The sequence below is a fragment of the Halorubrum sp. LN27 genome, assembly GCF_016635065.1.
GTDB classification, from domain to species: Archaea; Halobacteriota; Halobacteria; order Halobacteriales; family Haloferacaceae; genus Halorubrum; species Halorubrum salipaludis.
This window is the reverse complement of record NZ_JAEPET010000001.1, coordinates 614358-1058752: the sequence shown is the minus strand read 5'-3', so window position 1 is coordinate 1058752 and position 444395 is coordinate 614358. Positions and strand designations below refer to the sequence as shown.

The 444395-nt window shown below is 69.7% G+C and carries 445 protein-coding genes, 4 tRNA genes, 1 other RNA gene and 1 pseudogene (1 of these 451 only partly in view); 229 read left to right on the top strand and 222 right to left on the bottom strand.

Going from position 1 to position 444395, the window contains the following annotated elements; genetic code table 11:
- Positions 1-29 precede the first annotated feature (29 nt).
- Complete coding sequence (locus tag JIN95_RS05210; RefSeq protein ID WP_200530722.1) at positions 30-1241, bottom strand: NAD-binding protein; 1212 nt, start codon at positions 1239-1241, stop codon at positions 30-32.
- Positions 1242-1456: 215 nt separating this feature from the next.
- Here JIN95_RS05210 and JIN95_RS05205 point away from each other — a divergent pair, with 215 nt between their 5' ends.
- The 4 genes from JIN95_RS05205 (at position 1457) to JIN95_RS05190 (ending at position 5550) form a co-directional block, all read left to right on the top strand.
- Positions 1457-2716, top strand: a complete 1260-nt coding sequence (locus JIN95_RS05205) for a TrkA C-terminal domain-containing protein (RefSeq protein WP_200530721.1) — start codon at positions 1457-1459, stop codon at positions 2714-2716.
- Positions 2713-4131, top strand: a complete 1419-nt coding sequence (locus JIN95_RS05200) for a TrkA C-terminal domain-containing protein (RefSeq protein ID WP_200530720.1) — start codon at positions 2713-2715, stop codon at positions 4129-4131. Before JIN95_RS05205 ends, JIN95_RS05200 begins: the two co-directional genes overlap by 4 nt.
- Positions 4132-4154: 23 nt before the next feature.
- Positions 4155-4451 (top strand): ubiquitin-like small modifier protein 1, encoded by a 297-nt coding sequence (locus tag JIN95_RS05195; protein ID WP_200530719.1) that lies wholly within the window; start codon positions 4155-4157, stop codon positions 4449-4451.
- A gap of 79 nt (positions 4452-4530) precedes the next feature.
- A complete protein-coding gene (locus JIN95_RS05190) occupies positions 4531-5550 on the top strand; it encodes a deoxyhypusine synthase (RefSeq protein WP_200530718.1) in 1020 nt (339 codons plus the stop codon).
- A 115-nt stretch (positions 5551-5665) separates the two neighbouring features.
- Here the strand turns inward: JIN95_RS05190 and JIN95_RS05185 are convergent, their stop codons facing one another.
- From JIN95_RS05185 to JIN95_RS05175, 3 genes are all read right to left on the bottom strand, one after another.
- Positions 5666-6697 carry an LLM class flavin-dependent oxidoreductase gene (locus JIN95_RS05185; RefSeq protein ID WP_200530717.1) on the bottom strand — a complete coding sequence of 344 codons (1032 nt, stop codon included), beginning with the start codon at positions 6695-6697 and terminating at the stop codon, positions 5666-5668.
- Positions 6698-6859: 162 nt separating this feature from the next.
- Positions 6860-7036, bottom strand: coding sequence for a 50S ribosomal protein L37e (locus tag JIN95_RS05180; RefSeq protein ID WP_095637840.1), 177 nt, complete (start codon positions 7034-7036; stop codon positions 6860-6862).
- Positions 7033-7275, bottom strand: coding sequence for an LSM domain-containing protein (locus tag JIN95_RS05175; RefSeq protein ID WP_095637839.1), 243 nt, complete (start codon positions 7273-7275; stop codon positions 7033-7035). Before JIN95_RS05175 ends, JIN95_RS05180 begins: the two co-directional genes overlap by 4 nt.
- Before the next feature lie 302 nt (positions 7276-7577).
- Between JIN95_RS05175 and JIN95_RS05170 the strand changes: the two genes are divergently transcribed.
- From JIN95_RS05170 to JIN95_RS05160, 3 genes are read left to right on the top strand one after another with little or no spacing between them, the layout of a single operon-like run.
- Complete coding sequence (locus JIN95_RS05170) at positions 7578-8930, top strand: ribonuclease J (RefSeq protein ID WP_200530716.1); 1353 nt, start codon at positions 7578-7580, stop codon at positions 8928-8930.
- On the top strand, positions 8927-9973 hold the full coding sequence (locus tag JIN95_RS05165) for a polyprenyl synthetase family protein (protein ID WP_200530715.1): 1047 nt from the start codon (positions 8927-8929) through the stop codon (positions 9971-9973). The genes JIN95_RS05170 and JIN95_RS05165 overlap by 4 nt, the downstream gene beginning before the upstream one ends.
- A 45-nt stretch (positions 9974-10018) precedes the next feature.
- The gene (locus tag JIN95_RS05160; RefSeq protein ID WP_200530714.1) at positions 10019-10945 is read left to right on the top strand and encodes an EamA family transporter; all 927 of its coding nucleotides are present in this window, start codon (positions 10019-10021) and stop codon (positions 10943-10945) included.
- 618 nt (positions 10946-11563) lie between these two features.
- Here the strand turns inward: JIN95_RS05160 and JIN95_RS05155 are convergent.
- A complete protein-coding gene (locus tag JIN95_RS05155) occupies positions 11564-12544 on the bottom strand; it encodes an A24 family peptidase (protein WP_200530713.1) in 981 nt (326 codons plus the stop codon).
- Positions 12545-12676: 132 nt separating this feature from the next.
- Between JIN95_RS05155 and JIN95_RS05150 the strand changes: the two genes are divergently transcribed.
- Positions 12677-13198 (top strand): HPP family protein, encoded by a 522-nt coding sequence (locus JIN95_RS05150; RefSeq protein ID WP_095637834.1) that lies wholly within the window; start codon positions 12677-12679, stop codon positions 13196-13198.
- 21 nt (positions 13199-13219) lie between these two features.
- On the opposite strand, the gene JIN95_RS05145 is transcribed toward JIN95_RS05150, so the two are convergent.
- From JIN95_RS05145 to gatD, 4 genes are read right to left on the bottom strand one after another with little or no spacing between them, the layout of a single operon-like run.
- Entirely contained in the window at positions 13220-14521 is a 1302-nt protein-coding gene (locus JIN95_RS05145) for a DUF6498-containing protein (protein WP_200530712.1), read from the bottom strand.
- Between the two features lie 46 nt (positions 14522-14567).
- Positions 14568-14780 (bottom strand): hypothetical protein, encoded by a 213-nt coding sequence (locus JIN95_RS05140; protein ID WP_095637832.1) that lies wholly within the window; start codon positions 14778-14780, stop codon positions 14568-14570.
- On the bottom strand, positions 14777-15862 hold the full coding sequence (locus JIN95_RS05135; protein ID WP_200530711.1) for a GNAT family N-acetyltransferase: 1086 nt from the start codon (positions 15860-15862) through the stop codon (positions 14777-14779). The genes JIN95_RS05140 and JIN95_RS05135 overlap by 4 nt, the downstream gene beginning before the upstream one ends.
- Positions 15859-17154, bottom strand: a complete 1296-nt coding sequence (gene gatD, locus JIN95_RS05130; protein ID WP_200530710.1) for a Glu-tRNA(Gln) amidotransferase subunit GatD — start codon at positions 17152-17154, stop codon at positions 15859-15861. Before gatD ends, JIN95_RS05135 begins: the two co-directional genes overlap by 4 nt.
- A gap of 113 nt (positions 17155-17267) precedes the next feature.
- Here gatD and deoC point away from each other — a divergent pair, with 113 nt between their 5' ends.
- Complete coding sequence (gene deoC, locus JIN95_RS05125) at positions 17268-17915, top strand: deoxyribose-phosphate aldolase (RefSeq protein WP_200530709.1); 648 nt, start codon at positions 17268-17270, stop codon at positions 17913-17915.
- A gap of 18 nt (positions 17916-17933) precedes the next feature.
- On the opposite strand, the gene JIN95_RS05120 is transcribed toward deoC, so the two are convergent.
- The gene (locus JIN95_RS05120) at positions 17934-20330 is read right to left on the bottom strand and encodes a methyl-accepting chemotaxis protein (protein ID WP_200530708.1); all 2397 of its coding nucleotides are present in this window, start codon (positions 20328-20330) and stop codon (positions 17934-17936) included.
- Positions 20327-21484, bottom strand: coding sequence for a BMP family protein (locus JIN95_RS05115; RefSeq protein ID WP_200530707.1), 1158 nt, complete (start codon positions 21482-21484; stop codon positions 20327-20329). The genes JIN95_RS05120 and JIN95_RS05115 overlap by 4 nt, the downstream gene beginning before the upstream one ends.
- 186 nt (positions 21485-21670) lie before the next feature.
- Between JIN95_RS05115 and JIN95_RS05110 the strand changes: the two genes are divergently transcribed.
- The 3 genes from JIN95_RS05110 to JIN95_RS05100 all read left to right on the top strand — a co-directional run bounded on the left by JIN95_RS05110 (position 21671) and on the right by JIN95_RS05100 (position 23137).
- On the top strand, positions 21671-21901 hold the full coding sequence (locus JIN95_RS05110; RefSeq protein WP_095637826.1) for a hypothetical protein: 231 nt from the start codon (positions 21671-21673) through the stop codon (positions 21899-21901).
- Between the two features lie 76 nt (positions 21902-21977).
- A complete protein-coding gene (locus JIN95_RS05105; RefSeq protein WP_198951573.1) occupies positions 21978-22148 on the top strand; it encodes a hypothetical protein in 171 nt (56 codons plus the stop codon).
- 77 nt (positions 22149-22225) lie between these two features.
- Positions 22226-23137: a 1,4-dihydroxy-2-naphthoyl-CoA synthase gene (locus tag JIN95_RS05100; RefSeq protein ID WP_200530706.1), complete on the top strand. Its 912-nt coding sequence runs from the start codon at positions 22226-22228 to the stop codon at positions 23135-23137.
- A 24-nt stretch (positions 23138-23161) separates the two neighbouring features.
- Here the strand turns inward: JIN95_RS05100 and thiL are convergent, their stop codons facing one another.
- Positions 23162-24076: a thiamine-phosphate kinase gene (thiL, locus tag JIN95_RS05095; RefSeq protein WP_200530705.1), complete on the bottom strand. Its 915-nt coding sequence runs from the start codon at positions 24074-24076 to the stop codon at positions 23162-23164.
- A 275-nt stretch (positions 24077-24351) separates the two neighbouring features.
- On the opposite strand from thiL, the gene JIN95_RS05090 reads away from it, so the two are divergent.
- From JIN95_RS05090 to aceA, 3 genes are read left to right on the top strand one after another with little or no spacing between them, the layout of a single operon-like run.
- Positions 24352-24744: a hypothetical protein gene (locus tag JIN95_RS05090; protein ID WP_200530704.1), complete on the top strand. Its 393-nt coding sequence runs from the start codon at positions 24352-24354 to the stop codon at positions 24742-24744.
- Positions 24741-24863, top strand: a complete 123-nt coding sequence (locus JIN95_RS16400; protein ID WP_255521215.1) for a hypothetical protein — start codon at positions 24741-24743, stop codon at positions 24861-24863. The genes JIN95_RS05090 and JIN95_RS16400 overlap by 4 nt, the downstream gene beginning before the upstream one ends.
- 5 nt (positions 24864-24868) lie before the next feature.
- Positions 24869-25912, top strand: a complete 1044-nt coding sequence (gene aceA, locus JIN95_RS05085) for an isocitrate lyase (protein ID WP_200530703.1) — start codon at positions 24869-24871, stop codon at positions 25910-25912.
- A 132-nt stretch (positions 25913-26044) separates the two neighbouring features.
- On the opposite strand, the gene JIN95_RS05080 is transcribed toward aceA, so the two are convergent.
- On the bottom strand, positions 26045-27295 hold the full coding sequence (locus tag JIN95_RS05080; protein ID WP_200530702.1) for a CoA transferase: 1251 nt from the start codon (positions 27293-27295) through the stop codon (positions 26045-26047).
- Between the two features lie 196 nt (positions 27296-27491).
- Between JIN95_RS05080 and JIN95_RS05075 the strand changes: the two genes are divergently transcribed.
- From JIN95_RS05075 to JIN95_RS05060, 4 genes are all read left to right on the top strand, one after another.
- Complete coding sequence (locus JIN95_RS05075; protein WP_200530701.1) at positions 27492-28286, top strand: SDR family oxidoreductase; 795 nt, start codon at positions 27492-27494, stop codon at positions 28284-28286.
- A 68-nt stretch (positions 28287-28354) separates the two neighbouring features.
- Positions 28355-29278, top strand: coding sequence for an AEC family transporter (locus tag JIN95_RS05070; RefSeq protein ID WP_200530700.1), 924 nt, complete (start codon positions 28355-28357; stop codon positions 29276-29278).
- A gap of 74 nt (positions 29279-29352) precedes the next feature.
- The gene (locus tag JIN95_RS05065; RefSeq protein ID WP_095637818.1) at positions 29353-29700 is read left to right on the top strand and encodes a cupin domain-containing protein; all 348 of its coding nucleotides are present in this window, start codon (positions 29353-29355) and stop codon (positions 29698-29700) included.
- Positions 29700-30599, top strand: a complete 900-nt coding sequence (locus tag JIN95_RS05060; RefSeq protein WP_200530699.1) for a fumarylacetoacetate hydrolase family protein — start codon at positions 29700-29702, stop codon at positions 30597-30599. Before JIN95_RS05065 ends, JIN95_RS05060 begins: the two co-directional genes overlap by 1 nt.
- A gap of 78 nt (positions 30600-30677) precedes the next feature.
- On the opposite strand, the gene JIN95_RS05055 is transcribed toward JIN95_RS05060, so the two are convergent.
- Together JIN95_RS05055 and arcS are read right to left on the bottom strand one after the other, a co-directional pair.
- Complete coding sequence (locus JIN95_RS05055) at positions 30678-30842, bottom strand: hypothetical protein (RefSeq protein WP_170938246.1); 165 nt, start codon at positions 30840-30842, stop codon at positions 30678-30680.
- Between the two features lie 455 nt (positions 30843-31297).
- Positions 31298-33100 (bottom strand): archaeosine synthase subunit alpha, encoded by a 1803-nt coding sequence (gene arcS, locus JIN95_RS05050; RefSeq protein WP_200530698.1) that lies wholly within the window; start codon positions 33098-33100, stop codon positions 31298-31300.
- 154 nt (positions 33101-33254) lie between these two features.
- Here arcS and JIN95_RS05045 point away from each other — a divergent pair, with 154 nt between their 5' ends.
- Together JIN95_RS05045 and JIN95_RS05040 are read left to right on the top strand one after the other, a co-directional pair.
- On the top strand, positions 33255-34427 hold the full coding sequence (locus JIN95_RS05045; protein ID WP_200530697.1) for a HAMP domain-containing sensor histidine kinase: 1173 nt from the start codon (positions 33255-33257) through the stop codon (positions 34425-34427).
- Between the two features lie 476 nt (positions 34428-34903).
- Complete coding sequence (locus JIN95_RS05040) at positions 34904-35350, top strand: pyridoxamine 5'-phosphate oxidase family protein (protein ID WP_200530696.1); 447 nt, start codon at positions 34904-34906, stop codon at positions 35348-35350.
- 31 nt (positions 35351-35381) lie between these two features.
- Here the strand turns inward: JIN95_RS05040 and tgtA are convergent, their stop codons facing one another.
- From tgtA to JIN95_RS05015, 5 genes are all read right to left on the bottom strand, one after another.
- The gene (tgtA, locus tag JIN95_RS05035; protein WP_200530695.1) at positions 35382-36893 is read right to left on the bottom strand and encodes a tRNA guanosine(15) transglycosylase TgtA; all 1512 of its coding nucleotides are present in this window, start codon (positions 36891-36893) and stop codon (positions 35382-35384) included.
- A 68-nt stretch (positions 36894-36961) separates the two neighbouring features.
- Positions 36962-37768: a Nif3-like dinuclear metal center hexameric protein gene (locus JIN95_RS05030; RefSeq protein ID WP_200530694.1), complete on the bottom strand. Its 807-nt coding sequence runs from the start codon at positions 37766-37768 to the stop codon at positions 36962-36964.
- Positions 37769-37843: 75 nt separating this feature from the next.
- Entirely contained in the window at positions 37844-38833 is a 990-nt protein-coding gene (locus tag JIN95_RS05025) for a PfkB family carbohydrate kinase (RefSeq protein ID WP_200530693.1), read from the bottom strand.
- Positions 38834-38902: 69 nt separating this feature from the next.
- On the bottom strand, positions 38903-40162 hold the full coding sequence (locus tag JIN95_RS05020) for a phosphohydrolase (protein ID WP_200530692.1): 1260 nt from the start codon (positions 40160-40162) through the stop codon (positions 38903-38905).
- A gap of 76 nt (positions 40163-40238) precedes the next feature.
- Positions 40239-40703 carry a universal stress protein gene (locus JIN95_RS05015; RefSeq protein ID WP_200530691.1) on the bottom strand — a complete coding sequence of 155 codons (465 nt, stop codon included), beginning with the start codon at positions 40701-40703 and terminating at the stop codon, positions 40239-40241.
- Between the two features lie 100 nt (positions 40704-40803).
- Here JIN95_RS05015 and JIN95_RS05010 point away from each other — a divergent pair, with 100 nt between their 5' ends.
- The gene (locus JIN95_RS05010) at positions 40804-41310 is read left to right on the top strand and encodes an OsmC family protein (RefSeq protein WP_200530690.1); all 507 of its coding nucleotides are present in this window, start codon (positions 40804-40806) and stop codon (positions 41308-41310) included.
- Positions 41311-41358: 48 nt separating this feature from the next.
- On the opposite strand, the gene JIN95_RS05005 is transcribed toward JIN95_RS05010, so the two are convergent.
- On the bottom strand, positions 41359-42972 hold the full coding sequence (locus JIN95_RS05005) for a heme-binding protein (RefSeq protein WP_200530689.1): 1614 nt from the start codon (positions 42970-42972) through the stop codon (positions 41359-41361).
- 88 nt (positions 42973-43060) lie between these two features.
- Here JIN95_RS05005 and JIN95_RS05000 point away from each other — a divergent pair, with 88 nt between their 5' ends.
- A complete protein-coding gene (locus JIN95_RS05000) occupies positions 43061-43639 on the top strand; it encodes a PadR family transcriptional regulator (RefSeq protein ID WP_095637806.1) in 579 nt (192 codons plus the stop codon).
- On the opposite strand, the gene JIN95_RS04995 is transcribed toward JIN95_RS05000, so the two are convergent.
- Positions 43626-44441 (bottom strand): SDR family NAD(P)-dependent oxidoreductase, encoded by an 816-nt coding sequence (locus JIN95_RS04995; RefSeq protein ID WP_200530688.1) that lies wholly within the window; start codon positions 44439-44441, stop codon positions 43626-43628. The two genes, JIN95_RS05000 and JIN95_RS04995, sit on opposite strands and share 14 nt — an antisense overlap.
- Positions 44442-44601: 160 nt before the next feature.
- Between JIN95_RS04995 and JIN95_RS04990 the strand changes: the two genes are divergently transcribed.
- A complete protein-coding gene (locus JIN95_RS04990) occupies positions 44602-44808 on the top strand; it encodes a hypothetical protein (RefSeq protein WP_095637805.1) in 207 nt (68 codons plus the stop codon).
- A 245-nt stretch (positions 44809-45053) separates the two neighbouring features.
- Here JIN95_RS04990 and JIN95_RS04985 read toward each other — a convergent pair whose 3' ends face one another.
- Positions 45054-45284: a hypothetical protein gene (locus tag JIN95_RS04985; RefSeq protein ID WP_095637804.1), complete on the bottom strand. Its 231-nt coding sequence runs from the start codon at positions 45282-45284 to the stop codon at positions 45054-45056.
- A gap of 139 nt (positions 45285-45423) precedes the next feature.
- Positions 45424-46197, bottom strand: a complete 774-nt coding sequence (locus tag JIN95_RS04980; protein ID WP_095637803.1) for a GTP cyclohydrolase III — start codon at positions 46195-46197, stop codon at positions 45424-45426.
- 160 nt (positions 46198-46357) lie between these two features.
- On the opposite strand from JIN95_RS04980, the gene JIN95_RS04975 reads away from it, so the two are divergent.
- The 7 genes from JIN95_RS04975 to JIN95_RS04945 all read left to right on the top strand — a co-directional run bounded on the left by JIN95_RS04975 (position 46358) and on the right by JIN95_RS04945 (position 51957).
- Positions 46358-47137: an HAD-IIA family hydrolase gene (locus tag JIN95_RS04975; RefSeq protein WP_200530687.1), complete on the top strand. Its 780-nt coding sequence runs from the start codon at positions 46358-46360 to the stop codon at positions 47135-47137.
- 351 nt (positions 47138-47488) lie between these two features.
- Entirely contained in the window at positions 47489-48820 is a 1332-nt protein-coding gene (locus JIN95_RS04970; protein WP_200530686.1) for a DUF92 domain-containing protein, read from the top strand.
- 1 nt (position 48821) lies between these two features.
- Positions 48822-49280 (top strand): GNAT family N-acetyltransferase, encoded by a 459-nt coding sequence (locus JIN95_RS04965; protein WP_095637801.1) that lies wholly within the window; start codon positions 48822-48824, stop codon positions 49278-49280.
- Positions 49281-49326: 46 nt separating this feature from the next.
- Positions 49327-49710 carry a phosphoribosyl-AMP cyclohydrolase gene (hisI, locus tag JIN95_RS04960; protein ID WP_095637800.1) on the top strand — a complete coding sequence of 128 codons (384 nt, stop codon included), beginning with the start codon at positions 49327-49329 and terminating at the stop codon, positions 49708-49710.
- Positions 49711-50874: a hypothetical protein gene (locus JIN95_RS04955; protein ID WP_200530685.1), complete on the top strand. Its 1164-nt coding sequence runs from the start codon at positions 49711-49713 to the stop codon at positions 50872-50874. It abuts the gene before it with no gap.
- A gap of 65 nt (positions 50875-50939) precedes the next feature.
- Positions 50940-51338, top strand: a complete 399-nt coding sequence (locus JIN95_RS04950; RefSeq protein WP_095637798.1) for a hypothetical protein — start codon at positions 50940-50942, stop codon at positions 51336-51338.
- Positions 51339-51399: 61 nt separating this feature from the next.
- A complete protein-coding gene (locus JIN95_RS04945; RefSeq protein WP_200530684.1) occupies positions 51400-51957 on the top strand; it encodes a sugar O-acetyltransferase in 558 nt (185 codons plus the stop codon).
- A 593-nt stretch (positions 51958-52550) separates the two neighbouring features.
- On the opposite strand, the gene JIN95_RS04940 is transcribed toward JIN95_RS04945, so the two are convergent.
- The gene (locus JIN95_RS04940) at positions 52551-53558 is read right to left on the bottom strand and encodes a rhodanese-like domain-containing protein (RefSeq protein ID WP_200530683.1); all 1008 of its coding nucleotides are present in this window, start codon (positions 53556-53558) and stop codon (positions 52551-52553) included.
- A gap of 172 nt (positions 53559-53730) precedes the next feature.
- Positions 53731-54306, bottom strand: a complete 576-nt coding sequence (locus JIN95_RS04935) for a class I SAM-dependent methyltransferase (protein ID WP_200530682.1) — start codon at positions 54304-54306, stop codon at positions 53731-53733.
- Between the two features lie 83 nt (positions 54307-54389).
- Between JIN95_RS04935 and JIN95_RS04930 the strand changes: the two genes are divergently transcribed.
- Entirely contained in the window at positions 54390-55034 is a 645-nt protein-coding gene (locus JIN95_RS04930) for a GNAT family N-acetyltransferase (RefSeq protein WP_200530681.1), read from the top strand.
- 7 nt (positions 55035-55041) lie between these two features.
- On the opposite strand, the gene JIN95_RS04925 is transcribed toward JIN95_RS04930, so the two are convergent.
- From JIN95_RS04925 to JIN95_RS04910, 4 genes are all read right to left on the bottom strand, one after another.
- Positions 55042-55575, bottom strand: a complete 534-nt coding sequence (locus tag JIN95_RS04925; RefSeq protein ID WP_095637793.1) for a TspO/MBR family protein — start codon at positions 55573-55575, stop codon at positions 55042-55044.
- A gap of 155 nt (positions 55576-55730) precedes the next feature.
- The gene (locus tag JIN95_RS04920) at positions 55731-56771 is read right to left on the bottom strand and encodes an AI-2E family transporter (protein WP_200530680.1); all 1041 of its coding nucleotides are present in this window, start codon (positions 56769-56771) and stop codon (positions 55731-55733) included.
- A gap of 63 nt (positions 56772-56834) precedes the next feature.
- Complete coding sequence (locus JIN95_RS04915; RefSeq protein ID WP_095637791.1) at positions 56835-57431, bottom strand: DUF6149 family protein; 597 nt, start codon at positions 57429-57431, stop codon at positions 56835-56837.
- A gap of 108 nt (positions 57432-57539) precedes the next feature.
- A complete protein-coding gene (locus tag JIN95_RS04910) occupies positions 57540-58838 on the bottom strand; it encodes a PQQ-binding-like beta-propeller repeat protein (protein WP_200530679.1) in 1299 nt (432 codons plus the stop codon).
- Positions 58839-59084: 246 nt separating this feature from the next.
- Between JIN95_RS04910 and JIN95_RS04905 the strand changes: the two genes are divergently transcribed.
- The 5 genes from JIN95_RS04905 to JIN95_RS04885 all read left to right on the top strand — a co-directional run bounded on the left by JIN95_RS04905 (position 59085) and on the right by JIN95_RS04885 (position 64269).
- On the top strand, positions 59085-60323 hold the full coding sequence (locus JIN95_RS04905) for an FAD-dependent oxidoreductase (protein WP_200530678.1): 1239 nt from the start codon (positions 59085-59087) through the stop codon (positions 60321-60323).
- Positions 60324-60422: 99 nt separating this feature from the next.
- The gene (locus JIN95_RS04900) at positions 60423-62678 is read left to right on the top strand and encodes a PAS domain-containing protein (RefSeq protein WP_200530677.1); all 2256 of its coding nucleotides are present in this window, start codon (positions 60423-60425) and stop codon (positions 62676-62678) included.
- 121 nt (positions 62679-62799) lie between these two features.
- Positions 62800-63015, top strand: coding sequence for a hypothetical protein (locus JIN95_RS04895; RefSeq protein WP_234699161.1), 216 nt, complete (start codon positions 62800-62802; stop codon positions 63013-63015).
- Between the two features lie 50 nt (positions 63016-63065).
- The gene (locus JIN95_RS04890; protein WP_200530676.1) at positions 63066-63482 is read left to right on the top strand and encodes a hypothetical protein; all 417 of its coding nucleotides are present in this window, start codon (positions 63066-63068) and stop codon (positions 63480-63482) included.
- A gap of 73 nt (positions 63483-63555) precedes the next feature.
- Entirely contained in the window at positions 63556-64269 is a 714-nt protein-coding gene (locus tag JIN95_RS04885; protein ID WP_200530675.1) for a molybdenum cofactor biosynthesis protein B, read from the top strand.
- 28 nt (positions 64270-64297) lie between these two features.
- Here JIN95_RS04885 and trpG read toward each other — a convergent pair whose 3' ends face one another.
- From trpG to JIN95_RS04840, 9 genes are all read right to left on the bottom strand, one after another.
- Positions 64298-64897, bottom strand: a complete 600-nt coding sequence (gene trpG / locus JIN95_RS04880; protein ID WP_200530674.1) for an anthranilate synthase component II — start codon at positions 64895-64897, stop codon at positions 64298-64300.
- Entirely contained in the window at positions 64894-66600 is a 1707-nt protein-coding gene (gene trpE / locus JIN95_RS04875) for an anthranilate synthase component I (protein ID WP_200530673.1), read from the bottom strand. The genes trpG and trpE overlap by 4 nt, the downstream gene beginning before the upstream one ends.
- Positions 66597-67241 carry a phosphoribosylanthranilate isomerase gene (locus JIN95_RS04870; RefSeq protein WP_095637784.1) on the bottom strand — a complete coding sequence of 215 codons (645 nt, stop codon included), beginning with the start codon at positions 67239-67241 and terminating at the stop codon, positions 66597-66599. Before JIN95_RS04870 ends, trpE begins: the two co-directional genes overlap by 4 nt.
- Positions 67241-68287, bottom strand: a complete 1047-nt coding sequence (trpD, locus tag JIN95_RS04865) for an anthranilate phosphoribosyltransferase (protein WP_095637783.1) — start codon at positions 68285-68287, stop codon at positions 67241-67243. The genes JIN95_RS04870 and trpD overlap by 1 nt, the downstream gene beginning before the upstream one ends.
- A gap of 135 nt (positions 68288-68422) precedes the next feature.
- A complete protein-coding gene (locus JIN95_RS04860) occupies positions 68423-70888 on the bottom strand; it encodes a DUF2309 domain-containing protein (protein ID WP_200530672.1) in 2466 nt (821 codons plus the stop codon).
- Positions 70885-72378 carry a proton-conducting transporter membrane subunit gene (locus tag JIN95_RS04855; RefSeq protein ID WP_200530671.1) on the bottom strand — a complete coding sequence of 498 codons (1494 nt, stop codon included), beginning with the start codon at positions 72376-72378 and terminating at the stop codon, positions 70885-70887. The genes JIN95_RS04860 and JIN95_RS04855 overlap by 4 nt, the downstream gene beginning before the upstream one ends.
- 379 nt (positions 72379-72757) lie before the next feature.
- The gene (locus JIN95_RS04850) at positions 72758-73231 is read right to left on the bottom strand and encodes a winged helix-turn-helix transcriptional regulator (RefSeq protein WP_095637780.1); all 474 of its coding nucleotides are present in this window, start codon (positions 73229-73231) and stop codon (positions 72758-72760) included.
- Between the two features lie 178 nt (positions 73232-73409).
- Positions 73410-74144 carry a universal stress protein gene (locus tag JIN95_RS04845; RefSeq protein WP_200530670.1) on the bottom strand — a complete coding sequence of 245 codons (735 nt, stop codon included), beginning with the start codon at positions 74142-74144 and terminating at the stop codon, positions 73410-73412.
- A gap of 54 nt (positions 74145-74198) precedes the next feature.
- Positions 74199-75482, bottom strand: a complete 1284-nt coding sequence (locus JIN95_RS04840) for a tRNA pseudouridine(54/55) synthase Pus10 (protein ID WP_095637778.1) — start codon at positions 75480-75482, stop codon at positions 74199-74201.
- Positions 75483-75709: 227 nt separating this feature from the next.
- Between JIN95_RS04840 and JIN95_RS04835 the strand changes: the two genes are divergently transcribed.
- From JIN95_RS04835 to JIN95_RS04825, 3 genes are all read left to right on the top strand, one after another.
- On the top strand, positions 75710-77590 hold the full coding sequence (locus tag JIN95_RS04835) for a cation:proton antiporter (RefSeq protein WP_095637777.1): 1881 nt from the start codon (positions 75710-75712) through the stop codon (positions 77588-77590).
- Positions 77591-77745: 155 nt separating this feature from the next.
- Positions 77746-78162: a DUF5830 family protein gene (locus JIN95_RS04830; protein ID WP_095637776.1), complete on the top strand. Its 417-nt coding sequence runs from the start codon at positions 77746-77748 to the stop codon at positions 78160-78162.
- 97 nt (positions 78163-78259) lie between these two features.
- On the top strand, positions 78260-78784 hold the full coding sequence (locus JIN95_RS04825) for a metal-dependent hydrolase (protein ID WP_200530669.1): 525 nt from the start codon (positions 78260-78262) through the stop codon (positions 78782-78784).
- A gap of 29 nt (positions 78785-78813) precedes the next feature.
- Here JIN95_RS04825 and JIN95_RS04820 read toward each other — a convergent pair whose 3' ends face one another.
- Both JIN95_RS04820 and JIN95_RS04815 read right to left on the bottom strand, forming a co-directional pair.
- Positions 78814-79182: a hypothetical protein gene (locus JIN95_RS04820; RefSeq protein ID WP_200530668.1), complete on the bottom strand. Its 369-nt coding sequence runs from the start codon at positions 79180-79182 to the stop codon at positions 78814-78816.
- Between the two features lie 25 nt (positions 79183-79207).
- The gene (locus tag JIN95_RS04815) at positions 79208-80323 is read right to left on the bottom strand and encodes a glycosyltransferase family 4 protein (protein WP_200530667.1); all 1116 of its coding nucleotides are present in this window, start codon (positions 80321-80323) and stop codon (positions 79208-79210) included.
- 71 nt (positions 80324-80394) lie between these two features.
- Here JIN95_RS04815 and JIN95_RS04810 point away from each other — a divergent pair, with 71 nt between their 5' ends.
- The 9 genes from JIN95_RS04810 to JIN95_RS04770 all read left to right on the top strand — a co-directional run bounded on the left by JIN95_RS04810 (position 80395) and on the right by JIN95_RS04770 (position 88651).
- Complete coding sequence (locus tag JIN95_RS04810) at positions 80395-82401, top strand: aldo/keto reductase (RefSeq protein WP_200530666.1); 2007 nt, start codon at positions 80395-80397, stop codon at positions 82399-82401.
- Entirely contained in the window at positions 82398-83279 is an 882-nt protein-coding gene (locus JIN95_RS04805) for a CDP-alcohol phosphatidyltransferase family protein (protein ID WP_200530665.1), read from the top strand. The genes JIN95_RS04810 and JIN95_RS04805 overlap by 4 nt, the downstream gene beginning before the upstream one ends.
- A 75-nt stretch (positions 83280-83354) precedes the next feature.
- Positions 83355-84119: a GTP cyclohydrolase IIa gene (locus JIN95_RS04800; protein ID WP_234699160.1), complete on the top strand. Its 765-nt coding sequence runs from the start codon at positions 83355-83357 to the stop codon at positions 84117-84119.
- Positions 84119-85126, top strand: a complete 1008-nt coding sequence (locus JIN95_RS04795) for a zinc-binding alcohol dehydrogenase (RefSeq protein WP_200530663.1) — start codon at positions 84119-84121, stop codon at positions 85124-85126. The genes JIN95_RS04800 and JIN95_RS04795 overlap by 1 nt, the downstream gene beginning before the upstream one ends.
- A 50-nt stretch (positions 85127-85176) precedes the next feature.
- Positions 85177-85581 (top strand): 6-carboxytetrahydropterin synthase, encoded by a 405-nt coding sequence (locus JIN95_RS04790; RefSeq protein ID WP_200530662.1) that lies wholly within the window; start codon positions 85177-85179, stop codon positions 85579-85581.
- The gene (locus tag JIN95_RS04785; RefSeq protein WP_200530661.1) at positions 85578-86432 is read left to right on the top strand and encodes a class I SAM-dependent methyltransferase; all 855 of its coding nucleotides are present in this window, start codon (positions 85578-85580) and stop codon (positions 86430-86432) included. Before JIN95_RS04790 ends, JIN95_RS04785 begins: the two co-directional genes overlap by 4 nt.
- A gap of 79 nt (positions 86433-86511) precedes the next feature.
- A complete protein-coding gene (locus JIN95_RS04780; protein WP_200530660.1) occupies positions 86512-87369 on the top strand; it encodes a TatD family hydrolase in 858 nt (285 codons plus the stop codon).
- Positions 87370-87501: 132 nt separating this feature from the next.
- A complete protein-coding gene (locus JIN95_RS04775; protein WP_095637765.1) occupies positions 87502-88083 on the top strand; it encodes a DUF2150 family protein in 582 nt (193 codons plus the stop codon).
- 85 nt (positions 88084-88168) lie between these two features.
- On the top strand, positions 88169-88651 hold the full coding sequence (locus JIN95_RS04770; RefSeq protein WP_200530659.1) for a DUF456 domain-containing protein: 483 nt from the start codon (positions 88169-88171) through the stop codon (positions 88649-88651).
- Positions 88652-88662: 11 nt separating this feature from the next.
- Here JIN95_RS04770 and JIN95_RS04765 read toward each other — a convergent pair whose 3' ends face one another.
- The 4 genes from JIN95_RS04765 to JIN95_RS04750 all read right to left on the bottom strand — a co-directional run bounded on the left by JIN95_RS04765 (position 88663) and on the right by JIN95_RS04750 (position 91322).
- On the bottom strand, positions 88663-89478 hold the full coding sequence (locus tag JIN95_RS04765; RefSeq protein WP_200530658.1) for a DUF63 family protein: 816 nt from the start codon (positions 89476-89478) through the stop codon (positions 88663-88665).
- Complete coding sequence (locus tag JIN95_RS04760) at positions 89478-89927, bottom strand: universal stress protein (RefSeq protein WP_095637762.1); 450 nt, start codon at positions 89925-89927, stop codon at positions 89478-89480. Before JIN95_RS04760 ends, JIN95_RS04765 begins: the two co-directional genes overlap by 1 nt.
- 85 nt (positions 89928-90012) lie before the next feature.
- On the bottom strand, positions 90013-90933 hold the full coding sequence (locus JIN95_RS04755) for a Dam family site-specific DNA-(adenine-N6)-methyltransferase (protein WP_200530657.1): 921 nt from the start codon (positions 90931-90933) through the stop codon (positions 90013-90015).
- An 86-nt stretch (positions 90934-91019) separates the two neighbouring features.
- On the bottom strand, positions 91020-91322 hold the full coding sequence (locus tag JIN95_RS04750; RefSeq protein WP_200530656.1) for a hypothetical protein: 303 nt from the start codon (positions 91320-91322) through the stop codon (positions 91020-91022).
- Positions 91323-91620: 298 nt separating this feature from the next.
- On the opposite strand from JIN95_RS04750, the gene JIN95_RS04745 reads away from it, so the two are divergent.
- A complete protein-coding gene (locus JIN95_RS04745) occupies positions 91621-91890 on the top strand; it encodes a hypothetical protein (RefSeq protein ID WP_095637759.1) in 270 nt (89 codons plus the stop codon).
- Positions 91891-92527: 637 nt separating this feature from the next.
- On the opposite strand, the gene JIN95_RS04740 is transcribed toward JIN95_RS04745, so the two are convergent.
- The gene (locus tag JIN95_RS04740) at positions 92528-93079 is read right to left on the bottom strand and encodes a hypothetical protein (protein WP_095637758.1); all 552 of its coding nucleotides are present in this window, start codon (positions 93077-93079) and stop codon (positions 92528-92530) included.
- Between the two features lie 180 nt (positions 93080-93259).
- Here JIN95_RS04740 and JIN95_RS04735 point away from each other — a divergent pair, with 180 nt between their 5' ends.
- On the top strand, positions 93260-95956 hold the full coding sequence (locus JIN95_RS04735) for an AAA domain-containing protein (RefSeq protein ID WP_200530655.1): 2697 nt from the start codon (positions 93260-93262) through the stop codon (positions 95954-95956).
- Between the two features lie 492 nt (positions 95957-96448).
- Here JIN95_RS04735 and JIN95_RS04730 read toward each other — a convergent pair whose 3' ends face one another.
- Positions 96449-97495 carry a phosphoribosylaminoimidazolesuccinocarboxamide synthase gene (locus JIN95_RS04730; RefSeq protein WP_200530654.1) on the bottom strand — a complete coding sequence of 349 codons (1047 nt, stop codon included), beginning with the start codon at positions 97493-97495 and terminating at the stop codon, positions 96449-96451.
- 205 nt (positions 97496-97700) lie between these two features.
- Here JIN95_RS04730 and JIN95_RS04725 point away from each other — a divergent pair, with 205 nt between their 5' ends.
- On the top strand, positions 97701-98315 hold the full coding sequence (locus JIN95_RS04725; RefSeq protein WP_200530653.1) for a tRNA (cytidine(56)-2'-O)-methyltransferase: 615 nt from the start codon (positions 97701-97703) through the stop codon (positions 98313-98315).
- A gap of 6 nt (positions 98316-98321) precedes the next feature.
- On the opposite strand, the gene JIN95_RS04720 is transcribed toward JIN95_RS04725, so the two are convergent.
- A complete protein-coding gene (locus tag JIN95_RS04720; RefSeq protein WP_095637754.1) occupies positions 98322-99818 on the bottom strand; it encodes an ATPase domain-containing protein in 1497 nt (498 codons plus the stop codon).
- Positions 99819-99892: 74 nt separating this feature from the next.
- On the opposite strand from JIN95_RS04720, the gene JIN95_RS04715 reads away from it, so the two are divergent.
- Positions 99893-101374 carry a PAS domain-containing protein gene (locus JIN95_RS04715; protein WP_200530652.1) on the top strand — a complete coding sequence of 494 codons (1482 nt, stop codon included), beginning with the start codon at positions 99893-99895 and terminating at the stop codon, positions 101372-101374.
- 24 nt (positions 101375-101398) lie between these two features.
- On the opposite strand, the gene JIN95_RS04710 is transcribed toward JIN95_RS04715, so the two are convergent.
- Positions 101399-102496 (bottom strand): hypothetical protein, encoded by a 1098-nt coding sequence (locus tag JIN95_RS04710; protein ID WP_234699158.1) that lies wholly within the window; start codon positions 102494-102496, stop codon positions 101399-101401.
- A gap of 171 nt (positions 102497-102667) precedes the next feature.
- Here JIN95_RS04710 and JIN95_RS04705 point away from each other — a divergent pair, with 171 nt between their 5' ends.
- From JIN95_RS04705 to JIN95_RS04670, 8 genes are all read left to right on the top strand, one after another.
- Complete coding sequence (locus JIN95_RS04705) at positions 102668-103192, top strand: transcription factor (protein ID WP_095637752.1); 525 nt, start codon at positions 102668-102670, stop codon at positions 103190-103192.
- Positions 103192-103887, top strand: a complete 696-nt coding sequence (locus tag JIN95_RS04700; protein ID WP_200530651.1) for a DUF2110 family protein — start codon at positions 103192-103194, stop codon at positions 103885-103887. The genes JIN95_RS04705 and JIN95_RS04700 overlap by 1 nt, the downstream gene beginning before the upstream one ends.
- Before the next feature lie 4 nt (positions 103888-103891).
- Positions 103892-104656 (top strand): DUF5803 family protein, encoded by a 765-nt coding sequence (locus JIN95_RS04695; protein ID WP_200530650.1) that lies wholly within the window; start codon positions 103892-103894, stop codon positions 104654-104656.
- A gap of 69 nt (positions 104657-104725) precedes the next feature.
- Complete coding sequence (locus tag JIN95_RS04690; RefSeq protein ID WP_200530649.1) at positions 104726-105421, top strand: molybdopterin-binding protein; 696 nt, start codon at positions 104726-104728, stop codon at positions 105419-105421.
- Between the two features lie 224 nt (positions 105422-105645).
- A complete protein-coding gene (locus JIN95_RS04685) occupies positions 105646-106806 on the top strand; it encodes an ATP-NAD kinase family protein (protein WP_200530648.1) in 1161 nt (386 codons plus the stop codon).
- A gap of 209 nt (positions 106807-107015) precedes the next feature.
- The gene (locus JIN95_RS04680; RefSeq protein ID WP_095637747.1) at positions 107016-109238 is read left to right on the top strand and encodes a CDC48 family AAA ATPase; all 2223 of its coding nucleotides are present in this window, start codon (positions 107016-107018) and stop codon (positions 109236-109238) included.
- A 78-nt stretch (positions 109239-109316) separates the two neighbouring features.
- Positions 109317-109850: a DUF5815 family protein gene (locus JIN95_RS04675; RefSeq protein ID WP_095637746.1), complete on the top strand. Its 534-nt coding sequence runs from the start codon at positions 109317-109319 to the stop codon at positions 109848-109850.
- A gap of 142 nt (positions 109851-109992) precedes the next feature.
- A complete protein-coding gene (locus JIN95_RS04670; RefSeq protein ID WP_095637745.1) occupies positions 109993-110208 on the top strand; it encodes a hypothetical protein in 216 nt (71 codons plus the stop codon).
- Positions 110209-110237: 29 nt separating this feature from the next.
- Here JIN95_RS04670 and JIN95_RS04665 read toward each other — a convergent pair whose 3' ends face one another.
- A complete protein-coding gene (locus JIN95_RS04665; protein WP_200530647.1) occupies positions 110238-111275 on the bottom strand; it encodes a S66 peptidase family protein in 1038 nt (345 codons plus the stop codon).
- Between the two features lie 158 nt (positions 111276-111433).
- Between JIN95_RS04665 and carB the strand changes: the two genes are divergently transcribed.
- A complete protein-coding gene (gene carB, locus JIN95_RS04660; RefSeq protein ID WP_095637743.1) occupies positions 111434-114655 on the top strand; it encodes a carbamoyl-phosphate synthase large subunit in 3222 nt (1073 codons plus the stop codon).
- Positions 114656-114753: 98 nt separating this feature from the next.
- Here the strand turns inward: carB and JIN95_RS04655 are convergent, their stop codons facing one another.
- Entirely contained in the window at positions 114754-115323 is a 570-nt protein-coding gene (locus tag JIN95_RS04655) for a nitrous oxide reductase accessory protein NosL (RefSeq protein WP_095637742.1), read from the bottom strand.
- A gap of 105 nt (positions 115324-115428) precedes the next feature.
- Here JIN95_RS04655 and JIN95_RS04650 point away from each other — a divergent pair, with 105 nt between their 5' ends.
- The 3 genes from JIN95_RS04650 to JIN95_RS04640 are packed head-to-tail and all read left to right on the top strand — an operon-like array spanning position 115429 to position 119205.
- Positions 115429-117543 (top strand): NosD domain-containing protein, encoded by a 2115-nt coding sequence (locus JIN95_RS04650; protein ID WP_200530646.1) that lies wholly within the window; start codon positions 115429-115431, stop codon positions 117541-117543.
- Positions 117536-118345, top strand: coding sequence for an ABC transporter ATP-binding protein (locus JIN95_RS04645; protein ID WP_200530645.1), 810 nt, complete (start codon positions 117536-117538; stop codon positions 118343-118345). Before JIN95_RS04650 ends, JIN95_RS04645 begins: the two co-directional genes overlap by 8 nt.
- Positions 118342-119205 (top strand): copper ABC transporter permease, encoded by an 864-nt coding sequence (locus JIN95_RS04640; protein WP_200530644.1) that lies wholly within the window; start codon positions 118342-118344, stop codon positions 119203-119205. The genes JIN95_RS04645 and JIN95_RS04640 overlap by 4 nt, the downstream gene beginning before the upstream one ends.
- Before the next feature lie 26 nt (positions 119206-119231).
- Here the strand turns inward: JIN95_RS04640 and JIN95_RS04635 are convergent, their stop codons facing one another.
- Positions 119232-119579 carry a hypothetical protein gene (locus JIN95_RS04635; protein WP_095637738.1) on the bottom strand — a complete coding sequence of 116 codons (348 nt, stop codon included), beginning with the start codon at positions 119577-119579 and terminating at the stop codon, positions 119232-119234.
- A 114-nt stretch (positions 119580-119693) separates the two neighbouring features.
- Between JIN95_RS04635 and JIN95_RS04630 the strand changes: the two genes are divergently transcribed.
- The 4 genes from JIN95_RS04630 (at position 119694) to JIN95_RS04615 (ending at position 122704) form a co-directional block, all read left to right on the top strand.
- Entirely contained in the window at positions 119694-120197 is a 504-nt protein-coding gene (locus JIN95_RS04630; protein WP_095637737.1) for a winged helix-turn-helix transcriptional regulator, read from the top strand.
- A gap of 93 nt (positions 120198-120290) precedes the next feature.
- Positions 120291-121175, top strand: a complete 885-nt coding sequence (locus JIN95_RS04625; protein ID WP_095637736.1) for a sulfite exporter TauE/SafE family protein — start codon at positions 120291-120293, stop codon at positions 121173-121175.
- Positions 121176-121259: 84 nt separating this feature from the next.
- Positions 121260-121946 (top strand): SCO family protein, encoded by a 687-nt coding sequence (locus tag JIN95_RS04620; RefSeq protein WP_095637735.1) that lies wholly within the window; start codon positions 121260-121262, stop codon positions 121944-121946.
- A gap of 95 nt (positions 121947-122041) precedes the next feature.
- Positions 122042-122704, top strand: a complete 663-nt coding sequence (locus JIN95_RS04615; protein ID WP_200530643.1) for a DJ-1/PfpI family protein — start codon at positions 122042-122044, stop codon at positions 122702-122704.
- Between the two features lie 54 nt (positions 122705-122758).
- Here the strand turns inward: JIN95_RS04615 and JIN95_RS04610 are convergent, their stop codons facing one another.
- Positions 122759-123238: a universal stress protein gene (locus tag JIN95_RS04610; RefSeq protein ID WP_095637733.1), complete on the bottom strand. Its 480-nt coding sequence runs from the start codon at positions 123236-123238 to the stop codon at positions 122759-122761.
- 281 nt (positions 123239-123519) lie between these two features.
- On the opposite strand from JIN95_RS04610, the gene JIN95_RS04605 reads away from it, so the two are divergent.
- From JIN95_RS04605 to JIN95_RS04580, 6 genes are all read left to right on the top strand, one after another.
- The gene (locus tag JIN95_RS04605; RefSeq protein WP_200530642.1) at positions 123520-124473 is read left to right on the top strand and encodes a hypothetical protein; all 954 of its coding nucleotides are present in this window, start codon (positions 123520-123522) and stop codon (positions 124471-124473) included.
- Positions 124474-124642: 169 nt separating this feature from the next.
- Complete coding sequence (locus tag JIN95_RS04600) at positions 124643-124966, top strand: helix-turn-helix transcriptional regulator (protein WP_200530641.1); 324 nt, start codon at positions 124643-124645, stop codon at positions 124964-124966.
- 546 nt (positions 124967-125512) lie between these two features.
- A complete protein-coding gene (locus JIN95_RS04595; protein ID WP_200530640.1) occupies positions 125513-126511 on the top strand; it encodes a tyrosine-type recombinase/integrase in 999 nt (332 codons plus the stop codon).
- Between the two features lie 364 nt (positions 126512-126875).
- Positions 126876-127529 (top strand): hypothetical protein, encoded by a 654-nt coding sequence (locus JIN95_RS04590; RefSeq protein WP_200530639.1) that lies wholly within the window; start codon positions 126876-126878, stop codon positions 127527-127529.
- The gene (locus JIN95_RS04585; protein WP_200530638.1) at positions 127526-128518 is read left to right on the top strand and encodes a hypothetical protein; all 993 of its coding nucleotides are present in this window, start codon (positions 127526-127528) and stop codon (positions 128516-128518) included. Before JIN95_RS04590 ends, JIN95_RS04585 begins: the two co-directional genes overlap by 4 nt.
- A gap of 287 nt (positions 128519-128805) precedes the next feature.
- Complete coding sequence (locus JIN95_RS04580; RefSeq protein ID WP_200530637.1) at positions 128806-129915, top strand: hypothetical protein; 1110 nt, start codon at positions 128806-128808, stop codon at positions 129913-129915.
- 201 nt (positions 129916-130116) lie between these two features.
- Here the strand turns inward: JIN95_RS04580 and JIN95_RS04575 are convergent, their stop codons facing one another.
- On the bottom strand, positions 130117-130515 hold the full coding sequence (locus JIN95_RS04575) for a ribonuclease HI family protein (RefSeq protein ID WP_200530636.1): 399 nt from the start codon (positions 130513-130515) through the stop codon (positions 130117-130119).
- Between the two features lie 438 nt (positions 130516-130953).
- Positions 130954-131027 (bottom strand) — tRNA-Tyr (locus tag JIN95_RS04570).
- Positions 131028-131179: 152 nt separating this feature from the next.
- Between JIN95_RS04570 and JIN95_RS04565 the strand changes: the two genes are divergently transcribed.
- Complete coding sequence (locus tag JIN95_RS04565) at positions 131180-132085, top strand: hypothetical protein (RefSeq protein ID WP_200530635.1); 906 nt, start codon at positions 131180-131182, stop codon at positions 132083-132085.
- 25 nt (positions 132086-132110) lie between these two features.
- On the opposite strand, the gene JIN95_RS04560 is transcribed toward JIN95_RS04565, so the two are convergent.
- A complete protein-coding gene (locus tag JIN95_RS04560; RefSeq protein ID WP_200530634.1) occupies positions 132111-133844 on the bottom strand; it encodes a S8 family serine peptidase in 1734 nt (577 codons plus the stop codon).
- Positions 133845-134085: 241 nt separating this feature from the next.
- Between JIN95_RS04560 and JIN95_RS04555 the strand changes: the two genes are divergently transcribed.
- Positions 134086-134670 carry an NAD(P)/FAD-dependent oxidoreductase gene (locus JIN95_RS04555; RefSeq protein ID WP_200530633.1) on the top strand — a complete coding sequence of 195 codons (585 nt, stop codon included), beginning with the start codon at positions 134086-134088 and terminating at the stop codon, positions 134668-134670.
- Positions 134671-134755: 85 nt separating this feature from the next.
- On the opposite strand, the gene JIN95_RS04550 is transcribed toward JIN95_RS04555, so the two are convergent.
- Both JIN95_RS04550 and JIN95_RS04545 read right to left on the bottom strand, forming a co-directional pair.
- Positions 134756-135994 (bottom strand): FAD-dependent oxidoreductase, encoded by a 1239-nt coding sequence (locus JIN95_RS04550; protein ID WP_200530632.1) that lies wholly within the window; start codon positions 135992-135994, stop codon positions 134756-134758.
- A 263-nt stretch (positions 135995-136257) separates the two neighbouring features.
- Entirely contained in the window at positions 136258-136491 is a 234-nt protein-coding gene (locus JIN95_RS04545) for a DUF2892 domain-containing protein (protein WP_095637727.1), read from the bottom strand.
- Between the two features lie 82 nt (positions 136492-136573).
- Here JIN95_RS04545 and JIN95_RS04540 point away from each other — a divergent pair, with 82 nt between their 5' ends.
- Entirely contained in the window at positions 136574-138493 is a 1920-nt protein-coding gene (locus JIN95_RS04540; protein WP_200530631.1) for a prolyl oligopeptidase family serine peptidase, read from the top strand.
- 199 nt (positions 138494-138692) lie between these two features.
- Entirely contained in the window at positions 138693-141548 is a 2856-nt protein-coding gene (locus JIN95_RS04535; RefSeq protein WP_200530630.1) for a GAF domain-containing protein, read from the top strand.
- Positions 141549-141641: 93 nt separating this feature from the next.
- On the opposite strand, the gene JIN95_RS04530 is transcribed toward JIN95_RS04535, so the two are convergent.
- Both JIN95_RS04530 and JIN95_RS04525 read right to left on the bottom strand, forming a co-directional pair.
- Positions 141642-142514 carry a sulfurtransferase gene (locus JIN95_RS04530; protein ID WP_095637724.1) on the bottom strand — a complete coding sequence of 291 codons (873 nt, stop codon included), beginning with the start codon at positions 142512-142514 and terminating at the stop codon, positions 141642-141644.
- Positions 142515-142637: 123 nt separating this feature from the next.
- Positions 142638-143063: a universal stress protein gene (locus tag JIN95_RS04525; RefSeq protein WP_095637723.1), complete on the bottom strand. Its 426-nt coding sequence runs from the start codon at positions 143061-143063 to the stop codon at positions 142638-142640.
- Positions 143064-143222: 159 nt separating this feature from the next.
- Here JIN95_RS04525 and JIN95_RS04520 point away from each other — a divergent pair, with 159 nt between their 5' ends.
- Together JIN95_RS04520 and JIN95_RS04515 are read left to right on the top strand one after the other, a co-directional pair.
- A complete protein-coding gene (locus tag JIN95_RS04520; RefSeq protein ID WP_234699157.1) occupies positions 143223-144341 on the top strand; it encodes a DUF6498-containing protein in 1119 nt (372 codons plus the stop codon).
- A 68-nt stretch (positions 144342-144409) separates the two neighbouring features.
- Positions 144410-145744, top strand: a complete 1335-nt coding sequence (locus JIN95_RS04515) for an IS4-like element ISH30 family transposase (protein WP_200530629.1) — start codon at positions 144410-144412, stop codon at positions 145742-145744.
- Between the two features lie 919 nt (positions 145745-146663).
- Here the strand turns inward: JIN95_RS04515 and JIN95_RS04510 are convergent.
- The gene (locus tag JIN95_RS04510) at positions 146664-146828 is read right to left on the bottom strand and encodes a hypothetical protein (protein ID WP_158224057.1); all 165 of its coding nucleotides are present in this window, start codon (positions 146826-146828) and stop codon (positions 146664-146666) included.
- 191 nt (positions 146829-147019) lie between these two features.
- On the opposite strand from JIN95_RS04510, the gene JIN95_RS04505 reads away from it, so the two are divergent.
- On the top strand, positions 147020-147460 hold the full coding sequence (locus JIN95_RS04505; RefSeq protein ID WP_200530628.1) for a hypothetical protein: 441 nt from the start codon (positions 147020-147022) through the stop codon (positions 147458-147460).
- A 185-nt stretch (positions 147461-147645) separates the two neighbouring features.
- On the opposite strand, the gene JIN95_RS04500 is transcribed toward JIN95_RS04505, so the two are convergent.
- Complete coding sequence (locus JIN95_RS04500) at positions 147646-147948, bottom strand: hypothetical protein (protein ID WP_200530627.1); 303 nt, start codon at positions 147946-147948, stop codon at positions 147646-147648.
- Positions 147949-148145: 197 nt separating this feature from the next.
- On the opposite strand from JIN95_RS04500, the gene JIN95_RS04495 reads away from it, so the two are divergent.
- A complete protein-coding gene (locus JIN95_RS04495) occupies positions 148146-149804 on the top strand; it encodes a histidine kinase N-terminal 7TM domain-containing protein (RefSeq protein WP_321169251.1) in 1659 nt (552 codons plus the stop codon).
- A 229-nt stretch (positions 149805-150033) separates the two neighbouring features.
- Here JIN95_RS04495 and glmS read toward each other — a convergent pair whose 3' ends face one another.
- Both glmS and JIN95_RS04485 read right to left on the bottom strand, forming a co-directional pair.
- Positions 150034-151896, bottom strand: a complete 1863-nt coding sequence (glmS, locus tag JIN95_RS04490) for a glutamine--fructose-6-phosphate transaminase (isomerizing) (RefSeq protein ID WP_200530626.1) — start codon at positions 151894-151896, stop codon at positions 150034-150036.
- A gap of 2 nt (positions 151897-151898) precedes the next feature.
- Positions 151899-153083, bottom strand: coding sequence for a sugar phosphate nucleotidyltransferase (locus JIN95_RS04485; RefSeq protein WP_200530625.1), 1185 nt, complete (start codon positions 153081-153083; stop codon positions 151899-151901).
- Positions 153084-153207: 124 nt separating this feature from the next.
- Between JIN95_RS04485 and JIN95_RS04480 the strand changes: the two genes are divergently transcribed.
- Genes JIN95_RS04480 through JIN95_RS04470 form a run of 3 tightly spaced genes read left to right on the top strand, consistent with a single transcriptional unit; the run spans position 153208 to position 156901 of the window.
- Positions 153208-153588, top strand: coding sequence for a response regulator (locus JIN95_RS04480; protein ID WP_095638273.1), 381 nt, complete (start codon positions 153208-153210; stop codon positions 153586-153588).
- A gap of 2 nt (positions 153589-153590) precedes the next feature.
- Positions 153591-154868 carry a HEAT repeat domain-containing protein gene (locus JIN95_RS04475; RefSeq protein WP_321169250.1) on the top strand — a complete coding sequence of 426 codons (1278 nt, stop codon included), beginning with the start codon at positions 153591-153593 and terminating at the stop codon, positions 154866-154868.
- On the top strand, positions 154865-156901 hold the full coding sequence (locus JIN95_RS04470) for a glycosyltransferase (RefSeq protein WP_200530624.1): 2037 nt from the start codon (positions 154865-154867) through the stop codon (positions 156899-156901). The genes JIN95_RS04475 and JIN95_RS04470 overlap by 4 nt, the downstream gene beginning before the upstream one ends.
- Positions 156902-156934: 33 nt before the next feature.
- Here the strand turns inward: JIN95_RS04470 and JIN95_RS04465 are convergent, their stop codons facing one another.
- Complete coding sequence (locus tag JIN95_RS04465; protein ID WP_200530623.1) at positions 156935-158095, bottom strand: GAF domain-containing sensor histidine kinase; 1161 nt, start codon at positions 158093-158095, stop codon at positions 156935-156937.
- A gap of 160 nt (positions 158096-158255) precedes the next feature.
- On the opposite strand from JIN95_RS04465, the gene JIN95_RS04460 reads away from it, so the two are divergent.
- Positions 158256-160508: a hypothetical protein gene (locus tag JIN95_RS04460; protein WP_200530622.1), complete on the top strand. Its 2253-nt coding sequence runs from the start codon at positions 158256-158258 to the stop codon at positions 160506-160508.
- A gap of 40 nt (positions 160509-160548) precedes the next feature.
- On the opposite strand, the gene glmU is transcribed toward JIN95_RS04460, so the two are convergent.
- Positions 160549-161751 carry a bifunctional sugar-1-phosphate nucleotidylyltransferase/acetyltransferase gene (glmU, locus tag JIN95_RS04455; RefSeq protein ID WP_200530621.1) on the bottom strand — a complete coding sequence of 401 codons (1203 nt, stop codon included), beginning with the start codon at positions 161749-161751 and terminating at the stop codon, positions 160549-160551.
- 610 nt (positions 161752-162361) lie between these two features.
- Here glmU and JIN95_RS04450 point away from each other — a divergent pair.
- The 8 genes from JIN95_RS04450 (at position 162362) to JIN95_RS04415 (ending at position 168159) form a co-directional block, all read left to right on the top strand.
- Entirely contained in the window at positions 162362-163558 is a 1197-nt protein-coding gene (locus JIN95_RS04450) for an orc1/cdc6 family replication initiation protein (RefSeq protein WP_200530620.1), read from the top strand.
- A gap of 549 nt (positions 163559-164107) precedes the next feature.
- The gene (gene aglM / locus JIN95_RS04445; protein ID WP_200530619.1) at positions 164108-165412 is read left to right on the top strand and encodes a UDP-glucose 6-dehydrogenase AglM; all 1305 of its coding nucleotides are present in this window, start codon (positions 164108-164110) and stop codon (positions 165410-165412) included.
- 57 nt (positions 165413-165469) lie between these two features.
- Complete coding sequence (locus JIN95_RS04440; protein WP_200530618.1) at positions 165470-165682, top strand: hypothetical protein; 213 nt, start codon at positions 165470-165472, stop codon at positions 165680-165682.
- Between the two features lie 67 nt (positions 165683-165749).
- Entirely contained in the window at positions 165750-166025 is a 276-nt protein-coding gene (locus tag JIN95_RS04435; protein ID WP_095636713.1) for a hypothetical protein, read from the top strand.
- Positions 166022-166462, top strand: coding sequence for a PIN domain-containing protein (locus tag JIN95_RS04430; protein ID WP_200530617.1), 441 nt, complete (start codon positions 166022-166024; stop codon positions 166460-166462). The genes JIN95_RS04435 and JIN95_RS04430 overlap by 4 nt, the downstream gene beginning before the upstream one ends.
- 90 nt (positions 166463-166552) lie before the next feature.
- On the top strand, positions 166553-167476 hold the full coding sequence (locus JIN95_RS04425; protein WP_200530616.1) for an NAD-dependent epimerase/dehydratase family protein: 924 nt from the start codon (positions 166553-166555) through the stop codon (positions 167474-167476).
- A gap of 133 nt (positions 167477-167609) precedes the next feature.
- Positions 167610-167897, top strand: a complete 288-nt coding sequence (locus JIN95_RS04420) for a hypothetical protein (protein WP_095636710.1) — start codon at positions 167610-167612, stop codon at positions 167895-167897.
- Between the two features lie 106 nt (positions 167898-168003).
- Complete coding sequence (locus JIN95_RS04415; protein ID WP_198951528.1) at positions 168004-168159, top strand: AbrB/MazE/SpoVT family DNA-binding domain-containing protein; 156 nt, start codon at positions 168004-168006, stop codon at positions 168157-168159.
- Positions 168160-168194: 35 nt separating this feature from the next.
- Here JIN95_RS04415 and JIN95_RS04410 read toward each other — a convergent pair whose 3' ends face one another.
- On the bottom strand, positions 168195-168890 hold the full coding sequence (locus tag JIN95_RS04410; protein ID WP_200530615.1) for a nucleotidyltransferase family protein: 696 nt from the start codon (positions 168888-168890) through the stop codon (positions 168195-168197).
- 59 nt (positions 168891-168949) lie between these two features.
- On the opposite strand from JIN95_RS04410, the gene JIN95_RS04405 reads away from it, so the two are divergent.
- Positions 168950-169714, top strand: coding sequence for an XdhC family protein (locus JIN95_RS04405; protein WP_200530614.1), 765 nt, complete (start codon positions 168950-168952; stop codon positions 169712-169714).
- Between the two features lie 50 nt (positions 169715-169764).
- Here the strand turns inward: JIN95_RS04405 and JIN95_RS04400 are convergent, their stop codons facing one another.
- Entirely contained in the window at positions 169765-170736 is a 972-nt protein-coding gene (locus tag JIN95_RS04400) for a phosphoadenosine phosphosulfate reductase family protein (protein WP_200530613.1), read from the bottom strand.
- A 184-nt stretch (positions 170737-170920) separates the two neighbouring features.
- Here JIN95_RS04400 and JIN95_RS04395 point away from each other — a divergent pair, with 184 nt between their 5' ends.
- Positions 170921-172267 (top strand): alkaline phosphatase family protein, encoded by a 1347-nt coding sequence (locus tag JIN95_RS04395; protein WP_200530612.1) that lies wholly within the window; start codon positions 170921-170923, stop codon positions 172265-172267.
- A 49-nt stretch (positions 172268-172316) separates the two neighbouring features.
- Here the strand turns inward: JIN95_RS04395 and JIN95_RS16475 are convergent, their stop codons facing one another.
- The 3 genes from JIN95_RS16475 to JIN95_RS04380 all read right to left on the bottom strand — a co-directional run bounded on the left by JIN95_RS16475 (position 172317) and on the right by JIN95_RS04380 (position 175806).
- Entirely contained in the window at positions 172317-173717 is a 1401-nt protein-coding gene (locus JIN95_RS16475; protein WP_200530611.1) for a PQQ-binding-like beta-propeller repeat protein, read from the bottom strand.
- On the bottom strand, positions 173714-174814 hold the full coding sequence (locus JIN95_RS04385) for a M48 family metalloprotease (RefSeq protein WP_200530610.1): 1101 nt from the start codon (positions 174812-174814) through the stop codon (positions 173714-173716). The genes JIN95_RS16475 and JIN95_RS04385 overlap by 4 nt, the downstream gene beginning before the upstream one ends.
- 104 nt (positions 174815-174918) lie before the next feature.
- Positions 174919-175806: a hypothetical protein gene (locus JIN95_RS04380; RefSeq protein WP_200530609.1), complete on the bottom strand. Its 888-nt coding sequence runs from the start codon at positions 175804-175806 to the stop codon at positions 174919-174921.
- Between the two features lie 78 nt (positions 175807-175884).
- Here JIN95_RS04380 and JIN95_RS04375 point away from each other — a divergent pair, with 78 nt between their 5' ends.
- From JIN95_RS04375 to JIN95_RS04365, 3 genes are all read left to right on the top strand, one after another.
- Positions 175885-176475 (top strand): TIGR04206 family protein, encoded by a 591-nt coding sequence (locus tag JIN95_RS04375; protein WP_200530608.1) that lies wholly within the window; start codon positions 175885-175887, stop codon positions 176473-176475.
- Positions 176476-176597: 122 nt separating this feature from the next.
- Positions 176598-177497 (top strand): ZIP family metal transporter, encoded by a 900-nt coding sequence (locus JIN95_RS04370; RefSeq protein ID WP_200530607.1) that lies wholly within the window; start codon positions 176598-176600, stop codon positions 177495-177497.
- Between the two features lie 51 nt (positions 177498-177548).
- Positions 177549-177758, top strand: a complete 210-nt coding sequence (locus JIN95_RS04365; RefSeq protein WP_200530606.1) for a hypothetical protein — start codon at positions 177549-177551, stop codon at positions 177756-177758.
- Between the two features lie 39 nt (positions 177759-177797).
- Here the strand turns inward: JIN95_RS04365 and aroC are convergent, their stop codons facing one another.
- Positions 177798-178985 (bottom strand): chorismate synthase, encoded by a 1188-nt coding sequence (aroC, locus tag JIN95_RS04360; RefSeq protein ID WP_095636696.1) that lies wholly within the window; start codon positions 178983-178985, stop codon positions 177798-177800.
- 105 nt (positions 178986-179090) lie between these two features.
- Here aroC and JIN95_RS04355 point away from each other — a divergent pair, with 105 nt between their 5' ends.
- From JIN95_RS04355 to JIN95_RS04335, 5 genes are all read left to right on the top strand, one after another.
- On the top strand, positions 179091-179312 hold the full coding sequence (locus tag JIN95_RS04355) for a hypothetical protein (protein WP_200530605.1): 222 nt from the start codon (positions 179091-179093) through the stop codon (positions 179310-179312).
- A gap of 137 nt (positions 179313-179449) precedes the next feature.
- A complete protein-coding gene (locus JIN95_RS04350; protein WP_200530604.1) occupies positions 179450-180229 on the top strand; it encodes an enoyl-CoA hydratase-related protein in 780 nt (259 codons plus the stop codon).
- 90 nt (positions 180230-180319) lie between these two features.
- Complete coding sequence (hpt, locus tag JIN95_RS04345; protein ID WP_095636693.1) at positions 180320-180889, top strand: hypoxanthine/guanine phosphoribosyltransferase; 570 nt, start codon at positions 180320-180322, stop codon at positions 180887-180889.
- A 728-nt stretch (positions 180890-181617) separates the two neighbouring features.
- Positions 181618-182232, top strand: coding sequence for a (d)CMP kinase (gene cmk, locus JIN95_RS04340; RefSeq protein WP_095636692.1), 615 nt, complete (start codon positions 181618-181620; stop codon positions 182230-182232).
- 142 nt (positions 182233-182374) lie between these two features.
- A complete protein-coding gene (locus JIN95_RS04335; RefSeq protein ID WP_200530603.1) occupies positions 182375-183118 on the top strand; it encodes a ThuA domain-containing protein in 744 nt (247 codons plus the stop codon).
- Between the two features lie 21 nt (positions 183119-183139).
- Here JIN95_RS04335 and JIN95_RS04330 read toward each other — a convergent pair whose 3' ends face one another.
- From JIN95_RS04330 to JIN95_RS04260, 15 genes are all read right to left on the bottom strand, one after another.
- Positions 183140-183964 (bottom strand): PHP domain-containing protein, encoded by an 825-nt coding sequence (locus JIN95_RS04330; protein ID WP_200530602.1) that lies wholly within the window; start codon positions 183962-183964, stop codon positions 183140-183142.
- A gap of 106 nt (positions 183965-184070) precedes the next feature.
- A complete protein-coding gene (locus JIN95_RS04325; RefSeq protein ID WP_200530601.1) occupies positions 184071-185243 on the bottom strand; it encodes an MFS transporter in 1173 nt (390 codons plus the stop codon).
- An 87-nt stretch (positions 185244-185330) separates the two neighbouring features.
- The gene (locus JIN95_RS04320) at positions 185331-185972 is read right to left on the bottom strand and encodes an MOSC domain-containing protein (protein WP_200530600.1); all 642 of its coding nucleotides are present in this window, start codon (positions 185970-185972) and stop codon (positions 185331-185333) included.
- Positions 185969-186379, bottom strand: a complete 411-nt coding sequence (locus JIN95_RS04315; RefSeq protein ID WP_095636687.1) for a hypothetical protein — start codon at positions 186377-186379, stop codon at positions 185969-185971. Before JIN95_RS04315 ends, JIN95_RS04320 begins: the two co-directional genes overlap by 4 nt.
- A 79-nt stretch (positions 186380-186458) precedes the next feature.
- On the bottom strand, positions 186459-187616 hold the full coding sequence (locus JIN95_RS04310) for a hypothetical protein (RefSeq protein WP_200530599.1): 1158 nt from the start codon (positions 187614-187616) through the stop codon (positions 186459-186461).
- On the bottom strand, positions 187609-189363 hold the full coding sequence (locus JIN95_RS04305; protein ID WP_095636685.1) for an SNF2-related protein: 1755 nt from the start codon (positions 189361-189363) through the stop codon (positions 187609-187611). The genes JIN95_RS04310 and JIN95_RS04305 overlap by 8 nt, the downstream gene beginning before the upstream one ends.
- A 330-nt stretch (positions 189364-189693) precedes the next feature.
- Positions 189694-192468: a PAS domain S-box protein gene (locus tag JIN95_RS04300; RefSeq protein WP_095636684.1), complete on the bottom strand. Its 2775-nt coding sequence runs from the start codon at positions 192466-192468 to the stop codon at positions 189694-189696.
- A 73-nt stretch (positions 192469-192541) separates the two neighbouring features.
- Positions 192542-192955, bottom strand: a complete 414-nt coding sequence (locus JIN95_RS04295; protein ID WP_095636683.1) for an OB-fold domain-containing protein — start codon at positions 192953-192955, stop codon at positions 192542-192544.
- Positions 192952-194118, bottom strand: a complete 1167-nt coding sequence (locus JIN95_RS04290) for a thiolase domain-containing protein (protein WP_200530598.1) — start codon at positions 194116-194118, stop codon at positions 192952-192954. Before JIN95_RS04290 ends, JIN95_RS04295 begins: the two co-directional genes overlap by 4 nt.
- 75 nt (positions 194119-194193) lie before the next feature.
- Positions 194194-194946, bottom strand: coding sequence for a proteasome assembly chaperone family protein (locus tag JIN95_RS04285; RefSeq protein WP_095636681.1), 753 nt, complete (start codon positions 194944-194946; stop codon positions 194194-194196).
- 110 nt (positions 194947-195056) lie between these two features.
- Positions 195057-195239 (bottom strand): RNA-protein complex protein Nop10, encoded by a 183-nt coding sequence (locus JIN95_RS04280; protein ID WP_004050356.1) that lies wholly within the window; start codon positions 195237-195239, stop codon positions 195057-195059.
- 46 nt (positions 195240-195285) lie between these two features.
- Positions 195286-196086, bottom strand: coding sequence for a translation initiation factor IF-2 subunit alpha (locus tag JIN95_RS04275; protein WP_095636680.1), 801 nt, complete (start codon positions 196084-196086; stop codon positions 195286-195288).
- An 18-nt stretch (positions 196087-196104) separates the two neighbouring features.
- Entirely contained in the window at positions 196105-196278 is a 174-nt protein-coding gene (locus JIN95_RS04270) for a 30S ribosomal protein S27e (RefSeq protein WP_004050354.1), read from the bottom strand.
- A 2-nt stretch (positions 196279-196280) separates the two neighbouring features.
- Positions 196281-196562 (bottom strand): 50S ribosomal protein L44e, encoded by a 282-nt coding sequence (locus tag JIN95_RS04265; protein ID WP_053771189.1) that lies wholly within the window; start codon positions 196560-196562, stop codon positions 196281-196283.
- A 116-nt stretch (positions 196563-196678) separates the two neighbouring features.
- Entirely contained in the window at positions 196679-197386 is a 708-nt protein-coding gene (locus JIN95_RS04260) for a cyclase family protein (protein WP_095636679.1), read from the bottom strand.
- 246 nt (positions 197387-197632) lie between these two features.
- On the opposite strand from JIN95_RS04260, the gene JIN95_RS04255 reads away from it, so the two are divergent.
- The 4 genes from JIN95_RS04255 to JIN95_RS04240 all read left to right on the top strand — a co-directional run bounded on the left by JIN95_RS04255 (position 197633) and on the right by JIN95_RS04240 (position 204042).
- Positions 197633-200269: an alkaline phosphatase PhoX gene (locus tag JIN95_RS04255; protein WP_200530597.1), complete on the top strand. Its 2637-nt coding sequence runs from the start codon at positions 197633-197635 to the stop codon at positions 200267-200269.
- Positions 200270-200392: 123 nt separating this feature from the next.
- On the top strand, positions 200393-201097 hold the full coding sequence (locus JIN95_RS04250; protein WP_200530596.1) for a hypothetical protein: 705 nt from the start codon (positions 200393-200395) through the stop codon (positions 201095-201097).
- A gap of 85 nt (positions 201098-201182) precedes the next feature.
- A complete protein-coding gene (locus JIN95_RS04245) occupies positions 201183-201704 on the top strand; it encodes a hypothetical protein (RefSeq protein ID WP_200530595.1) in 522 nt (173 codons plus the stop codon).
- A gap of 58 nt (positions 201705-201762) precedes the next feature.
- Positions 201763-204042 carry a prolyl oligopeptidase family serine peptidase gene (locus JIN95_RS04240; RefSeq protein ID WP_200530594.1) on the top strand — a complete coding sequence of 760 codons (2280 nt, stop codon included), beginning with the start codon at positions 201763-201765 and terminating at the stop codon, positions 204040-204042.
- Positions 204043-204067: 25 nt separating this feature from the next.
- Here the strand turns inward: JIN95_RS04240 and mce are convergent, their stop codons facing one another.
- Positions 204068-204454, bottom strand: coding sequence for a methylmalonyl-CoA epimerase (mce, locus tag JIN95_RS04235; protein ID WP_200530593.1), 387 nt, complete (start codon positions 204452-204454; stop codon positions 204068-204070).
- An 87-nt stretch (positions 204455-204541) separates the two neighbouring features.
- Here mce and JIN95_RS04230 point away from each other — a divergent pair, with 87 nt between their 5' ends.
- Positions 204542-204856, top strand: a complete 315-nt coding sequence (locus tag JIN95_RS04230; RefSeq protein WP_095636673.1) for a YbjQ family protein — start codon at positions 204542-204544, stop codon at positions 204854-204856.
- A 54-nt stretch (positions 204857-204910) separates the two neighbouring features.
- Here the strand turns inward: JIN95_RS04230 and JIN95_RS04225 are convergent, their stop codons facing one another.
- The gene (locus JIN95_RS04225) at positions 204911-206587 is read right to left on the bottom strand and encodes a methylmalonyl-CoA mutase family protein (RefSeq protein WP_200530592.1); all 1677 of its coding nucleotides are present in this window, start codon (positions 206585-206587) and stop codon (positions 204911-204913) included.
- A gap of 123 nt (positions 206588-206710) precedes the next feature.
- Between JIN95_RS04225 and JIN95_RS04220 the strand changes: the two genes are divergently transcribed.
- Complete coding sequence (locus JIN95_RS04220) at positions 206711-207376, top strand: O-methyltransferase (protein WP_200530591.1); 666 nt, start codon at positions 206711-206713, stop codon at positions 207374-207376.
- A 499-nt stretch (positions 207377-207875) separates the two neighbouring features.
- A complete protein-coding gene (locus JIN95_RS04215; protein WP_200530590.1) occupies positions 207876-208547 on the top strand; it encodes a metallophosphoesterase family protein in 672 nt (223 codons plus the stop codon).
- A gap of 36 nt (positions 208548-208583) precedes the next feature.
- On the opposite strand, the gene JIN95_RS04210 is transcribed toward JIN95_RS04215, so the two are convergent.
- Entirely contained in the window at positions 208584-208901 is a 318-nt protein-coding gene (locus tag JIN95_RS04210) for a hypothetical protein (protein ID WP_095636668.1), read from the bottom strand.
- Positions 208902-209125: 224 nt separating this feature from the next.
- Here JIN95_RS04210 and JIN95_RS04205 point away from each other — a divergent pair, with 224 nt between their 5' ends.
- Entirely contained in the window at positions 209126-210199 is a 1074-nt protein-coding gene (locus tag JIN95_RS04205) for an NAD(P)/FAD-dependent oxidoreductase (protein WP_200530589.1), read from the top strand.
- 53 nt (positions 210200-210252) lie between these two features.
- On the opposite strand, the gene JIN95_RS04200 is transcribed toward JIN95_RS04205, so the two are convergent.
- The 4 genes from JIN95_RS04200 to JIN95_RS04185 all read right to left on the bottom strand — a co-directional run bounded on the left by JIN95_RS04200 (position 210253) and on the right by JIN95_RS04185 (position 215368).
- Positions 210253-210795: a hypothetical protein gene (locus tag JIN95_RS04200; RefSeq protein WP_095636666.1), complete on the bottom strand. Its 543-nt coding sequence runs from the start codon at positions 210793-210795 to the stop codon at positions 210253-210255.
- A 115-nt stretch (positions 210796-210910) separates the two neighbouring features.
- Positions 210911-211282, bottom strand: a complete 372-nt coding sequence (locus JIN95_RS04195; RefSeq protein WP_095636665.1) for a methylglyoxal synthase — start codon at positions 211280-211282, stop codon at positions 210911-210913.
- Between the two features lie 32 nt (positions 211283-211314).
- The gene (locus tag JIN95_RS04190) at positions 211315-213111 is read right to left on the bottom strand and encodes a histidine kinase N-terminal 7TM domain-containing protein (RefSeq protein WP_200530588.1); all 1797 of its coding nucleotides are present in this window, start codon (positions 213109-213111) and stop codon (positions 211315-211317) included.
- A 331-nt stretch (positions 213112-213442) separates the two neighbouring features.
- The gene (locus JIN95_RS04185; RefSeq protein ID WP_095636663.1) at positions 213443-215368 is read right to left on the bottom strand and encodes a beta-CASP ribonuclease aCPSF1; all 1926 of its coding nucleotides are present in this window, start codon (positions 215366-215368) and stop codon (positions 213443-213445) included.
- 227 nt (positions 215369-215595) lie between these two features.
- Between JIN95_RS04185 and JIN95_RS04180 the strand changes: the two genes are divergently transcribed.
- Positions 215596-216105, top strand: coding sequence for a hypothetical protein (locus JIN95_RS04180; protein ID WP_095636662.1), 510 nt, complete (start codon positions 215596-215598; stop codon positions 216103-216105).
- A gap of 25 nt (positions 216106-216130) precedes the next feature.
- Here the strand turns inward: JIN95_RS04180 and JIN95_RS04175 are convergent, their stop codons facing one another.
- The 5 genes from JIN95_RS04175 to JIN95_RS04155 all read right to left on the bottom strand — a co-directional run bounded on the left by JIN95_RS04175 (position 216131) and on the right by JIN95_RS04155 (position 219802).
- Entirely contained in the window at positions 216131-217015 is an 885-nt protein-coding gene (locus JIN95_RS04175) for an SDR family oxidoreductase (protein ID WP_200530587.1), read from the bottom strand.
- A gap of 117 nt (positions 217016-217132) precedes the next feature.
- Positions 217133-217936, bottom strand: a complete 804-nt coding sequence (gene psmA, locus JIN95_RS04170) for an archaeal proteasome endopeptidase complex subunit alpha (RefSeq protein WP_200530586.1) — start codon at positions 217934-217936, stop codon at positions 217133-217135.
- 4 nt (positions 217937-217940) lie between these two features.
- On the bottom strand, positions 217941-218420 hold the full coding sequence (locus tag JIN95_RS04165; RefSeq protein ID WP_095636659.1) for an Rpp14/Pop5 family protein: 480 nt from the start codon (positions 218418-218420) through the stop codon (positions 217941-217943).
- 7 nt (positions 218421-218427) lie between these two features.
- On the bottom strand, positions 218428-219054 hold the full coding sequence (locus tag JIN95_RS04160; RefSeq protein ID WP_200530585.1) for a class I SAM-dependent methyltransferase: 627 nt from the start codon (positions 219052-219054) through the stop codon (positions 218428-218430).
- Positions 219038-219802: an RNase P subunit p30 family protein gene (locus JIN95_RS04155; RefSeq protein ID WP_200530584.1), complete on the bottom strand. Its 765-nt coding sequence runs from the start codon at positions 219800-219802 to the stop codon at positions 219038-219040. The genes JIN95_RS04160 and JIN95_RS04155 overlap by 17 nt, the downstream gene beginning before the upstream one ends.
- A gap of 79 nt (positions 219803-219881) precedes the next feature.
- Between JIN95_RS04155 and JIN95_RS04150 the strand changes: the two genes are divergently transcribed.
- Positions 219882-220166 (top strand): DUF357 domain-containing protein, encoded by a 285-nt coding sequence (locus JIN95_RS04150; RefSeq protein WP_095636656.1) that lies wholly within the window; start codon positions 219882-219884, stop codon positions 220164-220166.
- Positions 220167-220285: 119 nt separating this feature from the next.
- Positions 220286-220963, top strand: coding sequence for a type 1 glutamine amidotransferase domain-containing protein (locus tag JIN95_RS04145; RefSeq protein ID WP_200530583.1), 678 nt, complete (start codon positions 220286-220288; stop codon positions 220961-220963).
- Between the two features lie 27 nt (positions 220964-220990).
- On the opposite strand, the gene JIN95_RS04140 is transcribed toward JIN95_RS04145, so the two are convergent.
- The 5 genes from JIN95_RS04140 to JIN95_RS04120 all read right to left on the bottom strand — a co-directional run bounded on the left by JIN95_RS04140 (position 220991) and on the right by JIN95_RS04120 (position 224102).
- A complete protein-coding gene (locus JIN95_RS04140) occupies positions 220991-221266 on the bottom strand; it encodes a transcriptional regulator (protein ID WP_095636654.1) in 276 nt (91 codons plus the stop codon).
- A gap of 60 nt (positions 221267-221326) precedes the next feature.
- Complete coding sequence (locus JIN95_RS04135) at positions 221327-221869, bottom strand: DUF2249 domain-containing protein (protein ID WP_095636653.1); 543 nt, start codon at positions 221867-221869, stop codon at positions 221327-221329.
- Between the two features lie 84 nt (positions 221870-221953).
- Positions 221954-222679: a prolyl oligopeptidase family serine peptidase gene (locus tag JIN95_RS04130; RefSeq protein ID WP_200530582.1), complete on the bottom strand. Its 726-nt coding sequence runs from the start codon at positions 222677-222679 to the stop codon at positions 221954-221956.
- On the bottom strand, positions 222676-223665 hold the full coding sequence (locus tag JIN95_RS04125) for a VOC family protein (protein WP_200530581.1): 990 nt from the start codon (positions 223663-223665) through the stop codon (positions 222676-222678). Before JIN95_RS04125 ends, JIN95_RS04130 begins: the two co-directional genes overlap by 4 nt.
- A gap of 71 nt (positions 223666-223736) precedes the next feature.
- The gene (locus JIN95_RS04120; protein WP_200530580.1) at positions 223737-224102 is read right to left on the bottom strand and encodes a hypothetical protein; all 366 of its coding nucleotides are present in this window, start codon (positions 224100-224102) and stop codon (positions 223737-223739) included.
- 112 nt (positions 224103-224214) lie between these two features.
- Here JIN95_RS04120 and nth point away from each other — a divergent pair, with 112 nt between their 5' ends.
- Both nth and JIN95_RS04110 read left to right on the top strand, forming a co-directional pair.
- Entirely contained in the window at positions 224215-224898 is a 684-nt protein-coding gene (gene nth / locus JIN95_RS04115; RefSeq protein WP_200530579.1) for an endonuclease III, read from the top strand.
- A gap of 179 nt (positions 224899-225077) precedes the next feature.
- Positions 225078-225632 (top strand): DoxX family membrane protein, encoded by a 555-nt coding sequence (locus tag JIN95_RS04110; RefSeq protein ID WP_095636648.1) that lies wholly within the window; start codon positions 225078-225080, stop codon positions 225630-225632.
- 78 nt (positions 225633-225710) lie between these two features.
- Here the strand turns inward: JIN95_RS04110 and JIN95_RS04105 are convergent, their stop codons facing one another.
- Positions 225711-225956 carry a hypothetical protein gene (locus JIN95_RS04105; protein WP_095636647.1) on the bottom strand — a complete coding sequence of 82 codons (246 nt, stop codon included), beginning with the start codon at positions 225954-225956 and terminating at the stop codon, positions 225711-225713.
- A 140-nt stretch (positions 225957-226096) separates the two neighbouring features.
- On the opposite strand from JIN95_RS04105, the gene JIN95_RS04100 reads away from it, so the two are divergent.
- The 4 genes from JIN95_RS04100 to JIN95_RS04085 all read left to right on the top strand — a co-directional run bounded on the left by JIN95_RS04100 (position 226097) and on the right by JIN95_RS04085 (position 228939).
- Entirely contained in the window at positions 226097-227176 is a 1080-nt protein-coding gene (locus JIN95_RS04100) for a glutamate--cysteine ligase (RefSeq protein WP_200530578.1), read from the top strand.
- 83 nt (positions 227177-227259) lie between these two features.
- Positions 227260-227874: a winged helix-turn-helix domain-containing protein gene (locus JIN95_RS04095; protein ID WP_095636645.1), complete on the top strand. Its 615-nt coding sequence runs from the start codon at positions 227260-227262 to the stop codon at positions 227872-227874.
- Positions 227875-227932: 58 nt separating this feature from the next.
- Positions 227933-228427 carry a phosphopantetheine adenylyltransferase gene (locus JIN95_RS04090; RefSeq protein ID WP_095636644.1) on the top strand — a complete coding sequence of 165 codons (495 nt, stop codon included), beginning with the start codon at positions 227933-227935 and terminating at the stop codon, positions 228425-228427.
- Entirely contained in the window at positions 228424-228939 is a 516-nt protein-coding gene (locus tag JIN95_RS04085; RefSeq protein ID WP_095636643.1) for a hypothetical protein, read from the top strand. The genes JIN95_RS04090 and JIN95_RS04085 overlap by 4 nt, the downstream gene beginning before the upstream one ends.
- Before the next feature lie 9 nt (positions 228940-228948).
- On the opposite strand, the gene JIN95_RS04080 is transcribed toward JIN95_RS04085, so the two are convergent.
- The 5 genes from JIN95_RS04080 to JIN95_RS04060 all read right to left on the bottom strand — a co-directional run bounded on the left by JIN95_RS04080 (position 228949) and on the right by JIN95_RS04060 (position 232121).
- Positions 228949-230403: an FAD-dependent oxidoreductase gene (locus JIN95_RS04080; protein ID WP_200530577.1), complete on the bottom strand. Its 1455-nt coding sequence runs from the start codon at positions 230401-230403 to the stop codon at positions 228949-228951.
- A 77-nt stretch (positions 230404-230480) separates the two neighbouring features.
- Positions 230481-230924 (bottom strand): RNA-binding protein, encoded by a 444-nt coding sequence (locus JIN95_RS04075; protein ID WP_200530576.1) that lies wholly within the window; start codon positions 230922-230924, stop codon positions 230481-230483.
- Positions 230925-230945: 21 nt separating this feature from the next.
- Positions 230946-231134 (bottom strand): DUF1918 domain-containing protein, encoded by a 189-nt coding sequence (locus tag JIN95_RS04070; protein ID WP_095636640.1) that lies wholly within the window; start codon positions 231132-231134, stop codon positions 230946-230948.
- 89 nt (positions 231135-231223) lie between these two features.
- On the bottom strand, positions 231224-231805 hold the full coding sequence (locus tag JIN95_RS04065) for a hypothetical protein (RefSeq protein WP_200530575.1): 582 nt from the start codon (positions 231803-231805) through the stop codon (positions 231224-231226).
- Positions 231806-231926: 121 nt separating this feature from the next.
- Entirely contained in the window at positions 231927-232121 is a 195-nt protein-coding gene (locus JIN95_RS04060; protein ID WP_198951525.1) for a methytransferase partner Trm112, read from the bottom strand.
- A 145-nt stretch (positions 232122-232266) separates the two neighbouring features.
- Between JIN95_RS04060 and JIN95_RS04055 the strand changes: the two genes are divergently transcribed.
- The 6 genes from JIN95_RS04055 (at position 232267) to JIN95_RS04030 (ending at position 237137) form a co-directional block, all read left to right on the top strand.
- Positions 232267-232545, top strand: a complete 279-nt coding sequence (locus tag JIN95_RS04055; RefSeq protein WP_095636638.1) for a ribonuclease P — start codon at positions 232267-232269, stop codon at positions 232543-232545.
- A gap of 87 nt (positions 232546-232632) precedes the next feature.
- Positions 232633-233622 (top strand): class I SAM-dependent methyltransferase family protein, encoded by a 990-nt coding sequence (locus JIN95_RS04050; RefSeq protein ID WP_200530574.1) that lies wholly within the window; start codon positions 232633-232635, stop codon positions 233620-233622.
- Positions 233623-234194: 572 nt separating this feature from the next.
- Positions 234195-234267: transfer RNA gene (locus JIN95_RS04045), tRNA-Thr, on the top strand.
- 196 nt (positions 234268-234463) lie between these two features.
- Complete coding sequence (locus JIN95_RS04040; protein WP_200530573.1) at positions 234464-235486, top strand: carbohydrate kinase family protein; 1023 nt, start codon at positions 234464-234466, stop codon at positions 235484-235486.
- A gap of 48 nt (positions 235487-235534) precedes the next feature.
- Positions 235535-236779 (top strand): adenosylhomocysteinase, encoded by a 1245-nt coding sequence (locus JIN95_RS04035; RefSeq protein ID WP_200530572.1) that lies wholly within the window; start codon positions 235535-235537, stop codon positions 236777-236779.
- A gap of 226 nt (positions 236780-237005) precedes the next feature.
- Positions 237006-237137 (top strand): rubrerythrin-like domain-containing protein, encoded by a 132-nt coding sequence (locus JIN95_RS04030; RefSeq protein WP_144049533.1) that lies wholly within the window; start codon positions 237006-237008, stop codon positions 237135-237137.
- Between the two features lie 12 nt (positions 237138-237149).
- On the opposite strand, the gene JIN95_RS04025 is transcribed toward JIN95_RS04030, so the two are convergent.
- From JIN95_RS04025 to proS, 3 genes are all read right to left on the bottom strand, one after another.
- The gene (locus JIN95_RS04025) at positions 237150-238433 is read right to left on the bottom strand and encodes a hypothetical protein (protein ID WP_200530571.1); all 1284 of its coding nucleotides are present in this window, start codon (positions 238431-238433) and stop codon (positions 237150-237152) included.
- Positions 238434-238603: 170 nt separating this feature from the next.
- The gene (locus tag JIN95_RS04020; RefSeq protein ID WP_200530570.1) at positions 238604-239701 is read right to left on the bottom strand and encodes a hypothetical protein; all 1098 of its coding nucleotides are present in this window, start codon (positions 239699-239701) and stop codon (positions 238604-238606) included.
- A gap of 104 nt (positions 239702-239805) precedes the next feature.
- Positions 239806-241281, bottom strand: coding sequence for a proline--tRNA ligase (gene proS, locus JIN95_RS04015; RefSeq protein ID WP_200530569.1), 1476 nt, complete (start codon positions 241279-241281; stop codon positions 239806-239808).
- Between the two features lie 142 nt (positions 241282-241423).
- Here proS and JIN95_RS04010 point away from each other — a divergent pair, with 142 nt between their 5' ends.
- Both JIN95_RS04010 and JIN95_RS04005 read left to right on the top strand, forming a co-directional pair.
- Entirely contained in the window at positions 241424-242026 is a 603-nt protein-coding gene (locus tag JIN95_RS04010) for a CoA pyrophosphatase (protein WP_095636631.1), read from the top strand.
- Between the two features lie 126 nt (positions 242027-242152).
- On the top strand, positions 242153-242506 hold the full coding sequence (locus JIN95_RS04005; RefSeq protein ID WP_200530568.1) for a hypothetical protein: 354 nt from the start codon (positions 242153-242155) through the stop codon (positions 242504-242506).
- 4 nt (positions 242507-242510) lie between these two features.
- Here the strand turns inward: JIN95_RS04005 and JIN95_RS04000 are convergent, their stop codons facing one another.
- From JIN95_RS04000 to JIN95_RS03980, 5 genes are all read right to left on the bottom strand, one after another.
- Positions 242511-243050 (bottom strand): DUF371 domain-containing protein, encoded by a 540-nt coding sequence (locus JIN95_RS04000; RefSeq protein ID WP_200530567.1) that lies wholly within the window; start codon positions 243048-243050, stop codon positions 242511-242513.
- A gap of 63 nt (positions 243051-243113) precedes the next feature.
- Complete coding sequence (locus tag JIN95_RS03995) at positions 243114-243944, bottom strand: amidohydrolase family protein (RefSeq protein ID WP_095636628.1); 831 nt, start codon at positions 243942-243944, stop codon at positions 243114-243116.
- A gap of 118 nt (positions 243945-244062) precedes the next feature.
- Complete coding sequence (locus JIN95_RS03990; protein WP_200530566.1) at positions 244063-245250, bottom strand: redox-regulated ATPase YchF; 1188 nt, start codon at positions 245248-245250, stop codon at positions 244063-244065.
- A gap of 431 nt (positions 245251-245681) precedes the next feature.
- On the bottom strand, positions 245682-246683 hold the full coding sequence (locus JIN95_RS03985) for a M48 family metallopeptidase (RefSeq protein ID WP_200530565.1): 1002 nt from the start codon (positions 246681-246683) through the stop codon (positions 245682-245684).
- 267 nt (positions 246684-246950) lie between these two features.
- On the bottom strand, positions 246951-248060 hold the full coding sequence (locus tag JIN95_RS03980; RefSeq protein ID WP_095636625.1) for a GTPase: 1110 nt from the start codon (positions 248058-248060) through the stop codon (positions 246951-246953).
- 210 nt (positions 248061-248270) lie between these two features.
- Here JIN95_RS03980 and JIN95_RS03975 point away from each other — a divergent pair, with 210 nt between their 5' ends.
- Entirely contained in the window at positions 248271-248471 is a 201-nt protein-coding gene (locus JIN95_RS03975) for a hypothetical protein (RefSeq protein ID WP_095636624.1), read from the top strand.
- 191 nt (positions 248472-248662) lie between these two features.
- On the opposite strand, the gene JIN95_RS03970 is transcribed toward JIN95_RS03975, so the two are convergent.
- Positions 248663-249082 (bottom strand): hypothetical protein, encoded by a 420-nt coding sequence (locus tag JIN95_RS03970; protein ID WP_234699156.1) that lies wholly within the window; start codon positions 249080-249082, stop codon positions 248663-248665.
- A gap of 272 nt (positions 249083-249354) precedes the next feature.
- Between JIN95_RS03970 and coxB the strand changes: the two genes are divergently transcribed.
- Positions 249355-250143 carry a cytochrome c oxidase subunit II gene (gene coxB, locus JIN95_RS03965; protein ID WP_095636735.1) on the top strand — a complete coding sequence of 263 codons (789 nt, stop codon included), beginning with the start codon at positions 249355-249357 and terminating at the stop codon, positions 250141-250143.
- Positions 250140-252638: a cbb3-type cytochrome c oxidase subunit I gene (locus JIN95_RS03960; RefSeq protein WP_095636622.1), complete on the top strand. Its 2499-nt coding sequence runs from the start codon at positions 250140-250142 to the stop codon at positions 252636-252638. The genes coxB and JIN95_RS03960 overlap by 4 nt, the downstream gene beginning before the upstream one ends.
- 40 nt (positions 252639-252678) lie before the next feature.
- Here JIN95_RS03960 and JIN95_RS03955 read toward each other — a convergent pair whose 3' ends face one another.
- Positions 252679-253164 (bottom strand): zinc ribbon domain-containing protein, encoded by a 486-nt coding sequence (locus JIN95_RS03955; RefSeq protein WP_095636621.1) that lies wholly within the window; start codon positions 253162-253164, stop codon positions 252679-252681.
- Between the two features lie 79 nt (positions 253165-253243).
- On the opposite strand from JIN95_RS03955, the gene JIN95_RS03950 reads away from it, so the two are divergent.
- Both JIN95_RS03950 and JIN95_RS03945 read left to right on the top strand, forming a co-directional pair.
- The gene (locus tag JIN95_RS03950) at positions 253244-253390 is read left to right on the top strand and encodes a hypothetical protein (protein ID WP_198951524.1); all 147 of its coding nucleotides are present in this window, start codon (positions 253244-253246) and stop codon (positions 253388-253390) included.
- 75 nt (positions 253391-253465) lie between these two features.
- Entirely contained in the window at positions 253466-254458 is a 993-nt protein-coding gene (locus JIN95_RS03945) for an NAD-dependent epimerase/dehydratase family protein (RefSeq protein WP_200530564.1), read from the top strand.
- 22 nt (positions 254459-254480) lie between these two features.
- Here JIN95_RS03945 and JIN95_RS03940 read toward each other — a convergent pair whose 3' ends face one another.
- Together JIN95_RS03940 and JIN95_RS03935 are read right to left on the bottom strand one after the other, a co-directional pair.
- Positions 254481-255230 (bottom strand): GNAT family N-acetyltransferase, encoded by a 750-nt coding sequence (locus JIN95_RS03940; protein WP_095636619.1) that lies wholly within the window; start codon positions 255228-255230, stop codon positions 254481-254483.
- A gap of 99 nt (positions 255231-255329) precedes the next feature.
- Positions 255330-255605, bottom strand: coding sequence for a cytochrome C oxidase subunit IV family protein (locus tag JIN95_RS03935; RefSeq protein WP_095636618.1), 276 nt, complete (start codon positions 255603-255605; stop codon positions 255330-255332).
- A 208-nt stretch (positions 255606-255813) separates the two neighbouring features.
- On the opposite strand from JIN95_RS03935, the gene JIN95_RS03930 reads away from it, so the two are divergent.
- Positions 255814-256332, top strand: a complete 519-nt coding sequence (locus JIN95_RS03930; protein ID WP_200530563.1) for a hypothetical protein — start codon at positions 255814-255816, stop codon at positions 256330-256332.
- A gap of 120 nt (positions 256333-256452) precedes the next feature.
- On the opposite strand, the gene JIN95_RS03925 is transcribed toward JIN95_RS03930, so the two are convergent.
- Positions 256453-256995 carry a halocyanin domain-containing protein gene (locus JIN95_RS03925; RefSeq protein ID WP_200530562.1) on the bottom strand — a complete coding sequence of 181 codons (543 nt, stop codon included), beginning with the start codon at positions 256993-256995 and terminating at the stop codon, positions 256453-256455.
- A 133-nt stretch (positions 256996-257128) separates the two neighbouring features.
- Between JIN95_RS03925 and JIN95_RS03920 the strand changes: the two genes are divergently transcribed.
- Positions 257129-257728: a hypothetical protein gene (locus tag JIN95_RS03920; protein ID WP_200530561.1), complete on the top strand. Its 600-nt coding sequence runs from the start codon at positions 257129-257131 to the stop codon at positions 257726-257728.
- Between the two features lie 73 nt (positions 257729-257801).
- On the opposite strand, the gene JIN95_RS03915 is transcribed toward JIN95_RS03920, so the two are convergent.
- Positions 257802-258155, bottom strand: a complete 354-nt coding sequence (locus tag JIN95_RS03915) for a MarR family transcriptional regulator (RefSeq protein WP_095636614.1) — start codon at positions 258153-258155, stop codon at positions 257802-257804.
- Positions 258156-258211: 56 nt separating this feature from the next.
- A complete protein-coding gene (locus JIN95_RS03910) occupies positions 258212-259063 on the bottom strand; it encodes an NRDE family protein (RefSeq protein ID WP_095636613.1) in 852 nt (283 codons plus the stop codon).
- A 106-nt stretch (positions 259064-259169) separates the two neighbouring features.
- Between JIN95_RS03910 and JIN95_RS03905 the strand changes: the two genes are divergently transcribed.
- The 8 genes from JIN95_RS03905 to JIN95_RS03870 all read left to right on the top strand — a co-directional run bounded on the left by JIN95_RS03905 (position 259170) and on the right by JIN95_RS03870 (position 265397).
- Positions 259170-260240: a glucose 1-dehydrogenase gene (locus JIN95_RS03905; protein ID WP_200530560.1), complete on the top strand. Its 1071-nt coding sequence runs from the start codon at positions 259170-259172 to the stop codon at positions 260238-260240.
- On the top strand, positions 260227-260862 hold the full coding sequence (gene gfcR / locus JIN95_RS03900) for a transcriptional regulator GfcR (RefSeq protein WP_095636611.1): 636 nt from the start codon (positions 260227-260229) through the stop codon (positions 260860-260862). Before JIN95_RS03905 ends, gfcR begins: the two co-directional genes overlap by 14 nt.
- 179 nt (positions 260863-261041) lie before the next feature.
- Complete coding sequence (locus JIN95_RS03895; RefSeq protein ID WP_095636610.1) at positions 261042-261386, top strand: glutaredoxin family protein; 345 nt, start codon at positions 261042-261044, stop codon at positions 261384-261386.
- 211 nt (positions 261387-261597) lie between these two features.
- The gene (locus JIN95_RS03890; RefSeq protein WP_095636609.1) at positions 261598-262167 is read left to right on the top strand and encodes a hypothetical protein; all 570 of its coding nucleotides are present in this window, start codon (positions 261598-261600) and stop codon (positions 262165-262167) included.
- 155 nt (positions 262168-262322) lie between these two features.
- Positions 262323-263129, top strand: coding sequence for a hypothetical protein (locus JIN95_RS03885; RefSeq protein ID WP_095636608.1), 807 nt, complete (start codon positions 262323-262325; stop codon positions 263127-263129).
- Positions 263130-263138: 9 nt separating this feature from the next.
- Positions 263139-263807, top strand: coding sequence for a hypothetical protein (locus JIN95_RS03880; RefSeq protein ID WP_200530559.1), 669 nt, complete (start codon positions 263139-263141; stop codon positions 263805-263807).
- Positions 263804-264631: a hypothetical protein gene (locus JIN95_RS03875; RefSeq protein WP_200530558.1), complete on the top strand. Its 828-nt coding sequence runs from the start codon at positions 263804-263806 to the stop codon at positions 264629-264631. Before JIN95_RS03880 ends, JIN95_RS03875 begins: the two co-directional genes overlap by 4 nt.
- Positions 264632-264680: 49 nt before the next feature.
- Positions 264681-265397, top strand: a complete 717-nt coding sequence (locus JIN95_RS03870) for a diphthine--ammonia ligase (RefSeq protein ID WP_095636605.1) — start codon at positions 264681-264683, stop codon at positions 265395-265397.
- A 21-nt stretch (positions 265398-265418) separates the two neighbouring features.
- Here the strand turns inward: JIN95_RS03870 and JIN95_RS03865 are convergent, their stop codons facing one another.
- Positions 265419-266672: a Glu/Leu/Phe/Val dehydrogenase gene (locus tag JIN95_RS03865; RefSeq protein WP_095636604.1), complete on the bottom strand. Its 1254-nt coding sequence runs from the start codon at positions 266670-266672 to the stop codon at positions 265419-265421.
- A 25-nt stretch (positions 266673-266697) separates the two neighbouring features.
- A complete protein-coding gene (locus JIN95_RS03860) occupies positions 266698-267606 on the bottom strand; it encodes a CoA ester lyase (RefSeq protein ID WP_200530557.1) in 909 nt (302 codons plus the stop codon).
- 126 nt (positions 267607-267732) lie between these two features.
- Here JIN95_RS03860 and JIN95_RS03855 point away from each other — a divergent pair, with 126 nt between their 5' ends.
- The gene (locus tag JIN95_RS03855; protein WP_095636602.1) at positions 267733-268209 is read left to right on the top strand and encodes a MaoC family dehydratase; all 477 of its coding nucleotides are present in this window, start codon (positions 267733-267735) and stop codon (positions 268207-268209) included.
- An 11-nt stretch (positions 268210-268220) separates the two neighbouring features.
- On the opposite strand, the gene cyaB is transcribed toward JIN95_RS03855, so the two are convergent.
- Positions 268221-268817, bottom strand: a complete 597-nt coding sequence (cyaB, locus tag JIN95_RS03850) for a class IV adenylate cyclase (protein ID WP_095636601.1) — start codon at positions 268815-268817, stop codon at positions 268221-268223.
- Positions 268818-268931: 114 nt separating this feature from the next.
- Here cyaB and JIN95_RS03845 point away from each other — a divergent pair, with 114 nt between their 5' ends.
- Both JIN95_RS03845 and JIN95_RS03840 read left to right on the top strand, forming a co-directional pair.
- Complete coding sequence (locus tag JIN95_RS03845; RefSeq protein WP_095636600.1) at positions 268932-269849, top strand: peptidylprolyl isomerase; 918 nt, start codon at positions 268932-268934, stop codon at positions 269847-269849.
- Between the two features lie 86 nt (positions 269850-269935).
- Positions 269936-270196: a hypothetical protein gene (locus JIN95_RS03840; protein WP_200530556.1), complete on the top strand. Its 261-nt coding sequence runs from the start codon at positions 269936-269938 to the stop codon at positions 270194-270196.
- 22 nt (positions 270197-270218) lie between these two features.
- Here JIN95_RS03840 and JIN95_RS03835 read toward each other — a convergent pair whose 3' ends face one another.
- From JIN95_RS03835 to JIN95_RS03820, 4 genes are all read right to left on the bottom strand, one after another.
- A complete protein-coding gene (locus JIN95_RS03835) occupies positions 270219-270890 on the bottom strand; it encodes a transcriptional regulator (protein WP_095636598.1) in 672 nt (223 codons plus the stop codon).
- Between the two features lie 74 nt (positions 270891-270964).
- Entirely contained in the window at positions 270965-271639 is a 675-nt protein-coding gene (locus JIN95_RS03830) for a P-loop NTPase (RefSeq protein WP_200530555.1), read from the bottom strand.
- 63 nt (positions 271640-271702) lie between these two features.
- Positions 271703-272095: a YlbF family regulator gene (locus JIN95_RS03825; RefSeq protein ID WP_095636597.1), complete on the bottom strand. Its 393-nt coding sequence runs from the start codon at positions 272093-272095 to the stop codon at positions 271703-271705.
- A gap of 81 nt (positions 272096-272176) precedes the next feature.
- The gene (locus JIN95_RS03820) at positions 272177-272830 is read right to left on the bottom strand and encodes a phospholipase (protein WP_200530554.1); all 654 of its coding nucleotides are present in this window, start codon (positions 272828-272830) and stop codon (positions 272177-272179) included.
- 145 nt (positions 272831-272975) lie between these two features.
- On the opposite strand from JIN95_RS03820, the gene JIN95_RS03815 reads away from it, so the two are divergent.
- The 3 genes from JIN95_RS03815 to JIN95_RS03805 all read left to right on the top strand — a co-directional run bounded on the left by JIN95_RS03815 (position 272976) and on the right by JIN95_RS03805 (position 276069).
- Positions 272976-273677: a hypothetical protein gene (locus JIN95_RS03815; protein WP_200530553.1), complete on the top strand. Its 702-nt coding sequence runs from the start codon at positions 272976-272978 to the stop codon at positions 273675-273677.
- A gap of 111 nt (positions 273678-273788) precedes the next feature.
- Positions 273789-274832 carry a diphthamide biosynthesis enzyme Dph2 gene (gene dph2, locus JIN95_RS03810; protein ID WP_095636594.1) on the top strand — a complete coding sequence of 348 codons (1044 nt, stop codon included), beginning with the start codon at positions 273789-273791 and terminating at the stop codon, positions 274830-274832.
- A gap of 82 nt (positions 274833-274914) precedes the next feature.
- Positions 274915-276069: a cobalamin-independent methionine synthase II family protein gene (locus JIN95_RS03805; protein WP_200530552.1), complete on the top strand. Its 1155-nt coding sequence runs from the start codon at positions 274915-274917 to the stop codon at positions 276067-276069.
- Positions 276070-276094: 25 nt separating this feature from the next.
- Here JIN95_RS03805 and JIN95_RS03800 read toward each other — a convergent pair whose 3' ends face one another.
- Positions 276095-276547, bottom strand: a complete 453-nt coding sequence (locus JIN95_RS03800; RefSeq protein WP_200530551.1) for a TIGR00725 family protein — start codon at positions 276545-276547, stop codon at positions 276095-276097.
- Positions 276548-276640: 93 nt separating this feature from the next.
- Between JIN95_RS03800 and JIN95_RS03795 the strand changes: the two genes are divergently transcribed.
- From JIN95_RS03795 to JIN95_RS03785, 3 genes are all read left to right on the top strand, one after another.
- The gene (locus JIN95_RS03795; RefSeq protein WP_200530550.1) at positions 276641-277297 is read left to right on the top strand and encodes an HAD family hydrolase; all 657 of its coding nucleotides are present in this window, start codon (positions 276641-276643) and stop codon (positions 277295-277297) included.
- Between the two features lie 111 nt (positions 277298-277408).
- Positions 277409-279772, top strand: a complete 2364-nt coding sequence (locus JIN95_RS03790; protein WP_200530549.1) for an ATP-dependent DNA helicase — start codon at positions 277409-277411, stop codon at positions 279770-279772.
- 130 nt (positions 279773-279902) lie between these two features.
- A complete protein-coding gene (locus tag JIN95_RS03785; protein WP_198951521.1) occupies positions 279903-280055 on the top strand; it encodes a hypothetical protein in 153 nt (50 codons plus the stop codon).
- 123 nt (positions 280056-280178) lie between these two features.
- On the opposite strand, the gene JIN95_RS03780 is transcribed toward JIN95_RS03785, so the two are convergent.
- The 3 genes from JIN95_RS03780 to JIN95_RS03770 all read right to left on the bottom strand — a co-directional run bounded on the left by JIN95_RS03780 (position 280179) and on the right by JIN95_RS03770 (position 281401).
- Positions 280179-280790 (bottom strand): translation initiation factor IF-2 subunit beta, encoded by a 612-nt coding sequence (locus JIN95_RS03780; RefSeq protein WP_095636590.1) that lies wholly within the window; start codon positions 280788-280790, stop codon positions 280179-280181.
- Between the two features lie 145 nt (positions 280791-280935).
- A tRNA-Met gene (locus JIN95_RS03775) sits at positions 280936-281010 on the bottom strand.
- A gap of 139 nt (positions 281011-281149) precedes the next feature.
- On the bottom strand, positions 281150-281401 hold the full coding sequence (locus JIN95_RS03770) for a hypothetical protein (protein ID WP_095636589.1): 252 nt from the start codon (positions 281399-281401) through the stop codon (positions 281150-281152).
- A gap of 173 nt (positions 281402-281574) precedes the next feature.
- Here JIN95_RS03770 and JIN95_RS03765 point away from each other — a divergent pair, with 173 nt between their 5' ends.
- Positions 281575-283191 carry a long-chain-fatty-acid--CoA ligase gene (locus tag JIN95_RS03765; RefSeq protein WP_200530548.1) on the top strand — a complete coding sequence of 539 codons (1617 nt, stop codon included), beginning with the start codon at positions 281575-281577 and terminating at the stop codon, positions 283189-283191.
- Between the two features lie 33 nt (positions 283192-283224).
- Here JIN95_RS03765 and ftsY read toward each other — a convergent pair whose 3' ends face one another.
- The 9 genes from ftsY to JIN95_RS03720 form a co-directional block, all read right to left on the bottom strand.
- Positions 283225-284316, bottom strand: a complete 1092-nt coding sequence (ftsY, locus tag JIN95_RS03760) for a signal recognition particle-docking protein FtsY (protein WP_200530547.1) — start codon at positions 284314-284316, stop codon at positions 283225-283227.
- A gap of 9 nt (positions 284317-284325) precedes the next feature.
- On the bottom strand, positions 284326-284781 hold the full coding sequence (pfdA, locus tag JIN95_RS03755) for a prefoldin subunit alpha (protein WP_095636586.1): 456 nt from the start codon (positions 284779-284781) through the stop codon (positions 284326-284328).
- Entirely contained in the window at positions 284781-284957 is a 177-nt protein-coding gene (gene rpl18a, locus JIN95_RS03750) for a 50S ribosomal protein L18Ae (protein WP_095636733.1), read from the bottom strand. Before rpl18a ends, pfdA begins: the two co-directional genes overlap by 1 nt.
- A gap of 63 nt (positions 284958-285020) precedes the next feature.
- Positions 285021-285836 carry an ABC transporter permease subunit gene (locus JIN95_RS03745; protein WP_200530546.1) on the bottom strand — a complete coding sequence of 272 codons (816 nt, stop codon included), beginning with the start codon at positions 285834-285836 and terminating at the stop codon, positions 285021-285023.
- A complete protein-coding gene (locus JIN95_RS03740; protein WP_200530545.1) occupies positions 285833-286885 on the bottom strand; it encodes an ABC transporter ATP-binding protein in 1053 nt (350 codons plus the stop codon). The genes JIN95_RS03745 and JIN95_RS03740 overlap by 4 nt, the downstream gene beginning before the upstream one ends.
- 89 nt (positions 286886-286974) lie before the next feature.
- Complete coding sequence (locus JIN95_RS03735; protein WP_200530544.1) at positions 286975-287640, bottom strand: translation initiation factor IF-6; 666 nt, start codon at positions 287638-287640, stop codon at positions 286975-286977.
- Position 287641: 1 nt separating this feature from the next.
- On the bottom strand, positions 287642-287920 hold the full coding sequence (locus tag JIN95_RS03730) for a 50S ribosomal protein L31e (RefSeq protein ID WP_004050129.1): 279 nt from the start codon (positions 287918-287920) through the stop codon (positions 287642-287644).
- Complete coding sequence (locus JIN95_RS03725) at positions 287921-288073, bottom strand: 50S ribosomal protein L39e (protein ID WP_004050128.1); 153 nt, start codon at positions 288071-288073, stop codon at positions 287921-287923.
- 96 nt (positions 288074-288169) lie between these two features.
- A complete protein-coding gene (locus JIN95_RS03720) occupies positions 288170-289285 on the bottom strand; it encodes a M20/M25/M40 family metallo-hydrolase (RefSeq protein WP_200530543.1) in 1116 nt (371 codons plus the stop codon).
- A gap of 560 nt (positions 289286-289845) precedes the next feature.
- Between JIN95_RS03720 and msrA the strand changes: the two genes are divergently transcribed.
- The 28 genes from msrA to JIN95_RS03580 all read left to right on the top strand — a co-directional run bounded on the left by msrA (position 289846) and on the right by JIN95_RS03580 (position 315405).
- Positions 289846-290382 (top strand): peptide-methionine (S)-S-oxide reductase MsrA, encoded by a 537-nt coding sequence (gene msrA, locus JIN95_RS03715; RefSeq protein WP_095636581.1) that lies wholly within the window; start codon positions 289846-289848, stop codon positions 290380-290382.
- 328 nt (positions 290383-290710) lie between these two features.
- A complete protein-coding gene (gene ribH / locus JIN95_RS03710; RefSeq protein ID WP_095636580.1) occupies positions 290711-291115 on the top strand; it encodes a 6,7-dimethyl-8-ribityllumazine synthase in 405 nt (134 codons plus the stop codon).
- A gap of 27 nt (positions 291116-291142) precedes the next feature.
- Complete coding sequence (locus JIN95_RS03705) at positions 291143-292297, top strand: pyridoxal phosphate-dependent aminotransferase (RefSeq protein WP_095636579.1); 1155 nt, start codon at positions 291143-291145, stop codon at positions 292295-292297.
- Positions 292298-292418: 121 nt separating this feature from the next.
- Positions 292419-292931, top strand: coding sequence for a universal stress protein (locus JIN95_RS03700; RefSeq protein ID WP_095636578.1), 513 nt, complete (start codon positions 292419-292421; stop codon positions 292929-292931).
- 79 nt (positions 292932-293010) lie between these two features.
- Positions 293011-293346 carry an Asp-tRNA(Asn)/Glu-tRNA(Gln) amidotransferase subunit GatC gene (gene gatC / locus JIN95_RS03695; RefSeq protein WP_095636577.1) on the top strand — a complete coding sequence of 112 codons (336 nt, stop codon included), beginning with the start codon at positions 293011-293013 and terminating at the stop codon, positions 293344-293346.
- Positions 293347-294654 (top strand): Asp-tRNA(Asn)/Glu-tRNA(Gln) amidotransferase subunit GatA, encoded by a 1308-nt coding sequence (gene gatA, locus JIN95_RS03690; protein ID WP_200530542.1) that lies wholly within the window; start codon positions 293347-293349, stop codon positions 294652-294654.
- Between the two features lie 90 nt (positions 294655-294744).
- Positions 294745-295530, top strand: coding sequence for a hypothetical protein (locus JIN95_RS03685; RefSeq protein WP_200530541.1), 786 nt, complete (start codon positions 294745-294747; stop codon positions 295528-295530).
- Positions 295531-295659: 129 nt separating this feature from the next.
- Positions 295660-296166 (top strand): DUF5797 family protein, encoded by a 507-nt coding sequence (locus JIN95_RS03680; RefSeq protein ID WP_095636574.1) that lies wholly within the window; start codon positions 295660-295662, stop codon positions 296164-296166.
- A gap of 151 nt (positions 296167-296317) precedes the next feature.
- Positions 296318-297487, top strand: coding sequence for a bifunctional phosphopantothenoylcysteine decarboxylase/phosphopantothenate--cysteine ligase CoaBC (coaBC, locus tag JIN95_RS03675; protein ID WP_200530540.1), 1170 nt, complete (start codon positions 296318-296320; stop codon positions 297485-297487).
- Between the two features lie 154 nt (positions 297488-297641).
- Positions 297642-298916 carry a monovalent cation/H+ antiporter subunit E gene (locus JIN95_RS03670; RefSeq protein WP_233138936.1) on the top strand — a complete coding sequence of 425 codons (1275 nt, stop codon included), beginning with the start codon at positions 297642-297644 and terminating at the stop codon, positions 298914-298916.
- Positions 298913-299218 (top strand): cation:proton antiporter, encoded by a 306-nt coding sequence (locus JIN95_RS03665; protein WP_004050115.1) that lies wholly within the window; start codon positions 298913-298915, stop codon positions 299216-299218. The genes JIN95_RS03670 and JIN95_RS03665 overlap by 4 nt, the downstream gene beginning before the upstream one ends.
- On the top strand, positions 299218-299544 hold the full coding sequence (mnhG, locus tag JIN95_RS03660; RefSeq protein WP_095636732.1) for a monovalent cation/H(+) antiporter subunit G: 327 nt from the start codon (positions 299218-299220) through the stop codon (positions 299542-299544). Before JIN95_RS03665 ends, mnhG begins: the two co-directional genes overlap by 1 nt.
- A complete protein-coding gene (locus tag JIN95_RS03655; RefSeq protein WP_095636572.1) occupies positions 299541-300167 on the top strand; it encodes a DUF4040 domain-containing protein in 627 nt (208 codons plus the stop codon). Before mnhG ends, JIN95_RS03655 begins: the two co-directional genes overlap by 4 nt.
- Positions 300164-300871, top strand: a complete 708-nt coding sequence (locus JIN95_RS03650; protein ID WP_200530539.1) for an MnhB domain-containing protein — start codon at positions 300164-300166, stop codon at positions 300869-300871. Before JIN95_RS03655 ends, JIN95_RS03650 begins: the two co-directional genes overlap by 4 nt.
- On the top strand, positions 300868-301425 hold the full coding sequence (locus JIN95_RS03645) for a cation:proton antiporter subunit C (RefSeq protein ID WP_200530538.1): 558 nt from the start codon (positions 300868-300870) through the stop codon (positions 301423-301425). Before JIN95_RS03650 ends, JIN95_RS03645 begins: the two co-directional genes overlap by 4 nt.
- Entirely contained in the window at positions 301418-303085 is a 1668-nt protein-coding gene (locus JIN95_RS03640) for a proton-conducting transporter membrane subunit (protein ID WP_095636570.1), read from the top strand. Before JIN95_RS03645 ends, JIN95_RS03640 begins: the two co-directional genes overlap by 8 nt.
- On the top strand, positions 303082-305199 hold the full coding sequence (locus JIN95_RS03635) for a cation:proton antiporter (RefSeq protein WP_200530537.1): 2118 nt from the start codon (positions 303082-303084) through the stop codon (positions 305197-305199). The genes JIN95_RS03640 and JIN95_RS03635 overlap by 4 nt, the downstream gene beginning before the upstream one ends.
- Complete coding sequence (locus tag JIN95_RS03630) at positions 305196-306983, top strand: Na(+)/H(+) antiporter subunit D (protein WP_200530536.1); 1788 nt, start codon at positions 305196-305198, stop codon at positions 306981-306983. The genes JIN95_RS03635 and JIN95_RS03630 overlap by 4 nt, the downstream gene beginning before the upstream one ends.
- A 103-nt stretch (positions 306984-307086) precedes the next feature.
- Positions 307087-308565, top strand: a complete 1479-nt coding sequence (locus tag JIN95_RS03625) for a CRTAC1 family protein (RefSeq protein ID WP_200530535.1) — start codon at positions 307087-307089, stop codon at positions 308563-308565.
- A gap of 67 nt (positions 308566-308632) precedes the next feature.
- Positions 308633-308833, top strand: coding sequence for a hypothetical protein (locus tag JIN95_RS03620; RefSeq protein ID WP_200530534.1), 201 nt, complete (start codon positions 308633-308635; stop codon positions 308831-308833).
- A 123-nt stretch (positions 308834-308956) separates the two neighbouring features.
- Positions 308957-309682, top strand: coding sequence for a ribosome assembly factor SBDS (locus JIN95_RS03615; RefSeq protein WP_095636565.1), 726 nt, complete (start codon positions 308957-308959; stop codon positions 309680-309682).
- A 110-nt stretch (positions 309683-309792) separates the two neighbouring features.
- Entirely contained in the window at positions 309793-310332 is a 540-nt protein-coding gene (locus tag JIN95_RS03610) for a YbaK/EbsC family protein (RefSeq protein ID WP_200530533.1), read from the top strand.
- Between the two features lie 127 nt (positions 310333-310459).
- On the top strand, positions 310460-311485 hold the full coding sequence (locus JIN95_RS03605) for a zinc ABC transporter substrate-binding protein (RefSeq protein ID WP_095636563.1): 1026 nt from the start codon (positions 310460-310462) through the stop codon (positions 311483-311485).
- A gap of 133 nt (positions 311486-311618) precedes the next feature.
- Complete coding sequence (locus tag JIN95_RS03600; protein WP_095636562.1) at positions 311619-312359, top strand: metal ABC transporter ATP-binding protein; 741 nt, start codon at positions 311619-311621, stop codon at positions 312357-312359.
- Positions 312359-313417 (top strand): metal ABC transporter permease, encoded by a 1059-nt coding sequence (locus tag JIN95_RS03595; RefSeq protein WP_200530532.1) that lies wholly within the window; start codon positions 312359-312361, stop codon positions 313415-313417. Before JIN95_RS03600 ends, JIN95_RS03595 begins: the two co-directional genes overlap by 1 nt.
- 84 nt (positions 313418-313501) lie before the next feature.
- On the top strand, positions 313502-313786 hold the full coding sequence (locus JIN95_RS03590) for a hypothetical protein (protein ID WP_008004266.1): 285 nt from the start codon (positions 313502-313504) through the stop codon (positions 313784-313786).
- 645 nt (positions 313787-314431) lie between these two features.
- Complete coding sequence (locus JIN95_RS03585; RefSeq protein ID WP_095636560.1) at positions 314432-314866, top strand: DUF393 domain-containing protein; 435 nt, start codon at positions 314432-314434, stop codon at positions 314864-314866.
- A complete protein-coding gene (locus JIN95_RS03580; protein WP_200530531.1) occupies positions 314863-315405 on the top strand; it encodes a GIY-YIG nuclease family protein in 543 nt (180 codons plus the stop codon). The genes JIN95_RS03585 and JIN95_RS03580 overlap by 4 nt, the downstream gene beginning before the upstream one ends.
- Positions 315406-315450: 45 nt before the next feature.
- On the opposite strand, the gene JIN95_RS03575 is transcribed toward JIN95_RS03580, so the two are convergent.
- From JIN95_RS03575 to JIN95_RS03565, 3 genes are all read right to left on the bottom strand, one after another.
- Complete coding sequence (locus JIN95_RS03575; RefSeq protein ID WP_095636558.1) at positions 315451-315933, bottom strand: acyl-CoA thioesterase; 483 nt, start codon at positions 315931-315933, stop codon at positions 315451-315453.
- Between the two features lie 128 nt (positions 315934-316061).
- On the bottom strand, positions 316062-316514 hold the full coding sequence (locus tag JIN95_RS03570; protein ID WP_095636557.1) for a bifunctional nuclease family protein: 453 nt from the start codon (positions 316512-316514) through the stop codon (positions 316062-316064).
- An 89-nt stretch (positions 316515-316603) separates the two neighbouring features.
- Positions 316604-317302, bottom strand: coding sequence for a winged helix-turn-helix domain-containing protein (locus JIN95_RS03565; RefSeq protein WP_095636556.1), 699 nt, complete (start codon positions 317300-317302; stop codon positions 316604-316606).
- A 108-nt stretch (positions 317303-317410) separates the two neighbouring features.
- Here JIN95_RS03565 and JIN95_RS03560 point away from each other — a divergent pair, with 108 nt between their 5' ends.
- The 3 genes from JIN95_RS03560 (at position 317411) to purM (ending at position 321023) form a co-directional block, all read left to right on the top strand.
- Positions 317411-319219, top strand: a complete 1809-nt coding sequence (locus JIN95_RS03560) for a TraB/GumN family protein (RefSeq protein ID WP_200530530.1) — start codon at positions 317411-317413, stop codon at positions 319217-319219.
- A 22-nt stretch (positions 319220-319241) separates the two neighbouring features.
- Positions 319242-319910 carry a metalloprotease gene (locus tag JIN95_RS03555; RefSeq protein WP_095636554.1) on the top strand — a complete coding sequence of 223 codons (669 nt, stop codon included), beginning with the start codon at positions 319242-319244 and terminating at the stop codon, positions 319908-319910.
- 75 nt (positions 319911-319985) lie between these two features.
- Entirely contained in the window at positions 319986-321023 is a 1038-nt protein-coding gene (purM, locus tag JIN95_RS03550) for a phosphoribosylformylglycinamidine cyclo-ligase (protein WP_200530529.1), read from the top strand.
- A 91-nt stretch (positions 321024-321114) separates the two neighbouring features.
- On the opposite strand, the gene JIN95_RS03545 is transcribed toward purM, so the two are convergent.
- Positions 321115-322872: a ferredoxin--nitrite reductase gene (locus tag JIN95_RS03545; RefSeq protein WP_200530528.1), complete on the bottom strand. Its 1758-nt coding sequence runs from the start codon at positions 322870-322872 to the stop codon at positions 321115-321117.
- 92 nt (positions 322873-322964) lie between these two features.
- Entirely contained in the window at positions 322965-323270 is a 306-nt protein-coding gene (locus JIN95_RS03540) for a hypothetical protein (protein ID WP_198951519.1), read from the bottom strand.
- A gap of 216 nt (positions 323271-323486) precedes the next feature.
- On the opposite strand from JIN95_RS03540, the gene JIN95_RS16395 reads away from it, so the two are divergent.
- Both JIN95_RS16395 and JIN95_RS03535 read left to right on the top strand, forming a co-directional pair.
- Positions 323487-323609, top strand: coding sequence for a hypothetical protein (locus JIN95_RS16395; protein ID WP_255521214.1), 123 nt, complete (start codon positions 323487-323489; stop codon positions 323607-323609).
- Positions 323606-323800, top strand: a complete 195-nt coding sequence (locus tag JIN95_RS03535; protein ID WP_095636551.1) for a hypothetical protein — start codon at positions 323606-323608, stop codon at positions 323798-323800. Before JIN95_RS16395 ends, JIN95_RS03535 begins: the two co-directional genes overlap by 4 nt.
- 60 nt (positions 323801-323860) lie before the next feature.
- Here JIN95_RS03535 and JIN95_RS03530 read toward each other — a convergent pair whose 3' ends face one another.
- The 13 genes from JIN95_RS03530 to JIN95_RS03470 form a co-directional block, all read right to left on the bottom strand.
- On the bottom strand, positions 323861-324400 hold the full coding sequence (locus JIN95_RS03530; RefSeq protein ID WP_095636550.1) for a CBS domain-containing protein: 540 nt from the start codon (positions 324398-324400) through the stop codon (positions 323861-323863).
- A gap of 87 nt (positions 324401-324487) precedes the next feature.
- Complete coding sequence (locus JIN95_RS03525) at positions 324488-324868, bottom strand: DUF555 domain-containing protein (protein WP_095636549.1); 381 nt, start codon at positions 324866-324868, stop codon at positions 324488-324490.
- Positions 324869-324962: 94 nt separating this feature from the next.
- Positions 324963-325961, bottom strand: coding sequence for an isocitrate/isopropylmalate family dehydrogenase (locus JIN95_RS03520; protein ID WP_200530527.1), 999 nt, complete (start codon positions 325959-325961; stop codon positions 324963-324965).
- On the bottom strand, positions 325958-326614 hold the full coding sequence (leuD, locus tag JIN95_RS03515) for a 3-isopropylmalate dehydratase small subunit (protein WP_200530526.1): 657 nt from the start codon (positions 326612-326614) through the stop codon (positions 325958-325960). The genes JIN95_RS03520 and leuD overlap by 4 nt, the downstream gene beginning before the upstream one ends.
- Complete coding sequence (gene leuC / locus JIN95_RS03510) at positions 326611-328032, bottom strand: 3-isopropylmalate dehydratase large subunit (protein WP_200530525.1); 1422 nt, start codon at positions 328030-328032, stop codon at positions 326611-326613. Before leuC ends, leuD begins: the two co-directional genes overlap by 4 nt.
- Positions 328033-328102: 70 nt before the next feature.
- Entirely contained in the window at positions 328103-329158 is a 1056-nt protein-coding gene (gene ilvC, locus JIN95_RS03505; RefSeq protein WP_095636545.1) for a ketol-acid reductoisomerase, read from the bottom strand.
- 28 nt (positions 329159-329186) lie between these two features.
- Positions 329187-329870 carry an acetolactate synthase small subunit gene (gene ilvN, locus JIN95_RS03500; protein WP_095636544.1) on the bottom strand — a complete coding sequence of 228 codons (684 nt, stop codon included), beginning with the start codon at positions 329868-329870 and terminating at the stop codon, positions 329187-329189.
- A complete protein-coding gene (gene ilvB, locus JIN95_RS03495; RefSeq protein WP_200530524.1) occupies positions 329867-331684 on the bottom strand; it encodes a biosynthetic-type acetolactate synthase large subunit in 1818 nt (605 codons plus the stop codon). Before ilvB ends, ilvN begins: the two co-directional genes overlap by 4 nt.
- 385 nt (positions 331685-332069) lie before the next feature.
- Positions 332070-333230 (bottom strand): 2-isopropylmalate synthase, encoded by a 1161-nt coding sequence (locus tag JIN95_RS03490; protein ID WP_198951531.1) that lies wholly within the window; start codon positions 333228-333230, stop codon positions 332070-332072.
- Positions 333231-333600: 370 nt separating this feature from the next.
- Entirely contained in the window at positions 333601-334428 is an 828-nt protein-coding gene (locus JIN95_RS03485) for an ABC transporter ATP-binding protein (RefSeq protein WP_200530523.1), read from the bottom strand.
- A complete protein-coding gene (locus JIN95_RS03480) occupies positions 334412-335221 on the bottom strand; it encodes an ABC transporter permease (RefSeq protein ID WP_200530522.1) in 810 nt (269 codons plus the stop codon). Before JIN95_RS03480 ends, JIN95_RS03485 begins: the two co-directional genes overlap by 17 nt.
- A 1-nt stretch (position 335222) precedes the next feature.
- On the bottom strand, positions 335223-336206 hold the full coding sequence (locus tag JIN95_RS03475) for an aliphatic sulfonate ABC transporter substrate-binding protein (RefSeq protein WP_200530521.1): 984 nt from the start codon (positions 336204-336206) through the stop codon (positions 335223-335225).
- 273 nt (positions 336207-336479) lie between these two features.
- On the bottom strand, positions 336480-338039 hold the full coding sequence (locus tag JIN95_RS03470) for a hypothetical protein (protein WP_095636538.1): 1560 nt from the start codon (positions 338037-338039) through the stop codon (positions 336480-336482).
- Between the two features lie 178 nt (positions 338040-338217).
- Between JIN95_RS03470 and ligA the strand changes: the two genes are divergently transcribed.
- Both ligA and JIN95_RS03460 read left to right on the top strand, forming a co-directional pair.
- Positions 338218-340077 carry an ATP-dependent DNA ligase LigA gene (ligA, locus tag JIN95_RS03465; RefSeq protein WP_200530520.1) on the top strand — a complete coding sequence of 620 codons (1860 nt, stop codon included), beginning with the start codon at positions 338218-338220 and terminating at the stop codon, positions 340075-340077.
- Between the two features lie 121 nt (positions 340078-340198).
- On the top strand, positions 340199-340933 hold the full coding sequence (locus tag JIN95_RS03460) for an MBL fold metallo-hydrolase (protein ID WP_095636536.1): 735 nt from the start codon (positions 340199-340201) through the stop codon (positions 340931-340933).
- A gap of 38 nt (positions 340934-340971) precedes the next feature.
- Here JIN95_RS03460 and JIN95_RS03455 read toward each other — a convergent pair whose 3' ends face one another.
- From JIN95_RS03455 to JIN95_RS03435, 5 genes are all read right to left on the bottom strand, one after another.
- Positions 340972-341832: an ABC transporter permease gene (locus JIN95_RS03455; protein ID WP_233138971.1), complete on the bottom strand. Its 861-nt coding sequence runs from the start codon at positions 341830-341832 to the stop codon at positions 340972-340974.
- A gap of 149 nt (positions 341833-341981) precedes the next feature.
- Complete coding sequence (locus JIN95_RS03450) at positions 341982-343058, bottom strand: ABC transporter permease (RefSeq protein WP_095636729.1); 1077 nt, start codon at positions 343056-343058, stop codon at positions 341982-341984.
- 53 nt (positions 343059-343111) lie between these two features.
- A complete protein-coding gene (locus JIN95_RS03445) occupies positions 343112-344704 on the bottom strand; it encodes an ABC transporter ATP-binding protein (RefSeq protein ID WP_095636534.1) in 1593 nt (530 codons plus the stop codon).
- 51 nt (positions 344705-344755) lie between these two features.
- A complete protein-coding gene (locus tag JIN95_RS03440; RefSeq protein ID WP_095636533.1) occupies positions 344756-345862 on the bottom strand; it encodes a BMP family ABC transporter substrate-binding protein in 1107 nt (368 codons plus the stop codon).
- 270 nt (positions 345863-346132) lie between these two features.
- A complete protein-coding gene (locus JIN95_RS03435; protein WP_200530518.1) occupies positions 346133-347320 on the bottom strand; it encodes a PGF-CTERM-anchored ABC transporter substrate-binding protein in 1188 nt (395 codons plus the stop codon).
- A gap of 62 nt (positions 347321-347382) precedes the next feature.
- Between JIN95_RS03435 and btuC the strand changes: the two genes are divergently transcribed.
- Complete coding sequence (btuC, locus tag JIN95_RS03430) at positions 347383-348525, top strand: vitamin B12 ABC transporter permease BtuC (RefSeq protein WP_095636531.1); 1143 nt, start codon at positions 347383-347385, stop codon at positions 348523-348525.
- Positions 348522-349823, top strand: coding sequence for an ATP-binding cassette domain-containing protein (locus JIN95_RS03425; protein ID WP_200530517.1), 1302 nt, complete (start codon positions 348522-348524; stop codon positions 349821-349823). The genes btuC and JIN95_RS03425 overlap by 4 nt, the downstream gene beginning before the upstream one ends.
- A 770-nt stretch (positions 349824-350593) precedes the next feature.
- On the opposite strand, the gene ffs is transcribed toward JIN95_RS03425, so the two are convergent.
- An RNA gene (ffs, locus tag JIN95_RS03420) (signal recognition particle sRNA) lies at positions 350594-350905 on the bottom strand.
- A gap of 67 nt (positions 350906-350972) precedes the next feature.
- The gene (locus JIN95_RS03415; RefSeq protein ID WP_200530516.1) at positions 350973-351386 is read right to left on the bottom strand and encodes a hypothetical protein; all 414 of its coding nucleotides are present in this window, start codon (positions 351384-351386) and stop codon (positions 350973-350975) included.
- A gap of 157 nt (positions 351387-351543) precedes the next feature.
- Between JIN95_RS03415 and JIN95_RS03410 the strand changes: the two genes are divergently transcribed.
- The gene (locus tag JIN95_RS03410) at positions 351544-352002 is read left to right on the top strand and encodes a hypothetical protein (RefSeq protein ID WP_095636528.1); all 459 of its coding nucleotides are present in this window, start codon (positions 351544-351546) and stop codon (positions 352000-352002) included.
- Positions 352003-352035: 33 nt separating this feature from the next.
- On the opposite strand, the gene JIN95_RS03405 is transcribed toward JIN95_RS03410, so the two are convergent.
- Positions 352036-353061, bottom strand: coding sequence for an aldo/keto reductase (locus JIN95_RS03405; RefSeq protein WP_200530515.1), 1026 nt, complete (start codon positions 353059-353061; stop codon positions 352036-352038).
- Between the two features lie 145 nt (positions 353062-353206).
- On the opposite strand from JIN95_RS03405, the gene ileS reads away from it, so the two are divergent.
- The 3 genes from ileS to JIN95_RS03390 all read left to right on the top strand — a co-directional run bounded on the left by ileS (position 353207) and on the right by JIN95_RS03390 (position 357585).
- Positions 353207-356359 carry an isoleucine--tRNA ligase gene (gene ileS / locus JIN95_RS03400; RefSeq protein ID WP_200530514.1) on the top strand — a complete coding sequence of 1051 codons (3153 nt, stop codon included), beginning with the start codon at positions 353207-353209 and terminating at the stop codon, positions 356357-356359.
- A 170-nt stretch (positions 356360-356529) separates the two neighbouring features.
- Positions 356530-357039: a GNAT family N-acetyltransferase gene (locus tag JIN95_RS03395; RefSeq protein ID WP_095636525.1), complete on the top strand. Its 510-nt coding sequence runs from the start codon at positions 356530-356532 to the stop codon at positions 357037-357039.
- A gap of 51 nt (positions 357040-357090) precedes the next feature.
- A complete protein-coding gene (locus JIN95_RS03390; RefSeq protein WP_200530513.1) occupies positions 357091-357585 on the top strand; it encodes a hypothetical protein in 495 nt (164 codons plus the stop codon).
- Between the two features lie 33 nt (positions 357586-357618).
- Here JIN95_RS03390 and lrpA1 read toward each other — a convergent pair whose 3' ends face one another.
- From lrpA1 to JIN95_RS03375, 3 genes are all read right to left on the bottom strand, one after another.
- Positions 357619-358047, bottom strand: coding sequence for an HTH-type transcriptional regulator LrpA1 (gene lrpA1 / locus JIN95_RS03385; protein ID WP_095636523.1), 429 nt, complete (start codon positions 358045-358047; stop codon positions 357619-357621).
- A 105-nt stretch (positions 358048-358152) separates the two neighbouring features.
- Positions 358153-359091 carry a thiamine pyrophosphate-dependent enzyme gene (locus JIN95_RS03380; protein ID WP_095636522.1) on the bottom strand — a complete coding sequence of 313 codons (939 nt, stop codon included), beginning with the start codon at positions 359089-359091 and terminating at the stop codon, positions 358153-358155.
- A 3-nt stretch (positions 359092-359094) separates the two neighbouring features.
- The gene (locus JIN95_RS03375; protein WP_200530512.1) at positions 359095-360990 is read right to left on the bottom strand and encodes a 2-oxoacid:acceptor oxidoreductase subunit alpha; all 1896 of its coding nucleotides are present in this window, start codon (positions 360988-360990) and stop codon (positions 359095-359097) included.
- A gap of 195 nt (positions 360991-361185) precedes the next feature.
- Here JIN95_RS03375 and dph5 point away from each other — a divergent pair, with 195 nt between their 5' ends.
- From dph5 to JIN95_RS03360, 3 genes are all read left to right on the top strand, one after another.
- Positions 361186-361983: a diphthine synthase gene (gene dph5 / locus JIN95_RS03370; RefSeq protein WP_200530511.1), complete on the top strand. Its 798-nt coding sequence runs from the start codon at positions 361186-361188 to the stop codon at positions 361981-361983.
- A 111-nt stretch (positions 361984-362094) separates the two neighbouring features.
- Positions 362095-362481, top strand: a complete 387-nt coding sequence (locus JIN95_RS03365) for a CBS domain-containing protein (RefSeq protein ID WP_095636519.1) — start codon at positions 362095-362097, stop codon at positions 362479-362481.
- 114 nt (positions 362482-362595) lie between these two features.
- Positions 362596-362970, top strand: a complete 375-nt coding sequence (locus tag JIN95_RS03360; RefSeq protein ID WP_095636518.1) for a CBS domain-containing protein — start codon at positions 362596-362598, stop codon at positions 362968-362970.
- A 32-nt stretch (positions 362971-363002) separates the two neighbouring features.
- Here JIN95_RS03360 and JIN95_RS03355 read toward each other — a convergent pair whose 3' ends face one another.
- From JIN95_RS03355 to JIN95_RS03315, 9 genes are all read right to left on the bottom strand, one after another.
- Entirely contained in the window at positions 363003-364250 is a 1248-nt protein-coding gene (locus JIN95_RS03355; protein WP_095636517.1) for an MgtC/SapB family protein, read from the bottom strand.
- A 229-nt stretch (positions 364251-364479) separates the two neighbouring features.
- Positions 364480-365442: an archaeosortase A gene (gene artA / locus JIN95_RS03350; protein ID WP_095636516.1), complete on the bottom strand. Its 963-nt coding sequence runs from the start codon at positions 365440-365442 to the stop codon at positions 364480-364482.
- Positions 365443-365597: 155 nt separating this feature from the next.
- On the bottom strand, positions 365598-366050 hold the full coding sequence (locus tag JIN95_RS03345; RefSeq protein ID WP_008004357.1) for a transcription elongation factor Spt5: 453 nt from the start codon (positions 366048-366050) through the stop codon (positions 365598-365600).
- Positions 366050-366226, bottom strand: a complete 177-nt coding sequence (locus tag JIN95_RS03340) for a protein translocase SEC61 complex subunit gamma (protein WP_006628863.1) — start codon at positions 366224-366226, stop codon at positions 366050-366052. Before JIN95_RS03340 ends, JIN95_RS03345 begins: the two co-directional genes overlap by 1 nt.
- Before the next feature lie 145 nt (positions 366227-366371).
- A complete protein-coding gene (ftsZ, locus tag JIN95_RS03335) occupies positions 366372-367526 on the bottom strand; it encodes a cell division protein FtsZ (RefSeq protein ID WP_095636515.1) in 1155 nt (384 codons plus the stop codon).
- A gap of 160 nt (positions 367527-367686) precedes the next feature.
- Positions 367687-369066: a D-aminoacyl-tRNA deacylase gene (locus JIN95_RS03330; RefSeq protein ID WP_200530510.1), complete on the bottom strand. Its 1380-nt coding sequence runs from the start codon at positions 369064-369066 to the stop codon at positions 367687-367689.
- Between the two features lie 356 nt (positions 369067-369422).
- Positions 369423-370373, bottom strand: a complete 951-nt coding sequence (locus tag JIN95_RS03325; RefSeq protein ID WP_095636513.1) for a calcium/sodium antiporter — start codon at positions 370371-370373, stop codon at positions 369423-369425.
- A 130-nt stretch (positions 370374-370503) separates the two neighbouring features.
- Positions 370504-370698, bottom strand: a complete 195-nt coding sequence (locus tag JIN95_RS03320) for a hypothetical protein (protein ID WP_200530509.1) — start codon at positions 370696-370698, stop codon at positions 370504-370506.
- A 97-nt stretch (positions 370699-370795) separates the two neighbouring features.
- A complete protein-coding gene (locus JIN95_RS03315; protein ID WP_200530508.1) occupies positions 370796-371725 on the bottom strand; it encodes a PhzF family phenazine biosynthesis protein in 930 nt (309 codons plus the stop codon).
- Between the two features lie 115 nt (positions 371726-371840).
- Here JIN95_RS03315 and JIN95_RS03310 point away from each other — a divergent pair, with 115 nt between their 5' ends.
- Together JIN95_RS03310 and JIN95_RS03305 are read left to right on the top strand one after the other, a co-directional pair.
- On the top strand, positions 371841-373190 hold the full coding sequence (locus JIN95_RS03310; protein ID WP_095636510.1) for an alkaline phosphatase family protein: 1350 nt from the start codon (positions 371841-371843) through the stop codon (positions 373188-373190).
- An 11-nt stretch (positions 373191-373201) separates the two neighbouring features.
- Positions 373202-373771, top strand: coding sequence for a hypothetical protein (locus tag JIN95_RS03305; protein ID WP_200530507.1), 570 nt, complete (start codon positions 373202-373204; stop codon positions 373769-373771).
- 46 nt (positions 373772-373817) lie between these two features.
- Here the strand turns inward: JIN95_RS03305 and JIN95_RS03300 are convergent, their stop codons facing one another.
- Positions 373818-374558, bottom strand: a complete 741-nt coding sequence (locus JIN95_RS03300; protein ID WP_200532101.1) for a hypothetical protein — start codon at positions 374556-374558, stop codon at positions 373818-373820.
- A gap of 221 nt (positions 374559-374779) precedes the next feature.
- Between JIN95_RS03300 and JIN95_RS03295 the strand changes: the two genes are divergently transcribed.
- The 4 genes from JIN95_RS03295 (at position 374780) to gltB (ending at position 384191) form a co-directional block, all read left to right on the top strand.
- The gene (locus tag JIN95_RS03295; protein WP_095636507.1) at positions 374780-375454 is read left to right on the top strand and encodes a DUF6517 family protein; all 675 of its coding nucleotides are present in this window, start codon (positions 374780-374782) and stop codon (positions 375452-375454) included.
- Between the two features lie 293 nt (positions 375455-375747).
- Positions 375748-378795, top strand: a complete 3048-nt coding sequence (locus tag JIN95_RS16300; protein ID WP_234699154.1) for a hypothetical protein — start codon at positions 375748-375750, stop codon at positions 378793-378795.
- A 70-nt stretch (positions 378796-378865) separates the two neighbouring features.
- Positions 378866-379033, top strand: coding sequence for an HEWD family protein (locus tag JIN95_RS03285; RefSeq protein ID WP_198951518.1), 168 nt, complete (start codon positions 378866-378868; stop codon positions 379031-379033).
- A 466-nt stretch (positions 379034-379499) separates the two neighbouring features.
- Positions 379500-384191, top strand: coding sequence for a glutamate synthase large subunit (gene gltB, locus JIN95_RS03280; RefSeq protein WP_200530506.1), 4692 nt, complete (start codon positions 379500-379502; stop codon positions 384189-384191).
- Positions 384192-384227: 36 nt separating this feature from the next.
- Here gltB and JIN95_RS03275 read toward each other — a convergent pair whose 3' ends face one another.
- A complete protein-coding gene (locus tag JIN95_RS03275; RefSeq protein ID WP_200530505.1) occupies positions 384228-386312 on the bottom strand; it encodes an ABC transporter ATP-binding protein in 2085 nt (694 codons plus the stop codon).
- A gap of 75 nt (positions 386313-386387) precedes the next feature.
- Positions 386388-387992 (bottom strand): phosphoribosylglycinamide formyltransferase, encoded by a 1605-nt coding sequence (gene purN, locus JIN95_RS03270; RefSeq protein WP_200530504.1) that lies wholly within the window; start codon positions 387990-387992, stop codon positions 386388-386390.
- A 168-nt stretch (positions 387993-388160) separates the two neighbouring features.
- On the opposite strand from purN, the gene purB reads away from it, so the two are divergent.
- From purB to JIN95_RS03240, 6 genes are all read left to right on the top strand, one after another.
- A complete protein-coding gene (gene purB, locus JIN95_RS03265) occupies positions 388161-389654 on the top strand; it encodes an adenylosuccinate lyase (RefSeq protein ID WP_200530503.1) in 1494 nt (497 codons plus the stop codon).
- 63 nt (positions 389655-389717) lie between these two features.
- Positions 389718-390032, top strand: a complete 315-nt coding sequence (locus JIN95_RS03260) for a zinc ribbon domain-containing protein (protein WP_095636501.1) — start codon at positions 389718-389720, stop codon at positions 390030-390032.
- Positions 390033-390128: 96 nt separating this feature from the next.
- Positions 390129-390920 carry a sensor domain-containing protein gene (locus tag JIN95_RS03255; protein ID WP_200530502.1) on the top strand — a complete coding sequence of 264 codons (792 nt, stop codon included), beginning with the start codon at positions 390129-390131 and terminating at the stop codon, positions 390918-390920.
- Positions 390921-390983: 63 nt separating this feature from the next.
- Positions 390984-391667 carry a hypothetical protein gene (locus tag JIN95_RS03250; protein WP_200530501.1) on the top strand — a complete coding sequence of 228 codons (684 nt, stop codon included), beginning with the start codon at positions 390984-390986 and terminating at the stop codon, positions 391665-391667.
- Positions 391667-392347 (top strand): metal-dependent hydrolase, encoded by a 681-nt coding sequence (locus JIN95_RS03245; protein ID WP_095636498.1) that lies wholly within the window; start codon positions 391667-391669, stop codon positions 392345-392347. The genes JIN95_RS03250 and JIN95_RS03245 overlap by 1 nt, the downstream gene beginning before the upstream one ends.
- A gap of 250 nt (positions 392348-392597) precedes the next feature.
- Positions 392598-394379, top strand: coding sequence for an L-lactate permease (locus JIN95_RS03240; protein ID WP_200530500.1), 1782 nt, complete (start codon positions 392598-392600; stop codon positions 394377-394379).
- 41 nt (positions 394380-394420) lie between these two features.
- Here JIN95_RS03240 and JIN95_RS03235 read toward each other — a convergent pair.
- From JIN95_RS03235 to JIN95_RS03225, 3 genes and pseudogenes are all read right to left on the bottom strand, one after another.
- A pseudogene (locus JIN95_RS03235) lies at positions 394421-394882 on the bottom strand (AAA family ATPase); the annotation flags it as partial.
- 82 nt (positions 394883-394964) lie between these two features.
- Positions 394965-395273, bottom strand: a complete 309-nt coding sequence (locus tag JIN95_RS03230) for a DUF3892 domain-containing protein (RefSeq protein WP_200530499.1) — start codon at positions 395271-395273, stop codon at positions 394965-394967.
- Between the two features lie 112 nt (positions 395274-395385).
- Complete coding sequence (locus JIN95_RS03225; RefSeq protein ID WP_200530498.1) at positions 395386-395715, bottom strand: AN1-type zinc finger protein; 330 nt, start codon at positions 395713-395715, stop codon at positions 395386-395388.
- Positions 395716-395826: 111 nt separating this feature from the next.
- On the opposite strand from JIN95_RS03225, the gene JIN95_RS03220 reads away from it, so the two are divergent.
- On the top strand, positions 395827-396108 hold the full coding sequence (locus JIN95_RS03220; protein ID WP_234699153.1) for a recombinase family protein: 282 nt from the start codon (positions 395827-395829) through the stop codon (positions 396106-396108).
- Between the two features lie 183 nt (positions 396109-396291).
- On the opposite strand, the gene JIN95_RS03215 is transcribed toward JIN95_RS03220, so the two are convergent.
- The 8 genes from JIN95_RS03215 to JIN95_RS03180 form a co-directional block, all read right to left on the bottom strand.
- A tRNA-Ala gene (locus tag JIN95_RS03215) sits at positions 396292-396363 on the bottom strand.
- An 82-nt stretch (positions 396364-396445) separates the two neighbouring features.
- The gene (locus JIN95_RS03210; protein ID WP_095636495.1) at positions 396446-396985 is read right to left on the bottom strand and encodes an SRPBCC family protein; all 540 of its coding nucleotides are present in this window, start codon (positions 396983-396985) and stop codon (positions 396446-396448) included.
- 268 nt (positions 396986-397253) lie between these two features.
- Complete coding sequence (locus tag JIN95_RS03205; protein WP_200530497.1) at positions 397254-398408, bottom strand: GAF domain-containing sensor histidine kinase; 1155 nt, start codon at positions 398406-398408, stop codon at positions 397254-397256.
- A 99-nt stretch (positions 398409-398507) separates the two neighbouring features.
- A complete protein-coding gene (locus tag JIN95_RS03200) occupies positions 398508-399683 on the bottom strand; it encodes an acyl-CoA dehydrogenase family protein (RefSeq protein WP_200530496.1) in 1176 nt (391 codons plus the stop codon).
- Between the two features lie 182 nt (positions 399684-399865).
- Positions 399866-400054 carry a hypothetical protein gene (locus JIN95_RS03195; RefSeq protein ID WP_200530495.1) on the bottom strand — a complete coding sequence of 63 codons (189 nt, stop codon included), beginning with the start codon at positions 400052-400054 and terminating at the stop codon, positions 399866-399868.
- A 121-nt stretch (positions 400055-400175) separates the two neighbouring features.
- Complete coding sequence (locus JIN95_RS03190; RefSeq protein ID WP_200530494.1) at positions 400176-401411, bottom strand: digeranylgeranylglycerophospholipid reductase; 1236 nt, start codon at positions 401409-401411, stop codon at positions 400176-400178.
- 192 nt (positions 401412-401603) lie between these two features.
- On the bottom strand, positions 401604-402467 hold the full coding sequence (locus JIN95_RS03185; protein WP_095636490.1) for a 2-oxoacid:ferredoxin oxidoreductase subunit beta: 864 nt from the start codon (positions 402465-402467) through the stop codon (positions 401604-401606).
- A 3-nt stretch (positions 402468-402470) separates the two neighbouring features.
- The gene (locus JIN95_RS03180) at positions 402471-404228 is read right to left on the bottom strand and encodes a 2-oxoacid:acceptor oxidoreductase subunit alpha (protein ID WP_200530493.1); all 1758 of its coding nucleotides are present in this window, start codon (positions 404226-404228) and stop codon (positions 402471-402473) included.
- Positions 404229-404584: 356 nt separating this feature from the next.
- On the opposite strand from JIN95_RS03180, the gene JIN95_RS03175 reads away from it, so the two are divergent.
- Entirely contained in the window at positions 404585-405229 is a 645-nt protein-coding gene (locus tag JIN95_RS03175; RefSeq protein WP_200530492.1) for an FAD-dependent oxidoreductase, read from the top strand.
- Positions 405230-405538: 309 nt separating this feature from the next.
- On the opposite strand, the gene JIN95_RS03170 is transcribed toward JIN95_RS03175, so the two are convergent.
- Together JIN95_RS03170 and JIN95_RS03165 are read right to left on the bottom strand one after the other, a co-directional pair.
- Positions 405539-406006 carry a PaaI family thioesterase gene (locus JIN95_RS03170; protein ID WP_200530491.1) on the bottom strand — a complete coding sequence of 156 codons (468 nt, stop codon included), beginning with the start codon at positions 406004-406006 and terminating at the stop codon, positions 405539-405541.
- The gene (locus JIN95_RS03165; protein ID WP_200530490.1) at positions 406003-407124 is read right to left on the bottom strand and encodes a pyridoxal phosphate-dependent aminotransferase; all 1122 of its coding nucleotides are present in this window, start codon (positions 407122-407124) and stop codon (positions 406003-406005) included. The genes JIN95_RS03170 and JIN95_RS03165 overlap by 4 nt, the downstream gene beginning before the upstream one ends.
- A 121-nt stretch (positions 407125-407245) precedes the next feature.
- Here JIN95_RS03165 and JIN95_RS03160 point away from each other — a divergent pair, with 121 nt between their 5' ends.
- A complete protein-coding gene (locus tag JIN95_RS03160) occupies positions 407246-407749 on the top strand; it encodes a metal-dependent hydrolase (RefSeq protein WP_095636486.1) in 504 nt (167 codons plus the stop codon).
- Positions 407750-407828: 79 nt separating this feature from the next.
- On the opposite strand, the gene JIN95_RS03155 is transcribed toward JIN95_RS03160, so the two are convergent.
- The gene (locus tag JIN95_RS03155; RefSeq protein ID WP_200530489.1) at positions 407829-408647 is read right to left on the bottom strand and encodes a PHP domain-containing protein; all 819 of its coding nucleotides are present in this window, start codon (positions 408645-408647) and stop codon (positions 407829-407831) included.
- A gap of 158 nt (positions 408648-408805) precedes the next feature.
- On the opposite strand from JIN95_RS03155, the gene JIN95_RS03150 reads away from it, so the two are divergent.
- On the top strand, positions 408806-409102 hold the full coding sequence (locus JIN95_RS03150) for a hypothetical protein (RefSeq protein WP_095636484.1): 297 nt from the start codon (positions 408806-408808) through the stop codon (positions 409100-409102).
- A gap of 14 nt (positions 409103-409116) precedes the next feature.
- On the opposite strand, the gene rocF is transcribed toward JIN95_RS03150, so the two are convergent.
- Positions 409117-410022, bottom strand: a complete 906-nt coding sequence (rocF, locus tag JIN95_RS03145) for an arginase (protein WP_200530488.1) — start codon at positions 410020-410022, stop codon at positions 409117-409119.
- Positions 410023-410122: 100 nt separating this feature from the next.
- Between rocF and JIN95_RS03140 the strand changes: the two genes are divergently transcribed.
- Both JIN95_RS03140 and JIN95_RS03135 read left to right on the top strand, forming a co-directional pair.
- The gene (locus JIN95_RS03140) at positions 410123-410338 is read left to right on the top strand and encodes a hypothetical protein (RefSeq protein WP_095636482.1); all 216 of its coding nucleotides are present in this window, start codon (positions 410123-410125) and stop codon (positions 410336-410338) included.
- Between the two features lie 67 nt (positions 410339-410405).
- On the top strand, positions 410406-410939 hold the full coding sequence (locus JIN95_RS03135) for an Rrf2 family transcriptional regulator (protein ID WP_095636481.1): 534 nt from the start codon (positions 410406-410408) through the stop codon (positions 410937-410939).
- Positions 410940-411188: 249 nt separating this feature from the next.
- Here the strand turns inward: JIN95_RS03135 and JIN95_RS03130 are convergent, their stop codons facing one another.
- The gene (locus tag JIN95_RS03130; RefSeq protein ID WP_095636480.1) at positions 411189-412370 is read right to left on the bottom strand and encodes an NAD(P)/FAD-dependent oxidoreductase; all 1182 of its coding nucleotides are present in this window, start codon (positions 412368-412370) and stop codon (positions 411189-411191) included.
- 178 nt (positions 412371-412548) lie between these two features.
- Positions 412549-413367: a nucleoside phosphorylase gene (locus tag JIN95_RS03125; protein ID WP_200530487.1), complete on the bottom strand. Its 819-nt coding sequence runs from the start codon at positions 413365-413367 to the stop codon at positions 412549-412551.
- Positions 413368-413541: 174 nt separating this feature from the next.
- On the opposite strand from JIN95_RS03125, the gene JIN95_RS03120 reads away from it, so the two are divergent.
- From JIN95_RS03120 to JIN95_RS03095, 6 genes are all read left to right on the top strand, one after another.
- Positions 413542-414303 (top strand): helix-turn-helix domain-containing protein, encoded by a 762-nt coding sequence (locus JIN95_RS03120; RefSeq protein ID WP_200530486.1) that lies wholly within the window; start codon positions 413542-413544, stop codon positions 414301-414303.
- 86 nt (positions 414304-414389) lie between these two features.
- On the top strand, positions 414390-415868 hold the full coding sequence (locus JIN95_RS03115; protein ID WP_200530485.1) for an amidohydrolase family protein: 1479 nt from the start codon (positions 414390-414392) through the stop codon (positions 415866-415868).
- Positions 415869-416102: 234 nt separating this feature from the next.
- Positions 416103-417368 (top strand): 4Fe-4S ferredoxin N-terminal domain-containing protein, encoded by a 1266-nt coding sequence (locus JIN95_RS03110; RefSeq protein WP_144049531.1) that lies wholly within the window; start codon positions 416103-416105, stop codon positions 417366-417368.
- On the top strand, positions 417365-418687 hold the full coding sequence (gene nrfD, locus JIN95_RS03105; RefSeq protein WP_095636475.1) for an NrfD/PsrC family molybdoenzyme membrane anchor subunit: 1323 nt from the start codon (positions 417365-417367) through the stop codon (positions 418685-418687). The genes JIN95_RS03110 and nrfD overlap by 4 nt, the downstream gene beginning before the upstream one ends.
- Complete coding sequence (locus tag JIN95_RS03100; RefSeq protein ID WP_095636474.1) at positions 418684-418971, top strand: hypothetical protein; 288 nt, start codon at positions 418684-418686, stop codon at positions 418969-418971. Before nrfD ends, JIN95_RS03100 begins: the two co-directional genes overlap by 4 nt.
- Before the next feature lie 122 nt (positions 418972-419093).
- Entirely contained in the window at positions 419094-420284 is a 1191-nt protein-coding gene (locus tag JIN95_RS03095) for an Mrp/NBP35 family ATP-binding protein (protein ID WP_234699152.1), read from the top strand.
- Between the two features lie 38 nt (positions 420285-420322).
- Here JIN95_RS03095 and cdd read toward each other — a convergent pair whose 3' ends face one another.
- The 4 genes from cdd to JIN95_RS03075 all read right to left on the bottom strand — a co-directional run bounded on the left by cdd (position 420323) and on the right by JIN95_RS03075 (position 423828).
- Entirely contained in the window at positions 420323-420751 is a 429-nt protein-coding gene (gene cdd / locus JIN95_RS03090) for a cytidine deaminase (protein ID WP_095636473.1), read from the bottom strand.
- Between the two features lie 90 nt (positions 420752-420841).
- Positions 420842-421432 carry a GNAT family N-acetyltransferase gene (locus tag JIN95_RS03085; protein ID WP_095636472.1) on the bottom strand — a complete coding sequence of 197 codons (591 nt, stop codon included), beginning with the start codon at positions 421430-421432 and terminating at the stop codon, positions 420842-420844.
- A gap of 77 nt (positions 421433-421509) precedes the next feature.
- Complete coding sequence (locus JIN95_RS03080; RefSeq protein ID WP_200530484.1) at positions 421510-422736, bottom strand: pyridoxal-phosphate dependent enzyme; 1227 nt, start codon at positions 422734-422736, stop codon at positions 421510-421512.
- A 525-nt stretch (positions 422737-423261) separates the two neighbouring features.
- Complete coding sequence (locus JIN95_RS03075) at positions 423262-423828, bottom strand: hypothetical protein (RefSeq protein ID WP_200530483.1); 567 nt, start codon at positions 423826-423828, stop codon at positions 423262-423264.
- A 97-nt stretch (positions 423829-423925) separates the two neighbouring features.
- On the opposite strand from JIN95_RS03075, the gene JIN95_RS03070 reads away from it, so the two are divergent.
- Entirely contained in the window at positions 423926-425248 is a 1323-nt protein-coding gene (locus JIN95_RS03070) for an NAD(P)/FAD-dependent oxidoreductase (RefSeq protein ID WP_200530482.1), read from the top strand.
- 15 nt (positions 425249-425263) lie between these two features.
- Here JIN95_RS03070 and JIN95_RS03065 read toward each other — a convergent pair whose 3' ends face one another.
- From JIN95_RS03065 to JIN95_RS03045, 5 genes are all read right to left on the bottom strand, one after another.
- Positions 425264-426451 carry a thiamine pyrophosphate-dependent dehydrogenase E1 component subunit alpha gene (locus tag JIN95_RS03065; protein ID WP_200530481.1) on the bottom strand — a complete coding sequence of 396 codons (1188 nt, stop codon included), beginning with the start codon at positions 426449-426451 and terminating at the stop codon, positions 425264-425266.
- Between the two features lie 86 nt (positions 426452-426537).
- On the bottom strand, positions 426538-427950 hold the full coding sequence (locus tag JIN95_RS03060) for a hypothetical protein (protein WP_200530480.1): 1413 nt from the start codon (positions 427948-427950) through the stop codon (positions 426538-426540).
- Between the two features lie 135 nt (positions 427951-428085).
- Entirely contained in the window at positions 428086-428571 is a 486-nt protein-coding gene (locus tag JIN95_RS03055; RefSeq protein ID WP_200530479.1) for a hypothetical protein, read from the bottom strand.
- 229 nt (positions 428572-428800) lie between these two features.
- Positions 428801-429223 (bottom strand): hypothetical protein, encoded by a 423-nt coding sequence (locus JIN95_RS03050; protein WP_200530478.1) that lies wholly within the window; start codon positions 429221-429223, stop codon positions 428801-428803.
- Positions 429224-429242: 19 nt separating this feature from the next.
- Positions 429243-430283, bottom strand: a complete 1041-nt coding sequence (locus JIN95_RS03045; protein ID WP_200530477.1) for an NAD(P)-dependent alcohol dehydrogenase — start codon at positions 430281-430283, stop codon at positions 429243-429245.
- Positions 430284-430439: 156 nt separating this feature from the next.
- Here JIN95_RS03045 and JIN95_RS03040 point away from each other — a divergent pair, with 156 nt between their 5' ends.
- Positions 430440-431501: an amidohydrolase family protein gene (locus tag JIN95_RS03040; protein WP_200530476.1), complete on the top strand. Its 1062-nt coding sequence runs from the start codon at positions 430440-430442 to the stop codon at positions 431499-431501.
- Positions 431501-432424 (top strand): iron-sulfur cluster assembly protein, encoded by a 924-nt coding sequence (locus JIN95_RS03035; RefSeq protein ID WP_095636462.1) that lies wholly within the window; start codon positions 431501-431503, stop codon positions 432422-432424. Before JIN95_RS03040 ends, JIN95_RS03035 begins: the two co-directional genes overlap by 1 nt.
- Before the next feature lie 45 nt (positions 432425-432469).
- On the opposite strand, the gene JIN95_RS03030 is transcribed toward JIN95_RS03035, so the two are convergent.
- The 3 genes from JIN95_RS03030 to JIN95_RS03020 form a co-directional block, all read right to left on the bottom strand.
- On the bottom strand, positions 432470-432667 hold the full coding sequence (locus JIN95_RS03030) for a hypothetical protein (protein WP_095636461.1): 198 nt from the start codon (positions 432665-432667) through the stop codon (positions 432470-432472).
- A 126-nt stretch (positions 432668-432793) separates the two neighbouring features.
- Positions 432794-433576 carry a J domain-containing protein gene (locus JIN95_RS03025; RefSeq protein ID WP_200530475.1) on the bottom strand — a complete coding sequence of 261 codons (783 nt, stop codon included), beginning with the start codon at positions 433574-433576 and terminating at the stop codon, positions 432794-432796.
- Positions 433577-433659: 83 nt separating this feature from the next.
- Entirely contained in the window at positions 433660-433917 is a 258-nt protein-coding gene (locus JIN95_RS03020; protein ID WP_095636459.1) for an MTH865 family protein, read from the bottom strand.
- A gap of 139 nt (positions 433918-434056) precedes the next feature.
- Here JIN95_RS03020 and JIN95_RS03015 point away from each other — a divergent pair, with 139 nt between their 5' ends.
- Together JIN95_RS03015 and JIN95_RS03010 are read left to right on the top strand one after the other, a co-directional pair.
- Positions 434057-435109: a M42 family metallopeptidase gene (locus tag JIN95_RS03015; protein WP_200530474.1), complete on the top strand. Its 1053-nt coding sequence runs from the start codon at positions 434057-434059 to the stop codon at positions 435107-435109.
- Entirely contained in the window at positions 435106-435945 is an 840-nt protein-coding gene (locus tag JIN95_RS03010) for an SDR family NAD(P)-dependent oxidoreductase (protein ID WP_095636457.1), read from the top strand. Before JIN95_RS03015 ends, JIN95_RS03010 begins: the two co-directional genes overlap by 4 nt.
- A 6-nt stretch (positions 435946-435951) precedes the next feature.
- Here JIN95_RS03010 and citZ read toward each other — a convergent pair whose 3' ends face one another.
- From citZ to JIN95_RS02990, 4 genes are all read right to left on the bottom strand, one after another.
- Positions 435952-437100: a citrate synthase gene (citZ, locus tag JIN95_RS03005; RefSeq protein WP_200530473.1), complete on the bottom strand. Its 1149-nt coding sequence runs from the start codon at positions 437098-437100 to the stop codon at positions 435952-435954.
- A 259-nt stretch (positions 437101-437359) separates the two neighbouring features.
- Positions 437360-439261, bottom strand: a complete 1902-nt coding sequence (locus tag JIN95_RS03000) for a PINc/VapC family ATPase (RefSeq protein WP_200530472.1) — start codon at positions 439259-439261, stop codon at positions 437360-437362.
- 110 nt (positions 439262-439371) lie between these two features.
- The gene (locus JIN95_RS02995; RefSeq protein ID WP_200530471.1) at positions 439372-439881 is read right to left on the bottom strand and encodes a DUF2062 domain-containing protein; all 510 of its coding nucleotides are present in this window, start codon (positions 439879-439881) and stop codon (positions 439372-439374) included.
- A gap of 79 nt (positions 439882-439960) precedes the next feature.
- Positions 439961-440677 carry a type 1 glutamine amidotransferase gene (locus JIN95_RS02990; protein ID WP_200530470.1) on the bottom strand — a complete coding sequence of 239 codons (717 nt, stop codon included), beginning with the start codon at positions 440675-440677 and terminating at the stop codon, positions 439961-439963.
- Positions 440678-440773: 96 nt separating this feature from the next.
- Between JIN95_RS02990 and JIN95_RS02985 the strand changes: the two genes are divergently transcribed.
- Positions 440774-441412: an IS6 family transposase gene (locus JIN95_RS02985; RefSeq protein WP_200530436.1), complete on the top strand. Its 639-nt coding sequence runs from the start codon at positions 440774-440776 to the stop codon at positions 441410-441412.
- A gap of 556 nt (positions 441413-441968) precedes the next feature.
- On the opposite strand, the gene JIN95_RS02980 is transcribed toward JIN95_RS02985, so the two are convergent.
- The 3 genes in view from JIN95_RS02980 to JIN95_RS02970 are tightly spaced (at most 58 nt apart) and all read right to left on the bottom strand, a layout consistent with a single transcriptional unit that may run on beyond the window.
- Complete coding sequence (locus JIN95_RS02980) at positions 441969-442412, bottom strand: hypothetical protein (protein ID WP_095636396.1); 444 nt, start codon at positions 442410-442412, stop codon at positions 441969-441971.
- A 14-nt stretch (positions 442413-442426) separates the two neighbouring features.
- Positions 442427-443185 carry an NAD(+)/NADH kinase gene (locus JIN95_RS02975; RefSeq protein ID WP_200530469.1) on the bottom strand — a complete coding sequence of 253 codons (759 nt, stop codon included), beginning with the start codon at positions 443183-443185 and terminating at the stop codon, positions 442427-442429.
- A gap of 58 nt (positions 443186-443243) precedes the next feature.
- On the bottom strand, positions 443244-444395 hold the 3' portion of the coding sequence (locus JIN95_RS02970) for a M28 family peptidase (RefSeq protein WP_200530468.1). The gene runs 165 nt beyond the window's last position; the window shows 1152 of its 1317 coding nt (coding positions 166-1317); the start codon falls outside the window, past its right edge — the gene reads right to left on this strand; its stop codon occupies positions 443244-443246.

Sequence of the window (444395 nt, the reverse complement as noted above, 5' to 3'; positions counted from 1 at the left end):
CCGGCCCGACCCGGCTTGCCGCCTCGCGTCTAGCTCGGCCGGTCGTCGGTCCCGGTGGGGTCTACCTCGCCGTCGAACGCGGCGTCACCGAGGAGGTCGGCCGTCGCGTCGTCGCTGTCGGCGCCGAACGCGCAGTCGATGAGGATGTGGCCGCCGAGCGTCGAGGGGGAGATCACCTGGTCCGCCCCGGCGCGGCGGAGCTTGTCGATGTTCTCCCGCTGGGTCGCGGCGGCGACGATCCGCACGTCGGGGTTGAGCTGTCGCGCCGTGAGGATCGCGAGCGCGTCCCGGGCGTCGTCGTTGGTGGCGGCGACGACCGCGCGGGCCCGGTCGACGTGACCGCGCTCCAGCGGCTCGACGTCGCTCGGGTCCGCGGTGAACACCGGGACGTCGCGCTCGCCGAGCCGTCTGGCCGCGGACTCGTCGGTCGTGATCACGGCGTACTCCGTCCCGTCGCGGGCGGCGAGTTCTTCGAGTATCGGTTCCGTCAGGTCCCCGTAGCCTAACACGAGGACGTGGTCGTCGAGGAGGTCGATCTGTCTGTCGGTCATTCTTCCAAGCGCCTTGGAGAGCTGCGCCTCGATGGCCGGCGTCAGGAGGACGCCGAGCGCCACCGCGAACGCGGCGACGTTCATCACGAGCGAGGAGAGCACGAACAGCTGGGCGATGTCGGACGCGGCGCCGCTCGTCGGGTAAATGTCACCGTATCCGACCGTCGAGGCGGTGACGACGGTGAAGTAGAACGCGTCGACGATCGTTTCGACCCCGTTGAACTGCTCGCGGAGCGCGTACGTGCCCACGGTCCCGTAGGCGATCGCGGTCCCGAGCGCCGCGCTCGCGGCGAGCTGCGTGGGAGAGGGCCTGAAATCCCGGTCGAACCGCCCGCGGTTGTAGGCGAGCGCCGGCATCGACAGCACCGATAGCGCCACCAGCGGGAACGAGAGGACGGACGCCTGCATCAGCCCTTGGACCGCGGTCAGCGGGAGCAGCACGGCGGTCGAGTACCACCCGACGCGGTAGCCGTTCCGCAGCGCGAAGCCGCTCCCGAGCATCGCGAAGCCGGTGATCGTCCCCGTGAATCCGACCGTCTGTCGGACCACGTCGGGGACGTGCGGAGCGAGGGGCCCCGAGACGCCGAGGCCGCCGATCTGCGCGAGCCCGGCGAGGATCGACAGGATCGCGACCGCGAACGTCAGGGCGATCGACGCCCGCACGGTCACCCAGTCGCGGGTCAGCTCCATGGGCGTTCGTCGCCGACGGACGACTTAAACCCCGCGAGCGAGGTCGGTCGCGGGACGCGCCGAGCCCGCACTCCCGTCGTCCACGCCCCGTCGCCGGATCCGTACTCCCGTCGTCCACGCCCCGTCGCCGGATCCGTACTCCCGTCGTCCACGCCCTCGCTGCCCGCGCGCCCGCCGCCGACACAGGTTTAACCCCGCCGCCGGTTTGGGGGCGTATGTCACTGCCGGTCGAGATCGTCTTCGGGGTCTACCTCGGTATCGTCACGGGGATCGTTCCCGCGTTGGTGGCGGGGGTCCTCGGCTTCCTCTTCAAGTACGTCACCGACGTGACGATCCCCGGGCTCGGGGTCGTCGTCCTCGCGCTCGCGATCGCGGGCGTCAACGGGGGGTTGATGGCGCTCAACGACCAGACGATCCGGTCGTCCGAGCGGGCCCCGGCCCTGCTCACGGCGATCATCGTCGTCCTCATGCTGTCGCTGTACGCGCACGCGCAGGGCGACAAGCTGGGCGCGAGCGTCCCGAAGCGGATCTCGATACGACAGCTGCGCGACCGGACGCTCTCGGCCGACGTGGTCGAACTCGTCGGCGGTCGCGGCCGGGTGGGCGTCGAGGTTGCCGGAGAGGTGAGCGACATGGAGGGGTACCCGCCGCTGCCCGCGGAGACGCGGACCGCGATCGCCGAGGGAGAGTGGACGTTCCCCGCGGACCTCCCGCTCCGCGAGCTCGAGAACCGGTTCACGGAACGGCTGCTGACCGAGTACGACCTCGCCGACGCGGCGGTCCGGATCGACGAGAAGGCGCGCGCGACGGTGGCGGCCGCGCCGCCGATCGGCGGGCTCTCGAAGCGGGTCGGGTCGGGCAAGCGCGCGGTGTCGGTGTCGGCGCTCGTCCCCACCGGGATCGCCCGCGGGGACCTCGTTCGGGTGATCACGCCCGACCGCACCGTGGACGGGACGGTCATCGCCGCGCGGTCGAGCGGCGAGGTGAAGGCGCCGAGCGAGAAGCGGCCCGCGAGCGCCGCGCCGTCGCCGGGAGACGATCCGGACGCCGACCCCGACGCGCGAACGGACGGCGGCGAGGCCCCGCTGCCCGCGCCCGCCCCGACGACGACCGGCGGCGAGGGGCGGGTGACGCTGGCCGTCGACCGGGCGGACGCCAGCGCGCTGCTGGGCGTCGACCGGGGGCGGGTGCTGGTCCTCTCCCGCGGCACCCGGCGCGAGTACGAGCTGACGACGCTGCTGCGGCGCGCGGGGAAGCGCTTCCGCCGTGTGACCGTCGTCGCGGGCGGCCCCCTCGACGGGCACACGATCGGGGAGGTCGGGGTCCGCGAACGGTACGGCGTCGCCGTCCTCGCGGCCCGACACGAGTCGTGGACCGTCGCGCCGAGCGGGTCGCAGGCGCTGTCGGCCGGCGACGACCTCTTCGTCGTCGGGAACCGAGACGCGCTCGACCGGTTCGCGGAGGCGGCGAAATGATCGGACCGCTCGCGGAGGCGGTCGTCGCCGGAGGGGGCCTCCCCCTCGGAGATGCGGTCGGGATCGGAGCGAGCCTCGTCGGCGAAACCCCGGTGGGAGTCGGGTTCTCCCGGCCCCGACAGGCGGCGGCGACGCTCCTCTCGTTCGCGCTCCTCTCGGTCGTCGTGGCCGGGGGGGCCGCGCTCGCGTACCGCTGGTACTTCCGCGACGAGATCCCCGAGGGCGTCACGGTGCTGCTCGGCGTGTCCGTCGTCGCGCTGTATCTCAACACGACGTCGCTCGGGGCGGTCGCCGCCGGCGAGAGCCCGGGGCTGCTCGACCCGGAGAGCGCGTTCTTCAACATCGTCGCCATCGGCGTCACGGCGGTCACCGCGCCGGTCGGCCGGTACGCCGGCGACCGGCTCGCGGTCGACGTGTTCGCGCTCTCGGGGGCGCGACAGCTCGAGGGAGAGCTGAGCGGGATCGTCCGGGCGATCGGGCGGTTCACGGCGGTCACGCTCCCGGCGGCGGAAGACATCGAGGACATGGAGACGTACGACCCGGTCTCGGCGGAGAAGAAGGCGGAGCTGGCCGAGAAGACGCTGCTGTTCGCGCGGAAGCTCTCGCCCGAGGAGCTCCGAGAGCGGCTCGTCACCCGCGTGAAAGAGGAGTACGCGGTCGGCTACGTCGACGTGGACGTGACCGAGGACGGGACCGTCGAGTACTTCGCGGTCGGCTCCCGGGCCGCCGGGCTCGGCCCGACGCTGGCGCCGGGCTCGGCCGCGGTCGCGATCGCCGCCGACCCGCCGAACAACGCCACCGCGGGCGACGCGGTGCAGGTGTGGCGGGCGGAGCCCGAGCCGAAACGCGTCGCCACCGGCGAGCTCCGAGGCGTCGCCGGCGACGCGGCGACCGTCGCGCTCGACGAGTCGGACGCCGAGCAGCTGACCGACGAGTCCGGCTACCGCCTCGTCACGCTGCCGGCGGAGCCGCAGGCCGACCGGGAGTTCGCCTCGCTCCTGCGCCGCGTCGACGAGACGATGGCCACCGTCACGGTCGCGGCCGGGAGCGAGCTCGTCGGGACGACCGTCGGCGACGTGGGGGTCGTCGTCGCCGCGGTCCGTCCCGACGGCGGATCGGTCCAGCCGATCCCCGCGCGGTCGCACGCGTTCGCGCCGGGGGACCTGGTGTACCTCGTCGGCCGGCCGGACGCGCTCCGTCGGTTCGAGGCGGCCGCCGCGGCGGCTGCGGACGGGAGCGAGGGAGAGGACCGGGACGACGGAGGCGGTGTTAGCGGCGAGGGCGACGATCCGGCCGGCGGCGACGGGGACGGAACCTCCGAGGGCGACGGGACCGACGTCTCGGACACCGACGGGACAGACGGGACCGACGCCCCCGACGCCCCCGACGACGCCGACCGGGCGCAACGCTCTTGAGCCGCCCGCGCGGGGATCCGCGTATGGAGTGGAAGCTGTTCGCCGACCTCGCGGAGATCGCCGGCGGACGCGAGATCGACGTGGCGGCGGAACCGGGAGACACGGTCGACGAAGCGCTCGACGCGCTGTTGGCGGCCCACCCGGACCTCCGCGACCGGGTGCTCGACGACGGCGAGGTCGCCGACCACATCAACGTCCTCCGGAACGGGAAGAACGTCCGCCAGGGCGGCGGGATGGACGCGACGCTCGAAGCGGGCGACGAACTGGCGCTGTTCCCGCCGGTGAGCGGGGGCGCGGGCGGCGCGGGAGCCGGCCGGTAGGGTGACCGGTAGAGTGACCCGCCGGTAGCACGGCCGACGGATCGGTCGTTTCAAACGGTCGCGCGCCGCACCTCTCGGCATGAGCGACAGCGACGACGAAGCGCGCGAGGGGCGCGAGGAGTTCCACGAGGATCCGGTCGGACACACCCGCGCGACCGGCGACATGACGGTCGGACAGCTGGTCGAGGGGTACGGCGACGCGGGGATCGGCGCGGCGTCCGTCAACGAGGCGGGCGACGTGCTCGCGGAGATGTTCGCGAACGACGACTGCACCGTGTTCCTCTCGCTGGCGGGCGCGATGGTGCCAGCGGGGATGCGCCGGATCGTCTCCGACCTCATCCGCGACGGTTACGTCGACGCCCTGGTGACGACGGGGGCGAACCTCACCCACGACGCCATCGAGGCGATCGGGGGGAAACACCACCACGGGCGGACCCACGACCCGGAGAAGACCCCCCGCGAGCACGACGAGGGGCTCCGCGACGAGGGCGTCGACCGCATCTACAACGTCTACCTCCCGCAGGAGCACTTCGCCGCCTTCGAGGGCCACCTTCGCGAGGAGGTGTTCCCGGAGCTGGAGGGAGGAGACGCGGTCTCCATCGCGGACCTGACACACGAACTCGGCCGCGCCAACGCCGCGGTCAACGAGCGCGACGACGTGGCCGAGGACCCCGGCGTCGCCGCCGCGGCCTATGAGTGCGACGTGCCGGTCTACTGCCCCGCGGTGCAGGACTCCGTGCTCGGGTTGCAGGCGTGGATGTACGCCCAGACCGCCGACTTCACGCTGGACGCCCTCGCCGACATGACGGAGTTGACCGACCTCGCGTTCGACGCCGACGACGCCGGCTGCCTGCTCGTCGGCGGCGGCGTCCCGAAGAACTTCACGCTCCAGACGATGCTCGTCACGCCGCGCGCGTACGACTACGCGGTCCAAATCACGATGGACCCGGAGGCGACCGGCGGGCTCTCGGGCGCGACCCTCGAGGAGGCGCGCTCGTGGGGGAAACTGGAGAAGGACGCGCGCAACGCCTCGGTCTACGGCGACGCGACCGTCATGCTGCCGATGCTCGTCGCCGCCGCCCGCGAGCGCGTGGAGTAGCAGTCCGAATCGCGACGGGTAGGAGAAGGGCGACGAGGGTGGCGGCCCGGGCGACGACGGACCGCCGAACGGCCGGACGCAGTCGTGCCGCCGGGAGTCTCACCCCCTGCCGCGGTCACGCCCGCGACTCGGTCCCGACCGCCTCCGCCAACAGCGCGTGCGATTCCAGCGCGTCCCCGTGGTCGGGCACCGCGTGCTGGATCATCACCTCGTCGGCGCCGACCCGGTCCGCGAGCTGTTCGAGCAGGCCGTCGATCGTCTCCGGGCTCCCCGAGATCGCTCGCGGCCACTCGTCGGCGTCGAGGGTCGCGGGCGTCGGGTCGGGGACGCTCCCGAGCTCCGCGATCGACTCCTCGACCGAGGGGATCGACCCGACCTCGCCCCGTCGCATCCGCTTGAAGGTCGCCTCCGCGGGCGCGCGGCGGCGCGCCGCGGCCGCGTCCGTCTCGGCGGCGACCGCGTTGACCGCGACCATCCCGTGCGGCTCCTCGGGCCCGCCGCCGAGCCCCGTGGGCTCGAATCGCTCGCGGTAGGTCTCGAAGGCGCGCTCGGCGAGTCCCGGTCGGATGAACGCCGCGAAGCAGAACCGGGCGCCGAGCTTCCCGGCGATCGCCGCGCTCGACGGGCTGGAACCGAGCACCCACGGGACCGGCGGGGCCGCCCCCGAGCGCGGGACCGTCAGATCGCCGTACGGGTGGTCGTCGGGGAAGGCGTCGTATAGGTGGTTCACGACCGCGCGGATGCGCTCCTCGTGGTCCTCGTCGGGGTCCTCGACGCGGCGGTCCGTGCCGAGCGCCCGGTCCGAGGCCGGCGACCCGTTCGCTCGGCCGAGGCCGGCGTCGATCCGTCCCGGCGCGAGCCCGTCGAGCGTCCCGAACGCCTCCGCGACCTTGTACGGGCTGTAGTGGTTGAGCAGGACGGCGCCGGAGCCGATCCGGATCTCCTCGGTCGCGCCCGCGAGCCGGCCGAGCAGCACCTCCGGGGTCGTCCCGGCGAGGTGATCGCCCATGCCGTGGTGTTCGGCGACCCAGAACCGCGAGTATCCCAGCCGCTCGGCCTGCTCCGCGGCGGATACCGTGTTCGCGTACGCGTCGGCCGCGGTCCCGCCCGCGGGGACCGGCGAGAGGTCGACGATCGAGAGGTCCATGTCCGCCGTCGGCGAGCCCGAGGGGTAACGGTTGGGCTCCCGGCGGTCGCGTCGGGGGATCGGAAGCCGCGCTCGCCGATCGACCGGGCGCGTCGACCCGACGGTCCGGCGCAGCGGCTGGAGAGCTGGGAAACGAAAGCGTCGAAAGAGAGAGCGCGGTCGTCAGTTGTCGCCGTTCTTCGACTGCCAGGCGTAGTCGCGGCGGGAGGCGGAGTCGCCGAAGCCGCACGAGGAGCAGCGCTCCTTCTTGACGTGGTAGGATTTCTCGCCGCAGCGGCGGCACTTCACGTGAACCGTCTTGTTCTTCTTCCCCTGTGAGGGCGTTCCGGAGCCGGTCATGCTTTGATGGTGACGACGTTATCGCCGCGTATAATCGTTGTGTCTTCGATCGCGACCGCGAACTCGCCGTCGAGGTCGTCGTCGACGCGGTCGTCCACGTCGGACTCCGGCTCGATGACGACGTTCATGTGCTGGTCGTAGCCGGCGAGGATGCCGTAGTAGGTCGTCCCGTCCTTCAGGTGAACCGTCACCGGCTCCTCGAGCGACGCTTCGAGTACGTCGAGGGGTCGTCCACTCATTGTCCGTATCGCCGCCCGTCGCACTAATAAAAATACCGGGACGCCGGGGGCTCGTCCGGCTCTCGCCGCGAGACGCCCGCGATCGACGGCCGTCGCCGGCGGGCCGCAAACGGCGCGCTCGAACCCGGGTGTTTTTAAGACGGGCTGCTGTACCTCCGGGTACCACACTCCCGCGGGACACGGTGAGTCGACGTCGGCTCGGCCGTAGCGGGGCCTCAACGACGCGCGGATCAACGTAGCGCTGACGGCTCCTTGCGGGGTTTCAGTGATGGACGCCACCACGGCGTTCGAACCCACAAACCATGGAAATCGAAATTGCGACACTCGGCGGTTACGAAGAGGTCGGTCGACAGATGACGGCGGTCAGAGCGGGCGACGACATCGTCATCTTCGACATGGGCCTGAACCTCAGTAAGGTCCTCATCCACGACAACGTGGAGACCGAGAGCATGCACAGCCTCGACCTGATCGACATGGGCGCGATCCCGGACGACCGCGTCATGAGCGAGCTGGAGGGCGACGTGCAGGCGATCGTCCCCACTCACGGTCACCTCGACCACATCGCGGGCATCCCGAAGCTCGCCCACCGGTACGACGCGCCCATCGTGGGCTCGCCGTACACGATCGAGCTGGTCAAACAGCAGATCGACGACGAGGGGAAGTTCCAGGTCGACAACGACCTCGTGAAGATGAAGGCGGGCGGCACGATGGCCATCGGCGACTCCGAGCAGGTCGAGATGGAGTTCGTCAACGTCACCCACTCGATCATCGACGCGATCAACCCGGTCCTCCACACGCCCGAGGGCGCGATCGTCTACGGCCTCGACAAGCGACTGGACCACTCGCCCGTCATCGGCGACCCGATCGACATGGACCGCTTCCGCGAGATCGGGCGGCAGGACGAGGGCGTCCTCGCGTACATCGAGGACTGTACGAACGCCGGCAAGAAGGGCCGGACGCCCTCCGAGGCGTACGCGAAGAAGCACGTCGAGGACACGCTCAAATCGATGGAGGACTACTCGGGCGGGATCATCGCCACGACGTTCTCCTCCCACATCGCCCGCGTGAAGACGCTCGTCGAGTACGCCCGCGAGATCGGCCGGCAGCCGGTCCTGCTGGGTCGCTCGATGGAGAAGTACTCGGGCACCGCGGAGCGGCTCGACTTCGTCGACTTCCAGGGCGACGTCGGCATGTACGGCCACCGGAAGTCGGTCGACCGCGCGTTCAAGCGGATCATGAAGGAGGGGAAGGGGAACTTCCTCCCCATCGTGACGGGCCACCAGGGCGAGCCGCGCGCAATGTTGACCCGCATGGGCCGCGGCGAGACCCCGTACGAAATCGACGACGGCGACAAGGTCGTCTTCAGCGCGAGCGTCATTCCGGAGCCGACCAACGAGGGGCAGCGGTACCAGTCCGAACAGCTCCTCCGGATGCAGGGCGCGCGCCTCTACGACGACATCCACGTCTCCGGCCACCTCCGCGAGGAGGGCCACTACGAGATGCTGCAGGCGCTCCAGCCCCAGCACCTCATTCCCGGCCACCAGACGCTGAAGGGGCGCTCGCCGTACGTCGACCTCGCGAAGTCGCAGGGGTACAAGCTCGGCCGTGACGTGCACGTCACGCAGAACGGGAGCGTCATCCAGCTCGTCGAATGACGAGCGAGACGAAGGAGGCGCGGGTGCTGGAAGCCATCCGCGAGCGGCGTGACCTCGTCAACGCCGCTATCGACGAGGAGCTGCCGATACAGGAGCCGGAGCGGCTTTACGAGGCGACCCGATACATCCTCGAAGCGGGCGGCAAGCGGCTCCGGCCGACGGTGGCGACGCTGGCCGCGGAGGCGGTGACCGGCACCGACCCGCTCGGCGCCGACTTCCGCGAGTTCGCGGCCCTCGACGGCAACACCGTCGACGTGATGCGCGCCGCGGTCGCGATCGAGGTGATCCAGTCGTTCACGCTGATCCACGACGACATCATGGACGAGGACGACCTGCGGCGGGGCGTCCCGGCCGTCCACGAGCAGTACGACACCTCGACCGCCATCCTCGCCGGCGACACCCTCTACTCGAAGGCGTTCGAGTTCATGACGGAGACGGGCGCGGACCCCCAAAACGGGCTGGAGGCGATGCGGATGCTCGCGTCCACCTGCACGGAGATCTGCGAGGGACAGGCGCTCGACGTCGCCTTCGAGAGCCGCGACGACATCCTCCCGGAGGAGTACTTGGAGATGGTCGAGCTGAAGACCGCCGTCCTCTACGGCGCCTCGGCCGCGACCCCGGCCCTCCTCCTCGGCGCCGACGAGGAGGTCGTCGACGCCCTCTACCAGTACGGGATCGACTCGGGGCGGGCGTTCCAGATCCAGGACGACGTGCTCGACCTGACGGTCCCCTCCGAGGACCTGGGCAAGCAGCGCGGCTCCGACCTCGTCGAGGGGAAGGAGACGCTGATCACCCTCCACGCCCGCCAGCAGGGCGTCGACGTGGACGGGCTGGTCGACGCCGACACGCCCGCCGAGGTGACCGAGGAGGCCATCGACGACGCGGTGGCGGCCCTCGAAGAGGTCGGCTCGATCGCGTACGCCCGGGACACGGCCGAGGACCTCACGGAGCGGTCGAAGGAACACCTCGAGATCCTGCCCGAGAGCGGGTCCCGCGAGCTGTTGGCCGACCTCGCGGATTACCTGATCGTCCGCGGCTACTGAGCCGAAACGGACACCGCTTTATCTCGGCTCCCCGTTGCTCCGCTCGTGTCCCGGTACCGAGACGTCGTCCTGTTCTTCGCGCTCGCGACGCTGTGGGGCGGCTCCTTCGTCGCTATCGAGGTCGGCCTCGACTACTACCCGCCGGTGCTGTACGCCGCCTACCGGTTCGACGTGGCGGCGCTGGCGTTGGTCTCGTACGTCCTCCTGACCGAGAGCGGCCCGCTTCCCCGGACCCGCGGCGATCTGGCCGCGATCGGGTTCAGCGGCGGGCTCTCCGTCGCCGCCAACAACTCGCTTCTGTTCGTCGGCCAGCAGTACACGACGAGCGGCATCGCCTCGATCACCTACAGCCTCGTTCCCATCGCGACCGCCGCGGTCGCGGCCCTCTGGATCGGCGGCTCGGACCTCGACGCGCGCGGCGCGCTCGGCGTGGTGCTCGCGTTCGTCGGCGTCGGGCTCGTCGCCCAGCCCGATCCCGCGAACCTGGCCGGGGGCGTCACGATCGGCGTCGGGCTCATCTCGGTCGGCGTGCTCGCGGTCGCGGTCGGCAGCGTCGGCCTCCGGACCGTGGAGACGAGCTTCTCCAGCATCGCGCTCACCGGCTGGGCGATGCTGTTCGGCGCCCTGCTCATCCACGGTCTCAGCCTCGGAGTGGGCGAGAGCCAACAGCTCCCGTCGGCCGAGCTCCCGGCGGTCGGCGCGCTGCTGTTCCTCGGCGTGTTGTCCTCGGCGGTCGCGTACACCATCTACTTCACGCTGCTCGACCGGCTGGGCGCGTTCGAGATCAACCTCGTCTCCTACGTCGTGCCCGTGGTCGCGACCGTCGCCGGGGCGGTGCTCCTCGCGGAACCCGTGACCCCGCTGACGGTCGCCGGCTTCGCCGTCATCGTCGTCGGGTTCGCGCTGCTGAAGCGACACGCGATCGCCGAGGAGGTCCCGCGGCTCCTCTCGCGGGTCGGCGGGTTGTTTTAAAAACACGCGTCGAGTCTCGCCCGTTTGAACTCCCCTCGTCGACTCGACCGCCCGCCGAAGCGCACACCCCGATCGACGGCGGGAGTACCTGAATCACTACGGTTTATCGGTTGTTTATAAATCGGATTGTGGTGGTGCTGTCGGCTGTTTATAAGTGATCGACAACGCTCCGGTGAAGGGCTCCAAAGCCCCAACCGCGAGTCCCACCCACAACCGCACAGCACCTCACACCTCCCCAGCCTCGTCGGTCGCCCTCCGCGTCGCTCCTGGCGACCGACTCCAGCGAGGGACGGAGTCCCTCGGGCAACCGGGCTTCGCCCGGTGACAGCCGGACGTAGTCCGGCGACCTCGCGCGTGCTGCTCGCGGCCGCCTCCGGCCGCCACTCGCAGGCACGCAGAGCGAGAGCACAGCTCTCGCTTGCAGCCGGCGGCCTCGCCGCCGGCGACGGCCACCGCGCCGATTTATAAGTAGTCGTTGCTGTCGCTCACGGATACTTAAATACCGTCTCGCCGCTAGCGATCTGCAATACCCACTCCGTTTACCGATCGCCGCCGTGTCAATCCCTCCTAGATCTTCTCGGCGAGTGTTTCTCGTCGGATGTTTCGACGACGATCCGCTTACACAAGGCCGATCGCGCCGAGCACCGCGAACAGCGCATCTCCGTACGTCAGCGAGACGACCAGCCCGACCGCCATCGGGACGACGAACGGCATCCCCGGCGACACCAGCACGCGGTCCTTCCGGGCGACGACCGCCAGCCCGCCGCGGAGCGTCTCGGCGTCGGTGCCGTACGCGCCGTGGTCGATCTCGTCGAGGAATCGCTCGGCGGCCCAGGGGTCGGAAACCGGCGAGTCTCCTTCAGCCCCGGTCGGGGTCCCCCCGTCCGTCCGCGGGCCGACGTGCGTCCCGCCGTCGGTCGGCTCGTGCGTCTCGCCGACGCTGTCGGGGTCGCTGAGCCGATCCGGGTCCGCGCGCAGGTCCGCGAGGGTCGCCCCGCGCCAGCGAAGGTACATCCGGAGCGCGTCCAGATCGAGGCCGTTCCGGGTCGTTCCGGCGTCGTCCTCGAACAGGCGCCCGTGGCGGTCCGGCAGCGAGTCGGTCGCCACCGGCCGCGCGAAGAACATCGTCGCCGAGCGCTCCCCGCGGAGGAGGTTGATCCCGGCGAGCCCGAGCGGGTACGCGAGCGCGAGCAGGACCGTGTTCGTGAGCACCGTCAGCGAGAACACGCCGATCTGGGTGTCGACGAGCGGGAGCGTCGTTCCGGCGATCTCGTAGGCGGGGAAGGTGGGGAAGAGGACCGCGATCGCGATCAGCGCCTTCGCGTCGGCGCCGCCGAACGCGCCGAGATACCAGAAGGCGTAGCCCAGCGGGGCGACGAACAGCAGGCTGATCGCGGCCTGAACGAGGAACAGCCGCCCCTCGAACCCAGCGAGGGGCCACAGCCGTGCAGTCTCCCAGAGCAACAGCAGCGCGCCGAACAGGTACAGCGGCGGCCACAGCCGGTTCGGGAGGCGTCGGGTCCGGACGTCGCGCAGGGCCGCCCACGCGAAGACGGGGACGACGAACAGGCGGAGGGCGTCCGGCAGCGTCGCGAACATGTCACCACGGGCGGCGCGGGCGCAATTAGGCGTTCGGGTTCGCGTATCGCGATCGATAGCGCGGCGACGGCCGCGGGCGACGGGGCGAGCCGAACCGCCGACGCTTTGTGATCCCGCGGCCGAGGGGCGACGATGCGACGCCGCGTCGGAACCAGCCTGTACGCCGGGCTCCTCTTCACCGTCCTCGGCGCGATCGCGTGGGGGACGGGCCAGCCGTTCGTCTTCCCGAGCCTCGGACCGTCGGCGTTCCTCATCGCCTTCGACCGCCGGAGCGAGCGCGGCCGGGCCGCCCGGATCGTCGGGAGCCACCTCATCGGGGGCGTCGCCGGGCTCGCGGCGTGGTCGCTGATCGCGGCCGGCGCGAGTCTCACCGCGACGCCCCCCGCGTTCTCGCCGGAGGGGTTCCGGCTCGCGGCGAGCGCGACCGTCTCGCTCGTGGCGACGAGCTGGGCGATGATCGCGACCGACGCGGTACACGCCCCCGCCTGCGCGACAACGCTCATCGTCTCGCTCGGCCTCCTCTCGACCCCGACCGAGGTGGCGATCATCGTCGCGAGCGTGACCGTCCTCGTGGGCATCCATGCCGGCGTCATCGCGGTCTTCAGGCGGATCGTGGGGGACGCGCACCCGCTCTACCGGGCGGAAAACCGTTGACTGCCGCGGTCGGTCGGCCGCTTACTCCGGACGCTCCCCCCGCTCGCGTCGCTCCCACCCCTCCGCGCGCCTGTCGAAGACCGAAAGCACCGGCTCGGGATCGGCCAGTCCGGGAATTCGGCGTTCGTCGTCGCGGAGCTCGATCACGACGGTCGCGGTCCCGAGCCGGCGGTCGAGCCGCCCGCGTCTCACCCGCAGGTCCGTCTCGTCCCACGGCTCGACGCGCCACAGGGGGACGCCGAACAGCCGGTCGTAGGCGACCAAAGCGTCGTCGCCGACCCGGTACGCGACGAGGCCGTACCGGAGCTCGTGGTCGAGCGCGCCGAGGCCCAGCGGGACCGCGACTGCGACCGCGAGGAGTGCGGCGGCGGTCGCCCAGTCGCCGCCGATCGCGAACAACGCGGCAACGAGCGCCGGAACCGCGGCGAGGTACCACAACCCCGGGTGGCCGATCGGCGTGGTCACCGCGCCCGCGAGGCGCGCGCGAACGGACTGCCGAACCGTCTGCGCCGGCTCCGCGACGGAGGCGTCGACGGGCTCCGTCGCGGGCGGGTCGTACGAGAGCCCCAGGTCGAGCGCCGACGACTCGTCGAACGCCGCGAGCCGGTCGCCGTACAGCCCCGCGAGGTCGAACGCGGCCTTCACCGCGACGATCCCGAGCAACAGTGGGAGCCCGACCGCGTTCGGGTCGAGCGCGGATATCGGCGCGTCCCCCTCCATCGTCGCCGCGCCCACGATCGTGACGGTGAACAGCGCGCCGAGGAATATCGCCGCGCCGCGGGCGAACACGCCCCGTATCGCGGTCTGGGCGCTGTGGTCGCGGTACTCGCCGCGGCCGAAGTAGTCGGTCAGCGTCGTCCCCGCCTCGCCGGCGAAGACGGCGAGGACCGCGAGCGTCACGGTGTCGAGCGCCTCGGGGGCCAGCCCGCCGTCGGCGACGACGCCGACGGTGAGCGCGCCGACGAACAGCCAGACGACCGCGAGGATGGGCGCGACGACCGGGAGCACGAGCAGCGAGGAGAGCCGGATCCGTAGGCCCGTTCGGGGGATCGACAGGCCGACCCGCCGCTGCGCGAGCGGGCCGGCGATCAGCGCGTCGGACTCGATCTCGGAGGGGCGGCCGGCGAACAGCCCGCGGACGACGGCCCAGAAGGAGGCGATCCCGAGCTCGAACCAGTAGAGCGTCATCAGCGCGGCCGCGTTCCAGTCGAGCGCGAGGACGCCGACGAGCGGGAGGAGGTTGGAGACGAGGAACGCGATCGCCCGCGGGCGGCGACCGCGAGCGAGGGCTCCCAGCCGGTGAGCGCGATCGGTGGAGGGCATCCGTTCGGGCGATCCGCCTCCCGGGTTTATAAGCGGTCGGTGCGGGTCACCGCGCCGGTCCCGCGTCGCGGTGGAGGTACAGGTACGCGAGCACCGGGAGAATCGTGAAGAGGAGCGTCGAGAGCCCCCAGACGACCGCGTAGCGGCTCCCACGCGCCTTCGCGTCGCGGTAGATCCACGCCGCGGCGGCGACGACGACCCCGTAGATCACGAGCGTGAGCGGGAGCGACCACGGGAGCGGGACGCCGAAGAGGCTCACGGCGCACCGCCTGTGAGGTCCGCGGCCATCACGAAGTCCGGTTCGGCCGCGACCGGGACCCGGTTCGCGCCCGTGTCGCTGACGTGTTCGACCGTCTCCGGGATCAGCACGCGGGCGCCGTCGGCGTCGACCGCGGCGGCGTCGGCCGCGATCGCGTCGTACAGCGCGCCCGCCGCCTCGGCGTCCCGCCACGCGGCGGCGCCGTAGGTCGCGGTCCGGGTCGTCTCGCCGTCCGCCTCGCGCTCCGCCACGCGCGTCCGGACCGCGAACCCGGCGAGGGCGTCGCCGCCGGCGACCGCGAGCAGCCGGTCTTCGCCGGCCGCACTCCGGAGGCGCTCGCGGGTCAGTTCGGAGCAGGCCCACGACTCGTCGGGGTCGAGCGCGAGCCCGCGGAGGAGGTCCCGGGCGTCGCTGTCGCTCCAGAACGCCCACGCGGCGTTCGGGTCGGGAGCGGGGACCGGGGTCGGGCCGGCGGGGTCGGCGGGGTCGGAATCGATCGCCTCCGAGTCCGGCTCCGGCTCCGCGAACCGGAACTCCGTCGCGGGCTCGAAGCCGACCGCGCGAGACTGCCCGAGCCCCATAATGTTCCACGAGAACACCATGTTGCGACAGACCGTCGCGCCGCGGTCGCGGGCCCAGTCGAGCGCGGCCTCCGAGAGCGCGGTCCCGACGCCGAACCCGCGGGCCGCGGGGTCGACGCGGATCCCCTGCCCCCACGCCTCCCACTCGGAGAGCAGGACGCCCTGGATGCAGCCGACCACGGCCTCCGGCTCCCCCGCCGCGGCCGCGCCCGTCCCGTCCCCCTCGACGAGGGTGTCACCGGGTTCCCGGTCGGCGTCGTCGGGCGCGCCGCGCTCCGCGACCGCCTCGGGCGGCAGGGTCGCGACGAAGGTGGCGCTGTCGGGGTCGTCGGACGCGGCCCACTCGGGGAACACGCGCGGGATGTAGTCCTCGTGTCGCTCGCCCCACGTGTCCCGGGTGAACGCGGCGACCGCGTCAGCGTCGGCGGGGTGCGCCTCGCGGACGACGGGGGCCGGAGCCGAACCGGCGCCCGGCGCCGATTCATCCTCAGGGTCCGTCATCGCCAGGGCTGCGACTCCTCGGTCAGCTCGCCCGCGAGGTCCCGGCCCATCGCCTCGGCGGGGTCGGACAGGTTCGCGAGCGCCCACATCAGCTTCACCTTCGCGGTGCCGGGGAGGGTGTCGCCTGCCTCGACGACGCCGGCGTCGAGCAGGTCGCGGCCGGTGTCGTACACTCGGTCGCAGACGCGGCCCGCGAGACACTGGCTCGTCATCGCGACGACGGTCCCGCCCTCGACCAGCTCCTCGATCCGCGGGATGAGGTCGGTGTGGACGTGCCCGAGCCCGGTCCCCTCGATCACGACGCCGTCCTTCTCGTTGAGGTAGTCCCACGCGGCCGGGTCCATGCCGGGCGTGAACTTGACGAGCTCCACGTCGGCGTCGAGGTCGGTCGCGGCCGAGAGATCGGCGTCGTCGCCGTCCCCCCGGGCGATCGGCTCACGGGCCCACTCGATGGCGGCATCCGCGGCGTCCCCGTCGGCGCCCGCCTCGGCCGCGGCCTCGTAGTCGATGCGGCCGAGGGGCTCGGCGCCGACCGTCTCGAAGGCGTCGCGGCGGGAGGTGTGGTTCTTCCGGACGCGGGTCCCGCGGTGGAGCGCGCAGGCGTCGTCGGACTGGGTGGCGTGCATGCAGACGAGCGTCTCCGCGTGGTCGGCCTTCGCGGCCTCGACCGCGCACACCGCGTTCATCACGTTGTCGGAGGAGGGCCGGTCCGCGGAGCGCTGGCTGCCCGTAAAGACGATCGGGACCGGCGAGTCGAGCATGAAGGAGAGCGCGGAGGCGGAGTACTGCATCGTGTCGGTCCCGTGCATCACGACGACGCCGTCGGCGCCGGCCGCGATCTCCTCGCGGACGGCCTCGGCCAGCTCCCGCCAGATCGGCGGCTCCATGTTCTCCGAGAGGATGTTGGCGACGACCCGCCCGCGGTAGTTCGCGCGGCCGGCCAGGTCGGGGACCGCGCGGAGCACGTCCTCGGCGTCGAACTGGGCAGTGACCGCGCCGGTCCGGTAGTCGACGGTGGAGGCGATCGTCCCGCCGGTAGAGATGAGCGATATCGTCGGCAGATCGTCGTCGAAGGTGATCTCGGAGGCCTCGCCGCCGCCCGCGTCGGCCCCCTCGTCGACGTCGCGGGCCCCGGATTCGAGCAGTTCCACGTCGGCCTCGTCGCGGTCGATACCGACGTTGTACCCCCCGTCGAGCTTGACGACGAGGTGGTCGCGAGTCGTCGAGGGGAGCAGTACGCCCTCGTTCGTGACGTCCCCGCGGTCGACGCGGACGCGATCTCCCGGTTGCATACCACCCGGTTCCCCTGCGGCGGACTTGAATCCAACCGTTCGGCGGTCCGTGGCGGACTCGGTTTCGACCCGGACCCAGTACGTCTTTTACGCGCGCTCCCGACCGTGAGCGCATGGACCGCGACGAGTTCGCCGCCAGCATCGACCACACCGTGCTCGGCCCGGAGACGACGTGGGGGGACGTCGAGGCCGTGCTCGCCGAGGCCGCCGATCACGGGATGAACGCCTGTATCCCGCCCTGTTACCTGCCCGAGGCGGCCGCCTACGAGAACGCGCCCGAGACGATCGCGACCGTGGTCGGCTTCCCGCACGGCCAGCACGCGCCCGCGACGAAGCGCGACGAGGCCGTCGCCGCATGGAACGACGGCGCCGACGAGATCGATCTGGTGATCAACGTCGGGCGCCTGCAGGCGGGCGAGGACGACACCGTCGCCGCCGAGATCTCGGACGTGGTGGCCGCGGTGCCGGTCCCGGTGAAGGTGATCATCGAGACCGCGCTCCTGACGGACGCCGAGAAGCGCCGCGCCTGCGAGGCCGCCGTCGCTGCCGACGCCGACATGGTGAAGACCTCCACGGGGTTCGCCGACGGCGGCGCCACGGTCCCGGACGTGGAGCTGATGAGCGAGTACCTGCCGGTGAAGGCGTCCGGCGGCGTCGGCTCCTACGCGGAAGCGACGGCGATGCTCGACGCCGGCGCGGTCCGGATCGGCGCCTCCTCGGGCGTCGCCATCGTCGAAGGGCATCCGGAGAGCGGGGAGTAGCGCTCGTCCGCCGAGAAGCTAGCGCTCGTCTGGCGAGAGGCTATCGTCCGCCGAGCCGTCCCGCCCGTCGCCGTCGGCGGCGAGACCGTCGCCCTCCGTCGAGTCGAGACCATCGATCTCGCCGTTCCCGGCGTTCGCTCCGCGCTCTGCGCCCTCGATATCGTCGGGATCGACGTCGACCTCGAACGTCGAGACGGACTCCGAGAGCGCCTCGGCCTGTCCCCGGAGCCGGTCGGCGTTCTCGGCGATGGTGGTGACGGTCGCCGTCTGCTCCTCAGCGGCGGCGGACACCTGCTCGGAGCCGGTCGCGACCTCGCCGCTCACCTCCGCGACGTCCTCGACGCCCTCGACCGCGCGCTGGGTCGACCGCGCCTGGTCCTCGGCCGCCTCGCTGATCTCCTGGACGCCGTGGTTCGTCTCCTCGACCGCGTCGACGACGGCCTCGAGGGACGACGACGCCTCGCGGACGGTGTCGGACCCCTCGTCGATCCGCGCGTTCGTCTCGCGGATGTCGTCGACGGTCTCGTCCGCCTCACCGCGGACGGCCTCGATCTGCGACTCGATCTCGGCGGCGGCCGCCTGCGTCTCCTCGGCGAGGTCTTTGACCTCGTCGGCGACGACCGCGAAGCCCTCGCCCGCCTCACCCGCGCGGGCGGCCTCGATGGAGGCGTTCAACGCGAGGATGTTCGTCTGCTCGGCCACGTCGGTGATGAAGTCGACGACCTCGTCGATCTCGTCCATGCGGTCGTCGAGCGACTCCATCTGCTCGACCGCGGCGGCGGAGCGCTCCTCGATCGCGTCCATCTCGTCGAGCGCCTCCGCGGCGGCCTCGCGGCCCTCCGCCCCGCGCTCCGAGGCGGCCTCCGCGGTCTCCGCGACGGACGCGGCCGACGACGCGACCTCCTCGATGCTCGCGGAGAGGTCGCTCATCTCGCCGCTCACCGCGTCGAGCCGGTCGTCCTGCCTGACCGCGCCGTCGGCGATCTCCTGGATCTGCTCGCTGACGGTCCCGCTCGCGGTCTCGACCTCGTCGGCGCCGGCCGCGAGCTCCGCGCTCGCGTCGTCGACCTCGGCGGCGAAGGCGGCCACCCGCGCGGTGGTCCGCTCCAGTTGGGCCACCATGTCGTTGAACTCCTCGGCGATCTCCCGCATCGCGTCGCGGTCCGCGTTCGGGTCCATCCGCCGAGTGAGGTCGCCGTCGGCGACCGCGCCCATCACCTCGCTGTAGTCGGCCGCGCGCGTCTCCATGTCCCGCGTCACGGCCTCGGCCTCCTCGCGGGCCGCCTCGGCCTCGTCGGCCGCGGTCTCGGCCTCGGCGATCCGGTCGCGGAGCGCGTCCCGCATCTCGCCGAAGCTCGTGAACAGGCGGCCGATCTCGTCTACTCGCCCGGTCGCCAGGTCCACGTCGAGCTCGCCCGACTCGATCCGTTCGGCGCGGTCGCGCAGCCGCGAGAGGGGGACGACGGTCCGGCTGCCGAGCACGACGCCGACGACCCCGAGCGACGCGAGCGTGAGGAGGATGAGGAGCAGCACCGAGTTCCCCACGTCGTTCCGGACGGCGAAGGCCGTCGACTGGTCCACGCTCGTGACCGCCACCCAGTCGGTTCCGGGAACGGCCGCGTACGCGTGGACCTGTCCGTCGCCGATCCGGGTCGCGGTCGTGGCGTTCCCTCCGCGGATCGTCTCGACGCCGTCGGCGTGTTCCTCCTCGTCGACGGTGCCGTCGATGTCGAGGACGGTCCGGCCGTCGGCGTTGAGGATCGTCGTCTCCTCGCCGGTGTCGGTGTTCTGGATCCGCTCGAGCTGCGGCTGGATGCGGGTCACCACGACGAGGTACCGGCCGTCGGCCCGCGGCACGGAGCTGGCGAACGCCATCACCGGGCGGTCGTTGAGCACGGGCGACCGGTACGAGCGGGCCGACCGCCAGACGCGGTCGTCGTCGCCGACCCCCTCGGGCACGTCGGCGTCGCTCCACGGCGCGTCGAGGTCGCTCGGAGCGCGCCCCTCCAACGGCTGTTCCGTGCTGGCGACCACGCGGTTCTCGCCGGAGTCGACGAGGTGGATGCTGACGATGTCGTCGGAGAGCAGCTCGTCTTTCAACAGGATGTAGGCCGGCGCGCGCCGGTCCGAGCGGAGGGCGTCGGCGGCCGACATGGACCGCGTCTCCGTGCTCATCCGCTCGGTCCACGAGCCGATCGCGTCCGCCTGCAGGCCGCCGGTCTCGGCCAGCTGGGTCGTCGCGTCCGCCTCCACGGTCTCGCCGGTCTGAAGGTAAGTGAACGCGCCCCCCGCGACGACGACCGCGGCGACGACGAGGAACGCGAGCGCGAACTTGGCGGCGTACCGGCGGCGGACCGCGTCCGGGAGGACCCGGCTCGCGGCCCGCGCCAGTCGGTCGACGAGGCCGTCCGTCATTGCCCCACCTCCGCCGGGTCCGAGGGGACCGACAGGTCGCCGGCGACGATCCGGTCGCCGGACTCGCCGAGCGCGTCGCGCACGTCGTCGGAGATCACCGGCCCGAGCGACGTGCCGTACACGAGCGCGACGCCGTCCTCGGCGAGGCCGAGCGCGGTCGTCTCACCCGTGCCGAGCTCGTCGTCGATCGTCCGCTCCGCGGCGTCGTAGACGGCGGTGCCGACCCGTTTCACCATCGACGCCAAGATCACGTCCGCGTACCGCGGGTTGCTCCGCGACTGGTCGGAGTCGACGCCGATCGCGTACCGGCCGTGCTCCTGTGCGGCCTGAAAGACGCCGAGGCCGCTCCCGCCCGCCGCGTGATACACCACGTCGGCGCCCTGCTCGTACATCTCCGCGGCGGCGGCGTACCCGCTCTCGGGGTCGTCGAAGGCGCCGACGTACGCGCCGAGGACCGAGGCGTCGACGGCCGCGTGGTCGACGCCGGCGCGGTAGCCCGCCTCGAACTTGCGGACGAGGTCCGACTCGACCCCGCCGACGAAGCCGACCGTTCGCTCGTCGGGGAGCGTCGAGCCCGCCCCGACCGACACGTCGCGGCTCGTCACCAGTCCGGCGAGGTGACCGGCCTGAAACGACCCCTCGTGCTCGCGGAACACGTAGCTCGCCACGTTCTCCCGGTCGACGACGGAGTCGACGATCGCGTACCGCTGGTCCGGGTACTCGCCCGCGACCGCCGTGAGCCCCTCCGCCTGCAGGAAGCCGACGCAGCAGATCAGGTCGTAGTCGGGGTCGGTCGACGCCGACAGCGCCGCCTGCGTGGTCTGGAACTCCGGAGCCGCGGTGGGTTCCTCGTTCGCGAACGCGACGTCGTGGTCGAGGCGTGCGCGCTGGATCCCCCTGTTCGCCGCGTCGTTGAACGACCGGTCGTCGAGCCCGCCGAGCGCGTACACCATTCCGACCGTCGCGCTGGCGTCGTCCGCGTCGCCGATCGCCGACCCGTTCTTCGTCGTCGCCGCGTTCGTTTCGTCTCCGGTCGAGGCCGAATCGTCTCTCGGATCGCCACCCAGACACCCGGCCAGCCCGCCGACTGCGGCGGCGCCGAGCCCGGCGACGAGCCGCCGCCGGGGGAGCGTCGTCGATCGCTTATGCGTCATTGTCTGCGCTCGACGGATCGGGGATAAAACGGCTACGCAGAGATTATCAAGGGCGATAGCGATATCCGAACGCGACGCCGTGAGGTACTCTGACGCGATTCGCCCCGGATTGAGTGGCCGCCGTCGCGTTCTCTCGCTGTGGGAACGGCGCCTGTCCATATATATGCGGAGCGCCTACGAGAAGGTATGAGCCATTCGACCGGATCCGGATCGCGCGGGCTGGACCTCGACGCGGCGTTCAAGGCGTTCGGCGCGGTGGGGATCCTCATCTCCGTCGCGCTCATCGTCGGCGTGCTCGCGCTGACCGACCCGTTCGGCGAGTTCGTCGTGACCTCGCCCGCGGTGTTCGGGAGCCTGCTGTCCGCGGGCCTCCTCGTCGCCGTCGGCTACGCGACCTACGCACTGCGGCGTCGCTGACGGGGCGTCGCGATCGGTCCGGTGCGGTCGCCGGCGCGGCGAGGGATATAACCCGACGGCAGTCGAACCGACGGCCATGAGCGACGAGACGATCGAGTCCGCGGTCGAACGCTTCCTCGACGAGACCGAGTCCCCGCTGGACAGCTACGACCAGGGGTACGCGGACGCCGACGCGACGGTTTCGGTGCTCCGGACGCACATCGACGAGCTGGCCGACGCCGTCGACGACGCCGACGAGTCGGAGTAGGCGGCGACCCGGTCTTTCCCCCCTACCGGCGCCCCCGACCCGCCGTCGTTTATGAGGCCGCCCGCCAACACGCGCGTATGGTCTCGGAGATCTTCGACCCCGACGCGTGGGAGCCGGTCACCGACGAGTTCGACGACATCACCTATCACCGCGGCGTCGACGTGCCGGCCGTCCGGATCGCGTTCGACCGTCCCGAGGTCCGGAACGCGTTCCGGCCGGGGACCGTCGACGAGCTGTACGCCGCGCTCGACCACGCGCGCAAGCAGGCGGACGTGGGCTGCGTGCTGCTCACGGGCAACGGTCCCTCTCCTGATGACGGCGGCTGGGCGTTCTGCTCCGGCGGCGACCAGTCGGTGCGCGGCGGCTCTGGCTACGAGTACCGCGACGACGACGAGGCGGGCGACGAGGACGACCCGCTGGTCAAGGAGGCGCGCGCGGGCCGGCTCCACATCCTCGAGGTCCAGCGGCTGATCCGCTTTATGCCCAAGCCCGTCGTCGCGGTCGTCCCCGGCTGGGCGGTCGGCGGCGGCCACTCCCTGCACGTGGTCTGCGACCTCACGCTCGCCAGCGAGGAGCACGGAAAGTTCCTCCAGACCGACCCGGACGTGGCCTCCTTCGACGGCGGGTTCGGCTCCGCGTACCTGGCCAAACAGATCGGCCAGAAGAAGGCCCGCGAGGTGTTCTTCCGCGGGAAGACCTACTCCGCCGAGGAGGCCGCGGACATGGGGATGGTCAACGAGGCGATCCCCCACGAGGAGCTGGAAGACGTCGCGCTGGAGTGGGCCGACGAGATGACGAAGAAGTCGCCGACCGCGATGCGCATGCTGAAGTACGCGTTCAACATGACCGACGACGGGATGGTCGGCCAGCAGGTGTTCGCGGGCGAGGCGACCCGCCTGGCGTACATGACCGACGAGGCGCAGGAGGGCCGCGACGCGTTCTTGGAGAAGCGGGAGCCGGAGTTCCGCGACTACCCCTGGCACTACTGAGTCGGTTCCGCTACGCCGGGTCGATCACTCCGACCCGTGCGTGTACCCGCGGTCCGGAAGCGGCTCGCCGTCGGCGGTGACCCCGTCCGCGGCGTCGACGACCCGGCCCACGCGGGTCAGCCCGCCCGGACACGCCTCGCGGGCGGGCTCGATCGCTTCTTCGGGGACGGCGCAGACGAGCTCGAAGTCCTCGCCGAAGTGCGCGGCCAGCTCGAAGCGGTCGGCCGGTCCCTCGGCGACCGCGTCGACGGCGGGGTGGACCGGGAGCCGCTCGGGATCGAGCGTGAAGCCGACCTCGCTCGCCTCCGCGAGCTGGTGGAGCGAGCGCGCGAGCCCGTCCGAGGAGTCCATCATCGCGGTCGCGCGGTCAGCGAGCGCCAGCCCGTCGGCGACGCGGGGCGTGAACCGGAACAGGTCGTTGGCGCGCTCGACGGCCTCCCCATCGCCGGCCTCGTCGGTCTCTCTTTTAAACAGGCGGAGCGCGGCCGCGGACCGGCCCCACTCGCCGGTGACGCAGAGCGCGTCGCCGGGTCGCGCGCCGGACCGCGTGACGACGCCCGCGTCGGTCGCGTCGCCGACCGCGGTCGAGGCCGTGGTGAACTCGTCGTGGGTGTCGAGGTCGCCGCCGACGTACTCGGCGTCGACCGCCTCGCAGACGTCGACCGCGCCGGCGACGAACCGATCGAGCTTCTCCTCGTCGAAGGCGGCGTCGGCGTAGACGGCGACCGCGGCGGTCGCTTGCGCCCCCATCGCGGCCACGTCCGAGAGCGACGCGCCGACCGCGCGCCACCCGGCGGTGTACCGCGTCGTCCCGGGCGGGAAGTCGGTCCGCTCGTGGAGCATGTCGGTCGTGATCACGGTGTCGCCCACGACGGCGGCGTCGTCGCCCGCGTGCGGGAGGTCGGCCGCGAGCGCCCGGAGCGCGTCTCGCTCGTTCACGATACCGACCGATCGAGGCGGAACGGATTATAAGGGATCGATCCGGACGCCGCCGGATCGGTTCCGGAGCTCCGGCATCCTTTGGCAGTTGTTAGCAAGATACATTTAAACAGGTATTACACATTAACGAATATTATCATTATCAATCATTATGTTTATTACCATCCCCTCGCACCTACCGAGTGCAATGACAGTATCCGTACGCGGACACGCAGCAGCCCGACCCGCCGACAGCACGATCACCAGACGACCGCCGCAACCGCCCACACAACCCGATGACGACACCTGACGACACCACACCCACCGACGACCCGACGAACCGGACGACGACCGACCGAACGGCGACCGATCGGACGACGACCGACCGAACGGCGACCGATCGGACGACGACCGACCGAACGGCCACGGACCGGACGCCGACGGATCCGACCCCGACCGATCGACGCGACGCCGATCCTTCTCCCCGGACGATCCCCGGGCGCACGCCGAGCACCGAAGAGGCGGGCGCGCCGATCGTCCCGACGACACGTCCGACGACCGAGGGGTCGACCGCGAGCGAGACCCCGCGCCGCCCGAGCCCGCCGCCGACCGACGGCGAGCGGGACGCCCCGCTGGTCCCCGACCTGCGACCGACGCGTCGCCCGCGGACCGACGGGGGGTCGCGATGAGCGCCGTCCCGATGGCCGGGACCGGACGCGGCCCGCGCCCGGACCCGACGACGTTCACGCGGCGCGCGACCGGACGGACCGAGCGGAGTGACCGATTCGACGACGCGACCACGGAGTGACAACGATGCATCCCAACGAACTCGACGACGACGTCTTCACGAGAGATATCGACAACCCGGCCGGCCGGCGGCTCCGCGAGCTGTTCGAGGAGCAGGACTACACGTTCGCGCCCGGGATCTACCACGCGCTCGACGCCCGCCTCGCGGAGATGGCCGGGCTCGACGCGGCCTACATGAGCGGCTACTCGACCGTCCTCGGCCAGTTCGGCTTCCCGGACCTGGAGATGGTCACGATGAGCGAGATGGTCGAGAACGCAAAGCGCATGGTCGAGGCGACGAACCTCCCGGTCGTCGCCGACTGCGACACCGGCTACGGCGGGGTCCACAACGTCCGCCGCGCGGTCCGCGAGTACGAGAAGGCCGGCGTCGCGGCGATCCACATCGAGGACCAGACCTCGCCGAAGCGCTGCGGCCACATCGCCGGCAAGAAGATCGTCTCCCGCGAGGAGGCCCGCTCCCGGTTCGAGGCCGCGGTCGACGCCAAGCAGAGCGAGGACACCGTCATCATCGCCCGCACCGACGCGTACGGCTCCGCCAACGGCGACTGGGAGGAGCACCTCGAACGCGGGCGGATCTACGCCGACGCCGGCGTCGACCTCGTCTGGCCCGAGATGCCCGACCCGTCCCGCGAGGACGCGGTCGAGTACGCCGAGACGATCCACGAGACCCACCCCGACCTTGACCTCGCGTTCAACTACTCCTCCTCGTTCGAGTGGGGCGCCGAGGAGGACCCGCTCACGTTCCAGGAGCTGGGCGACCTGGGCTACCAGTACATCTTCATCACGCTGTACGGCCTCCACTCGGGTGCGCACGCCGCCTACGAGGACTTCGAGAACATCGCGGAGAACGACGAGGAGGCGCAGTTCGACCTCGAGGAGCGGTACATCGGCCACGAGACCGAGAGCCACCACGAGCTCTCCTTCGTCCCGCGGTACCAGGACATCGAGGCCGAGTTCGACCCCGAGGCCCGGCAGCGGCAGGAGGAGTCGGCCGGATTCACCGAAGACGAGAGCGACCCGATCACCGCCGAAAGCGGCGACGACGACTGATCGGCGAGACGGAGTAGCCGACGACTGATCGGCGGGACGAGTCAGACTAACACGAAAGACGCGCACGAAGGCGGTTCGGGGATCCGCTGGGCATCACGGGACCCCGACTCGCCGGGACGAACCCCCGCGGGACTACTCGGGGATTGCGCCCCGCTTTTTCAGCTCCTCAAGATCGCCATCACCGTACCCATACTCCCTGAGCACCGCCTCCGTGTGCTCGCCGAGCGAGGGCGGGTGCCGCCGGGCCGTCGTCGGCGTCCGCGAGAAGTGCATCGGCGAGCCCGGCACCCGCATCGGGCCGGCGGTCGGGTGGTCGAACTCGTCGACCATGTCCCGCGCGGCCAGCTGCGGGTCGTCGAACACCTCGGCCATGTCGCGGACGCGGCTCGCGGGGACGCCGTGCTCGTCGAGCCGGTCGAGCGCCTCCGCCGTCGCGAGCTCCGCGAACGACGCGTCGAGCTCAGGGTCGAGGGCGTCCCGGTTGCGCACGCGCTGCTCGTTGGTCTCGAACCGTTCGTCGGCCAGCAGGTCGGGGCGGTCGAGCGCCTCGCAGAGCCGGGGCCAGAACGCGTCGGACGCGCAGGCGACGACCACGTACCCGTCCCGCGTCTCGAACGCCTGGTACGGGGCGATGTTCGGGTGTTTGCTCCCCATCCGCCCCGGCGGCTCGCCGCTCGCGAAGTAGTTCGCCGCCATGTAGCTGGTCCACGCGGCCTGCCCGTCGAGCAGGCTCACGTCGATCTTCTGGCCGGTCCCGTCGCCGAGCTCCCGTTCGAGGAGGGCCGCGAGGATCGCCTGCGTCGCGTACATCCCGGCGCCGATGTCGGCGAGCGCGACGCCGATCCTGACCGGCGCACCCCCCTCGACGCCCGTGATCGACATGAAGCCGCCGCGGGCCTGCATCACGATGTCGTAGGCGGGCTCGTCGCGGTCCGGCCCCCACTCGCCGTACCCGGAGAGCCCGCAGTAGATCAGCTCGGGGTTCTCTTCGGCGAGGTCCGGGTAGTCGAGGTCCCACTCGGCCATCTTGCCGACCCGGAAGTTCTCGACGAGCACGTCGGCCTCCCGCGCGAGGTCACGGAAGACCTCGCGCCCAGATTCGCTCGCGAGGTTCAGCTCGACGGAGCGCTTGTTCCGGTTGACGCTGGCGTAGTAGGCGCTCTGCGCGCCCTCGCCGTCGCCCTCCTCCTCGCCGAACGCGGGCGGGCGCCAGGTCCGCGTCTGGTCGCCCTCGCCCGGGCGCTCGACCTTGATCACCTCGGCGCCGAGGTCGCCGAGCTGCATGGTGCAGAACGGCCCCACGAGCACCCGTGAGGCGTCGAGCACGGTGACGCCGTCGAGCGGCCCCGCGTCGCCCTCGGGGTCGCGCGCCTCACCGACCACGGGAGGGCACCTCCGAGGTCGGTCGTCGGATCGTCCTCGCGGCCGGTCGTCGTGTCGGGTCCATGTCCCCCGACTCGGGCGGACGGGTTATGAGCCTCCCGGCGGGGACGGACGCCTCGGTCCACCGACGAAACCGCCGCCGGCGACGTCCGCCGCGTCGCCAACGGTTAAGCCGCGGCGTCTCGTCTCGGCGCGTATGGATCTCGACATCGAGGGGAACGTCGCGCTGACGACGGCATCGAGCAGCGGCCTCGGCTTCGCGTCCGCGCAGGCGCTCGTCCGCGAGGGCGCGAACGTGGTCATCAACGGCCGCGACGGCGACAGCCTCGCGGAGGCGAAGGCGGACCTGGAGGCGGAGGCCGCCGGCGACGCCCGCGTCGTCGCGGTCGAGGGCGACATCACCGATCCGGACGACCTCGACACCCTCGTCGAGACGACGCTCGACGAGTTCGGCCGGCTCGACCACCTCGTCACGTCGGCCGGCGGGCCGCCGTCTGGCGCGTTCCTCGAGACCGACGACGAGGACTGGGAGGCGGCCTACGAGCTGCTCGTGATGAGCGTCGTCCGGCTGGCGCGGAAGTGCGCGGAGCCCCTCGCCGACGGCGACGGCGGCACGATCGTCACCATCACCTCACGGTCGGTGAAGGAGGCGATCGACGGGCTGGTGCTCTCGAACTCGGTGCGGATGAGCGTCGTCGGGTTAGAGAAGACGCTCTCGAAGGAGCTCGGCCCGGACGTGCGCGCGAACGCGGTGCTCCCCGGCCCCCACGAGACGAGCCGGATCCGGGACCTGGTCAACCAGGCGATCGAGCGCGGCGAGTACGACTCCTACGAGGAGGGGCTCGCCGACTGGGTCGACAACCCCCTCGACCGCATCGGCGACCCGATCGAGCTGGGCAACACCGTCGCGTTCCTCTCCTCGCCGCGCTCCGGGTACGTGAACGGGCAGGCGATCGTCATCGACGGCGGCGGCGGCAGTTCGAACCTCTAGCCGGGCCGCCGTCCCCGTCAATCCGCTTTCGCAACCGTCAACCGATGGGATCGTCTCGGTCCGCGTAGATGGAGGTTCTCGTCCGGCTCACGGGGCTGCTCGCGCTGCTGCTCGCGGGGACGGGACTCCGGCGGGTCGGCGTCCTCGACGCGGACCGCACGGAGCGTTTGAACCAGACGGCGTACTACGTCGCGCTCCCGGCGCTGGTGTTCGTCGCGACCTACGACCAGTCGATCGGCGACGTGGTCTCGTGGGAGCTGTTCGTGGGCGTGCTCGCCACGCTCCTCGGGACCGCGCTCGTCGCGTCGCTCGTCCACCGGCACCGGTCGCCGAGCGGGCGCCGCAGCGTCGCCGTCGTCCAGTCGTACCACTCGAACCTGGGCTACCTCGGCGTCCCGCTCGTCGCGGCGACGTTCGACGCCGAGGTGACCGCGATCGCGAGCGTCATCCTCGGGATCGGCGCGCTGGTGCAGGTGCCGCTGACGGTGATCCTGCTGGTGTCGATGAACGGGACGAGCGCCGAGGGCGCGCTGGGGCGGCACCTCACGTCGCTCGCGGGGAACCCCGTGCTCATCGCGCTCGTCGCCGGCATGGCGATCGGCGGGTTCGAGCTCGGCGTGCCGGCCGCGGCCGCGACCGCCCTCGATCTGGTCGGGTCGCTGGCGCTCCCGCTCGCGCTGCTCTGCGTCGGCGCCACCCTGCAGGTCGACTCCTCGACGATCGACCGCCGAGCGACCGCCTCGGTGGTCGCGCTCAAGGTGGGGTGTATGCCCGCCATCGCGTGGGGCGTCCTCGCGCTGCTCGGCGTCAACGCCGCGACGTTCACCGCCGGCGTCGTCATGCTCGGGACGCCGACCGCGGTGTCGACGTACGTGTTCGCGACCGAGCTCGGCGGCGACGCCGGGTTCGCCTCGCTGAACGTGTTCGTCACGACGGTCGCGTCGGTCGCGTCGCTGACCCTGTTGATCGAGCTGCTCGGCGCCGTCGCGTAGGCGGCTTCGGATCGGCGGGAACCCAATCCCGCCGCGACCCGAACCGATTTGACACGGGGCGTCCACGGACGCCCATGGAACACGTTCCGTTCGACGACGCGGAGACCTACGAGCCGGAAGACGGGTGGGGGCGCGCCGCGCTGGCGGGCAGCGACCGGTTCACCTTCGAGTGGTTCGAGAAGCCGGCGGGCCACTCCTCGCCGATGCACGACCACGAGAACGAGCAGGTCTGCCTCTGTCTGGAGGGCGAGCTCGTCGTCCACACCGAGGACGACACCGCCGTGTTAGAGCGGTACGACTCGGTGCACCTCGACGCGTGGGAGTCGCACCGCGTCGAGAACCGGACCGACGAGCGCGCGGTCGGCCTCGACGTGTTCGCGCCCGGCCGCGGCTTCGACTTCTGGACGGACCGCGAGGAGTGATGGCTGACGAGGCACCGCAGTCGGGGGACGCAGGGACGGTCCGCCTCGCGCGGACCGCCGAGGGCCGACCGCTGCTCGGCGACGAGGACGGGTTCGTCCCGCTCGCGTCGGCCGGGCTCGACGGGGTCGACGACGCGCTCGCTGCCGCGGTCGGCGGGGGCGGCGGGGGTGGGGGCGGGGGCGGCGACGCTTCTGGAGCGGGGGCACTCCCGTCGCTCGACGACCTCCCGGCCTCGCGGACGCCGGCGGATCGGCTCTCGTTCGGCGTCCCGTTCGACCCGGGGAAGCTCTGGGGGATCGGGCTCAACTACGCCGACCACGCGGCGGACCTCGAGGAGACCCGGCCCGCGGAGCCCGCGAGCTTCATGAAGCCGGCGACGGCGCTGACCGCGCCCGGCGGCCCGATCCGGCTCCCGCCGACCGAGGAGACGGCCCGCGTCACGGCGGAGGCTGAACTGGGGGTCGTGATCGGTCGGACCTGCACCGACGTCGGCGAGGACGAGTTCGGCGACGTGGTCGCCGGGGTCGTCCCGGTCATCGACATGACCGCCGAGGACGTGCTCCAGCGCAACCCGCGCTTTCTCACCCGGGCGAAGAGCTACGACACGTTCCTCGTCGTCGGGCCGTGGGTGTCGGCGCCGGTGAGCGTCGACCGGCTCGCGGGCACCACGGTCCGGACCGTGATCAACGGCGAGACGGTCTCGGAGAACACCGTCGACCGGATGCTGTTCCCGCCCGAGGAGCTCGTCGGCGTCCACTCGCGCGTGATGACGTTGGAGCGCGGCGACCTCATCTCGACGGGGACTCCCGGCGCGGGCGTGATCGAGCCCGGCGACACGGTCCGCGCGGAGGTCGAGGGCGTGGGCGCGCTGGAGGCCGACGTGGTGGGCGACGACTGAGCGGCGGGGAGAAAGCGGAGCAAACGGGAACGGGCGGTCGGTTGGCGGTCGGCGTCAGTGCGTCAGGCCGGCACCGAGTCAGGCCGGCAGCGTGTCGATCCCGTTGATCTCGACGTAGCCGTACCCGCACTCGGGGCAGCGCCACTTCGTCTTCTCGCCGAGGTGGAGCGTCATCGCCGCGGTCCGGTAGAACGACTGGGCCTCTCCGCACGAGGGACAGTCCACGTCCTTTTCGAGCGCCATGTGCGCGGATCCGTCCGGCGCGGTTTTGAAGCTACTGATCCGGCGGTTATACTCGGTCGGTGATTGCGTGGGCTCAGTCGATCCGTTATAAACCGCTGCCGATGGATCGGCGATGAACACCTCCAAAGCCCCAGCCGGAAGGACTCGCGCGACTCGCTGTGGTCCGCAGTCGCTCGCTTCGCTCGCTCCTGCGGTCCTTGCGTCGTCGTGCTTCGTCCTTCCGGCTGCCCCTTTGAGTCCCCGCCCGCTCCGCACCGCAACCGCAGCCTCGCACCTCCCCAGCCTCGTCGCTGGCGCCTTATAAGGCGCCAGCGACTCCAGCGAGGGACCGGAGGTCCCTCTGGCAGCCGGCGCGTAGCGCCGGCGACCTCGCGCGTGCTTCTCGGCCGCGGGGCGGCCTCGAAGGCACGCGCCACCGCGACTCTGCTTATAAGTAGTGTGCGCCGTTCGCGTCCCTACTTCTCGTCGACGTGCCGGACCTCGCTGGCGACGCCGCGCGTCGAGTCGACCATCTCCGGCCCGGACATCTCGGCGCGGCCGACCGCGAACGCCTTCGGCCCCTCGATGACGACCTCGTCGCCCACGCGGATGTCGTCGTCCGCGTCGACGACGCCGGGCGCCAAGACGGAGCCGTGCGGGACGAACCGGTCGATCTCGACGCGCTTGGTCGGGGCGTCGCTCGCGACCCACCGGCGCGCGCCCTCGATGGTAAACGAGAGGGTGCCGTACTGCGGCACCATCGTCGCGAGCTGTTCGCCGGGCTCGCCCTCGCGCCCGGCGTCGGGGTCGTCGCCCCAGACCTGGAGCTTGGGATACCGGCCGGTGGTCCGGATGTCGGCCTCGCCGGGGCCGCCGAACAGGTCGTCGCCGGCGCCGTCGCCGAGCAGGTAGTCGGCGAGCGCCCGGACCGTGTTGTGCTCGCGCTCCCGCTTGCTGTAGGCGGGCTCGCCCTGGAGAGCGGCGTTCAGCTCGCCCAGCGACTCGTCGCTCGTCGGATGGCCGACGCAGGTGTACTCGAAGGGGACGTCGATCGCGGGGTCGCGCTCGACGCGCTCGCAGATCTCGCGGTAGCCGTGGTCTGGGACGTGCGCGACGACGCGGGAGTAGTCGTTGCGCTCCAGATATCGGCGGAGCACCTCGGCGACGAACTCGATCTCGTCTTCGCTCCAGTCGCCGGTGACGACGGCGTCGTAGTGTTGCGCGGGATAGGTCGTCTCCAGCTCCTGGGGCACCACGCCGATCGGCGAGGTCATCGAGACGGTGTGGCCCCGCCACTGGATCGCGTCGTGGAACTGGCGGTGGCTCTGGGAGTCGCTGTACGGCTTCGTCGCCGAGCAGGGCACGAGCACGAGCGGCTGGTCGGCGAAGCGGTTCCGGTACCGGCTCGTGACGCGGTCGGCGAACCGACGGATCTCGACGCGGTCGAGCGTCTCCGCGGTCGCCGCGGTCACCTCGGCGTCGCGCATGAGCGGCGTCCGCTCCTCCAGGTACCCCCACTGGTCGTCGAACTCGCGGAACGCGGCCGTGAGCCACTGCTCGTGGCGGCTCTGCCCCTCGATGTAGTCCCGCAGGCGACCCGCCCGGATTCGCTCGCGGACCCGCCGGAGCTCGGCGCGGAGCGCGTTGACGTTGTGCTCGGCGCAGTCCGCGCGCGTGAACTCGTCGCGGGGGCCCGCGCAGGCGGGACAGGCGCACGGCAGCTCGTCGAGGTCTTCGAGGAAGTGCTCGGCGTCGGCGGTGAGATACATTCCCTGCGTCCCCTTCGTCCGCGCGAGCGTGGCGTCGACGAGGTCGACGCCGGCGTACGCGAGGGTGGCGACGTTCCGGGGCGTGGCGACCCCGGAGAGCGTGAGGGCGGTGTCGGCCGGCAGAGCCTCCTTCGCCGCCACGACCGCGTCGCGGAACGCCTCGCCGTGGCCGACGAACCCGGAGGCGTCCGCGAGGACGTACGCGTCGGCGCCCACGTCGCGGGCGCTCTCGCTGTCGACGACCGCGGCGGCGGGGTAGTCGACATCGGGGTGATCGACCGCGAACGACTCGCGGACCTCCTCGCGGGTGCCCGCGGGGAACGCCCGGTGGGGCAGGACGGTGAGCTCGGCCGCGTCGCCGTCGGGGACCGCTCGGTCGCCGGCCCAGAGGCTGCCGGCGTCCGCCAGGAACGGATCCGCGAGCGCCGGCGTCGTCACGGGGTCGGCGAGCCGGAGCTCACCGAGCCGGGCGGCGCCGTCGCGCTCGTGGACCTCGAAGTACTCGGTCATACTCCCTCTCGCGGGGGGACGGTCAATTCTCTTGTGTTCCGCGGTCGCGCGGAGGAGTCGTGGAGAGGGAGTGCTCCTCGTTCGACCGGTCCGAGACTCACCGCCGATACTCGCGTGCGAAGCGTTTTATTTCGGACCGTCATTCCCGGACGGGATGGCAGGACGGTACGACACGCGGGACGCCGGCGGGGGACGAGTACGGGAACTGCTGGCGGCGCTCGGCGTGATCGATCCGGACCACGTCTCCGAGGAGCCGGACGGCGGCGTCGCTCGCGCGGCCGCCGCCCTGTTCGTCTCGCTGTCGGGATTCGTCCTCCTGATCCCGAACGTGACCCCGCTCGTCTCGGGCGGTGAACCGCCGATCGGGATCGCCCTGTCGGTGCTGGGGACCGTCCTGTCGGTCGCGCTGGTGGTCGTCGGCGGACTCCTGTACCGCAGCACGTTCACGACACGGAACGCGGTCCGTATCGCCGTCTGGAGCCTGTTCGGGATCGTCGTTCTCGGCGCCATTATGCTCGGTATTATCCGGTATCAGGCGCAGCTCGGATCGCCGATGATCGCGCCCACCTTCACGGTCGCGAAGGTGCTCGCGATCGGCGCGGTCGCGCACGTCATCATCGGCGTCTACGACGCCCGACGGGTGCGCGCACAGCAGCTCGCCAAGGAGCAGCGCCGCGTCTCCGTGCTGAACCGGATGATCCGCCACAACCTCCGCAACGAGACGACGGTGCTCGGCGGCCACGCCTCGCTCATCGCCGAGGGCGTCGACGACCCCGAGCTCCGCAATTCGGCCGAGGCGGTGGCGGAGAGCGCCGCGGTGATCGGCGGGCTCGCGGAGGACGCCAAGCGACTGCAGGCGGCCTTCGAGCGCCGCCCGGACGAGCGCGAGTCGGTCCCGGTCGAGCCGCTGCTTGAGGACGCCGCCGCGGCCGCCCGCGAGGCCGGCGCCGAGACTGTCGACGTCGACGTCGAGCCCTGCGCGGCGCTGGCCGACGACCGGCTCGCGACCGCGGTCGAGGAGCTCGCGACCAACGCGCCGGAACACGGCGCGAGCGCGGTCGACCTGTCGGCCCGCGAGGTCGACGGCGACGTGGCGATCACCGTCGCCGACGACGGGCCCGGGATCCACGAGGACGAGAGCCGCGTGATCACGGGTCGGGACCCGGAGACCCAACTGGAGCACGCGAGCGGGCTCGGGCTCTGGATCGTCCGGGCGACCGCGGACGCGTTCGACGGGTGGCTCTCGATCGAGACGACGCGGGCGGACGGGGAGGGCGCAGGCGACGACACCGGGACGGCGGTGACGATCGGGATCCCGGCGGCTTGACCGCCTCGTAGCTGGCACCGAAACAGATCCGCTTTTGATCGATACCGGGAGTACGTATGGCAAATTGGCTGATCGGTTGTTTATAAGTCGGATTGTGGTGTCGCTAGCGGCTGTTTATACGTGATCGACGTGTCTGTGGTGAAGGCCTCCAAAGCCCCAGCCGCACCGCAACCGCAGCCTCACGCCTCCCCAGCCTCGTCGCTGGCGCCTTATAAGGCGCCAGCGACTCCCTCGCGCGGTGCTGCTCGCGGCCTGTCGGCCGCTCGCAGGCACGCGCCACCGCGCCGTCATTTATAAGCGATCGTCGCCGTCGCTCACGGTTCTTTTAAATATCCTCTCGCATCCACTAATCTGCAACACTCACTCCCGCTATCGATCGGTGCCGCGTCTGTAGTAGTTTAAGAGACCCGAGTCCGCGACCGTGGCCCGGCTCCGTCGGCACCTACTGTTTAGGCGGAGACGCCCCTACGACTCGTATGGACATCACCGGCCCCTGGGACCGGGAGCGCGTCGACGAGTTCCTCGACGGAGCGCAGATTCCGGTCCGCGTCGGCTGTCGCACGCCGAGCGACGCCCCGTGGATCGTCTCGCTGTGGTTCTCGTGGGACGGCGCGGTCAACTGCGCGACGAGCGCGAGCGCCGACCTCGCCGACTTCCTCGCGCACGACGATCACGTCTCCTTCGAGGTGTCGACGAACGATCCCCCTTATAAGGGAGTCCGGGGACGGGGGCGCGCGACGGTGACGCCGGACGCGGACCAGGAGCTGCTCCGCGCGCTGTTGGAGCGCTATCTCGGCGGCGTCGACAACCCGACGGGGGACCGGCTCCTCCGGCCGGACCGCGAGGAGATCCGGGTACGGATCGAGCCCGAGCGACTCCACTCGTGGGACTACTCGGAGCGGATGGGGCCGGCCGACCCCTGACCGGCGAGCGCGCGGGCGGATGCCGGGACCCTCAGCGACCGAGGTGCCGCAGGTTCTCCGTCTCGACGCGGTCCGGCACCGCGTCGACCGCGCGCGGCGCCCAGTCGTCGTGGCCGAGGACGATCTCCGCGTCGGGGTTGGCGTCGGCGAGACTCGCGACGCCCTCGGCGGCCGCCACCTGCGCCGCGCCGTCGACGCGCTCGGGGACCTCCGCGGTGAGCGGGTAGGTCTCGGAGAGTGCCCGCGGGAAGGGGCCGAACGGGGGTTTCACGCGCCACACCGCGTCGTAGTCGTGGTCGGAGGGCGCGTCCGACTCGGTGAGGAGGATCCGGTCGGGGACCGCGAGCCGCGAGAGCCGGTCGTGGTGCCGCCGGACCTCGGGACGGCGGGCGGACTCGTGGGAGGTGTAGAAGAACGCGTCCTTCGAGACGGGGTCGGTCTCCTCTAACTCGTCGGCGTGGTCGAGGAGGGTCCGGAGCCCGTCGAGCATCGCGGGGTGGCCCCGGGCGCGGCGGTCGACGAGCTGGAGGAGGTTCCCGGAGCGGATCGCGGCCTTCACGCGCCGCAGCTCCTCGAAGGTGACGTGGAGGTTGTGCTCGGCGAGGAGCTGCTCCGCGGTCCGGTCGTCTTCGGCGCCGCCGGCGCCGCCGCCCCCGTCCAGCTCCCGCAGCTCCGCGGGCGTGTGCTCGGCGCAGACGGGACACGAGCAGGGGAAGTACTCCATCTCTTCGAGGTGTTCCGTCCCCGAGACCGTCAGGTACCGGCCGTCGCGCGCCATCAGCGCGTAGGCGGCCGAGTCGAACAGGTCACAGCCCGCGGCGACCGCCAGCGCGAGCATCATCGGGTGGCCGGCGCCGAACAGGTGGACCGGGGCGTCCGGGTCGAGCCCGCGCTTGGCCGCCCGCACCGCCTCGACGACCTCGGCGTAGCGGTAGGAGTTGAGCAGGGGGACCATCGCGCCGACCGGGAACACGTCCAGGTCGGTCGCGCTCGCGTGGCGCCCCGCCTCCTCGCGGAGGTCCGGGAACGTCGACCCCTGCACGGGGGCGTTGACGAGCATGTCGCCCGTCTCCGCGGCCTCGGCGTCGGCGAGGGCCTGTCGGGTCGTCTCCAGTTCGCGCTCCGCGCGCTCGCGGTCGACGTCGGGTGGCGTCGGCACGTCGACCGGCGTGGCCACGTCGGTTCCGATCCGCCGCTGGAACTCGATGATCTCCTCGGTGGTCACGTCGATGTCGCCGTACTCGGCCAGCTGGAAGGAGCCGGAGTCGGTCATGATCGCGCCGTCGAACCCGAGGAAGTCGTGGAGCCCCTCCTCGAGCACGCGGTCGCGGATCCGGTCGGTGCTCCGGATGATGTAGGAGTTGGTGATCAGCATCTCCGCGCCGAACTCCTCGGCGAGCCGCCGCGGCTCGATCGTGAGGACGTTGGGATTGACGACCGGCAGGAGCGCCGGCGTCTCGACGGTCACCCCGGCGCGGGGGACCTCCAGCCGCCCGATCCGCCCGGCGGCGTCGTGGTCCCGGATCTCGAAGTGATCGCGCATACCCGGACTGCGGGGACGCGGGCGGTAAGGGTTGCGTTCGGGGGCGAGCCGACGGGCCGACCGCCGCGCTACAGTCCGGTCGGGTGACTCACGTACGTCGTCTCCAGCCCCCACTCCTCGGTCAGCGCCTGCAGCGACCGGACGCCGAACGTCTCGGTCGCGTAATGGCCCGCGAGGAACACCGTGATCCCGGCCTCGCGCGCGTCGTGGTACACGCGTCCCTTCCCCTCGCCCGTGACCAGCGCGTCGGCCCCCGCCTCGACCGCCTCGTCGAGCCAGTCGGTGCCGGAGCCGGTGACGACCGCGACGCGCTCGATCTCGTCGGGCCCGAAGTCGACGACTCGCGTCGGGGACGCTCCGCTCCCGCTATCGACCTCGCCGTCTCCCTCGCCGCCCGGCTGGCCCTCGAACCCGTCGAGCGTCTCGCGGATCGACGCCGCCGACCGCGGCGACTCCGTCTCGCCGATCGTCCCGATCGTGACCGGCCCGATCTCGCCGAACGGCGCCCGGTCGCCGAGGCCGATTTCTTCCGCGACGCCGGCGGCGTTGCCGAGGTCGGGGTGGCCGTCGAGCGGGAGGTGCGAGACGTACAGGGCGATGTCGCGCTCGGCGAGCGCCTCGACCCGGTCGTAGGTCCGGCCCGTGACCCGCTCGATCCCGCCCCACGAGATCCCGTGGTGGACGACGAGGGCGTCGGCGCCCGCGTCGGCCGCGGCCTCGATCGTCGCGTCCGCGGCGTCGACCGCGAAGGCGACGCGCTCGATCTCCCCCTCGTCCGACCCCACCTGCAGTCCGTTCGCGCTGGCGTCGACGTCGGCGTACGCGGCCGTACCCAGCCGGTCGTCGAGTCGTCGCACGTACTCGGAGCGCTCCATACCGACGCGTGCGGCGGCCGGGAGATAAAGCGCGCGGCTCTCGGCGGTCGGTTCCCCGCCGGCGCCCCGCGGTGGTTACTCTCGTTCCGCGAGGAAGGCTTCGACGGCCTCGCGGTCGGGGAGCGCCGTCATTCCTCCGTAGCCCTGCACCGAGAGCGCGGCGGTCGCGTTGGCGAACGCGAGCGCGTCGTCGAGGTCTGGCGGGTCATCCGCGTTGCCGGCGTCGCCAGCACTCGCGGCGAGCCGGGTTATGAGCCCGGCGGTGAACGCATCGCCCGCGCCGGTGGCGTCGACCGCCTCGACCGGGAACCCCCCGTGGCGCGCGGCCGCCTCGCCCCACGGCGCCGCCTCCGAGCTCGCCGCGACCGCGCCCGCGGCGCCGAGCGTGACGACCGCCGTGTGCGGTCCGAACTCCACCAGGTCCCGAGCCAGCGCGTCGCCCTCGTGCGAGGAGAGACCGGCCGCCGCCGCGTCCTCGTCGCTGGCGAACGCCACGTCGGCGTCCGCGAGCACGTCGCGGATCGCCTCCATCACCGCGTCGCGCTCCCCTTCCGGAACCAGATCGGGGCGGTAGTTCACGTCGAAGGAGACGGTGCACCCGCGCTCGGCGGCCGCGGCCGCCAGCGTCCGCATGGCTCTCCGGCCCGCGGGGTGCGTCAGGGCGACGCCGCCGAGGTGGACCCACGAGACGGACGCCAGCGCGTCGGTCGGGACCGCGTCGGGCTCGAACCCGAAGGTGGCGTCCCGCGAGCCGTAAAAGCGGAAGCGCCGACCGTCTGCGTCCGGCGGGGAGACCACCGCGAGGGTGGTGTTCCCCTCGACGCGTCGAGAGAACCCGCCCGGGACGCCCGCCTCGTCGAGCGTCTCCCGCAGGAAGTCACCGAAGGGGTCGTCGCCGAGCCGAGTCCAGAATCGCGGGGGTACACCGAGCCGCGAGAGTCCGACCGCGACGGTGGCCGGGGCGCCGCCCGGTCGGTGCGTGAACCCGTCCACGTCGCGCAGCGTCTCGCCCGCCCCGGGAAGCATGTCGACGAGCGTCTCACCGGCGACGAGGATGTCGGTCATGGGTGGGAGGATCGTCGCCGACCGGTATGAAGGTTCGCCGTTCGTCGGGTCGCGGACTCCGCTCCGCGGTTACTCGTCGTCCTCGTCGTCCTCGTCGCCCTCGTCGCCCTCCGCCTCCGCGACCGCCTCGAACGCCGCGAGGATGACCCGCTTGCAGGCCTGCCCCTCGGTCGTCCAGTGCTGCGCGTAGTCGAGCATGTCGTCGTAGATGTCGGGCTTGCAGCCGGCCGCCTGCGGGTGGCCGCCCCCGTTCACCTTCCCGGCGACCTCGTGGGCGTGCCGGAAGTCCTCGGAGCCGCGGATCGACGCCGAGCCGGCGGGCTTGACGATCACCGCGGCGTCGGCGCCCTCGCCCCGGAGCGCCTCCGCGACCTCGTTCTGCGAGCACCGCCCGTACGTCACCGCGACGGTCCACTCGCCGACCTCGTGGGTGACCGCGCGGTCGACGGCGGCGTCGATCCGGGCCTCCTTCTCGACGCGCCGCTCGGCGACGAACTCCCGGACCGTCTCGGGGAGGTCGGCGCCGTGCGCGCCCACGATCGCCGCGTACTCCTCGCTGCCGGCCCAGTAGGAGTAGTCGGCCAGGTCGTCGGAGCGCGGGTCCTCCTTGATCCAGAGGTCGTGGTCGCGGGTCACGGCCGCCAGCTCGGTCCACCGGTCGTCGAACTCGTGGTCGAGCGACCGGAGCGCCACGTCGGCGGTGCACTCCTCGTCGGACTCGCCGACCACGAGGTCGACGCCGAGGTCGCGGACCGCCGCGGCGGTCGACTCGTCCCACTGGTGGTGGTCGAACCACCGGATCGAGTCGGTCGACTCGGCGAGCGCCTCCAGCGGCTCGGCGATCCACTCGTAGTCGTCAGGACAGAGGTCACAGACGAACAGATCCACGTCGTCGTCGGCGTACGCGAGCACGCGTTCGAGCGACGTGTCGATGGAGTACGGCCCGGCGGAGACCAGCCCGACGGGCGACTGGGCGTGGGCGTCCTCGGTCGGGTCGGGGTCGTCGGAATCGTCGGCTTCGGTCTCGCCGTGGGCGTCGCCGGCTTCCTCGCCGTCCTCTTCCCCGTCATCGAGTCGCGCCGCGATGGCCGCCTCGAAGTCCGCGGCGTCGAGCGCGGCGTCGTACGCCTCCCGGATCATCGCCGCGCAGGCGAGCCCGTCGGCGTCGCTGTCGGCGATGACGACCGCCTCGCTGCCCTCGATCGCCTCCTTCGCGCGTCGCTCCGCGCGCTCCTCGTCCAGCGAGTCCGGGTAGAAGAAGCCCTTGCCGGGCAGCCGCGTGTACCGCGAGCGGGGGATGTCCGCCTCGTCGATGAGTTCGTCGTCCATACCGTCGCGCCGGGCGGCAGCGGGAAAACTCCGCCGTTCTCGGGCGGTCGAGAGCGGGCGCGTCGGGGCCCGGCCCTCAGATCGTCGTCCGCCGCGGGTCCTCGTCGGTGAGCTGACGGACGGTGAGCACGGGGATCGGGCAGGTCCGGACGACCCGCTCCGCCACCGAGCCGATGAGGAACCGGTTCTCGCCGTGCCGCCCGCGGGTCCCCATCGCGACCACGTCGGCGTCGACCTCCCGGGCGTATCCGGCGATCTCGGGGGCCGGGCGGCCCTCCCGGACCTCGGCCGTGATCTCGAGGGTCGGGTCGCGCTCGGCCGCGGCGTCGGTCACCTCGTCGAGCGCGTCCTCGCCGCGGTCGTCGAGCGCGTCGCGGAGGTCGTCGCGGACCTCGTCGGGCGTGGACTCGACCTCGCCGCTGTCGACGACGTAGACGGCGTGGACCTCCGCGTCGAACCGCGCGGCGACGTCGACCGCGACGTCGACGGCCCGGCGGACGCTGTCGGAGCCGTCGGTCGCGACCACGATCGTGTCGAACATGGACGCCCATTGGCCCAGACCCCACCTAAAACCCGGCGGTCACGCGGGGACGGATGCGACGGAAACGGTTATTCCGGTGGCCCCGGAGAGCGGAAGAAGCATGAGAGAGAGTGACTTACAAGAAGAGCAGGAGCCGTTGAAAGCGGAATACGAGACGAACCCGGAGGCGGCACAGATCACGCTGAGCGCGACCGGCGAGACGGAGGGGGACGCCCGGTCGTGCAGCGTCGACATCGGCCGGGCGATCTACGAGGCGGAGCTCCACGAGGGGGCGGGCGGTCCGGGCGGCGGTGCCTGCTCCGGCGACCTACTCCTGGGCGCGCTGGCGGCCTGCGCGCAGCTGACCGCGCAGGCCGTCGCGGACAGCTTCGGGAGCGACGCCGACATCTCCGTGGAGGCGAGCGGCGACCTCGACCTCCGGGGGACGATGGGCGTCGACGACGACGTGCCGGTCGGCTTCCAAGACATCAGACTCGACGTCGCCGTCGACGGCGACCTCGACGAGGGGACTCGGGACGCGCTACGAAAGTACACCGAGAAGTACTGCGTCGTGTATCAGACGCTTGCGTCGCCGCCGTCGGTGGAGACGGAATGGAACTTCGAGTGAGCCGCCGACCGCCGATCGGCGGTTAGCGGCCCCGCGATCGGAGGGGTCTCAGGCCAGGAAGACGTGCCGCGGTCGGTCGGCGAGCACCTCGCGGCCCCACTGGACCGTCTCGCGGAACTCCTCGGAGCCGAAGAAGGCCATCGCGTCCTCCTTCGCGTGCCACTGGCTCGCGATGAACATGTCGTTCTCGTCTTCGACGTTCACCATCAGGTCCGTCTCGACGTGGCCGTCCATCTCCCCGAGGATCTCGCCCACGTCGTCGAACGTGTCGGTGAAGTCCTCCTGGTGCTCCGGCTTGACGGTGTAGAACATCCCCATCGTGCCGAAGCCGGACTCCTCGCCGGCGCGGGCGACGATGTCCGGCAGCTCCGAGAGGAAGCCGGCCGCGGTCTCGGCGGCGGAGGCGGTGTCCCAGATGGAGACGACCGCGGCGCGGTCGGTGGCGCGCCCCTCGTACACCGCCGTCTTCACGTGGGTCCCGTAGTGGTCGAAGTTACCGCGGAGCCCCTCGACCTCGTCGAACAGCTCCTCCACGTCGGCCTCGCTGTAGAGCACGGTCGCGTACACGTCCTCGCCGCTGGGCTTGCCGGCGTAGATGTCGAGGTCGGCGAGCTCGCCGCGGATGTCGGCGGCGGCGTCTGCGTCGCCGTCCTCACCGTCATCTCCGCCGTGGCCCTCCCCCTCGCCCGCGTGCGGGTGATCGCCCTCGCCGCTCGACTCCCCCTCGCCGTGGGGGTGGTCCCCGTGCGCGGGGCCGCCGCCGGAGCCGGCGCGGTCGTGGCCCTCGCCGCGACCGTGGCCGTCGTCGCCGTGGGCGTGATCGTGACCGCCCTCGCCGTGGGCGTGACCGTGGCTTTCGCCGTGGTGGGCCTCGTCCGCGCCGCCCGTCGGCACCGTCTCCCCCGCGAGGTACGGGCCGAGATCCGCGGGCGGGAACCGCCGACCGATGTAGAACTCGCCGAACTCGCCGTACCGCGAGGAGGCGGGGTCGAACCGCATCTCGTAGACGATGTCCTTGATGTCCGTCGGGTCCGAGCCGAACAGGGTGACGCCCCACTCGTGGTCCTCGAAGCCGACGGAGGAGGCGATCACCTGCTTGATCTTGCCGGCGTACTCCTTCCCGACCTCGCCGTGGCCGGCCATGAGGTCGGCGCGGTCCTCGAACGAGAGGTCGTACCAGTTGTACTCCTCGCCGCGGCGCTTACTCATCGGGTAGAAGCAGACGTACTCGTCGTCCGGAATCTCCGGCGTCAGCTTCCCCTCGATGTAGCGCTTGAGGCCCGCGTCGACCGATTCGGGGTCCTCGAAGTACTCGTCGGAGACGTAGCCGGAGACCTCGGTGACGGAGACGTAGGAGGTCGTCCGCTCCGTGAACCGCGCGAGCGCGGTGTCCTCGAATCGGCGCTCGATCGACGACAGGTCGTCGAGCGCGGGGCGGAAGTGGACGAACAGCAGGTCCGCCTTGTGCCCGAGCACGGAGAACAGCCCGGAGTCGCCCGCCTCGGCGTCGGCGACCTGCTCCCGGTGCCGCAGGAAGCGCTTCCCCTCCTCGATCGCCCGTTCACGCTCTCGCTCCGGGGCCTCGCGCCACGCGTCCCAGTCGATGGACCGGAAGTCGTGCAGCGCGAACCACCCCTCCTCGGTCTGTGGTGCCTCGACCATACGGCGGCTTGGGTCGCCGGGACTTAGGGGTTTGCGAGTCGTCGCCGCGACCGAAACCCTTTCACGACGACTCAGAAACGTAGAAACGATGCGGAAAAGCGGCCCGCCGAAAGGCCTGATCTCGTATCTCGTGTTGGAGCTGCTCGACGAGCGACCCCGGTACGGGTACGAGCTGCTCGGCGAGATCACCGAGATAAGCGGCGGGCACTGGGAGCCCTCGTACGGCTCGGTCTACCCGATCCTCTACAAGTTCGAGGAGGAGGGCGTCGCCGAGCGCGTCGAGCGCGCCGACGAGCCCGACCGCAAGTACTTCGCGCTCACCGACGCGGGCCGCGAGGAGCTCGCCGAGAAGCGCCGGGCGATCGGCGGCGAGGCGAAGGACTTCGGCGACGTGGTGCTCGGCTTCTACCACCTGTACGCCGCGCTCGCCACCGACGAGCGGTTCGCGGTCGACGACGACGAAGGAGAGTGGGAATTCTCCGAGCGCTACAGCGCGTGGATCGTCGAGCAGACGATCCGCCACCACGAGCGCGACTTCGGGGAGTTCGAGCGGATCGACGACACGCCGGAGGAGTTCCACGCGGCGGCGAACGGAGGGGGAGGCGGCGAGGGCGCGGGCGGCGACGCCGCTGCCGACGAGAGCGGCGGGGACGCTATCGGTCGATGAGCCGTCCGAGCACCCCGTCCGGCAGCCCGGCGCGGACCAGGCGGTCGTACAGCCGGTCGGGGAGTATCGCCGCCAGCCGCGGCAGCCAGCGCGCGCGCCGGCTCACTCGGTAGACCGCCCGCGGCCGGTCCGTCGTGGCCGCGACGACGACGCGCTCGACCACGGTTTCCACGTCGGTGGCGGCGGGCGAGTACCCCTCGAACGCCCGGTACGCGTCGGCGTAGGGCCCGTCGGGATCGGCGTCAGCGTTTCGCTCCGCGAGCCCCGCCGCCGCGCGCTCGTTGAACCCGGTCGGGACCGGCCCCGGCTCGACGAAGGCGACGGTCGCGCCCCGGGGCTCGACCTCGCGGCGGAGCGCGTCGGCGTACCCGCGCAGCCCGGCCTTCGCCGCGCTGTAGGCGCCGTGGTAGGGCAGCGCGGTCGAGCCGACCATCGACCCGACCACGACGATCCGCCCGCCGCGCTCCCGGATCGACGGGAGGGCGGCCCGGACGACGGTGTGGACCGCGGTCAGGTTCGCGTCGAGCTGGCGACGGAAGGAGTCGAGGGTGGTGTCCTCGACCGCCGCGATCTCGTACCCGCCGACGCAGGAGACGACGCGGTCCAGCTCGCGGTCGGCGAGGAGCGCCTCGACCGCGTCCCCGTCACGGAGGTCGAGCGCGTGGGTCTCCGCGGCCCCGGGGAGGTCGGCCAGCCCCGCGGCGTCGCGGTCGATCCCGATCACGTCGTGGCCGGCGGCCGCGAGCGTTCGCACGACGCCGCTCCCGATGCCGCCGGCCGCCCCGGTCACGAGGACACGCATGGGGACCGATAGCGCTCCGAAACGGGTGACGCTGGCGGTTCGGACCGGACGCGGGCTCCGGAACTCTCGGGAGTTCGATCCGCGATGGCGACGGGGACGACGGGCCCGTCGGGTCCGCGCTCCCGAAGGCATATACCGGCGACCCGCGACTACCCGGACAATGTCCACCGACGAACCGTCCGTCCCGATCGTGTGCACCGAGTGCGAGACGGAGACCAGCGTCCCGCTGTCCGACGTGGCGGACGCGCTCGCCAAGCACAACGACGGGAAACACGACGGAGAGGAGATCGCGGAGGTCGATCCCGCGCTGAAAGACCAGCTGGCGGACCTCGTCGCGGAGGACCTCGGTCTCTTCGACGAGGCCTGAAGGGGAAACGGCGAACGGGGCGCTAGGGTGGTCGCAGTCGGAGAGGGCGCAGTCGGAGAGAACGGCAGTCGAGGAGAGCGGAGACGGTGAGAACCGCGATATCGACGCTCGAGGCGGGACGCGAGGAACGCCGTCAGGCGTCGCGGAGCCGCGAGACACCGATCACCGGAAGCCACTTCCGGCCGAGAACGCGGGTCTCCCGGCCGAGAACGCGGACCTCGGAGGCGGTCCGATCCCGGGCGCGGTCAGTCGTCCTGCGCAAGCGCGCCCTTCGGGTGACCCTTGTGCTGTAAGTTCCGGTTGTCGCGCTTCCGCGTCGCCGTCGCGGGGATGACCTCATCGACTTCGGCGCGCGGCCGCCCGGTGTACCCGTGGTCCGGGTGCTCGGCGCAGTGCGCCATCGCGTCGTGAGACCCCTCCCACGGCCCCTCGTCGCAGCCGTCCGCCGTGCAGACGAACACTATGTCATCGGACATGTTGGCTGAGCGTTCCGACCGCCCCTATAAAAACGTCACAGCCTAATCTTCAGATCTGATAACGGGTGGCGGAGGGGAACACGCGGAGAGACGGGAGGGGCGGAGAGAACGGGACCGAACACCGCCGCGGATCCGGCGATCAGTCGCCGAGAACCGGGACGCCGGAGAACTCGACGCTCGTCCCGCCGTCGCGGCAGGCCTCGAGCGCGTGTTTGGCGGCGAAGCCGGCCTCGTGGGCGGAGGCGCCGCGACCGACGCCGACCTGCAGTTCGATGTCGGCGTCGTCGGCCACGTGCGCGACCGCGTCGGCGAAGGCCCGCTCGGGGAGGTCCGGACAGACGGCGACGACGTTGTCGCCGCCGACAAAAAACGAGAGGGCGCCGTGGGTCTCGCGGAGGTACCGCGTCAGCGAGCCGTAGGCGCGCTCGACGTTCAGGAACGTGTCGAACTCGTTGAGGCGGTCGGTGTACTTCCCGGTCACGTTCACCACGTCGAAGTGGGCGATTTGGAGGTCGGACGGGTCGGTCTCGGTGAGGTAGTCGCCGGCGAGCACCTCGGTCCGGTCCTCGTCCTGGGCGCTCCCCTCGGTCTGGAGCAGGCGGTTCGCGGCCTCCAGGGCGTCGATCGGTCGCTCGGCGACGCCCGTCCCGAGACTGACGCTCACGGGGTAGCGGTTCCCGATCGACTCCTGGAGCGCCGCGTGGGCCGCGCCGTCGAGCCCGTTCGTCACGGCGATCATGTTGTCGTACCGGGTGGAGAAGACGTAGGCGTCCCGCGGACCCATGAACTGGGCGATATCGGCGAAGAGCCGCGACTGGAGCGCCTGGAGGTCCATCTCCCGGCGGGGCTCCGGCGTCACCGTCCACGGCCCGTAGTTGTCGATCTGGACCAGCGTCACCTGAGTCGTCGTCACAGTGACCGTCGGTTGGGAGCGACCCCGCTTTACGCTTCCGTTATCCCGAAGCTGGAACTGGTCCCGAATGTGAAACGAGGGGCTCGAACTGCGGACGGCGTCCCGGAGCGAATCCCCCGGGCGCCGCAATCCCTACGGCGGTGGCGCCCCGATCCGGTCCATGGAGTTCAGCGGCGCCGTCCTCGACGTGGACGGCACGGTCGTGCGAGGCGACGATCCCATCCCGGACGCGCCGGCGGGCTACCGCCGGCTCCGCGAGGCCGGGATCGAGACGCTGTTCGTCTCGAACAACCCGACGAAGGCCCCGCCCGCGTACGTCGACCGACTCGGCGCCGCGGGCTACGAGGTCGACGCGGACCGGGTGTTCACCGCCGGGACCGTGACCACGCGGTACCTGCGCGAGCGCCACGCGGCCGACGAGCTGCTGTGTATCGGCGACCCGGGGCTGGTCGACCAGTTCGAGGCGGCCGGGCTCGCGACGACCGACGACGTCGACGCTGCGGACGCGCTCGTCGCGTCGATCGACCCCGAGTTCCACTACGACGACCTCTGTACCGCGCTGTGGGCGCTAGAGCGCGACATCCCCTTCATCGGCACCGATCCCGACGTGGTCATCCCGGCCCCCGAGCGCGACGTGCCGGGGTCCGGCGCCGTGATCAACGCGATCGCGGGGGTCGCCGAGCGCGAGCCCGACGCGGTGCTCGGGAAGCCCTCGGACACGGCGATCGAGATGGTCCGCGAGCGGCTGCCGTACCCGCCCGAGAAGTGTCTCGTCGTCGGCGACCGCCTCGACACCGACATCGCCCTCGGCGAGCGGGCCGGGATGACCACCGCGCTCGTGCTGTCCGGCGTCACCGACGAGGCCGCGGTCGCGGACGCGGGGGTGTCGCCGGACTATGTCCTCGACGACCTCGGCGACATCGACCGCGTCATCGGTTGACGACCCAATCGGCGATCCCGTCTCTGCGCCGCTTTCGACGCCGATACGTCGGACGATCACTTTCACGACGTGGACAACACTTATCAACGACAACGTCTACCTCACGGACATGAGAGAGGTTGCCTCACACGAGGATCGGACGGCCGACGACGAGGAGGACCCAGAAGCGGCCGTCCGCGTGATCGAGGGGCACGCGGTCCAGTTCAACGAGTACCGCTACTGAACCCGGAGCCGCCGATCCGGCGCTTGGCGGCGCCACCCTCGTGATCGCCAGACGGAGAGAGCGTACTCCGGCGACGGCGACGGGGCGGTGTCGGGACCGTTAAGTGCGCGTCCCGGGTACCCGACGGTGTGATACGGAGGCTTCGACGGGCGAGTGTCTTCGCCGCGGTGGCTGCCGTCGCCGTCCTCGCGCCGGCGCTCGGCGACGCCGCCGCCGTGCCGTTCCTCGCGGTCGCCGGCCTCGCCTTCTTCGGGGTCCGCGACGGCGTGTGGTTCGAGACGCTCGCCCTGCCCGGCGACCGCGAGGAGGAGCGCCTCTACGGCTTCGTCGCGTTCGCGCTCGCGGCCGCCGGCCTCGCGCTGTTCGCCTCCCTCCCCCGCGCGCCGCTCCCGTACGAGGCGTTCGCCGCGGCGACCCTCGCGGTCGGCGGCGGTCGCCTTGGCCGCGCGGTGGTCGCCGAGCGCTCCGCCGACGAGTTCTCCCTCGTCGCCGGGTACGTCGCCGGCGGGACGCTCGGCGCCCTCGCCGGACAGGTCGGCGTGCTGCTCCAGACCGACGGGTCGGCGCTCGTCGACGGCCTCCCCAAGATCACCTTCCTCGCGGCCGTGGCCGCGCTCGGGGCGGCGCTCGTCAGGTCGCTCGTGTTCGACCGGGACGCGCACATCACGGTCATCCTCGTCGCGTTCGCCGTCTGGGGGTTCGTCGCGGTGGAGCCGACGGTCACCGTCCCGCTCGTCGCCTTCGGGCTGGCGGTGACCGGCGCGCTCGGCTACGTCTCGTTCGCGCTCGGGACGGCCTCCGTTCCCGGCATGCTGACCGGGGTGTTGTCCGCGCTGCTGGCCGTCGTCCTCGGCGGTGTCGGCTGGTTCGCCACGCTCATCTCGTTTTACGCGATCGGCGGGTTAGCGTCGAAGTACCGCTTCGACGAGAAGGCGGACCGCGGCGTCGCCCAAGAGAACGAGGGCGCCCGCGGCACCGGAAACGTGCTGGCGAACTCCGCGGTCGCGCTCGTCGCCGTCGTGGGCTACGCGGCGACCGCTCACGTCGGCGTGCCGGGCGCGCTCTTCGGCTTCGCGTTCGCGGGCGCGACCGCGACCGCGATGGCCGACACGCTCTCCTCCGAGATCGGCGGGCTCTTCGACGGGCCCCGGCTGGTGACCACCCTGCGACGCGTCGAGCCGGGGACCGACGGCGCGGTGACGTGGCAGGGCGAACTCGCCGGGCTCGCGGGCGCGCTCCTCGTCGCCGGTCTCGCCGCGGTCGGGATGCCGGTCGGCGACGCGGTCGCCGGCGGCGGGATCGTCGTCCTCGCGGGGGTCGCGGGGATGACCGTCGACAGCCTCCTCGGCGCGCTGATCGAGGGCGAGCGGATCGGCAATCAGGCGGTGAACTTCCTCGCGACGCTGTCGGGGGCGACCGTCGCGGTCGCCGCCGCCGTCGCGCTCGGGGTGGGCGCGTGAGATGACGGGAGGCGAGGACCGGCCGACCGCGGAGAACCCCCCCGCCTCGGATCCCAGAGTCCGCGCTGCCCGCCCGGCCGACGCCGCCCGGATCCGGGAGCTACAGGACCACCTCCGACAGCCCAACCCGGACTTACTGGAGTACGGGCTCGCGGTCGGGTCGGCCCTGGTCAGCGTCGCCGACGGCCGGGCGGTCGGCTACCTGCTGCCGGTCGACGCCCCGAACCGCCCCGGCGTCCACCTCGCCGAGCTCGTCGTCGATCCCGACTACCGCCGGGAGGGACGGGCTCGCGGGCTGCTCTCGGCCGTCATCGCCGACGCGGGTGGCGCCGTGACGCTCCAGGCGCACCCCGACAACGACGCCGCGCTGTCGCTGTACGAGGAGCTGGGGTTCGCGGTCGTCGACCGGCGGGCCGACGCGTACGCCGACGGCGACGCGCTGGTGTTGCGTCGGGGGTAGGGGGACAGACAAAAGGCCTATTCGAGCCCCGCGCGTCCGGCGAGACATGACCGACGCCGACGCGGGAGCGGGGGAGATCGAGGTCGACTTCGGCGACGACGGGCTCGTCCCGGCGGTCGCGCAGGACGCCGACTCGGGCGAGGTGCTGATGCTCGCGTACGTCTCGCCGGAGGCCCTCGAACGCACCCGCGAGACCGGCGAGGCGCACTACTACTCGCGGTCGCGCGACGAGCTGTGGCACAAGGGCGGCTCCTCCGGACACACCCAACAGATCCGGGAGGTGCGGGTCGACTGCGACGCCGACACCCTGCTGTACCTCGTCGACCAGAACGTGGGGGCGTGTCACACGGGCCACCGCTCGTGTTTCCACCGGACGATCGACGGCGAACACGTCGGCGAGCGCGTCTTCGACCCGGACGAGGTGTACTGAATGAGCGGCGCGGGGGCGACGACCGGCGCGGCCGACCCCGACACCGTCCGCGCGGCGGGCGAGGCGGCCGCGACGCTCCGCGAGCGCTACGACGAGCTCGCCCGGATCGAGGGGCGGATCGCCGACCTCGGCCGGGACCGGATCGAGGCCGCCGCCGACGCGTACCGCCGGGCGCACCGCGTGCTCGACCGGTACGAGGAGGACGCGGTCGGCACCGGCGACTTCGGCTCGTACGTCCAGTTCCGCGGGGAGTTCGGGGACGCGGTCGACGCCGACGACGACGCGCTCGCGGCCGACGCGTTCGCCGACGCGGAGGAGGCGGTCGACAAGCGCCGGCTCTCGGAGAGCGACTTCGCGGCCGCCCGCGAGGCGCTGGAGCCGGCCGGCGAGTACGTCGACCTGCTCGCCGACCGCGACGAGGCCCTCGACGACTACCGGGCCGCGCGCAAGGCCGCGCGGGAGGCGAAAAAGGCGCTCGACGCCCGCCTCGACGAGCTCCGCGAGGTCGCGGACATGGCGGACGCCGACCTCGACGCCGACGTTGCCCGGCTCCGGGAGCCGATCGCGTCGTACAACGACGCGGTCCGCGAGGCGTTCGAGACGTTTTATAAATCGGCGTCGGCCCGCGAGGTGTTCTCATTCCTCGACCGCGCCGACGGCACCCCGTTCGTCGACGCGGACGTGCCGCCGACCGACCTCCGCGAGTACGTCGACGAGTACGACGCGGGCGAGGAGCCCCTGCCGACCCTGCTGGAGTACGCGGACTACTCGAACTCGAAGCTGGAGCACTACGTCGACGACCCCGGCGCGCTCCGGACCGCGGTCGCGGTCCACCGCACCTACGTCGAGCGGCTCGACGCCGAGCCGCTGACGCTCGACTGGCCGCCGGCCGAGGGCGACGAGCTGGCCTACGAGATCGACGAGCTGATCCCCCTCGTCTCGCGGGTCGCTGACGACGAGACGGTGGCGACGCTCCGGTCGGTCCGCGACCTCGCGCGCGGCGAGGCGTACGACCGGCTCCGCCGCGCGGCCGTGGTGCGCGACGCGCTCGACGACGCCGAGCTGGCGCTGCTGGCGGAGGAGCGCATCGACGACCGCGTCCGTGAGGCGGAGCGGACCCTGTCGATCGCCGAGGACGTGCTGGCGGAGACGGAGCGGGAGTAGGCCTTTTAAGAAGCGGCGGACTCGCGGTGAGGCTTTTTAAGAACCGGCGGCGCGGAGGTGCGGGCATGACCAGATTCGACGCCGCGACCGAGGGAGAGCGGTTGAAGCTGTTCGCCGACGCGGCCGCCGCCCACCGCGCCCGGTCGAGCGAGGTGATGACCGTCGACGTCGACCCTGACAGCGACACCACGGAGGGCGGGGAGGTGCCGCCGTGGATCCAGCTCGCTGGCACGGAGCTGATACTCGACTGCACCGACGACGAACTGGACCGCCTTAAGGACCTGCTCGGCGAGTTCCCGGAGTTCCGGATCGACGAGCTGGTAAGCCCGGAGGAAGCGGAGGGGACGAACGCCGTCGTCACCGCCCGCTCGGACGCGAACCGCGTCGCGGGGTTCGTCGAGCGCGCGTTCCGGGAGGTGTACGGGCTCGACGAGGACTACCGGGCGTGGGTGACGGCGGTTTAAGTGAGGAGGAGACGCCGAGCCCGACGGAAACGGCTATCCGACGGGGCACGCTCGGTCGGGTATGCCCACCGAGACGGAGCGGATGCTCGCCGGGGAGCCCTACGATCCGAACGCCCCCGAGCTGGTCGCCGACCGGGAGAGCGCCCGCGACCTCGCTCGGCGGTACAACGCGACGAGCGAGGCGGAGTCGGCGCACCGCGAGGCGCTGCTCCGGGAGCTGTTCGACGCGGTCGGCGACGACCCCGTCGTCGAGCCCCCGTTCCGGTGTGACTACGGCTACAACGTCGCCGTCGGCGACGGGTTCTTCGCGAACTACGGCTGCGTGTTCCTCGACACGAACCCGATAACCTTCGGCGACCGGTGTCTGCTCGGGCCCGGCGTCCACGTCTACACGCCGACGCACCCGATCGACCCCGACGAGCGCGCGACGGGGCTGGAGCGCGCCGAGCCGGTGACCGTCGGCGACGACGCCTGGATCGGCGGTGGCGCCGTGCTCAACCCGGGCGTGACGGTCGGCGACGGCGCCGTGATCGCCTCGGGCGCGGTCGTCACGAAGGACGTGTCGGACCGCGTCGTGGTCGGCGGGAACCCGGCGCGGGTGATCCGGGAGATCGAGTAGATCTCCACGCCGAATCCCGCAGAACAGGGAGAGCGGCTCGGTGTTCCCGAACCGAATACCGAACGGGCCGATGGACTGCGGGAGTGAGTGTTGCAGATTGGTAGTGGCGAGACGGTATTTCAACAGCCGTGAGCGGCGTCGACGACTACTTATAGAAACGGAACGGTGGCGTGTGCCTCCGAGGCCGCTTTGCGGCCGAGGAGCACGCGCGAGGGAGTCGGCCGGCGCTTATAAGCGCCGGCCGACGAGGCTGGGGAGGCGTGAGGCTGCGGTCTGCGGTCGGGTGGGACTCAAAGGGGCAGTCGCGAGGGGCGCTTAGGCGACGCTAAGCACCGCAGTGAAGGAGCGACAGCGACTGAGCGAGGCGCGCAGCGAGCGTAAGCGGCCCCCGCGACTGGGGCTTTGGAGGTCTTCACCGTGAGCACATCTATCACGTATAAACAGCCGACAGCACCACCGCAACCACACTTATAAACAACCGATCAGGCAATTTGCTATACCTCCTCCCGCCGTCGATCAAGAGGCGTCCTTCGCCGCGCGGTTCGATTCGTTCCGGCAGAGCGGGGCGCCTCAGCGGCGCCGATCGACCCGCCTCACGCGAACGTGTCGACGACCGTTCCGGTGTCCTCGCCGGTGGTGTAGTAGTAGCCGTCGTCCTCCGAGAGGGTTCCCCAGTCGGCCCAGCTCCCCTCGTAGTTGCGCACGTCGTCGAAGCCGAACTGGTCGAGGACGAACCAGCCGACCGACGCGCGGATCGCGGTCTGGCAGTAGGCGACCGCCGTGTCGTCGGCCGAGAGGCCGGCGTCGTCCAGCCACAGGGTCTCTAACTCCTCGGGCGAGCGGAGCCGCCCGGCCTCGCCGTCGATGCTCTGGACGAAGTTGAGGTTCGTCGCGCCGGTGACGTGGCCGAACCGGTCGAGGTCGCCGCGCTCGTCTTCGCCCCAGTACTCCGCGGGCGAGCGCATGTCGAGGATCGGGACCGCGGCGCCGTCCTCGTCGACGTTGTCGGCGACGAACTCCCGCGTCGCCACCACGCTGGCGTCGAGGTCCGCCTCGTAGGTGGCCTCCTGCGCCTCGGGCGCCTCCGAGACCGTCTCGCCGCCGGCCGCGTCCCAGACCGTGAACCCGCCGTCGAGCAGGCTGACCTGCCCCTCGTGACCGAGCGCGTTGAGCGTGTAGATGGCGTACGTCTCCCAGAGGTTCGACTCCGCGCCGTACACCACCACGTCGTCGTCCGCCTCGATCCCGGCCTGCGAGAGCGTCCACGCGATCGCCTCGGGGTCGGCCTCGAAGCCGTCCGGGGTCTCCTCCGCGTACGTGTCGAACATCTCCGAGTTGGAGAAGTGGTGCGCGCCGGGGATCCGGCCCTCGCCGAACGCCTCCTCGTCGCGGACGTCGAGCAGGCGCACGTCGTCGAGGTTCGATTCGAGCCACTGGCTGTCGACGACCGCGTCGAACTCGGCGGCCGCGGGGGTCGTGTACGCCGCCGGCTGTTCGCCGTCGCCGTCGCTCGACCCGAGACAGCCGGCCGTCGCCGCGAGCGCAGCGCCTGCCGAAGCCAACACCGATCGCCTGGATGTCCGCGTAGATCCGTCGTCCATCGATCGCGACTTGCGGGGCGCCCCCGATAACCCTGTCAGTCGAGGACCGTGTTACCGTCGGCTCCGACGACCGGTCCGTCGGCGTCCCCGTCACCGGACAGACTTGCGAGATCCGAGAGGGCCCCGCAGGCGGTCGGTTTCGTCCGGGACCGGTACGCCCGCGAACGGGTACCTACTCTCGGACGCCGACGACCGTGTAGGCGAACCCGCGGTCGACGATCCGAGGGTCGAACCCCGCGTCGGCGAGCGCGTCGGCGAGGTCGCCCGGCGTCCGGAACCGCGACGCCATCCCGACCGCGTGCTCGCTCGCGACGAGGGCCCGGCCGAGGGGGTGCGCCGGATCGAACTCTCGGACCACGAGCGCGCCGCCGGGGGCGATCACGCGCGCCGCCTCTTCGATCGCGGCTCGCTGGTCCGGCAGGTGGTGAAACGCGTCGACGACCGTCGCCGCGTCGACCGACCCGTCGCGGAACGGGAGCCGTCCCGCGTCCCCGGCGACCGCGGCGCGGTCGCGGTGCTCTCGGGCGCGGGTCAACATGCCGACCGAGGCGTCGACGACGGTTATCTCGGGGCCGGCGAGGGCGGCCGCGGCGCGCCCGGATCCGCCGCCCACGTCGAGCAGTCGGTCGATCGGACGCGTCGCGTGGGCGAGGCCCGCGGCCAGCGCCTCGCCGTCGGCCGGCGGCATGACCCGGTCGTACAGGGGGGCGATCCGGTCGAAGAAGCGAACGTCGCCGAGGCCGTGCATGGGTGCGCTCGGTCGCGGAAGGTCTTAAAAACCGGTCGCGTCGACCCCTCGTTCATTTAGGTCGGCGAGCCGTACCGGTCGGCATGGAGTACGCGTTCCTCGGCGGTCCGGACTCGGGGGCGACGCTCCGGCTCGACTACCGGGCGTTCGCCTACGCCGGCAAGTTCGTCGTCGGCGCGCCGGGCAAGGCGGTGTTGCGAACCCCGGACGGCTCGCCCGCGGTGCCGGAGTGGGAGCCGGACGAGCCCCTCCCGCCGACCGTCGAGGCGAGCGCGTTCGACGACGACGTGGTCGCGGCGGTCTCCTTCTCGCCGGACCGGACCGATCCGGACTGCTGTCGGCTCCGGTACGTCACCGTCCACGTCGCGCGCCGGGGCGAGGGGCTCGGCCCGCGGCTGATCGACCGGACCGTCGCGCGGCTCGCGGCCGACGGGTACGACCGGGTGAAGATCGCGGTCAACAACCCGTTCGCCTACGCGGCGCTGCATAAGTGCGGCTTCGCGTACACCGGCGATCGGACCGGGATCGCCGAGCTGGAGCTCGAACGCCCCGCGGCCGAGCCGGCCGCGGGAGCCGAAACCGGCGAAGAGGGCGAGCCGGTCGGCGACCGGTACCGGGCGGGCCTGCGCGCCTTCCGCGACGGCGACCGCGACCTCGACCCGGTGGAACGGGAGTTCATCGCGGCGCGGCTCGGGGAAGGCGAGGCGGACGGGACCGGCGAGGAGTAGCGGCCCGTCAGTTCAGCGTCCAGATCCCGTAGTTGAGGGCGGTCGCGAAGCAGACCCACGCGAGGTAGGGGACGAGCAGGAGGGCCGCCCGCCGGTCGACCCGGTCGAACGCGGCGATCGTCGCGACGACGAGCGGGAGCAGGAGCCCGAGGACGACGAGCCCGAGGTCGGCGCGTTCGAGCCCCCAGAAGACCGGCGACCACGCGACGTTGACGGCGAGCTGGACGGCGAACAGCGCGAGCCCGATCCGGGCGTCGCGGGCGACCCTCGTGGGCCCGCCGCCGGGACCGTCCCCCTCACGCCCCCCGAGGTAGACGAGCGCGGCCGCGGCGCCGATGAGCGCGTAGAGGATCGGCCAGACGACGCCGAACGCCCAGTTCGGCGGGTAGTAGGCGGGGAGATCGAGCCCGGCGAACCACGCGCTCTCGGTGGCGGTGAAGGGGACGCCGAGCGCGCCGATCAGGTTGACCGCGACCGCGGCGGCGACGACGAGCAGGGCGCCGCGGCGGTCGGGGAGGCGCGGAACAGCGGAGGTGGACATGTGAGTACTATACGCGCGCGACCGAGTTAAAACGACCTCGTGCGACCGGTTCAGCGCAACGGGACCCCGTGCGACCGGTTCAGCGCAACGGGACCCCGTGCGACCGGTTCAGCGCAACGGGACCCCGTGCGACCGGAGCGGAGCGCTCCGCGCGGCTAGATCACGTCGTAGTCCTCTCGGAACGTCTCCAGCGTCGCCGCGAGGACTCCGATGACGATCGGGCCGACGAACAGCCCGGTGAACCCGACCGAGTAGATCCCGCCGAACACGCCGAGCAGGATCACCGCCGGGTTCAGGTGGGCCTGCTGGTCGATGACGATCGGGCGCGCGTAGTTGTCCACCATCGCGATGACGAACACGCCGTACAGCGCGAGGAACACCCCCGCGGCCACCTGATCGACGGCGACGAGGTACGCCGCCGCGGGCCCCCAGACGAAGAACGCCCCGATCAGCGGCAGCAGCGCCAGCACCGCCATCACGAACGTCCAGAAGACGGCGTTCGGGATCCCGGCCGCCCAGAGGCCGATCCCCGCGACGAGCGCCTGTAACAGCGCCACGACGATGTGACCGATCACGACCCCGCGGGTCATCGCGTCGACGCGGTCGACGAGGTCCGCGGTGACGTTCGACGGGAGCGGGCTCGTCAGGCGGAGCCACCGCACGAACGCCGGCCCGTCGAGCAGGGTGTAGTAGACTAAAAACAGCGCCAGCGAGAGCCCGACCGACGCGCGGAGCGCGGTGGTGACGATCCCGCCGACCCCGCCGAACAGCGTGTTGGCGAGCAGCTGTCCGACGGCCGCGAGGACCTCGCCGACCTCGATCTGCTCGCCGGTGAGCGCCGCGATCTCCGCCTCGATGGCCGCGACGTCGATGTCGGTGTTCCCCCGCGCGATCTCCGTGAGGTCGCGGACGAACACCCACGAGATATACCCGAGCGGCAGGATGACGGCGACGATCGACGAGACGATCAGCAGGAGCGCGGACAACATGTTCCCCAACCGTCGCGACAGGGACTCGCGGAATCGCCCGGCGAGCGCCCGGCGGAACCGCCGCGAGAGCCGCACGTGGAACGGGTAGAGGACGTACGCGAGGATCGCGGAGGCGATGACGTACTCGACGAACGGGCTGATGACGAAGAGCGTCAGGAGCGCGACCGAGCCGATGAGGAGGAGGAGAAACGATTGCCCGCGGTTCATGTCGGCCAATTACCCCGCCGACGTATAAACGTGGGCGGGGCTGGACCGACCGACGGCTCCCGGTCAGGCGCTCGCCTCGTCGTCGTCGAGCCCGGGCGCGGCGGACGGATCGACCTCCTCCGGCTCCTCCAGGTCGCCGCCGACGACCGTCTCCCCGTCGTCGGTCTCGACGTACACGTCGTCCGCGAAGCCGGCCAGCGCGTTCTCGTACTCCGCCGTCTCCAGCTTCTCGGGCGTCTCGGGGGCGTCGACGATCCCCTCGGCCGGTCGGAACTCGCCGAGCGGATCGTCGATCGTGATCCCGTGGTCGGCGAAGAAGGACTCGTAGCGCCGGTAGTGCGGCTCCAGCTCGTCGCCGGGGATCTCCATCATCTCGGTCCAGCCGTGGTTGAAGAAGTCGAAGTTGGCCTGAACGTGGGTGATCTCGCGGGCCTCCGCCTCCGGGAAGCCGGCCTCCAAGGCGGCGACGTAGGTGTCCATCGTCGCGTCGAAGAAGCTGTCGAGGTGGGCGCGACGCTCCTCGCGGCGGTCCTCGTCGGCCTTGTTGAGGAAGATGCTCGTGTGCAGGTCGACGAGCTTGTCGTTCGCCACGTCGCCGACGACCGGCGTCGTCAACGCCTTCTTGGCGGCCCAGTGACGGATGTTCTGCCGGATCTTCATGCCCCCGGTTGGGCCGGGACGGCCTTGAATGTGTGGCGCCGAACGCGTTCGAAACGCGGCTGACCGCCGCCCGTTTCGCGTCTCCGACGGACGAGGGCGACGCCGGACTCACGCCTCGCCGAACGCGTACACGTCGCCGGCCTCGGTTGCCGCGAGGAGGACGTCGCCGACGAGGGTCGGCGGCGCCTCGAAGCCCTCGTGGAAGACGTCGCCGTCCTCGCGTCTGCGAGTCGGGTACGATCGCTGCTCCGTCCCGTCGTCAAGGGCGATCGCTCGGACAGCCCGGTCGTGTCCGAGGTACGCGAAGTCCCCCCCGATGACCGGTGCGGTCGCGTACTCGATCCAGCCGACGGTCCACAGTCGGTCGCCGTCGTCGCCGACGGCGGCGAGTCCGTCCTCGGTCGGGACGACGGCGCGGTCGTCTGCGACGGCGACGGATCGGCGGACCGGACCGGGGAGGTCGGCGGTCCAGTCCACGGCCCCGTCCTCGATGTCGAGCGCCCACAGCTTCCCGGCCCGCGTACCGATCAGGACCCGACCGTCAGCCACGGTCGGGGGTGCGGTCGCGTCGCCGACGACTCTCCTCGCCCACAGTTCCTCGCCCGAGGCGGCGTCGTAGGCGACGACGCGCGGGTCGCCCGCGCCGTAGACGACGGTCCCGTCGGCGATGGCGGGCGTCGAGGCGTAGTCGGCGAGTTCGTGTCGCCACCGCTCGGTCCCGTCGTGGTCGAACGCCGCGACCGTTCCGTTGTCGGGGCCGCCTCCCACGAACACTCCGTCGTCGGTCGCGACCGGCGAGGTCGTCACGTCGGCGTCGGTCAGTCGCCGCCACGCCACTTCGCCGCTCTCGATGTCGACGGCCGCCAGCCCGCGATCGACTCCCGGCATGCCGTTCCACACCGTGAGGTAGGCGGTTCCGTCGCGGACCGCCGGAGACGACGACGCGGCGTGGCCGAGGTCCGTCGACCACTCCACCTCGCCCGTCGCGAGATCGAGCCGGAGCAGCGTGCCGTCGAAGCTGACGTACGCTTGGTCGCCGGAGACGACCGGCTGCGAGTGTTCCCCCCAGACTCCCGTCTGGCGCCAGAACACCTCGACGTCGTCGGTCGGTCCGGCCTCGTCGCGCCGCGCGACGTGGGTCGGCCCCCACTGGAACTGCGAACGGGAGCCGTCCTCGACGCCGTCGACGTCGACCTCTCGGTTCAGTTCGTGTGAGTCGGGTTCCGATCCGTCGCCCTCCGTCTCCGACTCGTCGTTCTTCGCCTCGGCTTCCGGGTCCCCTTCGGGATCCGATCCGTTCGCGTCCGGTTCCGCGTCCGTCCCGTCGGGGGAACCGTCGCCGAGACACCCCGGGAGTCCGGCGAACCCGCCCACCGCGAGGGCGGAGAGGGCCGTTCGCCTGTTCATGGTCGCGGGTTCCCCGGGCGGGGTAAATGTCTTCGGGGCCGACCGAGGGAGCGGCGACCGCTAGGCGGGGTCGGGACGCCAGTCGAGCGGTTCGTCGACGTCGACGCCGCGTCGACGGTTCGGTCGTCGATCGCTTCCGCGCTCGCGGGGCCGTCGATCCCCTCGTCGAGCCGTCTTTGCGGGAGATTAGCACGGTTCCAGACGCGGATGACAACCCACATTAACCATGAATCCGAACGCCCGCGTATGAGCGATTCGTACGTGATCATCGGTGACGGTATCGCGGGCGCGTCCGCGGCCGAGACGCTCCGCGAGGAAGCCCCCGACGCCGAGATCACGGTTCTCACGGACGAGGGTGAGTCCCTCTACAACCGGATCCTGATCAAGGAGTACGCGAAGGGGAAGCTCCCCGAGGCCCCGATCTCGATCCATCAGGAATCGTGGTACGACGACCACGACGTCGACCTCCGGCTCAACACGGTCGTCGTCGACATCGACGTGGAGAACGACGCGGTCCACACCCACGAGGGCGAGACGTTCGAGTACGACTCCCTCCTGCTCGCGGTCGGCGGCACCCCGCAGCAGCTCCCGGTCGGCAACGCCGACGCCGAGGGGATCCACCACTTCTGGACGTTCCAGGACGCACGCAACATCAAGGAGAGCGTCGAGGACGCCGAACGGGCGGTCATCGTCGGCGCCGGCCTGCTCGGCATCGACTTCGCGGCCATCTGCGGCGCGCAGGACGTCGAGGCGAAATACCTGATGCGCGGCGACAACTGGTGGCGCTACGCCCTCTCCGAGGAGGGCGCGGAGATCATGCACGAGGCGATGCGCGAGCGCGGCGTCGAGCCCGTCTTCGACTCCGGCGTCGACCGCTTCGAGGTCGACGACGACGGCCACGTCGAGGCCGCGGTCGACCCGAACGGCGAGCGCTACGAGTGCGACTTCGCGGGCGTCGCCATCGGCCTCAACTTCAACACCGAACTGATCGAGGACACGCCGCTCGAAGTCGACGACGGCATCGTCGTCGACGAGTTCATGCGCACCAACGTGGACAACGTGTACGCCGCGGGAGACATCACCACGTTCAACGACCTCATCCTCGGCGAGCGGGCGAAGAACGGCTCGTGGGGCTCCGCCAAGGAACAGGGGACGATCGCCGCCCGCAACATGCTCGACTACGGCAGCGACGAGTTCGAGTGGGTCTCCTCGTACTCGATCACCCACTTCGACTTCCCGTTCCTCTCGTTCGGTCACCCGACGCTCGGCGACGATTCCGTCGAGGCGACCACGGCCGAGGGCGAGTGGCGCCGCGTCGCCCTCAAGGACGGCAAGGTCGTCGGCGGCGTGCTCATCGGCGACCTCTCGCCGCAGTCGGCGTTCAAACAGCTGATGCGTGAGGGCCGCGACGTGACCGGCCAGGAGGACCTCCTGATGGAGCCCGGCTTCTCCGTCGACGATCTCGCGGCCGCGACGGAGCAGTAACGAACGACCGATACGCGGCGCCGGCCGACGACGGCGAGGCGCGGTTACCCGACGACGCGGGCAGTACCTTTTCACACGCACGCGTCCTACGTCCGATAGATGCCTTCCGGACAGCCACCCGACCGATCGCGGATTCCCGACGACGCGTTCTTCGCGTCGTTCGCCGAAGGGTGTTCTGACCCGATCGTCTCGATCGACGGCGACGGCGTCGTCGTCTACGCGAACCCCGCGACCGAGACGGTTCTCGGGTACGATCCGGACGAGATCTGGGACCACTCGCTCGCGGAGCTCGTCGCCGACGGCGGATACGTCGGCGAGCGCGTCCGATCGGTCCGCGCCCGGCTGGAAGACCCCACCGAGATCGACGAACTCGGGAACGTGTCCGTACCGCTCCGACACGCCGACGGCCACGTGGTGACCTTCTCTGCGCGGTTCCACAAGCACGAGCGGGACGCCGACGGACCGGCCGAGCGGGACGCCGACGGACCGGCCGAGCGGGACGCGGACGGTGACATCGGTGAGGCGGGGACCGACGGTGACGTCGTCTACACCGGCGTATTCCGCGACGGGGTCGAGGCGGTCGGCGGCGCGGAGCTGGAGACGTTCCGAAACCTCGTCGAAAACGCGGGTCACGCGATCTACGTCACCGACACGGACGGGACGATCGAGTACGTCAACCCGGCGTTCACCGACCACACGGGCTACGAATCCGACGAGGTGATCGGAGAGACGCCGGCGATCCTCAACTCCGGCGAAATGCCCGACGAGTACTTCGACGCGCTGTGGTCGACGCTGCTGAACGGCGAAGTCTGGGAAGAGGAGATCGTCGACCGACGCCGCGACGGCGAGCCGTACCACGCCAACCAGACAATCGCCCCGGTGGTCGACGACGAGGGGGAAGTGTCGCGGTTCGTCGCCATCCAGACGGACATCACCGATCGGAAGGCGGCGATGGGGCGATTAAAGCAGTACCGCGACATCGTCGAGCAGCTCGACGACCCGGTCCTCCTCCAGAACCGGGACGGCGAGTTCGAACTGTTCAACGAGGCCGTCACCGAGTTCGCGGGCGTTCCCGGCGACGACCTGTACGGCGCCGACGAGACCGCGTTCATGGACGCCGAAACGGCCGCGGAGATCGCCGCGCGACGACGGGACGTGCTCGATACCGAGGAATCGGTCGAGTACGAGGTGTCGCCCTCGTTCGAACGGAGCGGTCGCGAGGCGACGTTCAGCACGCAGCGGTACCCCTACTACGACGCAAACGGGAACTTGGATGGGACGTTCGCTATCTGCCGGAACGTCACGGACCGCAAAGAGCGCGAACGAGAGTTAGAGCGGTACGAACGCGCGATCAACGGAGCGACTGACCTCATCGCCGCGGTCGACCGAGACGGACGCCTGCTGTTCGCGAACCCGCAGTACCGTGAGTATCACGAGCTCGGAGACGGCGACGTGACTGACCTGCGGCTCGCCGACGTCGTTCCCGACGACAGCGACGGCGACGTCGAACGTCAGGTCGAGCGGGCGCTCCGGGGGACCCCGGTCCAGTATCGAACGCGGCGGGCGCATCCGGTCCGCGGCATTCGGACGCTCGACGTCCGGTACTATCCGCTTCGGAACCCGGACGAAGACGAACCGGCCGGGGTCGTCGGCGTCCTCCGAGACGTGACCGACAGCGAAAATCGGGCGCGACAGCTCCGCGTCGTCGACCGCGTTCTCCAGCACAACCTCCGGAACGCGTTGACGGTCATCCGCGGACAGGCGGACCAGATCGCGTCGGGCGAGGCGGAAGCGTTGGACGGCGGGTCCGCGGCCGCCGCGGAGTACATCGTCTCGCGGGCAGACGGCCTCTTGGAGACGAGCGAGAAGGCCCACCACATCACCGAGGTGCTGAGCGATCCCGCGGAGACGGAGCCGGTCGACATCGGCCGAGTCGCAGGACAGATCGCGGCCGCGGTCGACGACGAGTTCCCGGACGCGACGGTCGAAGCGTCGGTACCGGAAGAGGGGAGCGCGGTCGCCTCGGCGACGACGTGGATCTCGCGTGCGATCGAGGAGCTGGTGAGAAACGCTATCGTCCACCACGATCGCGACCGGCCTGCGGTCGCGGTACGAGTCGCAGTGCGCGCGGACGCGGTCGAGATCGAGATCGAAGACGACGGGCCGGGACTGACCGGGATGAACCGCGACGTGCTCGTCGACGGCACCGCGGTCGACGCCCTGTACCACGGCAGCGGGCTCGGCCTCTGGCTCGTCTACTGGGTCGTCCAGCAGTCGGGCGGCGAGGCGTCGGTCGCGGAGGCGGCGCCGCGCGGGACCGTCGTTACGCTCACCCTTCCGCGTGCAGACGGGTGACGGAGAAGCCGCCCACGGTCGCTCGACTCGATTTCGGCGGATCGCGGCGACGAGACCGCGTCGAGAGTGGTTCCGTCTCGGCGGCAGATTTATAACGATCTGCCCTGTTACATGTTACCGTATGTCACTCCGAGAGACGAACAGGCGTATGCGGCTCCGACGTACCGGACTGATCCCGTCCGACACGCGGGTCCGTCACTACGACGAGCTCGATGAGGAGGCGCAGGCGACCGTCCGCGAACTCGCGGGGCGACCGCAGACGGCGCCGGAGGCCGACGATCTGGACGACGGCGACGTGGTGAAGTTCACCGACTACTACGAGGTCCGCGCGCGCTGAGCCGGTCCCGGAAGCGAAGTTGTTTTCGCCCGCCGCGAGAACACCGATCCATGGACAGTGGCGGATCTACCGACATGACGCTGGCGTTCGAGCTGGAGGCGTTGAAGGCCCTGGCGGACCCCAACGCCGTGTTCAACAACGCCCGACAGTGGACCGAGTACGTCGGCGTCGTCAGCGAGAAGCCGACATACGTCGTCACGAACTTCACCCGCAAACACCGGGTGCGGCAGGATTTCTTCTCGGGGCCGCGCGGCGTCGAGGAGAGCTTGGAGAACATCGCCCAGCAGTTCGACACCGAGCGACACGTGTTCGTCGGCGTCGACGAGGAGGACGAGGCGGTCGCCGAGGCGACCGGCTGGGAGTTCCTCCAGGTCGAGAACGCGGCCGAGGCCGCGGGCTGGACGCTCGCGACCGACTCGCCGGAGGCGGAGGCCGCCGAAGAGGCCTCACGCGACGACTGGCCCTGAGGGAGCGTCCGCCGGCCGCGGACCGGGCGACCGTCGGGGAGGTGTTTTCACGGTCGACGGGATACGTGGAGCCATGAGCGACGCGCACGACCACGGCGAGGAGGACGCACACGGCCACAGCGAGGAGGACGCACACGGCCACAGCGAGGAGGACGCACACGGCCACAGCGAGGAGGACGCCCACGACCACGGCCACACTGACGGCCACGATCACCACCACCACGACGCCGACACCGTCGCGATCGGGGTCGTGACGGTGTCGTCCTCGCGGTCGCTGGACGACGACCCGTCCGGCGAGTACCTCGTCTCGGCGTTCGAGGAGGCGGGCCACGAGGTCGCCGTCCGCGAGCTGGTCCCCGACGAGTACGACAGTGTGCAGGGGACCGTCGACCGGCTCGCACGTCGCAAGGACACGGACGCGGTCGTGACCACCGGCGGAACGGGAGTGACGCCGGACGACGTGACTCCCGAGGCCGTGAAGGGGTTGTTCTCCAAGACGCTCCCCGGCTTCGGCGAGCTGTTCCGTCGGCTCTCTCACGAGGAGATCGGGACGCGCACGATCGGCTCGCGGGCGACCGCGGGCGTCGTCTCCGCCACCCCCGTCTTCTGTCTGCCCGGCTCCGAGAACGCGGTCCGGCTCGGCGCCGACGAGATCATCCTCCCCGAGATCGGTCATCTCGTGGGGCTCGCGGGGCGGGGCGTGGAAGACGAAGAGGGCGGCGGGGAATCGGACGACGCCGACGCGGATCCGGGCGACGCCGACGCGACGCCGGACGACGCCGAGTGACGGCGGCAAGAGGGAGGTCGCGACCCGCTTAAACCGACGCGAGGAAGTTCCGGATCACGTCGTGGCCCGCCGCGGTCAGCACGCTTTCGGGGTGGAACTGCACCGCCTCGATCGGGTGCTCGCGGTGGCGGATCCCCATCACGATCTCCTCGCCCTCGTGGTCCGTGGTGGCGGTCACGTCGAACTCATCGGGGACCTCGGTGGCGGCCAGCGAGTGGTAGCGCCCGGCGCGGAACCCCTGATCGAGCCCGGCGAACACCCCCTCGCCGTCGTGCTCGACGGGGAACGCCTTGCCGTGGATCGGCTCCGGCGCGTGGCCGACGGTCCCGCCGTACTCGTACACGGCCGCTTCCAGCCCGAGACAGACGCCGAGCGTCGGCACCTCGGGAGCGAGGTCGCGCAACACCGGCATCGTCACGCCCACGTCGCGCTCGTTCTTGGGGTGACCGGGGCCGGGGCTGATCAGGACCGCGTCCGGGTCCGCGTCCCGGATCGCCGCGAGCGACGCGGTGTTCTTGAACACCTCCACGTCGATCGGCGCTTCCTCGCCGTCGAGCGGCTGATCGGAGACGTACTCGACGAGGTTGTACGTGAACGAGTCGAAGTTGTCGACGACGACGACCCTCATTCGTCGACCTCCGTGCCGGCGGGGAGGGGGTCGTCGGCGGCCGCTCCCTCCTCGCCGCCCGCCTCGCCGCGCTCGCCGCCCTCCCGGATCCGGTCGATCGCGGTCAACACGCCGTCCATCTTCTGTTCGGTCTCCTCGTACTCGGCGGCCGGGTCGGAGTCGGCGACGAGCCCGGCGCCGGCCCGGACGGTGACCGCGGTCTCGTCCGGATCGCTCGCGCCCGGCGGCGACTCGTCGAGCGTCGCGGTCCGGATCACGATGGCGAAGTCGGCGTCGCCGGTCCACGCGTAGTAGCCGACGCCGCCGCCGTACGCCTCCCGCGGCGTCGTCTCTAAGTCCTCGATGATCTCCATCGCGCGCACCTTCGGCGCGCCCGTGAGCGTGCCCGCGGGGAACGTCGCGCGCGTCGCGTCGAAGGCGTCGGCGTCGCCCGAAAGCGTCCCGGTGACGGTCGACTCGATGTGCTGGACGTGGCTGTACTTTAGCACGTTCATGAACTCCTCGACGCGCACGGAGCCGGGCTCCGAGACGCGCCGCACGTCGTTGCGCGCGAGGTCGACGAGCATGGTGTGCTCGGCGCGCTCCTTCGGATCGGCGAGCATCTCGCCCGCGAGCCGGCGGTCCTCGACCGGGCTCGTCCCGCGGGGACAGGTGCCCGCGATCGGGTTCGACACCACCCGGTCGCCCCGCACCGACACCAGCGTCTCCGGGCTCGCGCCGACGATGCTGCGGTCGTCGTGGCGCAGGACGTACATGTACGGCGAGGGGTTCACCTCGCGCAGGGCGGCGTACAGCCCGAGCGAGTCGACCTCGCCGCGGAGCTCGCGGCTCCGCGAGATCACGCCCTGGTAGATGTCGCCGTCGAGGACGTGACGCTTGGCGGTCCGGACTGCCTCCTCGTACGCCTCGCGTGGGTCGGCGGACTCGTCGTCCACGCGGATCCCGTCGGGCTCCGGCGGCGCGGCGCTCCGGAGCTCGGCGCTCACCCGCTCCGCCTCGTCGACGAGGTCGTCGTAGACCGCCCCGGGGTCGTCGTCGACGCCGACGACCGGGGTGAAGACGAGCTCGACGGTCCCCTCCTTGTCGTCGAAGACGACCGTGCGGGTCGTCAGCGCGAACTCGGCGTCCGGGAACTCGGTCTCGGGGCGGTCGACGCCGACCTCCTCCAGCCAGAGGTCGTAGACGGCCTCGTACGCGAGGAAGCCGACGAACCCGCCCGAGAGGATCTGTCGGTCGGTGTCCGGGAAGCCGCGCAGGCTCACGTCCGGGAAGGCGGCCCGGATCCGGTCGATCGCGTCGCCGGCGTCGGGATCGAGGCCGCCGTCAGGATCGTCGAGGAACGCCGCCGCCGGCCCCAGCTCGGTCACGTCGGTCCGGTCCGGGTGGACCGAGACGATCGCCTCGGGGTCGTAGCCGACGAACGAGTAGCGCGCGTGTTTGTCGGCGTCGCCGTCGGCGGTGAACGCCCCGTCGGGGTCGCTGGAGGCGACCTTCTCACCGGACTCCAAGAGGAACCCGTACGGGCCCTCGCCGACCAGCGTCGCGTACGCCGCGAGGGGAGTCACGTCGGCGTCGAGCGAGGCGGACGCGCGGACGACGACCGGCCTCTCGGCGTCGGCCGCGAGGTCGACGAACTCGGCCTTCGAGCGGTCGAGGGCGGGGCCCTCCTCCCGCTCGTCGCCGGCGGCGTCGCGGTCGCTCATGCCAGCTCCATCTCCCGGCCCGCGTTCGCCACGAAGCGGGCCACCGCGTTGTGGTCTTTCCGCCCGTCCGACAGCTCGACGCCGGATGCCACGTCGACCGCGAACGGGTCGGCGACGCGGACCGCCTCGGCGACGGTGTCGGCCGTGAGTCCGCCGGCGAGGACCACCGGCGAGGTGAGCCGGTCGGCGAGGTCGCCGGCCCGCCCCCAGTCGTGAGTCTCGCCGGTCCCGCCCGCGCCGGACTCGTCGGTCGAGTCGATCACGAGCGCGTCGGCGACCCGGTCGAACTCCTCGGCGCGCCCCGGGTCGTCGGCGTCGACCGCGAGCAGCACCTTCCGCTCCGTCTCCGCGCGGATGTACCGGATCTCGTCCGGCGTCCACTCGCCGTGGAGCTGGACGGCGTCCGGCGTGACCATTCGCAGGAGCTCGACCGCGCGCTCGGCCGACTCGGGCATCGTGACGAGCGTCGCGGTGACGAACGGCGGCACGTCGGCGAGCAGCTCCGCCGCCGTCGCCGGGTCCACCTCGCGGGGCGAGTCCACCGGCACCTCGGAGATGACGCCCACCGCATCGGCGCCGGCGTCGACCGCGGCCCGCAGGTCGGCGCCGTCGGTCAGCCCGCAGATCTTCACCCGGGCCATCAGTCGTCGTCCTCCGGGGCGGGGGTCGTCGAGGTTACCGCCTCCCCTTCCCCGCACAGCGCGGCGAACTTCGCCGCCGCCGCGCCGGAGTCGATCGCCTCGGCCGCGCGCTCGACGCCCGCTTCGAGCGAGTCGGCCTCGCCGGCGACGTAGATCGCCGCCCCGGCGTTCGCGAGGATGAGGTCTCGTTTGGGGCCCGTCACGGAGCCGTCGACGATCCCCCGCAGGTCGGCCGCGTTCTCCTCGGGCGTCCCGCCCGCGACGTCCTCGATCGGGGCGCGGTCGAGGCCCAGGTCCTCGGGCGCGATCGTGAACTCCCGCACCTCGTCGCCGTCGACCTCGGCGGCGACCGTCTCGTCGTGAATCCCGATCTCGTCCATCCCCGCGCCGTGGACGACGAGGGCCCGCTCGACGGGCATGTGCGCGAGCGACCGCGCGATCGTGGGGACCAGCTCCGGGTCGTACACGCCGAGCACCTGCGCGTCGGCGCCGGCGGGGTTCGTCAGGGGACCGAGCACGTTGAAGATCGTCCGCATCCCGAGCTCCTTGCGCGGGCCGATGACGGCCTTCATCGCTGGGTGGAAGACGGGCGCGAGCATGAAGCCGATCCCGTCTCGCTCGATCGCCTCCTCGACCGCCGGCGGCTCGGCCTCCACGTCGGCGCCCGCGACCTCCAGCACGTCGGCGCTCCCCGAGGAGGAGGACACCGAGTAGTTGCCGTGCTTGGCGATGGGGACGCCCGCGCCCGCCGCGACGATCGCGGCCGTCGTCGAGACGTTGATCGTGTCGTAGTCGTCGCCGCCGGTGCCGCAGGTGTCGACGAGCGGCTCGCGGTCGGGGTCGATCGTGCGCGCGGCGTCGCGCATCCCCTGCGCGAACCCCGCGATCTCCGCCTCCGTCTCCCCCTTCGCCCGGAGCGCGGCGAGCAGCGCCCCGATCTGCGCCTCGGTCGCCTCCTCGAAGACGAGCCGCGCGGCCTCGCGCGCCTCGTCGACCGTCAGGTCCGCCCCGTCCGTCACGTGCTCGACCGTGTCGTTGATATTCATTGTGTACACCGATGTAGTGTTTCGCGTTGTGATGTACAAGTATGTACATCGGTATAACGCTGTCGCCGGACTGCGAACCGGTGGCACGCGACGCGGAAAGCGAGCGAGCGAAAGCGAGCGAGCCGAGCGGGCGGGTCAGTCGTCCGCCGTCGCTGGCGTCGGCTCGGGGGCGGTAGGTTGCTCCGGCTGCTCCGGTTCGGCCGCGGACGGCTCGGAGAGGGGCCGCCACGCCAGGTCGCGCTCGTACTCGAACGCGCGGTGGTCCTGCGTCGGGTCGACGACCGTCAGCGAGAGCCAGTCGTTGTCCAGCAGCCGCGTGACCTCCTCGTGGTCGGCCAGGGCGTCGGTGACGCGCTCGACCGGCGCGTGGACCACCGTCGAGAGGCGGAGCGGCTGGTGGTACGGCTCGTCGTCGGCCGCCATCAGCGACTGGAGCGGGAGCCCGGTCATCAGGTCGCCGCCGTTCCCCTGGTAGACGCCGACGTTGCCGACGGGGTTCTGGGTCGTCTTCGACCCGCTCCCGTAGACCGCGTTGTCGACGGTCGAGAAGTAGTACTGAGCGTTGATCCACTGCGTGACGACCATCGGTCCCGCGAGGATCGCTTCGAGCGCGTCGCCGTCGGGGTCGGTCGACCAGTCGTACGAGTGGAGGAAGGCGCGGCCGTCGAGGTCGAGGTCGCTGGTCAGCCCGCGGGGGCCGACGACGAAGCCGGCGTTCCCGGCCAGCCCCCACTCGGGGCGCGTCTCGGCCCAGTCGCCCGCGCGGCGCTCGGCCTCGTCGACGCTCTCCGACGGGTCGCCCCCCACGCGCTCGGCGGTCGCGTTCTCGCGGGCCGCCGCGAGGTCGGCGCGCAGCCGTTCGAGGTCGTCCGCGTGGCTCTCGGGCACGTCGCCGTACAGCTCGATCTCGTCGGTCGTCGTGTTGTGCTCGCCGGCGAGGAAGACGGTGTCGTCGGGCAGATCGAAGCCGCGCTCGCGCAGCGCCGCCTTCACCTCGGGGTCGGCGCAGATCTCGGCTAGGACGCGGGCGTTCGGGCCGCCGGGGCTGCCGGCGCACGCGCCGCAGTCGAGGCTGGAGTCGTAGGGGTTGTTCGCCGTCTCGCTCGCGTGGCCGGTGAACACGACGAGCCGACCGAACTCCGTCCAGCCCATCAGCTCGAAGGCGGTCGCGGCGTACTCGACCTTCTCCTCGCGGGTCAGCCCCACCGGAAGCCCGTCGGCGTGGGTGTGCTGGTGCTGGACGATCGGCTCGCAGAACTCGTGTCCGTCCGGCACGGCGTCGTCGGCCGCGCCGAACAGGTCGCGGACGCGCTTGGGCACGAGCGTGCGGGCCGCGAGGGCCAGCCCGTAGCCACTCCCGGCGTTCTCGACGAAGCCGAAGGCGCTGGCCGGGTTCGTCTTCAGCGCTTTGACGACCTCGTCCGCGGCCTCGCGGATCCCCGACCACCGGTCGTGACGCTCACGCGTCTCCCCGTCGGTCGGGACTTCGCTGATGCGGTGCTGCGCGTCGACGATGGGCGGGCAGGCGTCGACCGGGACCGCCGCGTCGTACCCGCGGTACTCCATCGGGACGCCGAAGAAGCCGGCGTAGCCGTGGGTCTCGTACGCGCCCTCCGCCTCGATGTGGCGGCGGATCACCTCCGAGCGGGTGTCGATACAGAACACCAGCTGGGCGTCGGGGCGACCGGAGTCATCGCCCTCGGCCAGCTCCCGGCTCTCGTCGGCGACGCGGTCGACGACCGCGGCCCGGTAGCTCGACTCCCACGCGCTCAGGAACGCCTCGGCGATCTCGTCGGCCGGGTCCGGGTCTGCGGTCCCGGGGCCGACCGACGGCTCGATGTCGGCGTCGAACCCGTCGAGGAGCGCGAGGCGGACCGCGAGGTAGTCCGCCAGCGTGATCGGGTGGGTCGACTGCCACGGCCCCTCGTCGTCGACGCGCTGCTTGACGAAGCCGGTCCACCCGGGGAGCGCGGCCAGCTGCTCCTCGAAGATCGGGACCCACTGGCTCTCCGGGTACGGCTCTAGGACTTCCTCGATGGCCTCGATCGGCGTCTCGGGGAGCGACTCGGCGACGCCGTCGGGGACCTCGCTGTCGTGCGCGGCCACCCCGCGGAAGGCGGCGTAGAACCCGTCCTCGCGGTTCGGCATCGACCACTTGGCGTGTCCCTCGTCGAGGAAGGCCGACAGCCACTTCGTCAGCACGCGGTCGACCCGCTCGGCCTCGGCGTCCGCGGCCGCCGACCCGTCGCCTCCAGCCGCCGACTCGTCGTTCGGCGGCTCCGAGTCGACGGCGCCGTCCAGGCGGTCGAGCAGCGTCTCCGGGTCGGCCTCGTAGCCGCGGTCGGCGAGCTCCGCTTCGAGCGTCTCGCGGTCGATCCGCCCGTCGTCGAGCGCCGCCCGGAACGTCTCGCGGCTCGGGTAGCCGCGCCCGCCGAGGAGGTCGGCGGCCTGCGTCACCGCCTCGCCGAACGGCACGTCCTCGAACCCCGAGAGTGGGTTGGCGGTCACGAACGAGTGGATCGGCCAGACCGAGCCGACCGTCTTCGCCGCGGCCTCGATACCGTCTTCGATGTCGTCTTCGATGGTGGGTTGGGTGCTCATTGGACGCCTCCGTCGTCGTACTCCGCGGTGTTCGTCAGCAGGGTGTCGGGCGACGGCTGGCTCCCGTTCAGGAGCGCGACGTAGAGCCGCCGGCTGCGCTCGTGGACGCCCGCCTCGATCGCGGCGTACGCGGCGAGGAAGGCCGCGGCCACGAGGACGTGGAGCGCGGTCAGTTCGGTCGGGGCCGTGACGACCGGAAGCCCGGAGAGGACCGCCGAGACCGCCTCGTAGACGAGCGCGTACACGGCGATGGCCGGGAGGAACACGAGGGGGACCGCCCCGTAGCGGACCGACGCCGGGAGCGACGCGTTCCGGACCGCGCCGCGCGCCGCGTGGAGCGTCGTGAACGTCACGAACAGGGCGAGCAGGAGCCCGGCGTCGACGCTCGTTCCCTTCCCGGTCAGCAGGACGAAGGTCGCGCCGCCCGCCAGTCCGGTCGCCAGCGTCACGGCGACGCCGACGGGGGTCGTCTCGTGGCCCGCCGCCTTTCCGGGAGCCTTCCGCTCGACCTCGCCGCCCGCGCCGAGGAAGTGGTAGGCCTTGTAGAACCCGTGCAGGATCAGGTGGGTGATCGCGGCGCCGAAGAAGCCGAGCCCGGCCTGCATGATCATGAAGCCCATCTGCCCCACCGTCGAGCAGGCCAACTTGCTTTTGACGTCCGGGCGGACAGTCTTGAGGAGCTTCCCGAGCAGCGCGCTGGCCGCGCCGACCGCGACGATTCCGAGCATGAGGCCGGCGTCGACCGTGACGACCGGCGCGAAGCGGAGCAGGAGGACGCCGCCCGCGTTGACGAACCCGGCGTGCATCAGCGCGGACGCCGGCGTGGGGGCGGTCATCGAGGAGAGCAGCCAGCCGTGGAACGGGACCAGGGCGGACTGGATCATCGCCGCGAGCACGAGCGCGACGGCGGCGACGAGCCACGCCGGGCCGCCGAGCGCGTCGGCGCTCGCGGCGACCCCCGAGACCGTCGTCGCGCCGGTCGCCCACCAGAGGGCCGCCAGCGCGACGCCGAGGAGCGCGCCGCTCGCGAGGAAGTACCGCCGGGCGACCGCCGCGGCCGCCCGCGCCTGTTTCCAGCCGTCGACCACGCCGATCAGCTTCGCCATGACGAGCCCCATCGTCAGCCACAGGAGCCCGAACAGGGCGAGGTGGTCGGCCGCGACGAGCGTCATCACGGTCGCCGCGAACCCGAACACGGCGAGGAAGAACCCCGTCTCGTGGGCGCTCCCCGCCATGTAGCGGCGGGAGTAGCTGAGGACGATCCCCCCGAAGAAGGAGACGACGACCCACATCAGGACGGTTAGGCCGTCGACGGCGAACACGCCGGGCAGCTCCGGAGCGAACCCGAGTCGGACTCGCGCGACGAGGGCCGCGACGCTCGCGGCGAACAGCGACCACACGAGCCACGTGAGTGCGGCGGGCACGAGCGACGAGTCCGTCGCCGTGTCCGGGAGCGCTCCGACCGTCGGTTTCGAGGAGTTTCCTGCCATCGTTCAGTCCGTTCGACCGCGTCCGGCACTCGACGCGAGCGCGTCGAACCGGTTCCGGTCGTCTTCACACCAGCAAAGAACAGATTGCCTATTAAATCTACTTGTGTTCACAAATCGTTCGAATATCCGAATATAACGAACATTATAAAACATTATAGTTGGTTGGGACGGAGTGACAAGACCTCGGCTCGCGAGCCGGTTCGGACCCTCTCGCCGTCGTTTCCGGGGTCGCCGTCGTCCGCGGAATCGCTTCGGTTTCCGGGGAAACCGCGGTCGGCCCCGATCGCGCCGGTACGAGCGACTGTCGGGCGTACGAACGAGTGTCCGTCGGGTGTGCGATCGCGATCGACGTGGGAAACCCCCCCGGAAGAACTGCCGCCTAGGACTCGGTCTCGGCGTCGAATCCGCCAAACGGCGTCGTCTCGTGGCTCCGGACGAGGACCTCGTCGGCGACCGTGAGTCCCATGTCGAGGAGCTCCTGTGCGACGGGCGTGATATCGTCGTCCGACTCGCCGACCGCCGTCACGAGGAGGTTCTGTTCGCCGGTGACCAGCTCTTGGACCGAGATGACGCCGTCGATCTCGAGGATCGCCGGGAGCATGTCGCCGCGCTCGGGTATCGAGGCGGTGCAGTAGAGTAACATTCGGAGCGGGTACCCCGACTGCTGGTAGTCCACCTCGGCGCTGTACCCCTTGATCACCCCGTCGGACTCGAGGCGCTGGATGCGCTTGCGGACGGTGCTGTCCGACGTGCCGGTTCGCTTCGCGATGTCTCCGGACGAGGTGTTCCGGGCGTCCTCCTGTAACGCGTACAGGATCGCCCTGTCCACGTCGTCGATCGCGTCGTCAGCCATACCTGAGGGTCCGTGACATAGCCACTTTACTGTTTTATATTCCTTATATTCCACTTAAAAACGGAGTGAGCGAAGGGGAAGAAGCGGAGAGGTCGCGCCGACCCGCCCTCCGGTTCCGCCGCCGTCTTCCCGCGGGCTACCCGCCTTCTACTGCCTTCGACCGCCGTCTACCCGTGGTCTACGCGCCGTCGAGGGCGGTCTCTCCGTCCCCCTCGACGACGACCACGGGGACCTCGGCGTCGTCGACCACGGTGTCGGTGGTCGACCCGAACACGAAGCGCCCGACGGTCCCGGTGGTGGGAGCGCCGACGACGACGAGGTCGTAGTACGGCGACTGCTCGACGATCGCGCCCGCGGCCGACCGGTCCTCGACGAGCCAGCGGTCGACCCGGTCGAACCCGCCGAGCCGGTCGCGGGCGGCGTCGAGCAGCCGCTCGCCGGTCGCGGCGTAGTCGTCGCTGTCGCCGGCTCCGGGCTCGGACCCGTCCGCGTCGCCCTCTGTGGCGTCGGTCTCGTCGCTCCCGTCGGTTCCTTCGGTTCGCGCCTGACCGTCAGCGAGTGCCGCGTCGGACGGGACGACGTGGAAGAGCTCGAGCCACGCGTCCGTCGCGTCCGCGATCCCCCGCGCCACGTCGACGGTCGCCCCCGAGTGCGGGCCCGGTCCGACGGCGACGAGGATCGACGAGACGCGGTCTGGACGCGCCGCCCGGTCGGCCCCTTCGAGCGTCGCGTCGGCCGCGGCGGGCGCCGCCGCGAGCGCCTCCGCCACCGCCGGCTCGACGATCGGCTCGCCGACCGCGGCGTCGACCGCCGCGCTCTCGGCGCCCGCGTCCCCCGAACTTGGCTGCCCGTCGATCCCCGGGTCCGCCGCTCCGCCGCCCCCGCCCCCACCGTCGGCGTCGCTCCCGTTCATGCCTTACCGTCAGACGTGCGTCTGATAAATCCCGTTGGTCCGGAGCGCGGCGTCTCAGTCGCGGAAGAACTCGTCGCGCTCGAACGGCTCGTCCTCACCCTCGACGGCGACCACGTCGAGCGCGGTGACCTCGGCGCCGACGCCGAGCAGACCTGCGAGGCTCGGCTCCGTCCGCCCCTCGTCGCCGGAGATCAGCTCCTTGATGTAGAGCCCCCCCGCCCCGTGGATCTCGACGGTCGCGTGGCGCGGGTCGTCGAGCTCGGCGGTCGCCTCGTACACGTCGCGCTCGCGCGTCATGCTCGCGCGCCGGTGGTCGACGCGGTTCGGGGTGTACTGCTCGACGGTGGTGCCCTCCAGCTCCTCGACCGCGGCCGCGAGCGCGTCGGCGTCCACGTCGGCGTCGAATTGTACCTGCGCGCGGTACCGCTTCGCGGCGTCGTGCTCCTTCACGCGCTCGACCATGTCGTAGGTCGCGAGCCGGAGCCCCTCGACCTCGACGGCACCGTCCGCGAAGGCGTTGATGTCGCTCTGCAGGCGGTCGGTGTCGACCCGGCGGCGGCGCGGCTCCTCGACCTCGACCACGAACGGGCGCCCCGTGCCGAGCATGAGCGCGTCCACGTCCTCGCGGCCCGCGCCGTGGAACGTCGCCTCCGTGCCGTCCATCACGTCCTCGACGACGGGGGCCGTGTACTCCTCGACGCTGTCGTCGTAGAGGTAGCCGGAGCCGCCGCAGTGGTCGCAGGGGTCGGCGCCCTGCCGCCCCGAGCCCTTACACTCCCGGCAGGGCCACTCGGTCTGGGGAATGTCGCGTTCCAGCTTCCGATACCGGCCGTAGACGAACGTCGAGTTCACCTTCGCGTCGATCGCGTCCTCGGCCAGGTCGATCGTGAACTGCACGTCCGGGCGGTCGAAGGAGACCTCCGCCCCGGTGAGCCGCCCGACCCGCTTGCCGACCTCGCGGTTGAACTCCGACTTGAACGGCTCGCCCGCCTCGTCGTCGAGCCCGGCCTCCTCGCGGAGCAGGGCCTCGTTCTCCTCGATCAGCGGCGGCGGGCGGGTGCCGACGTTGTAGGTGGCAAACTCGACGCCTTCGACCGCCTCGGCGGCGCGCTCGGCCCACTCGTCGAACTCGGTGCAGCGCCCCTCGCAGACCCAGCAGTCCTCGGTGTCGACCGGCTCGTGGTCCTCGTCGTCGCGGAGCGCGAGCGCGACGCGCAGCGACGACCCGCGCTCGGCGTTCGACAGCCCGAAGCTCCGGTCGGCGACGAGCCGGCCGAGGCACGCGTCGCACACCGGCCCGGTCGCGTTCGCCCGCGCCGCGACATCGAGTACGTCCATACGCCCACCAGCGTCCGCCGTGGTAACTGTCTTACTACATGGCGAGGGTCGCTCCGCTGCGGCTCCGGGAGTCAGCGCGTCGGGCCTTTCTGGTCCGATCGAGGGGGCCGTCGAACCAGTTCAGGCCGACCGCCACCGGCGCATCGAGAGCGCGGGGCGGTGACGGCACGACCCACCAACTAGCTTATATCCCACCGCTATTTGAATGGCAACACGGGGAACTCACTGTGGCACAGGAGCTTCTGATCCCGTTAGTCGCGGGGATCATCGGGCTCGGCGTGCTCGCCCAGGTCCTCGCGGCCCGGCTTCAAGTCCCGAGTATCATCTTCTTCCTGCTCGTCGGCGTGGTTATCGGCCGGCCGGGGCTCGGACTCGTGACGAGCGAGAGCTTCGGCGACTCGCTCCCGGCGATCGTCGGGCTCGCGGTCGCGATCATCGTCTTCGAGGGCGCGTTCCACCTCAACTTGGAGCGCGTTCGGAAGGCGCCGCGTGCGGCGGTCCGGCTCGTCACCGTCGGCGCCGCCATCGCGTTGGTCGGGACTGCGGTGGCCGTCCGCCTCCTTGAGGGCCTCCCGTGGGAGCTCTCGTTCGTGATCGGCGCGCTGCTCGTCGCCACCGGACCGACGGTCATCTCTCCGATCCTCGAGGTCGTCCCGGTCAGGGACCGGGTCGCGGCCGTCCTCGAGACCGAGGGGATCGTCAACGACGTGACGGCGGCGATCATGGCGGTCGTCCTCTTCGAGGCCGTGAATCCGACCGTCGCCGGCGAGGGGCTGGTCCAGGGATTCTCCCTCCGGCTCGGCGAGGGGCTGCTCGTCGGCCTCCTCGTCGCGGGACTCCTCTACTACCTGCTTCGGTACGTCGATCTCTCGCCCGGATCGGCACCGCGGAACGCGCGGCTGCTCGTGCTCGCCGGGGCGCTGGTCGCGTACGCGGGCGCGAATCAGCTGGCGAGCGAGGCCGGCGTCGCGGCCGCCGCCACTGCCGGGTTAGCCCTCGGGAATCTGGACGTTCCGTACAAAGACGACATCACCGACTTCAAGGGCGACATCACGCTGCTCGTCCTGTCGTTCGTGTTCATCGCGCTCGCCGCCCAGCTCCCCCCGGAGGCGATATTCGAGGTCGGGTTCGCGGGGTTCGGCGTGGTCGTCGCGATCGCGGTGGTGATCCGACCGCTCCTCGTGTTCATCTCGACCATCGGCGACCGGTTCACGGTCTCCGAACGGCTGTTCATCAGCGCCATCGGTCCGCGCGGGATCATCCCGGCGTCGGTCGCGACGCTCTTCGCCACCGAGCTCAGGACGGCCGCAACGGAGCTCAACGATCCCGGGCTGGCACAGCAAGCGGACCTGTTGATCGGGACGGTGTTTCTGGTCATCTTCGTTACGGCCCTCGTACAGGGTGGTCTGGCGCGCTACATCGCGCAATACCTCAACGTGATACCCATGAGAGTCATCATCGTCGGAGGCGGACAGGTGGGCCGCGCGCTCGCCGAGCGCCTCGAAGACCGCGGCGAAAACGTCGTCATTATCGAGGAAGATGAGGCGACTATCGAATCGCTCCGAAACGCCGGCTTCGCCACCGTGATCGGCGACGGAACGGACACGGAGGTGTTACGAAAGGCCGGGGCCGGGAACGCCAAGATCGTCGTTGCCGCCACCGGCGACGACGACGCGAACCTGCTCGTCGCACAGCTCTCGAAGGCGAAGTTCGACGTCGAAACGGTCCTCGCGAAGGCGAACAACACCGATAACGTCGACGCGTTCGAAGACCTGGGTGTAAGCACGATCTCGCCCGCGATGTCGGCCGCTTGGGCTCTCGATAACCAGATCGAGCGGCCGGACCTCGCCCGCTGGATGACCGATATCGGGCAGGCCGGCGACGTGCAACAGGTCGAGGTCACGAACGAGGAGCTCATCGGGAAGACCGTCCGCGAGGTCGGTCCGCTACTCCCCGATTCCTGTCTGATCGCCGTCCTCAGCGACAGCGAACACGAAACGGTCGAAGTGCCGAGCGCGGACACCGTCATCGAACACGGAGACCACGTCACGCTTCTCGGTCAGCGGGAGGCCGTCCGAGAGGGAATGGCGTTCGTGGGTGCCGACTGAGACCGTCGATCACCGGCGGACGGCCTCGCGGTGTGGCATTCGTCCTCCGCGGCCCCGTCGAAACCCTCAGAGCGCTGCGGGTTCGGCCCCTGAACGCATTTTTCCGGCGAATTCCAACAAATCCACTTAAGACGGTCCGCGCCGTTCCGCCGGACGTGAACGAGCCGGCCTCGCGCGAGGAGAAGCTGGAGCTCGGCGTCGAGCTGTTGGCCCACCTCGAACACGAGGAGCTGGCGCTGCCGGACGCGATCGACCGGATCGAGACGGTGACGACGAGCCCCTCGCTCACCCGCGACATTTTGGACGCCGCCGAGAAGCGCGGCGTCATCGAGCGGGAGAACGCCCGGCTCCGTGTCCAACGCGGCGGCACGTACGTGAACTACGAGAGCCAGGTGGTCCGGCGCGAGGGGTCGTTCGAGTGCCGCCGCTGCGGGACGGCGATTGCGACCGGTCACTTCGTGAGACTCGACGCCGGCGAGCTCGGCCCCTTCGGCTCCTCGTGCGTCCGGAAGGTCACCGGTCGGGACAGTGACGACGGCGAGGACGGCCGCGCCGGCGACTCCGTACCGTAGCCTCCGTACCGCAGCAGTCGCCGCGCGCGTCATTGAGGACGAACCGCCGGCGGGGTCCGGCGGAACACGGATGAGCGCCGTGACCGTACGGTCCGCCATGTACTTCCCGACGCACCTCGCCACCGCGGCGCTCCTCGGCCGGTGGTCGCGGCTCTCGGTTCCGTGGCTCGTCGTCGGCGCCGCCCTCCCGGATGTCGTCGACAAACCGCTGGCCCTGTCCGGCGTCGCCGACCTGTATCACACGGTGGGGCACACGGCGTTGCTCGCGCCGGTGGCGGTCGCGCTCGCGCTCGCGTCCCCGGCCGGACGGGCGGTCGCCGTCGGGTGGGGATCGCACTTGTTCCTCGACGCCCTCCACGTCGTCCTCAACGGTCGTCCCGGCGACGCGCTGTTCCTGGGCTGGCCCCTCGTCGTCCCGCCGGACCCGCTCGCGATGCCGCCGGGCGAGTTCACCGTCCACTACCTCTGGTCCCCGTCGTTCGTCCTCGAGTGCCTCTTCTGGGCGCTCGCCGGCGTGGTCCTCTTGCGAGCGGTTCGCTCGGACCGCCCGATCCGGGAGCTGTGGACCCCGTCGTCCCGACGGTCCGAGCCGAACTCGGACCGGGACGACGCCGACCGGTAGGGCAAAACTCGCTTCCCCGCCCGACGCAGTCAGGACTCGCGCCGGTAGAGCACCACGAGCACCGCGATCAGACCGACCTGTGCGGCCTTGTCGACGTACCCGAGCACCGAGAAGTCGGGCGCGTTGACGACGTACCAGGCGACGACCTGTCCCAGCGTGAAGGGGATCCCGAGGAGGTACACGAGTGGGCGCCGGTAGTCCGCGACGATCGCCGCGCAGCCGGCCAGGAATCCGACCCCGGCGACGACGAACGACAGGCCCATCGGGCTCGGGACGAAGAGCGCGGCCAGGTAGAGGTGCAACACTCCGGAGATCGCCGCCAACACCACTCCGACCAGCTGTAGCGACGACAGCGATCCGGCGTCGATGCGATCTTGAGGTGCGTTATTAGTTGACATGGCTATCAATAGGACACGCGTCTCTTCAATCTACGGTCCGGTCCACGGCGTCGCGGAGCGCCGCGCCGAAGCGCTCGCGGGCGAAGCGGTCGCGGGCCGCCGACGGCGGGTCGGCCTCCCCGACCGCCTCGCTCACGAGGTCCGCGGCCTCGGAGACGGACCCGAACAGCCGGTCCTCGCGCTCGTCGAGCACCTCGCGCTGGCCGCCGCTGTCGGGGGCGAACGCGACCATCCCCGCCGCGACGTACTCGGCGACGGACATCCCGAAGTGCTCTCTCGGTTTCGTGTTGAGCCCGTAGCGATGGGTACACAGGAGCGTCTCCAGCCGGTCGCGGTCGACGTCTCGCTCGACGGTGACGTACGGCCGTTCGGCGGCCGCGGCCGCGATCCGGGCGGCGTAGTCGCGGTAGGCCCGCGGCGCCGACCCGACCACGTGGAGGTGGACGCGCTGACCGCGCTCGCGGACCCCATCGACGATGCGGATCGCGTCGAGCAGCCGCTTGTCGGGCGCCAGGCGGCCGACCGTGACGATCCCGTTCTCGCGGTCGCCCCACGGCGTTCCGCACTCGATGGGGTCGACGGGCGGGTGGACGACAGCGGGGCGCGTCCCGTAGAGGCGGTCGACGACGGCCGCGGTCCACGCGGAGTTCGCGAGCGGCGTCACGTCCGGACCCGCGAGCGCGGCGTCCGACGGCGCGGACAGGCGGCTCCAGAGCCGGTCGAGGCGACCGGGGTCACCGTCGGGGAGCCGACCGAGCCGGAACTGCGGGTAGTGGACGTACTGGACCGACGGCACCGAGAGGTCGAGTTCGTTCGCGGTGCTGACCGCGGCGTCGAACCGGTCGGCGATCCGCTCGAACGAGCGCTGCAGAAAGGCGCTCCGGGCCGCCAGTTGGGGTCCGACCCGAGGGGCCGCGGCCGACAGCGCCCGGGCGACCGCCCGCCCGCCGGGCGGCACGCGGACGGTCACGCCGTCGAGATCGTACCCGAACCGGTCGGCCAGGGCCGCGGGGTCCGTCTCCGAGGCGGTGACGAGGGTCACGTCGTGAGCGGACGCGAGCGCCTCGCAGGTCGCGAGGCAGACTGCGTCGGCGCCCCCCTGGAAGTCGAGCGTGTTGTGCAACACCGCCACGCGAGCCATGGATCGGGGTTGGGGCCACCTCGTGTTAACAGCTCCCGTACGCTTTTGTGGGTCTAGCCGAAGGTCCGCCAATGGAATGCGCATTCGTCGGCGCCGGTTCGGTCGCACGCCGATACGCGTCCGGGATCGACGGGTCGCGGCTCGAACTGACGGCGGTGTGTGACCTGGACGTCGACCGGGCCCGCGACCTCGCGAACCGTCACGACGCGGCGGCCTACAAGGACCTCGACGCGATGCTCGCCGACGTCGGTGCGCCGCTCGTGGTCAACCTGACGAGCCACGGCTCCCACGCGTCGGTGAGTCGGCGGGCGCTTCGGGCCGACAGGCACGTCTTCAGCGAGAAGCCGCTGGCGCTCGACGCCGAGCGGGCCGCCGACCTCGTCGCGACCGCCGAGCGCCGCGGGCTGGCGCTGGGCTGTGCGCCGATCAACCACCGCTGCGACGCGCAGCGTCACGTCCGTCGGCTGCTCGGAGACGGGCGGCTCGGACCGGTCCGTCTCGGTTACGCGCACGCGCACGTCGGCAGGGTCACGGAGTGGCACGACGACCCGGAGTCGTTTCTGGCGGTCGGGCCGCTGTACGACGGCGCCGTCTACCCCCTGAACTGCCTCGTCTCCTGGTTCGGGCCGATCGAACGCGTCCGGGTCGCGGACGGGTTCGCCCCCTGGCCCGACCGGGAGACCGAGACGCCCGAACGGGACAGCCACGTCGAAGCCACGCTGGAATTCCGGAGCGGGCCGACGGTCCGCCTCACAGCGAGCCTGTACGCGCCCCACCGGAGCCGCGAGTTCAACAGCCTCGAACTCCACGGCGACGACGGGTCGATCTACCTCGCGGACAGCGGCGCGCTCGCGGCCGACGCCGACACCGTGAGAGTGGGAGGTAACGGCCGCGACTACGTCGACGCGCCGCACCCGGCCCCGCGGCGGGAGCGGCGGTACGTCGACGGACCGGCGCGCGTCGCGGCCGCCGTGGCGTCCGGCCGCCGGCCGGTCGAGAGCGCGCGGCGGTCGGCGCACGTCGTCGCCGTCTGCAACGCCGTCGAGTCGGCGGCCGCGGACGGCGCCCCCGTGGCCGTCGACGCGCACGGGGTCCCCGCGCCCGACCTGTCTCCGCCGCCGGTCCGACCCCACCGCGACGGGCGGAAGACCGGTCGCGGAGGGACCGCCGGCGGGGCGGGAGACGGCGCGTCCCGCGGGGCGGCGGTCAGGCTCCCGCCCGTGGGGTTCGGTTGCTCCCGGTATCGCGACGGCGAGTACGTCGACCGCGTCGACTCGATCGCGACCGCGCTGGACGCGGGGTACCGACTGCTGGACTCCGCCGAGCTGTACGGCAACGAGGGGCGCATCGGCGACCTGCTCGACGCGCCCGGAAGCCCGGACCGCGAGGGGCTGTTCCTCGTGAGCAAGGTCTGGAACACGAACCACGAACGCGTGGCGGAGGCCTGCGAGGGGACCCTCGAGGCCCTCGGCGTCGACGCCCTCGACTGCTACATGCTCCACTGGCCGACCGCCTGGGAGTACCAAGGGCCGCTGCGGGACCTGGCCGACCGACCGCCGGCGGAGCAGGAGGCGCTGACGTTCCCCACGGGCGACGACGGCGAGCCGGCGACGGTCGACGCGTCCCTGACGGAGACGTGGGCGCGGCTGGAGCACGTTCACGAGCGTGGCCTCGCGCGGACGATCGGCGTCTGCAACGTCGGCGTCGACCGGCTCGAACGCATCGCGGCGACGGCCGACGTCCTCCCGGCGGTCGTCCAGGTCGAGTCGCACCCGTATCTGCCCCGGCGGGAGCTCGTCGAGTGGTGTCACGAGCGGGGGATCCGCGTCGTGGCGCACTCCCCGCTCTCGGCGCCGGGACTCCTCGACGAACCGGTCCTGCGCGAGATCGCCGCCGACCGCGACGCCGCCCCGGCGCAGGTCGCGCTCGCCTGGCAGGTCGAGCGCGGGGTCGTCCCGATCCCGTCGAGCAACGACCCCGAGCACATCGTCGAGAACTTGGGGGCGGCGCGGGTCGAGCTCTCGGCGGTGGACCGCGAGCGCGTCGCGACGCTGGCCGACCCCGACTTCGAGCGATGACCGGCGGGCGGTCGCCGCGGCTCCGCCGGCAGTGGCGCGGCGCTGCCCTCGCGCTGGCGGCGGCGCTGACCGCCCTCGGCGTCGCCCTCGACGCGTCCCCCGCCCTGCCGCGGCTGCCCGGACTCCCCGGCAGCGCCGCGGTCCAGTGGGCGGTCCCGACCGCCGCGGCCGGCGGGTTCGTCGTCTGGTTCTGCCGGCGCCACCTCGACGCGAACCGTCGCGACCCGACGACGGGGACGAGCGAGGAGGGGTCGAGGGCAAGCGAGGAGGGGTCGGGGACGAGCGAGGAAGGGTGGGGGACCGAGGGCGAACGGCCGCGGAGGTACGCCACGCTCGGCCTCGCGAACGCCGTGACGGTCGCCCGCGGCGGGCTGTTCGCGGCGGTCGCGGGGTTCGCGGCCGTCGAGCCGGCGGGCCGGGTGGTTTGGCTGCCCGCCCTCTGTTACGGGACCGGTTGCCTGTTGGACCTCGCGGACGGCGCCATCGCGCGGCGGCGCGGCCGCACGACGGTCCTCGGGGCGAAGCTCGACATGGCCGTCGACACGCTCGGGTTCCTGGTCGCGCCGGTCGTCGCCGTCGTCTGGGGCCGCCTCCCGGTCTGGTACCTGTCGCTGTCGGCCGCTCGCTACCTGTTCAAGGCCGGACGCGGCTACCGTCGCGCCCGCGGACGGCCGGTGTACGACCTCCCGTCGAGCGCGGTCCGCCGCCCGCTGGCGGGCGTCCAGATGGCGTTCATCTCGGTCGCCCTCGCGCCGGTCCTGCCGGTCGCGACCGTGCGGGCGCTTGCGGCCGTCGTCCTCGCCCCGTCGCTCGCGGTGTTCGCGCGCGACTACCTCGTCGTCTCGGGGCGCCTGTCGTCGGGCGACGACGGCGGGTGAGTCCCGCGCGAACGGCCCGAACAGTAATGTGGCAGTAACCCTCATGAAACGTATTCAGTGACAGACGCGATACAAATGGCGCTCGTCCAGATCGACGAGTACGGCCCGTGGACGGTCACGCCGAGCGTTCGCCGGGAGACCGACCTCCAGTCGCTTCAGGCCGACCTGTACGCCGACTTCGCCTCGTTCGTCGGCGAGCGGGACGGCTACGCGTTCTACAACCGCTTCGACAACATGATCGCCGTGACGAACGGACGCGACGCGGGGAGCCACCGCCGGTTCCAGCGGCGCGTCCGGAACCGGTATCCGGTGACGGTCAGCGTCGCCGTGGGGCGCGCGACCACCCCGGTCGCGGCGCTCGGGCTCGCGAGCGATCGGCTCCAGGCGGCCGGGAGCGCGCAGTCGGCCGACCGGCGCGAGGCGTTCGCGACGGGCGAGGCGGCCGCCGTCGCGGACGCCGGCGAGGGGGTGACCGTGGCGCACTTCGACGTGATCGACGCGACCGGGTCGCTCACGGACCGAGAGAACGCCGTCGACGCGACGCTCGCGGTCCGGCGGGCGACGCTGGAGCTCGCGACCCACCTGCGCGACGCGCACGACAGCGTCGCTCACTTCGTCGGCGGCGACAACGTGATCGCCGTCTGTCCCGACCTGGACGCGACCGCCTTCGACCGCGCCGTCTCGCGGGTCCGCGAGGCGGCCGGGATCGAGTTGCAGGTCGGGGTCGGTCGGGGAGAAACGGCCCACGAGGCGGGTCACCGCGCCAAGGAGGCCCTGGAACGCTGCCGAGAGACGGGGACGCGCGTCCAGGGGCCCGACGGGGTGAGCGCCGACGACTGATGAACCGAACGTCGCTGTACTTCACCGGGCCGCAGACCGTGGACCGACGCCGGGAGCCCGTCGAACCGTCGGCCGACGAGGTCGTCGTGGAGACGCGGGTCTCGGCGATCAGTTCGGGCACCGAACTGCTCATCTACCGCGGCGAGGCACCGACCGACGTCCCGGCCGACGAGACGCTCGACGCGCTCGACAGCGACCTCTCGTATCCGGTGAAGTACGGGTACGCGGCCGTCGGCGACGTGATCGCCGCCGGGGACGCCGTCGGCGACGAGTGGCTCGACCGCACCGTCTTCGCGTTCAACCCCCACGAGTCGCGGTTCGCGACGGCGACGGACGCGCTCGTTCCCGTTCCGAACGAGGTGAGCGCCGAGGCGATGGCCATGGCCCCCTCGGTCGAGACGGCGACCTCGCTCGTCCTCGACGGCCGCCCGCGGATCGGCGAGCGCGTCGTCATCTTCGGCGCCGGCGTCATCGGGCTCTGCACCGTCGGGGTCCTGTCGTCGTTCCCGCTGGACCGGCTCGTCGCCGTCGACCCTGTCGGCGCGCGCCGCGAGCGCGCCGTCGACCTTGGCGCGGACCGCGCGGTCGGGCCGGACGAGGTCGACGACCTCGTCGCCGATTGGCCCGACCCCGGAGGGGCGGACCTCGTGTACGAGCTCTCCGGACGCCCGTCGACGCTCGATGCGGCGATCGGTACCGCGGGGTACGACGGGCGCGTCGTCGTCGGGTCGTGGTACGGCGAGAAGGAGGCGACGGTCGGCCTGGGAACGCACTTCCACCGCGGCCGCATCGCCGTCGAATCGAGCCAGGTCAGCACGCTGGCCCCGGAGACCCGCGGCCGGTGGACGAAGGACCGCCGGATGGACACCGCGCTGTCGCGGCTCGCCGACCTCGACCTCGACTCGCTCGTGACTCACCGCGTCCCCTTCGACGAGGCCGAGTCGGCCTACCGACTGCTCCACGAGCGGACCGGCGACCCCCTGCAGGTGCTGCTCACCTACGACTGACCGGCATCGAACCGAGACCGCTCCCGGCCGCGAGCCGGAACACACCCACAATGACAGACTTCCAGCATCCGTACCGACTGACCGTCACCCGAGCGTTCGTCGCACAGCACTACCTCACGGTTCCGGATCCGGAACCGCCCGAGGGGGAGGTCCACAGCCACCGGTTCACCGCGGAACTCCGTTTCGGGGGGCCGGAGCTCGACGAGTACGGCTATCTCGTGGACATCGACGCCGTCGAGTCGATCTTAGACGATCTGGAGGGGCGGTATCGCGACGCGCTGTTGAACGACCTCCCGGAGTTCGAGGGGCTCAACCCGAGCGTCGAGCACTTCGCGAGGCTGTTCGGCGATCGGGTCGCCGACGCGATGCCCGAGCCGAACCCGGAGACCCTGGTCGTCCGCATCTGGGAGGACGATGTTGCGTGGGCCGGCCACCGGCGCGCGCTCGACGGATGAACCACGCGGCGACGCGGTACCTGGAGGCCAAGCGGTCGGTCGACGAGCGCGCCCGCTCGCCGCGGGTGCGCGACCGGCTGCTCGCCGCGCTTCCCGAGGCGCCGCGCGTCGTCGAGGCGGGCTGCGGGACCGGCGTCACCGTTCCGACGCTGCTCGCGTGGGGCGTCGACGCCGCGACGTACCGCGGCGTCGATAGCGACCCCGGCGTCGTCGCGTTCGCCCGGACCGTGCGGCCCCGAGAACTGCGTCGCCGGGGGTACGACGCGCGAGCCGCCGACGGAACGGTCTCCGCAGGCGACCTGACAGCCGCCTTCGAGACGGGCGACGCGCTCGCGGCGCTCCGCGCTGAGTCGAGGGCGGACCTCGTCGTCGCGCAGGCGTTCGCCGACCTCGTCGATCCCGAGGCGCTGATCGACGCCGCCGAGTCGGCGCTCCGGCCCGGCGGGCTCGCGTACCTCCCGATAACCTTCGACGGCGGGAGCATCTTTCAGCCGGACCACCCGGCCGACCGCGCGGTCGAACGCGCGTACCACGCGGCCATCGACGCCCGACCCGGCCGGGACGTTCGCGCCGGGCGGCACCTCGCCGACCTGTGTCGGCGGCGGGCGGGGACGCTCCTCGCGATGGCGAGTTCCGACTGGGTCGTCCGCCCCCGGGGCGGCGACTACCCCGCCGACGAGTCGTACTTCCTCGAACGGATCCTCGATTTCGTCGCCGACGCGCTCGCGGACGCCGACGTCGACCGCGGCGACGACTGGCTCGCGTCCCGGCGCGGGCAGTTGCGCGACGGGGAGCTCACCTACGTCGCACACCAGTACGACCTCCTGTACCGCGCGCCCGACGGGGGCTGAACGCTGACGGCGGGACCCGACGGGGGTGGCGACGCCCGCAGTCGCTGTTTATAACCGTCGCCCGGCCCCTCCCTCACTCATGACCGACGACCTCGACACGCCGGTGCTCGACAACCACCTCCACCTCGATCCGCGTCACGGCCGCGGGATCGACGCGGTCGAGGACTTCGTCCGGCTCGGCGGCACCCACCTGCTCGTGGTGAACAAGCCGTCGTGGCACCTCGGCGTCGAGCCCGAGGAGCCGGCCGACTTCCGGCCCGTCTTCGAGGAGACGCTCGACGCGGTCGCGGCCGCGAACGAGATCCTTCCGGGGCGCGCGTGGCCGGTGCTCGGCGTCCATCCCGGCCTTATCAGTCGGCTCGTCGACGAGCGCGACTTCGCACCCGCAGACGCCCGCGATCTGATGCGGGGAGGGCTGGAGGTCGCGAGCGAGTTCGTCGCCGACGGCGACGCGCTCGCGCTCAAGTCGGGGCGCCCGCACTACGACGTGAGCGACGCGGTCTGGGACGCCTCGAACGCCGTGACGCGGCGCGCGTTCGAGCTGGGCGCCGCCTTGGAGTGCGCCGTCCAGCTGCACACCGAGGCGAGCGAGGACCTGACCGACCTCGCGGCGGTCGCCGAGGAGTCCGGGCTCGATCCGGCGAACGTCGTGAAACACTACGCCGAGGGGCGGCTCGCGGGGCCGACTCCGAGCGTGATGAGCGAGAAGGACCGGCTGGAGCGCGCGGCGGAGGCGGGGGAGCCGTTCCTGATGGAGACCGACTTCGTCGACGACCCCGAGAAGCCGGGGATGGTGCTCGGCCCGAAGACGGTCCCCCGCCGCGTCCGCTGGCTGCTGGAGGAGGGATACGACGACGCGGTCCGCACCGCTCACGTCGAGACCCCCCGCGCGGTCTACGGGATCGACACCGAGGCGACGCTGGCTCGGGACGCCTGAGCGCGACCCGAGTGTGCCCTGAGCGCGACGCCTGAACGCGACGCCCGAATCCCGCCGTCGAGCGGGTGAGACGCCCTCTCTCGCGACGATCGATAGGAAAGGCATTTGAGTAGTCCGGGCGACGTACGGGACATGACCGACGACGACGCCGTGGAGACGTTCTATACCGACGAACGGTGGCAGAACTGGCTCGACAGGCTCGAAGAGGAGGATTTAGACCCCGAAAACGAGGACTCCGCGCGGCTCCTCTTAAACCTGCAGGACGACGCCGCGATCGCGATCGTGAAGGTGCTTGCGGCGCTCGACGACGGGCGCATCGACGAGGACCGCGCGGTCGAGGAGATCCACACCGTGCGCGACATCGTGCTCGCCGACGTGGCGTTCGACGACGAGGACAAGGTCATGCTGATCGACGGCGTCCAGACCTCGCTCGTCCCCGTCTTCTACGCGGCCGAGGAGTACGTCGTGGGCGGCGTCGTCGACGGCGACGTGAGCGAGTTCGTGCGCGCGGCCGCCGACGCCGAGGCCGAGGACGACCTCGACGCGGCGCTCGGCTACGTCGTGCAGGCCGGCACCCGGATCATCGACGGCGAGGCCCTCGACATCGACCTCGTCGAGGACTTAGAGTACGGGCTCGTCTCCGAGTGGGTCAACGGGCTCGACTCGCTGCAGTCGGCCATCGAAGACCCGGAAGTCGTCGAGGAAGAGGACTGAGACCGCCGGCCGTGAACGGCCACGGCGACCGATGACGGACTCGTCCGGAGTGAACCGTTTTGAACTCGCGTGACGAACCCCCGGCATGGCCGTCTCCGCCGCCGGAATAGCGATCGTGTTGCTGGTCGTGTGGACGGCCAGCTCGTTCGTCCCCTTCGTGCCGAGCGGCGTCCTCGCGGCGCTGACCGTCCTCGGCTACGCGTACACCACCGGCTTCACCGAGCCGGGCCTCGCGGTCCTACTCGCGCTCGTTCTCGCCTCGCTTTTGGCCTCCGCGGCGGAGCTGTTGTCTGGACTCGTCTCCGGGAAACTCGGCGGCGCCTCGACGCGGACCGTCGTCGTCGGGACGCTGGCGGGGATCGGGTTGCTGTTCGTGATCGGTCCGATCGGTTTCGTCGTCGGCCTGGGCGGCACCGTCTTTCTCGCGGGGCTCTACGAGAACGCCGGCGAGCCGCGCGATGCCGTCCGACAGTCGATCTACGCGGTGATCGGTGCCCTCGCCAGCTCGGTCGTACAGGCGGTCATACTGGCTGGCGTCACCGCCGCGTTTGCGCTCGCGGTTCTGTGACTCGTCGGCTGTCACCCGGCGATCGCGAACAGCAGCAGGTTGTGGGCCGCGGGACCGAGCCCGACGGCGGCCACGAACCCGAGCAGGAGGTAGCCCTCCGCCGGCGTCTCGCGGACGTACTCGGCGAACAGCCAGACGACGGCGCTCGCGACCGCGAGCTTCACGAGCAGGAACAGCCACCCTTCGCCGAGGACCGGGAGCGACGGGAGGCCGCCGAGCTCCAGCAGGATCCGGGAGACGGGCGTGCGCTCGCCGAAGCCGAGCTGGGCCGTCCCCACCGCGGTCGAAACGCCGTCGAGCGCGTGGCCGAAGACGGCGAGGGCGCCGACGCCGCCGGTGATCGCGGTCTCGGGGCGGAGCCGCGTCAGGCCGACCCAGACGGCGCCGGCGATCGGGACCGTGAGCGCGAGCGCGACCGTCGACCAGCGGGCGCCCTCTGACGAGAGTCCGGTCGATACCGCGACCGCGACCACCGGGGCGAGGCAGAGCGCGCCGGCGAGCGCGAGGCTCTCCGACACCCGGTCCGGGCGGACGGCGTCGGCGGCGAGCCACGCCGCGCCCGCCAGCGCCCCCACCGTGAGGTAGACGGTCGGCGAGCCGGCGAGGGGGGAGAGCAGGGGCGGGAGCGCGTCGACGACGTAGAGGACGTGCGCCGCCGAGCCGAGCGCCATCCACGGGGCGAGCGCGAGGACGCGCCGGCCGGTGACCCGCGGGCGCCGCCGGCGGAGCGCGACCGCGACGGCCCCGGCCGCGAGGAGCACGCCGACGAGGTACGGGGCCGGGGGGAGGGTCGTTCCCGCGGGAAGGAAGGGGAGGCCGCCGGCCATCAGACGGACAGCACGGGCTGGCTGGCGTACAGGAGGACGTACTCGGCGGCCTTCCCGAGCACCTCGCCGGGGTCGCCGGAGACGGGCTCGCGCGGGACGACGACGAAGTCCGAGTCGAGCTCCTCCGCGGTGTCGAGGACGACGCTGCCCGGATGAACCGTCTTCACTTTCGTGGAGAACCCGTAGGCGATGGAGTTGCTGTGGGGGACGCCCGCGGCCTCCGCGCGCCGGGCCACGGAGTCGGTGAACGCCTCGGTGTCGTCGGCCACGTCGCTCTCGTCGACCACGCCGTGGTCGATCGCGCGGACCACGTCCTCGTCGAGCACGTACAGGGCGTGGACGCTCGCGCCGTACTCGGCGGCGAGCGCGATCGCGTAGTCGACCGCCTCGTGGGACTCCTCGCTGCCGTCCACAGACACGAGGACGAGGTCGATGTCGAGATCGGTCATACCGGAGTCGTCGGCGGGGGAGGGCAAAAAGCCCGCCCTCTGCGGTCGGTCCCGAGCCGCGTCGCCGGTGCGGAAATTCCCCGCCTCAGAACTCCGCGAGGTCGCGTTGTCCGGCCTCGCGGCGCTCCGCCGGCGGGACGTTGGTCGCGACGATCTCGTCGACCTCGTCGCGGTTCCCCGCGTCGCTGTTGATCGCACGGGTCGCGCCCTCGAGTTCGACGCGGAACCCCGCGTCCGCGTACGGCTCGTACATCACGCCGCTGTTCGAGAGGACGACCCACGCGCCCGCCTCGTCGAGCTCGGCGGCGACGTCGAGCAGCCGGCGCTGGTCCTCGCGGTCGAACCCCTCGGCGCTGTACTCGTTGAAGCTCGCGGTCGCGCTCATCGGCTCGTAGGGGGGATCAAAGTAGACCAGATCCCCCGGCTCCGCGGCGTCGAGGACGTACCCGAAGTCGCCGTTCCGGACCGTCGCGTCCGCGAGCGCGTCGCTCGCCCGCCGGATCCGGTCGCGCTGGACCCAGTCCGGGTTCGCGTACCGGCCGACGGGGACGTTGAACCCGCCGTCGGCATTCTCGCGGTAGAGCCCGTTGTAGCAGGTGCGGTTGAGGTACAGGAGGAGCGCGGCCTCCTCCAGCGGGTCGAACTCCCCCTCGTACGGGCGCCTGTTGAACCGCGCGCGCTGCTGGTAGTAGTAGCTCTCCACGGCGCGACCGCGGGCCGTCTCCTCGGCGTACGGGAGGTCCGGGTCCGGGTCGGCGCCGGGGTCGTCGAACGACTCCAGCCGCTCGATCAGCGCCTCGGGGTCGTCGCGGACCCGCTCGTAGAAGTTCACCAGCCGCGGGTTCGCGTCGTTCACCGTCGCGTCCGGCGGTTCGAGGTCGAAGAACACGGCGCCGCCGCCGAGGAACGGCTCGTGGTAGCGGCCGTACGCCGACGGGAACCGGGCGTACAGCTCGTCGAGGAGCTGCCGCTTCCCGCCGGCCCACTTCAGTATCGGCTCGGCCATGCGATGTCTGGGCTCGCCCGCCGCGGCGTATAAACGTCTCGGGCGCGCTCCACGAGGCTCGGAGGCCGGTCCGGGCGCTGCCGGACTCAGTCGTCGGCGACTCCCCCGTCCGGGTCCGGGAGGTCGGCGACGTGTTCGGCCGCCTCCTCGAAGTTCGGCCCGGGCTCGATCGTCCCCTCCTCCCGGTCCCACTCGATGTACCCGGCCTCCTCGAGGGCCGGGAGGTGGCTCTCGCGGAGCTCGGCGGCGATCTCGTCGGCACGGCCGCGGACCTGTAGGTCAGCGACCGTCTCGACCGTTCCGTCGGCGAGTCCGGCGACGACGCGGCGGCACTCCGCCGTCGCGACCGTCTCCGTTCGTGCGGACGGGGTCTCGTCTATCGTTGACATGGGCTGTTCGTATCTGCACAACGGTTCGTGTCGGAATAAAAGTACGGGTGCGGGCGTCGACCGGGAGGATCGGCCCCCGCGTCGGCGGCAGTCGCACCGTTCGGGGCGTCACGCCGAATTCGGCGGTAGTTGCTAGATATGTGATGGGTGTACGAACGAATAACATGGTAACAGTTACACCGCATTAACGACCGTTTTAGACCGTCTATTGGAATGTCCCGTGTGAACTTTTCTCAAAACATATTTGCAATATGAAAGGTTTTTACGCCCCGGTATCGTACGGATCGATATGCAACCAATGAAACACGGACTCTCGGCCGGCGGTCGGTCGCCGGGGCCCAACGTTTCGCCCGACGGCAGCGTTCGCGCCTCGTTCGCGTTCCTCGCGCTCATCGGTCTCGCGGTCTTCGTGGCCGCCTTCCCCCTCGTCTCGCTCGCCCTTCTGACGGGCGTCGTCGCGCTCGCGGTCCTCGCGCGCTCGCTCGCTCGGCACGTCGACCGCGAGGCGGTCGGTCGCGTCAGTCTCCCCGGCCTGGGCACGGTCGAGTACCGCTTCACGCGGAGCTAACGACGCGACTCGACGGCAGTCCGACCGGACGACACCCCGTTTTTCCGCCCTCGTGCGATCCGATTTTTCCGGACGAGAACGCGCCCGAAACGGCTCGCCACCGCGATCCCTGATTGAGATCGGGAGTAAGTCTCGCAAACTGGCTGTTCGGTTGTTTATAAGTCGGATTGTGGTGGTGCTGACGAGTGTTTATAAGTGATCGATGTGTCTGCGGTGAAGACCTCCAAAGCCCCAGCCGCGAGGGGAGCTTACGCTCGCTGCGCTCCTCGGTCGCTCGTTTCACTCGCTCTCTGCGGTGCTTAGCGTCGCCTAAGCTCCCCTCGCGGCTGCCCCTTTGAGTCCCACCCACACCGCAACCGCAGCCTCACGCCTCCCCAGCCTCGTCGCTGGCGCCTTATAAGGCGCCAGCGACTCCCTCGCACGCGCTCCTCACGGCCACCGGTGGCGGCCGTTCGGAGGCGCGCGCCACCGCGTCGTCATTTATAAGCGATCGTCGTCGCTCTTGGCTGTTTAAATACCGTCTCGCCGCTACCGATCTGCAACACTCACTCCCGCTATCGATCACGGAGACGCGTTTCGCGGTCCGCTGATTCCTGTCCCGCGTCTGCAAAACGACCGACGGAGCCGGCAGACGGGATCAGTGGAAGCCGCGGTCCACGTCGTCGTCGTCGATCAGGTCCTCGAGCTCGGCGGAGAGGAGCTCCTCGGCCTCCTCGAAGGTGTCCGAGAGATCGTCGAGCTCGTCCGGGCGCCCGTCGAACTCGTAGTCCATCGGGCCGAACGCGGGCGAGTCGACCGCCTCCATCACGTCTTCGAAGAGGTGGTCGGGGTCGGTCGGCGCCTCCGCGTGGACCTTCAAGGTCTCTCGGAGCCGGGTCGCCATGTCCTCCGCCTCGTCCTCGTCCTCCGGCGCCGACTGCACCGCGAACCGGCCGGCCGATTCCTCGTCCGGGAGCAGGGGGTCGAGCTCGTCGTCGACGCTGCGGGCGATCTTCGCGCCCACGCCGCGGAGGTCGCGGGGGTTCTTCGCGTACGTCTTGAGGTGGTAGACGCCGACGCTCGGGTGGCCGAAGTAGAGGTCCTCGCCGAGGCCCTCGCGCCTGGACCCGGCGACCGCGCGCCACCCGTCGGGGTCGGTCGAGTCGCTCGCGACGTCGGCGAGGATGTCGTCCCAGTCTCGCACGCGCATGTCGGTCGTAGGTAGCGGAGGCGACCGCATGAGCGTGTCGGTGGCGGCGGACCGCGCGGGGACCGCGGGGGACCGACCTCACGGGGGCCGAGCGCGAAGCGGCCGGGCGCGCGGAGCCCCGACGCGGCCCGCGACCGCTCCCACCGACAGCGTTTTTCGAGACCGCCGCCGATGACGGCCGTGAACGTTCGGGGGCCGATCCTCTCCGTCGGGGAGGCGCGGACGGTGTCGACGTCGTACGGGGACCGCGAGCTCCGCGAGATCCGGATCCGGCCCGACCGCGGCGCGGGCGACGCGGTCGACGTGACGCTGTGGGGGAAGTGGACCGAGACCGCCGAGCACGCCGAGCCGGGGATGGAGCTGCTGGTCACCGACGCCGAGGAGGACGAGTTCGGCGGCGAGACGGGGTACGCCACCACCGGCGACTCGTGGGTCGTGCTCGAGCCCGACTTCCTCGTCGACGTGACCGGGATCCGGTCGTGGGTGCAGTGCCCGCGGATGTACTACCTGAACAAGCTCTCCGGGATCCCGCTCAACTACCCCGTCGTCAAGGGGACCGTCGTCCACGAGGTGTTCGGCGACCTGCTCCGCGGGATGGAGCTGGAGGCGTCGGTCGCTGACCGCGTCGAAGAGGCGGGCCTCGAACTCGGCCTGCTCGGGTACGAGCCCGAGGAGGTTGCCGACGAGGTGCGCCGGAACGCGGCCGCGATCGAGGGGTGGCTCTCGCAGGGGACCCTGACCGACGAGGACACGTGGCGGTCGGAGTTCACCCTCATCTCGCCGACGTTCGGCCTGAAGGGCCGGGCCGACGCCCTCCGGCGCGGGACCCCCGTCGAGCTGAAGACCGGGAAGAACACGAAGCGGGAGCCGCGCTTCCACGACAAGATCCAGGCGGCCTGCTACGCGCTCATGTTAGAGGAGCGCGGCGTCGACCCCGACATCGGAACCCTGCTGTACACGAAGAACACCGCCCTGGACCGAAACGAGGAGTCCGGCGACCTCGCGCCGGCCAAGGAGTTCTCCGTGGGCCGGGGGTTACTGGAGTTCGTCGTCCGCGAGCGCAACGCCCTCGCCGCGATGGAGTGGCGCGCGCTCGACGGCTCCGGGGAGCGCCCGACCGTCCCGACGGGGTACGAGGCCGACGCCAAGTGCGAGTACTGCTTCGAGCAGGACACCTGCATGGTCGTTTCCGGCCGCCTCGACCAGGAGTCGAAGGCGGGGTCGGTCGGGACGCCGGTCCCCGACGAGGAGCGCGACTACTTCGACCGGTTCTACGTCGCCCTCGAAGAGGAGCGCCGCGAGACCCACGCCGAGTACCGGAAGCTGTGGGAGCAGACCCCCGAGGAGCGCGCCGCGGACGACCGCGCGCTCATCGACCTCGAACCCGTCTCGCAGACCGAGATCGGCGACGCCCGGTGGGAGCTCCGGGCGCGCAAGCCGGACGACGCCGTCTCCAAGCTCCGCGAGGGCGACGTGGCGCTCGCGAGCGACGGCGAACCCGTCACCGGTCACGGCGAGCTCGGTCGCATCACCGCGCTCGACGGCGACGAGGTTGTCGTCGAGACCGACGAGCCGGTCGAGCTCCGGCGACTCGACGTGTACCCCTCGGAGATCTCCGTCGACCGCTCGCTCACCGCGCTCCACGACGCGATCCTGAAGGGGAGCGAACGGCGCAAGGACGTGCTGTTCGGGCGTCGGGAGCCCGAGTTCCGGGACCCTGATGACCGCCCCGAAGACGCCCCGGACGCCTACATCGACAACAACGAGGCGCAGAACGAGGCCGTGGAGCTCGCCGTCGACGCCGAGGACTGCGCGCTGATCCACGGCCCGCCGGGCACCGGGAAGACGTACACCATCGCCCGGACGATCCGCGCGCTGGTCGCCGAGGGGAACCGGGTGTTGCTCTCGGCGTTCACGAACCGAGCGGTCGACAACGCCCTCGAGGCCCTCCGGGATCAGGGCTTCGACGACGTGCTCCGCGTCGGCAGCGAGACCGGCGTCCGCGGCGACATGCAGGACGTGCGGCTCGTCCAGCGCGGCGATCCGAACGCGAAGGCCGCCGAGTTGCGGGACGCGCCGGTCGTCGCCGCCACCACCGCGGCCTGCGGCTCCCGCGTCCTCCGCGAGTGCGAGTTCGACGTGGCGCTGGTCGACGAGGCCTCACAGCTCACTGAGCCGGGCACCCACGCCGCGATCAACCGCGCGGACCGGTTCGTGCTCGTGGGCGACCACGAGCAGCTCCCGCCGGTCGTCCGCGCCGAAAACGACTTACAGACCTCGCTGTTCCAGCGGCTCATCGAGGCGTACCCCGACGCGAGCGTCATGCTCGACCGCCAGTACCGGATGAGCCAGCGCATCCAGGCGTTCGCTTCCGCGGAGTTCTACGACGGCGCGCTCCGCCCGGCGACCCCCGAGGTGGCGGGACAGACGCTCCGCGACCTCGGCGTCGACCCCGCCGACCTCCCCGCGGGGCTCGCGGGCGGGGTGAGCTTCGTCGACCCGGACGGGAGCCGCGACGGCAACCGCAACGTCCGGGAGGCCGCGCGCGTCGCGGAGGTCGTCGACGCCTACGTGGCCGCGGGCGTCGACCCGGACGACATCGGCGTGATCGCCCCGTTCCGCGCGCAGGTCGCCGAGATCGGTCGGCGAACACCCGTCACCGTCGACACGGTCGACCGCTTCCAAGGCTCCTCGAAGGAGGTGATCGTCGTCTCGCTGGTCGCGACGGGCGACCTCGACGGGCCGATCTTCGAGGACCACCGCCGGATGAACGTCGCGCTCACCCGGGCGAAAAAGCAGCTGACGCTGGTCGGCGACGCCGACGCGCTCGGCTCGGACCCCTTCTACGCGCGGATGCTCGACTGGGCGCGGCGGTGACGCGGTTGTCGGCCTGACTCGTTCAAAGTGGAGACCGATCGCGCTGATCGCTTATAATCCGGTGCGGTGGCGCGCGCCTCCGAGCGCCCTTCGGGCGCGAGGAGCACGCGCGAGGGACGCGGCGACCGAAGGGAGCCGCGAGGCTGGGGAGGCGTGAGGTGCTGTGCGGTTGCGGGTGGGTGGGACTCAAAGGGGCAGCCGCGAGGCGGGCAGAGGCGACGTAAGCACCACAACGAGGGAGCGAACGGAGTGAGCGACCGAGTGAGGAGCGCAGCGAGCGTCTGCCCGCCTCGCGGCTGGGGCTTTGGAGGTCCTCGCCGTCGATCTAGAGTCAACCACTTATAAGCGAGCGGCTGGGGCTTTGGAGGTGTTCACCGCCGGTTCGTGGTCGAGTATTTATAAGCGAGCGGCTGGGTCTTTGGAAGCGTTCACGGTCGATCCAGAGTCAACCACTTATAAGCGGTTCTCCCCGCCGTCAGCGGTCGCGTTCTCTTATAACTCGTTGACCGCGTCCAGCGCCGCCTCGATGTCGGGCACGTCGAACCACTCGCGGTCGGTGTAGGCGTTCGTCCCGGCCGCGTACAGCTCCGAGACCGCGTCGACGACCTCGTCGGGGAGGGGGTCGGGGTCGCGCTCGCAGAGCTCGCGCCAGTCGTCGATATCGCGCTCGGCGACGGCCGCCTTCGCCTCTTTCACGGCCTCGACCCACGCCGGGTCGTTCGCCTTGTACCACTGCCGGACGACCTCCTTCGAGATCCCCCGCCCGCCGTAGGAGAACCGGTTCTCGTCGAAGGTGCCGACCACGTCGGCGACCCGCAGTTCGCCGTCGACGTACAGGCACTCGATCTTCCCGTCTTCGTGGACGAAGCCGGCGGCCCCGGCGCGCTCGGTGACGACGCGGTTCACGTCGCGCGCGAGCGATTCGAGGGCGTCGATCGCGGCGACGCCCGCGATCCGGTCGGCCTCCTCGCGGGTCAGGTAGCGGTCCTGTTGCTCGTACTTCGTCGAGAACTCCACGACCGGCTCGGGGAGGTCGACCGGCTCGTCGGGCCAGTCGCCGTCCGGACCGGCGAGGTCGTCGAGCCCGAAGTCGGCGGGGTCGGTGCGGCGCCGGAGGCTGGACCCGATCGGTACCCGGTTCCGGAAGACGACTTCGAGGGGGACGAGGTAGTTCTCGCCGCCCGCGGCGTGGAAGGCGTCGTAGTCGTAGCCCGCCTCGGGGCCGTCGTACGGGAGGTCGGGCACCTGCGTCAGGTCGATGGCCATCTCGGTCGGCGGGGCGGTCGCGTCGGCGAGGGGGACGATCTCACTCGTGTCGGGATCCGCGACGCCGCGGTAGTGGGTCGGGACCCCCTCGTCTTCCAGCAGTTCGAAGTTGAACGCGCCCATCGCACAGAGGCTCGCCCCCTTGCGCGGGATCGCGTCCGGCATCTGCCCCCAGTCGAACACCGAGTAGGCGTCCGTGAAGACGAACCGGCCGCGGCCGAGCGAGTCGGCGGTCGCGGGCGCGTCGACGCGGAACTCCTTGACGCTCGTCATACCTCACCCGGCGACCGCCTCCCCCATGAATCTTTCACTTACGTGGTCACCTCGATCCGGTTTTGATGAGAACGATCCACGGTCGTGAGTACACTCGTCGGCGCGGTCGGGGTCGGTCATTGTTGGAGTCGGTTGCGGCCGGAGCCGGACGCGATCGACGACTCTGCATCGAAAGGACCACGCCGCTCGCGGGCGCATCGCCGGTATGCACGATGCGCGCGAGGTCGTCGTCCTCCGGTACGGTCACCGGCCGGGACGCGACGACCGCATGACGACGCACGTCGGGCTCACGGCCCGAGCGCTCGGCGCCGACCGGGTGATCTTCCCCGACAACGCCGGGCAGTCGGCGGAGACGGTGCGGGACATCACCGACCGGTTCGGCGGCCCCTTCGCGGTCGAACTCCGCGACGACCAGAAGGCGATCGTCCGGCACTGGGAGGGGACCGTCGTCCACCTCACCATGTACGGCGAGCGCGTCCAGGACGTGGAGGGAGACGTCCGCGAGTCGGTCCGCGGCGGCGACGACCTCCTGATCGTCGTCGGCGGCGAGAAGGTGCCGTGGGCGCTGTACGAGCGCGCCGACTTCAACGTGGGCGTGACGAACCAGCCGCACTCCGAGGTCGCCGGGCTCGCCGTGTTCCTCGACCGGCTGTTCGAGGGGGCGGAGCTGGACCGCGAGTGGGAGGACGCCGACCGCCGCGTCGTCCCCGAGGCGACCGGGAAGACGGTCATCGACGCGGACGACGGCGAGGAGGGAGGCGGTGTCGACGGGGACGGGGGACACGGTGCCGACGGCGACGAGGCGTCCCGACCCGACTGATCCCCGCTACGACTCCCCGTCGTCGAGCCACCCGCCCGACGGTCGGTTGCGGTCCGGATCGACCATCTCCGGCGTCCCGCTGAGGACGCCTCGCATCCCCGACAGCGGCTCGCCGACGGCGATCCCGTCGGCGGTGATCCGGAACTCGCGGATCGTCCGCTCGTAGTCGCTCATGCGCTTTTTCAGCACGCCGATCGCCTTCCGGAGCTCGCCGTCCACCTCCAGGTGTCGCAGGAAGACGATGTTGTCGGCGAGGTAGCTCACGTTCTCCATCGTCGCCCGGAACTCGCCCGTGATGTCGCGCGTCTCGTCGACGAATATCGTCGTCACGCCCATGTTCTTGAGGTAGCGGCCGAGCGCGTGGAGCTGCTGGAGCACCTGATCGCGCTCCCCGTGGAGGGTCAGCCGGTAGCCCGCGATCCCGTCGACCATGACGATGTCGGCGCCGCGCTCTTCGACCTCCGTCCGGACCATCCGCGCGAACTCCTGTGGCGACCGCTCTAACGCCTCGACCTCCTCGACGCGGAGCGTCCCCGCTTCGATCATCTCGTCGACCGAGATGTTCACCGACCGCGCCCGCGTGCGGAACGTCTCCTCGCTCTCCTCGAACAGGTAGATGACGGAGCGCTCGCCGCGATCGGCCGCCGCCTTCATGAACTGGGTGCTGAGCGTCGTCTTCCCCACGCCGGTGGGCCCGCTCACGATGCTGACCGTCCCCCGTTCGATCCCGCCGTTCAGCAGGTCGTCGATCTCCGGGACGCCGGAGGAGGCCTGTTCGAACGTGGCGTCCCTCGCGTGAGCGCCGGGCTGTAACGCCGGGTACACCTCCATTCCCTCGGCGGTGATCCGATAGGCGTGCTCGCCGCCCTGGGTCGCCGACCCGCGGAACTTCGGCACGTCGATCGTCTTGCCGTACTCCGCGGTGGCAAGCCGGATCGTCCCGTCCGTGATGAACTCGAGGTCGTCCGTCGGCAGCGACTCGGTGTTCTGAACGGTGAAAAGCACCGTCGCCTCCCGGTCCTTCAGGAAGCGCATGAACCCGACCACCTGCTTCCGGAACTGGTAGTCGTCCGACAGCAGGAACCGGAGCTGCGTCAGCGGGTCGACGACGACCCGGTCGGGGTCGACGGCGGTCACGCCCTCGATGATCTTCTCGGTCAGCGGCTCCCGCTCGACCTCGGAAGGCTCGAACACCTCGTAGGAGTCGTCCTCGACGAACACGTCCGCGCTCGGGCTCAGATCGAGGAACTCGATGGCGTCGGTGTCGAAGCCGAGCGCCGCCGCGTTCGCCTTCAGGTCGCGGGCGTCCTCCTCGAGGTTGATGAAAAGCGCCGTCTCCCCCTCGTCGACGCCCCGCTGGAGGAAGTGGAAGCTCAAGATCGTCTTCCCGCTGCCGGCCTGACCGCGGACCATGTAGCTCCGCTCCGGGACGAGCCCCCCCGAGAGGATCTCGTCGAGGCCCGCGACACCGGTCGAGGCGCGATCGGTGAGTGGCGTTGACATACGGTCCCTTCCGACCCCGGGGTAGTTAATGAATGGGTAGCTCTTAGTAACCGCGCGGTCTCCTTCTAGGAGACATGGCCCTAGGCCCCGCGGGCATCTCTTCCGACGCCCCGTCCGGTGAACCGCCGGACACGGACGAGGACCCCCGCGTCCTGCTGTTCATGCGGCCGGGGCGCGACCGCGATCTGGTGGCCGAGGCGCTCGGCGACCGCTTTCGGGTCGATTCGACGACCGACGCGGCGGCGCTCGACTCGGCGTTCGACTGCTGCGTCCTCGACGCCGAGGCGTTCGAGCGCGTCGGGAGCGCGATCGGGCCGCGCCGGGAGCGCGCGGCCCCCGCCTTCCTCCCGTTCGTGCTCCTCGCGGGCGGTGACGCCCGAAAGGCGACGGAGGGCGCGTGGGACCGCGTCGACGACGTCGTCGAGCTCCCGGTGCGCAAGCGGGCGCTCCGAGCCCGGATCGGGAACCTCGTCGATCGGCGGCGCACCTCCCTCAGGCTCGCCGACCGCGAGCGGCGGCTGGCGGCCACGGTCGAGGAACTCCGACAGAAGGAGCGCGCGATGGACGAGGCCCCGGTCGGGATCTCGCTCGCGGAGCCGGGGACGGGGAACAACCCGCTGACCTACGTCAACGAAGAGTTCGAGCGGCTCACCGGGTACGGACCGGAGATCCTGGGGAAGGACTGTCGCTTCCTCCAGGGGGAGGACACGGACCCGGAGACGACCGCGGCGATTCGCGAGGCGATCGACGACGAGCGACCGGTCTCCGTCGACGTCCTGAACTACCGCGCGAGCGGCCAGAAGTTCTGGAACCGGCTCACCGTCGCGCCGATCCGGGACGAGAACGGCGACGTGATCCGGTTCGTCGGCTTCCAGACGGACATCACGGACCGGAAGATCCGCGAGCGGCGGCTGGAGGTGATGGGGCGGGTGCTCAACCACAACCTCCGGAACAAGATGAACCTCATCGAGGGGTACACCGAGCTGCTGCGGAGCGACCCCGCCGAGGAGCAGCGGCGGAAGGCGCTCGACGTGATCGGCGAGACGACCGACGACCTGATGCGGATCGCGGAGGCGGTGCGGAAGATCGACCACACGCTTTCGAGCCCGGAGTCGGACGACGCCGGGGTCAGCCTCCGCGACCGGCTGTCCGAGCTGCTGAGCCAGATGACCGACCAGTACCCGGACGCGACGTTCCACCTGTCGCTCCCGGACGACGACCCGCTCGAAGTGAGCGTCGTCGGCCTCCAGACGGCGATCGAGGAGGGCGTGGAGAACGCGGTCAAGCACAACGACGCTCCGGAGCCGACGGTCTGGATACGGGCCGAGCGCGGAGCGGAAGGCTGGATCGAGATCGAGATTGAAGACGACGGGCCGGGGATCCCGGAACACGAGACCCACGTGCTCGAACGGGGAGAGACCTCGCTGAAGCACGCCGACCGGCTCGGGATCTGGCTGATGTACTGGGTCGTGAGCAAGGCCGGCGGGGAGTTCTCGGTGGACTCCTCCGAGACGGGCGGAACGGTCCTCCGTATCTCCGTCCCGACGCGGCCCTGATCGCGACGGGCGAGGGCGCCGCGATCAGAGCGCCCGCTTCGACCGGAGCCGCGCGAGCCGCGTCCGCGCCTCCTGTCGGCTCGTCCCCCGGACGCGGCCCGTCTCGGCGTCCGCCATCGAGACGAGCGAGAGCCGGTCGAGGAGGGGCGGCCAGTCGGCGGCGCCCGCGGCGTCGCTGGCGAACGCGACCGCGTTGCCGAGCCCGTCGCGCTCGGCGGTCCCGAGCCGCGCGACCGCCCCGTCCGCGTCGCGGCGCCCGCCGGCGACGTAGAGCCGGTCGCCGACGGCGGTCGGGAGCCACGCCGGCAGGAGCAGGACCCAGAGCGCGACGCCCGCGACCGCGTACGCCCACGACGGGATCCGGTCGCGCTCCGGCTCGTACCCGTGGATCCGGTTGACGCGGCGATCCGCCGCCGTGCGCTCGCCGCGGCGCCCGACGAGCAGGGTCGCGAGGAGCGCGACCGTCTCGACCGCCGCGAGCGCCGGGAGCAGCGCGGTCGCGACAAGCGCCTCCCGGGTCCGGAGCCGGACGAGCGCGTGCCGGAGGGCGGCGTCGCGGTCGGCCTTCGGCAGCGAGAGCAGGCGGGTCGAGACGACGAGCCGGGCGCCGCGGTACCCGTCCGCGACCGCGACGTTGGCGGCGTCGGCGCGCACGACCGTCACCGCCGGGGCGTCGACGCCCACCTCGTCCGCGAGGGTCGCGACGCGGTCGGCGACGAAGTCGGCGGGGCGGTCGTCGAGGTCGGCCTCCGGGAGCCGCGCGATCCGGCGGTCGACGACGATCGGACCGAGGAGCGCGGAGCCGCCGAGACCGACGGCGACGGCGGCGAGGAGCCCCCCGATCGCCCCCGGACCGGCGAGGCCGAGGCCGGCGGGTCCGAGGAGCGCGGCGGCGGGGACCAGCGGGAGGGCGGCGAGCAGGACGGGGACGGAGAGCAGCGCGAGCGCGCCGACGGCCCGGCGGACGCGCACGCCGATCCCGGGAGAGCTGGACGCGACTTCCCGATCGGACGCGACTTCCCGATCGGACGCGACTTCCCGATCGGACGCGACTTCCCGCTCCGACGCGGCCTCCTCCTCCGACTCGTCGATTTCCGCTCCGGTGTCGCCGGTCGGTGCCATACGACCGTGTGGTGTCACACGTCGGGTAAAGCTTTGCCGGAGGCCATCGCGGTCGGCGGTCGCGGTCGGGGGTCGGCACGTCCGTCTGCGACCGCGGGCGGCGTCGACCGCGGACGGCGGTGACCGCTCCTTCCGGAGCTTTTAACCCGGTTCCACCACCAGTTTCACGTAATGGCTTTTGAGGATCTACTGAACGACCCCGTCATCCAGAAGTACCTCCACGAGCTGGTGGGGCCGACGGGGATGCCGGTCGCGGCCGCGCCGCCCGACGGTGAGGTCACCGACGAGGAGCTGGCGGAGGAGCTCGGACTGGAGCTCAACGACGTCCGACGCGCGCTGTTCATCCTGTACGAGAACGACCTCGCCACCTACCGCCGGGTGCGCGACGAGGACTCGGGGTGGCTCACGTACCTCTGGACGTTCCACTACGACAACATCCCGGAGAACCTCGAAGAGGAGATGTATCGCCTGCTCGACGCGTTAGAGGAGCGGGAGGAGTACGAGCGCACCCACGAGTTCTACCTCTGTGAGGTGTGTTCGATCCGCTTCGAGTTCGGCGAGGCGATGGACTTCGGCTTCGAGTGCCCGGAGTGCGGGTCCCCGCTGGAGTCGATGGACAACGACCGGCTCCGCGAGGCGATGGGCCAGCGCGTCGAGGAGCTCCGTGACGAACTCAACGCGGACGTGACGGGCTGATGGTCGTCCTCGCAACCAAGTGCTACGTCGAGGGCGACGCCCGCGACCGCGCGCTCGACGGCATGAACTCGCTCGTCGCCAACGACATCGGCGAGCTCGACGTCGACTGGCACGTCGGCGTCCGCGACGACGACTTCGTGCAGGTGGACGTGAGCGGCGAGGACGCCGCGGTCGCCCGCAACGTCCTCGCGGAGACGTGGGGCGAGATCGTCGCCCACGACGAGGGGCTGACGGCCGGCGAGGAGTACGTCGGGACCCTCGAATCGTGGGACGACGACGGCTTCGTCCTCGACGCCGGCGTCGACGTGCGGATCCCGGCCGACGAGATCGGCCTCGGCAGGGGGTCACCGGAGCAGGTCGTCGAGCGGTTCGGGCTGGTCCAGCACCTCCCCGTGCGGTTCGTCTACGGCGGCGACGTGGGCGACCCCGATTCGGAGCCGAGCCGGCTGGCGGACGCCGAGCGCGACCGCCTCTACGACTGGCAGCGCGGCGACGGCCGGCTCAACGTCAACTCGGCGACCCGCGGCGAGGTCCGGGCGACCGTGAATCGCGCCGGCCACGCGCAGGACATCGTCACCGTCGAGCGGCTGGGCCTGTTGGAGCAGTCCGTCGTCTGCACCGAGGACACCGACCCGCCGGGGCTGCTGGCCGCGATCGGCTCGTACCTCCCGGCCGAGATGCGCTGCGTCGTCTGAACCCGTGAACCGACGTTTCGCCCTCGCGATCGCCGTCGTCGCGCTGCTCGCCGTCAGCGCCGGCTGTCTCACCTACGTCAACGACGGAGGCGAGGTCGCGAACGAGACGCTCGACGCCGAGCCGCCCCACGCGTACGACTTCGCGACCGACCGCGACGCCGAGGTCAACCTCTCGACGGGGACGCGGTACACCGTGGTGTACAACGTCTCCGGCGTCGACGAGATACGCTTCTACCGGCAGACCCCCTACGCGGGCGACCAGCCCTTCGAGTTCGACGCGTTCCGGTACCAGTACCCCGACGGCGAGGTGATCGACGGGAGCGAGTTCCGCGCCCGCGGCGGCGAAATCGAGCGCACTCCCGACGAGACGTGGGTCCGGTTCGGCGACGACATGGAGGGCGGACGGATGGCCATCTCGGCGTCCGGCTCGCCCCGCCGGTTCACCACGCTCACCTACGTCGAAGGGTCGTACGCGGTGACGCTCCCGCCCGGGTTCAGCACCGACGTGCCGATCGTCGGGCACGTGTCGCCGCGCGACCACGAGATCGAGACGGTCGACGGCCGCGACCGGATCACGTGGGACTCGGTCACCAGCGGGTCGGTCGTGGTCCAGTCGTACCGCGAGACCGACCTGCTCGTCTTCGGGGTGATCCTCGCGATCGCCGCGGTCGCCGCGGTCGTCGGGACGATGTACTTCCGGCGGCAGCTGGAGGAGCTCCGGGAGCGGCGCCGGCAGCTGGGGCTCGGCGTGTACGAGGACGACGAGTAGTCGGCGGTCGCCGCGACCCCCTCCTCCCGGACTGGGGCCCTTTTTCAGTGCGCGACGCCTTGTGCGGGTATGGACGCCGCAATCGTCACCGTCGGGGACGAGCTCCTCGTCGGTGACACCGAGAACACGAACGCGACGTGGCTCTGCGGCCGGCTCGCCGACCGCGGCGTGACGGTCCGGCGGGTGACCGTCGTCCCGGACGAGGTCGCCGAGATCGCGCGCGTCGTCAACGAGTACCACGCCGAGTACGACGCCGTGATCGTCACCGGCGGGCTCGGGCCGACCCACGACGACGTGACGATGGAGGCGGTCGCGGCCGCGTTCGGGCGCGACCTCGCCGCCAACGACGAGGCCGCGGCGTGGCTCGCGGAGCGGGGGTACAGCGCGGACGACCTGGTCGCCGAGACGACGCACCTCCCGGTCGGCTGTCGGCCGCTCCCCAACGAGGAGGGGGTCGCGCCCGGCGCCGTCGTCGAGTCGGCGTACGTCCTGCCGGGCGTCCCGGCGGAGATGGAGGCGATGTTCGAGTCGGTCGTCGAGGAGTTCGAGGGGACCCCGACCCACACCGTCGTCGTCGACGTCGACGAGCCGGAGAGCGCGCTGTTAGAGCGGTTCACGGAGCTCCAGGAGGCGTTCGACGTGAGCGTCGGGTCGTACCCCGGCGAGAGCGTGCGGGTGAAGATCACGGCGGCGACCGCCGACGAGGCGGAGCGCGCCGCCGACTGGGTGCGGGAGCGGTCGGTGCTGGTCGAGTCGGAGGAGTAGCGGTATCAGCGGTAGCGGTATCAGCGGTAGAGATACGCGAGCCACACCGCGGTGACCACGAGGCTCGCGACGAGCACGGCGGTCGCGGTCGCGTCGATCGGGAGCGGCTCGGTCGGGGCGGCTTCGAGGATCATGGTTCGCGGTTGTTCTGGGGGCGTCTTAAGTATTGATCTTCCCGCGGCGAGACGCGGCCCGCTTAAGGGCCGGCCGACGAAAGAGCGGACATGCACGTCGGATTCGCGGTGAACCCGGTCGCCGGGATGGGCGGCCGCGTCGGGCTCAAGGGCACCGACGGGAAGGTGGCCGAGGCGGTCGCGCGGGGCGCGGAGCCGCGGGCGCCGGACCGAGCGCGGCGGGCGCTGGAACGGCTCGCCGCGGTCGCGCCCGAGACGCGCGTCTCGACCGCCGCCGACCCCATGGGCGAGCGGCTGGTCCGCGAGGCGGGCTTCGAACCGGTCCGCGTGGTCGACCCGTTCGGCGACGATCGGGACGAGGAGGCCGACCCGCCCGCCGACGATCGGGGCGACGGTTCCGACCCGCCCGCCCCCACGGAGACGACCGCGGAGCACACCGCGCGGGTCGTCGAGGCGTTCGCCGCGGGAGACGACGCCGCGGGGCCCGTGGACCTCGTCCTGTTCGTCGGCGGCGACGGCACGGCGACCGACGTGGCGACGGCGCTCGAACGGACCGGCTCCGAGGTCCCGATGCTCGGCGTCCCCGCCGGCGTGAAGGTGTACTCCTCGGTGTTCGCGGTCTCGCCGGAGGACGCCGCGGAGGTCGCCGCCTCCTTCTCTCGCACCGAGCGACGCGAGGTGATGGACATCGACGAGGACGCCTACCGAGAGGGAGAGGTCCACCCGGAGCTCCGCGCGGTCGCGCGCGTCCCGGTCGCGGACGACCTCCAGTCGTCGAAACAGACCGCGAGCGGGACCGTCGAGTCGCTCGCCGAGGGGGTCGCGGACGACATCCGCGAGCGCGAGGGGGAGGGCGTCACGTACGTGCTCGGCCCGGGGTCGACCGTCGGCGCCATCAAGGAGGCCCTGGGCTTCGAGCCGTCGCCGATCGGGGTCGACGTGTGGCGCGACGGGGAGGTGGTCGTCCGGGACGGCACCGAGCGGGAGATCCTCGACGCGCTGGGCGAGGAGAACGTCATCGTCGTCTCGCCGATCGGCGGACAGGGGTTCGTCTTCGGCCGCGGGAACCCGCAGCTGTCCCCGGCGGTGATCCGGCGCTGCGACCTGCGGATCGTCGCCTCGCGCGCGAAGCTCGACGACGTGCGCGCCCTCCGGGTCGACACCGACGACCCCGACCTCGACGCGGCGCTCGCGGGATGGGTCCGCGTCCGCGTCGGCAAGTTCGAGACGCGGATGATGAAGATCGTCTGAGGGGCGCCGGTCCGCGGTCAGATCCGCTCCGCGGAGACGGCGAAAACCCGCCCATGCGACGGCGTTTTAAATACGGGCGCCGTACCGTGCCACATGATGACACAGATCGCCGCGCCGCCCGGATCTCCCGGGGGAACCGGCGCCGCCGACAGGGGCAACAGGCTTATTCCCGAACCGGGTGCAGTTACGCACAACCCCCGCGAGGAACCATGAACGAAGTCCAACTCGAAGTGGCGAAGGCGTACCCGAACGACTCGGGCCGCGGCATCGCCCGACTCGACCCCGACACGCTGTTGCACCTCAAGCTCTCGCCCGGCGACATCATCGAGATCGAGGGCGCGGAGACCACCGCCGCGAAGGTCTGGCGCGCGGACCGCCAGGACTGGAACACGGACACCGTGCGGGTGGACGGGTTCACCCGCCAGAACGCCGACGTGGGCATCGGCGAGCGCGTGACGATCCGGAAGGCGGAGGCCGAGAAGGCCGACAAGCTCGTGCTGGCCCCGCCCGAGGAGGCGTCGGTCCAGTTCGGCTCCGACGCCGCCGGCATGGTGAAACGCCAGATCCTCAAGCGGCCGGTCGTCGAGCGCGACATCGTCCCGGTGATGTCGTCGACGAACCACCCGTTCATGCGGTCGCCCGGCCAGGCGATCCCGCTGATCGCGGTCGAGACCGAGCCCGACGGCGTCTGTCTGATCACCGAAGACACCGAGGTCGAACTGCGCGAGGAGCCGATCTCCGGGTTCGAGAAGACCGGCGGCGGGATCACCTACGAGGACATCGGCGGGCTCCAGTCGGAGATCCAGCGCGTCCGCGAGATGGTCGAGCTACCGATGAAACACCCGCAGATCTTCTCGAAGCTCGGGATCGAGCCGCCGCAGGGGGTCCTCCTGCACGGCCCGCCGGGCACGGGGAAGACCCTGCTCGCGAAGGCGGTCGCCAACGAGACCTCGGCGTCGTTCTTCTCGATCGCCGGCCCCGAGATCATCTCGAAGTACTACGGCGAGTCCGAACAGCAGCTCCGCGAGATCTTCGAGGACGCGAAAGAGGAGAGCCCGAGCATCATCTTCATCGACGAGCTCGACTCGATCGCGCCGAAGCGCGAGGACGTGACCGGCGAGGTCGAGCGCCGCGTCGTCGCCCAGCTGCTGACGATGATGGACGGGCTGGAGACGCGCGGGCAGGTGATCGTCATCGGCGCGACGAACCGCGTCGACAGCGTCGACCCCGCGCTCCGCCGACCGGGGCGGTTCGACCGCGAGATCGAGATCGGCGTCCCGGACGAGGTGGGCCGCAAGGAGATCCTCCAGATCCACACCCGCGGGATGCCGCTCTCTGACGACGTGAGCTTAGACCACCTCGCCGACGAGACGCACGGGTTCGTCGGCGCCGACATCGAGAGCCTCACCAAGGAGGCCGCGATGAAGGCGCTCCGCCGGTACCTCCCCGAGATCGACTTAGACGAGGAGGAGGTCCCGCCGAGCCTGATCGATCGGATGATCGTCAAGCGCGACGACTTCTCGGGCGCGCTGAACGAGGTGGAGCCGTCGGCGATGCGCGAGGTGCTCGTCGAGCTCCCGAAGATCTCGTGGGACAGCGTCGGCGGGCTCGAAGGCGCCAAACAGCAGGTCCAAGAGTCCGTGGAGTGGCCGCTCACCTCGCCGGAGAAGTTCGACAGAATGGGCGTCGACGCGCCGAAGGGGGTGCTGCTGTACGGGCCGCCCGGCACCGGGAAGACGCTGATGGCGAAGGCGGTCGCCAACGAGACGAACGCGAACTTCATCTCGGTCAGGGGGCCGCAGCTGCTCTCGAAGTGGGTCGGCGAGTCGGAGAAGGCGATCCGGCAGACCTTCCGGAAGGCCCGGCAGGTGAGCCCGACGATCATCTTCTTCGACGAGCTCGACAGCCTCGCGCCCTCGCGCGGCCAGGAGATGGGGAACAACGTCTCCGAACGCGTCGTCAACCAGCTGCTCACCGAGCTCGACGGGCTCGAGGACATGGGCGACGTGATGGTGATCGGCGCCACCAACCGGCCGGACATGATCGACCCCGCGCTGCTGCGCTCCGGGCGGTTCGACCGGCTCGTGATGATCGGTCAGCCGGACCAGGAGGGCCGCGAGCAGATCCTCGACATCCACACGCAGGACACGCCGCTGGCCCCGGACGTGAGCCTCAAGGAGGTCGCGGAGATCACGGACGGCTACGTCGGCTCCGACTTGGAGGGGATCGCCCGCGAGGCCGCCATCGAGGCGCTGCGCGACGACGACGACGCCGAGGAGGTGGAGATGAAGCACTTCCGGCGCGCGATGGAGTCGGTGCGCCCCACGATCACCGACGACATCCTCGCGTACTACGAGGACGTCGAACAGCAGTTCAAGGGCGGCGGCGGCGAGTCGCTCCGCGACACCGGCGGCCGGATCGGGTTCCAGTAGGCGAGCGAGCCCTAGCCGACCGTCCGCTCTCCCGTCCCGTTCCGCGCCTTTTAACCCCGACAGCGACCAACGACGGGTATGTCCCAGCCGCGCGTCCCCGGCGGCGACGAGAACACGCTGGAGCTGCCGTGCGGGCAGACGATCGCGTCCGGCGAGCTGGACCTGGGGATGCGCGAGTTCGAGTGCGACTGCGGCGAGACCCACGCGGTCGTGATGGACGTGCATCCCCCGGAGCGGTTCCTGCCGGACTTCCTCGTCGAGGTGCTGCGCGAGGCGATCGAGACCACCAGCGAGGAGATGCCGGAGTTCGACACCCCGCACCTGCTCGGCGTCGTGTTAGAGGAGTTCCCGGAGGCCGTCGTCGCGTACGACGCCAGCGAGAACGCCGACGTGGGGTACGCGATGGCGTGGGTGACCGACTTCGACTCCCGCCGGCTCCACGAGGTCGTCGTCGAGCTCGTCGTCGAGCTGATGGAACACGCCGTGAGCCACGCCGACGACGACGAGGCGCTCTCGGCGTTCGAAGAAGAGATGGTCGAGTTCGACGTGGCCGAGTTCGTCGACCAGTACCGCGCCGAGCGCGACCTGGAGGCGGAGGACCCGTACGCCTAATCGCGGCGTTCGAACGCTTATAAACCACAACTCGATCGGCGGCTCAAACCGCCGAAAACGACCGCTTCGGAGCGTCTGTCAGACGATTGTCTGACTCGTGTCTCACTGAACCCTATATATTCGGCGACCGTACGTAAGACGTATGAGCGCCGGGAAATACGACCGGTACGACCGGATCCGCGGTGTGCTCGCCGAGGCCGACGAGCCGCTGACGGCGCGTGAGATCCTCGCGCTCGCGGGCGAGTGCGAGGAGATCGACAGCCCGCACCGCGTCGCCACGGTGTTGGGCCGATGGGCGGATCGCGGCGAGGTCGAGGTCATCGACGACCGGCCCTACCGGTACCGGCTGGAGACCTGATCGCAGCGGCCCCCGGAGGGGGAGCGCGCTCACTCCGACCCGAACCGGAGTGCGCCGTCGGCCGGGTCGAGCGTCGCGACCCCACCGAGCGGGAGCGGAAACGACGGTTCGGTGTGGCCGAAGTCGTAGCCGAAGCCCGCGACGCTGTCGGGCGCGTACCGTTCGAGCTCGCGAGTGACGATGTCCTCCAGCTCGGCGGGATACTCGTCGGGATCCGGGTCCCACTCCAGCGGCGGCGCGTTGGTCCGCGGGCGCCCGAAAACGACGCCGTCGAACCGCTCCAACAGTCCGCGTTCGCCCATCGCGCGGAGCGTGTAGCCGACCTCGCGCGGCGGCGGCACGTCCTCCGAGGTCTCCAGCGCGAGGACGGCCCCGTCGAGCCGCTCGGGGTCCGGGAGGAACCGATCCGCCTGGAGGTGCCACTTCACGATCCCGAAGGAGCCGCCCCACGTTCGGCCGCGGACCGGCTCGTCGGGGTCGGCGGCGGGCCCGACCCACGTCGTCGGGCCGGGGTTGTCGCGCCAGTCGCGAGGCTCGCGCGTCTCGAAGTCGAACCAGTCGTCGGTCCACTCGTCGGCGGGCGCTACCCGGCCGAGCGATTCCTCGAACAGCGCGCGTCGGAGGTATCGCTCGGTGTACGAGTGAAGCTCGGCGTCGCAGACGAGGTCGGGGTGGAGGCCGAGCCCGTAGCTGACGACCCCGCGGTTCCAGAGGAACAGCCGGAGGTTGTCGTTGTCGCTGTAGCCGAAAAAGCGGGTCGGGTTCGACGCGAGCGCGCCGCCGTCGAGGTGTCGTAAGACTCGGAGCTGATCGTCGCCGCCGGTGTACGCCATCACGGCACCGATCTCGGAATCGGTAAACGCGTCCTCGATGTCAGCCGCGCGCGCCGCGGGCGACGCCGGCTCGTCGCGGTCGGGATCCGCCGTCGGGAACACCCGCGTTTCGACGCCGAGCGAGGCGAGTCGCTCACGGCCGATCCGGAGCGTCGTCGCGTCCGAAGGTCGGGAGGGAGCCACGATCGCGAGCGCTTGGTCGTCGCGGAGCGGCGGGGGCGTCACGAAATCCATGCACGTGGACTGTATCCGGCATTCCGATAAACCGGCCGATCGTGTGACATCTTATCTCATCTGCCATGAGACGACATACCTTGCGAAAATCGCAAACTCGCTGCGAGATTCGTATTCTATCGCCGACCTTATTACGATGAGCGTATTCCGTCCGCGTAATGAGCGAGGACCGGACGATACTACTCATCGGCAGCGGACCGATCCAGATCGGACAGGCGGCCGAGTTCGACTACTCCGGCGCGCAGGCGTGTCGCGCCCTCCAGGAGGAGGGCGCCCGCGTCGTCTTAGTGAACTCGAACCCGGCGACGATCATGACCGACCCGGAGACCGCGGACCGTGTGTACATCGAGCCGATCACGCCCGAGGCGATCTCGGAGGTCATCCGGATCGAGGAGCCCGACGGCGTCATCGCCGGGCTCGGGGGTCAGACGGGGCTCAACGTCACCGCTGAGCTCGCCGAGGAGGGTATCTTAGAGGAGTACGACGTCGAGGTGATGGGAACGCCCCTCGACACGATCTACGCCACGGAGGACCGCGACCTGTTCCGCCAGCGGATGGAGGACCTGGGTCAGCCCGTGCCGAAGTCGACGACCATCTCGCTCGACGAGGACGAGTCGGTCACCGACTTCGACGAGGAGTACTTCCGCGAGCGCGTACAGGAGGCGGTTGACGCGGTCGGCGGCCTCCCGGTCATCGCCCGGACGACGTACACCCTCGGCGGCTCCGGCTCCGGCGTCGTCGACGATTTCGAGGAGCTCGTCGAGCGGGTCCGCAAGGGGCTCCGCCTCTCGCGGAACAGCGAGGTGCTGATCACGGAGTCGATCTCCGGCTGGGTTGAGCTGGAGTACGAGGTGATGCGGGACGCCGACGACTCCTGTATCATCATCTGTAACATGGAGAACATCGACCCGATGGGGATCCACACCGGCGAGTCGACGGTCGTCACCCCCTCGCAGGTGATCCCCGACGACGGGCACCAGGAGATGCGCGACGCGGCGCTCGAAGTGATTCGGGACCTGGGCATCGAAGGCGGCTGTAACATCCAGTTCGCGTGGCACGACGACGGGACGCCCGGCGGCGAGTACCGCGTGGTGGAGGTGAACCCGCGCGTCTCGCGCTCCTCCGCGCTCGCCTCGAAGGCGACCGGTTACCCGATCGCCCGCGTGACCGCGAAGGTCGCCCTGGGCAAGCGGCTCCACGAGATCGACAACGAGATCACCGGCGAGACCACCGCCGCCTTCGAGCCCGCCATCGACTACGTGGTGACGAAGGTGCCGCGGTGGCCCATCGACAAGTTCGACGACGTGGACTTCGAGCTCGGCACGGCGATGAAGTCGACCGGCGAGGCGATGGCGATCGGTCGGAACTTCGAGGAGAGCCTGTTGAAGTCGCTTCGCTCCTCCGAGTACGACCCGGCGGTCGACTGGGTCGACGTGGACGACGAGACGCTCGAGACCGAGTACCTCGAGCGCCCCACGCCCGATCGCCCGTACGCGATCTTCGAGGCGTTCGACCGCGGCTACACGGTCGCGGACATCGAGGACCTCACCGGCATCAAGCCGTGGTACCTCGAGCGGTTCGAACGCGTCAGCGAGTCCGCGCAGGCCGCCCAGAACGGCGAGTTCGCGCAGGCGGCCACCGCGGGTCACACGAACGCCGAGATCGCGGCGCTCGCCGGGGGCGGGACGGACGTCGACGCGGTCGAGACGGACGTGCCCGGTCGGACGTACAAACAGGTCGACACCTGCGCCGGCGAGTTCGCGGCACAGACCCCGTACTACTACTCCGCCCGCCAGTCGGAGTTCGAGCGCGGACCGCTGAAGGGCGACGCCGCGGCCGGCGAGCTGGTCGTCGACAAGAGCGTCGACAGCGTGGTCGTCGTCGGCGGCGGGCCGATCCGGATCGGCCAGGGGGTCGAGTTCGACTACTGTTCGGTCCACGCCATCCAGGCGCTCCGCGAGCTGGGCATCGAGGCGCACGTCGTCAACAACAACCCGGAGACGGTCTCGACGGACTACGACACCTCTGACGGGCTCTTCTTCGACCCGATAACCGCCGAGGAGGTCGCGGACGTGGCCGAGGCGACCGGCGCCGACGGCGTGATGGTCCAGTTCGGGGGACAGACCTCAGTGAACATCGGCGAACCGCTCGAAGCCGAGCTCCAGCGGCGCGGGCTCGACTGCGAGATCATGGGGACGAGCGTCGAGGCGATGGATCTCGCGGAGGACCGCGACCGGTTCAACGTCTTAATGGACGAGATGGGCGTCGCCCAGCCCGAGGGCGGCACCGCGACGAGCGAGGCGGAGGCGCTCGAGCTCGCCCACGAGATCGGCTATCCCGTCCTCGTGCGTCCCTCCTACGTCCTCGGCGGCCGCGCGATGCGCGTCGTCGAGAACGACGCGGAGCTCGAGGAGTACATCGAGGAGGCGGTCCGCGTGTCGCCGGACAAGCCGATCTTAGTCGACCAGTTCCTCGACGACGCGGTCGAACTGGACGTGGACGCCGTCGCCGACGGCGAGGACGTGCTCCTCGGCGGCGTGATGGAGCACGTCGAGAGCGCGGGCGTCCACTCGGGCGACTCCGCGTGCATGATCCCGCCGCGCTCGCTCGACGAGGAGACGCTCGGTCGGGTCCGCGAGGTCACCGAGGACATCGCCCGCGCGCTCGACACGGTCGGCCTGCTCAACGTCCAGCTCGCGGTGACGGGCGTGGGCGACGACGAGGAGTCGGAGGTGTACGTGCTGGAGGCGAATCCGCGCTCCTCCCGGACGGTCCCGTTCGTCTCGAAGGCGACCGGCGTCCCCATCGCGAAGCTCGCGGCGAAGGTGATGACCGACGACCTGACGCTCGACGACCTCGACGTCGACGAGCAGATCCCGGAGCACCGCAGCGTGAAGGAGGTCGTCCTCCCGTTCGACCGCCTGCCGGGCTCCGACCCGCGGCTCGGCCCGGAGATGAAGTCGACCGGCGAAGTGATGGGGACGGCCCGCTCGTTCGGCAAGGCGTACGACAAGGCGCAGGACGCGACCGGCAAGCCGATCCCGGAGTCCGGCACCGCCGTCGTCGACCTCTCGGCCGACGAGTTCCCGGACCCGGACACCGAGGCCGGCGAGGCCCTCGTCGCGGGGTACGCCGAGCACTTCGAGCTGAGCGAGGCGACCGACCTGATCGAGGCCGCGCGGCGCGGCGAGATCGACCTCATCGTCTCGCGCCAGCGCGAGCTGCTGGAGGTCGCCGTCGAGGAGGAGATCACCTACTTCTCGACGCACGCCTCCGCGAAGGCCGCCCTGGAGGCGATCGACCACGCCGGCGACGACATCGACGTGATGGCGGTCTCCGACCGGCCGAAGCGCGTCGAGCAGTGGGGCGCCGCGGAGTAGACCGCGGACCCACGCTCTCGCTCTCGGACACCGTTTATAAACGCCTTCGAGCTCGCGGCGATCCGTTTATAAGCGATACGCGGCCGGCGCTTGGGTACTTATAGGGCTTCCAGCGTTCCCCGATCCACGTCCCCCGCAGCCATCGGTTCGCCGCCGTATTCGTCGACGAACGCGTCGACGTCGTCTTCCTCACTGAACGGGATCAGCTCCGGCCCCATCGCGCCGACGACCTCGCTGCGCGCGACGACGGTGAGGTCGGTCGTCCGCGAGAACGCCTCGCGCTCGACGTGCGAGGAGAACATCGTGTCGGAGCCCTCCTCGAACACCTCCTGGTCGACGAGCGAGTAGTCGGTGAGGAACGTCGCCAGCGGGGTCCGTTCCGCGTCCTCCGCGTCGAACCGGTAGGTGTAGGTGCAGGTGCTGCTGCAGAACTGCCCCGGACGCCCGCCCTCGGGCTCGTCGTCCTCGAAGTGGATCTGTCCGACCGGCCCGGGATGGTCCTCGATGATCATGCCGCACTGGTCGCAGGCCCGCTCGCCGTCGAGCGAGACGGGAGTGATCGACGCGCTCTCGTCGCCCAGACAGCCGGCAGCGGCGAGCGAGAGTCCCGCGCCGACCCCGGCGAGCAGGCGCCGACGTGACGCCGACAGCCGCTGGTGTTCGGTCATGCCTTATCATTTCGAAACGACCGTCTTAGGCCCTCGGGACCGATTCATCTCGTCGTTCGAGGAACGAACCAGATCGGATAAGCCCCCGCCGAGCGAACGCCATCCGTGGCGGTTTTCGACCCCTACGCGGATCCGTCTCGCACGCTCCGGATCGCGCTCGCCGCGCTCCTCCTCGCCGCCGTCGTCGCGACGGCCGGGGCGTTCGCCGCCGACCCCGAGGCAGCCGCGCCCTCGCCGGTCGCCTACGACGACGTCGTCGAGCTCGGGCTCTCCTCCGAGACGGACGCGCTGATGGCCGGGTCAGCGAGGGTGCCGCGGACGCAGGTCTTCTACTCGCAGCTCCAGTACGTCGTCGGGTACAACGGCGTCGAGTCGTTCGCGGCGACGCTCGACGACGGCCGGACGGAACGCCAGTTCGGCTATCCGATCGCCGCCTACGTCGAGACGTTCGACGACGCTCGGCCGGGGACGACCGGGGCCGGGCTGTTCGAGTCGGAGCGGCTCGGGGAGTGGACGCCGGCGGACGAGGCGGTGTACGTCGTCGGTAGCGAGGCCCGGAGCCCGGCCGGCGAGACGGTCGTCCCGTTCCGCGAGCGCGGCGCCGCCGAGGCGTTCGTCGCCGACCACGGCGGACGGGTCGTCGACTGGGAGACCATTCGGGGGCGGTCGTTCGACACGGACTCGGCAGCGACGGTGCGCGCGATGGCCCCCGAGCGGTGGGCCGCGGCCGACGACCGGATCGCGGCCGCCGAGCGCCGCGCCGACAGGCCGGTGTCGGTCGTCGTCGGGGAGGACGCGCCGACGGTCGAGGCGGCGGTCGCGGCCGCGCCGCCGAACACGACCGTGGTCGTCCCGCCGGGGACGTACGAGGAGACCCTGACGGTGAACGAGTCGGTCACGGTCGCCGGCGACGACGCGCTGATTCGCGGCGACGGCAACGGGTCGGTGATCACGGTGCGGGCCCCGGACGTGGCGATCACCGGGGTCACCGTGGACGGGAGCGGTGGGCAGACGCGCGACCCGGACGCGGCGCGCGAGGCCGGGGACGGCGGGCCGGCCGACGGAGGGGCGTGGGACACCAACATCCAGCTCGGCTACGGCCACGGTGACGCGGGGATCCGCGCGATCGACGCGCCGGGGCTCGTCGTCGACGACGTGGCGGTCGAGGCGAACGCGAGCGGGCTGCTGCTTCGGGAGGGTTCCCACGCGGTGGTCCGGGATCTCCGCGTTGACGGGGCCGACGAGTGGCAGGACGGCTTCATGGGGATCACGGGGATGCGGTCGCGGGTGACGGTGACGGACAGCAGGTTCGAGGGCGGGCGCGACGGGATCTACCTCCACCGCGCCGACGGCTCGGTCGTCCGGAACTCGACGTTCACCGACAACCGCTACGGGGCACACCTCATGTACACGGGCGACGCGCTGCTCGCCGACAACGCGTTCGAAAACGAGCTGTTCGCCGGCATCACGGTGATGACGCGGCCGTCGAGCAACGCGATCGTCGGAAACGACGTGCGGAACTCCAGCGCGGGAATTCAGGCGTCGGGCACCCGGACGTACATCGGGTACAACACCCTCGTCGGCAACGGGCTCGGCTTCTCGACCAGCTCGCGGGGGTCGCTGTACGAGCGCAACGTGGCCGTGAACAACGAGGTCGGAGTCCGCGCGACCACGGTCGTCCCGTCGAGCCGGGTCGTCGCGAACGACTTCGTCGGCAACGCCGAACACGCGACCGCCGGCGCGGGCGCGCTCCGGATCTGGGCCGACGGCGATCGGGGCAACTACTGGGAGGGGGCGAACCTCGGGACCCACGAGCCGGGCGAGCGAGCGTACCGGCCGACCTCGCCGGTCGACGGCGCCCTGCACCGACACGTCGCCGCCGTCGCCGTGCGCGAATCGCCGGCGGTCGCCCTCCTCGACCGGCTCCGGGGGACCGTGCCCGGGGCGCGCTCGGGGAGCATCACCGACCCGGCGCCGGCGGCCGCGCCGTACTCGCCGGAACGGATAGACGCCGCGCTCGCCCCGAACGCGGGCCCGGTCCACGCCGACTGGCGCGCGGAACCGGACGAGCGGGACGGGAGCACAGACGAGAACGCAGCCATGAACGCACGCGATCGCGACGCGACGAGCGGGGGTATCGGGCGAGAAACGCGGCGAGTCGACGCCGAGCCGACCGTCACTTCGGCGAGGGCGACGACGGGGGGCGCCGGCGGTGCCTGACGAGCCCGTCGCGGCCCTCTCGGACGCCACCCGGACGTACGGCGGCGTCCCGGTTCTCGACGCCGTCTCGCTCGCGGTCGAGCCCGGCGTCACCGCCGTGGTCGGCCCGAACGGGTCCGGGAAGTCGACCCTGATCCGGGTGCTCGTCGGCGCGACGGAGCCGACCGCGGGCGAGGTCCGACAGCCCGGCGGGACCGGAGGGAAGTCGATCGGCTACCTCCCGCAGCGGGTGCCGTTCCGCCCGGGGTTCACCGCCCGCGAGACGCTCGCGTTCTACGGGCGGCTCGTCGGCGACGACCCGGACGCGGCGCTTGAGCGGGTCGGGCTCGGCGACGCCGGCGACCGTCGCGTCGAGGCGCTCTCGGGCGGCATGCGGCGCCTGCTCGGCATCGCACAGGCGGTCCTCGGCGACCCCGCTCTCGTCGCCCTCGACGAGCCGGCGAGCGGTCTCGATCCGGGGATGCGAGAGCGCGCCTTCCGCGCGGCGGCCGAGCGGGCCGACGGCGACACCGCCGTGGTGATCGCTTCGCACGCGCTCGACCTCGTCGACGAGCACGCCGACCGCGTCGCGGTTCTCCGTCGCGGGGGCGTCGCCGCCGCGGGACCGCTGGACCGGCTGCTCGACGACCACGACGCCGCCGACGCGAGGGAGTTGTACCGCGTCGTGGCTGGGGAACCGGGGACGGGTGCAGGAGACGAGGGCGAGGCCCCCGGCGACGGAGACGAGCGCGGCGGAGAGGGAGACGGAGAGGGCGACGACGCGGAGCCGAACGTCCACGTCACGGGGGTGTCGGACCGATGACGGGGGCGCTCGTCGGCGTCGCGACCGTGTTTCGGCGCGAACTCGCGACGGTGGTCCGGACCCCCGGCTACGCCGTGCTGGCGGCCGGACTGCTCGTCGCCGTCGGCGGCCTCCTCGCGGCGGGCGGCGGGGGCGCGACCGGGTTCGTGCCGGCGGTCGTCGACCTGCTCCTCCCGACGGAGGCGCTCGTCCCGCTCGCCGCGGTGGTGTTGGGCTACCGCGCGCTGCTCGCCGACGGCGCGAGCGGGGAACTCGCGGTGATCCGGACGTATCCGGTCCGCGTCGGCGAGTACGTCGCGGGGGTGTTACTGGCGCGGACGGTCGCGCTCGTCGGCGTCGTCGGCGTTCCGTACGCCGCGGTCGGCGTCGGGGTCTGGCTGACCGCCGCGCCGGACACGGGGATCTTCGCGACCCACGCCGGGATCGACTCGCCGCTGCTGTACCTCCGGTTCCTCGCGTTCGTCCTCCTCCTCGGCGCGGCGTACGTGTCGCTCGCGGCCGCGGTCTCGGCGGTCGCCGCGAGCCGCCGGAGCGCGGTCGCGATCGGCGTCCTCGCGCTGGTCGCGGGCGTGCTCGGCGGCGACCTGCTCCTGCTCCGCTCGCTCGGAGCGGGGGCGTCGCCGGCGTCGATCCCGGGGTCGCTCGCGCTGACGCCGAACGGGGCGTTCCGCGGGCTCACCTTCGAACACGTGATCGGCGTCGCCTTCGCCCCGGAGGGCGGCTTCGTCTCGACGGGCCGCGCGGTCGGGTCGCTCGTCGGCTGGACGCTCCTCGGCGCGCTCGCCGGGGGCGCGACGCTGGCGTACGGGCGCCGCGTCGACGCGGCGATCGAGCGCGTTCGAAGCGGGCTCGCCGACTGAGGCGGCGGGAATCGCCCGCTCGTCGGTCACTCCGACCGCGCGTCGCCGCCCACGGACCCCGGTGCGTGCGCGTACACAGCGTAGAGGACGAGCGCGGCGATCAGGAAGTCGAGGCTGTGTTCGAGGTAGTGATGGACCGGCATCGGCACGACGCCGAGGACGGTGCCCGCGCCCACGACCGAGCGGGCGAGGAGGGCGCCGACGGCGACGCTGATAAGCGCGTACTGCGCGCTCCGGCGGCGGCGGTACGCGACGAGGCTCACCACGAAGAGGAGCCCGGTCCCGGCGCCGGCGACGAACACGACGGCGAGCAGCGGTAGCGACCCCTCTACGCCCCACCCGCCGACGGTCGCGCTCGCGGGAGTCGGAATCACGTTGTCGGGTCGTAGTGCGGCGCGCGACAAGAATACACTCCCGGACCGCTCCCGCTGGGAGGGAACGCGCGCGGAGGTTTTAACCGCCGCTCCGGTAGCCGACAGCGAGCACCCATGCCGGACACCAGAGCCCGGGTCCGCCGACACGTCCGCGACACGCCGGGCGTTCACTTCAACCGGGTGAGCCGCGACCTCGACATCGCGACCGGACAGGCGCAGTATCACCTCCGCCGGCTCGTCCGGGACGGTGAGGTCGCTGTCGAGCGGATCGGCGGGCGAGCCCACTACTTCGACCCGACCTTCGGTCCGTGGGAGCGGCGGGCGCTCGCCTTCCTCCGGCGAGAGACCGCCCGGGCGATCCTCGTCCGACTGCACGCCGACGGACCGACTCGACCGAAGGCGCTCGCGGACGAGCTCGACCTCGCGCGCAGCACCGTCTCGTGGCACGTCTCGAACCTGGTCGAAAGCGAAATCGTCGAGAAGTCCGATGAGCGACCCATGCGCCTCTCGCTCGCGCGCCCCGAGCGGACCGCGGCGCTCCTCGACGAGGTGTCGGCGTCGCTCCCGGACCGGATCGTCGACCGGTTCGTTCGGACCGTCGACAGCCTGTTCGAGTGACCGGGTCGCGGTCGGTCGTCGACACTCCTTCTCGCCGCCGCATTCGTCGATCGCACCAGATCCGTTAGGGTCGCCCCCGGACACCGATCGATCATGCGCGCACTCGGGGGCGGCCTCGACTCGCTGGCCCGTCAGACATCCGTCCCGGCGGCGACGTGCGAGCCGACCGGGACGATCCACTCCGTCGAACCGCTGAGCCTCGGCGTGTTCCTGCTCGTCGGGCTCCTCGGGGGCGCCCACTGCCTCGGGATGTGCGGGCCACTGGTCTCGACGTACGCCGACCGGATGCGGGCCGACGCCGCGGGCGGTGACGGCGGCCGAGGGCGGGCCGCGCGGGCCGGCGGTCGAGACGATCTCACCGTGCGACAGGTGCGCCAACACGCGCTGTTCAACTTCGGGCGAACGGCGAGTTACGCCGCGCTCGGCGGACTGTTCGGCCTCGCGGGGAGCCTCGCGTTCGTCACCGCACGGACGGTGACGACGGTCGCCGACGACGTCCGCGCGCTCACGGGCATCGTCGTCGGTGCGGTCGTCATCGCGATCGGCGTGCGGTACGCACTCCGACTGGAGCTCCGGCGTATTCCGGTTCCCGGGATCGAGGCCGCCTCGGGGGTCGTCACCCGGCGGATCGTCCCGCGCGTCGACGCGTGGGTCGGTGACTGGCGGATCGTCGGGCTCGGCGCCGCGCACGGGCTCTTGCCGTGTCCCCTGTTGTACCCGGCGTTCCTGTATGCATTCGTGCAGGGGAACGCGCTCGGCGGCGCCGCCGCACTCGCCGCGCTCGGGCTCGGCACCGTGCCGGCGCTGTTCCTCTTCGGGACCGTGTTCGGGTCCGTGAGCGTCGACACCCGGATGCGCCTCCACCGCGCGCTGGGCGTCGCCTTCGTCGCACTCGGATACGTCCCGCTCCAGCACGGCCTCGCGACGCTCGGGGTCCCGCTGCCGCACCCGCCGATCCCGTACTACTCGCCCTTATAAACACCCGTCCACTCCGGATCGCTGGGCGAGTCGTTCGACGCCCGCACCAGACCGGTTATGCGCCCGCAAACCGTCGGTTTCGGCATGCAACGGCGAGCGTTTCTCGGCGGGATCGCCGCGGCGACGACGGGCGCGACTGCCGGGTGTACCTCCGCGTTCGGCGGCGGCCCGGAGGGCGTCGTGCTCGGTCCGCAGGAGGACCAGATCGCGGACAGCGGGGACCTCGCGTACCCCGCGTACGGCGAGCCGCTCCCGGCGTTCGAACTGCGGGACCCGATCGCCGGGATCGCCGTCGACAGCGAGGCCGTCGAGCGGACCGCGATCGTGACCGGTGTCTTCACCTCCTGTCCCGCGGAGTGCGGGATCCTCCTCCGGCGGCTCGTCGGGGTGCAGCGGCGCGTCGCCGACGCGGGGCTGACCGATGAGACGCTTTTCCTCCCGATCACGTTCGACCCCGAGCGCGACGACGAGGCGGCGCTTCGAGACAACGCCGAGTCAACCGGCGTCGACCTCGACGCGGGCAACTGGCACTACCTCCGGCCGGAGACCCGGGAGCGAGCGAAAGCCGTCGTGGGGGACCGACTCGGAATCGGGTTCGAGCGCACGACCGAGAGCGACCGGCTGCAGGGGTACGACTTCACGCACGTCGTCGTCACCCTGCTCGTCAACCCGGACGGCGTCGTCGAGCGAGCCTACCGAGGCGAACGGATCGACCGCGACCGCGTCGCCGGCGATATCGAGACGGTCGTCGAGGCGTTCGCCGGGGAGTGAGCCGGGGAGATACGTCGGAGGCGAGTCGAGGGCGAGTCTCCGGGAAAGCACACCGGGGAAACGCACATGCCGCCCTGGCGCGTACGGTCCCGACAGTGAACGTCGATATTCTGCTGTACGACGGGTTCGACGAGCTCGACGGGATCGGGCCGTACGAGGTGTTCGACTACGCGCTCGGCTACGCCGCGGAAGAGGAGAAGGATGAATCGGGCGACGCCGATCCTGCCGACCGACCGGGCCGCGTCCGGTACGTCACGCTCGACGAGCGCGAGCGGGTGACCGCGAGCCACGGGACCCGCGTCGGGATCGACGGCGTGCTTCCGGACCCGAACGGAGGGGGAGCGCCCGACCTGCTCGTCGTTCCCGGCGGCGGCTGGACCGCGCGCGACGAGGACGCGAGCGCGTGGGCCGAGGCGCAGAAGGGGGATGTGCCGCGCGCGCTCGGCGAGTACCACGCCGCCGGCGTCCGGACCGCCGCGGTGTGTACCGGGGCGATGCTCCTCGCGGAGGCGGGCGTCACCGACGGGCGGCGCGCGGTCACCCACGCCTCCGCGATCGACGAGCTCCGCCAGTCGGGCGCGACGGTCGTGGACGCGCGGGTCGTCGACGACGGCGACCTACTCACCGCGGGCGGGGTGACCTCCGGGATCGACCTCGCCCTCTACCTCGTCGAGCGCGAGTTCGGCGAGGAGATCGCCGACCGCGTCGCGACCGTCATCGAGTACGAGCGTCGGTACGAGGTGGCCGGCGAGGAGTGAGCGGGGAGGAATCGGGCAATCGGGCGCCGAACGCCGAGAGTTCGACGTGCCGAGTCAGTCGCCCGCGCTGTCCTCCGGTAGGGGCGCGGTGTCGCCGGCGTCCTCGCCGGCCTCGTTGGTCGTGGTCTCGCCGTCGGCCTCGACCGTGATCACGGTGCAGTCGAGCTCGTCGCGGAGATACGCGTCGATGTCCGGATCGGAGAGGAGCTTCTGGACCATCCGCCGCCAGCGGCCGGCCTGCTTCGAGCCGATGACGACCACGTCCGCCCCCTCGGCGACGATCTCCTCGAGGATGGTCTCCTCGACGAGGAACCCCCGGCGGACGACGTACCGCGCGCGGTCCAGCCGGCCGATCCGCTGCTCGACGGCGCGTTTCAGGTCGCTGCGGGAGACGCCGCCCGAGTTCTGATAGAGGTCGACGTGGAAGACGGTGAGGTCGGCGTCCCGCTCCTCGGCGACGCGGACGGCCTCTCGCAGTGTCGCCTCGGAGTGCGACGACGGCGGGAACCGGACCGGCACCACGACGAGAGTCATGTCGGAGACGTAGCAGGCGGGGCGTAAATACGCTGTCGGTGCGAGTGCTCGATCTGAGAATCGGGGCGCCGGATCCGCCCGAATTCGGCGGTTCGGCCCCAGATTCTTTGAACTCGCCGCCGTATCGTCGCGCACATGTACGGCACGACCCCGATCCCCGCGGGCGGCAGCGAGGCGTCGCTCGCGGCCGCCGACCTCTCGGCGGCACGACCGAACGCGTCCCCCGCGACGCGCCGGCGGCGGTCGTCTCCGTGCCCGCCTCGAGGTGACCGGCCGTTGCGATGACCGACCGCTCCGACGGGGGCTCCGCCGCGGCGTCACCTGCGGAGGAGATCGCCGCCGACACGGAACACGGCGCCTCGCACCTCTCGGTCCGGGCGCTCGAAGCCCTCCGCGACCGGGCGGCGGCGCTCGCCGCGGAACGCGAGGGCGGCGGGTCGACCGCCGCGTCCCCCGACGAGGAGTTCGAGGCCCTCGCCGCGCTCGCCCGGCGGCTGCTCGCTGCGCGGCCGTCGATGGCGGTCCTCCGGAACCGCGTGAACCGGACGATGACGGCCGCCCTCGACGAGGCCGGGGGAGCGCCGGTCGACGCGCCGACCCTTCGGGACGCCGCCGCCGACGCGATCGACCGCGCGCTCGCGGCCGACGCCGCGGCCGCCGCCTCGGCGGCCGATCGGATCTCGGGACCGATGCTGACGCTCTCGCGGTCCGGCACAGTCGGGGCGGCGATCCGAGACGGCGACCCCTCCCGGGTGTTCGTCGCCGAGTCGCGGCCGGCCCGCGAGGGAGTCGCCGTCGCGGAGTCGCTGGCCGCGGACGACGCGGTCGACTGCCCGGTGGTCGTCCACACCGACGCGGCCGTGGCACACGTGCTCGCCACGGAGCCGGTCGACCGGGTCGTGGTCGGCGCGGACACGGTCCTGCCCACCGGAGCCGTCGTGAACAAGACGGGGACCCGGACGGCGGCGCTCGCCGCGGAACGCGAGGGGATCCCCGTCACCGTCGTGGCGGCGACCGACAAGGTGGCGACGCGCGATCGCGCCGTCTCGGAGACCGGCGACCGGTCGGCGGTGTACGACGACGACACACCGATCGAGGTGCGGAACCCGACGTTCGACGTGACGCCGGCGGACCTCGTCGACGAGGTCGTCACTGAGCGGGGGGCGCTCGACGCGGACGGGATCGAGGCGGTCGCCGCGGAGCTGCGGGCGGCCGCGGCGTGGACGGAGCGGTAGGGGTGAGCGGCACGGATCGTGCGACTTTCCTGATCGCAGAGCGGCCGAGGCACCGCGAGAATCGGGGGAGAGATAGATACGACCGGTCAGTTTACCTAGCCCGCTTTGCCGGATCATGGTTCCGGATCTGATACATAACTCTGAAAAGGATTGGTGAGATGGCCGACATATGGGCGAAATCTCTAACTGGCGCAGCAAGAGGGTTCTCCGCAAATACCACGTTGAAAAGGGTTGGAGCGCCGAGGAGATAGCAGAAGAAGCGGGCGTTTCACCGGCCTTAATCACGGATTATCTGAACAATCGGGACTTGCTAAACGCGAGTTCAACTTCCAGCACGGAACGCAAACGGGGAGATCAAAAGAAGGAGGAGAAACGAGAGACGCATACCTGTCCGGAGTGCGGAGACGAATTTGATTCAGTCGATGACTGGTCGGATCATCACCAATCCGAACACTACAGCTGGGACGTACACGAGATGCAACAGCCGGAATAGGAATTATTGACAACGTGGCCGCTTGTCCTAGCGATTTTCCCTCAATTCTATCTGCCTAACGGCCGGAGGGATGTCTCGTTTCCACACCTGATCGAGCGTCGTCGGGTACGGCGCCGCGCGCTCGATCGCGTCATCGAGAGCGACCTGCAGACCGATACGCCCGAAGTCCGCGATACGTGTCCGGCAGTGGGACCGGATCGAGGTGAGCTGAACGTGGCTAATGCCACACGGAGACGTGATGTATCGCAATGGCGCCCTCCGGTCAACGCCTGTCGCTCGCGGGTGTGAAGAACCAGTCCGCACTCCCCGAATTGAACGCCGGAAGACGATCGCCTCGCGTCGCTCGGCGCTGCGTCTTCCGAGCCACCGTTCGCTCCCCTCACGAGGACGAGGAACAAGTCGATCTACGGTCGACTGCGATTCAACGAGAAAACCAGTCCGCCCTCCCCGAATTGAACGGGGGACTGCGGCGGGATAACAGGGCGGCATCGGGCCACCTGCTCGGCTTCCCCGACCGTCGCCGTGGGTTCGCGGAGATGACAACCGATGACCCAAGACCTCGAACCCATCGCACCACAGAAAGCAGTCGACCTCTACCTCGCACAACGGGAAGACGACGCTTCTGAGAGAACCGTACAGGCCCACAGATACCGTCTCAAGCACTTCGTGCGCTGGTGTGGACAGGAAGACCTCACCAACCTCAACGACCTCACTGGCCGCAGGCTGTACGAGTATCGGCTCTGGCGGAAGGACGACGGTGACCTCAATCCTGTCTCGCTCCGAACCCAACTCTCGACACTCCGTGCCTTCGTGCGATTCTGCGAGAGCATCGACGCCGTCGAGTCAGGCACGCACGAAGAAATCCTGCTCCCGACCCTCGATGCCAACGACGACGTGAAGGACGAAATGCTGGACGGAGAGCGGGCGGAAAAGATTCGAGAGTATCTCGAACGCTTCGAGTACGCCTCTCGAAAGCACGTCCTCTTTGAGATTTTCTGGTCGACGTCGATACGGATGGGAACCCTGCACTCGCTCGACCTCGAAGACTTCCGCTCGGACGAGCAGGCACTCGCAATCCGTCATCGTCCCGATGGAGGCACGTCTCTCAAGAACGGCGAGAGGGCAGAGCGAATCATCGCCTTACCAGAGCGCACCTGTGAAGTCGTGAGCGACTGGATTACCCATACTCGCCCCAACGTGACGGACGACAACGGGCGAGAGCCGCTCATCACTACGGAGCAAGGGCGTGTCAGTCAGAGCAACATCCGTGCCCTCGTGTATCACATCACCCGACCCTGCTACTACGGAGAGTCTTGCTGTTGCGAGGAGCAGTATCCTTACTCCTACGCCAGCAAGTGCGAGATGTCACGGAGTCCACACTGCTTGCGGAAGGGGAGCCTCACCCATCTCCTGAAGAACGACGTGCCGAAGCAGGTCGTCTCAGACAGGGCAGACGTATCGCCCGACGTCCTCGACAAGCACTACAACAAGATGACCGAGGAGGAGAAGATGGAGCAACGGAGGGAGTACCTCGACTCGATGTGAGCGCCCGATTGTCATAGGATTATATGAGAGGGTGAAGGAACTGGTAGACCACCCCTCTTTGAATGACAGACAGCATAGATAACACAGTGGGTTTTAAGAGTGTATGGGTATCTACGTTCGTCTAGAAAAGTTGCCTCACAACGCCTCAGTATACAGAAAAACAGCATAGAACTGGTCGCTACCTTTAAGTACAATGCTAACCAATAATAGTGTAAGGAAGTCAGAAACGTATCGCTCGCTGATTAGCCACTTCTCCTGCTGAGGGTTCCTGTGTAGACAGGGATTTGAGCAGTGGGTATGGCAGTCGTGGGACTGTTCAGGACTGCTCTTGAGCGATGGGTTTGGCTTTGAGGAGTGACCAAATATGACAACAAACAGTAACGACTCTGGCAATCAGGAGGACAGGGAAGCGTCTGGCGAGGACGTGGATTCAGACACAGCGGAAGCCGTAACCGATGGAGGGCAACCGCTCGCATTAGAGGAGCGGCTCGACACAGGTTCAAAGTCGTGGGAAGACGTCGAGAAGGACAAGGGGTATCTCCATCATCGACCGAGTTTTCCACCCTGTACGAGTGCTCGAACCACCCTTCACTCCCGAGATGCAGACGATGATAGGAGGGACCGATACGAGGTGTTCTTCCTCCTGCAACACGGTCGTCAGCATCCCGCCGAGCGCCGAGCCAACGGCTACAGCGAGGGATGGGATGGCCAGAAGGTGCGTCCAGAAAACGTCTGGAAATACTACCGAGCGCACATCATCCTCTCAAGGGCAGGTGTCAACGAACCCGTGAAGGAGTGGTCCGTCCAGAGGGTGATGGCGGAAGACCTGCAAGGATTCAGTCGCTATTACGAGGGTATCGACGGGGCCGCTATCGGCTTCGCTACACTCTGCAAGTACGACGACGTCGAGATGGCGAAAAACTCCTATCTGGTGGATGAAGCCGAGGAGATGCTCGATGTAGACGGTGAGAAACTGGTCGAGTACGTCTGGCGGAAGTACGGAGATGATGTCCGATGAGTCGCTTCGAGTTCTTCTCTGGTGAGTCCGACTCCCGCTTCTCGTTCCATCAGGACAACGGGGATAACACAGGTGGTGGTGACCGTTTCCCAAGTCGGCTGAAGGACCACGACCAGTGGCTCGTCACTCACGACAAACCGTGGGACGACGACTGGCACAAACGGTCAAGGTATCCAGCCAGTTGGAACGGCGATGGCGACCTCCTCCCCTTCGAGGAGGCGTACAGTCGATACGAATCGACGGATAACACGGGGATAGCCTTCCGCTTCACCGATGATGGGCCGTTCATCGGCTTCGACTTCGACAAGGTGAGGGTAGACGGTGACTTCACGGACGAAACTCTCGACCTCGTGCAACGGCTCAACTCCTACACCGAGGTATCGAGTTCGGGAAAGGGACTCCACGTAATCGCAGAAGGTGAGAAGTTGGACGACCGCCAGACACAAGGCTACTTGACCGAGGCAGGTCACCTCGAAGTCTACGATACGAACAGGTACTTCGTCCTGACGGGAGAGGTGTACGACGGCTTCACATCGGTCCAGAGCGGGCCCTCAGTCGTCCGAGAGATACAGGACGACTATCTTCCCGAACAGCAGACGTTCACCTTCACAGGCCAGCAGAAGCCTGTGAAAGAACAGCAATTCGGCGGAGGGAAAGTGGACGCAACTCCCGAACAGGTACGGCGAACGATACGAGCCTACGTCAAGACCGACAGCCACGATGTCGACCGAGAGGGACTCCGACTGTGGCGAGGCAGTGACGAGGGGCGACCGTCTGCATCGGAGGCAGATATGGCCTTCGTGAAGCAGTTGCACTACTGGTGTCGAGGTGACCAGCAGTTGATGGACGAGTGCTTTCGAGCCTCTGGTCGAATACGTCCGAAGTGGGACGAGGTACACTCCTCTAACGGAGCCACGTATGGGGAGATGACCATACGGAAGGTCTGTCGAACGAACAAAGGCACCTTCGGAGGGAGGTACGTGAAGTGAGATAGAGTTCGAGAGTGTTGGTATTTACCACCCCACCCGTGTTATCCCGTCGGTCATTGACCGAGGTGCAAGGGGTTAATTCAATATACAGCATATCTCGTCCAAACCCTTCATATAATGCTATGACAATCGGGTAGAAGTCAGATACAACCTCTGTGAAATTCAAGAGTATTAGCATTCAACACTACCCTCCACGAGGTATTTCAAATATACATCATATCTTAACCGTTCCCGCTACACAAGATTCTTTCCGAAGGAATAATACGAACTAGAGTACGACTTCAGGTATGATTAGTGGGTCTGATATCAAAAAGGGCTTTAATATTCTCATAGAAGATGGGGCACACGAACTGACGAATAAACTTAAGAATAGATATTCTAACCCTTTTTATTCAGCAGAAGATAAAGTATTAGGGTATTACTATAACAAAAAAAGAGGTACAGATAGGAATCAGAAGGATTTAATACATAAATTAATAGAACAAGAAGAATTTGTACTCGTGATTTTAGATGCTTGTCGATTTGACTACTTCCAAGAAACCTACAAGGACTATTTAGATGGGGAATTAAAAAAAGTATGGAGTGAAGGTTCAAGAACCCCAGAATGGATTCCGAAAACTTGGACAGAAGATTACAATATAACATACGTGAGTGGAGCGCCATATATGTCCGACTTCAGAAAAGACTCTCTCTCTGGAAACTATACACCGAGTGAACATTTTGAGCGAATAAAACACGTGTGGGCAACAGATTGGGATGGTAAACGGTACACAACAAATCCATCTGCTATTACTAATACTGCTCTATCTCAGATATCTAGTGATAAGAAAACACGGTTAGTTATACATTATTTACAACCTCATCAACCATATATTGGGAACGCTTCAGACGAATTTCGTGAGAAGCCTGAAATTCCCATATGGGACGCCTCCCAGACATCTTATTCTCTCGAAGAGATATATAAACTGAATGACCCTCAGACAAGGCATACTGAACAGCCAGACCTGCCAAGATATCTTGTGGGTGAACAAATTAGAGACGGAAACCTCACGGTTGAAGAATGGCGAGCGGCTTACAAGCGGAATTTAAGAGCAATTTTCAACGAAGAAATAAAAACATTAGTTAAATATATTAATCCCGAGTGTACCACAGTGATTTCATCTGACCACGGAGAACTTTTGGGCGAGCGTTCTGAAATATTCAACAGACGTTTAAATATGCATCCAAGTCGTGTTGACCCACGTTTAAAAGAAGTTCCTTGGTTTACTGTAAATAAAGAGCATCTTGAAGGGAAACAAATCCCAGATTCGAAGATTTATAATCAAAATGCGGAAAAAAGTGATATTTCATCAACTGACGTGGAAGAACATCTTGCTGATTTAGGATATTTAGAGTAATATCTATTTTTATCTTCCAAGTTACAACAACCGGATGGTTTTCATATCGTTGTTTCCGAAATATGGATGCCTCTCGGTGAAAAACCTCGCAGACCACCGAGCGCATATGGCTGGTTTCAGGTAGTAACTACAGGATAGCACAGTGGTGGTGTCCTCCATAGGGGTATTCCGAGATAGGGTCTATCCCGAAGTCAGTCTCACTCAGTCGGAGAAGGCTTGGTCCACCAACTCGTCGGCTTTCCAGTTCTCCTCTCGCGGAATGTGCTGTATCTCGAATTGCTCGAACTTGTGAGCCAACTCCTGCACGCGGTTACGCAGTGGACGGAGTTCTGGCTGGTTCACCGCATACTCACCACGGACTTGCTTCACGATTACCTCGGAGTCACCTCTCGCCTCGACCTCGGTACATCCCTTCTCGGAGGCGAGTTCCAACCCTTGAATGAGGGCGCGATACTCGGTTCGATTGTTGGTCGATTCTCCGATGTGTTCACTCCCTTCCTCGGTCCAGTCGTCAGTCTCTACGATGTATCCGATGGCCGAAGGACCGGGATTATCTGGTCGAGTTCCTCCGTCGAACTTCACGACAGCAGGTGTGGTCATCTCAACCCACCACCTGTGCTATCTCGCCTGTTCATCACTCGATACATAATTCTCTGCGTTTCTGATTGCATCATTAGTTTCCTCCATACAATACTATGACAATCGGGCGGTCGAGTTGAGACGAGAGTATTAAGAATCATTAAAGACCAGAAACGTGGGTAATATCTGGACCAATCTCCTGAGTCGGGGTGGCCTACCTCTGTGGAGCGAGTTTGACGCGCTCTTAAAAAGAAAACACGCTTCTCAAGGATTGTACGACCAACTAACAGCATTTTAGAATTTCGGGCCGAAAGTTTCTAGGTTCCCCGATACGCTCGGCTATACGCGAACGCACGACGGCGGTCACCCGAGTTCGGTGACCTGTTCAACCCAAACGGGGCGAGATGGAATCGCACGACAACGCGGCTCCGCTCGGCTCCGAATCGTTCGGTGAGAAAGTCCGCCCTCCCCGAATTGAACGGGGGACAAGTCGATCTACAGTCGACTGCTCTACCAGGCTGAGCTAAGGGCGGTTACCGAAACGTAGCCGCTGGATCGGACTTAAGGGTTCCCTTTCAGCAGCGGTGTGATCCCGAGTACCGCAGGCCCGTGTCGGCGCTCGGGACGCGGCCGCCGCCGTCGACGGCGCGGGGCGTTTATGTCGCTCGGCGCAGGAGCGACGGGTATGAGCGACGGCGACGACCGACAGGCGACGTTCGGGTCGGACGGGAGCTTGGAGACCGACACGACGCCGGACGCGACCGGCGAGAACGACTTCGGCGAGGAGAAGGAGGCCAACGAGACCGACGGCGGATACAGCCGGTACGTCGTCTCCAGCCTCCTCCAGAAGGCGGTGCGCCGCTCCGACGAGGAGGTCGCCGCGTGGGCCGCGTGGGAGCTGGCCCGCTCCGGCTACGCGTGGAACCTCTGGGACCGACTCAACCTCTACGTCGTCGAGGACCTCCGTGCGGGCAGCGACGTGGCCCTCACGATCGAGCGGTACGAGGAGCTCGCCACCGAGCGCTGGGAGCCCGCCGAGTGGAAGGGGCGGATCTGCGCGATCCACGCCGCGCTGGCCGCCGCCCGCGCCCGCTCGACCCGCGAGGCCTCGAACGCCGACGCCTACTTCTCCGCCGTCGCCGAGGTCCGGGCCGAGGCCCGCGAGCGCGGCGAGGAGCCCGCCCACGACTTCCCCGTCGGCGACCTCGAACCGGAGGGGCCGTTCGACGCGGTCTTCGACGGCCACACCGGCGAGGGCGCGCGGCGGGACCGCGGGACGCGATTCTTCAAGACCCACGGCGCCCGCGTCGGCCCGGAGGGTGAGAACGACCAGAGCGCGCGCTGGCAGCGCCTCGCGATGCTCCTCGACGACGAGACGGACTACTCGGCCGAGGAGCTCGACCGCGCCGTCGAGCCGGTGGACCCCGAGAATCCGTGGGACGACGGCGGCCCGGACGGCGACGGGGGGTCGGACGACGAGCGCGACGCCTCCGGAGACGGCGACGACTCCGAGCAGGAGAGCGATTCGGACGCCGAGCGCGACGGCTCCGAATCCGAGCGTCGCGGCTCGCTGTCCGACTTTTCGGAGTGACGCCGTAGTTCGGCGCCGACGCCTCTTACCTTCGCCCGCCGCGCCGCGTCGTCAGTCCCGCGACGGCGACGATCGCGACGACGGCCGCGACGCCGCCGAAGCCGGGCGCGCCGTCCTCGGATCCGGTCTCCCTATCGGCGCTCCCGTTCGTCTCCCCCTCGTTCGTCGAGTCCGCCTCGGGCGGGGTCGCTTCCACCGCCGCCCCGACCGCGGCCGGCGCGTCGACCACGCCGTGCCCGTACCGGTCGTCCGGTTCCGTGGCGTTCGTCGGATGGACCGCGGTGTCGACGATCGCGGCCTGGAGGTCGTCGTCGTCGACTCGGCCGTCTGTCGCCGCGACAGCGAGCGCCGCGATCCCGCTCACGTGCGGTGCGGCCATGCTGGTCCCCTGCCTGCGGACGTAGCCGTTCCTCGTTCCCGCCTCGGCGCTGACGACGCCGACGCCGGGCGCGGCCACGTCGGGGACCACGTAGCGCTCCGGCCACTCCTCCGGGTAGGTCTCGAACGCCGCGGAGGCGTTGATCGGCTGGCCGCTGGAGAACGCGGCGACGGCGCGATCCTCGTCGACCGCGCCGACCGCGAGCGCGTCGTACACGTTGGCCGGTCCCGACGAGGTGTTCGCGCCCTCGTTGCCGGCGGCGGCGACGACGACCGCACCCGTCGCGCGGGCGTTGCGCACTGGACGGATGAACCCGCGGAAGGTCCCGGAGGAGCCGAGGCTCAGCTGGAGCACGTCGGCGTCGCTCTCGGTCGTCGCGTACTCCATCGCGCCGATCACGGCCGCGAACGTCGCGGTGTCGTTCTCGCCGAACGCGTCGAGTCCGACCAGGTCGGCCTCGGGCGCGACGCCGATGTGGGTCCCCGAGGCGTCCCCGCCGGCCACCGTTCCGGCGACGTGCGTGCCGTGGCCGTCGGGGTCGCTCGCGTCCGCGAGGTCGTCGCTCACGACGGTCCCGTTGTCGTCGAACGAGGCCCATCCCGAGAGGTCGACGTCGCGGTGGCCCGGGTCGACGCCGGTGTCGATCACCGCGACGGTGGCGCCCGCCCCACGGGTGTCGAACCGCTCCCACGCGGTCGGGGCGCCGACGAGCCGCAGGCCGGCGGTGTACGACCCGGACGGCTCCGCGTCGATCTGGAGTCGCGGCGTCTGCGGTCGGTGGTTCTGCGACGGCGGCGTCCGCGGTCCCGGCGCTCCGCTCGACCGAGCCGACGCGCGGAGCGGCTCGACCGCGACGTTCCGGTGCACGTCGGTGACGTTCGCGACCGACAGCAGCGACGCCGCCGTCACCTCGTCGGCGTCGACGGTCACGAGCATCGCGTTCGCCAGCCAGAACTCCCGTTCGACGGTCACGCCCGCGCGCGAGTCGGCGAACGCCTCGAACGCCGCCTGCTCGGCAGCGGCGTGCTCGCGGAGGTCCGCGACCGCGGCGGAGCCGTTCCCGTCCGGCTCGCCGAGCGCGTCCGGGTCCTCGACCGGGGTGAACCGGACGATCACCTGAGTCGTTCCGTTGGCGTCGTCGAGAGGGGTCGTCGCGGCCGCGGCGTCGTGGGTTCCCGCACCCGCAGCCGCCCCCGCGGCCCCTCCGTCGGCCGCGACGGCGACTCCGGACAGCGCGGCGACGAGGGCCAGGGAGAAAACGAGGACGCCGACGGCGACACAGCACGGGCGGAGCGCCCGGACGAACCGGGGGACGCGGACGGCACGGGCGGCGCTGGCCGCGTCGGTCCCGGGGGAGGCCGACGCGCGGGCGGCGGTCATACCTACACCACCGGCGGCGAGCGCAAATACCTTCGGCCGGATGGACGCCGGAAGAGGGCGCCGCCGGAGTGTTGCCGACGGAGAGGGCCGGCGGAGAGGGCCGGAAAGGGCGCCGACGGAGGGGGCCAGCGGAGGGCGCCGGAGAGGGCACGTCGGCAGAGTGGTGCCCGCGACTCCTCGGCCGACGCGCCGATCCCCGCTTTCGCCAGCTCTTATGAACGTGCGCTTATTATACACGCGTATGGCAGACGTAGCAATCGTCGGCGGCGGACCGGCAGGGCTCAGCGCGGGACTGTTCGCGGGCAAGAACGGGCTCGACGCCGTCCTGTTCGACACCGACAAGACCTGGATGCATAAGGCGCACCTGTTCAACTACCCCGGGATCGGCTCGGTTGGCGGCAGCGAGTTCCTCGCGACCGCCCGCCAGCAGGCGGACGACTTCGGCGTCGACCGGAAGCAGGGCGAGGAGGTCACCGCGGTCGAGGCGTCCGGCGACGGGTTCGTCGTGACCACCGAGGCCGGCGAGTACGAGGCCGACTACGTGGTGCTGGCGACCGGCGCGAGCCGCGACCTCGCCGAGTCGCTCGGCTGCGAGTTCGACAGCGACCTCGTCGACGTCGGCGTCTCGATGGAGACGAGCGTCGAGGGCGCCTACGCGACCGGCGCGATGGTCCGCGCCGAGGAGTGGCAGGCGGTCATCTCGGCCGGCGACGGCGCCGCCGCGGCCCTCAACATCCTCTCGAACGAGAAGGGCGAGCACTACCACGACTTCGACGTGCCCGACACCGCGACCTCCGTGTTCGGCGGCCTGATCGACGACGAATAGGGCTCGAGGATCGTGGGGCAGTTTTCTTAGAAACGAGCGTAAGAGCGTCTCGCGGCGCCTCAAACGCGGCGGCCGCGACCGGTCCCTATCGGCCGACGCCGACCACGTCGCTGTCGGTCGGATTCGTCCCGCCGTACCGCTCGACGAAGCCGTCGAGTTCCGTCGGATCGTCGGCTCCCGGTAGCCGTTCGTCGGCGGTCTCGCAGGGCTCGTCGACGCCGAGGCGCTCGCAGACGCGGTCGGCCGTCACCTCGGCCATCTCGCGGTAGGTGGTGAGCTTCCCGCCGACCACGCTGAAGAGGTTCGAGACGCCGTCGTCCGCGTGGTCGATCAGGGTGAAGCCGCGCGAGATCCCGCGCCGGTCCGACCCCGCCTCGTCCGGGGCGTACAGCGGACGGACTCCCCACCACCGCCTGACCTCCGGGGCCTCGGCGACGGCCGGGAGCATCGCCGCGCACTCCGCAACCGAGCGTTCGACCTCCCAGTCGGCGGTCTCGTACTCGTCCGGATCGTCGACGGGGACGCTCGTCGTGCCGAGCACGACCTCGCCGTCGTGGGGGACGACGATGTCGCCGTCGTCGGGGTCGCGACACCGGTTCAACACCGGGCCGAGCCCCTCGTGTTCGACGGAGACCATCACGCCGCGGCTCGGCGCCATGCCGACTTCGACCCCGGCCATGTCGGCGATCCGGTCGGCCCACGCCCCGGTCGCGTTGACGACGTGCTCCGGTTCGAGCGTCGCGTCGAGGTCGCCGCCGACGCGGACGCGGGTCACGCCACCGGGACTCTCGCCGTCACCGACCTCGATCGATTCGACCGGCGCGTGCGGGTGCACGGCGGCACCGTGTCGCTCGGCGTCGGCCGCGTTCGCGGCGACGAGCCTGGACGGGTAGATCACGCCGTCGGGCACCCGGAACGCCTCGGCGACGTCGTCTGCGAGGCCGGGGACTAACTCGCGGGCCGCACCGCCGTCGAGCCGCTCGGTATCGATGCCGATCGACTCACAGGCCGCCAACTTTTCCTCGAAGTAGTCGGGATTGTCGTCGGACAGCCGGACGAACAGCCCGCCCGTCTCGCGCACGCACTCGCCGGCGATGGATCGGAGCGTTCGGTTCTCTCTCAGGCACTCCTCGGCGCCCGCCGCGTCGCTCTCGGCGTATCGGGCTCCGCTGTGAAGCAGCCCGTGCGAGCGACCGGAGGTCCCGCCCGCGAGCCCGCCCCGATCGACGAGGGTCACGTCGACGCCGCGGAGCGCGAGATCACGGGTAACGCCGGCCCCGGTCGCCCCGCCGCCGATCACGAGCACGGTGGGCTCGTCGCTCACCGGCGATCACCTCGGAGACCGGCGGACCGAAACCCGAGGGATCGAAGCCCGGAGGAACGGTTGTCACGAGCCCGTACGCTGCTGTTCGGGTGGGTTCGGCGCCTCATGTGAAACGGTACGGTTACCCGCACTTGACGCTGCCGCCGCCGGCGATCAGAGGCCCCGGAACACGTGCGCTGTAGCCCACCCCGACGGATCGGTGACCTCCCCCCGACGGATCGGTGACCTCCCCCCGACGGATCGGTGACGTCCGTTCGATACCGTTACCGCGAATCCCCCGCCGACGCCGGACACGTGTCCACGCCGAGCAGCGCGTAGAGTCCGCAGGTTCCGGTCGCGGCGGTGCCGAGCATGAGAAGGGCGGCGATCCCGAGCACGGGCGCGGCGAGCGCGGGCAGCGGGACCGCCCCGCCGAGCGTCGCGAGCGAGGCGATCCCGAGGACCGCTCCGAGGGCCGTCCTGACGCGCTTGTCCGTCGAACCGACGTTCTGGTTCATACGTTACAATACTACACACAAGCGTAAATACGTTCCCATGGCCGGGAAACGTTGAAGTCGATACGCCCGTCGTTTCGATCGGATGTCCGACACTGACGACGCCGACGTGCTCCGCGAGCTCGCCTCCCTCCCGACGATCGCGAGCCCGCGGGCGTCCCCGGACGGCGAGACGATCGCCCTCTACTACGACGTGACCGGCCGCAACGAGCTTCACCTCCTCGATCCCGCGGACGGGTCCGTTGAGCAGCTGAGCGACGGCGAGGTCCCGCGTTCGGTGCGCGCCGGGTTCGAGTGGGACCCCGCCGGCGACCGCCTCTTTTATCACCGCGACGAGGACGGCGACGAGCAGCACGACGTGTGGGCGATGTCGCTCGACGGCGAGACCGAGCCGGTCGTCGAGATGGACGGCCAGATCTACCTGCTCGACGTGGGCGAGGCCGGCGAGACGCTGCTGTTCTGCTCGAACCGCGACGGGCAGATGAACCTCTACCGGCACGACCTGCCGAGCGGCGAGACGACGAAGCTCACCGACCACGAGCGCGCCGCCGGGTCGGGCCACCTCTCGCCGGCGGGCGACCGGGTCGCGTACTCGACGAACGAGACCGACGCGTACGAGAACAGCTACGTCTACGTCGCCGACATCGACGGTTCGAACGCCCGGAACCTCGGGATCGGCGAGAGGGGCGCCGAGGCGCGCCCCGTCGACTGGGGCCCGGACGGCGACCGACTGCTCGTGAGCGACAACACCACCGACCTCGGGCGAAGCGGGATCGTCGACCTCTCCGAGGGGGTCGACGGCGAGGCGGGCGACGACGCTGCGGTCGACGTGACCTGGTTCGGCGGCGACGAGTTCGAGGAGTCGCCGAGCCACTTCCTCGAAGGCGGCGACCGTTTCGTCGCGAGCCGGACGCGCGGCGCCGTGACGGTCCCGATTGTCTACGACGCCGAGACGGGGGAGGCGCGCGAGCTCGACTTCCCGGCCGGCGTCGCCAGCGTGACGGAGGGGCGGCTGTCCGACGACCGCCTGCTTGCCTACCGGACCACGTCGAGCGAGCGGCCGGAGCTGGTCGCGTACGACCTCGCGAGCGACGCGACGGAGACGGTGCTCGACGCGGAGTACGGCCCCTTCGATCCGGACGACTTCGTCGAGCCCGAGGTCGTGACGTTCGAGTCGGACGGGGTTCCCGAGACCCCGGCGCGCGCGGTCGACCACGACCCCTACGAGACGTTCGAGATCGAGGGGCTGCTGTTCGACTCCGGGCGACGGCCCTCGCCGCTGATCGTCAACCCCCACGGGGGCCCGCGGCACCACGACAGCAGGCGCTTCAGCTACCGCGTGCAGTTCCTGCTCTCGCGCGGGTACTCCGTGCTGCAGGTGAACTACCGCGGCTCCACGGGGCGCGGCCGCGAGTTCGTCGAGGAGCTGTACGACGACTGGGGCGGCGCCGAGCAGGGCGACGTGGCGGTCGGCGCCGAACGCGTCCTCGACGCGTACGACTGGCTCGACGAGGACCGCGTCGTCGTGTACGGCGGCTCCTACGGGGGGTACTCCGCGAACTGGCAGCTGGTCCAGTACCCCGACCTGTACGCCGCCGGGATCACGTGGGTCGGCGTGAGCGACCTCTTCGACATGTACGAGAACACGATGCCCCACTTCCGGACGGAGCTCATGGTGAAGAACCTCGGGGAGCCCGACGAGAACGAGGCGATCTACCGCGAGCGCAGCCCCGTGAACTACGTCGAAAACATCGACGCGCCGCTCCTGATCGTCCACGGCGTCAACGACCCGCGGGTGCCCGTCTCGCAGGCCAGGATCCTCCGCGACGCCCTCGACGACGCCGGCTTCGAGGAGGGCGTCGACTACGAGTACGAGGAGCTCGGCGAGGAGGGCCACGGCTCCGGCGACATCGACCAGAAGATCCGGTCGCTGGAGCTGCTCGACGACTTCCTCGACCGGCGGATCGGGGCCGAGCGCACCGCGGTCGCGTCGCTGGACGACTGAGTCGGTGGTCGCGTCGCTGGACGACTGAGTCGGCGAGCGCCGGCGGGACACGGAGCGCCGCCGAATCCCACGCTCGACGCCGAATCCCACACTCGCCGCTCCCCCGCTGTCGACCGCGAGACTCGAGGTCGGCTACGCGCACGCGCTCGCCCCCTATCTTATTTATCGTGGCTCTCCACGCTCCGATCACACCCGTCTCATGAGCCGGTCCCCAGACGCGATCCGCGTCCTCCACGTCGACGACGACCCGCAGCTCGCGGAGCTGGCCGCGACGTACCTCGAACGCGAGGACGACCGGATCGACGTCGAGACCGCGACGAACGCGAGCGAGGGACTGGACCGCGTCGGCGACGGCGACGTCGACTGCGTGGTCTCCGACTACGACATGCCCGGGAAGAACGGGATCGAGTTCCTCGAGGCCGTCCGCGAGGATCGACCGGAGCTCCCCTTTATCCTCTACACGGGCAAGGGCAGCGAAGAGGTCGCGAGCGACGCGATCGCGTCCGGCGTCACTGACTACCTCCAGAAGGAGAGCGGAACCGGCCAGTACGCCGTCCTCGCGAACCGGATCGCGAACGCGGTCGAGCAGTACCGGACGGGCCAGCGCGCCGCCGAACTCGACCGGATCCGGACGCTCGCCAGCGAGATCAACACGGCGATCGTGCGCGCCGACTCCCGGAACGCGGTCGAGCGCCGGGTCTGCGAGATCATCAGCGACTCCGAGCCCTACCGGTTCGCGTGGATCGGCGAGGTCCACGCCGAGACGGGCCGCATCGAACCCCGGGTGTCCGCGGGCGTCGAGCGCGGCTACCTCGACGGGATCACGATCACGACCGACGAGAGCGCCACCGGACGGGGTCCCGCCGGGACGGCGATACGCGAGCGACGGGTCGCCGTCTCACAGGACATCACCGAGGACGACGACTTCGACCCGTGGGAGTCCGCGGCGGTCGAACGCGGGTTTCGCTCGGTTGCCGCCCTCCCGCTCGAGTATCAGGACACGTTGTACGGCGCGCTCGCCGTCTACGCCGACCGCCCGAACGCCTTCGACGCGACCGAACGCGAACTGCTCGCCGAACTCGGCGACGACATCGCTCACGTCATCCACTCGTTCGAGGTCCGCGAGAGCCTCCGCGAGGAGCGCGACTTCGTCGACCAGGCGCTCGACTCGCTCACCGACGTCTTCTACGTGATCGATACCGACGGGACGTTCCGGCGCTGGAACGATCACCTCGTCGAGGCCGTCGGCTACTCGGACGAGGCGATCGAGGGCATGCGCGCGACGGAGCTGTTCCCCGAAGACGAGCGAGACCGGATCCGCGCCGCGATGGAGGAGACGCTCACCACCGGCGAGGCGGCCGTCGAATCCGTGGTGCTGACGGCGGGCGGCGAGCGCGTCCCCTACGAGTTCGCGGGGTCGAGCCTCACGGACCGCGACGGCGAACTGGTCGGAATCATCGGGATCGGGCGGGACCTCACGGAGCGCAAACGGCGCGAGCGACGGCTCTCGCGGCTCGTCGACAACCTGCCGGGAATGGTGTATCGGTGCGCGAACGAGCCCGGGTGGCCGATGGAGGACGTCAGGGGAGAGGTGACGGAGCTGACGGGGTATCGACCCTCGGAGTTGGAGGACGACGAGAGCGTGTACGGCGAGCGCGTCATCCACCCCGAGGACCGGGAGGCGGTGTGGGAGTCGATACAGAAGGCGATCGAGCGGCGCGAGCCGTTCGAGATCACCTACCGGATCCGCACCAGGGACGGCGAAGCGAAGTGGGTGTGGGAGCGGGGTCGGGCGACGTACGACGACGGCGGCGAGGCGGTGGCGCTGGAGGGGTTCGTGACGGACGTCACCGACCACGAACACCACAGGCGGGCCATCGACGCGTTACACGAGACCGTCCGGTCGGTCATGCGGGCCGAGACAGCCGAGCGGGCCGTCGAAATCAGTATCGACACCGTCCACGACGTCCTCGACATGCCGGCGAGCGCGGTGCACCTCCACGACGAGGACGAGGATAAACTGGTTCCGGTCGCGTGGACGGACATGACCGAGGAGCTCGTCGGTGAACCACCGGTGTTCGAACTCGGAGAGGGGCTCGCCGGAGAGGCGTTCGAGTCGGGGGAACCGGTGATCTACGGCGACATCTCGGAGGTTTCAGAGCCGTTCAACCCGGACACGCCGGTCCGCAGCGAGATCATCCTCCCGCTCGGCGACCACGGCGTCCTCCTGATCGGGTCGACCGAACCCGGCGCGTTCGACGACGTGGACGTGTCGCTCGCGGAGACCGTCGCCGCGCACACGACGACCGCGCTCGACCGCATCGAGCGCGAGCGCGAACTCGAACGGCAGAACGAGCAGCTCGACGAGTTCGCCAGCATCGTCTCGCACGACCTCCGGAACCCCTTGAACGCGGCCGAGGGGTATCTCGACCTGTTCCGCTCCGACCGCGACGACGAGCACCTAGACGCGGTGGCGAGGGCCCACGACCGGATCGGGGCGCTCATCGACGACCTGCTGGAACTGGCGCGCGAGGGCGCGGAGGTGACCGACGCGGAGCCGGTCGATCTGGCCCGGCTCGTCGAGGACTGTTGGGAGAACGTGGACACCGGCTCGGCGACGCTCGTCGTCGACGCCGAGTCCGCGGTTCTGGCCGATCGGAGCCGGCTCGCACAGCTGTTAGAGAACCTGATCCGGAACAGCGTGGAACACAGTTCCACTGGCAGCCGGGCGACCCCCGGCGACAGCGTCGAGCACGGCTCGACTGGCACCCGGACGGAGTCCGGCGACAGCGTGGAACACGGCGACGACGACGTGACGATCACGGTCGGCGACCTGGACGACGGGTTCTACGTCGCGGACGACGGCCCCGGAATCCCGGAGGCCGACCGCGAGCGGATCTTCGAGTCCGGCTACTCGACGCGCGAGGACGGGACGGGGTTCGGTCTCGCGATCGTCAAGGAGGTCGCCGACGCGCACGGCTGCGACGTCCGGGTCACCGAGAGCGAGGCCGGCGGAGCGCGCTTCGAGATCACCGGGTTCGAACGCGCCGGGTAGCCGGAACGCGACCGGCTCCGTCCGTCGCCGTCGAAAAGCATCGGGGAGCGGTGTCTCAACGGTGCGTCACGGTCGCCGACGCGAGCGGGCCGCCTACTCGCCCGTCTCGATCGGCGCGCCGACGAGGTTCCCCCACTCGGTCCACGAGCCGTCGTAGTTGCTGACCTCTTCGTAGCCGAGCAGCTCGTGCAGGAGGAACCACTCGATCGACGAGCGCTCGCCGACGCGGCAGTAGGTGATCGTCGACTCGTCGCCGTCGACGCCGGCGTCCGCGTACAGCTCGCGGAGCTCGTCGGCGCTCTTGAACGTGCCGTCCTCGTTCAGCGTGGTCCCGATCGGGACGTTGCTCGCGCCGGGGATGTGGCCGCCGCGCTGGGCGGTCTCGTTGAGCCCCTCGGGCGCGATGACCTCGCCGGAGAACTCCTCGGGAGAGCGCACGTCGACCATCGGAATCCCGTCCTCGATCGCGTTGTCGATGTCGCCCTTGTAGGCGCGGATGCTCTCGAAGGGACCGCGGGCCTCGTACTCCTGTGCCGGGAAGTCGGGCTCCTCGGTCGAGAGCGGGTAGTCGTTCTCGACCCAGTACCCCTTCCCGCCGTCGATGACGCGCACGTCGTCGTGACCGTAGTACTTGTAGATCCAGTAGCCGAACAGCGCGAACCAGTTGGGAACACGGCCGCCGCCGTACACGACGACGGTCGTGTCCGCGTGGATGCCGCCCTCGCCGTTTCGCTTCGCGAAGTCCTCCTTCGAGACGATGTCGCGCTCCGTCTCGTCGGTGAAGACCTCGTCCCACTCGAAGTTCAACGCGCCGGGGATGTGGCCCTCCTCGTAGGGCGTGTACTCCGACTCGTCGGTGACGGTCGGGTTGTTGATCTCGACGAGCCGGTACGCCGGGTCGTCGCTCTCGAACTGCTCGAGATTCTCTTCCACCCAGTCCGCCGTGACGAGTGCGTCTTCGGACATCACCTCTTGTTACACGCCCAACCGCTTTTGAACCCTCGATATTGGTGGTCCTTGCCGTGGTCTCGGACGCGCCGGGGCGACCGCCCCGGAGTCGCCGGCGCGACCGGGCCGAGACCGATCCCGCTACCGGATCACCGTCACGGGCACGTCGGCCTTGTCGACGACGCTCTTCGCGACGCTGCCGACGACCCGCTCGCGCTCCTCCGAGAGCCCGCGGTGGCCGACGTAGATGGCGTCGACGGCCCCCTCGGCCGCGTACTCCGTGATCGCGTCGGCGGGCCGTCCGGTGAGCAGCTGCGTCTCCACGTCGATCGGCTCGTCGCCGACCGCCTCCTCGGCGACCGTGCGGGCGCCCTCCAGAACCCCCTGTCCCGCCTCGACGGCCGCCTCCTCGCCCGGGAGGATGATCGTCCCGTCGACAAGCTCCGAGTCCGGCGTCAACACGTGGGCGATCTCGAGCGTCTCGTAGAACGCCACCGCCTGTCGCGCCGCGTACCGGACGGCTTCGTCGCTCTCCGTCGATCCGTCGGTCGCAACGAGATAGCTCATACCCGGAGATGGCGCCGGTACCCACATAACTCCTGCCCGGCGTTCCCGGGCCGTGAGTTCGCGGGCCGCGTCCTCGACCGACCCCCGAGTCGCCCCGCAATCCGATCCGCGTCCACCGGCGTTATCACCTCGGCCGACCGTATCCGGAACCGTCGACCGATGCCCTCCGCCGCGCTCCGCGACGTTCGAACGCCTTCCGGGACCGCCGCGTTCCTCCCGGTCCTGCTCGCCAACCTCGTCCCGCTCGTCGGCGTGTTCCGGCTGGGCTGGGACCCCGCGACGCTCGCCGCGGTGTACGCGATCGAGGTCGTGCTGTCGGTCCCGCTCTCGGGCGCGACGGCGCTGTTCGCGGCTCGGCCGCCGCCCGTGGACCGCGAGGGGGGAGTGATCAGCGTGACTGAGGGACCGCTGTCGCGGAAGCGCGGCGCGGTCCGCCCGGCGTCGTGGCTCCCCCCGATATACCCGCGGAACGTCCCGTTCGTCGCGTCGGTCTTCGGCGCGGGCGTCTGGGTCGCGCTCGTCGCGGGCGTCGCGTTCTCGCAGACGTTCGACGTGCCGGCGCTGCTCGGTCGGCCGGCGGTGCTCGCGTCGGCGCTCGCGCTGGTCGCGGGACAGGTCGTCGAGATCGCCCGGGACTACGTCGGCCGCCGGCGATACGCCGAGACCTCGCCGTACGCGGCCGTGGAGACGCCGACGAGGCGCGCGTTCTTCCTCGTGGTCGCCCTGTTCGCGCTCCCCGCGCTCGACGCCGCCGGGGGCGGGGTCGCCGTCGTCGCCGCGCTCGTCGCCGTCAAACTGCTCGTCGAGTGGTCCGGATTCCGGGCGACTCACGGCGACGAGGACTCGGGCGGCGGGATCACCGGCTGGCTCGCCGGGCCAACCGACTCGGCGGAGCCGCCGGCGCCGATCGAAGTCCCCGACGCCGAGCCCGACGCCCGGATCCCGGCACACCGCCGGGCCGCCGTCGCCACCGCGGTCCTGAAGACGCTCACCGGAGTCGCACCGATCTACGCGACCGGCTTCCTGATCGCGTGGATCGTCGTTCTCGGCGTGTTCGTTCCCGATGGCGCCGACGGAGCCGTCGCCCTCGGGTCCGGGGTCCTCGTCCTCGCGCTGTACCTCGGCGCGCTCGCCGCGAACGCCGCGGGCTACGCCCTCGCCCGCGCGCCGGTCGAGTACCGGCGGTACGGGGGCCGGCTGGTCGCGTACGACGCGTGGCTCGACGAGCCGCAGTGGGCGGCCGCGGTCGACCGCCTCCGCGACGCGCATCCGTTGTAGTTTAACTCCTCGTGCCAGCACCGTCTGCTGATCTGAATACCGTTGGAACTACTTGTCAGAGAAACCCGGTGGCTGCTGTGAGTTACGAACCACCGGATTCAGTGATTGTCGACCGGATCAAAAGAGCGTTTCCCTCTGATGAGTTGCGCGAGCGCGCTCGCGCAACGAATCTCATCCAACGAGAGCGCAAGTTCGACACTGTCGCGTTGTTCTACACCCTCTCACTGGGTTTCGCTGCTGGATCAGATCGCTCTATTCAGGCATTTCTCGAACGGTTCGTCGAAATGGCTGACTGTGACGAACTCGCTTATCCAACCTTCCACGGCTGGTTTTCACCCGCGTTCGTTGCACTCCTGCGAGAGATTCTCGATGACGCCATCGAGAATCTCGAACCGGGACAAACCGACCTCAGCGGACGTCTCGAACGCTTTCGAGACGTCCTCATTGTTGACGCCTCTATCGTCTCACTCTACCAAGACGCTACAGACGTCTACGCAGCGACTGGCGAAGATCAAGCTGGCGTGAAGCTCCACCTCACAGAATCACTCTCAACCGGACTTCCTACGCGGTTTCAAACGACTGACGCCAAAACGCAGGAACGGAGCCAGCTACCCACCGGCGAGTGGGTAGCTGGCGCACTCGTCTTACTCGATCTCGGCTTCTACGACTTCTGGTTGTTCGACCGTATCGATCAAAACGACGGCTGGTTCGTCTCACGGGTCAAAGATGACGCGAACTTCGAGATCGTCGAAGAGCTTCGCACATGGCGGGGAAACAGTATTCCACTCGAAGGCGAGTCGCTGCAGGACGTCCTCGACGACCTGCAGCGACAGGCGATCGACGCTCGGATCACCCTCTCATTCGACCGCAAGCGAGGGTCGGGCGTCAGCACGACCCGAACGTTCCGACTCGTCGGTGTGCTCAACGAGGACAGCGGTGAGTACCATCTCTACCTAACGAATCTTGCCAGAGACAACTACCACGCGCCCGATATCGCACAGCTCTATCGGGCGCGCTGGGAGATTGAGCTGCTGTTCAAGGAACTCAAATCGCGCTTCGGTCTTGATGAGATCAATACGACGGATCCCTACATTATTGAAGCGCTGATCATCGTAGCGGCGCTCTCGCTGCTGATGAGCCGCGTTATTGTGGATGAACTCCGCAAATTAGACGCAAAGCGGCAGGGAAGCGACGACGACGCAGCGGCGTCGTCGACGCGTCTCCCACGCCGTCGGTGTTCTCACGCGCTCGAACGTCACGCACACTTGGTCCAACTGTACCTGATGCTAGATCTGGGGTATGAACTGCCAGATCTCGACGAATTGCTGTTGTGGTCGTCACGGGATCCAAATCCACATCGAGCAAGATTACGTGAGCAGGTTGAGTCAGGCGAGTTCTGGTAGAAACTCGCCTGACAAGCCGGTCAGCTCAGACGTTGGTAGTAGTGACAGCTCTGGATCGGCGACGCACTCACCGGAGTGAGTGCGCCGCCTTCAGAGAGTGACACAGATCTCATCATCCGAGACAGAAGAACATCCGTTCAGTTCTCCGATCACACTTCATCAGCGATTGGACTCAACACCGTCTTGGTCAACTATCCGCACAAACACCGCCTCAACGCGCCGCTAAACTACAACGGATGGGTGACGACCGCAGTGGCAGTCACGCTGTGACGAGCGACTCGGCGTCGATCCGAGACCGCAACGGATGAATCACACCCAAGTCGGAGACGACGGCAACACGGGATGCGATCGAGGGCACCGAGCGTGCTGTCGAACGCTGGCGTCCAGCGCGAACATCCACTGCCAACAGTTTATAAAGAGCGAGGAGAATACCTGCGGCTTCAGCCGCAGGATGAATCCGACAACTGGGGATTAAACAACGCTTCGGTAGCTCGTTCTGAGTTTCCAACCCATACGTTCAAGTGACAAAAAACCACTACACAACGGCAAGGTCAGGTTGGAACGGAGCGGATTCCGAACGGCCTTCGGAGGCGGCCTCGCCGCTAACCTAATGAGACAGTATCCGAAACGCCGACGCGGTGAACGCGAATCTCCGAAGGGTTCGTCTCGTGCCTGTTGGCTAGAGCAAGCTCAAAGATACCTCCGAGTCCGCCGACGCATTAGCGACTCCCTGCTGGCAAAAACAACAGATGGGAGTCAACGATGCTGAGGATAGGAGTAACAGCCGCTTGGCACGGCTAGACAGCCACCGATCACGACGACTGGGTTAGACGAGTTCCCGCAAAGTGGCGGCATCCATGGTTGCAGACCTGAACCTCCCACCGCTCGGGATTCCTCCGCGTTTACGCGGAGGAGGATGTCAATGAGACACCCGTTCGAAGACAGATTGTATGACGATGATGGCGACGACGACGATCGTAAACCTCGATAACACCCCAAGATCCGTCAATGCCCGTAGGGCGACAAGAACGGCGAGGACGATCACAGCAGAGGCGACTAGTTTCTGCTTCTCGCGGGAGACCATGTCGCAACTCAAGAGAATTGAACAAAGTACCTACCGAAAATGGTTCCTTGGGCTCTGTTGCAATCTTTTGACCCTGACAGGAACCGCGTACTGAATACAGAGCGCGAGTCACTCACGAGAGCGGTGTCGGTCGAGATGGTCGTTGTCGAAGGGTTATTCTCGAGTGACCACGAACATTCTGCGGTTAGAAGATGGATGACTACCTAGGTCTGTCCCGACGAGATGTTGGGGCGGGCCTCGCCACCGCTGGGTCGGCGTACGTCGCTGCCGCTCTACTTGCCCTCTTTGACCTCCTTTCGAATTCCGGGTCTCGGGGAAACCCCGTCGCCACCGTCGGAATAATCGTTATGCCGATCCTCGCGCTGACCGTGGCGACTGTCGTCTGGCGGGTGACGATGCCGGACGAACCGAACCCCCGCTACGGTGCCATAGCCGGCGCTTTCTCGGGGGGTATCTCCGTACTCATATTCACGACTCTGATAGGCATTACAGCCGTCCTAACCGGGGCTGCCATCTCGTGGATCGCCGTAATCGTTGGATTCGGGCTACTCTACACCCTCCCATTCATCGTTCCAATAGCGGCTACCGTGGGATACGGATACGAATTGTACCTGACCAACAGACAGAACTGACCCTCCGTCGTCGATCTCAGTTCGTTCCCCCTAGCGTCCGTAGCCGAACGACCCGAACACGTCGTCGAGTGCTGAACACACACTCTATGCCTTGTGAAGTGGTGTGAACTCACGATGCTTGACAAGCGGACGAACTTTGCCTGAAACAGCCGGTTGAGGAGGCCTGCGTATTGAACATAGCTCCCCTACCGTGGGCCAAGGATTACCTCGGGAGCGAAGATAATGAGGCTGATTAGACCCAGTAACAGGAAAATCGCGGTGAGACGCAATCCGCCCGCCATCCGTTGTCGTTCTGTCGAAAGGGACTCGGCGAATCCGGACAGAGCAAATCCGATTGCCATAATGAGCGAACTGATAGAAGAGCCATCGTGTAAAATATCGAAATAGACGTAGATAGACAGCATAGCGAGTGAGCCAGCGAACATGACGAATGCGGTCGGTCTGCCGGAGGGTTCACTGAACACAACGTCTTCGATTCTGGAGGGCATGGACCAGCCAATTCACTTGATACTGTAAATAAGCATGGTAAAATGAAATCGCTCAGAATGTGATTTCTCCGTGGCACTGAACAGTACGTCTGTTCCCAATATTGTTCAGTGAACTGGTCCCACAACATTATTGGCAACATCCACCGGAGTTTGTAAAAGAGATGATGACTCCTGGACCTCTCGGGTTAGGAATCATCGTGGCATCCATAGCGGCCGGCGTTGGCGCGCTGTATCTGTTACAGTATCTCTACTCACAGAAGGGGAAGGCTGGTGCTGACTGGTTCATGGGGAATATGGCTTCCGTTGCCCTATTTTGTCTCTCGTATGGAATCTCATTAGTTATCACGAATCCGACGTTGCGCATCGTCCTCGGAGCTGTCGCGTTCATTTGTGTGTGTTTCATGGGGCCATTCTTCCTCGCATTTGGTCTCGATTATACCGGACGAGGTGATCTCATTCGCACGCCACTGTTCGGAATCGTCGCAATTGTCCCGGTGTTGTCAATCGGGCTCGCAGCGACAAATTCGATTCATGGACTCATCTGGGCCGACTTCCAGTTTGACCCGGTCTTCGGCCTCGCAACAGTCACGTACACGGTACAACCGTGGGGTGTCTTTGCACTCCTGTTTTCAATCGGAACTGCCGCAGTTGGATCGCTCTTGCTGATCGGCGCCATTCTCAGTTACGGGTCCTTGTATCGGCGTGAAGCGACGGCGGTTATCCTGAGTACGCTCCCGCCTTCGGTCGGCGTGTCATTCTGGCTGTTCGAAATCGGGCCGGTCCCTCAGCTACACCTGACAGCGCCACTGATGCTGATTCACGTCACGCTCGATGCATACGCGTTCGTCGGAACGCACATGTTCGAAACGAACCCCGCGACCCAGCGGATGGCAGAACGCACTGGCTTGGACTCGTTGTCTGATCCCGTACTCGTCCTTGATGCCGAACAGCAGATCGTCGGAGCGAACGATCGAGCCGAAGACGTGTTTTTCAACACGACGTCGATCTCGCTACCTGTCCCGTTGGAGGCTACACTTGGAGTGACGTTAGAAACGCTCCGTGAAACGGGAGAGATTACTGTCGGAACAGAGGGCGGCGGTATCTTTGCGGTCTCATACACTCCGTTAACTGACCCAAGCGGCGAATCGGTCGGGAGTATGGTCGTGCTGTATGACGTGACAGACCAACGACAACGCGAACAACAGCTCGCCGTACTCAATCGTATCCTCAGACACAATCTCCGCAACGAAACGACGGTCATCAGCGGATACGCAGAGCTATTAGAAGCGGACAGTACCGACCCACGCCATGTGACACAGGCCGGAACGATCGCGGCTGCAAGTAATCGGCTGAAGTCGATTGCCGAAAAGGTACGGACCTTCGAAAACGTTCAACAGCGAGTCAGACAACCGGAATCGCTCTCCATTAGAGACGTTGTCGCGGATATTGAACAGACGTATTCGACGACGTATCCTGACGCGACCATCACTTGGACGGCCTCACCACCGGATCTCCGGTTTCGTACGGATCCGGAGTTGCTCTCCATGCTGCTCAAAAATCTCGTCGAAAACGCGATCGTCCATTCGGAGTCATCCGAACCAACAGTCCCTGTGGCGGTTTCGGAAGGAGACGCCCCACGCAAGGGTATTCAAGTCGTGATCCGTGACAGTAACGATCCGATTCCGGACTATGAGATTGAGACGCTTCGTGCCGGCGAGGAAACACCACTCCAACACGGACAGGGGGTTGGGTTGTGGATCGCCTACTGGTGTATTCGGAAACTCAACGGTGAAATCGACTTCGAATACGATGAGGGGAACGTGCTCATCGTCTCACTTCCACCGATGGCCGAGTAGTCTAAACAGAGTAGGCCGTCAACACAGGCTTCTGAACCATCGATGGGTCACGTGCGTTGAGCTTGCGGGTGTGAAACTATCAACTGTTGTGGGTTCATCAACGCCCGGGTCATCTACTGGCGTCCGCCGCCCTCAACCTGACACTGAACGAAACACCGCCGGGACCCTCGGGTCCACATACGCGATACCGGGGCTTGCACTCACCTTGCGCGTTCGATCCGGGGCGACGCTACTCCACGGTCACGCTCTTCGCCAGGTTCCGCGGCTTGTCGATGGAGCGTCCCTTGTCGTTGGCGACGTGGTACGCGAACAACTGCAGGTAGACGTTCGCGACGAGCGGCTCGGCGATCCCCACGTCGGGGACGGGCAGCGACACGTCGAGCGTATCGTACTCTTTGCCCGCGGACACACAGCCGATGGCGGGCGCGCCGCGCGTCTGCGCCTCGGTGACGTTGTTTTTCGTCTCGGCGGCGCGCGACCCGTCGGTCAACAGGGCCAGGACGGGGGTGTCGGGCGTTACCAGCGCGAGCGGCCCGTGTTTAAGCTCGCCGGCGGCAAAGCCCTCGGCGTGGTCGTAGGAGATCTCCTTGAGCTTCAACGCGCCCTCCAAGGCCACGGGCACGCCCAGCTTGCGGCCGACGAAGAAGAACGCCTCGCTGTCGCCGTACTCGCGGGCGGCCTCACGCACGCGCTCCTCGTTGTCGAGCACCTGCTGGACCGCGCCGGGGAGCCCGCGTAAGTCCTCCAACACCGACCGCGCGTCCGCCGGCGCGAGCGCCCCGCGCTCGCGGCCGATCGCCACGCCGAGCATCGCGAGCGTCGCCACCTGCGAGGCGAACGTCTTCGTCGCGGCCACGCCGATCTCGGGGCCGGCGCGGATGAACGCGGTCCCGTCCACCTCTCGCGTGATCGTACTCCCCAAGGTGTTCGTCACGGCAAACGTCCGCGCGCCCGCGGCGTTCGCGCGCCGGATCGCCCCGAGGGTGTCCGCGGTCTCCCCGCTCTGGGTCACGGCGACCACCAGCGTGCGGTCGGGGCTCCGGCCAGCGCCGAACTCGTACTCGCTGGCGATCTCCACGGTCGCGCGCACTCCGGACAGTTCCTCGAACAGCTGCGCGGCGTACCGCCCTGCGTAGTTAGAGGTGCCGCAGGCGACGATCTGGATCTCCTCCAGATCCGCGAGGAAGCCCGGCGGAAACGAGACGTCCAGGTCCACGTCACCGGCGTCGACGTCGAGGCGCCCGGCGATCGTCTGCCGGAGCGCCGCGGGCTGTTCGTGGATCTCCTTGCGCATGTAGTGGTCGTAGCCGCCCTTCTCGGCGGCGCCCGCCTCCCACTCGACCGTCTCGATCTCGCGGTCGACCGGCTCGCCGTCAGCGAAGATCTGGACGCCGTCGGGCGACAGCTCGGCCACGTCGCCGTCTTCCAGATAGGTCACATCGCGAGTGTGTTCCAAGAACGCGGTCACGTCGCTCGCGACGAACCACGCGCTCTCGCCGCGGCCCAGTACGATGGGACTCCCGCGACGCGCGACGACGATCCGGTCGTCGCCCTTCCGGACCGCGCAGATCGCGTAGCTTCCCTCGAGCCGACTTTCGACACGCCGGACCGCGTCGAGCAGGTCCGCGTCCGGGTCCGCGGCCAGCGCCTCCTCGATGAGGTGCGGGATGACCTCGGTGTCGGTGGCGCTCGTGAACTCGTGGTCGGCCAGCTCCGCTTTCAGCGCCTCGTAGTTCTCGATGATTCCGTTGTGGACGACCGCCACGTCGCCCGTACAGTCGGTGTGGGGGTGGGCGTTGGCGTCGGTCGGCGGGCCGTGCGTGCTCCAGCGCGTGTGGCCGACGCCGTGAGTCGCGTCCGGTACGTCGGGGACGGTGAGCCCGTCCACTTCGCCCGACCGCTTGGCCACCGTGAGCCCGCTCCGCGGCCCCACGAGCGCGACGCCCGCGGAGTCGTAGCCGCGGTACTCCAGGTTGCGGAGCCCCTCGTGGACGATGTCACCGACGCTCGCCGGCGTCTCGCCGTCGCCCTCACCGCCGTCGCTCGCACCCGTCGCGTGCAGATCGCCGATGTAGCCGATGATCCCACACATGATTACCCCCTCCGGACGACGGCGCCCGATTCAACGCGCCCGTCGAGCACGACGCCCGCGTCGGCCTGTACGTCGTCGCCGACGACGGCGCCGTTCGTGAGCGTCGCGCCGCCGCCGATCGACGTGTTGTCGCCGACGACGCCGCCGAGCGTCACCCCGCGGTGGACGCTGTCGCCGACGACCACCGTCGCCTCTCCGCCGACGACCGTCGCGTTCGGTCCGATCCGCGCGTTTCCCGCAATAACGGCGTCGCGGACGACAGTCCCCGGTCCGATGACGGTGTCGGGGAAGACGACGCTGTTCTCGACGACCGCGTTGGCCGCGACCGTGACGTTGCTGCCGATCGCCGACGCCCCGCTCAGCGTGGCGTTGGGCCCGATGCGGACGTTCCCGGCGAGGACCACGTCGTCGGCGACGGTGACGGCGTCGCCGACGCGCTGGCCCGTCGCAGGCGCGTCGCGGGCGTGGTCGCTGTCGTGAACCAGCGCCGCGTTGACCGAGAGCACGTCCCAGAGGTTCGACACGTCCAGCCACCGGCCGTCGTAGCCCACGCCGGTCACGCTGTCCCGCTCGGCCAGGTCGTTGAGCGTCGTCGTGATCGCGAGCTCGCCGGTCGCGTTCGTCGCGCGGATCGCGTCGAATATCTCGGGCGTGAAGCCGTAGACGCCGGCGTTGATGCGGTTGGTGTCGACCGGTCCCTCGGGCTTTTCGTTCACCTCCGTGACGCGGTCGCCGTCGAGCTGGACGACGCCGTAGTCGCGCGGGGTCTCGACGGCGGTGACGGTCACCAGCGGCGCGTCGCCGTCGCGGAGGCGGTCGCACACGGTCGAGACGGCCGCGGCGTCGACGATCCGGTCGCCGTTCAGGACGACGAAGGGCCCGTCGACGACGGGTTCGGCCTGCAGAACGGCGTGGCCGGTGCCGAGCTGCGTCGCCTGCTCGACGTACTCGATCGTCACGTCCCAGTCGTCGCCGTCGCCGAAGTGGTTCCGGATCCGCTCCTGTTTGTACCCGACGACGAGGACGATTCGGTCGATCCCCGCCGCGGCCACGGCCTCGACGACGTACTCCAAGAGGGGGCGGTTCGCCACGGGGACCATCGGCTTCGGTCGCCGGTTCGTCAGCGGCTCCAGCCGCCGGCCTTCGCCCGCGGCGAGGATCACCGCCGTCACTTCGTCAGTGCTCATGACTCACTGGTCGCCGCCCCGGGTGTTAAATCACTCGTGGCGATCGGCGGATCGGGCGGGCGATCTGCGCGGAGAACCCGGCGACCTCGGCAGAGTAAAGTGGGTCTGCTGTAGATCGATTGACGTGGTGAAATCGGCGGTCATCGCGGACGACGACGAGACGATCCGGTCGATCCTCCAGTACAAGCTGTCGAACGCCGGCTTCGACCTCACGGTGTGTCACGACGGCGAGGAGTGTCGAACCGTGTTGAACGATCCGGGCGCCGATCCCGACATCGTCGTCCTCGACGTGATGATGCCCCGACTGAAGGGCACGCAGCTGCTCCGGACGATCCGACGCGGGGAGCTCGCCGTCGACGCCGACGTGCCGGTCGTGATGCTCACCTCCCGGGGCCAGGAGGCCGACGTGCTCGAAGGGCTGGAAGCCGGCGCCGACGAGTATCTCACGAAACCGTTCAGTCCGAGCGAGCTGCTCGTCCGCGTCGAGAAGCTGGTCGGGGGGTAACCGTGCTCGCGCCGGCGACTCCCGTCCCGACTCTCACCCCGCCGAACACTCCCGCCCTCCAGTTGGACCCGTCGCTCTCGCTCGCGCTGACCGTCGCCGTGATCGCGTTGGCCTCGCTTCTGGGCGCGGTCGTGATCGTCACCGTCGGCTACTCGCTGCGGGCGGCCCGGCGTCGCCGGCGCCGAACGCCGATGCGCGCCGACCTGCGCGGCGAGCTTCTCGACCGGCTCTACGGCCGCGACGAGCCGGGATGGGACGAGTGGGCGGCCGCGCTCTCGGGGGCCGAACGCGAGGAGCTCGAATCGCTGTTGGACGTGTACCTCCGCGCGCTCGACGGGAGCGACGCCGACCGGCTGGCCGGGCTCGGCGAGGCGCTGGGCATCAACGAGCGCGCGCGCCGCGAGATCGCCGACGGCGACTACTGGGCCCGGATCCACGCCTTAGTGTGGCTCGCCCTGCTCCGGGACGCCCCGGACCGGTCGCTCCTGGAGACGCACTGCACGGACACGCCGCGGGAACGCGCCGCGGCCGCGCGGGTGCTGTACGCGGCCGGCGTCGGCGACGCCGCGACCACGGGTATCGACCTGCTGTTACGCGACCGTCCGTCGTCGTTCTCCGTGTTCGGCATCGACACGCTCTACCGGGTCGCCGAAACGGACCCGCAGCCGCTGTTCGAGCGGGCCGCCGCCGACTTCGACGACTGGGAGCCGGCGCTCCAACAGCAGGTGTTGCTCGCGGCCCGACACCTCCACACGGTGGTGGGAAGCGCCGACCTCTCGTGGGTCGTCGGCGCGCTGTCGAACCCGGACGCCCGCGTCCGGACGGCGGCGTGGCGCGCGCTCGACGCGTACGGCTGGAACCGGTCGATCCGAGCCGCGGTCGACCTCGCGACGGTCGCGGACGACCCCGACCCGGCGGTCCGCGCGTCCGCCTACCGTATGCTCGGAGCGTGGGGCGACGGCGAGGCGGTCGCCGCCCTCGACGCGGCCGCGGCCGTGGAGACCGACGACCGCGCGCGCGTCGTCGCGGCCGAACAGCTGATTCGCCACCGGGAGGCCGACGCGCTCGGCGCCACCGAGGGGCCTCCGCCGTCTCTGTCGTCTCTGCCACCTTCGACGGGAGCCGGGGAGCCGGACGAGCCGGAGGAGTCTGACGCCGACCCCTTCGACGTCGCGTGGGCGTGGGCGAGCGAGCACGCCCGGTTCGACCGACTCGCCCGGGACATCACCGGTCGGGACCGGACCGCGCGGGAGCTGACTGACGGGGGACGGACCCGATGACGACGCTCGAATCGATCGGCACGACGCTCGTCGTCGGGTCGGGCGCGGTGATCGTCACGTACTACCTGCTGATCAACGCCGGCTACCTGCTGATCCACGTGCTCGCGCTGTTCGAGCTCCGGGACACCGTCCGCGAGTCGGAGTGGCGGCCGCCGTTCCGCGCGTTCGACAGCCCGTTTTACCCGGGCGTCGCGATGGTCGTCCCGGCGTACAACGAGTCGGCGTCGATCGTCGAGAGCGTGCGGTCGATGCTGTTGCTCAACTACCCCGACCAGGAGATCGTCGTCGTCAACGACGGCTCCACGGACGCGACGCTCGACCGGCTGCGCGAGGCGTACGACCTCCGCCCCGTCGACGCGCCGGTCCCGTACGACGTGCCGAGCGAGCCGATCCGCGGCGTGTACCGCTCGGCGACCCACGAGGACCTGCTCGTCGTCGACAAGGAGAACGGCGGGAAAAGCGACGCGCTGAACGCCGGCGTCTGGCTCACCGACCAGGAGCTGTTCTGTGCGGTCGACTCCGACACGGTGCTCGACCGCAACGCGCTGTTGGAGGTGGTCAAGCCGTTCCTCGAAGAGCCGGACCGCGCGGTCGCCAGCGGCGGGACCATCCGCGTCGCCAACAACTGCGTCGTCGAGGACGGGGAGGTCCAGGAGGTCAACCTCCCGAAGACCGGCCTCCCGGGGATCCAGGTGATGGAGTACCTGCGCGCGTTCTACTCGGGGCGCCTCGGCTTGACTCGCCTCAAGGGGCTCATCCTGATCTCGGGGGCGTTCGGCGTGTTCCGCACGGACCGCGTCCGCGAGATCGGCGGCTACCGCCACGACACGATCACCGAGGACTTCGACGTGGTCGTCAGGCTCCACGAGTACCTCTCCGACAACGACGTCGACTACACGGTGGAGTTCGTTCCCGAACCCGTCGCGTGGACGGAGGTCCCCGACAACCTCCGCACGCTGGGTCGACAGCGCCGCCGCTGGTACCGCGGGATGATAGAGACGATCGTCGCCAGCCGCGGGCTGTTCTTCCGGCGGGCGTACGGTCGCGTCGGCACCGTCATCCTCCCGTTCTTCACCGCCGCGGAGGCGCTCGGCCCGCTCATCGAGGGATTCGGCTACGTCCTACTCCCGATCGGCTGGTACCTCGGGATCTTGAACATCGAGTTCTTCCTGGTGTTCTTGCTGCTCACCGTCGGCGTCGGGATCTTCCTCTCGTGGTTCGGCGTGTTCAGCGAGGTGTGGAGCTACAACCGGTACGAGTCGCCGCGGGACGTGGCGCGGCTCCTCTGGTACGGCGTCTTGGAGAACTTCGGCTACCGCCAGTGGAAGACGATCGTCGCGTGGCACGGGCTGATCGAGTACCTCCGCGGCGAGAAGTCGTGGGGCGTCATGGAGCGGCGCGGCTTCGGCGGCGACGAGACGGGGGGCGGAGCCGCCGCGGGCGCAGCCACTGCGGCGGGAGCGGCCGGCGCCGCGAGGGCGACGGCGGCAGCCGCGTCCAACGTGGCGCCGAACACCGAGCCAGCGGACGACGACGAACCGGTCGAGGACGAACCGCACGACGAGAGCGGCTTCGTCTGGATCGACTGGCTCGTCGACGCTCCCGACACCGACGGGCTCCGGTGGCTCGACCGGATCGCCGCCGAGGGAGCGTTCGGCCGGTTCACCGCGGCCGAGGAGCCGACGCTCGGCGCCGGCGACGGCGGCTTCGTGTGGACCACCGACTTCACGGATGGCGTCGGCGACGGCGGGTTCGTCTGGACCACGGATCCGACGCTCGGCGCGGGTGACGGCGGGTTCGTCCTCGCGGTCGACGACGAATCCGTCCTCGCGGTCGACGACGGGACGGCGCGGCTCCGCGCGACAACAGATTTCACGGAGGGCATTGGCGACGGCGGGTTCGTCTGGACCACGGATCCGACGCTCGGTACCGGTGACGGCGGGGTCGTCTGGACTCGTGACTTCGCCGACGGCGTCGGCAGCGGCGGCTTCGTCTGGGTGGTCGAGACCGCGGCCGACGGCGAGTTGTCGTAGAGCGACCGCTGCCGGCTCCGACGCGGACGCGGCTCAGTCGTCGAGGTCCTCGTGGATCGGCTCGGCGGCGTTGACGTCGTCCACTTCGAAGCGGGTGCCGTCGGCCGAGCTGTCGACGGTGAGGTCCCAGCCGTGGCCGGAGACGACGCGCTGGACGACCAACAGCCCGAGACCGAACGACTTGACGTTCTCCACGTCGGCGGCGGTGAGCGCCTCCACGACCGCCGGGGGGAGCCCCGGCCCGTCGTCGGCGACCGTGAACCCGTGTGTGTCGCCGGTGACCGTCACCGAAACGTCGGACCCGCCGTGCTCGACGCTGTTTCGAAACAGGTTCTCGAAGAGCCGCTGGAGGCGCATCTCGTCTGCGAGGACGGTCGTCTCGGGCGCGATATCGACGCTCAGCGTGGCGTTGCGCGTGCGCACGGTGTCCCACGCGTCCCGGACGACCGCTTCGAGGTCGACGTGCGCCCGTTCCCCCACGTCCGCGCCCTCCTTCGCCAGCATGAGACACTCGGCGATCATCGACTCCATGCGGCCGAGCGAGCCCTGGACCCGGTCGAGGAACTCGGCGGGCTGGCCCGTCACCTCCTCCCGTGCGAGCTCGGTGAAGCCGATCGCGCCCGCGAGGGGGTTCCGGAGGTCGTGCGCGATGATTCCCGTGAACTCGTCGAGCCGCTCGTTCTGGGCCCGCAGCTCGGCGTAGTGCTTCTCGCGTTCGAGCTCGGAGCCGACCCACTCGGCGAGCAGCGAGACGAAGTCCCGCTCGTGGTCGGTGATCGGGTCCGATCGCGGCTCCTCGTCGGAGAAACATAGGGTCCCGTACGTCTCGCCGTCGATGTCGACCGCGGCCCCGACGTAACAGGTGAGGCCGGTCGTCTCCAGCGCCACGTCGTCGCGGTACTCGGTCGCCGTCGCGTCCGCGAACCCGAGCGTCTCTCCCGTCTCGACCACGTGGCGACACCAGGTCCCGTCGAGGTCGACCACCCCGCCCTCGGCGTACGGCCCCGACTCGATGTTCGTCTGGATCACCTCGTAGCGCCCGTCCCCGGTGTACGAGAGGACGCCGTTGTCGACGCCGAGGAACTCCCGGCCGACATCGATCGCGCGGCGGATCCGCTGGTCGGCGTCGAGGTCGGTCGTCGTCAGCTGAAGCAGACTCTTGAAGGGGTCGGGCCGGTCGGAGTCGGGAGACATGGTGAGGGCTTGCGGCTACGTGGCCGGTTTTCGACGGACGGGTATAAAACTCCGAGTCGTCTCGGCGCGGTGACGCCGACGGGGCGCCCGGAGCGGTCGGGGCGATCAGACCGCCCGCCGGGCGGAACACAGTTATGGCGCCGCGGCGACAGATCCGGGCGTGCAACGACGGCGGTTCCTCGGACGGGTCGGCGCGGCCGGTGCGGTCGGGACCGCCGGCTGCGGCTTCCGCGGTAACGACGGCGAGTCTCCGGACGATGGCGGCGACGCCGCCGACGCGGTCTCACGCCGCTTTCGGATCGGCGACGACGGCTTCGAGGTGGCGGTCGGCGGCGGTCCCTTCACTCAGCTCGGCGTGCGCGGCGTGAACCTCGGGATGGCGAAGCCGGGCCGCTTCCCCGGCGAGGCGGCGATCACTCGCGCGGAGTACGACCGCTGGCTCGCGATGATGGGCGACCTGAACGTCAACGTCGTCCGGGTGTACACCGTCCACCCGCCCGCGTTCTATCGGGCGCTCGCGGCGTACAACCGCGGCCGCGACGACCCCGTCTACGTCGTTCACGGCAACTGGATCGGCGAGGAGACCCTCCGCGAGGCGGGGGACGCCTACGGGCTCTCCGACGCGTTCGATCGGTCGTTCCGACAGGTGATCGACGCGGTCCACGGCGCGACGACGATCGACCCGGAGCCCGGCCATGCGAGCGGCGCCTACGACGCGGACGTGAGCGACTACGTGGCGGGCTACGTCGTCGGCATCGAGTGGCCGCCGGCGGTGGTCGCGGAGACGAACCGCGTCAACGACGACGGGAGCTACGACGGGGAGTACCTCACAGCGCCCGACGCGACCCCGTTCGAGCGGTGGCTCGCGGCGCGGCTCGACGCCGGCGTCGCCTACGAGACGGCCGAGTACGACGCCCAGCGGCCGGCGGCGTTCACGAACTGGGTGACGACCGATCCCCTCGATCACCCCTACGAGCCCTTCGAGGCGGAGGACGCGGTGAGCGTCGACCCCGACGCGATCGCCGCGACCGACGCCTACGAGGCCGGGACGTTCGCGGCCTACCATGTCTACCCGTACTACCCGCCCCTCCTGAACGAGACGCCGGCGTACGCCGAGCACGTCGACCACCGCGGCGAGCCGAACAGCTACGCGGGCTACCTGAACGACCTCGTGGACGCGACCGATCACCCGCTTCTCGTCGCGGAGTTCGGCGTCCCCAGCTCCCGCGGGATCGCCCAGCGAGACGTTCACGGCCGCGACCAGGGCCGGCACACGGAGGCGGAGCAGGGCGAGATCCTGGCGGCGATGTACGAGGACATTCGCGAGGCCGGCACCGCCGGCGGCGTCGTCTTCAGCTGGCACGACGAGTGGTTCAAGCGGACCTGGAACCTCGCCGACTTCTCCGACCCGAACCGGCGCCCGTACTGGTCGAACGTCCAGACGCCGGAACAGCGGTTCGGGCTCCTCGCGTTCGATCCCGAGGGCGCCGTCCCGCTCGACGGGTCGCCGGACGCATGGGCGGACGCGACCGGCGCGTCGCCGACGGGTGACCCGGTCCGTCTCGGCGACGGGGCGGACGGTGCCCGGGAACTGACCGGCCTCCGCGTGACCGGCGACGCGGCGTACCTCTCGCTCCGGCTCGAGCTCGCCGACCTCGGTGACGGGATCGACTGGGAGGCGACGAACTACCTCGTCACGCTCGGGCTCACCGGCGGCAACGAGAAGACGCTCCCGCACGGCGTCGGCGCCGACTCCGCGGCGACCGACTTCGTCGTCCGGCTCGGCGGCCCCGACGCGTCCCGGGTGACCGTCGACCCCCGCTACGACGCCTTCGCGTACGCGTACGGGGCGGAGGCCGGACTCGATCTCGCGCGGTACCGCGACCCCGCCCCCGACGCGTTCACCCCGCTGCGGATGGTGATCAACCGCGGGTACACCGTCCCGCCGACCGGCGAGCGCGTCCCCTTCGAGTCGGTCGAGACCGGACGGCTCCGCTACGGAAACGGGAACCCCGACGCCCCGGCGTACGACTCGCTGGCGGACGTCCACGTGGCGCCCGACGAGAACGCGATCGAGCTCCGGCTCCCGTGGCTGCTGTGCAACGTCGCCGACCCGAGTCGTCGGCGCCGCCTCGGGGATTTCTGGCGCGACGGCCTCGACGCCGACGAGACCTTCGAGCGGATCGACGTCGCGGCCGCGTCCTACGTCCCGGCGGCGGTCGACGGGACCGCATCGCCGCTCGACGGCCAGACGAACCTCGCGCACGCCGTGCCCGGCGTCGCCGACGGACGGCTACAGACCGCGGCGTACGTCCCGGAGGCGTGGGACCGGCCGGCGTACGCGGAGCGGCTCAAGGCGTCCGGCGAACGGGTCGGCGAGGTCTTCGGGCGATACGCGAGCCAGAGCAGATAGGCCGCTCCGAGAAGCGGTACAGCCGGCCTGCCACCGAAATTCACTCCGAGACGCGGTCGCGCGTCACGACCTCACCTAGCCCGACCCGCTCGTCGGCGCCGAGTCGGACGCCGGCGTTCAGCGACGCGTTGATCCCGGTCTTCGCGCCGTCGCCGACGATGACCCCGAGCTTCCGGCGGCCGGTGTCGACGCGGTCGTCCTTGACGGTCAGCCGGACGTTCTCGCCGTCGTGGCGGAGGTTGGCGACGTTCGTCCCCGCGCCGAAGTTGACGTCGCGCCCGAGGATCGAGTCGCCGACGTACGACTGGTGGCCGACGGACGCGTCCGCCATCAACACCGAGTTCTTCACCTCGACCGCGTTGCCGACGTGGGCGTCGGGACCGACGACCGTCGATCCCCGGATGTAGGCGTTCGGCCCCACGTCGGCGCCCGCGCGGATCACCGCCGGCCCCTCGACGTACGCGCCCGACCGGACGCGGGCGTCCTCCTCGACGACCACCGGTCCGTGGAGGTGCACGCCGTCCTCGACCGTCCCCGCGAGGTGTTGGCCCTCGATGTCGGCGAGAACCGCTTCGGTGGCGGTCAGAAGCTCCCACGGGCGCCCGACGTCGAGCCACGTGCCCTCGTATCGCGCGACCGAGACGGTGCGGTCGTCCAGTACCAGCTCCAGCGTCGTCGTGATCTCGTACTCGCCGCGGTCGCTCTCGGGCGTCCGGTCGATGTACTCGAACACGTCGGGCTCGAACGCGTAACAGCCCACGTTCGCGAGGTTCGTCGGCGGATCGGCGGGCTTCTCGACGATCTCCGCGAGCGTCCCGTCGGCCGCCGTCGAGATGACGCCGTACGAGCTGGGGTCGGCGACCTCGGTGGCCGCGACGGCGGTCCCGCCGGCGTCGACGAGGGCGCGCGGGAGCGATGGGTCGACCAGCACGTCGCCGTTGAGGACGACGAACCGGTCGTCGACGACCGGCTCGGCCTGCGCGATCGCGTGGGCGGTCCCCTTCGGCTCCGCCTGCTCGACGTAGTGGATCGGCCGGTCGCGGTACGACTCACCGAGCTTCTCGCGGATCATCTCCCCCTGATACCCGGTGACGACGACGAAGGCGTCGACGACGTCGCGGGCCGCGTCGAAGACGCGTTCCAGAAGCGACCGGTCACCGACCGGGAGCAGCGGTTTCGGCCGTCGGTCAGTCAGCGGTCGCATTCGAGTTCCGCGGCCGGCCGCGAGCACGACTCCGTACATACGGATCACCAACGGTTGACCGGGGTTTAGTTTTTGACGACGAGACAAAGCGATCTGAAAGAGACGGGAGTGATGCGATCCCGTTCAAGCCGCGATCGAAATCGGAAGGTACGACGTGAGAACCAAGTTGACGGCGTACCAGTCGGCGGCGGTCGTCTTTGACGGCGTACCAGTCGGCGACGGTCGTCTCAGCCCCGCGTGACAAGGTCGCGTGTCGTCTCGAAGCACGGCGAAGCAGGTCTCGCGGTGTGGTGCTTCCCACGCTTCGTGATCAACTCGGAAGTGGACATCCGCTGAATCGAGACACCCCTCATTTCGTCTGTTATTCGCAGGGTCGCCTAGAGAGGGCCGTCGATCTCATACCCCTCGTTTCGTCTGTTCTTCTCGATGAGGACGCGGGGTGCGCCGCGATCGGACAGCATTCACACCCCTCGTTTCGTCTGTTCTTCCACATTCATTCGGGTATCAAACGTTCGGTTGTTTGCAGTGTCTAAACAGACAAAACTGATAAAACAGATAGAACAGAAGAAACAAGAAATGCGAGAGAAACAAAAGAAACAGACGAACACTGCTTTTAACTCATCGACCATCGTCACTCGGACCAACAAGGATGTCAGAGGATCTGTTTACGGAAATCACTGAAACGCTCTTTGAGGACAAATCGATCCTCTCAGAGGAGTACCGACCCGATATCATCGTCGAACGAGACGACGAAATCGATGCCTATCGGTCGGCGCTCAAAGACGTGCTCTTCGGTCGAAACCCCGCAAACGTGTTTATTTATGGCAAGACCGGTGTCGGAAAGACGGCCGTCACGGAGTACATGATGAGTGCCCTCCAGCGAGAGGTCCAACGACGGGAAGCGGCCGAAGAGCTCCACGTTCACTTCCGGAACTGCAACGACGATAGCGTCTACAGAACGGTTCGATCGCTCATAAATAGTATCCGCGGCGACGAGGGAGAGACGTTTCCGGAGACCGGGCTCTCGACGTCGCACGCCCTCGAAACCCTGTACGACGAGATGGAAACGCTCGGCGGCACCTTTCTGTTCATCCTCGACGAGATCGATCACCTCTCTGATCCCGATTCGCTGCTGTACGAACTCCCGCGCGCACGGGCCAACGGTCATCTCGATGCGGCCCGGGTCGGCGTGATCGGGATCAGCAACAACTACACGTTTCGGTCGTCCCTGAGCCCGAAAGTCAAAGACACGCTCATGGAGAAGGAGCTGGCCTTTTCGCCGTACGACGCGGACGAACTCCAGTCGATACTCACCGCCAGAGCTGAGAAGGCGCTCGTCAACGGGGCGTGTGACGACTCCGCTATCAGGCTCGCAGCGGCGAAAGCCGCGAAAGACACCGGAAGCGCACGGCAGGCGATCGACCTCCTCCGCGAGGGCGGCGACATCGCTGAAGAACAGGGAGCGACAGCGATCACCGACGACCATATCGAAGCCGCTGCGGAACGCGTCCAGCGAGGTCGCGTCCAAGACAAACTGCGCGATCAGACCATGCACGGGCAGCTCATCTTGGAGGCGCTCGCCCGGATCGAAGCGAACGGAGACGTTCCCGCACGGTCGAAAGAGATCCAAGCGGTGTACGAGCGCGTCGCACGAAAGTGGGGTCACGATCCGCTGACGACGCTAAAAAGCATCCAAAACCACTTGGCGGACCTCACGATGCTCGGGTTTCTCGAACGCAGCGAACAGAATGAGGGGCGGGCAGGCGGCGTCCACTATCGATACGAGCTCGCGTTGGACCCCGATATCGTCCTCGAGACCCGGGAATCGATCGAGACCCAGTCGTAGCCATCTTCGAACACAAGAGGGCAAGCGCACAAGAGCACAAGCGCACAAGAGCACAAGCTCACAAGAGCACAAGCTCACAAGAGCACAAGCTCACAAGAGCACAAGAGCACAAGCTCACAAGAGCACAAGAGCACAAGCTCACAAGAGCACAAGAGCACAAGCTCACAAGAGCACAAGAGCACAAGCTCACAAGCGCACAAGAGCACAAGCTCACAAGCGCACAAGAGCACAAGCGCACAAGCGCACAAGCTCACAAGCGCACAAGCGCACAAGCTCACAAGCGCACAAGCGCACAAGCTCACAAGCGCACAAGAGCACAAGCGCACAAGAGCACAAGCTCACAAGCGCACAAGCTCACAAGCGCACAAGCGCACAAGCTCACAAGAACAGACGAAATGAGGGGTGTGGTTCCAGCGAGATGAACCCACCCCCGGCCTCCAGAGACGAGAACAGACGAAACGAGGGGTGTGCGAGCAACACGAAAACGCTGCGAAACGCGTACTCCCGATCAGACGTTTCTTGTCGTACACCCCCGAACGAGACATCAATATGCGCCTGTCTATCATCGGGAGCGGCTACGTCGGCACGACCGTCGCGGCGTGTTTCGCGGATCTGGGCCACGAGGTCGTCAACATCGACATCGACGAGGGAATCGTCGAGACGATCAACGCCGGGGACGCACCCATCCACGAGGAGGGGCTCGACGAGCTCGTCGCCGACCACGCCGGCCCCGAGGGAACGGGTCGCCTCAGAGCCACCACGGACTACGCGGCGGTCCTCGACACCGACGTGACGTTCCTCTGTCTGCCGACGCCCCAGAACGACGACGGCAGCATCGATCTCTCGATCATGGAGGCGGGCGCGACCCAGTTGGGAGAGGTCCTCGCCGACAAGCCGGACTGGCACACGGTCGTCGTCAAGAGCACGGTCGTTCCCGGCTCCACCGAGGACGCCATTACCCCCATTCTGGAAGCCGAAAGCGGCAAGACCGCCGGGGAGGCGTTCGGCGTCGGCATGAACCCGGAGTTCCTCCGCGAGGGGACCGCCGTAAGCGACTTCCTGAACCCGGACAAGGTCGTGCTCGGCGCCGACGACGAGCGCGCGCTCGCCGACATGCACGAGGTGTTCGAGCCGCTCGTTTCCCGCGCCGACGCACCGGTCGTCGAGACCGACACCCGCACGGCGGAGATGATCAAGTACGCCAACAACGCCTTCCTCGCGGCGAAGATCAGCCTGATCAACGACCTCGGAAATATCTGCAAGGAGTTCGGGATCGACTCGTACGAGGTCGCCGACGCGATCGGCTTAGACGACCGTATCGGCGAGCAGTTCCTCCGGAGCGGCGTCGGCTGGGGTGGGAGTTGTTTTCCGAAAGATGTCTCTGCAATTATCCATGCGGCTGAGGAACAGGGCTACGACCCGGCGGTCCTCAACGCGGCGGTCGCGGTCAACGACCGCCAGCCGGGCCGCTTGGTCGATCTCCTCGCGGACCACGTCGCCCTCGACGGCGCTCGGATCGCCGTGCTCGGGCTCGCGTTCAAGCCGGGGACGGACGACATGCGCAACTCCCGGGCGATCCCCGTCATCGAGGCGCTCCAGGCGCGCGGCGCGACGGTGACTGCCTACGACCCGGTCGCGACGGAGAACGCGCGCGACTACCTTGACGACGTGACGTACGCCGACTCGGCCGCGGCGGCGCTGGACGGCGCCGACGGCGCGGTCGTCGTCACGGACTGGGACGAGTTCGCCGCGCTCGACGATGCGTTCGACAACATGGCCGATCCCGTCGTCGTCGACGGCCGACGGATCATCGAGCGTCGCGACGGCATCACCTACGAGGGGCTGACCTGGTAGCGTCCTCGCCGCCCTCGGATCAGACCGCGTGAAACTCTTCGAGCACCGATTCCGGAAATGAGTTCGTGTACGAGACAGACTCCGTCGGCACACGGCGTCTCGAACTCGCGTGTTCGAGGGGTTGACGACGAGTACGTCCTCCGGTCGGTCGTCCGCGCGCTTCGAGACGGCTATCCGCGCATCGAATACCGGTTCGCTGCACCGGATTTCGGAAACGACGCCGCCGTCGATCGGGCACAGGTCGAGACCGACGCGATCGACAACGTTTGAGTGTGAGTACGAGGCGACACCTATGTCGGTAGAAAGATTAACCACGTCGTAAGAACAACTAGTACGTATGTCGACGGCCGTGAAAATGGACGACGAGGCCAAATCAAAGCTCGAAGAGCTTCAGGCGGAGATTCGGCTGAAGACCGGCAAGAAAGTCACACAACAGGAACTCCTGTCGGAGCTGATCGAAACGGTCGTCGACTCCCGATCCGAGTTCATCGACTCGTTCCGAGACGGGAGTTTAGAGCTGAGTGAGGAAGAAATCGAACGGTTCAACGAGGGGCGGATCGCTTCGGGGACCGAAACTGACGAAGAAGACATCGACGAGATCCTCTACGGATGAGCGTGTTCGTCGATACGGGCGTGTTCTACGCGCATCACGACACCGACGCGAGTCGCCACGACGTGGGCTCCGAGGCGCTGAACAGCGTTCTCACGTCGTCGGAGTACGGCCACATAATGACGAGCGACTACGTCTACGACGAGGTCGTCACGCTCACACACCGTCGAACCGGCGACATCGACGCCGGCCTTGAGGTCGGACGGCGCATTCGCGGCGAGGGGTACCCCTCTGCGATCGAACTTCTCCACGCGTCGCCGTCGCTGTTCGATCGCGCCGTGGCAGTCCACCGGAGGTACGCCGAACACGAACTCAGTTTCACCGACGCGATGACCGTCGCACACGCCGAGCACCACGACATCGATCGGGTGTTGAGTTTCGACGATGATTTCGACGGTGTCGTCGATCGTCTCGCGCCGGAGACGGCGGCGTCTCGATGAGTTCTGCGATCGCTTGGCGGGGCCAGTTGGAGCGAAGCGAACACGGGACGAACCGAAGCGCTAAACCCACTGCTCCGGGGACACTCGCCCATGCAGGGTCAGCGCGTCCTCGTGACGGGCGGTGCAGGGTTCATCGGGTCGAACCTCGCGAACCGGCTCGCAGCGGACAACGACGTGATCGCGGTCGACGACACGTACCTCGGCACGGCCGAGAACCTCGACGACGAGGTGGAGTTCGTCGAGGCCTCCGTCGTCGACGACGACTTCCCGGTCGACGTCGACGTCGTCTTCCACCTCGCCGCGCTCTCCTCGCGGAACATGCACGAGTCGGACCCCCAACGCGGCTGTCGCGTCAACGTCGAGGGGTTCGTCAACACCGTCGAGCGCGCCCGGAAGGAAGGATGTGAAACGGTCGTCTACGCCTCCACCTCCTCGATCTACGGGAGTCGCACCGAGCCCTCGCCCGAGAGCATGGACGTGGAGGCGCACACCGCCTACGAGGCCTCGAAACTGGCCCGCGAGCGCTACGCCGAGTACTACGCCAACCACTACGACATGCACGTGGCGGGGCTCCGCTTCTTCTCGGTGTACCAAGGGTTCGGCGGCAACGAGGAACACAAAGGCGAGTACGCGAACACGGTCGCGCAGTTCGCGGACGCGATCGCCTCGGGCGAAGCCCCGGAGCTGTTCGGCGACGGCACCCAGACACGCGACTTCACGCACGTCTCGGACGTGGCCCGCGCCTGCGAGCTCGCCGCCGACCACGAGCTGACGGGCGTGTACAACGTCGGCACCCAGGAGGCCTACTCCTTCAACGAGATGGTCTCCATGATCAACGACGCACTCGGCACCGACGTCGACCCCGAGTACATCGAGTGTCCCTTCGACGGCTACGTCCACGACACCATGGCCGACTACTCGAACTTCCGCGAGGCGACCGGCTGGGAACCCGAAATCAGCTTCGAGGAGGGCGTCGAGCTCGTCTGCGAGCCGTATCTGAACGGCGGACGGTAGCGAGCGGCGCCGGCGCACCACAGGCGGCGATCAGGACGACGCACTGCGACGCGATCGCGCGGACGACAGCCGAGTCGTCGGCCGTGCGGCTTGCGAACATATATATATCTCCCCCGGTCGTGTTACAATTATCATGTGTCGGGAGATGACCCGAGAGCCCGCCTGGGTGTCGGCGATCCGACTGGCGATGCTCACGGGACGGGTCACCGTTCCGGGCGTCGTCGAGGAGGCGAACCTGATCGAGGGGCGCGAACGCACAGTCGAGGACGTTTTAGAGACGATGTGCGACCGCGACCTCCTCGCGGCCGCCGACGACGGCGCGTACGTTCCGGGACGGGTGCTCCTCGAGTCCGACCGCTTCGATCTGGACTTCGAGAACGCCTCCGACGGCGGCGCCCACCGCTGGCACTCGTCGGTCTGAACCGGATCGGCCGCCCGACCGTCGCGGGCTCTCCGCCGGACCGCCCGCCGAACTATGGCTACTCGTAGCGAAAGCTATGTCCCTGCTACGCACGAACGACGATTTGATGGGTACGCTGACGGACACCAAAGTCTCCGAGAAGAACCTGACGACGGTCCCGAAACCGGTGCGGAACTTCCTCGACGTCGGCGCCGGCGACCGCGTCGAGTGGCACGTCGAAGACGGCAACATCGTGGTGCGGAAGGCGCCCCGCGAGGACTGACGCCGTCCCGCCCCGGAGCCGCCCGCGCGACCGGATCACCGGTCGTCGGGGAGGTCCCGCGGCTGGTCGACGTCCCGCCGGACACCCGGGTCGTCGACGGCGACGAGCGCGCTCGCGTCGCTCCCCAGCAGGATCGCTCGTCCCCCCACGTCGCCGTCGACCGCCGTGAGCCGGTCGAAGAACCGGGCGTCGAACAGCACCGGATTCCCGCGCTCCCCGTCGTGCGCGGCGGCGAGCGCGTCGCCCTCCCCGGCGGCGTACGCCGCCACCAGCGTCTCGACGGTCGCCGGCTCGACGAACGGCATGTCCCCGAGCGCGACGACCGCCGCGTCGACCGCGGGCTCGTCCCCACTGCCGCCCGACAGCGCCTCGATCCCCGCGCGCAGCGACGCCGACTGCCCGGCCGCGTACGCGTCGTTCTCGACCGTTTCGATCGGGAGGTCGGAAAGCGCCGCTCGGACTCGCGGGGCCTCGTGGCCGACGACCGCGACGATCCGTGCCAGGCCGGCCGCCGCGAGCGTCCGCGCCGCGCGGCGGACGACCGGCTCGCCGTCGACCGTCGCGAGGAGCTTGTTCGCGTCGCCGAAGCGGCTGCTCGTGCCGGCCGCGAGGAGCACGCCCCCCACCCGGTCGGGATCTCTCCCGCTTTCCCTCTCCGGGAGCGAGCCGCCGGGACCGGCGTCGTCCGCCTCGAACGGCGGTCTCGCGGTCGGGAGCCCGTCGTCGGTCATCCTCGACGACGGGGTAGGGGACGACCTCGACCGCGTCGCCGGCCGACAGCGCCGACTCCGTGAGGACGACAGGACCGGACGGGCTCGGCGAACGCGCCTACTACCGCCCCGACGAGGGGCGACTGACGCTTCCGGACGGGTCGCCCGCGGCCGACTGGCCGGCGGACGCGCTGGCCGGTCCGGCCGCGGACCTCGCCGAGCGCGGCGCCGCGGACGTCGTTCGGGTCGAGGGGGCCGACGGCCGAACGCTCGAGGTGTTCGTCGACGAGATCGCCGCCCCCGACGACCTGGTCGTCTTCGGGACCGGCCACGACGTCGGCCCGGTCGTGGAGTTCGCCGAGCGGAACGACTTCCGGGTCACCGTGGTCGGCTTCCGCGGCGCCGTCGACCTCGCGGAGCGGTTCCCCGAGGCCCACCGGACCGTGACGACCTCGCCGGGGGCGCTCGACGAGGCGCTCGACGTCGACGAGCGAACGCACGCGGTCGTGATGACGCACAACTTCGTCGACGACCGGATCGCCGTCGAGGCGCTGCTGCGGTCGCCCGCGCCGTACGTCGGGCTGATGGGCCCGCGTGAGCGGTTCGAGGAGATGCTGGCGGCGTTCGACGAGGAGGGGACGACGTTCGACGAGTCGGCGCTCGACTCGCTGTACACGCCGATCGGTCTCGACTTGGGCGGCGGATCGCCGTATCAGATCGCCCACAGCATCGTCGGCGAGGTGCTCGCCGTCAGCAACGGCCGGGCGCCGAGACACCTCCGCGAGCGGGAGGGCCACATCCACGACCGCGTGGACGTGGACGCGCCGCCGTCGCCGGAGCCGTAACGGGGGAACGCGAAAAGGGGTCGGTCAGCGGGCTCGGTCGATCCCGTCGATCACATGTAGCCGAGGTCGCGCAGGCGCTCCATCAGGTCCTCCTTGTCCTGGGCGCGGCCGGCGCGCTCGGTCGTGTCTTCGAGGTTCTGGAGCCACGCGGGCTCCTCGGTCGTCTTCTCCGTGCTCACTTCGCTGCCGAGCGAGCGGAACCCGGCGAAGTACTTCGGCGAGATCGGCACGTCCTCCTGCGTGACGCCCTCGGGGAGGTCGTCGTCGGCCTGCGGGACGTACCCCTCGTCGGGGAACGCGTCGACGGTGTCGGGGACGACGTAGTTCCAGAAGGCGTCCCACACGTCGGCCTCGGCGAACTGCAGGATGGGCTGGATGCGGTCGTGCGGCGGGAACAGGTCGGGGTCGTGACGCGGCGAGAAGAACGTCTCGTCGGCCCGCGCCTCTTGTTCGTCCCAGCGGACGCCCGAAATCACGCCGTCGATGTCGTGTTCCTCGAGGGCGTTGTTGAGCGCGACCGTCTTCAGCAGGTGGTTCCCGACGTAGGTGTCGAGCAGGAACGGGAACGTGTCCTCCTCGAACTCGAGGATGTCGCGGATGTGGTGCTGGTTCTGCTCGTTCAGCGCCGAGACCGGGATGTCGTCGCCCGGCTCCAGCCCGTGTTCGTCGACGTACGCGCCCACGTCCTCGTTGCGGGCGTACACCAGCTCGATGTCCCACTCGTCGGCCCAGCGCTCGACGAAGTCGGTGATCGAGTCGAAGTGCTGGAAGTGGTCGATGAAGACGGCGGTCGGCTTCTCGTAGCCGAACTCCTCGGCGACCTGGTTGATGAAGTACAGCGTGAGCGTGGAGTCTTTCCCGCCCGTCCACATCACGGCCGGGTTGTCGTACTGCTCTAACCCGCGGCGGGTGACCTCGATCGCCTTCTCGATTTTGTGCTGTAGCGACGGGTAGTCCGCCGGGTCCTCGCCCTCGCCGTCGGCGTAGTCGACGTCGACGCTCGCCGGGAAGTTCTCGGTCATACGCCGGATATGTCTCCGCCGAGGGGAATAGGCCTTCTGAATCGGTGCCGCTTGCCAGCGCGCCGGAACGCCGGCGCGATTCGCCGCGAAACGGGGGCGATGGTGTGGTTCGCCGCGGAACGCGGATCGCGGCATGACTCGCCAGAACGCAAGGGATATGTCGACTCGAAGTCACTCCACGGCCATGGGACTGTTCGACCGGCTGCGCGGCGGCGGCGACGAGCGCGTGGTCTTTCTCGGCGTCGACGGCGTACCGTACGACCTCGTGCAGGATCACCCCGACGTCTTCGAGAACCTGACCGACATCGCCGAGACGGGCTCGGCGGGGCGGCTGGAGAGCATCGTGCCGCCCGAGTCGAGCGCCTGCTGGCCGAGCCTCACGACCGGGGTGAACCCCGGCGCGACCGGCGTGTACGGCTTCCAGGACCGCGAGATCGGCTCCTACGAGACGTACGTGCCGATGGGCAAACACGTGTCGGCGACGCGGCTGTGGGACCGCGTCACCGACGACGGGCGCGACGCGACCGTACTCAACGTCCCCGTCACGTTCCCGCCGTCCAGCCGGATCCAGCGGCAGGTCTCTGGGTTCCTCTCGCCCGGACTCGACGCGGCCGCGAGCGACGACGCCGTCAAACAGGTCCTCGAGGACCGCGACTACCGGATCGACGTGAACGCGAAGCTCGGCCACGACGACGACAAGACCGACTTCATCGAGAACGCGCACGCGACGCTCGACGCCCGGTACGACGTGTTCACCCACTACCTCGACCAGGACGACTGGGACCTGTTCTTCGGCGTCTTCATGAGCACCGACCGGGTGAACCACTTCCTGTTCGGCGACTACGCGAACGACGGAGAGTACGCAGAGGAATTCCTCGAGTTCTACCGGACGCTCGACGAGTACATCGGCGAGATCCGCGACTCGCTCGACGACGACACGACCCTGATCGTCGCCTCGGATCACGGATTCACCGAACTGGAGTGGGAGGTGAACTGCAACCAGTTCCTCGCCGACGAGGGGTGGCTCTCGTACGACGATGAGGACCACGACTCCCTGACCGACATCGACGACGAGACCCGGGCGTACTCGCTCATTCCCGGCCGGTTCTACCTCAACCTGGAGGGCCGCGAGCCGGAGGGCGTCGTCCCCGAAGAGGAGTACGAGGCGGTGCGCGACGAGCTGCGCGCCGACCTCGAATCGCTCACCGGCCCCGACGGCCGGCAGGTGTGCAGGCGGATCGTCGACGGTGAGGACGCATTCGACGGCGCCCACACCGAGATCGCGCCCGACCTCGTGGTCATCCCCGCGGACGGGTTCGACCTGAAGTCCGGCTTCGGCGGGAAGAAGTCCGTCTTCACCGAGGGGCCGCGCAACGGGATGCACAAGTTCGAGAACTCGCTGCTCTACGCCACCGATCCCGACCTCGACGTCGACGGGTCGAACCTCTTCGACGTGACCCCGACGATCCTCGATCTCATGGACGTGGAGACCGACGACGAGTTCGACGGCGACAGCCTCCTGAACGCCTAAAGGAACGCAGACGCGTCGCCGTCGGTCACACTCGAGCTGCGACCGCCGTTTACCCCAGCACCGACCACCGTTCTCCCGGCGCCGCGTGGAACCCGTACAGCTCCCCGTCGTCGACGACGATCAGCCGACCGGCGACCGCGAACAGCTCGTCGACGGCGACGCCCTCGGGGAGGGGTGCGGTCCAGCGGTCCCCGCCGTCGGCGTCGACGGCGACGATCCGAGATTCGCTCCCCCCTCCGAAGCCGGACCCGTTCTCGGCGACGTACGCACCCTCCCGGTCGACCGCCAGCGGGCCGCCGGGGAGGTCGGACCGCTCCCACGCGAGCTCGCCCGCGCTCGCGTCGACCGACCGCACCGTCCCCCCGGTCGCGTAGTAGAGGCGGCTCCCGTCGCCGGGCGGCGCACGCGGTCGGTCCCTTGGGGACCGCTCGGGCAGCGCGAACCGACGGTCGAGGTCGCGGTCATAGCTGACGAGACGGTCGCCGGCCTCGCCGACCGCGATCGTCTCGCCGGCGACGGCGAGCCAGTCCGCCTCGGCCGAGAGCGAGCGCGCGGCCCGCCGGTCGCCGGTCGGACCGAATCGGGCGAGGACCGTTCCCCCGCCGCCCGAGCTCTCCTCCGAACCGCTCTCCTCTGAACCGCTCTCGTCGCCGGTCGCCGCGACGGCGGCCCACACGTCGTCGCCGTCGACCGCGACGCGGCCGGCTCCGCCGCCGGCTCCGCCCGGCCACGCCTCGGCGACTCGAAAGGCCCGATCGCCCGTTTCGGCGTCGAGCGCCACCAGGTCCGTTTCCGCGATCACGGCCACGAGTCGCTCGCTCGCGCGGACGCCGTCGATTCCCGGCGGGTCGGTCGTCCCGTCCGACTCGTCGGAACCGTCGGACTCGTCCAATCCGTCGGACGCGTCGGAACCGCCACCGTTCGCCGCGATCCCGTCGACCCGCCAGCGGATCTCGTCGTCCTCGGCGGCGCCGGTTCCGGTCTCGTCGCCGCCGGTCCCCCCCGTCGTCCGTCGCGTGTCGGGGTCGACCCCGGCCGCGTCGCGGTCGATCGCAGTGACTCCCCCGCCCTCGACGGGGACGAACACCGAGGAATCGGTGACCGCCGGCGGAGCGACGGCCTGCCGCTCCGTCTCCGCGTGGAGCCGGGGCGTCCCCGCCCGGTCGACCGCGGTCACGCTCGCGTTCTCTACGGTCCCCCACGTCTCGGCCTCGAAGTCGTAGGTGCGCCCCGACTGGTTCCGGACCGCGAACAGCCGGTCCGTCGTGACCGCGAACCACGTCCTCCCGGACCCGAGGATCCCCCCGTCGTCGAGTTCGGACTCCCACGCGAGGTCGCCGCCGCCAGGGCGGTAGCCGCATCCGGCGAGGGCGGCCGCGACGCCGGCGCCGGCCGCGGAGAGGAGCCGGCGCCGCGAGAGGTCGAGACGCTCTCGTGTTCCTCCCGTCACGCCGTCTCACCCGCACCCGCGCTCGCGCTCTCGCCGACCATCTCGCGGAGCCGGTCGATCCGCTCGCGGGTCGGCGGGTGGGTCTCCGGGAACACGTCGGTGCTCACGAGCTCCTTGTCGCCGAACGCGCGGCTCTCCAGGGGCGCGACGTACAGCGCCTCCGCGCCGCCGTCGAACTCGCGGAGGTCGCGCTCCGGGACCTCCGGCATCGACTCGTCGAGGGCGTCGAGCGCGCTCGCGAGCGCGGCCGGCGACCCGGTGATCTCGGCGGCCGCGCGGTCGGCGGCGTACTCGCGGTACCGCGAGAGCACGCGGTGGATCAGGACGCTGCCGCACCAGAACATCGCCGAGACGGTGAGCGTGACGAGCGCGCTCACGGTGATCACGACGATCCCGACGGCGAGCGCCCGCCCGTCGCGGTCGCCGCCCGACCCGCCGCCCGCGCCGAGGAACTGGAACAGGCCGTACAGCACGTAAAAGGCGAGCACGGCGAGGTAGTAGGTGACCGTCGGCAACACCCACGCGACGGTCATCAGGCTCGCGTCGCGGTTCTTGAGGTGGGCGAGCTCGTGGGCCAGCACGGCGTCGCGCTCGTCGTCGTCGAGCGTCTCCAACAGCGCGGTCGTGACGACGACGGTGCCGTTCTCCCGCCGCCCCACCGCGAAAGCGTTCGGGAGGTCCGTCCGCGCGACCGCCACGTCCGGCTTCGGCACGTCCGCCTGCGCCGCCAGCCGGGTGACGGCGGCGTGGAGCTCCGGGTACTCGTCCGCGGAGACCCGGCGCCCGCCGACCGAACGCACCACCGTCCGCGGGCCGTACCGGTACTGGAGCGCGAGCCCGCCGAACACGACGACCGCGAGGAAAACGGGATCGACGTAGACCTCTCCGGTGTAGGGGCGCTCGTTCGCCCACTCCAAGAGGGGGAGTCCGATCTCGTTGATCAGGATGACGAACGTGTACGCGAACGCGAACGGGAGCGCGACCACCAGCCCGGTCGCGACCGCGATCCGGAGCCGGAGCCGCTGCTCGTGGTCGAGCCGGGCGAGCCGATCGAACGGCGGGACGGACCGGAGGGTGGCGGGGATGGAGGGCGACATCGCGTGTTCGACTGCCGGGTTCGCCCCGGGATCGCTTAAGCTGTCGGGCTCGGGTGCCGCAGTCGCCTCAGTTTGCCGTGCCCCCTCATTTCTCCCCGCCCGCGTCAGTTCGCCGGACCCCCGCTGATCGACCGGTAGAACGCGACCGAGTACGTCGCGTAGAACGCCCCGGACACCCCCGTCAGGAGAATGTATCCGAGCGCGAGCGCGGCGACGACCGCGAGGGTCGGTTCGACCGAGACGAGGTCCGCGAACGGGGAGCCGGCGGGCTGTTGCGGGCCGAAGAGGAGCGATCCGGCCGCGGCCACCAGGCCGATCAGCAGACCGCCGACCGCGAGCAGCACCGTGTAGCCGAACACGCTGAGGAAGTTCGACCTGACGAGCCCCGCGCTGCGGCGGAACCCGTCGACGAGTTCGGTGTCGTCCAAGACGACGGCGTGCGCGTAAAACTGGATGAAGAAGGTGACGAGGAGATACGCCAGAATCACCCCGACGGCGACGACGCCTACGATAACGAGCAGCGCGGGGTCGAAGCCGAAGGCCGGGGCGTCGACGCCGGTGGCGGCGCCGCCGGCACCGTCCATTCCCGTGCCCGCCTCGCCGTCCATCCCGGTGGCGAACCCGCCGATGATCACGACGAGCACGCCCATGAACGCAATGAACCCGAAGACCATGTTCACCGCGAGCAGGGCGAAGTAGCCTAAGAGCAGCGGGACGTAGTTCGCCTTCCCGACCGCGACCAGCGTCCCGAGCCGCGTCTCGCCGGCGACCGCCTCGTCGGCCATGCCGAGCACCCCGCCCTGGAAGAACGGCAGGACGACGATCAGCACGCCGAACGTGACGAGCGAGATCGCCGACGCGAGCACCGGGCTGGTCGACTCCACGAGCAGGTTCGGGAGCTGGAAGAGCCCGTACAGCGCCGTGACGAGCACGAGTATCGGGTTGCGAACGATGCCGCTGACCGCCGGTCGGATCGATTGGAGGGCCGCCATGACCGATCGTTTCGCTCGGAGTACATAAATCGGGAGGGAGGCGGACGATACTTATCCGCGCCCCGCCGAGTCGACGACATGTCCGCGGCGTCCGGGTCCGAGAAGCCGAGCGCGAACCCGTCCTCGGCGAGCGACCGCAGCGGCCGTGACGATCGCCGCGGTGGCCCGGATGCCCGTCGGAGCAGCCGGACCGACCGTCTGGTCGGCTGGCTCCTCGTCGTCGGTCTCCTCGCGGTCCCGATGGCGGTGATCCCCGGTGATGACCTCACGATTGTGAGCCTCTGGGGCTTCGTCGGCGCGCCCGGATCGGACGGGGTGCTCGGCGTCGGCGGCTACCCCGTGTGGGCGTACTTCCTCGACCAGCCGCGTTCCTTCGGGTCGCTCCCGGCGTCGATACGGGCGTGGCCGCTCGCGATCGGCTTTCACCTGCTCGCCGCGGCCAGCGCGACCGCGGGGGTCGCGCTCGGGCGGGAGGACCGGCGCGTGACCGGGGGGCTCCTCGCGCTCGCCGCGGCTGCGAGCCTGTGGGTCGCCGTCGGCGTCGCGGTCCGGTTCGGCGCCGGGGCCACCGCGGGGTGGCTCGCCGTGCTCCCGGTCGGCGCGCTCGCGACGCTGGCGGTCGCCGTCGGCGTCTACGGGAGCGACCTCCGGGGGGCGGTCGAGCGCTGACCGCGGCGCCGGGCGAGGCGAATCGACACGGACCGACGCGAGCCGATGCGAGCCGACGCGAACCGAGGCGGACCGCGCCGTCGTCGGTCGGATTTATGTGGCCGTGGGGGGAATCGCGTTTCATGACGACTCTGCAGACCGTCGTGGCCGTCACCGGCGTGGCGGGGCTCGCGACGGGGCTCGGCGCGCTCCCGGTGTTCTTCCGCGCTCGCGTCACGCACCGCGTCTACGACGCGGCGCTCGGGCTCGCCGCCGGACTGATGGTCGCGGCCAGCGTCTTCGGCCTGATCATCCCCGGGATGGAGGAGGGGACGCTCGCGGCGGTGATGACGGGGCTCCTCCTCGGCGGCGTCGGTCTGCTCGCCGGGAACTACGCCATCCCCCACCTCCACGCGCAGTACCGCGAGTGGCTCCCCGAGGGCGGCGCGACGGGGGACGACGCCGCGGCGATGGAGACGGCCGGCGAGGAGGAACGGGCGGACCGCGAGCTCTCGGAGTTCGCCGGTCCCGTCGAGACCGCCGACGCCGCGGCCTCTGCCGATGCCGACGCTGACGCCGCCGAGCGGGAGGTGACGCTCCGGAAGGCGCTGCTCATCGGCGGCGCGATCACCCTCCACAACGCGCCGGAGGGGCTGGCGATCGGCGTCGCGTTCGCCTCGGGGTTAGAGGAGGTCGCGCTGGTGCTCGCGGTCGTCATCGGCCTCCAGAACGTGCCCGACGGGTTCGCCTTCGCGGTCCCGATGGCCGATACCGGGATGTCGAACCTGCGCGTGCTCTGGTACACCACGCTCTCGGGGCTGATCCCGCAGGTGGTCGCCTCCGTGTTCGGCTTCCTGCTCGTCGCGCTCGCCGCCGGGCTGTTCCCCGTCTCCTCCGGGTTCGCCGCCGGCGCGATGCTGGCGGTCGTGTTCCGGGAGCTGATCCCCTCCTCGCACGGCCACGGTCACGCCGACGCCGCGACCGGGGCGTTCCTCGTCGGCTTCGTGCTGCTCGTCGTCGTCGACGCCGTCGTGGTGGTGTGAGCCCGCGGGAGCGCCGACGCCTTTTCAGTTCGTGGCGCCCTGTCTCCGGACATGTCCACGACCGTCTCCACGCCCGACGCCGACCAGCCGTGCGCGTACTGCGGTTCGCGGATCTTCGAGCACGACCCGATCTGCGTGCGCGACTGCGACGACGGCTGCGGCGCGCCCGCCTACTTCTGTAACTACGCGTGCCTCGCGGCGCACGTCGACGAGAAGGACCTCACCGCGGGGAACGCCTGCGAGTGGTCGGCGGAGGGGTGAGCCGACCCGTGGGAGCGGTCCCGGACGGCCGACCGGTCGCTACTCGTTGTCCGGACTGCTCGGGTGGTAGTCCGTGTCGTACCGCCCCGGACTGTTGTCCACGCGGTCGGGGTTGATCCGCCCGGCGAGCAGCATGAAGTCGAGGACGGTGCAGTACAGCATCGCCTCGACGACGGGGACCGCCCGCGGCGGGAGGACGGGGTCGTGGCGCCCGACGACCTGAATCTCTTTCTCCTCGCCCGTCTCCCAGTCGGCGGAGCGCTGCTTCTTGGGGATCGAGGTGGGCGCGTGCCACGTCGCCTCGCCGTAGATCGGTTCGCCGGTCGTGATCCCGCCCTGTAGTCCACCGTGGTCGTTGCCGACCGGGACCGGGTCGCCCTCCTCGCTTGCGACGTGGTCGAACGACTCGCCGTCGTCGAACGTCCAGTCCTCGTTGCGCTCGCTGCCCGACACGTTCACGGCGTCCGTCCCGAGCCCGAACTCGACGCCGGTCGTCGCCGGGATGGAGAACATCGCCTGCCCGAGCCGGCTCGGGAAGCCGTCGAAGCGCGGGGCGCCGAGCCCGCGCGGGACGCCGCGGCATTCGAAGTAGATGGAGCCGCCGATGGAGTCGCCCGCCTCCTGGTACTCCTCGATCAGCTCCTGCATCTCGGCGGCCGCCTCGGGGTCGGCACAGCGCACGTCGTTGTCCTCGCTGTTCGCGAGGATCTGCTCGAAGGACACGTCGTCGGCCTCGACGTCGCCGATGCGGTTGACGTGGGCTTTGATCTCCACGTCGTACTCGGAGGCGTCGAGCACCTGCTCGGCGACCGCGCCGGCCGCGACCCAGTTCACCGTCTCGCGCGCCGAGGAGCGCCCGCCGCCGCCCCAGTTGCGCGTGCCGAACTTCGCGGAGTAGGTGTAGTCGCCGTGCGAGGGGCGCGGCGCGGTGACGTACGGCTCGTACTTCCCCGAGCGCGCGTCCTTGTTCTGGATCACCATGCCGATCGGCGTGCCGGTGGTGTAGCCGTCCTGCACGCCGGAGTTGACGACGACCTCGTCGGGCTCGCCCCGGGAGGTCGTGATCATCGACTGGCCCGGCTTGCGCCGGTCGAGCTGCGCCTGGATGGCCGCCTCGTCGAGCTCGACGCCGGCGGGCACGCCCGAGACCGTCACGCCCATCGCGTCGCCGTGGCTCTCGCCGTACGTCGTCACCTGGAAGAGCCGACCGAACCGGTTCCCGTTCATACGCGACCGTATGGCCGAGGGCATATAGGGGTTGCAATCCGCGCAACCAACCGACGCCTCGCCGCGACCGGAGATGGTTTATCACGGGACCGCGTTGTCGTGAGCGTGCGCGATCGACTCACCTCCGATTTCGGTGTGTACGCCCTCTCCGGGCTGTTCTCGCTGGTCGTCTTCGCGTTCGCGCTCTGGCTCCTCTCGCGGACGCTGCCGGGCGGGCTCGGCTCGCGCCAGCTCGTCGGGCTCGTCGTCGGCTACCTGCTGTTCATCGGCGCGTACGCCACCGCGTGGTACATCTACAGCGAGATCGACAGCCGCGAGGAGATCTGACGGCGCGGCTCTCTGCGGCCCGTCTCAACCGTCCCTCTCGACCGCCACCGCGGGCGGCCGCTCGACCGCCGCCGCCGCGAGCCGCCGCGGGCGGCCGCCTGCCGAACGACTTTCACGGCGGCGAGCGAGGGGCCGGTATGGCCTGGGACACGATCACGCTCGATGTCGACGCGGAGACCGACATCGCGACGCTCACCGTCGACCGACCGGACCAGCTCAACGCCCTCACCGTCGACACGCTCGAAGCGATCGAGGCGGCGCTCGCTGAGGCCGAGGCGGCCGGCGCCCGCGCGCTCGTGCTCGCCGGCGCGGGCGACGAGGCGTTCGTCGCCGGCGCGGACATCTCCTACATGGTCGAGCTGTCGACGCCGGAGGCGCAGGCGTACGCCGAGCTCGGCCACCGCGTCGCGGACGCGATCGAGTCGTTCCCGGCGCCGACGGTCGCCGCGATCGACGGCTACGCGTTCGGCGGCGGCTCGGAGCTCGCGCTCGCGTGCGACCTCCGCGTCGCGGCCGAGAGCGCCGTGATCGGACAGACCGAGATCGACCTCGGCATCATCCCCGGCTGGGGCGGGACCCAGCGGCTCTCGCGGCTGGTCGGCGACGAGACGGCCAAGCGGCTGGTCTTCCTCGGCGAGCGGGTCGACGCCGCGGAGGCGGCCGATCTCGGCCTCGTCGGCGAAGTCGTCCCCGACGAGGCGTTCGACGACCGAATCGACGAGCTGGCGGCGGCGCTGGCCGCGAAGCCCGCGTTCGCGACCCGCGCGGCGAAGGAGGCGCTCAACGCGGTCCACGACGGCAGCCAGCGGGGCGGGCTCGCCTTGGAGCGCCGGGCGTGGGCCGGCCTGTTCGGCACCCACGACCAGCGCGAGGGGATGCGGGCGTTCTTAGAGAAGCGGGAGCCGGAGTTCGAGTAGCGCGGCGGTTCCCCTCCTCGGCCCGTGCGATCGGGGTTCACGGAACCGGGGAATCGCCACGCTTTATTAATCCGCCCGAGTACCGGCGACATGGACCAGTTGCGGCAGTCGCTCCTCGACGCGCCGATCATCGAGAAAGGCGAGTACCAGTACTTCGTCCACCCGATCAGCGACGGCGTTCCCATGCTCAAACCGGAGCTCCTCCGGGAGATCGTCATCCGGATCATCCGGAAGGCCGAGCTGGAGAACGTCGACAAGATCGTCACCCCCGCGGCGATGGGGATCCACATCTCCACCGCGCTCTCGCTGATGACCGACATCCCGCTGGTCGTCATCCGCAAGCGTCAGTACGGCCTCGACGGCGAGGTCCCGCTGTTCCAGGAGACCGGCTACTCCGAGTCGGAGATGTACATCAACGACGTGGAGGAGGGCGACCGCGTGCTCGTGCTCGACGACGTGCTCTCGACGGGCGGCACGATGAAGGCGATCCTCGACGCGCTGACGAAGGAGGTCGGCGCGGACGTCGTCGACGTGGTCGCCGTGATCAAGAAGGCGGGCGAAAACGAGCTCGACCAGACCGACTACAACGTGAAGACCCTTATCAACGTCACCGTCGAGGACGGCGAGGTCGTCATCGTCGACGCGCAGGGCGACGACTGACCGGAGCTAACCCGGTCTCCCTTTCGATCCTTCGCTCTGTCCGTGGCGAGTGCCTGCTGATCGATAGCGGGAGCACGTGACTCATTGCGGTGAGTCGGTTGTTTATAAGTCGGATTGTGGTGATGCTGGCGGCTTTTATAAGTGATCGATGTGTCTGTGGTGGAGACCTGCAAAGCCCCAGGCGATCACTTATAAACGGTTAACTGGAGATCGGCGGCGAGGACCTCCAAAGCCCCAGGCGTGAGGCGCCCAGACACTCGCTGCGCTCCTCGTCACTCGTTCCACTCGTTCCTGCGGTGCTTGCATCGTCTCTGGGCGCCTCACGCCTGCCCCTTTGAGCCCCCCCGCACAGCAACCGCAGCCTCACACCTCCCCAGCCTCGGCGGCGGCTCCCGTTGGTCGCCGCCGACTCCCTCGTGCGGTCTCCTCGCGGACCTTTGGCCCGCTCGGAGGCGCACGCCACCGCGGCGTCCTTTATAAGCGATCGTCCCTGTCGCTCACGGCTGTTTAAATACTGTCTCGCCGCTATCGATCTGCAATACCCACTCCCACATTCAATCAGGGAGCAGTTTTCAGCGAGATTCGTTTCAGGAAGCGCTCAGAACGACGGATGTTCAGTGGGGCCGTTACGTCGAATTCGACGGGGACGCGCTCCGCGGTCACGCGAAGCGGACCGTCTTCGCGGGAACCGGCCCGTTTATCCGCGATCCGCCCGTGGCGGCGCACGTATGAGTGGAACCTCGGCGACGGCAGAACGGGAGATCGACCGGAACCTCTTCGTCACCGTCTCGGGGCCGCCGGGCTGCGGCGCGACGACGCTGGTGGAGGGGATCGCGGCCGCGCTCGACTGCGGCTACGTCTCCGGCGGCGAGCTGTTCCGCGAGATCGCCGCCGAGCGCGACATGAGCCTCTCGCAGCTGATCGCGAAGGCCGGCGAGTCCGAGGAGATCGACCGCGCGCTCGACAAGCGGCTCCGCCGGATCGCCGAGAAGTGGGGGACCGCGAACAAGGCGTTCGTCCTCGAGTCGCGGCTCGCCGGCTGGATCGCCGGCAACCGGGCGGACATCCGGATCTGGCTCGACGCGCCCGACGAGGTGCGCGCCGACCGCACCCTCGACCGCGAGGAGATGACCTCGGAGATGCAGGTCCGCGAGGTGATCGAAGAGCAGCGCTACCAGTCGTACTACGGGATCGATCTCTCCGACCGCTCCATCTACGACCTCGCGATCAACACGGGGCGCTGGGACGCCGAGGCGACGCTCGATCTGGCGCTCACGGCGATCGAGGGGTACGACGTGGAATCTGACGAGGGCGCGTTCGACACGCCCGATTTCGACATCTGAACGCCCCCGCTTCGACCTTCCGAGCGCCCCCGTTTCTGCCTTCCGAGCGCCCCCGTTTCTGCCTTCCGAGCGCCCCCGTTTCTGCCTTCCGAGCGCCTCGTTTCGGCCCCGCTTACAAGTCGGTCGGCCGCGGAGGGGACGCATGGCACGCGTCACGGTCTGGAACGAGTACCGTCACGAGCGGGAGAGCGACGCGGTCGCCGACGTGTACCCCGACGGGATCCACGCGGTCATCGCTGACGCCCTCCGCGAGGGCGGCCACGAGGTCCGCACCGCGACCCTCGACGAGGGGCCGGACCACGGGCTCACCGAGGCGGTGTTAGACGACACCGACGTGCTCGCGTGGTGGGGACACGCGGCGCACGACGAGGTGCGCGACGAGGTCGTCGAGCGCGTGCGCGAGCGCGTCCTCGACGGGATGGGCCTGTTGGTCCTCCACTCCGCGCACTACTCGAAGATCTTCAGGCGGCTGATGGGCACCAGCTGCTCGCTCAAGTGGCGGGAGGCCGCCGAGACGGAGCGGCTGTGGGTCGTCGAGCCGGGCCATCCGATCGCCGACGGGATCGGCGAGTACGTCGAGCTGGCGGAGGCGGAGATGTACGGCGAGCGGTTCGATATCCCCGCGCCGGACACGCTCGTGTTCACCTCTTGGTTCGCCGGCGGCGAGGTGTTCCGCTCGGGGTGCTGTTACCGCCGCGGCAACGGGCGGGTGTTCTACTTCCGCCCCGGCCACGAGACGTACCCGATCTATTACGACGACGACGTGCGGCAGGTGCTCCGGAACGCGGTCGCGTGGGCGACGCCGGGCGACGGCCCGACGCCCGAGTTCGGGAACGCCGACCCGATCGAGGGGATCGACACCGACGACGACCGGACGGTTCACTGACCGAGACCGCCCGCGCCCGGGTCACCGGTCGGCAGCGTCGGCAGTGTCGGCGGCGTCGGCGGCGTCGACGAGCTCGTCCGGCCGGACGGGGTCGAGTCCGCGCCGGTCCAGTTCGGCCTCGAGTTCGTCGAGCCGGGGCGCGATGACCCCCGGCTCGTGGCTGTCGGTGCCGACGCTGACCCGGAGCCCCGCGTCCGCGAGCCGGTCCAAGAAGGCTGGCGCCGGGTGGAACTCGCCGTAGTCGTCGAGCAGGCGTCCGGCGTTGATCTCCGGGACGGTCCGCGAGTCGCGGAACGCCTCGGCGACGGCGGCGTAGTGGTCCTCGGTCGCGAGCCCGCGGAGGTGCGGGTTGCGCTCGATCAGGTCCGGGTGCGCGGCGATCGCGAACAGATCGGAATCGATCAGCGCGACCAGCTTCTCGAAGTAGCGGTCGACGAGTTCCCGTCGCTCCGCGGCCGGCTTGTCGGCAAAGTGCGAGCGCGTGTGGACGTTCGCGCCGTCGAGGCCGTGGACGCTTCCGATCGCGTAGTCGAACCCGGCCTCGTCGAGGAAGTCGCCGATCGCCGCCTCGTGGGCGGGGTCGTAGTCCATCTCCACGGCGTCGAACACGTCGACCGCGACGTCGGGGTCCGCCCGGACCGCCTCGATCGCCTCGCGCCGGCGCTCGTAGGTCAGGTCGAGGTTGAAGCCGAGGGCGCGCTTGAACCGCTCCGCGTTCGGGTCGGGCGAGACGTTGCAGTGGTCGGCGATCCCCACCCCGTCGACGCCCGCCTCGGCGGCGGCGTCCACCATCCGGCGGAGGAACGCGCCGTCAGAGTAGTTCGAGTGGACGTGGTAGTCGTGCACGGGCCGAGTTCGGTCCGGACCGACTCGTAGTTTCGGGTCGGGTGCGAACCGTTGGCACGCGGCCTCCCCCGGCTCCCCCCGGCTCCCCCCGGCTCCCCTCCCCCGTTCAGTACCCCGTCCCGAGCGCCCGGTTCGCGACGAGCACGGCGAACGTGACTCCGAACAACACCGCCAGGATCGCGAAGGAGACGCCCCAGCCGAACAGGTCGGCCGCGAGCCCGACGCCGACGGAACCCGCGGAGCCGATCACGGTGTACACCGTGCGGACGAGCCCGAATCCGGCGCCGCGCTCCGCGTCGCCGAGCGCGTCCATGAACCGCGGGTCGATCGCCGAGAAGAAGCTCGCGCCGGAGCCGGCCAGAAGCACCGCGACCGCGACGCCGGCGAGCCCGGGGCCCAGGACGAAGGCGGCGGTCCCGACCGCGCCCGCGAGCATCGCCGCGCCGATGGCGACGTCGCGGCCCGCGCTGTCCGACAGCCGACCGAGCCCGACCTGCGCGACCGCCCGGACGACGAAGAACGCCGAGAACACCCCGGCGGCGAGCGACGGCGAGTAGCCGCGGAATTCGACGAGGAAGGTCGGGAGAAACGACATCACGCCCTGGACCACGTACGTGCCGGTCATCGCGATGAACAGCGGCAGGAGGACGCTCGGCCGCGAGAGGAGCTCGACGAGGGGCGCGAGCGCGAACCGGTCCCGCATCGGCTGGTCGGGGCGCCGAGGCTCGGTCGGGCGGACCCGCCACGCGAACAGCAGGAACACCGGCGCGCCGACCAGCGCGGCCAGCGCGACCGCGGGGCGCCAGCCGTACCGGACGCCGACCCACGCGGCGGCGACCGGCGCCACGAGCCCCGCGAGCGGCCCGCCGACCGAGTGCAGCCCGATCGCGGTCCCGAGGTCGTCGAAGGTCCGCGAGAGCAGCGTCGTCGCCACCGCGTAGTGGAGCCCGGCGACGAGCCCCAGGAGGACCGCCGCGAGCACGAACGCGAGGAAGACGGGCGCCAGCCCGAGCACCACGCTCATCGCCGCGGTCCCGCCGACGGCGACGAGGATCACACGCCGCTCGCCGAAGCGGTCCGCGAGCACGCCGCTGGGGAACTGCGCGGCGCCGTACGCCAGCCACATCCCGGAGAGCGCGACGCCGATGGCGGTGTTCGACACCGCGAAGTCGTCGACGATCAGCGGAACCACGGGGCTGATCGCCAGCCTGGCGAAGTAGGTCACCAGGAACGCGAGCATGCACAAAGACAGCACCGTGTGGCGGTACTGCCAGCTCATCCGGCCGTCACTGGCGACCAGTCGGGCCGGTTCCGGGTCAACGCTTTCGGTACCGGACAACGCCGCGAGGGGCGGTCGCGTCGACGGTCACTCTCCGTGCGAACCGAAGCGGTGCCCGTCATGTGAACCAGACCGGCGCTCGCCATGCGAACCGGAGTGGCGGTCTCCGTCGGACGAGCGCTCCCGCAGCCGGTCCGCGATCGCGGCGCCAGCGCTCCGCGGATCCGGCTCCGCGACGGCGACGGAGTCGCCGACGGCGACGCGGCCGGGCTCGATCACGTCACAGCAGAGCCCGCCTCGCTCCGCGAGGGCCGCGGCCAGCCCCTCCGCGCCCGCCAGCTCCTCGACGTGCGCACAGGGCGGTCGGCGGCGGGTCGGACGGAGCATCGCCCCGCCGACCGCGACGGTCGCGTCGAGCAGGTCGTCCATCCCGGCGCCGAACCCCTCGACGACGACGTTTCGTCGATGGCGGCCGTCGGCGAGGTCGATCCCGGTCTCCTCGCGGATCGCGTCGAGCGCCTCGGCGGCGACGAGCGTGACCGCGCAGCCGTCGAGCTGGAAGGTCCCCTCGCCGAGGCGGTACCGGTCCCCCTCGACCCCGTCGGGGCGGATCGCGACCGCGGTCCGCAGTTCGGGCGGGGCGCCGCTCTCGGCGGCGGTGACGAGCCCCCGGACGGAACCGGTCCGCGGCCCGTCGCGGTCGGCGGCGTCGCTGTCGTGGTCAGTCATCCCGCGCCTCCGAGCAGGGCCGGCCGGTCCGGTTTCAGCCACTCGCGGTGCGCGTAGTAGACGACCGCGACCGGCGGGGCGACCAGCGCGGCGACCGCGTAGAGCCACTTGAAAAGGCCGAGATCGGCGACTCCTCGCTCGGCGAGCGAGAGCGCGTCGAGGAGGACAGCCGCGGTCGCGAGCGGCGCGAGCAGGTAGCCGTGGGCGAACCCCGCGGCGGCGCCGGCCGGGGTGCCGGCCGAGAGCAGCGCCCAGTCGAGCGCGTACAGCAGGGTCCAGCCGCCGGCGGCGATCGCGAGGACGCGCAGCCACGGCCCGTCGAACCGTCGGTCGGTCGCGTCGGCGTCGCCGGCGGCTTCCGACGCGGAGCCGGCGCCGTCAGAGGCGGGTTCGGGCTGGGTGCTCACGACCGATCCCCGGCTCCGGACGGTACTCAACGTTCGGGTCCCGGCGGTCGGCCGCGTGCCCGCTCGGCCGCCCGGGGCGCTACCGACAGGACGTACAGCAGACCGTCTCGCCGTCGAGTCGGAGCGGGTTCGCGGCCGACAGGGTCGATCCGCAGCGCTCACACGCCAGGGGTTCGGTCACCCCGACGCCGGCCCCGTAGCCGACGCGGAGGGTCGTTCGGTCCGCGGCGTCCGCTATCGACACCTCCAGTTCGCCCTGGACGTACCGGAGCTCGGTCACGGTCAGCGGCTCGACCGCGACCTCGAGACCGTGCCTGTCACCCACCTCGCGGCGCTTTTCCGGAAATCCCGCCGCGCGGGCGTCCGTCAGCTCGGTCAGCTCGTCCCGCAGCTCGGCGCGTTTCGCCTTCAGCTCCTTCCGCTCCCGGAGCGTTTCCAGCCGTTCCGCCTGGCTGTCGACCGCCTCGGCGGCCGTGCTCAGCCGCTCTATCGCGTCGGAGACGCTCGATATCTCGGCTTCGAGCTCGTCGATGCGCTGGTCCTGCAGCTGTCGGTACTCGTCCAGCTCGGCGCCCGCGGCGCGCGTCGCGCCCTCTCGTATCTCCGCGATCGTCGGCCGAACCCGCTCGACGATGCGCTCGCCCAGGGCGTCGACCGCCTCTCGGACAGCGTCCTCGTCGAGGGTCGTCGCGGCGGCCTCGAGCGGTACCGAGTCGGGCGTCGCCCGGGCGAGCAGTCGGTCGGCGAGCGCCGGCAGCTCGCGCAGCGAGTCCGCGTCGACGGCGCCGGCGCGGAGCACGTCGGTCTGGTACTCGCTGACGGTCTCGACCCCGATCCGGAACAGCCCGACGACCGCGGTCCGGTCGTAGTACGGCGAAAACTCCGTGTCGGTGACGGTCGCCTCGCTCTCGACGAGCCACCCGGGGAGTCGGACCTCGGCGTCCGCGGCCGCGAGCTCGACGCGGCCGATCGGCGCCCGGTCGGCCGCCTCGCGCAACAGCGACCGGAACGTCTCGCTTTCGGGGTGGAGCGCGAGGTCGCCCCCGATACGCTCGGGGTCGGCGGCGCACACGAGCGTCGTCGTCCCCGCCTCGAACAGGTCCGTTCTCGCGGTCTCGGGAACGGTGACGACGAGCTCGTCGCCCCGCTCGCGCACGGAACAGCCGACCGCCTCGAGGTAGCGCTCGGCGAACCGCTCGACGCGGGCCTGCGTGACGGACAGCGACGCGTCACTCATCGTCGGCCCCCAGATCGAACCCCCGGAACACGCCGCTGTTGAACTCCTCGACCTTCCGGGCCAGATCGCGCTGTTCCCGCAGGTCGACGGCCATGGCGTCGAAGTCGTTCTCCAAGTCGACCTCCGAGCCGGCGCTGACCAGGCGCTCGAAGATCTCGTCTTCGAAGCTCGTCCCGGAGTCCTCGAGCCGGGTGAGGATCGAGCTCAGCTCGCCGACCGACTGCTGGAAGAGGTCGATCTTGTGGTAGAGCCGATCGAGGACGTGCTCCTCGACGGTGTCTTCGAGCGCCATGTTGAAGACGTACACCGCGCGCTTCTGTCCGATCCGGTGGATGCGGCCGATCCGCTGTTCGACCTTCATGGGGTTCCACGGGAGGTCGTAGTTGACCATGATGTTACAGAACTGGAGGTTCCGCCCCTCGTTCATCGCGTCCGTCGAGACGAGCACCCCGCCGCGTTCCTCGAAGGCGGCGACGATCTCCTCTTTCTCGCGGCTGGAGTGGCCGCCGTGGAACGCGTGGGTCTCGTACCCCTCCCGGGCGAGCCGCTCGATGATCCGGTCCTGGGTGGCGCGGAACTGGGTGAACACGATGACGCGGCCCATCTCGACCCGCTCGCGGGCCTCCTCGACGATGTCCAGCAGTCGCTCCCGTTTCGTGACCGTCTCGATCGCGTCGATCGCCTCCAGGATCGACTCCAACTCGGCCTTGTGCGTGAGCTCTCCCTGCTCGTAGAGTCGTTTCTCGATCGTCTTCCGGAGGGCGGCCGGACTGGAGACCACCTCCTTCTGGAGGAGCATCAAGACGAGCTTCTGGCCCTGATCCCGACCGTAGGCGCCTTTGACGTACTCCGAGACCGCCTCGTACAGCTCCCGTTCCGCGCGGCTCGGCTCGAAGGTCCGAGTGTCGACGTGTCGCTCCGTGAAGTCGATGTCCGTCTCCTCGCGTCGGTTCCGGATCATCACCTGCTCGAGCCGCTCTTGCAGCTCGTTTCGGTTGACCAGCGTCTCCTGATCGCCGTCGATGAAATACCGATGGAACACCTCCCGAGAGCCGAACAGCCCCGGCCGGAGGAGCGTGACGATGTTGTACAGGTCCGTGAGATCGTTCTGGATCGGAGTGGCGGTGAGGAAGAAGGCGTAGTCGTACGAGATGCGTTCGATCAGCTCGTAGCGGTCGGTGTCCTCGTTTTTGACGTAGTGCGCCTCGTCGAGGACCAGCACGTCCCAGTCGCGGGCGAGGACGGTCGCCCGGTGGCGATCGCTTTTCGCCGTGTCGATGCTGGCGATGACGTGGTCGTGGGCGTCGAACCCCTCGAACTCGTCGTCGTAGTTGCAGACGAACTCCAGTCCGAACTTCTCTCCCATCTCGGCTTGCCACTGCTTGGCGAGCTGCGCGGGGGTCAAGACGAGCACCGAGTCGTCGGTGTCCCGGAAGTGCATCTCCTTCAGGATCATCCCGACCTCGATCGTCTTGCCGAGGCCCACCTCGTCCGCCAGGAGGGCCTTTCCGTTCATGTCGAACAGCGCCCGGTGGGCGGCGTCGACCTGGTGTTCCAGCAGTTTGACCTCCGCCTCGTCGACGGCGGCCAGCGAGCGGAGCTCCTTGGAGGCCTCGCCGTGTCGAAGCCGCGTCGCGGTCAGACCGGCCCAGTGGGCCGTCTCCGGCTCGCCCTCGTCGAGCGCCTTGAGGAGATCGTCCGGCGGTTCGTGGGTGACCTCGACCGACACGAGGTCCTCGTCGTCCATACCCGTCGGAGGCGGGTGGCCGGCAAATACGTTACGCAGACGGAACGTCCGCGGGAGCGGCGCGTCGATCGCTTATAAATCGTCCCGTTGAAAATCGCGGAAAGCGATACGTCCGTTCCCGCTGCGATCAGTACGGACACAGCGGCGGTTGGAGAGTGGGTATTGCAGATCAGTAGCGGCGAGACAGTATTTAAACAGCCGTGAGCGACGGCGACGATCGCTTATAAACATCCGACAGCACCACCATCATCAGACTTATAAATGACCACTCCACTACCGTGCGAAACTCACTCCAGCCATCGATCAGGGGATTCGCACGCCCCGGCTATCTCACTCCTCCGCCCGTTCCACGCCCGTCACCTCGAACCGCGCGCCGCCGTCGCGGCCCTCGGCGACCCGGACCGACCAGCCGTGGGCCGTCGCCACCTGCTCGACGATCCGAAGGCCGAAACCGGTCCCCTCCTGTGAGGTGGAGTAGCCGGCGTCGAACACCTGATCGCGGTCCGCCGCGGGGATCCCCGGCCCGTCGTCCTCGACGAAGAAGCCGACCTCGTCGGCGGCTTCGCCACCCGCTCCGGCTTCCCCGTCCGTCTCCTCACCGCCGAGCGCGCCCACGGTGATCGACACGTCGTCGCCGCCGTGCTCGACCGCGTTCCGCACCAGGTTCTCGACGAGCTGTCTGAGCCGGCTCTCGTCGGCCCGGAGCCAGAGGTCCGACTCGACGGTCAGCGTCGCGTCGGCCGTCTCGACGGTCTGCCAGCAGGACTCGACGACGGCGGAGAGCCGGACCGGCCGCGTCTCGCTCACCCGTTCGCCCTCGCGAGCGAGCGTGAGCAGGTCGGCGATCAGCGTGTCCATCCGCTCGTGGGCCCCCGCGACGGCGTCGAGGTGCTCGCTGTCGCACTCGTCGCGGGCCAGCTCCACCCGCCCCTGCGCCACGTTCAGCGGGTTCCGGAGGTCGTGGGAGACGACGCTGGCGAACTCCGCCAGCCGGTCGTTCTGGCGCTCCAGCTCCGCGCTCCGCTCGTGGAGCCGGCTGGTCCGCGCCGCGGCGTTGAGCGCCGTCTCGGTCGCGGTCGCGAGGATCCGCGCGAGGTGCTCGTCGGTGCCGTCGAACACGTCCGGTTCCGTCTCGCCGATGGCGATGGTCCCGTGCTCGCCGACGGGGAGGACCATCAGGCTCCGGAGCCCCGTCCCGGCGTCGACCCCCTCGGACGCCTCGATGTCGTCGTACACGCGGGGCTCGCCCGCCTCGAACGCCTCCCAGTTGAGGCTCCCGCCGTCGGGAGTGAACACGGTCCGCTCGGGGAGCACCGCTTCGACCCCCGCCGAGACTCCGACGGGGACGAGCCCGCCGGCCTCCTCGTCGTACAGCCGGACGGTGACCACGGAGAAGCCGAGCACCTCCTCGGCCGCCTCGACGACGCGCTCGGCGATCCCCTCCGGGGAGTCGGCGCGTATCAGGCTCCGGGTCGCGTCGTGGAGCCGCTCCAAGCTGGTCTCGCGGGCGACCCGGTCCAACGCGGCCTCCAAGTGGTTCGCGAGGATCTCCGCGATGAGCACGTCGGTCTCGGTGAACGCGTGCGGCTCAGCCGAGGAGATGACGAACAGCCCGTGGTCGCCGATGGGGTGGAGGACGATGCTCTCCGCGGGGGTCTCCTCGTCGAGCGGTTCGTACGTCGACAGCTCGCCGATCGAGAGCGGCTCGTCGCCCCGGTACGCCTCCCACGCGAGGGCCGCGCGCGTTCCAGCGGGGGCGTCCCCGTCGTAGGACGGCTGCTCATCGAAGAACGCCGGCACCGACTCGGCGAGCGCGGCGGGTTCGAGCTCGTCGCCGGCCTCGTTCAGGAGGTGAATCCCGCTGAGCCCCGCGCCGACGATCTCGTCCGCCGCGTCGACCGCCAGCTGCGTCGTTTCCGCCACCGTTCGCGTGTAGTTGAGGTCCCGCGTCCACTCGCGGAGCCGCGACAGCTTCTCCTCGCGGCGCTTGCGGTCCGAGATGTCGCGGGTGTTGATCACGAACCCGCCGACGCCGTACTCGTCGAGCCGGTTGCTCCCGACCGACTCCACCCACAGGTACCCTCCGTCCGCGTCCGCCAGCCGGTATTCGACCGTCGGGTTGGGCTCCTCGCCCGTGACCGACCGCGCGAACGTCTCGAGGACGCGCTCGCGGTCTTCCGGGTGGACGTACGAGAACGCGTACTCGCCCACCATCTCCGCCGGCTCGTGGCCGAGGATCCGCTCGACCGAGGGGCTCGCGTACTGGAACGTCCCGTCCGCGTCGAGCGCGGTGACGATGTCGCTGGACTGTTCCACGAACGCGCGGTGGCGCTCTCGCTCCGTCACGTCCCGGATGATCCCGACGAACCGGCGCTCGCCGTTCTCCTCGAACTCCCCGAAGGAGATCGACAGGGGGATCTCGTGGCCGTCGCGGTGGGTGCCCGGGAACTCGACGGCCGACCAGTCGATCGAGCGCTCTCCGGTCTCGCAGTACCGCTCGAGGGCCCCACGGTGCGCCTCCCGCTTCCGTTCCGGCATCAGCGTCGTCAGCGGTTCGCCCTCCAGCTCCGCGGGCGGGTAGCCGAACAGCCGCTCGACCGCCGGGTTCGCGAACCGGATCCGGCTGTCGGCGTCGATGGTGACGATCGCGTCCATCGAGTGGTCGGTGATCGCCTGCAGGTGCGCCCGCGTGCGGTCGGCCTCCCGCTCGATCCGGCACTTCTCGACCGCGTCGACGACGCGGTTCGCGAGGATCTCGTACTGCTCCGTGCCGCCGCCCTTCTGGAGGTAGTCCGTCACGCCCGCGGAGATCGCCTCGCTGGCGACCGACTCCGACCCCTTCCCGGTGTAGAGGACGAAGGGGATCTCCGGGTCGCGCTCGCGGACCGCCTCCAGGAGTTCGATCCCGTTCCGGCCCGGCATGTCGTGGTCGGAGACGATACAGTCGATCTCGGCGTCGGGGTCGTCGAGTCGTTCGAGCCCCTCGGCGGCGTCCGAAGCGGTCTCGACCGCGATCCGCGGATCCTCCCGTTCGAGGAACGACGCGGTGATCTCCGCGAGGTCCGGGTCGTCCTCGACGTGGAGCACGCGGATGCGGTCGCTCATGGACTCGGGATACTCGTGACCCCGACATAACCGTTTGGACCGTCTCGGACGAGACGCCAGCGACGAGACGCGACTACTCCCCGCCGGCCGGCCGGAAGACGACGAGCGGCTCCCCGTCGGTGGCGCGCTCCTCGAGGCCGACCGCCACCCGGTCGCCGACCGCGACGGCGTCGGTCTCGGGGTCGACCCCGCGCAGGACGCCCGTGAGCCGGACCGGCCCGAAGTCGGCGATCGCGGTCGCGTACGGGGTGTCGTCGGCGAACCGGGGCCCGGCGACGTGGACGACGCTGTGCGTCTCGACCGTTCCGGTCTCGGCGAGCGGCTCCGCCGAGAGCGACGCGGATCCGCACTCGGGACACACCCGCCGCGGGGGGAGCGACCCGTGGCCGTCCGGACAGACGAGGGCGTACCCCTCGCCGTCCGCGAGCGCGTCGAGCCACTCGTCGTAGCCGCCGTTGCTCGCGGGCGCCGGGGCGTCGTCGCTCATTCCGCCACCTCCAGCACGTGGACGACCGCGCTGGCCACGGTCCCGCCGGCGTTGTGGGCGACCCCCACCTCGGCGTCGGCGACGTGCTCGCTGTTGGGGTGGTCGCCGCGCAACAGTCGGGTGAGCTCCGCGATCTGCGAGCCGCCGGTCGCGCCGACCGGATGCCCCTTCGCCTTCAGGCCGCCGGAGAGATTCACGGGGAGGTCGCCGTCGGCGGTCGTGACACCGTCTCGGGCGGCGGCGATCCCCTCGCCGGGCTCGAAGAAGCCGAGCGACTCCGTCGCGAGCACCTCCGCGACGGTGAAGCAGTCGTGGACCTCCGCCACGTCGACGTCGTCCGGGCCGACCCCGGCGTCGGCGTAGGCCGCGTCGGCCGCGTCGTCGGCCGCGGGCGTGCGCGCGAGATGCTCGCGGTCCGCGAGCGCCATCCGGTCGGTCCCCTGCCCGGTTCCCGTCACCGCGACCGGGGCGTCCACGTCGTGTTCGGCCGCGTACTCCTCGGAGACGATCACGAGCGCGCTGGCCCCGTCGGTGATCGGGCAGGCGTCGTAGAGGTGGAGCGGCTCGGCGACGGGCGGGGCGTCCAGCGCCTCCTCGACGGACACCTCCTTGCGGTACTGGGCGTACTCGTTGGGGACCGCGTTCGCGTGGTTCTTCGCGGCGACGTGCGCGAGGTCCTCGCGGCCCCCGCCGAACGCGTCGAAGTAGGCGTTGGCCATCAGCGCGTACGCGCCGGGGAACGTCACCCCGGCCCGCACCTCGAACAGGTCGTCGGCGGCGATGGCGAGCCCCTCGGTCACCTCGTCAGTCGGGAGGTTGGTCATGCGCTCCATCCCGCCGGCCAGCGCCACGTCGGCCTCGCCCGCGCGGACGGTCCGGACCGCCTCGCGGACCGCGACGCCGGCCGAGGCGCACGCCTCCTCGTAGCGGGTCGACGGGCAGCTCACGCCGGCCGTCTCGGCCATCAGCGGCGCCTGGTGGCCCTGGTGCTCGGCGAGCGCACCCATGAAGTTGCCGTAGTTCAGCTCCTCGACGTCCTCGCGCGGGACGCCGGCGTCCTCGAACGCCCGCAGCGCGGCCGTCGCGAAGAGGTCGCGGCCGGTCCGGTCCGGGTGGCTCCCGAAGCGCGTGAGGCCGACCCCGGCGACGCGTACGTCGGTCATACACGAACGATAATCCGGGACCGGTTTATCCCTGCCGGAACCGGTGGAGGACTGCCAACACTGTGTACGTCGGAGTCAGCCGATGTACCGCAGGTCGTCGTCGGGCACCGCCGGCCCGTCCTGCATCTCCTGGATCTTCCCGACGACCTCCTCCATCTCCTCGGCGCGGTCCTCTAAGCTCTCGTAGTCGACGTCGAATTCGAGGCGGTCCGCGAGCACCTCCAGTACCGCCTGCGCGCTCTTCGGATCGACGAGGTAGCCGCTCGTCTCGCCCATCAGGCAGGCGGCGTCGAAGCCGCGGCGGCCGCCGAGCCCGAGCACGAGCCCGGAGACGCCGACGATGCCGCCTGCGGGCTCGTCGGGTCGGAACTCGACGCCGACCTCCTCCAGGTCGTCGATGAGGCCGTCGTCGGAGACCGCGCCGAGCACGGTGTACTCCTCGACGAGCTCGCCGGTCGGGACGCCACCGAGGGCGAACGCCCGACTCGCGCCGAACTCCTCGGCGATGTCGAGGAACGTCGTGGTGAGCGTGTAGTGGCCCTTGTTCGAGCCGGCCTGGTGGTCGCCGGTCAACACCAGCAGATCGGCGCCGTCGGTCTCGACCGCGTGGAACTCCGCGCAGGTCAGCTCCGCGACGCCGTCGCCGTCGACACTCACCTGCGGCGGGAACTCGGTGGTGTAGACGCGGCGGACTAACTCGCCGTCGAACTCCTCTAACAGGTGCTCCGCCGCCAGCTTCCCCACGTGGCCGACGCCCGGCAGCCCCTCGATGAGCACCGGGTCGTCGAGCTCCGGCGTCGCGACCTCGTCGATCTCGATGTCGTCCATACCGGGGTACTCCGGGCGGGGCTCACAAGAGGGTGGCTATTCCGGTGCTACGCGCGGCTCGGCGTCGAACGGGTCGCTCGGCGGGTACGGCGGCGACGCCGGGAACCGCGCTACTCCGACGCCCGCCGTCGCGCCCGGCGCCGGTACTCCCCGTAGGGGTCCTCGGGGCTGAACGGCGCCGGGGCGCTGTTCTCGGTCGGCCCGTCGCACTCCGGGCAGCGGTCGCCGAGCGCGTACACCGGGCGGTCGTGGGCGGTCTCCCAGTTCGCGCAGACGCGGATGTCGGATTTCACGGTTGGGGATGGAGGAGAGAGGGGGTCGGGGACGAACCGCTGGCGGCTACTCGTCCTCTTCGCGGCGCTCGCGGTGGAACTCGCCGGCGCCGCCGGCGGTCTCGATGGCCTCGCGGGCGCGGGCCGCGGCGGCCTCGAGCTGGTCCTCGGCCGTCTTGTAGTCGGGCGCGCGGACCTTGATCCGGTACTCGGGCGAGCCGACGTAGCCGACCTCGAGGTCGACGCCGTCCGGGACCTCGCCGTTGCCCTCGGCCGCTTCGAGCGCCTCCTTCACGTCGTCGACGCCGTCGGGGGCCGCGGACTCCAAGTCGACGTAGCCGGTCACGTCGACGTACGGGACCGAGACGTTGTCGCGGGCGGCCTCGACGATCGCGTCGAGCGCGTCGTCGTCGATGTCGACGGCTTCGAGCGCCTCGTCGCCGCTGATCGCGGCCGCCTCGAAGGCGTCGTACAGGGAGTCGTACTCGACGAGGAGGGCGTTCGCGACCTCGGTGTAGCGGTCGTCGTCGACGTCCTCGCCGAGCGCGATCAGCATCCAGTTGTCGGCCTTCTGTGAGTTCTTCCAGGCCTGTATCTTGTCCTTGCGCTGGTGTTCGTTGACGTCTTTGATCGAGAGGTCGATCTGGTTCGACGACTCATCGACGTCGAGCACCTTCGCGACGACCGTCTGTCCCTCGCGGACGTGGTCGCGGACGTTCTTGATCCAGCCGGAGGCGACCTCGCTGATGTGACAGAGGCCGCGCTTGTCCTCGTACTCGTCGAGGTCGACGAACACGCCGAAGTCGGCGATCTCGTCGACGTCGCCGACCACCAGCTCGCCGGGTTCGGGCCAGCCGCTGTACTTCATACGGGGGTGGTGAGGCGGTTACCGCGCCTCAACGGTTTCGACGATCTCGCCGTGGAGCTCGGCCTCCCCGCCGGTCGGGGTCGCGAGGGTCGTGCCGCAGACCGCGCACGACACCGTCGAGGAGGCTTTGCCGAAGACGACCTGTTCGTTCTCGCAGTCGCCGCAGGCGACGCGGTGGAAGCTTCCCGCCATGCTTACTCCTGGAACGTGAGCCGGCCGGCGCGCCAGCCCTCGCGCATGTGGGCCTTGCCGCAGTCGCCGCAGCGGTACTTCAGGTGGGTCTTCTTGGTCGGCTTGTCGCCACCGGGCACCTTCGAGTACCCGCCGGCGTTGCCGATCGTCGCGAGCGCGCGGCGTCGCTGGCGCGCGTCGCGTTTCATTCCGGTCGCCCGACCCGATCGAACCTTTTCCACTTCGTGCTCCTGGTGGGAGTCACAGTGTGGACAGTACGTGTTGAAACGACGTGGCATCTCCATGGATATCGACCTTGAGTCGCGGTTCGTCGCCGACGCTTAAAACGGGTTTGGTCTTGCCCGCGGGCGGCGGTACCCTCTCCCTCGAGCCACCGCCGACGCGGTGGCGCGCCTCCCGCTCACCCCTCCCACTCCGCGACCGCCCGCACCGGCGACCCGTCCCCGTCGCGGAGCCGGAGCGGGAAGGCGTACAGCCGGAACCGCGGAGGGAGGTCCTCGAGGCCACAGAGGTTCTCGACGATCGGCAGCGAGTCGCCGAGGAGGGCGTCGTGGGCGGGGGTGCCGTCGGGCTCCGCGTCGCGTGAGCCGTCAGGTCCGGTCGCCGCCGGGCCGGGCGGCGTCGGGTCCGGGCCGAGCGCGTCGAGGCCGACGCCGACGCCCAGCTCCCGGCACCGCTCCGCGGCCGCCGCGGTCAGGTACGGGTGATCGCGGTACCGGTCCGTGCCCCAGTGGGCCGCCCAGCCGGTCCGGAGGACGAGGAGGTCGACCGCGGGGTCGAGGGCGGTGGCGCCGGGGGTACCCGGGTCGCCGGCGTCCGGGTCAGGCAACGCCTCGGCCCCGATCGGCTCCCGCGGCTCCAGCGGCCGGCAGTCGACGAGGCGGGCGTCGAAGGCGAACCGCCCGGCGTCGACCCCGTCGATCGTCTCGCCCCCCGGGAGCGTGTGCCGCGGCGCGTCGACGTGGGTCCCCGCGTGCGTCCCGGTCCGGAGCTCGCTCGTCGCGTAGCCGTCGGCCTCGTGGGTCGCGTCCGGCGCGAGCGTCACGTCCGGGTCGCCCGGATACGTCGGCATCCCCGTCTCGATCGGTCGCGAGAGATCGCGGAACACGGTGGCCCCTGACGCCGACGCCTCATAAACACCGGCGGCCGGTCGTCTCGGCCGGGACCGACCCTTCGGCGGCGGACGGCCGAGCGCTCCGGTGGGGTATATACCGAAATAGAGACCGACCGACACGTATATTGAAACATTACGGTGGGAAGATACAATTACTCCATAAATATAAGAATTATAAAACTTCATGCCGGCTTCGCCGACACTCGCAGTCGCATGGTGGACATGAACCGCCGAGGGTTGATGCGTGCGTCAGTCGCCGCCGCGCTGGGAGCCAGCGTCGCGGGCGTAGCGAGTGCGGAGGAGGTACCGGAGTCGGACACGCCGGGCGCACCGAGCGTCCAAGGGGACCTGAAGCGACTCTCGACGACGGCGTTCGGCGCGGAGGTGACGGGCCCGTTCGTGTTCGAGGACGGGTCGCTGTTGTACAGTCTCCAGCACCCCGACCAGAGCAATCCCGGAAAGTTCGGGCGCGCCGCGGTGGGCTACTTCAGCGGGTTCCAGTTCGAGTTCGACGGCCGAAACGACGACTTCCCGGAGGTCGGCGTTCCGGACACCGAGGAGAAACAGCGGAAGGTGCGGTCGGAGGTCGGCGATTACGAGATCCTGTTCCAGGGACGCGAATCCATTCAGAACGGCAGCGAGAGCCTGGGCGTTTGCCAGACGCCCGACGGAACCTCTCTCAACGAGATCGGTGGCGGCTTCGGCACCAGTCCGGACTGCAACCAGTTCGTTCCGACGAACGCCGAGGGGACCGAGGGGTATCTGTTCACCAACTGGGAGGGGTACCCCGGTTGCATCACGCGGGTTCCGATCAGCCAGGACGACAGCGGCGAGTGGAGTGCGGACACGGGGTCGGACGAGGCGCTCAACCTCCCCAACACGGAGGCCTTCCGCGACATCGGCGGGACGCGGGTCAACTGTTACGGCGACCTCAGTCCCTGGGAGACGATGATCTCCTCCGAGGAGGACTACGGACACCCGGCGGTCTCCCTGAAGCACACGCCGAGCGACCTTCTCGAAGCCGACGGCGGCGAGGGGATCCTCGGAGCCAGACACTTCTGGAACAGGCCGAATCCGACCGAGGCCACGGACGCGATCAACGCCTACGCCGACGACGGCGATATCGCCGAGTCGTGGTATCCGCAGGGCGGCTGGGCGCTCGGTGGCATCGAGCTCCTCGCGTACTATCTCGGCGCGGAGCGCTCGGACGGGGAAGACGGGAGCAGCACGGACCCCATCGGCGACGTCTATCCGAACCCGTACCGCTACGGCTACCACGTCGACATCCGCGACCCGGCGGCGGACGAGCCCACGCCGATAAAGTACTGGGTGATGGGCCGGGCCGCGTGGGAGGCCCCGGACATCCAGGGCGACCGCCGAACCGTCTACGGCTGTTCGGACGGCGACAGCAAGGGCATCTACAAGTTCGTCGCCGACGAGCCGATCGACGAGTACGACGACACCGACGACGTCGCGGGGACGCTGTTCGCCCCGAAGATCACCAACGACGCCGCGAGCGTCGAGGACGCTGGCGAGCGGAACTCCCCCGCACAGACGCCCCTCGACGTCGAGTGGATGGAGCTCGGCCACGCCACCAACGGCGAGGTCGCGTCCTGGATCGCCGAGTACGACGACGTCACCCAGGTCGATTACATCACGGAGCACACCGAGTACAGCGAGGACGAACTCGGCACGGACGTCGCGATCGGTGAGGCGATCAAAGAGGCCGACCTCGAGGTCATCGAGAACGGGAACCAGAACTACGTCACCGTCGAAGAGATCGTCGAGTGGGCGTCGCAGTACGAGGAGAACGGCCCGGACGGCGTCGACGAGGAGCTCCGGCGCGTCCCCTTCGTGGAGACCCGCGCGGCGGCCAAGGAGATCGGCGCCTCGATCGAGTTCAACAAGGCCGAGGGGGTCGACAGCGTGGACGACTCCGAGCCCGGCGACTTCGTCTACTTCGGCATCTCCGAGTTCAACGACGCGCTCGCCGACGACGAGGGCGACGTGCAGATGGACCGCGTCGACGGCGGGGTCGTCTACCGCGCCGAGCTGGAGCCGGACTACAACGTCTCGACGCTCGAACCCGTGATCACCGGGCCGGACTTCACCGACACGCCCGAGGACGCCGACGACGCGCTCCGCAACATCGACAACGTGTACACGATGCGCGACGGGCGCGTGCTCTGCTGTGAGGACGGGTTCGGCGGCCCCGCCCGCTCGTATCCGAACGACGGGCTCTACGTGTTCCAGCCGCACGTCCGCCTCGACGTCAGCTCCGTCGCGGTCGGGCAGGGCAACGCCGTCGAGGCCGAGGTCGTCGCACGGAACGTCCCCGAGGGCCTCGCGGGCGGCGAGTTCACCGTGAGCGTCGCCGACCCCGAGGTCGTCGGCATCACGAGCGCGAGCTACCCCGACGAGGTCGGGCTCTCCGAGCCGCCGACGATCTCCGGTGACGGCGAGACGGCCTCGTTCCGGTTCGCCGACATCGACGACGCGATGGAGCCGGCCGACACCGACTTCACGCTGGCGACGGTCACGCTCACGGGCCGGGGCGCGGGCGTCACCGACATCGACACCGAGGGGGCGCTCGACGACGACGACGGCGAGCCCGTCGAGGTCGAGGCGCGCTCCGGGCTCGCGATCACCGGACCCGCGAACATCGGATCCGGCGGCAATCCCCCGACGGACCCCGACGGCGACGGGTACTACGAGGACGTCAACGGCAACGGTCGGGTCGACTACGCCGACGTGGAGCTCCTGTTCCGGAACCTCGAGAGCGACAGCGTCACGTCGAACGCGCGGGCGTTCGACTTCAACCAGAACGACCGGCTCGACTTCGACGACGTGGTGAGCCTCTACGCGGAGGTCAACTAGTCGGACCGACGCGCTCCCGCGGATCCGTCAGGCCTCCCGCCCGGTTCGGCCCGGATCTACATCCGGGCCTGCGCCACACCCGCCCCCGCTTCGCCCTCCCGAGATACCCACCCAGACACGCCAATGACGAAACGCACCCAGACGCGCTCCGACGCCTTCGAAACGCCAGCTCGTCCGACGGTGGCGGCCCTCGCGGTAGCGCTCGCGGCGCTCGCGCTCCTCGGCGCGGGGGCGAGCCTCGCGGCGGCCCAGCCCGACGACCCGGCGGTGAGCGTCACCGACGCGGAGCTCTCCCAGTCCGACACGGCCACCGTCGACGTGGTGCTCACGTCGGCGCCGGACGGGCTCGCCGGCTACAACCTCGAACTGACCGTCGACGACCCCGACGTGGCCCGCATCGAGTCCGCCAGCTACCCGGACCGGTTCGATCTCACGACCGATCCGGAGATCGGCGAGTCGGGTGAAACCGTCGTGCTCGAAGCGGCCGACATGGGGTCGACCGTCGACGCCGGCGCGACGGACGTGACCCTCGCGACCGTCGAGGTCGCCGGCGACGCGCCGGGCGAGGCCGAACTGACCGTCGACCCGCAGCAGGTCGACGACAACGAGGGAGAACGGCTCCGGCCCGCGTCCCGGGCCGGGACCCTGACCGTCACGGGATCGGGGGCGGCGTCCGGCACCGAGAGCGCCGAGTCGTCCTCGGCGGGACCGGTCGAGGAGCTCGCCGGGAGCGGCGACGGCCCCTCGCTCGGCGTCGTCGTCCTGCTCGGCGCGCTCGCCGCCGTCGGCGCGCTCTCGGCGGTCGCCGTCGCCCGCCGGCGATCGTGAGCGCCGCCGCGGACTCCGGCGACCGCGGGTCCCGCGGACACCAGCGATCGGCCCTCCCCCGACGCGAAGCGACCACCAGACCACGATGTCACGAACGAACCACACGACCGCCGACGACCCGGCGAACGGCGACGCACCGATGAACGGCGACACTACGAACGACGCCGCTACAGACGCCGACACCACAGACGCCGCGGAGAACCGCGACCGGACGATACACGCGTCTTACGCCTTCGGCGTGCGGATACGCGAGGAGGCCGCCGGAGACGGCGATCCGGTCTACCGGTTCGAGGCCCCGAACCACGAGGGGATCGCCTTCGACGACCCCGAGGCCGCGGAGCTGTACGCCGACGTGTACTTCGACGTGAACGGGTTTCAGGAGGCCGGAACCGGCGATCGAGGGGTCCCGCCGGCGATCATCCAGGCCGGCCGCGACACGCTCGTCGGCTACCTGCTCACCCAGCCGGAGACGGGTCGGAACTGGGTCGCCTCGTACTACGGCGAGAAGCCCGAGAAGATCGACCGCTACGTCGCCCGCGTTCGGAAGCGCGCCCGGCTGATACGGGAGCGTGCCGCGGAGCGCGGCGTGGCGGAGAGCGAGGGCTGAGCACCGGCTCCCTTCCGCCTCCCGAACGTATTTCCACCGCCCGCCGCTGGGTGGGTGCATGTCGGAACTCCCGCTCGACGCCTACTACGACCTGACGCAGATCGGCGAGGTCGCCGTCTCCCCGTCCGGCGACCGCGTCGCCGTCACCGCGACCGAGTACGACCAGGCGGCCGACGAGGCGGTCACCTCCCTCTTCGTCGTCCCGACCGACGGCTCCCGTGACCCCCATCGCCTGACGAGCGCGTCCGGCGCCTCCGCGCCGGCCTGGGGGCCCGACGGCGACCGCCTCGCGTTCCTGGCGGCCCGCGACCGCGACATCGAGCGGCGAGTGGGCTGGCGGGACCGCGACGAGGCTGAAGAGGGGGGAGACGCGGACGCCGAGGGTGACGGGGCGGACGACGCCGGCGAGGAGGAAGACGCGGACGACGCCGAGGAAGCCAACGAAGGGGACGACCCCGACGACGAGCCGCTCGAAAGCGGCGACAAGGAGCCGAAGCCGCAGGTGTGGCTGTTCGACCTCGCCCTTGGCGGCGACGCCAGACAGGTCACGGACCGCGACGAGGGCGTCGCCGGCTTCGACTGGTCGCCCGACGGCGACCGACTGGTGATCGAGTCGCGCGACCCGACCGACGAGGAGTCCGAGTACCTCGATCAGGTGCGCGAGGAGGGCGGGCCGATCGAGACGACCCGGCTCCAGCACAAGGTGAACGGCGCGGGGTGGACCGACGACGTGACCACGTACCTCTTCGTCGTCGACCTCGACGACCCCGACGGCGACCCCCGTCGACTCGACGACGCGTACGGCGGCGGGGCGTTCCAGGACGTCGCCGGCATGGACCCCGCGTGGGGCGAGGACGACCGGATCGCGTTCACGTCCTGCCGACTCGATCGACCCGACGACACCACCGTCCGGGACCTCTACGTCGTCTCGGCCGACGGCGGCGACGCCGAGCGACTCACGGACGGCGACCTCACCCACGGGGCGCCGGCGTGGCGACCCGGCGGCGGGGGGATCGCGACGGTCGCGAGCAATCCGAACGACCCGCCCGCCCCGGCGGCGGTGTACCTGACCCCGGACGACTCAGGCGACGACGGCGCGACCTCCCTCACCGCCGACCTCGATCGAACGGTCGCGCGCGGCGGCGAGCCCGAGTGGGTCGACGGCGCGGTCTACGTCCGGATCGCCGACGAGAGCAGCACCCGGCTGGCCCGCGTCGATCCGGGCGACGACGGGGGCGCCGCCGACCCCGACCCGACCGTCGAGCGCGTCTTCGAGGCGCAGGGGCGCGGCCGCGCCATGGCCGGGTTCGACGCCTCGGCCGGCGGGTCGACGGCGGTGGCGGTCCTCTCGGACCCGGAAGCGGGAAGCGACCTGTACGCGGTCGACGTCGACGACCTCGACGCGGCGAGCGATGGGCGCCGCGCAGGTGACGACGCGGCGACCGATGGGCGCCGCGCAAATGACGACGCGGCGACCGAGCCCGACTCCCTCCGGCGGCTCACCCGCGTCAACGAGTCGCTCACCGACGAGTTCGCCATGCCGACGGCCCGGCGCGTCGAGTGGGAGTCCGACGGCTGGACGATTGACGGGGTGCTCTACCACGGTCCGGACGTGGAGCCCGAGGACGGCGACCACCCGCTGGTGGTGGCGATCCACGGCGGCCCGATGTCGTACGACGAGCCGGTCTTCAGCTTCGCGCACGCCGCGCTGACCAGCCGCGGGTACCTCGTGCTCCGGCCGAACTACCGGGGCGGCACCTCGCGCGGGCGCGAGTTCGCCGCGGAACTGACCGGGGCGTGGGGGACCGCCGAGGTCGACGACATCGCGGCGGGCGTCGCGTCGCTCGCGGACCGCGGCTGGGTCGACCCGGACCGCGTGTTCGGCCACGGCTTCTCGTACGGCGGGATCGCGCAGGGGTTCCTGGTCACGCGGGAGCCGGACCTGTTCGCGGCGGCCGCGCCGGAGCACGGCATCTACGACCTGCGGTCGGCGTTCGGCACCGACGACACGCACACCTGGCTGGAGACGGAGTTCGGGCTCCCGTGGGAGGACCAGGAGGCGTACGACGCCGCGACCGCGGTGCTCGACGCCGGGAACATCGAGACGCCCCTGCTGGTGATGGCCGGCGGCGAGGACTGGCGGTGTCCGCCCTCGCAGTCGGAGCAGTTGTACGTCGCGGCCCGCAAGCAGGGCGTCGACGCTGAGCTGGTCGTCTATCCGGACGAGCACCACAACGTCGGCGACCCCGACCGCGCGATCCACCGGTTAGAGAAGATCCTCGACTGGTACGAGACGCACGACCCGGCGGTCGAGGACGTCGACGAAACCGACGACTGAGGCACCGCCTCGGGGCGTATTCGCGTCAGTGCTCGACGAACTCCACGAGCACCCCGCCCGTCGACCGGGGATGGAGGAAGGCGACCTCGTGGCCCCACGCCCCGGGACGCGGCGCCTCGTCGACGAGGTCGACGCCGAGGTCGCGGGCGCGGTCGAGCGCTCCCGAGACGTCGTCGGTCGCGAGCGCGACGTGGTGGATCCCCGGCCCCTCGCGGTCGAGGTAGTCGGCGATCGCGCCGCCGGCGGTCGGTTCGAGCAGCTCGAAGTAGCCGCCGCCGTCGAGTTCGAGGAAGACGACCGCCATCCCGTCGAACGTCTCCTCGTGAGCGACCGGCGCGTCGAGCAGGCCGTCGAACAGGTCGGCGAGGTCGGCGGCGTCGCGCGTGGCGACGCCGACGTGGTCGAAGCGCATGGCTCCCGGATCGAGCGCCGCCGACTTATAAGGACCGAGCGGAAGCCGGCATCGATATTTAAGTCGAATCCCGTCGAACCGCGCGGCATGGAGCTCTCCAACACGGATTCGATCGCCGGCAAGGAAGTGGTCGAGACGCTCGGTGTCGTCCGCGGGAACACCGTCCGCGCCCGCAACGTCGGCCGCGACATCACCCAGGGCCTCCGCAACCTCGCGGGCGGCGAGCTGAAGGGGTACACGGAGCTGATGACCGACGCCCGCAACCAGGCGCAGGACCGGATGGTCGAGGAGGCCGAGGCGCTGGGCGCCGACGGCGTGATCAACGTCCGGTTCACCACCTCCTCGATCGCCGACAGCGGCGCGGAGATTCTCGCGTACGGGACCGCGGTGCGGCTGCGGTAGTTCCCGGTCCAGCCCTACCGCCCCGCCTACTGCCCCCGCTCTACCGTCCCCGCCCTACCGCCCCGGCTTGTACTCGCCGAACTCGTCGCGGAACACGTCCGATATCTCTTGAACCGTCGTGTACGCCTTCACGGCGTCGACGATGTGCGGCATCACGTTCTCGGATCCCCGCGCGGCCTCGCGCAGCGACGCGAGCGCGTCGTCGACGGCGTCGTCGTCGCGGTCGGCCTTCACCTCGTCGAGGCGTTCGCGCTGGTTCCGCTCCTGTTCGGGGTCGACCTCCTCTAAGTCCATCTCCGGCTCCTCGTCTACCGCGTACTCGTTGACGCCGACGATGACGCGCTCGCCGTCCTCGATCTCGCGCTGGCGCTCGAAGGCCACGTCCTGGATCTGCCGTTGAACCCACTGGCTCTTGACCGCCTCCAGCATGCCGCCGCGGCGGTCGACCTCCTCCAGTATCTCGAAGGCGTCCTCCTCGATCCCGTCGGTGAGGCTCTCGACGTAGTACGACCCCGCGAGCGGGTCGATCGTGTCGGCCGCGCCCGACTCGTGCGCGAGTATCTGCTGGGTGCGGAGCGCGGTGCGGACCGACTGCTCGGTCGGGAGCGCGAGCGCCTCGTCTTTCCCGTTCGTGTGGAGGCTCTGGGTGCCGCCGAGCACCGCCGCGAGCGCCTGATAGGCGACCCGGACGACGTTGTTCTCGATCTGCTGGGCGGTGAGGGTGGAGCCGCCGGTCTGGGTGTGGAACTTGAGCTGCTTCGACTTCGGGTTCTGCGCGTCGAAGCGCTCGTCCATGATCTGCGCCCACATCCGGCGGGCGGCGCGGAACTTCGCGGCCTCCTCGAAGATGTTGTTGTGGGCGTTGAAGAAGAAGGAGAGCTGGGGGGCGAACTCGTCGACGTCGAGCCCGGCGTCGATCGCGGCCTCGACGTACTCGATCCCGTTGCCGAGCGTGAACGCGACCTCCTGTGCGGCGGTCGAGCCCGCCTCGCGGATGTGGTACCCCGAGATGGAGATGGTGTTGAAGTTCGGCGTCTCGGCGGCACAAAAGTCGAAGATGTCCGTGATGAGCCGCATCGAGGGCTCGGGCGGGTAGATGTAGAGGTTCCGCGCGACGTACTCCTTCATGATGTCGTTCTGGATCGTCCCCCGGAGCTGTTCGCGCGGGACGCCCTGTTTGTCCCCCATCGCGACGTACATCGCGAGGAGGACGCCGGCGGGGGCGTTGATCGTCATCGACGTGGACACCTCGTCTAAGGGGATCCCGTCGAAGACGGTCTCGAAGTCGTCCAAGGTGTCGATGGCGACGCCCGACCGTCCCACCTCGCCCTCGGCCATCGCGGCGTCGGAGTCGTACCCCATCTGGGTCGGGAGGTCGAACGCCATCGAGAGCCCGGAGGAGCCCTGATCGATGAGGTAGTTGAAGCGCTCGTTGGTCTCCCTCGCGGTCCCCATCCCCGCGTACTGGCGCATCGTCCACAGCCGCCCGCGGTGCATCGTGGAGTAGACGCCGCGGGTGTACGGCTCCTCGCCCGGGAAGCCGGCGTCCTCGCGGTAGTCGTGGTCGGCCACGTCGGCGGGCGTGTACAGCGGGTCGACCTCCTGCCCGCCCGTGTCCGTGGTGAACGACTCCGTGCGCTCCCCGAACCGGTCGACCGTCTCGCCGTAGGTCCCCTCCTCCCACGACTCCTTGGCGTCGCGGATCGCGTCCAGTTCCTCAGGATCGTACATTGGTAAACGGGTCTCGCGAGCGCGACTTAACACTTTTCGGGGGCGTGGGTCCGAACCGGCACTGCGAACCGCCGACCTCCCGCCGACGGGCGGTTTCAAGTGCCGTCCGGTCGAACGCGGACCATGGACGTCCTCCCCGACGCCACCGAGCGCTTCCTAACCGCGACGGCGCCCGAGCACACCGCGACGCAGGCGGAGATGGCCGCCCTCGCGGACGACTGGGGGTTCCCCATCATCGGCCCGGAGGCGGGCGCGGTCCTCCGGCTGCTCGCCCGCCTGACCGACGCCGAGCGCGTCTTCGAGTTCGGCTCCGGCTTCGGCTACTCCGCGACGTGGTTCCTGCGGGGCGGGGCCGACGCCGTGGTCTGCACCGAGTTCGACGAGGAGGAGGCGAAGCGGGGCGTCCAGTTCGCCGCCGACGGCGGATACGCCGACAGCGTCACGTTCGAGGTCGGCGACGCGATGGAGACGGTCGAGCGCTACGACGGCCCCTTCGACGTCGTCCTCATCGACCACCAGAAGGGCCGGTACGCCGAGGCGTACCGCACCGTCCTCCCGAAGGTCCGAACGGGCGGCGTGATCGTCGCCGACAACATCACCCGCGGGCCGATCGACTTCGGCGACCTCGTCGCGCACTTCGAGGACGGCGCCCCGCTGCCGGACCCCGAGGTCGACGGCGAGACGCGCGGCATCGGCGAGTACGTCGGGACGGTGCGCTCCGACGACGCCGTCGAGACCGCGATCCTCCCGGTCGGTTCCGGGATCGCGGTGTCGACGAAGGTGGAGTGAAGAGCGGGCGTCGTGGACTCATTATAAGCAAACTGCTGTCGGCGCGTGCCTCCGAGGCCGCCTCGCGGCCGAGGAGCACGCGCGAGGGAGTCAGTCGTCGGAGCGAAGCGACGACGACTGACGAGGCTGGGGAGGCGTGAGGTGCGGTTGCTGTGCGGTCGGGTGGACTCAAAGGGGCAGCCGCGGGGCGGGCGCAGGCGACGCAAGCACTGCAGGGAGCGAGCAACGCGAGCGACCAAAGCGCGCAGCGAGCGTGCGCCCGCCCCGCGGCTGGGGCTTTGGCGGTGTTCACCGTCGATCCGACAGCAACCATTTATGAGCGAGCGGCTGGGGCTTTGGAAGTCTTCACCGCGGAGAGGTCAATCACGTGCTGTCGAGCGGCCGGAGTTTTTGAGGCGTTCACCGTCGAATCACCGTCAGCCGCCTCCAAGCGATCGACTGCCTCCAATACCCCGTACAGGCCGAACCTATTCGGGCGTCGACGCCGAACCACGACTCGATGAAAGTGGGGCTCATCTCGGACGTCCACGCGAACCTGCCCGCGCTCGAAGCCGTCCTCGACGACATGCCCGCGGTCGACCGGATCGTCTGCGCCGGCGACGTGATCGGGTACAACCCGTGGCCGGCCGAGTGCGTGGAGCGCGTACGCGAGGTCGCCGCGAAGACGGTCCGGGGAAACCACGACCGCACCGTCGGAACGCCCGAGCGCTACCGGGCCAACCGCATGGCGGAGGCGGGCCTCGAACACGCGAAGGCGTCGCTCTCGGACGACCAGCGCGCGTGGCTCGACGGCCTCCCGCGCGCCGAGACGTTCGCGGGCGACCGGTACCTCCTCGTCCACTCGCACCCCGCGGCCGAGCGCGAGGACGCCTACGTCTACCCGGAGGAGTTCCCGAACCTGGACCGCCACATGGGCGAGCACGACGGGATCGTGCTCGGACACACCCACGTGCAGGGAAAGCGGTCGGTCGCGGGCGGGGTCGTGGTCAATCCGGGGAGCGTCGGCCAGCCGCGCGACGGCGACCCGGACGCGGGGTACGCCGTGCTCGACACGCAGCGCGGCGAGGTCGACCTGCGGCGCGCCGCGTACGATATCGACCGCGTGAGCGAGGCGGTCGCCGACGCCGGGCTCCCCGAGCGGACCGCCGCGCGGCTGTATAAGGGCGAGTGAATCGGGGCGAGCGCGCGATCCCGCCCGCACGCCGGCTCACGGCCAGACGCCGGCGACGAAGAGGACGTTCCGGACCGCGGTCGCGAGCGACAGGACGCCGACGCCGGCGCACATCAGCGTCGCGACCAGCCGGCGGGTCCCGCCCGCGACCGCGACGGGGATCCCGATGAGGACCATCCCCGCGGCCTTGGTGAGCAGCATTCCGGGGAGGAGGCCGAACGTCGCGATGAACGCGGCGCCCACCGGCGACCCCTCGACGTACTGGCCGCCCGAGATGGCGACGTACGTCGAGGCGACGTCGGCGACTGCACCGACGAGGAGAATCACGACGGCGGCGGCGAGTCGCGATGGCACTGGCACAGCGCACGCGGTGGATCGGTATAAGCTTCCGGGGACGCGCCGAACCGACGGACGCGAACCGGGCGTCCGAGGGCGGCGAACCTGACGGGGCGAGGGCGGCGAACCTGACGGCCGAGAGTAGGGGCCGGCTCGGCGACCCGTCCGCGCCGGGTGCGGGCTGGTCGCGGCTCGCGCACAGCACGACTTCATTTAAACCGGCGCAACGCGTAGGTCCGGTAATGAGTTCGTCCGACGACGAGTACGATATCGCGGTGGTCGGCGGCGGCCCCGCGGGGCTGACGACCGCGCTGTACGGTGCGCGACTGGGTCACGAGACGGTGCTCATCGACCGCGGCGGCGGCCGTGCAGCGATGATGGCCGACACCCACAACGTGATCGGCGTCACCGAGGAGACCTCCGGCAACGAGTTCCTCCAGACCGGCCGCGAGCAGGTGCAGTCGTACGGCGGGACGTTCGAGCGCGGCTTCGTCACCGACGTCGAGCGCACCGGCGACGACCGCTTCCGCCTCTCGACGAACGACGCGGAGATCCTCGCCGACCGCGTCGTGCTCGCGACCGGCTTCTCCGACGAGCGCCCGGACCCGCCGCTCCCGCGGACGGGAAGGGGGCTCCACTACTGTCTCCACTGCGACGCCTACATGTTCGTCGACGAGCCGGTGTACGTGATGGGCCACGGCGAGGCGGCCGCCCACGTCGCGATGATCATGCTCAACGTGACCGACGACGTGGATCTGTTGACCCGCGGCGAAGAGCCGACGTGGAGCGACGAGACCGCGGCGCAGCTGGAAGCGCACCCCGTTGAGGTCGTCCGCGAGGACGTGACGGGCGTCGAGAACGACCCTGACTCCGGGTGGCTGGAGGCCCTGGAGTTCGAGGACGGCACCCGCCGCGAGTACCGCGGCGGGTTCCCGATGTACGGCTCCGACTACAACACCGCCCTGGCCGAGGGGCTCGGCTGCGACCTGACCGACGGCGGCGAGATCGATGTCGACGACCACGGGCGCACCAGCGAGGACGGGGTCTTCGCGGTCGGCGACATCACCCCAGGACACAACCAGGTGCCCGTCGCGATGGGGCAGGGCGCGAAGGCCGGCCTCGCGATCCACAAGGAGATCCGCGAGTTCCCGCGCTCGACGGAAGATATCGCCCGCGACGGCCCCGTCGACGCCGACGAGGTGCCCGCGATCTCGCCGGAGCTCATGGCGACCGCGGTCGCCCACGAGGGGCACGCTGGCGGCCCGCGGAGAGAGGGAAGCGCCGAGACGGAGCAGCCCGCCGCCGACGACGACTGAGTCTGCGTCGCCGAGCGGACCGGTCGGGATACGTTATAACTCGCCGAGTCCGGCTAGCAGGGCACCACGCCCGCGCCGGCGTCGATCGGCGACCCGTCGTCGCGGTACTCCGAGTCGCCGATCGACCCGTCGAACATCGGGAGCCGCAGCTCGTAGGCGTACAGCACGTCGAACGCCGCGAACGGGTCGACGCCGTCCGCGACGGCCTCGCGCGCGGTCAGCCGGACCCCGGCGCCGAGGACCACGATCGGCTCGCCGTCGAGCGTCCCCGCCGCCTCCATCCCGAACTCGTTGCCGGCGGCCGGGTCGGTCAGCACGGAGAGGTGGACGAGCGCCTCGATCGCCGCCCCACTGCCGCCGCCGTCCCCGATAGATATGGGGTGCCCCGCTCCCGCGAAGCACTGGGTCGGCGGAGCGACGCGGTCCGCGGCGAGCGCACCGCCGCCGTCCGATCCCCCCGGCGCCCCGGCGTCGCCGCCGGACGTCGCCGCCGCGGCGCCGGCGAGCCCTCCGGTCGCGACGGTCGCGACGACAAGGAGCAGCGCGACCGACACCGCGACGCGGGCGGTGAGTCCGGACCGAGAGCGGCGCGTCATCGGGTGGGGCTACGGCCGGCCGGGTAAAAACGGCGCGGGGCCGGTTATCCGGTCTGATACTCGGTGCGTCGGAAGCGGGTGCGGCGCGACGCGGCCACGGACGCCGCTTTCCCGGTCACGCCCCTTCGAGGAGCCCCTCGACGAGCAGTTCCGCGGAGGCGACGTTCGTCGCGAGGGGCACGTCCTTCACGTCGCAGACTCGCAGGAGCGCGGAGATGTCGGGCTCGTGGGCCTGCGCGGTGAGCGGGTCGCGGAGGAAGACGACGCCGTCGATCGCCCCGTCGGCGATCTTCGCGCCGATCTGGAGGTCACCCCCGTACGGCCCCGAGGCCTGCCGATTCACCGCGAGTCCCGTCTCGTCGGCGATCCGCTTGCCCGTGGTCCCCGTCGTCACGAGCTCGCACGCGCCGAGGGCGTCGGCGTGGGCGCTGACGAACTCGACCATCTCGTCTTTCAGCTCGTCGTGGGCGATGAGCGCGATGCGCATACGGAGCGTACTCGACCGGGGTCCTTAAAAGGTCACGCGGAGCCGGACGACCGGTCCGCGGGGAGGAACACGGTCACCGCGGTCCCGTCCCTGTCCTCGGCGAAGCTGATGGACCCGTCGACCTCGCGGATGATCCACGTCGCCAGCCAGAGGCCGACGCCGCTCGCGTGTTCCAGCGGCGTCTCGGTCCCCCGGTCGATCGGCCTGATCTCGCGATCGGGGATCCCGGGACCGTTGTCGCGTATCCGGATCCGGACGGCGTCGCGTTCGCTCCGTTCCGCGGGGGTCACCGAGACTCGCACGCGGGGACGCTCGGCGTCGTTGTGATCGATCGAGTTGGTGATGAGTTCGTCCAGCGCCGAGACGACGATCTCGCCGGTGTCGACCCTGATCGGGTCCGCGCGGTCGAAGACGATAGTGACCTCGGGATGTCGGCGGCGCTTGTCCGCGACCACCCCCTCGATCTCCGCCGTGAGGTCGATCGAGTCGCGGTCGGAGTCGTCCAGTCGCCCGATCAGGTGCGAGAACCGTTCGTTGCGCTCGATCATCGTCTCGACGGTCCGGTTGATCGTTTCGAGTCGCCGCAGGGCTGCCGGATCCGTGACCTCCTCCCTGAGAAGCGACGCGTTCCCCTGTATGGCGGTCGCGTCGTTTCTGAAGTTGTGACGCAACAGCCGGTTCAACACCTCCAGCTGTTGCTCCCGCTGTCGCTGGTCGGAGACGTCACGGAGGCTGATCAGCCGCCCGGTCGGCGCCCCGAGGCCGCGCTCGAGGGGGGAGACCCGCACGTCGTAGTAGCGGACCGCGCTCTCCTCCCGCCGTTCGATCTCCGTCCGGAACGGTTCGTCGTCGTCGCTCGCGCCGCCCTCGGCCCGGCCTCCGTCGCTCGCGCCGCCATCGGCCAAGCCTCCGTCGCTCGCGCCGCCGTCGCTTTCGCTCCCCTCGACCGCGTCCGCGAGCGCGGGAAACACCTCGTCGATCGGTTCCCCGACCGCGTCGCCGATCGGCTCCCCCAGGAGGGACTCCGCGGCCGGGTTGGCGTCGACGAGGCGATTCCGGTGGTCGACGACGAGGACCGCGTCGGTCATGCTCTCGATCAGCTCGTCGCGGGCCACCTCGCGGACGGCCGGGACGATGTCGAGGAGCCGGTGACGGACGGTGATAACCGCCAGCACGGTCCCCGTGACCGAGAAGCCGATGATCGTCGTGTCGAGCGCGGGGGGCGCGACGCCGGCGAGGAACAGCCCGTTGCCGATCCACGGAGAGAACACCGCGAGCAGCAGTCCGACCGCCTGACTGCGGAACAGGCGGCCCGAGCGAGCTACCAATCGGAGTATCAGGACCGCCCCGAGGAACAGGAGGAGGTACGAGTAGGCCGAGTGGATCCAAAAGGCCGGTCCGGGGGTCGACGTCAGCCCCGTGAGCGACCCGTACGCCACGAGGTCCGTCGAGGTCCGGAACAGGCCGTGGCTCCCGTTGGTCCCGACCGCGGCCAGCACGAGCACCGGTTCGACGGCCAACAGGAGCACGGTGCGGCCGGTCAGCCACTCGCTCCGGCCGGTGTACGCGAGCGCGAAGAGCAGCCACGTCGCGACGACGACGACGATCCCGAGGTACTGGACGTTCGCCCAGAACACGGTGGCCGCCAACCCCGGACTCGCGAGCTCGACGAGCTTTCCGGCCGACCACAGCGTAACGGCAGAAAGCAGGATCCCCAGCGGCAGCGCGCCGACGATGTCGCGGTTGCGCAGGGCGCCGACGGAGAGGGACGCCGACAGCACGCCGGCGGCGGCGATCAGGAAGACGTAAACGACGTGGTGAGTGGACATATCTGGTTCCTGTCCGGCGTGTTCGTCGGGGGCCGAGCCGGCCGCGGACCCGTCGGATGTCGTCCGGTCTCAGGCCGCATCGAACGGGTCTCCGCACCGATACCGGGACGCTCCGCGATCGGGAACGGACGTGGACCGCCCGTCCCCGACGTGGCGTCCCCGTCGAGACGTGGCGGTGTCGCCACACGTCGTCGACGCGTGTCTCCGTGCTCTCGTAGGGGAATAAAAGGGTCCGTATTAAAATATCTCTGTCAATATTCGGAGGAACCGAGAACGCACCCGAGTATCGCGCTCGGCGGCCGGAACGACGCGGTCTCTCCGGCCGATCGGCTTACTTGAACCGGAACGTCTCCAGGTTCTTCGGGGCGAACGTCCGCATGTTGTAGTCGTGGTACAGCGCCGACGAGAGGTCCTGGACGGAGCGCTCGTCGCCGTGGACGCACAGCACCTTCTCGGGGCGCGGGTTCATCGTCTTCACGAAGTTCTCTAACCCCTGCCGGTCGGCGTGGCCGGAGAAGCCGTCGACGACCTCGGTGCCCATCTCCAGGGTGAGCGTGTCGCCGCGGCCGCCGCCGCCCCAGCCGTCGACCGGGATCTCGTCCCAGCCGTTCTGGATCCGGCGGCCGAGCGTCCCCTGCGCCTGGTACCCGACGAACACGAGGTTCGACTCCGGCTCGGGGCCGATGTGGCGGAGCCACGACATGATCGGCCCGCCCTCGATCATCCCGGAGGTGGAGATGACGATGCACTCCTCGCCGTCGGCGACATCCTGCCGCTCGTCTTCGCCGCCGTCGATGTGGTTGAACTGGTCGGCGAGGAACGGGTTCTCGTCGTCGTGGAAGATCCGGTCGCGGAGGTCGTCGCGGAGGTACTCGGGGTAGGTGGTGTGGATCGCCGTCGCCTCCCAGATCATCCCGTCGAGGTGGACGGGCATCTCCGGGATCTCGCCCTCGCGCATTGCCTCCTCCAAGACGAGCATGATCTCCTGCGAGCGCCCCACGGCGAACGCGGGGATGACGACCTTCCCGCCCTGCTCGTACGTCTCGTTGATGACCTCCTTGAGCGCCTCCTCGGAGTCCTCCTGGTCGGTCTGGTAATCGTCGCGGCCGCCGTAGGTGGACTCTAAGACGAGCGTCTCGACGCGCGGGAAGTCGTTGACGGCGCCGTTGAACAGGCGCGTGTCCTCGTAGTGGATGTCGCCGGAAAAGGCGACGTTGTAGAGGCCGTCGCCGATGTGGAAGTGGGTCACCGCGCTGCCGAGGATGTGGCCCGCGTTGTGGAAGGTGAGCTTCACGTCCGGCGCGATGTCGGTCACGTCGCCGTACTCCAGCGGGATGGTGTGTTTGATCGCCTCGCGGACCTGCGCCGACTCGTAGGGGGGCGTACGGCCCTCCTTGGCGGCGACGTCGAGGTAGTCGAGGGTGAGCAGGCCCATCAGGTCGCGGGTCGGCTCGGTCGTGTAGATCGGGCCGTCGTAGCCGTACTTGAAGAGGAGCGGGATGAGCGCCGAGTGGTCGAGGTGGGCGTGGGTGAGCACGACCGCGTCGAGGGTCGCGGCGCCGGCGCCGAGCGCCTCGGGGACTTGGAGGTACGGCACCTCTCCCTCCGCGCCCGGCTTGTCGCCGCAGTCGATCAGGACGCGCGTCTCGGGCGTCGAGAGGATGAAGGAGGCGCGGCCGACCTCGCGACAGCAGCCGAGCGTCGTGATCCGGACCCACTCGTCGTCGGACATCTCCTCGCGGTGGATCTGCCGGCCGACGCGTTCGAGGATGTCGCGTCGCTCCTCGCGCTCGTTCTTGAGGAAGCCGCGCACGTTCGAGACGGTGGAGGACTCGATCGGGGGCGTCCGAACGACCTCGGGGGTCCAGCCGACCTCCTGGGTGATCTCCCGGAGCGTCGAGCCGCGGCGGCCGATCACCATGCCGGGCTTCTCGGCCTCGATGACGACCTCGCCGGTGTCCTCGTGGAAGTCGAGGTCGGTCACGCCGGCCTCCTCCGGGATCACCTCGCGGACCTCCTCCTCGGCGCGGGCCGGGGGAGAGAGGGCGCTCGGGTCCGGACGGACCGTGATCCGCTTCCGGAGCTTCGAGGCGAGCCGGCGGATCAGGTCGCCGTCGCCGGCGAACTCCTTGGGGTCGCGCGTGTACACGACCAGTTCCGGTCCCTCGTATTTCACGTCGGTGACCGTGATGTCGTTCGGAATCTCCTGTTCGATCTCTGATTTCAGGGTATCGAGTTGCTTATCGACTTGACTCATATCTCACCGCGGGTCGCCGCGATCGCCGTCGCCGTCGAGTCGTCTCGCGTTCCGGTACGCGGCTCGGCGCCGAACGGTCGACCGTGACGGGATAGGCATAGTGGTAGTACTGTCCGTAGGTGGTACCGTGCGGGAACAGCCAGCGAAAACCCGCTTAGCTGATGATTAGCCCGGTCGTTATAAAACCCTTCGCAAATGGCAAACCCCCGCCCGCCGAACGCGGCCCCATGCGCATCACGACCGAGACGGTCCGCGACGAGCACGCGTGGGTCCGCGATCGCGCGCCGGTCGTCGTCCCCGTGATCAACGAGACCCGCGATCGGCTGGGCGGGCTCTTCGAGACCGAGGTTGACCCGGTCACCCCCGAGGCGTACCGCCGCGAGGTCGACGCGGTGTTCGCGGACGGCGAGGTCGCCGTCAACGTCGCCGGCTGCGTCGCCCTGCTCCGCGACCTCGACGTGGCGGGCGACTACCCCGGGTTCGTCGTCGACGAGGTGCTCGGCCGCGAGCTCGCCGCGACGGTCGCCGGCGGACGCCCCCTCTCGCTGCTCGCGCAGGCGACGTTCCACCTCGTCGACGTGCGGGTCGCGGAGGACGCGACCGCCGACGGCGCGGGCGCGGCCGGCGCCGACGACCTCGACGCCGCGCTCGCGGCGGGGTTCCAGACGCGGCTCCCCGGATGGGACTGGCGGGAGGGAGAGAACCCGTTCGCGGTGGGGGCGGGCGGCGGGGAGTGAGCGTCGACCCGACCGCCGACCGAGATCAGCTCGTGAACTTCCGGACGAGCTCGTACCCCCGATCGAGGATCGCGTCGGGGAGGAACCGCGCGAGCACGCCGATCCGGGCGACGGTGCCGGGCTGGACCCGCGCCGGCGGCTGGGTCGCGCTCGCGGCGTTGACGATCGCGTCGGCGACGACCTCGGGCTCGATCGCGCCCGGTCCGTCGCCGCCGAGCAGTTGCGTGTCCTCGAAGATCGCGTAGAACTCCTCGTAGGCGCCCGAGCGGTCGAGCCCGCCGTCGTCGGCCTCGCCGTCCGCGTCGTCGGCGCCCGCCTCCCGCTCCGCCCGCTTCGCGAAGTTCGTCTGCACGGGACCGGGCTCGACGACGACCACGTCGACCCCGTACTCCGCGACCTCGTTGCGGAGCGCGTCCGAGAGCGCCTCGACCGCGAACTTCGAGCCGCTGTACACGCCGCCGCCGGGGATCGACACCCGGCCGGCGACGGAGGAGACGTTGACGATCGTCCCGTCTCGCTCGCGGCGCATTCCGGGGAGGACGGCCTTGATGAGCCGGTGCGGGCCGTACACATTCACGTCGAACTGCTCGTGGACCTTCGCGGTCGGCACGTCCTCGACCGGCCCGAACTGGCCGTAGCCGGCGTTGTTGATCAGCGCGTCGATCGCGCCCTCCTCGTCTAAGATCCGGTCGACGACGCGGTCGATGTCGGACTGGTCCGTGACGTCGAGCGTCGCCAGCTCGCAGCCCGCCTCGCCGAGCGTCTGGATGTCCGCGGGATTCCGCGCGGTCGCGTACACGGTCCACCCCTCGTCGAGGAACGCGCGCGCCGCGGCGCGCCCGATGCCGGAGGAACAGCCGGTGATGAGTACCGTCTTCTGCACGCGTCGTCGGTCGGTCCCCGGCGGCATAACTCTCCCGACCGGCGACAAGCTGGCGGACGGAATAGGGACGGGCGGACGGACGGGACGAACGAAACGGGTGGACGGACGGAACGGAAGAATGTGCCCGCGCGGGGCGCCGGCGCGTTACTCCTCGTCGGAGTCGTCCGCTTCGTCGGCCGCGTCAGCGCCGTCTTCTCCGTCGGCCGCATCCTCCTCTTCAGGGAGGAGATCGCGCTCGGCGAGGACCTCCTCGATCTCGTCGGTCGGCCGCACCGTGTACTCGGGGTCGTCGACGGTGATCGTCGCGACGCCGACGCCCTCGGGCGACAGCTCGCCGTCGTTCGACTGCGCGAGGGTGTCGAGCGCGAGCGCGACGGCCTCGTCGGTCGAGAGCCCCTCCTCGTACTCCTCCTCTAAGTAGTCGCGGAGGTCGCTCCGGTCGGAGCCGATCGAGAGCGCCTGCCACTCGTAGGGGGTGCCGGACGGGTCGGTCTCGAACAGGCGCGGCTCGCCGTTCTCGATCCCGCCGACGATCAGCGCGACGCCGAAGGGGCGCGCGCCGCCGACCTGCGTGTACTGCTGGATGTGGTCGGTGATGTTCTTGGTGAGCGTCTCGATCCCGATCGCCTCGCCGTAGCGCAGGCGGTTCACCTGCGCCTGTCGGCGCGCGAAGTCGATGAGCTGGCGGGCGTCGGCGACGTGGCCCGCGCTCGCGACGCCGACGTGGTCGTCGGCCTTGTGCAGCTTCTCGATGCTCTCCGGCTCCATCAGCGGGGAGCGGGCGCGCTTGTCCGCCGCGAGGACGACGCCGTCCTCGGCGCGGACGCCGACGCTCGCCGTCCCGCGTTTCACCGCCTCCCGGGCGTACTCGACCTGGTAGAGCCGGCCGTCGGGAGAGAAGATAGTGATTCCTCGGTCGTACGCCTGCTGTTGGGATTGTCCCTGCATGATATCACTCGGTGTCGAACGCCGCCGCGCCGACGTACCCCGACTCGGTCCGCACGTCGCGCGCGTCGCCGCGCACGACCGCGGACCGCTCGGCACCCTCGAACGCGACGTCTCGCTGTGTCGAACTACCGCCCGCGCGACCCATATATCTTTCCTCACAGGCACGCACCGTCCCCGAAATCCCGCGAACGCGGATCCCGACGGGGTCGCCGTCGACCTCGCTCACGCACCCGATCACGGCGCGCGCGTCGTCGACGTGGCCGTGGCGGGCCCGGACGATCGCCTCGCCCTCCCCGCCGTCGTGCGAGAAGGCCAGGAGCGTGAGGTCGGCGTCGGCGCTGCCGGCGTCGCCGAGGAGGTTGCCCGCGGCGTACCACAGCGCGCGCTGGAACGCGCGCCGCCCGAGGTCGGCCTCGGGCCACGTCTCGATCCCGACCGCGAGGTACCGCCAGCGCGGCCGGAGGTGTTTGGGGAGGTGTTTCACGGCCGGATCACCGGTCTCCCAGCGCCGCGTCGCGCTCCGCGACGATCACGGCCACCTGGTCGTGAACGCGCTCGACCGCGGTCACCGCGAACCCCTCGGCCGTGAACGCCTCGACGAGGGTGCCGACGGTCGCGGGGTCGTCGACCTCGGGCCCGTAGAAGGGCGCGTCGGGGTCCGGCTCCTCGAAGAAGGCCACGTCGCCGAGAACGATCCGGCGCGCGCCCGTGGCGGCCATCTCGCGGATCGCCTCGCGCTTCTCGTCGTCCGCGAGGTGGTGTAAGGCGAAGTTCGAGGTGACGATATCGACCCGCTGGTCGGGGTCGATCCCGGGATCGCGGAACTCGCCGTACGCGAACGCGACGTTGTCGAGCCCGCGCGCGTCGGCCTTGCGGCGCCCCTCCTCCATCATCCCCTCGCTGATGTCGCGCGCGAGCACCCGCTCCGCGTCCTCGGCGACCGCGAGCGCGATGGCGCCCGTGCCGGCGCCGAGATCGAGGACGATATCGTCGGGGGTCGGGTCGGCGTACTCGATCACGAGGCTCGCGCACGCGTGGTACTCGTCGCTCTTCGAGTCGTCGTACTCGGCGGCCTTCTCGGAGAAGCGCGCGGCGTGCTCCTCAACCGTCTTCTTCATACCGTCCCAGTCGGACCCCCGGCTCTATGAAGGCCTCGGAGCGCCGCTCGCGGTTTCGGGCCGCGATCTCGCCCCACGCCCGAAGGCCCTCCTCGACCCACTCGGCGTCGAACCCGACCGCCTCCGCGGCGGCGACGACCTCGCGCGGCGCACGGAGCCCCAGGTGCGACCGGGGGTTCGCGCTGACGACGTGGGGCGCGTCGTAGTAGGTCACGATCTCCCGGAGCTTCCGGAGGTCCGCCAGCGCGCGGACCCGCTTCCCGCCGGTGGCGCGGAACAGCGGCCCGAGGTCGAACTCGACGTGGACACCGTTGTCGCGGGCGGCCTTCGCGAGGACGTGGTTGAAGTCCCCCGACCCGTCCATCGGACGGACCAGCACGTCGACGCGCGGCTCCTCGACCGCGAAGCGGTTGAGGCCGTCGTCGCCGCCGACGACGCAGACCACGGTGCGCTCGGTCCGGTAGTTGCCCACCGCGCCCGAGGCGCTCGTGGCGCTGTCGGCGTCGATCTCGACCGCGTCGATGACGTCGACCCCGTACTCCTCGCGGAGCGCGGCGGCCTCCGAGGACCGATCGTCGACCGCGTCCCCGCCGGTTCCGGAGCCGCCGCCGTCCGCGTCCCCGCCGACCGGATCGAGCGCGTCTCGCGTCCGGACGACGACCCCCTCGTACCCGTACCGCGCCGCGGTGGCGGCGTGGCGGGCGGCGGTCGCGTCGCCGTCTGGGTGAGCGTGGACGGCCTCGTACATGCCCGCCTGTTTCGGCTCCGGGCGTATCGAGGTTGCGCTTCGCCGACGGGTTTTTGCCCCGCTCTCCGGAACAGCCCGCATGGCCGCCGACCTAGAGGAGAAGACGGACCGCTACGAGCAAATGCTCGCCGACGCGCTGGCGGTCGCAGAGCCGCGGCCGCCCGCCGACACCCCCCTCGGCGAGGCCGCCGCCGACGTGCTGGAGATGGCCGAGTCGTACCTCGAGGACGGGCGGCACTTCCGCGAGGACGGCGACCCCGTCAACGCGCTCGCGTCGTACTCGTACGGCTACGGCTGGCTCGACGCCGGCGTCCGGATGGGGCTGTTCGCCGTCCCCGACGACACCGAGCTGTTCACGACGTGAGCGGAACGAGGCCCGCTCGGCGGTCCTCGCGGCTCGGTCCCTTATAAACCTCGCGACCCCCCTCGTCGCTTCCGGGCGCGGGCGCCTTTTCCGTCGAGCGCCCCAAGGATGGAACACGCATGACTGACGCGCTATTTGTCGTGAGCGAGGAGGGGTACTGGGCCGAGGAGTGCATCGAGCCGCTGACCACGCTGGAATCCGAAGGCGTCGACGTGACCGTCGCGACCCCGTCCGGGTCGCCGCCGGTCGTCGACGAGCGGTCGCTCGACCCGGAGGCCGCGGGCGGCGAGGAGCGGGTCGCGGAGCTCCGCGAGGTCGACGAGGAGCACCCGAAGCTCAACGACCCCAAACCGGTCGCAACCGTCGACGCCGCGGGGTACGACGCGGTCGTGTTCCCCGGCGGTCACGGCACCGTCTGGGACGTGAATCAGGACCGGCACGCCCGCCAGCTCCTGCTCGACGCGGTCGCGGGCGATGAGGGCGTCGCCCTCGTCGTCTGCCACGCGGTCGGCATCCTGGCGTTCACCCGCGAGGCCGACGGGACCCCCCTCGTCGAGGGACGCTCCGTCACCGGCTTCCCGAACGCGTGGGAGGAGGACATCGTGGACGAGAACGACGTGATGCCGGACGGCCGGAAGCTCCCGTACTGGGTGGAAGACGAGGTCGTCCTCGCGGGCGCCGACTGGGACGCCGAGCTCGACGCCGACACGAGCGTCACGGTCGACGGCGACCTGATCACCGCGCGCGGGCCGGGGTCGTCCGCCGACGCGGCGGCGACGCTGCTGGACGAGCTGTAAAATTCTCTTAAACAGACCGCGTCGCAGTCAGCGGATCACGAACGCCGGCTCCTCGATCCGTTCGCTCTTGCACTCCGGGCACCGCGAGGGCTCGTTGATCGGATCGTCGAAGCCGTCGAAACCGCAGTCGCGGCACTCGGGGGGCGCGACGAGCAGCTCCGCGTCGCCGTCGACCGACCGCGAGACGTGTTCGACGTGGTCGTACACGACCGGCGTCGGCAGCGACAGCATCTCCCCGAGGTCGCTCGCGGTCGCCGGCCCCTCGCGGAGCGTGTCGGCGATGCGCTGGCGGGTCGTCTCCATGGGCGGGATTCGACGACGACCTATAAAACGTCGGCGGCGAGGTCGATCGTCCGCCTCGCGTCACGCGTCCGGCTTCGGCGCCAGCACCACGAGCGCGGTGGCGTCCTCGGTCGCCGTCGGCTCGACCGCCGTCTCGCCGTCGAACCGGACGATCTCGCCGGCCTCGACCGCGTGTTCCTCGCCGTCGAGCCGGACCGCGAACGCGCCCGTCAGCGCGTGGAACAGGACCGTCCGGTCCGGGTGGGTGTGTTCGGGGACGCTCTGCCCGGCGTCAAGGGACAGCCGGACCGTCTTCGGTTCGCGCCCCGGGAACGCCGCCGCGTGCGGCTCGCCGTCGAGGTCGGCGAGCCGGACCTTCGTCACGCCCGACTCGGGCTCGACCTTCGGGAACTCGGCGACGAACCGGGACGCCTCCTCGCGCTCGACTGCGTAGCCGTCGGCGTCGAACGCGGGCACCTCCGCCGCCATCTCGTGGTAGAGGGGGGTCGGCTCGTGGTCGTTGACGATCGTGAGCGTCTCGCCGGGGTCCAGTTCGGCGAACGCCTCGTGGATCCGGTCGTGCCGCTCGCTCGGCGGGAGCTGTCTGACGTCGAGTTCGGTCATCGATCGTCACTCGCCTCCCGAGGGGGATGGGTCGTGTCGCGAACACGTTCGGCTATGCGGGTCGTTGGCTTCGCGCCGCCGTCACTAGCCGTCTGCGCGATCGTCGCCGCGCCCGTCGAGCAGCGCCGCGATCCGGTCGCCGATCCGGGCCATCGTCGCGTCAGAGAGGCCGTGGCCGTCGCCCTCGTCGATCCGGAGGTCGACCGCCGCGCCGCCCCGGCGGAACGCCGCCGCGGTCGCGCGAACGCGCTCGACCGGGACGTACGGGTCGTCTTCGCTGCTGTCGAGCGCGATCGGCGTGTCGGCGAGGTCCCGGCCGTCGCCGGCGTCGGTCGCCTCCCCTTCCGCCGCGCCGGCCACCGATCGCTCCGTCAGGTCGTCCCCGGGGAGCGCCGCGGAGACGACGAAGGCGGCCCCGTACCGCCGCGGGCGACGCCGGAGGAATTCGCTCACCACGGCGCCGCCCTGCGAGACGCCGACGAGGACGACGCGCTCAGGCGGAATCCCGATCTCGGCGGCGGCGTCGAGGGTCACGGCGACGCAGTCGACCGCCGAGGTCAGCGCCGGCTCGTTGGCGGCGACCGGCGCGTCGTGGCCGGCGGGGAACCAGTTCGAGCGGACTGCCTGCGGGGCGAGCAACGCCGCGCCCGGCCGATAGAACTCGTCCGCGAGCCGGAGTAGTCCCTCGGCCGTCCCGCCCCGACCGTGGACGAGCACGACCGCGACCGCCGCGGCCGCGGCCGGGGCGCCCCCGGTCTCCAGCGAAGCGTCAGCGTGCGGGCCCTCGACGCCCGCGAGCCGCCGGGTCATCGTACACCGGTTCGGTCGTCCCCGAACTCGAACGCGGGGAGCTGGCCCTCGATCAGCTCGCGGTCGTCCTCGAACCGGGGCGGGAGGTACAGCTCCGTCGCGTGGCCGGTCACGTCGGGGTCGGCGAGGCCGGGCGTCTGCGGCCCGTCGGGCGTCGGGGCCTCAGTCGCGAGCTCGACGAGGAGCCCGCCGGGCCCGCGCACGTACAGCGAGTGGAAGAAGTGGCGGTCCTTCACCCGGGAAACGTCGTATCCGCGGTCGCGGAACAGGTCGTGCCACTCGAGTAGGGCCTCGCGGTCGGGGACGCGCACGGCGGCGTGGTGGAGCGCGCCCGGGCCCTCGCGGAGGTACGGCGCGTCTCGGTCGAGGAGGTCGACGACGGTCGCCCGGTCGCCGGAGGCGCGGTACCGGATCCGGTCGCCGGTCTCCGCCTCGTACTCGAAGCCGAGGGTTTCGAGCACGCTCGCCGTCCCGTAGGGGTCCGCGGGGAGCGCGGTGACGCCGTACAGCCCGCGGATCGCGGCCGATTCGGGGACCGGGTCAGTGGCAGAGGCACCGCCGACCCACGGGTCGCCGTCCGCGTCGCTCTCGACCAGTTCGACGCGGGTGCCGGAGGGGTCGGCGACGGAGAGCGCGCGGTCGCCGAACCGGTCGGCCGAGGCGATCTCCTCGACCGCGACACCCCGGTCGGTCAGTCGCTCGCGCCAGAAGCCGAGCGATCCGGGCGGGACCGCGAAGGCGACGGCGGCGTACCCGGGCTTCCCGGCGCGGCCGGGGTCGCCGCGCGGGTCCGGGAAGACGGTGAAGACGGAGCCGGGCGACCCCGTCGCGTCGCCGAAGTAGAGGTGGTACTGGAGCGAGTCCTCGTAGTTGACCGTCCGCCGCAGGAGCCGGAGGCCGAGGGTCTCCGCGTAGAACGCGGCGTTCGCGCCGGGGTCGCCGACGATCCCCGTCACGTGGTGGAGGCCCGGGGTGTCCGAGAGCATGGCCGGACATGGGTCACGGCGCCGCAAACCGGTGTCGGTCGCGGTGGGGAAGGGGGTCGCCGGCGACCGCCTCAGGAGAGCAACAGCAGCCGGACGTTGCTCGCGGTGAGGTAGGTCCCGACGGCCGTCAGCAGGACCGGCGGGAAGTAGTAGAGGAGCCCGTCGCCCTCGCGGGCGCCGTGGACGCTAATCGAGAGCATGATCAGGTACACGGCGATCTTCAGGGCGACCAGCCCGCCGAGTCCGAACGCCTCGAGCGCGAACGCGACGATCGGATTCGCCTCCTGAATCGTCGGCACGTACTCCAGGAAGGCGATCGTCGAGACGATGTCGCCGACGCCGTACGTCGCCGTCGCGGCGATCCACAGCCAGTAGAACTGCTGCGGGCGCCGGCTGTACGCCGGGCGCCGTCGCCGTCGATCGCGGGACCGGGACACGCCCCGACGTGTCGGGGAGGCGACGTGAATCTGCCGGTTTCGGGTCCGGGCACACGCGACGGGTGCGTACCGCTTCCGGATCGTTCAATGGCGCCCGCGCGGAGGCGTCTGTATGGGAACGCCACTGGAGCCGCGGGAGGAGCAGGTCGAGGAGGTCCTCGACCGGCTCTACGAGGAGTACCCCGATTCGACCATCTCGCTGAACTACTCGAACCGGCTGGAGCTGCTCATCGCCGTGATCCTCTCCGCGCAGTGTACGGACGAGCGCGTGAACAAGGTGTGCGCCGACCTCTTCGAGACGTACCGGACGCCCGAGGAGTACGCGAACGCGCCCCAAGAGGAGCTCGCGGAGGCGATCAACTCGATCACCTACTACAACAACAAGGCGAAGTACATCCGGTCGGCCTGCGCCGACATCGCCGAGAAACACGACGGCGAGGTGCCCGACACGATGTCGGAGCTGACGGACCTGGCGGGCGTCGGCCGCAAGACCGCCAACGTCGTGCTCCAGCACGGCCACGACGTGGTGGAGGGGATCGTCGTCGACACCCACGTCCAGCGGCTCACTCGGCGGCTCGCGATCACGGAGGAGGAGGGCCCGCCGAAGATCGAACAGGACCTCCTCGACGTGGTCCCCGAGGCGGACTGGCAGCAGTTCACGCATCTCATGATCGACCACGGCCGCGCGACGTGTACCGCGATCAACCCGGACTGCGGCGACTGCGTGCTCGCGGACGTGTGTCCCTCCGAGAAGGGCGACGGCGACGTGGACCTGGCGAGCGGCGAGGCGTGGTGAACCGGGACGACGCGGCGCTGGCGAGCGGCGAGTCGCCGTGAATCCGAGGAACGTGTTCGGGGGCGATTACTTAAAGACCCAACCGATCGGGGGAGATCGCCGATCCGTTCCCTCCGAGAGGGAACTCGCTTCCGGGTTTATTCATACGGTCGTCGTATCCGTAAGTGAGGAGAGACACAATGTCCACGAAAACCACAAACGAGTTCGGCGGAGAGTTCGGCGGCGTCACGCTCCTGGGGAAGGCGCACTCGCTGTCGGCGCTGTTCATCGTCCTGCTTCGGGCGACGATCGGCGGGATGATCCTGTTCGCCGGCCTCGGGAAGGTCTCGGAGTGGCCGTTCGACGCCGCGGGGTACCTCGCGAACGTCGATCCCGCGAGCCCGGTCAGCGGGCTGTACGCCGCGATGGCGTCGAGCCCGGCGCTGATGGAGATCGTCAACGTCGTCGTCCCGGTCACCCAGCTGCTCATCGGCGCGGCGCTCATCGCCGGGGCGTTCGTCCGGCTGGCGGCGCTCGGCGGCGCGATGCAGATGACGCTGTTCTACCTCGGCGGGTGGAGCGGCGAGGCGCTCGCGCTGTTCGACTCGACGCTGGTGTACGCGATCGTGTTCCTCACGGTCGCCGCGTTCGGTGCGGGCCGCGTCCTCGGCCTCGACGCCTACATCGAGCGGTTCGAGGTCGGCGGGCAGGCGCTCGTCGAGAAGTTCCCCAAGCTGCGGTACGTCCTCGGCTGAACGAGGGTGGTATCGGTCGGGGTAATCGGTCGGGGAGAAGCGGGCGCGTGAACGCGCGCCGCCGACTCGTTTTCGATCTCACGACACCGGTTCGACGCGGTCGCCCCGAACCGTGACGTAGATGAGAATCCCGAGCAGGCCGGGGACCAGCCCCGCCAGGAAGAGCAGCGCGACGCCGACGCCCCACTGCCACGCCCAGTCGCTCCCGCGGGACTTCGCGTCTCGGTAGACCCACCGACCGACCAGCCCGAAGACGACGAGCAGAATCAGGAGGAGTATCAGCAGTTCGGGACCGCCGGGGACCTGTAACGGAACGGGGGACATGGGTCACCGTTCTCTCTGAACGTGATAAGATTTTCTCAGTAGCCGACGGCGTCGCCGCGGCGCGGCTCGCCGAGGTCGACACCGGCGCTCCGTTTCGGGTTCCAATCCATATAAGACCGCGCGGCCGGTACGGAGCGGTAATGGAACTCGGTTCGCGGGACGCGTTCGCCCGGATGGGCACGCTCGGCATCGAAGAGGAGTTCTACATCGTCGATGCCGACGGCCGCCCGACCTCGGGGACCGACGATCTCGTCTACGGCCGCGACCCCCCGGCGGCGGTCCCGGAGGGGTTCGACCACGAGCTGTTCAAGTGTACGATCGAGGCGCAGACCGAGCTGATCGAGGACCCGTCGAACGCGGCCGACGCCCTTTCGACGGTGCGGGAGGCGCTCGTCGACCACGCCGCCGCCGACGGCTACCGGATCGCGGCCGCGGGCCTCCACCCGGCCGCGAAGTGGCGCGAGCTCGATCACGCCGAGAAGCCGCGGTACCGGGCGCAGTTAGACCGGATCCAGTACCCGCAACACCGCAACACGACCGCGGGGCTCCACGTCCACGTCGGCGTCGACGACGCGGACAAGGCCGTCTGGATCGCGAACCGACTCCGGTGGCACTGCCCGGTCATGCTCGCGCTCTCGGCGAACTCCCCGTTCTGGAACGGCTTCGACACCGGGCTCGCGTCGGCCCGCGCGAAGATCTTCGAGAACCTCCCGAACACCGGCGTCCCGTCGGCGTTCGACGACTTCGACGCCTTCAACGCTTTCGAGCGCCGGATGGTGGAGACGGACTCCATCTCCGACCGCGGCGAGCTCTGGTTCGACGTGCGCCCCCACACCGGCCACGGCACGGTCGAGGTGCGCGCGCCCGACGCCCAGCGCGACCCGGCGGTCACTCTCGCGCTGGTCGAGTACGTCCACGCCCTCGTCGTCGACTACGCCGAGCGCTACGCGGACGGCGAGTCCCCACCGACCCTCCGCCGGGAGCTGTTGGACGAGAACAAGTGGCGGGCGATCCGCCACGGCCACGACGCCTCCTTCATCGCCCGCGACGGCGAGGGGACGGTCTCGCTCGGCGAGGTCGTCGCCGACGAGTGCGACCGCCTCGGAATCGACGGGATCCGGGACGTGTACGACGCAGAGAGCGGGACGCAGCGCCAGCGCCGGCTCCGCGAGGAGGACGGCTTCGACGCGCTCTGTGCGGACCTCGTGTTGTCGCCGTAGGCGGGACGAATCGCTGGGGCCCCGTTCCGTCGGAACCGAAACGACGAGAAACCCTTTTGGGCGCGCGGACCCCAGTTTCCGGTATGACTACCGACGATCACGTCGACGGGGCGGACGACGACGCCGCTGACGAGTCGCCCACCGAGCGGACCCGCGAGGAGCTCCGGAAGACGAAGGAACGCCTCGGCGAGGGCGCGGACAAGGCCGTCAAGGGGTTCGACGACAACGTCGTCGACCTCCTGTCGTGGCTGCTCGACACGGAGACCCGCGCGCGGATCTACGTCTACCTCCGCGACAACCCGAACAGCACCAGCGACGAGGTCGCCGACGGCACCGGGCTCTACCCGAGCACGGTCCGCGAGGCGCTCGCGGAGCTCCACGACGAGGGCACCGTCGAGCGCGACAAGCGGGAGGCGAGCGGCGCGGGCAACAATCCTTACGAGTACGAGGCGATCGCGCCGAGCGAGCTGGTACAGGGCGTCGTCGGCGACGTGCAGCGGGAGCTCAACGCCGTGTTCAACCTCGACCGGCGGCTCGGGGGTGAGTCCCCCGACGGCGACGCGGAGCCGGTCCAGATCTCGGTGGACGGGGAGGGTGAGGGGAGCGAAACCGACGACGGGAACGAAGGCGCCGAGCGAGACGGCGAAGCCGACGAGGACGGGGAAGGCGACCGGAACGACGAAGCCGACGACCGATAGGTCGCGGGAGCGCTCCCGCTTCGAGACGTTTTAAGTTCCGTCCGCGCAACGGTCGTGCATGAACGTCGCGCTGGGTGGCACGTTCGATCCCGTTCACGACGGCCACCGGAAGCTGTTCGAACGGGCGTTCGAGCTGGGTGACGTGACCGTCGGGCTCACGTCGGACGAGCTCGCGCCGAAGACCCGACACGTCGAGCGGTACGTCCGCCCGTACGACCGCCGAAAGCGCGACCTCGAGGCCGAGCTGTCCGACCTCGCCGACGAGCACGGCCGCGAGTACGAGATCCGCGAGCTGACCGACCCGACCGGCATCGCCGTCGAACCAGAGTTCGACGCGCTGATCGTCTCCCCGGAGACGAAGGGGGGAGGGAGGCGGATCAACGAGATCCGGCGCGAGCGCGGTCACGACCCCCTCGAGCTCGTCGTGGTCGACCACGTGGAGGCCGAGGACGGCGAGCGCATCTCCTCGACCCGGATTGTCGCCGGCGAAATCGACGAACACGGGAACCTGACCCCGAGCCGAGAGGGCCGGGGCGCGACTCGCCCGGAATGACGGGGAGAGACCGCGGCGACGACGGGCGCCCCGCCGCCCTCGCTCGCGTCGCCCTCGGCGAGACCGGGTTCGAGCGCGCGGCGGTCTGGAGCGCGGTCGGCTTCGCGGTCTCGTACGCCGCCTTCGACGCCGCCTCGATCGCTGTCGACGCCGCGGCCTCGCTGGGAGCGACGGGGATTCCGCAGGACCTCGCGGCTCCCGTCGCCGGGGCCCTCGCGGTCCTGACCGCGGTCGGCGTCGTCGCCTTCGCCGCGGTCGGCGGGGGCGCGCTCCCGGCGGTCCTCCTCGCGTACGGTCCCTTCGCGGCGGTCCTTCTGCGTACGGCCGGCCCGGAACCGTACTCGGTCCCGCTTTCCGATCCCGTCCCCTTCCTCGTCGCGGTGGCCGAACCGCTCGGCGTCGCCCTCGCCGCGGCGGTCGCCGTCGGCGTCGCCGGCTACGCGATCGGACGCGTCGTCGCCGGCGTCGGCGGCGGGAACGATGACGGAGCCGGCGCGGAAGCGACCGAGTAGCCGAGCGACTCAGTCCCCGTCGAGCGTCCCGTTGAGCACCTTCGCCGCGACGAGGATCGGGTCCCACACCGGCGAGAACGGCGGCGCGTACGCGAGGTCCAGCCGCTCGACCTCCGGGACGGTCATGTCCGCCTCCAGCGCGGTCGCGAGCGTGTCGATCCGCACGGCTGCGCGGTCGGGGCCGACGATGCTCCCGCCGACGAGCCGGCCCGTGTCGCGGTCGGCGACGAGCGTCACGTCGGTCTCGGCCGCGCCGGGGTAATAGCCGGACCGGGAGCCGGCAGTCACCGTCTCGCGGACCGGGTCGAATCCGGCCTCTCTGGCCGCTTCATCGTCGATCAGTCCGACCCGAGCGGCCTCCATGTCGAACGCCTTCACGGCCGCGGTGCCCGCGATCTCGCCCACGGGAGAGGGGTCGCCGGCGACCGTGGCGCCGATCGCCCGCCCCGCCCGGTTGGCGGTGAGCCCGAGCGGCATCCACGCCTCCTCGCCGGTGACTGCGTGGGTCGCGGTCGCGCAGTCGCCCGCGGCGTACACGTCCGGGAGGCTCGTCCGGCCGTACTCGTCCGTGCGGATCGCGCCGCCCTCGCCCGTCTCGACGCCGGTCCCGTCGAGGAGCTCGGTGTTCGGTCGGATCCCGACGCCGACGACCGCGAGATCGACGGGAAGCGTCTCGGAGCCGGCTCCGCCTCCGGCGGCGGCGTCGAACGCGATCCCCTCGATACGGTCGTCGCCGACCAGCCCCTCGACGGGGGCGTTCGTGCGGACCGTCACGCCCTCCGCCTCCAGTTCGTCCGCCACACGCTCGCCGACGGCCTCGCCGAAGTCCGGGAGGAGATGCCCGGAGCGGTGGAACAGGTGCACGTCGAGGCCGCGCCCTCTGAGCGCCTCGGCCATCTCGACGCCGACGTAGCCCCCGCCGACGATCGCGGCCGTCTCTGGCGCCGGCATCGCGGCGTTGCGCTCGACGCGCTCGCGGTCGACAGCGCTCACGTCGGCGCGGTCGGGGTCGTAGGCGTCCGGCTCGGCGACGTACGCGTCGATCGCGGCCGCGGCGTCCATGTCGTGGAGCGTGAACGCGCCGTCGAGGCCGCGCACGTCGAAGGGGCCGGTCGAGGCGCGGCCGCCCGTGGCGACGAGCAGGTCGTCGTAGGACTGCTCGACCGAGTCGCCCGCGGCGGTCTCGACGGCGACGGTCTTCGCATCCGGATTGACGCCGACGACCTCGTGTCCGCGTCGGAGGTCGATCCCGCGCTCGGCGACCTCGCTCGGCGACAGCGAGAGGAGGTCCGACATGCGCTCGACGCGTCCCTCGACGAAGTACGGCATCCCGCAGAAGGCGTACGAGATCCAACGTCCCTTCTCGAAGACGACGACCTCGCGGTCTGGGGCCTCGCGGCGGAACTTGCTGGCCGCGCTCAGTCCGGCCGCGTCCGCACCGACGACGACGAACGGGTCGCTCATGGGCGGGTCGACGGCGGGAACCGGTAAAAAGCCACGCCGGGGGTGCGACGCGTGTGCGTCGACGGAAGGCCGGCCGGCTACGCCTCGCCGTCGTCGCGCAGCCGCGAGAGCGTCTCTCGGGCGTTCTCGACGGCGGCCTCCTTCTTCGCGGGGTACGCCTCGACCTTCGCGCGGACGGTGATCCCGGGGCCGAGCCGGACCTCGCCGCGGAACGCCGCCTGCTTGTCCACGCGGAGGAACAGCGCGCAGTTGTCGTCGACCCGCTGGTCGAGCTCGTCGATCACGCGGTCGACCTCGTCGAGCCCGGAGAGCCGGTCGAGGACGTGGCGCATCCCGTCGGCGTTCTCGATCCGGGCCGAGAGCACGACGATCCGGTCGCCGTGGTGGCCGACGTTCTCGACGCGGTCCAGCTCGGCGTCCTCGGGGAGGAACGTCCGGAGGGCGTCCGCGACCCGCTTCTCGTCCTCGGTGGCGTACGCGAACGCCCGGAGGTCGACGTAGTGGAAGGGGACTTTGGCCATGCGGGTCGGGAGAAGGGTCGGTTACTCCTCGCTCTCGACGGCGTCGAGGGCGTCCTCGGGGACGCCGGTCTCCTGGCCCTCCTCGAAGCTGACCGTGTAGGTCGCGTCGCCGAACATCGTCTCCATCACCTGCGTGATCGTGCCCGTCTCGCCGTCGTACTCGCTGTGCTTGTCGTGGAGCACGACCTCGTCTTCCTTCTCGAAGCTCATGCGCCCACCTTCCGCTGGCACGCTTAAAAGCGCCCGGATTCGCGGCGATCGACGGCGGGAGCGACGCCGCCGCCCTCCCCCCGACGCTCTCACCACACCGCCAGGAGCGCCGCCCCGAGCGACACTGCCAGGACGGCGACGACGGCGGCCGTGACGACCGCGCTGTCGAGCGCGAGCGCGACGGAGACCCCGGCGGCGAGCGCGAGGAACGCGGCGATCGCTCCGGGCACGCCGCCGCGCTCGATCAGCCGGTCGACCGCGTTCGCCGCGCGCTGGGACGGCGGGAGCTCCGGCGGACGCTCCGGCGGCTTCGCGAGCGCCTCGTCGACGGCGACCTCGTCGGGACCGGTGTCCTCGCGCGGCTCGATCCGGAGATCGACGTACCGCGTCTCCGAGCCGTAGCCGGTGACGATCTTCAGCTTTCCGCGGACCGGTTCCGCCACGTCGCCGACGGAGACGTGAACGTGTCTCGTGGACTCGTCGTCGACGAAGTGGTTCGTCTCGTCGACCGACGCGACCCGGTCCAGATCGTCGTCGAAGTGCAGGTGGACGTGCGTGGAACGGCCCGCGTTCTCGAGCGAGACCGCGAACGGACCGGTCGTCTCGAACCGGGCGGGCGCCCGGATCGAGTGAACTGCGTCCCCGTTCAGTTCGACGGAAAGTGTCGACACGTTGGGGTTGACGCACTCGCACTAAAAAAAGATGCAGTACGGATACGGGGGCGACCGAGACGGGGGCGACCGAGACGGGGGCGACCGAGACGGGGGCGACCGAGACGGGCGCCGTCGGATCCTACGCCGTCGCCTCCTCGCGCATGTCGGGCGGGAGGAGGTTCGGGATGCCGTCCTCGATCGGGTAGGTCTCGCCGCACTCGGTACACGTGAGCGTCCCCGCGAGGATCTCCTCGTCGTCCCGCTCGTCGACGTCGAGGTCCAGGTCGGCCTTGTCGAGCGGACAGCAGACGACGTCCATCAGGGATTCCTTCATGGCGCGTCGTTCGCGCGGACCGCTAAAAAAGCGTGCGGGTTGGCGGACGCGGAGCGCCCGCGACTCCCGCGAGCCGGTCCGGACGGCGATCCGTGCGCCACCCTCGATGACAACGACTTTGCCGGTCCGTCACCCCCGGCGTGGTATGGGGATCCCGTCGGAACGGATCGACCGGCTGTTCGCGCTCGCCCGCGAGGCCGTCGTCGACGACGAGTACGACCGCGCGCGGGAGTACGTCGCGCTCGCGCGCCGGATCGCGGAGCGGAACCGCTGTGGCGTCCCCGCCGAGTTCTCCCGGAAGACCTGCGACGACTGCGGCGTCTACCTCCGCCCCGGGAAGACGAGCCGCGTCCGGCTCCGCCCCGGACGGGTGGTCGTCCGCTGCCGCGAGTGCGGGTCGACCGCGCGGTACCCGTTCGACTGAGGTCGCCGCGGTCCCCGCTCGGTGCCCGCCCGGGGCTCGCACCGCCGAAGCGTCAGCGTTTATGGCTCGCCCCGCGTTCTCGCGACAATGAGCGTCCCCTGCGTCGCGGTCGAGCGCGAGCGCGGCGAGGCGGTCCGGAAGCGGCTCGCCGACGCCGACGCCCTCGACGGCGACCACGAGATCGCGGTCGACGGCGACACGATCTACATCCCGGTCGCGGCCCCCGAGGCGGTCCCCGACGACCTCGCGGCGGCGATCGTCGAGCGCGACGCCGCCGAGCGCGACCGCCCGCTGACCCCCGCCGCGATCCTCGGCTACGAGCCCTCGCTGGAGCGGCTCGGCGACATCGTCATCGTCGACGAGGACGACGACGAGCGCGCCCGCGAGATCGCCGAGGCGGTGATGGCCTCCGACGTGCCCTGCGAGACGGTGCTCAACCGCGCGTCCCCGATCGAGGGCGAGCTGCGCGTCCGGCGCTGGGACGTGCTGGCGGGGAACGGCACCGAGACGGTCCACCGCGAGTACGGCCACGAGTTCCTGTTGGACGTGGCCGAGGTGTACTTCTCCCCGCGGCTCGCCACCGAGCGCCACCGCGTGGTCGAGCAGGTCGAGTCCGGAGAGACCGCGATCGACATGTTCGCCGGCGTCGGACCCTACGCCGTCCCATTGGCGTCCCGCGGCGCCGACGTGGTCGCCTGCGACCTCAACGAGCGCGCGGTGGAGTACCTCCGGGAGAACGCCGAGCGCAACGGGGTCGCCGACCGCGTGACCGCGATCGCCGGCGACGTGCGGGAGATCGCCGACGAGTACGCCGGGACCGCCGACCGGCTCGTGATGAACCTCCCGCACTCCGCCGGCGAGTTCCTCGACACCGCCGTCCGGCTGGCGGGCGACGACTGCACGATCCACTACTACGACATCCAACACGAGGACGACCCGTTCGGTCCGGGAACCCGGGCGATCCGCGCGGCCGCCGGCGACGCGTACGACGTGACCGTCGAGACCGAGCGCGTCGTCCGGTCGTACGCGCCACACGAGTACAACGTCTGCCTGGACGTTCGGCTCTCGCGGGAGTGAGGTCGCTTCGGGCGGTCGCGACGCTTTTCGCCGAGAATCGTCGGACAGCGTGAGTGCCGTCCCGCCCGGAGAACGCCGGCGGGCCGGGACGGCGCGGGCCCGTCACATGACAAGAGTCCACGGCCGCGAGACCGTCGGGGCCAGAGGCGATTTCGCGCTTGGCACGTCGGAGACGTGGGTCACACGCCGGCCGTATCGGATCGCTGATAGGGGTGACAGCCGCGCCGGGTCGCGGTGGGGGTCGCGACCGGCGAGACGAGCGACGCCCGGTACGGGCTCCGACCGGGCAGGCACCGTCGGGGGAGTCGATCCCCGCCATCATGGCACACGATCGGTGCGATCACATCCCAATCGAAGTTCGAGCACCTATATATGCTTTTTCCTTATATTCCTGTGACGATCGCTCAGACTACACATCGATCCAGACGATCTTAGATATATTTCGAAACAGACCCGCACAATCGAAAGACGACGATCGAGGGAACGGACCCGCCGATGTCGCGTGATCTCGCGGCCCGCGGCGTCGCCGTTTCGGAACCCTTATTTTTCCGTTCGGGAATGGTAAGATGCGCGCCGGAGTAGCTCAGCTGGCAGAGCGATTCCTTCGTAAGGAATAGGTCGAGGGTTCAAATCCCTCCTCCGGCTCTTCTGAGGTAACACCGTCGAGTCGAAGAGCTGCGGGAGGGATTTGAACCAGGGAACGAAGCGGAACGACCGTGGTTCACAATCGCCTCCTCCGGCTCTGCTGTCGAACTTCGCGACGCGGAGAGCCGCGATGCCGATCGCGACCGATCCGTGACCCGGATTTACGGGCGCGGAGCCTCGTGGGTCCAGACGACCGATGCAGTACGACGCCCTTCGCTCCCGGCTCGACGGGACGCTCGACTACCGCGACGTGATCGCTCTCCCGGACGGGAGCGTCGACCGGTACTACGGCGTCACGGACGCCACGGGCGAGCGAATCGCGACGCGCTCCGCGTTCGTCGACCTGATCTCGGCCGACGGGGCCAGGTCGCTGCAGCTGACTCCGGAAGCCGTCCGACCGGGCGGACAGGCGGTGAACGCGGCGCGACAGGTGTCGGCCCTCGGGCCCCGCGTCACGCTGTACGGCCACCTCGACGATCCCGCCCTCGACGGGTTCTCCTTCCCGACGGTCTCGATGGGGTCCCCGGCGACGGTCCACGTCCTCTCGTTCGACGAGCGGGACCTGATGCTCTCCGTCGAGTCCGACGACATCCGTGAGTGGCGCGTCGAGGACCTCTTCGCGGCGGTTCCCGCACCCCCCGACGAGTGGCTCTCCGACGAGGTGGTCGTGCTGCAGAACTGGGTCGGGGTCGCCGGGATGACGGACGCCCTCCGAGCCCTCGCCGAGGTCGATCTCGGGAAGGCGACGGTCGTCTTCGACCCGGGCGACGTCACCGCGTCCGCCGACGAGCCGCTCCGGGCGCTCTGCCGGGCGCTCGGCGCGCTCGCCGACGGGTGCGAGGTCGTCCTGTCGGCGAACGACGGGGAGCTCGGCCGCCTCGCGGACGCCGTCGGCGTCGACGCGACGGGCGTGGGTCGGGAGCCGGAGCTCCGGGAGGTGCTCGGCGTCGACGCGGTGGTCCTCCACGACGAGCGCCGCGCCGCGGCCGCGACCGGCGAGATGACGACGGTCGAGAACTTCGACGCCGAGCGCGTGACCCGGCGCACGGGCGCGGGCGACCGGTTCGACGGCGCGCTCGCGACCGGGCTGGCGGCGGGCCTCCCGTGGGGCGAGTGCCTCGCGCTCGGCAACGCGTGCGCGACGCACTTCGTCGAACGGGGGGAGACGGCGACGCGGCGGGACGTGCGGTCGCTGCTCGCGCGGCGCGGCGATCGGTGAGGTCCGGGTCGCCCGGAGCTATTTACGCGGGCGGTCGGGGATCACCGTATGGTCGAGCGCCACCACGCCGAGGACCCGCTGGCCCGCCTCCGCGACCGGACGCCCGTCCTCCGGACGCTGGCCGAGGCGGGCGCGGAGGACCTGCCGTTCGAGGGGACAACGGTTGCGGTCTCGTCGCACCTCGAACCGAAGACGGGGATCTTCATCGAAACCCTGCGCGACGCCGGGGCGGAGGTCCTCTGTACGGCGAACGACCCCGGGAGCGTCCACGGCGACGTCGTCGCTCACCTCGACGCGGAGCCGGGGATCACCGCGTTCGCCGAGCCGGGGATGAGCGAGGCCGACCTCGACCGGGCCCACGTCGAGCTGCTGGACCGAGGGCCGGACGTGCTCGCGACCGACGGCGCGGAGCTGCTCGCCAAGCTGTACGCCGAGCCGGAGCTGTCGACCGACGGGGTGATCGGGTGTACCGAACAGACGACCTCGGGCGTGTCGCGGGCGCGGGCGATGGCGGCCGACGGCGTCCTCGATGTCCCCGTGTTCGCGGTCAACCACACGCCGATGAAACACTGGTTCGACAACGTCCACGGGACCGGCGAGAGCGCGCTGACGAACGTGATGATCTCGACCAACACGATCCTCTCCGGTCGCACGGTCGTCGTCGCGGGGTACGGGTACGTGGGCCGGGGCGTCGCCACGAAGGCGCGCGCGATCGGGGCCGACACGGTCGTCACGGAGGTCGACCCGCGGAAGGCGATCAGGGCCCACATGGACGGCCACCGCGTGCTGCCGATGGACGAGGCCGCCGAGGTCGGCGAGCTGTTCGTCACCGCGACGGGGAACTGCCGCGTGCTCCGCGGGCGACACTTCGAGCGGCTGCGCGACGGGGCGACCCTGTGTAACGTCGGCCACCGCGACGTCGAGATCGCCGTCCCGGAGCTCGCGGAGACGGCGGCCGAGGTCGCGGAGCTCGAGGAGGGGATCACTCGGTACACGCTGCCGGACGGCCGGGAGATCGACGTGCTGGCCGAGGGGAAGCTGGTGAACCTGACCGGACCGTACAGTCAGGGACACCCCGCCGCGGTGATGGACTCGACGTTCGGAGCGATGTTCCTCGCGGCCCGCGAACTGGCGGTCAGCGCCGAGCGCGATCCGGGTGTCCACCAGCTCCCCGAGCGGCTCGACAAGGACATCGCGCGGCTGAAACTCGACGCGCTCGGCGTGGAGATCGATTCCCTCACCGACCTGCAGCAGCGGTACCGCGACGCGTGGCGGCGCGACGACATCGTGTAGCTCCGGCGTCGGACGGGAACGGGATCGGTGACCGCACGGCAGCGACTGGAACCGCGCGAGCGGAGCGATCGCCGGGAGGCTCTCGCTCCCCGACCCCCCATCGATCCCCAATGTCCCTCCCACCCCCTCGAACCGATCGTTCGTTCACGGGACGCCGGAGACTCGATAATACACTGTAAAGAATATTAGGGCTGTAGCTATCACTCTTGCTAACGTTTCACAGTATATGCGCCCAGAAACGGAGACCGACGCGCAAGAACTGTACGAGTGTTTTGAATGCGGCGCGCGCGCCGAGTCGGGCGGTACCTGCGAGTGCGGCGGCGAACTCCGACACCTCGGGCGGTCGAGGGACCTGTAGCGAGCGCGGGGCTCAGGCCCCGTCGTCGTCCTTGCCCGTCCCGTCGCTGTCGCCCGTCTCCCCCGAATCGTCGTCGCCCGTCTCGCCGCTGTCCGTCGTCGCGTCGTAGTCCGGCAGCGAGAGGACGTTCTCGCGGCCGAGCCGGAACCCGTCGAGGTCATCCTCGTCGCGGAGCCCCGTCACGACCTGGCTCGTCTTGGCGGCGGTCCAGTCGAGCTCCTCGGCGACCTGCTTCTGTTTCATGCGGCCGCCGTTGGCCTCGATCAGCCGGAGCACCTGCTCTTCGTTGCTCAACAGGTCGTCGTCGATCGGCGGCGCCGAGTCGGGACCCTCCTCGGCGTCGCCGGCGTCACCGCCGTCACCGCCGTCTTCGGTCTCGTCCGCGTCGCTCTCGGAGGCGTCGTCGGAGCCGGCGGCACCGTCGTCCCCGTCGTCCGCGCTGGCCGCGGCCGCCGCTGAGGACGCGGTCGCCGCCCCCTCCGAGGCCGCCGCGTCGCCGGTGTCGGCCGCCGACCCGTCTCCGGTCGCGGCCGGTTCCTCCGAGCGCCGGCCGGCGCCCGAACGGTCCCACGGCCGGCGGCGGTAGCCGACCACCGCGACGACTGCCACGAGCAGTCCGAGCGCGACGAACAGGAGCGGCCCGGCGGAGCGCCCCTCCGGCTCGATCGTCACGCGCGGCTCGCCCTCGGTGAAGTCGACCGGCCCCTGCCAGACGACCGCGCTGTCGCGGGTCTCGGTCGGCGACGGGGACGCGTCGCCGAGCCGGTAGCCGTCGCCCCACGAGACGATGAGCGCCGATGCGTCGTCGAGGAACAGCGCGTCGATCGCGTCCCCGACGACGAGCCGGTCGCCGTCGACGGCCGCGAAGTTGCGCCACTCGAACCGGTAGGTGAGGACGCCGTACGACTGCGGGAGCTCCCGCCGCTCGGCGGTCACCGTGACGTTCGTGACGGTCATCTCGCGGCCCGTCGCGTTCTCGGCGGCGTCGGCCGTCGCGCGCATGCGTTCGCCGAACCGGGACGTGTACGCGTCCGGGTCCGACTCCACGTCCGCGCGGAGGTCCTCGAACGCCTGCTCCTCGTCGTCGTTCGCGAGGCGGACGCGGTACTGCGTCTCCCAGACCGCGTCGCCCTCGGCGTCGACGGAGACCTCGATCAGGACGTCGTCCGGTTCGACGTCCATCTGGTCGAAGCCGCCGGGCGGAACACCGCCACCGCTCTGCGCGGCACCGATCGACGCGAGGCCGACGCTGGCGACCGCGGCGACGACGACCAGAAGGAGTACCCTTCGCTGCACGGACGGACTGTTACGAGGCTGCGGTAAATCGCTTCCCATCTCACGAGGGGGGACGGGCCGCGCTCGGACCCCGAGGCGGACCGGCCGTCCTCAACCCCCTGGCCGCCAGCACCCGAGCGCCGTTCCGGCCGCTCGCGGTCGTCCCGTAGCGCGATTGGGCCGACTTCGTCCTATCCATCGATACCGCCGAAGACCCGCCGAACGAGGTCGCTCCCGGCCGTCAGCGGTCCGGCGAGACGCTCCGCCAGCGCGCCGACGGCGTTCGCCGCGTCATTGCCGGGTCCGCCACCGGGGGCCGCGTCCGATCCGTCACCGCCGCCGCCGTCGACGGGCGGAGACGGGTCGTCGTCCGGAGGCGTCGCGTTGCCGCCGCCGGCTCCGGGCCCGCGGTCGGCGCCGTCGCTCGCGTTCGCGCCGTTTTCGTCGTCTATCGGGGTGCCGACCGCGTTCGACGAGTCGCCGGTCGCGTTCGTCGCGTTACCCGCCCGGTCCGTCTCGTTACCGCGGTCCGGCGGTCCGTCGCCCGCGCCCGGCGTGCCGTCTGATCCCGGCCCGTCGCCGGCGTCCGATCCACCACCGGCGTCCGCTCCGTCACCGCGCCCCGGACCGTCCCCGGGACCCGCGCCGTCCGGCGGCCCGCGGCGATCGGCCGCCAGGGGCCCGCCTACGTCGTTGCCCGCGACGCCGCGGGCGATGGCCGCGACCTCGGGGCCGCTCGCCTCGCCCGCCCGCTCGCGGAGCTCGGTGAGGCGACCCTCGTCGAGCCCGCGGCTCTCCCTCGCGGCCGCCGGGAGTTCGCGGGCGACATCGGCGCTCCGGTTCGCCTCGCGCTTGACCGTCTCGGCCCGGGCGCTCGTCTCGGCCATGCGCGCGGCGAACTCGCCCCGAGTCAGCTCGCCGGCGTCGCGGCGCTCGCGGAGCTCCCGCTGCCGCCGCTCGATCGCGGCCAGCCGTTCCTCGGTCCCGTTCAGTCGCTCGGCGACCACGTCGGCACGCTCCTCGGGCGTCTCCGTGCGGTTAAGCGCGACCTCGAACGAGCGTGACTCGACCTCACCGGATATCTCCGCCCGCTGGACCCCGATCACGCCTGAGAGGCGCTCGCCGGGGCTGATGTCGGTTCCGTTCGCCGTCTCGTTGCCCTCGTCCGTCTCGTTCGTCGCGGTCGGGTCCTCCTGCGCGACGGCCGTCCCGACGGGGCCGGCCGCGGCGATCCCGGCGACGCCGACCAGCACCACCGCGACGACGACGAGTGCGATCCCTCGGTTCATCACCTGACGGTACGCGACCTATCCCTATATACACCGATCTCCGTTAAACCGGATCAAGCCGGATTAAACGCGGGACGGCGTCGGGGCGAAGAATAAGCGAACGCTCAGTACGACTTCGCGAAGTACGCGGTCCGCTCGGCGTCGTCGTCGCAGATCGCGCAGCTCTCGTCGTGGTCCCCGTCGGCGAGGGGGTCCTCGTCGTCGAACGGGACCATCACGATCTCGGCGGCCATCGGCTCCTTGATCGGCTCCTCGCACTCCTCGTCGCCGCACCACGGGGCCTTCACGTAGCCGCCGTGCTGGCCGAGCGTGCCGAGGATGTCGGCGCGGTCGTCGGCCTCGCGGACCTCGCCGTCGAGGGTCTCCTCCGCATCGGCGTACAGCTTCGCGTACACCTCGTCGAAGTGGTCGCGGACCGTCTCCGCGACGCCGTCGCGGTCCTCGACGACGCTCTCGCCGTCGGGCCGGTGGACGAGGGTGAGCTCACCGTCCTCGACCTCGTGAGGACCGATCTCGATCCGGACGGGGACGCCGTTGAGCTCGTGTTCGTTGAACTTGAACCCGGGGTTGCGCTCGTCGCGGTCGTCGAGCTCGACGCGGATCCCCGCGTCGTCGAGGTCGTCGACGACGCCCTCGGCGTACTCGAGCACCTCGTCTTTCGTGTCCTCCTGCCAGATGGGGACGACGACGACCTGCTCGGGGGCGACGCCGGGCGGGAGCACGAGCCCCTGCTCGTCAGAGTGGGTCATGATCAGCGCGCCGAGCGCGCGCCACGAGAGGCCCCACGAGGTGGTGTGCGCGAGCCGCTCCTCCTCGTCCTCGTCGGAGAACGTGATGTCGAACGCCTCGGCGAACGACTGGCCGAGATGGTGGGAGGTGCCCGCCTGCACCGACTTGCCGTCGGGCATCAGCGCCTCGACGGTCGTGGTCGTCTCCGCGCCCGGGAACGTGTCGTGGTCGGGCTTCTGTCCCTTCAGCACGGGCATCGCGAGCAGGTCCTCGTAGACGGAGGCGTACTGGTCGAGCCGCGTCATCGTCTCCTCCCACGCGCCCTCGGCGGTGGCGTGGGCGGTGTGGCCCTCCTGCCAGAGGAACTCCTTGGTGCGGAAGAACGGCTTCGTCTCGGTCGCCTCCCAGCGAACGACCGAGCACCACTGGTTCACGCGCAGCGGGAGGTCGCGGTGGCTCCGGACCCACTGGCTGATGTACGGCGTGATGATCGACTCGGAGGTGGGCCGGACCGCGAGCCGCTCTTCGAGCTCCTTGTTGCCCGCCTCGGTCACCCACGCGACCTCGGGGTCGAACCCTTCCACGATGTCCTTCTCCCGTTCGAGGTACGACTCGGGGATGAAGAGGGGGAAGTAGGCGTTCTGGACGCCGGTGTCCTTGAACTTCGCGTCGAGGAACCCCTGCAGCCGCTCCCACACCGCGTACGCGCGGGGGCGGGTGACGATGAACCCGCTCATCCCCTCGGGACCGTAGTCCGCCAGCCCCGCCTTCTGTACGACCTCGGCGTACCACTCGCCGGTGTTGTGTGACTTGGACTCGGTGATGCCGAGCTCCTGGTCGTCGTCGCTCATTGTCCAGTGAAGGGTTGGTCGCGGGCTTAAAACGTCCGAAGCCGTGCGAGTCGGTCGGACGCCACCCCGACCGACCCCGCGCTCGTTTCAGACCGCCGGAACGCGGAGAAACGTTAACCCCGTCCGGGCGCCTACGGCCGGTATGGACCTGACGGGGCTGCGTCGGCATACGCCCGAGGAGGTGACCCGGGCGCGCCGCGAGGCCGCCGTGCTGGCGCCCGTCATCGAGCGCGGCGGCGAGGCCCATCTGCTGTTCACCAAGCGCGCCGCCCACCTCGGGAGACACCCGGGGCAGATGAGCTTCCCGGGCGGCGGCCGCGAGCCGATCGACCGGACTCTGACCGACACCGCGCTCCGCGAGGCCGACGAGGAGGTCGGCATGCGGCCCGACGAAGTCGACGTGGTCGGTCGGCTCGACGACACGCGGACCTCCTCCGCGTACCGGATCCGACCGTTCGTCGGCGTCGCGCCCGACCGCGAGTACGTCCCCGACGAGTCGGAGGTCGCCGAGGTGGCGGTGCTCCCCGTGAGCGGGCTGACCGACCCCGCGAACTACGAGACGGAACGTCGCATCGGGCACCCGGAGTACGGCGACCACCGGATCCACTTCTTCCACGTCGACGGCTACACCGTCTGGGGCGCGACCGGCCGGATGGTCGTACAGCTGCTGGAGCGGACGACCGACTGGCGCGCGCCGGAGGAGGTCGATCGGGTGGTGGGGGCGGACGCGGAGCTCCCGATCTGAACCGGCGTCGGAGCGACCCGCCGAGATCTCCCGGGCGGCTCACCTCGGATCCCGACGACACCAGTCGAATCGGCCCGTATCGACCGAGATGGCCATATTTACACCGTACCGGTGAAATCCTCCGGCATGTCTCAGATCGTCGATACCCTCCGCGGCGTCGACGGGGCCGACGCGCGGGTGATCGCCCACTTGGACGCCCTCGATTTCACGGTCGAGTTCATCCGAGAGGACCTCGAATCCGAGTACTCCGACCGGGACCTCGAAGAGGCGTACCAGCTGCTGATGGCGAATCAGGTCACCGGCGACGACTTCAAGGACCTCATCGGCGAGGAGTTCCAGGCGCAGACGCTGTTCTTCGAGAACGTCGTCGCGCTCGTTCTCCCCTCCGCGCGCTACGAGGCCGTCTCCGCGTCGTTCGATCGCCGCGAGCCGTTCCCCGTCATCGACCTCGTCGAAGCCGGCATCTCCGACCGCGTCTGACCTCTCACTCCGCGGGCTCGACTTCCAACCGCAGCCGCAGCGGGGCGCCCGCCGCGAGCGCCGCCACGAGGTCCCGGTCGAGGTCGGCGGCCGCCCCGTCGCCGTCGACGAAGATCGTGCGCTCGTCGTCGGTGTAATCGCTCGTGCGCCCGACCATCGACCGGTCGTCGAGGAGCGTGAGGTCGGGATCGCCGCGGCCGACGATCGCGTCGACGTGGGCGGGCTCGTCGGTATCGACCGCGTCGTCGGCCGGCTCGCCGGCCGCGAACGTCGCCGTGATCGTCGCGTCCGGGTCCCGACACGCCTCGCGGAACGCGGCGGCGAAGTCGCGCGGCGTGCGGTCGGCCTCGACCCCGACGATGCAGTCGCCCGCGGGAGTGAGCCAGTCGTCCGTCGTCAGCTCGACGGTGCTCGCGTGCTCGGCGGTGACGTGTTCGTGGCCGACCGCGCGGACGACCTCGACGAGGGCGCCGTCGGCAGTCGGGTCGCCGGCGGCGGTCTCGGGGTCGTTCGGGTCGTCGCGCTCGGCGTCTGCGTCGCTCATGTCGCCGGGTCGGCGGCGGCGCGCCAAGTGACTACCGTCTCGAGCCGAGGGGACGGGGACGACTCAGACGTCGGCGCCCTCGGCGAGCGCGGGGATCAGCCGTGCGGGGTTCTTCGCGAACACGCGGCGCATCAGGTCCTCGGAGACGTCGAGGGTGAGCACCTCCATCACGCCGACGTTCGGGTGTACGTCCGGCGCCCCGGAGCCGAAGAGGACGCGGTCGGGGTGTTCTAAGACGCCGCGCTCGAGCACCTCGCGGTACCGCACCGCGCTCGTCTCGACGTACAGCCGGTCGTGCACCTCCAACAGGTCGAGCGTCTCGTTCATCAGGTCGGCGTCGAGGGGGTAGCCGCCGAAGCTGGCGAGCACCACCGGCATGTCGTAGCCGAGCAGCTCGCGCTCGACCGCCTCCGGCGGGAACTCCCTGCCGGCGTGGACGATCACGGGGAGGTCGGCGTCCTCCAGCCGGGCGAGCACGTCCTCGTTCGGGAGGCCGTCGGCGTGCGGGACGAGGGTGAACCCGTGGAACCGGTCGTCGTAGGAGTACTGCTCGACGTCGTCGGGGCGGGCGTGGTGGTCGTCGCGCTCCGCGCGGAGGTTCCTGACCGCGGAGAGGGGGCCGCTCCCCGGATCCCGGGGACCGTTAAGCCGGGCGAACGCGACGAACGGGCGGTCGATCGAGAGCCGCGCGACCGCGTTGTTCGCGCGGAGGTAACTCTGCCCCGCCGCTCGCCGGCCCGGGCTCGCGACCGCGCGGACGACGCCGGCCTGGAGCATCTCGCGTTCCAGCAGCTCGGGGGAGACGTCCCGCCCGTGGGTCGCGACCGACGACTCGTCGGGGTCGAGCGTCGCGCGGGTGTCGACGATCCGGAAGTCGTGTTCCAGCCCGAGCATCTACCGGTCCCTCTCAGCGGATCCGCATGTGCCTGTCGGTCTCACGGGACGCGCGCCCCGTTCGCGGCGCCCCCGTTTGCGGCGCCGCCCCCGGCGTCGCGGTCTCCCTCTTCCCCCCTCACGGCCCCGCGGTCGAGACGATCTTCACCACGTCGCCATCCGAGAGCTCGTGGCCCTCGCCGATCCGGCGCGAGGAGCGCGCGTCGACCGCGTGGAGGTATCCCTCGCCGATGTCGGTGTGGACCGCGTACGCGAGGTCCGGCGGGGTCGCGCCCGACGGGAGGAGAAAGGCGTCGGGGAGGACGTTCCCGGTCCCGTCCGTCCACTTCGAGGCGTCCTGCACGGGGTAGACGGTGATCCGGTCGAGCAGGTCGTACACCGCCGCGTTCAGCGCGGTCTGGACCCCCGTCCCGCCGTGTTCGGTCATCGCGCCGCGGATCGCCTCCAGCCCCTCGCGCTGGCCGTCGGAGACGTCGCCGACCACGTCGAACCCCTCGTCGCCCGGGTCGTAGTCGACGACGCCGGCCTCCGCGGCGCGGCGCAGGCCGAGCTCCCCGTCCGCCGTGGCCGGGACCACCGGCTTGTCCGTCCCCTCGCGGAGCCGGTCGATCGCCCCCTCGGGCGCGGCGTCGACCTTGTTGGCGACGACGACGATCGGCTTGGTCCGGCGTCGGATCGCCCGCGCGAGCGCCTCGCGGTCCTCTCCGGTCCACGCCTTCGGGTCGTCGGGGTACTCCAGCTCGCGGAGGACGGCCGTCACGTCGTGCTCCGTCGCGCCGAACCCGGTCAGCAGGTCGGTGACCGCCGCCTCCAGGTCGAAGTCCGGCGAGCGGGATTGTCGCTCGACCCCCTCCCAGTTGCGGTCGACGATCCCCGCGAGCCACAGGTCCATCTCCTCCTCGATGAAGTCCACGTCGTCGAGGGGGTCGTGGGCGCCGACCTCCACCGGCTCACCCTCCGCGTTCGTCGCGCCGGAGGCGTCGACGACGTTGAGAACCACGTCCGCGTTCGTCAGCTCGTCGAGGAACTGGTTGCCCAGGCCCTTCCCCTCGTGGGCGCCCGGCACCAGCCCGGCCACGTCGAGGAGCTCGACGGGGACGTACCGCTTCCCGTCGCGGCAGTTCTCGTTGCCGCACCGCTCCTCCCGGTCGAGGCAGGGGCACTCGGTGCGGACGTGCGTCACGCCGCGGTTGGCGTCGATCGTCGTGAACGGGTAGTTGGCCACGTCGACGTCGGCCATCGTGGCGGCGGTATAAAAGGTGGACTTGCCGGCGTTCGGCTTGCCCGCGAGCGCGACCGTGATCATGGTGGTGGGTCGCGGCCGGGCGAAAAGCGCCTTTCGGTCGGACTCGGTGAGGTGAACGACAACAGCCACGGCGGATTCGTTTCCAGCCTCAGTCGGCGCGCGCCTCCGAGGCCGCATCGCGGCCGAGGAGCGCCGCGCGAGGGAGTCAGTCGCCGGAGCGAAGCGACGGCGACTGACGAGGCTGGGGAGGTGTGAGGAGCTGTGCGGTCGCAGGGGTGGGACTCGAAGGGGCAGTCGCGAGGGCGAAGCACGCCGCAGCAAGCACCGCAGCGAGTGAGAAACGCGAACGAGCGAGGAGCACAGCAAGGCGCGCGAGCCGTCGCGACTGGGGCTTCGGCGATCTCAGTCACGGGGGTACTCTCGGCGAAACCGATCACGAACAGCCAAGCGACCGGGGGCTTTGGAGGCGTTCACCGCCGATCTGCTGTCAGTTACTCGGCTTTGCTGAACCTTTCGTAATCCGCTTCGAGCCGTTCTATTCGTGCCCTCGTCGGTGGATGCGTCGAGAACAGCCGACGTTTGAATCTTGTAAACCCTGCGAGACGCCCTGCCGGATCAACCGCATCCGGCTCAACGATTGCGAAGGCCGCTATCGATGTTCGTCGGAAATCGGTGGTTGGGCGCTCGTCGAGCGAGCTATCGATTGTCTTGAGCGCCGACGCGAGGGCTGCTGGCTCACCGGTGATCGCAACCGCCCCGCGGTCGGCAGCAAACTCACGCGTACGGGCGAAAGAGGACGACAGTAACCGAGAGAGTATCCAGAGCGGAAAGACAAGCGTGAGACCGACGGAGAGAACGGCGTCAGTGTAATCCGCACGGCTGACGACGCCGTGTTTGATTCCAGTCGTCGGACCGCGAAGTAGCTCTGTGACGCGTTCGGCGGCGGCTACCGGCTGGGTCGCGGAAGTCATGACCGCGGCGTCGTGATTCTTGACGTGAGCAACTTCGTGCGCGACGACTGCGCGTAGCTCCGGCTCCTCAAGCGCGTCCAGCAGCCCCTCGCTGACGACTAACCGAGACGTACGGGCGGTGAAACCCGTGGTCAGTGAGATCGGCGTCTCCGTCGGTGCCACGTAGATCGTGGGGACCGGGACGGCAACCTGGTGTGCGATGTTGCGAACGGTCGAACGCAGCTCCGGATACTCCCCCTCCGACACTCGCTGTGCACCGGTAATCGCGATTGCGTGGTCGGGTGCGTTACGCTCACCCCACAACAGGGCACTCAAAATAATGCCTGATACGGAGATGACCAACACAGTACGTATGTCCCCGGTAAAGAGGTCGGCTCCGCTACCGCCGAGGGTCCACAGAGTGACCGCGACGAAGAACACGACGATTCCGCCGGCAAGCGCAGCCGCGAGCGTCGTCAGAAGTAACACCGACAACGAAAGCACGATCCACAACTGTAACCGCCTGTTCGGGGACCATTCCATAGAAATACGTACGGATGAGTTTATAAAAGAGTTTAGTCGAATCCACCGAACACCGATCGAGGAAATTCTATTGCGTCGCTTCGCTCGGGACTGACACGGCCGCTACGTAAGTGTGTGAATTGCCCGGTTCCGGAGTAATTATTCCTTCCCACCCGTTGTATCGACCACCTGGGGCTTTGCGGTGTTCCTCGCTGATTTCCTATCCGTTATTTATAATCAAACGGCGGAAATCGCAAGCGATCACTCCCCCGACGCGGATTTAAAAGTCTACTTCCGAGCGACGATCCGGAGCACGTCCTCGTCGGCCAGCTCGTGTCCCTTGCCGACCTGCTGATCGTCGTGTTTCGCGCTCGGTCCCGACACCCGGGCGAACTTGAACCGCTCGTCGAACTCGCCGCCGATCTTCGTGCAGGCGTCGCCGACCGTGTCGCCCTCGAACAGGATCAGCGGCTCCTCGTAGTCGACGCCGCGGCCCGGCTTGTCCATGTAGATCCGGATGAGTCCGAGCTCCTCCCAGAGCCGCTCTTTGAGCCCGTCGAGCCCGCGCTCCATCTCCGCGGAGATGAAGATCACGTCGTCGGGGTCGAGGTCGCGCTCGCGGAGCTCCGCCTCGACGGTCGGGAGGTAGTCCCTGTCGATGAGGTCGGCCTTGTTGACGGTGACCATCGAGGGGAGGTACTCCCGGTTGTCCATCACGGCGTCGACCAGCTCGTCGATCGTGAGGTCGTGGGGGATCGTCACCTTGGCGTTGACGTAGCCGTACTCGCGGAGGACCTGTTTGACGGTGTTCTCGTCGAGGCTCACGTCATCGCTCATGGTCACCCCGATCCCGTCTTTGTGCGTCTTCCGGATGTTGATGTTCGGGGGCTCCGTGTCGAGGCGGATGTTGGTGTTGTACAGCTCCTCGCTCAGGCGGTCGTACTGCTCGATCTCGAAGACCGAGAGGACGTACACCACCAGGTCCGCGGTCCGAACGACGGAGAGCACCTCCTTCCCGCCGCCGCGGCCGCCCGCGGCGCCCTCGATCAGGCCCGGCACGTCGAGGATCTGGATGTTCGCGCCGCGGTACTGCAGCATGCCGGGATTCACGTCGAGGGTGGTGAACTCGTAGGAGCCCACCTCGCTGTCGGCGTTGGTGAGGGCGTTGATGAGGGTGGACTTGCCCACGCTCGGGAACCCGACTAAGGCGACCGTGGCGTCGCCGTGCTTCTCGACCGCGTAGCCGTGGCCGCCGCCGGCGGAGGACTGGTTCTCCAGCTTCTCCTTTTTCTCCGCGAGCTTCGCCTTCAAGCGCCCGATGTGTGCCTCCGTGGACTTGTTGTAGGGCGTCTCGGCGATCTCCTCGCGGAGGTCCTCGATCTCTTCCTCCAGTCCCATTGGCGTACAGTCGGCCGGTCGTCTCGTTAAAGGTGTTCCTTCCGGCTCGCGACCTCAGCGCTTCCCCTCAGTGGTCCGGATTTCTGGAGGCCGCGCCGCTCGCGCGCACTCGATACGCGAACCGGCCGCGATCCACGGCCCCACCGCGGCGTCGATTCGGCAAACTTTCGACACGATTATACCCGTTTACCGCGAGAGTCGACACGTCGAATGCCCGATCCGTCGAGCCTCCGTGACAGCACGCAGATCGTCCTCCCGCGCCGCGCGCTCGACGGACTTCGGGACGGCGTCCGCGAGCGGTTCACCGTGACGGTGGTCGAGGGCGACGACCACTATCGGATCATCGGGAGTCCGGTCGAGATCAAGGCCGCGAGCGACTACCTCGCGCGGAACGGCGTCGCCGTCGCCTGACCGGCCAGCCCTCATCGCCGTCTGACCGATCAGGCCTGACCCACCGAGCGGCGGTCGGGAGCGGGCGGTTCGAAAACGAGACTGTTCCTTCGAAACGACGATCCACACCGAAGTTACAGCTTTCGCTCGGAGTCCAGAGAAGACGGAAGTGCGGGGAGAGGACCGATCGGCCGAGAAGCGCTATCCGACGACTATCCGATGATCCCGACGAGCAGCTGGGCCGCGATGAGCACGAGGAACACCAGCCCGGCCGCGAACGAGCCGGCCGCGACGCCGTGAGCGTTTCCGAGCCCGCGGCCGCGAGTGCCGAAGTACGCGCCGAGGAAGACGAAGCCGGTCAACAGGAGGCCGACCGCGGCGTACACGGCGGTGAGGAGACTCCCGGAGAGCCCTTCGGGCAGTCCGAAGTTGCCGACCGCGAGGACCGCGACCGCGCCGATGCCGACCGTGACGGCGACGAACGCGACCGCCCAGACCGCCGGCGTCCGGGCGACGTCGCCGAGGGTCGCGACCACCGCGTCGTATCTGCTGGTCGATCCGGCGCCGGGAGCGGTTCGCTGTCCGCCGATCTGCGCGACGGCGACGAAGGTGGCCACGACGAGCAGCCCCATCAGTGCCGTGCTCAAGAGCGTGAGTGAGACCATGGTGAGTTCGTTGTTAGGCGGTCCGTTCCCGCGTACAAATAGCCTTCGTATGTTCGGCCGATCGACTTCCGGGTGTTCCGTCGATCGGCTCCCCATCGCTCCGTCGCAGCTCGGGGCGACCGGTCGACACGCCCCGCTGAAGGTGACTCTGCGGGTCGCCACGTGGGGCGCTTCTCGCTCCGCTACACAAGAGCTAAGTGCGCCTTCGCTAAGGTGGGTACAAGAGCAGAGTGACGAACATGATAGATTCACTTATCCTGCAACAGGGGAGCGACTGGCGCGCGCAGGCGGAGGTCTTCGACGAGATCTTCTTCGTCTTCCTCGCGTTAGGGACCCTCATCGGAACCATCGTCGTCGCGTACACGCTGTGGAACGTGTACAAGTACCGCGACGACGGCGGCGAGCCGAAGGAGGGCTTCGACGCGCCGGAGGTCGGCGAGCTCCCGACGGGACAGGGCGGTCCGAAAGCCAAGAAGCTCTTCCTGTCGTTCGGGTTGAGCGCGATCGTCGTCATCAGCCTCGTCGTGTACGCGTACGGGATCCTCCTCTACGTCGAGGACGGACCGGACGCCGACGAGGACAACATCGAGATCGTCGTCGAAGGGTACCAGTACGGCTGGGACTACGAGTACCCGAACGGCCACACCGAGACGGGTGAGCTGGTCGTGCCCGCCGATACGCGGATCGACATCTCGGTGACATCACGGGACGTGTGGCACAACTTCGGCTCGTCGGAGCTGCGGATAAAGTCCGACGCCATCCCCGGAGACACCAACACCAACTGGTTCTCCGTCAGTTCCGAGGAAGTCCAGGCGCAGGGCGGCGAGGCGACGTTCACGGTCGAGTGCTTCGAGCTCTGCGGTCCCGGCCACTCCGCGATGGAGGGCCAGATCACCGTCATCCCGCAGGACGAGTGGGAGACGTGGTACGAGGGGACCGACGGCGACTCCTCCAACGTCGAGGGCGGCGCGAGCGTCGACGGCGCCGCGAGCGTTAACGCCGCCGCCATCGGAGGTGTGAGCGCATGAGCGAACTTCCCCCGACGACCTCCGTCAAGCGCTGGTTCGTCACGACGAACCACAAGGACATCGGCATCCTGTACACGATCACCGCGCTGTTCTTCCTGCTGTTCGGCGGCGTCCTCGCGCTGCTGATCCGCATGCAGCTGTGGGACCCGACGAGCCAGATCCTCTCCGGGCTGGCGTACAACGAGGCCGTCACCGCGCACGGACTGATCATGGTGTTCTGGTTCCTCTCGCCGTTCGGGTTCGGCTTCGCGAACTACTTCGTGCCGCTGCAGATCGGCGCCGACGACCTCGCGTTCCCGCGCCTGAACGCGCTCTCCTACTGGATGTACCTGTTCTCCGGCATCCTGCTGGGGATCAGCTTCTTCCAGGGCGGGACGCTCGACGCCGGGTGGACGATGTACGCCCCGCTCAACATCCCGATGTACACGCCGAGCATCGGGTCGACCGGGGCGGTGCTCGCGCTGTTCATGTTCGTCGTCGGCATCACGGCGTCGACGGTGAACTTCCTCACGTCCATCCACCACTCGCGCGCCGAGGGGATGGGGATCATGGACATGCCGATGTTCACCTGGTCCATCCTCGCCACGGTGTGGATGATGCTGTTCGCGTTCGCGGCGCTGCTCGCCGTGGGCCTCATCCTCGCGTCCGACCGCGTGCTCGGGAGTGTCTACTTCTCCGCAACCGAAGGCGGCTCCCTGCTGTGGGGGCACCTCTTCTGGTTCTTCGGCCATCCGGAGGTGTACATCGTCTTCTTCCCGGCGCTTGGGGTCATGTTGGAGCTGTTCCAGACCTTCTCCGGGCGGCGCCTCGTCGGCCGGAAGTGGGTGATCATCGCCATCTGTCTGATCTCGGTCCAGTCGTTCCTCGTGTGGATGCACCACATGTTCCTGACGACGATCAACCTGGAGATCAAGACGCTGATGATGGCGACCACCATCGGGATCTCGCTGCCCTTCGACCTCGTGGTGTTCTCGCTGATCTACACCCTCATCAAGGGCCGCATCCAGTTCACGACGCCGTTCCTCTTCGCGTTCGGGGCGCTGTTGCTGTTCATCCTCGGCGGCATCACCGGGGTGTTCCTCGGCGCGATCGTGCTCGACTACGAGTTCCGCGGCACCTACTGGGTGGTCGCGCACTTCCACTACGTGATGTTCGGCGGTGCGACGGCGCTGTTCGGCGGGGCCTACTACTGGTTCCCGAAGGTGACCGGGAAGATGTACGACGAGCTCCTCGGGAAGATCCACTTCGTCGTCTTCTTCATCGGCTTTAACGCCGTCTACTTCTCGATGTTCCTCGGCTGGGAGACCCCCCGCCGGGTGTTCGAGTACAACCCCGAGTTCCAGATCTACCACCAGTTCGGGACGATCGGGGCGTTCGTCCTCGGGCTGTCGTTCTTCATCATGTTCTACAACTTCGCGAAGTCCTACGTCTCCGGCGAGCCCGCCGGCGACAACCCGTGGGATTACTCGCGGACGGCGGAGTGGGCGATCTCCTCGCCCCCGCCGCTCGAGAACTGGCCCAACCGCCCCTCGTACGCCTCCGGTAAGCTGGAGTTCGTGAAAGACTACGTGCCCGACGGCGGGCCGGCCGTGAAGGCCGACGCCGACGGCGACGCTGCGACCGACGGCGGCGACAGCCACGAAGAGCACATCACGGAGTACCCGTACTGGGACAAACACCCGAGCCACGCGAGCATCTGGCCGTTCGCGATCTCGCTGGCGCTCGGTATCCTGCTGCTCGGGCTCTCCGGCTTCAGCGAGTCGGTCACGTTCATCCTGGGTGAGTCGGTGGCCCAGACGGGAGTCGAAATCTCGAACCCCGTGTACCCGGTGCTCATCGTCGTCGGACTGATCGGTATGATCTGGTCCGGCGTGAAGTGGGGGCTGGAGGACTTCTACGCGCCGCCCAGCGAGTTCGCCGAGCGGTGGCCCTTCGAGGGCGTCGAGAAGGTGAAGCTGGGAATGTGGTTCTTCCTCGCCTCCGACGTGATCGTCTTCGGCGCGTTCCTCTCCGCGGCCATCTTCGTCCGGTACAACGCCGGCTGGATGACGTGGGAGCCGCTGACGGAGTCGCTGCCCGGGCTCATCAACACGTTCGTGCTGATCACCTCCTCGTTCACGGTGATCCTCGCGCTGGTGGCCGCCCACCGCAAGAGCCGGCAGGGGCTGCTGGCCTCGCTCGGCGCGACGATCGGGTTCGGCTTCGTGTTCCTGGCGATCAAGATGTGGGAGTGGAACCACGAGATCTTCGACCGCGGCGTGACGATCAACGCCAACGCCCACGGCGACCCGATTCAGGCGTCGATCTACTACGTGACGACCGGGCTCCACGGGATCCACGTCGTCATCGGACTCCTGATCGCCATCTTCCTGTTCGTCCGGGTGTATCAGGGCCACTACCTCGATGACGAACGGCCGATCGAGTACTTCGGCCTCTACTGGCACTTCGTGGACATCGTCTGGGTGTTCATCTTCCCGCTGTTCTACCTCTTCTGAGGTAGCGGCGGACGCCTCGGTTCCCTTTTTCGGACGCGGCTTACTCCTCCAGCGGATCGGCGCACCACTGACAGAAATCGAGCGTCGCGTCCGTGTCGCGGCCGCAGTGCGGACACGAGACGGTGTCGGTGGTCGAGTCCGGTACCGCTCCGCGCGGTTCGAGTTCATCGTCGCTCGTCCGCTCCGCATTCCGGTCGGCGGACGCGTCCGCCGCGTCGTCGCTCGACGACGACGAGTGCCGGTCGTACTCGCGGTTGTTCCGGAGGGCGAGGACGTACGCGTCGACGACGCTAGCGGCGACGACGACGAGCGCCGGGGCGATGTCGGCGACCGGTGGCCGGTCGCCGGCGGCGACCCGATCGACCGCCGCGTCGGGGACGACGAACACGAGCGTCGCCGTGACCGCCGCGTACCAGCCGAACGCGCGCGCCCATCGCCTGAGGTAGGCGTGACCGAGACCGGACACGAGAAGCGCCAGCGCTGCGGCGAGCCACGGCCGTCGCCGGTTCGGTTCGGGATCGCTCATGGCGTTCGGAACGGGCGCCAGCGCCGAGAAACTACCCCTCCCTCGGAGCGTTTATGTGGCCGAGACGCCGAGCGAGGGTATGTTCGGCGTGCCGACCGGAGAGTTCCTGATCGGAATCGGATTCGCGATCGCCGGGGTCGGGAGCTGGGTCGTCGGACTCGGCGTCGCGTACCTGCTGTACCGTCGGTGGCGCGGGGACGGGCCGCGCGCGAAGCACGACGACTGAGGCGGTGTCCCGTCCGTTTCCCTCGCCCCGTTCCGGTTCGGCCACGCTTTTGAGTCCGCTGCCCGGATGACTGGTATGACCGACACGGCGCTCGTCATCGGCGGGACTCGCTTTATCGGCCGACACACCGTCTCGGACCTGCTCGCGAACGGCTACGAGGTCGGGATGTTGAACCGGGGCACCCACGAGAATCCGTTTTCCGACGACGACAGAGTGACTCACATCGAGGGGGACCGCACGAACGAGCGGGACCTCCGGACCGCGAAGCTCTCGGTCGAACCCGACGTCGTGATCGACTGCGTCGCCTATGAGCCGGCCGACGTGGAGACGGCCACGGAGGTGTTCGCCGACGCGGAGGGGTACGTGTACGTCTCGTCCGGATCGAGCTACGCCGACGAGGAGATCCCCAAACGCGAAGGGGAAACGGCGCTCCGCCCGTGCACGCCCGAGCAGGCGACCGACGACACGTCGGAGACCTACGGGAACCGGAAGGCAGAGGGCGATCGGGCCGTCTTCGCGGCCGCCGAGGAGGGCGTCCGCGCGATGGCGGTGCGTCCCTGTATCGTCTACGGCCCGTACGACTACACGGAGCGGCTCGACTACTGGATCGACCGCGTGCTCTCCCACGACCGCGTCGTCGTCCCGGGCGACGGGCAGAACCTCTGGCACCGGGCGTACGTCGAGGACGTGGCGAGCGCGCTCCGGATCGTCGCCGAGCGCGGCGAGGCGGGGCGGGCGTACAACGTGGGGGACCGCCGAGCGCTCACGCTCGAAGAGACGCTGGAGGCGATCGCCGACGCCGCCGGCGCCGACTGCGAGGTCGTCGCGGCGAGCGCCGACGCGCTGGCGGCCGGCGGGCTCGAACCGGACGACTTCGCCTTGTACCGGGAGTACCCGCACCTGCTCGACACGTGTGCGCTCGCCGATCTCGGATGGGAGTCGACGCCCGTCGACGAGGCGATGGCGCGGACCGTCGCCGAGCATCGGGAGGCCGACCGCGACGGCGCCGAGTGGGACCCGGGACGGGAGGCGGAAGAGCGGGTGCTGGGCGTGAAAGAGACGCTGTGAGTCGGCACGGCGAGCGGGCGATTCAGTACGCCGCGTCCCACCGGGACGGCTTGCGGCGGTTACCGCAGTCGCGGCACTCCATCCGATCCATCGTGTCGATGGCGACGTTCGTCCCCTCGCAGTTCCCGCAGAGGTAGCCGTAGCGCTGCGAGAGGTCGGCGTCGGCGTACGCGACGTAAAACGGGGCGTGAGAGCCGCGGTCGCTCTCGTCGAAGGCGACGTGGACGATCTCGCCGTCGTCCGTCTCGTACGTGCCCTCGGAGATGCCGGTCAGCCGTCCGATCTGTTTGCGGTACTCCCGTTCGTCGAACCGCTCGTCGCCTATCTCAACCGGGCGCTCGCCGTCGAGGTCGTACCCCTCGCGCTCGTAGAACGCCGTGCCGGCCTCGTTGTCGACGAGCACGCGCGCCTCGATGCGGTCGACGTCCGCCGCGCGCAGCTCCGACTCCACCCGTTCCAAGAGCGCGGACCCGATCCCCGACTCGCGGTGGTCAGGGTGGACGTGGAGCCAGTCGATCTCGCCGACGCGTTCGCGCCGACCGACGACGTAGCTCTCGGCGAAGCCGACGACCGTCTCGTCGACGACCGCGACGGGGAACACCGTGTCGTCGTCGCCGATGTCCGCGCCGAGGTCGTCGGGGTCGTACCACTCGTCGACCGCCTCCGCCAGCAGGGACTCGTCGACGGCGTGGCCGTAGGAAGCGATCAGCGATTCGCGCGCGATCGTCCGGATCGCGTCGATATCGTCGAGGGTCGCGGGTCGGAGATCCATACCGGCTCATTCGCGCCCGGCTACAAAAAACACACAGGCGGGACGGGTCGGAAGCGGGGAACGGCGTGCGGACGAGGAAAAAAACGGAGGCCGAGCGGTCTACGAGATGGAGTACGTTGCGGCGGCCATCAGCAGCATCGTGAGCGCGAGCGCGAGCGCCATCACGTAGCTGAGCGACCGGTTCTCCCACCGGAGGTGCTGGAAGTACCCGACGATGAGCAGGGTCTTGACCGTCGCGATCACCATCGTGCCGCCGAACGCCTGCGCGTAGGTGAAGTTGAGGAACTCGGCCTCGAAGAGGACGAAGTTGAGGGCCGCGGCAATCAGGAGCGCGACGTAGATCGCCGTGTACAGTTTGAGCGAATCGTCCGACATTGCTTGCTCCCACCTTCGTCCGTATGCTTAAAGAATTAACCATCCGGGGGACGAGTCCGCGGCTCGGCGGGCCGTCGATCCGGCTGACACCGAGCGCGTCGGCGGGTCGATCGACGGCGACGCCGACCGCGGACCCCGGAGATCCCGAAACGCCTATCCGCGGGACGGACCCACCTGACACCGGTCGCAGCCGCCGACCGGAATCACCGTGGACCCCCTCGAACCGACGGACGATCTGCTCGAATCGCTGTACGTCGTCAACAAGGTCGCGAAGCAGTTCGCCGACGAGGCGACCGCCGCCTACGAGCGCGGCGACCTCACCGAGAGCAACGTCCGTTCGGCCCGGAAGGACGCCCTCTACCGAACGAAGACGGCCGTCCTCTCCCGCGTCGTCGCCCACGACCCGTCCCGTGTCTCCGGGGAGTACCACGCGATCAACGGCGACGTGTGGCTCTTCCTCGACGTGGACGGGTGGAAGTTTCACCAGCCGGCGTACGCGATCGGCGCCGAGCTCACGGACGCGATCGACATCTCGAACTCCCGGTCGGACCCGCTCGACGCGCCGTACGTCCGCGACGCGGCCGTCGAGCGCTCGGACCGCACGTTGGAGGACTCCCTCTCGCGGCTGGCCGACGCCGGCGTCAACGCGAACGACCACCTCGCGCGCCCGACCGTCACGAGCGAGCACGACCGGATCGTCGACGTGCGGTGGTCGTTCCTCCCGTAGCCCTCGGATCGGCGCGACGAGAGCTCGACCGAGACGGCTGACCGCGTCGCTGCCGGAGCGGTGTCCTCGTCGCTGCCGGAGCGGTGTCCGCCAAAAATCGAACCGCGGTCGGTGGCCGAGTCAGGCCTCGACGACTTCGATGGCGCCGAGCATCCCGACCGTCTCGTGAGGGGTGCAGTAGTAGAGCTGAATCCCGGTGTTGTCGAAGGACTGCTCGAAGGTCTTGCCCTCCTCGTCGACCGCGTTTCCGCTCTCGAAGTCGGACTCGGACTCCTCGGCGGAGGTCACGTTGTGCGCGCCGCCCTGTCCGGTCCACTCCCAGACGACGGTCGTGCTGGAGTCGATCCGGATCGCCGGCGGGTCGAACGCCAGCCCGTCGCTGCCGCCGCCGACCTCGACGGTGACCTCGTCTTCCCCGGTGTAGTCCATGATCGTCCCCTCGTACAGCCGGGCGTCGGAGAGGTAGTCGTCGATCTCGCTCGGAACGTCGTCGGAGCCCGACCCGCCGGAGCCGCCGTCAGACCCGTCCGAATCGTCCGATCCATCGGATCCGTCCGACCCGTCGCCGCCGTCCCCGCCGCCGGAACAGCCGGCGAGCGTTCCAAGGGTCAGCGCGGCTCCGGTTCCGGCGACGTACCGCCGCCTAGACAGTCTGTCAGACATCGCTCTCCGCTACGGGTTCGAGCCTTACAAACCCCTTGACGAATCCCGGGAGACGGGAACCGCTCGTCGGGGTCGCCCGGCGAGCCGCCTCGCCGTCGGCGCCTTTATTCGCGGCCGCCTCCGTGGTCGACCCATGCGGGAGGACGAGCTGGCGACGCGCGTGGTCGACCACTACTCGACCGTCCACGACGACCCCGATATCCGGCTGGAAGAGCCGTACGACGCGGCGGAGCGCCGCGGGGTCGTCGACGTGTACGTCCGCGTGCGCACGCCGGAGCGCGTCGACCACGTCATCGAGCTCAAGGGCGACGCGGCCGTGCGACGCGCGACGGGTGCCAACGAAGTCCTCCGCCAGTACCGCCGGATGGAGCGGTACTTCCACGCCGACGAGAGCCACGCGCTCCGTCCGAAGCTCGGGCGCACGGAGCCGGGCGCGCGGTTCCTGCTCTGTTTCGCGCCGACCCCGACCTGCGTCTACCACGTCGCGACCCACCGGTCGCTGTACGGCTCCGTGGACCCGGCGGCGCGGGTCGAAGACGTGCCCGCGGTGCGGACCGTCGCGTTCCTCACCGGGCTCGACGGCGACCCCGCCGACCTCGGGATGGTGTCGGTCAACGGGGACGCGCCGTTCGGCTCCGAGGCCTTTCTGCGTGCCGTGCCCGACGGCTCACGGCTGGCGGAGAGCATCCGACGGGTCGACGACGACGTGATCGAATCCGAGAACGGGGTGTAAAGCGGGAGAGAACGGGGGTGTAAAGCGGGCGAGAACGCGAGTCAGCAGTCGAGTACGCGAGTCGGCGGGCGGTTCAGTATTCCTCGTACGCGAGGTTCATCATCCACTGCGAGAAGGCGTCGGCCTGCGCGTCGACCTCCTCCTCGCCGATGAACGGCGAGAGCATGTCGCCGGCCATGAGAAGCGAGAAGTCCAGATCGCGGGGCGCGGGTTCGAGGTAGAACGTGTTGTGGCCGTCGTAGACGGTGTCCGAGCGCTGGATGAGCCCGGACTCTTCTAGCGCCTCCGCGATGCGGCTCCCCTTCCGCGAGGAGACGTCGAGTTCCTTCCAGAAGTCGCTCTGGTGGATGCCACCGGTCTCGCGGATGAGTTCGAGGCCGGCGTGTTCGTCCTCCGAGAGGTCGGCCTCGAGTTCGGACACGCTCATACCGTATCGGGCGCCCGCGAGTCGCTTAAAACTGGCTTTCCGCGCCGTCGTCGCCGCTACGCCGATCCATCTCGTTCGGTGGACTGAGAGTCACCCGCCGCACCCGATCCGAACCCTGCCGGCAGCGACACCGGATCCGCGGGCGTCTCGCAGGGCGGACCGTCCGCGTACGCGAACTCGGCGGTCGCCTCCGGGTCGGGTGCGGTCCGGATCCGTGTGAACGACCGCGTGCCGAAGCCGTCGCCGTGGAGGCAGGCGCCGTACTCGTGGTCCGCGAGCGTCGCGCTCGCACGGTCGAGCCACGCCGCGCCCGACTCTCCTGGTCGGGGCGCCGTCTCGGCCGCCACCGCCCGCGCGCTGTCGGCGCGCTCCGCGCCGAACTCCCGTCGCCGGTCAGGGATCGCGAAGCGCTCGGTGCCGTTGACCACGCCGCCGACGTTGCCGACGACGTGGACGCCGGGGTCGAGGCGGGTGATCGCCAGTCCGCCGTCGTACGAGAGGCAGAACGCCGCGGCGGCGTCGGCAAGCACGAGGTTGAAGCCGTCGTACGACCGGGTTTCGAGGTCGCGTTCGACGGCGCGAACGGCGTCCTCCGCGGAGTCGGCCTCCAGGCAGTCCCGGACGAGCAGCCCGCGGGACCGGTCTCCCTCGCGGTCGGCGTCGAGCCAGCGGTTCGTGACCGCGGCGACGACCCCGGACGCCGAGAGCCCGATCCACGTCCCTCCGGCCTCGGCGTCCCGAGGGGCGACGTAGCTGGCGTCGTCGCTGCCCGCGGTGCCGCCGTCCCCGCCATCGCTCCCACGGAGGGCCGGCGGTTCCGAGGGGCGGTCCAGCGCCTCGTCCCGGTTCGCCGCGAGCGCGATCGGCGCGTCACCGAACGTCCGCCAGGCGAGCGTGAGCGTGCACACGGCGGCGATCCGGCGGCCGACGACGAAAAACCCGCGGTCGACTGAGCGAACAGTCTTTACTCAGAATAAAAGAAATCTTTTGGTGGCTGGCCGCCAAGGCCGTTACATGAAGGCCATCGCCGTGTACGACGGGACAGACGAACCGGTCGTGACAGAGAAGCCGCGACCGGAGCCGGCGCCCGGAGAGGCGCTGGTGCGGACCCTTCGGGTCGGCGTCGACGGGACCGACCACGAGGTCATCTCCGGGGGACACGGCGGCTCCCCGGAGGGGGAGGACCACCTCGTGTTGGGCCACGAGGCGGTCGGCGTGATCGAGGAGCCGAACGACACCCCGTTCGAGGTCGGTGACATCGTCGTGCCGACGGTCCGGCGACCGCCCAACGGGGCCAACGAGTACTTCGCGCGCGGCGAACCGGACATGGCGCCGGAGGGGCGATACCACGAGCGCGGCATCGTCGGCGCCCACGGGTTCATGGCGGAGTACTTCACCAGCCCCGCGGAGTTCCTCGTCGAGATCCCGCCGGCGCTGGCCGAGTGGGGGTTCCTCGTCGAGCCCGTCTCGATCGCGGAGAAGGCGATCGAGCACGCCTACGCCAGCCGGTCGGCATTCCACTGGGAGCCGGAGTCGGCGCTAATCCTGGGCAACGGCTCGCTCGGGCTGTTGACGGTGGCGACCCTCGACGAGGAGTTCGACCGGATCTACTGTCTCGGGCGCCGCGAGCGACCCGACCCGACGATCGATATCATCGAGTCGCTCGGCGCGACGTACGTCAACTCCAACGAGACGCCGGTGCCGGCGGTTTCGGCGGCCCACGAGCCGATGGACTTCGTCTTCGAGGCGACCGGCTACGCGCCCCACGCCTTCGAGACCATCGAGGCGCTGGCGCCGAACGGGGTCGGCGCGCTGCTCGGCGTCCCCGGCGACTGGGAGTTCGAGGTCGACGGCGGGCGGCTCCACCGCGAGTTCGTCCTCCACAACAAGGCGCTCGTCGGGAGCGTCAACTCCGGCTACGAACACTTCGAGGCCGCCGTCGACTCGCTGTCCCGGCTTTCCGACGCGTTCCTCGACGATCTCGTCACGGGCGTGCACGGGCTCGACGACTTCGAGGCCGCGTTCGCGGATGACGACACGACTATTAAAACGGCGGTCGAATTCGGCGCATATGAAGAACGTTGACGACCTGATAGACAGCGCGGCCGAGCTCGCGGAACACGGCCTCTCGAAGGGCGAAATCGCCGACGAGCTGAACGTTTCCCGGGAGACCGCGAGCTGGCTCGTCGAGCGCGGCGGCGGCAACGACGCGGCGGCCGAGGCCGCGGCGTCGGCGTCGACCGCCGACATCCACGTCGACTGGTCGGCCCTCGGTCGAGACTCGACACGGCTCCGGTACGCGGCAAGCGCGATGGCCGACCTGCTGGCCAAGCAGGGCGAGGAGGTCGACCTGACCGTCGGCGTCGAGAAGGCCGGCGCGCCCCTCGCGACCGCGGTCGCGAACCAGCTCGACACGGACCTGGGCACGTACGCGCCCGCGAAACACCAGTGGGACGAGGGGGACATCGACGAGCAGGGCGGCGGCTTCTCCCGGAACTTCGCCGCGATCCGCGACCGCGACTGCTACGTCGTCGACGACATCATCACCTCGGGGACGACGATGCGCGAGTCGATCGAGGCGATCCGCGAGCAGGGCGGCGAGCCCGTCGCCTGCGTCGTCTTGGTCGACAAACGCGGGTACGACGAGATCGACGGGGTCCCGGTGTACTCGCTCGTCGACGTGGTCCGCGTCGACCGCGAGGAGTGAGGCCCGGCGAAACGCCCGGGGACCCGGCGCGTCGTTGCTCGATCCCGCACGGAATCCACCGCCGTCGCGCCGATCCTGCACTGAATCCACCGCCGTCGCGCCGATCCTGCACTGAATCCACCGTCGTCGCGCCGATCCCGTGCGGAACCCATTTGCGTCGCGGGCGCGTACCGGGGCACATGACGTTCCAACCCGAGACCGACGCCGACCCGGACGAGATCGCGTCCCGCGTCGAGGAGACGATCGCCGACAACGACGTGGTGCTTTTCATGAAGGGGAACCGCCTGATGCCGCAGTGCGGCTACTCGAAGCGCGCCGTCGAGCTGATCGGCCAGCACGTCGACGAGTTCGAGACTGTCGACGTGCTGCCGGCGCTTCCGCACTACCGCGAGGCGCTGGAGTCGCACAGTGGCTGGGAGACGATCCCGCAGACGTTCGTCGACGGCGAGTTCGTCGGCGGGAGCGACGTGCTCGCCGAGCTCGACGAGCGCGGCGAGCTGGCCGCCGAACTGGGCGCCGAGTAGTCGGCGCCCTCCGCGCGCCCCGACACCCGTCTCGGTCCGCCGAAGGGGCGTTCCATGGGCGTTCGGCGCCGCGTCGTCCCGATGCGCTTCGCACCCGATCCTCGGATGTCGAAGGGCAGGCGATATAAACCCACGGACCGTAGATGGGGCAGGTGCAGCAGTCGCCGCTGCCGCCGCGCCGATCGGTTCGACCCACTTCACCCAACCAACAATGACAGGCCGCGTGTTCCGACTTCATTCGACGCTCGAACTGCCACTCGAAGACGTGGAGACGTACTTCGAAGAAGATCCCGACCTCCCCCCGGAGATCGACGACATCGACATCACGCGTCGAAACAACACACTCATCATCAAGGCCCTGTCCGACGACGAGTCGATCAGCAAGTACACGCCGACCGCCCAGCTGAAGGCGTCGGTCACTGAGACGCGCGTGTGGGAGGAAGAGCCCCCGCGCGCCGGCGGCCCGCAGTGGATGGACGACGAAGAGGAGGAGATCCCCTCCGAGCTCGTCGAGTTCGCCTGCTTCAAGGGCGACCGCGAGACGGTCCTCCAGAACTCCGCGCTCCAGTACCCGATGTTCCTGGTCCTCCGCGAGATCGCGACCCGCTCGGAGAAGGGGACCCTGACCGCGATCACCGAGGAGGACGGCGAGCTAGAGGCCACTCGGATCGTCGAGGGCGAGCCGCGCCCGGCGAGCATCGAGGTCGTCGAGAGCCCGCAAGGGGCGGGCGACGGCGACGGCGGCGTCAACTGGCGCGACAACGAGTTCATCTCGGACTGACGCGACGGTCCGACTCGGATCGACCGATCTTCTCGCGTTCGCCGCGACCCGACAGCGCGCCGCACGTCAGTCCCGCTCTCATTTCGTGTCAACTGAAAGTAGATTGTTTATTGTTATCACGTGTATTTATAATGATTCTTGATTGAATGTCAGATATGCCACAAGCGTCAGACGTCGTCGACGAGCTGAGTAGAGTGGACGAGATCGCGTTCCCGGAGTTCACCCACAAGCTCATCAGCGACACGTTCGACGCGACCGTGTCGTCGATGATCCGCCAACAGGAGGCGTACGCGGACCTGCTCGAACAGGTCTCGGCCAGCATCGAGCAGTTCGAGGCGGACAACGTCTCGGAGGAGGAGGTCGACCACTGGATCCAAGCCAACGGCCCCATGGAGGATGGCGAATCGACCATCGGAACCCCGGAGGAACCCGGTGAACTCGACGAGGAGGCCGCCTCGCGGATGGAGCCCAAGCTCCGGGACCCGATGGAGGACCTGGAGGTGTCGTCGCTGCCGACGGGGAGCCTAGAGCCGGGCGACGTCCGGCAGATCCGGCGGCTCGTGCGGCGGAAGATCTCCCGGCCGCGACAGGAGGCCCTGGAGGAGCTCGTCGAACAGGGGATCGTCCGGGTCGTCCTCGACGACGGGACGATCGAGACCCGACTGAAGTTCGAGGCGCGGGGCCGGGAGAGCGACACTGAGACCGAGAGCCAGCGCGAGCGCACCCGGTCGGGGTTCAGCGGCTCGGGCCGGCTGCTCACCTCGATCGTCGGCGTGGGGATCGGCGGCGGCTACCAGTCGATCGACGTGTCGACCCAGCGGGAGCGGCGCGAGCGCGACGTGGAGGTCGAAGGCGAGATCTTCGGCCGCGTCGAGCTCAACCTGCGCGGCGACTACCAGCCGCTTCGGGTCCCGGAGACCCGGCCCGAGGAAGGGGAGACGGAAGTCCCGCCGCCGCGGTGACCCGTCGCGATGGCCGACCTCTCGACGCTGGTGACGGGCGTCGTCCTCGAGAGCACGAAGGGCGTCGCGGCCGCCGAGGTGGAGGCGGCCGCCGAGCGCGCGTCGTTCCGCGAGTCGCTCGACCGCGACCCGACCGCCTTCGCCGACCGGGAGGCGATCGAGGCGTTCCTCCGCGAGCGGTTCCCCCCGTTCGAGCGCGACCCCCGGACGGTGCTCGAACCGTACGTCGATCCGGATCTGCTCCGGAAGGCGCTCTCGCGGTGGGAACCGGGTGAGACCGCCGTCCGACCCGGCAGCCCCTACGTGCACCCGGATCGGTTTCCCGCGGGCCCGCTCTCCGAGACGCCGCCCGTGGAGCGCGTCCTCGGCGTGGAGCTCACCGAGCGGGAGCTGGAGGTCGTCGGCGACCTCGCGCTGTTCACCCGATCGGCGGTCAGGCGGGTCCGCGACGCGGCCGCCGAGCGCATCGGTCGCCGCGAGCTCGCCGCCCGTCGGAGCGTCGCCGAACAGGGGTACCCCCGCCCCGTCGTGGAGGGGATCGACGTCGAGACGAAGGTGACGTTCGGCGGCGAGATCGACGCGACGCCGTTCGACGCGCGCTACGCCGAGCACGCGGTCGCGGGCGGGATCGGAACGGTCAGGACAGAACTCCACTTCGAGGACGAGAGCGGACCGTGACGCTCCCGCTCGACGACCTGATGCGACGGGCCCACGCGCAGCTCCTGGCCGCGTCCGTCGACATCGACGAGGAACGAGAGGCCGTTCCGGGGCGGTCGATGGCGCTGACCGAGGTCGACCTGGAGGTCCCCGTCGGCTTCCTCGCGGAGCCCGTCGACCCGGCGAGCGTCGAGGAGAGTCCGCCCGAGCTCCTCGTGACGTTCGAGGAGGGAGACGGGTGCGTCTCGCTGTCGTTCCGCCCCCGACCGCCGCCGGGCACCGGCGACGCAGAGGAGCCCGCCGGCGGCGGTCGAGGGACGGGAGACGACGCCCGCGCCGACGGCCCGAGCGGCTCCGACGGCGGTCGCGGCCGGCCGCGGCGCCCGCACTCCGAACGGGGTCGCTCGGACGCCGCCCGACGCGTCGGAACGCTCGGACGGGTCGGGTCGGCTTCGAGCGGCGCGACTGCCGGCGAGGCCGTCGAGACCGCCGAAACCCCCGAGTCAGCAGAGACCGACGCGACTCCCGGGGACGGCCGAGCGACCGCCGAAGACGGCCGAGCGGCCACAGGAGACGGGACGGAGGGCGGGGAGAGGTCGGCGGTCGAGGAGCTGATCGGGCTCGGCGCCCGGCCGCGCACGGCGCGACTCCTGGCGCGGCACGGCCCCCCGGTGGAGGAGGTCGCGTCGGCCGGGGTACACGAGCTGCGGGCGTCGCTCGAGGAGGCGCTTCGAGACGAAGACGACGGGACGGCTACGGCGGGAGCCGAACGTTCGTCGGCGCCCGTTCCCGACGTTCGGGAGCTCTCGCGGATCGTCGCCGCGGCGGCCGAGCGGGAGTCGTAGGCGGTCGGGAACCGGCGCCCATTTAGGCGTCTCGGCCACTACCGGTGGTATGACCGACGACTGGGTGAGCCTCTTTTCGGGCGGGAAGGACTCCTCGTGGGCGCTGTACCGCGCGCTGGAGGAGGGCCTCGACGTCTCGCGGCTCCTGACGGTCCACCCCGCGGGCGACTCGTACATGTACCACACGCCGGCGACCCACCTCGCCGAACTCGCGGCCGAGAGCGTGGGCATCGACCTCGTCGAGGTGTCGCCCGACGATTTCGGCGCCGACGACGTCGACGACGCCGGCGCGCAGGGCGACGCGGAGCTGGAGCCGATGGAGGCCGCGCTCCGCGAGATCGCCGCGGGTGACGGCGTCGACCTCGCGGGCGTCACCGCGGGCGCGGTCGAGAGCGAGTTCCAGACGAACCGCATTCAGGGGATGTGCGACCGGCTCGGGATCGATCTGTTCGCGCCCCTGTGGCGCGAGGACCCGGTCGCACTCGCCGAGGCGATGTTCGACGCCGGCTTCGAGATCCGGATCGTGCAGGTGGCCGCCTACGGCCTCGACGAGTCGTGGCTCGGCCGGCGCTACGACGCCGACGCGCTCGCGGAGCTCGTCGACCTTCGCGAGGAGTACGGGGTCCACCCGCTGGGCGAGGGCGGCGAGTTCGAGACGTACGTCGTCGACGGGCCGCACATGGACCGGCGGATCGACATCGAGTACGACGCGGTGTGGGAGGGCGACCGCGGCCACGTCGAGATCCGGGACGCGCGGCTGGAGTGACGGATCGTTCCGCGGACGGCGCTACGGCCAGTTTCCGGCCTGATCGGCGGCGTTCACGATCCGCTCGATGGCGACGACGTACGCCGCAGTCCGGAGGTTCGGCGCGTCGTTCGCCTCGTAGCTGTCGACCAGCCGATCGAACGCCTCAGTGATCACGCGCTCTAACTCCTCGTTCACCCGCTCTTCCGTCCAGTGGAACCGCTGTCGGTTCTGGACCCACTCGAAGTACGAGACGGTGACGCCGCCCGCGTTCGCGAGGATATCGGGGACGACGTACACGTCCTTCTCGGCGAGCACGTCGTCGGCGTCCGGGGTGAGCGGCCCGTTCGCGGCCTCGACGATCACGTCGGCGCGCACGTCGACGGCGAGGTCGCCGTCGATCGCGTTCTCCAGCGCGGCCGGCACGAGGAGGTCGACGTCGAGCGTCAGCAGCTCCTCGTTGGTGACCGCCTCGGTCCCCGAGAACCCGCCGACGGTGCCGGTCTCCGCCTTGTGGGCTTTCACCGCCCGCGGGTCGACCCCGTCGGGCGCGTGGATCCCCCCGGCAGAGTCGGAGACCGCGACCACGTCGGCGCCGAGGTCGTCGAGCAGCGCGGCGGCGATCGACCCCGCGTTCCCGTACCCCTGCACGGCGACCGTCGCGTCTGCAATGTCGCGGTCGAGCCAGTCGAACGCCTCTCGCGCGGCGAGGGCGACGGAGCGCCCGGTCGCCTCGACGCGCCCCTCGCTGCCGCCCGAGTCGAGCGCCTTCCCCGTGATGACGCCGGGGGCGGTCGTGTTTTCGAGGGTCTCGTAGGTGTCTTTGATCCAGTTCATCTCCCGCTGGCCGGTGTTGACGTCGGGGGCGGGGATGTCCCGGTCCTCGCCGATCAGCGGGCGGAGCTCCGTCGCGAACGCGCGGGTGAGCCGCTCCAGTTCGGCCTCCGAGTAGTCTGCGGGGTCGATCGCGATGCCGCCTTTCCCGCCGCCGTACGGGACGTCGACGACGGCGCACTTGTACGCCATCCACCCGGACAGCGCCTTCACCTCGTCGCGAGTGACGCCCGGGTGATACCGGATGCCACCCTTGTACGGGCCGCGGTCGCCGTTGAACTGCGAGCGGTACGCACGGACCGTCTCCAGCGTGCCGTCGTCGCGCTCGAACGTCAGGTTCGTCTCCAACACTCGCTCGGGGTTCTTCAGGCGGGTGAGCACGCCCGGCGGCGCGTCGAGGAACGCCGCGGCGTCGTCGACCTGCTCTTGAAGGCTCTCGAAGGGATTGGCTTGGCCGGTCATGACTGATTCTCCCGGGGGGCCGAGGTTAACTGTGACGACCGCTTCGGTTCTTGTCTCGATCGGTGCCGGGCCGATCGCCCGCGGGGGCGCGCTCGACGATCCGCTCCGCCTGCGCGATCAGGGGCGCGTCGATCATCTCGCCGTCGACCTGGAAGACCGCTCGGCCCTCTCGCTCCGCGGCATCGCGGGCGTCGAGCACTCGTTCGGCCCACTCGACCTCTTCCGGGTCCGGCGTGAACGCCGCGTTGATCGGGTCGACCTGTGCCGGGTGGATCGCCAGCTTCCCGTCGTAGCCGAGCGTGAGCGCGAACCCGGCCTCTTCACGGAGGCCGTCCGTGTCCGAGAAGTCGGTGAACACCGTGTCGATCGCGTCGACGCCGGCCGCGCCGGCCGCGAGGACGACGTGCTCGCGGGCGTACAGCACCTCGGTCCCCTCGTCGGTCCGGGTCGCGCCCACGTCGGCCGCGAGGTCCTCGGCGCCGAAGACGAGCGCGTCGGTCGCGGCGGCGGCCGCGATCGACTCGGCCGAGAGGACCCCCGCCGCCGTCTCGACCAGGGCGAACACGGCCGGGTCGAGCCCGCGGTCCGCGCAGAGCGCCGCCGCCTCCTCGACGCGATCGGCCGACCCCACCTTCGGGAGCATGACCGCGTCGAGCCGGAGGTCGGCGTCGGAGTCCGCGTCCTTACCGGCGCCCACCAGCGCGTCGAGGTCGGCCGCCGGCTCGGCGGCCGTGAGCCGGACGCACACCTCCGCGTCGGGGGCAAAGTCGGGATCGGTGAGCACCGCGCGGACCGATTCGCGGGCCTCGGCCTTCCGGTCGGGCGCGACCGCGTCTTCGAGGTCGAAGCAGATCACGTCGGCGCCGGCGCCGGGGGCCTTGCGCATGAGCTCCGGCCGGTCGCCGGGGGAGAACAGGAGGCTTCGTCGGGCCATGTCGGGCGGTCCGCGCGCATCGACATAAATCGTCCCGGCGTTCGCACAGCGGCCTTCGCGGAGGGGCGACGAGCCGCCGTCCGCGAGAGCGGTACCGCTTTGACGCCGCCCGCCGACGGTGGCCCCATGCCCGGACGCTACTACGAGGAGTTCGCGGTCGGCGAGACGATCGAGCACGCGAAGCGGCGCACGATAAGCGAGGCCGACAACCAGCGCTTCTGCGACATGACGATGAACCAGCAGCCGCTCCACCTCGACGCCGACTTCGCGGCGGAGACGCAGTTCGGCGAGCGGCTGGTCAACGGCCTCTACACCATGTCGCTCGCGGTCGGCGTGTCGATCCCGGAGACCACGGACGGCACCATCGTCGCGAACCTCTCGTACGACGCGGTCGAACACCCGAACCCGGTGTTCCACGGCGACACGATCCGCGCGCGGTCGACCGTCACGGACAAGCGAGAGACGAGCGACGGTGAGCGGGGCGTGGTCACGATGCACGTGGAGGCGTTCAAAGTCGTCGAGGGCGACGACGACGTGCTCGTCTGCGAGTTCGACCGGACCGTGCTCTCGGAGAAGCGGCCGGAGGGTGAAGGGGACGGGTGAACGCCGCCCGGTCAGGACTCCTCGGCCAGCAACAGCCCGAGGTACGAGGTTCGGACCTGTTCGTCGCCGTCGAGTCCGAGCCGGTCGAGCGCGTCCAGCGCCTCGTCGCGGGCGGCCTCGATCGCGTCCTGGTCGTCGACCTCGCGTTCGATCTCGACGAACTCGCCGAGGCCGTCGACGGCGTCGAGAGTGACGGTGAACCCCGCGAACGACCAGAACTCCCGGCGCTTCTCGACGACCGCGGCCGGTTCGAACCCGAGCCCCGAGAGCACGCCGGCCATCGCCTCGCCGTCGTCGACGGCGGTCTCGTGTTCCGCTCGGGTCTTCGACCCCTCGTCGAGGAGCGGCCCCTTGTACGTGAGCTTCGTCGTTTCAGCGGCCGGGTCCGGGTCCGCCGGCCCCGCCTCGGACTCCCCGCCGATCCCCCCCGAGAGCGGAGACTCCCGTCGGACCCGAAGCGCCTCGTCCGTCTCGGCGAAGTCGCGGTGCGGGGCGTCGTAGTACGCGTCGCGCTGGCGGCGGGCGTCGACGCGCTCGGCGCCGACCTCGCGCAGTCGCTCCCGGACCGCATCGGCGTCGGCCGGCACTTTGATCTCGACCTCGAACATACCCGGGTTCCGCCGGGCGCGTTCTTAAGCGCCGCGGGAGTGGACTCCGGCGCAACGCGGTCGTCGCCGCGTCGAACCGTGCGCCTTAAGGGTGTAACAGGAGACCTTCAGGGTATGAGCGATCAGGAGCAAGCGGACGCGGCCGAGGACGCAGACGAGGCCGAGACCGAGGGACTCGCCGACGGCGACTTCGTGCGAGTCGCGTACACGATTCGAACCGCCGATGACGGCCGCGTCATCGACACCACGGACGAGGAGACCGCCGAGGAGGCGGAGATCGACACCGAGGAGCACGAGTTCGAGCCGCGTATCATCGCGCTGGGCGCCGGGCACGTGTTCCCGTCCGTCGAGGAGGCCTTCATCGGCGCCGAGGTCGGTGACGAGGGCGTCGTCGACGTGCCCGCCGAGGACGCCTTCGGCGAGTACGACCCCGACGAGGTCGAGACCGTCAAGGCCGACAAGATCCCCGAGGACAGCCGCTACCCCGGCGCGCAGGTTCAGATCGACAACCGGCAGGGGTACCTCGAGACGATCATCGGCGGTCGCGCCCGCGTCGACTTCAACCACCCGCTGGCCGGCGAGGACCTCGAGTACGAGTACGAGATCCTCGAAGCCATCGACGACCGCGAAGAGCAGGCGTCGGGCATGCTCGGGATGTACCTCCAGGAGGCGCCCGAGGTCCGGATCGAGACGGTCACCGAGGAGGAGGAGACCGTCACCGAGGACGACGACGGCGAGGAAGTCGTCGAGACCGAGGAGGTCGAGAAGGACGTGCTCTACGTCACCGCGACGCAGGCGATGCAGATGAACCAGCAGTGGATGTTCCAGAAACAGCAGATCGCGCAGGACCTCATGAGCCGGCTCGACCTCGACCGCGTCGTCGTCGAGGAGGTCATCGAGGGCGGCGGCATGGGCGGTCTCGGCGGCATGATGGGCGGCATGGGCGGCGCCGGCGCGGGCGACATCGAGGAGGCGCTCGAAGACGTCGACGTCGACGCCGACGAGATCGTCGACGAGATCGACGAGGAGTAACCCGACGCGCCGTTTGACCGACCGACCCGGTCGGTCTTCGGCCCCGAACCGATCCCTTTTGAAGCGCGGTCGACCCACAGAGAGACATGGAAATCGAACGTGCGCGCAGCGACCTCGTCGTCGCCGCCAGCGCCGGGGGGACGACGATCGCGCTCGCCCTGCTGTCCGGCGTCGCGGGCGTGGTCGAGGTGTCGACCCTGCCGACGCTGGCGCCGCTGGTCGTCTACGCGGGCTATCTCTTTTCGCGGAAGGGCGGCCCGTACGGCTCGCTCGACCGACCGCGGAACTGGGCGGCGGTCGCGGTGCTCGTCGGCGTCGTCGTCGTCGCGGCGTCGGCGGTGGTTTAAATAAAGCAGGTCGCCCGCCGGGTCAGGCGATGTCGCGGCTCGTGTCAACCGACACCGTGTCGGTGAGTTTCAGCTTGAGGGGCTCTTCGAGCGCCGCGCCGCCGCGGAATTTCGGCACGATCAGCCGGTTCGCGATCTCCGTGCCGGTCACGGTCGTCCGGAGGTCGAAGACCACGTCCGCGACCTGTTCGGTGACGACGCGGTTCCGCCCCGTCTCCCCCTTGAACGCGTGTAACACCGCGATCCCGCCGGCGTCCGCGACGTGCCGGCGCAGGTCGGTGAGGAACGATCCGTACCGCGACCGGTCGGAAGCCTCCAGCGGTTCGACGGAGTCGACGACGAGCGTGGCGCCGTCCGAGAGCTCCGCGGCGGTCGCCAACACGTCGTCGAGCGGGGCCTCGCGGTCCGTCTCCTCGACGACGGTCTCTCCGGCTCCGCCCTCACTATCGCCCCGCTCGCCGTCGCTTTCGCCGTCGTCTCCCGCCTCCGCTCCGCCGAGCGCGAGGCTCGCTTCGACCGCGTCGGCCGAACGCACCGTCGTGAGGTAGCGGCACTCCCGCGGGCGCGAGAACCGGTCCACGATCAGCTCTGACTGGCTCGCGGGGTCCGCCTTCAACACGACGACGCTGCCGCTCGGGAGTCCGCCGCCGAACTCCCTGTCCAGCACGGAGATCCCGGTCGGTAGCGTCTCCATATGTGCGCTGCCGGCTCCGGAGGTTTGGCTCTGTCGATGGGGGACGAGCGCCGGACGCGACCCCGGGGCGGCGGTCACGCGACCCGCCACCGGTCCGCCCCGTGCTCGTCGACGAGCCGACGCGCCAGGTCGTCGTACGCCGCCCGCACCGACGGGTCTGACAGCGGCTCGGGGGCGACAGCCGGGATCCGCCCCAGCACCGGACAACCGAGGAGCTCCCCCACTCCGGCCGGAACCGACTCGGCGCGCACGGCCACGGTGCCGACCGGCGGACACCCCAGTCGGCGCGCGAGCGCCGCGGTCTTCGCGGCGTCGCGGAGCGCCGCCCGCCGGAGCGGCGTCACGAGGAGGCACCGGTCGGCGGCCCGGAGCGGCGCCGCGGCGTCGGGCGACGCCCCCGCCGGACAGTCGAGGAGGGTCGGCGAATCCGCGGGGATCGCCTCCGCGAGCGCGCCGAGCACGCGCCCGGCGTCGGCGTCACCCGGGTCGTTCGGCGCCGCGAGCACCGTCGGCGCCCGCCGATCCGGGCGGATCGCTCCGTCGGCCCGAACCGCGTCGAACACCGTCGGGGCGTCCGGAACGGGGCCGCCGTCTCCGTCGGCGGCGCTCGCCAGTCGCGCGAGGTTCGGGAGGTCCCAGTCCGCGTCGGCGGCGACGACGGGAGCACCCCGCCGCGACAGCGCCCGCGCGAGCCCCAGCGTGGTGGTCGTCTTCCCGCTTCCGCCCTTTCCGCCGGCCACGGCTATCACGGGGATGGGTGCGTCGCTATCGCTGATAAAAGTCGGGAGCGAAACGAAGTGCGACGGTACGGGTTAGTCCTGACAGCAGCCGCCGGCCTCGCCGCCGAAGTCGACCGCGAGCGGCTCCGAGATGGCCTCGTTGACGGCTTCGAGGGTGTCGTTCAGCTCCTCCTGTGCGTCGAGGAACTCGCGCATGACGGGCATCGAGTGCAGCTCGTTTTGGGCCGCCTGCACCTTCTGGAGCCCGGAGTTCGTCGCCTGTCCGGTCTCCCGGGCCTGCATGAACTCCGCGCGGAGCTGCTCGAACTCGTCGATCTTGGCCTGGACTTCCTCGTCGCGCTGGACCGCTTCGCGGGCCGACTCGAAGCGCTCGTACTCCTGCGTTCGGGCGATGCGTTCGCCGAGCTCGCGACCGAGGTCCTCGATGGTGGCCTGCTCGTCGGGAGCGGCCTGTTCGACGCTCATACCCGATCCTCGGGACGGATCGGTTTCAACCTGCCGGAGCCGGGGGTGTCCCCCGGGGAACGATCGGCCGGGAGCCGTCGCTCACTCCGCCTGCGACTCCACGAACGTGACGACGTCGCCCAGCTCCTGCTGGCCGATGCCGTGGCCGCCCGGGTAGCTCCCGCGGGTGACGGCGGCGCCGATCTCCTCGAACCGGTCGGCCGCCGCCGCCGACCGCGACTCGGGGATCACGCGGTCGCCCGCGCCCGCGCCGACGAACACCGGCTTGCCCTCGATCCCGTCGGGTTCGAGGTCCGCGTGCGCGTCCGCGAGGTAGCCGTGCAGCGCGACGACCCACGCGTAGCGGTCCGGTTCCTCCAACACGATCGAGAGGCTCGTGATCGCCCCCTGACTGAACCCGAGCAGGCCGAGCCGGTCGGGGTCGAGGCCGTAGGCGTCGACCGCGGCGTCGACGCTCTCGGCCACCAGGTCGAGGCTCCGCCGGAAGTCCTCGGCGTCGGGCTGGCTCGACTCGAGGCCGCCGGCGGACAGGTCGAGCTCGTACCACGTGTACCCGCCCTGCAGCGGGTCGGGCGCGCGCAGGCTCACGACGTGGAGCTCGTCTGGCAGGCGCTGGGCCACCGGCAGCAGGTCCTCCTCGTCGGCGCCGCGGCCGTGCAGCACGAAGACGGCGGGGGCGTTCTCGGTGTCGTCGTCGGGCGCGACGTGGACGTGTTCGAGCGGAAGGTCAGTCATGTGTCCCGCGTTCGTCGGCTCGGGGGTTGTATCCGTCGGCCGCGGCAGCGATCGGCTCAGGCGTGCGAGCGCGATCGGTCGGCGAGCCCCGATCCGGGCTCGTTCGCGCATCAATTATTTGACGATCGCGGCGAGATGTCGGACCATGCGTCCCCGCACTATCGCCGCGGCAGCGGCGGTCCTCCTCCTTGCGGCCGGAATCGCCGCCGCCCCGACGGCCGACGCGCGCGCACCGCCGACGCCGGTCTGCGGCGTCTGTGACCTCGATCGAACCGCACCGGACGGCACCGCCGTGGTCGCCGGCGAGAGCGCCCTGACCGTCACGCTCCACGGGAACGGGTCGACGACGTGGGAAGCTGAGGTCGACCTCGCGGCGGGCGGCGACGCGCTCGCGGCGAACGAGTCGCTCCGGCGCGCGGTCGCTTCCGAGGCCGCGCGCGACGGAATCTCTGACCCGAGAGACGTCGAGTCGCGGATCGACGGGAACACGCTGCTCGTCGAGTACCGGGACCCGAACGCCACGGAGCGACACCTTGGCGTCGTGGTGTTCACGCCGCTGACGCCCGCCGCTCCCTCGGTCCCGTTCGTTATCGGCGGCGAGGGGGCGCGGTACCTCGGCGCCGATCGCGTGACCGTCCGCGGGGCGCCCGGGTGGGAGGTCCGCGGCGATTCGGCCGCGGCCGATTCCGACGGTCGGCTGGTCTGGACCCGCGACGAGGCCGACCCCGACGATCAGGGGCGAGTCTTCGTCGACGTCGACCGAGACCCGGTCGCCGTCGAGGAGGACGGGATGTTGCCCGCACAGCGCGCGTGGATCGCTCGGCTGCTCACGAGCGACACCCTCTGAGGGTGTGGAGTCGCCGAAACGAGCACGGGCGTTACGAACGTCACGAACGTCGCGGACGGAACTCGCGGTCGAACGCGCCGTTTAACCGTCCTGCCGCACAATTCGTTCGACATGAGCGGCTCCACGGAGGGCGACCTCACGAAGACGGGGATGGCCCTGAAACACGACCGCGAGTGGGACTACGAACTCGATCGGATCTTAGAGGCGATCGAGGAGCGCGACGCCTCCAAGGTCGGCCTCCAGTTCCCCGAGGGGCTCAAGCGCCGCGGCCCGAAGGTCGCCGACGACCTCCGCGAGGTGGCGCCCGACGACGTGACGTTCATGCTGTCCGGACAGCCCTGTTACGGCGCCTGCGACCTCGACACGTACCTGATGCGCCGGACGGACGTGTTCGTCCACTTCGGCCACACGCCGATGAAGGAGTCCGACAGCATCGTCTACGTCCCCCTGTTCTCGAACGTCGATCCCTTCCCGATCATGGAGGACGCGCTGGAGGAAGAGCTCGCGTCCCCGGAGGAGGACGCCGACGTGGGGCTCGTCACGACCGCCCAGCACATGAACCGGTTCGAGGAGATGACCGACTGGTTGGAGGAGCGCGGCTACGAGGTCCACACCCGCCGGGGCGACGACCGGCTCACGAAGGAGGGGCAGGTGCTCGGCTGCAACTACGCCTCCGCGGACATCGACGCCGAACAGGTGCTGTACGTCGGCGGCGGGAAGTTCCACCCGGTCGGCCTCGCGATGGAGCATCCGGACAAGCGCGTCGTCATCGCCGACCCCGTCAACAACGCGGTCTCGGTCGCGGAACACGACCAGTTCCTCAAGCAGCGCTACGCCTCGGTCCACAAGGCGATGGGCGCCGAGAAGTGGGGTGTCATCTTCTGTACGAAGATCGGGCAGGGCCGTTGGGAGAAGGCCCAGGAGATCGTCGAGAACAACGAGAACGCCTACCTGATCACAATGGACGAGGTGACGCCGGACCGCCTGCGGAACTTCGACATGGACGCGTTCGTCAACACGGGCTGTCCCCGGATCACGACCGACGACGGCCCGCGGTTCCACAAGCCGATGCTGACGCCGGGCGAGTACGAGGCCGCGATCGGCGAGAAACCCCTCGACTCGATCGAGTTCGACACGTTCCACGACACCTGGTAACCGGTCCGACGGCGCCGCCGCGGACCGCTTCCGTTCGCCGGATCCTCCGGGCTTTAGTTGCCGGGCACCGTCGGTTCGTCCGATGACAGCCGACGACGGCCACATCGGTACGACGCACATCGGAAGCCTGCCGCGACCGCCCGAGCTCCTCGATCTGCTCACGAACCGACAGGCGGGCGAGGCGGTCGATCCGGACGAGTGGGACGCGACGGTCGCCGACGCGACCCGCGACGTGGTCGAGCGGCAGGTCGAGACCGGGCTCGACGCGATCAACAACGGCGAGCAGTCGCGCGTCTCGTTCAACTGGTACGTCGCGGACCGGCTCAGTGGCATCGACGGGACGCAGGAGACGGAGCTGTGGGCCGACCTCCAGGAGTTCCCCTCCTACGCCGAGGAGACGTTCAAGACGGACGTGATCGACCTCTCCGAGCACCCGGTCGTCGACGGGGCGATCGAGTACACCGGCCGCGAGGAGGCCGAGGCGGAGATCGACGAGTTCGTCGACGCCCTCGACGAGGTCGGCCGCGACGCCTCGGACGCCTTCATGACCGCGGCGTCGCCGAGCGTCGTCACCGCCACGCACGTCGACGAGCACTACGGCGACTACGAGGAGTACCTCTCCGCGGTGGCAGAGGCGATGAAGACGGAGTACGAGCTCGTCGCCGACGCCGGACTCACGCTCCAGATCGACGCGCCGGAGCTGCTCACGGTCGGCCACACCGCGGCGTACGCCGACGAGCCGCTGGAGGCCGCGAAGGACGCGACGCGGCTCCACGTCGAGGCCCTCAACGAGGCGCTCGCGAACGTGCCCGCCGAGCAGGTCCGGCTCCACACCTGCTGGGGGAGCTACGAGGGGCCCCACCACCTCGACACCGACCTCGCCGAGATGCTGCCGCTGATCTACGAGGCCGACATCACCGGGCTCAGCGTCGAGCAGGCGAACCCGCGCCACCAACACGAGTACCGCGCGTTCGCCGAGCACCCGGTTCCGGACGGGTGGACGCTCATTCCGGGCGTCGTCGACGTGAAGACGAACGTCATCGACCACCCGGAGACGATCGCGGACCGGCTGGAGCGCGTCGCGGACGCGGTCGACGACGGGACCCCGATCGTCGCCGCGCCCGACTGCGGCTTCGGCACGCAGGCCGGACTCGGGATGGTCGACCCCGAGATCGCGTGGGCGAAACTGGCGGCGCTCGTCGAGGGCGCCGAGATCGCGAGCGGACGGCTCGCCTGAGCGCCGGACAGAAGCAGCGACGGAGTCAGCGGTCGGCCCCGACCGCGTCCTCGACGAACGCGACCGCCGCCGCGGGGGAGTCCACCGGTTCGACGCCGTCGGCGTCGTGCGTGTCCAGTCCGGCGACGGCCCGACCGTGCGCGAGCGCCATCCCGATCTCCGAGAGCGTCCCCGGCCCGCCGTCGATCGCGACCGCGGCGTCGCCGTTCATCACGACGAGCGCGTTGCGGGCGTGGCCCATGCCGGTCGCGATCGGCACGGTGACGTGCGGGTTCGCGTCCGCGCGACGGTCGGTCGGCAGGATACCGATCGTCTCGCCGCCCGCGCTCGCCGCGCCGCGACAGACCGCTTCCATCACGCCGCCGAGGCCGCCACAGACCACGGTGTGACCGCGGTCGGCGAGTCGTTTTCCCAGCTCTTCGGCGACCGCCGCCGTCTCGGGCGGGACCGAGCTTCCGCCGATGACGCTGACGCGCATACCGCGGGACCCGAGCCGAACGTATATAAAGGACGGTCGTCCGTGTCGCGGTGTTGGTGAAACTCTTTTAAGTGCTGGGCGACGACAGTCCCTATGACGTACGATACCGTCGTGTTCGACAACGACGGTGTCCTCGTGGGCCGCACGCGCTTCGACGTGCTCCGGGATGCGACCCGGAACGCGTTCGAGGAGTGCGGCGTCGAGGAGCCCGATCCGGACGACGTAGAGCGCATGACCATCGGTGCGACCCCCGGCAGCGTGGGGACCGTCTGTCAGACGTACGACCTCGATCCGGGGTCGTTCTGGCGGACGCGCGACGACGTGGTCTCGAAGGCCCAACAGCAGGAGGCGCGCGAGGGACGTAAAACTCCTTACGACGACCTCGACGAGCTGCAGAGCCTCGACGTGGAGATGGGGATCGTCTCCTCGAACCAGCAGGCCACGGTCGATTTCCTCGTCGATCACTTCGACGGCTTCGAGCGGTTCGGCGCCGCCTACGGCCGCGAGCCCACGATCCACTCGCTCCAGCTCCGCAAGCCGAACCCGCACTACATCGAGCAGGCGCTCGGCGACCTCGACGCGGGCAACGCGCTGTTCGTCGGCGACAACGAGTCCGACGTGCGCGCCGCCGAGAACGCCGGCATCGACTCCGCGTTCATCCGGCGGCCCCACCGCCGCGACTGGGAGCTGAACGTCTGGCCGACGTGGGAGATAGAGCGGCTCTCCGACCTCCACGACATCGTCGGGTAGGCCACGGCCGCCGGCCGTGACCCGATCGGTCGCCGGGCGGGGCCGCGGGAGGCCGCCCCGCCGACGCCGTTCTCTCAAGGTTTAACTCCGATCGGGAGCTACGCCGCCACAGTGACAGACGCCCCGCCGTGGACCGACATCTTCGGCCACGCAGAGCCGTACCCCGAGCAGGCCGACGGGATCGACGCCGCGATCGACGCCGCCGACGACGGCGGCTTCCTCGCTCTGGAGGGCGCGTGCGGGACGGGCAAGACGATGCTCGCGCTCACCGCCGGGCTCGACCGCGTCCGCGACCCCGACTCGGAGTTCGAGCGCGTGTTCGTCCTCACGAGCGTCAAACAGCAGCTGCGCCAGTTCGAGACGGACCTGGAGACGATCAACGGAGACCTCCCCGACGGATACGACCCCGTCTCCGGGCTCACCCTCGTCGGCAAGGCCGACGTGTGCCCGTACGCCCGCGAGAACCGCGGCGGGATCGACCGCGAGAACGTGTACGAGCGCTGCGAGGGGCTCCGGGAGCGCACTCGGAACCTCGTCGGCGACGGCGGCGCGACGACGACCTCGAACCTCGTGAGCGAGGCGCAGAGCCAGCAGGTCGGGCTGATGGACTCGGGGTCCATGGCCGACGCCGGGGTGAGCGACGCGCCCGCCGCCGACTACCTCGCCGTCGACGGCGAGCCCACTCCGTACCGCCCCGACACCGAGGAGTTCGAGGGGACCGAGTTCTGTCCCTTCTACGCCGGGTTCCTCGACGACCTCCCGGAGGACGGGGACCCGGCCGAGGCGGTCCCGTTCGACGTGACTGAGCTCGGCCACGTCGGGCCGACGGAGCTGGTCCGGCTCGCCGCGGGTCACGGCACGTGCCCCCACTCGATCATGGGCGCGCTCGTGCCCGAGGTCGAGGTCGTCATCGGCAACTACTATCACGCGTTCGACCCCGTGACGACCGGGACGTTCACGGGCGCGCTGCTGGACGACTCGACGTTCGTCGTCTGCGACGAGGCCCACATGCTCGAACCGCGCGTTCGGGACCTCGTGAGCGACCGGGTCGCCGACGCCAGCCTCCGCGACGCCGAGAACGAGCTCACCCGCGTCGTCCAGCCGCTCTCCTTCGAGACCGCGGGCGCGGAGTCCGACGACGCGGCGCTCGTGCGCGGCGAGCTGGAGGACGCCGACGTGAGCGTCGAGGAGATCGAGTCCGTCCGGGAGTTCTACGCCGACCTCCGCGGCGAGCTCGACAGGCGGGTGACCGAGCGGCTGGACCGCGAGCGCCCCGACTGGCGGGCGTCGATGCGCGAACTCGACGACGACGAGGTCGCGCTCCGCGACCCGGAGGAGCCCGCCGAAGACGAGATCACGGCGTGGGCGAAGCGCGAGGGATACGGCGATCGGGTCTGGGCCCGCGCGGAGCAGGTCGGCGCGGTCGTCAAGCGCGTGCTCGACTCGCTCGAAGACGAGGACAAGAAGCGCGCCTCGCCGGGCGTCGGCCGGACCCTCAACGCGTGGTACCGCGAGGACCACGAGGAGTTCTTCCGCGCGATCGACTTGGAGCGGACGTGGGACGAGACGGCGCCGCCGGACTCGTGGCGGCGCGCGTACAACGCGAGCCTCGCGCTGTACAACTGCCTGCCGAGCGAACCGATCGGCGACCGGCTCGCGGAGTTCGGCGGCGGGGTGTTGATGAGCGCGACGCTGGAGCCGATGGACGTGTTCCGCGAGGTGACCGGGCTCGACCATCTCGAGGAGCGGGGACGCCCGGTCGTCGAGCGGACGTACGGGCTCTCCTTCCCCGAGGAGAACCGCGAGAGCTTCGCGGTCGACGCGCCGAAGTTTACGTACCAGAACCGCGGCGCGCCCGGCGAGGAGAACGACACCCGGCTGGCGCACCTCGACGCGACCGCCGCGGTGGCGGGCCGCGAGGGGAACGTCCTCGTCGGGACGCCGAGCTACGCGGAGGCGACGTGGATGGCGGAGTCGCTCGCGGACCGGCTCGACAAGCCCGTCTTACTCGACGAGTCGTCCGGCGACCGCGCCACGGAGTCGCTGAAGGACGACTTCTTCGCGGGCGACGGGAAGGTGCTCGTGACGAGCCTCCGTGGGACGCTCACCGAGGGCGTCGACTACCGCGGCGACCGGCTGTCGGCCGCCGTGGTCTGTGGGGTCCCGATCATCAACACGGCGCGGCCCCGGACGCGGGCGGTGATCACCGCCTACGACAGGCGGTTCGAGTCGGGGTTCGAGACCGCGCTCACCGTCCCGGCGGTCCGGAAGGCGCGACAGGCCGTCGGTCGAGTGATTCGCGGACCGGACGAGCGCGGGGTCCGCGTCCTGCTCGACGCCCGGTACGCGCGCGAGTCGTGGAACAGCGTCCGCGAGTACCTCCCGGAGCACGAGCGCGACGAGTACCAGCCGGTGAGCCCGGACATGCTCGGGCTGGCGCTCGACCGGTTCGAGCGGCGGTCCAGCGGCGACTGAGGGGACGGCCGCGGAGGGGGATCAGAGGAGAAGGAACGCGGGAACGGTTCGCCGGATTCCGACGGCCTAATGTCGCGTTCGACGCCGGTATGAGGCGCGTAACTACGGCTTCACGGCGTCTGTCCCGTCCATGGAGCAACAGACACCGGGTGACCGGTACCACGTCGTCTGCAGGGAGTGCACCCTCGAACGGCTGTTCAGCGCCGTCGGCGACGCGACCCGGCTCGAACGAGACCACGCTTCGGAGACCGGCCATCGGGTGACGGTCGGGCGGATCCGCTAGCCGTACTGCGCGGATTCGCCGGCTAGTGCCGCGTTCGAGCGAACGAGACGACGGACATCGGTGTTTTCGCGGCCGGCAGCGCTGGGGTCGATCTGGGAGCGGCCGGCCGCCCTCAGCGTCGCGTCAGTTCTCGCGGCGGGCGAACGCGAGGTTGCCGGAGACGTTCTTGATGTACGCTTTGACCGTCTCGCCCTCCTGTGCGCCGGGGACGAAGATCGTGTACTCGCCGCGCTCGGCGACGCCGTCGCCCTTGCGGCCGGTGCCGACGATCTCGAGTTCGTACGTGTTGCCCGACTCGATGGCCTCCTCCTGCCGCTGGGTGTTCGAGGTGTTCTGCTTGGCGACGGGTCGGAACGCCCCGCAGGCCTCACAGCGGAGCATGGGCGTGCGGTTCTCGGTCTCGAGGCGGGTGTCCGGCAGGCCGCACTCCGAACAGGTGACGAACGACTCGATGTACGAGTCGATCGCAGCCTGGAAGTCTCGTTCGCGGAAGTTCCCGCTGTAGCGGGCTCGTCCGTCCTCGTACTGGCCGGCGGTACCGAGCTCCTGCTGGATCTTCGAGTGGACGTGTTCGGGGTCGCGGCTCAACGCGTCTGCGATCGAAGAGAGGTTCGTCAGCCGGGTGAACGCGCCGTCCTTCTGCGCCTCCGGGTCCGGGACCGACAGCCGCTCGTCGGAGCCGCCGAGGTCCGGAACCTCCTCCATCGCGCGGTCGAGGCTCGATTCGTAGTCCATACGCGACGGAACGGCGGCGCGACGGAAATCGCTTCCGGGTTCCGGATCGAGCGACGACGACGCGACTACGGGCTGGAGAGACGTCAGGCGGAAAACGAGAGGGAGACGCGAACCCACGACTCGGCGTGTGGCGTTCGTCCAGAAGTAGCGGGAGGTAGATTTGAACTACCGATCTCCGGGTTATGAGCCCGGCGGAATCTCCTGGCTATCCCATCCCGCTATCGTATCAAAACCGCGTGCGACTGTTAAGGGTTCTGATCCCGTCGCCCGTGTGCGATTCGTCCACGAACAGTTTAAATACCGACCGGAGCGGTTCCGCCGGATCGCCGTCGGCGGTCAGGCGGTCTCGTCGTCGAGGGTCAGGCGGTCTCGTCGTCGGTGGTGTCGGCGTCCGGATCGGCGCTCGCAGCCGCCGCGTACCGCTGTCTGAGTCGGAGCGCGCCGAGCGCACCGATCGCGAACGCGACCGGCAAGACGGCGTCGGCTGGGTCGCCCGAGAGCGCGCGCTGTGCGGTCAGCCCCGCCATCAGGGCGAAGAGCAGCGCCATCAGCCCGGCGATCGGGGTCACGTAGCCGTCGGTGGCCGGCGTCCGGTCGGATCCCTCGCTCATGTGGAAAACTGAGGGAGGACGGGTTAAAAACCCGAGGCGAACGCGATCGAGGCGGGCGTGATGGAGGCGAACGCGATCGGGGGTCGACCCGATCGGTCGGACATGTTCGCCCGGTCGCGTCCGGCTTGCATCGGCCGCAAACGCTTTTATGCATCATAGATAGTGATAAACCGATGCGAAAACCGCTACTGACGACGGACTTCTTAGACCGGGCGCGACGGCACTACGCCGACGAGGAGGCCGTCCTCGCCACGGACGGGACGCGGTACACCTACGCCGAGCTGGGCGACCGCGCGGACCGGTTCTCCGCCGCCCTCCAAGCGCGGGGGATCGAGAAGGGCGACCGCGTGGCGGTGTTGGACCCGAACACGCACTACCACCTGGAGGCCGCCTACGGCGCGATGCAGGTCGGCGCGATCCACACGCCGCTGAACTACCGGCTGACGCCCGACGACTTCTCGTACATGCTCTCCGACGCCGGGGTCGACGCCGTCTACGCCGACGCCGAGTACGCCGGCAACATCGAGGCGATCCGCGAGGAGGTCCCCACCGAGACGTTCCTCACGGACGACACCGACGCGGTCGAGGGCGACTGGGAGTCGGTCGAGGCCGCGCTCGACGACGCGGACCCCGACGCCTACGAGCGCCCGGAGATGGACGAGGACGACGTGATCACGATCAACTACACCTCCGGGACCACGGGCGACCCGAAGGGGGTCTGTCGCACCCACCGCGCCGAGACGCTCCACGCCTACCTCATCGCGATCCATCAGGAGATCACCGACGACGACGTGTACCTCTGGACGCTCCCGATGTTCCACGTCAACGGGTGGGGACACATCTACGCGATCACGGGGATGGGCGCCCGGCACATCTGCACCCGCGGCGTCGACGTCGCGGAGACGTTCGACCGGATCCGCGAGGAGGACGTGTCGTACTTCTGTGCGGCGCCGACCGTGCTCAACATGCTCGGCGATCACCACGCCGAGCACGGCGGCGCGACGACCGGCGCCAACGACGTGCGGGTCGCCACCGCGGGCGCGGCGCCCCCGGAGGCGACGATCCGGACCGTCGAGGAGGAGTTCGGCTGGGATCTCAAGCACGTGTACGGCGCGACCGAGACGGGCCCCCTCGTGACGACCTCGGACGCCAAGCGCCACTACGACGCCGGCGCCGACGACCGGTTCGCGGTCAAGAAGACCCAGGGGATCGGCTACCTCGGCACCGACGTGCGCGTCGTCGACGAGCACGGCGAGGACGTGGCCGCCGACGGCGAGACGATCGGCGAGATCGTCGTCCGCGGCAACCAGGTGATGGACCGCTACTGGAACAAGCCCGAGGCGACCGAGCAGGCGTTCTCGGAGCGGCTGGAGGGGTACTACCACATGGGCGACCTGGCCGTCGTCGACGAGGACGGCTTCGTCTCGATCCAAGACCGGAAGAAAGATATCATCATCTCCGGCGGCGAGAACATCTCCTCGATCGAGTTAGAGGACACCCTCTTCGAGCACGACGCCGTCTCCGACGTCGCAGTCATCCCCGCTCCGGACGAGCGGTGGGGCGAGACCCCGAAGGCGTTCGTCGTCCCGGCGAGCGGCGACCCGGACGATCCGGGCGCGACCCGCGAGGAGCTCAAGTCCTTCGTCCGAGAACGCGTCGCCGACTACAAGACGCCCGGCGAGGTGGAGTTCGTCGCCGAGCTCCCGACCACGGCGACCGGGAAGATCCAGAAGTACGAGCTGCGCGAGCGCGAGTGGGACGAGGAAGACCGGATGGTCGGGGAGGGGTAGCCGAAAAACGCAGAAGGATCGACGGCCGCCGTCTCAGTCCTCGCCGAGCAGGCTCTGGACGAGCTCCTCGGGCTCGAACAGGGTGAGGTCGTCGTACCCCTGTCCGGTGCCGAGGAAGAGGATCGGCTTCCCGGTGACGTACGCGACGGAGATCGCGGCGCCGCCCGAGGAGTCGGCGTCGGCCTTCGTCAGGATTGCGCCGTCGATCTCGGCGGCGTCGTTGAACTCCTTCGCGCGGTTCACGGCGTCCTGGCCCGCCACGGCCTCGTCGACGAAGATGGTCATGTCCGGGTCGACGACGCGGTCGATCTTCTCCAGTTGCGCCATCAGGTCGTCGCTCGTGTGGAGCCGGCCCGCGGTGTCGCCGAGGACCACGTCGATGTCGTTCGCCTCGGCGTACTCGACGCCGTCGTAGATGACGGCGGCGGGGTCGCCGCCCTGATCGTGGCTGATCAGGTCGCGGTCGAGCCGGTCAGCGTGCTCCTGGATCTGTTCGTTGGCGCCCGCCCGGTAGGTGTCGCCGTTCGCCATCACGGACGAGTAGCCGCGGTCGGCGAGCCATTCCGAGAGCTTCGCGATGCTCGTCGTCTTCCCGACGCCGTTGACGCCGGTGAAGACGATGGTGACGGGTTTCTCGGCCTCCGCGATCCGCTCTTCGAAGTCGAACTGCCCGACGGCGATCACGTCGAGGAGCGCGTCGTGAAGCGCCGACTCGACGAGTTCGCCGGTCGTCTCGACCTGTTTCCGGGACTCGCCGAGCATGCTCTCGCGGACCGACTCGAGGATCTGCTCGGCGACGCTCATCTCCACGTCGCTCTCCAAGAGGGCCATCTCGAGGTCCCACAGCGGCTCCTCTAAGTCCTCCTCCTCAATGATGATCCGCCCGGTCGCGAACGCCTTCGCGCGCTGGAAGGTACTGGGCCCGTTGTCGTCGGCGCCCTCGTCCTCAGTATCCGCGGCGGCGTCAGCGGTGGCGCTGTCGGGGGCCTGGTCGGTCTCGGAGGAGGCGGAGGCGTCGCTCTCTGTCGCCTCGGGGTCGTCCTGCTCCGCGGGCTCCTCGACCTCGGCGTTCTCCTCGACGTCCTCTCGGAAGCCCGAGAGCTTGTCCTTCAGTCCGTCGAACACGGTCCGTCGTTACTCCTCGTCGCCCTGCTGTTGCTGCATCTGCTGCATCTGCTGCTGCTGCATCTGCTGTTGCATCTGCTGGGCCTGCTGTTCGAGCTCCTCGCTCTCGCTCTCGAGCTCGTCGACCTCCTCCTGCGTCTCCTCGATGCGGTCGTCGAGCGCGTCGCGCTTGCGACCGAGCACGTCGATGGCGTCCTCCTCGCTCTGCTCCGCGGAGTAGTTGCCGCCGAGCGAGACGATGATCTCGTCGATGTCCTGGACCTCGGCGCGCACGTAGGCGCCGCCGCCGAGCGGGACCTGCACCGTCGAGCCCGTGTCGAGGGTCTCGATCGCCTCGATGGCGTCGTCGATGTCGGTCTGCTCCTCGCGGTAGTCGGCGATCTCGGCCTCGAGCGCCTCGATCTCCTCGTCGAGCGCCTGCAGCTCCTGGGAGAGCTGCTGGAGCTGCTGTTGCCCGCCGCCCATCATGCCGCGGACACCTCCTCGATCTCGATCTGGGTGCGCTTCCGGTTGTGCTGGCTCCCGACCGTGGTGTAGATGCGCTCGCGGGCGAGGTCCTCGTTCTCCGCCTCGACGTCCTTGGTGAACGGCTGGAAGCCGTCTCGACTCTGGAACCGTCCACTCACCGTGTAGGTACTCATGTTCACCGATCCGGCAGGGACAGGGAAGTATCTTCCTAAAAAGCGAGACGGTCAGACGCGCGGTCACCCGGCGAGGTCGGCCCGCCGGAACCGAAGGACGGCGAGGAGAACGAGCGCCGCCGTCGCCGCCAGCAGGATGCCCGCGCCGACGACATCGTACTCGGCGTTCACGAGGATCGCAGAGGGGTCGTAGTGGGCGGTGGGGCTGATCGAACCCGCGCGGTCGTACTCGCTGCTGGCCGCGAGCGACTCGAACATGAACAGCGCGAACAGGCCACCGAGCGCGACCCGCTGGGCGATTCCCGCCCGCGAGACGAGCGTCGAGACGGCGATCCCGAGCGCGACGCAACACAGGTGGTACGGCACCGCGAGCGCGTGGACGGCGGCGAGCCGTTCGACCGCGATCGTCTCGCCCACCGCGAGCACGCCGACGTACGCGACGATCGGGAGAACGACGTTCAGCAGGACGACGAGGGGCACGAGCCCGAGGAACCTCCCGAATACCACGTCCCGGCGCGCCACGGGCGCGGACAGCGTGAGGTCCATTCGACCGGAGGCCACGTCGCCCGCGATCGTTCCGCCGCTCAGGTACGCGAGGTAGAGCCCGACTAAGAGCAGCCACGCGAACTGGTAGAACTCCACCGCGAGGAACCCCTCGATCGTGGAGATGGAGATGATCCCGAACGCCTCCTGAAACGCCGGCGGGAACGACTCGACGTAAGCGTCGAGGTCGATCCCGGCGCTCGACATCGACGGGAAGAAAGCCAGAAACAGCAGGAGGAACCCCGACAACAGTCCGGTCAGGACGACCGAGCCGCGGGCCCTCCCCGCCGCCTCGTACCGCGCGATCGCCAGCCACGGGGCGGGGCGATCGCTCATCGCTCGCCCCCGTCGGCGTCCGTACCGGTCGCGGGGGCGGACACCTCGGTGTCACGGGCCCCACGGGTCCCACCGCTCTCGCCCGCTTCCCGGTCCGCAGAGGACTCTCGGTCCGCGGGGGACTCCCGGTCCGCGGGGGGCCCTCGCCCCGCTCCTCGACGCCCCGGTCCCGGCACGTCCCCGTCGTAGAAGGTCATAAACGCTTCCTCGAGCGGGGCGTCGACGACCTCCAGGTCGCGGACGGTAAACCGGTCGAGCAGGTCGATCAGCGCGTCGTACTCGCCGGTCCACGTGAACGAGACGGTCTCGCCGACGCGGAGGTTCATCGCGCCGCGGACCTCGAAGGCCTCGCGGGCGACGTCCTCGGCGACGCGGACGCGAACCTGTTTGCCGCCCCGCGATCGGAGGTCCTCGACCGTCTCGACCGCGGCGAGGCGACCCTCCCGGAGCACGCCGACGCGGTCGCAGAGGGCGGCCACCTCGCCAAGCACGTGCGAGGAGAGGAGCACGCTCGCGCCGCCGTCGACGCGCTCGCGCACCAGCGCGGCGAACTCCTCCTGGAGGAGCGGGTCGAGCCCGGAGGTCGGCTCGTCGAGGAGGAGCAGATCGGGGTCGTGCATGAACGCGGCGACGAGGGCGACCTTCTGGCGGTTCCCTCGCGAGAGGTCGCCGATCCGCCGCGACTCGTCGAGCCCGAACCGCTCGACCAGCGCCTCGCGGCTCCCCGACCCGCGGAGCGCGGCCTGATGGTCGAGGAACGCCTCGGCGGTTCGGTCCTCGTCGAGCCCCGGATCGCCCGGGAGGTAACCGATCCGTTCGCGGGCGGCGCGGGACTCTCCCGGGTTCGTCGCGTCGTGACCCAGGAGCGTCGCTCCGCCGCTCGTCGGCGACAGGAACCCGAGGAGGGTGCGGATCGCGGTCGTCTTCCCGGCGCCGTTCGGCCCGAGGAAGCCGAACACCTCGCCGTCCGCGACGGTGAACGACACGTCTTCGATCCCGCGGACGTCGCCGTAGTACTTGGTCAGACTCCGGCACTCGATGGCGGGCATACCGCCCGCAACTCGGCGTCGAGTCTTAAAATGGAGGGAAGATCGCGGTACGAAGCGCGGATCGAACTGCGAGAGTACCGAACGCCCGCTCAGTCGATGAAGCCGAGCGTCTCCTCAATCCGGCCCAGCTCGGGGCCGGTGGTGTCCTCGCCGACGACGTACCCCTCGTCGGTGGCGACGAGCCCCGAGCCGACGAGCGGGGCGCCGTAGTTGATCGTGCCGAGGTCGGCGCGCACGTCGAGCGCCTCCTCGACGGCCTGCAGCTCCGACTCGGTCGACTGAGGGTGACAGAGCACGCCCGTGTTGTTGGCCACCGCGGCGGTGCCGACCGTCCGCACGTCGCCGAGGTCGCCGCGGACCACGGGGACGTCGAGGGTCTCTCTGATCGTCACGATCGACTCGCGCGGGAGGTCCGGATGGACGTAGGCGCCGTAGTCGTTCGCGAGGACGACGTTCCCGGCCGCGTTGATCTCGCCGGGAAGCTCGCCCACCTCGCGGTCGGCGGCCTCGGCGATCCGCGACTTCTCGCGCTCTCTGACCCGCGCGGAGACGAGAATCCCGTTCTCGTTACCCGTCGCGAGGGAGCCGACGGTGTTGGAGCCGCCGACCGTCGTGAGGAGGGGCTCAGCGCCCAGTTCCTCGCCGAGCGCCTCGGCGAGGTCCTCGTCGACGTCCGGCCGGACCAACAGGGTGTCGTCGATCGCGCGGGCGAACACGCCCACGTACGACGAGCCGGTGAAGGTCGCCCGTAACACGTTACTCGGCGTGCTCGGCTTCGACGACGGGCTCGCCGTCCTCGACGAACCGGGCCGCGCGGACGCGGACCTTGCTCGGCGGGTTCTGGCGCCCGTTCGCCCAGACGGCCTCGTTGACCGAGGTGTCGATGACGACTTCCTCCTCGTCGACGGAGAAGTGCTGCGCGAGGTGTTCGCGGACGATCTTCATCGCGAAGTCGGCGCGTTCCTGGACCGGCTTGTCGTTGGCGTCGCGGAGCGGGACGGTGACGACGCGCTCCTCGAAATCACTCGTCGACATTTACTCGTCCAGGTCGTTCCGGCGCCAGTTGCGCCGCTTGGGGTTTCGCGTGACGTTCATGTCGGTCTTCATCATGACCCACGCGGGGACGCGGGTGTTCTGGCGTTCCGCCTTCGCCAGACGCTTCTTTTGAGCCTTCGACTTGTCTCCCATAGTGGCGCACACTATCTCCGGCCCGCATAAAACCCCTTCCATACGGGCCCGATCCCCCGCGCCGAGCGGACCGCCCCGACGGGGGTCGTCGCCTCGTCACTCGCGGTCCGCGATCGCCCGGTAGATCCGGTAGCAGCGCTCCAGCACGTCAATTCCGACGCTCTCGGTGTCGGTGTGCGCCTCGCCGGGCTCGGAGGCCCCGCAGACGAGGCAGTCCGCGCCGGCCTCGGCGAGCCACCCCGCGTCGGTCGCGTGCGGCTTGACGACGTGTTCGGGCGCGTCGAGGCCCAGGTCGTCGTGGACCTCGCGGGCCGCCGCGAGCGCGGCGTCGGCGAAGGCGTCGTCGCCGCAGGCCATGGGCGGGAGGTCCTGATCGACCTCCCACGCGACCCCCTCGACCGCGTCGGCGGCGCAGCCGATGTCCGCGCGGTCGCCGGGGACCGTGCGCTCGTCGATCGTCACCTCGCAGCGCTCCGGGATCACGTTCCACGTCTCGCCGCCGTGGACCATCGTCACCGCGAGCGACCCGGAGACGCGCTCGCCGAAGACGGTGGACTCCGGGGCGTCGAGCCCGCGGACCTCGTCGATCGCGTCGCTCGCGCGGTAGATCGCGTTCTCGCCGGCCGCGGGCTCGGAGGCGTGCGCCGCGGTCCCGCTCGCGACGAGCGTCGACGCGCGCCGGCCCTTGTGCGCGACCGCCACGTCGGTGACGCCCGGCTTCGAGTAGTCCGTCGACCCCTCGGCGACGACCGCGCGGTCGGGGACGAACCCCTCGTCGATCGCGTGGCGCGCGCCGGTCCCGCCAACCTCCTCGCCGACGAACGAGGCGACCGCGAGCTCGCGCCCGGCCGGCGGCTCCGCGTCGCGGAACGCGAGCATGCAGGCCGCCACCGCGCCCTTCATGTCGGCCGCGCCGCGCCCGTAGATCCGACCGTCGCGACGGTTGACGACATAGTCGCCGGCGTTTCCGTCCCCCGCTGTCTGGCGGTCCGCGGGCGGGACCACGTCGTGGTGGCCGACGAAGGCGAGCGTGTCGGCGTCGGGGTCGTCGGTCGCGCCTTTATACGCGATGACGTTGCCGACCGCGTCCCGGTCGACCCGCGCGTCGGTCTCCGCGCGGAGCCACTCTGCGATCGCGTCGCCGGCGGCGGTCTCGTCCTCGTGCGACGGGATCGCGACCAGCGTCTCGGTCAGGTCCGCGAGTTCGTCCATAGGACTGGATGGTGGCTCGGTGGGTTAAAAACTGAGTCCGAAGAGGGTTCGTAACAAGCGATCCCGGTGGCGCGCGCCTCCGAGCGGCCGACAGGCCGCGAGGAGCGCGTGCGAGGGACGCGGCGAACGCGAGCGGCGAAGCCGCGAGCCGTGAGCCGCGAGGCTGGGGAGGCGTGAGGCTGCGGTGCTGTCAGGGCGGGACTCAAAGGGGCAGTCGCGAGGCGGACAGAGGCGTTCACGAGAGCTCCGCTCTCGTGAGCCAATCAGAACGCTTCGCGTTCTGATGACGACGCAAGCACCGCAGGGAACGAGCGGAGCGAGTGACGAGGAGCGCAGCGAGTGACGAGGAGCGCAGCGAGCGTCTGTCCGCCTCGCGACTGGGGCTTTGGGGGCCTTCGCAGTTAGCTCGACGACAACCGCGTATCACCGAGCGGCTGGGGCTTTGGAGGTCTTCATCGTCGATCCAAAGTCACCAGCTTATGTACAGGAACTCTCTGAATCGACCACTGATCGCGCATAAGCGCGCGTGATTAATACGTCTCCGAGCCCTTGCGACGAGTATGTCCGATCAGTTCGAAACCGCGACGCTCGGCGGCGGGTGCTTCTGGTGCGTCGAGGCGGCGCTCGAACAGCTCGCCGGCGTCGAGTCGGTCACCTCCGGCTACGCCGGCGGTCACGTCGACGACCCCACCTACAGGCAGGTCTGCTCCGGGAACACCGGCCACGCCGAGGTCGTCCAGGTGGAGTTTGACCCCGACGTCATCGCCTACGACGAGGTGCTGGAGGCCTTCTTCGAGATCCACGACCCCACCCAGCTCAACCGCCAGGGCCCGGACGTGGGGAGCCAGTACCGCTCGATCGTCCTCACCCACGACGAGGCGCAGCGCGAAATCGTTGAGGCGTACGTCGACGCGCTCGACGAGGAGTACGACGACGACGTGGTGACCGAGATCGAGCCGCTGGAGACGTTCTACCGCGCCGAGGAGAAACACCAGGACTACTTCGCGAAGAACCCCGACGACGCCTACTGCACCTTCCACGCGAAGCCGAAGATGGAGAAGGTGCGCGAGAAGTTCGAGGCGAAGGTCGCGAACTAAGGCGTCCGGGTCGCTGTCGTTCTTTCTCGACCATCGACCGACTGCGTCTGTTACCTCGCGGTGAACTCCTCCAAAGCCCCAGCCCGCACGGCACTGCACAGCCTCACGCCTCCCCAGCCTCGCGGCTCACGGCTCGCGGCTTCGCCGCTCGCGTTCGCCGCGTCCCTCGCACGCGCTCCTCGCGGCCTGTCGGCCGCTCGGAGGCGCGCGCCACCGCTATTGGCCGTTTATAAGTACATTCAGTCATGTTCATCTCTCTCGATCGCGTTCGACCGGCAACCCTGCGGTCGAACGGTAGACCTTTGCCGTCCCCGATGCGAGCGAGCGTATGGTCTCGCTGGGACTGGTGGTGGCGCGGTTCAACGACTCCGTCACGGAGCCGATGGCCGAGGCCGCCCGGGAGGCGGCCGCCGACCGCGACGCCGTCGTCGTCGACGAACTGAGCGTGCCGGGAGCGTACGACAGCCCGCTGGCCGCCGACCGGCTCGCGCGACGCGACGACGTCGACGCCGTCGCGGTGGTCGGCGCCATCGTCACCGGCGACACCGACCACGATCACGTGATCGCGAACGCGACCGCCGACAAGCTCACGCAGGTGAGCCTCGACCGCGACACCCCCGTCACGTTCGGCGTGAGCGGGCCGGGGATGTCCGGCGCGGAGGCGCGCGAGCGCATCGACAAGGGCGCGGACGCCGCCGAGGCGGCGATCGACCTCGCGGAGGAGCTCGACTGACCGGCACCCACGATTCACCACATCACAATGAGCGACGCATACGACTTCTCAGAGCGGATCGGACGCGTAGAGCCCAGCGCCACGCTGGCGATATCGAACCTCGCAGCGGAGAAGGAGGCCGAGGGCGCCGACATCGTCGACCTCTCCGTCGGCGAGCCCGACTTCGACACGCCGGCGAACGTCGTCGAGGCGGGCAAGGACGCCCTCGACGCCGGCCACACCGGCTACACCTCCTCGAACGGGATCCCCGAGCTCAAGGAGGCGATCGCGGCGAAGCTCCGCGACGACGGGATCGACGCCGACGCCGACGAGGTCGTCGTCACCCCCGGCGGCAAGCAGGCGCTGTACGAGACGTTCCAGACCCTGATCGACGACGGCGACGAGGTCGTCCTCCTCGATCCGGCGTGGGTCTCCTACGAGGCGATGGCGAAGCTCGCCGGCGCCGACCTCTCGCGGATCGACCTGGCGCCGCACGGCTTCCAGCTCGAGCCGGCGCTCGACGCGCTCGCGGAGGCGGTCTCCGACGACACCGAGCTGCTCGTCGTCAACTCCCCGTCGAACCCCACGGGCGCCGTCTTCTCGGAGACGGCCCTGGAGGGCGTCCGCGACCTCGCGGTCGAACACGACGTGGCCGTGATCTCGGACGAGATCTACCAGCAGATCGTCTACGACGCCGACCACGTCTCGCTGGCGAGCCTTGACGGGATGGCGGACCGCACGATCACCGTCAACGGCTTCTCGAAGGCGTACTCGATGACCGGCTGGCGGCTCGGCTACCTCCACGCGACCGAGGAGTTCGTCGGGCAGGCCGGCAAGCTCCACTCCCACTCGGTCTCCTGTGCGGTCAACTTCGTCCAGCGCGCGGGCGTCGAGGCGCTGGAGAACACCGACGAGTCGGTGACGGAGATGCGCGACGCGTTCCGGGACCGCCGCGACCTCCTCGTCGACCTGTTCGACGAGCACGGCGTCGACGTCGACGTCGGCGACGGCGCCTTCTACATGATGATCCCCGTCGACGACGACGACCAGGCCTGGTGCGAGGCCGCCATCGAGGAGGCGTCCGTCGCCTGCGTCCCCGGCAGCGCGTTCAACGCGCCGGGGTACGCTCGGATCTCTTACGCCGCGAGCGAGGAGCGCCTCCGCGAGGCGGTCGACCGGCTGGTGTCGAACGACCTCTTATAACATCGGCCAGCGCGGCGCCCGTTTTGCGAGGGATCGTCGCGCAGTCGGGTGAATCGCGCGATATCGAGGATCTGCGGGGGTTTTTTGCCGACACTGTCCGAAATTCCGACTTGGTGGTTGGATGTACGACACCATACTGTATCCGACGGACGGGAGCACCGGGTCGGAGACGGCGGCGAGGCACGTCCGCGAACTCGCGTCCGCGTTCGACGCGGCGGTTCACGTCCTGTACGTCGTCGATACGACGCATCTCGGTGCGGGGATGGCGGGCGCCTTCCTCGCCGACGAGGGGTCGGGACTGAGCGGAGAGGGCGTCGAGGGGAGCGAGCGGGGGATGGTCGGCGACCGGAGCGACGTCGAGGAGCGCCGCGCTGTGCTCTCCGACCGCGCCGAAGAGGTCGTCGAGGAGGCGGCGTCGGCCCTCGGCGACGTCGAGACGGTGACCGCCGTCGAACACGGGACCCCGCACTCGGCCATCCTGAAGTACGCCGACGAGAACGGGGCCGATCTCGTGGTGATGGGGACGCACGGCCGGACCGGCGTCGAGCGATACCTGCTCGGCAGCGTCGCGGAGAAGGTGGTTCGGCTGGCGGACCCGCCGGTGGTGACGGTCCGAGCCGACGAGGGCGACTGAACCCCGGATTTTTCAGCGGGAGGTGCCAGCCCATGCGGCGTTCCGAAACCCTTACTCCCGGAGCGCGACACCTCCGCGTATGAGCGATACGTCCGAGTCGACGGATGACGCGGAGGCGGCGCCCGACGGGGGCGACGACGCCGCGAGCGCCGTCGACGCCGAGGAGGTCCGACACGTCGCGGAGCTCGCGAGGGTGCGGCTCGACGACGACGAGGTCGCGGCGTTCGCCGACCAGTTCGGCGACATCCTCGACTACTTCGAGGCGCTCGACGAGGTGCCCGAGACGGACCGCGAGGAGGAGCTCGTCAACGTGATGCGCCCCGACGAGGTCGAGAAGGGGCTCTCCCAGGAGGAAGCGCTGTCGAACGCCGAAGAGACCGAAGACGGCTTCTTCGTGGGGCCGAAGGTGTCGTAGATGGCGGCCGACTACAACGCCTTCATCACGGAGGCGACGATCGAGGGCGACGCGGACGCCGACGGCCCCCTCGCGGACAAGACCGTCGCGGTCAAGGACAACATCTCCACCGAGGGGATCCGGACGACCTGCGGCTCCGAGATGCTCGCGGACTACGTCCCGCCGTACTCCGCGACGGTCGTCGATCGCCTCACGGCGGCGGGCGCGACGGTGGTCGGCAAGACGAACATGGACGAGTTCGGGATGGGCACGACGACGGAGACCTCGGCGTTCGGCCCCACGAAGAACCCGGCCGACCCGGAGCGCGTCCCCGGCGGCTCCTCCGGCGGATCGGCGGCCGCGGTCGCCGCGGGAGACGCGGACGTCGCGCTCGGCTCCGACACGGGCGGCTCCGTGCGGTGTCCGGCCGCCTTCTGCGGCGTCGTCGGCATCAAGCCCACCTACGGGCTCGTCTCGCGGTACGGGCTCGTCGCGTACGCGAACTCCTTAGAACAGATCGGCCCGATCGCGGGCACCGTCGAGGAGGCCGCGGCCGCGCTCGACGCCATCGCCGGCGACGACCCCAACGACGGGACCACGCGCGACCTGAGCGAGGTCGAGGGCGCGGACCCCGACGCGAGCTACGCCGCGGCCGCCGACGGCGACGTCGACGGGCTGACGGTGGGCGTCCCCACCGAGCTGTTCGAGGGCGCCGACGAGCGCGTCGTCGAGACGGTCGAGGCCGCGATCGCGGACCTGGAAGACCGGGGCGCGGAGACGACCGAGATATCGCTGCCCTCGGTCGAGCACGCGGTGCAGGCGTACTACGTCATCGCGATGGCGGAGGCGTCCTCGAACCTCGCGCGCTTCGACGGCGTGCGGTACGGGAACCGCGCCGAGTCGGACGGCAACTGGAACGAGTCGTTCGCGGAGACGCGCGAGGAGGGGTTCGGCGCGGAGGTCAAACGCCGGATCCTGCTCGGCACGTACGCGCTCTCGGCGGGGTATCACGACAAGTACTACAAGAAGGCGCAGGACGCCCGCGCGTGGGTCCGGCGGGACTTCGAGGAGGCGTTCGCGGACGTGGACGTGATCGCGTCGCCGACGATGCCGGTGCTCCCCTTCGAGCTCGGCGAGAGCCTCGACGCTCCGCTCCGGATGTACCTCGCGGACGCGAACACGACGCCCGTGAACCTCGCGAACCTCCCCGCGATCTCGGTGCCCGCCGGTGAGGCCGACGGCCTGCCCGTCGGCCTCCAGCTGGTCGGGCCGAAGTTCGACGAGGAGACGGTGATCCGCGCCGCGAGCGCGGTCGAAGACGCCAGCTGAACGTCGCTTCCGCCGGCTCTTAATCCGCCTAAAACCGCGTTGAGCGTCTCGTCAGGTTATGTGCCTCCCGCCCCTCCTCCCGAGCGCATCATGACCGAAACCGAATCGACGACGGACGCGTTCGATCGTGAGAGCGTTCGCTCCGCCAGTCGGATCGCCATCGCGGCGCTCGCGCTGGTGGGCGTTCTGTACCTGTTCACGCTGCTGCCGGGCGTCGACCGGCTGGTCCCGCTCACGCCGGTCACCTTCGCCGCGGTCGCCAGCGCGGTGGTGACGGTCGCGGTCGTCGCCCTCCTCCTGTTCGCCGCGCCGAAGGTCGCCTCGCTGACGCGCACCGCACTCCACCGGACCGACGCCGCCGACCACGTGGAGCGCATCGCCGAGAACGCCGGCGCATTGGCCTACTGGCTCGTCGTGCTGGCAGCCGTGCTGGTCGCCCACCGCGGGCTCGCCGGCGCGGTCGTCCCCCTGATCGACGGGTTCGCGTGGGCGTACGACGCGGCGTTCCTGGTCGCGTCGTTCGTCCCGCTCGTCTTCGTCGTGGCCCGGCTGACCGTGACCGTCGACCCGCTCTCGGAGCTCGTCGCCGACCGGGTTTCCGGGTCCGAATCGGCGGGAGACGACCCGACTGAAGACGCCGACGGCCCGGGTACAGACGCGGACGGGGCGGAGCCGTCGGCCGGTGATGACCCCGGCGAATCCGCGGACGCGCCCACGGACGCTGATGGGCCCACCGCGATCGACGCGGCCGGCTCGCAGGGCCACTCGATCGGAGAGCGATGGGGCGTCGACGACGAGTCCGGAGACGCGCACGACAAGAGCGCGGCCGACGAGGGAGCGGCCGACGAGAGCGCGGACGACTCGACGAGCTCCTGACTCGGACCGGTGATCGACTGGACCGGTCGGCCGAACCGATCATGACGGCGGCGGCCGACCCCTTATTCTACCTCGTCGGCCCGGATCGCGATCCGGAACGTCCATACCCGCCCCGGTGAACGACCACGTATGGCGCTGACCGACGAGGAGCGGAGCCGGCTCGCCGACGTCGTCCGCCTCCAGCCGACGAAGAACGGCGAGCTGCAGGACGCGTGGGACCTGGAGAGCGGCAGCGAGGTCCACCAGTACCTCGAGAACCACCTCAAGGAGTACTACTACCGCGACGACGACAGCCTGATCCGGTCGACCGCGGAGGCGAACGACCTCGTCGACGTCGAGCCCGGGATCGAGGCCGACGCCGTCGCCAAGGGCGGCGCGCCGGAGACGATCCGCGTCCCCGAGCTGGAGGCCCGGGTGTTCGAGGTCGTGGCGGGCCCAGACGAGCGGTCGCAGTCGGTCGTGGCCGTGCTCAACGCGGTCCGCGAGGCGTTCGACCTCGACCCAGACGTGGACGAGGTTCGGCGCGCCCTCCGGAGCCTCGAACGGAAGAACGTGGTCGAGGTGGTGTACCGGACCGTTCCGACGTTTAAACTGGCCGTCGAGCGCGACGAGATCACCGTCGAGATCGCGGAGTAGCCCGCGGCCGACGCCGAGGAGTAGTTCGCCGCCGAAGCCGAGGAGTAGCTCGCCGCCGACGCCGCCGGCTCTCCGGCGGCGCGGCGACCGCGGAGGGACGGCGTTCCGCAACGACACCTTATAAGCCGCCGGGGCCGGAACCCTCTCGGTAATGCTACAGGGGGTCAACGTCGCGCTCGGCGTCTCGGGGAGCATCGCGGCGGTGAAGGTCGTCGAACTCGCCCACGAGCTGCGCCGCCACGGGGCGAGCGTCCGCGCCGTCATGTCCCCGGCGGCGACGAACATCGTCCACCCGTGGGCGGTCGACTTCGCGACCGACGAGCCCGTCGTCACCGAGATCACCGGGAGCGTGGAACACGTCGAGCTGTGCGGCCGCGAGGGGTGGGCCGACGTGCTCCTCCTCGCGCCCGCGACCGCGAACACCGCGGGGAAGGTCGCGGCCGCGATCGACGACACCCCTGTCACGACCTGCGCGACGACCGCGCTCGGCGCCGACGTGCCGGTCGTGATGGCACCGGCGATGCACGAACCGATGTACGACCACCCGGGCGTGCTGGATGCGCTCGACCGGCTGGAGGACTGGGGCGTCCGGTTCGCGGACCCCCGGATCGAGGAGGGGAAGGCGAAGATTGCCGCCGAGGACGACATCGTGACCGAGGTCGCCCGCGCGGCGACGCCGGGGTCGCTCTCGGGGGCCCACGTCGTCGTCACCGCGGGCGCGACGAAAGAGCGGATCGACCCGATCCGAATCTTAACGAACCGCGCGTCGGGGAAGACCGGCCGGGCCGTCGCCCGGGCGCTGTACGTCCGGGGCGCGACCGTGACGCTGGTGCAGGACGGTCCGGACGTCCCCTACGCCGACGTGGTCGCTGTCGAGACCGCGGCGGAGATGATGGAGGCGTGCCGCCGGACCGCGGCCACCGCCGACGCGCTGATCTCCGCGGCGGCCATCTCCGACTTCACCGCCGACGCGGTCGATCAGAAGATCCGGTCCGGGTCGCCGCTGTCGGTCGACCTGGAGCCGACGCCGAAGCTGATCGACTCGGTGCGGGAGGCGTACCCGGACCTCCCGATCGTCGGGTTCAAAGCCGAGACGTCCGGCGACGACGACGCGATGATCGCCGAGGCGGCGCGGATCCGCGATCGGGTCGGCCTCGCGTTCGTCGTCGCCAACGACGCGAGCGTGATGGGCGCCGAGGAGACGCGCGTCCTCCTCGTCGGCGAGGAGGGGACCGAGCCCGAGGAGGCGGTCGGCTCGAAGGACGCCGTCGCCGGCCGGATCGCCGACCGGCTGGCCGCGGAGCTCGGTCGGTCGGCGTAGCGACCGGCCGATCCGCGGCGACGGGTCCGCACCCCTCGCTCGCCCCGAAACCGTCGCGGATACAAACTGTTTTGAGGCGGTAGAGAAAGGATCGGGACAGAGATACACATGTGCATAGAGACGGCGAAACTCGGCTCCGTCGGAGGTGTGGTGGGTGGCTGACACCGACGCCGCCGGCGACGCCGACGACGAGGGGGCCGGCAGCGGGACCGCCGGCGGCGACGCCGCCGACCGCTCCGGCGACGACGCGGATCGCGGCGCTCCGGCCGCGCCGACCGGGGGACTCGTCGTGCCCGTCGAACCGACGCCCACCCTCCGGGCGACGATCGCGTACGCGGTCGAGGCGGCGGTCGACGACGGCTTCTCCACGATCCACCTCGTGGAGATCGCGTCGTGGCGGAACGGCGACCCCGACGCCGACAGTCGGGCGGCCAAGGCCGAGCGCGTCCTCGAACGCGCCGAGGCGTGGGCGAACTCCGACCTCGACGACCTCGACGGGGACCGTCCCCCGGTGACGGTGGCGACGGAGCTCATCGGGGCCGACGAGTACCTGTTCGGGCCGGACGACTACGTCCGCGTGCTCGCCGCCTACGCGAAGGAGCACGACGCCGGCGCGGTGCTGCTCGACCCGGAGTACACGCCCGTCGGCAACACCACCCTGCTCCAGCCGCTGGAGTTCGCGCTGTCGAACACCTCACTGACCGTCGAGACGGCGCCGGTGACCCGACCGACCCGGCGCGAGCGGCTCCGGAGCGAGGCGACCGGGGGCCGGTTCGTCGCGATGTTCGGCTTCTCGCTCGCCTTCTACCTCCTGCTCGGCGACCCGTTCTACTGGTTCGACTGGGTGACGGGTATCGCGACCGCGGCGATCGTCTCGATCACCCTCTCGCGGGTCAGCATCGACACCGAACCGGCGATTCCGCGGACGCCGATGCGGGTGGTTCGCGGCGTGATCTACGTCCCCGTCCTCCTCTTCGAGATCGTCAAGGCGAACGTCGAGATCGCCCGGGTGATACTGGACCCGCGGCTCCCGATCGAGCCGACGCTGAACCGGATGCGCGTGATCGTCGGCAGCGGGCTCCCGCTGATGACGCTCGCGAACTCGATCACGCTGACGCCCGGGACCCTGACGGTCCGCGCTCGCGACAGCGACCTGTACGTCCACTCGCTCATCCCGTCCGCCCGCGACGGGCTCTTCGACGGGTCCCTGGAGCGCTGGACGCGGTTCGTCTACTACGGGCGGGCGTCGGCGCGGCTCCCGACCCCGCGCGAGCGCGACGACTGCGCGATCCTGCAGGGGCCGGACGCGACCGAGGAGCTGCCGATCGCCGCGGCCGACGGCGGCGCGGAGCCCTCTGAGAGCGGTGAGACGCCGCCCGAACCGGACGAAGGGAGCGACGCCGCGACGCCGGAGGTGACCGACGGATGAGCGTCGTCGACGCCGCGCTCGTCGCCGGCTACACCGTCGGCGACTTCCTGCTTCTCGCGGCCGCGGGGTTCACCGTGCTCGCGATCGGGATGCTCTACCGGGCCGTGAAGGGGCCGACGATGCAGGACCGGGTGCTCGCGGTGAACGTGCTCGGAACGAACACCGTCGTCATCCTCGCCATCCTGAGCGCCGCGCTCTCTGAGCCGACGTTCCTCGACATCGCCTTAGTGTACGCGCTGTTGAACTTCCTGATGGCGATCGCCATCTCGAAGTTCACCGTCGAGCGGGGTGGTGTGCTGTGATGGACGCGCTCGGGACCGCCCGCGTGGCGCTCGTCGTCGCGTTCACGCTGCTCGGGCTGTTCTTCACGTTCGTCTCGATGACGGGCGTCCTCCGGCTTCCGGACGTGTACTCGCGGGCGCACACCGCCTCGCAGGCGGACACGCTCGGCGCCGGCTTCGGGCTGGCGGCGGTCGCGCTCACGATCGGCTGGGAGGCGGCCGGAGTCAAGAGCGTGCTCCTGCTGTTCTTCATCTTCGTGACGAACCCGACGGCGGCCCACGCGATCGCCCGGGCCGCCTTCGAGGAAGGGACCGTGCCGTGGACCGAGGGGGACGAGCGCCGATGACGGGCGCGCTCTCCCTCGCGGGCGGGTCGGCCGCCGCGGTCCCCGCCTCCGCGGGCCCCCTCTCCGCCGCCCCGGTCGTCGCGCAGGTCACCGCGATCGAGGCGAGCCTGCTCGCGTTCGTCGTGCTCACGGCGCTCGCGACCGCGTTCGCCCGGGACGTGCTCGCGGCGGTCATCGTCTTCGGGGCGTACAGCCTCGGGATGGCCGCACTGTACACGTTCTACCGCGCGCCCGACGTGGCGCTGACGGAGGCCGCGATCTCCGCCGGCGTGACGACGGTCCTCCTGCTGTTGACGCTCGCGAAGACGACCAGGATCGACCACGAGGCGGCGTTCGAATCGGTGAACCTCCCCGCCGCCGGCGCCGCCGGGTTCCTCTTCGCCGGGCTGTTGCTCACCATGGGAGACATCCCGGCGATCGGCTCGCCGGACGCGCCGGTCTGGTCGAACCCGGACGTGACGCAGTGGTACCTCGCGGAGACGTACGCACAGACCCACGTGGAAAACACCGTGATGGCCGTGCTGGCGGCGTTCCGCGGATTCGACACCTTCGGCGAGGCGGTCGTCGTCTTCGCCGGCGGAATCGCCGCGCTGCTCGTGCTCCACCGGGAGGTGTTCGCATGAGCGACGCCGTCGACGACACCGACATGACCGACACAGCAACCGACGACCCGGTCGACGCGACCGCCGACGCCTCGACGGACGAGGGGGCCGGCGAGGAGCTCCCGCCGCACCGCGCCGCCCCCCGGTCGGGGCGGCTCGACTCGGACGCGCGGCAGGGGACGCCCTACACCGAGAGCCAGGTGATCATGCCGACCGTGAAGGTGGTCGCGCCGTTCGCGTTCACCTTCGGCCTCTTCATCACCTTCCACGGGAGCGGCTCGCCCGGCGGCGGGTTTCAGGGCGGCGCGATCATGGCCGCCGTGGTGTTCATGATCGCGTTCGCGTTCGGCATCGAGTCGACGCGCGACTGGCTCGCGAACACCGTCGTCGTCGCACTCGCGGTCGGCGGCGCCCTCGCGTTCGCCGGGATCGGGCTCGTCCCGGTCGCGCTCGGCGGGGCGTTCCTCCAGTACGACCTGCTGCCGATCCCGATCCTCGACCCCGTCAAGTACGGGATGGAGGGCGTGGAGGTGATTGGGATCGCGCCCATCGTCGCCGGCGTGCTCATGGGGCTGTTCTTCCTGTTGGCGAACGGCTTCGCCACCGAGAACGGCGGGTTCGGAAACGGATCGCTCGATGAGGACGGATCGCTCGATGAGGACGGCTCGCTCGACGAGGACGGCTCGCTCGACGGGGAGTCGGCCGACGCCGGGGGTGACCGATGACGGGCGCTCTCGACGCCGCGGTCGGCGCCGCCTCGGCCCCCGCGTCCGCCCTCGTCTCGGTCCTCGCCTCCGGGACGGCGGCCGCCTCGGCGGTCGACGTGTTGACGACGAGACACGCGTACGTCGCGTTCGCGCTCCTGTTGTGTATCGGCCTCTACATGATGATCGCCAACCCCAACCTCGTGAAGAAGATAATCGGTCTCAACCTGTTTCAGACGGCTATATTCCTGCTTTTCATCACCTCGGCGTACGTTGAGGGCGGCGCGATCCCGATCATTTCCGAGGGGGCAGCCGAGACGCAGACGTTCGTCAGCCCGCTCCCGCACGTGATCGTGCTCACCGCCATCGTCGTCGGCGTGAGCCTCACCGCGGTGGGGCTCGCGCTCTGTATCCGCATCTACGACGAGTACGGGACGCTCCGCACCGACGTGCTCCGCGACCTGCTGCGCGACGAGGGGTCGCTCCCCGAGCGGCCGGCGCTCGGCGGCGCCGGCGCCGGCGGGACTCCGGCCGACGAGTCAGCGGTCGCCGACGGAGGTGAGACGGATGAGTGACGTGCTCCTCCCGGTCGCCATCGCCCTCCCGCTCGTCGCCGCGACGCTCCCGCTCGCGCTCGGCCTGAAGTACGAGCGCGCGGGGTGGCCGGTGGCGGCGGTCGCGACGACCGCCCTCGCCGGGCTCGCGACGGCGATCGGCGTCGAGGTGGCCCGAAACGGGCCGCTCTCGCACGCGCTCGGCACGTACGAGCCGCCGATCGGGATCGAGCTGGTGGCCGACGAGCTGTCGGTCGCGGTGCTCGCCCTCGTCGCCGCCGTCTCGCTGGCGACGCTCGCGTTCGCGCGCGTCGCCGGGCCGCGCGGCAACTCGTTTTACAGCGGCTACCTGCTCTTGGTCGGCGGGCTCACCGGGCTCGTGCTCACGGGCGACCTGTTCAACATGTTCGTCTTCCTCGAGATCGTCGGGATCTCGACGTACGCGCTCATCGCGGCGGACCGGTCCGGGGCGAGCGCGTACGCCTCCCTGAAGTACCTCGTGGTGGGGACGGTCGGCGCCTCGCTGTACCTGCTGGGCGTCGGCTACGCGTTCCTCGCGACGGGGACGCTCAACATGCTCGACATGCAGGTCCAGATCGTCGAGCAGGCGAGCTACGCCGACCCGCTGATCCGCGCGAGCTACGCGCTGATCGTCGCCGGGCTCGGCCTGAAGATCGCCGTGTTCCCGATCCACGCGTGGCAGCCGGACGCGTACCAGCGCGCGCCGGACGCGGTGACGACGATCGTCGCCGCGCTCGTGTCGACCGCGAGCGCGTACGCGCTGATCCGGGTGTCGTACACCGTCTTCACGGTCGACTTCCTCGCGGCCAACGACGCGATCACGACGGTCATGCTGATCGTCGCCGGCGCGTCGATCCTCGCGGGCTCCGCGCTCGCGGCGATGCAGTCCGACCTCAAGCGGATGTTCGCGTACTCCTCGGTCGCCCAGTTCGGGATGATCGTCGCCGCGGTCGCGCTCGCGAACGAGACCGCGCTGCTCGGCGGGATCGTCCACCTCGTCGGCCACGGACTCCTGAAGTTCGGACTGTTCCTCGGGATCGGGCTGCTGGCGCTCGGCTACGGCGCCCGCGAGCTCGACGACCTCGCGAGCGCGGCCCGGTCCGCGCCGTACACGGCCGGCGCGGTCGCCCTGCTCGGGCTCGGCCTCGTCGGGATCCCGCCGTCGATCGGCTTCCTCGGGAAGTGGTACATCGGCGTCGGCGCGGTCGAGGCGAGCCTGGACGGCGGTGACCCGGCCGGGATCGGGATCGCGGCCGTGATCTTCGTCAGCACGCTGTTCACGCTGTCGTACGTCGCGCGGGTGATAGAGCGGTTCTACTTCGCCGGCGTCGGGCTCTCCGACGGTCACGGCGAAGGCGACCACGGTGACGGGCACGACGAGGACGGTCACGGTGACGACGGCCACCAAGACGCCCACGGCACCGGCGTCGCTGCCGACGGCGGCCGCGAACCGGCGGCCGCCGCCGGATCCGGGACCGAAAGCGACGCCCCCCTCACGCCGGTCGAGGGGGCGCCGCGATCGCGGTTCGTTCCCGACCGCGTGCCCTCGGCCCCGCTCGTGATCTTGGTCCTCGCGGCGCTCGCGACCGTCGCGCTCGGGTTCGCCGGCTACGCGCTGTTCGAGTGGTTCGACCCGTTCCTCACGGAGGTGTTCGCATGACTGACGTACCCATAACCGATCTACGACCCCTACTGGCGGTCCTGGTCTCGTTCGTCGCGGCGTTCTTCATCGTCGCGTCGTACCGTTCCCCGAACGTCCGCGAGGGGTGGACGATCGCGGCGGCGGTCGCGAAGTTCGCGATCGTTGCCTCGATGCTGCCGGCCGTCCTCGACGGCGCGGTGTTCGAGTGGTCGCTCGGGGCGTTCCTGCCCGGCATCGAGTTCGTGCTGCGCGCCGACGCGCTGGGCATGCTGTTCGCGTTCCTCGCGAGCGGGCTCTGGATCGTCACGTCGTTCTACAGCATCGGCTACATGCGCGGGAACGACGAGACGAACCAGACGCGGTACTTCGCCGCGTTCGCGGTGTCGCTGTCGGCGACGATGGGGATCGCGTTCGCGGGCAACCTCGTGACGATCTTCGTGTTCTACGAGATCCTCTCGATCGCGACGTACCCGCTCGTCGCCCACGACGAGACCGACGAGGCCCGCGCGGCGGGCCGGAAGTATCTCGCGTACACGATGTTCGGCGGCGGCGTGCTCGTCCTCGCCGGAACCGCGCTCGTCTACCTGATCGCCGGCAACGTCTCGTTCACCGCCGGCGGTATTCAGGAGCTGGCGAACGCGGACCCCGGCCTCGCGATGCTCGCCTTCTTCCTCCTCGCGATCGGGTTCGGCGTGAAAGCCGGCATCATGCCGCTTCACCAGTGGCTCCCCGAGGCGATGGTCGCGCCGACGCCCGTCTCCGGGCTGCTCCACGCGGTCGCGGTCGTCAAGTCCGGCGCGTTCGGCGTCTCGCGCGTCGTCCTTGACGTGTTCGGGCCGGAGCTCGTCTTCGATCTCTCGCTCCCCTTCGGCTTCTCGGCCGGGCTCGTCCTCTCGACGATCGGCGCGATCACGCTCACCGCGGCCTCCATCATCGCGCTGCGGAAGGACCACCTGAAACAGCGCCTCGCCTACTCGACGGTGAGCCAGCTGAGCTACATCATCCTCGGGCTCGGGCTGTTCGGCTGGTACGGGCTCGTCGGCGCGCTGCTGCACATCCCGGCGCACGCGTTCATGAAGCTCACCCTGTTCTTCTGTGCGGGGAACCTCCACGTCTCGACGCACACCGACTACATCTCCGAGATGGCGGGGATCGGCAAGCGGATGCCCCTGACGATGGGGGCCTTTACCGTCGCCTCGCTCGGGATGGCGGGGATCCCGCTGCTCGCCGGGTTCGTCAGCAAGTACTACATGCTGATCGGCGGGGTCCGGATGGGCGCCGAGCTGACGCCGGTCGCCTACTACCTCGTCGGGGCGCTGCTGCTCTCCGGCGTCCTCAACATCGCGTACTTCTGGCCGGTGATCTACACCGCCTTCTTCGAGGCGGAGGACGCCCACGACGCGAAGCCGCTCGTCGACTTCCGGATGGGCGGGGAGTCGCGGTCGACGCTGGCGGCGACCGATGGGGGTCGCGAAGCTGATGACGCGGCGACAGACGGGGGGCGACCAGAGGACGAAGACGGAGAAGAAGACGACGAGGCCGACATCGACGAGGTCGTCGAGAGCGCCGAGGGCGACTCGGCGGTCGACGCCGGGGACGCGGAGTCCGACGACGCCGAGGTGCCGGACGACTCCGACATCCCCGACGCGGAGATGGACGACCTCCCGACCGACGAGGACGGGGTCGTCCGCCCGGACTTCGACACGAGCGACCGGGACTTCTCCGAGCCCGCGGAGCGCGTCGACACGGGTGATTACGCGGTCGACCAGCGCCCGTCGGACGCGGACGTGCCGTTCGGCGTGGGTCGGAGCGACGACGATGACGGGGGCGGCAGCGAGCCGGACCGCGTCGGCGATGACGCCGGTCGCGGTGAAACCGCCCACGACGACACGACCCACGCAGACCACGACGACCACGGCCACGCCGGCGGACCGCCCGCGGGCGGCTGGGAGCACGTCGCCGGTCTCGACGCCCTCCGCGGGCGCGAGTCCACCTGGTTCATGCTCGCTCCGATCCTCACCGCGATGAGCCTCGCGGTGCTGCTCGGCGTGATCCCCTACGAGATGGGCTTCCTGGAGCTGATCGAGCTCATCGTCGACACGCGGCTTCCGGAGGAGGTGATGCGGCCATGAACTCGGTCCTCACCTCGGTGCCGCCGTACGTGCTGCTCGCCGTCGCCGCGCTCGCCGTGCTCGCGCTCCCGCGCCGGCTCGGCCACGCGGCGGCCGCGCTGGCGACCGCCTTCACGTTCGTCCAGGCCGTCCTGCTCGGCGACGGGGGGACGGGCGCGCACCTCGCGACGCAGCTGTTCGGCTTCGACGTGGTCTTCTTCAACGTCGACCAGTTCTCGCTGCTGATGGGGGTCGTCGTTGGGTTCCTCGCGACCGCGGCCGTGCTGTACGCGTACGGCACGGAGGCGCCGACGTGGGTGACCGCGTTCGCGCTGATCTACGTCTCCTCGACGGTCGCGACGATCTACGCCGGCGACTGGCTCACCCTGATCTTCTTCTGGGAGCTGATGGCCGTCACCTCGACGCTGCTGGTGTGGCAGTACGGCGGGGAGGCGGTCCGGGCCGGCTACCGCTACGCGCTGTTCCACGGGATCGGCGGGACGTTCTTCCTCGGCGCCGTCGTCGTCCACGGGGCGTCGATGCTCGGCAGCGTGCCCGCCGCCGAGATCTTCCTGTTCTCGTCGACGACGGGGATCCACGCCTCCGCGACGCTGCTCGCGGCGATCGGGATCGGCGTCAACTGCGGGTTCATCTTCCTGCACACGTGGCTGCCGGACACCTACCCGCGCCCGCACGTCGCGGCGTCGGTGTTCCTCTCGGTGTTCACGACGAAGACGGCCGCGTACGTGATGTACCGCGCGTTCCCAGAAGGGGGGATGTGGCTCGCGTACCTCGGCGGGTTCATGGCCGTCTACGGCGCCTTCTTCGCGCTGTTGCAGTACAACCCGCGGCGCCTGCTGTCGTACCACATCCAGGCGCAGCTCGGCTACATGCTCGCCGGGTTCGGGCTCGCGACCTACGTCGGCGAGTTCGCGGTCACCGGCGGCTTCGCGCACCTGTTCAACAACGTCCTCTACAAGAGCTTGCTGTTCATGGCGGTCGGCGTCGTGATCTACCGCACGGGCGTCGAGGACATCCGGGACATGGGCGGACTGTGGCGGGTGATGCCGGTCACCTTCCTCGTCTACCTCGTCGGCGCGGCCTCGATTACGGCCGTGCCGGGGTTCAACGGGTTCATCTCGAAGGGGATGGTGATCGACTCCGCCCACGAGGTCCACAACTACGAGCTGCTGTTCGGGGAGGGACTGCTCTGGTGGCTGCTCATCCTCGGCGGCGTGGGGACGTTCATGTCGTTCATCAAGCTCGGCTACTACATGTTCTTCCACGGCTCGGCGACGCTGTCGCCGAAGGACGCCACGCCGTTCCAGACCGCCGGCATGCTGCTCGCGGGCGGCGCGTGCGTCTTCTTCGGCACGCCGTTCACCTACGGCTACCTCATCGACCTGATGCCGTTCACCGCCGAGGTCGCGTCGGAGCTCCACCCCTACAGCACGAGCCACCTGACCGAGTCGGCGTGGCTGATGGGGGCCGGCTTCATCGGCTTCTTCGCGCTGAAGCGCCCCCTCGGCTGGCTCGCCCACCGGATGCCCGACGCCGACGCGGTGACGTACCCGGCCGTGTTCTACCTCGCCCGCGGCTCGATCTGGGGCGTCACCGAACTGTGGGCCGCCGTCGACCGCGCGGTGATGAACGCCGTCGCGGCCGTCGAGTGGACCGCGATGCACCCGCGGGAGGCGCTCGGACGCGCCGGCGTCGACGTCGAGATCCGGACCGGGATCGGCCGGAGCGTCCTCTTCTTAACGCTCGCCGCCGGGGTCGCGCTGTTCGTGTTCGTGCTCGGCTAGCGCGGCGCGCGGTGGGCGATAGGTGCCGGGCCGCGACAGTTTTTATAAGGTCGTCGTCGCACAGACCCGTGAGTTCTTATTCCCCGAGCGGTGACGGACGGCCATGTTCACGGAGCGGTCCGACATCGTCGCTGACGACGACCCGGTTCGGGGCTACGGCGTCGCGGTGACGCCCGGCCGGGAGGGACCGCTCGTGTTCGTCGCGGGCTACGGGGAGCCGAACCGGCTGTACGCCCGCGACGGCGACCGCTTCGTCGACACGGCCTGCGGCATCGTCGCCGACGGGACCAGACACGGGATGGGGGTGTGTGCGGCCGACCTCGACGCCGACGGCTGCGAGGAGGTGTACGTCCACAACTGCACCAAGGGCGTCGACGGCGGCGGCGACCCGGATCTCCTCCTGAACCGGCTCGAGTCCGAGCGCTACCGCTGGACCGACCTGTTCGCGCTCGACGTGAACGCCGACCGGCTCGCCGTGCGCGCGGGCCGGTCCGTCGCCGCGCTCGACCGCCTCGGAACCGGGCGGTACGGCGTTGCCGTCTCCGGCTACGCCGCGCCCCTCGCCTTCTACGAGATCGGCGACGACGGCGAGATCACGGACATGGCCGACGCGGTCGGACTGGAGGTCGACGGCGGCTGTCGGTCGCTGCTCGCGGTCCCGCACTGCTCGGGCGAGGGCGACCTGTTCGCCGGGGTCGAACGCGGGCCGAACCGGCTGTTCCGGAACGACGGCGGCCACTACGACGCCGCCGACGGCGGAACGGCGCTCTCGGATCCGGCGGGCGACACGCGCGGGGCCGCCCTCGTCGACGAGGGCGGTCGATTCGCGTTCGCGGTCGGCAACGAGAGCGGGCCGAACCGACTCCTCCGCCGAGCGCCCGACGGCGGGTTCGCCGACGCCGCGCCGCCCGCGCTCCGCGACACCGGCCGCGTCCGGACCGTGGTCGCCGCCGACTTCGACAACGACGGCCGCGAGGAGCTGTTTTTCAACGCCTCGGGCGAGCCCAACCGGCTCTTCGCGCGCGGTGACGAGAGCGACGACGGCGAGAGCGACGCCGCGCGCTGGCACCGGGTCGATCCGGGACCGGCCGCCGAGCCGGACGGGTTCGGGACCGGGGCGGTCGCGGCCGACATCGACGGCGACGGTATCCTCGAACTGATCGTCGTCCACGGCGAGGTCGCGGCCCAGCCGATCGCGGTGTACAAGGACCCGACGGCGCGCGCCGCCGGGTGGGTCCGGATCCGTCCGACAACGCGTCACGGCGCGCCGGCCAGGGGGGCCGTGGTCAGGCTCGAGACGACCGCCGGGGTCCAGCGCCGCACCGTCGACGCCGGCGGCGGCTGCCTCTGCCAGACGGAGCCGGTCGCGCACTTCGGGCTCGGCGGGTCGACCCCGGTCCGGGTCGCGGTGCGGTGGCCGGACGGCCGCGAGCGGACCGTCGCCGACCCGGCGGCGAACGCGGAGCTCGCGGTCGAACACCCCTCGCGGGTCGCCGCGTCGACCGACGGACGGCGGGGACGCGGACGGGGCGACGGGGGCCGGTGGAACGAGGAGGCCGACGGTTACCCGGTCGGGCGGTGAGCGCGGATCGAACGGACATAACTGCCGGCCTTCGCGGGTTCAAGTGTCCGGAGGTGCACGGGCGAGTATGGTAGATCCGACTTCCGACCTCGAGGAGGACGTCGACGAGGAGTCCGCGCCGCGCTGTGCGACCTGTGGGGAACCGGCGCTCGGCACCGGGCGCCGGACGGTGACGTGGGTCGACGGCGACGACGCGGTGCACCGACAGTTCTGCTCGCAGGCCTGTCGAGACGAGTGGACGGACGAGCGACCCTCCGCCGACGGCTGATCGGAGGGATCGAGAGACCGAGGGACCGAGGGGCCGAACGACCAACCGACCGATCGAACGGCCGGGCCGCGATCGCGACGCGCCGCGGGAGGCTTTTTCACCGTAGGGGTGGTAGCGGGGGGTATGATATCGCTCGACGAGGCCGTGACGGCCCGACTGGAGTCGCACGGCGAACGGTTCGAGGTGCTCATCGATCCCGACGCCGCGCTCGCAATGAAGCGAGGCGAGTTCGAGGGAGACCTAGAGGACGTGATCGCCGCCGAGGACGTGTTCGAGAACGCGTCGCGCGGCGACCGTCCGGCCGAGGAGGACTTAGAGACCGTGTTCGGCACGACCGATCCGCTGGAGATCATCCCCCAGGTCGTCGAGCGCGGGGAGATCCAGATCACGGCCGAGCAGCGCGAGGAGATGATGGAGCGGAAGCACAACCAGCTCGTCACCACCATCACGCGCAACGCCGTGAACCCGCAGATGGACGACTCGCCGCATCCCCCCGAGCGCATCGAGCGCGCCCTCGAGGAGGCGGGCTTCCAGGTCGACCCGATGGAGCCGGTCGAGAACCAGGTCGACGACGCGCTCGAGGCGCTCCGGCCCGTCATCCCGATCCGCTTCGAGGAGGTGACGATGGCGGTTCAGCTCCCCGCCGACTACGCGGGCTCCGGACAGGCGCAGATCCGCGAGTTCGGCGACCTCGAACGCGAGGAGTGGCAGAACGACGGCTCGTGGGTGGGTGTGTTGACCTTCCCCGCCGGGCTCCAGAACGACCTGTACGACCTCGTCAACGAGGTCACCTCCGGCGAGGGCGACGCCCGCGTGATCAAGGACAAAGACGAGCTGCGAACGCGGTAGGCCCGATCGCGCCGGTCTCGTCGACGAGCCGGTGTGTCGCGGCCGCCGTCTGAGCGCCAGACGTGCCGCGGCCGAGGGATTGATACCCGGCGGCGAGCCTCTTTCTCCGCATGCACGAGCGCGCGACGGAGTTCGCGGAACGGGCCCGGGACCGACACGGCGTCGACCTCGACGTGGTGGAGTTCGACGCGGGGACGGAGACGGCGACCGCGGCCGCCGACGCAGTCGGCTGTGACACCGCCGCGATCGCCTCCACGATCGTGGTGTCGCTCTCGGGGGTGGATGACGATGCGGATGACGCCGGCGACGCCGGTGGGGTCGGCGACGCCGGCCAGGGCGCCGACGAGGCGCTCGTCGCGGCGATCACGAGCGGCGCGAACCGGCTCGACCTGGACGCGGTCGCGGAGCGGTTCGGCGCCGCGTCGGCCGCGATGGCGGACCCGGAGCGGATCCGCGAGGTCGTCGGGTGGAGCATCGGCGGCGTCCCGCCGATCTGCCACGACGCCGCGGTCCCGACCGTCCTCGATCCGACGCTCACGGGGTACGACACCGTCTACGGCGCGGCTGGGACGCCGAGCGCGCTGTTCCCGATCGATCCGGAGTCCCTGACGGCCCTCGCGGACGCGACGGTCGTCGATCTCACCGAGTGAGCCGGGCGGGGACTGGATCCGAAGCACGGGACCGAGTTGTTAATCGAGGCGGCTCTCCGCGCCCGGTTTATTAATTTAGAGTTGTGAAATAACAACCTTTTTCTGTTAATCAGCAGTACCGATCGGTATGACTCACACACGGCGGTCGGTGCTGCGGCGTGGCGCCGGCCTCGCGGCCGCGGGAACCGCGGCGTCGCTGGCCGGCTGCTCCGACGCCGCGCCCGGCGGGTCCGCCGAGTTCGACGCGGGCTACGCGGCGTTTTTCACCCTCAACGACTGGGCGAACCAGGTCGCCGGCGAGCACGCGAGCTTCGAGGACCCGGTCGACGTCGGCCAGCTCGGACACGGCTGGACGCCGGACGGGAACCTCGCCGCAGACGTGGCGTCGACGGACGCGTTCGTCTACCTCGACAGCTCGGAGTTCCGGTGGGCCCAGGACCTGGCCGCGACGCTGGAGAACGACTACGACACCGTGGCCGTGATCGACGGGCTCGCCGACGTGGAAGACGACCTCTTGGAGTGGGACCACAGCCACGAGGAAGAAGGGGGAAACGACGAGGAACACGACCACGAGGAGGAAGACGAACACGACCACGAGGACGGGAGCGACGAGGCGCAGTACGACCCCCACGTCTGGGTCGATCCGGTCCTCGCCGCCGACATCGTCGACACGATCGCGACGGGGTTGGGCGAGGCGGACCCGGACAACGCCGACGCCTACGCGGCCAACGCCGACGCCTACATCGAGGAGCTCGACGCGGTCGACGCCGCCTTTCAGTCGATCGCCGACGAGGCCGCGCGCGACGTGGCGGTCATGGCGGGCCACAACTCCTTCCAGTACCTGGAGGCGCGGTACGGGTTCCGGCTCCACTCGCCCGTCGGCGTCTCGCCGCAGAACGAGCCGACGCAGAGCGAGATCGCCGACACGATCGAGCTGGTGAACGCGGAGGGGATCGACGCGGTGCTGTACGACCGGTTCGAGTCGCCCACCCTCGCCGAGTCGATCGTCGAGAACAGCGACGCCACCGAGGCGCTCCCCGTCTCGCCCGCGGGGGGGACGACCCGCGAGTGGAACGACGCCGGGTACGGCTACCTCGAACAGATGACCGAGATCAACGTCCCCGCCTTCGAGCGGGCGTTCGACGCGCAGTGAACGGGACGGCCACGGTGAGCGAGACGGCCACGGTGAGCGAGACGGCGGCCGAACTGCGACCGCACGGCCGGCGACGCGACGCCGACGGACTAAAAGAGCTAAACGTGCGGGCGACCCAGATTGGAGACACGCAGTGACCGCGATCGTCGACCTCGACGGCGTAACGTTCGCCTACGGCGACACCGTCGCCGTGAGAGACGTCTCTCTCACGGTCGAGGAGGGCGACTTCCTCGGACTGGTCGGACCGAACGGCTCCGGGAAGACCACCCTGCTCCACCTCATGCTCGGGCTCCACGAGCCCGACGAGGGGACCGTCGAGCTGTTCGGCCGCCCGGTCGACGAGTTCGACGACGGCGGCCGGATCGGCTACGTCTCGCAGAAGGCGACGAGCCGGGGCGGCGCGATGCCCGTCACCGTCCGTGAGTGCATCACGATGGGGCGGTTCGCGCACGCCGGGCGCGGGCGGCTCTCCGACGCCGACCGCGCCGCCGTCGCCGACGCGATCGAGACGGTCGGCATCGGCGACCTCGCCGACCGGCTCGTCTCGGAGCTGTCGGGCGGGCAGAAACAGCGAGCGTACATCGCCCGCGCCCTCGCGAGCGACGCCGACCTCCTCGCGCTCGACGAGCCGACGGTCGGCGTCGACGCCGAGTCGCGCGACGCCTTCTACGCCCTCCTCGACGAACTGAACGACGACGGGATCACCATCATCCTCATCGAGCACGACATCGGCGTCGTCACCGACCGCGCGAACCGCATCGCCTGTGTCAACACCGAGCTGTACCACCACGGGGACACCGAGTCGTTCGTCGAGAGCGACGCCCTCGCGGAGGCGTACGGCACGGCCGGACAGGTCGTCCACCACCACCACTGATGAGCGAGGAATCCGTCACCGAAGCCCGGACCGCCACCCGACCCGACCGAGGACTCCGTCGGACCGCCGAACTCGTCGGCATCGGGATCACGGGCGTCGTCGCGGTCGCCATGCTCGGGTTCGTGCTGCTCTACTGGGCGCAGGACCTCCCGGTGGCGAGCGACCTGTACGCCGCGTTCCGGTCGTTCGGACGCGGGATGGACGCCGCGCTCGGCACGAACGTGTTCCGGCACCCGATCATGTGGCAGTCGATGGCGACCGGCGTGCTCGTCGGGGTCGTCGCCCCCCTCGTCGGCTCGTTCCTCGTCCACCGCGAGATGGCGCTGATCGGCGAGACGCTCGCGCACACCGCGTTCGCCGGCGTCGCGATCGGGATCCTCGTCACCTCCTCGACAGGGTGGGACGGCTCCCTGCTGTTGGTCGCGCTCGCGGTCGGCATCGTCGGCGCCTTAGTGGTCCAGTGGCTCACGGAGCGCACCGACGCCTACGGCGACGTGCCGATCGCGATCATGCTCAGCGGGAGCTTCGCGGTCGGCACGCTGATCATCAGCTACGGCGACGGGCTCACCGGGATCAACGTCAGGGGGTACCTGTTCGGGAACCTCGCCGTCGTCACGCCGGAGGGCGCGCGGCTGATGGGCGCGCTCTCGCTGATCGTCGTCGCGGGCGTCGCGCTGACGTACAAACAGCTCCTGTTCATCACCTTCGACGAGCAGGCCGCGCGGGTCGCGCAGCTCAACGTCACCGGCTACAACACCCTGCTCGTGGTGTTGACCGCGGTCGTCGTCGTCGGCGCGATGCAGGTGCTCGGCGTCATCCTCGTCGCCGCGATGCTGGTCGTCCCGGTCGCGGCCGCCTCCCAGATCGCCCGGAGCTTCCGCGAGACGATGTACCTCGCGGTGATATTCGGGCAGCTGTCGGTGATCGGCGGCTTCGCGGTCTCGATCGGCTTCGGGCTCCCATCCGGCGGCTCGATCGTCGTGACGGCCATCGCCGTGTACCTCGCGAGCATCGTCGGCTCCGGCTTCTCGGTGAAGGCGATCTCCGCGCACGGGTGAGCACGGCCGGCGCGACGCGGACGAGATCTGCGACTGCCCGCCCGTTTTCCACAGACCCTTATGTACCGGTCCCGTCCATCGGGTATGGGAGACACCGAGACCTACACCGTCACCGATCCCGACGGCAACGAGGAGTCCTTCGAACTGCCCGCCGGCCTCGTCGACGTGCTCAGCCAGCAGGGCGAGGAGCCGACCCGCGTCGTCAGCGACGTGGTCGTGCAGGCGATGGCCCAGCAGGCGCACGTCATCGCGCACCACAGCGAGGGCGAGGTGCCCGACGACATCGCGGAGATGAACGACACCGCCGCGGAGCTGTTCGAGGAGCGCTTCGGGCAGTCGCTCGAGGACGCGCTCGGTCATTCACACTGATCACCCGGTCCGATACGGATTTTTGACTCCGTTGAACTCCCCTTCTTCAGACATAGCTGTCTCTGAACCCGCCGGCCGAAGAGAGCCGCTTCTTGATCGATAGCGGGTGTACGTGAATCATTGCGGTGGGTCGGTTGTTTATAAGTCGGATTATGGTGTTGCTGGTGGCCATTTATAAGCGATCGACGATGCTGCGGTGAAGAGCTTCAAAGCCCCAGTCGCTGTGGGCGGCGCACGCTCGCTGCGCGCCTCACTCGGTCGCGTTGCTCCCTCGTTGCGGTGCTTGCGTCGCCTGCGCCGCCCACAGCGACTGCCCCTTTGAGTCCCGCCCCGCACAGCACGGCACCGCAGCCTCACACCTCCCCAGCCTCGTCGCTGGTGCCTTATAAGGCGCCAGCGACTCCCTCGCGCGTGCTCCTCGGCCGCGAGGCGGCCTCGGAGGCACGCGCCACCGCAACAACCGTTTATAAGGAATCGTCGCTGCCGCTCACAGCTCGCTTAAATACTGCTTCGCTGCCGCCAATCTGCAAGACCCACTCCCGAAATCGCTCATCGCTGCATCTGTACAAAGCCGGACCGTTCTGTTTCCAGTCGCGGCGTCCGCCTCGGCCGGCCGCTTAAACCCCCGGAGCGCGTACTATCGGTATGGACACCGACCCGGACGCGCCGGTGCTGATCTTCGACGGCGACTGCCCGTACTGCTCGGTGGCGGCCGTCGCGCTCCGGCGGCTGGAGGGCGTCGTCGCGGTCCCGTGGGAGGCCGATCCCGTCGGGCCGTTCCTCGACGCGCAGTTCGGCTCGCGCCCGTTCGCGATGGTGCTCGTCGACCCCGGCGAGGGACGGGTGTACGCCGGTCGCTCGGCGGCCGAGGAGCTGGCCGATCGCGCCGGCACGCCGGGGATCGTCGGCGGGCTCGTCCGCGACAACTACGACCGGATCGCCGGCGTCGTCGGAACGCTGTCCGGGCGCGGCCGCGACCCCGCCGACGTGCACGACACCTACGAGCTGACCGACGCCGCGAGCGGGCTCGTGGACGACCTCCGCCCCGCGGCGAGCGAGCGACCGGAGGCGCTGTCGTGAGCGGGGGCGAGGAACGGAGAGATTCCGACGACTCCACCGCCGGCGGCACCTACACCCTCCTCGTCGAGCTCGTGGCGCCGGCGACGATCGAGGTCGGCGCCCTCGGCGCGCACCGGTTCGACCCCGGCGTCTACGCGTACACGGGCAGCGCGCTCGGCGCCGGCGGGTTCTCCCGCGTCGACCGCCACCGCCGGACCGCCCGCGGCGACCACGACGTGCGCCACTGGCACGTCGACCACCTGCTCGGTCACCCCGACGCTCGGATCGACCGCGTCGTGCGGAGCGTCGGCGCCGACGCCGAGTGCGCGGTCGCCGACCGGCTCCCGGCGGGTCCGGTCGACGGCTTCGGCGCGTCCGACTGCGACTGCGGGAGCCACCTCGCCGCGTCCGGCGAGGGGGCATCGCTCGACGAGTTCGTCGCGGTGGTCCGCGAGGCGCACGAGGCCGCGGTCGCGGGAACCGACGGCTCCGTCGACGTGGTCGCCGGATCGGCGGAGGGGGTCGACGGCGACGGCGGGAGCGCGAGCGCGACCCGGTGACGCCGGGAGCCCCTCGACGGTCCGACCGCCGACGCGACCGCCGATCTACAGGTCGTACCGCTCGACGATGTCGGTGAGCTGTTCGCGGCGCCCCTCGATCGCCTCGTCGCGGAGCGCCTCCTCCTCCGGCGTCGGACAGGTCAGCTCCGGAACGCTCGCCGGGGTCCCCTCGTCGTCGAGCGCGACGAAGGTGAAGTAGGAGGTCGTCGTGCGCCGCTCCTCGTCGGTCCGGGGGTCCTCCGCGCGCACGTCGACCTTCACGTCGAGGCTCGTCGTCCCCACGTTGAAGACGTATCCCTCGATGACGGCGACCTCGCCCATCTCGATGGCCGAAATGAAGTCGACGTGGTCCATCGAGGCGGTGACGACCTGTCTGTTCGCAAAGCGCATCCCGGCGATGGCGCCGCAGATGTCCATCCAGTGGAGGACCGCGCCCCCGAGCGCCCGCCCGAGGTTGTTCGTGTCGTTCGGCAAGAGCAGTTCGGTCATCTCAGTGTACGACTCCGCGACCGTCGCCGTCTCGTCCATGTCGGCGGTGGGACGCCGGCCGACTTGAACCCCCTGACCGGCGGACGACGGACCGCAGGCGGGACGGGCCATCGGCGCACGACCGACCGCAGGCGAGCGACGAACCCCCGCCGCCCGGCGGACCGGGTTCAGACCCCTTCTTGAGAACCGTCGTCGAACCGGACCGAGTCCTGCGGGCGCCCCGCCTCGTCGACCACCGCGTCCGAGACGACGATCGGACAGTCGACCCGGACGGCGAGCGCGAGCGCGTCGGAGGGGCGCGCGTCGAAGACGAACCGCTCCGGCTCGCCGTCCTCGTACCGCTCCGCGTCGACCTTCGCGTAGAAGGTGCCGTCCCGGAGGTCGTCGACCCGGACGCGGTCGATCGCGCCTCCGAACTCGGTGAGGATGTCGACGAGGAGGTCGTGCGTCAGCGGGCGGTCGAACGGCTCGCCCTCGAGCGCCATCCCGATCGACTGCGCCTGGTCGGCGCTGACGAAGATCGGGACGTACTCGCCGCGCGCAGACAGGATGACCGCCGGCACGTCGCCGCCGGGTGCGGAGCCCGCTCCGACCCCGACGACCTCGGCTTCGTGTTCCATACCGGACCGTGGCGGCGGCGGCATGAATAGCTGTCCCACGCGGACCGAGGCGGGGCGGTCGTCCGCCCCGGTCGCGCCGGATCACCCCGTCAACGGTCGCCCCAGTACCAGTAGGCCCAGACGACGGTGAACACGAGCGCGGCGCCGAGGAAGAAGACGACGCCCGGCTCGAGCAGCGAGACGGCGTAGTCCGCGAGCGGGTCGACGACGTACTCGACGGTCCCGTCGATCTCGCCGCCCCCGCCGCCGTCGGGACTCGCCTCGATCGAGGGGCCGTCCGCGGCGTCTTCGGTCGCGGCGCCGCCGCCGTCGCCCCCACCCGTGGTCGTCGTCACGCGGGCGGTCGGTCCCGCCACGGAAAGGACCCGTTGGGCCGCGACCGCCGCCAGCCCGATGAGCCCGTAGCCGCCGAGCAGCCGCATCAGGGCCGACTTGATCCCGCTCGAGGCCTCCGAGCCGCCGGCGAACAGCACGAGGGGCTCGTCCGCGGCCGCGTACACGTCCATCTCTCGGCCCTTCTCGGAGTAGGTCGTGTCGACGACGTCGACGAGGTCGGCGCCGTCGAGCTTCGAGAGGTGGTACTGGACGTTCTGGAGGGAGGTGTCAACGGCGTCGGCGAGCTCGGATTTCGTCGCCGGCTCGTCGTGGAGCGTCGTGAGGATCTCGCGCGCCGTCTCGGAGCCGAGCGCGGCGATGAGCTCGTCCGCGTCGTCGTCGTCGACGCCGACCACCCGAGGTTCGCGGTCCTCGGGGGTCGCGTCGGGGAGGGAGGGCAAGAGCCGCGACATACGAGCCCCTCCGCGCCGTGAGGATACAAATTTGTTGGATCCCCGAGGCGCCGACGCGGACTCGCCGACTCACAAACCCTAAACGCGGCGACGGAGTAGGTCGTGGCAATGACAGAGACGCCAGGGGGATCCGACGGCGCGTCCTCGCCCCCGACGGCGAGCGATCCGGCGCCGACGGCGAGCGACTCGTCGGCCGCCGGCGGTGAGGGTGCCCCTGCGAGCGGCGCGGTCGGAGCGCCTTCCGACGGCGAACCCGGATCGGTGACCGTGGTCGGAACCGCGCACGTCTCCGAGCAGTCGGTCGACGAGGTCGAGGAGACGATCGAGCGCGAGCGACCCGACGTGGTCGCCGTCGAGCTCGACGAGGGGCGGTACCGCCAGCTGAACGGCGAGAGCCCCGAGGACCTCGACGCGAGCGACCTGCTGCGGGGCAACACCGTCTTCCAGTTCCTCGCCTACTGGATGCTCTCGTACGTCCAGACCCAGCTCGGCGACCGCTTCGACATCGAGCCCGGCGCCGACATGCGGGCCGCCATCGACGTCGCCGAGGGGCTCGGCATCGACGTAGCGTTAGTCGACCGGGACATCCAGACGACGATCCAGCGCTTCTGGGCGCGGATGTCGGTCACCGAGAAGCTGCGGATGGTCGGCGGGCTCGCGTTCGGCGTCACCGACTCGCGCGTGGTCGGGGTGTTGGTCGGGCTGTTCGTCGGGATCCTCGCCGGCCCCGTGATCGGCCTCTTCGGCGGCAGCGTCGGCGTGACCGACGCGCTGTTGACGACCGTCACCGGCGGCGTGCTCGCCGCGGTCGCCGTCGCCGTCGCCGTCGATCAGGTCGGGAAGCTCGCGCTCTCGCCCGACGGCCGCCTCTACGCCGCGGCCACACTGGGCGTCGCGTCCGGGATCGCCGCCGCCGCGGTCGGTGCGCTCGACGGGCTCGTCGCGACGTATCTCGGCGGCTTCGCCGTAACGGCGATCGGCAGTCTCGGGCTCGGGATATCGCTCGGTCTGACCCTCGGCGTGCTCGCGTCGCTCGCGATGGGCGCCCTCGGACGGGGCGGCGGCGAGCCCGAACACGGCGGGATCGAGGAGCTCGGGATGGAGGACCTGACCGACACCGACGTGGTGACGATGATGATGGAGGAGTTCCGGCAGTTCTCCCCGGGCGGCGCGGAGGCGCTCATCGACGAGCGCGACGCCTTCATCGCCCACCGGCTGGTCGCCCTCCGTGAGGCGGGCCACGACGTGGTCGCCGTCGTCGGCGCGGGCCACCGCGCGGGGATCGAGGGGTACCTCGCCGACCCCGCGTCGCTCCCGCCGATGGAGGACCTCGTCGGGAAGGAGCGCGGGCGCGGGCTCCCGTGGAAGAAGGCGATCGGCTACGCGATCACGGTCGGCTTCGTCGGCTTCTTCGTCCTGCTCGCGCTCGCCGGCGTGGAGAACGCGTTCCTGTTCCGGCTGTTCGGCGCGTGGTTCCTGATCAACGGCGCGTTCGCGTTCGCGTTCGCGAAGCTCGCCGGCGCGCGCTGGACCTCGGCCGGCGTCGGCGGGGCGGTCGCGTGGATGACCTCAATCAACCCGGTGCTCGCGCCCGGCTGGTTCACCGGCTACGTCGAGCTCCGGAGCCTGACGGTGAACGTCGGCGACATCGGGCGGCTCAACGAGCTGCTCGGCGACGAGACGCTGTCGCCGTCCGAGCTGGTCTCGTCGATGCTCGACGTACCCCTGTTCAAGCTCATCGTCGTCGTCGCGATGACGAACATCGGCAGCATCGTCGCGAGCTTCCTGTTCGCGGTGTACGTCATCCCCGCGATGTTCGGCGACGTGGGCGGCGTCGACGAGGTGGGGCGGCTCATGATCGAGGGCGCGAGTACCGGCGCAGAGCTGATCCGGAGCGCGGTCACGGGTGGCGCATGAGAGCGAGCCTCGGGGTGAGCGAATGAGCGGAACCTTTCAGGGCCGCCGGATCGCCGGCCTCTACTTCAGCGGGACCGAGATCCGCGACCTGCTCGTCGCGTGGCTCGCGCTCGGCGTCGCGTTCACGTTCTTCTTCGTGAACGGCACCGCCGGCCTCGGTCGGCTGCTCGCGGCGGGGGTCGTCCCGCCGCTGCTGGTCGCGCTGCTCACCGCGGGCGTCGCGTTCCTCCTCCACGAGATCGCCCACAAGGTCGTCGCGGTCCACTACGACCAAGTGGCCGAGTTCCGCGCGGACAACGGCATGCTCTTTTTGGCCGTGATGAGCTCGCTTCTCGGCTTCATCTTCGCCGCGCCCGGCGCGGTCCACCACCGCGGCCGGCTGACGCCCGAGGAGCACGGTCACATCGCGCTCGCCGGCCCGGTCGTCAACCTCCTCTTGACGCTCGCGTTCCTGCCGGCGCTGCTTCTCGGTCCCGCGATCGGGAGCCCGGTGATCACCCTGATCGGCTCCCGCGGGATCGCGATCAACGTCTTCCTCGCGGCGTTCAACATGATCCCCTACGGCCCCCTCGACGGGAAGACCGTGATCGGGTGGAGCAAGCCGGTGTGGGCCGGCTTCTTCGCCCTCTCCGCGCTGCTCACGGTCGGGCTCGTGTTCGTCGGCCGGCTCGGATTCAACGGACCGTTCTGATCCGTCTGCCAATATGTGCCCCGCCGACTCGCGGGGAACGGTGCGCTTTTGCTCCGCCGGCGTCCCTCGACACACATGACCGAGGGCGACGGCGGAGACGACGGGAACGCGAGCGGGGGCGACGAGGGACCGACGGGGGACGACGACGACGAACTCACCTACGCGGACGCCGGCGTCGACATCGGCGCCAGCGAGGCGGCGACCGCGGCGCTGATCGGCGCGGTCGGCGAGGGCGAGGGCGACTACGCCGGCCTGCTCGACATCGGCGACCGGTACCTCGCGCTGGCGACCGACGGGGTCGGGACGAAGCTCCTCGTCGCGGAGGCGCTCGGCGACTACTCGACGGTCGGTATCGACTGCATCGCGATGAACGTCAACGACCTGGTCGCCGCCGGGGTGCGCCCGGTCGCGTTCGTCGACTACCTCGCGGTCGACGAGCCCGACGAGCTGTTCGCCGAGCAGGTCGGCGAGGGGCTCGCGCGCGGCGCCGAGCTCGCCGACATGGAGCTCGTCGGCGGCGAGACCGCGGTGATGCCCGACGTGATCTCCGGGCTCGACCTGGCCGGGACCTGCGCGGGGCTCGCCGCGAAGGACGCGGTGTTCGACGGCGCGGCCGAGCCGGGCGACGCCCTGGTCGGCTGGGAGTCGTCGGGGATCCACTCCAACGGGCTCACGCTCGCCCGAGAGGCCGCGACCCGCGAGCACGCGTACACCGACCCCTGTCCGTTCGAGGGGTACGAGACGGTCGGCGAGGCGCTCTTGGAGCCGACCCGGATCTACACAGACCTGCTCGATCCGATGCGCGACCACGGCGTGCGCGGCGCGGCCCACGTCACCGGCGGCGGGTGGACCAACCTGACGCGGCTCGGCGCGAACCGGTACGTGATCGACGACGCGTTCGACCCCCAGCCCGTCTTCGAGTTCGTGCAGTCGGCGGGAAGCGTCTCCGACGAGGAGATGCACCGGACGTTCAACATGGGGACCGGCTTCGTCGCCGCCGTCGACCCCGACGCGGCCGAGTCGCTGGCGGACGAGACCGACGGGCGCGTGATCGGGCGGGTAGAAGAGAATGAGGGAGACGGGTCGGTCGCGATCCGCGGGCTGGAGCTGTAAGACGCGGTTCGGGTCCCCGGGAGCTGGCAGTCGTCGCCGGCGAGCCGTCAGCCGTCGACCAGTGGGCGGTCAACCGTCGACCGGCGAGCCGTCAGTCGCCGGCCGGCGTCTCCGGCACCCCCGGCGCGTCCTCCATGGCGTCGTCCTCGGCGTACGGGTACCAGGTGCGCTTCGTGTTGTGCATCATCGGGTCCTCGTAGTCGGTCTCCTCCGGCTCGACGAACGCGTCGAGCTCGTCGTCGTCGTGGCGGGCGACGAACGCGCGGAACGACTCGCCCTCGTCGCGCTCGGCGGCGAAGCTCTCGACGAGGTTCGCGATCGCGCCCGGCACCTCGTCGACGGGCACGCGCTGGGTGACCCACCGGGCGAACTGCGGCTCGTCGCCGAGCCCGCCGCCGAGGCCCACGTCGAGCGCCTCGACCGGGTCCCCGTCCTTCCGGGTCTTCATCCCGCGCAGGCTCACGTCGGCGATCTGGGGCTGCGCGCAGGAGGCCGTACAGCCGGAGAGGTGGATGTGGAACTCGTCGACCCCCTCGGGGAGGTCGACGTTGGCCTTCAGCCAGCGAGCGAACCGGACCTGCCGGTTCTTCGTCTCGACGATCGACAGCGAGCAGAACTCGGTGCCCGTACACGCGACCGAGCCCCGCATGAACGGCGACGGCTCGGGCGAGTAGTGCTCCAGGAGCGGCTCGGCGAGGAAGGCGTCGAGCGCGTCGTCGGGCACGTCGGTGACGATGACGTTCTGGCGCTGCGAGATCCGGACCTCGCCGGAGCCGTACTCCGCGGCCAGATCCGCCAGATCGAGCACGTCGGCCGCGCCCATCCGCCCGACGAGGACGTTGAGGCCGACGAAGTTCGCGCCGTCCTTCTGGTCGTGGACGCCGACGAGGTCGTTGCGCTCGCCCGCGCCGGTGTTGTAGGTGTACTCCTCGCGCACGTCGCGGCCGGCGGGTTCGAGCTCGAAGTCGACGTACTCGTCTTGGAGGGTCTCCCGGACCTTCTCCGGGCCCCACTCGTCGACGAGGAACTTGATCCGGGCGTTGTACCGGTCCTCGCGGTCGCCGTAGTCGCGGAAGAGCGCCGAGAGCCCGCCGGCCACGTCGGGGACGCGTTCCGGGGAGACCCACACGTCGATGTCGCGGGCCAGGCGCGGCTCGTTGCGCGAGAGGCCGCCGCCGACGCGGACGTTGAAGCCGACGACGTCCTCGCCGTCGACCTCCCTGTACGCGGGCTCGAACGCGAGGTCGTTGATGTCGCCCTGCCCGGAACCGTCGGCGGAGCCGGTCACGGAGACCTTCCACTTCCGGGGGAGGTTCGAATGGTCGTCGTTCCCCTTGAACCGCTCGTTGAGGTCGGAGATCACGGGCCACGCGTCGATCACCTCCTGTCCGTCCTTGCCCGCGACGGGGTTCCCGACGATGTTGCGCCACGAGTCGCCGCAGGCCTGCTGGGTCGAGAGGCCGTTTTCCTCCAGTTTCTCGAAGATCGCCGGCACGTCCGACAGCTCGATCCAGTGGAGCTGGATCGACTGCCGGGTGGTGAAGTCGGCGTAGGCGTCGCCGAAGATCGGGTTCGTTCCGGGACCGCGGGCGTACTCGTCGGCGATCTCGCCGACGACCCGGAGCTGTCCGGGTTCGAGCACGCCGTTCGGCGTCCCGATCCGCATCATGAAGTACCCCTCCTGTCCGTTCCGCTGGTGGTACAGGCCCCACCACTTGAAGCGCTCGAACCATGCGTCCCGCTCGTCGTCGGGGATCGAGTCGAACCCCTGCTCGGCGAACTCGAAGAGGCGATCGCGGATCTCCGACCCGTAGACCTCCGACTTCCAGTTCTCTACGTCCGTTGGCATCGATCCGGCATACACCCGACACCCACATAGCTGACAGCGTGGTGTCAACCTTCCCCGGTGCCCCACCGAGGTGGCACATGTTGCCGCTACCCTCACCGCCGCACGCGGCGGACCGCGGATCTGTCGAGTTCGGCGAACTCACCCCCGCGTACCCGCCCGACGGGGATCCAGCCGGTGGTCCCCGCCGCCCCGCACGCGATGCACTGCCCGTAGACCCGCACCTCCACGGTCGAGCCGTCGACGCCGACCGACTGGAAGTTCTCGACGACCAGATCGGTGAGTTCGCACTCACAGAGATCCGGCGCGTCGAGCCGCCACAGTTCGCTGACGCGGACTTTTCGGGCGTCGTTGACGGAGATCCACGCCCCGTCGTCAAGGACGCGCAGTCGAGTGGTCACACTCCTCGTTCGCCCGCGACGACCCAATGGGTGGCGGTGGTCGCAATCGGCGACCGTTTCGATGACGCCGGGATATCGGGAAACCGCCCGACTGCAAGGCGGTACCGCATAAAATTAGCTTCCGGAGTACCGGACACGAAATCCGGTATCCGAGAGTGGTGGTTCGATTTACATGTGTGAGGGTACTTATGGCTCGTGCGCGCCTACGGTGGTGTGATGACCGATACGGTTCCCGACCCCGCCCCGCCAACCAACTCGGACGACGACGGCGAGTACAGACAGCACGCGTCCGCGGACGTGGCGCCCGAGCTCTTCGGCGACGCCCAGGAGGAACGATGACCGAGCGAGCAGACACGCAAGCGGCCGACGAGGAGGAAGAAGCGGCCGAGGCCGACCCGCGGAGGGGGGCGGACCCGAGCGACGAAACGGACGCCGAGCCCGACGACGGCACGGGCCACCTCGACGACATCGAGGACGGCGCCGGCTGCACGGAGATCTGGGAGCGGCTCTCGGAGCGCAGGGAGGGGTAAGACCGCCGAGCGCGGCCCGTACCGCTCGGACGAGCGCCTCGGGAACCGCCGGACCCCTCCTTACGACAGGTGCGCGGCGATGTCGGCCTCGGTGATGATCCCGACCGTCTCGCCGCCGTCAGTCACCATCACCGCCTTGTAGTGGTCGAGCAGGTTCCGGACCTCGTCGACGGTCGCGCCCGGCGCGACGGTGGGGAACGATTCGCTCATCACATCGCTGACCGGGTGGTCGCCGACGTTCTCGCCGGCGTGGACCACGTCGCCCTGACTGATCGAGCCGACCGGAACGCCGTTCTGGAGCACTGGGAGCTGCGAGTACGCCTCCTCCTCCATCAGGTCGACCGCCTCGCGCACCGCGTCGTCGGGCGCGACGCTTATCACCGTCTCGTTCATCAGGTCGCTCGCGCGGACGACTTCGCCCTCCGCCTCCTGTAACGCGTTGACGATCCGGCGGAGCGTCGAGAGCCGCGGGTCGACGTCGCCGCCCTCGATCCGCGCGATGAGGGGCTGCGAGACGTCCGCGGCGTCCGCGAGCTCGCTCTGCGTCAGCTCCAGCGTCGTCCGCTGCTCGCGGAGGTCCTGTGGCGTCGGGAGTTCCATACCCTAAATAACCAAGGGTTATTAGAAAAGGTTTCGGCAACGACCGATATCGCGGCCGGATCGGTCGCGGACGCCGCGTCGGATCGCTTACTCCCCGGCGTCGACGTCGGCGTCCTCCTCGTCGCCCTCCGTCTCGACGACCTCGATGACCTCGAGGGGAACGTCGCGGAGCGCGCCGCCGACCTCGCTTTTCGCGATCCGCTCGGCGTGCTCCTCGCTGTCGGCGTTGAAGATGTCGATCTCCAAGAGCAGGCCGACGAGCGCGGTGTTCGCGGCGAGGAACGCGGCGTCGAACGGCTCGCCGCAGGCCGGACAGCCGGTGAGGCCGGGCTCGACCTCGACGTACTGCTTGTCCGTCTCGTTGAGTCGCTTGCCGGCTTCGCTGACCGCGACGCCGATGGCGTCGTCGGTCTCCTCGACGTCACGGACCAACCAGGCTGCTTCCATCGCGACTTCGTAGTTGCTCATACCGATCCCAACGGGCCGCAGGGTTTCTTGTCTTGTGGTTCGCCCGCGGTCGCGGGCGTCGATCGCACGGAAACCCGTCGGCGACGGTCGACGCCTACAGCCGGTCGACGATCGCGGCCGTGACGTCCTCGGTCGTCGCGTCGCCGCCGAGGTCCCCGGTTCGCGGGCCGTCGGAGAGCACGCCCTCCACGGCGTCCCGGACGCGCTGGCCCTCCTCGACGTGGCCGAAGTACTCGACGAGCATGGCCGCCGAGAGGATCGCCGCGGTCGGGTTGGCGACGCCCTCGCCCGCGATGTCGGGCGCGGTGCCGTGGACCGGCTCGAACAGCGCGTTGTCGTGGCCGACGTTCGCGGACGGAAGCAGGCCGAGCCCGCCGACGAGCCCGGCGGCCAGGTCGGAGAGCACGTCGCCCGCGAGGTTCGGGCAGACGATCACGCCGTACTGGCTCGGGTCGAGCGGGAGCTTCGTCGCGAACGCGTCCATCAGCTCCTCGTCGGCGTCGACGCCGCGCTTCTCGGCGACCGCGAGCACCTCCTCGCGGAACCGGCCGTCCGTCTCGCGCATCACGTTCGCCTTGTGCGCGACGGTGAACCCCTCGTCGGGGTCGCCCGCCGGGCCGCGCCCGTCCTCGACGAACTCGCAGGCGAACTCGGCGAGCTCGCGGGAGGCCGACGAGGTGACGACCCGCGTCAGCGTCGAGAGGTCGTCGGAGAGCCGGTCCTCGTGGCCCGCGTAGACGCCCTCGGTGTTCTCCCGCAGGAAGACCACGTCCGTCTCCGGGCGGACCGCGTCGACGCCGGGATACGCCTTCGCCGGTCGGACGTTGACGAACGAGTCGACCGCCTCGCGAAGCGGGAGGATGACGTCGGCGGCCGTCTCGCCGGCCGCGCCGAACAGCGTCGCGTCCGCGTCGGCCGCGAGATCGTACGTCTCCGCGGGCAGCGCCTCGCCGGTCTCCGCCTTTACCGCGTCGCCCGCCTCGGCCGAGACGAACTCGAAGTCGACCGGGAGCGCCTCCAGCACGTCGACGGCGGCCGGGACGACCTCGCGGCCGATCCCGTCGCCCTCGATGACGACGACCTCGTGGCTCACGCCTCGTCCCCCGGAACGTGCTCGGCCGGCACGTACGGCAGCGACCGGGCGGTCTCGCGGACCGCGCCCTCGTTGGCGCCCATCAGCGCGGTGGTGTCCCAGACGCCCTCGACGAGCGCCTTCCGCTGGGCGTCGTGGACCGTCGCGTCGATCACGGTGTCGCCGTAGGTGATCGTCTCCTCGGCCACGTCGATGTCGACCTCGGCGTCGGGGTTGGCCTCGACGTAGTCCTGCAGCGCCTCGATGTCCTCCTGGTCGGCCGTGACCGTCGGGATCCCGAGCGCGAGGCAGTTGCCTGCGAAGATCTCCGCGAACGACTCGCCGACGACCGCGTCGATCCCCCAGCGCATCAGCGCCTGTGGGGCGTGCTCACGGGAGGAGCCGCAGCCGAAGTTGGCGTTGACGACTAAGACGTTCGCGCCCCGGTACTGCTCCTCGTTGAACGGGTGGTCCTTCTCGTTGTCCTCGTCGTCGAACCGCTGGTCGAAGAAGGCGAACTGGCCCAGCCCGTCGAAGGTGACGACCTTCATGAACCGCGCCGGGATGATCTGGTCGGTGTCGATGTCGTTGCCCCGGACCGGGATCCCGGTACCGGAGACCTCGGTGACCTTCTCGGCCGGCGCCTCGCCGTCGCTGAACTCGGGCGAGCTCATACGGTCGCCACCTCCTCCATCTCGCGGACGTCGGTGACCTTCCCGGTCACCGCCGCGGCCGCGACCATGATCGGACTCATCAGCACGGTGCGCCCGTCCTTCGAGCCCTGCCGGCCGACGAAGTTCCGGTTCGACGACGAGGCGCTCGCCTCGTCGCCCACCAGCTGGTCGTCGTTCATGCCGAGACACATCGAACAGCCGGGCTCGCGCCAGTCGAAGCCGGCCTCCTTGAAGACCTCGTCGAGCCCCTCCGCCTCCGCGGCGTCGCGGACGCGCTGGCTGCCGGGGACGACCATCGCGCGCACGTCGTCGTCGACCTCGCGGCCCTCGACGAACGCCGCGGCCTCGCGGAGGTCCTTCAGCCGCGCGTTGGTACACGAGCCGAGGAACGCCACGTCGATCTCGTACCCCTCCATCGTGTCGCCGGGCTCGACGCGCATGTGTTTCTGCGCGCGCCGCGCCGTGTCGCGGTCCTCCTCGGGCAGGTCGTCGGGGTCCGGGATCGGCTCGGTAATGCCCGCCGTCTGGCCGGGCGTGGTCCCCCACGTCACGGTCGGCTCGATCGCGGAGCCGTCGATGGTGACCACGTCGTCGTACTCGGCGTCGTCGTCGGTCCGGATCGACTCCCAGTAGGGCTTCAGCCGCTCGAACTCCTCGGGGTCGTCCGCGAAGGCGTCCGTCTCCTTCAGCCACTCGTAGGTGGTCTCGTCGGGGTTGACGTACCCCGCGCGGGCGCCGCCCTCGATCGACATGTTACAGATGGACATCCGGCCCTCCATCCCCAGGTCCTCGATGGCCTCGCCGGCGTACTCGTACACGTAGCCGACGCCGCCGTCGGTCCCGAGCTTCCCGATGATCGTGAGGATGACGTCCTTCGCGGTGACGCCCTCGCCGAGCTCGCCCGTGACCTCGATCTTACGGACCTTCTGTTTCTCCATCGCGACGCAGCCGGTCGCCAGCACGTCGCGGATCTGCGAGGTGCCGATGCCGAACGCCAGCGCGCCGAACGCGCCGTGCGTCGAGGTGTGGGAGTCGCCACAGACGATCGTCATCCCCGGCTGGGTGAGCCCCTGCTCCGGGCCGATGACGTGGACGATCCCCTGGTTACCGGAGTCCGGGTCGGAGAAGTCGATCCCCGAGCCGCGGACGTTCTCCTCTAACTCCGCCATCATGCTTTCGGCGGCCTCGTCCTGGTAGGGGCGGTCGCGGTTCCCGGTCGGCACGATGTGGTCGACCGTCGCGTGCGTGCGCTCCGGGAACGCGACCTCCTGGCCGCGCTCCTTCAGCATGCCGAACGCCTGGGGACTGGTGACCTCGTGGACGAGGTGGAGCCCGACGAACAGCTGGTCCTGTCCGGTGGGGAGCCGGGTTACCTTGTGTCTGTCCCACACCTTGTCGTACAGCGTCCCCTCGCTCATCGGGGATCACCCGCGCGGCGCGTGGGACGCGTGGTCTCGCTGGGCCGGTTCGCGTCTCCGCGTACGCCCATCAGGCGGTCACCTCGGCCGACTCCTCCTCGTCTTCTTCCTCCTCCTGCCACGCGAACAGGCCGCGCAGCTCCTCGCCGACGGCCTCGATCTCGTGGTTCTTCTCGGCCGTCCGGAGCTGGGTGTAGGAGGGCCGTCCCGCCTGGTTCTCGGAGATCCACTCGCGGGCGAACTCGCCGTTCTGGACCTTCTCTAAGACCTCCTCCATGTTCTCGCGGGCGTGCTCGTCGACGACCACGTCGCCCTGCGTGAGCCCGCCGTACTCGGCGGTGTCGGACACCGAGTCCCACATCTCGCCGAGCCCGCCCTCGTACATCAGGTCGACGATGAGCTTGAGCTCGTTGAGACACTCGAAGTACGCCATCTCCGGGGAGTAGCCGGCGTCGACGAGGGTCTCGTACCCCTGCTTCACCAGCGAGGTGACGCCGCCACAGAGGACGGCCTGCTCGCCGAACAGGTCGGTCTCGGTCTCCTCGCGGAACGACGTCTCGACGACGCCGGCGCGGGTACAGCCGATCGCGGCCGCGTACGCAAGCCCCTCGTCGTGGGCGTCGCCGGTCGCGTCCTGGTACACCGCCAGCAGGCCCGGCGTCCCCTCGTCGTTCTCGTAGTTGCGGCGGACGAGGTGGCCCGGCGACTTCGGCGCGACCATCGTCACGTCGACGTCCTCGGGCGGCTGGATCTGGTTGTAGTGGATGTTGAATCCGTGCGCGAACTGGAGCGTGTCGCCCGCCTCCAGGTTCGGCTCGATCGCCGCCTCGTACACGTCCGGCTGGACCGTGTCGGGCACGAGCACGCTCACGATGTCGGCCTCGGCGGCGGCGTCCGCGGGGGTCTCCACGCGGAGCCCGTCGCTCTCGGCGGCGGCCCGCGAGGAGCTGCCCTCGCGGAGGCCGACGATCACGTCGACCCCGCTCTCGGAGAGGTTCTGGGCGTGCGCGTGGCCCTGCGAGCCGTAGCCGAGCACGGCCACGGTCTTGTGAGCGATCGCCTCTTCGTCCGCGTCGTCGTCGTAGTATACTGTCGAGTTGAACGTCTGGGTGTCGTCTTCGGTCATGTGTATTGTGAGTCCGCGTGTGTTCGCGTCAGTCGTCGTGCGTGGTCGGTTCGCCGGCCGTTCCGGGCTTCTCTCCGGGCGCCGTCGGGGTGTCGCCGCGCGCGAGCGCGGTCTGGCCCGTCCGGGCGATCTCGATGATGCCGAACTGGCGGAACGCGTCGAGCGCGTCGTCGATCCGCGCCTCGTCGCCGGTGAGCTGGACGGTGATCGTCCGGGGTCCGGCGTCGAGCGTCCGGCCGTCGTACATCTCCGTGACCGCGTGGACCGCCGCCGGGTCGTCGGCCTCCACCTTCAGCAGGACCAGCTCGGCCGTCACCGCGTCGCCGGACACCTCGCCGACCGAGATCACCGGCTTCAGCTTCGCCATCTGCTTTTCGATCTGGTCGATGCCGGGGTCCGTCTCCTCGACGACCATGGTGATCCGCGAGTGGCCCTCCACGGTCGTCGGGCCGACGGTCAGGCTCTCGATGTTGAACTGGCGACGGGAGACGAGTCCGGAGACGCGTGCGAGCACCCCCGGCTCGTCCTCCACCAGCGCCGAAATGACGGCGCGGCGCGACTCGTGTTCCGCCTCGAGGACTGGGTCGATCCGGATCCCTTCGAGGTTCCGTCGCCCCTCGGGGTGGTCTCGCTCCTCGGGGGCGGGCTGCTCGCTCGGCGCGGGCCGGGAGTCTGCCTCGGGGACGTCGGCGGCGGAGGAGTCGCCGCTCATAGCTGGTCCTCCGCGGTGGCGAACTTCCCGTTCGCGCCGCCGCTCGGCACCATCGGCAGGACGTTCTCCTCGGGATCGACGTGGAAGTCGATCACGGCGGGGCCGTCGTACTCGAGGGCCTCCTCGACCGCGGGCGCGACCTCGTCGTAGTCGTCGACGCGGAGGCCAAGGGCTCCGAACGCCTCGGCGAGCTTGTCGAACTCGGGCATCCACGTGTAGTCGGAGGCCATGTGACGCCCCTCGTAGAAGGCGTCCTGCCACTGGCGCACCATGCCGATGTACTCGTTGTTCAACACGGCGATGGTGAGATCGAGGTCCTCGCGGACCGCCACCGACAGCTCCTGCATGGTCATCAGGAAGGAGCCGTCGCCGTCGAAACACACCACGTCGCGGTCGGGCTCGCCCATCGCGTCGGCCGCGACGCGCGCGCCGACCGCGGCCGGCACGCCGTAGCCCATGGTCCCCAGGCCGTGCGAGGAGATCCACGTCCGGGGCTCCGTGTACGTCCAGAACTGGGAGGCCCACATCTGGTGTTGGCCGACCCCCGTGGTGACGATGGTGTCGTCGTCGGTCGCCTCGTCGAACGCCTCGACGACGAACTGCGGCTTCAGCGGCTCGTCCTCGGGGGTCGCGTACGTGAGGGGGTACGTCTCCTTCCACTCAGCGCAGCGCTCGCGCCACGCCTCGGCGTCGGGCGCCTCGCGGACCGCGGCGGTCAGCTGGTCGAGGACGCGCCCGGCGTCGCCGATCAGCGGGTAGTCCGCGTGGACGTTCTTCGAGATCTCGGCCGGGTCGATGTCGATGTGGACGACCTCGGCCTCCGGCGCGAACGTGTCGATCCCGCCCGTCAGCCGGTCGTCGAACCGGGTCCCGACCGCGATCAGGCAGTCGGTGTGGGTGATCGCCATGTTGGCGTAGCCGGTGCCGTGCATCCCCGCCCACGAGAGGCAGAGGTCGTCGTCCTCGGGGAACGAGCCGATCCCCGGCATCGTCGTCGTCACCGGGATCCCGTACGTCCGCGCGAAGGTGCGCGCCTCGTCGCTGGCGTCGCCCTTGATCACGCCGCCGCCGAACAGGCACACCGGTCGTTCGGCGGCCTCGATCGCGCGGGCGGCCTCCTCGACCGCGTCCGGGTCGGCGTTCGGGTCGGGGTCGGTCCCCGCCGGCGGCGTCGCCGGCCCCGGCGTCTCGTCCGTCTCGTCCTGCGTCACGTCCTTCGGCAGGTCGACGAGCGTCGGTCCGGGACGCCCCGCGCGCGACAGCTCGAACGCCTCGCCGACGGTGTCGCCGACGGTGTCCGCGCCGTGCGCGAAGTAGTTGTGCTTCGTGATCGGGCGGGTGACGCCGACCGTATCCGTCTCCTGGAACGCGTCGTTGCCGACGAACTCGGTCGGGACCTGTCCCGTCAGCGCCAGCATCGCGTCGGAGTCCATGTCGGCGTCGGCGATGCCGGTGACGAGGTTGGTCGCTCCCGGCCCCGACGTGGCCATGCAGAGCCCGGGCTCGCCCGAGACGACGCCGTAGGCGTCGGCGGCGTGGGCCGCGCCCTGCTCGTGGGCCATCGTCACGTGCCGGATCGAGGAGTCGTACAGCGCGTCGTAGACGGGCATGATCGCGCCGCCCTGCACGCCGAAGGCGGTCTCCGCGCCCGCGGCCTCCAGCGCGGCGACGACCGACTCGGCGCCGGTCGACACCGCGGGACCGTCGGCGTCGGTCGGGTCGCCGGCGTCTGTCGCGGCCGACCCGTCCGAGTTCGCCGCGTCGTCCGGGTCCTCCGCCTCGTCGTCTCGTGGCTGTGCTGCTGTGTCGCTCATTGTCGTGGTGGTGTTCGGTGGTGCATCTCGCGGGTGTGAGAGTCGGTCGGTCCGAACGCCGAGTCGCCGGACGGGAACGGACCCGCCCGTCGGCGTTCGTCGATGCGTCGCGTCGGTGAGGAAGGGATGGTGTAGGGGGTTATACCCCTACAATGATCGGCGCGACGGCTCCGGCGACCTCGGCTGTCGTCGGGATCGCGGCGTGCCGTCGCATCTCGCCTCCACCAACGCGGTCGGGGTATAAATCCCTGTCGGGGAGCGGAACCGGACGGCCGGTTCCAGAGCGCGGATCCGGTCGGGCGAACCGACCGGTCCGGGCGATCGCTTCCGCCCGCGCGACCGCACGGCGGTCGCTCGGCGGGCTCCCCGCGCAGGGAGGCGGCCATCAGACCCGGACCTCCTCCTCGCGGTCGACGTCCGCCTCCTCGGCGAACCGCTCGACGTCGCCGGCGGTCACCTGGCGCTTGCCGGAGCCGTACTCCTTGACGCGCTTGGTGATGCGCCGGACCTCGCTGTCGCTCGGGTCGAAGCCGGCCTCCACCAGGTGCTTGCGCACGCTGTGAGTACCGGTGTGTTTGCCCAAGACGAACTCGCGTTCGGCGCCGACCATCTCGGGGGTCATCACGCCGGTCTCGAACGTGTCGGCGTTCTCGATGACGCCCGCCGCGTGGATGCCCGACTCGTGGGCGAACGCGTTCCGCCCGGTGACGGGCTTGTTCGCCGGCACGGGGATGTCCGAGGCCTCCTCGACGATCCGGGCCAGCTTGGTGATCTGGGTCGTGTCGATGCCGGTGTCGACGCCGTACACCGATTCGACCGCCATCACGACCTCCTCATAGGCGGCGTTGCCGGCGCGCTCGCCGATCCCGTTGACCGACACCTGCGCCTGCTCCGCCCCGTTCTCGAACCCGGTGACCGCGTTCGCCGCGGCCATCCCGAAGTCGTCGTGGGTGTGCACGTCGACCCGGGCGTCCGTCGCCTCGACGACCGCCTTCACCGTCTTCCCGAAGCTGGTCGGCATCGCCACGCCGCACGTGTCCGGGATGTTGATCCAGTCGGTGCCCGCGTCGCTGACCGCCTCGACGATCTCCCGCAGGTAGTCGGGGTCGGTCCGCGTCGCGTCCATCGGCGAGAACATGCACTCGACGCCGGCGTCTTTCACCTGCTCGACGGCGTCGACGGCGCGCTGTTTCGCCTCCTGCCGGGTCGCGTGCATCGAGTCCTCCAGCTGTACGTCGCTGGTGGAGACGAACACGTGGACCATCTCGACGCCGGAGTCGATCGCGGCGTCGATGTCGCCCTCGACGACCCGCGCCAGCCCGCAGACGGTGGTGTCCGTCGCGGCGGCGATGTCGCTTACGGCCTCGAACTCCGCGTCCGAGTTCACCGGGAACCCAGCCTCGATGACGTGGGTGTTCATGTCGTCCAGCGTCGCCGCTATGCGGCGTTTCTCGTCGTAGCTGAACGAAGTACGTGGTGACTGTTCTCCGTCTCGCAGGGTCGTGTCGAAGATCCTGACAGGACCGATTTCGACGTTAGAAGCTATCGTGCCCTGGAAGAACTCGATCCGCCGGGGTGTCCGACGAAGCCTCCGTGATGTCTGTCATCGACTGACGAAAACACGGTCGAGAACTTAACACTTGTGCCGATCGCAAAAACGGCCCGTCAGATCGGGGTCCGCGGTTCGAGCGTCGATCCCGAAAATCGCACGACACCAACGGGATCGGATGGCCTTATACACATTATACACACACCGAGACGATCGGGGTGCTGTGGTTTCGGAACCGGGTTCATAAGCCGAATCGACGTTCGTTTCGTTCCGTACGAAGCTGGCGCGCGATCGGCGCGCGTCGCAACCGGGACGAACGCGGGGCGGCCGGGTCCCGAAAACAGGGGCCGATCGGTCCGGTCCGGACTCAGACCCCGAGCGCGTCCGTGATCTCGCGGCGGGCCGCGAGCAGCGCCTCGTCGGTCCGCTCGCGCGGGCGGTCCGCCTCGACGTCGACGACGGTCTCGACCGTTCCCGGCTGCCCGCCGAGCACGACGACGCGGTCCGCGAGGTACGCCGCCTCCTCCACGTCGTGTGTGACGAGGGCGACCGTCGCCCCGCGCTCGCGCCACACGTCGAGGAGGTTGTCCTGCTGTTCGTACTTCGTCAGCTGGTCGAGCGCGGAGAACGGCTCGTCCAACAGCAGCACCTCCGGCTCGTAGGCGAGCCCGCGCGCCAGCGAGACGCGCTGGGCCATCCCGCCCGAGAGCTCGCCGGGGCGGTGCCCGGCGAACCCGTCGAGCCCGACCGTCTCGATCAGGTCGTCGACGCGGTCGCGCGCGGCGGGGTCGTCGCGGTCCACGCCGCCCGGAAGTCCGATCGCGACGTTCTCGCGCACGTCGGCCCACGCGAGCAGGCGGGGCTCTTGGAACACCATGCCGACCCCGTCGCTGCCGCCGTCGCGCACGTCGACCCCGCCGACCGCGGCTCGCCCCTCGAACCGCTCCTCTAACCCGGTGAGCACGCGCAGCAGCGTCGACTTCCCGCAGCCGGAGGGGCCGACGACCGCCACGAACTCGCCGTCGTCGACCGCGAGGTCGACCTCCTCGAGCGCGACGGTGTCGCCGTACCGCTTCGTGAGCCCGCGGACGGCGAGGGCCGGGTCGTCCGTCGATTCCGGGGAGTCGCCCGTCGACTCCGGCGAATCGTCCGCCGGGGAACTCGTGTCGGTCACGTCCTCACCAGTCGACGACACGCTGTTTCACCCCCTTGACCGCGAGATCCGAGAGGTTCCCGAAGAAGGCGAAAAGCAGGATCGATCCCACGATGATGTCCGGCCGGGCGAGCACCCGCCCGTCGCTCATCAGGAAGCCGATCCCCTGACTCGCCGCGATCAGCTCCGCGGCGACGACGAACATCCACGCCAGGCCGACGCCGCCGCGGATCCCGACGAGCAGGCTCGGCACCGCGGCCGGGAACACGACCCGTCGGAGCGACTCGAACCGACCGAGGTCGTACACCTCGGCGACCTCCAGGAGGTCCTCGCTCACGTTGCCGATCCCCGTCGAGAGGTTGAGGTAGACGGGGAAGAACGCCCCGACGGCGATGAGCAGCACCTTCGCGCCCTCGCCGATCCCGAACCACAGCAGGAACAGCGGTACCCACGCCAGCGAGGGGATGTTCTTGAGGCTCTGTAAGAGCGGGTCGAGCAGGTCGTTCGCGAGCCCGTACAGCCCCGTGACCGTCCCGAAGACGATTCCGACGCTCACGCCGAGGACGACGCCGAAGAACACGCGCTGGAGCGTGATGGCGACGTGTCCCCACAGCTCGCCCGTCGCCGCCATCCCGTACAGCGTCTCGACCACGCGGAGCGGCTCCGGGAGCTGGTGGGCCGCGAACACGCCCGTCACGACCAGCAGGTGCCAGACGACGACGAGGAGCGCCGGCACGACGAGCCCAAGCAGCCACCGGAACCGGTCGGGGTCCGGGAACGCCCCGGCGAGGTCGAGCCCGCCCTCGCCGGTCTCCGTCTCCCGCGTGGTCGCCATCTCACTCGCCTCCCGCGGCGCCGGCCGCGAACTCCGAGTCGAGCAGGTCGCCGATGCTCCCCGCGGGGTCGGCGCCCTCGTTCACGAGCCCCTCGCGTTCGAGGATCGGCGCGAGGTCTGACAGCAGGTCACGGTGGGCGTCGCCCGGGACCGTCCCCGAGAGGTCGTTCCGCTGGGTGAACACTCGCTCCGCGACCGGCTGGGACATGTCCGACTCGCTCGCGAGGATCGACGCGGTCTCCTCGGGGTTGTCGGTCGCCCACTCGCGGCCGCGCTCGTAGGCGTCGATCACGCGCCGGGCGTCCTCCGGGTGGTCCGCGAGGAACCCGTCGAGGAAGTTCAGGAAGCCGTACGTGTTGTACGCGGGCTCGCGGAAGAACAGCTCCGCGCCGTCGTGTTCCAGCTCCAGTTCGGCCATGTGCGGGTCGAGCCCCGCCCACGCGTCCACGTCGCCCTGCACCAGCGAGGACTGCCCCTCCGGGTGTTGCAAGTGGACGACCTCCACGTCGTCCTCGCTCAGCCCGGCGTCGTCGAGCGCCTGCAGGAGGAAGAAGTACGGGTCCGTGCCCCGCGTCGCGGCGACCCGCTTGCCCTCCAGGTCGGCGACCGTCTCGATGCCGCTCTCCTCGAAGGTGACGAGCGCGGTCCACTCGGGCTCGGAGTAGATGTACGGCGTCGTGATCGGGACGCCGTTCGACCGGGCCATCAGCGCCGCGATCCCGGCGGTGGAGGCGACCTCCGCCTCGCCGCTCTGCGAGTACTCGTTGGCCTGGTTGCTGCCGAGGCTCAACACCCACTCGATCTCCGCGTCGGTGTCGGCGAACGCCTCCGCCATCCACCCCTTCTCGCGTAACACGAGGCTGACCGGGTTGTAGTAGGCGTAATCGACCGTCACCGTCCGACTGCTTCCCCCACCGACGCAGCCGGCGAGCAGCGAGCCGCCGATCGCCGCGCCGGTTCCGCTGAGGAACTGTCTTCGCTCCATCGTACCACCTCGTACCGGCCCCACTCATAAGGAGATATGGCTATCGAGAATATTCAGCCGCACCTATGATGTTTCTGAGTTATTAATTTGGCAGTGTGATGAGTAGTATCACACTCGAAGCGGGCGGCTCAGGCCCGCTGTGAGCGATCTGTTTGTGCGAGCCGCGAACGGACCGTCCATCGGGGGCAAAGCGTCCGTGCTGGAATCCGGAACCGATTGCCGGTTGTTCCGGCCGTGCGGGTCGATTCCCGTCGCACCGACTCGATTCGGAGGTCAGTCGTCGGTCGTCCACGCCGAGAAGCCGCCCTCGATCAGCGTCTCTGCCTGCCGGTCGATGTACTCGCGCTGGGTGTCGTGGACGGCGGTCTCGAAGTCGTCGCCGTCGCCGAGGCGCTCGCGGACCCGCTCGCGCTTCCAGCTGGCCGGCGTCGTCCGGTTCGCCACCCGCCACCGGAGCGGGGCGAGCCACGCAGCGGCCTCCTCCTCGGGACAGCCCGCGGTCCGGAGGCCCGCCTCGGCGTGATCGAGGAGGTCCGCGTACAGCGCGTCGGTATCGGTGGTGTGTTCGCCGTCGAGGCCGATCCACTCGATCTCCGCGTCGAGCCCGTCGGCGACCGCGGCGTAGAAGTTGTCGCGGGCGGTCTCCCAGTCGAGGCCGATGACGGGGTGTTCGCGCTGGGGGAGCGCCTGCATCAGCCCGGCGAACGCCCCCTGAAACGCGATCGAGTCGCGGACGGTGGGCTGGCCGGGAATCGGTCGGAACTCGATCCGGGCGTTGGCGCTCGACCGGCTCGCCCCCTCGAAGACGGGGCGGACCCACCGCCAGTAGCTGCCGTGTTTCGTCCGGAACGTCGCGAACTCGTCGTCGAACCGGTCGGTGCCGTCGGGCTCCGGCATCGGGATCAGCGTCTCGTCGGCGACGATCCGGTCGACCGCGGTCTCGAGGTCGTGAACGTCCCGCGGGAACCGCACCTTCCCCCTGTCGGTGCGGGCGTTGAGCACCGACTCGAACACGTGAATCCGGTTTTCCGTCGCGCCCTCCGCGAGGACGCGCTCGCCGTCCCAGTCGTCCTCGTACAGGTCCGGGGGGAAGAAGGGGGAGTTGACCCCTAACGCGAGCAGGGGGCCCGCGATCCGGAGCGCGTACCGGAAGTGTCGCGGCAGGGTCTGGGCCTGGGCGACCTGGTAGTGCGGCTGTATCGAGGTGATGAGGCTCTCGGGCATCACCGTGTCCGCCGACAGCGACACCCCCGGCGCCTCGACGACCGTCCCGCGCTTCTCGTCGGCGCCCGCGTTCGCCATCGCGTGGTACCGCACCGCGTCGCTCATGTTGACGGCGACGGTGATCCCGTCGACGTCGACGCTGTCGGTGAGGTACTCGCGGGCCGCCTCGCCCGCGGGCGGGATGGTCCAGAGGCCGTCGGAGACGAGCCGCATCCCCTCGACGCCGGCGGTGTTCTCCGCGGCCTCGAGCCGCGCCCGGACCTCCGCGAGCTGCGCCCGGAGCCCGTGGTCGGAGAGCGGCTGCGGGCTCGTCGACATCTCGGCGTTGTGGAGCCCGAGCTCCTTCTCGAACCCCATCAGCTCCAGCAGCCGTCGGGGGACTCGCATCAGGGCGTACTCGCCCGCCCGCGACTCCTCGCTCCACCGCCCGTCGGCGACCGCGTAGAACTCGTACTCGAAGCCGACGATCGACTGGTGGTTGTCGAAGGCGCCGTCTCGGAGCGCCTGTTTGACGATTTCCGCCTCCTCCTCCGCGCGGGCGGCGAACTCGTCGGGGTCGACCGCGAGCGCCTCGCGGACCCCGTCGGCGAGGGCGGACTCGGTGCTCATGGAACGGTCGACGACCGCCCCCGGCAAAAAGGTCTGCGGCCGATCGACGGCGTGGGAGCGGTCGGCACGCGGCCTTCCGGGCCGGTTCCGGGCAGAGACCGACGCGGGAGCGGCTCGGAACCGGCCCGGGACAGCCCCGTATCGCGGCGCTTTTGCCGAGCGATCGCCGACTCCGCGCATGGAGTTCGCAGCGCTCGCCGACCGGGCGGAGGGGCTGGCCGCCGAGCCGGCCGACATCGAGACGACCCTGCTCGTCGCCGACCTGCTCGCGGCGGCCGGAGGGGACGCCGGGGACGGCGACGGAGACGCCGAGGGCGACGATCTCGTGACGGTCACCCGGTTCCTGCTCGGGCGCGTCTTCCCGGCCCACGACACCCGGACGCTCGACGTGGGGCCCGCCCTCTGTCGCGAGGCGATCGCCCGCGCTGCCGGCCCGAACGTGACGGCCGACGACGTGGAGGAGCGGCTGGCCGAGGCGGGCGAGATCGGCGCGGTCGCCGCCGGCTTCGAGTTCGGCGGCCAGCGCGGCCTCGCGGCCTTCGGCGAGGGCCGCGACCGGCTCACCGTCGCGGCGGTCGACGCGGAGCTGCGCGAGCTGGCGGCCGCCGCCGGCGACGGCAGCGAGTCCCGAAAGCGCGACGCGCTGTTCGGGTTGTTCAACCGATGCGACCCGGCCGAGGCGAAGCTCCTCGCCCGGCTCGTGCTCGGCGAGATGCGGCTCGGTGTCGGCGAAGGAGCCGTCCGCGACGCGATCGCGGAGGCCTTCCTCGCGGACAGTGGCGATGGCGACGATAAGGAGGTCGACGCCGACGACAGCGACGGCGAGGACCCGACCCTCCGCGCCGGCGACGAGGCGGTCGCGGCGGTCGAGCGCGCGCTGCAGGTGACAAACGACTACGGCCGCGTCGCGGCCCTCGCCCGCGACGAGGGGCTCGCCGGACTGCGCGCCGAGGGGCTGGAAGTGGGGCGGCCGGTGCAGGCGATGCTCGCGCAGGCCGGGACGGCGACCGACGCGGTCGAGGCGTTCGGCGAGGTCGCCGTCGAGACCAAGTTCGACGGGGCGCGGGTGCAGGTCCACTACGTGCCGGCGTCGGGCGGCGACGGCGGCGAGGGTGGCGGCAGCGAGAGCTGTGACGGCGAGGGCGACACCGAGAGCGACGACGCCAGACTCGGCCCGCGGATCTACTCGCGCAACATGGACGACGTGACCGACGCGCTCCCGGAGGTCGTCGAGTACGTCGAATCCCGCATCTCGGTCCCGGTCATCCTCGACGGCGAGGTCGTCGCGGTCGACGACGACGGCGACCCCCTCCCGTTCCAGGAGGTGCTGCGTCGCTTCCGGCGGAAACACGACGTGGACCGGATGCGCGAGGAGGTCGGACTGCGGCTCCACGCCTTCGACTGCCTCCACGCGGACGGCGCGGACCTGCTCGACGAGCCGCTCCGCGCCCGTCACGAGCGGCTCGTCGAGGTCCTGCCGGACGCGGCCGCGAGCGTCGAGTACGCGGACGACCCCGCGGCGATCGAGGCGGCGGAGGCGGCCGCGCTCGACGCGGGCCACGAGGGCGTGATGCTGAAGAACCCCGCGGCCGCCTACACCCCGGGCGACCGCGGCCGGGACTGGCTCAAGCGCAAGCCCGACGTGGAGACGCTCGACGCCGTCGTCGTCGGCGCGGAGTGGGGCGAGGGGCGCCGCGCGGAGCTGTTCGGGACGTTCCTGCTCGGGGTGCGGACCGGCGGTGACGGCGACGAGTTCGCCACGATCGGCAAGGTCGCGACCGGGCTCACCGACGAGGAGCTCGCCGACCTCACCGAGCGCCTGGAGCCCCACGTGGTGAGCGAGGACGGGACCGAGATCGCGATCCGGCCCGAAGTCGTCCTCGAAGTCGGGTACGAGGAGATCCAGACCTCCCCGACCTACTCGTCCGGCTACGCCCTCCGGTTCCCGCGGTTCGTCGGCGTGCGCGACGACAAGGCGGTCGCCGACGCCGACTCGCTGGAGCGCGTCGCGCGGCTCGCCGGTGACGGGGCGGAGTGATGGGGGAGGCGACGAGGCATGGGGAGACAACGGAGCGGAGTGGGGAGGAGGCGACGAGGCATGAGGAGGCGACGCGGGCCCGATAGCCACCCTCAAGGCGCCCCCGGCCGGAGCCACGCGTATGACGGTTCGCTACGACGGCTTCTCGGTGGAATGGCTCGGCTACGCGACGGCGCGACTGGAGCCGGAGGGCGGCCCCGTCGCCTACACGGATCCGGGGCGGTACGGGGTCCTCGACGACTACTGGGCCCGCGACGGGGACCTCGTGGTCGTCACCCACGACCACCACTACGACCCGGAGGGGATCCGGTCGGTCGCGCGCGAGGACGCGACGCTCGTGATCTACGAGGCGGTCGACCCCGCCGGGATCGACCGCGACGTGGAGTCGATCGAGTCGCTCGCGGACGACTACGACGTGGTCCGCGTCGACGACGAGGGGCGCGTGGACGTGGCGACCCCCGCCGGCGAGGTCGCCGTCTGGTCGGTCGCCGCGCACAACGACCCCGAGGGGCCCAACGCCGGGCCGGACGGCTCGGTGACGCACCCGCCGGGGCTCGGCTGCGGGTTCCTGCTCGGGCTCGGCGACCGCACCGTCTTCTGGCCCGGCGACTCAGACGCGCTCGACGGGTTCGCGGAGCTCGACGTCTCGATCTTCCTCGCGAACATCGGCGGCGGGGGGATCGTCTCCGACCGCCACGCCGCCGCGGAGCTGGCGGAGGCGATGGAGCCGGAGCTCGTCGTCCCGATCCACTACGACACCTTCGAGCAGCTGGAGGCCGACGGCGAGGCGTTCGCGGGCGACGTGGCCGCGCGCTCGATCCCGGTCGCGCTTGACGCGCGCTCAGCGAATCAGTAGCGCGACGGCACCGCGGTCGAAAGGGGTGAGTCCCCGGTTCACTCCTCCGTCTCGTACGGCTCGCCGACCATCGACGGAACGCGCGTCTTCCCCCACGCCGTGAGCACCAGCAGCACCGCGGCGTACGGGAGCAGGTTGACGAGGCGCGCAGGGACGTCGATTCCGACGGTCTGGAACTGGACGTTCAGCATGTCTAACGCCCCGAACAACAGCGCCGCGCCCGCCGCGCCGACCGGGTTGTAGTTGCCAAACAGGTACGCGACGATCGCGATCCATCCGCGGCCGTCGACCATCGTCTGCCCGGTCCCGACGAAGTTCCCGGCGTGTGCGAGCAGCACGGCGCCGCCGAGGCCCGCCATCGCGCCGGAGAAGATCACCGTCGCGTAGCGGACGCGGTTGACGTCGACACCGGCAGTGTCGAGCGCCTCCGGGTTCTCGCCGGCGGCCTGTACCCAGTAGCCGTACCGGGTCCGGTAGAGGACGACCCAGCCGGCCGCGACGAGGAGCGCCGCGAGGAACACCAGCGGCGACTGACCGAACGCGACCGCGTCGACGCTCGCGAGGCCGGGACTCGATCGGCTCCCCCAGACCAGTGCCGCGGTGAAGGGGGCGAACCCGAGCCCGACGAACCACACCGCCAGCCCGGCCACGATCTGGTCGGCCTTGAACCGGATGAGTAGCACGGCGAAGAGGACCGTCAGGACCGCCGTGACCAGCACCGAAACGACGATCGCGATCCAGATGTGTGCCTGCGTCGGCGAGGTACCGCCGAGCGCGAACATCGTCCCGGCCGCGGTGAACGCGCCGACGATCATGAACCCCTCAAGCCCGATGTTGAACACGCCGCTCTTCTCGGCGTAGAGCCCGCCGACCGCCGCGAGTGCGATCGGCGTCGCCATCTCCAGCGACCGGGTGACGAACCCCGGCGTGAGGATCCGGTCGATCCCGCCGCCGGTCGGGGCGGCCACTATCACGCCGGCGAACACCGCGATCAACAGCCCGAAGCCGCCGAGGCGCAGGCGGGACGACCGCGTCCCGTCGAGGAGGCTCATTCGCCCTCACCTCCGAGCCCCGTACGGGCGGCGATCATCCGGAAGAGCTCCGGCGCGGCGACGAAGAGGACGACCAGCCCGACGATCCCGTCGATCAGCTGGACGGGAACGTCGCTGTTGATCTGTACGTGCGAGCTCGCCGACTCGAGCCCCCCGAACAGCAGCCCAGCCGGAAGGACTCCGAGCGGGTTGTTGGCGGCCAGCAGGCTCACGGCGATGGCGTCGAACCCGTAGTTGCCGATGCCGGACGGGTCGGTGTAGTAGCCCTGAATCATGATCACGAACAGCGCTCCGGTCAGTCCGGCGATCATGCCGGACAGGGTCATCGTCGCGATGATCATCCGCTTCGCGTCGACGCCCGAGTACGTCGCGGCGGCGTCCTGGTACCCGCTCGTCACCATGTCGTAGCCGAAGCGGGTCCGGGCCATCAGCGCGGCGACGAGGACGACGACAGCGACCATGACGAGGAGGCCGACGACGGACAGGTTCGGGTCGTCGAACACCACCCGCGGCAGCCCCACGTTGTCCGGGAGCCGCCGGGTCCGCGTCGCCGTCGCCTCGGGGTCGCCGAACGGGCCCGCGACGAGCCAGCCCACGAACCCGGTGGCGATGAAGTTCAGCATGATCGTCGTGATGATCTCGTTGGCGTCCCCGTACGCCTTCATGACGCCGGGGAGCGCCCCGTACAGCCCGCCGGCGACCACGCCCGCGAGGCTCCCGACGAGCATCAGCGTCACCCCGCCGAGCGTCCCGCCGGGAACGAAGTTCGCCAGCCAGACGATCGCGACGACGGTCGTGAACCCGCCGACGACGAACTGCCCCTGCACGCCGATGTTGAACACGCCGGCGCGGAACGCCACCGCGACGGCGACGCCCGTGAGCACGAACAGCGTCGTGCTCCGGAGCGTGCGAGCGATCGCCCGCTCGCTCCCGAACGCCCCCGCGATCAACTGCCCGGCGAATCGGATCGGGTCGTAGCCGGCGACCGCCGCGATGATGAGTCCGATGCACAGCGCCGCCGTCGTCGACGCGATCCCGATCCCGATCCGTTCGAGCACGCTCGCTCGGAGCAGACGATCGGCGGCCGCTTCGAGCGCCTCGCGCGGGCGCCCGCCGTCCGCGCCGCTCACGCCGTGACACCTCCGTCGGCGTCGGAATCGGTACCATCGTCGGAACCGTCGTCGCTTCCGCGGTCGGTGAGCGACTGCCCGGCCATCAGGAGCCCGAGATCGGACTCGGTAACCGCGTCCGGGTCGACGACATCGATGAACTCGCCCTCGTACATCACGGCGATGCGGTCGGCGAGCTTCTGGATCTCTTCAAGCTTGGAGGAGACAACGAGGATACCGATACCGCCGTCCCGAAGTTCCATTAGTCGCTCGTGAATGAACTCGATCGAGCCGATGTCGACCCCTCGGGTGGGGTGAGAGGCGACGAGCACGTCGGGATCGTGGCCGATCTCCCGGCCGACGATGAACTTCTGTTGGTTCCCTCCGGAGAGCGACCGCGCCTCTGCGTCCGGATTCGGCGGCTGAACGTCGTACTCCTCGATGACGCTCTCGGCGTGGTCTCCGACTGCGTCCCAGTCAATGAACCCGCCCTCGGCGTAGGGGGCGATCGTCTGGTTGCCGAGGAGCGCGTTCCGTCGGAGGCTGTACTCTTGAACCAGCCCCTCGGTCTGTCTGTCCTCCGGGACGTACGCGATCCCGGCTTCGATGCGGGCGCGCCGGCTGCGGTCCGTAATGTCGGTCCCCCGCAGTCTGACGGTCCCCGAGTCGGGGGTGCGAAGGCCCGTGATCCCCTCGATGAGCTCGGTCTGTCCGTTCCCCTGGACGCCGGCGACACCGAGGATCTCGCCCTCACGAAGCGTGAGATCGATCCCCGAGACCTGTTCTCGGCCGCGGTTCCCCGTCACTCGGAGCTCATCGGCTTCGAGGACAGGAGCGCCAGGATCGTCCTCGCGATCGAGCCGATCGAAGAGCACCTCGCGGCCGACCATCATCCGCGCTAGGTCCTGTTCGGTCGCGTTCGTAGCGGAAACGGTTCCGACCGCCTCACCGTCTCTGAGGACCGTGATATCGTCTGCTATCTCGAGCGCCTCGTCGAGTTTGTGCGAGATGAAGATGAGTGATCGACCGTCCTCGCGGAGGTCGTTCATCACCGCCATCAGGCTGTCGACCTCTTGCGGCGTGAGGACTGCCGTCGGCTCGTCGAGGATCAGTATCTCGGCGCCGCGATACAGGCTCTTGACGATCTCGACCCGCTGTTGGGTCCCTAAGTCGAGGTCCTCGACAGGAGTGTCGAGATGGTCGTCGACGTCGAACCCGTACCGCGCGCAGATCGCCTCGACATCTGCCCGAGCGTCGCCCTCGTCGACCAGCCCGTTCGCGGTCGGCTCGTGGCCGAGAACGATGTTCTGGAGCACGGTCATCGGCTTGACGAGCTGGAAGTGCTGGTGGATCATCCCGATCCCGGCGTCCATCGCGTCCCGCGGGGACTCGAATGTCCGCTCCTCGCCGCCGATCCGAATCGTCCCCTCGTCCTGGTCGTAGAGCCCGTACAGGACGCTCATCAGCGTGGTCTTACCGGAACCGTTCTCGCCGAGGAGCGCGTGGATCGAGCCGGACTCCAGCGTGAAGTCGACGGCGTCGTTCGCGACCACGTCCCCGAAGCGCTTGGTTATCCCGTCGAGACGGACCGCAGGTGCGTTTCGCGTCATCGTGTTCTCATGGTGGGTGATATAAATCTCAACGGAGCGCCGCGGCGGCGCTCAGCAGCTGGTCGGCCCGCAGGTCAGGTCGATCTCTCCGTTCTCGAAGCCGGTCTTCGCGTCCTCGATGTTTTGGGTGAGCGCGTCGGGGAGCTCGCCTTCGAAGGCCTGTCCGACGACGAAGTCGATACTCCCCTGCGCGATGCTGAGGTTCTGCTCGCCGACGTACTCGGAGAAGTCGCCCTCGACAACCGCGCCGGCGACGGTGTAGGTCGCCTCGTTGAGCGCCTTCACGGCCGACCCGAGGATCACGTCCTGATACTGGTCTTCGGTCACTGACTGGTCGACGTCGACGCCGAGCGCGAAACGCCCGTTGTCCTGCGCCGCAGAGAAGACGCCGCCGCCGGCCGCGGACGCCGCGTGCCAGACGATGTCGGCCCCGTCGTCGATCTGCGACTCGGCCACGTCGTTGGCGGCACCGGTGTCCGAGAAGCTCCCGCCGTAGCCGGTGAGCACCTCAATACCGTCGTTAACCCACTCAACGCCCTCAATGTACGACTGCTCGAAGGCGTTGATGAGCGGGATGTCCTCGCCGCCGACAAACCCGACGGTCGTCCCGTCGGGGTCGGTGGAGCTTCCCTCGTACTCGAAGTCCTGCTGGGTCATCACGCCCGCCGCGACGCCGGCGAGGAACGACATCTCGTTGTTCATCTCGATCCAGCCGGAGACGTTGTCGGCCCCCTCGATGACGTTGTTGATGAGCATCCAGTTCTGGTCCGGATACTCGCTCGCGTTCGTCGACAGCGGGTCCGTGTGGTTGTCGCCCACACAGACGATGAGGTCGTAGTCGCTCTCTGCGGTGTCGGCCTGTATCGACTCGTACTGTGCCTCCTCGGTCGCCTCGACGGTCGTGTATGTCAGGTCGTAGTCGTTCGACGCCTCTTCGAGCCCCTGCACCGCGTTGTCGTTAAACGCGTTGTCGTCGAAGCCGGCCGGACTGGAGATGATCGCCACTTCGGTTCCGGCTCCGCCGTCGCCGCCGTCGTCACCGTTCCCGCCGAGACAACCGGCCAAGACGGTTCCCGTTGCGAGCGCGCCGCCCGAAGCGAGCACCGCGCGCCGATTGAACGTCTCCGCCTCGTCGATCAGTTTGCCGTCTTCTGTCATGGATGTGTCTAATCCTCATCAATCATTCAATATAAATACAGGTGCCACCCGATTTCGGTGTCGAGTGAATATCCCCCGTAATGAGAGTAGTTTTGATATATTTCACCCAATATTTGTGAATGTAATATTGAAAGAGAAATAAAGCGGGAGATTCGTCGGCGGCGGATCAGGACCGGCGTCACTGGGAGTCGTGTCCACAGCGTGGGCGGCCGCTAGTAGGTTCGGTAGCCGTGGCTCCGGAGAGGGGCCGGAGATGGGGGTCGCCGGGTGTCAGCGCCGCCGCGAGATCAGCGCCACCGCGAGCGCCGCGATCAGGGCGGTCACGACGCCGAATCCGGGTGCCTGACTCTCCGAGCCGTCATCACCGTCGCTCGTCCCATCGTCGCCGTCGCTCGTTCCGTCTTCACCGTCGCTCGTCCCGTCTTCACCGTCGCTCGTTCCATCGCCGCCATCGCTCGTTCCGTCTTCACCGTCACTCGTCCCGTCCTCGCCGTCCGCGGTTTCACCGTCTTCCGCTTGGAGGTCCGCGACCGCGGTTGAGAGCGTCTCGGTCGACTCGATGACGCTTCGCGGGGCCGGCTGGTTGAGGTAGTTCACGTCCATCACCACGTAGTTCCCCTCGGTCCCCGCGGTCGTGCTGGCGTACGGCTCCTCGTCGAGGATCCGCGCCTCGGGGTCGGTCACGAGGATGAGTTCGGGATCGGTCTGGAGGATCACCTCGTTCGAGAGCTGCGGGTAGCCGTCGCCCTCCGCGGCGGCGACGTTGTCGGTCCCGCCGACCCGCATGATCTCGTCGATGAACGTGTTGTTCGCGGCCACGTATCCGTCGCCGAGCGGGTACAGCGCGGCCGGGCGGTCCACGTCGGCGGTGCGGTCCTCGGCCTCTTCGACGGCGTCGTACATCTCCTCGTTGGTCGCGGCGGCCGCCTCGCAGTTCCCGACGAGGCGACCGATCGTCTCCGTCTTCTCGGCGATGTCGTCGACGGAGGTCGCCGCCGGGAAGTGGTAGACCGTAAGCCCCTGCTCGCGGAGCGGCTCGACGTCTGACGCGGAGGCGTTCGGCGCCAACACGAGGTCGGGTTCGGTGTCGACGACGCGCTCGACGCTCGCGCCGAACGAGGCGGAGACGTTCGCCTTCTCCGTGGCGCCGTCGAGGTAGAAGGCGTACTGGGTCACGCCGACGACCCGGTCCTCGGCGCCGAGCTCCCAGAGGGTCTGGGCGGCCGAGGGGTTGATCGTCGTGATCCGCTCGGGCCGCTCGTCGAGCGTAATCGTCGTCCCCGTGGCGTCCGTCAGCTCGACGGGGAAGTCGCACGCGTCGTCCGTCTGGTGGACGCTCGGCCCGTCGGTCGGGGACTCGATCGTCGTCGGCTGTGCGCCCGCGGCCGGGCCCGCGACGCCGCCCACGAGGGCGGTCGTCACGAGCAGGGCCATCGCGATGACGTACCTGTCTCGCATCGCATCGACGACGGCGCTCGTCCAATAAGTACTTACCTACTACAAGTTTTGTTGGAGAACGAATGAGTGCGTGGACGCGCTCGACGAAGTGGTCCGCGGCGTTAGCGGCGACGCTTGGCCTCACGGTGGTCGTGAGCGCCGCGATCGGCCCCGTCCGCATCCCGCCCGCGGAGGTGGTGAAGGCGGTGTTGAACGCGCTGGTCGTCCCGGCCGGGATCGAGACGACCTCGCAGGGGGTCGGGCCGCTCACGCTGCCCGGCGTCGACCTCGCGTACCGGTCCCCGTTCGCGTTCCCCGTCGATCGCGTGCACCAGCAGATCGTCGTCGGCGTTCGGCTCCCGCGGATCCTCATGGCCGCGCTCGTGGGGTTCGCGCTCGCGGCCGCCGGCACGGTGATGCAGGGGTTCTTCCGCAACCCGATGGCGGACCCCTCGATCATCGGCGTCTCCTCGGGCGCGGCCGTCGGCGCGGTCGCGTTCATCGTCTTCCCCGTCGCGCTGTCGGCGACGCTGACGCTCCCCCTCGTCGGCGCCGTCGACGTTGGGATCTCGTACGGCGCGGGCGTCAGCCTCTTCGCGTTCGTCGGATCGCTCGCCGCCGCCTTCGGCGTGTACGCCATCGCGACCCGACACGGGCGGACGCCGGTCGCGACCCTGCTGCTGGCCGGCGTCGCCGTCCAGACGTTCCTCGGCGCGGTCATCTCGTACCTCCAGCTCCAGGCCGGCGAGTCGCTCCGCCGGATCGTCGCGTGGCTGATGGGCCACCTGTCGGGGGCCGCGTGGAGCGACGTGGCGGTCACCGCGGTCGTGGTCCCGCCGCTGTTCGGCGTCCTCCTGGTGTACGCGCGCGACCTCAACGTCATGCTGCTCGGCGAGGAGGAGGCTCAGGGGCTCGGTATCGCGGTCGAGCGTACGAAGCGGATCCTGTTGGCCGCCTCGGCGCTGATCACGGCCGCGGGCGTCGCCTTCGCGGGGATCATCGGCTTCGTCGGCCTGATCGTCCCGCACATGCTCCGGCTGGTCGTCGGACCCGACCACCGCGTCCTCCTCCCGAGCGCCGCGCTCGCCGGCGGGTCGTTCCTCGTCGCCGCCGACACGCTTGCGCGGGCCGGGAGCACGGAGCTCCCCGTGGGGGTCGTCACCGCCGCCGTCGGCGCGCCCTTCTTCGTCTACCTGCTCGTGACCCGGGAGGTGGACGAGCTGTGACCGCCGGATCGCCCGTCGTCGGAAGCCCGGAGTCCCCCGACGCCGACGACCCCGAAACCCCCCCGATCGAGGTCCGCGACCTCGTGGTCTCCTTCGGCGACGTCCCGGTCGTCTCGGGGGTCGACCTCCGGGTCGAGCGCGGCTCGCTCGTGGGGCTCGTCGGCCCCAACGGCGCGGGGAAGACGACCGTCCTCCGGGCGATCAAGGGAACGCTCTCGCCCGACGCCGGGGCGGTCCGGCTCGACGGCGACGACGCCGACTCACTGTCCGCGCGCGAGGCGGGCCGACGGGTCGCCAGCGTCCCGCAGGAGACGAGCCTCGCGTTCGACTTCCGGGTGCGGCAGGTCGTCGAGATGGGCCGGACGCCGCACCTCGGTCGGTTCGACGGCCACGGGCCCGACGACGAGCGCGCGGTCCGAGAGGCCATGGACGCAGCCGGGGTCGCGCGCTTCGCCGACCGGGCGATCACGGAGGTCTCCGGCGGCGAGCGCCAGCGCGTCCTGCTGGCGCGAGCGCTGGCGCAGGCGACCCCGTCGCTGCTGCTCGACGAGCCGACGGCGAGCCTCGACGTGAACCACGCGGTCCGGACCCTCGAACTCGTCAGGGACCTCGTCGACGACGGGCGGGCCGCGCTCGCGGCGATCCACGACCTTGACGTGGCCGCGCGGTACTGCGACGAGATCGTCGTCCTCGCGGACGGCGGCGTCCGGGCCGCCGGCCCCCCCGCGGAGGTGCTGACGGCGGACGCGCTCCGGGACGCGTTCGACGCCGAGGCGTTCGTCGGCGAGAGCCCGGCGACGGGGACGCCGACGGTCACCGCGTTCGACGCGACCGACGGGGGCGAGGCGAACAACGGAGCAGAGCCAGACGACGAGGCCGACCCGCGCCGCGTCCACGTCGTCGGGCGAGGGCGACCGGCGGGACGGGCCGTCGCGCGGCTGGCCGCCGCGGGCCACGCCGTCTCCGTCGGCGTCGTCCCCGAGGGCGACGCGGCCGCGGGCGTCGCCGCCGACGCGGACGCGACGGCCGTGACGGCGCCCCCGTTCGCAGGGGTCCCCGACGAGCGCCGGGCGGAGGCGGTCGCGCTCGCGCGGGAGGCCGACGTGACGGTCGCGGTCGGGGAGGTCGGACGGGTGGAACCGAGAACAGCGACCGGCGGCGAGACGGAAGCGAACGCGGCGGTGCTGGCGGCCAGCGACCGGGTCGCGCGCGTCGGCGGCGACGGCGACCGGTTCGGCGACGACGAGCTGCTCGACGCGGTCCGCGAGACCGACGGACCCGACACCTCGGACCGGTAAAATCGGCCTGAACGGCTCGATCGCTATCGGCCTCAGAACAACTATTCAGCGATCTTTTAGTTCGAAATACCGGTCGACGGAAATTCCTCTTGATGGATACCGGGAGTGAGTGTTGCAGATTAGTGGATGCGAGAGAATATTTAAAAGGGATGTGAGCGACGGCGACGATCGCTTATAAAGAACAATGCGGTCGGCGCGCGCCTCCGAACGGCCGCCGAAGGCGGCCGTGAGGAGCGCGTGCGAGGGAGTCGCTGGCGGCGACAGCCGCCAGCGACAGGGCGAGAGCGAAGCTCTCGCTTGCAACCGGACGTAGTCCGGTGACGAGGCTGGGGAGGTGTGAGGCTGCGGTCCCGCGAGCGACCGAAGGGAGCGAGCGGGAGCACGGAAGTCGCAGCCCGCGCAGCGAACGCAGTGAGCGAGCAGGACCGTCTTCCGGCGGTGCTGTGCGGGGCGGGGTGGAATTCAAAGGGGCAGTCGCGAGGGCGCCGCAGGCGACGTAAGCACTGGAAGGAGGGAGCGTTAGCGACCGACTGAAGCGCGCAGCGAGCGTGCGGCGCCCTCGCGACTGGGCTTTGCAGGTCTTCACCGCAACATCGTCAATCACTTATAAACAGCCGACAGCAACACCACAAGCCCACTTATAAACAACCGAACAGCCAGTTTGCGAGACTCACTCCCGCGATCTATCGCCACCGTGCCTGTAGTGACTGCACGGGATCGGAAGGCAGCATCTGCTCAGGGGGTTGACAGAGCGGTAAAACGGGTATGAATGGCGGACAGGCGGGGTAGCCCGGCGTTCCGGCGCGGGGTATCCCGGTTGCCTTCTCCACCCCGCGACCCGACGAGCGACGGGCGTCCGGCGGTGGGCTGCTCGCTTCCGCGCCTGACCCGGTGTCGCCGACGAACCGCGACGGACCGCTCCTGCGAGCGGGCGCCACGGACCGCTGTCCCCGGCGGACGAGGCTTCCACGTTGGCTCTCGGGGCCCGCGCCGGTCAGACCGGACGCGCCCGCTGTTCGGTCCCCGCTAAAGACTACCTCACGGGTGACGAGCGGGGCCTAACCGCCCGACCTAGTCCACTTCGAGGTACACGGCACCACCTTAAGGGCCTTTCGTTCGGCGGATGTCGGCCGCGATCCGGTCCCGCCGCTACGCCAACAGCTCTCGGGCGTACACCGCGGCGGACGCCGGCAGCGGAACCGACAGCGCCACCACGGCGCGGGCGTGCCACTCCAGCCAGCGGTGGTCGGCGAACATCGTGGTGGGTTCGATCGCCGTCGCCCACAGCGCCGCGCTCAGCGTCGTCGCGATGCCGAGCATCACCGCGACGCCCGCGAGCGTCCCCGGGTCGAGGTTGCCGCGCTCGACGGAGGCGATGACGACCACGCCGAGCAGCGCGAACAGGGCGACCCCGGCGGCGCCCAGGGGGCCGGAGGCGTAGTACCCGGCGAGCTGGGTCGCGTACTCGCCGCCCGACACAACGGCGTACGGCGCTGCGAGCGCGAGCACGGTGACGACGCCGGCGGCGATCCCCGCCCGACGCGAGATGTCGCGGAGCTCCATGGCCGTGGGTCGGCGGGGGACGGCGGTAAAAGGACCGGATCGGGGCGGCGGTCTCCCCGAGACTGGTGGCTTCCGGGGCGACGCGCTCCCGAGGCGATGCACCCCCGAGGCGACGCGCTCCCGTAGCGTTTTGGGCCGCCGGCGCGGAGGGTGACACATGACCCTCGACGTCGACCCGCCGGAGCCGCCAGAACTCGCCGCCGTCGACCCCAACGAGTACGAGGACGCGGAGGTCGCGGGCGGGGAGTACCGCCGCGACGAGCTGGAGGCGTTCCTCCGCGAGGGCGCGTGGGAGGAGGCGTTCGCCGAGTGGGCCGCCGGCAGCGACATGGACGAGGCGGACTGGCGGATCGCCCTCGACCTCGAGTTAGTCTCCCGATTCGACTTCTTCTGGGACGACTTCGCCGACCGCGTCGGCTACCACGCGCCCGGGCTCCCCGAGGACTGGAAGGAACGCGACCTCCACCCGGACCTGGACTCGTGGGGCACGGTCTCCGCGATCAACGCGGGGCTCACGGAGCTCGGGCAGATCGTCTGCGAGACGCTGAAAGAGGAGTACATCGACTGGGAGGCGGAGTTCGACGCGCCCGACGACCTGCCCGACTTCGACGAGTAGAGCGGAAAGTTCGGGCGGTCTCGCTTCTCGCGCTCAGTGTCCCCAGAGGTTCCCGTCCGAGTCGTACCGCGCGTCCATGATCCGATCCCACTGTTCGTCGGAGAGGTCGAGGTCGGTCGCCGCCACGTTCTCCGCGAGCTGGTCGGTCGTCCGCGCGCCGACGATGGGGACGCAGGCGAACTCGTCCCACTCGGTGAGCCACGCCAGCGCGACCTGCGCGGGCGTCGCGTCGAGTTCGTCGGCGACCTCCCGGACCGCGTCGAGCACCTTCCAGCCGCGCTCGGAGAGGTAGAAGCGCTCGAACCGGTCGTCGAAGCTCGCCCGCGAGCCGTCCGGCGCGATCACCCGCTCGGGGTCGTCGGGATCCGCGCGCTCGTACTTGCCCGTGAGGAACCCGCCCGCGAGCGGGGAGTACGGACAGACCGCCAGGTCCTGGTCGGCGCACACGTCGAGGTACTCCTTCACGTCCTCGTAGTAGCCGGCGTGGTGGAGCGGCTGGACCACGTCGAAGGAGGCGTAGTCGTTGACGTCGGCGGTCCACAGCGCCTTCGTCAGCTGCCACGCCGCCATCGTCGACGCGCCGAGGTGGTGGACCTTCCCCTCCGAAACCAGCTCGTCGAGGACGCGCATCGTCTCCTCGATGGGCGTCTCCTCGTCCCAGCGGTGGATGTAGTACACGTCGAGGTAGTCGGTGTCGAGCCGGTCGAGCGTCCCCTCGACCTGCGCGCGAACGTGTTTTCGCCCCAGTCCGGAGTCGTTGGGGCCGGGCTCGCCGCACCCGTCGAACGGGAAGTACACCTTCGAGGCGATCACGTAGTCCTCGCGGTCGCGCTCCGCGAGCCACTCGCCGACGTACTCCTCGCTCGTCCCGTGCGGCGTCCCGTACACGTTGGCGGTGTCGATGAAGTTGATCCCGTGGTCCGCGGCGGCGTCGAGCAGCTCGTGTGCCTCCTCGCGGCCCGTCTCGACGACGCCGTTCGTCTCCCGCCCGAAGCGCCACGTCCCGAAGCAGAGCTCGGAGACGCTGAGTCCCGTGTTACCGAGCCGTCGGTATTCCATGGTCACACGTCTCGCCCGCGATTTATAAACCGTGGCGGCAGCGGCGAGCGACGCGGGAGGTCGGATCGCGTCCGCCCCCGCCAATCCGTGCCACACACCCACGTAACTCCGCCGTATTCAAATATCCGCGCCGAAACCGATCCGTATGGACGAGATCGACGACCAGTACACGCCCGCGGACGTCGAGTCCGGGGTCGACGAGTACTGGGACGAGACGGACGCCTACGAGGCGGCGAAGGAGGCGCACGCCGACGACCCGCCCTTCTTCTTCGTCGACGGGCCGCCGTACACCTCCGGACAGATGCATCTCGGCACGGCGTGGAACAAGACGCTGAAGGACGCGATCATCCGCCACAAGCGGATGACCGGCCACCGCGTCACCGACCGCCCCGGCTACGACATGCACGGACTCCCGATCGAGGTGAAAGTCGAGGAGGAGCTCGGCTTCGAGAACAAGCGCGACATCGAGGAGTACGGGATGGAGTCGTTCATCGAGAAGTGCAAGGAGTTCGCCCTCGAGAACCGGGCGGCGATGGACGAGGACTTCAAGTCGATCGGGGCGTGGATGGACTGGGACGACCCCTACGAGACCATCTCGCCGGAGTACATGGAGGCCGCGTGGTGGGCGTTCTCCGAGGTCGCCGACAACGGGCTCGTCGAGCAGGGGAAACGCTCCATCTCGCAGTGCCCGCGCTGCGAGACCGGGCTCGCCAACAACGAGGTCGAGTACGAGGACGTCGAGGACCCCTCCATCTACGTGAAGTTCCCGCTCGCCGACCGCGAGGGGAGCCTCGTCATCTGGACGACGACGCCGTGGACGATCCCCGCGAACACCTTCGTCGCCGTCGACGAGGAGCTCACCTACAACGCGGTCCGCGCCGAGAAGGGCGGCGAGGAGGAGGTGCTCTACGTCGCCGAAGAGTGCGTCGAGGACGTCCTCACCGAGGGCCGCTACGAGGAGTACGAGGTCGAAGCCGAGCTGACGGGCGAGGAGCTCGTCGGCTGGGCGTACGACCACCCGCTCGCCGATCACGTCGCCGAGTACCCGGACTTCGAGGGCGCCGGGCAGGTGTACGCCGCCGACTACGTGGAGGCCGACCGCACCGGACTCGTCCACTCCGCGCCGGGCCACGGGGAGGAGGACTTCCACCGCGGCACCGAGCTCGGACTCGAGATCCGCTGTCCCGTCGGCCCGAACGGCGAGTTCACCGAGGCCGCCGGCGAGTACGCCGGGAAGTTCGTGCGCGACGCCAACGACGAGATCATCGACGACCTCGTCGCCGACGGCCAGATGCTCGCGCACGGCACGGTGAACCACAGCTACGGCCACTGCTGGCGGTGTGACACCGGGATCATCCAGCTGGTCACCGACCAGTGGTTCATCTCGATCACGGACGTGAAAGCGGACCTCCTCGACAACATGGAGGACTCGGAGTGGCACCCGCAGTGGGCCCGCGACAACCGCTTCCGCGACTTCATCGAGGACGCGCCCGACTGGAACGTCTCCCGCCAGCGCTACTGGGGCGTCCCGATCCCGATTTGGGTGCCGGAGGACGCGGAGTCCGGGAACCTCGACGACGACATGATCGTGATCGGCACCCGCGAGGAGCTCGCCGAGCGCGTCGAAGAGGACGTCGACCCCGAGTCGATCGACCTCCATCGGCCCGCCGTCGACGACCTCACGATCGTCGAGGACGGGACCACCTACCGCCGCGTCGAGGACGTGTTCGACGTGTGGCTCGACTCCTCGGTCGCCACGTGGGGCACGCTCGGCTACCCGAGCGACGAGGCGGCCCACGACGAGCTGTGGCCCGCCGACCTCATCGTCGAGGCGCACGACCAGACCCGCGGCTGGTTCTGGTCGCAGCTCGGCATGGGCACCGCCGCGGTCGGCGAGATCCCCTACGAGGAGGTCCTCATGCACGGGTTCGCCAACGACGAGGACGGCCGCAAGATGTCCAAGTCCGTCGGCAACATCGTCACGCCGGAGGAGGCGATCGAGCGCGCCGGCCGCGACCCGCTCCGCACCTACCTCCTCAGCCACGACCAGCAGGGCGTCGACCTCTCGTTCGAGTGGGAGGGGCTCGGGGAGATCCAGGGGAAGCTCAACATCCTCTGGAACGTGTTCCGCTTCCCGCTGGAGTACATGGAGCTCGACGGCTACGACCCCGCCGCGGCCGACCTCTCGGACGGCGAGCTCGAACTCGTCGACGAGTGGGTGCTCTCGCGGCTCCAGTCCGTGGAGGCCGAAGTCACCGAGGCGTGGGCCGACTACCGGGTCAGCGACGCCGTCAACGCCGTCGTCGAGTTCGTCACGCAGGACGTGTCGCGCTTCTACGTGAAGGCGGTCCGGGACCGCATGTGGGAGGAGGCCGACTCCGCCTCGAAGCGGGGCGCCTACGCGACGCTCGCGACCGTCCTCGACGAGGTGACGCGGCTGCTCGCGCCGATCGCGCCGTACATGACCGAGCGCATGTACCAGACGCTCGACGGCGAGGCGACGACGGTCCATCAGCTCGCCTACCCCGAGCCCGACGACGGGCTCCGCGACCCCGAGCTCGAACGCGACGTGGCCGTCCTCCGCGACGTGGAGGAGGCCGCCGCGAACGCGCGCCAGCAGGCCGGCCGCAAGCTCCGCTGGCCCGTGCCGCGCGTGGTCGTCGAGAGCGACGACGAGGACGTCACGGCCGCGGTCGAGCGACTCTCGGAGCTGATCGCCGAGCGCGTCAACGCCCGCGAGGTGACCGTCACCGACGCCTTCGACGAGCTCGTCGAGACCGCCGAGCCGCAGATGGCGGCGATCGGTCCCGCCTTCGGCGCCGACGCCCAGAAGGTGATGGAGGCGGTGCAGGGCGCGACCCGCGCCGCGGTCGAGGGCGGCGAGGTGACCGTCGACGGCGAGCCCGTCGACCTCGACGAGGAGATGGTCGAGTACGTCGCGGAGCCGCCGGAGCATGTCTCCGGCGCCGACTTCGACGGCGGATCCGTCTACGTCGACACCTCCCTGACGCCCGAGATCGAGGCCGAGGGGTACGCCCGCGACGTGATCCGGCGGGTCCAGGAGATGCGCAAGGAGCTCGACCTGGACGTTGAGGCCCGGATCCGCGTCGGCGTCGCGGTCGACGACGACCGGATCGCCGGGTTCGTCGACGAGCACGCCGACCTGATCGCCGGCGAGGTGCGCGCCGACGCGTGGCTCGACGACCCGAGCGACGCCGCGGACGCGGACGGCGGCCTCGTCGAGGAGTGGGAGGTCGAGGGCGTCGCGGTCACGATCGGGATCGAACCGGTCGCGTGACGACTCGATCGGGATCGTCCCGGACGAACACGAGTCGATTCGTGTGAACGGGGGCGCGTCAGACGCTTAATCCCCGTGTAACTGATCGTTTTCTCGATTTTCTCCTTCGGTCCCCTGTGAAACGTTGCCGACCCGAAACCTATAGGTGACTTCTTTACCCACGGTCGTACATGCATGTCCGGGCGGCCCGGCCCGACGACGCAGAGGCGCTGCGAACGGCGGTCTCGCGAGCCCGCGAGGCGACCGTCTTCGACGACATCGGAGCTCCCCTGCTCGACGTGTCCGCCGCCGGCGTCCGCGAGGCCGCCGCGGAGGCCGAGTGGTCGTTCCTGATGGAAGGGGAGGACGGACCGATCGGCGTCGCCATCGCCCATCCCGACGCCGACGACGCCGCGGAGGGGTCGGGTGCCCCCGGCGCGGACGGGGGTCGCGAGGCCGAACTGCTCGCGCTGTGGGTCCACCCGAACCACGCGGGCGAGGGCGTCGCGAACGAGCTGCTCGCGCGCGTCGCGTCGTCGGTGGCGGACTACGGCGTCGGGACCCTTCGCGCGACCGTCCCCGCCGACAGCCCGGGCGCCACCGAGTTCTTCAGCGCGCACGGGTTCTCGCACCGCGGCACCCGTCGCGGCCCGGCCGGCGACGAGTCGATCGTCGTCGCCGACGTAGAGGCGCTCCGGTGACCGCGCCGCGGACGGGTCGGACTGAAGTGGTCGCCGGCCGAACCGCCGTCCATGACCGGCGCTGACATCGGGACGGCCTTCCTCGTCGCGCTCGGCGGCACGCTCGTGATCGTCGCCCTCGCGAGCCTCCCAGCCGGGAGTCGGCTCCGCAGGCTCTACGGGGTCGACGACCGCGACGACGCGGGCGCGCGGGCGAACGCCGTCGTTCTCGGGGGAACCGGGGCGTTCCTGCTCGCGCTCGCCGCGGCGATCGCGTTCGAGGTCCCCGAGCGACTCGTCGCGGCCGGGGCGTTCGGCGTCGCCGCGGTCGGGACGGCGACGCTCGGCTGGCTCGTCCGCTACCGCGACCGACGCGAGCTCCTGACGACGCCGGACGTGAGTCGCGAGCGGGCGCGGCGGCTCGGCGGCGCGGCGATGTGGACCGGGGCGCTGCTCTGTCTCCCGCTCGCGGGGATCCTGCTCGGGGCGACCGAATCCGAGATCGCCGGCGCGGCGCTGGGCGCGACGGCGGTTGCGGGGGTGCTCATCGCGCTCGCCTACCGGTAGAAAGGGCCAGTCCGCTCCGAGGACCGGTCCGGCTTACTTCAGTCGTTCCTGGAGGAAGGAGGGGTGCGCCGCGGTGACGCCGTCGATCGCCAGCAGCTTCTCGGAGATGACGTCGCCGAGCTCGTCGCCGTCGCCGGCGCGGACCTCGGCCATCAGCATGTGGTCGCCGGAGGAGGTGTACAGCGCCTGCACTTCGTCGAGCTCCTTCAGCTTCCGGGTCGCGCCCACGTACTTCCCGGAGTCGACGTCCATCCCGACCATCGCGATCGACTGCGAGGAGAGCTTCTTCGGGTCGATCTCCGCGGAGTAGCCGACGATCACGCCCTTCTCCTCCAGTCGGTCGATGTACTTCCGCACCGTCGGCTTCGAGACGTCGGCCCGGTCGGCGATCTCCGCACAGGAGGCCTGCGCGTCCTCCTCTAACACCGACAGGATCCGTTCTTCCGTCGATACCGTACTCATGACCACCACTTTGTCTCCACGGAAAAAATACCTTGCGAACCGAAAAACGAGACGAACGGACGGCGAATCGCGTCGGGATCGGTCAGGGATCCCGGGTAGGCGGCCTCAGGCGTGCTTGTCGAGGAACATGTCGTGGGAGCGCTCCCACTCGTAGTCGTCGTCCCAGTAGCGCTCGGCCAGCGGCTCCTCGGGCATCTCGCCGATCGCGCGCTTCTCCTCGCCGTAAGACGGGCGGTCCTCGTCGACGTAGAAGCGGCCGGTGAGGACCTCGCCCTCGTAGAGCGACTCCTCGGTCGTCCGCATCATCTCCTGGGCCTCGACGCGGTCCGTCTTGTCGAAGTCGTAGTCGTCGGACTCGTTGACGTCGATGTAGGGGACGTACTGGCGCGCGTCCTTGTTCCAGGTCGGACACTGGGTGAGGAAGTCGACGTGCGCGAAGCCGTCGTGCTCGATCGCCTCGATGAGGATCTCCTTGGCCTGGTTCGGGTTGACCGCGGCGGTCCGGGCGACGTACGAGGCGCCGGCGTTGAGCGACATCGAGAGCGGCTTGATCGGCTCTTTGGCGCTACCGGACGGCTGCGTCTTCGACTTGTGACCCTTCGGGCTGGTGGGGGAGGTCTGCCCCTTCGTGAGCCCGAAGATCTCGTTGTTGAAGACGATGTACGTCATGTCGTGGTTCTCCCGGGCCGTGTGGATGAAGTGGTTCCCGCCGATCCCGTAGCCGTCGCCGTCGCCGCCGGCGGCGATCACTTCCAGATCGGGGTTCGCGAGCTTCGCGGCGCGGGCCACGGGCAGCGAGCGCCCGTGGATCGTGTGGAACCCGTACGTGTCGAGGTAGCTGTTCAGCTTGCCGGAACAGCCGATCCCGGTACACAGGAGCGTCTCCTCGGGCGTGCGGCCGACCTCGGGGAGCGCCTGCTTGAGCGCCTTCAGGACGCTGAAGTCACCGCAGCCGGGACACCAGGTCGGCTGGGGCTCGACGCCGGGCGTGTACTCGTCGCGGTCGATCTCTCGCTCCTCTCCGATTGCTGAAAACGTGCTCATGAGTTAGTCACCTGCGGCTGGGACGAAGGTGGTCTGATGGCCGGACGCGTCGCCGTCGCCCTCGATGATCGCGGTCTCGAACCCGTCGACGATCTCCGCCGGCTCGAACGGGTTCCCGTTGTACTTCAGCAGGCTCGACAGCTTCTCGCCGTAGCGGCCGAGGTTCTTCTGGACGAGCCCGCGGAACTGTCCGGAGGCGGTCATCTCGACGACGAGCACCTCGTCGACGCTCTCGACGAACTCGGCGACCTGCTCGGTCGGGAACGGGAGCATGTCGGAGACACCGTACGACTTCACCGAGACGCCGGCGTCGTTGAGCCGGCCGACGGCCTCCTCGACGGTGCCCTGCTGGCTGCCGAACGTGAGGATGCCGTACTGAGCGTCGTCGGGGCCGGCGTACGAGCCGGTGTCGACCGTATCGAGGTCGGCGCGGATCGCCTCGAGCTTCTGGGTGCGTCGGTCGATCTGCGCGACGCGGTTGTCGGGCGACTCGGCGATGTGCCCGGTGGGGTCGTGCTCGTTGCCGGTCGCGAGGAAGCGACCGCCCTTCTGGCCGGGGACCGACCGCGGGGAGACGCCGTCCTCGACGTCGTGCTGGAAGCGGTGGAACTTCCCGTCGGCCGAGTGCGGCTCGTCGGCCAGCGCGTCCTCCGAGAGCGTCTTCCCGAGCGTCGGGTTCGGCTCGCGGTCGAAGTGGCTCTTGGGGACGTTCGTCATCTCGCCGCCGAGCTTCTGGTCGTACAGGAGGATCGACGGGATCTGGTACTCGTAGGCCAGCCGGAAGGCGATCCGCGACTGCTCGTACGCCTCCTCGACGGTCCCGGGCGCTAAGACGACGCGCTGGGAGTCGCCCTGTGAGGTGTACAGGACGTGTTCGAGGTCGGACTGCTCCGGCTTCGTCGGCATCCCGGTCGACGGGCCGGCGCGCATGGCCTCGACGAGGACGACGGGCGTCTCCGTCATCTCCGCGAGCCCGAGCGGCTCCGACATCAGCGCGAACCCGCCGCCGGAGGAGCCGGACATGGCCTTCACGCCGGCGTGGGAGGCCCCGACCGCGAGCGCGGCCGCGGCGATCTCGTCTTCCACCTGCTCGGAGATCCCGCCGAGCTTCGGCAGGTTCTTCGTCATGATGGTGAACACCTCGGTCCACGGCGTCATCGGGTAGCCGGCGATAAAGCGGCAGCCCTCGTCGATGGCGCCGTAGGAGATGGCGTCCGAGCCGGACATGAGCAGCTGCGTCTCGTCGTGCTCGCCGGTCGGCACCGACACGTCCGGGGCGTCCACGTCGTACTCCTCGCGGACCTGGTCGTACGCGATCTGGAGGATCTCGAGGTTCGGCTCGAGGATCTTCTCCGGCATCGCGTCGCGCATGAGGTCCTGGACGTGGTCGAGGTCCATCCCGGTCAGCGCGCAGGTCGCGCCGACGCCGGCGGTGTTCCGCATGACCTCGCGACCCTGATCGCGGGCGAGCCCGCGGAGGTCGAGGGGGTATACGTGCCAGTCGTTCTCCTCGGCGCGCTCCTCGAAGTTCGGGATCTCGGAGGCGTCGAGGAGTCCCTCGTCGTACACGATGACCCCGCCCTCGCGGAGCTCGTCTAAGTTCTCCGAGAGGGGTTTGATCTCCTCGTTCCCGTAGACGGCCTCCTCCTGCGGGTTGCGGGCGAACGAGTCGCCGAGCGCGAGCAGGAAGTTGTACCCGTCTCCGCGGGAGTTCACCGGGTCCGCCGACGCGCGGACCTCGGTGTACGTGTGACCGCCGCGGATCCGCGACGGGTAGTGGCGATGCGTGAAGACGTTGAGCCCCGATCGCATCAAGGCCTTCGCGAAGTTCTGGCTGGTCGAAGCGATCCCGTCACCGGATCCCCCCGATATCCGCCAGATGAGTTCGTCGTCAGTCATAGTGGTATGTGAGCCCGTGAGGGCCTCGTAGGTCGACGTTGTGGTGGTTACCTCTTAGGGCTTGCTATGGAATCACAAGATATGATCATGAAGGACCTTGAGGATCGGCCGTCGCCGACGCCCGGTTCGGTCGTGGTCCCCGAGTGCGCGGCGCCGTTCCGCGCCCTTTTACTCGCCGCCCGCCCGACGGGTCGTATGCTCACGTTCATCGGTCTCGGCCTCTACGACGAGCGGTCGATCACCGTCGAGGGGCGCGAGGCGCTCCGCTCCGCGGACCGGGTGTTCGCGGAGTTCTACACCAGCAAGCTGGTCGGCGCCACCGTCGACGACCTCGAGGCGTACCACGACGCGGCGATCGAGGTCCGGTCGCGCGAGGGCGTCGAGCGGGACCCCGAAGCGATCCTCGCGGCGGCCGAAGAGGGCCACGTCGCGTTCCTCACCGCCGGCGACACGATGATCTCGACGACCCACACCGACCTGCGGCTGCGCGCCGAGGACCGCGGGATCGACACCCGCGTGATCCACGGCGTCACCGCCCAGTCGGCCGCGTCGAGCCTCACCGGTCTCCAGAACTACCGGTTCGGCAAGGCGACGACGCTCCCGTTCCCGTACGCCCACGGCGGCGACGACGTGCCGGGGAGCGTGATCGACACGATCGAGGCGAACCGCGAGCGCGGGCTCCACACCGTCGTCTACCTCGACATCAAAGTCGGCACCGGCCCGACCGGGCCCGACCCGGACCACGAGGAGTACATGACCGCGGACGTCGCCGCCGGCCTGCTCGCCGACGGGTGGGAGGACGCGCTCGCCGTCGTCGTCGCCCGCGCGGGGTCGCCCGATTCGGTCGTCGCCGCCGACCGCCTGAGCGCGCTCGCGGACCGCGAGTTCGGCGACCCACTGCACCTGCTCGTGATCCCCGGCGACCTCCACCACGTCGAGGCCGACGCGCTGGCCGGGCTGGCGGGCGCGCCGGCGGACCTCGTCGAGGAGTGAGCGAGCCGCGGGGGCCGGTGGCGACGAAGGGACGACGGAGCGGTGACGAAGGGGCGACGGGACGGGTGACGACCCCACGTTTGATGACCCCGGGCCGCGTTATCACGCCACATGTCTGACCTCGCCGTCGAGCGGCTCATGTCGACCGATCTGCTCACCATCGAATCGGGCGCCTCGGCCGCGACGGCCGCCCGACGGATGCTCGAAACCGGGAAGAACTCGATCCTCGTCGTCGACGGGAGTCGACGACTGAAGGGGTTGATCACCGCGACCGACTTCGTCTCGCTCGTCCGGGAGAACGATCCCGAAGACGAGACGGCGGTCGAGGCGTTCATGACGACCGACGTGGTGACGGTCGAGCCCGACGACACGGTCGAGGAACTCGCCGAACCGACCGTACACGGCTACACCCACCTGCCCGTCGTGGACGGGGAGGGAGAGCTGATCGGGATGGTGTCGACGACCGACCTCACCGCGTTCCTCTCGGGGAAGCGGTAGGCGACCCGTCGGCGGCGCGGGGGACGAGGTCGCCGCCGCGACGCCCGGTGACGACACCACCGTCGCGTTGCACCAGCCGGAAGAGTCATCTGGTGTGGTAACACACAGCAGAGTATGGATCTGGACGACCGGACGCGCGTCAGCGAAGTCATGTCGACGCCGCTGGAAACGATCGGGGCCGACGAACCGCTCAGGCAGGCGGCGCGTCGCATGAGCGACGGCGACATCAGCGCGCTCGTCGTGACCACCGGCGGCGGCTGTATCGTCACCCAAAGCGACATCGTCGGCGCCGTCGCAGAGGGCCGCGACCTCGGCGAGACGGTCGTTCGCGACGTGATGACCGAAGACGTCGAGACCGTGACCCCGGACCTCATGATGGAGGAGGTCGCCGCGATGATGACGATGTACGGCGTGAAACACCTCCCCGTCGTCGACGACGACTACGTGGGGATGGTCTCGTCGACCGACGTGGCCGAACACCTGTCGTGAGCGGGCCGAGACGGCCCACCCTCACGCGGCGGTCATAGGAAGAGCAGCGGTGCGCCGACCGCGATCCCGACCGCGATCAGCGCGAGGTTCCAGAACAGGACCGGACGGACCAGCTCCCGCGCGATGCCCGCCGCGAACGCCGTCTTGACGAGGACGCTCGCGACCGTCCCCGCGACGACCCCCGCGACCGCGGTGTCGACCGCGATCTGACCGGTTCCGAGGAGCGAGACGGCCGTGGTCGTCGCCGTGCCCGAGGAGACTAGCCCCGCGAGGAACGAGGTGGCGACGAACCCGCCGGCGCCGAACGCCCGCTCGGCGCCCGCCGAGACGAGCAGGACGACGAGGAACAGCGCCCCGAACGTCAGGGCGTTCCGGAGGCTGAACGGCGACGTGAGATCCGCCTCCACCGTCGCCCGCCAGTCGCTTCGCCACACCGCGATCGCGACGCCGGCGACCGTGATCGCGCCCAGCGGCGCGCCCACTATCAGGGCGGCCTCGGGGACGAAGGCGGCGACGACCGCGGCGTTCCGGAGGGCCATCGCGGCGTTCGCCAGCAGGATCGAGCCCACCGCGATGTCGAGCAGGTCCGCCCGCCCCTTCGCGCGTTTCGCCATCTCGGCGACGACCGCGGTGGAGTTCACGAGCCCGCCGAAGAAGCCGGTGACCGCGTAGCCGCGCCCCTGATACCGCTTCACCAGGACGTAGTTGACGAAGCCGATGGCGCTGACCGCGACGACCAGCGACCAGATGAGCCGGGGCTGGACCGCGCCCCAGGGGTCGACGGTCTCCGCCGGGAGCAGCGGGAAGACGACGAACGCGAGGATCGTGAACTCCACCGCGCTGCGGACCTCCTCCCGGGAGAGCCCCCACGCGAACTGGTGGAGCTCCCGCTTCAACACGAGCAGCAGCGAGGAGAGCACGGCCACCGTCACCGCCTCGATGAAGAACTCCTCGGCGACGAGCGCGCCGACCCCGTAGGTGACGAGCATCGACACCGACGTGGTCAGCGAGAGCCCGTCGACCTCCTCCTCGACGAAGCTCCGGACGGCGAGCAGCACCGCGCTGGCGACGATCAGCACGCCGCCGACGATCAGGAGCCCGTCGTCGCCGAGCAGGGAGAAGACGGCCGCCGCGAGGCTGATCAGCGCGAACGTCCGGATCCCCGCGGACTTCTGTGACCACTCCCGCTCCAATCCGAGGAACATCCCCAGCGCAGTCGCCAAGACGAGCTTCGCGACGTTCGTCTCGAGGTAGACCAGCGGGTCGACGGCGCTCAACACGGGGCCTCACCTCGCCGCCGGTGTCGTCGACCCCGTCGTCGTCTCCGCCGACCCAACCGTCGCCGACCCAACCGTCGCCGACCCAACCGTCGCCGCACCCCCCGCCGGCCACGCAGCTCCCGTTCCGACCGAGTCGTCGCGTCCATACGCCGAACCACTCGACAGCGGCATCTATAGCTTACTATATATTGATATATAGTTCGGAGAGGCCCGTCGGAGCCGTGCCGCGTCAGCGGTTCGTCGGCTCCCGCGGGAGGTCGAGGGCCTCCGTCAGGTCGTGCTCTTCGCCGGTGAGCAGGTAGAGCACGTCTTCGAGGACGACCACGAGCTCCGGCAGCTCCCGCACCACGAGGAAGGTGATCCCGATCAGCGCCACGACCGCGAGCAGCTGGCTCATGATCCGGTCGGAGATCAGGAAGGACACCCGATAGGGGTCACTCGCACCGAACATCGCCAACACGAGGTCCGTCTGCCACTGCATGTACTGGTTGCCGGAGACGACCGAGATGAACGTCGTCCGGAGGATGTTGAGGACGTAGATGAGCGAGACCGACACCGCGAGCCCGCGGAGCTTCCGCCGCAGGGGCGCCTCGACCGCCGCGACGAGCCCGCCGAAGATCGCCATGCTCCCGAGCCCCGTGCAGGCGAGCACGATGTCGATCCGGTAGGTGTGGCCGTCGTCGAGCGTCCACAGGTAGGCCGCGTTGTACCCCTCGCTGCTCGCCACCCGCTCCGGCGCGTAGCCGAGCAGGTCGATGAGCATCCCGGTCTGGGTCGCGACCGCCTCGATCAGGATCCGGCGGGGTTCGGGGAACGCGACCCCGCCGAGCGTGAACGCGGGAATCGTCTCGAACGGGAGGTAGATGAACAGCATGATCGCGATCGCCCGCGTGAGGGTGAACAGCGACGCCCGCCCGTTGTACAGGAGGTACCCCGCGTACATGCAGGCCGGCACCCCGACCAAGGCGAGGATCGACTCGACGTAGCTCTGGTGCTCGAACGCGAAGTACGGCACCGTCGTCAGCCAGAAGAGCCCGAACAGCGCCCACGTCCCGGCCGCGAGCGACCGGCCCGCCGCCAGCCCGCGGCTGTCGAGCAGCCACGCGACGGCGAAGAGGATCGCGACGAGCCAGGCGAACGTGAACGTGTCCGGCAACAGGCTCAGCGCCGCCGGTACGCCGGAACCGAACATGCCCGACCGTCAGTCGTCGGCGGATAAAGCCCTTGTCGTTACCGACGATCGGATCGCACGACCGACCGCGGCCGCGAACCCCACCGACGGCGAATTCTCGAAGCGACGCTCCGCGCGGGGAAACGCGTTTCCGAAAACGGACCGCTATCGGTCGCTTACCGCTCGTCCGAGTCGAGCACGCGGATCTGGTCGCCGCGGACCGTCACCGGGATCGGAACGGTCGCCTCGTACAGCTCGACGGTCACCTGGTCTTTGCCCTCGTCGATGCGCTGGACGCGGGCCTTCTCGCCCTTGAACGGGCCGGCGATCAGCTCGACGATGTCGCCCTCGGCGATCCCCTCCACGTCGGGTGTCGGCGAGAGGAAGTGCTCGACCTCGGAGAAGGGGCTCTCCGCCGGCCCCTCCGACCCCTGAATCACGCCGCGGGCGTGCGGGATCTCGTCGAGGATCCGGGCGAACACGCTCCCGTCGGTGGCCTCGACCATCACGTAGCTCGTCAGCTGGTCGGGGGCGATGACGGCCTGAATCTCCGGCATCTCCTTCTCCGCGAGCATGTCGGCGACGGTACGCTCCTGGCTCGCGGTGGTCTTGACCGAGAAGATCGGCATTACGCGCCGACCCCCGGCAGGAGGCTCATGATCGCGAACATCAGGAAGCCGATGAAGCCGATGAGTAAGATTCCGGCGCCGGCGATCTTCGACACCTGGAGGAACTCGTCGGTGCTCGGCGTGCTCGCCAGTTTCAGCACCCGAATGTAGCTGTTGAGGTCGTACGGAACGTCCATGTTGCGAGAGAGTTCGAGTCGATCCGGTTTTTACCTTTTGATGCGAGGCGGGGACAGCCGAGAGCGGCCGAATGGACGGAAACGAACGAGAACAACCGGAAGCGACGAGAGACGGACAGAAACGGTCGGCGTTCGCGCCGACGCGTTACTCCACGTAGTCGATGTCTTCCATCTCGGGGGAGCTCCCTTCGGGCGCCTCCCCGTTACGGCCGTAGATCTGCGGCGACTCGACCCCGGTCACGACGATCATAGTCCGCATCTCGCCTTCGAGCTCCTCGTCGACGGAGGTCCCCCAGATGATCCGGGCGTCGGGGTCGATCCGGTCGTAGATCTCCTCGACGACGCCCTCGGCCTCCTCGATGGACATGTCGGTGCCGCCGGTGACGTTCACCAGCGCGGAGTTGGCGCCGGAGATGTCGACGTCGAGCAGTGGAGAGCGCAGCGCGGACTTCACCGAGTCCTGCGCCTTCGAGTCGGAGTCGGACTCGCCGAGGCCGATCATCGCGACGCCGCCCTTCTCCATGACGGTGCGGACGTCGGCGAAGTCGAGGTTGACCAGGCCGGGCATCGTGATGAGCTCCGTGATCCCCTTCACCGAGCGCATCAGCACCTCGTCGGACACCTTGAACGCCTGCCGGACGGGGAGCTTCCCGACCGCGTCGAGCAGGCGGTCGTTGGGGACGACGATGACCGTGTCGGAAACGTCGCGGAGCCGCTCTAAGCCGGCCTCGGCGTTCGTCCGGCGGACCTCGCCCTCGGCCGTGAAGGGGGTCGTGACGATGGCGATGGTGAGCGCGCCCGACTCGCGAGCCGCCTTCGCGACGACCGGCGCCGACCCGGTCCCCGTGCCGCCGCCGAGCCCGGCGGTGACGAACACCATGTCGGAGCCGTCGATGGCGTCCTGGATCTCCTCTTGGGACTCGATGGCGGCCTCCTCGCCGACCTGTGGGAGGGAACCGGCGCCGCGGCCCTGAGTCTTCTGCTGGCCCATGAGGATCTTCGTGTCGGCCTCGATGTTGACGAGGTGCTGGACGTCGGTGTTGGCGGCGACCAGCTTCGCCCCGTGGATCCCCTCCTCGGTCATCCGGTTGACCGTGTTGCCGCCGGCGCCCCCGCAGCCGACGACCGTGATGTTGGTCTGGAGGTCCTGGAGGACGTCCTGCAGCTCCTCGTCGGTCATCGTTCCGGTCTGTGGCGGCGCACCGGCGGCCGCGTCGTTCGCGCCGGCGCCGGCCTCCCCGGCGTCGTCCGCCGGGGATTCCTCGGCTTCGTCGATGGCGTCCTCTACGATAGAGTCCATTATATGGTGTGGTTGCGACCCGGACGTATTTATTTTTGCCCGATCGTCTGACGCGAGTCAGACGGCCGGAGACGGACTCCAGAGCCGACGAAACCCGCGTATCACTGTTCGAAAACGAATGACGGGGCCGCCGATCCGCGAGGCCCCTCCCTCCGAATCGTCACTCGATCGGGAACCGCTCTCTCCGCGCCCGCGACACGTCTTCTGGCGCGACCGTCTCGCCGTCGACGTCGACCGACTCGCCGTTCGCGAGGCGCCCGAACGCCGGGCCCTCCGGGACGCCGCGCTCGGCGGCGAGCCCCGGATCGAACGCGGTCTCGCGGGCGATCACGGCGCCGTCGGCGACCTCGACCGCGTCGTAGCCGCGCTCCAACACCGCCGCCAGCTCCGCGACGAGGTCGTCGTACCCGGGCGACCCCCCGCCGGCGGCGAAGGCGGCCCGCCCCGTCGCCCGCGTCCCGGCCTGCTCGGTGTCGAAGGCGACGGCGTTCGCTTCCACGGCCGCGCGGGCCGCGTCCGCGTCCACGCCCTGCGCCCGCGAGAGCAGTTCGCCCGGCAGCGGTCGGACGCGGATCGCGTCGGGGGACGCGGGGGCGACCTCGCCGAATCGGAGCCCCTCGTCGACCGTCGCGATCTCGGCCTCCAGCCGCTCGACCAAGGACAGCGGGCGATCGCCGACCTCGCGCACCCACGTCTCGCTCACGACGCGGTGGCCGAGCTCCTCGACCGTCGCCGCGAGGTCGGGCCTGTCGCCCTCGATCACGGCCAAGTCCGCGCGGCTCCGCGCGAACGCCTGTTCGATCACGTCCGAGTTCGCGTCGGGCGCGCCCATCTCCCCGAGCGCCCAGTCGGCGCCGATATGACCCACGGCCCACTCGGTCTCGCGGACGATCCGGGTGAATCGCGGGGCGTAGTGGCCGCCGCCGAAGCCGACGACGTGGCGGGGGCGGGTATCGCCGTCGCCGGTCTCACCCGCGCCGCCGATCAGGTCCGCGCCGGTCCCCCGGAGGTCGAGCACCGCCCGCGCGACCGCCCGGGCCGCCTCCGAGTCGGTCCACTGGGGCTCGTCCGAGCCGAGTTCGACGAACAGCGACGGGACGGCGGTCGCGGTCGGGCCGTGGTGCGTGCACTCGATCCCCACCTCGTACCCCTCGGGGGCGTACGCGGCGAGCGCCTCGACGACGCGCTTTTCGGCGCCCGGCGCGGCTCGCGCCAGCGTCTCCGGCTCGCCGCCGTACGGCGCGGGGCCGAAGTTCCCGGTGACGTGGGCGGTCAGCAGTTCCCCCGTCTCGCCGGAGTGCCGGGAGACGAACGCGAGGAACTCGGGGTCGCAGTCGAAGGCGGCGACCGGGTCCTCCAGCTCGATGTGGAGCTCGTCGAACTCCCGCAGCTCGAACCCGTCGGTCCGGTAGTACGTCCCGCCCCCGTCGGCGTCGGGGCGGCTCGGGTCCTCGCGGAGGTCCCAGTCGCCGACATCGAGCAGCTGCTCGCCGATGTGTTCCGAGGCGCTGTCGGCCCGGCTGACGACGATCGCTATCACGGATCGCGGTCGGGGTCGGGCGACCGAATAGGCGTCGATACGAGGTCGACGGAGCAGCGACGGTTTGGCCTGTCTGTCCGGTCGATCGCTTATAAGTGGGCGATGCTGGTTCGGTGGTGAACGCCTCCAAAGCCCCGGCCGCCCCTTTGAGTCCCGCCCCACACCGCAACCGCAGCCTCACACCTCCCCAGCCTCGTCGGTGATCCTTCGCTCCGCTCCGGACCACCGACTCCCTCGCACGTCGGGGTTCGCGCCCGAACGGGCGCTCACCGGCGCGCGCCACCGCCGATGGTCCATCTCGCATTTATAAATGACAGTTGTCTTCGATCGCCGTCTACCCGACGTATTCGCCGATCTCACGGCAGCAGCAGGTAGATGAACGCGACGTAGCCGGCGACGAGGACGCCGCCGTCGACCCGCGAGATGCGCTCGCCGCGGTACATCAGGCCGACGAGCAGCGCGGTGAACGCGAGCAGCGCAGGGAACTCGAAGCCGCGCACGCCGGGGCTCACGCTGATCGGGGTGATGACGGCGACGACGCCGATGACCGCGAGGATGTTGTAGATGTTCGACCCCACGACGTTGCCCACGCTGAACTCGGCCTCGCCGCGGACCGCGGCGACGACGCTGGCGGCCAGCTCCGGCAGCGAGGTCCCCAGCGCCAGCACCGTGAGCCCGATGAAGATGTCGGAGAAGCCCGCGGCCGACAGCAGCGACTGGCCGCCCTCAACGAGCCAGCGCGACCCGAGCACGAGGGCGACGAGCCCGCCGAGGACCGCGGCCGCGTCGCGGGCTCGCGCGTCGGGCATCTCCGCGCGTTCGGCGTCGGAGATCCCGGACTGCGTCTGCTGGACCCGCCGCAGGACGACCGCGGTGAACGCGACGAGGGCGACGAGCAAGAGGACGCCGTCGACCGCGCCGATCCGACCGTCCCAGCCGAGCCCGACGAGGAGCAGCGCGGCGAGCACCATGAACGGGACGTGGCGCTCGAACACCGTCCGCGAGATGTCGAGCGGGCGGATCAGCGCGGAGACGCCCAGCACGAGCCCGATGTTGGCGATGTTGGAGCCGACGATCGCGCCCAGTCCGGTGTCGGTCGACACCGTGATCGCGCCCAGCAGGGAGACGAACAGCTCCGGGGCGGTGGTCGCGAACGCGACGACGGTGACGCCGACCGTCGACGCCTTCAGCCCGACCGCGAGCGCGAGGTCGCCGGCGCCCTTGACGAGCAGCTCGGCGCCGGCGTACAGGAGGGCGGCGCCGCCGGCGAGCAACAGGAGTTCCGTGAGCGGCGACCCGAGTAGCACGGCTCCGGGTTGTCGTCGGCATTTTAAAAAGCGTCGTGGTTCCGGAGCGCCGCTGATGCGGGGAGCGGGACGCGTCGAGAAACGGGACGCGTCGGGGAGCGGGCGCGACGAGGAGCGGGACGCCTGCGACTCAGGCGTGCGTCGCGCGGAACTCGCCGTGTTTCATCCCGACGACGAACGCAACGGCGCCGAAGACGACCATCGAGGGGAGGACCATCATCAGCGTCGTCGAAAGCGCCATCGGCGAGCCGAAGGCGACCCCGGCGGTCCCGAGGGCGATGACGAGCGCGACGATGCCGGCCGCACGTGGAAGGTCGAACTCCATGGCCACGATACGGCTCGCGGACTCCTAAGAGTTCGGCCCGCGGAAACGCCGTCCCCGGAAAGCGAGCCGCATCGCCCACGGTCCGCCGACGCAAGCGCTACGCCTCGATGATCTCGTCGTCGTCGTCCGCCGGCACACGCAGCTCGCCGTCCATCGAGACGACCGCCTTCCCGCCGACGCGAACCGAATCGCCGTCGACGCGGACGCGCACGTGGCCGGGCCGGTCGACGAAGTGGCCCTGCTCGAAGCGCAGCTCGTCGGGGAAGTCGCCGTCGAACGCGCCGACCTCGCGGAGGTAGGCGCCGACCGCGCCGCTCGCGGTCCCGGTGACGGGGTCCTCGGGCACGCCGACCGCCGGGGCGAACGCCCGCCCGTGGAGCGTCGACTCCGCGCCGATCGCGTCGAACGTGAACGCGTACACGCCGGCCGCGTCGTACGCCTCGGAGATCGCCTCGATCGCGGCCGCGTCGGGCTCGGCCTCGCCGAGGCGTTCGAGGAAGTTCACGGGGACGACGAGCCACGGGAGCCCCGTGGAGGCGACCGCGACCGGGAGGTCGGCGCCCACGTCGCGCAGGGCGGCCGGGTCGATCCCGAGCGCGTCGCCGAGGCGGTCGGCGTCGAGGTCGGCTCCCCCGTCGCCGTCGGGATCTACCACGTCCACCGTCGGCGGGTTCTGCCGCATCCAGACGGTCCCGTCGTCGTCGACCGTGACCTCGAGGTCGCCGACGTTCGTCCGGAGGGTCCGGTCGCCGGCGTCGATCGCGCCCTCGGCGAACAGGGCGCCGTACGTCGCGATCGTGGCGTGGCCACAGAGGTCGACCTCGGTCGAGGGCGTGAAGTATCGGAGCCGGTCGTCAGCACCCTCGGCGTCGGACAGAAACGCGGTCTCGGAGGCGCCGATCTCCGCAGCGATCCGGCCCATCTGGTCGTCGCTCAGTCCCGCGGCGTCCGGCACGACGCCGGCGACGTTCCCGGCCAGCGGCTCGTCCGCGAACGCGTCGACGAGAAGCGTGCGTCGCGTCTCCATGCGCCACCGTGACGGGCCGCCCTCAAAAGGGTCCCGAGAGGGGGCGCGGCGTCCGGTCGCGGCGCGGCCGGAGAGCGATGTGAACCCTTTTGCCCTCCACGGCGGATGTACCCCTATGGGCCTCTTCGACCGGCTGCGAGGGAACGACACGCCCCGCGTGGCGTTCATCGGGATCGACGGGCTCCCCCACCGCCTCGTCGCCGACAACCCGGACGCGTTTCCGACGCTGTCGGCGATCGCCGACGAGGGCGACGGGGGACCGATCGACAGCGCCGTGCCGCCGGAATCGAGCGCGTGCTGGCCGGTGCTCACGAGCGGCGTGAACCCCGGCGAGACCGGGGTGTACGGCTTTCAAGACCGCGAGGTCGGCTCGTACGACACCTACGTCCCCATGGGCCGAGACGTGCAGGCGACGCGGGTCTGGGACCGCGCGACCGACGCCGGCCTCGACGCGACCGTGATGAACGTCCCCGTCACGTTCCCGCCCCAGCGGACGGTCCAGCGCATGGTCTCGGGTTACCTCTCTCCCGACGTCGACAAGGCGTCACACCCGGAGGAGCTCCGGGAGTACCTCACCGAGAGCGACTACAGGCTGTCCGTCAACGCGAAGCTCGGCCACCGCGAGGACAAGACGGAGTTCATCGAACAGGCCCGCGAGACCCTCGACGCCCGCGCGGCGGCGTTCTCCCGCTACGTCGAGAAGGACGACTGGGACCTGTTCCTCGGCGTGTTCTCCACCCCGGACCGGATCAACCACTTCCTGTGGGGCGACTACGCGGAGGGAGGCCGGTACCGCGAGGAGGTACTGGAGTTCTACGCCGCCCTCGACGAACACATCGGCGCGATCCGGACGGCGCTCCCGAACGACGTGCGGCTCGTCGTCGGCTCCACCCACGGGTTCGAGCGGCTCCGGTACGACGTGTACTGCAACGAGTGGCTCGAACGCGAGGGGTGGCTCTCGTACGAGGACGGCGACGACCACGGCTCGCTGTCGGACATCGCCGACGGCGCCCGCGCGTACTCGCTCGTTCCCGGTCGCTTCTACCTCAACGTGGAGGGCCGCGAGCCCGACGGCGTCGTCCCCGAGTCGGAGTACGAGGCGGTCCGCGAGGAGCTCCGAGCCGACCTCGAGGCGTGGGAGGGACCGGACGGGAACCCGGTCGCGAAGCGCGTCGTCGAGCGCGAGACGGTGTTCCGCGGCGACCACGACGCCATCGCGCCCGACCTCGTGGTGATCCCGAACGAGGGGTTCGACCTCAAGTCCGGGTTCCGCCCGCACGACGCGGTGTTCGATCCGGACGGCCCCCGGACCGGGATGCACACCTTCGAGGATGCCGCCCTGTTCGTCGATCACCCGGACGCGAAGGTCGAGGACGCGGACCTGCTCGACGTCGCCCCGACCATCCTGCGCCTGCTCGACGTTGACTACGGCCGGACCGACCTCGACGGCGCGAGCCTCGTCTGAGGGCGCCGATCATGGAACGCACGCCGGACGGAACGCCGGTCGGCGTCGACGACCCGTACGCGGTCGCCGGCGTCTGCGACCACCTCACCGACGACGGTCGCTGTCGCTTCGCGCTGACGCGGGCCGGTGACGACCCGGAGTTCGCCGCCGAGCGACGCCGAAACGGCTACGCCTGTCACGTCGGCGCCGACGGCAAGTGGCGCGCGTGTCCGCACTACCGGTCGACGACCGACGGCCGGGAGTGCTACCGGTGCGGGCTGTCGGAGGTCAGGCTTGCCCACGACGACGCCCGGCCGCTGGTGGAGGAACATCACCTCTCGTACGGCGACGCCGAGTCCTCCTCGCTCGACACCGACGGCGCCGAATCTCCCTCAGCCGACACCGACGGCGCCGGCCCTCACGAGATCACCGTCGCGCTGTGTCGCTGGTGTCACACGAAGGTCCACAAGTCGTTCGCCCGGATCGACGACGACGCCAGTCCCGATCCCGAGGCGGTCGCGGCCCGGGAGAGCCGGCGGAGCAAGGAGCAGTCTGAGTCCGCGTTCGAGACCGCGAGCGAGCGGTTCGACCGGGAGGAGTGACGGCGGACGCGGGAGGAAGGGTCGGCGACGGGAGACGGTCAGCGCGTCACCCGTCCGGCTGCGGACGGATCAGGTTCGCCAGCGCGACGAGCAGACCGAGGAACCAGCCGAGCGGGACGGAGATGCCGATCCACATCAGCACGTAACCGAGGCCCGTGACGCCCCACTGCTGCCCGAACGTCTCCAGGTCGAAGGCGCCGCGGAGCGTCTCGTTGATCCCGCCGACGGCGAGGAACGTGTCGAGGATCCAGCGCGCGAGCTCGTAGCTCGGGTCGAGGACCACGTTCGAGATCGAGGGCGTCAGCAGCGCGGCGACGACCGGCGGCAGGAAGATCGCCGTCATCGCGAACGGGTACGCGAGGACGACGCTGACGAACCGACCGCCGAGCTTCGAGAATCCGGCGGCGAGCCCGGCGGCGACGACGGCGACGACGCTGGCGCCGCCGATCCCGAGCATCACCTCCGTCGGCAGTTGGAAGTGCGCGAGGAGGGTGAGCGACCCCCAGACGACCGTGGCGACGATCACCGCGCCGAGCACGCCGAACCGCGTGACCGCCGAGTCGAGCTTCGCCGCGTAGTACCGGGTGGCGAACCCGACGAGCAGGAGGGGGTACGCCACCGCCACGAGCGGGGCTCCGAGGACCGCCCAGAGGTAGTACCCGACCGTCTGGCCGGTGGTCTCCGGCTTCCACTTCCCCAACACCGCGCTCGGATCGAGCTGCCTGGGGAAGACGACCTCCATCCACGTCTCGTGGAGACGGACGACGTCAAGGAGGAGCGCTTCCACCAGTCCGATTTGTCCTCGGCGTTCCATTTGGCTCACCTCGCGCGCGACACACCGTGAACTTTGTGCCTTCGACTCCCCCGCCCGACCGCGACGCGACGCCCCCGAGATCGACCGGCTTCCGAAGCCGCTAGCGCCGGCAGAACGGCCCCGTATCCCGAGATTATCAGATCGCCGTGTCCACGGCGATACGCTTAACCGTTCCAGCGGGCGTACCTATCGGTATGCACAGACGCGGACTGCTCGCGGCGATCGCCGCATCGGGGTCCGTCGCGGTCGCCGGGTGCGCCGGCGCCGGCGGCGAGAACGGCAGCTACGAGTTCGACGCGGAACCGGCCAGCGTTCCGTCCTCGGCGGCGTCCGAAGCGGGATACGAGGGAGAGGACCCGGAGTCGTTCACCCTCGAACAGGAGTTCGACGTTGCCGGCGTGAACGCGCAGGTGTCCGCGACGACGTGGGCCGCCGGGTACGAGAACGCCGACAACGGATCGGCGCTGTTCGTGGCGAGCACGCCCGACGCGTCGGTGGGCGGGCAGTCGGTCAACCCCCTCGTCCGCGCGGACGACACGGAGCTGATCCGACGGCTGTTAGAGCAGGTCGACCAGCAGGGGATCGGCGGCGACGGCACCGACATTGAAGCGAGCGACATCGAGGACCGCGGGTCCGAGACCCGAACCATCCTCGGTGAGGAGGTGGAGATCTCGATCCTCGAAACGACCGTCGACGCGGAGGTCGACGCCGGCGACGGCCAGAGCGGTGAGGTCGAAGACGTTCCGGTGTACCTGTACGTCGGAACGGTCCAACACGAGGAGGACGTGATCGCGCTCGTCGGCGTCCATCCCACCGCCGTCGACGCCTCCGAGTCGCTTTTCTCCCTGATGGAACAGGTCGAACACTAGCCGGGTTCTGCGGACTCCGTTTTAAGCCAGATCTCGCTCGCTGAGACCGTGATCCGCGCCGAGACCAGCGGCCATAACCGCACGATGTCGCTCCTTTCGTCCAAAACATTTCCGCGGACGGAAGCTTCGGAGTCCGCAACCCATTTATAAGTGATCGACCCGAATGCGAACACCTCGCGTTGCGAGAGTACGGTCCGGACTCGCGTCGTCTCGACCTGCGGTCTGGGAGTCCGATAGCCGTAGCGCTCGCCAGCGTGGACACGATAATGGCTCGGAGATCAACAATTCGGTGTGTGGTGATCTGTACCCTCGCGCTCTCGTTGTGTGTGTTCTCCGTTATTGGGGTCGGGATTGGTGTTGCAGAACCAGGAACGAACGAAACAGAACCCCCGACAATAACCACACCGGGGGAAGGTAGTGATGTGTTCTCAAGTGAGAACAGATCCACGTTAAATAATGTATCAATAAGACATGACGCTTCAGATGGCAGCTCAAAAATATCCCTATATGTTAGCATGGAAGAATTGGAGAATGAAGGTGTGCGCTCAAATTCTAGTGAGGTAACAGATTACGACATATCAGGCGCCAGCATATCGAATATTAGTAAATTGAATAATCAAACACATACTGTTTTCAAAATAAAAACCAATCCCAAAGAGGGATCTGAAGAGATCATACTAAATGAAGTGAATTTTTCAAATATAGACACATCAAACACCAATTCAGAAATTGATACTCAGTACAAATTGGGAGTATCCACCGATAAATCCGATGTGAACTATTCAGATCTGAAGAAAGAGGATCAAATGATTACATCTGAGTCTTTTACTATCGTGCCAAATTCAATCAGAGTACCAGATCAGGCTACTATCTCTAGTCAGATGCTGACAGACTCAGCAACATCAGCCGGAGTTACTGTAACAGATCTCGTTGCAGACGTTGATTCAGTTGTTCTCATCACTCAGGGATATAACGGAACTAGGCTTGCAGGGTTTAAAACGCAATCTGCTACATCTGTGCATGGCAAGGAAAATATTTCTGTTAAGCCTGATATCATAGGTGGAAAGAGGAGCATCCACGTTATTCCTGAAGAGAATATAAACATATCAGAATACGAATCTGGTGATTATGTCTCCAGATCAATACTTGAGTCCGCAATTGCGACAGATACAGCACATATCTTTTCGGGTGTTGTTGAGTTTTCAGATCAAAAATATAATGCATCCAATGTCTCAAATATAACTATTGAATATGTAGAGCTGTTTGATCCAAGTAATGATAATACTCCGTATGTTGTGTCATTACATCCCATAACGTCTGACAGCCGTGTCATTTATAACCATACATATGGCTATTCTAGCAGATTAACTGGAAAAAGCGAGAATGTCCAATTAGACCTTGAAGATCAAAACAGTACTACTACAGGAATATACAGTAGTAATCAGGTAGCAGCAGTTCTACAACTATACAATAATTCTGAATCACCATCTGATAAATTAAATTCAACATCTGTCCTACCCAATTCCGATATTAATAACCAATTTGTGAATGGTGGTGTCTCAGATACGGCTAGGATCGAAATTGAAACAGAAATGAAATCTCAGGGTAAAGAAGTGGCTCTCGGAGATGACTGTGGGTGTGAGGATATAGATCCTATTTATGCGGGATCCACAATAATAGCCAACAGTTCATTATTTGAAAATAATAGTGAGAGGTTATATCGCGTCGAAAATGATGAATATATTGTGTCTGCAGTTGCTAACTCAAAAAATAATAATTCAATAAAGTTCAGTACAAAAGGACTGGAGACTGGCAAATACACACTTGATGAAAGTTCGACTAAGAGTTCTTTTAGAATAATCGGTAGCAAAGACCAGTATATTAGATCACATAATATCAATAACTATTCAACAAATAGTGGAATTTCATCGTTTGAGATACAGCATAATATACCCGATTTAAGTGTGAAATTCACAAGAATAAATTCCAACTCCACAGTTGCCACCATCGAACTCGCGACACCGACAGAGGGAGAGACAACGCTCAACTTCAACACGTACGCGGCGTCGAACGGGTCGCTGAACGAGAGCTTTTCTGTGACCGGTTCGGGATCGTCGATCGAATCCGTCACCGCACCGGGGGAAAACGGGACGCTCCCGCCGGGCACCTACGAGCTTTCGGTCCGGTCGGAACACGGTATCGCCGCGACGAGCGATAACGCGACGGTGACGGTCAAGCGGCGCTCGACGAACGGGCTCACCACCTACACGGGGACGGAAGCGGACCGCTCGGATCTCGCCAACGCGACGGCGGTACGGGACGCCATCGAGGGTGATACCCTCTCGCGATCGCAGAGCGTCGCCGCGAACGACACCGTCGTCTACGCGGCGAACGCCTCCGGCCTGACCGGACTGACCGCGGCGCGGAGCGCCGCGCTCGAGACGGGCGACGACCTCGGCCGACTCGACGGGCTCGAGTTCGGCGTCCGATCGACCGCGAGTGACGAGGCGGCGACCGCGAGCGACTCGACGGCCGGACTCCCGCATGACTCGGCAGTGCACGTCGACGAGTCGGGGCTCTACGTGGTCGCCGACGGAAAGGACGCGCTCCCCACCGACGGCGAACCGGAGCTGGGCGAGGAGTTCACGGCTGAGTTCCGCGTCACGGACGACCGCCTCCGCGAGGCCGCGTCAGACCCGCCGGACGGTCACCGGGCGACCTCGACAGTGACGTTCGACGGGCGAAGCCCGGGCGGTCCGGCGGGCGACGACCGCGAGCGGATCGCCCCCGGTGACCCCGCGGACGGCGGGACCGGAGCCGGCGGAAGCGGAGGAACGGGCGGCGCCGGAGGGTCGGCGGGAGGCACGGCTCCGACCGGGCCCGCCGGGGACCGAGGACCGGGCGGACCGGACGCGGGCGAGGCCGGGAGACCCGGCGGGGGCGGCGACCGGATCGATCCCGCCGCCGGGGTTGGGGGCGGGGTCGGGTTCCGTCCGAGCGCCGAGCGCCGGACACCGCATCCGGGCGCCCCGATCGCCGTGTCTGGGCGAACTCCGGTCGGGGTCACCGGAGGCCCCGAGAGAGCGGGAGCGACCGAGACCGACGCGTGGTCGGACGACGAGACGGGCGCCCGAAACGACGGGGGATCGCCCGCGAGCGGTGAGGCGGGCGATGAGGCGGACGGGACACGGGCGGGCGACGCGGAGCGAGCGACGCCGACCTACGAGAACGCGCCGATCCGAACGACCGCGGAAGACGTCCCCGGGTTCGGCCTGCTACACTCGCTGACGGCCGTCGCGGTGGCTGTTCTGGCGATGGCTCGGTGGCGACGGGAACGCTGATCCGCGGTCGATCGGAGTCGCACCGCGGCGACGGCGGTATCCTTTTGCTGGCCCCGCGTTAATTGACGGTATGAGCGTCACCATCACCCCGCCACGGGAGCGCGAGTGCGAGCTGTGCGGCCGCAAGGAACGGTGGGACGACGACGCCGACGGCTGGCAGATCGACGACGAACCCGGGAACGTCTACTGCATCCACGAGTGGGACATCAACGGGACGTTCACCCCGCTGAGCGAGTGATTGCGGTTCGGAGATGCGAATCGCGGTTCGGAATCGCCCGCTCGGCCGGACCAATACGTATTCCCGAGACGTGTTCCCGCACCGGCTTCGGTCGCGTCGTCTACTTCGATCGCGTCGGCTAAGTACTCGCTCGCGCGCGGATGTCCCCGCCCGCTTCGCTTCGAGTTCCGATCCCTCCCCCTCGCTTCGGGTTCCGACGCCACCCGCCGCGGTCTCTCTCGATCCTCGTTAGAGTAGCGGCTTGACGATTGCCAAATTACGCTCCGAATTCGACCCGTTCCGTCTCGGATATCCTAAATTACAACCGCGTTATTTACTCACCAGTGGGTATCTTCTGATCGAACAGTAGTTACGTCATTAGAACACACCCCTGATGAATAATTACCTTATATTCCCTAATGTGTGTACGATGGATCCTACCCCTATCAGGGTCATACCTTTAAGTGACGGATCACGAGTGTGTACCATGACCGAGCCACGTAGTAACACCCGGGGGGTATCGGAGCGGGATCTCTCGGGCCACGGTGGGGGGCTTGCGGAGGTAACGGACGAGCGTTCGAACTGCGGAATCGGCGGGATCGTCGACCTCGACGGCGATCCGAGCCACGAGACGGTCACGGACGCCGTCGAGCTGCTGGAGAACCTCGAGCACCGCGGGACGACGGGCGCAGAGGAAGACACGGGTGACGGGGCCGGCATCATGGTCGCGCGCCCGAACGACTTCTTCCGCGAGGTCGTCGACGCCGACCTCCCCGAGGAGTACGCGGTCGGGTCCGTGTTCATGCCGACCGAACCGAGCGTCCAGGCCGAGATCCACGACGTCATCGCGGAGGTGTTCTCGGTGTACGGGCTGGAGGTCTTAGAGTGGCGCTCCGTCCCGACGGACAACACGGACCTGGGCGCGACCGCGCTCGACTCCGAGCCGGAGGTCGCCCAGCTGTTCGCCGCGCCCGTCGAGGGCGCCGGCCTCGCCGAGCGGTTCACCAGCGAGGAGACGCGCCCAGACGACGTCGACCCGGAGATCCTCGGCTTCGACCGCGCGCTATACGCCGCGCGCCGCGAGATCGAGAACGCGGTGTCCGAGGTCGACGGGGCGGGGCGGTTCTACGTCTGCTCGCTCGACCGCCAGCGCGTCGTGTATAAGGGCCTCCTGAAGGGCTCGCAGCTCGACGGCTACTACACCGACCTGACCGACGAGCGCTTCGCGAGCCACGTCGCCTTAGTCCACGCGCGCTTCTCAACGAACACGCTGGGCGCGTGGCACCTCGCGCACCCGTACCGCAACGTCGTCCACAACGGCGAGTTCAACACGATCCGCGGGAACGTCAACTGGATGCGCGCCCGCGAGAACGACCTCGATCACCCGGCGTTCGGCGCGGAGCTCGACACGATCAAGCCGGTGATCGACGACCCGAACCAGTCCGACACCGCGAGCGTCGACAACGCGGTCGAGCTCCTCCTGCAGGCGGGCCGCGACCTCCCGCACACCCTCCGGATGCTGATCCCGGAGGCGTTCCGCGACGACGACCTGATGGATCAGGCCCGCGCCGACTTCTACGACTACCACGCCTCCCTCGTGGAGCCGTGGGACGGCCCCGCCCTCGTCATCGGCTTCGACGGCGACCGCGTCGCCGGCGTCTTAGACCGCAACGGGCTCCGCCCGTGCCGGTACGAGGTCACCGAGGACAACCGGCTGATCGTCGGCAGCGAGGTCGGCGCGCTCCCCACCGAGCCGGCGGACGTGACGCGCCGCGGCCGGCTCCAGCCCGGCGAGATCTTCGTCGCCGACCCGGAGGAGGGGCGGATCGTCCCCGACGACGAGGTGTTCGAGAGCCTCACCGACGAGAAGTACGGCGAGTGGGTCGGCGAGCGCCAGGTCGACCTCGACGACATCGTCGACGAGGACGCGATCGCCGCGGGGATCGGGTCGGATGACGACGAAGCCGAGGGAGACGACGACGAGACGGAGCCGACCGTGCGCGCCCACCAGGCCGCGTTCGGCTACACCACCGACGCCCTGAACCACCTCGTCGAGCCGATGGCGAAGGAGGGGAAGGACCCGGTCGGCTCGATGGGCGACGACACCCCGCTGTCGGTGCTCGCCGACGTCGACCGCCCGCTGTTCACTTACTTCAAGCAGCTGTTCGCGCAGGTGTCGAACCCGCCGATCGACTACATCCGCGAGGAGCTCGTCACCTCGCTGGAGACCCGGATTGGGAATCAGCGGAACCTGCTGGACGAGACCCCCGAACACGCCGAGCAGATCGTTTCCGAGACCCCGATCTTCACCGACGCGGAGACGGTCACGCTGCGCGAGCTCCCGGGCCCGGGCGAACGGACGCCGGGAGACGACGACGGTCCGGACGCGGCGTCGTTCAGCTCCGTGACCGTCGACGCGACGTACGACCGCGACGACTCGCTCGTCGACGCCGTGACTCGGATCCGCGAGGAGTCCGCGACCGCCATCGAGGACGGCGCCGACGCCGTGATCCTCTCCGACCGGGCGGTCGGGCCGGACCGGCTCGCGGTGCCGAGCCTGCTCGCGACCGGCGCGGTCCATCACCACCTCGTCCGGAACGGACTGCGGAACCGCGCGGGGATCGTCGTCGAGTCCGGCGAGCCGCACGAGGTCCACCACATCGCGACGCTGGTCGGGTACGGCGCCGACGCGGTCGACCCGTACCTCGCGTACGCCTCCATCGCCGACGTAGTCGCCGGTCCCGACGGCGCCGACGAGGACGAGGCGCTCGCCGCCTACCGGCACGCGCTGGAGGACGGCCTCCTCAAGACGATGGCGAAGATGGGGATCTCGACGATGGAGTCGTATCAGGGCGCCCAGATCTTCGAGGCCGTCGGGCTCGACTCCGACTTCGTCGGCGAGTACTTCGAGGGCACCGAGATCCGCACCGAGGGGATCGGGATCGGCGAGATCGAAGACGACCTCCGGACGCGCCACGCGATGGCCTTCGGCGCCGACCCCGAACTGGAGACCACGGGCGAGTACGAGCACCGGTCGTCGGGGATCAAACACGGCTGGAACCCCCAGACGGTCGGGACGCTCCAGCAGGCGGTCCGCGGGGGCGACTACGAGCAGTACCGGGAGTTCGCGGAGCTCGTGAACGACCAGTCCGAGGAGCTACAGACGCTGCGCGGCCTCCTCGAGTTCGAGTCCGACCGTGACCCCGTCCCGGTCGAGGAGGTCGAGTCCGTCGAGTCGATCGTGGAGCGCTTCTCGACGGCCGCGATGAGCCTCGGGAGCATCTCGCCGGAGGCCCACGAGAACAACGCGATCGCGATGAACCGGCTGGGCGCGAAGTCGAACACCGGCGAGGGCGGCGAGCCCCCGGAGCGCTTCGACACCGAGAAGGAGTGTAACGTCAAGCAGGTTGCCTCGGGTCGGTTCGGCGTCACCTCCGAGTACCTCGCGAGCGCGGACGAGCTCCAGATCAAGATGGCGCAGGGGTCGAAGCCCGGCGAGGGCGGCCACCTCCCCGGCAAGAAGGTCAACGAGATGATCGCGCACGTCCGGTGTTCCACCCCGGGCGTCGGACTCATCTCGCCGCCGCCGCAACACGACATCTACTCGATCGAGGACCTCAAACAGCTGATCTTCGACCTGAAGGCAGCGAGCCCCGAGGCCGACATCAACGTGAAGCTGGTCTCCGAGGCGGGGATCGGCACCATCGCGGCCGGCGTCGCGAAGGCGAACGCCGACGTGGTCCACGTCTCCGGCCACGACGGGGGGACCGGCGCGTCGCCGAAGACGTCGATCAAGAACGCGGGGCTCCCGTGGGAGCTCGGGCTCGCCGAGGCGAACCAGATGCTCCGCGCGACCGGCCTCCGGGACCGCATCCGCGTCACCGCGGACGGCGGCCTGAAGACCGGCCGCGACGTGGCGGTCGCCGCCGCGCTCGGCGCCGAGGAGTACGTGTTCGGCACCGCCTCGCTCGTCACCTCGGGCTGCGTGATGGCCCGGCAGTGCCACGAGAACACCTGCCCGGTCGGCGTCGCCACCCAGCGCGAGGACCTCCGCCAGCGCTTCCCCGGCCAGCCGGACCACGTCATCAACTACATGACGTTCATCGCGCAGGAGCTCCGCGAGATCATGGCCGAGCTCGGCTACACCGAGGTCGAGGAGTTCATCGGCCGGCCCGAGCTCCTCTCCCAACGCGAGACCGACCACGAGAAGGCGAAACACCTCGACCTGTCGGCGGTCATCGCCGAGCCCGCGGGCGACGCCCGGACGAAGACCCGCGAGCAGGAGCACTCCGGCATCGACGAGCTGCTCGACTGGGACCTCATCGAGGAGGCGACCCCGGCCATCGAGGACGGCGCACCCGTCGCGCTCACCCGCGACGTGGAGAACGTCGACCGCGCGATCGGCGCGACCCTCTCGAACCGGGTCGTCTCCGAGCACGGCGGCGACGGGCTCCCGGACGACACCGTCACCTGCCGGTTCGACGGCTACGCGGGCCAGAGCTTCGGCGCGTTCCTCGCGTCCGGGATCACCATGGAGCTGTCCGGCGCCGCCAACGACTACCTCGGCAAGGGGCTCTCCGGCGGCCGGATCGTGATCGACACGCCCGAGGAGGCCGGCTACGACCCCGCCGAGAACGTCGTCGCGGGCAACGTCGGGCTGTACGGCGCGACGAGCGGCGAGGTGTACGTCAACGGCGTCGCCGGCGAGCGGTTCGGCGTCCGCAACTCCGGCGTGAGGGCGGTCGTCGAGGGCGTGGGCGACCACGGCTGCGAGTACATGACCGGCGGCGTCGTCGCCGTGCTCGGCGACACCGGCCGGAACTTCGCGGCCGGGATGTCCGGCGGCGTCGCGTACGTGTACGACCCCGACAACCGGTTCGACGACCGCGTGAACCGCGGGATGGTGTCGGTCTCGGAGACCTTAGACGAGTCCGACGAGCGCATGCTCCGCCGGCTCGTCGAGAACCACCACGCCTACACGAACAGCGACCGGGCGGCCGAGCTGCTCGACGACTGGACGGCCGCGCTCGACGACTTCGTGCGCGTCTTCCCCGACGCCTACGCCGAGGTCATCGCCGAGGGCAAGGGCGCCGACGTGCGCGAGGAGCCGCCGGAGCCCGCCGCCGCCGTTCCCGGCGCCGAGTCGGACGCGACGGGCCAGGCGTCAAGCGACGACTGAGTCGGCGTCGGCCGCAGTCCGTTCCGCCTTCGCGTCTCAGTCGTCGAGCGTCTCGCTCTCGACGGTCCCCTCCGCTATCGCCCGCTCGAGCGCGCGGTCGACGTGCCGCTCGCGGGCGCGCTCGACGAACTCGTCGGGGAGCTCGTCGATCTCGCCGGCTTGCACGCCCCAGAGCTTCGCGTAGAGGCCGTCGGCGTCGAGGAGCTCGTCGTGGGTGCCGCGCTCGACGACCTCGCCGTCCTCCAGCACGAGCGTCAGGTCCGCGTCGGTCACCGTCGAGAGGCGGTGCGCGATGACGAAGGTGGTGCGGTCGGCCGCGAGCTCGTCGAGCGAGCGCTGGATGAGCATCTCCGTCTCGGTGTCGACCGCGGAGGTCGCCTCGTCGAGGATCAAGATCGCGGGGTCCTGGAGGACGACCCGCGCGATGGCGACCCGCTGGCGCTGGCCGCCGGAGAGCTTCATCCCCTCCTCGCCGATCCGGGTGTCGTAGCCGTTCGGCAGCGAGTCGATGAACTCGTGGGCCTCGGCCGCCTTCGCGGCCTCGATCACGCGCTCGCGGACCGCGTCGCGCTCGGCCGCGCCGCTTCCGGTCGCGTCGCGCTCGGCCGCGCCGCTCCCGGCCGCGTCGCCGCTCTCGGCTCCGCTGACGCCGCTCCCCGTGAACCGACCGTACCGGATGTTCTCGGCGATGGTGCCGTCGAACAGGGTGGTGTCCTGCGCGACGTACCCCACGTTCGACCGGAGGCTCTCGACGGTGAGGTCTCGCACGTCGCGGCCGTCGACCCGGACCGCGCCGTCGGTCACGTCGTACAGGCGGAGCAGGAGCTTGAGGAGGGTGGACTTCCCGGCGCCGGTCGGCCCCACGAGGGCGACGGTGTCGCCGGGGGCGGCCTCGAAGGAGACGTTCCGGATCACCTCCTCGTCGGCGTCTTCGGGGTCGACGAGCGCGTTCTCGGCGTAGGCGAACGAGACGTCGTCGTACTCGACCGCGCCGGCGACACTGTCGCTTTCCCCGCCGAGGTCGACCGCGTCGTCGGCGTCGGTGATCCGGATCGGGATGTCTCGGAGGCCGAAGACGCGCTCGCAGGAGGCCTTCGCGTTCTCGTACTGGTCGATGATGTTCGACACCTCCGCGAGCGGGGCGACGAACTGCTGGGTCAACAGGACGAACGTGACGAACGTCCCCACCGTGAGCGTCGTCGAGAAGGGGCCCGGCGGGCCGGCCGAGAGCCAGTAGCCGCCGACCGCGAAGGTGGCGGCGAACGCGAGGCCGGCGAACAGCTCCATGCCCGGCCGGTAGACGAAGTTGAGCCGGAGGATCGACATCGTGCGCTCGAAGTACTGCTTCGAGGCGGTCTCGACGCGGTCGCTCTCGTGGGCCTCGGTGTTGGAGGTCTTCACGAGCTCGACGCCCGAGAGGGCGTTTTCGAGGGCCGTGTTGAGGTCGCCGACGACGGAGCGCTGGGCGACGTACCGCGGCTCGACCGCGCGCATGAACCACAGCGTAAAGAGGATCATCAGCGGGATGGCCGAGAGGGTGACGACCGCCAGTTCGTAGTTGTAGTAGAGGAGGACGCCCGCGATGCCGACGACCATCACGCCGAGCCGCGCGGAGTTCTGGAGCGCGTTGTCCAAGAAGACCTCCAGGTTCGAGGCGTCGTTGTTGAGGACGCTCATCACCTCGCCGGTCTGTTTGTCGTCGAAGAAGGTCATGTCGAGCCGCTGCATCTGGTCGAAGGAGTCGGTCCGGACCGAGTGCATCACGCGGTGGGCGAAGTTGTTCGCGGCGATGCCGTAGACGTACGTGAACACCCCCGTCACGAGGAACGACCCGACGATGAGCGCGACGGAGAGCCGGAACTGCGCGGGCTCGGCGGTCGGGAGCCACGCGTCCGGAACGATCGGGAGGGTGTACGGGCCGGTTCCGGTGAACACGGCGTCGATGGCGACGCCGAGCACGACCGGGGGGACCAGCCCCGCGATCCGGGCGACGACGTTCGCGGCCATCCCGATCACGAGCCAGTGCGCCTCGGGGGCACCGTACTCGCGGAACAGCCGCAGGAGGGGCCGATCGACCCGGTCGCGGTACACTTCGAAGGCGTTGCGGTCGTCGGCAGCCATGGGCCAACGAGCGCGGCGACGCCCATGTATCCGACGGCTTCGGCGGGCCGTTCCGGGTCCCGAGCGGTCGCCGGCTCAGTCGTGCCGGAAGCAGCGCGAGCCGGTGAAGGCCATCGCCATGTTGTGGTCGTCGGCCGCGGCGATCACGTCCTCGTCGTTGACGGAGCCGCCGGGCTGGATCACGGCCTCGATCCCGGCCTCGGCCGCCTCCTCGATCGCGTCCGGGAACGGGAAGAACGCGTCCGAGGCCATCACCGCCCCCTCGGCCGATTTCCCGTCGGCGTCCTTCTCCGCCTTCATCGCCGCGAGCGTGACGGCGTCGACGCGCGACACCTGTCCCATCCCGACGCCGACCGTCTCGGTGCCGGTCGCGAACAGGATCCCGTTCGACTTCACGTGTTTGAGCGTCTTCCACGCGAAGGTCATCGTCTCCAGCTGCTCGTCGGTCGGCTCGCGCTCGGTGACCACGTCGAGTTCGGCGGCGGTCGGTGACTGGCGGTCCCGCTCCTGGACCAGCCGTCCCCCGACGATCGGTTTCTCCGTGAACCGCTCGGAGAACCGCTCCTCGCCCTCGCCGAGAGGCCCCACGTCGAGCACGCGGAGGTTCTTCTTCTCTCGGAGCACGTCGAGCGCGCTGTCGGTGTAGCCCGGGGCGACGACGACCTCCTTGAACGAGTCGACGATGGCGTCGGCGGTGTCGGCGTCGCACTCGCGGTTCAGGGCGACGATGCCGCCGAACGCCGACTTCGCGTCGGTGCGGAGCGCGCGGTCGTACGCGTCCGCGAGCGTGTCGCTGGTCGCACAGCCGGCCGGGTTCGTGTGTTTGATCACGGCGGCGGCGGGCTCGTCGAACTCCTTGACCAGGTCGAGGGCGGCGTCGGCGTCGTTGTAGTTGTTGTACCCCATCCCCTTCGCGCCGGGGTTCAGCTGTGGCGCGTCGACGACGCTCGCCTCCTCGCAGCCGTCGTCGACGTAGAGCGCGGCGTCCTGATGCGGGTTCTCGCCGTACCGCAGCGTGTCGGCGCGCTCCTCGGAGACGAACCGTCTTTCGGGGAAGTCGCCCCCGGTGTCGCCCTCGACGGTCACGTTCTCGGGCGCCCCGTCGGCGTCGCGCTCGACCGTCACGCGGTCCTCGGCGAACCACCGCACCGCGCGCGGGTACGCCGTGAACTCGGCGTCGCGAAGCACCCGGTCTTTCAGCGCGTCGGCGTCGTCGCCCTCGTAGACCGGCACCGGCTCCTGTGTCACGATCGGGCCGGCGTCGACCTCCTCGGTGACGACGTGGACCGTGCAGCCGGTGGTCCGGACGCCGGCGTCGAGCACCTGCTCGTGGGCGTCCGTGCCCGGGAACGCGGGCAGCAGGGAGGGGTGGACGTTCAGCGTGGTGGGCGCCGCGTCGAGGAACTCCTCGGTGAGGACGCGCATGTACCCGTCCAGACAGACCAGATCGAAGTCGTACCCCGCCAGCCGGTCCAGGATTCGGCGCTCGTGCGACGCGCGCGACTCCCCCGCCTCGCGCTCGACGACCTCGGTGGGCACCCGCCGCTCCGTGGCGGCCTCCAGCACGGGCGCCTGCTCGCGGTTCGTCAGGACGACCGACAGCTCCGCGCCGCCCGGCGCGGCGTCGGCGATGTGTCTGAGGTTCCGTCCCCGGTTGCTCGCGAGTCCGGCGATCTTCATACACGAGGGGACCGACCGATCGCGTATATCGATTGCGGTCCGCCGCCGGAGTGTGTTCACGTTCGCGGATACAATTTGGTCGAGAGGCCGACAGAGAACGAGAACGGATCCACGTCCGTGCGACTCCCCATCGACACGCTTTTGCTGGCTCCGGCGGCAGTCGCGGACATGACCGACGACTCCGAACCGGCGGGCGACTCCGAATCGACTGGCGGCGACGCGCCGGGCGACGACGCCATCGCGGGACTGTCGCGCTCGGACCCCCTCGCGGCGGTGTCCCCGCTGGACGGTCGGTACGCCTCGCGGACCGCGCCGCTGTCCCCGTACGCGAGCGAGGCCGCGCTCATGCGCGCCCGGGCCCGCGTCGAGATCGAGTACCTGATCGAGCTCGCGGCGCTCGACGCCACCCCGATCGCCCTCGACGGCGACGCCGAGGCGGCGCTCCGCGGGATCCACGAGGACTTTTCGGCCGAGGACGCCCGGCTGATCAAGGCGCTGGAGGTCGAGGGCGCCGAGGGGTACAGCGCGACCAACCACGACGTGAAGGCGGTCGAGTACTTCCTGCGGGTCCGGCTGGACGGGTTGGAGGCGTCCGGGACGATCGCCGACAGCGAGGCGCTGTACCCGTGGATCCACTTCGGCCTCACGAGCGAGGACGTGAACAACCTCGCGCACCGGCTGCTGGTGAAGGCGGCCGTGAGCGAGGTCGTCGTGCCCGCGATCCGCGAGGTCCGCGACGCGCTCGCCGGCCTCGCGCGGGAGCACCGCGACACGCCGATGCTGGCGCGCACGCACGGTCAGCCCGCGACGCCGACGACGTTCGGCAAGGAGATGGCCGTGTACGCCTCTCGTCTCGGCCGCGCGCTCGGGCGGGTCGTCGTCGCGAACGGCGACCTCTCGGGCAAGCTCGCGGGCGCCTCGGGCACGTACGCCGCCCACGACGCGGCGTACCCCGAGGTCGACTGGCCCGCCTTCGCCGAGTCGTTCGTTCGCGGGCTCGATCTGGAACACACGCCGCTCGCGACGCAGGTGAACCCCTGCGACGACCTGGCGGCGCTGTTCGACGCGCTCCGCGGCGTCAACAACGTCCTCCTCGATCTGGACCTCGACGCGTGGCTGTACGTCTCCGACCGCTACCTCGGCCAGCGGACCGTCGAGGGCGAGACCGGCTCCTCGACGATGCCGCACAAGGTGAACCCGATCGACTTCGAGAACAGCGAGGGGAACCTCTCGAAGGCGAACGCCGATCTCACCTTCCTCGCGGACTACGTGACGACCTCGCGGCTCCAGCGCGACCTCTCAGACTCGACGGTCAAGCGCAACGTCGGCGCCGCCCTCGCGCACTGCCTCATCGGCTACTCGAAGGCCGGCGACGGCCTCGACACGGTCGTCCCGAACGAGACCGTCATGCGCGAGGAGCTGGCGGACACCCCGGAGGTGATCGGCGAGGCCGTCCAGACGATCCTCCGCCGCGAGGGCGACACCGACGCCTACGAGCGCGTGAAGGACCTGACGCGGGGGAAGCGCGTCACCCTCGACGACTTCCGCGACCTCTTCGACGACCTCGACGTCGACGCGGGCGTTCGCGAGGAGCTGAAGGCGCTGACCCCGGCCGGTTACACCGGTGTCGCCGACGAGCTGGTCGACGAGGCCGACGAGTAGGGCCGCGCGGGAGCTCGCGGACCGCCACAAGAGGTTTAGTCGTCGCGGGAGCAGGTGGGACCGATGCCCTCCGAGAACGACGACGAGACGGAGTACTCCGTCTTCGGCGACGAACCGACCGACGAGTGGGACGGATCCGCCGACGACCGCGTCGACCCCGAGTCCGCGGGGCTCGCCGCCGGCGACCGCGACGGCTGCCCGAAGTGCGGCGGCGAGGAGACGGAGACGGACGAGATCGCCACCAGCGGCACCGGTCTTACCAAGTTGTTCGACGTACAAAACCGGCGTTTCGTCGTGGTCTCGTGCGCGAACTGCGGCTACTCCGAGCTGTACAAGGGACAGTCGACCGGCGACGCGATCGACTTCTTCGTCGGGTAGATCGGCGGAACGGGGTCGAGACGGTCCGTTCGACCCCCTCGCGACCCGCCGATTGCGATCGATTTATGTCGGGGGAGAGAAACGTGTCGACCGCGCATGGTCTCCCTCCGTTCACCCTCCGCCCTCCCGGTCGTCGGCGTCCTCGTCGACGGCCGAACGTACAGACACCTGTTGTATCTCCTGCTCGCGATCCCGCTCGGGTTCGTCTACTGGACACTCTCTTCGTTCGGGATCACGTTCGGACTCGTCCTCTCGGTCGTGCTCGTCGGGCTCGTCATACTCCTGGCGACGCTGATCGGCGCCCGGATCGCCGCCGGCTTCGAGCGCTGGCTCGCCAACCGGCTGTTGGGGACAGATCTCGACCGGTACGACGACATACCCGACGACACGGACGGCGCGGTCGCGGGCGTCAGGAAGTACGTCGACGCGGCGTCGACGTGGCGGGGCGTCGGCTTCCTCTCGCTGAAGTTCTTCGTCACCGTCCTCGCGTTCCTCCTGCTGGTCGCACTCGTGAACGGGCTCTCCCTGGTACTCGCCCCGTTGCGGTACCCGTACGTGGCCACCTTCGGCGAGTCCAACGGGGAACCGGTGACGTGGGCGATCGACACGCTCCCCGAGGCGCTGCTCGCGACCGCGATCGGTGTCGTCAGCGTGCTCGTGGCGCTCCACGTCACGAACCTCGTCGCGTACGTCTGCCGGCAGATGGCGACCGCGCTGCTCGGCGAGCCGACCGCGGACGAGGAAGCGTCTAGCGAGACATCGGCGTCCGTCGAGGAATCGGCACCCGACGACGAGACGTTGCTGCCCGGGTCCGACGAGTTCGTCCCGGCCGACGCGGTCGAGCCGGACCCGAACGACGACCCCGTGCGGGACGAACGCGGCGCCTAATCTGCCGGAGGCAAGCGGTTCCGTCCCCGGAGCGCTTATTCTCGTGCGACCGTCAGAGGCGGTATGGCTCCGACGCTCGTCGCCGCCGCGGTCGGCGCGCTGCTGGCGGCGGCCCTGCTCGGCGCCGCGTTCGACCGGCGCGCGGTCGCGATCGTCGTCGTCGCCGCGGTCGCCCCCGACCTCGACGCGGTCGCGAGCCTCGTCGTTCCCGGCGCGACGAACGCCCTCTTCCACGCGATCTGGATCCCGGCGTTCGCGGCGGGCGCGCTCTACTGGGACACCGCCGCGGCCGATGCATCCCGGCTCCGCGCCCGGTTCGGGTGGCGCGGCGTGCGGGTCGCGTGGGTCGCGCTCGCGGCGTTCCTCGTCGCCGGGATCGGAACGGACCTGTTCGGCTCCGAGGGCGCAAACCTCCTGTATCCGGTCCACGACGCCTACTACCTGATCGACGGCCGGCTCGTGTTCTCGACGCGGGAGGGGGTCGTCCAGACGTTCGTCGCGCTCGCCGCGGACGGGCCCGGGCTCCTCCCGCTTTCGAGCCCGGGGACGACCGGATCGCACGCGATCCCGACGTTCGTGAACCCCGACGGGCGGCCGGGTCTCGGTCTCGGGGCCGACCGCGAGCTGTCGCTCGTCCGGAGCGGGTGGCAGCTTGTCGTGGTCGCGGCCGCGCTCGCGACGCTCGCGGTCCGGTTCCGGCGGCGGTCCCGGTCGCTGGACGACGACGGTGCGGAGGTGGCCGAGTAGTGCCCTCGACCGTCGTCCACGCCGGGTTCGCGCTGTTGCTCGCGGCCGCGCTGCTCGGGGAGTACTACGACCGCCGGGCGCTCGCGGCCCTGCTCGTCGTGCTGGTGCTCCCGGAGGTCGACAGCTTCCTCGGGCCGGTCATGCCCGGCGCCCACCGGACGGTCGGCCACAACCTCGTGGTCCCCGCGGTCGGCGCGCTGCTTCTGTACTACGACACCCGCGTCCGGGACCGATCGCTGGTCCGCGATCGCCTCTCCGGCCGGTGGATCGCGGTCGCGTGGGTGGCGATCTTCGTCCACGTCTTCGCGCACGTCGCGCTCGACTGGACCCACCTGGACGGGGTGAACCTCCTCTGGCCGCTCCGGGACCAGTTCCTCGCGCTCGAGGGAGAGGTCCTGTTCTCGACGGCCGACGGCTTCGTGCAGACGTTCGTCGACGTGCGGGTCGACCCGGAGACGGGCGCGCGGAGCGTCGACGCCGGAACCACGGGCTCGACCGAGACCGTGCACGTCAACAACCCCGTCGAGCCGCGAGATCCGGATCTCGTCACCGACGAGCCGGTGGACCGGCGGTTCCCGATCGCCAACAGCGGCTGGCGGCTCTACCTGATCGGGCTCGGGCTCTTCGCCCTCGTCGCGCGGCGGGTTCAGGGGTCGGGGCCGAACGCGGCCGAGGAGTGATTCCCCGGATGCACTCGCTTTAATTCCCCGCGGTCTACGGAATCCGACAGGGCGGGAACCGTGACGATCGTTTATACGCGCCGCAGTTCCCGACACAGACGATGCCCGTCGACATCACGTCACCGTCGCTGTGTGGCCCCTCCGAACGGCACCGCTCGCAGCCGATTCGGACCTCCGTCGCGCCCCGTGACCGGTCGATCCGCGGACCCGTCGGACGGCCGCGGCATCGCGGCCGCGGAGGTGGTCGCCGGTGACGCTCCCGGCGAGCGCGCCGCTGGCGCTGGTTCCGCTGTTGGTCGTCGCCGTGCTGCTCGTCGGCCTGTTGTGGTCCGCCTCACGCGCCATGCCGGTCGCGTGGCTGGCCGCCGCCGCGGTCGCGTTCCTCGCATGGGACATGCCCGTCGAGTGGATCCTCGCCGCGTCTGCGAACGGCGCCATGGCCGCGATCGAGATCCTCTGGATAGTCTTCGGCGCGTTGGTCCTCCTGTACACGCTGATGAACTCCGGGGCGGTCGATCGGATCAACGCCGGTTTCGCGTCGATCAGCGACGACCGACGCGTACAGGTCGTTCTGCTGGGATTCTTCCTCGCGACGTTCATCGAGGGCGTCGCCGGGTTCGGCACGCCCGCGGCGGTGGTCGCGCCGCTGCTGCTCGCGCTCGGGTTCCCCGCGTTCGCGGCCGTCGTCGCGGCGCTCGTCGGCCACGCCGTCGCGACCGTGTTCGGCGCGGTCGGCACGCCGATCATCGTCGGGTTCGAGCAGCCGCTCGACGCGGTCTCGGAAGCGATCGTGGGCGGCGGCTTCGACTCCGTCGGCGCGTACTCCGCGAGCGCCGGCGGGTGGGCGGCCGTCTTCAACGGGCTCTTGGGCACGCTCATGCCGCTTTTCGCGGTGGGGATGGTCGTTTACTTCTTCGGCGCGACCGACCCGGAGAATAGGTCGTTGGCGCCGGTCTGGGAGGTCGCGCCGCTCTGTCTGTTCGCCGGCGTCGCGTTCGCGGTCCCGTACGTCGCCGCGGCGTGGCTGGTCGGCCCGGAGCTCCCGTCGCTCATCGCGGCGATGGTCGGCGGCGCCGTCGTCGTCGTGACGCTGAACGCGGGGTATCTCCTCCCGGCGGAGGAGTGGACGTTCCCGCCGCGCGAGGAGTGGCCCTCCCACTGGGTCGGCAGTATCGAACCAGGCAGCGACGCCGCGGAGGCGGACATCGGCGCCGAGACGGTCGCGGGCGGCGACGAGACCCCGACGGTCGGCGGCGGGGCCCGCGCGGACACCGGCGAGCCGTCCATCTCCCTGCTCCGCGCGTGGTCGCCGTATCTGGCGCTCGTCGTGCTGTTGATCGGGACGCGGGTGATCGACCCGATCGCGTCGTTCCTCCAGAGCGGTCCCGGAATGACGATCGCGGTCGAGGAGCTGTTCGGGACCACGATCGGCGGCGCGATCGGCTGGGCGTACGTCCCCGGGACGTGGCTGCTCGTCAGCGCGCTGCTCGCGGTGCCGCTCTTCCGGATGGAGGCCGGCGACGTGACCGACGCGTGGCGGGAGGCCGCCGGGAAGATCGTCTCGCCGGCGATCGCCTTAGTGTTCGTCATCGCGATGGTCGAGGTGATGCTCCAGACCGCCGCCCACCCCGGTGCGGCCGCCGACGGGAGCATGATCGTTGTGCTCGCGGACGCGACCGCCTCGACGCTCGGCGCGACGTACCCCTTCTTCGCGCCCGTCGTCGGGACTCTCGGGGCGTTCATCGCCGGATCGATCACCGTGAGCAACGTGACGTTCGCGGCGTTCCAGTTCGAGATCGCACAAGAGCTCGGCCTCTCGACCCAGCTGCTCGTCGGCGCACAGACGATCGGCGCGTCGATCGGGAACACGATCGCGATCCACAACGTGATCGCCGCGCTCGCGACGGTCGGCCTCGTCGGAAAGGCCGGCCGGGTCATCCGGCTGAACCTGATCCCCGTGGCGTACTACCTCGCCGTCGGCGGCGCGCTAACGGTGGCGTTCGTGTACGCGGTGTTCCCGACGGTGTTCTGAGAGCGGGCGAGGGAGGATTTGTCGCTTCGTTCAGAAGTCCCGTCGTTCGCGATGCCGATCCACGAGAGCCCGCGAAACTGGTGGAAATCGTAGAGCAGCTCGGTCTCGCGCAGCTGGTCGACCTCATCGAGGATGACCACGCCGGGCCCGTTGAAGTTGCTGTGGACGTGGTCAAGCAGCGTCGACGTCGAAGCCGATCGTGGGACGGCCGACCCGACGAGCTCGCGGGAGAGTCGGTCGAGGACCGCGTTCCGCGTGTAGTCCCGCCAGCAGTTCACGTACGCGTACGGCACGTCTAGGACTTCGCGGCGGAGCTCACGAACGGCGGCACGCGCGACCGTCGTCTTCCCGGCGCCGGAGGGCCCGAAGAGAAAGCAGTTCTCCGCGCGCTGTCCTTGTTCGATCGGCGAGAGGGCGTCAGTCACCTCGTTCATGTGGCTGTTCCGGCCGACGATGGGAGAGGGGAGGTAGTCGTCGTCGAAAACGACCCCGTCACGTATCATGTCAGCGACGGATGCCGTGAGGGTATTTAAGCGAAACCGTGGGTGTTCCGGATGGTTTGAGAGACTACCAACAGATCTTCGTCTAAAAGGTAGGCAGGCCGCCTAAATTGTCTTCTGGGGTATCGCCAGGTTCGGTTCTGATGAACGTCTCACCACCTAATTCGTATGTATCTACTTCCTCACCGAGCTCCCACCTACCGCTCTCATTTTTGATCGCAGTCGTGTAGTCAACGTTCTTCACCTCAATATCGTTGACAATCATGGCTCGTCTTCGAGCCTCGGAGTCCACGAGTTTGTCTGGTTTCACTTCCATACGGCGAACTTCCTTTATTCGACTGTCATCCTCATCGTAGCGGACTGCGACAATAGCGAAATCGCCCCAAGAGGCCATATTCTGGTTCAGTAGTTAATAAACTAATATGTCATGCGTCCAGTGAAAGTGGTATCTGGTACGTATAATTCGTGCGTCCGGGAACTGGTGGAAAATCGGACAAGCCGGGTTTTTAGAAATACAAGTAGATTCCGGTGACGAGAATAGCGAACGTAATGAAGCGAAGCTTAGTTCGGAACGGGAATGTGATTATTAGCCACACGAGCCCGATAACAAAATCTAGCCGCGATCCGGAGGAACGGGATTCTATTGGCGCACTCTCACCCTGGAACCACGGAATATTCTCCCCTTCTTCCCTCAACGCAGCTCGATTCGCTTTTTCGATTTTGAGCCCAACGCATTCGTGAGATTCCGGAAGGCGGTGAGATACACAGTATGTATTCCCACAGCGAGAGCAAGTATAGGACATCGAATCTGCGTTCCCACACTCTTCGCACTCCATACACTTCGTGACAGTGGGTGAATAATAATACTATGGCGAGAAACAGGTCCTTCTCGCCCAACTGGCGAATAGCCCCTTAGTTTTAATACAGGTAGACATGCGGGCGACAGCATGGCAAACGCAGCCGTCTACGCGAGGGTCTCGACCCGCGACCAGGAGCTCGAAACACAGCGCGAGAACCTTCTCGACTACGCCCGCGATCTCGGACTCGACGTCGACGCCGACCACGTCCTCGCAGACAAGTCGATCGGAACCGACACCGATCGCGAGGGCTACTGCGAGCTGATGCAGCTCGTCGAGGACAGCGTTGTCGACGAGACCGTCGCTACAGTTCCGCGCCGCTTGTGGCGCAGAAATATGGACTCGCGGGGGTCCCGCGAGCGAACGGAGTGAGCGAGTGGGACCACGCGAGGAAACGACTGAACGAGCGAAGCGAGTGAAGAAGTGGACTCGCGGGGATTTGAACCAGAACCAGACGTGCTCGCTCACTTCGTTCGCTGCGCGCGACTGGTAGGGTTCAAACCCCGCTCGTTGCAGAATTGCGCCGCTCGCGTTATTGCTCGCGGCGCAAAATCATGGACTCGCGGGGATTTGAACCCCGGGCCTTCCCCGTGCCAGGGGGATGATCTACCACTGATCTACGAGCCCTCGTACGCATTCATTCGTTCCCCGCTGGATATATTAAGGCCTTCGACTCGGGGACACCGCCGACACCGACTCCCACACGCGCTCAGATCCGCGCGGAATCGACGTACACGTCGAGGTCGACGTCGCGGGTCGACCCCTCCAAGTCGCGCACGGCGCGCTCGACGACGCGCTCGGCCTCGCCTCTGATCAGGGGGATCGCCTTCTTTAACACCCAGTCGAACGAGACGAGCGTCGGGAGATCGAGCGCGTCGGAGCTGGCCGAGCCGGGGTCGAACTCGACTTCGAGCGCGACCTCGCACGGGTCGTCGGGCCGCTCGTCGGACTCTCCCTCCGTCTCCGGCGGCGTCACTCGCCAACACCCGCCGGCGTCGATGTCCTTCGTGATCTCCCAGTCGATGCGCTCGGGCGGCTCGACGCCGGTGACGCGCGAGTGGGCCGTGTAGGTGATCTTCCACCACGCGAACCGCAACGCGTAGCGGGTTCCCGGTCCCCCGTCTCCGTCGAGCGTCCGTACCTCTCGGAGGTACTCCGAGTAGTTCGCGTACCGCGGGAAGTCGAGCAGGAACGCGTACACGTCCTCGGGATCGGCGTACACCTCCGTGCTCACGACGAGTTCGTCCACACGGGGAGGTTCGGCCGGCGCCTAATAAGCGGTCCGCCGACCGGACGGGGGAGTTCGTGGTTCCAACGGCTCCGAGCGATCGACGGAGTACACCGCCAAAGCCCCGCCCGGTGACGGCCGGCGGCGGAGCAGCCGGCGACAGCGAGGCGCTCCGCGCCTCTGGCAGTCGGTCAAAATTCGACGACGCCACCGCCTCGTTCCTTATAAGCGATCGTCGCCGTCGCTCACGGCCGTTTAAATACCGTCCCGACGCAGCCGATATGCCCGGCTACTCGCCGCCGCCCGTCCCCGGCTCGACGAACTCCATCCCGCGGATCTCGAAGCGAGCGCCCCCCGCGCCGCCCTCGGTCACGGACACTGTCCAGCCGTGGGCCTCGACGACCTGCCGGATGATCGTCAGCCCGAGCCCGGTGCCTGACTCGCCGGTGGTGAACCCGTCGACGAACACCTGCTCGCGCTCGGCCTCGGGGATCCCCGTGCCGTCGTCTTCGACGTAGACGCCGCCATCGAGGTCGCCGACGCGGATCGTCACGTCCTCGCCGCCGTGCTCGAGCGCGTTTCGGAACAGGTTCTCGAACACCTGCTGGAGGCGGCTCCAGTCGCCCATCACGACGCGGTCGGTGTCGATCTCGAGCGTTCCGTCCTCCGCGTTCACGAACGACCAGCACTCGCGGGCGAGCTCGTCGATCCGGATCTCCTCGCGGCCACCGATCGTCTGTCCCTCGCGGGTGAGAAACAGCAGGTCGTCGATCAGCGCCTCCATCCGGTCGATCGCGTCGCGACACCGCTCGAAGTGCTCGGGGTCGCCGGTCCGTTCCGCCAGATCGAGGTACCCGTCGACGATGCCGAGCGGGTTCCGGATGTCGTGGGAGACGACGCGGGTGAACTCCTCTAACTGGTCGCGCTGTTGCTGTATCCGTTCGGTGGCCCGCTTCTGGAAGATCTCGTAGCTCACCCACTGGGCCATCAGCTCCACGAACGTCTCCTCGTCCTCGGAGAAGGGCCGATCGCGCGCCTCGGTGTCCGCGAAACAGAAGGTTCCGTACACCTCGCGGTCGACGACGACCTTCGCGCCGATGTACGTCTCCAGGCCGAACTCCTCGTAGGCGGCGTCTCCCTCCCACCCCTCGACGCGCGCGTGCTGGACGGTCAACGCCCCCTCCACGTCGACCGTCTTCCTGCAGTACGCCTTCGACAGCGGGCAGCTCCGTCCCGGCTGAAGCAGTTCGTGATCGCCGCTCGCGGCCATGATCATCTGGGTGTCGTCGTCAATCTCGGTGAGGAAGCCGGTCTCCACGCCGAGGTACACACAGCCCAGATCGAGGAGGTCCGGGAGCTTGTCCTCGAACGATCGCTCCTGTGCCGCGGTGATCCGGTACATCCGGCGCAGGGCGTCGCCCTCGGACAGTTCCACGTCATCCATCGTGTATCACGGCTCTTGCTACCGACGGACGGGCCACGTCGCATTAAACCGGCGGGTCTCGACGGCATCTAACCGCCGTCGGCCGTCGGCTCAGCCCCGTCACTCGTAGGCCGCGATCCCCGTCAGGTCCTCGCCGAGCACGAGCGTGTGGATGTCGTGGGTCCCCTCGTAGGTGTACACCGTCTCCATGTTCGCCATGTGGCGCATCGGCGAGTAGTCGGTGGTGATCCCGTTGCCACCGAGCATCTCGCGGGCGATCCGCGACTGGTCGCGCGCCGTGCGGACGTTGTTCCGCTTCGCCATCGAGACGTGTTGCGGGGTGAGGTCGCCGCGCTCCTTCAGCTCCGCGAGCCGGTACGCGAGGAGCTGGGCGGTGGTGATCTGGGTGGCCATCTCCGCGAGCTTCTCCTGTTGGAGCTGGAACCGGGCGATCGGGCCGCCGAACTGGTCGCGGTCGAGCGCGTACTCGCGCGCCTGCTCGAAGCAGTCCCGCGCCGCGCCCACCGCGCCCCACGCGATCCCGAAGCGGGCCTGCGTGAGACACGAGAGCGGTCCCTTCATCCCGGACACGCCCGGCAGGACGTTCGACTCGGGGACGCGCACGCCCTGCAGGCTGATCTCGCCGGTGATCGACGCGCGCAGCGAGAGCTTATCGTCGATCTCGTTCGTGGTGATACCGTCGCGGTCCGTCTCGACGAGGAACCCGCGGACAGGAGCGTCGTCGGCGTCGTCACCGTCCGACTCGTCGCGCGCCCAGACCACCGCTACGTCGGCGATCGGCGCGTTCGTGATCCAGGTCTTCGACCCGTGGAGGACGTACTCGTCGCCGTCCCGCTCGGCCCGCGTCTCCATCCCGGCGGGGTTCGACCCGTGGTCGGGCTCCGTCAGCCCGAAACAGCCGACCGCCTCGCCCTCGCCGAGCGCCGGGAGCCACCGCTCCTTCTGGTCGTCGCTGCCGTAGGCGTGGATCGGGTACATCACCAAGGCGCCCTGCACGCTCGCCATCGACCGGAGCCCCGAGTCGCACGCCTCCAGCTCCTGCATCAGGATTCCGTACGCCGTCTCGGAGACGTTCGGGAGCCCGTACCCGTCGAGGTTCGGCGCGTAAAACCCCATCTCGCCCATCTCCTCGATCAGCCCCGTCGGGAACGTCCCCGCCTGGAAGTGATCGCCGATGTCGGGCCGCACCCGCTCGTCGACGAACTCCCGGGCCGTGTCGCGGATAAGTCGCTCCTCCTCGCTCAGGTCCGCCTCCAATCCCACGTAATCGAGCATGACAGATACTCCGAAACCGGCGGACTAAACAGTTCTGGAGGGCGGGGAAAGCGCTCGGGAGCTCGGCCCGAAGGCGATGCGAACGCCGCTTTCCTCCCACGGCCGGCGTCGTCGAATTCCCCTCACAGGACCCAGCAACCGCCGGATCCGCCGATAGACGAGAACTGCGTCCGCGAGAGTTGTCACGCCGATTCAGCAGCGCTCGCTTTCCCGATTCCGACGTAGACGACCGGAGTCAACACGGCTGACAGCACCGCTCCGACGGCGATCGGAAGGAGGCCCGTCGGATCCGGAGCGAACAGGAACGCAACGGAGAACCCGACGACGAACCCGATCGGGACCGAGACGAGCGCTCGACCGAGTCGAGACACGTTCACCGATCCCGTTCGAGACCGGAAAAGGGTATCCCCGAGAGATCCCCGCCTTCCCGTTGCGATTCCCGCCCGTATCGACCGCCGAGACGGGTGTCTGCCGTCGTCGCTGGGGGTGGCCCTACGATCCCAACCGCTCGCGCGCGAACTTCGTCAACAGCGGGACGTCGGAGAGGTGGAGCAGCTTCGCCATCGCGGCCTTGTCCCCCTGATTCGCCTTCTCCAGCGTGTTCTCCTCCGCCTGCCGGAGGTCGCGCATGAACCGGTCGTACCGCTCGTTGGGTGCGAGGTACAACAGCCGCGTGAGCATCAGCCGGGCCTTCATCCGCGGGGCCACGTCGCGGTGCCAGAGCCGCTCGTAGACCGCGAGGCTTTCGGCGTCGAGGCGCCGCTCAGAGTCGGTGAGACATCGGTCGACGGTGGCCGCGGCGGCGCGAGCTGACTTCATCCCCTTGTGGATCCCCTCGCCCCACAGCGGGTCGATGGAGGGGACCGTGTCGCCGATCGCGAGGAACCGGTCGGTGTGCATCTCGTCGGGCATCTGGATGTGGGCGGAGCCGCGGTGGACCTTCCCGTCGAGCTTCTCGGCGTCGGCGAACCGCGGGTCGCGGTCGACCCACGCGTCGAGGTAGCCGTCGACGGTCTGGCCCTCCTGTGCGAACTCGCGGTGACGGTCGTTCTGGATGTAGCAGATCCCGACCTTCGCGGTGTCCTCGCCGGTGGCGAAGATCCACGAGTAGCCGCCGGGCGCGATGTCGTGGTCGAGCCGGAGCATCATCGCGCGGCGCAGGTCGGCGTACTCCGGGTGGTTCATCTCGACGCCCTCCATCTCGTACTCGATGCCGATCGCCTGGTTCTCGCGTTCGAGGTCGACCACGTCGAGCGCGCTCGCGATCGGCGCCGCGGGCCCCGTGGCGTCGACGACCACCTCGGCGTACACCTCCTCGTCGCCGTTGTACCGGACGCCCTCGATGACGCCGTCGTCGTTCAGGATCGGCCGGGAGACGCGCGAGTCGAACCGGTACTCGGCGCCGTTCTCGCGGCCGTCCTCGACGAGGAACCGCTTGAACTCGGCGAACTCCAGCACCGCGCCGGGCTGGTAGCTCTTGTAGTGGCTGTTGGGCGACTCCAACACCACGTCGTCGGTGTACGACATCACCACGTCGTCGGGGATCCCGAAGGAGGACATCATCGACGGGAACGTCCCGGCGGTCGACTTGTTGCTCTGGCGGGGGAACTCGGCTTCCGGCTCCGTTTCGAGAACGACGACGTCGTAGCCTCGCGTCGCCAGGTCGCGAGCGCACTGGGCGCCCGCCGGTCCGGCACCCGCGATCACGACGTCGTAGCGATCAACCATATACCCGTGAAAACGGACCCACGTAATTAGGTTTGCTGAAACCGGTCGCAAACAGCTGTGAGCCGGCTTGACCGCCGGATTTTGGCGATTCGGTGAGGACGGAATTGCGCCGCCGATCGCGCTTCCGGCCGTCGAGAGCAGCGGCCGCAGTCGGAGCGCGGGAGCGGAATCGTCCGCGTGCCCGCCGACGGCTCAGTAGAACTCGCGGACGAGGTCCGTCGCGCCCTCGGGCGCGCCGTCCGGGATGACGGACATGTCCTCGTCGACGCCGTGCTTCTCGTGGTACGGCACCGACTCCTCGTCTTGGTAGATGATCCCCTGGTGTTCCGTCTCGTCGTCGAAGATGACGTCTTTGGCGGCCGCCTTGTCGCTGGGGTCGTGGTCCGTCTCCTTCAGGTCGACCAGCGAGTCGCGGAAGTAGTCGTACGTGTCCACGTCGTTGAACGTCACGCACGGCGAGTAGACGTTCACGAAGCCGAACCCGTCGTGCTCGACCGCCTTCTGGATGATCTCCTGATGGCGGAGCGCGTCGGAGGAGAACGACTGCGCGATGAAGGTCGCGCCCGAGGCGAGCGCCAGCGCGTGCGGGTTGACCGGGGGCTGTTTGGGGCCCTCGGGGCTCGTCGAGGTCTCGAAGTCCTCGCGGGAGGTCGGCGAGGCCTGCCCCTTCGTCAGCCCGTAGATGCGGTTGTCCATCACGACGTACGTCATGTCGACGTTCCGCCGGACGGCGTGGACGAAGTGGCCCGCGCCGATGGAGTAACCGTCGCCGTCGCCGCCGGCGACCATCACTTCGATGTCGGGACGGGCCATCTTGACGCCGGTCCCGACCGGAAGCGCGCGCCCGTGAACGCCGTGGAGCGCGTAGCTGTGCATGTACGTGCCGATCTTCCCGGAACAGCCGATGCCGGCGACGACGAAGGTGTTATCGGGGTCGTTGCCCGTCTCCGCGAGGGCCTTCATCATCCCGTTCATGGTCCCGAAGTCGCCGCATCCCGGGCACCACGTCGGCTGCTTGTCGGACTTGAAGTCGGTGAATCGAATGTCTGAGCTCATTGGTTACGCCTCCACCCCCTCCGCGAGGGTCGCCTTGATGTCGTCTGCGAGTTCGTCCGCCTTGAACCGCACGCCGTTGTACTTGTTAATCCGGTCGACCCGTTCGAGCACGTCGTGTTCGACCAGGTCCGCGAACTGCCCCTGCTCGTTGCACTCCACGACGATGACGTTGTCCGCCGCCTCGACGTCTTCGGACAGATCCGGCCGCGGGAAGATGTACGGGACCGAGAGCACCCGCACGTCGAGGCCGTCGTCCGCGAGGAACTCGACCGCCTCGGCGAGCGCGCCCTCGTTCGACCCCCACGTGACGACGAGCGTGTCGGCGTCCTCGTCGCCGAACTCGCGCGGGCTCCAGTCCTCGCGCTCGCGGGCCGTCTCGACCTTCCGGTTGCGCTTGTCGACCTGCTCGACGCGCATCTCCGTGTCCTCGGTCCGGCGCCCCTGCTCGTCGTGTTCGAGGCCCGTGGACATGTGCGCGCCGTCGGCGGTGCCGGGGAACGCCCGCGGCGAGATCCCGTCGTCGGTGATCTCGTGGGGCTGGAAGCCGCCCGACTCGCTCAGGTGGTCGTCGATCGTCGCCTCGTCGACGACGTTTCCGCGGTCGACCTCCACCTCGTCCATGTCGAAGGTGTCCGGCGAGAACGTCTGCTCGGTGACCGCCATCGAGAGGTCGGCGGTGAGGTAGACCGGGAGCTGGTACTTCTCGGCGAGGTTGAACGCCTCGACCGTCTTCCAGAAGCACTCGTCGATCGTCGTCGGCGCGAGCACGAACCGGGGGACCTCGCCGTGGCCGCCGTACAGCATCTGGTTTAAGTCGCCCTGCTCCTGTTTCGTCGGCATCCCGGTCGAGGGACCGGAGCGCATCACGTTACAGATGACCAGCGGGGTCTCCGAGGTCGCGATGAGTCCGAACGTCTCGGTCATCAGGTCGATCCCGGGCCCGGACGTGGCGGTCATCGACCGCGCCCCCCCGCGGGCGGCGCCGAGCGCCATGTTGATCGCGGACAGCTCGTCTTCCGCCTGCACGACGTGGCCACCGTAGCGCTCGATCCGACCGGTGAGGTACGTCATCACGTCGGTCGCGGGCGTGATCGGGTAGCCGGCGTAGAAGCGGCAGCCGGCCGCGATTGCGCCCATCCCGATGGCCTCGTCGCCGTTGAGGAGGACGTAGTCCTCGTCGGTGGTCTCCAAGTCGTAGTCGAACTCGTGGTCGTACTCCTCGGCGACGTACGACCGCCCCGCGCGGGCGGCCTCCTTGTTGTTGTCGACGAGCTTCTGGCCCTTGTCCGAGAAGCGCTTCTCCAGCGCGGAGTCGAGGTTCTCGATGGGGAACTCGGCGACCTCGCAGGCCGCCCCCAGCGCGACGACGTTCCGCATGATCGCCCCGCCGGCCTCCTCGGCGAGCCGCTTGAGCGGGACGTCGATCCCGATCATCTCGTCGGGGATCTCCACGTCCTGCATCGTGGTCCGCTCGCCGTCGTAGATGATCACCGACCCCTCGTGGAGCTCCTCGAGGTTCTCCTCGATGGTCCGGGGGGTCAACGCGATGAGCACGTCCAGCCGATCCACGACGCTCTGTACCTTGTCGACGGAGGTTCGCACCTTATAGGCGGTGTAGCCGCCTCGGATCCGCGAGGCGAAGTCCTTCGACGTGAACACGTGTCGACCCGCCCGAGAGAGCGCTTGCGCAAAGATCTTCCCGGTCGAGTCGATGCCGTCGCCGGCCTCTCCGCCGACGGCCCAGTTGAAGTCCGCAGCCATGCTATGAGGGGGCTTTCGCCGGACTCATCAAAAGACTTCTGGAAGGAGCTATCGACCCATTTCTAAACATACGTGATATTCTTCGCGAATATTGTCATTAATAGCGGTCGTATATCTCTATATATCTCGTATGGTGGACGAACGTTTTGCAGATCTCTCACGATCGACCCGCATCGTCGTTGGTTGTTTCGACGGTCGTCGAACCGCCGGTGGCCACGCCCCGGAGGCGGTCCGTGCCCGAACGCGAGGAACGCGGCGCCGTTCGGTCCGACGGTCCGCTCGGCCCCGAGGGTTTCGACACGGGCAGCACCGACGCCGACGGGAACACGTTTGTGTCTCCCGGTCGGAACGGTGCCATGGACACGACAGCGACGGTCAGTTCGGTCGAGACGGTCGGCCGCGATACGTACGCCCTCCGGTTCGAGGCGCCCGACGGGTTCGCCGCCGAGCCCGGGCAGTTCGTGAAGCTCGGCACCGAGATCGACGGCGAGTCGGTCGCGCGCTTCTACACCCTCTCGTCGCCGACGGTCGGCGACACGTTCGAGGTGACGGTCGGCATCGACCCCGAGGAGGGCGGCGAGTTCTCCGCGTTCCTCGCCGACGCCGAGGCGGGCACGGAGATGACCCTCTCCGGGCCGTTCGGCGACCAGCACTACGACGGCGAGCCGCGCGCGGTCGTGATCGCGGGCGGCCCCGGCGTCGGCCCGGCGGTCGCCATCGCGGAGCGCGCGCTCGACGACGGCGCCGAGGCCGCGGTCGTCTACCGCGACGACGACGTGTCGCACGCGGACCGGCTCGATCGGCTAAAGGAGCGCGGAGCCGCTATCCACCTCCTCGACGCGGACGAGGCGCTGGACGGGGCGGTCGCCGAGGCGCTGACGGGCTCCGAGGGCGAGACCGTCTTCGTGTACGGGTTCGCCGATCTGGTGGCGGACGCGGAGGCGGCCGTCGAGGCCGCCGGCGGCGACGCCGACGCCGCGAAGGTCGAGAACTTCGGCTAGACGCTATTTAAGACGGTTTAAACGGATTCTTGGACATAAAGCTCGGTGGATAGAGGACGAACATCTCCAAAGCCCCAGCCACGACGGCTCGGAGGCCTTGCTGCGCGCCTCGCTCGTTCGCTTCGCTCACTCGCTGCGGTGCTTACTGCGGCCGCCTTCGCCCTCGCGGCTGCCCCTTTGGGTCCCGCCCGGACCGCAACCGCAGCCTCACGCCTCCCCAGCCTCGCGGCTCCCTACGGTCGCCGCGTCCCTCGCACGCGCTCCTCGTGGCCTGTCGGCCACTCGGAGGCGCGCGCCGACCGCAGTTCGTCAGTCCCCCTGATCGAGGTCCCACGGCGCGTCGTCCGGGAGGTCGCTCGTCTTGTATACGCCCCTGCCGACGGCGACGTTCCGGTCGTCGGCGTCGTCGCCCGCCCGCTGAACGACTTCCACGTCGACGACGGCGGTCTCGCCGCCCTCGCGGACGACCTCGGCGGTCGCGACGAGGTCGTCGGTCGCGGGCGCGAGGTAGTCGATCCGGAAGTCGATCGTCGGCGTCGGGAACCCGACCAGCGCGGTCGCGGCCGCGCCGGCGACGCTGTCGGCCAACGAGAAGGCGACGCCGCCCTGCGCGATCGCCCGCCGGCGGTTCGAGGAGTGCTTTTCACTAAATCGCAGTCGACCCGCGGCGCGCCCGTCGGCGGCCTCGGTCACCTCGATGTCGAGTAAGTCGCGGTACGGGCTCCGGTTGAAGTAGTCGAGGATGTCGTCCCCGCCGCGTCCGTCGTCATCGCTCATCGCGACTCGGGGGCGCCGTCCGCGAAGTAGTCGGCGAGGCGCTCCGCGGCCTCGACGGTCCGCGGCGTCACGAGGGCGAACCGGATCCACTCGTCGCGGGCGGTGCCGAACGCCTCGCCCGGCATCCCGGCGACGCCGGCCTCGTCGATCAGACGCTTGACGTTCGCCATCGTGCCGGGGAACCCGTCGAAGCGCGCGAGCACGTAGAACGCGCCCTCGGGACGGGTGTACTCCGCGCCCGCCGCGTCGAGCGCGTCGGTGAAGGCGTCGACCCGCTGGGCGAGCAGATCGCGCGCCTCCGCGTAGTAGTCGGGGGGCGTCTCCGCGAGCGCGTGGTGGACGGCGTACTGCGAGGGGCGCGCCCCGGCGACGTTCACGAGCATGTGCCGCGTCTTGGCGTCGCCGACGTGCCCCTCGGGGAAGACGCCGTACCCGACCCGGAACCCGGTGATCGCCATCGACTTCGAGAAGCCGCTGGTGACGATCACCCGGTCCGAGTCGAGCGTCAGCGCAGACTCGAACCCGCCGGTCAGATCGAAGTGATCGTACACCTCGTCGACCATCACGAGGGCGTCGACCGCCTCGGCAATCGCGACGATCTCGCGGATCGCGTCGAGGTCGTATATTGCCCCCGTCGGGTTGTTCGGCGTGTTCAGCACGATGAGAGCGGTGTCCTCGCTCGCGGCCTCGCGGAACGCGTCAACGTCGAGGCCGCCGTCGCGCTCGGTCGGGACGAGGGTCGACTCGCCGCCGAGCAGGTCCGTCTTGCCGGGGTAGTACGGGTAGACGGGATCGGTGAGGAGCGCCTCGTCGCCCGCGCCGCGCTCGAACGCGCGCGCCATCGCGAGGTAGTTCGCCTCGCCCGTCCCGTTCGTGACGACGACGCGGTCGGGGTCGACGTTCCGACGTTCGGCGATCGCCTCGCGGAGCTCCAGTAACCCCTCGCTCGGCGGGTACTGGAAGTCGTCCGGGGGGAGGTCGGCGTAGTCGCGGAGCGCCTCCCGCAGCGCGGTCGGCGGCTCCCAGTCGGGGTTGCCGCTCACCATGTCGATGACGTCGCCGTCGGCCCCGACCGCGTACTGCATCACGTGGAAGAACTTCGGCTCCTCGTACTCCATATCGGTGGCTCGGCGTCGGGTTCCCTGTCTCTTTCGGCTGGCCGTCCGCGTGCGGTCCGCAGAACCGTCTCCGACCGCACCGATCCGGTGGTTTCACCTACGCCCCCGGCCACCCGGAGGTATGAACAAACGGGGTCACGTTCTCAACGCCTTGCTGCTCGCGCTCGGGCTCGGCTTCGTCATCGAGCCGAACCTCGGCATGGCCACCGCGCGGACCGTCGCCGAGATCACCGTCCCGATCGTGTTGGGAGCGCTGTTCCCCGACGTCGACACCGCCTTCGGCCGCCACCGGAAGACGCTCCACAGCCTCCCGGTGCTCGGAATCTTCCTCGCGTACCCGATCGTGTTCGGGAACCTCCAGTACGTCTGGATCGGGGTGTTGACTCACTACGTTCTCGACGTGGTCGGGAGCCGCCGCGGGATCGCGCTGTTCCACCCGCTGTCGGACACCGAGTACGGGATGCCGACCGGCGTGACGACGAGCAGCAAGTACGCGGACCTGGTCACCGTGATCGTCACCGCGGTGGAGCTCGCGGTCTTCTGGGCGATCCACACCTACGTCGTGACCCTGGACCTGGACGTCTCCGCGATCGCCTCGGAGGCGGCCGCCGGGATCGGAATCTGAAGGGGGCTGGTCGGCCTTCGGGATCTGAGGGGGACCGAGCCGTCGTCTGGGGAGACCCAGTCGACCGCCTGCGGAGGACCTAGTTCGGCCGGTAGTCGGAGAGCGTCCCGGAGTAGACGCTCACGTCGTTGAACCGCCCCTCGTAGGCGACGTTGCTCGGGAGGGTCGGCTCGTCGCCCGAGAGGAACTGCCGGTCGAGTTTCTCCCACGTGTTCTCGTACGCGAGGTGGGCGAACTCCACGACCCCGCGGAGCTGGTGGCCGGCGCCGCCGCGGTGGACCACGGTGCGTGGCCGCGCCTCGCGGAAGGCCTCGACGACCTCGTCGACGCCGTCGAGGTCGCCGTCGAACTCCGTCCACGCCTCGCCGACGGTGCCGGGGAGGTGGGCGTACGACGAGCCGAACCCCGGCTGGTCGGTGGCCTCGGCGATCCGCCGCGTCCGGGCGTTCTGGTGGGGGAGGAGCTTCGTGTTGTAGATCTCGATCGCGTCGATCCGCGCGCCGTGGGCGTCGATCTCCGGCCGGGTGAGCGAGATGGTCGCGAAGCTCGGGTGGGGCGCGAGCACGGCCGCGTCCTGCCGGTCGGCCTCGGCCATCGCCGCCTCGAACGTGATGTAGTCGGGGACCGGCTCGTCCAGGCCGAGAACGAGGATGTGCCGCCGGTTCCCCCAGTCGCCCGTGAACACCTCTCGCGCGGGGATCACGGTCAGGTCGTCGTCGGAGTACCGGGCCGCGCGCTGTCGGATCGTCGGCAGGCGGGTGAAGTGCGGGGCGTACACGAGCGCGTCGATCCCCCGTTCCTTCGCGAGGGCCACGACGTCGTCGTCGAGCACCTTCACGTGGGCGTCGACGCGCGTTCTCGATCCAGTCACGGGTGGGCGTTCTTCGTCGCCGAGCAAAGGCGTATCGTTCGACGGCGAGACGGTCCGGTACCGTCACCTACACGCGGGTGCGGGGACCCGGAGGCGGTTGCGACGGAAATCGGGGGAGAACGACGGGACCCGAGCGGCGGTCGCCGGGGGAAACCGTTAATCCCCCGCGGCGGGGACTGGATGACATGCCCCGTTGGACGTGCGGAATCGACGGCTGCGACGCCGCCTTCGACGACGTGGAGTCGGCCATCGTCCATCAGACGAACGGCCACCAGCGCCACGAGTGCAAGGTGTGCGGCACGATCGTTCCGGACGGCTACTTCGCGATCCGGCACGCGTTCGACGAGCACACCCGCGCCGAGTTCGTGCGCGCGTACGACGCCGACTCCGCGGCGGTCCGCCGCCGCGAGGAGATCAAACGGGAGATCGAACGCGAGGCGGACCTCCAGACGGTCGTCGATCAGCTGGACCGGAGTCCCTGAGTCACTGCCGGGGTTCAGAGCACCCGTTTGCCGAACGCGCTCGCGGCCAGCTCCGTCGCGAGCTCCGCGGTCTCGTTGTGCTGGTCGAGGGTCGGGTTCACCTCGACGAGCTCCATCGACCGGACCGAGTCGCTCTCGGCGACGACCTCCATCGCGCTGTGGGCCTCCCGGTAGGTGGCGCCGCCCCTGACCGGCGTCCCGACGCCGGGCGCCTCCTTGGGATCGAGCCAGTCCAGGTCGAGACTGACGTGGACGCCGTCGACGCCCGCCGCCGCCTCGGCCATCGCCTCCTCCGCCACGTCCGTGATCCCGCGCTCGTCGATGTCGGACATCGTGTAGGCGGCGAACCCGTGGTCGCGGATCACATCGACCTCCGCGTCGTCGACGGATCGCAGCCCGACGAGCGCGACGTTTTCCGGGTCGAGCCCGGGGGCGTTCGCCCAGTCCGAGCCGGCGAACTCGCCGAGGCCGAGCGCGGCCGCGAGGGGCATCCCGTGGACGTTCCCAGAGGGCGTCGTCGCGGGGGTGTTGAGGTCGGCGTGGGCGTCGAACCACACCGCGCCGATCTCCGCGTCGCGCGCGGACCCGACGAGCGAGCCGATGGCGATCGAGTGGTCGCCGCCGAGCGCGAGCGGCACGTCACCCTCCGCGAGCGTCCCGCCGACCTTGTCCGCGAGCCGGCGGCAGACGTCGGCCGTCTCGCGGAGGAACTTCGCCTTCCCGTCGCGCGGCGCCTCCGCGTCCGGGTCGCGCTCCTCCGCCCGGGGAACCGCGAGGTCCCCCGCGTCGACCGTCTCGACGCCCGCGCCCGCGAGCTGGTCGGCCAGCCCCGCGTAGCGGATCGCCGACGGTCCCATGTCCACGCCGCGTCGGTTCGCCCCGTAGTCGGTCGGCGCGCCGATGATCTTGACGGTGGTCATGTCCGAGCAAGCGCTCCGGCGACGCTTGAATGGTGGGGGTCCTCGCCGCGGCCGCGACGCGATCGCACACGGTTTTCACGCCTGCGCTCCAACGTCGGGTATGAGCGGCTCCGACCGCGACTTCACGCCGGCCGACCTCGAACCGATCGGCGCCATGATCGCCGTCGCGTTCACCGGCGCCGTGATCGGGCTCGTCGGCGCCGGAGTCGCGTTCTTCGTCGGCGACCTCGGCCTCGCGCTGATCGGGGTCGGCGTCGTGGTCGCGCTCTCTAGTCCGATCGCGTACGTTCGGCTCCGTCGCCTCGGCGGATCCTGAAAAACCGCACGATCGTTTATAACGGGCTTCCATCGCATTTAAGCAGGGTGGCCATCTATTCGCGACCATGTCATCGATCGAGCTCACGTCGAGCCAGAAAAGCATCCTCTCGGCCCTCATCAACCTGTACGGGGAACAGGAGGACGCCGTCAAAGGCGAAGCGATCGCAGAGGAAGTCGACCGTAACCCGGGGACGATCCGGAACCAGATGCAGAGCCTGAAGGCCCTCCAGCTGGTCGAGGGGGTACCCGGGCCGAAGGGCGGGTACAAGCCCACCTCGAACGCGTACGAGGCGCTCGACATCCAGCGGATGGACGAGCCCGCGGACGTGCCGATCTACCACGAGGGCGAGGAGGTCACCGGCGTCAACGTCGACGGGATCGACCTCTCCAGCGTCCACCACCCCGAGCTCTGCCGCGCCGAGATCCACGTCCAGGGCTCCGTCCGGAACTTCCACGAGGGCGACTCCGTCACCGTCGGCCCGACGCCCCTCTCGAAGCTCGTCATCGACGGAACCGTCGACGGGAAAGACGACACCGCGAACATCCTCATCCTCCGGATCGACGACATGCGCGCGCCGGACGAGCCCGCCGAGCACTGAACGCTCCGGCAACCGGATCCCCGAGACTGAACGCTCCAGCGACGACGTCTTCTGCGTCCCTCTCTCCGCGGCCGCGTTAACGGTCCGAGCGGGGCCTCAGCGATCCGAGCGCAGCCTTAGCGATCCGAGCGCAGCCGCTCACGGTCGGATTCCGAGTTCGCCGCGCCGCTGAAGCTGCAGCGTTCTGCGCTGAGAAGTTCCGAGCGTTTCCGAACCGAGACCGGTGGTCGAGCCGCGCGCTCGCCGACCCTACATGTCGCCGAACGCGCTCACGCCGCGCCCGGTCGAGGAGACCTTCGCGATCCACCGCACCGCGATGGACTTCTTGAGCAGCTTCGCGGGGGTCCCGCCGAACGTCTTGATCGGCATCCCCATCACGTCGTGGGCGACCGCGTCCTCGCCGACCGAGATGACGGTCCCCTTGTCCGTGTGCTCCCACGACTGGAGGGGCGCGCCGCGGGCGGCGCGCGCGAGGTTCTCGCCGGCGACCTCCGCGGCCTGCCAGGCGGCCTGCGCGGTCGGCGGCGCCACGTCGTCGTCGCCCTGCTCGACGAGGGCGGTGTCGCCGATGGCGAACACGCGGTCGTCGCTGGTGGTGAAGTCGGAGGCGGCGTGGACGCGGTTCGAGCGCTCGTCCTTCTCGACCTCGACGTTCTCTAACTCCGGCTGGCCCGTGATGCCGCCGGTCCAGATCAGCACGTCGTACCCGAGCTCCTCGGGCTCCTCGTCCTCGCCGCCGCCGAGGTACACCGCGTCCTCGTCGGCCTTCGAGATGAAGTCGCCGGTGAGGATCTCGATGTCGGCGTCCTCGAGCCGCTGGCGGAGCGCGCCCTGGACCTGCGGGTCGTTCCCGGGGAAGACCTCGTCGAGGCCCTCGACGAGCTTGATGTTGATCGGGGCGCGGTGCTTGTCGCGGTACTCCGCGATCTCGCCCGCGGTCTGGATCCCGGAGAGGCCGGCGCCGCCGACGATGACCTCGACGGGGTCGGACCGCGTCGCCTCGGCGGCGGCCGACCGCACGTCCTCGTGGATCGCCTTGGCGTCGTCGAGGCTCTTGAGCTGGTGGGCGTTCTCCTTGAGCCCCTCGATACCGAAGAAGGCGGTCGTGGAGCCGACGCCGAGCAGGAGGTAGTCGTAGTCGACGGTCGTCCCGTCGTCCGTCTCGACGACCCGCTCGTCAGTGTCGACGTCGACGACGCGACCCTGCACGAAGTCGGACTCGGGCGATTTGATCTCGTCGACGGGAATGGTGATCTTCTCGGCGACCGCGGGATTGCGGATCGCGCGGTGGACCTCGTGGAGGACGAGGTGGTAGTCGTGCTCTGAGATCCACGTGAGCTCGGCCTCGCCATCGCCGACCTCGTCTTCGAACGCCTTCACCGCCCCTGCGCCGGCATACCCGGAACCGACGACGACGACCTGTGTAGCCATGCGTGTCGCTCCGCGGTCCGCGGGTAAAGTCGCTTTGGAACGTCGCTGACGGGGTCATCGGCAGATCGACACGCGGCGACCAGCGCACGCCGCGGACGGGCGGCGACCGACGCGCGGCAACCAGCGCACGCCGACGGACGCGCAGCGATCGCGGAGCCGCCGTCGGGCCGTCTCGACCCTACAGCGAGAGGCCGGCGTGCCAGCGGTCGGCGCCCGCCTCCGCCTTGACCTCGTCCATCCGCGCGAGGAGCTTCACGGCGAGGCTCGCGGTCTCCGCCGCCTGCGACTCGCCCTCGGTCCGGAACTCGCCGGTGACGCGGTTCGCGTAGACGGAGCAGACCGCGCCGGCGCGGAGCCCGTACACGTTCGCGATCGTGAGGATCGCCGACGCCTCCATCTCGATGTTCTTCACGTTCGCGTCCTGAAGCTCCGCGACCAGCTCGTCGGAACCGGCCGCCTCGAACCCCTCGAAGCCGGGGCGGCCCTGCCCGGCATAGAAGGAGTCCGCGCTCATCGTGACGCCGGTGTGGTAGTCGTGGCCCAGCCGCTCGGCGGCGGCGACGAGCGCCGAGACGACCTCGCCGTCGGCGCTCGCGGGGTAGTCCTCGCGGACGTACTCGTCGCTCGTCCCCTCCTGCCGGACCGCGCCGGTCGTGATGACCAGGTCGCCCACGTCCATCTCCGGCTGGATCGCGCCGCAGGAGCCGACCCGGATGTACGTGTCGACGCCCACCCTGGCGAGCTCCTCGACCGCGATGGCGGCCGACGGCGACCCGATCCCGGTGGAGGTCACCGAGATCGGCGCGCCCTCGTAGCTGCCGGTCGCGGTGCGGTACTCCCGGTGGCGCGCGACCTCCTCGTGGTCGTCCCACAGCGCCGTGATCTTGTCCACGCGCTCGGGGTTGCCGGGGAGCAACACCGCGTCCGCGACGTCGTCGGGCGCGACCTCGACGTGGTAGCCGGCCTCGTCGTTGGGGTCCTCGCTGTCTCCGGTCATGTCCCCCGTAGACGGTCTCCTTTTAAAATACTTCACGGACCGTCCGACGAGATGGCACCGCGGAAACGAGCCGACGCGACGCCGGTTCGGCCCGGGGTCCGCCCGCCATCGCCGGCGGCCGAGTCGGCATATGCCAACCGTGCGTTCTTGTACGGATCCGGCGTACCGATCGGCATGCAGGAGTTCGATTTCACGGTCACCTACGAGGAGGGCGCGGACGACCTGATGGACGTGTTCATCGAGAACCCGGGGCTCTACTCCCGGACGGTCTCCTGTCACGCGACCGCCGAGACGATGTGGCGCGTCGACGAGGTCACGGGACCGCCGGAGGCGCTGGAGGCGTACGACCGCCGGCTCGACGGGCTTCCCCGCTGTTCGAACCTCCGAGGCATGGGCGGCTGCGAGCTCGACTGGGAACACGAGGTGCTCGCCGAGCGGCCGACGAGCCGGCTCATCTACTCGAGACAGTCGGAGGGCGAGGGGTGCCGATCGGTGCCGTACCTCGTGACCCAGCGGCTGGGAGACGGGGCGCTCTGCCGGGCACAGCAGTACGGGAACACCTACGAGTGGAACGTGCTCGCCGACGACGACAGCGCCCTGAGCACGGTGTACGAGGAGCTCGAAGCGAACCTCCGCCCGGGGCTCGAACTGACCTTCGGACGGGTGGACGGCTCCCCCGACTGGGGGGCCGAGCGGCCGGACGCGGACGACCTCCCGCCGGAACAGCGCGAGGCGCTCCGAGCCGCGATCGAGCGGGGGTACTACGACACCCCGCGCCGGATGTCCCTCCAAGAGGTCGCGGAGGCGGAGCGGATCCCCGTCTCCACGCTCCAGTACCGCGTCTCGCGCGCCGAGGCCTGGCTCGCGAAGAACTACCTCTCCGGCCGCGAGGCGCTCGCGTCCGACCCCGTCGAGGTCGAGGAGAGCGCCCCCTGACGGGGTCGCCCGTCGCGCCGCGGCCCCGGTTGGAACATACCGAACGAACTCCCACGGTTCGGCGGCCCCGAGCACGGGTGCCGACAATGCGACGACGAACCGACGACGACGGCGGCGTATCGCGACGGAGCTATCTGGCCGGCAGCGCGGCCGCGGTCTCGCTTCCGCTCTCGGGCTGTCTGGGGTCGATCGGCGGGAGCGGCGCCGACGACGGGTCTACTGGTGACGCCCCCGACCGGCTGGTCGTCCGGAACGGGACCGTGGTCTCGGTCGATCCCGATATCGGCGTCTTGGAGCGCGCGGACGTCTACGTGGAGAACGGCGAGATCGTCGAGGTCGCCGAGGGGATCGACCCCGACGACGCGGCGGTCATCGACGCGTCCGGCGCGGTCGTCGCGCCCGGGTTCGTCAACACCCACCTCCACACGTGGCAGGCCGGCGTGCGCGGGATCGCCGGCGACTGGACCTTCACCGACTACCTCGAGATCATGCTCGGCGAGGTGAGTAGCCACTACCGGCCCGAGGACGCCTACCTCGGGAACCTGTTCGGGGCGGCCGAACAGCTCAACGCCGGGACGACGACGGTCCTCGACTGGTTCCACATCGCCAACTCCCCGGACCACTCCGACCGCGCGATCGACGGCCTGGAGGACGCGGGGATCCGGGCGGTGTTCACGCACGGCCCGCCGGGCGACGACGGCGCGAAGTGGTGGGAGGCGAGCACGGAGCCACACCCGGACGACATCGAGCGGCTCCACGAGGAGCGGTTCCCCGTCGCCGACGACCGGATCACGCTCGCGATGGGGATCCGCGGTCCCGACTACGCCACCGACGAGGTGGTCGAGGAGGACATCACCCGCGCCCGCGAGATGGGCATCCCCGCCTCGATGCACATCGGGTCCCTCGGCGGGGGCGGCGTCTACGCCTTGGAGGAACTGGGGCTGCTCGGCGACGACCTCAACTACGTCCACGCCAACCGCTTCGAGGACGAGGAGTTCGCGCTCGTCGGCGACTCCGGCGGGTCGATCTCGACCACGCCGGAGGTCGAGCTGCAGATGGGAATGGGGACGCCCGTCCTCGGGAAGGCGATGGAGGCGGGCGCGACCCCCTCCGTCGGCGTCGACATCGTGTCGAACGTCAGCGGCGACATGTTCACGCAGACCCGCATGGCCGTCGGCGTCCAGCGCGGGATCGACAATCAGCCGGTCGTCGACCGCGGCGAGCAGACGACCGAGGTCTCCATCGACCCCCACCGGGCGCTGGAGATCGCGACCATCGAGGGCGCCCGGGCGCTCGGTCTCGAGGACCGCGTCGGCTCGATCACGCCGGGGAAGCGCGCCGACCTCGTCGTGATCGACGGCGGCGACGTCAACACGCTGCCGGTGAACAACCCGGTCGAGACGGTGGCGTTCCAGGCGGGCGTCGGAAACGTCGACACGGTGATCGTCGACGGCGAGGTCGCGAAACGCGACGGCGCGCTCACGAACGACGCACTCGCAGAGGAGCGCGACGCGTTCGAGGCGTCCGCGGAGCGGGTCCTCTCCGAGAGCGGCCTCGCGGAGTGAGTCGGTCCCTCCGGTGATCGCGAGCGGCGCTTTATCTTGATCCGCTCGAACATATTCGCGGTCGTTTCTATCGGCTAAGAATCCGACCAACGATTGACCCGCCGAATCCCGTACGTCGGAACCGGGAACGTCAGTCCGGGGCCCGCGACCGCCGCCGGCGTCGGCGGTGCCCCCGGACCCGGCGACGCTCCCGTGACCCGTCCGCACGGGGCGGGAGAACACTCCATTCCGACCATGAGCACCGACGACGAATCGATGTACGCGACACCGGACGAGGAGCACAGGCGGCTCCTCGAGGAGACCGGGTACGACGCGGATCTCGGCATGGAGATGGCTCGGGACGCCCAGAAGGTGTCCGCGGGCGATCTCTCGGAGGTCGAGTTCTACCGTCGCTATCACGACCGGATCCTCGAGGAGTTCGACGTCGACGACCGCGAGGTCGACTTGCCAGATCCCGACGAGGTCGACTCGGGAGACGTGAACGCCATCGACCGCATCGAAGGGGCGTTCGAGGGCATCGGGGAGACCCTGCGGGGCGTTGACGGCGACGAGAGCGAGTCGCGGCGATCGGTGATGAAGAAGGGCGCCGCGGCCGCCGCGCTCGGGCTCGGCGGGCTCGGGAGCGCCGGCGCGACCACCGGCGGCGACGACGGCGCCGCGGGCGCCGGCGGCGGCGACGACGGCGAGGGCACTCGTTGGGGGATGACGATCAACCTCAACAACTGCGACGGGTGTCTCGCCTGCATGGTCGCGTGCGACCAGGAGCACAACCTCTCCGAGGGCGCCAACTGGATGTACGTCTTCGCGTTCGAAGACGAAGGGCAGGGCGAGCAGGAGAACTTCCTGCCGCGGACCTGCCAGCACTGCACGGACTCGCCGTGCACGAAGGTGTGTCCGGTCGGGGCCCGCCACACCCGCGAGGAGGACGGGCTCGTCCTGACGGACTACGACATCTGTATCGGCTGCCGGTACTGCGAGGTGTCCTGTCCGTACGGCGTCAACTACTTCCAGTGGGGCGAGCCGGACGTGCCCGAGTCCGAGATCGACGACGACCACCAGATCGACGACCGCGGGCGCTGGGTCGGCTCTCGGCCGCCGGAGGGCGTGATGGGCAAGTGCACGTTCTGCGTCGACCGGCAGGACGGCCAGATGGGCGAAGAGAAGGTCGGCACCACCGCCTGCGAGGAGGCGTGCACCATGGACGCCATCCACTTCGGCGACCTCAACGACCCGGAGAGCCCGCCGAACCAGCACCTCGAAGAGTACCGCTCCGGACAGGAGAACGACCTCGAGGAGTTCCCGAACCGGAAGGAACACACCGTGTCCACGTTCAAGCTGATGGAGGAACGCGGCACCGAGCCGAACGTCCAGTTCATCGGCAACGAGCCCTCGCCGCACGCCGAGCAGGTTGAGGGTCCCGTCGCCTACGAGGACATGGGGATCACCGACAACCGCAAGGAGGTCCTCGATCGAGGCGCCGACGGGGGTGAAGAGGCGTGAGCGTCGACGTGACGGGGGTCGACCGGGAGACGCTCGTCCGGCCGATCCAGACGTTCACGAAGCGCTACCTGGCCGCGTTGGCGGTCGCCTTCGGCCTGATCGGCGTCTGGCTGTTCTTCTACGTCCAGCAGCTCCAGCACGGCCTGATCGTCACGAACCTCGCCGACTGGGGCTCCGGCGGCGGCGTTCCGTGGGGGCTGTACATCGGCGCGTTCATCTGGTGGGTCGGGATCGCGCACGGCGGGATCATCCTCTCGGCCGCGGTGCGGCTGCTCGGGATGGACACCTACCAGCCCGTCGCGCGCCTCGCGGAGCTGCTGACGATCGCGGCGCTGACCTGCGCCGGCGTCTTCATCCTCATCCACGTCGGCCGGCCCGACCGACTGGTGACGAGCGTCCTCCCCGCGTGGCCGACGCGGGTCCAGTGGTCGCCGCTGATGTGGGACGTGACCGTCATCACCGCCTACTTCGTGTTGACCGCGACGTACCTCGCGCTCACGATCCGGTACGACGTTCACCGGCTCCGCGACCGCCTTCCGAACGTCCTCGAACCGGTGTACCGCGTCATCACGGTCGGCTACACCGAGAAGGAAGACCAGGTCGTCGAGCGGATGGTCTGGTGGATCGCCTTCGCGATCATCATCATGGCGCCGCTGTTGCTCCACGGCGGGGTGATCCCGTGGCTGTTCTCGCTGCTGCCGTCGATGGCCGGCTGGCACGGCGGCGTCCAGGGGCCGTCGTTCCTCTCGATCGCCCTGACCTCCGCGGTCAGCGGGATCATCATCATCTCGGCGGCGTTCCGGTACGCGTACGGCTGGGACGAGCTCATTCCGGACACCGTCTTCCAGGGGCTCGCGAAGTGGCTCGGCTTCTTCAGCCTGATCTTCCTGTGGCTCCAGCTCCAGCAGGTGATCACGGGGATCTTCGCCGCGCCGACGACGCTCCAGCACGCGACCGAGGTGAAGATCGCGACCCCGCTGTACTGGGTCGCGATCGGCCTCGTCGCGCTCGCGATGCTGTACGCGTTCGCGACCTCGCTGCGGCCCGAGCTGTACGACATTCGCGTCCTCGTCGGCATGTCCGTGGCCGTCCTGTTCGGCACGCTCGCCGAGAAGGTGCTGTTCGTCGTCGAGGGGCTCCAGCACGCCCACTTCGACCTGTACGCCGGGGTGCCCGGCGCGTACATCCCCTCGCCCGTCGAGATCTCGGCCGTGCTCGGGACGGTGGGTATCGTCGTGCTGTTCTTCCTCGTCGTCTCGAAGGTGATCCCGGTCGTTGAACTGCACGCGATCGAAGACCACGAGGAGGTGGACGCATGACGCCGCTCGCCGCGTCCGCCGTCGCCGCGCTCGCGTCGGGGCCCGCCGCGGTGCCGCTCGCCTCGTCGCCCGAGTACACGCTCCCGTTCGTCGGGCCGGGGACGTACCTCATCTTCGGGATCGTCCTCCTGCCGGTGTACGCGATGGTCGCGGCGTGGTTCATCGGGGACCCGAGCGACCGGTTCGCGAACCTGCTCGGACTCGGCTACCTCGCCGGCCTCACCACCGTGCTGTGGGGGAGCCTGTTCGTGGCGACGATCATCATCGGGGTCGTGTTCTTCTGACGCGATCCCCGCTCCCCGCAGTGGCACGGGCTGAGAATCCGCGTTCGAACTAACCTTTTCCCGCTCGAATCTGACGCCGAGCGCCCGAATCGACCGCCGGACGCCACCTGACCGCTCTCACCATGACCCTCAGCGAAACCGAACTGACCGATCGACTTGCCGCAGTCGAAGACCCGCTCAACGACGACGACATCGTCTCGATGGGGCTCGTCGACGACGTGACGATCGACGACGGCACCGCCGAGGTGACGCTCGCGTTCAACGCCCCGCACGCGCCCGCCGAGATGGAGATCGGCGACGCGGTCCGCGAGGCCGTCGAAGACGCGGGGCTCGAGCCGGAGCTGCGCGCCGAGTTCCGGAAGGAACACGGCTTCGAGACGGACGCACTCCCCGGCGTCCGCAACGTGATCGCCGTCGCCTCCGGCAAGGGCGGCGTCGGGAAGACGACCGTCGCCGCGAACCTCGCCGCGGGGCTGAAGGACCGCGGCGCGCGCGTCGGCATCCTCGACGCCGACGTGCACGGCCCGAACGTCCCGCGGCTGCTCCCGACGGAGAACGAGCCGGGCGTCACGCCGAACGAGGAGATCGTCCCGCCGGCCTCCGACGGCGTGCGCGTGATGAGCACCGACCACCTGATGCCCGACGGCGACCAACCGGCGGTGATGCGCGGGCCGATGGTGAACAACGTGATGATGAAGTTCGTCAACGAGGTCGAGTGGGGCCGGCTCGACTACCTCGTCGTCGACCTCCCGCCGGGTACCGGCGACGCGTCGCTGAACCTACTCCAGTCGCTGCCCGTCGCGGGCGTCGTCATCGTCACGACGCCGCAGGAGATGGCCGTCGCCGACGCGCGCAAGGGGCTCCGGCTGTTCGACGAGCACGACGCGCCCGTCCTCGGCGTCGTCGAGAACATGAGCGCGTTCCGGTGCCCCGAGTGCGGCGACACCCACGCCGTCTTCGGCGAGGGGGGCGGCGACGAGATCCGCGACGACTACGGCGTGCCGGTCCTCTCGCGGCTCCCCGTTCACCCCGACTTCGACTCCGAGGGCTCCGACGGGCCGTCGGTACGGGACCCGGAGAGCCCGGTCCGTGAGGACCTCTTCGAGATGGTGGACGACGTGGCGGACCGCGTCGGCGAGGTGAACCGCCGCCGGGTCGCCGAGCGCGTCGGAGACTGGACGGACGGCGACGAGCCGGAGTCGGCCGCCGGCTCCGACGAGGATCGGACCGGCGCCGACGGCGAGGAGCCAGGCGCCGACGGCGAGGACCCCGGCTCCGACGCCCCCGACGCGACCGCCTCCCCGGCCGAGTGAGCGGGGACGGAGCACCGGGCGCCGACCGGCTCAGCGGTTCAGTCCCCGCCGGCGTCCCGCGCGTCGCCCGTCGCTCTCGCGTCGTCGAGGGTCCCCTCCGAGATCGTGTTCGGGAGCAGTTCGCCGAGCGTGTACTCGCTGGTCTCGCCGTCGCCCTCGTCGCAGACGACGACGAGGTCGTCGGCCGCGAACTCCGCGAGCGACTGCCGGCACATCCCGCAGGGAGTGACGCCGTCGCGGACGCCCGACGTGACGGCGATCCGGTCGAACTCGCGGTGGCCGTTCTTCACCGCCTCCGCGAGCGCGACCTCCTCGGCGTGGAGGCTGTTGGAGTAGTTGGCGTTCTCGATGTTACAGCCGGTGTAGACGGTGCCGTCGGCGGTCCGGAGCGCGGCGCCGACGCGGTACTCGGAGTACGGGACGTGCGCGTCGTCGAGCGCGTCGCGCGCGACCTCGATCAGGTCCATACGGGGGCGTCGACCGGCGGGCCGATAAGCGGTCGGATCGCGGTCAGTCTCGGGGACGGCCGCCGCCCGTCAGTCCCTCGCGAGCCCCTCTCAGCGCCCCGTGTCGTACTTGTACGTCGCCGACTCGGGGTCGATCCCGAAGTCCTCGGGCGACTCGGTCGTATCGTCCGCCGCGTCCGCCGGCTCGGCGGCCTTGAACGCCTCGCGGAACCGGTCGGGCATCTCGAAGTCGTCGGTGGCCAGCTGCAGGCCGACCACGCCCCCGCCGAGGAACTCGCGCTTCTCCACGAGCCGGTCCGAGAGCGCGTCCGGGAGGTCGTCGGTGTCGACCTCCTCGAAGCCGAACTGGGTCAGGTACTCGGGCTGATCGGTGAGCACGTACACCGTCTCGAACCGGTCCGCGGCCGCGGTGTCGACGAGGCGCTCGACCACGTGCGCCCCGACGCCGCGTCCCCGCCACTCCGGGAGGACGCCGATCCCGGTGAGCTCGATCCGGTTTTCGGTGTCCTCGTCGTCGCCCCGATGCAGGCGGAGCCGGCCGAACCCGGCCCGGTCGCCCGACTCCTCGTCGACCGCGATCACGTAGTCCCGTGACCGGAAGGCGACGTCGTCGAGCCCGAGCTGCTCGATCGCGTCCAGTAACCACGCCTCGTCACGGTTCTTGGCGTCGCGGACGTACATGGATGCACGTACGCGGGGCGACGTAAAAACGGTTCCCCGCGCGGCGTCGAGGTCACCGCGGGGGCGTCACGCGCTATTCAAATACCCTGTCCCATCAGGTGGCTGCGCAGCACGTCCGGCGTCTTGAGCCCGGCGTCGCTGTTGATCAGGACCACCGTCTCGTCGCCGTCGAAGAAGCCGTCCTCCTTGAGCGCCCAGGCGCCGGCGGGGGCGGCACCCCCGGTGGCGCCCATCTCCATCACCTCGTTCTGGGCGACCGCGACCGCGCTCGCGAGGATGTCCTCGTCCTCGACGCCCACCGCGGTCCCGCCGCTCTCCCGCACCGCCTCGACCGCGGCCGCGCCGCCCGCGGGGTCGGCGATCTCCAGCTCGCCGCAGATCGTGTCCGGCGTCTCCCACGGCTCCGGCTCGTCGAGGCCGCGCTCGACCGCGGCCGCGATCGGCGCGCAGCCCGCGGCCTGCGCCGCGACGACCTTCGGAACCGCGTCGATCGCGCCGACCCGCTCCAGCTCCGCGAACCCCTTGTACACCCCGGCGACGACCTCGCCGGACCCGGTCGGGACGACGACCACGTCGGGCGCGTCGCCGAGGTCCGCGACCAGCTCGAACGCGAGCGTCTTCACGCCGTCGTGGCGGTACGGCGTCGCGAACTCGCCGAGGTCGGTGTACTCCGTCTCCAGCTGCTCGTCGACCGCGTCGGCCGCATCCGGGAACCGCCCACCGACCACGCGCATGTCGCCGCCGTGGACGTTGGTCATCGCCTTGTTCGAGAACGCGCACCGAGAGGGGACGAACGCGTACGAGCGCAGGTCGGCCCGACCCGCGTACGCCGCCATCGACTGCCCGGCGTTGCCGGGGCTCGCGCACGCGAGCGGCTCCACGTCCTCGCCCGCCTCCGCCCGCGCTGCGACCGCGGTGAGCGCGACCGAGAGCCCGCGGTCGAGGACGGTGCCAGTGGGGTTGCGCCCCTCGTCTTTGACGTACACTGCGTCGACGTCGAGCTCCTCCGCGAGCCGTTCGGTCGGGACGAGCGGCGTGGCGCCCTCGCCCGCCGAGATCGCGGCGTCGGCCGGGAACGGGAGCAGGGCGTCGAAGCGCCAGTGCCCGCGGCCCGTCCCCGCCGGTCCGTCCCGCGGCGACCCGAGCAGCGTCTCGGGGTCGACCGCGCCGTAGTCGTAGGCGGGGTCGAGCCCCCGCGCCTGCTCGTCGGCCGACACCGTCGTCGGGTCGGCCGTCTCGTGGACGCGACCGGACGCGCGACTCTCCAGCCCGCGGAACGCCGTCGTCGTCTCCGTCGACTCCATACCCGACGTTTCGGCGGCGGCGACTAATCGCTTCCCTCTCAGGGCTCACGATGACCTAGTGATGGAGGTGGTGCGGTGGCGCGCGCCTGTGAGCGCCTTTTTAAGGCGCGAACAGCGCCGCGCGAGGGAGTCAGTCGCCGGAGCGAAGCGGAGGCGACTGACGAGGCTGGGGAGGTGTGAGGTGCGGGGCGGTTGCGGTCGGGTAGGACTCAAAGGGGCAGCTGCGAGGACGAAGCACACCGACGTAAGCACTGGAAGGAGCGAGCGAAGCGAGCGACTGAAGCGCGCAACGAGGTGCGCGAGTCGTCGCGGCTGGGGCTTTGGAGGCCTTCACCGCGAGATTGTTGATCGCATCCTCTCAAGCGGCCGAGTCTTTTGCGGTGTCTCTGTCCGATTTCCACTTATAAACGACAGCAACGCCATGCTACCGGGCGGATAGGGCTTCGACCGCGTTTTCAACATCGATCGGCTTTGCGATCGATGCGGACCCACAGTCGCGACTGAGTAACCGGTAGCGACGAACCCTCACCACCGCGAGGAGGCGGGCAACAGGACGAGCGCGACCAGCCGACTCACGCCGTATGCCACGCCGTACAGGAGGGCTGCCGGCGGCCGAGCGACGAGAAGCGCGAGGTACGTCCCGAAGGTGACTGACCCGCCGATCGCTCGGAACCAGATCGTCCGACTCACGTCCCGAAGCCGGTCCCTCCGGAACGTGAGAACCGCCATCCCGCCGCCGAGGGACGCCCCGACCGCGACGGCGACGACCGCGAGGGGTCTCGCTCCTGGAGACCGAAGGAGAATGCCGATCTCCGAGACTGCTTCGAACCGACCGAGAACAGCGGTGAGGAGCGCGAACAGGAGAAGTGCTGCGCCGAGTTGACCGAGGTCGGCGGTCCGCGTGTCCACGACACTCCCGGACGCGTCGGGACCGGCGGCGAACAATCGCTCCGACAGCCGAAACCCCGCCAGTCCGAGCAGCGCGACCGACACGCCGAGGGCGGTTCCCACGCCCGAATCGCCGACGAACAGCCCGACGCCGAGCGGGACGAGAGCGAGAGACAGCCACTGGCCGAGAGCGACTCGATCCACACAGTGACATGCGGTAGGTCCGAACAAAGGTGTTCTCACCGAAACAGATCGTTCCGACCCGCCGCCGCTTATAAGCACGCACCCCAAATTCCCACGTATGAACGGAGACGCCACCGTCGTCGGCGGCGGGCTCGCGGGGCTCGTCGCGGCGGCCAGACTCGCCGAGGCGGGAGCGGACGTGACGCTGTACGAGCGACGGCCCGCGGTCGGCGGGCGCGTGCGGACCGAGACCGTCGACGGGTTCACGCTCGACCGCGGCTTCCAGGTTCTCTTCTCGAGCTACCCGGCGGTCGAACGCGAGCTCGGCCCCGACGCCGCCGACGCCCTGAACCTCCGCACCTTCGCACCGGGCGCGACGATCTGCCGACCGGGATCGCGCTCGGTCCTCTCGGACCCCCTGCGCGACCCGCGGGCCGCACTCGCCTCCCTTTTGAACGACGAGGTCTCGTTCTCGGACAAGCTCCGGACGCTCGCGCTCCGACACGACCTCGCGGAGCGCGACGAGTCCGACTTCTTCGCGGGCCCCGACGCCTCGATCCGCGAGTACCTCTCCGATTGGGGGTTCGCCGACGACTACGTCGAGAACTTCGTCGAGCCCTTTTACGGCGGAATCACCCTCGACCGGAGCCTCTCGACCTCGAAGCACGTCTTCGAGTACACGTTCCGCGCGATGAGCCGCGGCGCGATCGGCGTTCCCGCGGAGGGGATGGCCGCGGTCCCCGAGGCGCTCGCGGCCCGCGCCCGCGAGGCCGGCGTGGCGATCGAGACGGGCGAGGACGTGGCGTCGGTCCGGACTGCGGGGCAGGGCCGGATCCCGTTCCGGACCGGCCGCGGCGACGCCGAGGGCGCCACCGTCGAGCTCGCGGACGGCTCGACCCGCGAGACGGACGCGGTCGTCGTCGCGACCGCGCCGCCCGAAGCCCGGCGGCTCACGGGCGTCGAGTCGATCCCCACAGAGGGCGTGCCGAACGTGACGGGGTGGTACGCGCTCCCCGCCGGCGAGTCGTTCGAGACGGGTAAGCGGATCCTGCTCAACGCCGCGGACGGCTCGCCCAACGCCGTGGTCCCGATGTCCGAGGTGGCGCCCGAGTACGCCCCCGACGACCGCGCGCTGCTCGCCGCGACCTTCCTCGGCGAGGCGCCACTTGATCGGCCCGCCGCCGGCCTCCGCGACGACGTCCGCGACGCCCTGGAGGCGTGGTTCCCCGGCCGCGACTTCGACGGGCTGGAGACCGTCGACACCCACCGGGTCCGGTTCGCGCAGTTCGCGCAGCCACCGGGGGTCCACGCCGACCTCCCCGATCCCGACGACCCGGAGGGCCCGGTCGTCCTCGCCGGCGACTACACGGAGTGGTCGTCGATTCAGGGCGCCTTGGAGAGCGGCCGGACGGCGGCGAGCGCGGCTGGCAAGTATTTATAAGCGCAGGCGGACGGCCTACTCCTCGCGCCGGAACGCCCCCTCGCCGTGCTCCTCGACGGCCGCCAGCAGCTCGTCGCGCTGACGGCGCACCTCGGGCGGGAGCTCGGCGTACGCGTAGTCGAACATGTCGCTCGGATCGGGGTCGACCGACTCCGCGACGTCGATCGCGTCGGCGACGACCCCGTCCGCCTCCTCGCGGATCGCGGCGACGCCCTCGTCGTCGATCCGGCCGGTCTCGCGGAGGAACGCCTCCATGCGGTCGAGGGGGTCGAGCGCGCGCCACGGGTCCACGTCGTCGGGGTCGCGGTAGGCGGAGGGGTCGTCCGCGGTCGTGTGCGCGCCGAACCGGTACTCGACGAACTCGATGAGGGTCGGCCGCGACGCGTCCCCCTGTCCCTGCGCCCCGTCGCCGTCCCCGGCGCTTCCGTCACCGCGCGCCCGCTCGGCCGCCGCACGCGTGACCGCGTAGCTCGCGAGGGGGTCCATCCCGTCGACGCGGACGCCCTCGAACCCGTACGCCTCCGCCTTCTGCGCGAACGTCTCGCTCGCGGTCTGGCGCGTTTCGGGGACCGAGATCGCCCAACCGTTGTTGTGACAGCAGAAGAGCGTCGGCGCGTCGAACACGCCCGCGAAGTTCATCGCCTCGTGGAAGTCGCCCTCGCTGGTCGCGCCGTCGCCGAAGTGACAGGCGACGACCCGGTCCTCGTCCCGGTAGTCGAACGCCCACGCGGCGCCGACCGCGTGCGGGAGGTGCGCCGCGATCCCGATGTTGAGGGGGAAGACGTTGCCGTCGGCGATCGCCTCGGTCCCCGACTCGTGGCCCATCCAGTAGGGGAGGTACTCGGCGAGGAGGTCCCGGACCACGACCGCCCCGTGCTCGCGGTACTGGTAGGAGATTAGGTCGCGGTCCGCGAGCGCGTGGGTCGACCCGACCGCGGAGCCTTCTTGGCCCGCACACGGGGCGTACGTCCCGATCCGTCCCTGTCGCTGGAGGCTGACGGCGCGCTCGTCGAAGCGGCGCGTGACGACCAGGTCGCGATAGATCGCCCGGAACTCGTCGTCCGAGAGGTCCGGGACCGTCGCCCCCGGCAGGGGACTCCCGTCCGGCCCGAGCACGCGGAAGACGTCCTCGTCTGCGAGCGGATCAGTCGGGGAATCGGCGGCGCCCGCGGGGCCGGCGGCGTCGGCACCGTTCTCGTCCATGGACGATCGCTGTGGGCCGCGGTCACAAGGAGTTAGCGGTCGCGGTCTCGTGGCCGCCGGTTCGCTCTGCCGTCCCCGGCGCGCAGTCACGCGATCTCGATCTCCAGCTCGAACGGATAGGACCCGTGTTCGTCGGGCGTCTGACCGGGAACTCCCCACGAGACGCCGAAGAGCCCGCGGCTCACGTACGTCCCCGCGGGGAGCGACTCCGGGACCGCGTACGTCGCGGTCATCTCCTCGTGCCCGGTCAGCGACTCCAGCGCCTGTCCGTCGGGTCGCCTCGGCCGCGGTCCCTCGATCCCCTCGGTCTCGACGATCGCTAAGCGCTCCCGCTCGCCCTCGTGGAACGTCCAGAGGGCGCTCGGCAGCGCGCCCCGGCTCGTGAACGTGTACGGCCCCTCGGCGTCGCCGTCGGCGCTCTCGGGCGCCGGCGCGACCGAGAGCGCGAACTCCCGGGACGCGCCCTCGCTCGCGGCGACCGAAACCGTCACCGGGAGCCGGTCGTACCGCGACTCGCCGACGCGGATGTCGTACACGACGCCGTCGATCCGGTAGTAAGGCGGGTCGTCGTACTCGGCGGCCAGATCGCCGTAGGCGTCCGGCACGTCGTCGGTGAAGCGTTGGGTGCGGTCGTCGCCCGGCAGCGCGGGGGCTCGATGGTCCGAGGCCACCGCGCGCTCAAAGAACGTCAGCACCGCGTCGTCGAGGGCCGACGCGTCGACGACGGGCCGGTCCCACATGTCCGCCTCGGTCAGCTCGCGCGCCGCGATCGCGTACGGCGGGGCCTCGTTCTCGACGCTCGTCTCGATCCGGGAGACGCCGCGCCCGTCCTCCAGGTAGTCGTACTCCTCGAGGAACCCGTCCAGGGCCTCGGGGCGGTCACAGCGACGGTACTCTCCGCGGGCCACGTTCGGTCCGTACGCCGTCAGCGCGTCGACGAACGTCTCGACCGCCGCCGAGCCGAGGTCGTCCGTTCGCCCCGCATCGCGCAGCACCCGCTCCTCGTCGTACCCTTCGGCCGCCTCGTCGGCGAGTTCCGCGGTGAACGTCGGGAGGGTCGGATCGAACGCGTAGCGCGTTCCGTCCAGCTCGACGTACGGCTTCAGCCTGCCGCGGTCGTAGACGCGGAACTCGTCGACCGCGGCCAGCAGGGCGTCGTCGGGATCGCCCGTCTCGAACCGACCGTCGATCGCTTCGTCGAGCGGCCCGCGCAGCGCGGCCGGGATCTCGGCCTCGGGAACGACGTGCTCCGGATCGATCCCGCGGCTCGGCGACGGCTCGTAGGCGGTGACGACGTGCGGCACGGTCCGGAGCTCGACGGCGAGCGACGAAGCCTGGCCGTCGGCGTCGTCAGATGTGTCCCCGTCGGCGTCGTCGGATTGATTCCCGTCGGCGTCGGTCCCGTTCGCGGAGGAGGGCGCGCCGGCGTCGTTCGCGACGCATCCGGAGAGGGCGACGAGGGACCCGCCGACCGCGGAGAGGAGGGCTCTGCGGTCCATAATCCCGTAGATTCGACACGAGAGATAAAAATCTTCCGTGGGCGCCTGCGACCGCGGACTACGCGCTCTCAGACCGACTCCGACGGTAGCCGCCGGCGCGGCGGCGGAGAACGGCGGCCGACCGTCCGACCGACCTCAGCCGTCGGAGCGCTCGGCTTCGATCGTCGTCGTCTCGTACTCGATGTCGGCCTCGTCGAGGAACGACCGCAACGTGGCCATTCCCCGGTCGAAATCGAAGCCGACGCCGTCGATGTGGGGGTTCCCGTTCTCTGTCGGTTCGAGCTCCCAGTGCGCGTGGAGCTCGATCTGCCCGTCGTCGTTGCGCCAGCCGCGGAGGTGCGTCTGCCACCAGCGGTACGTCGTTCCGTCGACCGCGTTGCGTTCGTGTACCACGCGAGCGAGGTTCATCACCTCGCCGCGTTTGTGGTAGGAGAACTCCCAGTTCGGGGCGAAGCTGTACTCGCCGAGGGCCGCCTCGATCTCCGCGACGGACCCGTCGACCACGTAGTACTCACCGGACGGCCGCGGTTTCGTGAACAGCGCCTTCCGAAGCCTCCGATAGCCGTCACGGATGACGTCGAACGGGACGTGGACGGCCTCCCAGAGGTTGATCGACGGCATGGTCGGTCACGGCGGAGCGGACTCGTCCGGTCGCGCCCGAGACGCGCCGGGACGGGCGGTGGCGTGCGATCGCATGCGTCGCCGGCGGCCGTGGTTGACAGCGACTGCCATGTTAGTTATTTTCATCCGCATGCGTCACGGCTCATCGTCGAGATATTTAACTACGGAGGGTCGTTCCGCCGTTCGACCGTACTGGGTCGGTCACTGCGGGACGATCGCGTCGAGCGGGTCACGACGGGCACCCCAAGCGGCGCTTGAGCACGAACGCGTACTTCGAGTCGGCCTTCCACTCGTCGACGCTCTCCTCGGTGATCTCGCCCGACGAGTACACGCGCTCGTCGTCGAAGGCGATCACGTGTCGCGGCCACGGGTAGGGGAGGTCCCAACAGAACCCGAGTCCGACCCCGTCGCGGTCGTGAGCGACGGCCCACGAGAGCGCGACTAAGGCGTAGTCCTCGCAGTCACCCCGTCCGGCGTCGACGCACTCGCGCGGCTCCTTAGCGAAGTCGCTGACGCCGTTCCACGGACCCTGCGTCCAGTCGTACGCCGACTCCGACCACTCCTCGATGTCGAAGGCGCGCCACCGGTCGTCGCGGTCCACGTACCGGGCGGGCGCGACGAACGTGAACGGCGTCCAGCGGCGGAGGTCCATGGCCCCGAGTGTGTCGTGCTCAGGGCGTGATGACGGCGCGCCCGTCGATCTCGCGGTGTTCGAGCTTCTCGGCGACCTCGTTGACCTCGCCGAGGTCGTACCGGCTCGTGTGGAGGTCGACGTCGCCCTGCTCGACGAGCGCGACGAGCTCCTGGAGCTCTGCGTACCGCCCGACGATGTTTCCGACGAACGAGAACTCCCCGTTCACGAGCGCCTGCGCCGGCTCGTGGACGTGCCCGCCGTAGCCGATGATGTGGTGGTCGCCGCCCGCGGCGGTGATGTCGGGGGCGTAAGCGGTCGTCACGTCCTCGCCGACGAAGTCGAGCACCTGTGCGGCGCCCGTCCCGTCGGTGATCGCCTCGATCTCGTCGGGAACGTCCGACTCGCCCGGGTTGACGAGGTGGTCGGCGCCGTACCCCGCGGCCAGATCCAGCGCCGACTCCTTCAGGTCGACGGCGGTGATGCGGGCCGCGCTCATCGCGTCGAGGCACTGGAGCCCGATGTGGCCGAGCCCGCCGACGCCGATGACGACCGCGTGGTCGCCGGGGTTCAGGTCGGCGACCGCCTTCTTCGCGGCGTGATACGCCGTGATCCCGGCGTCGGCGTGGGGCGCGATGTCGATCGGCTCGACGCCCGAGGGGAGCGGGATCACCGAGCGCTCGCTGGTGTGGAGGTACTCCGCGAAGCCGCCGTCGGTGGTGAGCCCGTTGAACGCGTCGTTCTCGCAGTACATCGTCTCGCCGAGCCGGCACGGGCGACAGGTGCCGCAGGTCTGGACCGGATGGCAGATCACGGGATCGCCCTCGGAGACGATATCGACGTCCTCCCCCGTCTCGACGACGGTTCCGGCGTTCTCGTGGCCGAGCGTCATGGGGAGCTCCTGTGGCACGTACTCCTCCCACATCCCCTCGATGATGTGGTTGTCCGTCTGGCACCACCCCGCGCCTTCGACCTCGACGATCACGTCGCTCGCGCCGGTCGCCGTCGGTCGGTCGACCTCGTCGATCGCGAGGCCCTCGCTCATGTCGTCGGTGTACTCGTGGAGTCTGGCGGCTTGCATGTGTTTCACACTCTCGTACGCTCCGACATAAACATTCGTTATACTATTGCGCCGCCGAGACGAACGCTGTATTCTCGTGTGTGTAATACGCTACCAATGGTAATTATCTTGAATGATCCTCATAGTTATGTGTGAGCAATTCTCACACATATATGTATGTACGAGAAGGACGGCGAGGAGATATTCGTCATCGACGGTCACGTCCACCTGTGGGACGCGCGGGAGGAGAACATCATCCACGAGGGGGGCGAGCAGTTCCTCCAGTGTTTCTACGACTACCACACCGGATTCACCCCAGAGGAGGAACAGTGGGACATCGACACGTACCGGCACTACGGGGCCGACAAGATGACCGAGGACCTGTTCGGGAACGCGGCCGCCGACATGGCGATCTTCCAGCCGACGTACCTCGACGACTTCTACGACGAGGGGTTCAACACGACCGAGCAGAACGCCGAGCTCGCGGAGGAGTACCCCGAGCGGTTCGTCTTGAACGGGAGCTTCGACCCCCGTGACGGCGAGGAAGGGCTCCGATACCTCGAACACCTCAAGGAGGAGTACGACATCCCCGGCGTGAAACTGTACACCGCCGAGTGGCGCGACGAGTCGAAGGGGTGGCGGCTCGACAGCGACGACGCCTTCGAGTTCCTCGAGAAGTGCTCGGAGCTCGGCATCGAGAACATCAACGCCCACAAGGGGCCGACGATCCGCCCGCTCAACCGCGACGCGTTCGACGTGAAGGACGTCGACGACGCCGCCTCGTCGTTCCCGGAACTCAACTTCATCGTCAACCACGTCGGACTGCCGCGGCTCGACGACTTCTGTTGGATCGCCGCCCAAGAGCCCAACGTCTACGGCGGGCTCGCGGTCGCCTCCGCGATGTCGACCCACCGCGAGCGGAAGTTCGGCGATATCATGGGCGAGCTCCTCTTCTGGCTCGGCGAAGACCGGGTCCTGTTCGGCTCCGACTACGCGCTGTGGAACCCCGACTGGCTCGTCGAGCAGGTCATCAACGCGGAGCTCACCGACGAGCAGAAAGACGAGTACGGCGTCGAGCTCGACGTCGAGACGATGAAAAAGATAATGGGAGAAAACGCCGCGGAGCTGTACGACATCGACATCGAGGAGAAGAAACGACAGTTCCGCGACGACGACATCACCGAGCGGTTCGACCTCGCGGATCACTACGGCGGCGACGCGGGGGCCGCGGCGGACTGATGTCGGGGAGCGGCACAGACCCGGCGGGCGATCGCGCGGGCGACCCGACGAGGGAATCCGCGGACGAGCCGACGGGCGACGCTGCGGACGGTCTCCGCGGGACGCCGGCGGTCAGGGAGCGACTGGACCGCGTCGAGGATCCCGAACTCGCCCGCTCCATCGTCGAGCTCGACTACGTCGACGCGATCGAGATCGATGGCGATCGCGTCGAGGTCCGGTTCACCCTCCCGACGGCGTGGTGTTCGCCCGCCTTCGCGTGGATGATGGCGACCGACGCCCGCGACGAGGTCGAGGCGCTCGACTGGGTCGACGAGGCGCGGATCGAGCTGTGCGACCACATGCACGGCGAGGAGATCACGACGGGCGTCAACGCCCGCGACGGCTTCGGCGAGACGTTCCCGGACGCCGACGGTGACGTGGCGGCGGTCCGAGCCGCCATCGCCGACAAGGCCCGCGTCTCCAGACAGCGCGAGGCGGTCCAGCTGCTGCTCGATGCCGGAGTCGACGCCGAACAGATCGTCTCGCTCGTCCGCTCCGATCTGACGGTCGTCGAGGAGGAGGCGCACGTCGACCTCGGCGGGCTGTCGGTCGTCGTCGACGCCGCGCCGATCGCCGACTACCTCGACCGGGTCACGACGAGCGGCCACGTGACGGCGCCCGGCGACACGCTGTTCCTGACGCCGGAGGGGGGCCCGATCCCGCCGGAGCAACTGGACGTGGTACAGAAGCGGTCCCGGCTCGCGACCGTGAACATGGGCGGGCAAGGCGCCGTGTGCGACGCCCTCCATCGCGCGCGCCACGGGCCCGACGGCCCGGACGGATCCGGGTCGCCGTCGTTCGACGAGTCGGCGGCCGACGGGGCGACGTACGACGGCGACGTCGACGAGTTCACCTCGACGTGGACGGTCGGCACCGACGACTGAGTCGCGGTCGGTGGGCTCGTCCCCCGCCCTCGGACCCGCTCGGCCTCAGCGGATCGGCCCCAGTCCGCCGAGCCCGCCGCCGCCAGCGCGACCGTCCTCCTCGGGCTCGCCGTGGCCGTCCTTCTCCAGTCCGTGTCGGCCGCCCGCCGCCCACTCGTCCCGGTCCCAGCCGCACTCGGGGCAGACGACCTCGTCCCAGTCGAACGGATCGCCGCAGCCCAGACACGCCGTCTCCGTGTTCATCGATATCGTATCACACCGTTCGAGGAACAAAAGCGTTCGCGACGGGTCGGACCGCGGCGGGCGCTCCCGGCGGAGGCCGACGGCGGGAGCGCGGTTCCGCTCACGGCCCGAACGCCTCCCGCGCGGTCACCGCCTGAAGCCGGACGACGGTCCTCGGTGGCGGTCCCCCTCGCCGACGTGGTTGCGTGCGGTCGCGTACGCCTCGCGGACCCGTCGGAACGCCTCCTCGTCGCCGCCCTGATCCGGGTGGGTCTCCTTGACGCGCTCGCGATAGGCGCGTTTCACCTCGGCGGCGTCGGCGTCGGTCGCCACGTCGAGCTCGGCGAAGGCGGCCGCCACGGGGGCGCGTCCGCCCGCGCCGGCGGCCCGGCCGATCCGGTCGGCGGCGCGGTCGGCGCCGCCGACGCGCCGACGGTTCCTCCCGGACCGTCCGGCTCTCTCGGACCGCCCGCCGGTCGCCCACTCCGGCTCGGTCACGTCGAACGGGAGCCGGCGACCGAGTCCCCGGCCGGGCATCTCGTGTTCACAGAGGACGGTGTAGATCCCCTCCCCCTCCAGTCTGAAGTAGTCGTGCGCGTCGAAGGTGATGGCGACCTCGCGCTCGGGGAGGTAGAAGGGGACGATCACGCCGTCGAACGCGTGGTCCTCGCTGAACCGCTCGCCGATCGCGCGCAGGTACTCGCGGATCTCCCGGCGCCGTCGCTCGTCGCCGGCCGACCCCGAAGCGGCGCCGCCGGGTCCGCCGCCGACGCTTCCCGGGCCGGACCGCCCGGCGCCGCCGCTCGGAGCGGGCGCCACGTACCGGTCCCCGAGGTAGAAGGCGACCGCGACGAGCGCGGAGGCGACCGCGCCGAGCGCGAGGCCCAACGCGACCCAGGGCGGGAGGAGACGGATGAGCTCGACGACCACGGCCGGGATTACGGCTCCGAGCGTATCAACCCCTCGGCGGGGTCAACGAACGGTTCGAGAGAAGGCGGTGTCGCGCCGGAGCGTCAGATCATTCCCTTCGCTTCGAGCCCGTCGATGATGTCGTCGACGAGCTCCTCGGCGGTGTCGTAGGGGAACTCCTGTTCGCTGCCGAGCTTCGCCGCCATCTCCATCGCGGTGAAGCTCACGTCGCCGGCCTCGAACTTCGTGCCCGGGCCGTTCGGGAGCGCGGGGACCAGGTCCATCTGGTTCTCGACGGGGAAGTCGGCGCCGCCGAAGGCCTCTAAGAACTGTTCGCGGAGTTCCGCTTTCACGTCGGTCATACTCTCACGTCCCGGGAGCGACCGCAAAAGGGTTGCGGAACAACCTTAAACTCGTTGAGGGTTCTCAGCGGGCGCGCCGAATCCGGGGAGGCGTTCCGGATCCTGCGGAACTTTGTCAGTGGCGTCGCGAGTGAGGGCCATGTCGTTCGAGTTCGATTACGACCTGCTGTGCGAGTTGACCGAGGCCCGAGGCGTCCCGGGGTACGAGGACGAGGTCCGCGAGATCGTCCGCCGCGAGTTCGCCGACCGCGCCGACCGCGTCCGCACCGACGCGATGGGCAACGTCGTCGCCACGATCGAGGGCGATTCGGACTACTCCGTCGCCGTCGCGGCGCACATGGACGAGATCGGCTTCATGGTCCGCCACGTCACTGACGAGGGGTTCGTGCAGGTGGACCCGCTCGGCGGGTTCGACGCCCGCGTGCTGCGCGCGCAACGCGTCACCGTCCACGGCGAGGAGGATCTCACCGGCGTCATCGGCTCCGTCCCGCCACACACGCTCACCGAGGAGCAGAAGGAGAAGGACGACGAGGTCGCCGACGTGTACATCGACGTGGGGCGCGACGCCGAGGCGGTCGAGGAGCTCGTCGGCGTCGGCGACCTCGTGACGCTCGACCAGACGACGACCCGCATGGGCGACCGGATCACGGGGAAGGCGCTCGACGACCGGATCTGTCTGTTCGCGACGCTCGAGGCCGCAGCGCGGATAGAGGACCCGGACGTGACGGTCCACTTCGCGGCGACCGTCCAGGAGGAGGTCGGCCTCCGTGGGGCGACGGCGCTCGGCGTCGACATCGACCCCGACCTCGCGATCGCCTTGGACGTGACCGTCGCGAACGACGTGCCCCAGATCGGCGACGCGGCGGACGCCGTGACGGAGCTCGGCGAGGGGACCGCGGTCAAGCTGAAGGACTCCTCGGTGATCACCAGCCCGAAGGTCCACGAGCGGCTCACTGCGGTCGCCGAGGAGGCGGGGATCGACCACCAGCACGAGGTGTTGCCCGCGGGCGGCACTGACACCGCCGGGTTCCAGAACACCGCGGGCGCGAAGCCCGTCGGCGCGATCTCGATCCCGACGCGGTACCTCCACACGGTCACCGAGACCGCCGACGGCGACGACGTAGCCGCGACGATCGACCTGCTCACCGCCTTCCTCGAGTCGGAGACCGGCGAGCACGACTACACCCTATGAACCGGTTCGCCGGGAAGACCGCGGTCGTGACGGGCGCCGGCTCCGGGATCGGTCGCGCGACGGCGCTCCGCCTCGCCGACGAGGGAGCGAACGTCGTCGTCGCCGACATCGCCGCGGAGGCCGGCCGCGAGACCGCCGATCTGATCGCCGACGCGGGCGGGGACGCCGCGTTCGTCGAGGTCGACGTGGCCGACGCGTCGTCCGTCGAGCGGATGGTCGACGTGGCCGTCGAAACCTACGGGAGCCTCGACGTCGCGCACAACAACGCCGGCATCCTCACCGACTTCGTCGAGACGACCGAAGTCACCGAGGAGCAGTGGGACCGGCTGATGGACGTGAACCTCAAGGGGATCTGGACCTGCCTGAAGGCGGAACTCCCGGTGATGAAACGGCAGGGACACGGCGCGATCGTCAACACCGCCTCGATGGCCGGCCTCGTCGGGATGGGCGGGCTCTCCAGCTACTCGGCCAGCAAACACGGCGTCGTCGGGCTCACGAAGTCGGTCGCGCTGGAGAACGCGAGCCGCGGGATCCGCGTGAACGCGATCGCGCCGGGGCCGACGAGGACGAACATCCAGTCGGGGCTCCTCGGGGGGTCCGGAAGCGCCGGACCGGCGTCGCTCCGCGATCGGATCAGGGCCGCCGTCGCGCTGGTCCGAACCGCGATCCGGACGCTCCGGGCGGACTTCGACACGTCGGCGATGCGCGACGTGCCGATGGACCGCATCGCCGACCCGGAGGAGATGGCGGGGGTCGTCGCGTTCCTCTGCTCGTCGGACGCCTCCTACGTCACCGGCCACACGATCCCCGTCGACGGGGGACAGGCGGCCGACTGAGTCGCCTCACCGCTCGTCGACCGGAACGAACGCCGAGTCCTCGGGGCCGGTGTACCGCCCGCGCGGGCGGATGAGGCGGTTGTCTTCCTGGTACTCGACGACGTGGGCGATCCAGCCGCCGGCGCGGCTCATCGCGAAGATGGGCGTGTACATGTCGACCGGGATGCCCAGCGAGTCGTAGACGGAGCCGGAGTAGAAGTCGACGTTCGGCGCGATTCCCTTGTCCAGCAGCCCCTGTTCGGTGAGGTACTCCTCGATCGCGGTGGTGTAGTCGAGCCACTTCGTGTCGCCCGACGACTCCGCGAGGTCGCGCAGCTTCCCTTCGAGGATCTTCGCGCGCGGGTCCTTCACCTTGTAGACGCGGTGGCCGAAGCCGGGGATCCGGCGTCCCTCCTCGCGGGCGTCTTTCACCCACTGGACGGGGTCCTTGTCGGAAGCGTCGACCTCCTGTAACACCTCCATCACGTCCTGGTTCGCGCCGCCGTGGAGCGGCCCGGAGAGCGCGCCGATCCCGCCGGTGACGCCGGAGTACACGTCGGCCATCGTCGAGCCGATCACCATCGCCGTGAACGTCGAGGCGTTGAGCCCGTGGTCGGCGTGGAGCGTCAGCGCCATGTCGAACGTCTCGGCGCTCACGTCGTCCGGCTCGGTCCCGGTGAGCATGTAGAGGAAGTTCGCGGCGTGCGACAGGTCCGGGTCGGGTGCGACCGGGTCCTCTCCCTGCCGGGCGCGCTCGAAGGCCGCGAGAATCGTGGGGATCTTCGCCGTGATCCGGCGGCCCTTCCGGAGCGTCGCGTCGAGGTCCGCGGGGTCCGCGTCCGACTCGGGCTCGTACGCCGACAGCATGGAGACCGCGGTCCGCAGGGCGGCCATCGGGCGTTCGCCCGCGTCGGCGAGCGTCCGAACGGTGTCGAGCACGTCGTCGTCGACGGCGCGCTCGGCGGCCAGGTCCGTGGCGAAGGCGTCGAGCTCCTCCCGCGTCGGCAGCGAGCCGTGCCACAGGAGGTACAGCACCTCCTCGTAGCTCGCGCCCTGCGCGAGGTCCTCGATGTCGTACCCACGGTACACGAGCTTGCCGACCTCGCCGTCGACGTAGCTCAGATCCGACTCCGCGACGAGGACGCCTTCGAGCCCGCGCTTTAACTCGTCTGACATGCAGTGCAATTCCGACCACCACCAAAAAAGCGTTATCTTTCAGGAGGAATCCGCACGACGATCGTCGAACCGGTCCGCGTCGGACGACGGCGTCGCAGTCGGGCGGTTGACCGCGTGTCGGGCGGCGGACCGCGCCGATCGCCCACGAGAAGGGGGGGGAAACCCGACGATCAGCGAGACGGTACCGCGGTCGGCGAGCCGCCGATCAGCGAGACGGTACCGCGGTCGGCGAGCCGCCGATCAGCGAGACGATCCGCCGTCAGCGCGCCGGCACGACCGTCACGGTGCGCTTCCGGTCGATCGCGTCCTCCAGCTCCTCGGCGATCGCGGAGCCGCGGGACACCTGCACCTCGCCGCCGCGGCCGACGGTGGCGGTGAAGAGGTACTCGCCGTCCGCGCGCACCTCGACCGTCTCGCCGACGCCGGCGTCGACGTCGATGACGACGTGTCGGGAGGTGATCTCGGGGGTCACGACGGTGCCGCGCTCCTCGCCGACCTGCCCGCCCCGACCGCCCCCCTGCCCGTTCGCGCCGGGCCCGTCGCCGCCCGAGCCGCCCCCGCGGCCGCCGGGCTTCTCGTCGTGGGTGCGGACGTCGATCTCGATCCCGAGCCGGTTCTCGATGTCGCTGATGCGGCCGCCGCCCTTGCCGATGACGGTGCCGATGTCGCCCTCCGAGACGTACACCACCGCCTGGTCGTTCCCCTTGAGCTCGACGTCGACGTGGCCGTGCGCGACCGACTTGATCTCGCGTTCGATCTCCTGTTTGGCGATCCGACCGACGCCCGTCTCCGACTCGGCCTCGCCGCCGTCCTCGTTGAGCGGGACCGTGACGACCTGCCGGTTGAACGTGTAGATCTCGTACTCCGGCCGGCCCGTCTCGAAGTTCGACACCTGGATCACCGGGCGCGCGAGGTCCTCGGCGGTGAGCCCCGCGGGAACCTTCACCTCCGTGGTCACGTCGTAGACGGTGTGGACCTCGCCGGCCTCGATGTAAACGACGGTGTCGACGATCTGGGGGATCATCCCGAGCTCGACCCGGCCGACGAGGCGCTGGAGCGCGTCGATGGCGCGGGAGGCGTGGACGACGCCGACCATCCCGACGCCGGCCATGCGCATGTCCGAGAACACCTCGAAGTCGTTCGTCTTCCGGACCTCGTCGTAGATGGTGTAGTCGGGGCGGACTAAGAGGAGGGAGTCGGCCGTGTTCTCCATCTCGCCGCCGAGCGCGCCGTACTGCGTGATCTCCGGGCCGACCTGCAGGTCGCGGGGCTTCTCCATCGTCTTGACCGCGTAGTCGCTGTCGTTGAGGAACTCCGCGACCGCCTGCGCGAACGTCGACTTCCCGGCGCCGGGCGAGCCGGAGATGAGCACGCCGCGTTTCCGCTCGAGGAAGCGCTCGCGCAGCTCGTCGGCGAACTCGTAGTCGTCGAGCGTCGTCTTGGCGATCGGTCGGACGGCCGTGATCTCGATCCCGTCCGCGAACGGGGGTCGCGCGACCGCGATCCGGTAGTTGCGGAACTGGACGATCTCCATCCCGTCGTCGGAGAGCTCGATGAACCCCTCGTTGGACTGGCGCGCCAGGTCGACGATCGCGGTGGCCCACTCGTCCATCTGCTCCTCGCTCGTCTCCTCGTCGTCGATGACCTCGTACCGCATCTCGCCGAGTGCCCCGCGCTTCGCCTTCGGCTTCGTCCCCGTCTTGAGGTGGACCGACATCGTCTCGTCGGTGAACAGGTGCTGGATCGGCAGCTCGTCGACGACGCCGCGGGCGACCGGCTCGACGTACTCGACGTCGATCCCCTTCGCGCGGGCGACCTCCGCCTGCACGATGTCGCTGGAGAGGAGCGTGGCGTCCCGGTCGGCGGCGATGTCGCGGATCAGCGCGTCCACGTCGCCCTCGTGGGCGTGCGAGCGGGCGTCGCCGTCGGCGCGCTCGCCGACGTACTCCAGCTCGATCGTCCCCTCGTCGGCGAGGTCCGCGAGCCGTTTGAGCTCGCTCAGCCCGTCCCAGCCCGATTCGAGCCCGTCGTTGGCCTGCGACTCCAGCTCGCCGACGACCGCCTCCGGGACAAGCACCGTCGCCGCCGCGTAGGTCCCGTCCTCGACGCGTTCGGACACGCGGCCGTCCACGACCGCACTGGTGTCCGGTACTACGTTCATACCGTGAGTCCGGGCGGGAACCGTATAAGCGTGTTCGACACGGACGACGGGGTTCCCACCGCGTCCGTGTCGTCGCCGATCGGGGGCGTTTCCCCGGGCGAGCCGCCGGATTACTCGGAATCGTCGGCCGGGCCGTCGTCGCCGACCGTCCCCGTCACCGCGCTGACGACGCCGAGCTCCCGGCGTTCGTACGCCGCGACGGCGCGGTGTGCGGCGACGTAGCTGACCCCGGCGGCGACGCACGCGAGGATCAGGTTACCGATGACGAGCCGCGTCACGATCGCCGGGCCCGCGGCGAGCGACACCGACGAGGGGCTCACACCCGGCACGGGACCCAAAATAAATGTTCCGAGCGTGAAGCTGGTCCCGTACACCCCCCACTTCACGACCGGGTTGAACACGATCACGGACGCGAACATCGCGATCCGGTTGATCCGCTCGAACGCCCACGCGAGCACGACGAACGCGAGCAGCCCCGTCCCGAGCGTCGGCAGCATCGTGATGAACACCCCAAGCGAGAAGCTCCCGGCGGTCTCGCGGGACGAGTACTCCTCGGTGAACGAGCGGTGGAGCTCCGCGCGGACGCGGTCGAACAGCGTGCCGACCCGGCGGAGTATCATGTCGGTTCGCACGCGCTCCCGAAGCAAGTAGCTGTCGTCGACGCGAGGTGCTCCCGTCGACACACGGACCGGCGTCGGATCAGTCGTCGGCCGCCGCGACCGCCTCCCGGTCCGCTCGCAGCCCTCGGGCGTACGCGACGAAGTTGTCGAAGAGGGGTTTCGCCTCGCAGGCGGCGTCGTAGGCCTCGGGCGTGATCTCGGACAGCACCGCGTCGACGCGGGCGTCGCCGAGGCGGTCGCGTTTCCCCTCCGTGACCTCCCGCGCGGTCTCGAGGTCGTACTCGGGATGGAACTGGACGCCCCAGCAGTGGCCGTCGCGGAACGCGTGGACCCCGTGCTCGTTCTCGGCGAGGAGGGTCGCGTTCGGCGGGAGTTCCACGACCGCGTCGCCGTGGGTCGTGAAGACGGTGAACTCCTCGTCGATCCCCGCGAACAGGTCGTCGTCGCCGCGGCGACGCACCTCGTTGTACCCGATCTCGAACTCGTCCATTCCGGCGACGCGCCCGCCGAGCGCCTCGGCGACAACCTGGTGGCCGTAACAGACGCCGAGCACCGGGAGCCCGGCCGCCGCGGCCTCCGCGACGTAGTCGACGAGCGGCGGGATCCACTCCTCGTCCCAGTAGACGGACGAGCGCGATCCGGTGACCACGACGCCGTCGAACTCGGTGTGGTCGGGGAGGTGACCGTCGCTGGCCGAGAACTCGACGAGGTCGGCGTCGAGCTCCCGCCGGAAGTTCCGCCGGGTGTTCGCGCCGTCGTGGGCGGCGTTCAACAGGGCGAACCGGAGGCGTGTCATTGGACGCTTCGAGGCGCGACGGGGCAAAAACGGTTGCGGCGGCGGGAAGCGGCGATGTTAAGTTAAGAACGAGGCGGTCGGTGTTTCGAATGCTCTATGTCCGAATCCAACCGCCTCGACGGCTGTACAGGATGGATCGACTTGGACTTTGTGGAGCGTGAGCGGACACCCCACGAGATCATTGAAACCGGTATTCAACTCCACCTTGCCGGACTATCACTTTCGAATACAAAACAGTATCTTGAAAGGTTGGGTGTCGAGCGGAGTCGAACAGCAATTCACAACTGGATTCAAAAGGCCGATCTACAGCCAGTTGACGGTGCAAGCCCGAATCGCGTTGCGGTTGATGAGACTGCGATTCAGATCGATTCGGACAGATACTGGCTGTATGCTGCTGTAGATCCTCGCACAAACGAATTCCTCCACGTTGATGTATTCCCCGTTCAAAATCAACAATTCACGCTGGTGTTTCTCCGCGATCTCAGAGAGAAGCACCACGTTGACGATGCGCTATTTCTCGTTGATGCTGGCGGACATCTCACAGCTGCACTCTCACGAACCTCACTTCGATTTCAAATCACTCGTCATGGAAATCGAAACGCCGTCGAACGTGTCTTTCGAGAAGTAAAACGACGAACCTCTTCGTTTTCAAATACGTTTAGAAATGCGGAGCCGACGGCGGCAGAATCATGGCTCCGAGCCTTCGCCGTCTGCTGGAACCGATGCTTAAGTTAACACGACCGTGTTAGTGTCGGCCGTTTATACGTGAATGACGACGCTCCGAGGAGGGTCTACAAAGCCCCAGCCGTGAGACGGGCGCACGCTCGCTGCGGCCCTCACTCGGTCGCTAGCTCCCTCGTTGCGGTCCTTGCGGCACCTGCGCCCGCCTCACGGCTGCCTATTTGAGTCCCGCCCTGCACAGCACCGCACCTCACGCCTCCCCAGCCTCGCGGCTCCCTTCGGTCGCCGCGTCCCTCGCGCGTGCTGACTCGCGGCCTGTCGGCCGCTCGCAGGCACGCAGGGCGAGAGCACAGCTCTCGCTTGCAGCCGGCGGCGGAGCCGCCGGCGACGCCACCGCACGGTTCTTTATAAGTAATCGTCGCCGTCGCTCACTGTTCGCTTAAATATGGCCTTGCCGCCACCGATCTGCAATACCCACTCCCGCTATCGATCACCGCGGCTCTCGTACTACTACAGGAGAAACGGAACGCCCGCTCCGGACTTCGAAGCGCCTCCGCGTTCCCAATCGACGACCGTCGGCCGGAACCGGATTCGTCGGTTCGCGGTCGCCCTACGCGACGACGAACTGGTTCCAGATCCCCGAGACGAGGAAGAACAGCGCGTAGTAGGCGGCGTACACCAACACGAGCAGCGACGCGGCGATCGAGCTCTTGGGGGCCTCGATCGGCATGTCGTTGCGCGCCTCGACGTTGCGCGCCTCCAGCTCGAACAGGTCGGCGATCAGCATCGTGATCACGATCACGGCGAGGATCGTCCCGCTGACGGGGGAGTCGAGGACGAACAGGAACGACAGGAGCAGCAGCCCGATGTTCGTGAACGCGTGCGGCGCGTACGGCTCGACGCTGTCGCCGTCGCTCCCCTGTTCGACGTGGTGCCGGTGCGCGATGTGTCGCGTCGCGAGGTTCGCGACCGCCATCACGAGTATCGCGTACGGCAGCATCGGTCCGACGTCGGACAGCCAGCCGAGCGGAACGAGGAACTGCAGTGGGTCCATACCGACACTTCCGGTCACGACTTATTAGAGTGTTTCCGATCGTCGCGCTCGCGACGCCCCCTCGGCACCGCGAACGCGACCCGGTCGACCGCCTCAATCGCGATCGGACGGTGCGGATCGACGGTCCCGCGTCGCTCCCCGTCGATCACGAGCCCGATCGGTTCGCTCTCCCGTTCGACCGTGATCTCCACCCGATCCCCCGCGATCCACGCGTCCGTCCGGGTGCTGAACGGTGCGATCGGCGCGACCGAGAGTCCGCCGCCGGGCTCCACGAGGGGGGCGCCGACCGCGTTCGCATATCCGTCGCTCCCCAAGGGCGTCGCGACGACGACGCCGTCGGCGCGGACCGACTCGTCCCGGCCGCGGGAGAACGCGACCGCGAACTCCGAGATCCGCGCCGGCTCGTCGGTGACGAGGGCGACGTCGAACGCGGCCCTGCCCGACGCGACCCCCGCGCCCTCGACGCCGAGGACCGGATGCGTGACGCGCCCGACGGGCGCTCCGGTCTCCGACTCCCCGAGGAGCCCGCTGAGGGCGTCGACCGCGCCGTCGCGGTCGAACGCGAGCCGGCGGTCGGCGACCGGGACCACCGTCCCGCCCGGCGCCGCGACGACCGCGTCTCGGATCGCCTCGTCGCCGACCGCCACGAGGAGCGTCGCCTCGGCGCTCGCGGCGGCCGCGAGCCGCCCTCCGGCGTCTCGGACGGCGTCTCGGAGCTCCGACGCGCGCTCGTCGTCGCCGACGACGGCGACGCGGCGTTCCGACGCTTCCATGTCCGGGACTGCGGCCGGCGCGCGTGAAAACCTCCCGGTTCGCGGCGAGCGAGTGGGGCTAGAACGGCCAGTCGCCGGTGATCTTCATCCCCGTCGCCTTCCCCTCCCGCTCGAGCGCGGCCGCGATCTCGTCGGCGGGCCGCCGCGCGGTCGAGACGTCGTCGCCGGCGAGGTCGACGACCAGCTCGGTCAGCAGGATCGCCTGCTCGCGGAGGTTCCGCGACTCCAGCTTGTCGAGCGTGTCCGCGCCGGTGTGTCCCCACCCCCGGCCGCGCCCCTCCGTCTTCCCGGAGACCATGTAGCCGGGGATCCCGCGCTCGACGAACGGCCAGTGGTCGCTGTGGGGGACCAGCTCCTCGCCGAGCGCGATCGGGTGGTCGAACCTGTCGCTCACGCGCTCGCCGGCCGCCGCCAGCGCGTCGAACCCGTGATGGTCGAGCTTCAGCGTGCGACCGAACACGTTGCTGTCGACGTTGACGACGGCCTTGACGCGGTCGGGGTCGACGCTCGCGGCGAACTCGGAGGAGCCGACGAGGCCGACCTCCTCGGCGCCGAAGCCGACGAACCGCACTCGCGTGTCGAGCTCGTCTTCGCGGGCCGCCAGGGCGTTCGCGACCTCGACGAGCGTCGCGGTGCCGGCGCCGTTGTCCATCGCGCCCTCGGCGAGGTCGTGGGCGTCGACGTGACAGGAGACGACGAGGTACTCGTCGGTGTCGGGGCCGAGGTCGGCGACCGCGTTCCCGCTCGTCGCGTCGGGCGTCTCGCAGTCGACGGCGACCGTGAGTTCCTCCCCCTCGCGCCGACGCGCGAGGCGCGCGCCGGTCTCCTTCGAGACGCCCACCGCCGGGATCCCGCCGATCGGCGCGTCCGCGGTGCCGACGCTCCCGGTCGGCGGCAGCGTCCCCTCGACGTGGTTCGCGAAGACGAAGGCGGCGGCGCCGGCTTCGACGGCGTGGTAGTACTTCTCGCGGCGGTGGATGAACCGGTCGACGGAGTCGGGGGTGTCCGACGAGACCATCACGACCTTGCCCGTCAGGTCCCCGTCGAAGTCCTCGGGGACGCCGTACCCCAGGTCGACGAACTCGCCGGTCGCCTCGGCGCTCGGGCTCCGGGGGAGCGCGATACAGGCGTTTTGGCCGCTCGCGACGGCCTCGCCGCCGCGTCGGATCTCGCTGTCGCCGCGCTCCCACCCCTGTATCTCGAACTCCTC

Bases quoted from the DNA above. Each gene is read 5' to 3' on its own strand.
- JIN95_RS05210 (WP_200530722.1), bottom strand. From the start codon at position 1,241: ATGGAGCTGACCCGCGACTGGGTGACCGTGCGGGCGTCGATCGCCCTG.
- JIN95_RS05205 (WP_200530721.1), top strand. From the start codon at position 1,457: ATGTCACTGCCGGTCGAGATCGTCTTCGGGGTCTACCTCGGTATCGTC.
- JIN95_RS05200 (WP_200530720.1), top strand. From the start codon at position 2,713: ATGATCGGACCGCTCGCGGAGGCGGTCGTCGCCGGAGGGGGCCTCCCC.
- JIN95_RS05195 (WP_200530719.1), top strand. From the start codon at position 4,155: ATGGAGTGGAAGCTGTTCGCCGACCTCGCGGAGATCGCCGGCGGACGC.
- JIN95_RS05190 (WP_200530718.1), top strand. From the start codon at position 4,531: ATGAGCGACAGCGACGACGAAGCGCGCGAGGGGCGCGAGGAGTTCCAC.
- JIN95_RS05185 (WP_200530717.1), bottom strand. From the start codon at position 6,697: ATGGACCTCTCGATCGTCGACCTCTCGCCGGTCCCCGCGGGCGGGACC.
- JIN95_RS05180 (WP_095637840.1), bottom strand. From the start codon at position 7,036: ATGACCGGCTCCGGAACGCCCTCACAGGGGAAGAAGAACAAGACGGTT.
- JIN95_RS05175 (WP_095637839.1), bottom strand. From the start codon at position 7,275: ATGAGTGGACGACCCCTCGACGTACTCGAAGCGTCGCTCGAGGAGCCG.
- JIN95_RS05170 (WP_200530716.1), top strand. From the start codon at position 7,578: ATGGAAATCGAAATTGCGACACTCGGCGGTTACGAAGAGGTCGGTCGA.
- JIN95_RS05165 (WP_200530715.1), top strand. From the start codon at position 8,927: ATGACGAGCGAGACGAAGGAGGCGCGGGTGCTGGAAGCCATCCGCGAG.
- JIN95_RS05155 (WP_200530713.1), bottom strand. From the start codon at position 12,544: ATGTTCGCGACGCTGCCGGACGCCCTCCGCCTGTTCGTCGTCCCCGTC.
- JIN95_RS05150 (WP_095637834.1), top strand. From the start codon at position 12,677: ATGCGACGCCGCGTCGGAACCAGCCTGTACGCCGGGCTCCTCTTCACC.
- JIN95_RS05145 (WP_200530712.1), bottom strand. From the start codon at position 14,521: ATGCCCTCCACCGATCGCGCTCACCGGCTGGGAGCCCTCGCTCGCGGT.
- JIN95_RS05135 (WP_200530711.1), bottom strand. From the start codon at position 15,862: ATGACGGACCCTGAGGATGAATCGGCGCCGGGCGCCGGTTCGGCTCCG.
- gatD (WP_200530710.1), bottom strand. From the start codon at position 17,154: ATGCAACCGGGAGATCGCGTCCGCGTCGACCGCGGGGACGTCACGAAC.
- deoC (WP_200530709.1), top strand. From the start codon at position 17,268: ATGGACCGCGACGAGTTCGCCGCCAGCATCGACCACACCGTGCTCGGC.
- JIN95_RS05120 (WP_200530708.1), bottom strand. From the start codon at position 20,330: ATGACGGACGGCCTCGTCGACCGACTGGCGCGGGCCGCGAGCCGGGTC.
- JIN95_RS05115 (WP_200530707.1), bottom strand. From the start codon at position 21,484: ATGACGCATAAGCGATCGACGACGCTCCCCCGGCGGCGGCTCGTCGCC.
- JIN95_RS05110 (WP_095637826.1), top strand. From the start codon at position 21,671: ATGAGCCATTCGACCGGATCCGGATCGCGCGGGCTGGACCTCGACGCG.
- JIN95_RS05105 (WP_198951573.1), top strand. From the start codon at position 21,978: ATGAGCGACGAGACGATCGAGTCCGCGGTCGAACGCTTCCTCGACGAG.
- JIN95_RS05100 (WP_200530706.1), top strand. From the start codon at position 22,226: ATGGTCTCGGAGATCTTCGACCCCGACGCGTGGGAGCCGGTCACCGAC.
- JIN95_RS05090 (WP_200530704.1), top strand. From the start codon at position 24,352: ATGACGACACCTGACGACACCACACCCACCGACGACCCGACGAACCGG.
- JIN95_RS16400 (WP_255521215.1), top strand. From the start codon at position 24,741: ATGAGCGCCGTCCCGATGGCCGGGACCGGACGCGGCCCGCGCCCGGAC.
- aceA (WP_200530703.1), top strand. From the start codon at position 24,869: ATGCATCCCAACGAACTCGACGACGACGTCTTCACGAGAGATATCGAC.
- JIN95_RS05075 (WP_200530701.1), top strand. From the start codon at position 27,492: ATGGATCTCGACATCGAGGGGAACGTCGCGCTGACGACGGCATCGAGC.
- JIN95_RS05070 (WP_200530700.1), top strand. From the start codon at position 28,355: ATGGAGGTTCTCGTCCGGCTCACGGGGCTGCTCGCGCTGCTGCTCGCG.
- JIN95_RS05065 (WP_095637818.1), top strand. From the start codon at position 29,353: ATGGAACACGTTCCGTTCGACGACGCGGAGACCTACGAGCCGGAAGAC.
- JIN95_RS05060 (WP_200530699.1), top strand. From the start codon at position 29,700: ATGGCTGACGAGGCACCGCAGTCGGGGGACGCAGGGACGGTCCGCCTC.
- JIN95_RS05055 (WP_170938246.1), bottom strand. From the start codon at position 30,842: ATGGCGCTCGAAAAGGACGTGGACTGTCCCTCGTGCGGAGAGGCCCAG.
- arcS (WP_200530698.1), bottom strand. From the start codon at position 33,100: ATGACCGAGTACTTCGAGGTCCACGAGCGCGACGGCGCCGCCCGGCTC.
- JIN95_RS05045 (WP_200530697.1), top strand. From the start codon at position 33,255: ATGGCAGGACGGTACGACACGCGGGACGCCGGCGGGGGACGAGTACGG.
- JIN95_RS05040 (WP_200530696.1), top strand. From the start codon at position 34,904: ATGGACATCACCGGCCCCTGGGACCGGGAGCGCGTCGACGAGTTCCTC.
- tgtA (WP_200530695.1), bottom strand. From the start codon at position 36,893: ATGCGCGATCACTTCGAGATCCGGGACCACGACGCCGCCGGGCGGATC.
- JIN95_RS05030 (WP_200530694.1), bottom strand. From the start codon at position 37,768: ATGGAGCGCTCCGAGTACGTGCGACGACTCGACGACCGGCTGGGTACG.
- JIN95_RS05025 (WP_200530693.1), bottom strand. From the start codon at position 38,833: ATGACCGACATCCTCGTCGCCGGTGAGACGCTCGTCGACATGCTTCCC.
- JIN95_RS05020 (WP_200530692.1), bottom strand. From the start codon at position 40,162: ATGGACGACGAACTCATCGACGAGGCGGACATCCCCCGCTCGCGGTAC.
- JIN95_RS05015 (WP_200530691.1), bottom strand. From the start codon at position 40,703: ATGTTCGACACGATCGTGGTCGCGACCGACGGCTCCGACAGCGTCCGC.
- JIN95_RS05010 (WP_200530690.1), top strand. From the start codon at position 40,804: ATGAGAGAGAGTGACTTACAAGAAGAGCAGGAGCCGTTGAAAGCGGAA.
- JIN95_RS05005 (WP_200530689.1), bottom strand. From the start codon at position 42,972: ATGGTCGAGGCACCACAGACCGAGGAGGGGTGGTTCGCGCTGCACGAC.
- JIN95_RS05000 (WP_095637806.1), top strand. From the start codon at position 43,061: ATGCGGAAAAGCGGCCCGCCGAAAGGCCTGATCTCGTATCTCGTGTTG.
- JIN95_RS04995 (WP_200530688.1), bottom strand. From the start codon at position 44,441: ATGCGTGTCCTCGTGACCGGGGCGGCCGGCGGCATCGGGAGCGGCGTC.
- JIN95_RS04990 (WP_095637805.1), top strand. From the start codon at position 44,602: ATGTCCACCGACGAACCGTCCGTCCCGATCGTGTGCACCGAGTGCGAG.
- JIN95_RS04985 (WP_095637804.1), bottom strand. From the start codon at position 45,284: ATGTCCGATGACATAGTGTTCGTCTGCACGGCGGACGGCTGCGACGAG.
- JIN95_RS04975 (WP_200530687.1), top strand. From the start codon at position 46,358: ATGGAGTTCAGCGGCGCCGTCCTCGACGTGGACGGCACGGTCGTGCGA.
- JIN95_RS04965 (WP_095637801.1), top strand. From the start codon at position 48,822: ATGACGGGAGGCGAGGACCGGCCGACCGCGGAGAACCCCCCCGCCTCG.
- hisI (WP_095637800.1), top strand. From the start codon at position 49,327: ATGACCGACGCCGACGCGGGAGCGGGGGAGATCGAGGTCGACTTCGGC.
- JIN95_RS04955 (WP_200530685.1), top strand. From the start codon at position 49,711: ATGAGCGGCGCGGGGGCGACGACCGGCGCGGCCGACCCCGACACCGTC.
- JIN95_RS04950 (WP_095637798.1), top strand. From the start codon at position 50,940: ATGACCAGATTCGACGCCGCGACCGAGGGAGAGCGGTTGAAGCTGTTC.
- JIN95_RS04945 (WP_200530684.1), top strand. From the start codon at position 51,400: ATGCCCACCGAGACGGAGCGGATGCTCGCCGGGGAGCCCTACGATCCG.
- JIN95_RS04940 (WP_200530683.1), bottom strand. From the start codon at position 53,558: ATGGACGACGGATCTACGCGGACATCCAGGCGATCGGTGTTGGCTTCG.
- JIN95_RS04935 (WP_200530682.1), bottom strand. From the start codon at position 54,306: ATGCACGGCCTCGGCGACGTTCGCTTCTTCGACCGGATCGCCCCCCTG.
- JIN95_RS04930 (WP_200530681.1), top strand. From the start codon at position 54,390: ATGGAGTACGCGTTCCTCGGCGGTCCGGACTCGGGGGCGACGCTCCGG.
- JIN95_RS04925 (WP_095637793.1), bottom strand. From the start codon at position 55,575: ATGTCCACCTCCGCTGTTCCGCGCCTCCCCGACCGCCGCGGCGCCCTG.
- JIN95_RS04920 (WP_200530680.1), bottom strand. From the start codon at position 56,771: ATGAACCGCGGGCAATCGTTTCTCCTCCTCCTCATCGGCTCGGTCGCG.
- JIN95_RS04915 (WP_095637791.1), bottom strand. From the start codon at position 57,431: ATGAAGATCCGGCAGAACATCCGTCACTGGGCCGCCAAGAAGGCGTTG.
- JIN95_RS04910 (WP_200530679.1), bottom strand. From the start codon at position 58,838: ATGAACAGGCGAACGGCCCTCTCCGCCCTCGCGGTGGGCGGGTTCGCC.
- JIN95_RS04905 (WP_200530678.1), top strand. From the start codon at position 59,085: ATGAGCGATTCGTACGTGATCATCGGTGACGGTATCGCGGGCGCGTCC.
- JIN95_RS04900 (WP_200530677.1), top strand. From the start codon at position 60,423: ATGCCTTCCGGACAGCCACCCGACCGATCGCGGATTCCCGACGACGCG.
- JIN95_RS04895 (WP_234699161.1), top strand. From the start codon at position 62,800: ATGTCACTCCGAGAGACGAACAGGCGTATGCGGCTCCGACGTACCGGA.
- JIN95_RS04890 (WP_200530676.1), top strand. From the start codon at position 63,066: ATGGACAGTGGCGGATCTACCGACATGACGCTGGCGTTCGAGCTGGAG.
- JIN95_RS04885 (WP_200530675.1), top strand. From the start codon at position 63,556: ATGAGCGACGCGCACGACCACGGCGAGGAGGACGCACACGGCCACAGC.
- trpG (WP_200530674.1), bottom strand. From the start codon at position 64,897: ATGAGGGTCGTCGTCGTCGACAACTTCGACTCGTTCACGTACAACCTC.
- trpE (WP_200530673.1), bottom strand. From the start codon at position 66,600: ATGAGCGACCGCGACGCCGCCGGCGACGAGCGGGAGGAGGGCCCCGCC.
- JIN95_RS04870 (WP_095637784.1), bottom strand. From the start codon at position 67,241: ATGGCCCGGGTGAAGATCTGCGGGCTGACCGACGGCGCCGACCTGCGG.
- trpD (WP_095637783.1), bottom strand. From the start codon at position 68,287: ATGAATATCAACGACACGGTCGAGCACGTGACGGACGGGGCGGACCTG.
- JIN95_RS04860 (WP_200530672.1), bottom strand. From the start codon at position 70,888: ATGAGCACCCAACCCACCATCGAAGACGACATCGAAGACGGTATCGAG.
- JIN95_RS04855 (WP_200530671.1), bottom strand. From the start codon at position 72,378: ATGGCAGGAAACTCCTCGAAACCGACGGTCGGAGCGCTCCCGGACACG.
- JIN95_RS04850 (WP_095637780.1), bottom strand. From the start codon at position 73,231: ATGGCTGACGACGCGATCGACGACGTGGACAGGGCGATCCTGTACGCG.
- JIN95_RS04845 (WP_200530670.1), bottom strand. From the start codon at position 74,144: ATGAACGGGAGCGACGCCGACGGTGGGGGCGGGGGCGGCGGAGCGGCG.
- JIN95_RS04840 (WP_095637778.1), bottom strand. From the start codon at position 75,482: ATGGACGTACTCGATGTCGCGGCGCGGGCGAACGCGACCGGGCCGGTG.
- JIN95_RS04825 (WP_200530669.1), top strand. From the start codon at position 78,260: ATGTACTTCCCGACGCACCTCGCCACCGCGGCGCTCCTCGGCCGGTGG.
- JIN95_RS04820 (WP_200530668.1), bottom strand. From the start codon at position 79,182: ATGTCAACTAATAACGCACCTCAAGATCGCATCGACGCCGGATCGCTG.
- JIN95_RS04815 (WP_200530667.1), bottom strand. From the start codon at position 80,323: ATGGCTCGCGTGGCGGTGTTGCACAACACGCTCGACTTCCAGGGGGGC.
- JIN95_RS04810 (WP_200530666.1), top strand. From the start codon at position 80,395: ATGGAATGCGCATTCGTCGGCGCCGGTTCGGTCGCACGCCGATACGCG.
- JIN95_RS04805 (WP_200530665.1), top strand. From the start codon at position 82,398: ATGACCGGCGGGCGGTCGCCGCGGCTCCGCCGGCAGTGGCGCGGCGCT.
- JIN95_RS04800 (WP_234699160.1), top strand. From the start codon at position 83,355: ATGGCGCTCGTCCAGATCGACGAGTACGGCCCGTGGACGGTCACGCCG.
- JIN95_RS04795 (WP_200530663.1), top strand. From the start codon at position 84,119: ATGAACCGAACGTCGCTGTACTTCACCGGGCCGCAGACCGTGGACCGA.
- JIN95_RS04790 (WP_200530662.1), top strand. From the start codon at position 85,177: ATGACAGACTTCCAGCATCCGTACCGACTGACCGTCACCCGAGCGTTC.
- JIN95_RS04785 (WP_200530661.1), top strand. From the start codon at position 85,578: ATGAACCACGCGGCGACGCGGTACCTGGAGGCCAAGCGGTCGGTCGAC.
- JIN95_RS04780 (WP_200530660.1), top strand. From the start codon at position 86,512: ATGACCGACGACCTCGACACGCCGGTGCTCGACAACCACCTCCACCTC.
- JIN95_RS04775 (WP_095637765.1), top strand. From the start codon at position 87,502: ATGACCGACGACGACGCCGTGGAGACGTTCTATACCGACGAACGGTGG.
- JIN95_RS04770 (WP_200530659.1), top strand. From the start codon at position 88,169: ATGGCCGTCTCCGCCGCCGGAATAGCGATCGTGTTGCTGGTCGTGTGG.
- JIN95_RS04765 (WP_200530658.1), bottom strand. From the start codon at position 89,478: ATGGCCGGCGGCCTCCCCTTCCTTCCCGCGGGAACGACCCTCCCCCCG.
- JIN95_RS04760 (WP_095637762.1), bottom strand. From the start codon at position 89,927: ATGACCGATCTCGACATCGACCTCGTCCTCGTGTCTGTGGACGGCAGC.
- JIN95_RS04755 (WP_200530657.1), bottom strand. From the start codon at position 90,933: ATGGCCGAGCCGATACTGAAGTGGGCCGGCGGGAAGCGGCAGCTCCTC.
- JIN95_RS04750 (WP_200530656.1), bottom strand. From the start codon at position 91,322: ATGTCAACGATAGACGAGACCCCGTCCGCACGAACGGAGACGGTCGCG.
- JIN95_RS04745 (WP_095637759.1), top strand. From the start codon at position 91,621: ATGAAACACGGACTCTCGGCCGGCGGTCGGTCGCCGGGGCCCAACGTT.
- JIN95_RS04740 (WP_095637758.1), bottom strand. From the start codon at position 93,079: ATGCGCGTGCGAGACTGGGACGACATCCTCGCCGACGTCGCGAGCGAC.
- JIN95_RS04730 (WP_200530654.1), bottom strand. From the start codon at position 97,495: ATGACGAGCGTCAAGGAGTTCCGCGTCGACGCGCCCGCGACCGCCGAC.
- JIN95_RS04725 (WP_200530653.1), top strand. From the start codon at position 97,701: ATGCACGATGCGCGCGAGGTCGTCGTCCTCCGGTACGGTCACCGGCCG.
- JIN95_RS04720 (WP_095637754.1), bottom strand. From the start codon at position 99,818: ATGTCAACGCCACTCACCGATCGCGCCTCGACCGGTGTCGCGGGCCTC.
- JIN95_RS04715 (WP_200530652.1), top strand. From the start codon at position 99,893: ATGGCCCTAGGCCCCGCGGGCATCTCTTCCGACGCCCCGTCCGGTGAA.
- JIN95_RS04710 (WP_234699158.1), bottom strand. From the start codon at position 102,496: ATGGCACCGACCGGCGACACCGGAGCGGAAATCGACGAGTCGGAGGAG.
- JIN95_RS04705 (WP_095637752.1), top strand. From the start codon at position 102,668: ATGGCTTTTGAGGATCTACTGAACGACCCCGTCATCCAGAAGTACCTC.
- JIN95_RS04700 (WP_200530651.1), top strand. From the start codon at position 103,192: ATGGTCGTCCTCGCAACCAAGTGCTACGTCGAGGGCGACGCCCGCGAC.
- JIN95_RS04690 (WP_200530649.1), top strand. From the start codon at position 104,726: ATGGACGCCGCAATCGTCACCGTCGGGGACGAGCTCCTCGTCGGTGAC.
- JIN95_RS04685 (WP_200530648.1), top strand. From the start codon at position 105,646: ATGCACGTCGGATTCGCGGTGAACCCGGTCGCCGGGATGGGCGGCCGC.
- JIN95_RS04680 (WP_095637747.1), top strand. From the start codon at position 107,016: ATGAACGAAGTCCAACTCGAAGTGGCGAAGGCGTACCCGAACGACTCG.
- JIN95_RS04675 (WP_095637746.1), top strand. From the start codon at position 109,317: ATGTCCCAGCCGCGCGTCCCCGGCGGCGACGAGAACACGCTGGAGCTG.
- JIN95_RS04670 (WP_095637745.1), top strand. From the start codon at position 109,993: ATGAGCGCCGGGAAATACGACCGGTACGACCGGATCCGCGGTGTGCTC.
- JIN95_RS04665 (WP_200530647.1), bottom strand. From the start codon at position 111,275: ATGGATTTCGTGACGCCCCCGCCGCTCCGCGACGACCAAGCGCTCGCG.
- carB (WP_095637743.1), top strand. From the start codon at position 111,434: ATGAGCGAGGACCGGACGATACTACTCATCGGCAGCGGACCGATCCAG.
- JIN95_RS04655 (WP_095637742.1), bottom strand. From the start codon at position 115,323: ATGACCGAACACCAGCGGCTGTCGGCGTCACGTCGGCGCCTGCTCGCC.
- JIN95_RS04640 (WP_200530644.1), top strand. From the start codon at position 118,342: ATGACGGGGGCGCTCGTCGGCGTCGCGACCGTGTTTCGGCGCGAACTC.
- JIN95_RS04630 (WP_095637737.1), top strand. From the start codon at position 119,694: ATGCCGGACACCAGAGCCCGGGTCCGCCGACACGTCCGCGACACGCCG.
- JIN95_RS04625 (WP_095637736.1), top strand. From the start codon at position 120,291: ATGCGCGCACTCGGGGGCGGCCTCGACTCGCTGGCCCGTCAGACATCC.
- JIN95_RS04620 (WP_095637735.1), top strand. From the start codon at position 121,260: ATGCAACGGCGAGCGTTTCTCGGCGGGATCGCCGCGGCGACGACGGGC.
- JIN95_RS04610 (WP_095637733.1), bottom strand. From the start codon at position 123,238: ATGACTCTCGTCGTGGTGCCGGTCCGGTTCCCGCCGTCGTCGCACTCC.
- JIN95_RS04605 (WP_200530642.1), top strand. From the start codon at position 123,520: ATGACCGACCGCTCCGACGGGGGCTCCGCCGCGGCGTCACCTGCGGAG.
- JIN95_RS04600 (WP_200530641.1), top strand. From the start codon at position 124,643: ATGGGCGAAATCTCTAACTGGCGCAGCAAGAGGGTTCTCCGCAAATAC.
- JIN95_RS04595 (WP_200530640.1), top strand. From the start codon at position 125,513: ATGACCCAAGACCTCGAACCCATCGCACCACAGAAAGCAGTCGACCTC.
- JIN95_RS04590 (WP_200530639.1), top strand. From the start codon at position 126,876: ATGACAACAAACAGTAACGACTCTGGCAATCAGGAGGACAGGGAAGCG.
- JIN95_RS04585 (WP_200530638.1), top strand. From the start codon at position 127,526: ATGAGTCGCTTCGAGTTCTTCTCTGGTGAGTCCGACTCCCGCTTCTCG.
- JIN95_RS04580 (WP_200530637.1), top strand. From the start codon at position 128,806: ATGATTAGTGGGTCTGATATCAAAAAGGGCTTTAATATTCTCATAGAA.
- JIN95_RS04575 (WP_200530636.1), bottom strand. From the start codon at position 130,515: ATGACCACACCTGCTGTCGTGAAGTTCGACGGAGGAACTCGACCAGAT.
- JIN95_RS04565 (WP_200530635.1), top strand. From the start codon at position 131,180: ATGAGCGACGGCGACGACCGACAGGCGACGTTCGGGTCGGACGGGAGC.
- JIN95_RS04560 (WP_200530634.1), bottom strand. From the start codon at position 133,844: ATGACCGCCGCCCGCGCGTCGGCCTCCCCCGGGACCGACGCGGCCAGC.
- JIN95_RS04555 (WP_200530633.1), top strand. From the start codon at position 134,086: ATGGCAGACGTAGCAATCGTCGGCGGCGGACCGGCAGGGCTCAGCGCG.
- JIN95_RS04545 (WP_095637727.1), bottom strand. From the start codon at position 136,491: ATGAACCAGAACGTCGGTTCGACGGACAAGCGCGTCAGGACGGCCCTC.
- JIN95_RS04540 (WP_200530631.1), top strand. From the start codon at position 136,574: ATGTCCGACACTGACGACGCCGACGTGCTCCGCGAGCTCGCCTCCCTC.
- JIN95_RS04535 (WP_200530630.1), top strand. From the start codon at position 138,693: ATGAGCCGGTCCCCAGACGCGATCCGCGTCCTCCACGTCGACGACGAC.
- JIN95_RS04530 (WP_095637724.1), bottom strand. From the start codon at position 142,514: ATGTCCGAAGACGCACTCGTCACGGCGGACTGGGTGGAAGAGAATCTC.
- JIN95_RS04525 (WP_095637723.1), bottom strand. From the start codon at position 143,063: ATGAGCTATCTCGTTGCGACCGACGGATCGACGGAGAGCGACGAAGCC.
- JIN95_RS04520 (WP_234699157.1), top strand. From the start codon at position 143,223: ATGCCCTCCGCCGCGCTCCGCGACGTTCGAACGCCTTCCGGGACCGCC.
- JIN95_RS04510 (WP_158224057.1), bottom strand. From the start codon at position 146,828: ATGGTCTCCCGCGAGAAGCAGAAACTAGTCGCCTCTGCTGTGATCGTC.
- JIN95_RS04505 (WP_200530628.1), top strand. From the start codon at position 147,020: ATGGATGACTACCTAGGTCTGTCCCGACGAGATGTTGGGGCGGGCCTC.
- JIN95_RS04500 (WP_200530627.1), bottom strand. From the start codon at position 147,948: ATGCCCTCCAGAATCGAAGACGTTGTGTTCAGTGAACCCTCCGGCAGA.
- glmS (WP_200530626.1), bottom strand. From the start codon at position 151,896: ATGTGTGGGATCATCGGCTACATCGGCGATCTGCACGCGACGGGTGCG.
- JIN95_RS04485 (WP_200530625.1), bottom strand. From the start codon at position 153,083: ATGAGCACTGACGAAGTGACGGCGGTGATCCTCGCCGCGGGCGAAGGC.
- JIN95_RS04470 (WP_200530624.1), top strand. From the start codon at position 154,865: ATGACGACGCTCGAATCGATCGGCACGACGCTCGTCGTCGGGTCGGGC.
- JIN95_RS04465 (WP_200530623.1), bottom strand. From the start codon at position 158,095: ATGTCTCCCGACTCCGACCGGCCCGACCCCTTCAAGAGTCTGCTTCAG.
- glmU (WP_200530621.1), bottom strand. From the start codon at position 161,751: ATGTACGGAGTCGTGCTCGCGGCCGGCCGCGGAACTCGAATGCGACCG.
- JIN95_RS04450 (WP_200530620.1), top strand. From the start codon at position 162,362: ATGTCAGAGGATCTGTTTACGGAAATCACTGAAACGCTCTTTGAGGAC.
- aglM (WP_200530619.1), top strand. From the start codon at position 164,108: ATGCGCCTGTCTATCATCGGGAGCGGCTACGTCGGCACGACCGTCGCG.
- JIN95_RS04440 (WP_200530618.1), top strand. From the start codon at position 165,470: ATGAGTTCGTGTACGAGACAGACTCCGTCGGCACACGGCGTCTCGAAC.
- JIN95_RS04435 (WP_095636713.1), top strand. From the start codon at position 165,750: ATGTCGACGGCCGTGAAAATGGACGACGAGGCCAAATCAAAGCTCGAA.
- JIN95_RS04430 (WP_200530617.1), top strand. From the start codon at position 166,022: ATGAGCGTGTTCGTCGATACGGGCGTGTTCTACGCGCATCACGACACC.
- JIN95_RS04425 (WP_200530616.1), top strand. From the start codon at position 166,553: ATGCAGGGTCAGCGCGTCCTCGTGACGGGCGGTGCAGGGTTCATCGGG.
- JIN95_RS04420 (WP_095636710.1), top strand. From the start codon at position 167,610: ATGTGTCGGGAGATGACCCGAGAGCCCGCCTGGGTGTCGGCGATCCGA.
- JIN95_RS04415 (WP_198951528.1), top strand. From the start codon at position 168,004: ATGGGTACGCTGACGGACACCAAAGTCTCCGAGAAGAACCTGACGACG.
- JIN95_RS04410 (WP_200530615.1), bottom strand. From the start codon at position 168,890: ATGACCGACGACGGGCTCCCGACCGCGAGACCGCCGTTCGAGGCGGAC.
- JIN95_RS04400 (WP_200530613.1), bottom strand. From the start codon at position 170,736: ATGACCGAGAACTTCCCGGCGAGCGTCGACGTCGACTACGCCGACGGC.
- JIN95_RS04395 (WP_200530612.1), top strand. From the start codon at position 170,921: ATGGGACTGTTCGACCGGCTGCGCGGCGGCGGCGACGAGCGCGTGGTC.
- JIN95_RS04385 (WP_200530610.1), bottom strand. From the start codon at position 174,814: ATGTCGCCCTCCATCCCCGCCACCCTCCGGTCCGTCCCGCCGTTCGAT.
- JIN95_RS04380 (WP_200530609.1), bottom strand. From the start codon at position 175,806: ATGGCGGCCCTCCAATCGATCCGACCGGCGGTCAGCGGCATCGTTCGC.
- JIN95_RS04375 (WP_200530608.1), top strand. From the start codon at position 175,885: ATGTCCGCGGCGTCCGGGTCCGAGAAGCCGAGCGCGAACCCGTCCTCG.
- JIN95_RS04370 (WP_200530607.1), top strand. From the start codon at position 176,598: ATGACGACTCTGCAGACCGTCGTGGCCGTCACCGGCGTGGCGGGGCTC.
- JIN95_RS04365 (WP_200530606.1), top strand. From the start codon at position 177,549: ATGTCCACGACCGTCTCCACGCCCGACGCCGACCAGCCGTGCGCGTAC.
- aroC (WP_095636696.1), bottom strand. From the start codon at position 178,985: ATGAACGGGAACCGGTTCGGTCGGCTCTTCCAGGTGACGACGTACGGC.
- JIN95_RS04350 (WP_200530604.1), top strand. From the start codon at position 179,450: ATGGCCTGGGACACGATCACGCTCGATGTCGACGCGGAGACCGACATC.
- hpt (WP_095636693.1), top strand. From the start codon at position 180,320: ATGGACCAGTTGCGGCAGTCGCTCCTCGACGCGCCGATCATCGAGAAA.
- cmk (WP_095636692.1), top strand. From the start codon at position 181,618: ATGAGTGGAACCTCGGCGACGGCAGAACGGGAGATCGACCGGAACCTC.
- JIN95_RS04335 (WP_200530603.1), top strand. From the start codon at position 182,375: ATGGCACGCGTCACGGTCTGGAACGAGTACCGTCACGAGCGGGAGAGC.
- JIN95_RS04325 (WP_200530601.1), bottom strand. From the start codon at position 185,243: ATGAGCTGGCAGTACCGCCACACGGTGCTGTCTTTGTGCATGCTCGCG.
- JIN95_RS04320 (WP_200530600.1), bottom strand. From the start codon at position 185,972: ATGACTGACCACGACAGCGACGCCGCCGACCGCGACGGGCCGCGGACC.
- JIN95_RS04310 (WP_200530599.1), bottom strand. From the start codon at position 187,616: ATGAGTGACGCGTCGCTGTCCGTCACGCAGGCCCGCGTCGAGCGGTTC.
- JIN95_RS04305 (WP_095636685.1), bottom strand. From the start codon at position 189,363: ATGGACGACGAGGACCTCGTGTCGGTCGAGGTCACCCACGAACCGCCG.
- JIN95_RS04300 (WP_095636684.1), bottom strand. From the start codon at position 192,468: ATGAGCGACCGCATCCGCGTGCTCCACGTCGAGGACGACCCGGACCTC.
- JIN95_RS04295 (WP_095636683.1), bottom strand. From the start codon at position 192,955: ATGAGCGACGACGCCCCGGCGCCCGCGAGCAACGGCGGCTACGACGAG.
- JIN95_RS04290 (WP_200530598.1), bottom strand. From the start codon at position 194,118: ATGACCGACGTACGCGTCGCCGGGGTCGGCCTCACGCGCTTCGGGAGC.
- JIN95_RS04285 (WP_095636681.1), bottom strand. From the start codon at position 194,946: ATGGACGACATCGAGATCGACGAGGTCGCGACGCCGGAGCTCGACGAC.
- JIN95_RS04275 (WP_095636680.1), bottom strand. From the start codon at position 196,086: ATGAAGTACAGCGGCTGGCCCGAACCCGGCGAGCTGGTGGTCGGCGAC.
- JIN95_RS04270 (WP_004050354.1), bottom strand. From the start codon at position 196,278: ATGGCGGGAAGCTTCCACCGCGTCGCCTGCGGCGACTGCGAGAACGAA.
- JIN95_RS04265 (WP_053771189.1), bottom strand. From the start codon at position 196,562: ATGGAGATGCCACGTCGTTTCAACACGTACTGTCCACACTGTGACTCC.
- JIN95_RS04255 (WP_200530597.1), top strand. From the start codon at position 197,633: ATGCGTGCGTCAGTCGCCGCCGCGCTGGGAGCCAGCGTCGCGGGCGTA.
- JIN95_RS04250 (WP_200530596.1), top strand. From the start codon at position 200,393: ATGACGAAACGCACCCAGACGCGCTCCGACGCCTTCGAAACGCCAGCT.
- JIN95_RS04245 (WP_200530595.1), top strand. From the start codon at position 201,183: ATGTCACGAACGAACCACACGACCGCCGACGACCCGGCGAACGGCGAC.
- JIN95_RS04240 (WP_200530594.1), top strand. From the start codon at position 201,763: ATGTCGGAACTCCCGCTCGACGCCTACTACGACCTGACGCAGATCGGC.
- mce (WP_200530593.1), bottom strand. From the start codon at position 204,454: ATGCGCTTCGACCACGTCGGCGTCGCCACGCGCGACGCCGCCGACCTC.
- JIN95_RS04230 (WP_095636673.1), top strand. From the start codon at position 204,542: ATGGAGCTCTCCAACACGGATTCGATCGCCGGCAAGGAAGTGGTCGAG.
- JIN95_RS04225 (WP_200530592.1), bottom strand. From the start codon at position 206,587: ATGTACGATCCTGAGGAACTGGACGCGATCCGCGACGCCAAGGAGTCG.
- JIN95_RS04220 (WP_200530591.1), top strand. From the start codon at position 206,711: ATGGACGTCCTCCCCGACGCCACCGAGCGCTTCCTAACCGCGACGGCG.
- JIN95_RS04215 (WP_200530590.1), top strand. From the start codon at position 207,876: ATGAAAGTGGGGCTCATCTCGGACGTCCACGCGAACCTGCCCGCGCTC.
- JIN95_RS04205 (WP_200530589.1), top strand. From the start codon at position 209,126: ATGAGTTCGTCCGACGACGAGTACGATATCGCGGTGGTCGGCGGCGGC.
- JIN95_RS04200 (WP_095636666.1), bottom strand. From the start codon at position 210,795: ATGACGCGCCGCTCTCGGTCCGGACTCACCGCCCGCGTCGCGGTGTCG.
- JIN95_RS04195 (WP_095636665.1), bottom strand. From the start codon at position 211,282: ATGCGCATCGCGCTCATCGCCCACGACGAGCTGAAAGACGAGATGGTC.
- JIN95_RS04190 (WP_200530588.1), bottom strand. From the start codon at position 213,111: ATGTCCACTCACCACGTCGTTTACGTCTTCCTGATCGCCGCCGCCGGC.
- JIN95_RS04185 (WP_095636663.1), bottom strand. From the start codon at position 215,368: ATGAGTCAAGTCGATAAGCAACTCGATACCCTGAAATCAGAGATCGAA.
- JIN95_RS04180 (WP_095636662.1), top strand. From the start codon at position 215,596: ATGCGCATCACGACCGAGACGGTCCGCGACGAGCACGCGTGGGTCCGC.
- JIN95_RS04175 (WP_200530587.1), bottom strand. From the start codon at position 217,015: ATGCCGCCGGGGACCGACCGACGACGCGTGCAGAAGACGGTACTCATC.
- psmA (WP_200530586.1), bottom strand. From the start codon at position 217,936: ATGCAGGGACAATCCCAACAGCAGGCGTACGACCGAGGAATCACTATC.
- JIN95_RS04160 (WP_200530585.1), bottom strand. From the start codon at position 219,054: ATGAAGAAGACGGTTGAGGAGCACGCCGCGCGCTTCTCCGAGAAGGCC.
- JIN95_RS04155 (WP_200530584.1), bottom strand. From the start codon at position 219,802: ATGTACGAGGCCGTCCACGCTCACCCAGACGGCGACGCGACCGCCGCC.
- JIN95_RS04150 (WP_095636656.1), top strand. From the start codon at position 219,882: ATGGCCGCCGACCTAGAGGAGAAGACGGACCGCTACGAGCAAATGCTC.
- JIN95_RS04145 (WP_200530583.1), top strand. From the start codon at position 220,286: ATGACTGACGCGCTATTTGTCGTGAGCGAGGAGGGGTACTGGGCCGAG.
- JIN95_RS04140 (WP_095636654.1), bottom strand. From the start codon at position 221,266: ATGGAGACGACCCGCCAGCGCATCGCCGACACGCTCCGCGAGGGGCCG.
- JIN95_RS04135 (WP_095636653.1), bottom strand. From the start codon at position 221,869: ATGACCGAACTCGACGTCAGACAGCTCCCGCCGAGCGAGCGGCACGAC.
- JIN95_RS04130 (WP_200530582.1), bottom strand. From the start codon at position 222,679: ATGACCCGGCGGCTCGCGGGCGTCGAGGGCCCGCACGCTGACGCTTCG.
- JIN95_RS04125 (WP_200530581.1), bottom strand. From the start codon at position 223,665: ATGCTCTCGGACACCCCGGGCCTCCACCACGTGACGGGGATCGTCGGC.
- nth (WP_200530579.1), top strand. From the start codon at position 224,215: ATGGGAACGCCACTGGAGCCGCGGGAGGAGCAGGTCGAGGAGGTCCTC.
- JIN95_RS04110 (WP_095636648.1), top strand. From the start codon at position 225,078: ATGTCCACGAAAACCACAAACGAGTTCGGCGGAGAGTTCGGCGGCGTC.
- JIN95_RS04105 (WP_095636647.1), bottom strand. From the start codon at position 225,956: ATGTCCCCCGTTCCGTTACAGGTCCCCGGCGGTCCCGAACTGCTGATA.
- JIN95_RS04100 (WP_200530578.1), top strand. From the start codon at position 226,097: ATGGAACTCGGTTCGCGGGACGCGTTCGCCCGGATGGGCACGCTCGGC.
- JIN95_RS04095 (WP_095636645.1), top strand. From the start codon at position 227,260: ATGACTACCGACGATCACGTCGACGGGGCGGACGACGACGCCGCTGAC.
- JIN95_RS04090 (WP_095636644.1), top strand. From the start codon at position 227,933: ATGAACGTCGCGCTGGGTGGCACGTTCGATCCCGTTCACGACGGCCAC.
- JIN95_RS04085 (WP_095636643.1), top strand. From the start codon at position 228,424: ATGACGGGGAGAGACCGCGGCGACGACGGGCGCCCCGCCGCCCTCGCT.
- JIN95_RS04080 (WP_200530577.1), bottom strand. From the start codon at position 230,403: ATGAGCGACCCGTTCGTCGTCGTCGGTGCGGACGCGGCCGGACTGAGC.
- JIN95_RS04075 (WP_200530576.1), bottom strand. From the start codon at position 230,924: ATGGCCAAAGTCCCCTTCCACTACGTCGACCTCCGGGCGTTCGCGTAC.
- JIN95_RS04070 (WP_095636640.1), bottom strand. From the start codon at position 231,134: ATGAGCTTCGAGAAGGAAGACGAGGTCGTGCTCCACGACAAGCACAGC.
- JIN95_RS04060 (WP_198951525.1), bottom strand. From the start codon at position 232,121: ATGAAGGAATCCCTGATGGACGTCGTCTGCTGTCCGCTCGACAAGGCC.
- JIN95_RS04055 (WP_095636638.1), top strand. From the start codon at position 232,267: ATGGGGATCCCGTCGGAACGGATCGACCGGCTGTTCGCGCTCGCCCGC.
- JIN95_RS04050 (WP_200530574.1), top strand. From the start codon at position 232,633: ATGAGCGTCCCCTGCGTCGCGGTCGAGCGCGAGCGCGGCGAGGCGGTC.
- JIN95_RS04040 (WP_200530573.1), top strand. From the start codon at position 234,464: ATGCAGTACGACGCCCTTCGCTCCCGGCTCGACGGGACGCTCGACTAC.
- JIN95_RS04035 (WP_200530572.1), top strand. From the start codon at position 235,535: ATGGTCGAGCGCCACCACGCCGAGGACCCGCTGGCCCGCCTCCGCGAC.
- JIN95_RS04030 (WP_144049533.1), top strand. From the start codon at position 237,006: ATGCGCCCAGAAACGGAGACCGACGCGCAAGAACTGTACGAGTGTTTT.
- JIN95_RS04020 (WP_200530570.1), bottom strand. From the start codon at position 239,701: ATGAACCGAGGGATCGCACTCGTCGTCGTCGCGGTGGTGCTGGTCGGC.
- proS (WP_200530569.1), bottom strand. From the start codon at position 241,281: ATGAGCGACGACGACCAGGAGCTCGGCATCACCGAGTCCAAGTCACAC.
- JIN95_RS04010 (WP_095636631.1), top strand. From the start codon at position 241,424: ATGGACCTGACGGGGCTGCGTCGGCATACGCCCGAGGAGGTGACCCGG.
- JIN95_RS04005 (WP_200530568.1), top strand. From the start codon at position 242,153: ATGTCTCAGATCGTCGATACCCTCCGCGGCGTCGACGGGGCCGACGCG.
- JIN95_RS04000 (WP_200530567.1), bottom strand. From the start codon at position 243,050: ATGAGCGACGCAGACGCCGAGCGCGACGACCCGAACGACCCCGAGACC.
- JIN95_RS03995 (WP_095636628.1), bottom strand. From the start codon at position 243,944: ATGCTCGGGCTGGAACACGACTTCCGGATCGTCGACACCCGCGCGACG.
- JIN95_RS03990 (WP_200530566.1), bottom strand. From the start codon at position 245,250: ATGATCACGGTCGCGCTCGCGGGCAAGCCGAACGCCGGCAAGTCCACC.
- JIN95_RS03985 (WP_200530565.1), bottom strand. From the start codon at position 246,683: ATGGAATGGTCCCCGAACAGGCGGTTACAGTTGTGGATCGTGCTTTCG.
- JIN95_RS03980 (WP_095636625.1), bottom strand. From the start codon at position 248,060: ATGGGACTGGAGGAAGAGATCGAGGACCTCCGCGAGGAGATCGCCGAG.
- JIN95_RS03975 (WP_095636624.1), top strand. From the start codon at position 248,271: ATGCCCGATCCGTCGAGCCTCCGTGACAGCACGCAGATCGTCCTCCCG.
- JIN95_RS03970 (WP_234699156.1), bottom strand. From the start codon at position 249,082: ATGGGGCTGCTCGTCGTGGCCACCTTCGTCGCCGTCGCGCAGATCGGC.
- coxB (WP_095636735.1), top strand. From the start codon at position 249,355: ATGATAGATTCACTTATCCTGCAACAGGGGAGCGACTGGCGCGCGCAG.
- JIN95_RS03960 (WP_095636622.1), top strand. From the start codon at position 250,140: ATGAGCGAACTTCCCCCGACGACCTCCGTCAAGCGCTGGTTCGTCACG.
- JIN95_RS03955 (WP_095636621.1), bottom strand. From the start codon at position 253,164: ATGAGCGATCCCGAACCGAACCGGCGACGGCCGTGGCTCGCCGCAGCG.
- JIN95_RS03950 (WP_198951524.1), top strand. From the start codon at position 253,244: ATGTTCGGCGTGCCGACCGGAGAGTTCCTGATCGGAATCGGATTCGCG.
- JIN95_RS03945 (WP_200530564.1), top strand. From the start codon at position 253,466: ATGACCGACACGGCGCTCGTCATCGGCGGGACTCGCTTTATCGGCCGA.
- JIN95_RS03940 (WP_095636619.1), bottom strand. From the start codon at position 255,230: ATGGATCTCCGACCCGCGACCCTCGACGATATCGACGCGATCCGGACG.
- JIN95_RS03935 (WP_095636618.1), bottom strand. From the start codon at position 255,605: ATGTCGGACGATTCGCTCAAACTGTACACGGCGATCTACGTCGCGCTC.
- JIN95_RS03925 (WP_200530562.1), bottom strand. From the start codon at position 256,995: ATGTCTGACAGACTGTCTAGGCGGCGGTACGTCGCCGGAACCGGAGCC.
- JIN95_RS03920 (WP_200530561.1), top strand. From the start codon at position 257,129: ATGCGGGAGGACGAGCTGGCGACGCGCGTGGTCGACCACTACTCGACC.
- JIN95_RS03915 (WP_095636614.1), bottom strand. From the start codon at position 258,155: ATGAGCGTGTCCGAACTCGAGGCCGACCTCTCGGAGGACGAACACGCC.
- JIN95_RS03905 (WP_200530560.1), top strand. From the start codon at position 259,170: ATGAAGGCCATCGCCGTGTACGACGGGACAGACGAACCGGTCGTGACA.
- gfcR (WP_095636611.1), top strand. From the start codon at position 260,227: ATGAAGAACGTTGACGACCTGATAGACAGCGCGGCCGAGCTCGCGGAA.
- JIN95_RS03895 (WP_095636610.1), top strand. From the start codon at position 261,042: ATGACGTTCCAACCCGAGACCGACGCCGACCCGGACGAGATCGCGTCC.
- JIN95_RS03890 (WP_095636609.1), top strand. From the start codon at position 261,598: ATGACAGGCCGCGTGTTCCGACTTCATTCGACGCTCGAACTGCCACTC.
- JIN95_RS03885 (WP_095636608.1), top strand. From the start codon at position 262,323: ATGCCACAAGCGTCAGACGTCGTCGACGAGCTGAGTAGAGTGGACGAG.
- JIN95_RS03880 (WP_200530559.1), top strand. From the start codon at position 263,139: ATGGCCGACCTCTCGACGCTGGTGACGGGCGTCGTCCTCGAGAGCACG.
- JIN95_RS03870 (WP_095636605.1), top strand. From the start codon at position 264,681: ATGACCGACGACTGGGTGAGCCTCTTTTCGGGCGGGAAGGACTCCTCG.
- JIN95_RS03865 (WP_095636604.1), bottom strand. From the start codon at position 266,672: ATGACCGGCCAAGCCAATCCCTTCGAGAGCCTTCAAGAGCAGGTCGAC.
- JIN95_RS03860 (WP_200530557.1), bottom strand. From the start codon at position 267,606: ATGGCCCGACGAAGCCTCCTGTTCTCCCCCGGCGACCGGCCGGAGCTC.
- JIN95_RS03855 (WP_095636602.1), top strand. From the start codon at position 267,733: ATGCCCGGACGCTACTACGAGGAGTTCGCGGTCGGCGAGACGATCGAG.
- cyaB (WP_095636601.1), bottom strand. From the start codon at position 268,817: ATGTTCGAGGTCGAGATCAAAGTGCCGGCCGACGCCGATGCGGTCCGG.
- JIN95_RS03845 (WP_095636600.1), top strand. From the start codon at position 268,932: ATGAGCGATCAGGAGCAAGCGGACGCGGCCGAGGACGCAGACGAGGCC.
- JIN95_RS03840 (WP_200530556.1), top strand. From the start codon at position 269,936: ATGGAAATCGAACGTGCGCGCAGCGACCTCGTCGTCGCCGCCAGCGCC.
- JIN95_RS03835 (WP_095636598.1), bottom strand. From the start codon at position 270,890: ATGGAGACGCTACCGACCGGGATCTCCGTGCTGGACAGGGAGTTCGGC.
- JIN95_RS03825 (WP_095636597.1), bottom strand. From the start codon at position 272,095: ATGAGCGTCGAACAGGCCGCTCCCGACGAGCAGGCCACCATCGAGGAC.
- JIN95_RS03820 (WP_200530554.1), bottom strand. From the start codon at position 272,830: ATGACTGACCTTCCGCTCGAACACGTCCACGTCGCGCCCGACGACGAC.
- JIN95_RS03815 (WP_200530553.1), top strand. From the start codon at position 272,976: ATGCGTCCCCGCACTATCGCCGCGGCAGCGGCGGTCCTCCTCCTTGCG.
- dph2 (WP_095636594.1), top strand. From the start codon at position 273,789: ATGAGCGGCTCCACGGAGGGCGACCTCACGAAGACGGGGATGGCCCTG.
- JIN95_RS03805 (WP_200530552.1), top strand. From the start codon at position 274,915: ATGACAGCCGACGACGGCCACATCGGTACGACGCACATCGGAAGCCTG.
- JIN95_RS03800 (WP_200530551.1), bottom strand. From the start codon at position 276,547: ATGCGCGTCAGCGTCATCGGCGGAAGCTCGGTCCCGCCCGAGACGGCG.
- JIN95_RS03795 (WP_200530550.1), top strand. From the start codon at position 276,641: ATGACGTACGATACCGTCGTGTTCGACAACGACGGTGTCCTCGTGGGC.
- JIN95_RS03785 (WP_198951521.1), top strand. From the start codon at position 279,903: ATGGAGCAACAGACACCGGGTGACCGGTACCACGTCGTCTGCAGGGAG.
- JIN95_RS03780 (WP_095636590.1), bottom strand. From the start codon at position 280,790: ATGGACTACGAATCGAGCCTCGACCGCGCGATGGAGGAGGTTCCGGAC.
- JIN95_RS03770 (WP_095636589.1), bottom strand. From the start codon at position 281,401: ATGAGCGAGGGATCCGACCGGACGCCGGCCACCGACGGCTACGTGACC.
- JIN95_RS03765 (WP_200530548.1), top strand. From the start codon at position 281,575: ATGCGAAAACCGCTACTGACGACGGACTTCTTAGACCGGGCGCGACGG.
- pfdA (WP_095636586.1), bottom strand. From the start codon at position 284,781: ATGGGCGGCGGGCAACAGCAGCTCCAGCAGCTCTCCCAGGAGCTGCAG.
- rpl18a (WP_095636733.1), bottom strand. From the start codon at position 284,957: ATGAGTACCTACACGGTGAGTGGACGGTTCCAGAGTCGAGACGGCTTC.
- JIN95_RS03745 (WP_200530546.1), bottom strand. From the start codon at position 285,836: ATGAGCGATCGCCCCGCCCCGTGGCTGGCGATCGCGCGGTACGAGGCG.
- JIN95_RS03740 (WP_200530545.1), bottom strand. From the start codon at position 286,885: ATGCCCGCCATCGAGTGCCGGAGTCTGACCAAGTACTACGGCGACGTC.
- JIN95_RS03730 (WP_004050129.1), bottom strand. From the start codon at position 287,920: ATGTCGACGAGTGATTTCGAGGAGCGCGTCGTCACCGTCCCGCTCCGC.
- JIN95_RS03725 (WP_004050128.1), bottom strand. From the start codon at position 288,073: ATGGGAGACAAGTCGAAGGCTCAAAAGAAGCGTCTGGCGAAGGCGGAA.
- JIN95_RS03720 (WP_200530543.1), bottom strand. From the start codon at position 289,285: ATGGACGAACTCGCGGACCTGACCGAGACGCTGGTCGCGATCCCGTCG.
- msrA (WP_095636581.1), top strand. From the start codon at position 289,846: ATGTCCGATCAGTTCGAAACCGCGACGCTCGGCGGCGGGTGCTTCTGG.
- ribH (WP_095636580.1), top strand. From the start codon at position 290,711: ATGGTCTCGCTGGGACTGGTGGTGGCGCGGTTCAACGACTCCGTCACG.
- JIN95_RS03705 (WP_095636579.1), top strand. From the start codon at position 291,143: ATGAGCGACGCATACGACTTCTCAGAGCGGATCGGACGCGTAGAGCCC.
- JIN95_RS03700 (WP_095636578.1), top strand. From the start codon at position 292,419: ATGTACGACACCATACTGTATCCGACGGACGGGAGCACCGGGTCGGAG.
- gatC (WP_095636577.1), top strand. From the start codon at position 293,011: ATGAGCGATACGTCCGAGTCGACGGATGACGCGGAGGCGGCGCCCGAC.
- gatA (WP_200530542.1), top strand. From the start codon at position 293,347: ATGGCGGCCGACTACAACGCCTTCATCACGGAGGCGACGATCGAGGGC.
- JIN95_RS03685 (WP_200530541.1), top strand. From the start codon at position 294,745: ATGACCGAAACCGAATCGACGACGGACGCGTTCGATCGTGAGAGCGTT.
- JIN95_RS03680 (WP_095636574.1), top strand. From the start codon at position 295,660: ATGGCGCTGACCGACGAGGAGCGGAGCCGGCTCGCCGACGTCGTCCGC.
- coaBC (WP_200530540.1), top strand. From the start codon at position 296,318: ATGCTACAGGGGGTCAACGTCGCGCTCGGCGTCTCGGGGAGCATCGCG.
- JIN95_RS03665 (WP_004050115.1), top strand. From the start codon at position 298,913: ATGAGCGTCGTCGACGCCGCGCTCGTCGCCGGCTACACCGTCGGCGAC.
- mnhG (WP_095636732.1), top strand. From the start codon at position 299,218: ATGGACGCGCTCGGGACCGCCCGCGTGGCGCTCGTCGTCGCGTTCACG.
- JIN95_RS03655 (WP_095636572.1), top strand. From the start codon at position 299,541: ATGACGGGCGCGCTCTCCCTCGCGGGCGGGTCGGCCGCCGCGGTCCCC.
- JIN95_RS03650 (WP_200530539.1), top strand. From the start codon at position 300,164: ATGAGCGACGCCGTCGACGACACCGACATGACCGACACAGCAACCGAC.
- JIN95_RS03645 (WP_200530538.1), top strand. From the start codon at position 300,868: ATGACGGGCGCTCTCGACGCCGCGGTCGGCGCCGCCTCGGCCCCCGCG.
- JIN95_RS03640 (WP_095636570.1), top strand. From the start codon at position 301,418: ATGAGTGACGTGCTCCTCCCGGTCGCCATCGCCCTCCCGCTCGTCGCC.
- JIN95_RS03635 (WP_200530537.1), top strand. From the start codon at position 303,082: ATGACTGACGTACCCATAACCGATCTACGACCCCTACTGGCGGTCCTG.
- JIN95_RS03630 (WP_200530536.1), top strand. From the start codon at position 305,196: ATGAACTCGGTCCTCACCTCGGTGCCGCCGTACGTGCTGCTCGCCGTC.
- JIN95_RS03625 (WP_200530535.1), top strand. From the start codon at position 307,087: ATGTTCACGGAGCGGTCCGACATCGTCGCTGACGACGACCCGGTTCGG.
- JIN95_RS03620 (WP_200530534.1), top strand. From the start codon at position 308,633: ATGGTAGATCCGACTTCCGACCTCGAGGAGGACGTCGACGAGGAGTCC.
- JIN95_RS03615 (WP_095636565.1), top strand. From the start codon at position 308,957: ATGATATCGCTCGACGAGGCCGTGACGGCCCGACTGGAGTCGCACGGC.
- JIN95_RS03610 (WP_200530533.1), top strand. From the start codon at position 309,793: ATGCACGAGCGCGCGACGGAGTTCGCGGAACGGGCCCGGGACCGACAC.
- JIN95_RS03605 (WP_095636563.1), top strand. From the start codon at position 310,460: ATGACTCACACACGGCGGTCGGTGCTGCGGCGTGGCGCCGGCCTCGCG.
- JIN95_RS03595 (WP_200530532.1), top strand. From the start codon at position 312,359: ATGAGCGAGGAATCCGTCACCGAAGCCCGGACCGCCACCCGACCCGAC.
- JIN95_RS03590 (WP_008004266.1), top strand. From the start codon at position 313,502: ATGGGAGACACCGAGACCTACACCGTCACCGATCCCGACGGCAACGAG.
- JIN95_RS03585 (WP_095636560.1), top strand. From the start codon at position 314,432: ATGGACACCGACCCGGACGCGCCGGTGCTGATCTTCGACGGCGACTGC.
- JIN95_RS03575 (WP_095636558.1), bottom strand. From the start codon at position 315,933: ATGGACGAGACGGCGACGGTCGCGGAGTCGTACACTGAGATGACCGAA.
- JIN95_RS03570 (WP_095636557.1), bottom strand. From the start codon at position 316,514: ATGGAACACGAAGCCGAGGTCGTCGGGGTCGGAGCGGGCTCCGCACCC.
- JIN95_RS03565 (WP_095636556.1), bottom strand. From the start codon at position 317,302: ATGTCGCGGCTCTTGCCCTCCCTCCCCGACGCGACCCCCGAGGACCGC.
- JIN95_RS03560 (WP_200530530.1), top strand. From the start codon at position 317,411: ATGACAGAGACGCCAGGGGGATCCGACGGCGCGTCCTCGCCCCCGACG.
- JIN95_RS03555 (WP_095636554.1), top strand. From the start codon at position 319,242: ATGAGCGGAACCTTTCAGGGCCGCCGGATCGCCGGCCTCTACTTCAGC.
- purM (WP_200530529.1), top strand. From the start codon at position 319,986: ATGACCGAGGGCGACGGCGGAGACGACGGGAACGCGAGCGGGGGCGAC.
- JIN95_RS03545 (WP_200530528.1), bottom strand. From the start codon at position 322,872: ATGCCAACGGACGTAGAGAACTGGAAGTCGGAGGTCTACGGGTCGGAG.
- JIN95_RS16395 (WP_255521214.1), top strand. From the start codon at position 323,487: ATGACCGATACGGTTCCCGACCCCGCCCCGCCAACCAACTCGGACGAC.
- JIN95_RS03535 (WP_095636551.1), top strand. From the start codon at position 323,606: ATGACCGAGCGAGCAGACACGCAAGCGGCCGACGAGGAGGAAGAAGCG.
- JIN95_RS03530 (WP_095636550.1), bottom strand. From the start codon at position 324,400: ATGGAACTCCCGACGCCACAGGACCTCCGCGAGCAGCGGACGACGCTG.
- JIN95_RS03525 (WP_095636549.1), bottom strand. From the start codon at position 324,868: ATGAGCAACTACGAAGTCGCGATGGAAGCAGCCTGGTTGGTCCGTGAC.
- leuD (WP_200530526.1), bottom strand. From the start codon at position 326,614: ATGAGCTCGCCCGAGTTCAGCGACGGCGAGGCGCCGGCCGAGAAGGTC.
- leuC (WP_200530525.1), bottom strand. From the start codon at position 328,032: ATGAGCGAGGGGACGCTGTACGACAAGGTGTGGGACAGACACAAGGTA.
- ilvC (WP_095636545.1), bottom strand. From the start codon at position 329,158: ATGACCGAAGACGACACCCAGACGTTCAACTCGACAGTATACTACGAC.
- ilvN (WP_095636544.1), bottom strand. From the start codon at position 329,870: ATGAGCGGCGACTCCTCCGCCGCCGACGTCCCCGAGGCAGACTCCCGG.
- ilvB (WP_200530524.1), bottom strand. From the start codon at position 331,684: ATGAGCGACACAGCAGCACAGCCACGAGACGACGAGGCGGAGGACCCG.
- JIN95_RS03480 (WP_200530522.1), bottom strand. From the start codon at position 335,221: ATGGCGACCACGCGGGAGACGGAGACCGGCGAGGGCGGGCTCGACCTC.
- JIN95_RS03475 (WP_200530521.1), bottom strand. From the start codon at position 336,206: ATGGAGCGAAGACAGTTCCTCAGCGGAACCGGCGCGGCGATCGGCGGC.
- JIN95_RS03470 (WP_095636538.1), bottom strand. From the start codon at position 338,039: ATGAGCACCGAGTCCGCCCTCGCCGACGGGGTCCGCGAGGCGCTCGCG.
- ligA (WP_200530520.1), top strand. From the start codon at position 338,218: ATGGAGTTCGCAGCGCTCGCCGACCGGGCGGAGGGGCTGGCCGCCGAG.
- JIN95_RS03460 (WP_095636536.1), top strand. From the start codon at position 340,199: ATGACGGTTCGCTACGACGGCTTCTCGGTGGAATGGCTCGGCTACGCG.
- JIN95_RS03455 (WP_233138971.1), bottom strand. From the start codon at position 341,832: ATGGCGACGCCGATCGCACTCGCGGCGGTCGGCGGGCTCTACGCCGAG.
- JIN95_RS03445 (WP_095636534.1), bottom strand. From the start codon at position 344,704: ATGACGCGAAACGCACCTGCGGTCCGTCTCGACGGGATAACCAAGCGC.
- JIN95_RS03440 (WP_095636533.1), bottom strand. From the start codon at position 345,862: ATGACAGAAGACGGCAAACTGATCGACGAGGCGGAGACGTTCAATCGG.
- JIN95_RS03435 (WP_200530518.1), bottom strand. From the start codon at position 347,320: ATGCGAGACAGGTACGTCATCGCGATGGCCCTGCTCGTGACGACCGCC.
- btuC (WP_095636531.1), top strand. From the start codon at position 347,383: ATGAGTGCGTGGACGCGCTCGACGAAGTGGTCCGCGGCGTTAGCGGCG.
- JIN95_RS03415 (WP_200530516.1), bottom strand. From the start codon at position 351,386: ATGGAGCTCCGCGACATCTCGCGTCGGGCGGGGATCGCCGCCGGCGTC.
- JIN95_RS03410 (WP_095636528.1), top strand. From the start codon at position 351,544: ATGACCCTCGACGTCGACCCGCCGGAGCCGCCAGAACTCGCCGCCGTC.
- JIN95_RS03405 (WP_200530515.1), bottom strand. From the start codon at position 353,061: ATGGAATACCGACGGCTCGGTAACACGGGACTCAGCGTCTCCGAGCTC.
- ileS (WP_200530514.1), top strand. From the start codon at position 353,207: ATGGACGAGATCGACGACCAGTACACGCCCGCGGACGTCGAGTCCGGG.
- JIN95_RS03395 (WP_095636525.1), top strand. From the start codon at position 356,530: ATGCATGTCCGGGCGGCCCGGCCCGACGACGCAGAGGCGCTGCGAACG.
- JIN95_RS03390 (WP_200530513.1), top strand. From the start codon at position 357,091: ATGACCGGCGCTGACATCGGGACGGCCTTCCTCGTCGCGCTCGGCGGC.
- lrpA1 (WP_095636523.1), bottom strand. From the start codon at position 358,047: ATGAGTACGGTATCGACGGAAGAACGGATCCTGTCGGTGTTAGAGGAG.
- JIN95_RS03380 (WP_095636522.1), bottom strand. From the start codon at position 359,091: ATGAGCACGTTTTCAGCAATCGGAGAGGAGCGAGAGATCGACCGCGAC.
- JIN95_RS03375 (WP_200530512.1), bottom strand. From the start codon at position 360,990: ATGACTGACGACGAACTCATCTGGCGGATATCGGGGGGATCCGGTGAC.
- dph5 (WP_200530511.1), top strand. From the start codon at position 361,186: ATGCTCACGTTCATCGGTCTCGGCCTCTACGACGAGCGGTCGATCACC.
- JIN95_RS03365 (WP_095636519.1), top strand. From the start codon at position 362,095: ATGTCTGACCTCGCCGTCGAGCGGCTCATGTCGACCGATCTGCTCACC.
- JIN95_RS03360 (WP_095636518.1), top strand. From the start codon at position 362,596: ATGGATCTGGACGACCGGACGCGCGTCAGCGAAGTCATGTCGACGCCG.
- artA (WP_095636516.1), bottom strand. From the start codon at position 365,442: ATGTTCGGTTCCGGCGTACCGGCGGCGCTGAGCCTGTTGCCGGACACG.
- JIN95_RS03345 (WP_008004357.1), bottom strand. From the start codon at position 366,050: ATGCCGATCTTCTCGGTCAAGACCACCGCGAGCCAGGAGCGTACCGTC.
- JIN95_RS03340 (WP_006628863.1), bottom strand. From the start codon at position 366,226: ATGGACGTTCCGTACGACCTCAACAGCTACATTCGGGTGCTGAAACTG.
- ftsZ (WP_095636515.1), bottom strand. From the start codon at position 367,526: ATGGACTCTATCGTAGAGGACGCCATCGACGAAGCCGAGGAATCCCCG.
- JIN95_RS03320 (WP_200530509.1), bottom strand. From the start codon at position 370,698: ATGGAGTTCGACCTTCCACGTGCGGCCGGCATCGTCGCGCTCGTCATC.
- JIN95_RS03315 (WP_200530508.1), bottom strand. From the start codon at position 371,725: ATGGAGACGCGACGCACGCTTCTCGTCGACGCGTTCGCGGACGAGCCG.
- JIN95_RS03310 (WP_095636510.1), top strand. From the start codon at position 371,841: ATGGGCCTCTTCGACCGGCTGCGAGGGAACGACACGCCCCGCGTGGCG.
- JIN95_RS03305 (WP_200530507.1), top strand. From the start codon at position 373,202: ATGGAACGCACGCCGGACGGAACGCCGGTCGGCGTCGACGACCCGTAC.
- JIN95_RS03295 (WP_095636507.1), top strand. From the start codon at position 374,780: ATGCACAGACGCGGACTGCTCGCGGCGATCGCCGCATCGGGGTCCGTC.
- JIN95_RS03285 (WP_198951518.1), top strand. From the start codon at position 378,866: ATGAGCGTCACCATCACCCCGCCACGGGAGCGCGAGTGCGAGCTGTGC.
- gltB (WP_200530506.1), top strand. From the start codon at position 379,500: ATGACCGAGCCACGTAGTAACACCCGGGGGGTATCGGAGCGGGATCTC.
- JIN95_RS03275 (WP_200530505.1), bottom strand. From the start codon at position 386,312: ATGGCTGCCGACGACCGCAACGCCTTCGAAGTGTACCGCGACCGGGTC.
- purN (WP_200530504.1), bottom strand. From the start codon at position 387,992: ATGAAGATCGCCGGACTCGCGAGCAACCGGGGACGGAACCTCAGACAC.
- purB (WP_200530503.1), top strand. From the start codon at position 388,161: ATGACCGACGACTCCGAACCGGCGGGCGACTCCGAATCGACTGGCGGC.
- JIN95_RS03260 (WP_095636501.1), top strand. From the start codon at position 389,718: ATGCCCTCCGAGAACGACGACGAGACGGAGTACTCCGTCTTCGGCGAC.
- JIN95_RS03255 (WP_200530502.1), top strand. From the start codon at position 390,129: ATGGTCTCCCTCCGTTCACCCTCCGCCCTCCCGGTCGTCGGCGTCCTC.
- JIN95_RS03250 (WP_200530501.1), top strand. From the start codon at position 390,984: ATGGCTCCGACGCTCGTCGCCGCCGCGGTCGGCGCGCTGCTGGCGGCG.
- JIN95_RS03230 (WP_200530499.1), bottom strand. From the start codon at position 395,273: ATGGCCTCTTGGGGCGATTTCGCTATTGTCGCAGTCCGCTACGATGAG.
- JIN95_RS03225 (WP_200530498.1), bottom strand. From the start codon at position 395,715: ATGGAGTGCGAAGAGTGTGGGAACGCAGATTCGATGTCCTATACTTGC.
- JIN95_RS03220 (WP_234699153.1), top strand. From the start codon at position 395,827: ATGGCAAACGCAGCCGTCTACGCGAGGGTCTCGACCCGCGACCAGGAG.
- JIN95_RS03205 (WP_200530497.1), bottom strand. From the start codon at position 398,408: ATGGATGACGTGGAACTGTCCGAGGGCGACGCCCTGCGCCGGATGTAC.
- JIN95_RS03200 (WP_200530496.1), bottom strand. From the start codon at position 399,683: ATGCTCGATTACGTGGGATTGGAGGCGGACCTGAGCGAGGAGGAGCGA.
- JIN95_RS03190 (WP_200530494.1), bottom strand. From the start codon at position 401,411: ATGGTTGATCGCTACGACGTCGTGATCGCGGGTGCCGGACCGGCGGGC.
- JIN95_RS03185 (WP_095636490.1), bottom strand. From the start codon at position 402,467: ATGAGCTCAGACATTCGATTCACCGACTTCAAGTCCGACAAGCAGCCG.
- JIN95_RS03180 (WP_200530493.1), bottom strand. From the start codon at position 404,228: ATGGCTGCGGACTTCAACTGGGCCGTCGGCGGAGAGGCCGGCGACGGC.
- JIN95_RS03175 (WP_200530492.1), top strand. From the start codon at position 404,585: ATGGACACGACAGCGACGGTCAGTTCGGTCGAGACGGTCGGCCGCGAT.
- JIN95_RS03170 (WP_200530491.1), bottom strand. From the start codon at position 406,006: ATGAGCGATGACGACGGACGCGGCGGGGACGACATCCTCGACTACTTC.
- JIN95_RS03165 (WP_200530490.1), bottom strand. From the start codon at position 407,124: ATGGAGTACGAGGAGCCGAAGTTCTTCCACGTGATGCAGTACGCGGTC.
- JIN95_RS03160 (WP_095636486.1), top strand. From the start codon at position 407,246: ATGAACAAACGGGGTCACGTTCTCAACGCCTTGCTGCTCGCGCTCGGG.
- JIN95_RS03150 (WP_095636484.1), top strand. From the start codon at position 408,806: ATGCCCCGTTGGACGTGCGGAATCGACGGCTGCGACGCCGCCTTCGAC.
- rocF (WP_200530488.1), bottom strand. From the start codon at position 410,022: ATGACCACCGTCAAGATCATCGGCGCGCCGACCGACTACGGGGCGAAC.
- JIN95_RS03140 (WP_095636482.1), top strand. From the start codon at position 410,123: ATGAGCGGCTCCGACCGCGACTTCACGCCGGCCGACCTCGAACCGATC.
- JIN95_RS03135 (WP_095636481.1), top strand. From the start codon at position 410,406: ATGTCATCGATCGAGCTCACGTCGAGCCAGAAAAGCATCCTCTCGGCC.
- JIN95_RS03130 (WP_095636480.1), bottom strand. From the start codon at position 412,370: ATGGCTACACAGGTCGTCGTCGTCGGTTCCGGGTATGCCGGCGCAGGG.
- JIN95_RS03125 (WP_200530487.1), bottom strand. From the start codon at position 413,367: ATGACCGGAGACAGCGAGGACCCCAACGACGAGGCCGGCTACCACGTC.
- JIN95_RS03120 (WP_200530486.1), top strand. From the start codon at position 413,542: ATGCAGGAGTTCGATTTCACGGTCACCTACGAGGAGGGCGCGGACGAC.
- JIN95_RS03115 (WP_200530485.1), top strand. From the start codon at position 414,390: ATGCGACGACGAACCGACGACGACGGCGGCGTATCGCGACGGAGCTAT.
- JIN95_RS03110 (WP_144049531.1), top strand. From the start codon at position 416,103: ATGAGCACCGACGACGAATCGATGTACGCGACACCGGACGAGGAGCAC.
- JIN95_RS03100 (WP_095636474.1), top strand. From the start codon at position 418,684: ATGACGCCGCTCGCCGCGTCCGCCGTCGCCGCGCTCGCGTCGGGGCCC.
- JIN95_RS03095 (WP_234699152.1), top strand. From the start codon at position 419,094: ATGACCCTCAGCGAAACCGAACTGACCGATCGACTTGCCGCAGTCGAA.
- cdd (WP_095636473.1), bottom strand. From the start codon at position 420,751: ATGGACCTGATCGAGGTCGCGCGCGACGCGCTCGACGACGCGCACGTC.
- JIN95_RS03085 (WP_095636472.1), bottom strand. From the start codon at position 421,432: ATGTACGTCCGCGACGCCAAGAACCGTGACGAGGCGTGGTTACTGGAC.
- JIN95_RS03080 (WP_200530484.1), bottom strand. From the start codon at position 422,736: ATGGAGTCGACGGAGACGACGACGGCGTTCCGCGGGCTGGAGAGTCGC.
- JIN95_RS03070 (WP_200530482.1), top strand. From the start codon at position 423,926: ATGAACGGAGACGCCACCGTCGTCGGCGGCGGGCTCGCGGGGCTCGTC.
- JIN95_RS03065 (WP_200530481.1), bottom strand. From the start codon at position 426,451: ATGGACGAGAACGGTGCCGACGCCGCCGGCCCCGCGGGCGCCGCCGAT.
- JIN95_RS03060 (WP_200530480.1), bottom strand. From the start codon at position 427,950: ATGGACCGCAGAGCCCTCCTCTCCGCGGTCGGCGGGTCCCTCGTCGCC.
- JIN95_RS03055 (WP_200530479.1), bottom strand. From the start codon at position 428,571: ATGCCGTCGATCAACCTCTGGGAGGCCGTCCACGTCCCGTTCGACGTC.
- JIN95_RS03050 (WP_200530478.1), bottom strand. From the start codon at position 429,223: ATGGACCTCCGCCGCTGGACGCCGTTCACGTTCGTCGCGCCCGCCCGG.
- JIN95_RS03045 (WP_200530477.1), bottom strand. From the start codon at position 430,283: ATGCAAGCCGCCAGACTCCACGAGTACACCGACGACATGAGCGAGGGC.
- JIN95_RS03040 (WP_200530476.1), top strand. From the start codon at position 430,440: ATGTACGAGAAGGACGGCGAGGAGATATTCGTCATCGACGGTCACGTC.
- JIN95_RS03035 (WP_095636462.1), top strand. From the start codon at position 431,501: ATGTCGGGGAGCGGCACAGACCCGGCGGGCGATCGCGCGGGCGACCCG.
- JIN95_RS03030 (WP_095636461.1), bottom strand. From the start codon at position 432,667: ATGAACACGGAGACGGCGTGTCTGGGCTGCGGCGATCCGTTCGACTGG.
- JIN95_RS03020 (WP_095636459.1), bottom strand. From the start codon at position 433,917: ATGACCGACGTGAAAGCGGAACTCCGCGAACAGTTCTTAGAGGCCTTC.
- JIN95_RS03015 (WP_200530474.1), top strand. From the start codon at position 434,057: ATGTCGTTCGAGTTCGATTACGACCTGCTGTGCGAGTTGACCGAGGCC.
- JIN95_RS03010 (WP_095636457.1), top strand. From the start codon at position 435,106: ATGAACCGGTTCGCCGGGAAGACCGCGGTCGTGACGGGCGCCGGCTCC.
- citZ (WP_200530473.1), bottom strand. From the start codon at position 437,100: ATGTCAGACGAGTTAAAGCGCGGGCTCGAAGGCGTCCTCGTCGCGGAG.
- JIN95_RS03000 (WP_200530472.1), bottom strand. From the start codon at position 439,261: ATGAACGTAGTACCGGACACCAGTGCGGTCGTGGACGGCCGCGTGTCC.
- JIN95_RS02995 (WP_200530471.1), bottom strand. From the start codon at position 439,881: ATGATACTCCGCCGGGTCGGCACGCTGTTCGACCGCGTCCGCGCGGAG.
- JIN95_RS02990 (WP_200530470.1), bottom strand. From the start codon at position 440,677: ATGACACGCCTCCGGTTCGCCCTGTTGAACGCCGCCCACGACGGCGCG.
- JIN95_RS02985 (WP_200530436.1), top strand. From the start codon at position 440,774: ATGTCCGAATCCAACCGCCTCGACGGCTGTACAGGATGGATCGACTTG.
- JIN95_RS02980 (WP_095636396.1), bottom strand. From the start codon at position 442,412: ATGGACCCACTGCAGTTCCTCGTTCCGCTCGGCTGGCTGTCCGACGTC.
- JIN95_RS02975 (WP_200530469.1), bottom strand. From the start codon at position 443,185: ATGGAAGCGTCGGAACGCCGCGTCGCCGTCGTCGGCGACGACGAGCGC.